The organism is Acidaminococcus sp. (genome assembly GCA_022482815.1).
Lineage (GTDB): Bacteria > Bacillota > Negativicutes > Acidaminococcales > Acidaminococcaceae > Acidaminococcus.
The window spans coordinates 230,687-692,059 of sequence record JAKVOM010000001.1; the positions used below are offsets into that span (position 1 = coordinate 230,687).

Consider the following 461,373-nt stretch of genomic DNA (forward strand, 5'->3'; position numbering starts at 1 on the left):
CCGTAAACTTCTTCGAAAACCGTTCCCCGTTTTTCAAAGGTCCAGCGTTCCAGGGAAAAGTCTTCCCTGCTCCTGACCTTCACGACAAAATTATTATCCTTGATGGATGCCTTGCATTTCGCCACTTTGTTCTTCCGGCTGACATCCAGACAATCTGCCATACGCAGGATAGCCGCCAATTTTGCCACCCGCGGCGTAATGCTGATATGCCGTTCATACAATTCCACGGCCTGAGAATCCAGGGAATCCACGGAATAAAGAAAAGCAATCTCCGCAATCATCTGCCGTTCTTCCCGGCTGAAACCAATGAGGTCCGCGTCACGGATGATTTCATAGTTATACAAATTATGAGAGCGCAGGGACAGGTACTTGCCTACTCCGTGGAGAGCAGCAGCCGCGCGCAGATAAAGCAAATCCGCCTTATCCAGCCCCTGGGAAGATGCCAGGGCGGCAAAAAGTGAGCAGCAGAAACCTTCCACCAGGTCTGCGTGTTTTTTATTATAGAAAAGACGATGACCGATGCCGCGGATCTGACTGAGCTGCAGTTCCTGCATGAGGCGGATGAACTCTTTATCGGTCTGTCCTGCAATATAGAGCGTTTTCATGCCGTCGATAAAGCGGCTTGTGGGAATGGTAATCCGGCTCGTCTTTGCCAGGGCAGCCAGCTGATAATACAGTGCCGCAGCCGGCAGGGCCAGTTCCGTTTCTCCATCCGTCAGATGATAAAGTTTAATCATCTGGTCCTTCGTCAGGGTGTGAACGCGCTTATAAAGCGTTTCGAGTTCGTCCAGCGTAATATGGATAAAACCCTGCGTGTCAGGACGCTTGCGCAGCATCTTGTTGATGAACATACCTTCGGCACCGCTCAAAATCAGGGAATCCATCTTTTTGCCCGCCAGTTCTTCTGCTACCGGAATAATGTGCGCTGCGATATACTCTTTCAGGGCATCCTCAAAATGGATGCTCGCCTGTTCATTGCGCGTGAAATATTCCTTCAGGCGAATCAGCCCGACATGCAGGTTTTGCTGATACTGGATTTCACCACTATCCATATAGGTAAAGCCCATGCCCCCGGAAGAAATATCGACCATCAGCCAGCTGGCCGCGGGCAGTTCCTCTGTAGTACGGATGCCCATAGCATTCATAAAGGAAGCCAGTTTCGTGAAGATTTCTCTTGGCATATTGACGACGTCAATCTTGAACCCGGTCTTCACAAAAATCTGATCGAGGAAGTACTCCTTGTTCTCCGCTTCCCGGACAGCTGTCGTCGCCTGCAGGATATAGGAACGGATTCCATAATCCTTCATGAGCAGCCGGAAGCCCTTCAGGATCGTCACGATTTTCTGGATTGTATCCAGGGAAATGCGTCCTGTCTGGAACGTCTCTTCACCCAGTCTGACAGCATGGGTGGCTGAATCAAGAATTTTGATATCATTCAGCCCGGAGTATTGAATCAGCTGCATCGTCACTTTTTCGGAGCCTAAGTGGATGACTGCCGCCGAGTAGTTTTTTTTCTTCGCCATAGAATCCTCCATCCTCCAATACCGGTGATTTCGCTTTCGCGCATAAAAAAACCGCCGATTCAATATGAATGACTATATTTAAAATCAGGCGTCTTGTCTATGAAAAAAAATCATAATCCGTGTTATACTTAATACAAAATAATCGGATTCGAATTTATTCTATCACTCTTGGCACATAAATGCTCCCATTTTACACAAACTTTACAACCATATGCCATGATATAGGAAGATAGTTCCCAAACAAAGGGGTACGGATATGAAAAGAATCGGAATCATTGACGTCGGGTCAAACTCAGCCCGCCTCGTCATCATGGAAATTGATGAGTCCAAAGGTTCACGTCTGGCCTATAACCAGAAAGACCCGCTGCGGCTGGCACTCAAGACTGACAAAAATGGATATTTGACGGAAGAGGCCTTCTCTGCTACTGTCACCTGTCTGAGAGGTTTCGCCTCCATGTGCCACTTCTTCCACACGGACGAAATCATCGCCGTCGCTACAGCCGCTATCAGAAACGCAAAAAACGGTGCCAAGCTTGTTAAATCTGTAAGAGAAAAAACCGGAATCGATCTGGAAATCATCTCCGGCAAAACCGAAGCTTACTTGAGTTATCTCGGCGTCATCAATACCATCAACGTAAAAGATGCCGTCATCTTCGACCTGGGCGGCGGTTCTACCGAAGTCATCCTGGTCCGCGACAGAAAGCTTGTCGATTCCATCAGTCTGCCCATCGGCTGTGTCAACTTAACAAAAGCCAGCCGTCAAAACGGCTCAAATAGTACCGAAGACATGAAAATCATGAACAAGCTGATTACAGATCAGCTGTCCAAGACACCCTGGCTCGACAACTGCGGTCTGCCTCTTGTCGGCGTCGGCGGTACAGCTCGTTCCATCGGCAAAGTCGAAGAAAAGCGGCAGAAATATTTCACGGCCAAACTGCATAATTTCCAGTTTGACCTGAATGATTTCAAAGACTGGTACAAAAGTATGGCTTCTACGGCTCCGCCTCTGCGCCGCCGCATTCCCGGCCTGTCTTCGGATCGTGCCGACGTCATTCTGGCAGGTTCTTCCATTATCAAGGGCATTGCCGATAAAGCCAAATCGAAAAGATTTATCATCTCGGGCTGCGGTCTGCGTGAAGGACTGTTCTGCCAGTATCTGCACCAGCACACGTCCCGCCCGCTCATCATTCCGGATATCCTGAAGGAAAGCCAGAATGATATGATTCATATGTACTGCCCGGATGAGCAGCACGGCCGCCTTGTGGCAAAATTTGCCATGGAACTTTTCCGCGGCTGGCAGAGACTGCATCAACTGGATCCGAAACGCTGGGGGCCGCTGCTGGAAACCGCTGCCCTGCTCCATGATTCGGGCATTACCATTAACTTCTACAACCACACCCGCCACAGCGGCTACATCATTGAAAACAGCCGTCTTTTCGGGCTGAGCCATATGGACGTGGTCTTTGCCTCCATCATCGCGGCCTGGCATCACGGTATCAACCGCACCTATCTGCGCAATAAACCATACCGCAAGCTCCTTACGGAAAATGACATCCAGGAACTGAGCAAAGCCGCACTGCTCCTGGCCATGGCCGAATGCCTGGATTATACACAGAGCGGTGTCGTTGAAAACATCGAGGCTCGTGTGAACAGCGGCATGGCTACGCTGACCCTCATCGCCCGGGTAGATCCGGCCATGGAGCTGAGTCGCCTGAACGCCATGATGAAATGGATCCGCAAGACCCTGGGCTGTCCGCTGACCCTGCTCGTCAAAGCCGGCGTGCCCAAAGCCGCTCCGGTTTCGCCGGTGAGGAATCATGTGAAAGTAGAAGAAGTTGTAAATCAGCAGCGTCAATAAAAAAGCACTTCTGATTTGCAGTTGTGCGTGGGGGGTAAGGCTACCATCCACCGCAAGCGGTCCTCCTTCCTCCGACTTCACTTCGTGAAGTGGAAGAAGGTCCTCTTTGTATTGCCCAAATGAAAAACCATCTGCAGAAAATTTTTCCTGCAGCTGATTTTTATATTTTAGTGAAAAAAGCGCATTTGGCATATAGCATTAGGCCGGTCTGCGGCATAAAGTGGTTGGTGGTTAGTGAACAGGGGTTAGTACACCCGTGCAGACAGCCACTTTCGCGGATTCTTGATATAGATTGCATCTGGCAGTTAGCTAGCCTTCGGCAGAGTGGTGTTTGGCTCTGCGGCCAGGTAGAAAAAATAAACTGAAAGAAGATATTTTGAGGTTTAATCTGGATATTAGTCTTAATCCTTATAAGTTCAAAAAAATACTCTGCAAGTTTTCTTCCATGGTCGGACTACGGAAGGCTACTCGCAGGCGACGTTATGAAAACAAAAGAGGCTGTGAAATGATGATTTTTCATGATTTCACAGCCTCTTTGTTTATGACTGCCTAATTACAAAATCCCTAAGGACGGTGCAATCGAGACGATGATGACACCGACAATGAGCATAGCAATATCAGCTTTCAGAATAAATCCGAGATAGTGATTGTAAGGCACTTTGTAGAGTTCCAAGGTACCCATGTTGGTTGCGCTCGGATAAATTGCGGAAGTGAAGTTCAGGCCGATGGTGAATGCGGAGATCAACATAATCTGCCCGCCGATGGAACCAATCGGTGCAGACTGGAACAGAGCATAAGCCACTGCGCCCAGAATCGGCATGGTGATACCGGCTACACCGCTCGTCGACTGCATAAAGAACCCGATACCAAGGTAAGAAGCAGCGGCGGCAATGGCAAAGGCCCAGGACGGCACACCGGACAGGGCATTCTGAATCCAGTACACAAACGTTACGGACATGCCCGCAGTCTTGCTGCCCATGATGACTGAAATCGCGTTGGCAATCGTCAGCACCAGGATGACGCCAAGCATTTCACGAGCCCCTTCTACAAATTCGTGAACAAACTCTTCCTCAGGCATCTTGTTGATCACGCCAAGCAGCAGAGCGCCCGTAAAGAAGACAAACGCATATTCATCAAAATACCAATCACCGAAGTGCGTATAATGACCGGCACCGAAGAAATTCCCCAGGAACGGCACTTGCGCAAGTGTAGTGAACGGAAGGTTGATAATGTCCTTCATAGTAGACCCATCCGCGAATTTAATAGAATCCCAAGGAATATAACCGCATACAAGGGCCAGGACCATCAAAACGAGAAGTCCGATGGACATCGCCTGCTGACGCGTAATTTCTTCATGTTTTTCTGCTTTTTCTTCATCCACAAACGTATTGACATCCAGACCGTACACAACGGAACGGGAAGGATCATCTTTAACCATAGCCGCATAACGCAGTACGTAGATGATGGCCACCACCGTCAAAGCGACAAACACTACCATACGCAGCATAATGCCGCTGCCCATCGAAAGCCCTTCCGTACCGATGGCACCGACGGCAGCACCGACAGAGAACGGGTTCACAACACTGGCCATATTCCCTGCCGTGGCACCGACTGTCAGGACGCCGATACCGGTGATCACATCATATCCGGCCCGTATAAACAGGGGCACAACCATCATGGAGAAAGCCGGAATTTCTTCCCACAAGCCATACACAGAGCCAAAGACGGAAGACACAAAGACAAGCACCATAAGGAGCGTCTTACCGGTGAAGTGTCTCAGCAGCCAGCCGATACCGGCGCTCATAGCTCCCGTTGAATTCATGATGTGCAGGAACGAACCTGCCATCAGGATGGCGAAGCCGACAGGAGCGGCCTTTACAAAACCCTTAGCCGGGGCAGCGAGGATATCCCACAGACCCATCGGCTGCAGGCCCTGTCCGGCCACCACTTTACCCTTTACCATAATGGCATTGTAGATAATTTCTTTTGTACCGTTCTTCGTAACGACGACGGACTGCGGTACAAACCATGTGAGTATAGCCACAAGAATCAGGACCAGAAAAACAATGGAATACGAACTGAGCATCTTGGATTTTTTCTTCTTTTGTTCAGGCATCATAGAACCTTCTTTCCGAAACTGGAGTACCTTCAAGCGTTGAAATTATAGAATGTATGAATATAAATTTTTATAGCTGTCTTAAATTCGTCCACAACCATGTGTTCATTCGGCATATGTTCGCTCTTTTCGACGCCGGGGAGAATGCAGCCGAAAGCTACGCAGTTATCCATAGCCCGTGCGTACGTCGCACCGCCGCTGCTGATTGGCTGATTCTGCGTATCGCCGGTGGCTTCCCGGTAGGAAGCCACAAGTTTAGTAATAATAGGAGAATCAAGCGGCATATAAACAGGTTTCAGCCAGTCAAACTCTTCATAGATGAAACCGTATTCGGCAGCTTTTTTCTTCAAGGCTTCCACCGCTTTTTCCTTCGGGTAGGTAACCGGAATACGCATATCGATATAAAGCGTTTCCTCTTCCGGCGTCAGTTCGATCTTTCCAATGTTGAATTTCAGTTCACCGGAAGCTTCATCCTTGACTTCTCCAAAAATCGGTTCCGCAAATTTATGTCCTTCCAGACAATCTTTTACGAAAGCGCCTGCCTTGGTCGGATGTCCCATCGCATCAAGAGCCAGCAGATAATGGTGAATCGCGTTGACACCCAGTTCCGCGTCTTTGGCATGGATGCTCTTGCCTAAAATACCGATGCTGCCATCTGCCTCTATGCGGTATTCATAATGAAGATGCTCTAAGGCCGTCTTCAAGGCTTCCGAATACGGAGCCTTCACATAGGACGGTACCACGTTGTAGGCATCGCCGCCTTTAAAGACAAGGCCGCTTTCATTTTTGGCATGGAGGATAAGATCCAGCACCCCTTTTTCTGCATAAATAAGAGGAAAAACTGAATCAGGCGTAAATCCAAAATTCGGCTTTTCCTCTTTTTCCATATACTTTTTGATTCCGCGCCACAGATTCTCTTCATCCGTACCGAAGATGAAGCGCAGCCGGTAATTCGGTTTGAACCCAGCATCCAGCAGGGCTTTCATGGCATAGACAGCAGACAGCGTCGGGCCCTTGTCGTCCTGCACGCCGCGTCCGTAAGCTTTGCCATCTCTATAGTCTACCTTAAAAGGATCAGAATGCCAGTCAGACGACAGTCCCGGCGGCACTACGTCTAAATGACCCAATACGCCGATTAAAGTGTCCCCTTCCCCGATTTCAGCATAGCCATAATACCCTTCGGGATCAGCATATGTACGGTATCCCATGTCCTTCATCATGGCAAGCGTCGCCTTCAGGACCTCCTGCAAAGCGGGCACATCAGGATAAGTGTCCTCTTCCAAATAGCTCGGAATGGAAACCAGCTTCTCCATCGCTTTTAAAAACTCCGGGAAATTCTGTTCCATTTGGGCGTAATACTGCTTCTCTTGCTCTGGTGTCATTGTCGTTCCTCCTTTTAAAAATATTAATAATTTTGCATAATTATCAGATAATTTCTTTTTCGCCCTTTCCTGCATTTTCTATTTTAAAAATAAAGCGTCCATAATACGACAAAAATACAATGAATCGTAACAAAAGAAACGCTATCCGAACATTATTTCAAGAATAGTTCTTCATTTTCTTTGTACTCTAAATACTATGTCCGCAAGTGCTTTTTAATGTTTCCATCAGTCTGGTGTCTGAAATCCGAAACCCCATGACGGGCTGAAGCCCGAGGCAAGTGCAGAAGTGGTTGGTGGTTAGCGGATGGTGGTTAGTACATTCGTGCGAGCAGTTACTTTGGCGGATTCTTGATATAGATTGCATCTGGCAGTTCATTGGCCTTCGGCAGAATGGGAAGCTCACGCAGTTCCTCCTCGTCGCTGCATTAAGAAAAGTATGCCCAATGTCACGCATGCTTTTTATTTTGTTTCTGATGGACTCTGCTGCAAAACAGCCGTAGATGCAAAAGAAAGCGAAGACGCTTTTGTTTTACAAGTTGTCCAAAACACCAAATTTACTTATTCAGCAAAATGCTTCTCTCAAGCACCGCTATTATTTCCATTTTCACAGAAGATTTGCTGCAAGACAGCCGCAGGGACGCGAAGGACCGGGCTGAGGCCACGACGTCGTACAAAAGACGTACGTCGAGTGGTCGCAGCCCGGTCCGACAAAGTCCATGCGGTTGGATTCTGCAAATCGCTCTGTGAAATTCCTTAGAAAAAGCTCTCAGATAAGATGCGTGCGAGGCCAGCCGAGCACCAGATTATCTGAGGTGCCTTTACCTTTAATGTTCCAGTAGTACCCACACATCCGGCGTCTCAAACCCAAACCTCCAGGCGGCAGTACCGGCCAAACTATACCGGCTCACGAGACGGGTCTTATAGTAAAGGCTCAGCGCATCTTCCTGCCAGAAGACATATTTCGACCCATCTTCTTCGTAAGAGCAGCGGAACATCTTTTCTTCGGGCAGCCATTCACGCCGCCAGCTCAGCAGCTTGCCTTTTTCCTGATTCAGGAGATCGGCATGCAGCATGTCGAGCGTACTTGCCCGATACTTATCGCTCCCCGCTTCAGCCTTCCACAGACGCATATAGAGAGGAATCCCAAGCACTACCTTTTCCGGTGGGATACCTTTAGCAAGGGTCGCCTTCAGCCGGTCCTCGTCCCAGTTAAAGGAAGCTGTCGGGCCTGGTACAGTACTGAGGCGCGAATACTGGTCATACGTCATGAGGACGAGATAATCGAGTTCCTTCGTCAGTGCCTTACGGTCGTAGCAGCGCGACCAGTTCGGATTATCGCTCGGTACGGTCACATCCATAGAAAGCACAAGTCCCTTGTCCTTTGTCCGGCGGCGCAGATACTGCACAAAAGAGGTCAGTGCATCGCGGTCATTTTCATAGATGTTTTCAAAATCCACATTGATCCCGTCAAAACCATGCTTTTCCGCCTGAGCGACAAGCTGCTCAATCACATAGCCCTGAGAATGAGGATCCTGCAGGACTTTATGCGTCAAGTCCGGATCGAAGCTGTTCGTAATAAGCGGCCACACCTGGTACCCCTTCTGGTGAGCCCGCTCCACATAGCCTTCTACAGAATTATCCTGTACGAGGCCGTACTCGCCGATCACCTTGTACCAGACCGGAGATACCACATTGACTCCGGGTACCTTATCCAGCGTTGACAGGTCCACGTTGGGATCATTCTTATGCTGCCAGACGAGACTGATTTTCTGAGGATTTTCCGGTACCTTTTTCTCCGGCACTTCCTTCTTGCCGGCACAACTGGCGCTGCAGGCTATCATAAAAGTAAGAAGCAGTACCCCTGCAAAAGAAAATCGTTTCATTGCTCCTCCCTCTTTTTTACATGAATATAAGCGCCAGTGCCGTCGTGATGATGCCGCAGACACATAAAGAAATCGAACTCATGGCCCCTTGAATCTCACCGATTTCCAGCGCCTTGGTCGTACCCACGGCATGACTGCACGCCCCGATAGCAGCGCCCTCCGCCACAGGATCCGTCACATGAAAGAACCGGGCAAAAAATGGAGCCAGCACAGCGCCTTCGATACCCGTCATTACTACGGACGCTGCCGTAATGCCCGGAATACCTCCGCCGCTTTCCGAAATACCCATGGCAATAGCAGCCGTCACACTTTTCGGCAGCATGGAAGCGGAAAAAACAGCATTCGTCTGAAAGAAATGGCATAAAAACCACGCTGCGGCTATACTAACGAGGCTCCCCATACCACAGCCGATGAGGATGGGCAGGAAATTTTCCCGCAGCACTTCCTTTTGCTGATAAATATTAAGAGCCAGCACGGCCGTCACCGGGCCAAGAAGCAAAGAAATAAGACGGCCGCCCGCCTGGAAATGGCGCAGCGGAATCCCTGTCACGGCCAGGATAATCACAATCATGATGGAGGAAGTGAACACGGGATTGGCAATGAGCCATCCGGTCTTTTTCTGCAGTTTCACAGCAAGAACCCAGCAAGCAAAAATCAGCGTCAATCCGAAAAAAGGAGATTGGGTTAATCCGTCAAGCATGGGTGCCACCTCTGCGCTTCTGCAGGCGCATACACACCTGTACGGTCCACGCCGTCACTGCGTACACGAGCGGCGTCGTCACAAGTGTGATGACAAGAAACGGGACGAGATAGTTTCTGAGCGTTTCCACATACTCCATCGCACCCACTACGGCGGGCACGAAGAAGATTCCCATGTTGCGGATGAAGAATCCGCCCACATTCGAAATTTGCGCGGGCCGGATAATTTTTCGATATAGCAGTGCCGTCAAAATCAACAGACTAATGACACTATACGGCACTTTGACATCCTCCCACGAATAAATTCGTGGGATTCCTGAGTGACTAACGCCCTCTGCTACCTTGCGATAGTCTTACGAGGACTCCTGCAGCTGGACGATGCCCCGCCCAGTATTGTTTACTTCAGGCCGATTCAAGTATTCGCAGGCCTTCCTGATGGATATTACGGGCAGCATTCCTGTCCCTGTCATGATGCGAACCACAGGCAGGGCAAACCCATTCGCGAATACGGAGATCTTTCATCTCAGGATTCTTATAGCTGCATTCCGAGCAGAGTTGGCTAGACGGGAAGTATGGATCTACTTTAACGATTCTTGTACCAACCTGCCTGCCTACATAAGCGAGGATATTCTCGAACTCAGAAAGCCCGTAGTCCATAACCTTTTTCCCGTGGCCTTTCTGCATGAACTTCATATTCAAGTCCTCAAGACAGATGACTGCGTAGCGGGAGCATAATTCTCTTGCCAACTGCCAGTGAAAAGCATTACGCTGATTCGCAATCCTACGATGCAGACGAGCCAATTCCTGGCGAGCCCTGCACCGATTGTTTGACTGCATACGTTTCCTCGACAGCTTGCGATTGGCACGGGCAATTTCGTTCCTGGCTTTGCGGAAAAATCCTGGTTCCCGGATATCTTCCTCCGGATTTTCAGCTATGAGCATTTTGCCATTGAAACCGAAATCGAAGCCGACGCTTTTACCTGTTCGTGCTCCTACTTCGATATCCGGCAATTCGCAGGTGAAATAGAGATAGATATCACCAAGACTGTCTCGTTTGACAGTCAAAGTCTTAATTTTGCCTTCGATGTTGCGGCTTTTCGCATAGCGGTATTTCTGTTTTGCGATATAGACAATACCATGCTCCTGATCCAGTTTCCAGCCAGCCTGTTTGAGCGTATAGGATTTATACTTTCGTACCTTGCGGAATCCTGGTGGTGCCGTCTTCCGCTCCCGCTTCAGGTTTTCCCAGAAAAGCTTATAGCCCCTGTCAATGCGTTGAGTAACATCTTGCAAGGCTTGCGAGCCAATCTCTTTCAGATAAGCAAAACGCGGTATTTTCTTAAGCTTCGTGAGATGCTTCTGGAGCGCATAGAGGTTCAATGACTTATGGTACAGTTTCCAATATCTCTTATGCAGGGCAATGCAATGATTATAGGCCATTCCGGCAGCATTAATCTGTCGATGCAGCTTTTTGTTCCGCTTAGCACGGAACAGCTTGAACCCGAATGTCCTGACCATTGCTTTTCACCCCCTGGTTTTTTGAGTATCCACATAGCGTTTAATCGTTTCGCTGCTAACATTGCCGGCCGTCGAAACAAAATAGCTCCTGGTCCATAATGACGACATACCACTCAGTTGAGGAAATTCATTTCGAAGTCGATGGGAGGAAGCTCCTTTCACCTTCCTCATAATTTCGGCAGGGGATTGCTTCGGCCAGCACCTTAAAAACAAATACACATGGTCGATATGGCATTCCATGGCAAGGATTTCAATTTTAAGTTCCTCGCATATCTGCCGTGTCAGCTCCTTGAATCTCTCCTCGACATGAGGAATCAAGAATATCTTGCGGCGGTATTTGGGACAGAATACAAAATGATAGTTGATGAAAGATACTGTTGTTTTTGTCCTGAAATATTTATTTTCCATGATGTTAGCATAACATATTGATAGATAATTATCAATTAACCATCTACGAGCATGCAAAATATCATTTTGTTTTTAGTGGACGAGTTTCATCCCATGGTTAAAACCAAGGGCTTTCACTCGCTGGGGATTTGTAAACCTGTAAAAGGCAGCATCTCCGCAATGGCTACGCCGGCCAGACAGACGCCGCTGATCAGTGCCAGTTCCGTCACAATATTCATATGTTCCCCCTCATCAAATAGTATTAGACAATTATGAGTATAACGTATATGGCTGTAGAAAAAAGTAGCGAGACGTAAAGTTATAAGTTATGAGTTATGAGCTGTGAGTATCGTAGTGCAGGCAGGTTGGCAGGTACGGTGCAAGGCAGATTGCAGACAGCAGCAGATAGTGGGAATCTATGCGAAGTGGTTAGTGGGCAGTGGTTAGTACGCTAATGCAGAATTTTTCCTTAGCGGAGAGCGGCCCTTTGGGCATCTAGCTTCACCTTCAGCAAAGCGATACAGCCTGATAAGCAGAATCAAAAAATAGCCGCAGCCACATTAGCGTTGTGGTTACGGCTGTTTTATTCACTCAAGGCAAAATTGCTGTGGCAATTTTGTTTCCTTAGGCGGAATGCGGACAGCGGTCAGCGGGCGGCGGCTTCATTAAGCCACTGCGACCACGGTGTTGCGTAATTGTCTTTATAGTTTTCCTGGACGTACTTGTAAAAGAGGGCCATCATGCGCTTCTTTTCCTTAAAGAGCGGTACTTTCCACCCTTTTACACCGGTGCCGCCAAACGCCGCATACACGCCGCCGAGGCGATACTGCCTGACGAGGATATCCTTGTAGGGGACATCGGGATTTTTCATCATATCGTAGAAGACCATAAAGGTCGTTGTGCGTCCCTGACCGGCCGCGCAGTGAAAATGCAGCCAGGCATCCTGCGGCAATGAGCGATAGAACCGGATAAACCGGTCAATTTCACTGGCCTGCGGCCACATGTGATCCGTGCAGGTAAGCCGTACATAATGCATGCCGGCGCGGGTAACAAGCTCCTCTTCATCCAGCACCTCTTTAGCCTCTATCCTGGCCAGGTTCATGGGTTTTTTCCCGGCGCCCAGGCGGTACAGTTTCACGTGTTTTCCCTCCATATTGCCAAGACGCTTCTTTTCCTTCAGGAGAGCCTGCAAGTGGGAATCCCTGCGACTTGCCCAATTATTTTTACCGTAAAAGCTGACCGGTTTGCCGTTCACAAAACCGTGAGATTCCTGCCTCAGGTCCACGTCATAGATCGGTCCGCTCGTATGTTTCTGCAGCTCCTTTACAAGTGCCGGAAGCTGGGTTTCCGAAAACTGTGCCGATCCCGAAATAGGAAGCGTATCGAGACCCTTCCGAGATGGGATAAAATTGGGGTCCACTTCGGTGCTGTAGCGCTTTTCGGCCGGCTTAAAGGAATCAGCCGCCGTGCGGAAATTGCGCGGCAGCACGCCGTCACCCGGCATATCAAAGCGCCAGAACGCCCTGCTCCGCTTCAAGTGCCTTGCGCTTCGCGGCGGTGCAGTCTGTTCTTCTGCCGCCGCGGCAGGCTGGCACGCACCCAGCCACCCCACAAATAAAGCCGCAGCCGCCAGGGTACTTACGATTTTAAGATGGTGCTTGAACATGATGATGTTCTCCTTTCCCTCTTTAACGCCAGCCTTACTCAATGAGCTGCTGCAATTTATCCACGTAGAGTTTCCGTACTGCTTCAAGCAGCAAGCGCCAATATTTCAGACCGATATCCGGATGTGTCTTACGATATTCTTTTACATTGCTTGCTTTTTTCAGTGCATCTTGGTTGACTTGTTTATCCTGCGGATCTTTGCTCACATCATACGTCTCAATGAAGAAAGCCAACGTATCCGGATCTACACACCATTCTTTTGCAAATGCATCGACTATGCCTTTTACTTTTGCCTGTACCCTGTCATTCATGATATCGGCAAAGTTTTTGTTCACGAATAGAGCCGGATTATCCTGGTATTCTTTCCAGATTTCCTCCAAGATTTCTGCACGAGCCGGATTGGTCTTACGGAACCGGGCAATTTCTTCATTGATTTCTTCAATGATTTTTTGAGTTCGTGCATTTTCTTCAATGACGATAGCAGACTCATCTGCACGTGTTGCTTCCATGAGTTTCAAGATATATGCTTCATCAATCTGATCTTTATGGTAGCAGAGAAGTTCGTAATTGATGGCAGTGTTGATATCAGGATCATCAGGGTCTTCATCATCACCCTTTAATTCTTCCTTTACGTTGACAAATTTCCCACCATAAGCCTCAATCAAATCTTCATTCACATGATAATCACTGACCAAGTCTTTACTTCCAAACTCCGAATAAACCTGCAAATCCGAATAGGCATTATCGAATTCCCTATATACCTTCAGGAACTTAATCTTTTGTTTCTTTGTCAGAGAGTCGATTACATCCGGCGTTGGTGCGACTTTCCGCAGTGCCTGAATTGCCTCACGGAACTTTCTTTCCGCTTCTTCCCAAGAAGGAGCCTGGACAAAGCTGCCGCCTCCGGCAGAATAAAGAGTCATTGCGTGATCCACGGCTCGTTTAAAGTGCGCAGGCACTTGGAAAATAACGATTTGTCCAAATCTTTTCTGATTATCATACAAACGGTTCGTACGAGAGAACGCCTGAAGGATACTGTAAGAACGCATCGGCTTGCGGTCAATAAAGAGCGTTGATAAACAAGGTGCATCAAATCCGGTGAGTAGTCGATCTACCACAATGACGATATCCAGTTGATTTTCCCGCACTTGATATTTTTCCTTTTTTCGAGCCAAGCGGTCATTGACATTGGCGTTGTAGGCATCAAGCTGTTCCATCGTATATTGGGTACCGAACATCTCATTGTAGTCCTGCATTGACGCTTTCATCTGGTCCTGATTAAAAGAACTGTCGTCATTATTTTCGCTGACAGAGTATGTAATGGCGACCTTCGGAAAATCGGATAACTTTCTTTTAATCTCATCACGAATGGTCACAGAAGATTCTTTTCCCTCTTTGACCCGCTTAAACAGCTGATAATAGCGTTGTGCCTGTTTAATGGAACTCGTAGTAAGAATAGCCGTAAAAGTATTCCCTTTTCCCCGATCTAAGCCCAGTTTCCCACTGGACTTATTGATGATAAAATCAACCACTTGCAGCATGTGATTTTCATCTTCATAGGCAGCATCGATGATCTTATCCTTCATCAGCTCTGATTCCAAATCATACCCATCTTCGTCCTGTTCCCATGAAGTTATATTATTCTTTTCTGCCAGTTCTTCCCTATCAAAGGTATTGCGGTATTCCACCTGAAAACCAAGGACTGAACCATCGTGCAGGGCTTCTTTGATGGTATACCGATTCAGACAATCACCATACTGTTCTTCCGTAGTTTTGGGGAGATCCCCAGGACTATCTTTTGCATCTTCACTGAAAATCGGCGTTCCCGTGAATCCAAACCACAATGGGTTCGCAAAATATTTATTAAGCAAATCCTGAGCAACCGGCGACACAGCACGATGACATTCATCTACGATAAACACCAACCGGAGATTATGGAGTTTTCCGTATTTCTTTGAACCTTCCGGATGCCGCTTCATGACAATCTGTAACTTTTGGATGGTCGTGACAATCACATCCCCATCCTTTGACTGCAGCTTTTTTACCAGGTCACTGGTATTATCCGTTTCATTCACATCGATTGTGTCGTACTGTGCATATGCCTGAAATGCCCCTGTTGTTTGGTTGTCCAGATCCCGGCGGTCAACCACAAAGATTACTTTGTCAACACTAGGAATTTGGGTGAGATAATGAGCCGCTTTATAAGCTGTGAGTGTCTTTCCTGATCCGGTTGTATGCCATATGTAGCCGGAATGTCTTCCGCCATCGGAATATGGATTGACTGCATCCTTTATGGCTTCAATGGCATGAATCTGATAGGGGCGAAGCATGATAATCGCTTTGCGTTCACTATCAAGTACTGTATATTGAGAAACCATCTTGTGGGCAGCCGGAATCGAAAGTACTTCTTTCGCAAATGACAAATAATCATTAATCGGCTGATTGTTATCATCCAGCCAGACAGAAAGGAATTTTTCGTTAAGCCCTCTTTCAGGCGCGGCTGCAATGTACCGTGTATCCGCCCCATTAGAAACCACAAACATCTGAAGTGTGGAAAAGATATCAGTGAAAACACCTTCCTTCAGATATTTTTTGATTTGATTAAAAGCTTCCTTGTAGGGGTGACTGCGGTTTTTGAGTTCCATATGGATCATGGGAAGGCCGTTGATGAGCAGCGTCACATCGCCGCGGCGATTGCGGTTCATCTTATCTTTTCGTTCAAATTCAATCTGATGTACCACTTCATATACCGAAGATCCGCCGGCAATATCAACTCTTTTGAAAACCACAGGGTGTATGGTTCCCAAACTAGCATCTTCTCGCTGTATATCTACTCGTGCAATACCATTTTCTCCCAACAGCCATTTTGCTGCATCATAAAACGTGGTAAATCGCAGTTGGTTCTGTATCTGGAGAAATTCATTATCCGTCAAGGGGTGCTCATCAAACAATTCTTTGTTATTGCGGATAAGAATATGGCGGAAATTATCCCAAAGATCCTGAACGGTATGGATATCCTCTCTAAATGTCCATTGGGACTCTTTTTCTGTGAGTTGCTCAATCAGATGATTTTCAATACTTAGCTCAGATTCATATGTTGCCATTCAGAGTGCGCCTCCCGCTTAACAAAACATATTCTGGAGCATGAATTTTTTTATAGATTGTAGTTGTTCAATCTTACGCTGATGAATAGTGATGAGCCTGTCAATTTTTAAAAGAAATGTAGAAATTTTAGCATTTTCTTCCCTACTTGTTGGCATTATTAACTCGATATTTCGAATGTCCTCGACAGTAATATTAGCATGTGATGATGCTTTTATTAACGACTTAAAATAATACTGTCCATATTCTGATTCCAATTCTTGAAGAATGAATTCACCATCATTTTCATTTTTTAATTTACATATCCCTACAGCTCCTCCTATAAAGGACTTTTCTTTAAGTTTATAGAATCCTACATTTCCTATCCGTCCAGAAATAGATATAAGAATACTTGGTTTGTCCAATGTAATTTTAGGAAATTTTTCTGCTATTTTGATAGGAATATAAAAATCAGTATTAAGATTAATCTTATTTCCCGTAAAATCTTTATTTTGAATAAAAGGATACGTATCTGTTTCTTTTTTTCTAACCAACATAGGTTTTATCGTTTTAGAATAGTCAAACCCCGTTTGTTTTGTAATAAGTTCACATAGGTTATCTAACTTACAGTGTTTCCATGCGTCAGTAAATCCTTTAAATCGAAGTTTGGGAACATTCTCTCCTTTTGCCGGAAACATATTTTGAAGGAAGTATTCTTTAATCCTTTTTTGTAATTCCAACTTACGCTGATGAAGAATGATAATGTGATTAAGTAAGCCAAAAAAATGTACAATTCTCTTTTGTTCATCAATAGAAGTCATAGGAAACACCAACTTTTGTACCACTGATGAACTTAACCCGTTCATTATGCTTCCAACAGATAATCTATTGATTTGATTCTTAATCAGCTCTGAATCCTGCAGTAAAAGTTTGATAAATTCAGGAATAATTCCATCTTTAAACTGTAGCCTTAATAAATGTGAATTCATAATACCTTTTTCAGCATTAGAAGGAAAAATCGCACAAGCTCCAATTGTGCCCATCATGCTTATTACAAGGTCTCCTGGTCTCAATTCACAACTTTTTAACTCTTCATATTTTGCCGGTGTAATATAGTAATCTCCAATTGTAAAATCTTCTTCAAATATATTTTCCTGAGCATAAACCTTTACACCTGTATTTACGTAATATTCCTTTTTTAGAGCACTACCAAAGGGACCTATTTTCATAGATCCTTTTGTTGTTTTTAATAAATCGGTTACCTTACGCCGTTCCCAATCATCAGTGAATCCCTTAAAACGAATTGCTGGAATCGCTTTCAACTTATTCATTACGAACACCTCATTCCATCAATTTAAGGAATTTCTGAAGAGCCTTGGCCTTTTTTTCATCTTTAGTGGTCAAATTCTGCATCATTTCGAAAAGCGATTTTTCATTTTCTGCAAGTTCAGCGTCTGTCTTTTTTAGTCCTGCATTAACTTCATTCAAATCAATTTCCGGTTCCGGCTCAAAGGTATCTACATAACGGGGAATGTTAAGATTAAATTCATTCTTTTGAATTTCTTCATACGTAGCCACATGGCAGAACCTATCTACGTCTTTCCGTTCCTGATAAGCCATAAAAATCCGTTCAATATTGGCATCAGTCATGATATTCTGCGGTTTGCCCTTTTCAAATTCTTTGCTGCCGTCAATAAAGAGAACATCACGGCCTGGGCGGTCTTTTTTGAGGATCATGATAATCGTAGGAATCCCCGTTGAATAGAAGATACCCGCAGGAAGCCCGATAACGGCATAAATAGCGCCCTTTTCCAAAAGTTTTTCGCGAATCTTACCTTCTGCAGCCCCACGGAACAGCACGCCATGGGGCAGTACAATGCCCATTGTACCCGTGGCTTTTAAATGGTAAAAACCGTGCAGCAGAAAGGCATAATCCGCCTTAGATTTAGGAGCCAGTACGCCATAATCCGAAAAACGTGGATCCTGCAAAAAGCCTTTATCGGCACTCCATTTTTGAGAGTAAGGAGGATTCATCATTACGGCATCAAAGTCCGTAATTTCATCAACAGGCCAATCCTTATCCAAAGTATCACCATTCCGCAGGTGCTGATTGGTAGCCGGAATGTTATGGATAATCATGTTCATGCGAGCCAGGTTGTACGTAGAAGTCTTGATTTCCTGCCCATAGTAGTCGATGGAGTCTTTATCTTCGATATAATTTTTTACGTTCAGCAGCAGAGAACCGGATCCCATTGCCGGATCATAAGCCGTAAATCCTTTTTTATCTATGTAGTTCTGGGTCGTGATGCGCGTCAATAGTTTAGATACTGACTGCGGCGTATAGAATTCTCCTGCCTTCTGACCCATATCAGAAGCAAAATTACCAATCAAATATTCGTAGGCATCACCAAGTGTATCCGTGTTGTGGCTGTCCAGATTGAGAGGTGCCAGTGCCAGCATCACGTCAGATATCATTTCATTGCGCTTTTGCGGAGTAGATCCAAGTTTAGTAGAGTACAAATCTACATCATCGAAAAGATGTCCCAAAAGCTCCGGATTGGATTGTTCTGCATCCCGAAATGCCTGGTTCAGGCGTTCGAGCTGAAATTTCTTCTGCTGAATTTCATTGACCAGAGCGGTAAAGGTAAATTCCGGCTTGATTTCATAATCCATATTCATGGAAAACAGCAAATCGTCATGGTAATCGCTGTCTGCATAATATTTTTTATAGGCAGCTTGCCGCTGGGCTTCCGATGCGACATCACTTTTTTCAAGTTCTCCTGCATCCACGAGTGCACTTGCAGCGTTCTCCAACACTTTATCAGACAAATGTTTATAGAAAATCAGGCCAAGGGCATAATTCATATAATCGGCAGCACCCATCGTCTGACGCATAACATTAGCAGAATCCAGCAATACTTGTTTCAATCCTTTTTCTTCATTACTCATTATCCAGTTCCTCCTCTATTTATTGTTCCTGCATATTTCTTAAAATGGCCATGATTCCTTTTAATTTGGAATCAGCGTGCAAAACTTCCAAATAGTGTTGATACAGAGCTGTAGCATACAGGGTTCCTATTTTTTCCTGCTTATCCCTATATGGCAGCTCTATTTCTACCTGCTTTAATTGCTGAGCAGAAAGCCGGGCAATTACAGATCCCTGCAGCAAGATACTGTACTGCCTTTTTAGCTGTCTCGACTGGTTAAGGAGATAACATAAGTACCAAGGATTTACTTTGGTTGTATCTACCTTAATAATAGAAAAGACCTGACTGATGAACTTGTTTTTATTTTCATCAGACAATATGGTCGCTACCATATGTGGTGCAGTTGATGACTGCTGATATATGATACTGCTTGTCGGACTCGCTAGCTTCATTCGGTAGAAATCTGATTCAAAATCAGCATTTGTGTATTTCTTGCTTTTTTCACTTTCAGGTAATCGCGCCACATTACGTCCGGACACAATGTCTGCGATGCTTCCAAGCTTTATCATGCTGCGTCTCCTTTCTTGTACATTTTCCAATGTACTTTATTTATGCTTTAATCATAGTATCCTTTGTGTACTCTGTCAAGTGTAAATTATAAAATGTACATTTTTAATTTTGGTGCAGGCCTAAGCTCTTATCAAAAAACAGGGTTCAGAACCATAATTTTGTGGTTTCTGAACCCTGTTTTTTAAAATTAGATTGACTTTTAGATTGACTTTTTCATTCCGTCATAAAATGAAAAACACCCATGCAGATAAAGACCCGCATGGATGCTGACTTTTTTACTGGTGGAGCATAGGGGGATCGAACCCCTGACCTCAAGATTGCGAACCTTGCGCTCTCCCAGCTGAGCTAATGCCCCAATAGTTAGTATTATAGCCCATCCTGAAAAGTGACGCAAGAGAAAACAAGGTGAAGGAAGCCCATTTTGAAGCCCATTTGGAAGACCATTTAAAAAAATCGCTTTTAGTATCTGGCATTTATATGCAGCTCGAATGCAATAAACTCCTTTGTATATTAGGTGCAAAATTGGCGCAGCAATTTTGCTTCCACGGGCGGGCGGCGGACAGCAGGCTATGGGCGGCGATAATTAGAATATCAAAAAACGACTGCCACTGCGCAAGTTTACGCGGCGAGCAGTCGTTTTTGTATGCTGTTACACTGAATTATTCCTTGCTGCTGATAAACTTATAAACCAAGGCGCTCAAGGCTCCGCCGACGAGCGGGGCGGCAATGAATACCCAGACTTCTGCCATAGCTTTGCCGCCGACGATGAGAGCCGGTCCGAAGCTGCGGGCCGGATTGACAGACGTACCCGTGTAGGCAATGCCGAGAATATGAACCAGCGTCAGGGAAAGCCCGATGACAAGCCCTGCCACACTGCTGTTTTCCACTTTATCCGTGGCACCGAGCACGGCCATGGTGAAGATAAAGGTCAGTATGACTTCAATCAGGAAGGACAGGCCGACGTCTCCGTGATACAGTGCATTCGTTCCGAGACCGCCGGCAGGAGAAACAAATAAGGACAAGACACCGGCACCCACAATGGCACCCAGGAACTGGGCAACGACATACCCAATGAAATCTTTAGCGGTCATGCGCCCGGAAAGCAGACAGGAAAGAGATACGGCCGGATTCACGTGGCAGCCGGAGACATTCCCGATGGAATAGGCCATCGCGACAATGACCAGGCCAAAAGCGAGTGCCGTCAGGATGTAGCCGGATCCCGCCTTGGGATCACACCCCACTGTGGCCGCTGTGCCGCAGCCCATAAAGACCAACACAAAAGTACCGATGAATTCTGCAATATACTTCTTCATATACATTACCTCCCTTACTCCGGCCTGATGAAAAGCTCCCAAGTCGTATATAATTATTCTACTTTATTTTACTTCAATTTACCTATATTTTTTCTTATTATTGGTAACGATTTTGTGAAATCCATGTTTAGAAGAAAAAGTGGCTAGTGAGTGGTGGTTAGTACAATTGTGCGGGCAGTTACTTTGGCGGATTCTTGAGAAAAAATGCGACAGGTAATTAGATTCGTCTTAGGCAGAGTGGCCCATCACCCAGCGCTTTCCGGAAGTCCCCTCTTCAAGGCCGCGCAACGTCGTCAAAGAGGGTCGCGATGGGGCTAATGCCCCAATTAGAGATTCGATTTAGATTTTACAGGCGCTTTATCGGACCAATTCCTGTTCTCTGGCTGAATACCCACCGCAAGCGGTCCCTCCCTCTTATTTTCCGAAGGAAAACAAGAGGGCTGGTGCAATAATTTTTGCTTCCACAAGCGTACTGCGACCAGTGGTTTTTCACAAAAAGAGGAGTGAAGCGACTCGTCATCGCTTCACTCCTCTTTTTTCTTTTAACCCGTTTTTACACCCTGCAGCGCGGCCAGCGACAAGCGACCCGCGGCCAGCGCTATTTTTAATTTGCCTTTCTTTCGGCGTCATGGAGCTTCTGTTTATCTACCAGATCCTGCAGTGTCGTATGGTCAACGATGTGATCAACGGCATCCTGGATTTCTTTGTAGAGGTCCAGAGTGATGCAGTCCCGTGCCCGCGCACAAACGGCGTGTCCCGGTTCCAGGCAGGCAACCGGTGCCAGTGAACCTTCTACGGCACGAAGGATTTCCCCGGCCGTATATTCCTTCGGCGCTTTCACGAGCTGATAACCACCCTGAGCGCCGCGGGCACTCTTTACCAGTTTGGCCCGGGACAGCTGGGTAATAATCTGTTCCAAATATTTCTCAGAGATCTCCTGGCGCTCTGAAATACTGCGGATTGGTACGAATGTATCCTGCCCATTAAGAGCAAGGTCAAGCATCAGGCGCAGAGCGTACCGGCCCTTGGTAGAAATCTTCATCTCATTCTTCCTCCAACACAACAAGAAATAAGTAGAAATACATTTCCCTAATACATTCGTATTTTACTATATATTTACTAAAAAATCCATAGTAGAGTGCAGGGATTTGTGGGCATAGGGGTTAGTGATTAGTGGGAAGTGGCTAGTACAATCGTGCGAGCAGTATGTTGAGTACACTTAAAGCAGATGGCAGGCAGCAGTTAGCAGTTAGCAGTTGGCAGCAGATAGCGGAAAGGATATAAAAAGCGCTTTTAGCATATAGCATATGGTTTTGGCCCCGCCTGCATTCAAGATGCTTTTTTCTAAGTTAAAAGCGACCAGCTTCATTTTCCTAAATACTGGTCTATGACCTGATATTTTTCAAGAATCATGTCCCTGGCCTGCTCCATGAAAGCGGTCAGATAGAGCGGTACGTAAAGGCCTTTGAGGCAGTAGAGGTCGGTCCGGACACATTCCCCTACTTCCCTTGTGCGGAGCGGAATCAGAAGATCCCGCTCCGGGTGGAGCCGGTTATAGGCGAGCAGTGTCTCAATCATCATTTTGGCACAGAATGTCACTCCCAGTCCGCGGCTGCACAGACCGAACTGGGTCTCGTAATCGCTGATGGAGAAAATCTGATGACAATCAATCCCTTCCCTTTTCAGGCTCCGGTCCACAAGCCGCGACACCGTACTGACGCTCTCATTTCCGATGAGTGAAAGCTGACAAAAATCCTGCAAAGAAACCTTATCTCCGGGTACATAAGGGTGCCAGGAGGATTTTCCCTGCCAGTTTTCCTGTAAGTAACGATTGGACGCTACGAGATAAATTTCTTCACGCCCGACAGGAAGCCGCGTAAAGAGGGCATCATTCTCACCATCGATGCCCAGAAACACATCAAGTTCCCGATTGCGCATCATCCGGGCAAGATTCATCATATCGCCCAGCTTGACGTTCACCGTCACGTTCGGAAACTTCTGATGATAGGACGCAAACAAATCCGGCAGTAAAATCCGGCTGCGGGCGGCATTCGTACCAAACTGCAAATGCCCTTCCCGCCCTCCGGCTATTTCCCGCAGATGCGCCCTGCAGCCTGTCTCGAGTTGTTCCATTTCCCGCAGCGTGCGGTAAAAAGCCTCCCCTGCTTCCGTAAGGGAAAGGTGCGGACGGCGCACAAAAAGCGGCACGCCCAGTTTTTTTTCGAGATTCCGGATATGCTCACTGAGACTTTGCTGCGTCACATGCGCCCTTTTGGCAGCTTTCGTAAAATTCATTTCTTCCACGGCAAGCAGAAACATCTGATAGGAAGTTTGCATAAAAATCAGCTCCCTGAACAAAATCATTAGTTTTCCCCATTATATCACAAGCTACAGCCTGTGGCTTTCTTGATAAATAACTGTTTTACGTTGTGATATATTCCTGTTAGACTAGACTTAAGAGAAAAAGCAAAACTGCGTTAAGGAGGAACATGATGAAACATATCGATCAGAACGCGGAAGCCTATTATGTGGGGCTGATGAATTCCGTCGGCTACCGCAGTAAGGATTTGAAGAAGCCCATTATCGGCATCGTAAATTCCTGGAATGATGTCAATCCGGGACACAAACCACTGCGCGAGCTCGCCCAATACGTCAAGGAAGGCGTCTGGGCTGCAGGCGGTGCGCCTGCCGAATTTACCGTGCCCGCTCCCTGCGACGGCATGGCTCAGCTGCGCGGCATGCAGTATGTGCTGCCTTCCCGCGACCTTATTGCCGGATCTATTGAAACCATGGTCCGCGCCCACAACTTCGACGGGCTTGTCTTCCTCTGCGCCTGTGATAAAATCGTCCCGGCCATGCTGATGGCAGCCGGTTCCCTTGATCTTCCCAGCATCTTCCTGACCCCGGGCTCGATGCTGCCCTACGAAGAAAATGGAGTCACTTACGTCACGCCGGACCTCAAGGAATCTATCGGAAAATGGAAAGCCGGTAAAATCAGTGACGAGACATTCGATCGTTATCGCCGCAATATGTGCGCATCCTGCGGCACCTGCTCCATGTACGGCACGGCTAACACTATGGCCGTATTTGCGGAAGCCGTTGGTCTTGCTCCGTTCGGTTCCGCGACGATGCCTTTCTGCATCTCCGCTAAAGTCAAGCAGGCCCGCGACGTCGGTGAACGCATTGTAGAGCTCACCAAGGAAGGCGTCACTGCCCGGCGCTTCCTGACGAAGGAATCGCTGGAAAATGGCATTATGCACGTATCTGCTACGGGCGGTTCCAGCAACTTTGCCATGCATATCCAGGCCATTGCCAGAACGGCCGGCATCCCGATGGATCTGAAGACTTTTGACGAAATTCAGGAAAGAGTACCCCTTATTGCCAAGTTCAAACCGGCTTCCAAGTACAATATCATTGACTATGGAAAGGCCGGCGGAGCACTGGCAAGCCTCAAGACGATTGAAAAGTTCCTGCACCGCGATGTACCTGTCGTCATGGGCGGCACGCTGGGTGAAGCGCTTGACCGCTTCCAGGAACCCATCGACCGGGAAATCATCCACGCTCTGGACCATCCAATCGCTGAGGGCGGCTGCTTCAGTGTCCTTTACGGCAATCTGGCCCCTAACGGTGCCGTCGTGAAAAAGAGCGGTGTCGACCCGGAAATGTTCGTGCACCGTGGTCCGGCCGTCGTTTTCAATTCGGAAGAAGAAGTCATGGACTGCCTGATGCACTCGGATATCAAGCCAGGTTCCGTCCTTATTATCCGCTACGAAGGGCCAAAAGGCGGCCCCGGCATGCGTGAAATGTCCATTCCTGCCGCTATGCTGGTCGGCATGGGACTCCAGAAGTCCGTTGCCATGGTCACAGACGGACGTTTCTCCGGTGCTTCCCGCGGGCCCTGCGTCGGTCACGTTGCGCCGGAAGCCTGGGACAACGGTCCTATTGCCTGCATCAAAAACGGGGACATGATTCATATCGACCTCAACAAACATCTCCTCGAAGTCGAAATCTCGGATGAAGAAATGGCAAAACGCATGAAAGATATCGTAAAGCCTGACCATCCGGCTTACGGCGTAATGCGTCAATACCGCAAAGTCGTGGAAGGTTCCGATAAGGGAGCCGTCTGGCTGTATCCGGAGGAGTAAGCACCAGACGCTTGCCGCTGGCCGCCGGCCGCTCTGTAGGAAGGTGCTATGAAAAGATAAAAAGCGCTTTTGGCATATAGCCAGTAAAGTGGATAGTGACTAGTGGAGACAGTGGTTAGCGCTGTAGTGCTGGCAGCTGCTTTGGCGGATTCTTGAAATAGAATGCAGGGGCAGCTGGTAAAAAATAAAGGCGCTTTTGGCTTTTGGTATTTAGCCTCGCCTGCAGCAGTGTGTTGAAGGTTTTGATTCAAATCAATATGATGTAAAACCTGAAATTTAGCAGATAACCTAAATTTCAGGTTTTATTTTTTATAAGTTCAAAGAAAAATACCTTGGTCATTTTTCTTCCATGGGCGGACAACGGACTGGGCTGCGGAAAGCGTGAAACAGGAGCTAATACGACTGTACTGACTTCAGCTCTTGATCAGTACCTTTCCCTGTTTTCCTTCTTCCCTTTTATAGTATAATGAAAATATATGTGATTTTTTGTCGAGTAATCAGAATTATATTTGTTTTGCGATTTGTAACGTAAGAACGAAGAGAGGTGCGTTTATGACTCGACTGCTCATAGAAAATACAACGGGCATACAGTCCGTACTCCAGGAGCTGTACCGCAACATGGAACGCCGCATCAGTGCCAGTTCCCCGGGACTGTGTCCTATTGATATGTCCCTCAACTTTTTACGGCTGTGCCATGCCCAGACATGCGGCAAATGCGTACCCTGCCGAATTGGTCTGGGACAGCTCGCTGTCTTGATTGAACGTGTACTGGACCGGAGAGCCACGCTGGAAACAATTGACGAAATCGAACGGACGGCGCGCGTCATTGCCGATTCGGCTGACTGCGCCATCGGCTACGAAGCTGCCAACATGGTGCTGAACAGCGTCCGCGGTTTTCGTGATGATTATGAATCCCATATTTTGAACGGCCGCTGCATTACCGGACTTACCCATCCGGTTCCCTGCGTGACAGTGTGCCCTGCCCACGTCGATATCCCGGGCTACATTGCGCTCATCCGCGAAAAACGGTACGACGATGCCGTCCGCCTGATCCGCAAAGACAATCCGTTTCCTTCCGTCTGCGGCTACGTCTGCGAGCATCCCTGCGAAAAACACTGCCGCCGGAGGATGGTTGATGATGCCATCAATATCTGCGGCTTGAAACGCTTTGCCGTTGACCATGCCAAAATGATGGCCGCTCCGCCCAATGCGCTGCCAACGGGGAAAAAAGTAGCCGTCATCGGCGGCGGGCCCGGCGGTCTCACAGCAGCTTTCTACCTGACCCAGATGGGACATGATGTGACGGTCTACGAGCAGCGTCCTCAGCTTGGCGGAATGCTGCGCTACGGCATCCCGAACTACCGGCTGCCGGAAGAAGTGCTGGACCGCGATCTGGCCTATGTCCTTTCGGCCGGCATCCACTATAAGACCGGTATTTCTGTCGGCAGGGATGTCAATATCAAGGATATTCAGAAACAATATGACGCGGTTTACATCGCTATCGGTGCCCACGAAGATAAAAAGCTGCATCTTCCGGGTGAAGATGCCCAAAATGTTGTCAGTGCCGTCGCATTGCTGCGCGGCATCGGAGAAAACCAGATTCCGGACTTCAGCGGTAAGGACATATGTGTAATCGGAGGCGGCAACGTGTCCATGGATGCCGCCCGCACAGCACTGCGCCTGGGTGCCAAATCCGTCACGGTTGTCTACCGCCGCCGTATCGAAGATATGACTGCCCTGGAAGAAGAAATTATGGCCGCTGTGGCGGAAGGCTGCGAAGTACTGCCGCTGCAGGCACCTGACCATATAGAAAAGGATGAAAACGGCTGCGTATCCGCTTTGTGGACGCGCCCTCAAATCATTGGCAATTACAGCCACGACGGCCGCCCGAAGCCCAAAGACGCGGATTTGCCGCCGAAACGGATTCCCTGCGACTACGTCATTGTCGCCATCGGGCAAGCCATCGTCACCCAGCCCTTCAAAGCTATCGGTGTGGAAACAACCCCGCGAGGTGCCATTCAGGCTGATACGACAAGCAGCGTCCCCGGCCTTTACAATATTTTTGCCGGCGGTGATGCTGTTTCCGGTCCTGCTACGGTCATTCGTGCCGTTGCGGCCGGTAAAGTGGCAGCCGCCAACATCGATGCTTTTCTCGGATTCGACCATAAGATTTCAACGCCGGTTCAGGTTCCGCCAGCCCACTTTACCCATACACCGCCCTGCGGCAGAGTCAATTTGAACCATCACACCCCGCAAAACTGTGTCGGCGATTTCACGCTGGCCATTGACGGGATGACGCCGGAAGAAGCGCATCAGGAAGCCAGCCGCTGCCTCAGATGTGATCATTTCGGCTTTGGCAGTTTCAAGGGAGGGAGGCAGACAGAATGGTAACTTTGACCATCAATCACAAAAAAGTAACCGTTCCGGAAGGAACGACCATTCTCCAGGCAGCCGCGTCTGCCCATATCCATATCCCCCACCTCTGTTATTTAAAGGGAATCAACGAAATCGCCGCCTGCCGCGTATGCTGCGTCGAAGTCGAAGGCGTTCACGCCATGGTTACTTCCTGCAACAGCCCGGTCAGCGAAGGCATGGTCGTCTATACCAATTCCCCGCGGGCGCGGGAGACGCGCCGGGTCAACGTGGAGCTGATTCTTTCGCAGCATGACTGCCACTGTGCGGACTGCGTACGCAGCGGTAACTGCCAGCTGCAGCGTATTGCCAACAACCTGGGCATCATCAAGTCCCCTTACGAAGTGCAGCTGCCCCAGGGCCTGCGCGGTGCTTTTTCAACGACGTTCCCGCTTTTCCGGGATTATCAGAAGTGCATTAAATGTATGCGCTGTATCCAGGTCTGTGACAAGATTCAGTCTATGCATGTCTGGGACCTGGCCGGAACCGGCAGCCGGACGACTGTGGATGTTTCAGGCAACCGGGTCATCAAGGACTCAGACTGCACCCTCTGCGGACAGTGCGTGACGCATTGCCCGACAGCGGGACTGCGTGAACGGGATGATACGCAAAGGGTCTATAAGGCCCTGGCCGACCCGGATAAAATTACCCTGGTCCAGGTCGCTCCGGCTGTACGGGCTGCCTGGGGCGAAGCCTTTGGTCTGAAGCGGGAAGATGCCACCATGGGACGCGTATCCGCAGCACTGCACCAGATGGGATTTGACCACGTATACGACACGGGCTTCGGTGCCGATCTTACCATCATGGAAGAAGCGAATGAATTCATCAAGCGTTTCACTTCCGGTGAACTCAAGAATCATCCTATGTTTACCAGCTGCTGCCCCGGCTGGATTCGCTTCATCAAAGGACAATTTCCGGAGCTGACAGGCTGGCTTTCGACGTCCAAGTCACCGCAGCAGATGTTCGGCGCCATTGCAAAAACCTGGCTTGCCGAAAAGTTAGGTGTCGACCCGAAGAAACTGTTCCTTGTTTCCATCATGCCCTGCCTTGCGAAAAAGGCGGAATGCAATCTTCCGACGATGAAAACAGAAAACGGGCCGGACGTAGACTGCGTCCTGACAACCCGTGAATTTATCCGCATGATGCGCGCCGATGAAATTGAGCCGGAATTTTTGGAAGACATGCCCCTTGATAGTCCGATGGGCGCCCATACCGGCGCGGCCACAATTTTTGGCACCACGGGCGGCGTCATGGAAGCAGCCCTCCGTACGGCTTATTACGAAATGACGGGTACGAATCCCGATCCCGATTTCTTTTCCGCCATCCGTACCGGCGGATACGGCCTGCGCGACGCCGAATACACAATCGGCGGAACAAAGATCCGCTGTGCCGTTGTCAGCGGACTGGCCAATACGCGTCAGCTGATGACAGATCTCAAGGCCGGCAGGGCCCATTATGATTTCGTAGAAGTCATGGCCTGCCCCGGCGGCTGCTCCGGCGGCGGGGGACAGCCGATTTCTATCGATGACGAGGAACTGTTCGGTATCCGCGGTGCCCGTCTGCGTGCGCTCGACAAGGGAGCCAAGCTGCGTTTTTCCCACGAGAATCCGGAAATACAGCGGCTGTACCGGGAATACCTGGGCAAACCACTCAGCGAAAAAGCAGAAAAATTACTGCACACGGATCACTTTGCTTGGAACCTCACTGATTGTTATTGAAAAACGCGAGGCGCAGGCCGCTGGCCGCCGGTCGCTCTATAGGACGCAAACCGCCGAGCGGTTTGCCATAAAAAACCATCTGTTACCTGAGACCAGCCTTAAGGGCTGTGAAAAAATAAAAAGGCGCCTTTGGGCTTTTGGCTTTTAGCCTCGTCTGCAACAGTATGGTAAGGCTTTTGATTCAAATAAAATAATAAAAACCTGAAATTTAGCAGATAACCTAAATTTCAGGTTTTATTTTAAAAAGGCGCTTTTAGCTTTTGGCATCCGGCATATAGCCATGGATGGGTACTATCTTCCGCCACTTCGTGGCCTCCTCCTTCCGACTGCGTGGAAGGAGGTCCCAAAGGAATACCCAACCTGACGGTCTGGTTTAATGAAAGGCAATTTTTCTTCCACGGGCGGCACGCGGCCAGCGACTGGCGACCTGCGTAAAAGGGACTGCGAAATAATATGTATGCATTATTTCACAGTCCCTTGTCTATTTCTGTCACAAAAGGATCATTTTCGCCAAGTTTTATCACAATTGTTCGGCAAATACCGAGTCTTTACAGTTTTTTTATATATTATTTTTATAGCAATGTACCGTGATAAATCAATAATACGAATCTTTATAAATAGTTTACAGTCGATTTTTGCTAGCTTTTTGTTAATATATATACGTAATTCTGTACTGTATACAGTATTCTGTGAACTATTTGTGAACTGGTTTATATTCGAACTATTTTTGATATATTATTATCATCGTTCAGATGATGAACGCAAAGGAGGGGTAAATATGACTACATCGAAGACTACAGAAAAAAAGACGATGTGGCAAAGAATTAAGAACATGGGACCAGGTGCTATCGTAACAGCAGCCGTTGTCGGCCCCGGCACGGTAACGACGTGCGGATTATCCGGCTATGGTTTTGGCTACGGCCTGGCATGGGCACTGATTTTCAGTGTAATCGCCATGTTCATCATGCAGCTGATGACTTCCAAAATCGGTATCATCGGAGAAATGGGACTGGCAGACTCCATTCGCAAAGTCTTTGCAAAGAGTCCTTTCCGCATTCCCCTGTTCATTCTCCTGATTGCCGCTATTTTCTGCGGCAACTGTGCTTACCAGGCAGGTAACGTGGTCGGTGCTTCCGTAGGACTCAGCATTCTGTTTGGGCCGTACCGCACGCTCTTCTGCATCGTGATTTCCGGCGCTGCCCTGGCCATCGTGCTCAGCGGCAATATTAAATACATATCTAACGCCTTAACAGCACTTGTCTTCGTTATGGCTATGGTATTTTTGCTGACTGCTTTCATCGTAGGCGCCGATTTTACTTCCCTGCTCCACGGCATGTTCGTTCCGAGCATTCCTAACGGAGCTATGCTGAACGCTATCGGCCTCATCGGTACGACGCTCGTTCCTTACTGCCTGTATCTGCACGCATCCACAACGGCCAGCGAAAAGATTGTTGACAAGGAAGATGCCTTGATTGATGCCAAGTATGATTCTGTGACCAATGCGATTCTTACGGCAATCATTTCTATCAGCATCATGATTGTTGGTCACAGCCTGGCAGTGCGCGGTGAAACCGTAAAGGGCGTAGCTGACCTGGCTATGGGCCTGGAACCTCTTGCCGGTGCTGGCGCTAAAGCCATTTTCTCCATCGGGATTTTCGCAGCAGGCATCAGCTCCGCAACGACGGCTCCGCTCGCTGCAACCTATGTCATCACGGGTATTTTAGGCTGGTCTACGGATCTGAAAGATAAGAAATTCCGTATGATTACGACGGTTGTGTTTATTTTGGGCTGCATCGTTGCCATCATGGGCGGCACCCCGACGAACATCATCACCATCGCTCAGGCCGTCAACGGTGTGGCACTGCCTTTGAGCGTCTGCCTCGTTGTATATGTAGCTAACGATATGAACCTGCTCGGCAGCTACAAGAATACCGGTATCCTGAACGGCGCCGGTGCTGCGGTATTCGTCATCACGCTCTTCATGGCTTACCGTACATTTATTGTATACGCACCGAAACTTGCCCACATGGCTGCGTAAAAACAGTACAAACAGAAAAACTCTATCGTCTGTCCCACAGCGGACAGCCTAGAGTTTTTCTTTGTTCAACTTATGTTTTCAGGGAGGTAGTAACAATGGAAAACAAATATGCACACTCTACTCCGAAAGAAGTTCGCGAACTAATCCGCAAGGGAACTATCACTTCAAGTACATCAGGAATGGCAGCCGGCTACGTTCAGGCCAACCTGATCTGTCTTCCCGGAGATTATGCGGAAGAATTTTATGAGTTTGCAAAGCTGAATCCGCAGCCTTGTCCGGTGCTGGAAGTTTTTAAGAAAAAACCGGTTTCCACGTTCCTGGCACCCGGCGAAAACGTGCTCAGCAGTATTCCCTGGTACAACATATACCGAAACGGGAAACTGGAAAAAACGGTTCCCGACGCCAATTCATACTGGACAGATGACATGGTCGGATTTTTAATCGGCTGCAGCTATTCCTTCGAAGAAGCGCTGCTGAAAAACGGGATTGAAATCCGGCACATGACTCTTGGCACACCGGTTCCCATGTTCCGTACGACCATAGCCTGCAAACCTTACGGCCGTTTCCACGGCAATTATGTCGTCAGCATGAGACCAATGACGCCGGAGAACGCCCAAAAAGCTAAAGTCATTACGGAACAGTTCCCCCGCGTCCATGGCGGTCCTGTTGAAATAGGCAATCCTGCCGCCATCGGAATCAAAGACGTAATGAAGCCTGATTACGGGGAACCCGTTCCTTTCAACGACGGGGAAATCCCGGTATTCTGGGCCTGCGGGGTAACGCCGCAGTTTGTTGTGGAAAACGTAAAACCGCCGCTTGCTATTTCGCATAAACCAGGATTCATGTTTGTCAGTGATATCCTGAATACAGAGATTGAAGCAAAGCTGGCAGAAAGAGAATAAAGCAAATGAGGGGATAGAAAGGGGCTGTGAAACGATGACTCATCGTTTCACAGCCCCTTTTCGCTGGTCGCCGGTCGCTGACCGCGGGTCGCCCGTGGAAACAAAATGAACAAGGCATTTTGCTTTGAACTTATAAAAATAAAACCTGAAATTTAGATTAACTGCTAAATTTCAGGTTTTATATTATTTTTTATTTAAATCAAAACCTTCAATACACTGCTGCAGGCGAGGCTAAATGCCATAGGCCAAAAGCGCTTTTTTGACGTTCTTCCGCTATCAGCAGCTAACTGCAAACTGCCATCTGCTATCTGCCTCATGTTGAGCCCAACAAGCTGACCGCACCAGCGTGCTAACCACTGGACACTATTCTCTAGCCACTCCGCCTGACCTTTTCCATTCTTCCACTGCAGTTTCAATAACAATCCGCAGCGCTTTAACAATCGTATCCACGGACATGCTTGCTTCGGGTACGGTCATCTTTGCAGTCTGCTCCGGCAGGTACGGCACGTGGATAAAGCCGCCGATTCTTTTTACCGGCTCATGGGCAAGCGTGTCCATCAGCGTATAGAACACATGATTGCAGACGAAGGTACCTGCCGAATTTGAAATAACGGCAGGAATGCCCTCGGCAAGAAGAGCCGTCTTCATCGCTCTGATAGGCAGCGTTGAAAAATACGCGGCCGGCCCGTCTTTTACGATTGTTTCGTCAACCGGCTGGTTACCCCCGTTATCGGGAATGCGGAAATCATCGCAGTTAATAGCTACGCGCTCCAGGGAAATCCCTGTGCTGCCGCCGGCCTGCCCTACGCAGATAACGATTTCCGGATGAAACCTGCCCATATACTCCCGCACTTTGGCAATGCATTGATAACGAATAGTCGGGATTTCGCCTGTATGGACTTCCGCTCCGGCCAGCGTCACTCCATCCAATTTTTTAGCAGCTTCGAAGGCCGGATTGACGGCTTCTCCCCCGAAAGGATCAAACCCTGTCACGAGTACCGTTAAGTTCTTTTCTCCCATGGTCAGACCCGCCCTTTCGCCGGCGCCAGTGGATCCGGTCCGAAACGATTCGCCCCTTCCGTCCCCTTAGAAAGCCAAAGTTTAAAGATAGCGTACAAATTCACGATAGGAATAAAGAGCAGCAGCAGGAACCAGCCGGATTTGTTAAGGTCGTGACTGCGGCGAATTGTCAGGGAAATACCGGACAGGGAAAGCGCCACATCAAGCGCGATAAAAATCAAGTTCCCGCTGCCGGCTGTCAGTCCCCCTGATTCAACAGCCGCACGCAGTGCCGCGTCAGGTCCGAAGGCCTCGGGAAAGAGCAGCATTTCAAGAAGACCCAGTACCGAGCTGACGGCACTCAGTAAAATGCCCCGTAAAAAATACGGTTTCCGGTTCAGACGACCGCGGTAGGAGAAAAATTTATCTTTGAGCGTTTCCTCGTGCCCCGCCTCATACGTCGGATATGTTTCCCAGCTTTCGGCAGAAGTCTCATCCACCGGAAGACCACAGTTCGGACAGAACTTACTTCCCGGACGCAATTCATGTCCGCAGTTTTTACAAAATAAACTCATAATAACTCCTTTATGACAGATGTCTTTCGACTTAACTTTTATAGATTGTCCTTTATTATACCGCATTCTGTGAAAAAGGGGAAAAAAGTTGATAAGAGGCAGTGGGTAGTGGATAGTGTCAAGTGGTTAGCACACCCGTGCAGATAGCTGCCTTTGGCTGATTCTTAAGGCAGATAGCCGATAGCTGCCCATCAGCGGAAGGGATATAAATAGCGCTTAGGACTTTTTCATTGACAGATGGCGCCAGAAGCAGGGTAATGAGGCATGGTTGACAAAAAATGGCAAACCTGTTATATTACATCTAAAATATATCTAATTAGATATATTTTAGGAGGTGTATGAAGCTAAAAATAACGTATTTAAATAATGACTAGTCTGTAGATAGAGAGTGCCTGTCAGGATACTTAAAATCTGTATGCTTAGATTAAAGGAGGTTCTACCATTATGGAACGCAAAATTACGCATCGTGTAAAAGGTTATGCAACTGTGGATGGTGCCGGCGTGCATCTGATCCGCGTCTTAGGAAATGAAACGGTAAAAGATTTTGATCCTTTCCTCATGCTGGATTCTTTTGATTCCAGTAATCCTGATGATTACACTGCCGGATTCCCTATGCATCCGCACAGAGGCATCGAGACGATTACCTTTCTGGCCCATGGCAGCATAAGCCATCGTGATACCATGGGATTTGAAGATACGATTACTGACGGAGAAGTACAGTATATGAATGCCGGGTCCGGTGTGCTCCACGAAGAACAAATTCCTGCCGTTCCGAGAGAATACGGTCTGCAGTTATGGCTCAACCTTCCGGCAAAGGAAAAGATGTCATCTCCTCTCTACCACGCAATCAAGAAAAACGAGATTCAGGAGATTCCCTTTGACGGAGGAACGCTTCGGCTGCTTATGGGGTCCTTCAAGACATGGAAAGGCTATGAAAGCCGTCACCTGCCCCTCGATTACTACCACATCAAAATCGAAGCAGGTAAATCCCTTACCATCCAAACTGAAAGAGACCGTTCCTGCATGGCTTTCACCCTCCAGGGCAGTGCCGTCATTGGCGGAGAAGAAGTCGGAGAAAAAACAGCCGTTAAGTTTTCAGAAGGAGATACAGTGACTATCCAGGGCGGAAAAGAAGGAGCCGAAGTGATGTTTATGAGTTCCAAGGCTCTTGGTGAACCAGTATACTGGGGCGGTCCGGTTGTCATGGACAGCAAGGCAGGTTTGTACGAAGCCTTTTCCGAATTAAGGAGAGGAACATTTTTGAAGGAAAAAATGGCAAAAGAGTGAAGAACTGTTGGCTACCATTCACCGCAAGCGGTTCCCCTTCCTCCGACTTCACTGCGTGAAGTGGAAGAAGGTCTTAGCGGAGTGCCAAATCTGACGAAAGCGAAAAAGAACCGGTGAAAAAATAAAAAGCGCTTTTGGCTTTTTGGCCTATGGCATATAGCCCAGTAAAGTGGATAGTGGCTAGTGGAGAGTGGTTAGCACTGTAGTGCTGGCAGCTACTTTGGCGGATTCTTGAGATAGAATGCAGCGAGCAGCTAGTAGAAAATAAAGGCGCTTTTGGCTTATGGTATTTAGCCTCGCTGCAGCAGTGTAGTGAAGGTTTTGATTCAAATAAATATTATGTAAAACCTGAAATTTAGCAAATAACCTAAATTTCAGGTTTTATTTTTTATAAGTTCAAAGAAAAATGCCTTGTCATTTTTCGTCCACAGGCGGAATGCGGGCTGCGGGCGGCGGAAAGCGTGAAAAAGGACTGTGAAATAATGTGCACGCATTATTTCACAGCCCCTTATCACATCGGTTATTTACTTGCCGCCTTTACCAGGCCTTTAATGATGTTAAGGCAGGTATCAACGTCACACAGCGCTTCGTCAGGCTTTCCTTCGGCAATGGCCAGGGAGCAGTCATTTTCGGGATGGAACTGAACCCCAACGATAAAATCCTTGGAAGGATTTTCAACGCCTTCCACGATGCTCACGCCGTTGTCAACGGTTTTAGCCGTTTGGATCAGGCCGCTGCCGATCAGGCTGTCAATGGCCTGATGGTGCCAGGAAGAAACGTTAGCCAACTTGGTATCGCCCACCAGTTCATACAAGTGAGACTTCTTATTGGTGATGACTATATCATGACGGGCGTACGTTCTGTTCGGTGCCCCCACGGGCATTCTGTGCAGGTCATGATAAGCAGCGCCCTTTTCGGCATAATAGGTCGGGATATCCTGGATGAAAGTCACCCCGGAAACGATACCCAGCATCTGTTCGCCGCGGCAAACACCGAGTGCCGGAATATTCTTATCGATGCAGTATGCCCACAGCGTATAATCGGAAATATCACGGGTTGCATTGATTTCTTCTCCCTTGTTAGCTTCCTTCTGCGGGACTTTAAAAAGGGAAGGACTGATATCTTCGCCGCCGGTAAAGAACACACCATCAATGCCCTTCATGACCTCTGCCACATTGGTCTTATCGTAAGTGCGGGCCTTGATTTTATCGGCGTAACTTTGTTTCAGCATGCCGGAGGGTTCCAGGCAGCTTTCATCGACTGTACCGTCTGCTTTGTACTTGACATCCTTGCTGGTTACCTGTTTGAGTTCCACCGGAATTCCGCCGGCTGCCTCAATGACTTTTTTCAGGTTATCATAGCCATCCCTGCTGCTCTCCCAGGAAATACCGATTACTGGCTTTTTGGCCTCGGCAGCCATTGCGAGCGCCGGCAAAAGAGCACAGAATGCCATGGCAATCATCAGGAAGAATGCGGTGAATTTTCGTTTGAAGCCGATTTTCATAACAATCCCTCCAATTCATATAAGTCTGCCGCCAGAATAGACAGCAGACCTTTTATATGAATAATTTTATCAGGATTATAAATATTTATAAGAAAATTTTCAGTATATGCGTTCAATACCCGTACTTAAATCTATTTTGTGTAAAATTTTATACATAAAATTTTCTTATACTGAGATTTATTCCGAACGAAATAATTTTATAACTTTCACTCGCTGTATTTGTAAAGGTCTGATGCCTGCAGACTGTAAAAAAGAGCCATGAGGCAATGATTGCACATTGCTTCATGGCTCCATTTCTTACAAATTCAACTTGTCAATGTACAAGAGACCCAATGACCCAGGCCGCAGCCAGACCAGACAGGGACATGACGACGTTCTGGCAGAAGCACAGCGTTTTCATAGTCGTCTTGATGTCATAACCCATGAATTCGCTGAATACCCAGGTAAAGCTGTTGTTGACGTGAGATCCGAGAGATGCACCGGCACTGATAGAAAGGAAAGCCTGAAGCGGAGTCAGGAGCCCACTCTCACACAGCGGCACGGCAAGGCCTGCAGCCATGATTTCTGCTACAGAACCGGATCCTTGGGCAAACTTGGAAAAACCGGTAATCAGGAACGGAATCAAAAAGACCGGAATGGGAGATGCAGCAAGCGCATTTGCAATCTGAGTACCTACGCCCGTGACGCTGACGATGTTGGCCAATGCGCCGCCGGCAGCCGTGATAAAGACAATCGGGCCGGCCGTTGTCAATGCGTCCGTCATAGGAGCAAATTTTTTATCTTTTTCCAGGTAATCTCCGAGAAGAAGGACTGCTGCCAGGATACCGATGCACAAGGCAATGTTCTTATCGCCAAGGAAATTAATGACCATAAGCGCCGGAGATCCTTTGGCCAGGATAAATTTGCCAATGGATTTCATTAAAATCAGGACAATAGGGAGAAGAATAGGTGCCATGGAAGCCACGAAGGAAGGCATCCTGGAAGGATCATTTTCTTCTGCTTCGTCATTTGTATGTTCATTTTCAAGGGGTACAAACCAGTTTTCCGGTTTCCGTGCAAGATAAAATTCACCAAAAGCCCAGGAAGCAATGGTGACTACGAGCGCTGCCGGAAGGCCCCACATAATGGAAGTCCCGACATCAAGACCCAGTACAGCGACGACGGCGAGCGGCGCCGGTGTCGGTGCAACGAATGCGTTAGTGGCAAGGAGCGAGCAGGCAGTAACAACACCCAGCGAGCAGGCAGTTTTACCACTCTTGCGGGCCACAGATTTCACGAGCGGAGAAAGTAAGACCAGAGCCACATCGCTGAAAACAGGAATAGCGACGACGTAGCCCGTAGCAGCCAGGGCTCCGCTGGCATTTTTGGTGCCCGTAAAACGCAGCAGCGTTTCAGCAATCTGCTGACATGCCTTGGATTTTTCGAGATAAATCCCGAGGATCGTACCGAAAATGACCATCAGACCAATACTGCGGCAAGTCTTTGCAAAACCATCTACGACTGCTTTAATGGTCGCATCCGTCCCCAAACCACAGAACAGACCGATGCCAAGACTGGCAATCAGCATGCAGATAAAGGGACCCAGCTTCGTTTTCATCATCATCATGAGCATAATAATGAGGCCGATTAAAAAGATCCAGATTTGAAACATTCGATTCCACCCTTTCCGCAAATGTTTTCCGAAAATTCTTTACAATTTCTTTATATCATAGGGATACCCCAAAGTAAATCAGATAATTACCGCTCATATTTAAAGTAAAAACTTGTAATGCGGTAACAAATTTAATATAATTGAGAAAAACATGGCGACAAGGAAGGGAGTTATCGTGAAAACTGCTTTTGAAATGTTTCTTCTCGCCGCGGAAGAATTAAATTTTTCCCGCGCTGCAGAACGAGCCTACGTTACTCCGCAGTGCCTGAGTGATCATATCAAGCGTCTGGAAGCGCACTATCACGTCAAACTGTTCGAACGCCGCCCCCACCTTCGTTTGACAGCCGAGGGGGCAGCCATGCTGCGCTTTCTTTCGAGAACGCAGGCCCTGGAACTCAGTCTGATTAACGAACTGGCCGATATCAGCCATGGCATCCGCGGTGTACTCAGGCTGGGAATTCCGCTTACGCGCGGAGAACTCCTCGTCCCCACCCTGGTGCCGGAATTTCAAAAAAAGTATCCCAACGTAGATGTCAGGATACGGCTTAACGATACCCAGAAACTCGAAGAAATGCTGCTCAGCGGGGAAATCGATCTCTTTCTTGGCGTAGATGCAAGAGAACACCCTCTCTTTGACAAAGAAGTCATTGCCAATGAACCTCTTTATCTTGTCATTCCGGAGAAACTGCTGAAAAAGTATTTCGGGTCCCGTACCGAAGATAAAATTCGTGAATGTTACACAAGCCGCATTGATTTAAAAGGGCTTTCCGACATTCCGCTGATTATGGGATATAAAAATTCCACTTCAACGATTGCAGTGGAAAATTTCCTGATGAAAGACCATATTTCCGCATCCATGCCCATTCAGGTCAGCAATTTCAGTATTACACTCGATCTCTGCCGCAGCGGCAACTACTCCACCTTTTGCTCCCTGGCCATACTTCGTCAGCTGCAAAGAGATGAAGAAAAGGGGCACAAATTCGGCGACAGACTGCACATTTTCCGGGTAAATGATTTGGATAAGGAAATGGAAATCAGCATTGTTACCCATCGTGACAGTCAGTCACTTCGCTATATGACAGATTTTAAAGAACTCTTAAAAAAGTATGCATGCCGGGAAATGCAAAATGCAAAGCTTCTGGTGGAAAAAGAACAAGAAAATTATTTGAAGGAAAATTCTTAAGTTACTATCACGTCCCTCCGTGGTAGTATGTGACCTCAGATACGTAATTAGAATCAAGAAGAGCTGTGAAGGAGCAACCGTCCTTCACAGCTCTTTTATACGTAAATCTTACCAGTATTCTTTTTTCCAATTACGTAAAAGAATATTGCAGGGGATCATCACTTGTTTTGCTCACTCTACAATCGTAACTTTCGTCCCTACTTTCACGACTTTCTTCAGTTTCCGCAGATTTTCGTTTTTCAGACGGATACAGCCTTCCGAAGCATTGGTCTCGATGGAAGCCGGATCATGGGTGCCATGAATACCGATTCCATCCCATTTTCCCTTGCTGACAGAAGTCGTATCAAGACTCAGGAACCATGGCCCGTAAGCGTGCTCAATGACGCCCTTCCCATCATGAAAATCATGGGACCAGGACGACGCATCATCAATTTCATCAATGTAAAAATTTCCCGTCGGAGTCATGTTATCGCCGGGTTTCGTTTTCTGCCCGGCACCACCTTTGCCGATGGCACAGCCCCAGGCAGCGACTTTTTCTCCATGGTCCAGTAAGTACAGGGTATGTTCTCCCTTGACAATCAGGATTGAATAATCATGATCTCCCGCTGTCTCAGGAATCGTTTCCGGCAGTTTCTGCACGTCCTGCTTTGCGTTTTCAGGAGCAAGCTCGGTTTGAGCGGCTTGTGGGGAAGATTCTTCTTTGTGCAATAAGTTCCCGACTGTATCGGCAAGATAAAATGCTCCAAAAGCCGCCGCAGCCACCACAAGGAGAAGAAAAATCAATTTACCGTAGGCCGGTCTGCGCTTCCGCGGCCTTCTTCCATATTCCTGGTTCATCATCATTCTGCCCTGCAGTATTGCCGATAAACCCAGCCGACCTGTCCGCTGCTGCGTCTGACTTCATACCAGTCCCCGGCAATTTTAAGGATCTGCACAGTCTCCCCTTTATCAAAATAATCCAGGGATTCGTAGTTCGTACCCGGCCCTTCCCGGACGTAGACTTCGGTACCGGTAATGACGCCGCGGGTCTTAGGCTTGGGTGCAGGCGCTGCCTGCTCATCGCTGCCGGACTGCTTGGCCGTTTCCTGCTTAGCCAGTTCGGCTTTAGCCTCATTTTTGGCCTGCACTTTGATAGCCTCAGCTTCTGCCTGCCGTTTCGGAATCACGACGGACTGATAATAATAGTATCCGCCGAATCCGGCACATAATCCGATAATCACGGCAATCAAAATCAGCATCATAGGATTCTTATTTTTCTTAGGCGCAGCCGGAGCCGGGACAGGCGGTACCTGCGAACCCGTCTGACGTGCGCGGCGGGAAGTCGAACCGGCAGCATTTTGTGTCAGCGGTGTTCCGCACGCCACACAAAACTGCGACTCTGCCTTATTCACCTTTCCGCACTTCGGGCAGCGCTGGATCCGTGTGCCGCAGTGAGTACAAAAAGAAGCACCCTCATTAATTTTATTACCACAAACTGGACAAATCTCTTCCACCATTCACATTCCTTTCTTTTTGGACTTCAGTACTGTTTATACAAATCAGGCCGTTGGAGCGGATCCGGGCCGAAGCGGTTCGGACCCACCGTGCCTTTGGCAAAAAGCAAATAAAGATAGTACAAATTTCCGAAAATCGGTACAAAAAGAAGTGCCGCAAACCATCCGCTTTTGTTGAGGTCATGGACTCTCCGGATATCTAACGGCAGCGTGAGAAGGTTCACCAGTGCATCAAAGGCCACATTCGTATCCGAGAAGATATCGTCGTCTCCAAAAATAAGGGCCATCACCATGAACGCAATCGTAAATACAATGCTGCGCATCAGATAGCGTTTGCGGTTCAGCCTGCCCCGCGTACGCAGGAACACATCCTGCAAAGAGTCTTCCGGTGTGCCCTCGTACGTCGGCGGCACTGCCGGCCCGCCTGCATTACCGTAACCATAATTCTGATAACCGTTTCCTTGGTAATAGGATTCGCCCGGACCTGCCTGCGTACCGCTCCAGGCAGCTCCCTGTGCGCCGTTTCCCGGTCCGCCGCAGCCATTACCGTCAGGCTGTCCTGCTCCGCCGTAACCGGCCTTCTGCTGCGGTCCCGATGCTGTGTTTTTCCGGCCCTGCCAGGCTTCCCCTGCCGCACCTGCGGATGACTGCGCCTGCGCATCCGCTACCGGAGCCCCACAGTTTGGGCAAAAGCGGGCACCGTCCGGAATTTCACGGCCGCACTGAGTGCAAAATCCTGCCATTTCCTGTCATCACCTTTCTTCAGCCGGGGTTTCCACTTTCCACGTAGGCCCGGTAAACCTGACGGGAGATATCGGCCATGCGGCTGTACGCACAATAGTTCCCGGAAAAAATTACCAGCACATACGCGCCTTTCGGAGAGTAAACGATACCCCCGTCATGACGTACATCGTTGACTTCGCCCGTTTTATGGGCAATTTCAATACCCGCAGGAACTCCTGCTGGAAGAATTTCCCGGTCCTTCTGCTTTTTATAAATAGCGAGCATTTCCTGATCCAGCTCCGGACTGACGCATTTTCCCTGATGCAGTCTGGTAAAAAGGAGGCCTATATCCTGCACATCAGTCAGATTGTCCCGTCCTGCCCGGATAGCTTCATAATCCATCATTTTGCGCCGCAGTTTACTATGAGTATAGCCATGAGTTTCCATGTAGCGGTTGATGGAATCCATACCCAGCCGGTCAATCATGATATTGGTAGCCGTATTGTCGCTGTCGACAATCATCGTTTCAAGAACCCTGGCAAGGGACACCCGCGTGCCGTAATCCAGGCCCTGCAGTACGCCGGAACCGCCGACGACATTGTCACGGCTCAGCACAAAAGACTCATCCCGCTTCAGCTCTCCGTCAGCCATGGCCTCATAGGCTCTGGCGAGGATAAACACTTTAATCATACTGGCAGAAGACATGGTCTGAGGCTTGCGCGTGTAAACCTTGCCCGTCTCCATATCGGCAAAGTAAAGGGAACAGGGGCTCCCCTGCTGTACGGCTTTTTCCACGGCCGACAGGTCACGCACAGGTTTTTGTGGTTCCTGCGGCGTTTTGGCAGTTTTTTCTACAGTCTTACCCGGTTCTTTTTCAGGAAAGACGTCCGCCTTCAAAAAGCCGCATCCACTAACCGTCACTGCACAAAGAACGGCTGCTATGGCTTGTTTTATGTTCACGCTGCAGTCTCCTTACTTTTTCGGCAGACTTCTTAAATCATTCTCAAAGCGCCCATTCAGTTCATGGTAAGCGTCATAAGCGTCGCCGCCATCCTTATAACCGGCCCTATCTCCCTGAATTCCGCGCAGCATCCCGTCAGAACGCTGCCGTTCATATTGGAAAAGCTGACGCAGTTCATCGATGACCTTCTGCGTCTCTTGATTTCCCTTGAGCTTATTTAGATCGGCCAGTGCGGCATCAATGTCCTTATTCAGATCCTTCAGCGGCTGCTCTGCCCCGCCGGGATCCCCTCCGTTGATGGTATTGGCTGCATTGGTCAGGCGGCTGTCGAACTCATTTTTTCGCGAAGACAGTTCGTAAATCCTGGAAACAACCTCTTCCTGCTTTGCAGTCTGTTCCTGCGCTGTCTTTTTCTTTGTCTCATTCGCCAGAATTTCCTGCTCAATCTTTTTCTGAGGTTCGAGTATAGTCTTGTAATAGACGGCTCCGCCCCCTATGCCCACAATAAGAACCGCAGCAAGAAGGATGGCCGTCAGGCTGTGCTTTTTTGCCGGCTGTACATTTGGGGGCGGCACAGGCGGAACCGGGACCTGATTTGCCTGGTACCGGGGATTACGCTTATGCTGCCCGGATACCGCTGCCCCTCCCGGAGAAACATTCGTCTGCCGGACTTTCCCCATCCCCGGAGTGTCCTCAGCCTGTAAAGGAGCCCCGCAGGCAGTGCAGAATTTGCGCCCCGGAAGGTAAGGGGTACCGCACTTTGGGCAGCGGACAATCGGGGTTCCGCAGGAAGTACAGAATTTTTCATTAGCTTTGATTTCTTTACCGCATTTCGGACAAGTATTCATCAGGGAAGCTCCTCTCTTCACTGCATGATGTCAAAAGTAATTCTTATTACGACTTTAATAATAGTATACTGTGGGCTTCCTGTAAACCTGCAAGTTCGGCGAATATGGGTAAATTTTTTACCTGTTTTTGCTGTATTTTGGCTTATGACGCACAAAACCGGATTTGATTTCAAAATTTGGTGTACAATAGAAGAAAAGCACACATAAGAGGAGGAAGTTTGATGAGTGAAACCATGAAGAAATGGGTGCTGGGAGCCGTGGCAATTGTACTGGCCGTGATTGCTGTGGTATTGGGGTACATCAAAATTTACAAACCGCGGACACCTGAGTATTCCCTCGAGAAACTGCAGCTTGCCTGTCAGGCACAGGATGCTGCAGGAATGCAGCGCTACCTCGACTGGGAAAGCATCGTCAGCAATGGGACGGACGAAATTACCCAGGCCGTCCAGGATACTTATATTGCCGCCGAATGTTCCAAATTCTATATTCCAAGCCAACGGGCAGACGACATAAGGGAACATCCGGAAAATGAAGCAGGGCGCATCGAAAAGCGCATCGCTGCCCTGGCGGAAGAAAGAAGTTCTGAAGGCAAGCCGAGCTTTTTCAATATGAAGTTTGCTTTTGTCAAATCATCCGGCGGCAAGGGCAGTGCCGTCATTATTCTGCGCCCGTCGGAAACACTTTCCGCTTCGGATGATTTTGCCCGCAATTTCCATGTCGCCCTCACGCAGCAGTCTGATGGTCACTGGAAAGTCACCGCCATCAAAAACGCCGGGGAATTTTACCATTACATCGCCGAAACCGACCGCTACCGGACGAAAATGGCAATCCGGGATGTCAATAAAATCTACAAAGAGCGCTTTGCCAGACTTGAAAAACGTTACCCTGAGTTTCCGGCTTCAGCATCAGGCAGACGTGAATACCGCACGCTTCTGAAGCAGATGAAAGTGAAAGATCCACCTTATTATGCCAGATACTACGTATTCACCGTAAACGCAGTACTGGATGACATGGATCATATCACGGAAATTACCCTGACCCCTGGCATTGACAGATACGTGGGCGTTATGCTCTCCTGCTTGAGGGAGATGAAATGGGCCAAAGAAAAAATAGAGCATGACGAAGCCGTCGTAAATCGTCTCCTTTCCTCGCTGAACGATATCGAGCTGGCAGGTACTGAAGAAGGCAGCAGCGACGATTCGAATTTCAGTGCCAATGATTTAAGCCGGTATGGGCATACTATCTGATAAGTCAATAAAGCCCGGCACTTATTTTGCCCACTGAACACCTGTAAGCCGGTACCCGGCATAACGGGCTCCGATATCCTCACTGCTTCCGTTAAGAGCCAGATAAAGCAGATAATTTTCATAATCTATGACAACGGGATCAGCTCCCTGCTGCAGCATCTTTTCTCCATTTTGAACAAGCTGCGACAAAGCTGCGTAGTTTTCCTGCGTCATCAGGCAGTGTCCTTCAGGCACTGCCTGTTCTTTTTCACCAGTCACTGCTGAATCCAAAGCCTTTTTTGCTTCCGACAGGGCTTTCTTTAAGATAATGGGCGCACTCTTTCCCGAAGTAAAGCCGGCCGGTGCGCCCTGCTCCCCGGAACGCGTCGGCACAAACCACAGCGTCACAGGAACTTGTTCCTTCCCTCCGACAAAGCCAAAATACTTCAGAGCGTTGATAAATTCCCCGCAGCGATTGGAAATCGGCAGATTGTCCCGGGAAAAACGCATCGCGTCATGATACTTGATTCCATCGATCTGGTAATACTCATGGTCGGAAGCCGCCTCAAGAATACCCGTAACGGCTCTCGCCCGGTTCACATGCCAGCCTTTTGCGGTCTTTGAAAAAAGAGCCATATCTCCTGCTTTCAGTTTCTTGTCCAGCAAAAAATCCGGCACAGTAACAGGATTTTCCGCCGTAAAAAGAGTCCCGTCATAGCGCCGCCCTTCTCCCGGCACAGGCTGAGGGAAATCGCTGTCAGCAAGACGCCGTACCTCATACGCCTTGCCTTTGCGTACAATGGAAGAAGGAATGAATGCTTCGACTACATCGGCCATGACTTCATCTGCGGCGCCGTTGCCGTCATGGTCGTAGAGGCTGATTTCGATTCCCGCCGGAATCCGTGCTGCAAGCGCCGGGAGCGCCTCTTCATAACGAGGATAGACCTTTTTATCTACGAGGAAGCCTTTCTCCTGTTTTTGCAGCCAAACGCTGCCATTAACTGTGTAGATTCCTTTTAATTGATCATCTAACTCCTGCTCTGATGCTGGAACTGCATTGCCATTAATATAGAACTTCCCGCGCTGCATCAGTTCGGGAATCGCCTGCGAAGCTGTTTCCCTGTCAAAATAGCGATTATATTTTGCATCCGTTAAAGGAACCACACGCATGCCCTCGCTTTGGAGCACAATCCTTGCCAAAGGTTTTTCCTGGCGGCCGAAAGCATCTGCCTGACCTGTCACTCCCATGCCTATCACAACTGCCGCAAGAGCAGCGGCGACTCTTATTCCCTTCATTTCAGCGCCTCCAATTCATACTGGATCAGTATTATTGTTTAAAGTTATTGCTTTATTGTACGCCAAAAAAGAAAAATTTTCCTATAGAAAAAGTTGATGAGGAGGAGTTGAAAGTCTTGAGGCTTGAGTTTTAAGTTTTGAGTACTGTAGTGCAGGAAGATTGTTGGGCAGAATCTAAGGCAGATAGCCGGCAGCAGTTAGCAGATAGCTGCAGCCAGCGAAAAATAAAAATGCGCATTTAGCCTCACCCCTGTGGCGGGACAGTGGTTAGTGAGTAGTGTTTAGGTTAGCACACTAGTACATGTAGCTGCTTTGTACAAATTCTTGAAGAAGATTCCGGATAATCGTTAGTTTTCTTCCTTTGCAAATTAAGGATCTATTTGCTTCCACGAGCAAACTGCGAACAAGGGCTTTTTTTGCATCCGATGTAAATTTCAGAAGCTAGTTTTGTAGTCTTAAAGCAAAAATCGAGGACTGCCATTATAACAGTCCTCGATTTTTTAATTCAGCCTTACTCTACATAAGCATCATAGATTTTCTTTGACAGCGCTGCCATATCCTCATAAGGATAATAGTTTGATGTGAAGATGACGAGTACGTAATTTCCTTTCGGGGTATAGACGATACCGCCGTCATGCCGCACGTCGTTCACTTCCCCGGTCTTGTGGGCGACGACAGTCCCTGCCGGCAGCCCGGCCGGAATTTTGTCATTGTCGGTCTGACGTTTGTAGATGGACAGCATCTCATCATCCAGCGCTTTATTTACACACTTTCCTTTATAGAGACGCTTGAACAGAAGTCCGACGTCCCGAACACTCGTCAGATTGTCCCTTCCCGCCGCAATGGCATCATAATCCATCATTTTACGTTTCAAAACGCTGTGCTGATAACCGTGTGCCTGCATGTAAGCATTGATATTGTTCATGCCCAGCCGTTCAATCATGATATTAGTCGCCGTATTATCACTGTCGATAATCATCGTTTCCAGGACTTTTTTCAGCGATACCCTGGTGCCATACGGCAAACTCTGCAGCGTTCCCGAGCCGCCTACTACGTTTTCATCGGAGAGTGTAAAAGTTTCGTCCCGGCTGAGGGTACCATCCGCAATATCCTGATACGCTTTGGCAAGAATAAATACTTTAATCATACTGGCCGAAGACATGGCCTCATTGCCGCGGTGAAAGCTATACTTTGACGAAAGATCCGAAAAATAAACGCGGCACGGAGCTGCCGCAGCGATGATGCTCGCTACTCTTTTAAGCCGCGGACTTAACTGCACCGCAGCCGCCGTATTTTGTGCCGCCGCTGCCACAGGCGGAAACACAGCCTGCGGGAGCAGAAGCAGCCCTGCTGCCAGGAGGCCGGATAAAACTTTTTTCAGTTTCAAAAGAACTTCACTCCTTCCTTGCTGAGACCCTTTTTAAGGCCTTTCATAAAAATGGGGCCCGGATCGATTTTACCATGATAATAACCCTTGATATTTTCTTTCCAGAGTTCTGTATGCATGGCCTTGTCCTGCTGGTAATGCCCCAGGACCCAGGTAATCGTGGGATACTTTTTGTGAAGATAGGAAATCAGTTTGATATTGGCTTCGAGCTGAGCTTCCGTCAAATCTTCCCGGCCGTCCACTCCGCCGACATTTTCTATACCGATGGCACACCAGTTAAGGCCGATAGCGTGGCGGTTCAGCGCTGTCTCCGGCGTCAGCTGCCAAATTGTCCCGTCCTTGCCGACAAGATAGTGAGAAGCGACGTTCAGGGTACCATTCTTCAGGCTCTTTTTCTCCTCATCATAGAAGAAACGGTACACCCCTTCCATGGAATTTGAAGCTGTCCAGTGCACGACAACAGCCTTCGGCTCGATTGTCTCCATTTCCTGCCCGTAATGGATGCGGGAATATTCTCTCATCAGTTGTCGCCGTTTATCGGTAAAGGCAATCGGCTTTTCTACAATAGCCGGTTTTTCGATAGCTTTTTCCTGTACGACCGGCGCCGCGCTCTGCGGTGTTTCTTTGGGTACTGCCTTCTGGGAAGAAGCACAGGCGCTCACACCCAGTGCAAAAATAAGTACCATCAACGCAATTTTTTTCAAGATTATTCTCCTTTTTTATCCTTTGCAAAAGCGATTTCCGTTTCTTTGAGTGACTGCCGCAGCACAGGAATAGAAGCACAGGCTCCGGCAAACCAGGCAATCTGATCCGCCCATGTAACGGCGTCATATCCGAGTGCACCGACAAAGCCGATACAAACGACGATGCGGCCTGCCATGCTGATAAGCCCCGTATCCATCGCCCGGCCGGCATACCCCATGCCCTGCAGTCCGCCGCGGCATACGTTCGTAATGCCCAAAAGCCAGAGACAGTACCCCAGTCTGCGTAAATACAACGATGCAAAGTACAGCTCACCCACATGGGACTCATCCAGGAAAAGCCGGTTCAGCGGTTCATCAAATAAAACCATCATAATCCCCGCGCAAAGACCGTATCCCACAGCAGCTGCCAGTCCCTTGCGAAGTCCCTGACGGATTCGCTGCATTTGCCGGGCGCCATAATTCTGCGCCACAAAAGTAGAAACAGAAGTCGCAATGGCGTCAAAAGGACACAGGGCAAACTGTTTGATTTTGGAAGCAGCCGTAAAGGCCGCTACATAAAGCGTTCCCAGACTGTTATTAGCGCTCTGCATCACCATGGCACCGATGGCAATCACAGACCATTGCATGCCCATAGGAACGCCCATCGTTAAGAGCTCACGGCCATGGGAGAACGAAAGTCTTCGTTCCTCGGAAGCGATATGCAGCACCGGAAACTTACGCATAACAGCGCGCAGGCACAAAAAGGCCGATACAGCCTGAGAAATCGAAGTTGCCAGTGCCGCCCCGAAGACACCCAGATGAAATACAATGATGAAAAGACAATCGAGCACAATATTGAGCAGCGAGGCCGCGGATAAATACAGAAAAGGCGTCCTTGAGTCCCCGACCGCACGCATGATGCCGGCCAGCCAATTATACATAATGGTAAAAGGGATGGTGAGAAAGATGACGAAAAGGTACTGCCAGGAAGCTTCAAAAATTTCCTGCGGCACCTGAAGCATATGCAGGATATTGCGGCAAAAAAAGGCGGTTCCTGCTGTCAAAAGCAAAGCAATGAGTACAGCAAGCAGGGAGCCTGCGGCCTCGTACCGATGCATTTCCGGCAAATCTTTTGCCCCGAAGCGCTGTCCCACCGGAATGGCAAACCCCAGGCAGAGGCCCTGACAAAATCCGGTCACAAGAAACTGTACACTTGATGTGGAGCCGACGGCGGCAAGGGCCATGGATCCCAGTGTCTGACCTACAATGGCGGCATCCGCCAGATGATAAGCCTGCTGAAATAAATTTCCCAGCAAAAGAGGCAGACTGAACGTCAGGATGAGTTTCAGCGGACTGCCGGTAGTCATATCCTGCATCATTCTGCCTCCTTTTCGAAAAAATAGATGTCACGTATAGTATAAAGCATTCGGAAGATTTTTGAAAACGATCAGTCCGTTCATGACTGCTGATACTGTCTGTATCTCGGCATTCCCTGCTGTTTACTGTATGGCAAAAATAAGTATAATGGAAGAAAGACCGCGTGTCGCGGGTTGCATTAATTAAACCAAACCGCCAGGTTTGGCATTCCTCTGTCACCTCCTTCCACGCAGTCAGAAGGAGGAGGCCACGAAGCGGCGAAAGATAGCAAAAAAAAACGCTTTCCGCCGTCCGCAGCCCGTATTCCGCCGGTGGAAGGAAAATTACCACGGCAATTTTCCTTTGAATTTATAAAAACAGCGTCTTGAGTGCAGGCGGGGCTAAATGCCATAGGCCAAACGCTATATGCGCATTTTTATTTTTCGCTATCAGCTAACTGCTATCGGCTATCTGCCCTTGGCATTTTACCTGATAATCTGCCCGCACAAGTGTATTAATCACCAACGACCAACCACTTCCCCGCCATATCCTTTAAGAAAGGACTGAACGTAAGTTGACCTCTTTTTCTAAAAAAATCTGCATTCCTGTACTGCTTGCAATCATTACCTTACTCGAACTGCCATCGGCGAACACTGCTACAACAGCCGAAAAAACACTCTCCTACCCCAGCGTTCAGCAAGTGGAACTGACATCTGCCCCTGTACAGCCGCAGCCGGCTAACATAGACTCGCAGCTTTCTGCCAAACCGATGGAAGCTGTCCGGGACCCTCTGACAAGAATCACGACGCTTACCATTACGGCCGCCGGTGACTGCACACTTGGCACGGATGAACACTTCGGTTATGAAGGTACTTTCCCCGCTGCCTACGATGAAGCAGGCGACGCCTCCGTTTTTCTGCAGGGTGTCAAAGATGTTTTCCAAAATGATGACCTGACCATCGTCAATATGGAAGGTCCTTTGACGAACCGAACTACCCGGGCTGAAAAGACATTTGCTTTTAAAGGCAGTCCCGATTATGTCAACGTTCTTAAGGAAGGCAGCGTAGAAGCTGCCTCGCTGGCTAACAACCACAGTTTTGATTACGGAAATGATGCCTTCTGGGATACCTTTCTGACGCTGGGAAATGCCGGCATCATGCTTTTTGGATATGAAGAGAGCCCGGTCATGACAGTCAAGGATATTCCTGTAGGGCTTGTCGGTATCAACGTACTCGAAGGCAGTGCGGAAAGTGTGCTCCTTCCGCAGCTGCAGAAAGTCAAGGATCAGGGAGCACAGCTTATCATCGTTTATTTTCACTGGGGCTCGGAACTTGATACTTATCCGGACGAAGACCAGCGTTATCTTGCCCATACCGCCATTGATAACGGTGCCCATCTTGTGCTGGGTTCCCATCCGCACGTCATTCAGGGCACTGAAACATATAACGGACGCACCATTTGCTACAGCCTGGGTAATTTCTGTTTTGGCGGAAACAGCAATCCCAGCGACAAAGATACCATGATTTTCCGTCAGACCTTTACCTTCAAAAACGGCCAGCTTGACAGCATCGAAACGGGAGAAACAATTCCGGCCCGCATCTCCTCCACGCCCTGGTACAATGACTATCGGCCTGTCATACTTACCGGGGATGAAGCCGCAAGGGTAAAAGCAAAAATTAAAGAAAGATCGATATAATGAAAACGGGGCTGTGAAATAGTGCATACGCATTATTTCACAGCCCCGTTTTCACGCTTTCCTCACTCCGCCGTCCGCAGCCCGCCCATGGAAGAAAAATGGCCAAGTCATTTTTCTTCGAACTTATAAAAATAAAATCTAAAATTTGGGTTATCTGCTAAATTTCAGCTTTTACATCATATTTTATTTAATCAAAAGCTTTAATACACTGCTGCAACCGAGGATAAACGCCAAAGGCCAGAAGCGCTTTTTATTTTTCTCAGTCCATGTCTTAAATGTTCGTATTTTCTTTAAGAATACGAAAAATTTATTGTTTAAAGGTATATTGCTAAGTCCGCTTTATATCAGCTTTTCCGTATAATTCAGTCCAAAAAAGAGGATAATGCAAAAACTTTTATATAAAATTTGATACAGATTTTGCATAAATTTATGAATATTAATTTCATTTTTACGTTTTTTATTCACTTTTTAAGAAAATACATTATAATAAAGTCAACATGAATTTGGGAGGCAGCGCCATGAAAATTGATTTGAATTCAGATTTAGGTGAAAGTTTCGGTAACTATAAAATCGGCATGGATGACCAAATCATTCCGCTCATTATCTCGGCAAATATTGCTTGTGGTTTTCATGCCGGTGATCCTGCCGTTATGCAAAAGACGGTTGCACTGGCTGTAAAAAACGGTACAGCCATCGGTGCCCACCCTGGTTATCCGGATCTGGTCGGCTTCGGACGCCGCAAGCTGGCTGCTTCGCCTGCCGATGTGTATGCCATGATTATCTATCAGGTCGGGGCTCTCGCTGCTTTCGCTGAAGCCGCTGGTTCAAAGCTCCAGCACGTCAAGCCCCATGGGGCACTCTACAATACAGCAGCCAAGGACGCAGCCCTGACGGAAGCCATTGCCCAGGCTGTTTACGATGTCGATAAAGACCTGATTCTCTACGCGCAGCCAGGTACGGAAAGTATCAAGGCAGCCCGGAAGATTGGCCTCAAAACAGCCTGCGAAGTCTTCGCTGACCGCAGTTACCAGGACGACGGCAGCCTGACCCCGCGTTCACAGCCCGGCGCCATGATTACGGACGAAGCAAAATCCATCGCCCAGGTTCTTTCCATGGTGATCGATCACAAAGTGACAACGCTTTCCGGCAAGGTCATTCCGATTGAGGCCGATTCTATCTGTGTGCATGGAGACGGGCCCAAGGCGCTGGCCTTTGTAACCAAGATCCGTGAAACGTTACAGGCCAAAGGTGTAGAAATTGCTGCTTCCGGCAGTTTCATTAAATAGAAAATAACAGACGCTGTGTTTCTGTGATGAAAGAAGCATGCGTCAGAAAAGTAGGTGCAGAGGGGGTATTAGTTATGGTAAAGAAAGTCGCATATTCTGAGGCGGTATGTTTGTATGTCATTACCGGATTTATGGTTTCCACCGCAGCCTTATTTGCCTATATCGGACATACTAATATTCTCTTATCATTCTGATTGCAAAAAATGGAAACAGCGGGCTTTTCCTATGGAAATTGCTCGCTGTTCTTCGTTTCATTCAATTTCTAAAAATGTACCGGCTGCTCCGGTACTTTCCCGGAGGAGGAAACAACTATGGAAACTGCAGAAGACTATCTGAAGCAGGCATCTTTTCACCCCGTAGGCGAAACGGCACTCATGGTTTCATTTGGTAATGTCATTTCTCCCGAAATCCTGCGCTGCACCTCAGCTCTGATGAAAGAGCTCAAGGCGCAGCCTTTTCCCGGTATAATCGAGTGCACAGCTTCTTATACAGGTTATACAGGCGTTACCATTTTCTACAATCCGGCTGCAGCTGTCAGGGAATCCACCAGCACGGACCTTGCAGAAAGCAAAGGTTATTCCGCAGTAATGGACCATGTGAAGACCTTGCTCAAAAACATCGTACTCACGGACAACGCCGACTCCCCTGTCGTCAAGATCCCGGTCTGCTTCGGAGGGGAATACGGACCTGATCTGGATGACCTGGCGGCCCAGCATCACCTGACACCGGAAGAAGTCATCCGCATCTATACAGAAGCAGATTATCTCGTCTATATGATTGGTTTCGCCCCCGGCTATCCCTACATGGGAGGACTGCCGGAAACATTGGCCACGCCGCGCCGCAAGACGCCGCGCCTCGTCATCCCGAAGGGCAGTGTAGCCATCGGCGGAGCCCAGGCCGGCATCTATCCCATGGAATCGCCTGGCGGATTCAATCTGATAGGCCGCACGCCGCTGGAACTGTTCCGTCCTGAAAACAAAGAAGATCCGACCGTGCTCCATTCAGGTGACCACGTAAAATTTTATGCAGTCAGCAGCGAGGAATACCAGGAAATTTCACAGAAAGAAGGGGCACAGCCATGCAAATAGAATTCATCAAGGGCGGTTCTCTGACAACAATCCAGGATCTGGGGCGGCATGGATATCAGCAGTACGGCGTCATTGTGAGCGGCGCCATGGATCCGGTTTCCCTCAAAATCGGAAATATGCTCGTTCAAAACTCTGTCAATGAAGGGTGCCTTGAAATGACGCTCAGCGGTGCTTTGTTAAAAGTGCCGGCAGGACTCGTTTTTGCGCTGACAGGTGCCGATATGGGCGCACGGCTGAACGGGATTCCCGTTCCTCGTTATAAACCGGTTTGTGCCACGCGGGATGCCCAATTGAGTTTTGGGTTTGCCAAAAAAGGAGCCCGTGCCTATATGGCTGTGGCCGGCGGTTTTGATGTTCCCATTGTCATGAACAGTAAAAGCACCTATCTCCGCGCCAAACTGGGCGGCTATCAAGGCCGCGCCTTAAAGGACGGCGACAAGCTCAGTCTCGGGGCACTCTCTCCCGCCCAGAAAGCACTGGGAGACCGTCTCTCCAGAAGGGCTAAACAGGGAGCTCCTTTCGGTGCAGCACCCTGGTCCATCGACTGCGATTATATCTTTGAAGATGCACCGATACACGTCACCGAGGGACTCCAGTATGACTGGTTCACGGAAAAGGGAATCTCTACCTTCTTCTCTTCCGACTACACCATTACTGCCAATGCAGACCGCATGGGCTACCGCATGGAAGGCCCACAGCTGGAATTCAAGGAAAAGAAGGATCTGATTTCCGAACCCATTAATCTGGGAGCCATCCAGGTTCCGCCGGATGGCAAACCCATCATACTCATGGCAGACAGACGACAGGAGGCTACCCCAAAATCGGGCAAGTCATGATGTCTGATATCCCGCATCTGGCACAGCTGCTGCCCGGCAAAACCATACGCTTTAAGAAAGTGACAATGGAAGAAGCTGAGACGTCCTTTATCCACGAGGAAGAGTATCTTAAGATGCTGGCAGACCATATCCCTCAAATGGAGCGGTTGTTATAGTGTACGTCAGACGAATACAACCATGAATCAAAATAGGACTGCGAAAATATAATCGCAGCCCTATTTTTTATTCCTTTTTCTGCTGAAAAAGGCAAAAATTTTGCAGGATTTTAGAGTTATCTTTATTTCACGTAATTTAAGAATTTTTAGGCAATTTCCGGAAGCGGCTTAAATTCTACTTCTGCATTACTTTTATAATTTTTCCCTTATGTGATTATTCTCAACTTCTTATTTGAGGCACGTTTCAAACTGTGTTACGATTTTTTTAGAAAACATTAGAGGCGTGTAATAACAAGGAGGCAGCACGATGAAAAATGCAGTCGGCCGTGACATTCCAGATGGACTTCTCGCTCAAACGGGAAAAGATATTTTCCGGGGCAGTTTCCATAAGGACGGAATCCTTTATCAAAAGGCTGTCCACAAGGCACGGGCCCAGGTAAGTCCCCGGCGCAGTAAAGTGAAAGCCTCCCTGCGTGAAGCGCTTCTATCCTGTAATCTCCACGATGGCATGACCTTCGGGTTTCACCATCATTTCCGGGAAGGCGACTATGTCGTTTCCCTTGTCATGGATGCCGTTCACGAACTTGGTCTTAAAGATATCACCATATGTGCCAGCTCCCTTGGCAAGGCCCAGGAATCCATCGTTCCCTACATCGAGGACGGAACCATTACGGGCATCGAATCATCCGGTGTCCGCGGTAAAATTGGTGAAGCCATCTCCACGGGCAAGCTGAAGAATCTTGCCATTATGCGGAGCCATGGCGGCCGCGTACGTGCCATCGAATCGGGAGAGACCCACATTGATATTGCCTTCATCGGAGCTCCCACCTGCGACCCGATGGGAAATTGCCGGGCTGTGGGAGGAAAGAGCGACTGCGGTGTACTGAGCTATTCTATGGTGGACGCGCAATACGCTGATTACGTCATAGCGATTACAGATACACTAGTACCCTTTCCCAATATCCCCGCTTCCATTTCCATGGTCGACGTCGATGCTGTCGTTGTAGTTGATGCCATCGGGGATCCCCAAAAGATTGCCACGGGGCCTGCCAAACCGACGACAGACATGCGCAAGCTCCTTATGGCTCGCTATACTACAGAGTTTTTGGTCCACACCCCCTTTTATAAAGATGGATTTACCTACCAGACAGGTGCCGGCGGGGCCTCTCTCGCCTCTACGGGATACCTCGCCGAGCACATGCGTAGGGACGGAATCCATATGGGCCTTGCCCTGGGAGGCATCACGAAGACCATGTGCGACATGATGGACGAGGGACTCATCGACCGCATCGTCGATGCCCAGGTCTTTGACACAGGTGCCATCGAGAGCATCAAGGCCCATCCCGACCGTCACATTGAGATTTCCACCAGCGAATATGCTGACCCCTTCAACAAGGGATCTTATGTCAATAACCTGGACTTTGTCATCCTGGCTTCTCTCGAAGTAGATACCCACTTCAACTGCAATGTGGTCGTCGATTCAAGCGGCATGATTACAGGCGCCCAGGGCGGTCATCCGGATACGGCCGCCGGAGCCCGCTGTACGATCGTCGTTGTCCCCCTCCTGCAAAGCCGCATCCCAGCGGTACGGACAGAATGCACGACCATCACGACCCCGGGAGAAACGGTGGATGTTGTCGTCACGGATTACGGCATCGCCATCAATCCCAGGCGGCAGGACCTGATGGAAGCCATGAAAGACGTTGACCTTCCCTTCTGTACTATCGAGGAGCTGCGCGACCGAGCCTACGCCATCGCGGGCACACCCGATCCCGTCCGCTTCAAGGACCACATTGTTGGGATTATTGAAGCTCGTGACGGCAGTATCATCGATATCGTTCGGCAGATTGATCCTGTCGTTCAGATATAACCATTTTTACGTGGGTGATGGACACCCCACGCAGGATTTATTCATGGAGTTACACTACCACAGACCGCCATCTTTATCCTATTCCATGAACTCTTTCCTGCCGGCATAAGATTTACCTTATGGGTTTTCACACTCACACCTAGCATCAAAGTTATGAAAGGAGTTTAATTATGAGCGACGAAAAAAAGAAAAGTTTTACCCCCTTTGGCTTGAAATGGCAATTGTGCCTCGGGTTCATTGTCATCATCCTGGCAGGGGCATGGACCGGTTCGCTGAGCACGGACCTGGCCGGCGGATTTGCCTTCATGTTGGCTCTTGGTATTATCTTTAATGAAATCGGTGAACGAATTCCGTTCTGGAACTCCTACATCGGCGGCGGTCTGGTACTTACCTTTATTGCATCGGCTTATTTATTTACCAACAAGTTGATTCCGGCCAAGTACGCAAAAACTGTTAGCCTGGTCATGGATGATGCCGACTTCCTGAGCTTCTTCATCGTCTTCCTGATTTGCGGTTCTATCCTGGGTCTGGAAAAGAAGCTCCTTCTGAGATCCTTTGCCGGATACCTGCCGGCTATCTTCGGCGGCCTCATTGGTGCTGCTATTCTCGGTATTGCAGGCGGCTTCATTTTTGGGATTGATCCTCAAAACATCCTCCTGAACTACGTACTTCCTATCATGGGCGGCGGCAACGGCGCCGGTGCAGTTCCTCTGTCTCAGATTTATGAAACCATTACAGGCGATAAGGCGGCAAACTACTACACCTTCGCTATTACCATTCTGACCATTGCAAATATCTTCGCCATCCTGACGGCAGCCCTTCTGGATCAGCTTGGTCATAAACATCCTGAACTCACCGGTGACGGCAACACGCTGATGCGCACCTCCGGTAAAGAAGTTGAAGCTGAAAAGACCGATGCTATTCCGACCATCAAGGATATTGGCGGTGCCTTCTTCATGGGCGTTGGCTTCTATGCAGCAGGCCGTCTGATGGGCAAAGCTATTCTGCCGACGGTCTTCGGTGTTGCTATTCACCCGTTCGCCTGGATGATCATCCTTGTCACCATCGCTGCTATGCTGGGTATTGTTCCTGAAAAGACCAAGGCCGCTGCTAAGCGCCTGCAGTCCTTCATGAGCTCCTGCCTGGTACTCGTCATCATGGTCGGCGTCGGTGCCGACACGAACCTGAACCAGCTGATTGCTGCTATCAACCCGAGCAACGTTGTTATTGCGTTCCTCATCGTTGTAGGTGCCATCATCGGTTCCGCTATCGTTGGTAACCTCGTTGGTTTTTATCCGATCGACTCTGCTATTACGGCCGGCCTCTGCATGGCTAACCGTGGTGGTTCCGGTGACCTCGCCGTTCTGGGTGCTTCTCACCGTATGGGCCTGATTGCTTATGCACAGCTCTCCAGCCGTCTTGGCGGTGGTATCGTACTGATTATCGGTTCCGTACTGTTCGGTGCTTTCCTGAAATAAGTAAAAAACTTGTGTAGACAAAAAAATAGGGGCTGTGAAATAATGTGTGTGCATTATTTCACAGCCCCTTTTACGCTGGTCGCCGGTCGCTGGCCGCGGGTCGCTCGTGGAAGAAAAATTGCCAGGGCATTTTTCTACGAACTTATAAAAATAAAACCTAAAAATTAGGTTAAGTGCTAAATTTCAGGTTTTATATCATATCTTATTTGAATCAAAAGCTTTAACACTCTGCTGCGGGCTAGGCTAAATGCCATATGCTAAAAGCCAAAAGCGCTTTTTATTTTTTCACAGCTCCTATTTTTTATCTGTGATAAAAGGCACCTGCCTCTCCCTGGTGCTTGGTAGGACCTCGCACGCTAGGTAGATTTCTTATGTCGAGTCAGTGTATTTTAAAGGCACCTCAGATAATCTGGTGCTCGGCTGGCCTCGCACGCATCTTATCTGAGAGCTTTTTAAAGGAATCTTTTTATGTCTGGCGCAGAAATATGGACGCATCTATTGTGTCAGACGGACTTAGGAACCACTCGATATACTATTTTTGTATTATCTCGGGTTCCTAAGTCCGCCTTCCTCGTAACTGCGCCTATCTTCAGTGCCAGCCATAAAAAGAAAATGAAAAATTGGAGTGAAATGGAGTAAGGCGTAATGGAGGTTACTTATCTGTGGCTGTCTTGCATCAGAGTCCATCAGAAACAAATTAAAAACATAATGATATTTAGTTGCACTTTTCTAAGTTGAACATGTGCCTTATTTTTTATTTTATTAAAGAATCGACTTCATCCGGACGAGCTGCTATTTTGTGTTCCTTCTTTCGTACCGCCACTTGTTATCGTACTGATTTTCCACCGCAAGCGTTCCCCTTCTTCTTCGCGGCGCTCAAAGAAGGCCAAATGCAGCTGCTATGGAAAAATCATCTACTGCAAACAAAACGACCCCCGCACGTAATCAATTGTCGATTGCGTGCGGGGTTCGTTTTGTTTCATTTAGTTAAGTTAGCGGACATCCAAAGTCAGCACTCAGAACCCAAGGTTTTCGTTCACCAGAATCACCTTAATGCGTCCCTTCTCACGGGAATAGCGCGTGATGAGAAGGTTGCAGCAGAGCGTATCAGGGGATTTACAGTCAGCGCAGGCACCATTTACTTTACACGGGGTCTTGATATGAGGAAAATGCTGTGCATTAATAGGTGCGGCCACGTTCCGCGTCCTGAGGACGGCGTGTTCCAGGTTCTTCGTAACTTTGTTCATACCCACAATCATGAGAACCGTCTTGGGACCGTAGGCAATGCAGGACACACGGTTGGAATTGCCGTCCATATTCACCAGGATGCCATCTTCCGTAATGGCATTGGTACTCGACAGGAATGTATCGCAGCTATGGGCTTTCAGCATCATTTCCCGTTTTTCTTCCGGAGTTTTCTTCGTAAACGGATTAAAGACCGTATAGTGGCCGTGGACAAGAACGTCTTTCAAACCGATTTCCTCAACAGAATGAGTTCCGCCCCAGCTGACACTCGACCCCTGCGGAATGAGATCCAGCGCAAGGCCCAGTGCCTCTTCCTTTGTCTCGACAAAATAGCCTTCCATATTGCGGCTTCTGAGGCCCGCAATGACTTTTTGAGCAACCTTCCGGTTGCGTTCTTTTTCTTCCGGCAGCATGTGCTTCCCTCCTGTCAGACTTCTAATAATGCCCTATTATTATACCATGATAGGAATAGAAAAATGCGCCGCTACTTCACGATGCTGGGAAGCCAGGTTGCCAGTTCCGGGAAGAAGCAAATCACAAGGATTCCCAGAGCCATGACGCAGATATACGGGATAACCCCGCGGATGATATCTTCCATCCGGCTGTCAGGGCTTACGCCTTTGAGGACAAAGAGGTTCATGCCGACAGGAGGCGTGATAAGAGCCATTTCCATGTTAATCTGCATCACAACGTTGAACCAGATGGGATCAAACCCCAGCTGTTTGATGACCGGGTACAGAATAGGAACGGTAATAAAGATAATGGAAACCGTTTCGAGGATGCACCCCAAAAAGAGAAGCAGGATATTGATCAGGAGGAAGAATACCCAGCGGCTTACATCCACTTCTGTCACCATCGTCGTGAGGGCCTGCGGAACCTGAAGGATGGTAAGGACGAAGCCGAACAGAGAGGCTCCGACCATAATGGCAAAGATCATGGCCGAAGTTCCGACGGTATCCATGAGGATTCCCGGAAGGTCGCGGAAGCTCAGGGTCCGGTAAATTACAAAAGTAATGAAAAGGGAATAAACCGTCCCTACAGCAGCCGCTTCAGTCGGCGTAAAGGCGCCTGTATAAATACCGCCCACAACAAGAATCGGAAGGAAAAGGCCCCAAATGGATGACCTGAGGGCCTTCATGCGTTCCTTGAAAGGTGCCTTGGGCTGAAGAGCCAGATGTTTCGATTGGTGCACCACAATGATAATGAAGAAAAGAGTCATCAAAACGCCGGGGATGACGCCGCTCATGAACAACTGCCCAATGGATTCTCCCGTAATGGAGCCGTAGAGAATCATCGGAATCGAAGGCGGAATAAGGATGCCCAGCGTCCCGCCGCCGGCGACTGCACCAAGAACGACAGAGCGGTCATAGCCGCGCTTCAGCATTTCCGGAATTGCCATGGCCCCAATCGTGACCGCACAGGCCACACTGGATCCTGTAATAGCAGCAAAGATGCCGCAGGCAACAATCGTTGCAATACCGAGACCGCCGGGAAGGTGACCGAGCCACTTATTGCCGAGTTCAAAGAGGTCGGAGCCTACATGTCCCTTGAGCAGAATGGCACTCATGAGGATGTAGAGCGGCACGGCACACAGCACGAAATCATCCAGTGCCTTATAAGCAAGGATTGGAATCTGTTCCAGGACGCCGTCGCCGGGCATAAAGAGCAGCATGCCCAGAAGGCCTGATGCTCCGAGGGAAAAGGCCACAGGAACACCGATGGCAAGAAGGATCAGCAAGGCAAGTGTAAAAAGAATAATCATGCGGCCGCTCCTCCTTTCTTTTCACCATGGGATGCAAGAGCCTGCACATTTTCTATCAGCATCCGGACAAACTGCAGGAGCAGGACAATCGTCCCGACCGGCAGGGATAACTGCGGAATCCACAGCGGCATGCGCAGGGTACTGGCAGCGAGCATATCCAGGTCGTAAGACATGTACGCCATTTCAGCCGACTTCCAGCAAAAAATGACAGTAAATATAATGCAAATGATGCAGGATACAATGCGCAGAATGATGTTCGTGCGCTCTGACAAATGGGAAATGACCATATCGACATGGATGTGGCGGCCCTTGGCAAGGGCCGTCCCCATCCCCAGAAATCCTGCCATGAGAACACAATAGGTCGAAATTTCCGTCGCCCACTCTGTGGGTTGATTAAAGACCCCACGAGAAATGACTTCATAGAAAATCGCAAACACGGGAATAAAGAGAAGGATACCCGCCATAATGCCCGTGATGCGCGTTATGACGTCAAGGAAACGATTAAATGCTTTCATGAACCTCGCCTTCCCTCATGCATTAGCAGCCATATCCAGAACCTTCTTACCGATTTCGCCGGTATGTTTCAGGAACGTATCCCATACGGATTTCGTCGCGTCACGCCAAGCCTGAAGCTCAGCTTCCGGGACCACATAGACTTCCATGCCCTTTGCCTTCAGATCATTGAGGCCCTTTTCATCCATGGCCTTTGCATTTTTACGGATTTCGTCCCGGACTTCATTGGCTGCTTCCATGAAGGCCTTCTGCTGGTTGGCGTTCATCTTTTTGAAAGAACGGTCATTCATAGCCAGGATAAATTCAGGCGATGCATGATTCGTAATGGTCAGGTACTTGGCAACCTCATAGATTTTGCGGTCACGCATAGCGCTGGTACCGGAACTTTGTCCGTCAATCGTACCGCGCTGCAGAGCCATATAGACTTCACCGGAGCCCATCGTTACCGGGGAAGCGCCCAGTGCCTTGATGGTTTCCGAGGAAAGTTCGCTATAACCGCGCATCTTCAGGCCTTCAAAATCTTTCGGGGTCTTGATGGGTTTCTTATTGTTGGCAAACTGTACAAAACCGTAGTCTGCCCAATAAACAACCTTCACGTGCTTCTTTGCCAGTTCATCGGCCAGAATCTTGCCCATACCGCCGTCGATGGCACGGTCAATCTTCGCATAGTCCGGGAAAACAAAAGGCACATCAAAAACTTCCATGGCCGGAACAACCGTGGCCCAACGTCCTACCGTGTTGAGACCCATATCGACGCCGCCCGTCATGATGGCATCGTTCATACTCTTATCGTTATAAAGCTGGCCTGCCGGATACGCCGTGATAGACACTTCACCGTTGGTCTTATCCTTTACTTTCTGGATAAAAGAATCCACACTCTTGGCAAGGGGATGATCGGCCGGTAAATGGTAGGCGAGCTTGTACTCAATTTTTCCGCCCTTTCCCGCGGATCCCGTATCCTTCGCTTCCTTCTTACCGCAGCCGGCAGATACCACCATAATGGAGGCCATGCAGGCAGTGAGCACCATCTTCATGAATTTCCCTTTTTTCATTTTTACTTCCTCCTCATTGCAAACTTGAATGACAGGGACCGCTGTATACTGTATCCAAAAATATTCAGGTATTAAAAACGCCCCTGCTGGATTTCTTCCAGCAGGGGCGACGGTTCGCGGTACCACCCTACCATTGTACTCTTGGCCTTGTAACGCATCCACAGCGCCTTGCCCTAGGGACTCATGTCTTTCAGGTAAGGGGTTCGCAGGCGAGAAGCACGAATTATTGGTCGCACCGTCTCACACCCACCGACGGCTCTCTGAGTTCCCTCTTTCGCGCTATTCCTGGTCATTACCTTTAAATTTTGAAATTTGATATTGGGACAATTATAACATGCTTTTCTTCATTGTCAACATTTTATTTGATATATATTCTTGTTTCAGTAAAACATGTAAAGTAAGTGACAACATTTTTGTAATTTGTGCGTTTTGAGAAAACATGAGAGAGTGGTTAGTTTGTAGCGGTTAGTACAATCGTCTGAGCAAGCTGTGGCGCTTCGCGCAAAAAAATGCTGTGACGCTGTGGCCGCCCAGGGCGGCGAAAGAAAAAAGCTATCCTCCCCCACTTCGTGGTTCTTCCTCCTTTCGAAGCCGCGAAGCGGCTTGAAAGGAGGTCCTAGAGGAATTCCAAACCTTACGGTTTGGCTTAATTAAGGCGGCTTGAAAGGAGGTCGCGATAGGGGCTGGTACCCTAATTGGAGATTTGACTTGGCTTGAGTGGACGTCTGCTAACCTGCGGATATGCTATAATAAGCAGGACAATCATACCGGGAGGTTCCTACGTTGAACTTATTCTTACTGATTCTTCAATTTGGTCTGGACTATATTCTTCTGTCCATATATGTTTTCTTTTTCTACAGCCTGGCTGCCATGATTTTGCCGCCTTCCTCCATGGCCGAGCTCAATGCTTCACCCATGCTGCAGTCATCGGGGCTCTGTATGTGCCTCATCATACCGGCTATCCTGAGTCGCTTCCCCTTCTTCCAGCGCTTTCTCATCTACCTCATGGGCGTCAGGAAGGCAAAGGGAACGGAACGGGATATTCTGGAAGCCGCCGCGGCGCCAATTTTCCAGCGTGCACATGCGGAAAGAGAAGATTATCATCTCTTCGTAGATAATAAAAAACAGCTCAATGCTTACGCCATCGGGGATAACAATATCGTCGTCACAAGGCCGGTTCTCTCGGCTCTTCCCATCCCCGAAATCAGCGGCATTCTGGCCCATGAAATGGGACACCTTCAGCACCGCCACACGCGCTGGCTCCTCATAAGCTATGGCATGAGCATGCCCCTCGCCGTTTCAAATTTTCTCTACCGCATCATCGTCATGGTGCTTAGTCTCTTCCTTGCTATCCCCATTTTGGGTTTTCTTATTGCCCTTTTTGTTTTCGTTTTCAATGTCTTGATCCGCATTACAAGCGCCTGCATGGGACTTCCAATTCATTTGCTGGAACTTTACAACTCAAGACAGAATGAATACGAAGCCGACCGCTATGCCTGCAGCATCGGTCTTGGCGCCGAACTTTACGCTGCCCTGTCAGCTATCACACAGAACGGAGCCTATGAACAGACCGGATTTCTTGCCACCCTTTTCTCGGACCATCCTTTGACAAGGGATCGGCTGGAGCGGTTAGCTGAGATGGTGCAAAACGGCGTTGGAGAGTAAAAGGCACCTGCCTCAGTGAGCGGAGGCGCTTCGTCGTGTTGAAAAAATCCTCGTACCCAGGCAATGATTGCCCAGGTGCGAGGACTATTTTTATGCAATTACCAATATATCACTGGCTGACGGTTTATCGACACATGGTTAAGAATGATTGCGCCCATGCATTGTCACTTCGCTGCACTCATTCTCCCATCCTTCTTCATTTTCCAGAACAAGGCCCCGATAAGTACATCGGCTGCGATCCAGCTAATCGGGTAGCAGTACATAATATTCCGAAATGTCGGGTTCGCTGCATAGGCCGTGTAAAGCCACAGAAGGCGGCTCCCGACGATGCTCACCAGCATAGCAACAGCCGGCGGCAGGGAATTGCCAAAGCCCCGCATGGAAGCGGCCATGCTTTCGTAAATCGTGCAAAGGAAATAGAATCCTATAATCAGATGGATTCTCATCATACCGAGTTCTACGCCTTCCTCACTAAGCCCAAAGAATCCCAGGAAAGGACGCGCCAGGAGGAATACAATACCTGTGAGGATGCAAGTGAAAATGAAGTTCAGCTTCATGCCCCTCCGCACGATCTCATCGCACCGTTTCAGGTTCCCGGCCCCATAATTCTGGCTTGTAAAAGTCGTAATTGCCTGGCCAAAAGCAATGATAAACGGATAGGTATTGATTTCCATCACAAAGGCAGCTGCCGATGCCGCCATGGCAAGAGCCCCTTCACTATTGATGGCTGACTGGATGACCAGATTGGAAAGATTAAAGACCATGCCCTGAATGCCGGCTGGCACCCCGATGCGAAGAATCTCCCTGATATCATTCATGCGAACCCGGATAGCACCCGGATAAAAATGCAGGACACCGTGGCCATGCCGCAGCATCCGAACCAGGAGTCCGGAACTGACATAATTGGCAATGGCCGTCATAGCCACCACGCCGGTAAGACCAAGACCGCAGGCAACGGCCGCCAGATTTCCCACGATGTTGACAATACTTGCCGTCAAAAGAGCCAGCAGGGGCGTCCGTACGTTCCCATGACTGCGGTAAATAGCCGAGAAGAAATCATAGAGTGTCATCCCCGGCATGCCAAGCAAATAAATGCGTAGATAATGTTCCGAGGCATCACGCACTTCCATTGGCACGTCCATCCAGACCATAAGCGGATCCGCAAAAATTTCTCCGACAAGAAGAATAAAAAGACCTGTCAGAACAGCCATAAGTACCGTCGTATGAATGGCCTCGGAGGCTTCCTTAAGACGGTTTCCGCCCAAAAAGCGGGCAATGAGAACATTGGCCCCCAGGGAAATTCCCAGAAACAGATTGACCAGAATGCCAATAATGGGGGCATTGTTGCCCACAGCTGCCAGTGCCTCCGTCCCGACAAAACGGCCAAGCACAAGAATATCTGCCGTATTGAACATCTGCTGCAGAATTCCTATGAGAGCCACCGGAACGGCAAACCTGAATAAAGGTCTCGTCAAAGACCCATGAAGCATATCAATTTCGGAACGACTCATAATACCCACTCACCCTTTGCATATCCCTTTTCCCTGGTTTCATTATACGCTATACGTCCAGAGGGAGAAAGTACCGGTAGAACAGAAGTAAGTGGGGAGTACAATCGTGCGGGCAAATTGTCGGCTGAAGCAGGAGGCTGTCAGCAGCTAGCTTGCAGATAGCAATTGGCTGCAGCCAACGGAAGGCAATGAAAGGCGCTTTTGGCCTATGGCATTTAGCCTTGGCGATAGCAGTGTGTTAAAGCTTTTAATTCAAGTAAAATATGATATAAAACCTGAAATTTAGCACTTCTCCTGAATTTCAGGTTTTATTTTTATAAGTTCTTAGAAAAATGCCCTGGCAATTTTTCTTCCACGGGCGGGAAGCGGACGGCGGGCTGCGGAAAGCATGAAGGCCAACGAGAACAGGACGTTCCCGTTGGCCTTCTTGATTCGTTTTTAGGGGGATAGATCGAATCTGTCATCAAAATTACAGGTATTCTCGATTCAGCAACAAACTGTTTTTACTCAATTCTCTCTGAAGGTTCCTTCACTCTTGGAAACCATAACCGCTGTAGCAGCATCACCCATAATGTTAGGAACAACACGGCCCATATTCAGGATACGGTCGATGCCTGCCAAAAGGCCGATAGCTTCCATAGGAAGATTGACCGATGAAAGAACGATAGTCAGCATCACGAGACCGGAGCCAGGAATACCGGCAGTCCCGATAGATGCCAGGGTTCCCGACAGCATAATCATGATCTGCTGCGTAAAAGTAAGATCCACTCCGAAAATCTGTGCCGTAAATACAACGGCTACGGCTTCATAGATAGCGGTCCCGTTCATATTCATGACGGCCCCGAAAGGAATGACGAAGTTAGCAGTTTCTTCATCAACACCCAGTCTCTTGACACCTTCCAGGTTCAGCGGAATTGTCGCTACACTGGAGCACGTCGCGAAAACAAAGGTCATAGCCTCTTTCATGGTCTTTAAGAACTTCACCGGGGACACATGCGACATAACGCCTACCATCAGCCCGGCCTGTACAACAATCAGGTAGAACAAGGAGCAGATATAGAGTGCCGCAATCGTCTTAAGATACGGAATCAAGATTGCCGTTCCGTTCTTCCCTACGACCGTCGCCATAAGGCCAAGGACACCATAGGGCGTGAATTCGAGCACGATGTTAGTAATTTCCTTCATCGCTTCCTGACCGCTGCGGCAGAACTCAAGAACAGCCTTTCCTTTATCGCCTATCTTGAGAAGTGCAAATCCCAGGAAGAGGGAGAAGAAAATGATCTGCAGCAAGTTCATCTTTGCCAGCGATTCAAAGACGTTCTTCGGAATAATATTGAGCAGCGTATTAATGAACGATACATTCTCCACGGTCTTAGGTTTGGCTGCGGTAGAAATATCGACAAGAGAAACGCCGGACCCGATATTCATGACGTTCGAAACAACAAGACCCAGCACGATAGCAACGGCGGTACTTACCAGAAAGATAATGACTGTCTTGACGCCGATTCGTCCCAATCTCTTTCCGTCACCTACATCGGCCGCTGCACAGACGAGCAGCGTAAAGACGAGGGGTGCCACAACCATCGTAAGAAGTTTCGTCAAGATAGTTCCAAGAGGTGCAAGCACTGCTGCTTCAGGGCCCATGACCAGCCCCAGCAAAATACCCACAACAAAGCCTATCATAATGCGGGTAAACAGGCTCAGGCGATTCCAAGGTTTAAAGAAGAATCCCATGATTTTCGCTTCCTTTCCTCACACAAAACGGCAGATATGATCTACTGCAATGTCAGAGAATCCATAAATCTCCGCTTTTGTCATTTTCCCATTGCAGACATCTTTCATTTCTTCAAGCAGCTCTTTCCCACATTCCTTAAAGGTTTTCGTACCTTTGATAATGGGGCTCAAGTCAAAGTCCATATTGTCTTCCATCCGGCGATACGTATTTTCATTGGCAGTCACCTTATAGACAGGAGCAATGGCGTTGCCTGTCGGGGTTCCCCGCCCCGTCGTAAAGATAACAGCGCTGCATCCGGCAGCCACCATGGAAGTGACGGAAGAAATATCATACCCTGCCGTATCCATGACGATAGCCCCCGTCTTGGACGGTTTTACGGCCTGGTCCAGTACCTCCACAATAGGACGTGTTCCGCCCTTCCGGATACAGCCGAGACTTTTCTCATCGATTGTAGAAAGGCCGCCGGCCTTATTGCCGGGTGTCGGCTGGCCTGCGCGGCAGTCCTGTCCGGCCAGTTTCAGATGCTCTTCGTACCGTTCGCAAATGCGGATGATGGCGTTGTGAAGAGCCGGGGAAGCGGCGCGCTTGGCGAGTACGTGTTCGCCCCCGATCCATTCAATGGATTCACTCATAATCGTGGAAGCACCTAAATCGACGAGCAGGTCACTCAGTTCACCTACGGCCGGGTTACTGGCAATGCCGGACGTCGCATCCGATCCGCCGCACTCGATGCCAAGGAGAAGATTGGAGATATCCACCAGTTCACGCTGCTGCAGCGAAGCGTCCATTACCATTTTCCGAGCGGCACGGATGGCTTTTTCAGCAGTTTTAACGGTTCCGCCTTCTTCCTGAATTCCATAGGAAACTACCGGTTTACTGGTCATCTTCTTGATTTTGTCCCGCAGCGCGGCATGACCTACGGTCTCACAGCCCAGCCCGATGATGACCACGCCATAGACATTCGGATTCGTCGCAAATCCCGTCAGGATTCTCTGCGACATCTCCGTATTGGCAGCCACATCAGAGCAGCCCGTATTGAATATGATATTTTTGGTTCCCTTTACCTGGCTCGAAACCACCCGGCACGTCTCACTGGCACAGGCACAAGTCGGCAGAATCAGAACATGATTTCTGATTCCCGCTCTTCCTTCCGGTCTCTTATAGCCCCAAATCTGCATGATTCCTTCCTCCTTATTCCTTGACCAGTTCACTTTCGTAATCACGGGGCACGCTGTAAATATTTTTATCGGAAACCCAGTGCCCCGCCTCAATCGGACATGTCGTCCTTCCAATCATTTCGCCGTACTTCAGGACAACATCGCCTTTTTCCAAATTGCAAAGTGCAATCTTATGGCAAAAAGGAATAGCCTCCTCCGCTGTTATGGATTTCAAGGTATCCCCATCCATATAGCTGACAAGTTCGCCCGCAGCAACAGCAGCTACGCAGGTAACGACGTTATCTTTGGCATCCATCAGCAATGCGTTGATCATTTTGTATCGCGCTCCTATTTGAATTTTCTGTATGTTCATCATATAATAGGGCTACAGTAAAAACAATTTATGTTTATTAAAAGCTTATTAAATATTTTTTAATTAGGAAGGAACAGTTATGCAGGCAGATGACAAATATATCCTTGAAATTTATCGAAAGGGAACATTGTCGGCAGCAGCGGATGCGCTCTACATGACCTCTCCTGCCCTTTGCATTTCTCTTCATAAAATAGAAAAAAGACTGGGCGTTCCCCTGTTCACCCGGACGCCCCATAAAATGATTCCTACAGAAGCCGGCAAAGAATATATCGGCATGTTAGAGGACATTGAGATGAGGGAACGCAATTTTACCCGTTATCTGGAGGACGTCAAACACCTGGAAACAGGAGAACTGATCATTGGCGGGACCCATTATATCAATGCCTATATTCTTCCTGATGTCCTTACCCGGTACAGTCAGCAGTATCCTCACATCCGTATTACCATCTATGAGAAAAGTGCCAAGCATCTGGAAGAAGATCTTTTAAAGCAAAAGATTGACGTGACACTGAGCTGTGATGAAAAAATCGTCCATACTATCAAAAGTTCTCCTGCTTTTACTGACCATATCCTGATAGGAGTCCCGCAGGAACATCCCATCAACAATGAGCTGCATCCGTTTGCCCTGTCCGCCGGTGATATCGCTGCTGGACGCCATATGGAAGACGACTGCCCCAGCCTTCCGATTTCCCGATTTAAGGATCTTGAATTTATCATGCTTTCCGAAGGGAATAACCTCCATGACCGTGCCTACGAATTGTTTCATCAGGCCGAACTGAATCCGAAAGTAAAACTTGAGATTTCCCAGATGATTACAGCTTTACATTTGGCAGAGCATGGATTTGCTGCCACCTTCATCAGCGACCGAAGCATCTCTCCCCATTGTCCCCTCCGCTTTTATAAAATCGACTCTGACATCGCAGTTCGTCAATTTTACCTGATTACAGGAACCAAACCGTATCTTCCCTTTGCTCTGCGGCGCTTTATGGACTTTTTCCCGCTCTCATCGAAAATGAGCTGATACTTGCTAAAAGATAAATAAGGAAATCAAGACGAACTTATCTTGCTGAGTCTCAAGCCACAATTTTCCTTTTCGCTGTTCGGTCGCTGGCCGCGAGCCGCCCGTGGAAGAAAAATTGTCAGGGCATTTTTCTACGAACTTATAAAAATAAAACCTAAGATTTAGGTTAAGTGCTAAATCTTAGGTTTTTATTATTTTATTTGAATCAAAAGTCTTACCACACTGCTGCAAACGAGGCTAAATGCTATAAGCCAAAGGCGCTTTTTTATTTTTTCGCAGTCCCTTTCGCTGTCCGTTGAAGCAGATATCCTTGTGCGCACTTTATTTTGCATACAGCCCGTCCCAAACGATACGGCGGTAATTTTCTCTATCCGTATCCCCTTCCGTATTAAAGAAGAGAATCTTGGAATTCTCGTCGAGCTCCAGTGCTTCCTTAAATTCCTTGAGTTCGGGATTCCTCAAAATTTCGCTCACGGCGCCAAAGGCAGCCGCACCGCTTTCACCGGAAATAATTTTCTGATCGTGTCCCATAGGATTACCCAAAATTCTCATTCCCTGGGCCGCCGCATAGTCCGGACAGGAGATGAAGAAATCTGCATAATCCGAAAGCACCTGCCACCCGATACTGCACGGCTCACCGCAGGCAAGACCAGCCATGATGGTGCGCATATGCCCCTTTACCGAATGGAGCTTTCCATCATTTGCCTTTGCGGTACGATAGAGGCAGTCGGCCTGATCAGGCTCCACAATGCCGATGATCGGTTTTTCGTCACCATAAATGGAGGAAAACAGCCCCGTAATGGCACCTGCCAAAGATCCAACACCAGCCTGGATGAAGATATGGGTCGGTTTTTCAGGCAGCTGCTCATACGCTTCAATTCCCATCGTTCCGTATCCCTGCATAATCCAGCGGGGAATTTCTTCATATCCTTCCCAAGCTGTATCCTGAACCATGACCCAGCCATTTTCTTTCGCCTTGCGGTTTGCCAGACGAACGGCATCGTCGTAATTCATGTCTGTAATCGTGGCATCTGCCCCTTCCGCACGAATATTCATGAGGCGTTCCTGTTTAGATCCTTCCGGCATATAGACTACAGCATGCTGATGCAGCTGCCGGGCCGTCCATGCCACGCCTCGTCCGTGATTGCCGTCTGTTGCGGTCACAAAGGTGATATCACCCAGCAGTTTGCGGGTTTCATCGCTCGTCAGTCTGGCATAAGTCGCGTCCTTTATATCGATGCCGAGCCGGTCGGCCAGGTAATGCCCCATTGCATAGCTGCCGCCCAGAACTTTAAAAGCGTTGAGGCCAAAGCGATAGGACTCATCCTTCACATACATGGACGAAATACCCAGTGCACGGGCCGTATCTTTTAAAGAAACAAGCGGCGTTTCCTTGTAAACGGGGAAGGTTCGATGGTATCTGAGGACCTTCTCTTCCACATCTTTGCTGAGAAAATCCAAACTGCATTTTTGGCCTTCATGATTCCTGTGAACCATGTGGAAATCTCTTTTCATAAGTTCATCTCCTCCCATATTTTTCGATACGTCTGGCATACAAAAGCCATGCCAATTTTTATAAATCCATTATTTTTTATCCGACTTCGGATTCTGGAACTTGCTTAAGACAATAAATCTTCCGAATGCTCCCACGTACTTTGTTATATGCTATTTCATTTTTACAAAAATTGCAAAGAGGGAAAACAGCGCCTGCAAACGCCTCATTTTTCTACTTCATTACAAATCTTTTCCTATTTTCCAAATACTCTTTCCGTTGTCAGCAAATAAGAAGCCCTTGCAAAATCCTAGTTAATTCATATGTTATCTGGATAATTAGCAAAATTTATCTTATTTTTACAATTTTCCTCCATTTTTCTCAAATTTACATACTTTTTCTCTTATGCGTGATATAATTTAATCATCATACTAGGGGAGATGGTTAATGATGTCAATAGCCGCAGCTGATTTCCAAAACTATATACAGATCTTAGAAGAAGAACTGATACCTGCTATGGGATGCACTGAACCAATCGCAATCGCCTACGCTGCCGCAAAAGCAAAATCCTACTTGCCAGAAGACGTACAATCTTATGTAGTACGATGTTCAGGCAACATCATCAAGAATGTGAAGGGGGTCACTGTCCCGAATTCCGGTGGGCAAAAAGGGATTCCCGCTGCCGCTGCACTAGGGATTGTCGGCGGTAATCCGGACAGCGTTCTTGAAGTCATTGCCAGGGTAACTGACGCTGACAAAGAAGCGTGTAAAGAGTTAGTTGCAAAAAATGTCTGTGATGTCGAACTTGTGGAAGGGGTCCCCGGGCTTTACATCGACGTGATGCTTAAAGGAAAGGCCCATTCTTCGGAGGTCATTTTATCCGGAACCCATACGAATATTGCCCTGATCAAACAAGATGGGAAAACTCTCTTTGATCAGAAAAACGACGTGTCTGAATCCGGTCAAAAAGGAGACCGTACCAAGATGTCGCTGCACGGCCTCCTGGAGTTTGCCAATACAGTGCCTATCGAAAAAGTCAAAGCCATTCTCGACAAACAGATTGAAATGAATACCGCTATTTCCAACGAAGGTCTGACCCACCCCTGGGGTGCTGAGGTCGGCCGGACAATCAAAGAAATCTATGGAGATACTGTGGAGGCGAGGGCCGTTGCTGCGGCCGCCGCCGGGTCTGACGCGCGCATGAGCGGATGCCCGAAACCGGTTGTCATCAATTCCGGTTCAGGCAACCAGGGCATTACCGTTTCGATGCCGGTTGTAGTGTATGCGAAAGAATGGAAGGCCAGCGCCGAAAAGAGATACCGTGCGCTTCTTGTCAGCAACCTGGTTTCCATCTATATCAAGCATTACATCGGTCCGCTGTCCGCTTTCTGCGGTGCTGTAAGTGCCTCCTGCGGATCCGGGGCCGCCATTACATACCTGGCTGACGGTGATGAAGCAGCTATCGGCAGGACGATTACCAATATGCTGGCTAACGTCAGCGGCATTGTCTGCGATGGTGCAAAACCGAGCTGTGCCGCAAAGATTGCTTCCAGTCTCCAGGCCGCTATCCTCGCCCATAAAATGGCGATGAAAGGCAATGCTTTTAAGGGCGGCGAAGGCCTCGTGGAAGAAAATGTGGAAGATACAATCAAGAACATCGGTTATCTGGGGAAAATCGGCATGAAGGAAACGGATATTGCCGTACTTAACACGATGATCCACAAGATCGACGTTTCTAAAGCTTTGTAAAAATGGGGAGAGAATTGAATATGGAAAAGAAGAAAAAGACGGGTTCAATCAATGCGTTTGTCATTGTTGCAGGCGTCATTTTTGCCTGCTGGGTACTGTCCTTCTTCATTGCACCGGGCGCCTTTGAAAGACAGGTCATGAACGGACGTACTGTAGTCATTGCAAATTCATTCCATCCGGTACCTAAGGTTTATCTCGGGCCGCAGGCGCTGTTCCAGGCGATTCCTAACGGCCTGGTGTCCAGTGCCAGCATGATGTTTCTCGTCATGCTGGTGGCAGGCTGCATCGAAGTCTATAAAAGAACCGGTACCCTGGATAAGGCCATGGCCGGTGTCCTTGCAAAGTCTGACACGCTGGGCTCCGAAAAGATTCTTGTTGCCATTATGATCATTTTCGGATGCCTTGGTGGTTTTCTGGGATGGAACGAACAGATTGTGCCGTTTATCCCGATTGTCATTTCCCTCTGTATTGCCCTGGGATATGATTTGATGACAGGTCTAGCCTGCTCTGCCATGATCGACATGATCAGCTTCTCCTTCTCACCTACGAGCGTGTATACGGTCGGCATCTCGGACGAAATCGCAGAACTGCCGATGTTCTCCGGATTCCTGTTCCGCTTTATCCTGCTGGTCATTGCAAACATCATTATGTACATCTATGTACTGAGATACGCGAGATCCGTAAAAAACGGGAAGCGCGAATCACTCACGGCTGACCTTGATGACAGCAAATTCCATGTGGACTACAGTGAAGCCCTGAGCAATCCGATGAATGGCCGCCAGAAGCTGTCCCTCATCGTTTTCCTGGTTACGTTCGTCGCTTCCATCGCGGGTGTATCCAGTTTCGGCTGGTCCATGAATGACCTGTCCGCCTGCTTTCTCTTCACTGCAGTTGCAGCCGGCGTCATCAATCGTGTCAAGGCCAATGATCTTGTAAACATCATCATTGCCGGTGCCAAAGATGGTCTCACTCCGGCCCTTGTTATCGGCCTGGCCAGAGGTATCCAGTGGATTCTGACTGCATCTGCCATCATCGACCCGATCATCAACGCCATTTCCAAACCGCTGATGGCGATGCCGAAATACGCTACGCCGATTGCCGTCATGGTTGTCATTGCCCTCTTTAACGGACTTATTACGTCCGGTTCCGCAAAAGCAATGGCCCTGATGCCGATTCTGATTCCGCTCGCCGACCTCGTCGGCATGACGCGTCAGACTATGATTCTGGCCTTCCAGTTTGGTGATGGCTTAACAAACTCCGCCTGGTTTACAAGCGGTACCCTGCTGATTTTCCTGACCATCGCCGGCATTCCGCTGAAGAAATGGTGGAAATTCGTCACGCCGCTGCTTCTGATATTAACGGTCGTCTGCGTCATCGCACTGATCGTGGCTACTAAAATTAATTACGGTCCATTCTGATCGTAAGAGGAGGTAATTCCATTGGATGTGAAACAAGAAATTGAAAGTATACAAGATGAACTGGTGGGAATGCGCCGCTATCTGCATGAGCATCCGGAGCAATCGTGGCACGAATATGAAACCCAGGCATACATTATCAAATACCTGGAAAAATTAGGCATTCCCTATGTGAAATCCACGAAATCCGGTGTCATTGCGACCATCAAGGGGCCGCACTCCTCCGATAAAATTCTCGGTATCCGGGCCGATATCGATGCGCTGCCGATCACAGAGCTCGGTTCCTGCGAATACAAATCCCAAAATGAAGGCACCATGCATGCCTGCGGACACGATACTCACATCACGATTTTGCTCGGTACGGCAAAGATGCTGGCAAAGATGAAAGATGAACTCACCATCACGGTGAGACTTATTTTCCAGCCTGCCGAAGAAAAAATCGACGACAGCGGTGCCTACTACATGAAAAACGATCCTCTGGTCAATGAATGTTCCCGCCTGATTGCGCTTCATATCTGGAGCGAGATTCCCATTGGCTGTGCTTCCCTTCGCTACGGGCCGGTCATGAGTGCCGCTGATACCTTTGATGTCTACATTGAAGGCAAGGGCGGCCACGGCGCGCTGCCGCACCAGACCATTGACCCCATCGTGGCGGGTGCTCAGTTCGTCAACGAAGTGCAGACGGTAGTAAGCCGCGAAGTCAGTCCCCTGGAACCGGCCGTAATCAGCGTAACCGCCTTCAATTCCGGCACGACTTCCAACGTCATTCCGGGAACCGCTCACCTTCAGGGCACGACCAGAACCTTCAACGATGACCTGCGGAACGCCTATCCCGGGATTCTCGAAAGAATCGCAAAAGGCGTCGCCGAAACGTCCAGAACGAACATCAAAGTAGATTACCACTTTGGCCCGCCTCCCATGATCAACGATGATGACTGCGTCAAGACCGGACGCGTCGCCTGCGCCAAAGTCTTTGACAAGGACAAAATCATCGATTGGGAACTACAGATGGGCGGCGAAGACTTCGCAAAGTATAAAGTGCCGAAATGCCTGCTGCTCTTAGGCGGCGGCTTCGAGGACAAAAACAGAAGATATCCGCAGCATAGTCCTTACTTCGACATCGATGAAAGAGCCTTGGGATTAGGTGTGAATTACTTTGTTGAGTATGTGCGTGCCTATGAGGATGAACTTAAATAAATAACTAAAACAGGGCTGTGAAGCAATGATTTCGCATTGTTTCACAGCCCTGCGTTTGTAATAGCAAATAATTTAAGCTTGCCTAAACCTATCCCTCTAATTCTCGGAATATTTACGTGTATGTTCCAATAGTAACTGCAAATGTTTTTTCATAGCTTCTGCAGCTTTATCAGCATCTCGTTCTTTGAGTGCGTCGGTTATGGCTACATGATTAGATAATTTTTCCAGATGCATAACATTTGTAATTTTAGTGAATGTCTGATATACGCTGTTTTCCGTAAGAATCAACTTTAAAATTTTATATATCGTACTATTGTGGGAAAGTTCAGCAAGTTTCAAATGATACTGCAGGTCAGCCTCGCTCCCGGTTCCGCCATTACGGACCTTGTATTGCTGTTCAAATGTTAAATATTCTAATTCTTTGAGATCTTCATCAGTAAGATTTTTACAAGCCTCACGAACGGTATAAGTTTCAAGAAGGATACGTACTACCAGAATTTCTTCCAAGGATTTTTTCTGTGTACTGTTTGTAGCACGAATAATTTCATAAGCAATTTTCTTTTTTTCGTTTTTTAGCTCTTCCTGATGCAAGTAATCCTTGCCTGCTTCGGTCAGACATCTTCCCTTATTACTAACACTTGCAATGAGACCCTCATTTTCAGCTTCCTTCATCATCCTTCCAACCGTAGCAGAAGGTACGTTTAAAATATGACTTAAATAAATTGCCCCAACGGGAGAATTCTCCTTACTCATTGTTTCGAGCAATTGACGAATACTTAATTTTTCTTTTTTTCTCAACGAAGCCATTCTCCTCTCACATATACAAAATAATGCATATTTATTATGATGAGACACAACTCATTTTATATAATTTTAACCAAAATCTCAAGAATAGAAAAAGGACTGTGAAGCAATGAAAATCATTTTTCACAGTCCCAACCTTTTGCTTTTTTCAGTAAAGTTCAAGCAAATCAGGGCAAATAAGCATACTTGCCCGCCTTAATAAAATTCTCTTTTTATTGTGTTATTTAATATTACCCGCATTTTCGTATTTCATAATCAGATTACCAAGAAAAAGTGCAGTTATGCCAGCCCCCAGTTTAGACAAAATAACGGGGATAACTACGTCGGGATGAGTTTGTACCACAAATCCCAAATGATCTCCCAGCATTCATGCCCCTGATACAGCAAAGGCCGTATTCAAAACCACATCACGTTTCGGCATACTTCTCATCTGGGTAAAAGTTGCCATACTATTTACAAGGGTCATCATGATGCCGCTTGTTCCTTCTTCAGAAAGGTGGAAAATAGATAAACAAGCTTTTATGCAAGGCCGAAAAAGCTTATAAAGGATGCAGACAAAAGGATAAGCTCCTCCAAGCAGTAAAGCAATACCTCCGATAATGACGGCCGCCTCATCAAATGGGAGCAATCCTGGAAGAATCGACCAGGAAAAGAGTTTTTGTGCAAGGGCGCACACGAGCCCTCCGTAAGTAATCATAAGACTTAACCGCGCTACATATACAAGGCAGGAAGCCATAATATGCGGAAATTTTACCAGGGCGGCGGCGAGAAGTAATACGCAGGCAATCAAGGGTATCATCTGCCGTGTAAGAACCGGTATGGAAAGTCCCATCAGGATTCCCCCGGCAAAAATGCCCACCGGCGAAGCAATGATGCCAGCCAGAAGCCCCTGAATCAAAGGGAAAGATTCCTCTCGATTTTTCCCCATGAGGGCAACAGGGACTGTAAAAGTTAAGGTAGGTCCTAAAACACTCCCTACAATGTAGCCGCTGAAGATACCTAACTGCTGATCATTGGCAATTTGAGCGGCAAGAGGAGCTCCGCCAGAATCAACGGCCAAAAACAGACCCACAATGAAAGAAGGATCTACACCCAGGATATTGGACAAGGGAAGTAAGTGCGGTTTTAAGAAATCGGCAAGTACGGGAGCCAAACAGATATACCCGCCAGCAAGAAGCAGCAGAGGTCCTGCCATATCAAAACCTTTGCGCAGTTCCTCTCCTATACCCCAAGGACTCCCTCGAAAAAGGTCAACAATAGCAAGCATGAATGATATAAGGATACATCCCATCAGACAATGATAGAAAATCATTTCTTCACCTCTTATCCCCTTCAAATACAATAAAGACCTTAGAATCTGCTCTTAAATCACCGTACGAGGTTATATGCTTTTCATAAATTCTTTTAACAGGTGCATCCAGAAAAACACAAAACAACGCATTGAATACAGGCGACACGAATGTTTCTGTTGTTTTCCCCCTTTGGACAAACCTGTCTTTCTAAACTCATCTAAACATAAAAAAAGAGCCGTGAAGAAATGAATCATCATTGCTTCACGGCTCCCTTTTATCATGATATGGCTGACTAATTAGCGATAGCTTTCTTTTAAGATATCAACAATGTCTTCTTTTGTGATTGTGTAATGCTCCCAATCAATTTTAGTGCTGTCAACCGTGATATCAGCAATCTTTTGGAAATCATCTGGAGTAATACCATATTCGGACATTGCCAGACGGCGTACCCCCGTTTCATCCATAAGACGAGTCAATGCCGTAACAAAACCATTCCCAGGGCAGGTAGGATCTTTTTTAACGCCCATCATTTCACCTAATTCATCAAGCAGCTCTGGTCTCAATTTTTTAACTTTATTGTAATAAGCTTCCGCGATAAAAATCAGAGACAAACCATGAGCAACTTTCGGGAAAAGTCCGCCAATTGTCTGCGCAATAATGTGATGAGATGTCGTATTGATAATAGACTGAGTGTAACCGCCTAAAATATCTGCCGCATAGGCCATCCAAGAACGAGCTTCCAAGTTGTTTCCGTCTTTTGCCACTTCAGGGAGCCACTTGTTGATTGTTTTAACAGCTTCCGTAGAGTAAACATCAAGAAGACGATTGCTATGTTCATTAGAAATATAGCATTCCGAAACGTGGAACAAGGCATCAAATCCCTGATAGAGCGTCAGTTTATGAGGAAGCGTCAGCATAAGTTCAGGATCGATGAAGGAAATGGTCGGGAAAATAGCATCCATAGCGAAATCCAATTTTTCTCCCGTATTCTCGTTAGTAATGACAGCGTACGGATCAGTTTCCGTCCCGGTCCCACAGGTCGTGGAGACTGTAACAATAGGTGCTGCACCTTTAACTTCTTTTCTCCCGCCTGAGCCAGTGTTTGCATAGTCCCAAATATCACCGTCATTCTTCAACATGATGGCAGCTGCCTTTGCAGTATCCACACTGCTTCCTCCGCCCAGGCCCAGCGTAAAGTCGCAATTTTCCTTTTTGGCAAGGGTCGTTGCTTCCATAACACCTTTTCTGGTCGGATTCGGCGTAATCTTGTCATAGACCACGTAATCAACATGATTTTCCTTTAGGTACTCCTCAACTTTATCCTGGATACCCAGTTTTTTCATCAAGCCATCTTCCGTCACACAGATCAGAGCTTTTTTACCAGGAAGTTTTGCGGTTGCTAACTCTTTGAGCCGACCTGCGCCAAATACGATTCGTGTCGGAATATAAGTATCTACTTTTACCATTCTAGTCATCCTTTCAAACTGAACAATTACTCTTCGGGAAGAAAATGTCTTTCCGTCTTTTTAAGAATCTCACGGGCCGTCTTCGTTTTGCCAAGACCGCCGAAAGTGCAGCGTAATTCCAAGGGAAGCGAGAGACCGATTTCCAGGATAGCTTTAATGGTCTCATCCAGAGGAATTACCTTGTCATATCCTGCAAGAATCATATTTGCACTTGCAATGGCATTAGTGCCGGCCATGATATTCTTTCCAAGGCAGGGAACTTCTACACGGTTGCCCACAGGATCGCAGGCAAGACCGGTAATATTCTGCAGCGCTACAGAAGCAGCGTCGAGGCATTCCTGAATACTGCCTCCCATGATAGCTGCGATTGCATCAGCAGTCATTCCCGAAGCGGCTCCACATTCCACCTGACAACCCGCAACTTCTGCTGAGAACGTTGCCTGTTCAGCGAAGAATACCCCAACGAGCCCTGCCACAAAGAGTCCTTCAATCAATTGCTGACGAGACCATCCCAGCATCTTAGCCATGCCAAGAAGTGTGCCGGGAAGGCAGCCGCAGGAACCACAAGTAGGCGCAGCCACGATAACTCCCATGGAGCTCTTGCACTCCATTACAGCTGTAATCTGCGCAATAACTGCATTCACAAGAGGATCGGGAACCAATCTCTTTTTCTCTTCTTCAATCTTGGAACATTGAACCCCTAGGATACGGTCACGATACTGAGTTCCCCTAAGCCCTGTATCGACTGCTTTTTCCATGATGGAAAGAATTTCATCCATCTGCTTGATTACTTCATTCTCGGACTTACCACCGCGACGCATCTCGTACAGAGTAGCATATTTCCAGGCATCCATGGGTTCATGTCGTTTGGAATAATTAATCAACTGTTCCGCACTCGAAAAAGGTACATTGCTCTCTTTACTCGAAAGTGTCGGCAGCACAGGATCCAGAGTAAAACAATCCGTAACACCCGTCATCCCAGAAATTTTCTTTACAAGTTCAGGGGAAAGAGGATGTGCAAACTTCCAATTAACGATGGCTTTCTTCCCATTTTCATCAGGTAAACGAAATTCATAGGGAGGAAGGATACGGTCTGCAGCGCTCTGGAAAGCAGAAAGTGCCTTCTGAGAAAGGTCAAAATAGACAAGGAGTTCATAGAAATCGCCCTGAATTTGAACCTTAAAGCCATCCAGCTTTTGCATCTCTACCATTCCACCGCCAATGGAAATAGCTTCCCAATTGCGTTTCTTACCGTTTTTTCCTTCAGCAGAAACCCTGTAGTTACCAGGATGAACAGCACCATAATCGAGGATACGATATTCTACATCGATATTCTTTTCCTTTAGCAGTTCTTCATAGCGGTCTACTTCAGGGCTTGCCAGTGGAATATCAAGCAAGCCACATGCAAAACCCATATCGCTGCCATGACCGGTGTGAGATGCTGCAAGAGATCCGTTGACATCAAAATCACATACAACTTTTTTAACATCATTTCCCAAAGATTGCCGAATAAGAGCTGCAATTCTCGCAGCTCCGGCAACATGAGAACTGGAAGGGCCGCGCATAACAGGACCAAGTACGTCATTAAAGATGCTGCAAGGCAATTTTTCCATTTTAATCTAACTCCTCTCAGCGGAACTCAATAGAAGAAGCCAGTTTTTCGACATAAGCAATTTCATTATTCGTAAGTTCGAGACGATGTCTTCTCACATATCCTGATTCCAGACCGCAGTAGTGTTTTACGATATATTTATTAACCTGTACGGGTTTTGGGAATGTTTCCAGAAGTTCAAGGAGCGGCAAGATTCTCCGATAGATATCCCTGGCTTTGGCGTAATCTTTTTCCTTACATACAGCATCGAAAATAGCTACGCAGTCTTGCGGTGCAAAGTTGGCTCCCATGCTAATCCATCCGCAGGCGCCGGAAGCAAAGCTTTCAAAAGCAAGAGTATCACATCCGCAGAACACACTTGTCGTCTCCGGAGCTTCGTTGACGACTTCCGTGAGCCTTTGAATTTCACCGGTAGATTCCTTAACAATGGCAGCTCTGGGGATAGATAGGAGTTTTCTATACGTTGCAGGTTCGATGTTAACCCCCGCTGATCCAGGATTGTTATAAACCACAAACGGAATATTCGTGTGATCACTCAGATACTGGTAGAAGGCAACAATTTCATCTTGTGCAGGATGACAATAAAACGGGGACAATGCCATACACGCATCAGCACCATACTTGGCGTCATGATTCATTAGATCTACAACATCGTCCGGACGTTCACGTGAAACACCCACAATCACCGGGACCCGATGATTGACATAAGGAACAATGGTTTCAACATATTCCTTGTGTTCTTCGTCAGTAATGCTCTGATATTCTCCCGTTGCACCTAAAATACAAAGTCCATGCACACCCTTTTCAATCAGCCAATCAATATGTTTTTTTGCCGAATCAAAATCGAATCGTCCATCTTTAAAAAACGGAGTCACAACAACCGCATATACGCCAACAAATTTTGAATTCATCTACAAGCCTCCATTCACTAATCTATTTTGATTCGTGTTTAATCTATTTGTAATTTACCATTTCATTAATGTTTTGTCAAATAAATATTTCGTCATGATTTCGAGGCAGCTTACTTTTCTATTTAAAGATTGATTTGTCACGATAATTGCTAATATTTAAAAGTTACTTGACTTTTGAAAATTTTCGTAATACTATTTTATTAGATAATCATTAATGATTTGTGTTTAATCATTTTTGTTGTTTAATCTCTTCGTTCTAAAAAAGGAAGGTGTCAAATGAGCACTCAGGAGAAGACTCAATCAAGGAATCTTATTGTCCCGGCCATAGACCGCGGTACGTTCGTTTGTTTAGCTGTATTAGTTATATTTTTTGCTATCCTTGGGTCAATCATGGGGATCAGCAATATGTTTTCCACCATGTTCAACACTGCATGGGATTTGATGATTAATACAATTTGGTATCTGACAGGTATTCTGGTTCTTACGGGAGGATTAGTCAGTCTGATGTCGGAATTCGGTGTTATTGCTTTATTGAACCGAATTCTTTCTCCTCTTATGAAACCCTTGTACAATCTCCCTGGCGCAGTTGCTTTGGGAATTGTCACTTGTTACATGGGAGACAGCCCTGCTATCGTTTCTCTTGGCCGTGATAAAGGTTTCATAAAATATTTCACATATGCACAAAGAGCATTGCTTTCCAATTTAGGTGCTACATTTGCAATGGGCTTGACTGTAACGACATTCATGCTCGGGCTTTCTGCTGACATTCACTTCGGCGTGGCCGTACTGATAGGCAATATTGCTGCAATTTGTGCCTCAATCATCAGCGTTCGCTTGATGGCAATATACTCATACAAATACTATGGGGACAAAGCAAATGAAATGGTGGATGAAGGCGAAGAACAGCAAGAGTCCTACGATATTATGACTGAACGAAAAATTCGTGAAGGAGGAATTTTCAGTCGAGTCATGGGTTCTCTGCTGGATGGCGGTAAATCTGGCGTAGATATCGGTCTGTCCATCATTCCTGGCAACGTTATCATTTGCACGCTGGTTATGATGCTCACGAGAGGTCCATCCGCTTCAGGAGCCTACACCGGAAAAGCAATGCAGGGAATTGCACTTCTTCCTGCAATTGCCGAAAAGCTTAGTTTTATTCTTGATCCGCTTTTTGGTTTCTCTTCACCTGAAGCAATTGCATTCCCTTGCACTGCAGTAGGATCCGTTGGAGCATCGTTGGGTCTGGTAACAGACTTTTTGGCGGCCAATCTGATTGGCCCGAATGACATTGCCGTGTTTACCGCTATGGGCATGACCTTTAGTGGATACTTATCTGTTCATGTTGCAATGATGGATTCTCTTGGATGCCGTGACCTTGCTGGCAAAGCAGTTTTAACGCATACAGTCGCCGGCCTTTGTGCTGGAATTATTGCGCACTGGTTGTATATCTTTGCTTCGACTATGTTATAATTACAACCCCCTTCTTGTGTTTAACCCATACATTTAGAATTAAATAACGACAAAAAAGACTCGAGGTGATTTCAATCACTTCGAGTCTTTTTTGCGACAGAGTACTTATTGTCTTGCAACAGAGTACTTATTGTCTAATTCTACGCATGGATTGGGTACACAAAATAGATGTAAATCATAGAGATGATCATGGTAATGATACAAATAGGAATACCTGGCTTCAGAAAATCAATGAACCGATAACCGCCAGGTTCTACGGCCATCGTGGTCGGTGTCATGGAAATCGGCGTAGCCACGGCGATGGTTGCAGCCATACGCAGCGTCATCAGCACTGCTTTGGGGTTCATATTCATCGAAGCAGCAACGGCCAGTGCCACCGGCGTAAACATGATTACGGTCGCAGAGTTAGACATGACGTTCGTCAGCGGTACGATAACTGCATAGATAAGAAGAATGACGATGAGGGAGCTGTCGGTTCCACCCAGCAGAGACTGCATGAAAGCTACGATATACTTAGATGCTCCTGAAGTCACCATGGCCTTGGATACAGGAACCATGCAGGCATACATCAATACGGCTGTCATCGGGATGGCGCGGAAGGCTTCCTTATCCGTCAAAAGTCCGGTAGCAACAATCACGAAAGTCGCAATCAAAGCTGTCATACCTACAGAAATACCGATTTGTTTTTCAAAGCACATGCCTAAAATGGTAGCTATAAAGATGACGAAAGAAAGCTTGCGTTTCCAGGCGGGAATCTTTGAATAATCCGGCGTTTCGGCATAAGAAGGATCCAGCTTATTAAAGGATTCTTCCGGCATCAAGTTAAAACCTACCGTGGCAAGGAAAATAGCTGACACAAATGTCAAGATCAGGCACAAAGGCGCCAGTTCAAAAAAGTCCATCGTATATTGAGGGCCCAGACCTTCCAGAATACCTTTCAGATACAAAGTGGAGTTAGAGCCTACCGTAGTCATACCGCCGCCATAGCAAATCCCGACGGCAATCGGGTACATCAGTTTGCATCTGCGGAATCCCGTGGTAAGACAAATGCCGAGGGTCAGTGCCATGATTAAAGCGGCACAGCCATTGTTGGACAGGAATCCGGAAAGGATACCGGAACCCATAACCAGCCAGAATACGAGGATACGCTCAGATTTGGCTACTTTCTTCAAAAAGATACCGACCTGAGCAGCAGCGCCGGTACGGAACATGGCTTCCCCCACAATGGCCAACCCTGCAATGATCATGACGTTCTGGCTGGAGAAATCTTTCAGCGCCGTTTTCGCATCAATGATTCCGCCCAGATATAAGGCCAGATCTACGAACAAAGCCGTAGCGCCCAAAGGAATACATCCTGAAATAAAGCAAAAGAGAGCAGCACAAAGAACCAATGCCACAAATAAAGCAGGATCCATAATGCTCGCTATTAACATAATATAACCTCCCTCATCTTCTAAATTCGTTTTATGCTATACTTAAAAAAACACGTAAGGTGGTGATATTTTATGGATGAATTTGACTTAAGAATGCTTCATTACCTGAAAGCAACAAAAAATATTACCAAAACAGCCCAGATCATGTACCTGACACAGTCCGCCCTGTCCAGACGTATTGCTTCCCTGGAAAAAGAATTAGATATCCAATTATTGATTCGGACGAAACAAGGCGTACGTTTTACCCCGGAAGGTGAAATCATCTATCAATACAGTAAAAATGCTGAATCCGTGCTGCAATCCATGCGGGATAAAATTATTGCATACAGAGGCAGTGTATCCGGTACGCTTCAGCTGGGTGTCACATCAAACTTCGCCGTTTTTCAGCTCACGCGATTGTTCGTCCCCTTTTCCAAAAAGTATCCGTATATCACTACGAACATCATCACCGACCGGAGCGCCAACATTGTGAGGCGCCTCAGCGACGGGGAACTGGACGTAGGTATCGTCCGGGGAGAACACGACTGGTCCGGCCAGTCCCTTCAATTACAGACAGAAAACGTTTTTCTCATTCAGCCGCCCGGTACCGAACATGAAGAACTCGCAAAGATGCCTTACATCGGCAGACTGACGACGCAGCTCTCCAATCAGAAAATCTCCAGATGGCTCCATGCGCATCACATAGAAGTCCATGAACCGCATATAAACGTAGAAAACATCATGACTTCCGTTTCCATGGTCGAGGCCGGTTTAGGCTGGACGATTGTACCCGAAATCGCTTTAAGTCAGTTCAAAGGAATAAAAAGAGTCTTAACCGATCAGGACAACAAGCCTCTGCTGCATGTTACCAGCCTGATTTATCAGGAAAGAACAGTGAGAGATCTTCCCCAGGCAGAAGCCTTTGTGAATTCTGTGATGGATTATTACCATCTGCCAAAAGAGGCAATTTCCAGATAAGCTCAGTTTCGGAATTCCGGAATAATGCTGACAGCCCTTGGAAGGACGATGACCTGCTCAGGCTGCGACCTTTCAAGGACTTGATTGACAGCATCCTGCAGACTGCCTGCCCAGTCCAATTTAATGCTCCGCACTTCGTCCTTCTTTAACTTATCGGAGACGATGATTACCCTGCCTTTTTTCAGCGCTCTGGCGTACTCGAAAGCCTTTTGGGTTCCCGCACTGAATCCCTCTCTCTTGAAACGTTCAATGACTTCATCGGGAGTGCGGGCTGTTCTGAGCCACTCCTGGAAATTATCGGGGCCGATGCCATCTTCTGCCTGAGCGACTAAGATGAAAGTCACGTCTTTATCTTTATCAGCGAACATTTCCGCCGTCGCCAGGGCCTTCTGGCTCTGGTATAGGTTACAGTCCCGCGGGCTCCCGCCTGGAGAGGTAATGATACAGTCCGCTCTTTTATCGCAAAGCACCGTATTGTGTTCCCGGCAGATTTTGACACCCGCCTGATGGGCAAGATCCATATCACCCGCGACAACTGCTACAATTTGCTTATGAGGATCCTGCACCGCATTGACGATGAAGGCGACATGCGCAAACCGGGCGGCGTGGAGTGCCGCGAGGTGGAAAGGATTCGTTTCGTACCACCCCATGGCAGGTTCAAAAGGACGGATAGGCAGCGAATGGTGGATTTTTAATGTTTCCATTCCTGCGATGCCCGGTACGATACTCTTTCTGCCCCCGGAAAAACCAGCGGCTTTATGAGGAGCAATGAGGCCGGTAGTGATAACGCAGTCCGACTCTACAGCACGCTTATCGATATAAACCGGCATGTTGTCCGAGGAAACGCCGACTTTCACATTGTCCTTATAGCAGTCATGTATATAAACAGGCAGCGTCTCCGCTAGTTCCTTGCCAAGTATCGTTTCCAATTCTTCGTGAGTAGGCGCACGGTGGCTGCCTGTGGCAATGAGGATAGATACCTGCTCATTACTGACACCGGCCTTGTGAAGCCGTTTTAATATACCTTCCAAAATCTGGCGGTTAGGCCCTGGTCTCGTTTGGTCGTTAACGATAATCAGGACTTTTTTTCTGCCCTGCGCAATTTCTTCCAGCTTCCTGCTTCCCACAGGATGTTCCAAAGCTTCTTCAATTATGCTTTCAACTTTCACGTCGACGGTCTTGCAAGGAGGATCGACAACTTCTACTTTTACCGCATCCGGCAAATCAGCTTCCTGGTATGTTTTTCCGTAAGGCACTTTGATTTTAGTCACAATGTTCACCTTCTTATAACGGGGGCAGATGCTTCATCTGGTCAATATGCTGAAGAACTTCAATAAGTTCTTCACTCTTTTCATACCCTGCATTTCTTAATGCACCTTTTGCTTTATCTTTCATCTGTGCAGACGACATCGGATTAGCTACGCTCCCGGAAGCATCCTTCACGACATGCTCCAGCGTTTTGCCCGTTTTTAATGTAATTTTGACCCGGCAGCCCCAGTGGTTCGGATATTCCTGCGTAAACTCATCGGCAGGGTGGACTTTTATTTTCTGAACCAGATTCCTGATTTCAGGATCACGCAGCGCAGAAGGCGTCAGCTCTTCCAGCGTCATCCTGCCGCGCAAAATAGCGCAGGCCACGGTATAGGGAATGGAAAATTTTGCATTCACAGGCGTCTTTGGATTCAAACTCCCTTCTGCACATCCACATTGCTTGTAGCCCACCAGGTAGGTGCCTACATCAACGTGCTCAATTTCATCCGAATTGACCTTGTTGTGCTGACAAATGTAGCTGGCCGCATCTATGGAACCATGCGTACTCCGGCAGGAAGGATAGGGTTTCGTATCCACTTCGGTGATTTCCCAATGATTTCCCAGTCCGGCAGTCACTTTGTCCGGCTCCGGAGAAGAAGTCATGCAGTGGAACAAACCGCCATCCTCTGCGGTCAGTATGTGTTCAGGTCCGCTCATCCCCGCTTTGGCAAGGAAAGCGGCTTCCATACCGGACTGGGCGGCGCGGGCAGGATTCAGTACCTTGCTGCTCGCCCCGTCACCCAGAAAAGCCCACGTACCAAATGACTGACTCCCAGCAAGTCCAAGCGCTGATATCAATTGTTCTCTATTTAACTTCAGAAGCTTTCCGGCAACCGCAGCCGCACCAAAAGTCCCAGCCGTCGCTGTCACGTGCCACCCCAGGTTACGGTGCGAGGAAACACCGAATCCCATACCGATCCGGCTCATCGTCTCGTAACCACTAAGTACCGCTTCCAGAAATTCCCTCCCTGAAGCTCCCACATATTCAGCGACACCCCAGGCCGCCGGTATCACAACGGTACCAATATGTGTTTTGCTTTTCGTATGAACATCATCCATTTCAAGCGTGTGGGCTTTCATGGCATTTAAAAATACAGCCGTGCTCAAATCGCTTTTATAGTCCCTGCCCCAGACAGATACATTGTTTTTAGTTGTCTTCTGCAGATACATATCAGTGACCTGAACGATCTGCTTTTCGCGGGACGCTCCGATGGCAACGCTCAGCGTATCCAAAATACGTGCGATAGCCGCTCGTTTGACCGCTTCCGGCACGTCGTTAAAATTAACAGAGCTGATGAAGTCTGTTAATTCTGATATCTCGCTCACGATGTAACTCCTTTCTCCTCTCTCATTAGAATCCCCGACATATCCGCGCTTTAATTTGCAAATTTAAGCATCTTTATTGTAGCTTGAGATTATTTATGAGTAAAATTCATATAAATCATTATTTTTCATGAGTTTTTATCATGATAATATTTATGTTACTTAAAAATTTGATATATAAATATATGAAAAGCAGATTGTATCAGTAAATGACACGCTAAAAAATAAACATGGCCTTTCTCTCAAAAGTTAGGAAGGCCATGCTTATTTCTAGAATAGCATTATTTTATAATCTTCTCTTCGTGCACAAATTTCCAAAGCCAATGCATTTTACTTTTTAACAAATTTTATTAGTCTAATAATTTTACCTGGAAAAAATAGAAAATATGATACAATAATAGAAAATTATTGTTATTTTTATTAAGTGGATGGAAGGATTCAAATGCAGCTTACTCATGTGTGTGAATGGAATCAGCAATTAAAAAAGTGGCAAAGAATTTCAATTGAAGATGCTGCTTCAAAATATCCTTACGGGGTCTCTGCTAAGAATCATTTGTTTATTTGTGAACTATGTCACCAGAGCGTCACGCTAACCAAAGGTAGTGAATATCGTATTCCATATTTCAGGCACACTCGAAACAAAGATGATCAATCATGTCCAGAAAAGTCCTTTAACAACCAATCAGCGAGTAATGAGCTCTTAAATCCTCCCTCATTGCTCCTTCCTTTAAAAATAAAATTTGAAGGAAGGAAATTTTCTCATTTTGAAATAGGAATTCCCGCCCATTTAACAGATTTTGTTGAAACATCGTTGACTATTAAGTCCGATTCTGATTCATACGTATATAAAAAAGAACGTCTTTTTGAAGAAGGAATCACATACCTGGATGTTGGTCATTTCATTTCAGATAAATATTTGATTGGCATTCCCAAAGAAAATATGGAAGCCAAAAGTAAATTTGATGTAGTGATTACTGGAATCGATGGCAAAGGTACCCTGTTCTCAAAGAAAGATGGAAAAAAAATTCCAGTCGATGGAAATGTATTAATCAATCAGACTTATTACCTATTAGTGCAGGATAAAGGAATCCATAGTAGTTGTGATATCAAGTGGAGTCAAATAGAATCTATCACCCAAGAGCATCATATTTGGAACATCTACACTGTTGAAGCTACTTATTATTCTGAAAAAGCTGCCCGATTTTTTTCAAATTATGGGTTTCAACTTTCTGATTCACTGTCAGAAATGATTCCTTTGTGGCCCTGCGTACCGCTATTTCCATACGGATTTTACTATACACATCCATATCAATACTTTTATTTGTCTGGCGATTATCTATCTTTTTCAGCATATCCGAATGGTAATTCTACTTCCATCGAATCCATGACAATTTCAAAAAGTGAGAGCCTGGTCAAATTGAACAAGCTTACATTATCACAAATTGTAGTGACTGGAAGATATCGAGTCCTTAGGTACCTATATCCGCAATATTTGTACTCACAAAAAACTTTAAAAGATACTATAGCAGAAGAAGAAATAGCTTTCATTGTCAAAGACGAAGCCGGCAAAGAAATCAAGGAAGGTATTTACCAGTCAGTTCCAAGCCATCTAAAATTAAAATTTACATGTCGAGTCGATGGCTTTATGGAAGTATTAGACTTTCACGGCAACATTCTCTTCAAGATGTCACTCAAATCTTCAGATAGTGATGTTTTCATCGATGTAGGAAAGTACCTCCAATTTAATCGGGAAATACAAATTTTTGAAGGACTTGACTGCGTATGGAAAATTAAATTTGCAAGAACTAATGAAAATCATCAAGAGATAGATGATTGGTTGTATGATAAATTGAGGGCAACCAGCAGCTCTTACATAGACGTAAACTACATCGTAATGCGACTTTTACACAAATATAGGAACATGCCAAAGACACATAAGTGGATTTTGAAGCAGATCAGGACAGGTAAGATATCAAAGAAAGCCTTCGATATATTAAAAGTCCAAAAATACTCAGGTTAGGAGTGTCATGATGTCTGATACTGATTTTAAAAGTAATGAAACGATTGTTTCCATAGGGACCACAGGAGAATTTTTGAGAGATGATACCACAAATAAATGCCATTTTTACCGTCTTGCCGATATTGAAAACAATACAATCAAATTACCTCCCGATGACTTGTCTTTAAATGAGATTCAAGAATGGAAATTCAGAAAGAGGATCTTTACAGATCCAAACGATAAACATTCCAATCCCGATGGACATTTGGGAGTATGGAAATGGAGCGTAGATGAGTATGGACGAGTTAGGTCATACTACGATGAAGGAATTCACCTCAATGAAATCATTATTTTAAAAAATGTCAATTCTATTCAGGAACTTACGAAGCAGTTATGTAATGGTATTTCTTATTCGAAATACAACGATATAACAAAAATTGTTTGCTTTAATTCATACGATGGTAAGTATGAGGGTGTCGTTTGTACATCTAATGATTATTCCATTAAAACAGGAAAGTTAATACTGAATGACGATATTTATACACTGCCCTATTATTCCTTTTTATCAGATGCCATCATCCAGGTTGGATCAGAAAAATTCAACAATGATTATTTATTCTACAGATATATAGAAGATATTGTTTCAAGACAGTATATTCCTACAAGAGAATTGCAGGAATTCATCAAGATGCAGCTAATTGAGATGTGTTCCAACAAACGCATTATTGCAGGGGAGCTAACAAGAAAAGAAGGGCAAAAGCTAAGAGAGTACATTAAACGAATTCCTAAAGCAAGCTTATATGAAAAAATTAAATCAATATATCGAATCGAAGAAGATAAAGCTATAGACGCTGTTGATGAAATTCTAGCATCATTAAATTCACAACTAATAATTCCAACTCCGGATACTGAGTTGGTAGACGAAATTATTGAAACCCATGACGTACTGAGAAATAGCATTGAAAAAAGAATCAAAGAAAAATATCAAGCAAAATTCACACAAGAGGAACAAAATCTAAACGAACTCTCAGAAAAGGCTAATGCGATATCATCTCAAATCAAAGATCTTGAAAAAAGGAAACAAGATTTGGAAGCCTCTATTTCTGAGGATGAGAAGAAGCAATCAGAACAAGAAAACAAAATGTCCCAAGATAGTGCAACAAAGTTCTTACCTGCTGAAAGTGCATACCTTTCAACCTTTGAATCTAAATCTAAATTGGCGGGAGAAAATAAAACGTGGGATGATGAAGTCCTTCAATTTGCTTCCATGCTTGAAAAAATAGGATTTTGTGATGCCTATTCAGAACCCTTTGCAGCGCTCATTTACAATGCTGTTTTTAATGTGCAGAAACCGATACTTTTGATAGGTCCTAGAGCTGAGTGTATTGCGGAAGCTTTTTCAAATATTGTCTTTACAAAGCCATCCTATTATTTTCCTATACGGCAAGATTTTTTGAACAAGATGAATTCCATTGTATCTTCCTATGAAGGTGTATTTAATATCAGTGGTCTTTTTGAATCTAACATTGCAGCACATATTGATCAGTTACAATGTGACTTGAAACATGTAATCTTTTTAACTCACCCATTTATTGAAGACCTGACCTTACTTCCAAAAAGCATTAATAATTACGTAATCACCTTATATACAGAACCTTTTATCAAATCATGGGAAACTGACATTACTTATGAACGTTTTACAAGAAATAAAAATTTCGAGCCTTTCGAATTTGAGTCCTCTGAGCAATTCTCAGCAAAGGAATATATTCTTCAAAATAATTCAGGCGTGAATTACTTATTCACTGACGCTTTAAGCAAACTCGTAAAGGGAATCTGTAAAATGCGCTACGATTCTAATTTATTATCGATGCTTATGCTAGGGTTATATCTTCCATACTTTTACATGATTGGAAAATCTCAAGACTTGATTGAAATTATAAATCAGTCAGGAAAAGTATCTAGGGAAACAAAAGAATATATTCAAGGTTTTATAGGTTGACATAATGAATGAACATAATTTAATTTACCCCTTGCTCGAAGATATCGCCCAATTTATGGGCATAAAAAAGGATTCCGAAGAAACGAAAGAAATTTTTATATTTCGCATTCTTTATAGTTATGCAGGATTTTTAATGCTGCAATCGGTTGCAGACATAAGTGAAGATAGCAATAAAACATCAATTGAGCATATAAAAAGTAGAACTTTCAAAAGTGTGAAAGCCCTGTGCTCTATGCTTAATCCAATTTCATCAGACTATAATAGTCCATTTTATGTACTACAACTTATTGATGATTTATACGATACTTACATTAGGAGTGGCTTCATCTACCATTCATCCCGCCATGTAGAATTTGCTAAATCAAAGACTATTTCAGCCTACAATCTTATATTCTATCGTGGACAATCCGTAACCACGTCAGCTAATCAATGGATTGCTTCGGGCAGTGGCTATGTCGGATATAACGAAGCTCCACCCCATAACCTGGAAGATTTAAAATCTGCTTTTTGCCTTCCGAAAGTAACAATAATTGAAAAATGGCAAACCACCCAGTTGAATGCAAAATGGAGACTTGCCGATTTTCACTCTCGAGTCTCATTTCTTAAAACCCAATATCCTTATTACGGAGGATATTGGGTTAAACGGGCGGATAAGACCGGTACTATTTCTCTTATGAAGACGGAGTCTAATCCATCAGATTACTTTCTCTATCGGTATAAAAAAGGTACTTTGGAAGTTTCTGACCTCCCGGAATGGGAAAAGGCTGATTTTGGAATTAGGAATCTCATGGTAGCCTGCCTCGCTTCTTCTAAAACCTTGCCCAGTATAGAATTTCAAGATTTAGCAACATTGGCTGCAATTAAGCTTGGCTATGTGTTGCCCCCTAGAGAAATGACCTTTTATAAGCTTTATAGTTGGCCTCTTCTTTTTAACAATACAAATTCCATTTTTAGGCCACGATTTATGCAAAAAGATGTTTTTACAGTTTTTCAAAGCTTAATGAAAGGTATTGGATATCAATTTAAAGAAGGAGTTCTTTTATGAGTTATAGTGCCAGTTATGTTCAAGAACGATTAAAAAACGAACTAATAAATTACATTAAATCACAATATTTTGGCAAGAATCCTCTTTTGATGCAAGCAATTAAAGATAAGTTGGGAGCCGAAGGTCTCCTTTTCCAGAAGCCTTATATTGAGTCATCACCGGCCTATAAAATTGATAAAAACGGTTTTGAAAAATCAGGACTGGATCCGTGGCTAAAGGATTTTTTTCTAAGACTCTCCAAGGCAAACCTTGGTATTTACCCTTCTCCTTACACCCACCAGATTAAAGCTCTGGAAGAATTCATAAATGGAAAGGATATCTTTGTAGCTACAGGTACCGGGTCTGGTAAAACAGAATGTTTTATGTGGCCGATGCTCGCCAAAATGGCTAACGAAGCCAAGAATCATGCTGATTCCTGGGAAAAAAGAGGCATTCGTACTATTATTCTTTATCCTATGAATGCATTGGTATCAGATCAAGTCAGCCGATTGAGAAAATTATTGGGGGATCATGACGAGAAGTTTGCTGCAATATTCCGTAATGTTTGTGGTGCTCAGAGTCGCCGTCCTCAATTTGGAATGTATACAGGGCGTACTCCCTACCCGGGAGAGAATAATACAAATGAAAATAAAGCCTTAGCAAAAACTTTATCCCATTTCCTCGCAGATTCCGATGATGCTTCTAATCAGTATTTAGAATGGCTGCAAAAAGAAGGAAAAATGCCATCCAAGCATAATTTAACTGATTTTATTGATAAACTTAAGCAGAATCAACACTATACGAATCCAGAAGACGCAGAACTGATTACACGTTTTGAGATGCAGTCATTATCTCCCGATATTTTAATCACAAACTACTCTATGTTGGAATACATGCTGATCCGCCCTATTGAAGGCAAAATCTGGAAAGACACAAAATCTTGGCTCAATTTCTCTCCATCAAATAGGCTCTTGTTCATCATCGATGAGGCACATATGTACCGAGGCTCTGCCGGTGGAGAAGTTGCACTACTGCTCCGGCGCCTTTTCCATAAGCTTGGCATAGGACGCAATCGTGTTCAATTTATTCTCACTACAGCAAGTATGCCTCAAAAAAACAAGGAAGATATAACAAGCATAAAAACGTTTTTTAATAATCTTACTGCATCGGAATCATCAGAATTTGTCTATATAACAGGGGATCGGAAAGATTCCAGCAAATTTGCATCTCAAGAAATACCGAAGGAAAAATTTCTCGCCTTTGATTTAGAAGACTTTGATAGCTCTGAAAAAAATAAGTTCAATGCATTAAAAACATTTTGGGACGGTATCAGCGGAAACCACCAATCTTTCACAACACTTCAGGACATAAGTTCCTGGATGTATGATAATTTAACTACGTTTAAACCTTTTAATAAATTACTGACCTTATGCCGTGGATCAGCAGTTTCCTTGAATGAATTAGCACAAAATATTTTTCCTGATTATAGTCATGAAGAACAATTAAAGGCTGTGAACACCTTGCTGACAATCGCGCCGCTAGCCAAGAATGAGAAAGGATTAATCCTATTTCCTGCAAGGATGCACATGCTTTTCCGTGGATTAAAGGGTGTCTATGCTTGTGTCAATGAAAATTGTCCTCACCATGTATCTAAAGATAGGTTCACTCTAGGAGAAGTTCTACTATCCGATGATAAACTAATTTGTCCTACTTGCCACAGTCCAGTGTATGAACTCTACAACGATAGACGATGTGGTGCCTTATTTTATAAGGGGTATATCTTAGAAAATGACCTAGACAAGAAACGAGCTTATTTATGGCATTATCCAGGACAACTTATCGACCAAAGAATGAAAGCAATATATCTTTTTATTCCTCCGGAAGGATATAACCGGCGAGCAAAAAAGAATCAAGCATATCAGATTAAACCTTGCTATATGGATTGTAAAAGTGGATATCTTTACTTCGATGATTCCAAAGCGGGATGTGAAGGGTATAGAAAATTATATTATTCTGAGTATGTAGAAAATGGAAAACCTAAGGAATTCGTCTTTAAGACGTGCCCTCATTGTGAACACGCACTTATGCATACACAGTTCACCTCATTTCAGACAAAGGGCAATCAAGCATTTAACAACTTAATCGAAACACAGTTTGATTTAGAATCGCCGGTACCTGGAAAATCTCAAGACAGATATCCTAATGAGGGACGTAAAGTATTGCTTTTCTCAGACAGCCGACAGCGTGCTGCAAAATTAGCACGAGACATGTCTGAAACATCTGAAGCTGAAGTCATTCGTCAACTATTTATACTGGCAATTAAAATGATGCAGACGAATAAAGATTTATCCTTGGATGATTTATATGGATTTTTCTGTCTCGTATGTAATTCCAAACACCTTAATTTATTTTCAGGTAAAGAAAATAGCGATTTTAAAAGGCATGTTGAATATGAGCAAATAAATAAAGAACGGTGTAAAAAAAGGAACAAGGATTACGTTCCCAAAAAGAAATCAAATAATGCTATTTTCACATTCCAATGCTATTTATTGCGGCTTTTTAGTGGTGGATATAATACCTTTTATGACACGGCCATGGCCTGGCTGATGCCTCAAGAGTCTATCTGTGATGATACTGTGTTTGATATACATGAAGTTATCCCAGGCATAACAGAAAGTGATTTCATTGAGTTATTTAATGCCTGGCTCCTAAAAATTTTTGATTCATCCACTGCTTTAGGGCATACCATCAGTAACGAATGCCGTTTGGAAATCCGTCCCAGTTATGGAAAAGAATACGGACTTAAGGAAGACTGGGAGTTCAGTAATGTCATTAAGTCCCTTATGGGTTGGAAAAAGAATTCTGAAGAGCAAAAGAAAATCAGGGATATTTTTACTCGTAATTTCTTAGAAGAAGGCCCTGGTGGGAAATTATTTGTCAAGCTTGATGCCGTGACCCCTTATTTTGACCCGAATCATATTTGGTACCGATGCAAACAGTGCGCTGAAATAACCCCATACCGGCTAAAGGGTTGTTGCCCATTTTGTGGTTCTGACCAAATCCATGAACTGGATGCTACTGATAAGGAAGCGCTTAAGTTTTGGAATAAACCAATCGAAAGGGCCCTCAATGGCGAAAAAATTCAACTAATCAATACAGAAGAACATACAGCCCAGCTTTCCCATAAAGATCAACGTGACCGGCTGTGGTCAAAAACTGAAGAATACGAGCTGAGGTTTCAAGATCTAATAAAAGAGGATGAAAAACCCGTAGACATCTTAAGCAGCACAACCACCATGGAAGTAGGAATTGATATTGGTTCACTGGTTGCTGTAGGTCTTCGCAATATTCCGCCCATGAGAGAAAATTATCAACAAAGAGCCGGACGCGCTGGACGAAGAGGGGCAAGCTTGTCTACAATTGTAACTTATTGTGAAGACGGGCCTCATGATACAATGTATTTTGAAAACCCAGAGCCCATGTTTAGAGGCGATCCCAGACGGCCCTGGATTGATATTATGAGTGAAAAATTGATTTATCGTCATTTAAATTTAATTGCGTTAGAAGATTTTTGCTTTACTAAAGGTCAAAGTTTGGATAAGCTCCCTACCTCTGAGTTTATAAACTCTTATCTTGAAGAATTTTTCTCCTTCTTAAATATTTTTTCACTCCCCAAAAATTCCATATTACTTCCAAGAGGGTTCAATTTTAATATCACTAAATTTAGGAATGAGCTAAAAGAAGAAGTGACCGAACTTGAAACTCACCTAAAGAAACACCCTGAACTATACGATCAGAACATTGGACAAAATAGGTCTTCAAAAAAATCATTACTTGACGCACTGTATGAAATGGGTACCATTCCCACCTACATGTTCCCCAAGAATGTAGTTAGTACATATATAAGCGATGCAAACGGTAAAGTTAATTACGAAGTCAGCAGAGGATTAGATGTTGCTATTAATGAATATGCACCAGGCCGCTCCGTTGTAGTTGATAAACAAACCTATCAAATTGGAGGTCTCTACTATCCAGGCAGTGAATACAGACCTAAATCCTATACCAGTCCGGCTAAAGCTTTTCTAGAGGACAACAATTATGTAAAAGGCATCAAAAGATGTCCAGATTGTGGATGGTTTGGATTAGCAAGTGACGATTATAAAAAGTGTCCATTTTGCGGGAATCCTAACTTGGTTGATGATTTACCGATGGTTAGACCTTGGGGATTTGCACCGAAAAATGGTGAACCTATCCATGTTGCCCAATTGGAAGAAGAATATTCCGCTGTAGGACAGCCCATTTATTCGACTGTACCCGATGAAAATGATGTAAAAAAAGTTCCCGGAATAAAATGGATGAACTCTGCTGTTCGTCAGAATCAAAGAATCATTATGATTAATAAAGGAGTAGACAATCAAAGTGGTTTCATGATTTGTGAAGACTGCGGAGCTATTATGCCTGGAAATGACGAAAAAGCCTTAAAAAATGTAAATAGGCCTTACCATATCAATAAAAATCGTCCCTGCCACCATATGTCAACAAAGAACATTGATCTCGGATTTGATTTTATTACGGATATGTTGGTATTAGAAATTCCATTAAATCCATCCCTTATTAATGTTGATAGAAAACGGAACCTGTGGTTAAATCGGGCGGCCCAATCACTTTCTGAAGCAATCAGATTAGTTGCCTGCCAGGAACTAGATGTTGAATTTACAGAATTAGTCACCGGATATAGAGTACGAAATACAAATAATTCAACTTCTATTGATCTCTATTTATATGATGCCCTTTCAAGTGGAGCAGGTTATGCAATTGAGGTAGGAGCTAATATTGCTCATTTAATTGACCTGGTAGAAAAAAAGCTTGAATCCTGCACCTGCGAATCTGCCTGCTCAAAGTGTCTAAAGCATTATAGAAATCAGCAGATACATGGCCTTTTGGATCGTTTTGCTGCTTTGGATTTACTGCGGTGGGCAAAATATGGGAAATTACCAGATGCAATCCCTATTAAAAGGCAGCTAGAATTATTAGACCCCGTTAAAAATATCTTGGAGGATGCTAAGATAACGCTGGAAATTAAAGGCAATAAATTATATCGTGTGGACCATGATACAAAGAAAGAGCTTATTGTATATCCTGCAATGTGGAAAAAGCCAAAAAATCCAGAAATTGTATATGTAAGTGATATTTATTTGAAATACGCAAAGCCGTATGCAGTAGATATGATTTCCAATCAGTGATTTTCATTGGAGACTGTTAGTATACTATTACCTGCACCATCCACATAAAGCGCAATATTCGTAATACCTGTCTGCCGTCAATTTAAACTAATAACAGTGTTATCACCCGACCATCAAATGATAATTTAGTTGATTTCTAACATAAGACAAAGAGCTATGAAGAAATAGACAATCTCCTCTTCATAGCTCTTTCTATATTTTACTTGCCATCATTGCAAGTCTAATAAATCAGGAAGAATTTTATAATATTCACACTTCTGCTTCAGTATCTCCAGCATGTACCAATCATATCAAAAATCTTTGTCACTTATACAACTGTTCCATTGAAAATCTATGAACTCTCAAATAGAATTTTAAGACATCTTCCAATGCATAAATTGGAACTGGTCCAACTAAATCGCAGTCAACAACTCCAACTCCATACTGCGAAGCTTCGCTCTTAATCGTCTCAAAGACTCTATGTATTGGAGTTTTTTCATAATTCGTCAGATTCATTGATACTTGAACTATGCCCCCTCGATCTTCCAAAGCGAGTGCAATTGCCCGTACATTCTGATATCCACCAGTAGCGGCACGCACGGCCTTAACAATTTTCTTACCAATCTCAATATCCTTTGTTTGCAAATTTACATTAAATGCTACTAACGGGAACCGGACCCCCGTAACCGTGGCTCCACTTTTTGCATTGAACACATTGGGCCCTTCATCAGGATACCATTGTGGATCCTTCATTTTTTCTTCAAGGCCTTCATATTGACCCTTTCTGATTTTGGGTAAGCTTTTTCTCTCTTCCCTAGTAGCAGCGTCTTCATAATAATAAACAGGAACACCCAAATTACCCATAAACTTTCCATATTCCCTGCAAATTTTTAATGCTTCTTCGGTTTCAACGTTCCTCACGGGAATAAAGGGAACTACATCTACAGCGCCAATTCGGGGATGAGCCCCACTGTGATGACGCATATCAATAAGTTCTATTGCCTTGGCTGACAAACGTTTGGTAGCTTCCAAAACATCAGTTGGATTGCCCTTGAAAGTAAATACTGTCCGATTATGATTGGGGTCAGACGAAATTTCCATTACATCAATTGGATTACCATCAAGCATAGCATCTTTTATTTTATTAATAACGGCTTCATTGCGCCCCTCACTAAAATTAACTTCCGCCATTAACGTTTTTTCCATTTTACGACCTCCCTATCAACTCTTAGTAACACTAGCCAGCAGTTTTAACATATCTTCTTTAAATTTGGTTCTTCACGGAAATTTGTGGACTAGAAGACATTTGACTATTGAAAAAGGACATTAACTCCTCCAAAATATAAGCGACGAAACCATACCTTGGGAGGAGAAAATGTCCTTTACTAATTACACTATTCAAAATAATGCAGAATGTCAAGATGTCTTTTACAATGTCTTCATGCCGGAAGACCCTTTTGATGACAGCCAGGAGATTGTTATTTGCAGTGAAAAGAAATATACCGACTTCCGTTGTCCTAAATGTGGTCAGAAAATGTATTCTTACGAGCCATTTTCTACCTACTTGAAAAGTTTTCCTGCGTATCCTGAGCATACCAGGATGATCCGCTTTGAAGGGCATCGCTTCCGTTGCTCCTGCTGCCATGCAACCATCACTGAGCCTATTCCCTTTAAATATCCCGGGACTCGCATTACCATGAGGGCTTCCCTTTGGATTGAGACGCTGCTTCGTAATGGAATCCCTGCCAATGCAATTGCCAAGATGTCAGGAATTCACTGGAGCACGATTCGCTATGTCCACAAACAGCTCATGGATGAATCTCTCGATAAATATGAAATGGAATTGGAGCTGACCTCTTACAAGCCCCGTTTTCTGGCCATCGATGAGTTTGCTATCCATAAGGGACACACTTATGCCACTTGCGTCATGGATTTAGCGACAGGTTATATTCTCTGGGTCGGCAGAGGTCGGGCGATAGCTGACTTCGAGCATTTCTTCAAGGAATATGATCAGACAAAGCTGACAGAGGTCAAGGCAGTCGCCATGGATATGAACGCTTCCTACAACAAGCTGGTACAAGAACATCTGCCGCAAGCTAAGGTCGTGTATGATCGTTACCACATGCAGGCTCAATTCGGGAAGGAAGTATTAGGTGTAGTAAGACTTGATGAGGCCAGAATGCATAGGGATAAAGCCAGAAACATGCAAGAAGCATTAAAAGACGCAAGCAATGAAGACAAGCCGGCTTTGAAAGAGCAGATATTCAATGAAAAGAAGAGCTACCACAAATTGAAGAAAGTCCGCTGGCCGTTACTCACCAATGAAGATAGGCTGAATCCTAAGAACAAAGAAGCGTTGCAGGCCATCTTTGCAGAGCACGAGGATCTGGCAATATGTTATTCCATGAAGGAAGAGATGGTAGCCCTCTATGAATTAAGGGACTATGACAAGGCTCTTGCAGGATGGAAGCGCTGGTTTAAAGCTGCACTAGGCAGCGGGATTCCGGCCCTGGTTAGGTTTGCTAAGATTAAGCTGCCAAGGATAGACGGTCTGGTGAACCATGCCCTGTACCCGATAAACACAGGGAAGCTTGAGGGTTTCAACAACAAGATTAAAGTGGCCAAAAGAAGAGCGTACGGATACAGAGATGATGAGTACTTTTTCACGTTAATTCGCTACCTCTCAATTCCGACCGTAAGAGGTATACTCCCGAAAAAAACGTGAAGAACCTTAAATTTAAGAACTATGGTCTCGTCTTTAATCAATGACAAATTTGCTTCGATATTTAAGGCACAATCTTTTATCGCACTTTCAGCCATATAAATAGCAAATAACAAATCAGAAAGACATGCCGGATTTGAATTGCCTAAGAGCATTTTTCCTAATTTCCAAACCCTAACTGACAAATTTCCATTATCTCTCGGCACTTCAGCGGCACCTACTGCAGCAAGCTGTATTGCATTTTTTCTTTGAGTTATTTCCACATCATTGCTTTTAGGAAGCTTAAATGCCTCAACAATTTGGCAATAAGCCTCCCGATCTTTTATACAACCGTTTTGTAGTTCAATGGATAATTTATCTGCATCTTCAGATATAGCTTTATATTTATTTTCGTCAAAATTAACTGGTTTCTTCATTGAAAGTTTAGCCACCATGGAAATCGTACTTGCCGCGATTGCAGATGCTAAAGCAGACCCGGCACCACCTCCAACCGTAGCATCATTCGAGTCAAGTAACTTTTTCAGAATCTCGAGAACATCTTTTTTCATTTTTTCTCCTTTTTGGGTACCCTTATTAAACTTTCAATACCATTTTCAAAATATTAAAGTCACTATTACAAATACTGCTATTGGATATGCCCATCTCTAACAATAATTTCGCCGTTTTTAATAACCAATTCGATCAATTGTTCGCCATATTGGTATATTAGATTTTCGAAATTAGGTGTATTCAACAAAATCAAATCTGCAACCTTACCCTTTGCCAGTACGCCTCTATCTTCTAAGGTAAGAGCTTTAGCTCCGCCATAAGTAGCTGCCCTAAAAGCCTCTGCAGGAGTAAATCCGTGACGCCGGCATGCCAATGTCAACACAAAAGGCATAGATACACACCAATTACCAGGACAACAGTTAGTTGCCAGCGCTAAAGTCATCCCACAATCAAGCATTGGTCTGGGATTAAAAGGTTTTGGATGGTTTACAGCAAAATCAATTGCAGGCAAAACAATCCCTACAACATTTGCTTCCTTTAGCTTCGGAAAAACGCTTTGTGGAGTATAGTTGAGGTGTACAGCAGATGCCATTTTCATTTCGGCAGCAAGGTCGGATCCGCCAATATACGAGTAAGCATCTGTATGTATGGTTGGAATGAGCCCATATTCTAATCCAGTGGATAATATTTTTCGACTATCTTCAGCCGTAAAATGCCCTTCATCACACCAGACATCATTGAATGTCGCCATTTTAAATTTCGCAACCTGAGGAATCATAGTATTGCATAGAAAATCAATGTATTCCTCTTTTTTCATATTTTCATCCCAGCCATGACCACCCAAGAATGTCGACACAATATCGATAGGCAAGACGGTTCCTAATAATTTATTTACCTCTAGCATTTTCATTTCTGATGACAATGTTAAACCATAACCACTTTTACTCTCTAATGTAGTCGTACCATTAATCATCATACGACGCATCCTGCCCTCTGACTGTTCTGCAAGTTTTTCCAAGGGAAGGTCACGTGTCATATGAACGGATGCATATATGCCAGTTTCAATTCCTAATTTTTTTAATGTTTCAGGATTAGAATCCGTTAATTTAACAGTGTATTCTGCAACACGTGAACCCCCAAATACTACATGAGTATGAGCATCTACAAAACCTGGAATTAGTGTTTTTCCTGAAGCATCAATTATTTTAACATCGGGTTCTGATTCCAAATTTGGATTCATATCTTTCTGGTAACCAACATTTTCTATTATTCCGTTACGGACAAATAAATAGCCGTTCTCAATCATTCCAACATTATGATTACTTTCACCCTGCATCGTTAAAATTTGACTAGCATTCTTAATAAGAACACAATTTGTAAACCTCATAGAAATCACCCTTACTTACAACAAAAGGATGGGGAAGGAAACCTGTTACCTCCTCCCCCATCTATGAGAAACTGTAGTTATTATGAACCTGTTTACTTTAATCCACCAAAGTTGAGATTAAAATAACCTCTTAACGCTTTGCTTTATATAACACATTGCGTGTTATTAGCGGACGTATTCACCTTCTGGGCCAAACGTAACTTTATCTGCGGGTTCCCACCACAGAGGAACTTTAATGCTTTCACCGCCAGCAATCTTTCCTTTTCCGTTGCAAACATCTTTCGCGGTTTGGAAGCCTGCCTGAGCATGACGTACAACACCAATTCCAGAGTCAGTAGTCATGCACGCAGCCAAACGGAAGTCTGCTTCATCGGTTCCGTCTGCGATCATTGTTACGCCAGTATGGACAGCTTCGCCCATGGAGTAGTTAGCTTGAATTGCGATAAGGTCACACATAGCGGCACAGTCAAGCAAACCATTCAGCATTGGCCAGTCGGAAATGTAGTCGCCGCCGTCAGGCATGTTTTCGGATTCAAATGTCGGATTGACGATAGAACCGGAATCAAGGTTGTCTCTAGAGAAAGCAACAGGACCCTTAACCTCGCCTTTTTTAATTAATTCATTAACAGCAAGAGCGAATCTCTTTCTTTCACCAAATCCCATGTAGCAGATTCGAGCAGGAAGTGCTTCAATAGGAAGATGCTTTCTAGCCAAGTTAATCCAGCGTTCCACAAGCTTATCGCCCTTACAAATTTCAAGGGCCAAATCATCAAGCCGTGCAAGATCTTGCGGATCCCCAGAAATACAAGTCCACCGGAACGGCCCACGTCCTTCACAGAACAAAGGTCTGATGTAAGCAGCTACAAAGCCTTCGATCTGTTTGGCCTCTTTTTCTGGCATACCAGCATCCATACATTCTTTTCTGATACTTGTCCCGTATTCAAATACCTCGACGCCACGCTTTTTGAAAGCAATCATAGCTCTCAACTGGCGTTTCATCGTCTCTCTTGCATCCTTCAGATATTTATCGCGATGTTCTCCACGATATTTATCGGCTTCCTCACCGGTATACCCTGAAGGGATGTAAGAAATTGGGTCATGGCACGGACACATTTCAGTAACAACATCAGGAATATAGTTCTTTCTGAGAGCTTCTTCATAAATATCAGCAGCATTTCCGATAACTGCAATTGAAATCGGGTCATCAGCAGCGACGTGCTCTTTCGCAATCTTCCAAGCTTCATCAAGGGTTTTGACCTTAATATCCATATAATTCTTAGAAATGCGTCGGTCGATTACTCTCTCATCTGCGTCAGCAAGAATAACGACTGCACCATGCATCTTACCTGCCCATGTCTGGTTTCCGCCCATTCCGCCAGCACCAGCAGTCATAAAGATCTTTCCGTGCATATCATTTTCCCAACCTTTTTTCAAAACGATAGCAGACAATGTCTCAAAAGTACCTTCAATTACGCCCTGAGTTCCAATATATTCCCAAGGAGCCGCCGTATATTGTGCGAAAATCGTAAGATTCTTATCCTGCAAATCATAGAAGCGTTCCCAGGTCGCCTTCATAATGTTGGTAGTAGCCATTACAACTCTAGGAGCTAATGTATGCGTCTTAAATACTGCAACGGGCATACCCGACTGAACAACAAGCGTTTCATCGTTTTCCAGGGTTTTCAACGATTCAATAATTGCATAGTACGATTCCCAGTTTCTGGCGCATTTTCCGTTACCGCCATAGATGATAAGAAGTTCAGGAGATTCCGCATTTTCCATATTATTTTCGAGCATACGCAGAATCGTTTCTTGCTTCCATCCTTTGCAGCGTAAGCTTTCAGGCTTATCAAAACCGCCTCTTTGTGCCTTTACCGAAAACAGAACTTCGGGTTTGCCAGCCTTCGGTGCAAACATGTTGCCACCATTTTGAGTCATTTTCTTTTCCTCCATTTCGTAAATTAAATTTGGTTTGAAAAAATCTTTCTAACCACGAGTACACTTGCATTATATTTTTATCAAGTCGAGGGTTCGTCGAAGAAACTTTTGTTATTTTTCGGATTCTATCGTCGATATGTTTTCAATGAGTTGGTACTCTGTTTCCATTGGAATAGAGCGTCTCCGTTCTTACTGCATGAAAAATTATACCCTCTACACTTTTTATTTAAGTTCTATGACTTTTTCTAAGATAGCGCATGCCTGCTACGGTTCATAGGCCAATAAGTCATTATGACTGCCCCATTCAGGAACTTAATTTGAGTCCCGACCAGTCATTTCAATCGAAGATTAGGTGCTTTATACTGTTTCAGCTGGGCTCTAACAATACTTAGCTTTAACTTCTATGTACACCCAGTATCCATTTAAATGCAAACAAAAGCAGCTGTGAATTAGTTGAGCTCCGATATGGCATCGGTACTCAATTACTTCACAACTGCTTTTGTTCCGATATTATACTATCAGCTATTGCACAGTTGATTTGCACAGTACAGAAACTTTCGTAATATGTGACAATAAAGTTATTGTCCTACACACTAATTTTTGTTCTTCTAAAATATTATTTATAGTACTACACATACATGTCGAGTTTCACTTATAAACATTTAAAACAATTAATTATTCTTTATACTATGTATTATTATTTACTTTTTATACTTTTAAAATAATCTTTTTCATCTTACCTTTTAAATAAATCACAGATTATGATATCATGGTACTATATTTCAAAAACATTTTAAATTTATATCACATTATGTTTATTTTTTCTCCATATTAGATCATTAAAATATCAGATAGTGATAATCTCCAACTAAATAATTTGGGTCTATCTGGCAATTCAGAAGCAGTTAAATTTCGCTATAATGATTAGAATATTCAGTATATTATGTTTTTTGTAAAAACATAATATACCAAATTATCGCAACAATCACGTTCTACGCATTAAAAGTATATATAACATGAGTTTTATTTCCTTTAGTTTTATAAGAAGGAGGTACGAGTATGTCTATTAGTGTTGAAATGTTAGGAAAAGCACAAGTCAAAAAAAATAATCAACTTGTATCTTTTCCATATCGCAGAGCAGAAGGTCTTTTTTACTATTTAGTAGCCAAAGAAACAATAAGTAGAGATGAGGCAATTGGAATATTTTGGACTGATTGTTCTGAAGATATTGGAAGAAAAAATCTTAGAGATGCCCTGTATCACATAAAAAAGCTATTGGGAAAAAATATTATCCTCATTGGCGGTAAAAATACAATAAGCATTAACTCTTCAACTATATCCTACGTCGATTATAAGAATCTTTTCAGTGAAAATATTTTAAAGTGTTCCTATGGTATATTCTTAAATTTTTTCGGTTCTTCACGGAAATTTGTGGACTAAAAGACATTTGACTATTGAAAAAGGACATTAACTCCTCCAAAATATAATCGTCGAAACCATACCTTGGGAGGAGAAAATGTCCTTTACTAATTACACTATTCAAAATAATGCAGAATGTCAAGATGTCTTTTACAATGTCTTCATGCCGGAAGACCCTTTTGATGACAGCCAGGAGATTGTTATTTGCAGTGAAAAGAAATATACCGACTTCCGTTGTCCTAAATGTGGTCAGAAAATGTATTCTTACGAGCCATTTTCCACCTACTTGAAAAGTTTTCCTGCGTATCCTGAGCATACCAGGATGATCCGCTTTGAAGGGCATCGCTTCCGTTGCTCCTGCTGCCATGCAACCATCACTGAGCCTATTCCCTTTAAATATCCAGGAACTCGCATTACCATGAGAGCTTCTCTCTGGATTGAGACGCTGCTTCGTAATGGAATCCCTGCCAATGCAATTGCCAAGATGTCAGGAATTCACTGGAGCACGGTTCGCTATGTCCACAAACAGCTCATGGACGAATCTCTCGATAAATATGAAATGGAATTGGAGCTGACCTCTTACAAGCCCCGTTTCCTGGCCATCGATGAGTTTGCTATCCATAAGGGACACACCTATGCCACTTGCGTCATGGATTTAGCGACAGGTTATATTCTCTGGGTTGGCAGAGGTCGGGCGATAGCTGACTTCGAGCATTTCTTCAAGGAATATGATCAGACAAAGCTGACAGAGGTCAAGGCAGTCGCCATGGATATGAACGCTTCCTACAACAAGCTGGTACAAGAACATCTGCCGCAAGCTAAGGTCGTGTATGATCGTTACCACATGCAGGCTCAATTCGGGAAGGAAGTATTAGGTGTAGTAAGACTTGATGAGGCCAGAATGCATAGGGATAAAGCCAACGACATGCAAGAAGCATTAAAAGACGCAAGTGCTGAAGACAAGCCGGCTTTGAAAGAGCGGATATCCGAGGAAAAGAAGAACTACCGCACATTGAAGAAAGTCCGCTGGCCGTTACTCACCAATGAAGATAGGCTGAATCCTAAGAGCAAAGAAGCGTTGCAGGCCATCTTTGCAGAGCACGAGGATCTGGCAATATGTTATTCCATGAAGGAAGAGATGGTAGCCCTCTATGAATTAAGGGACTATGACAAGGCTCTTGCAGGATGGAAGCGCTGGTTTAAAGCTGCACTAGGCAGCGGGATTCCGGCCCTGGTTAGGTTTGCTAAGATTAAGCTGCCAAGGATAGACGGTCTGGTGAACCATGCCCTGTACCCGATAAACACAGGGAAGCTTGAAGGCTTCAACAACAAGATTAAAGTGGCCAAAAGAAGAGCGTACGGATACAGAGATGATGAGTACTTTTTCACGTTAATTCGCTACCTCTCAATTCCGACCGTAAGGGGTATACTCCCGAAAAAACCGTGAAGAACCATTTTTTCTATATAAAAGATTGCCCTTTATTCGATGAATGGGTAGATCAAGTAAGATTGGACATCCAGAACTATTTCATAGATTGCGTTCACGAAAAATTAAAATCGATAAATACTAAAGATAATGCAGAAGATTTCAATAGAATTGGAAATTTACTAATTGATTACAAGATTTTCGATGATGAAGTAATGAAACAACTCCTAGAGCACATTATGAACGCAGGATACCCTGCCACAGCTAAAAAACTCCTTAATAATTACAAAAAAATGATAGAAGAGGAATACGAAGATGAGCCCGATGGTCGACTATCAGCTATAGTTAATGAAAAAAGCCTATTAAGAATAAACCGAAGAGAACAAAATAGTAAATTTCACCTCCCTGTATCCTTTTTTTGCAGAGATAATGAGATTTCTTTGATTACGGATGACTTTCGCAATTTTATGGATGGAAATAACTATTCATCATTATTAATCACCGGAGAAGCGGGGGTCGGAAAATCAGCACTTCTCTACCAAGTCAGCAGCGCCATTAATCCAAAATCAGCTGTCGTCCTCAGATATCAATGTGTCCAATCTGAAGTTGATTTATATTTACGTCCTTGGAGTGATTTATTAGCTCAAATAGAATTATTTATTCTCAATAAAACAACAGAAATCACGCATAAGTCAACAGATATTAATATTCCATCCTCGCTTTTTGCCACTCAGTTTGAGCAAAATATTAAGATTGCATTTGACAGGCTTCGTGAATTCATAGGAGACAGCAAAAAAATCATTCTGGTTATTGATGATATTCAATGGATGGATTACGCTAGTATACGCTTATTGGCGAATATCATAACATGGGGAAAGAATAATTGCCTTTTGGCAATTTTAGCAGCCCGAAATGAGTTATCCAGTGAAAGTAATAAAATAATAAATTCATTATATAAACGAGATCTTTTAACGGAGATACCTTTGAGTCGATTTACATATGAAGAGAGCAAAAAAATCATCGCTACCTATCATCCAGCTCTCGCCAAAGAGAAAAAAAACGTGGATTCTATTTATGACAATACTGCTGGCAATGCCCTTTTTCTCCTAGAATTCTTAAAAGACTACAATCCAGATAACCCTAATCCAGGTCTTACACGTAAGACCGTAATTATGATACAAAATCGTCTTTTAGAATTGACTACTGAAGAGCAAAATATTCTGAATATTATTTCTTTATTTCCCCGTTTTGCTACGTTGAGAGATCTACAGATTTTTGATCATAGGTCCTTGAATTTAATTTTAATGGATATAGAGCATTTATTGTATTGTCAATTAATTTGTTTCAATAATACTTATTTCAATAACGGCTACGCATTCTCTCACCAACTTATCAGGAACTATATTTATAATCAATTACTTCCAGACAAAAAAATTATAATGCATTCAATTATAGCTGAAGAATATGAAAAAGATTATAGTACAAACCATGCGAGTCGCCTGCTGCCTAGTTTAATACATCACTTTACTGGCGCAAACAACCTCTATAAAGCATATAATTACCAGCTCGAATACTTCTACAACATATTTACAATTCAGAATGAAATATATCCTTCAACGCTAAATACAGAGAGTTGTGCTTCTATTCGTCTACAGCCTCTCTCATCCTCTGATGCTCTTATTTCTTTAGCAAAAAAAATTCGGGCTCTGGATGCGTCAGTACCAGATGCTGATTTGTTAAAAATGAAAGTCGAATTTTTAATAGGTCGCTACGATTTATATTCCGGATCTTTTGACCACGGTCTAAAAAATATTAGTAACAGTATTTCTATAGCGCTTCAGCGAAAAGATAGCGAGTACCTACTTAAGAATTATTTACAAATGATTTTTCACGCTATTCAGGTCAATAATCTAAAAATGTTTAATGATTATCTCACTTTATGCGAAGAACTTATACAAACCAATACATATGATAAAGCTATTATCTTTACAATCAAGAGATTAAGGGGTTTATTTTTGATGAAAAATTATAGGTATAAAGAGGCAGAAGAAATTTTCGTTCAAATAACAACCTCCCTCTCCGAGGAAGATATTGATGAAGATAATACTAATATTGCTCTTGCTGCATGTTCAAATTACATAGGGGAATGCAAGCAGATGACCGATCAACCAAAGGCTGCCCTTTCATATTTTTTTAAAGCTATAGAATATACAAAAAATGAGCCTTCCTTTAGTGGCGTTGCCATATTTTTATTGAACGTCGGCCAACTTTATTACAGAGAAAATGACTTTCCGAGAGCTGAAAAATATATTGACAAGGCTTTGGAATATACTGATAAGACAGATGCTCTTTGGGGTAAAGCAAAAGCAAATGCCTATAAAGCTCTCCTGGAAATTCAGCAAGAACACTGGGATAGTGCAAGGAAATTTTATGATAGGGCTTCTAGTTTTGCCAACATAGGAAAAAATCCTCTAACACTTACATTGCTTGAGGAAGTGAATAAAAAACTACAAACACATCAAGCAAGCTAGATTGGCATTATTCGATATTTTCTCGACGCAACATCGCCGATAGTTTCATATACTCATTGTAAGAGACTCCTAATGTAGGAATTAATTAAGCTTGAAGGTCAGATTAAACACTTGCCACGAGTACAGAGGTAAACCAAAATACGACCTGTTAAACTTTTTTGATTCTAAGTCGAGTGAACAATACGGTTGGAATGAAATGGAGGCGATATTTTATGCTGTCGATTATCACCAATCCAATAACAATATCTGTTATTGTTATGTGTGCCTTATGTTTATTAAAACTTAATGTTATACTCTCCCTTTTGGTCGCTGCAATAGTCGGAGGACTAACTGCTGGACAAGGGATAGACACAATTATGAAAACCTTGCTTGCAGGATTCAATAGTAATGCAGAGAATTCCCTCGCATATTTACTTTTAGGAACTTTTGCAGCAGCGCTTGAATTTACTGGCCTAGCAGCACTATTGGCGAAGAAAGTTACTGTTGCAGTTAAGGGAAGCCGTGCAGCCCTCTTAGCGACACTTTGCATATGCGCATGCATTTCTGGAACGTTAATTACAGTTCATATTGCGTTCATTCCGATTTTGGTGCCGCCACTTTTGCACCTTATGAACGAATTACGAATTGATAGACGAGCTGCTGCCACAGCGTTAGGCTTCGGTTTAAAAGCGATGTATATCACAATACCAATTGGCTACGGCATCATTTTCCACAGCATTATTGCCAGCAATATGACGGAAAATGGTTGGCCAATTGCTATGAGCGATGTTTGGAAACACAATTGGATTCTTGGAATCGGAATGTTAGCAGGACTTTTCATTTCTCAATATGTGTATAGAAAACCTCGTGACTATAAAGATATTGATATTGAACTCGATCACACATATGATAACTTGAAAATGGGCCATGCTCAGTGGGTGTCGTTGGTAGCAGTTGTTGTTACGGTCGTCGCCCAATTATGGACCGGTATGATGCCTTACGGCGCATTAGCAGGCATTTTCGTACTTATCGTCGGAGGAGCAATCAAACTGGATAAGACTGACTTTATAACTTCCGAGGGTATAAAATTGATGGGTATGATTGCCTTTATTATGTTGATTGCCGGCGGATATGCAGGAGTTATTAAATCAACTGGAGCTGTAAAGACTCTGATTGAAGACACCTTGGCCATATTAGGTACAAATAAGGCCGTAATTGCAATTGTGCTCATTCTCATTGGCCTGGTTATTACCATGGGTATTGGCACATCCTTTGGTACAGTTCCGGTAATTGCTCTACTTTATGTGCCGCTGATGCAGAAAACCGGCTTCAGTTTAGGAGCTTGCTGCTGCCTGATTGCGTGTGCAGCCGCATTGGGAGATGCGGGATCCCCTGCATCAGACACAACTTTAGGTCCAACAGCAGGACTTAACGCAGATGGTCAGCATGACCATATTAGAGATACCTGCATTCCGCAATTTCTTTGCTATAACATTCCGCTGGCAATTGCAGGATTTATCGGTGCTTTGGTCCTATAGATTTCCGCTGTAGATATGAGCTATCGCATTAAGTTATCTCACTGCTCTGTTTTACTAACCTCACTTTGTTATAAGCAAGAAAGGAGAGTCACTTCCCTATGGATAAAATTATACGTGTCGACGGAGAACACCTCACAATAGAGGATGTAGTTGATGTTGCAAGAAACTATGCACATGTAGAATTAACACCGGCAGCAAAAGAAAAAATTACTTCTTCCCGCCTAACCGTAGAAAAAGCAATGGCTAAAAATGAACCTATCTACGGACTTAATACGGGTTTTGGCAAGTTTGAAAACGTCGCAATTGATGATTCTCAATTGAATGAATTACAGCTACGCCTTATTCTTGCAGATTGTGTTGGTGTCGGAGATCCATTTCCAACCGAAGTTGTCCGCGCTATCATGCTGTTAAGGGTGAATGCGCTGGCAAAAGGATATTCTGGCATTAGATTATCGACTGTAGAAACACTTGTCAGCATGATAAACAAGAGAGTTCATCCTGTAATCCCGGAAAAGGGTTCTGTAGGATCTAGCGGGGACCTGTGTCCTCTTGCCCATATGGTAATGCCACTTATCGGTGAAGGCGAGGCTGAATTCAAAGGTGAAATCGTTTCGGGTTTAGATGCCATGAATAAGGCAGGTATAACTCCCGTCAAATTAACAGCTAAAGAAGGTCTAGCCTTAATTAACGGAACTTGTGCAATGATGGGCGTAGCAGCTATCGCAGTATATGATGCTTACAATGTCGTAAAAACCGCCGATATCATATCAGCACTTACTTGTGAAGCTCTTACCGGCATATCAGATCCCTACGATGAACGAATCCATAAGGCTAGACCCCACAGCGGACAGATTGACGTTGCATACAATCTTAGAAAGCTATTACATGGTAGCAAATTAACCACTCGGCAAGGAGAAAAAAGAGTACAGGACGCTTATACCTTACGATGCATTCCTCAAATCCATGGAGCAAGTCGTCTAGCTTTAGACTACGTACGAAGCGTAATTACTACCGAAATTAATTCTGCTACTGATAATCCTCTTATTTTTACCGATAATGGTGATATCATCTCTGGCGGAAATTTCCACGGTCAACCAGTAGCAATTGCGATGGATACTTTGGGAATTGCTATGGCTGAGATAGCCGATGTGTCAGAAAGAAGAATCGAGCGCCTGGTTAATCCAGCTTTAAGTAACGGATTACCAGCCTTCTTGGTTGCAAACGGTGGCCTAAATTGTGGATTTATGGTTCCGCAGTACTGTGCTGCAGCTTTGGTCTCAGAAAATAAAATATTGGCGCATCCTGCTAGCGTAGATTCCATTCCAACATCTGCAAACCAAGAAGATCACGTAAGTTTCGGAACAATAGCTGCAAGAAAGGCCCGCCAGATAATAGAGCACGCATTCCATGTACTTTCTATTGAGTTTATCTGCGCTGCACAAGGAATCGATTTACGTGAAAATGGAGTTTCATTATTAAGTGACCCTGGTAAATTTAGCTACAATTACTTAAGAAAAGATGTTTCCTACATGAAAGATGATAGAGCAATCTATCCAGATATGGAAAAATCCTATAAACTCATTTACCACGGAGATTTGGTGAAATTAATAGAAAATTCCATTGGGAAATTACATTAATCCAAACTGTGGGGAAAATATGGGGAAGTAAAAACAATCTCGTATTTTCTTCTTGCAGTATTATAAATTTCCCTCAGACTTTTCGCGATTTTGCAAAAGGGGCTGTCGCAAGTGACCGATTTTTAATCCCTGAAATAACTTGCTAAAGGCCCCAATTTGCCTTACTTTTTAGTTGGATATGTTTTGAGATGAAAAAAGGGCGCACGAAATTAAGCAACCCTAAGTTGCTTTTTTTCGAGCGCTCTTTTTGTATCTTTTAGGCCTCTTTTTTCAGCGGATATAAGTGCAAATCCTCTTTGCCGTCTTGAACTTTGTGATGGACCTTCAGGACATTCCGTGCCATGGCACATATTCCCACTGTTACCAGGGCATTTCCTTTGCCTCGGGTTTCTAATCTTCTGACGTTTAATGAATCCTTGAGATCCGCAAAGGCTCCTTCTGCCTGTATACTGCGGTTCATCCTCAGTTCCTTACCATATTCGGAAGTAATGTTCTTCAGGGATTCTGCCCTCAATGCAGCAAAATTCTTCGAGACCACTAATTTCTTGTTTCTTTTCTCCATAGGTGTCCTGCAATTGTTCCCATGGATGCACTGTTCCTTGTAGGGACAACCGCTGCAGTCCTTACATTCGTAATATGTTTTCTCTGACACATATCCCGACCGGTTCTTTACCTGGGTTACTTTGCTGACTTTCAGCAGTCTCCTACCTTTACAGATATACATGTCTTGATCAGGCAAATATGTCATGTTTTCTGCTTTGCCGATGTCGTTCTTATACTTTTTCCTCTTGCTTCTTTCATAATTGTTAGGCTTGATATATGAAGTATACTGATTCTTCTTCAGCCAGACCAAGTTCTCTTCGCTTTCATAGCCTGCATCGGCTACAATGTTTGCAAATTTCTGACCGAAGTGGGCTTCAAATCCTTCAAGAAAAGGAATGAGTGTCCGCATATCTGTGGGATGTGCACTCACATCTGCAAACAAGGTAAAACCGGAATTGTTTGCATATTGGACATTGTATCCCGGCTTTAAGGCGCCATTAAGCATGGCATCTTCTTTCATCCTCATAAAGGTAGCATCCGGGTCTGTTTTGGCAAAGCTGTTCCGTTCCCCACAGATGTGAAGCTGCTTCGTATACACCTTAAGCCGTTTGAGATAGTTAGCTAAAATCTCATAGTACTTCTGTAGAATGGTCTTTCTTTTCCCACATCCGTGAACAAACTCGATTCCCTCAGCCCGCTTTATGACAAGCAGTTTTTTTAGGAGCTTCTTTAAATGACGGATGTGGAAAGTGTTTCCGTAACAGACCTTGATTCCGAAACGTTCCTCGATTTCGGGAACCAGTTGCTCCAGTTTCTCTATGAGTTTGTTCTGGCTGCCTAAGACTCTGTTTTTCCAAACAAATTTGTACTTGTTTGCCACAGATTCAATTTTTGTCCCATCGATGAACAGGCTATCCAGAGTGATGAAACCGCGAGCCAGCAGCCATTTATCCATCTGAATCATGAGTTTCTTGATACATGGTTTTAGATGGAGGGAACAAAATCTTGCAATGGTTGCATTATCCGGAGCTTTTTTCCCATCTAAGAGAAACATGAAATGAGTGTCTCTTTTACAGGATTGCTCTATCTTACGCGAACCACGAATTCCTTCCATACATGCATAAATGACGATTTCCAGCAGCTGAATTGGTGACGTTAATTTATTCTCGACATGAGAATACGTGTCATACAATGCCTTTACATCCATCCCTTCTACCATGGCACGCACCAAGCGAACAGGATCGTCATTAGGGATTTGTACTTCAAAATTTAGAGGAAGAAAAAGTTGATAAGAACTACCAATTTTTGTATAATCCTTTTGTGTAGGTTTGTTTTTTTGCATATTTAAATTCTACACCAAGGCGCGGTCTCATTCAATGAGGCCGCGCCTTGCTTTTGATACAAAAGAGGCCGTCGCAAAATGCGACAGCCCCTTTTCAACTTTCACAAGTTATACCTGAAAATCAAGAATTTAATTATTTTTTATCTGATTCTGCGACTCTTACATTTATTATTAATTTTATAATGTAACAGCCATTTTAGTTAAGCCAAAGGCAGAGCTATGCTATCTACCATCAGTCATAAGGGCTGTGAAACAATGAATAATCATTGCTTCACAGCCCTTATGACTTTTTCAAAACACCCCCACCGTATCTTTCATCAGGTCTTCCAAAAGCGCATCGATGAGCGGGTTTGTACGGTGCGTCATATAGGTCAGATAGATATCCCGCATGGCCAGCTCGCTGTCTATCTGGTAAAAGCAGACCGAACTTGTCGGGGACACAGACTCCGGAATAGCGGACCGCAGGAAGGCAATGCCTCTGCCTTCGCAGACCAGGTAATATGCAGTCATCATCTGTGTCACATACATTTCGACCTGCGGTTCAAAGCCTGCTTCCCGACACATGGCCTGGCTCCGGTCGTGACTGTCGTTGCCTTCTTTCAGAAATAAAAAAGAAGCCTTGGCAAATTTTTTCAGCGGCACGCGCGGTTTGGCGCAGCCCGGCTGCCGACGTTTCAGGAATGAAGCAAAGTCGTAGCAGTACGGACGCAGTTTTTTATTGATGGGATCAGTCGCCGGCACCGCCATGACGAGTTCCTCGCTTCTCCATGGCTGAGACTCCAGATCGGGCGAATCAGTTTTTTCTGCTTCCAGGATCAAATCGATTTCTCCTGTCATCAATTTATGAGTCAGTCCTTCCGGTTCACCTTCCGTAAAGGTAAAAGTCACGTCCGGATGCTGCCCCTGAAAGTCTTCCATCAGTCTCGGCAGCACATAGGTGCAAAAAAACATGGAACTCCCTATATGGATTTCCTTGTGGCCATGTTGCCTCAGCTCCTTAAAATGGTTTTCCAAATCTTTCTCGAGCTGCATAATTTGTTCAATTTTTTCAATATAGTATTTTCCTTCCGGCGTCAGTGACACCGGTTTGCTGCTCCGGTCAAAAATCGGGACCCCGATACGTTCTTCTTCTTTCTTCACGACGGCACTGAGCCAGGGCTGGGAAATGAATAACTTTTGTGCCGCTTTGGAAAAGCCTTTTTCCTTATATACCGCGTACACATATTCTTTATAATCTGCCATCACGGCCTCCTATAGGTAAAACCATATAATGATTTCATATTTTACGTCTTTTACTTTTTGCCGGTTTCTATTTAAAATTATATCATAAAGGAAAAGGGGACAATCGTTTTAAGGACTGTCCAACTTCGTATGAATCTTCCAATTTATGGAATTGTCAGAAAGGAGATCATATCAATGCAAGTTGCAGAGAGAATGAATCAACTGGTTCCTTCCGGTATCCGGAAAGTCAACGAAAAAGCGCTCGCCATGGAGCGCGCCGGTGAAAAGGTCATCCATTTTGAAATCGGGCGCCCCGATTTTGATACGCCGGCCTATATTAAAGAGTCCGCCATCCAGGCCATCCGTGACGGCAAAGTCCACTACACTTCGAACTATGGTCTGATGGAACTGCGCCAGGCCATTGCCGACAAGCTGAAAAAACAAAACAACATTCCTTATAAAGCAGAAGAAATCCTGGTTACGGCCGGTCTTTCCGAAGGCGTTATGGCTGTATTGGAAGCCGTGCTTAATCCGGGCGACGAAATTCTCGTTCCGAATCCGGTCTGGCTGAACTACATCAACGTACCGAAACTGCTCGGTGCCGTTCCTGTACTGTACGACCTGACCGAAGAGACGGGATTCCAGATTGACCTTGACACGCTGGAAAGCAAGATTACGCCCAAGACAAAGGCTGTCGTTATCGTCACTCCGACGAACCCGACGGGCGGCGTATTGAGCAAAGATACCCTGCAAAAACTGGCTGACATCTGCATCAAGCATGACCTCATGGTCATTTCCGATGAAGTCTATGAACGCATTGTTTACGACGGAGTAAAAGCTGTCAGCATTGCTTCCCTGCCGGGCATGAAGGAACGCACCTTCACAATGAACGGTTTCTCCAAGGCCTACGCTATGGACGGCTGGCGTCTCGGCTACGTAGCGGCACCGGAAGAATGGATCAAGGTGCTGAATAAATTCCATCAGCACTGCGCTACCTGCGCCAACCACATGACCCAGATTGCCGGTATCACGGCTCTCCGCGACGAAAAAGACGAAGTCGAGGAAATGGTCGCTGAATATAAGCGCCGCCGCGACTACGCCGTCAAGGCCATCAACGCTATCCCCGGCCTTTCCTGCACGCTGCCGAAAGGTGCTTTCTATATCTTCATCAACTGCAAGAAGATTCCGATGGACTGCGAAAAACTGGCAGCCTGGCTGCTGGAAAATGCCAAGATTGCCCTGGTTCCGGGCAACGTCTTCGGTCCTGGCGGAGAAGGCTACATCCGTATGTCCTTTGCCACCAACTATGATGATGTCGTAGAAGGCTGCCGCCGTCTGGCTGCCGGAATTGCCAAACTGCAGGCAAAATAACAATCGATAAAGCAACTTTTTGAGGAGGTTTGCATCATGCGTCTTGTTACCCTGAAAATTTTTGGTCTGGAAGTCGCAGGCACCAAAGCCAAAAATGGTGTTGTTACCATCAGCACCTTGAACGAAGCCCTGAACACCAAGTATCCGCTGGATATGATGGCACTGATTCAGGCCCAGGCCATTCCTGAAATCACGAAGTGGTATAACGCAGGCGGCAAAGAAAAACTCGATACCCTGGATGCCGTCCCGTATGAAAAATGCGTCTATGGTCCGCTCTACCGCAATCCGAAACGGATTTTTGGTATCGGCCTGAACTATTCCGATCACGCCGGTGATATCGGCACGCCGCCTCCTGTCGGCTTCCCCGGCAGCTTCTTCAAGATGGCGGATACGCTGATCGGCCCGGGCGACACCATTTATCTGCCCAAGCTGAAAGAAGCCCAGAAGACGACAGCAGAAGCAGAACTCGGCATCATCCTTGGCAAAGACTGCCGCGATGTATCTGAAGAAAATTGGCAGGACGCCATTGTCGGCTACACCACGATTCTTGATATGACGGAAGAATCCATCCTGAAAGGGAATGATTACCTGAAAGGAAATCCCCGTTACCTCACCATCGTGAAAAACTTCCCGACTTTCTTCTCCTTCGGCCCGGAACTGGTAACGCCGGACGAAGTGCCGGATGTACTGAAACTGGAAATTCAAAGTGTCCATAACGGTGAGGTTCATGCCAAAAATACCGTTGATCATATGACCCACAAACCGGCTCGTCTGATTTCGCTGCACAGCAGCATCCAGGGCTGGTATGCCGGGGATGTGCTCTCTACCGGTACACCGCGTGCCTTCCATATCCAGGAAGGCGACATTGCCGAATGCCGCATCTACGGCCCGAACGGCTTTGCCATGGAACCGCTGAAAAACCCCGTTATCGATTTGAAAAAGCATTGATTCAGTAAGGAGGAATTGATCATGGATTTAGGATTAAAAGGTAAAGTTGCTCTCGTTCTTTCTTCTGCTTCCGGTATCGGTAAAGGTATTGCCACTGAATTTGCCCGTGAAGGCGCTACCGTAGCTATTGCCACGGCTCCGGCTTTCATGAAGGATCTGGAACAGGCTCAGGCTGATATTGAGAAAGAAACAGGCAATCGTCCTTATATTTTCACTTATGACGTCAAAGACCCCGAAAGCATCACAAAGATGGTAAACGAAGTCGGTACCAAGTTGGGCGGTATCTACGCACTCGTAAACCACTGCCCGGGTCCGAAAGCCGGTCATTTTGAAGATCTGACCGAAGCAGACTGGGCTGATGGCTACGAAAAGTGCCTGCACAGCTACACCTTCTCCATCCGTGCTGCACTGCCGTTCATGAAGAAGGCCGGCGAAGGCAGAATCCTCAACAGCACTTCTTCCTCCATCAAACAAGCCCTGGATAACTTGATTCTGTCCAACACTTTCCGTATGGGTGTGGTCGGCATGAGCAAGACCCTCGCCCGCGAACTGGGGCAGTATGGTATTCTGGTCAACGTCATGGGGCCGGGCCGCATCTATACGGCACGCATTAAGTACCTGAACGGAATCCGCGGTTCCAAGCTCGGAATTTCCGAAGAAGAATACACCAAACGCGACAGCGCCAGCTTCCCGCAAAAGCGCTATCAGCAAGTTGACGAATATGGCCGCATGGCAGTATTCCTCTGCTCTGCCGCCAATACGGCTGTCACCGGACAGCATCTCCTCTGCGACGGTGCTATGACCCAGGCTTACTAAGCTTTCCATCTTCCCAGCTTAAAAGAATGCCGGACTCCCTCAAGCATCTTAAGCGGTATTCTTTTAAGTTAAATTAAAAAAGGCTGTGAAACAATGACTGCACGTTGTTTCACAGCCCTTTTTGCTCGCCGGTCGCTGGCCGCGGGTCGCCCGTGGAAAAAAAATGACCTTTCATTAAACCAAACCGTCAGATTGGGTATTCCTTTGGGACCTCCTTCCACGCAGTCGGAAGGAGGATGCCACGAAGTGGCGGAAGATAGTACCGATTCAATGCTAAATGCCATAAACAAAAGGCTAAAAGCGCCTTTTTAAAATAAAACCTGAAATTTAGGTTAACTGCTAAATTTCAGGTTTTATATCATATTTCACTTGAATCAAAAGTTTAACACACTGCTGCAGACGAGGCTATATGCCAGAGGCCAAAAGCTAAAAGCGCTTTTTTTACAGCCTTTTTTTCGAAGGTTCATGGTCGTCGAAAGATGATAAATTCTAAAGTTGGATTTACCTTCTTACTATACTTACTTTATATTTCACTCAGACATGTTTCCACAGTGGTCTATCACTGACGATACTTAAGCAGCGGCGCAACGCGTTTGCGCAGTAGAACCCAGCCAACAGCAAAAGCACCAACCGCGTAAATTGCACCCAGGCCAGCCGCTGTCCAGATATTGGCAATAGCCATCATAGGGACAACTGCGGGGAAGTACGTGGAAGTCAGAAGTGCCGTAGTCCCATTATGCACGCCATGGGCCTCCATAGCAACACTCTGGGCATCCGGGTCCATAGCACGAACGAGGGCAAGCCCGGTAGCACTTGTTCCCGTTCCCATCCCATAGGCACACATTGCCTTTTCGTACCAGTCTTGTTCACTCGTATGTTTGGCATAAAAAATGCAGTACCAGGCCGTAAATAGAATCATGATGATACTGTAAATGGCAATCGGCATTGCATGGGTAGCTACGAAAGTCAAGTTCATCGTTGCCACAGCAGCCATGACGACAATATCAAGGGACATACCGGATATCGCTGAAATGGTCTTTCTATCAACTAAATCACCCAGCCCGAGTTTGCGCATAACCGGCCACATAATAATTGCGCCAACCACTCCATTAATAATACGTGGAAATGTCTTAAAGAAAGGATTTACATAAGCTCCCAAAAATTTAAATACACCGCTGCCGAGCAACATAGCAGTCATCAGGAAAGCAAATTGCAGGAGCAGGTTATTCATGGAGTCATTCATAACACGAGCCATACCAATAGGAAACCGTTTTTCCGGCGGCAGAATCGCCTTCCCCACGCCGATTCTCGCTCCATCATTAGCCTTGATATGGGCGGTCCAGCCGCGCCTTGCGCCGTAGTTAATAAGGATGATACCGCCGATGATAGCTGCTAAAAGTCCAATAGTCGATAATACGATACCCATATCCATCATGCCCGGGACACCGAGACGATCATAAATCTTACCAACGGCTGTCGCATTCCCATGCCCACCAAGGAAAGCGAAAACACCCATGGTTCCCCATTCCTTAGGCAAGTCGGTCCAAAAAATGTTCAACACGGCACCTACGGCAACGCCAAGTGCCAGTTGAGCCCCTTTCAAGCTTGTAGCCAGGCAGCAATAATCAAGATAGTTGGCGATCTTGTCCTTGTTGATAGTGACACCAAAAACCAAGCAGGTCAGAATCAAGTTAATCAGATTTCCTGACAAGGAAGAATAGCTTTTGGGGATAGGGACCAAATTCAGTACCTGAGGTCCCATAATCAGAGCCAGGATACCGCCAATCATAGAAGCTGGAATAAAAAACTTCTGAAAAGGTTTAAAAATTTCACGCAGGGCAAGTCCGACTAAAAGAAAAACACTCATGACACCCATATCCGTAAATAACGATGCGATTGACATACAGGCACCTCCTATTCATCCATAGAAGCACTTTTCAATGCGAGCAGTTCCGATTTCAAGCTATTGATAGGTACTGTACATTCCGGTGCCAAGAGAAATGGCCGCTGACGGTTGCCGTCGACAGACTTTCTGGCCATATCACCAATTTTTTCTGCGGCATTTGTACCAAATAGATTCTCATTAACACCGCCCATAGCCGCGATTTTACCCAGCCAGGATTCACTGCCTATAATGGGCGGATTACCAGGAGCGGTTTCAGCCCAATGCAGGGCATTGATGGGATAATCAACAAACCGTTTCGGATTCCCGTAAATCCCGCAGGTGTGTAGGATGCAGGGCCTGCCATTCAGTGCTTCTAGCACGATTTTGTCATAGGGTACGACAAATTCCTTCCATTCTTCATACGTAAGGTATCCCTCGCGGGCCAGCCCCATCTCTGCGAAAAAGATACCATCGGCACCGGCTTCCAAGCATTTAGTAACATAGTCAGCCAGGGTTACGGCAATATTTTTCAGGGCATGGTGAACTACATCCGGGTGCTCTCTGAAATAAGGGAGCAAGACGCATTTTTCCCGCGGTGCTTCCCGATAACGACCCGGGCTCTTATCCCCACACAGGTTCAACAATACGGCTATAGGGGCAAATACAGACTGGAAGACTGGCAAATCTGCCGGAATCTGTTTCCTGATTAACCGGATAGCCTTCACATGATCTCCGAACCGGCTGTAATCACCAGGATATTCCACCACTTTTTCAAAATCAGAAAGATTATGAATGGCATAATCTAATTTTTCCGGCACATTTCCAAGATAATGTTCATAATTGTATTTGTTGCCCCAAACTTCATAGTAATAAACAGCACCGGGATTGACTTTCATCCAGTCCCAATCATATTCATTCTGAAACTCGACCATACATTTAGCTATATCTTCCGCTTTCACTTCCATCCCCGGAAAATGGCGGTATGCCGTGACAGGAGGGCGATCTGGGACTTCACCTTTCATCACACTCATCATTCTCTCCATCTTGTTCCACACAATAACATGCACCTCCATAGTTTTAAAGATTTCTGTGAAGACCGGCAAAATAAATAAAAGCTTACTTAAAAGAAGTATTTTAATTAATAAAACAGATTATTCTGTATTTTTGTGTTATTCCATATCATAATTTTTGGTTCTTCACGGAAATTTGTGGACTAAAAGACATTTGACTATTGAAAAAGGACATTAACTCCTCCAAAATATAATCGTCGAAACCATACCTTGGGAGGAGAAAATGTCCTTTACTAATTACACTATTCAAAATAATGCAGAATGTCAAGATGTCTTTTACAATGTCTTCATGCCGGAAGACCCTTTTGATGACAGCCAGGAGATTGTTATTTGCAGTGAAAAGAAATATACCGACTTCCGTTGTCCTAAATGTGGTCAGAAAATGTATTCTTACGAGCCATTTTCCACCTACTTGAAAAGTTTTCCTGCGTATCCTGAGCATACCAGGATGATCCGCTTTGAAGGGCATCGCTTCCGTTGCTCCTGCTGCCATGCAACCATCACTGAGCCTATTCCCTTTAAATATCCAGGAACTCGCATTACCATGAGAGCTTCTCTCTGGATTGAGACGCTGCTTCGTAATGGAATCCCTGCCAATGCAATTGCCAAGATGTCAGGAATTCACTGGAGCACGGTTCGCTATGTCCACAAACAGCTCATGGACGAATCTCTCGATAAATATGAAATGGAATTGGAGCTGACCTCTTACAAGCCCCGTTTCCTGGCCATCGATGAGTTTGCTATCCATAAGGGACACACCTATGCCACTTGCGTCATGGATTTAGCGACAGGTTATATTCTCTGGGTTGGCAGAGGTCGGGCGATAGCTGACTTCGAGCATTTCTTCAAGGAATATGATCAGACAAAGCTGACAGAGGTCAAGGCAGTCGCCATGGATATGAACGCTTCCTACAACAAGCTGGTACAAGAACATCTGCCGCAAGCTAAGGTCGTGTATGATCGTTACCACATGCAGGCTCAATTCGGGAAGGAAGTATTAGGTGTAGTAAGACTTGATGAGGCCAGAATGCATAGGGATAAAGCCAACGACATGCAAGAAGCATTAAAAGACGCAAGTGCTGAAGACAAGCCGGCTTTGAAAGAGCGGATATCCGAGGAAAAGAAGAACTACCGCACATTGAAGAAAGTCCGCTGGCCGTTACTCACCAATGAAGATAGGCTGAATCCTAAGAGCAAAGAAGCGTTGCAGGCCATCTTTGCAGAGCACGAGGATCTGGCAATATGTTATTCCATGAAGGAAGAGATGGTAGCCCTCTATGAATTAAGGGACTATGACAAGGCTCTTGCAGGATGGAAGCGCTGGTTTAAAGCTGCACTAGGCAGCGGGATTCCGGCCCTGGTTAGGTTTGCTAAGATTAAGCTGCCAAGGATAGACGGTCTGGTGAACCATGCCCTGTACCCGATAAACACAGGGAAGCTTGAAGGCTTCAACAACAAGATTAAAGTGGCCAAAAGAAGAGCGTACGGATACAGAGATGATGAGTACTTTTTCACGTTAATTCGCTACCTCTCAATTCCGACCGTAAGGGGTATACTCCCGAAAAAACCGTGAAGAACCTAATTTTTGTATCCCAATTCATGATATCGGCTTTCTTTTTTCCCGTCCAATACTAGGTTTAAATCAGATTGATAGATATCTTCTATACCCTTTCATTAAAATAGGGACCCAATTGCCGTGCTGTTATAACTTTTCAATCTATTGCAGAAACGTTTCCCCGTCAGCCTCAATTACAAATAGTGCATGAAGCGACGGTTTTCAAACCACAACGCACTCAGATTAAGGATTCAACAAACTCATCATCCTCATTTACTAAAATTTTGCTGCTCCCACCCTGTATTTTCTGGCGGTAATAACGTGCAGTCATAGCAGAAATCATTTAACTACGTATTATAAGCGAAAAAGGCTGCTGCACCCGGTAATAAAAACTACCGTATGCAGCAGCCTTTTTCACTTAGGATTGAGAAAGTTAGGGGTGAAACAATCTTTATTCTTCATCCATGCCAGGCTTGAAGAAATCGCCAAACAGTTCTTCATTGCTGGGCAGATCTTTCGGAATTGGACGAGCTACCCATGTTGTGTTCATATAATGCTTCAGGGTAATATTTTCAGATACGATATTGCCGCCCCAGGTACCGCAGCCCATGGAGGAGGTAGGAGGCATACCATTTGTCGGCGAACCTGCGTTACCCTTGTTATTAGGTTGACGAACCATAATCCGGGATACAGGAGCAGCCAGCCCCAGACGATTGATATGATCGTCGCTGAAGGAATAGATACCGCAGGAGTGGCCTTTACCACCAACATCAAAGATCTTTCTCATCATATCCAGAGCATTTTCAAATTCGCCTTCGTATTTGAAGAGGGCCAGCAGTGTGGTCAGTTTTTCACTGGAGAAGAAGTGATCTTTACCGATGTCGTTGATACCGCCGCCTGTTACTGCAATGAACTTACGATCTTCCGGAATTTCAAACCCAGCAGTCAATGCCAGCTTTTGCGGACTGATTGCAACGGTATTCGGAAGACGATGACCATTTTCGTCCCACATTACTCTCTTCAGCTTTTCCGCTTCTTCTTCATTTGCAAGATAAGCACCTTCTGCTACCAATGCCTTAACAAAATCATCATAAATAGATTCATGAATGACCAGGTTACCATCGCAGGAGCAGCCGGATCCAAAGTCGGAAGTCTTAGAAATTCGAGTGTTCTCCGCAGCTTCCTTCAGACGTTCCGGAGTATTGCACGTATCATCAATAATAACCGTTGCATTGCCTGCGCCGGAGCCATATGCAGGAGTACCGGAAGAATATGCCGACTTAACCATTGGACGACCGCCGGTAGCAATAACCAGATCGCATCTTTCCATCAGCGCTTTAGACAAGTTAATGGAAGGATCTTTAATGCCTTGAATAATATCGGCGGGAGCACCTTCTCTAACCAGCGTTTGACGAATAATATCAATGCACTTGTTGGTTACGTTCTTTGCACGAGGATGCGGAGAGCAAATCATAACGTCTCTTGCCTTGATTGCATATACAATCTGACCAGCAGGTGTCAGGCAAGGGTTCGTCGTCGGTACCAGAGAAGCAATGACGCCGGCCGGTTTTGCATATTTTACAATGCCCTTTTCCGGAATTTCTTCAATAATGCCCACGCTGGGCTGACGCAGACAATCTCTCAGAATTAATTTGATTTTGTTTCTCTTATTTCTCTTAGAAATTCTATCACCCAAGTTCGTTTCTGCAACAGCTTCGTCGCAAATCGGGCCCCATACTTTCATGTCGCAGACAGCTGCCGCTACTGCCTGGCAAAGTCTGTCAACACGAGCCTGATCATAGGTAGCGATGACGTCAAGTGCTTTATGAGCACGTGCTACCATCTCATCAATCATTGCAATCTGTTCAGGGGTTACTTCCTTAGCCATGATATCAATCTCCTTTTTTAAACATTTAAATAAAATTGTCTAAACATTCTTAACTTTCAATAATAACTCTATACCTTTAGTTTTTCATTGTCTAATACCAGAATTCTTGAAAATCGATAGAACTTATCTATTATTTTTTAGCTAATGTCTGATTTTTGATCTGTCTTGTAGGAATCTCACGAATCAGATCCTTCGACTTACCAGCTCGGAGGATATAACTATCCGTACTGTGACCAATAATGCGAACAACTTCCCTGCTTATTTGGATTGCCTTGTCCAGGTCTACCCCTGTGTCAATTCCAGACTCATCACACATATGCAGTACATCTTCCGTTGCGACATTGCCAGCTGCACCAGGCACAAACGGGCACCCGCCAACACCGGCAAAACTTGTATCGAAGTTAGTGAACCCGCATTCCAGACCAGCCATGATATTGGCAATCCCCAATCCTCTGGTATTATGGAAATGCAGCCACCATTTCACCTCCGGATAAGATTTGCGCATTTCCTTACAGATTCTTTTAACTTGAACCGGATATGCCATACCCGAAGCATCAGACAAAGAGATTTCTGATACTCCAACGGCCAGATATGCCTCAACAATTCTTTTTACATCCGAAAGAGGGATTTCTTTATCCCAGGGAGAACCAAATACCATCGAAATAGATCCGGACACGTCCAGCCCTGCTTCTTTTGCTTTTTGAACACATTCACCAAAACGACCAACACTTTCTTCCGGCGTGCAATTCAGGTTTGCAAGATTATGTGCAGTGCTTGCCGATACATTCAATTTAACTTTGTGGCACCCGCAGTCTATAGCTCTGGTCACACCTCTTAAGTTGGCAATCAAAGCACGATACTCCACGCCTTTAACCTTTTTTATTTTTTTAAAGACTTCATCTGTGTTTGCCATTTGAGGGACAGCTTTTGGACTTACAAAAGATCCGACCTCGATTACCTTAAAACCAGCTGCGGCCATATCATCTATTAATTTTACCTTATCCTCGACAGAGACCATCGTTTTTTCATTCTGAAGTCCATCCCTGGTACCTACTTCACAGATAGTAATGGATTTTGGAAGTTCTTCATTCACCATAATCCCTCCTCTCGTTCAAGTGATGTTATTTCTTATTAGCAAACATAACCCATCCGATGATAAGCGGAATGAAGAAGCTAGCGGCACCAATTCCAATGCACGCCATTAAATTACCGCTGAAATAAAGAGCGGGCAAAATAGCCGGCATAGAGCCGTAAACCGGAGCCCATGCGGAGGAAGCAACGCCCTGGGCATCCGGAGCTGAAGACTTCCCATCAGGGTCAACTGCACGAACAAGCGCCAATCCGGTAGGAACTGCACCGGATGCCATACCAAACAGGCAGCAGGCCTTTTCAAACCATTCCAGTTTGCAGTATTTTCTGCAGAAATACAGCGATACCAAGATAGTAAGTACGAGCAAAACAGCAGAGTAGATGATAATAGGAACGATAAACGTGCTGACAAGACTAAGTTTCATCGTAGAAACAGCGCCAAGGATCAAAACATCCAGGGCACATCCTGAAACCTGGCTGATTGTCGGTTTATCCAGATATCCATTCCAGTGCATCTTCGACATAATAATACGAATAATAGCTGCTCCCAGCATACCGTTAACCAGAGATCCCAGTTTCTTGACCCACGGGAAAATCGTATTTCCCAGAGTTCCCAGGATCAGCTGACCTAACCACATACTAAAAAGGATCAAACAAATTTGCAATACCAAGGCGTTAATGCCGTTGGAAGAAACTTTTACGTGACCTATAGGCTTTTGTAAATTTTCAGGAAGAACACCACTCAACGTTGGATCGTATCCACTTTCAGGGATTTTAGTGTATCGAGCATAGCCCTTACGAATCCCCCAGTTTACAATAACCATACCGATAGTAACTGCGGACATAAGTCCTATCGTGGAAAGAATCATACCCATGCTCAGGGCACCTTCTGCGCCAAGTTTATCAAGCTGAGTCCCGGCAGCGCCTGCAGTACCATGGCCGCCCCAGAAGGAAAATACACCAAGGAGCCCCCAACCTTTAGGAAGCGACGGCCAAGCTTGAGAGAGTGCTTCACCCAGTGGAGCCCCAACCATCAGCTGCATTCCCCAAACAGCTATGCAGACACATGCATAATCAACGTAGTTACGAAAACGACTTTTATCAAAAGTGATTCCCAAAACAATACAAGTAAGAACAAGCCCAATCAGAGCACCTGCATAGGAACTGAATGATTTAGGAATAGTAATTACACCCAAAACCTGAGGTCCTAGAATCAATCCTAAAAAACCTGCCAGCATAGACGTTGGAATATATAATTTTTGGATTGGTTTGCAAATTTCTCTAACCACAAAGCCCAGCAGCATTAAAGCAGCTAATACTTGCCAGTCTTTTAATAAGGATGCGAATGTCATTATATGGCCCTCCTCCCTAACTATTTATTTAAGTTCAAATAAATCTGTTTAATTTCGTCGGCCGTTAAAACAACTGGGTTTCCCTTCATTGCAGGATCATTTTGAGCATTCTTAACAATAGTCTCCAAAGAAGCATTGAATTTATCCTGACTGATTCCCAACTCGCTAATGGTCTTTGGAGTTTTGGTAACTTCCATCAGTTTGTTCCATTCTTTGATCAGCCCTTCAACAGCTTCTTCATCGGTTGCTGCTTCCACGCCTAAATATCTGGCAACCTCTGCATACTCCTTAAGACATTTCCTGGAGTTCAGGCGAATCACTTGTTCCATCGGAGGTGCTACAGATGTGCCGTGAGGCATATGAACCAATGTTGCAAGTTGTTTACCAGATCCATGGGAAGCGCCTGAACCTCTTCCGGCCAAGGCGATACCACCCATCGTTGCGGCAATCTGCATCTGAGCTCTGGCCTTAAGATTACCAGGTTCTTTTAAAACGATCGGCAAATTAGCAACTATCCTTTTCATACCTTCCAATGCAAATAAATCTGTGAAGGAGTTTTTAGGATTCTTATTAACGTAAGCTTCTATACAATGTGCAAAAGCGTCCAGTCCGGTTGCTCCGGTAATCTTAAATGGCACGGTTACCGTAAACCGAGGATCCAGCACCACGTAATGAGGAATCAATTGATAATCTGCAATTCCTTTCTTTACTTGCGGAACCTGAGGATTTCCCGTAGGTACATAAATTACAGCAATTGGAGAAACCTCGGATCCTGTCCCGCTCGTCGTCGGAATATAGAGCAGTCTGGCTTTACGCTGTACGGGAGGAAGATTAAACCGATTCATTAAAGCCTCATCCGTAATGTCAGGATGCTCATAGTACACTTCCATGACTTTGACCGAATCCATTACTGCCCCACCGCCAATGGCAATAATTAAATCCGGTTGAGTCTCAATCAGCTTTTTAGAATTTTCCTTAACGAATCCTAGAGTAGGTTCCTTTCCTTCGTCGTAGAAGAGCCAATGTTTGACGTTTCTTTTTTCAAATATAGAGTTCATCAGCTCCAAAACGTCCTTGTTATATTCGCAAAAAACCCGATCCGCAAATACAACCACCCGACTCATTTCAACCTTCTCCAAAAACTCCAAGGAGTTCTCTCCATACACAATCTTGTTCGCAAAGTTGGCCTGCAGCATCTCACTCACCCCTTCCAACAATTTACCGCAGCGCTTTAAATACAGAAAGTTCATTAAGTTCTAACTATTTAATGATTTCTGTCTTTCTTTGTCTTTATTTTATCTTTCACGTTATAGACCGTCTAATACTTGATTCAGATTGTATTGATAGAAGAATTCTATAATCCCTATTTTTTGGTAATCGTATGCTATAATAAACTGGAGTGAGAGGGGATTCAGAAAGCAGGTGATATTATGAAATTACTACAGCTTCAATACTTTCAGACGCTTGCAAAAATGCTTCATTATACCAAAGCAGCTGAAGCACTGCATATTTCTCAGCCTAGCCTGAGTTATGCGATTGCAGAACTTGAAAAAGAGTTAAAAGTTCCTCTTTTTATAAGAGCAAAGAAGAAAATTAGCCTCAGTCCATATGGTGAATGCTTTCTGGAATACGTAAACCAAGCACTGGATATGTTGGATAAGGGCGTGGATTATATTCACTCCATGAAAAATGCCAATGCCGGAACTGTCACAATAGGATACATCTATAGTCTGAGTACAACTCTTATTCCAGAAGTTATTGATGCCTTTAAAAGGGAACAAAGCAATACAGACATAAAATTTAAATATGTCCAAGATTTGCAGACTGGATTGGTGGATGCCTTAAAAGATGAAAAAGTCGATTTAATCATCTCTGCTGACACTGATCCGGATTTAATTTCAGTACCATTATTTACCCAAGAACTGTATCTCATGGTTCATAAAAGTCATCCGTTGGCAAAAAGAGACAGTGTTTCGTTTTCCGAAATTGCTCATGAACCATTCATTATGCTCGACTCAAGCAGTGCGCTCAGGAAATTGCTCGACAAACGTTTCCAAAGAATCCGTGTTAAACCCAATATTGTGGCAGAAGCAAATGAATGTGCAGCTGCCCTGCAATATGTAGCACAAAATGATGGAGTTACCATTGTCCCCGACATCCATTTAACATCCCTGATGCCTGTCAAAAGGATTAAAATTGCTTCATCTGGTTTTGTACGTACAATTTACATATCCTGGAAAAGTGAGATTACCTTAATCCCTCCCGTTCACAGAGTAAGAGATTACATTATATCCTATCTACACGGAACGAATTCTTTTTAATCATATGTTTACCTAATGACAACGAATAAAATCCCAGAAATCAAAAATGATTTCTGGGATTTTATTCGTTACATTATCGAGCCTAAAATTCACAACAATCGAATCATTGCCTTCTCGAGTCCTTCCGCATCATACCCAAAGGCATGGTAGAGATTTTCCGCCGAAGCCAGAGAAGGAAAAGTATCAGGAATCCCCAAATTGATAAAACTGGGGGACATTTTTGATTCAGCTAATATTTCGGCCACATAATAGCCTAATCCTCCAACCACATTGTGATCATGAGCCACAACAATACGCCCTGTTTTTGCTGCCTCTATCACTGCATTTTTATCAATGGGTTTCAACGTATGCATATCTACAACACGAATTTTCTTCCCCAATTTTCGTTCTATTTGCAAAGCCGCCTTTACAGCAAATTGAGTAGTAACTCCCGAACAAATAAACGCACCGTCCTGTCCTTCATGAGCAATAGATGCTCTTCCTATATTAAAAGAATAGATGCTTTCGTCATAGATATGTGCAACTGGGTAAACAGTATTTCTCATATACACAGGGCCATTGTAATTTAACAAAGCATCTAACATTTTTCTTGCTTGCACGGGATCACTAGGCTCCACGACAGTCATATTGGCCATGCTGCCCATGATTGCACAATCTTCCATCCCCCAGTGAGTAGCGCCTGACATTCCGCTCGACAGCCCCGAGTAAATAGCGATAAGGCGTACTTTTAAATTTCCATAAGCTACATCTGTCCTGCACTGTTCGCAAGCCCTCATGGAAATGAAATTAGCCATTGAAAAGACAAAAGGCAGCAAGCCTTCGTGAGCTAGTCCTGCTGCAAAACCTATCAAATCCTGCTCAGCAATGCCCACGTTAAAGGTCCTGTTGGGAAACTTTTCCCTAAATTTGTTTGTGCGGCACGTTTTCCCGAGATCAGCATTGATCACAACCATTTTGTCATTTTTTGTTCCTAAGTAGGGCAGGTATTCCCCTATTTCATCCCGCAGGACCCTTTTATCATCAAAATCATAGGCAAACATGATTTCATCTCCCCTCATTGTTATAATATTCTTTTAACTCCTCCATTGCCTCTGAATATTGTTCAGGAGAAAGTTTTCCTTTGTGCCAAGCTGGGCTGTTTTCCATAAAAGAAACTCCCTTTCCTTTGGTCGTATGACAGATGATAACAGTTGGAATCCTGGAAGAAGGCAGAGGCAGCTGTTCAAATTCCTGCAAGATAGAAGGGATATCATTGCCATCAATTTCTTTCACTTTCCATCCAAATGCCCTGTACTTTTCAGCGATATTCCCCAACGAGGTAATTTCATCTACGAAACCAATCTGACTCCAATCCATTTTGATCAATTATAGCGACTAAATTACCCAGGTTATAGTGGACAGAATTCATGGCAGCTTCCCAAACTGAACCTTCGGATTGTTCACCATCTCCCATGATCACATAAACTCGATTTTTCCAATTATGTTTTAAGCGCAGTGCCATTGCAATTCCGCTAGCAATTGACAGGCCATGTCCTAATGATCCTGTGGATACTTCTATGTAGGGATTTTCAAAACTACATGGATGCATAGAGAATCTTCCTCCGCTGGAATCGTATTCTTTCATTACGTCATCAACGCCGTAACATCCTATGGCTGCCTGACAAAAATTCAAAGCAGCTGATGCATGGCCCTTTGATAGCACAAACCGATCCCTGTTTTCATCATGCGGATCGGCTGGATTATAATGCATCTGATACTGCCATAATACAGTCATTACATCAGTAATCGACAAATCTCCTCCGATGTGAATTGACTTTTTAGAGGCGAGTGTTAATAGATTTTTTCTGACTTCATAGGCAGCTTTCTCAAGTTTCAGAATTTGCTCTTTTTTCATCACTACATCCTCCTATCATAACTTTCTATAAATTTTATTCAAAAATAATCTGAAAATTTCTACTTTTTCTACCGATTATCTCCTTACAGTTTTAGTTTATACTTCAGAAAAAATAAGCGTCTAATACTAGTTTTTAATCAAGTTAATAAAAGTTTTCTATTATTTTTCAAAAATAAAAAAGATGACTGTGGAGAAAAACAACTTTTCTTCACAGCCATCTTTTTTATTCGATAGTTGCCTTTTTATAGCTTTTTAACAGTACTTGAAACCAACACACACTTCTTCCGACCAAAATTCACAAATATTAAATATACTTCTTTCAATCAACGAGCACATGGTGCCTTACTCTTAGAACTAAGTATATCCGAAAATTTACGATTTTTGTGCCAGAACGAACGTCTTGCAACAATGTAAAATGCGAGCCAGATAGCAAAGCTAAATAACCAAAGAATCCAAGCTGGAATTTTTGTGGAAAGAAGCGGCATTAATACCACATAAGGAATGGCCAGCGGATATAGTAACGAAACCGCTGATGCAACAGAATCTTGTCCCGTTGTTTCAAAGTTAGGGTCTACAACACGTAAAAGCATCAGGCCTGTAGCCAAAACACCACTTTCAAGTCCATAGCTGGCCACAGCACGTTCAAACCAATCTACATCAAATATTTTCCAAGAGAAATAGAAATTGGCAATAAGGTTTACTACAATCATGACGACAATAGTCAGGACAAGAGGTACCAGATAAAGAGAAAATACTTTAAGAGAAAGCGTAGCAATTGCTGCACAAACAAGGTAATCAAGGGCGACGCCGGAAATACGAGTGATTGTTGCTCTGTCTATATACGATTCCAGGTGAAGTTTTCTCATAACGTAGTTAAAGGTGGCACCAAAAACCATGGCGCAGGCAAAATGCGGTATTTCCTTAAGCAGCGGATGAATCATGACTAATCCCTTAGATAATAAGGTTGCCCCGCCAAAAACAAAACCCGTAATGGCAAGCTGGAGAGCAAGAGGATCCAAAGCATCAGCGTATGAAACGCCAACGCCAATAGGTTTACGTTCAGAAACAGGAACTATTCCTTCTTGGATACTTTTAGGGATAGATTGAGGCTCCAAAACTTTTTGTGCATAGCCTCTGCGCACCCCTATGTTAATGACAATCATTCCTAAAATGATACCCGACATCAATCCGGCTGTTGCCATCGTGTTTGCTACTGAAATACCTTCCGGCCAACCATATTGGGCAAGAGCCACACCAACGGCATTGGCAGTACCATGCCCGCCATGAAAACCAAAAACGGGGGTAAAGCCGAAGCTCACAGGTAATTCAGGGAAAAAGGGGATAAGAAGCATGGTTAGTCCCAACCCGACCAATACTTGTGTTTGATGCATCAGACCAGAAACAGTAACCCCTTCTGAGGCAATGCGGCCAAAATTGTTGGATGGTTTTGCACCGACGAAAGCCAGTCCAAGGACAATAGAAGTAAGTTGTCCCGGCCACTGAGCAATACTCTTTCCAATGGGGAGAGAAAATCCAGTAAAGTGTCCTAAGATTTGCGGCCCGAGAAATAGCCCTACGAACCCTGCAATTAATGATGCAGGCAAGTACAAATTTTGGAGAAACTTACTATGTTTCCGAAGAATTATACCTATAAGGAGCAGAAGACTTAATATCGCGCCATCCAAAATAACAGTCTTAAGAGGATTCATAATTCGACTTCCTTTCTTCCAGAGACCTACACCCTAAACCAACTCTCATAATTCCTTTGCCAGCCTTGGCAAATCTTCCTCCGTTAGAACTTTACCCTTCTGTGCATCAATTTCCCGGCAAATGAGGTTATACAGTTCTTTCATATCGTCTTTTTTTAGAGACAGCCCTTGTCGTTGCACCAATACCCACAGCGCTTCCTCAGTGATATTTTTCGAAAGAAATGCAAGTCGTTTGCTTCCAAATTCTTCCGGTAAAATACCTTGTACCGCCAATGGATCTTTAACAGACATGAGGATATGAGCTGCCAAGCTATCGGAGAAAGCATACTTTCCAACAAAGGGCATGTTTGTGGGAATAGGAATTCCAGATATCTGGGACACATACTGAGCTATTTTTAACAGCAATGTACAATCAATTCCGGTTTTAATCCCATACATACCTTCCAACGCCATAATTATTTCCACCAAAGATGCATTTCCGCATCGCTCACCCAGGCCGTTAACCGAGCCATCCACAAGTGAAGCACCTGCCCGTATAGCAGCTAATGCGTCTGCCAAGCCCAAGCCAAAATCGTTGTGAGTGTGAATTCCAAGAATCGTTGAAGTCCCTTCGAGTGCAGACAATGCAGTGCGGCACATATTCTCAATTCCGCTCGGATCTGCCACCCCTACGGTGTCAGCCAGTCTGACCCTGGATGCACCGGATTTAGCAGCAGCCTTGACCATACGAGCAAGAATACGAGCATCGGAACGTGTTGCATTAATCAAACTAATATTGCACTCGAGACCTTTAGAAGCAATATATTCTGCAGTTTCCTGAATACGATGTTCTTCATCCACCAGCGCCTCTTCAGTTGCAGCATTCAATGAAAAAGAAGCATGAATAATATCCGGCTTCGTTTCAGCCTGCAAGTCAATCATCTGCTTTAATTGTTTCATATCAGATGTATTGAAGTTAAGTACTTCAGTTTTTAAATACTTACGAGGAACCGCACAAAGATCAGCATTAATTTGCATGGCCCGCTCATCAACTTGTTCTCCATGCCAAGTATTGTATAATTGAACTTGAGGCAGGTGTGCAGCCTCCAATAGCTCTATAAAGTGTTCCCTCTCTGCTTGCGAAAAACTGACGCCGGCAGTTTGTTCACCTTCACGCAAAGTCACGTCACAAATAATCGGCGGATGCGCAATTTGTGGAACTACATTATAGGGGCTAACTCTCCGTTTCATGTTATCTACCTACCTTTCCTTCTTTTATTGAGGTGCATAATTCATGTTATTCAACACAGAATATTTTCGAGTCCTTTGTCAATCTGAAAGCATTTCCTCAGCGGCGAAAAAGCTTCACGTCTCCCATCAGAATTTAAGCAAATATATTAAAAATTTAGAAAAAGAATATCATACGACACTCTTTACCAGGTCTCCTAAACTTACGTTAACTGAATCTGGAAAAGCTATGCTAAGTTCCATGGAAGACATAACTGTCATAGAGGAAAATTTAAAAACGCGTATCGAAGAAATACACAAATCTAATGTTGGGATTCTCCGGATTGGTACACCGGAAGGTCGCTTTCGAATTGTCTTTCCTCCGATTTCAGCTAAAATGCAGCAAGAGTACCCTCAAGTACGTATGGTTCCGACCGCGGCTCCATCTTTTCGTCTAAAAGAGTTACTCCTGCGCAATGAATTAGATATCGCCCTAATTGATCGAGATTTCATAGATCCGATTCATTTTCGTCAACATTCTGTACTAGAAGAAACGTTATACCTTGTAGTATCGAGCAAGTTAATACAAGATTTCGGCCACATGGAGATGTGGAAACAATTTTCCAATGATGGGGCCGATCTCATCCAATTAAGAAATATGCCATTTATTTTAAATCACGAGAACTCAATTTCCAGACGCTGCATCGATGAGTGGTGTGTAGCCCATGGCATTAAAATCTATCCAGTAATGGAATTATCTCAAATGGACCTTCACATCCTTTTAAGCGCTCAAAATTATGCTGCTTCTTTTTGCTGGTCTATGTACCTACCTTTAATCACGGAACAAAATCAACTGCATAAAGATAACCTGTTAAGAGTTTTTCCCATAAAAAATTTTCCAGCACACAACCACATCGTTATTGCCTCTCTTAAAGATAAAGTCATCCCTGCCTTTGGAAAGACCTTCTGCAAGCTTATGAGGGAGCTCTTTTTTGATATCAAGCCCCCAGTATCTGTTTAGAAAATATCATATTTTTCTGCAATTAGAAAGAATATAAAAATTGAATATATGCAACTTTATAATTGCATATATACATTAATTCTCTAGCCACGCTTTTAAACATTTCATTTGATTTAAAACTGGCTATTTAGATTGAATCCTGAATGATGATTTCACCTTATTTCCATCAGCGTTGGAGCAGTGAAAAATATACCGCAGTCGGCTCTCACCGTGGTTCCCTCTTTTCTCGCTGCGCCCAAACAAGACCAAACACCGCCGCCAAAGCTGCGCCCTGGCAAATAAAATGCAAACGAAACTATCGCCAGCTTTTAGCTGCTGCTCATGTTAATACCTTCATAAACGAATGACGCGTCAGAGAAATAATCTTCTCTGACGCGTCATTCGTTAAGAGGGTGAGGTATGGATTTGTATTCGAGCAAAAACGGAAATGCAATAGTTATGATGGAGCAGCGTGTGAACATAACGTACTCCGAAAGGTGAAAACTACATATTTTCAGTCATATCTAAGTACTAGAGGGCAGCTAAAAATTGAACAATGAATACCAATGTGGTTAATGCTATTGGATAGGTCGTAGCATAGGCCGACGCGACATCGTCCGTCCCTGCCGTCTGGATCAAAACGGCAAGAGAGGGAGTACACGTCATGCTGGCGGCAATAGAACCCAGTCCATTGAGTAATGGCAGCTTTAAAATCTTTCTAAAAACCAAGAATCCGACGAGCAGCGGGAGCGCTACCATGGCAAAGCCGTAGACCCATAACATGAAACCGTGCGCTACCAATATTTTCATCAGGCCTTTACCGCCTTCGACGCCGGCGCCTGAAAAGAAAAACATCAGGCCGATTTCCTTTGCCGGGCCATAAATTCGCGGATCGGGTCTCAGGTCAAATTTGCCGATATGGCCAATATGTCCGATGAGCAGTCCCACGATGAGTGAGCCGCCCGTCGCACCCAGAGCGAATTTTCCTCCGCCAGGAAGCGAAATAGAAAAAGCTCCCAGAAGAATTCCTAAAACAACTGCAATTGAAAAGGAAAGAAAGCCCCATGTATCCAGTTTTTCATATACTTTTCCTTTTTTGGCGTCCGGGTTTTCCGGCAGGGCAATGAGGCTTCGTTCCTTTTCCATATCTGCATGAACAAGCTTCGGAACCAGCTGAATGAACAAGACTTTACAGACGACGCCTACGGGGTAAGTCACGCCATATCCGGCAGCCACATTTTGGATTGCCTCAGCACTGGCGGATACCGCTTCTTTAGCGGCGGCAAATCCCGGAGACGTCGTAAATGCTCCGGTCATGATCCCGATAGCCAAAGAGGCGCTCAGACCGCTGCCTTTGATGACCAGTGCGCAGACGGCAGCCCCGGTCAGGACGATGGTCAGACAAAGCACGACATATGCTTTGCCGTTCATCTTCAGGCGCTGTACAAACGTAGGTCCCGCGCTAAGGCCGATAGACGTAATAAATAAGGTCAGGCCCGCCATCTGCAGGACGGCCGGCGTATGGGCACCGAAGTGCCCGAACAATAAACCGGATAGGAAAATCGCAGCGGTGCCCAGCCCGATTCCTTTTATGCGGATCCTGCCGATGAAGTATCCAACTACAATAATGGAAAATACGACGAAAAGATCCACTGCTGTACTTTTTAGCGCAAAACTCATCATAATTTCATCGTGCCCGTATCCAGGAAACGCTGATGCCAGGATAATGCCTGTGTCAAATCATGAGGTGTATGCTGTCCTTTGGACACCTTTTTCGCGTGTTCAAAATACGCTCTCAGCATCGGCTTATAGTCAGGATGAGCACAATTTTCAATAATCAATTCAGCCCGTTCCTGCGGTGTTTTCCATCTCAGATCGGCGATGCCCTGTTCGGTGACAATCACCTGAACATCATGCTCGGTATGATCCACGTGAGAAACCATGGGCACGATACAGGAAATCAGGCCGCCCTTCGCGATGGATTCGGTAGCAAAGATACTCACGCGGGCATTTCTGGTGAAATCTCCACTGCCGCCTATCCCGTTCATAATCTGTGAGCCCATGATGTGAGTCGAATTGACGTTGCCGTAGATATCCACTTCAATGGGCGTATTGATGGCAATCACGCCAAGGCGGCGGATGACTTCGGGAGAATTGGAGATTTCCTGAGGACGCAGGATAATCTTGTCCTTAAAATCATCGATATGGCGGTAAAAATGTTCCCGGGTTTCTGCCTTGAGGGAAACAGCACTGGCAGACACGCAGTCGAAAACGCCCTGTTCGATAAGCGGCAGCGCCGCATCCTGCATCACTTCCGTATACATGGTAAGGCCGCGGAAACCGCTGGTCGTCAGGCAGCTCAGGATGGCATTTCCCACCGACCCGACACCGGACTGGATGGGGCCTAAGTTCTCCGGCAGGCGGCCGGCCTCAATTTCATGTTTCAGGAAACTTACTACATTTTCCCCGATTCGCCTGGAAACAGGTGTCACTGCCTTGAACTTTGCCGGCTGGTCCTGTACGTCCGTTAATACGATGGCTTTTATTTTTTCAGACGGGCAGGCAATGTACGGGACACCGACACGGCTGTCTGTTTTAACAATGGGGATAGGCTTTGCATGAGGCGGAACCCCCACCTCAAAAATATCATGCATGCCGATAAATCCTTCCGGCAGCGTTTGGTTCACTTCCACAATGACTTTATCGGCTGCGCGTACCAGCGCATCCATGGAACCTACGGAGGCCGTAGGAATCAGGCCGTCTTTCGTAATCGCGGTACATTCGACGACGGCGACATCGATTTTGGGTCCGACTCCCTGGTTCACCAGGAGAGGGAAGTGGGATATATGCATATCACTATACCCCACGGTTCCCTGATTGATTGCACTCCTCATATCCTTGTTGGACTGGTAGGAATAACGTCTCCTGACTAAACCTGCCCTTACCAGGACGCCGTCCAGATCATCGCCGACCGATGCGCCGATACAAATGGTCAAATCTTTTGCATGTCCACTTTTGGCTAATGCCTGGGGAATCGCCTTGGGATATCCGACAAGGGTGAATCCGCTCATACCCACTGTCATTCCGGACTGTATGATTTTCGCAGCCTCGTCGGCTGTCATAATTTTATTTTGCAGTACAGATACAACGCGTTCCATAAAGGTTCACCCCTTCTACAGCAAAGCTTTTGCAGCAGCAACCCCCGCTTCAAAGGCCTTAATATTGATTGGGTGTACTTTTTTCGGGAAACGATTCAGGACGGCTGCTTCCACAGAGTCCGGACCGGCAATCTCGGAAAGGACACTGATTGCGCCAAGTGCCACGACGTTCGCCGTAATCACCCTGCCGGTCTCATCCTTGGCAATCCTGGTCAGAGGAATTCTATATACGTGCTTTATGGATTCAGGCACCCGCTCAACAAGTCCGGAATCTACCAAAAGGATTCCATTTTCAGCATCCATATCGTCGGTATATTTGTCGCAAGCCTGCTGGGACATGGCAAGCACAAAATCCGGTCTGACGATAGCAGGATAGTTAATGGGCTTCGGGTCGGAAATCAATTCGCTCCGGCAGGCGCCGCCGCGAGCTTCGGGGCCGTATGATTTCAAAAGGATAATCTCTTTTCCTTCTTTAATGCCTGCAGCCTGCGCCAGTACATCGCCCATCAGCATCATGCCCTGTCCGCCGCTGCCGCCAAAACGCATTTCATAATGTCTGTCGGCCATAATTACACCCCCTGAGCTTTCCTGATGACTTCGTCATAAATCTGGGTATATTCTCTTCTGTTGTCATTATTGACGAACTCACCATAGATAACCTTATTTTTTAATTCTTCTTCCGACATATTCTTTGCTTTTGCCAAAGGAACGGCAATTTCGGGCCAGCGTTTCATCATAGCCACTGCATCCCCCAGTTTATTCAGTCTGCCGTAAAGGCTGGGGCAGTCGCTGATGGCATCAATCACAGAAAAGCCCTTGTGCTGGATACCCTTCAAAATCACATTCTTCAGCTGAACAGGCTGGTAGGTCATGCCGCGCGCCACATAAGTAGCACCGGCCCCGGCTGCCAGGTGACATACATCAAACGGCGGTTCGACACTGCCGTAAACAGAAGTCTTGGTCATAGACTGCAAAGGCGTCGTCGGAGAGTACTGCCCGCCCGTCATGCCATAGTTCAGGTTATTGACGACAACGACCGTCAGATCGATGTTCCGGCGGCAGCCCTGAATAAGGTGATTGCCCCCGATGGACGTGCAGTCTCCGTCACCGGAAATCACGACCACTGTCAATTCGGGATTGGCCATCTTGACGCCTGTTGCAAAAGGAATAGCCCGTCCATGAGTCGTATGCAGCCCGCAGGTGTTCAGGTAGTTAACGGCACGGCTGGAGCAGCCGATACCGGACACAATAACCACTTTATTTTGATCGATACCCGATTCATCAAGTGCACGGATAATCCCCTGCACGACAATACCGTTGCCACAGCCGGGACACCACATCGTGCGCAGCTTATCTGCCCTCAGATATTTGTCAAACACATGCTCCGTCATATCAGCCAACCTCCTTGATTGCCTCAAAAATTTTTTCAGCCCGGATAATCGTGCCGTCATTCTGAGTAATCGGAATGATTCTTTGATCCAGGTTTACATACTGCGCAGCAACTTCCGCCAATTGCCCTTCGTTCATCTCGCAGGTCATGACAGCTTTGGCATGAGCGCACACTTCTTCAAATCTCTTTCCGGGGAACGGCCACAGCGTGATAGGACGGAACAGTCCTGCTTTAATGCCCATGCTGCGTGCCTTGTCAATGGCACTCTTTACAGAGCGGGACACGAGGCCGACGGACAAGATAACGATATCAGCATCTTCCATACGATATTCTTCGTAAGCTTCAATATCAGCAACATGGTCATTGATCTTTCCCACCAGGTGTTTAATCGCTGCATTAATCGCTTTGTGATCACTGGTGATAGGAAAACCGGTATCATCGTGCACAAGGCCGCTGGCAAACCAACGGTATCCGTCACCAAAGCTGGCCATGGGATGAACCTCATTGGTACTGTTATCAAAAGGCTGATATTCCTCAGGCGGGCAGGTAGGTTTCGTGCGATTGATAACCGTCAGCTCGCTCGGATCCGGAATGCGAACTTTTTCACTCATATGCGCCAGTGTTGCGTCTGACAGCATAATGACGGGAGTACGGTACTTTTCTGCCAGATTAAAGGCCCGGACCGTTTGATAGTAAGTTTCAGCTACGGAACAGGGGGCCAGGGTAATAATCGGATGGTCACCATGGGTTCCCCAGCGCGCTTCCATGAAATCGCCCTGCGCCGGGACGGTAGCAACGCCCTGGCAAGGTCCCTGCCGCATCACATCAACGACAACACAAGGAACCTCTGCCATCATGCCGTAGGACAAATTTTCCTGCATCAAGGTGAAACCCGGGCCGCTCGTTGCCGTCATTGCTTTGGCACCGGCCGTCGAAGCACCGATGACGACAGCAATGGAACCAAGTTCATCCTCCATCTGCATAAACTTGCCGCCATGCTGAGGGAGCAGCTCGGAAGATAATTCAGCGATTTCTGTGGCAGGCGTAATCGGGTAGCCGGCAAAAAAACTCATTCCCGCAGCTAAAGCCCCTCTGACGCAAGCTTCGTTACCAGTCATAATTTTGTACTGTTCGCTCATTTTAGATCCCCTCCACTCTGATGGCGAAATCCGGACAACGTAATTCGCATAGTCTGCATAAAATGCAGGCATCCGGGTTAACGACTTTCGGTCTGCCGTACTCGTCTGCTTTCAGCACCTCTCTGGGACATGTTCCGTAGCAAAGGCCACAGGATTTGCAGTAATTTGGATTCAATTCAAAGTGAAGTCTCTTCTTAACCGCCATTTCGATCTCCCCTTTACTGAATGACTGTCTGTAGTATGAAAATAGGTTTCATGTCTGTAGCCTACCACTACACAGGCAATAACAATAGCATCGAAATGCGAACTGTTTTATCATGTAAAGTGATAAATGTGTAAAATATTCTGTCAATTTATTTACGGTTTATCTGATTACTTTACTTTTCCCCTCTTTTTTATTTCTGAATACTGTATACTTTCTTTTTTTGCGATACAACCAATCGGGAAGTTCTATAAACGGCAGCGGCGGTAAAAGCTGTGGCGCTTCGCGCGAAAAGAAAGCTGTGACGCTGTGGCCGCCAAAGGCGGCAAGAAAGAGGATAGGCGCTGTGAAAAAATAAAAAGCGCTTTTAGCTTTTTGGCATATGGCATATAGCCCAGTAAAGTGGATAGTGGCTAGTGGAGAGTGGTTAGCACTGTAGTGCTGACAGCTACTTTGGCGGATTCTTGAGATAGAATGCAGCGAGCAGCTAGTAGAAAATAAAGGCGCTTTTGGATTATGGTATTTAGCCTCGCTGCAGCAGTGTGGTGAAGGTTTTGATTCAAATAAATATGATGTAAAACCTGAAATTTAGCAGATAACCTAAATTTCAGGTTTTATTTTTTATAAGTTCAAAGAAAAATGCCTTGTCATTTTTCGTCCACAGGCGGAATGCGGGCTGCGGGCGGCGGAAAGCGTGAAAAAGGGCTGTGAAGAATGGGTTTTCATTCTCCACAGTCCCCTTTTTACCGATTGGAACCAGTATCTTTTGCCTCTTCATTAAGATGGCATTTGCTGAAACAGATAAATTTTCTGGCTGCAGCCGATAATGTCCGGTCTTTCATAATCACAAACGAACGGGTCGTATTGAGTTTATTTGCCACGGTCGGATCATCAGAGACCAGAGGACGACAGAAAGATTCTGCATCGTCCAGCGTTTCCTTCTCGCCCGCACAAATAATGGCAACGGCTTCCTTTTCCCTGCCCCACATCATTGCATTGCTGCGTGACGTTGAAATGCTCATGATGGTGGGATGGATATCGGCTCGTTCAAAGATAAACTGCAGCGTTCCCGAAAATCCGCGGGATATAGCAATAGGCACCTGCTCCAGCAGAGAAAGAGGCACTTCCTTTTCATAAGGCGAAATCCACGGGTTGTTGTACCCGCAGTAAGCACTCAGCCTTTCCCTGGCAGTGATGGCTTCTTCCAGGTCAACCGGCAGCAGATTCGCCGTGCGTATGACTCCTATTTCGATGACACCGGACCGCAGCAGTCCTACAATCTCATTGGAATTCATTTCATAAATTGCGAATCGGATGCGGGGGTGTTCCCTACGAAACTGCAAAAAAATCCGGGTCATAATCGTATCGGGGTACGCCTGCGTCATGCCCACGCGAACGGTACCCTGGATTCCTTCCTCGTACGCTTGGATCTCTTTGTGAGCCGCGTCCTCCAGAAGAATCATATGCTTTGCTTTTTCATATAGAATCTTCCCGGCTTCCGTTGGCTCCATATGTCTGGCGTTACGGATAAAAAGTTGGGAATGATATTCTTCTTCAAACTGTTTGACCTGACTGCTTAATGCAGACTGGGCTACATGAAGATAACGAGCCGTAGCAGACAAGGTACCACATTCGACGATTTTTACGAAGTTTCGATAAAAATCCAGATTCATCATGATCCCTCCTTTACTTATCCAAGTTTTCGTTTTTGTGAAGGAAGATGGCAGAAGAAGGGGATGTGAAAAACGTTTATTTTTTCACATTCCCTTCTCTGCAAACCGTCACCTTTTCCTGCTATAACGGTTTTACATCAATCCCTTGATTTTTGCAGGCAGAGCTGCTTATTGGTATCTATCCCGACATAGAAGCAAGTGACCTGCTGCACAAGAGGTATGAACAGCTCCGGGCGGATTCGCTTAATTCCAAGCTTTCGCAGTTTATATCCCGCCCTTTGCTGCCTCAGGAATTAAATACTTTTTCATCCAGCATATTCATAGATTTTGCAACGATAATCGTCCCGGCAAGGTCACCGCTGACGTTTGCCGTAGTATGCGGAATATCAATGATCGGCCAGATAGCAGCGAGAATAGGCACGAGTGTCAGCGGGAAGCCCAGCGTCTGAAGCAATACGGAGGACATCACAATACCGGCTCCTTTGACACCGGCAGCACCGATAGAAAGCACCAGGCCCAGGAACACAAACTGAACGCAGGAACCGAGCGTCACCGGCACATTAAACAGATTGGAAGCAAAAATGGAGATACAGCCGATACCCACTGCCATGCCGTTCATATTGCAGGTGTTGCCGAGCGGAAGGCAGAAGCCGTAGATTTTTTCCGGAACGCCAAGTTTATCATTGGCAATCTTAAGTTCCAGCGGAAGCGTAGCCGCAGAAGACGTGGTACTGGCTGCCACGACCATACAAGGCATGATGTTCTTCAGATATTTCATCATGCTCTGTTTTGCCAGGAAACGAACCATCAAAGGCTGCACAATGAAGATAATGACGAGGCAGGCAGCCCAGTCCGTGGCAATGAAGTTCAGGACCTGCGTCATCATTTCACCGCTGAGGCTCTTTACCATATCCGCAACCAGTGCCATGATGCCGATAGGAGAATACTTCATGACGTAGTCCGTCATCTTCAGCATGACACCGGCGGCCTTATCGATCATTTCGACTAAACCTTTGTACGGGTCCCCCAGGGCGAGCAGTACGATACCGGTGAAAATAGCGAAAATAATGATCTGCAGCGTATTGCCCTTTGCCAGAGATTCAAAGATATTCGTAGGAATCCATTGAATGGCATTGTCGACAAAGCTGTAAGAAACAGCCTTGGCCGCTTTACCGCTCGTCAGCAAATCAGTGACGCCCTGACCCGGCTGAGTAATCATGGCAAAGCCCATACCCAGCGCTGCGGCAAAAGCAGACGTCACAATATAAAAAGCTACAATCCGCACACCCACACGGCGGAGCTGTTTAATATCTCCCATTTTGCACACGCCGCTTATCAGCGTAAAGAGAACCAGCGGTGCAATCAGCATCTTTAAGAGCCGAAGGAAAATATCCCCGAAGGGTTTGATATAAGGTACGGCTGCCGGCAGGAATTTTCCGATCAGGCCGCCTACAATAATTGCAATGACAATTTGTTTCCAAAGGGCCATCTTAAAGAATTTACCCATCAAAATCACTCTCCTCAAATATGGTTTGCCGTTAATTTATTTTGCTCAGCCGCGATGCTGCGGCGATTTTCAGGAACCGGTCAATATCTGCAAAACGATGACAATACAGCGGCAAGTTCCGTTACTAACGCGTCCTTTTGCATCAAAAAAATAAGCTGCTCACTTTCATGAAGACTTTTTACTCAGCAGCCTTAAAGCACGTAAATTCTACAGAATTTTCAAAAAATAACTATCATTTTTTCTGAAGGCCTTTATCTGCTTCGCGAATTCAACTTTCTTCGAATACGCTGTCCCATGAGATCCAATATGGCATTTTTATACAATAAACAATAAAATTCTGCCTGAACTTTTAGTAACAGAAAAAATGAACTTTGATTATGATTGCAGGGCCCATCAAGCTATAATCACATTTTTCTGATTTTTATTCGTCTTTTCCTTTACATCATAAATAATATCATTTCAAGAATGGCCGTTCTAATACCATTTCCAGTAACTTAATATACGGAATCACCTATAGTTACCCATCATTTTTCGCGATAGATGCTTTCGCATTCATGATTTCAGAAATACGGTTAAAATAAGTCAGTTTGCTGCCTTTATAATTTTTATCGGTTTCAATTCGAATACTTTTATAGTTCTACTTCCGAGAAAAAAAGAGCTGCCGCACACTAATGCAGCAGCTCTTCGAACCGATTTGCAGTATAGACAATTCTCGTACCACGATGACTCCCCGGAACCGAATTATGGTTCTAAGGGAAATAAATTTTGTATGATTTTTTACCCAGATAAGATAAGACCCGTATGTTCCTTTACATTTTTCCTTCGCAGATTCGATCAATCAGGGAAAAATCAACGTTGCCTCCGGAGAGGAAGAAGACGACTTTGTCCTCTTTCTTGAAACGAAGTTTCCCCTGTAGCACAGCTCCCAGCGTCATGCAGGAGCTCGGTTCGGCTACAATCTTTCCCTTGAGTACCAATGTTTTTACAGCTTCGGCGATATATTTTTCCTCTACCGGAATCACCTGGTCCACTTTTTCCTGAACAATAGGGAATGTCTTATCTCCCGGTTTAGCACTTGTGGTTCCGTCAGCAATCGTATTTCCTGATTTAATTTCCGTAGGTTTCCCGGCAGCAAGACTGACCGTGTACCGGCTGCACTGCGCCGGCTCGCATCCATAAACCTTGATTTCCGGTTTTACGCTCTTCACAGCAAAAGCGACGCCGCTGATCAGCCCGCCTCCGCCAATCGGAACGACGACAGCATCGGCTTCCGGCAGCTGCTTCATGATTTCCAGTCCGGCCGTACCCTGCCCGGCCATGACATCATAATCATCAAAAGGATGGATGAAGCAGGCTTTCTTTTCCTCCGCAATTTGTCTGGCGATGATAAAGCGCTGCGATTTTTCGCACAGCACCATCTTGGCGCCCAATGCTTGTACTGCTTCCTTCTTCACGTCCGGAGCCCCTTCCGGCATGACAACCGTTACGGGAACGCCGAGTAATTTCCCGGCGAAAGCAACGCCGCGGCCATGATTTCCGCTGGAAGCCGTGACAATCCCATTTTTCAGCGTTCCCGGAGACAACTGCAGTGCCTTATTGAGAGCGCCGCGAATTTTAAACGCGTTGATTCGCTGCATATTTTCTGCTTTCACATATACCTGGCACCCAGCTATCTCATCGAGATTCTGCAGTCTGATGAGCGGGGTTTCGTACACATACGGACGAATCCTTTCCTGTGCTTCCTTGATTGCTTCCAGTGACAGCATACAAACACACCTCCATTTTTCAGGAACCTGAATATACAAGAGAGGGAAAGAGCCTTTTGGTACTCTTTCCCTTCCCCATTCAAAGCCAAATCTCCATTTTTCTCAGTATGATATTTTCCCTATTATTTTTTGATTTTTACAATCAGTTCCACTTCGCAGGGAGCATCGTTGGGCAGATTGGCGCAGCCTACAGCGCTCCTTGCATGAGCACCTTTTTCCCCAAACACTTTATAAAGCAGTTCGGAGGCCCCATCAATGACTTTGGACTGCTGATTGAACTCCGGTGCGGAATTTACGAAGCCCGTCATTTTAACGATTTGTTCTACGTTATCCAGGCTGCCCGCATACTTTTTAATCAGAGCGAGACAGCTCAGACAGCACCGTTCGGCACATGCCTTACCTTGTTCAAGAGTAATTTCCTTACCAAGTTTACCCCGCATGATCAGTTTGCCGTCTTTTTTCGGCGTTTGACCTGCCGTAAAAAGCAGGTCACCTGCTACCACACAAGGAGTATAAATAGCTCCGGGCGGATTAGGCGGGGGCAGTTCGATTCCAAGTTCATGCAGTTTATCTTCTATCATTTCTTCTCCTTAAGAATTAAACAGTTCTTCATCCAGCATATCCATAGATTTTGCAACTACAATCGTTCCGGCCAAGTCGCCGCTGACGTTTGCCGTGGTATGAGGAATATCAATAATCGGCCAGATAGCAGCGAGAATAGGCACGAGTGTCAGAGGGTACCCCAGAGTCTGAAGCAGTACGGAAGACATCACGATACCGGCACCTTTCACACCGGCAGCACCGATGGAAAGCACCAGACCCAGGAACACGAACTGGACACAGGAGCCGAGCGTAATCGGCACATTAAACAGGTTGGAAGCAAAAATTGAAATGCAGCCGATAGCTACAGCCATGCCGTTCATATTGCAGGTATTGCCAAGCGGAAGGCAGAAACCATAAATCTTTTCAGGTACACCCAGCTTGTCATGAGCAATTTTGAGTTCCAGCGGAAGCGTAGCCGCGGAAGAGGTCGTGCTGGCTGCCACGACCATACAGGGCATGATGTTCTTCAGATATTTCATCATGCTCTGTTTTGCCAGGAGACGAACCAGCAGAGGCTGCACGATAAAGATAATGACGAGGCAGGCAGCCCAGTCGGTAGCAATAAAGTTCAGCACTTGTGCCATCATCTTGCCGCTGAGGCTGTTCACCATATCTGCAACCAGTGCCAGAATACCGATGGGAGAATACTTCATGACGTAATCCGTCATCTTCAGCATGACGCCTGCTGCCTTATCGATGAGTTCCACAAAGCCCTTGTATGGTTCTCCCAAAGCCAGCAGCACTACGCCGCTGAAAATTGCGAAGACGATGATCTGGAGCGTATTGCCTTTAGCCAGAGATTCAAAGATGTTCGTAGGAATCCATTGAATGGCATTATCAATGAAACTGTAAGAAACAGCTTTAGCTGCTTTGCCGGTCGTCAGCAGATCCGTAACACCCTGACCGGGCTGGGTAATCATAGCAAAGCCCATACCCAGCGCCGCAGCAAAAGTAGAGGTCAGCACATAGAAGGCTACAATCCGCACACCCACACGGCGAAGCTGATGAATATCGCCCATTTTGCAGACGCCGCTCGTCAACGTGAAGAGAACCAGCGGGGCAATCAGCATCTTTAACAGCCGGAGGAAAATGTCCCCAAAAGGTTTGAGGACAGGAACAGCCGCCGGGAAGAATTTCCCGATGAGTCCACCCAGGATAATGGCAATAACAATTTGTTTCCATAGGGCCATCTTAAAAAATTTTCCCATTCAAACCACACTCCTTTACCTTACTGTGCCCTGACGTTAATTTATTTTTTCTCCGCCGCAATATCTGCGGTAATTTTCAGGAACTGATCAATATCCGCAAAACTGTGGCAATGCAGCGGTGATACACGAATGCAGCCCGTGAGGCCCAGGGACTCCACAATCCGTTTGGAGTACAGACTGGTATTGATTCTTTCAAAAACGGTCACACCGCGGCGATAATATTCTTCCCGCAGAGCGGTATAGTCCCACTCTTTGATGCCGATAGCGGCAATCAAATCGCGGTCTACCGTATCCGGTGTATCGGTGTAGACTTCAACGCCCGGAATATGTCTGAGACCCTTGACGCTTTCGCTTCCTTCCAGCATATGGTGCAGCAGCGACAGTTCCTGTTTATGGATAGCCGATATACCTGCATCATACTGAGTCTTTCTGTCTTTGGAATCCGTGTATTGAGTACCAATCCACGCCACATAATCAACGACAGCACTCATAGCAGCATAATTAGGATGCGGGAACGTCCCCAGTTCCCATTCTTTTTCCGGTTTGGCAATCAGCTTATCGTGCGGCATCCTGGCAACCCGGTCAGATACGTAGCCGTACCCGCAGCCGCGAATACCGAATGCTTTGTAAGGAGCAAAATTCATACCGTCAAGCCCATACTCAGACACGTGAAGAACGGCATGCGGCATGTGCTGCACCGCGTCAGAGATAATGTAGACATCCGGGTTGATAGTACGGGCACGCCTTACGATTTCCTTAATATCAATAATGCTGCCGGTGATATTGGAAGCGCTCATAACGCTGATCAGTGCCGTATCTTTATCTACATGGCGGATGACCTCATCCACATCAACATTACCCGTCTTGGGATTGGCTTTCGCTACTCGTACTTCACGCCCGGTGCGTCCGGCATAAACGGCAACAGCGTCGTAAGCAGAAGGGTGTTCAATGGAAGAAACAACGACGTTGCTGCCCTTCGCATTTTCCAAAATGACCCGCACAATACGGAACATGACCTGCGAAGCAGTAAGTTCCGTCACGAGGGCACCCTGTCCTTCCTTCGCGCCAAAGATAATCTGCATAATATCATGAATACCTTTTTCCTTGACAGCCCTTAAATGCATAGAGATATCATGATATCTTTCCGGGCAGTCCGGAATCATTTCGTATTTTGCCTTGGCTTCCACGGCTGCCTTTAAGCGCAGCGACCCTCCAGAATTTTCAAAAAACAGTCTCTTTCTTCCTTTTGGATCTTCATCCACATAGTAGAACTTACTTTTGATTTCCTTAATGAAATCATCGCTGAAATAACTTTGCTCCATGTACCGCACCTCCTGTGATTTGACCTGCCATTGGAATATGATAAGCAATAACTTTCTGCCAATACGTCCGTGGCAGAAAAAAATTAAACTTAATAATTGTTATAATAGTTTACAATTCTATAATTTCTCGCTTTATAATTTTTCGTTCGGTTTTATCCTTTATATAATAAATGATATCATTTAACAATCTCTTCTTCTAATACCTTTTTCAGTATCTTAGTATATAAAATTTCCTATAGTTATTTTTCATTTATTCGGCATAGGTACTTTGATTTTTCAATTTTATAAATTCAGGTAAAAATAACTTAATATATTATTCCAGTAGATTTATTTCGAACATTATTTAATATTTTATTTTTATAATTCGATGTTTTATGTTTTAATTTTATGACCTGTCTCCATTTTCAGTACTATTTTTCAAGGAACAAAAAAGGAGCTGCCGCATGAAAATGCAGCAGCTCTTTAAAACAATGTTTTTACTTTCTATACCGTTCCATGACCTGCAGCACGCGGTCAATGGCATTGATGGCTTTATCATGATCCTGTGAGAAATTCACGCGGAAATTCCGTGTAAATTGAGGTCCGAATTCGGTACCCGGTGTAATGGCCACACCAGTCAGTTTCCGTACGATTTTCGCGAAATCGCTGATGCTGACATCCAGTTCCGGCAGCTGCGGGAAGATGTAGCTGCCGCCTTCGGTCGTTCTGACGCGGCACCCTTCATGGGAGCGGACGAGCGCCACCAAGTCGTCGCGGATGCGCTGATGTTCGGCCACGCGCTTTGCCATAAAGCCTTCCGGTTCATTGAACCAGCATTTCAGCACGTACTGGGAATAGCCCGGAGCCCGCAGCGTAACGATAGCCTGCAGTTTTTCCATACGGTCGATGATCCATTTCGTCCCGAAGGCCGTGCCCAGACGGAAGCCGCTGAGAGATTCGGTCTTGGATGGTCCCATGATGGTCAGCATATTTTCCGGACGGTTCTTCAGGGCACGCAGGTGCGTATACGGATGATTATCGAAAATCTGACGGGAATAAAGCTGATCCACGAGAAGCGTGACATTGTACTTCTTGGCCAGTGCCGCAATGCCTTCAATTTCTTCTGCCGAATAAATAACGCCCGTCGGGTTATTCGGATTGGAAAAGAGGAACAGCTTGACGCCATTCTTAAAGGATTCTTCCAGGGCATCCAGGTTCACACCGGCACAAGTATTCTGGCTCAGATAATCCAGCTTGACCGGGACGAGTTCACCTTCAAAGAATTCCACCAGTTTGCGGTTATCAAAATAGTCCGGTTCGACAATGGCGACTTTATCCCCGCGGCCTACAAGGCAGCCCAGTGCCAGGAACAATGCGCCCTGCGTACCCGGTGTAATAATGATTTCGCGGTCCGGGTCAATGGGTGCGCCCGTAAAAGCAGCGAGCTTGGCAGCCACGTCATCGCGTTCTCCCTTACCGCCGCGATATTCCGTGTAGGCAACGCAGCCGCCCTTTTTAAACCCTTCTATGAAAAGGTCCAGAGATCCCGGCGTAGGGATATGGGCATCCACGTCACCGTGAGAGAAGTTCACAGCCGGCCCCGGCAGCGGATCCCCGCGAAGATCCAGAGGAACTTCTTTCTGCAGGACTTCCTGTCCCGGTGCGTTGTCAATGCCCAGACGTTTGAATTTTTCTGTTAAGATGTCCATATGAATGCCTCCTGAAATTCTGGTATTAAGATATTCTGACTTTTCTGATTTAAGCGTATCATATTTCGGCTTGTTTTCCCAATTTATTTAACTGACTCTTAGCATACGAAAAAACTTATAATTATATTTCTTGTGAATCCGCATAAATACAGTATAATTAAAATATAACAAGCGACATTTTTACATAAGTTCAGAATGGAGAATGACAATGCAGAGAGCCATGGAGTATATTCTTAAAATATATCAGAAGAAAAGCTTTTCAAAGGCAGCAGCGGAACTCTTTATCACTCAGCCCGCCCTGAGTGCTATTGTAAAAAAAGAGGAGCAGGCCTACGGCGTTACTTTCTTTAACCGGAGCGTCAAACCGATTGTGCCGACAGAAGCCGGTATGAAATATATCGAAGCGGCGCTGAAAATCGAAAAGATTGAACGCGCCCTGCGTCACAGTCTGCGGGACTTCAGCAATACACTGACCATCGGCAGTTCTGCTTTCTTTTGTTCCAACGTGCTGCCAGCCCTGGTTCAGCAGTTTCAAAAAGAAGCTCTTAATCAATGCAAAATCCAGGTGCTCGAGGGCAGTGCGGTCGAACTGGTAACACTGCTCCATGAAGGAAACGCGGATTTTCTGCTCAGTGTTGACCACGGCTACGGAAAAGAATTCAAGCACGAATTTATGAAAAAGGAGAATATCGTACTGGCTGTCCCCAAATCAATGGCAGCAGATGACGCAATTGCGGAGAAAGCCTTACCCGTAACCGCGGACGGTGACGACTACGCCAACGCTCAGAGCATCAGCCTTGCCGCCTTCAACCATGAGCCTTTCATCCTGCTTTCCAAGGGCAATGATCTCTACTCCCGGGCTCACAAGATGCTCCGCAAAGCGGGAGCACATCCATCCCGGATTATCTACATGGATCAGATGCAGTCTGCTTTTCTGGCTGCCAATACAGGGACAGGCATTGCCTTTATCCGTCAGGATATGATGCAGATTTTTGAACAGTCTCCTCACCTGCTCTTTTTTAAAATCGATGATGCGCTGGCCCAGCGTGACGTCAATCTCTTTTACCGCCGCACCAAGACGCTGAGCCCGGCGGCACAGGAGTTTTTGGAGTTTTGTAAGAATTACTTTTAAAAGAGCTTTTGGCATATGGCATTTGGCTTTTGGCCGTGTTTTCGAAGGAGTGGTTAGTGGCTAGTGGAAAGTGGATAGTACACCCGTGCGGGCATCTGCCTTGTAAAATGTACCCCGAAGTGTGGACAGGGCAAAACTAGAAAACCCCGGATTTTAGACAACTGTTTTACTGGAAACCCTCCTTTTTGGACAGTTCAATAACTTTTTATGGAATTTTCATTGACTAATTTGATAGTATTGTCATGAAAGGAGACCTGTCCAATGAAACGTAAGTACTTCACCGAAGAGGAAATCGAACTGCTAAGGAAAAATCCTTATACTTTCCAAGTTAACAGCAGACAAATCTTCTTCACTGCTGCATTCAAGAAGGCTTTCATGCAGCTGTACAATTCCGGGAGATCCGCTGTCGAGGCCGTCCGCGAGCTCGGATATGATCCTGCCATCCTTGGGAATGGCCGCATTAACAGCATTAGGAAAAATACAATCTCTCAGCTGACAACTACCGGAAATCTTCATGAAGGGCCTCATAATCTCAATAAAGAGACATCCTCTTTGAAATTGCCCGCTGGATCTTCCTCAGACGAAATTGCTCGTCTGAAACAGGAAGTTGCTTTTCTTCGAGCAGAGATTGAGTTCATAAAAAAAAGTCTGTCACTTGCCAGAAAAAGAAAGTGAGAGCTTTTCTTATGGGATTTCCTTTATTCCAATATGAACTCATTGAAGCTACTCTACAGCAGCATAAGATAGATATGTCTGTCTCAGAATTATGCAGAGTAGCCGGTGTTTCCCGTTCAGGATACTATGCGTGGCTCAAAGCCGCTCCTGTGAGGGCTGAACGGGAAACACGTGATAAAGCCGATTTTGCACAGATTGTTAAAGCTTATTTCCAGGGCGCTCATGAGACCCGAAGAAAAGGTGTGGGCGCCAAGGAAATTCACATGGTGATGATTCACTGGGATCCTCCATTGATTATGAACCTCAAAAAGATTCACAGGCTGATGAACAAGTTCGGTCTTAGATGTTCCATCCGCAAAGCCAATCCTCACCGCAGAGCGATGAAAGCACTCAAAACAGGCAATTACGCGGACAATGAATTGGAACGACGATTCAAGGAATTCGGCCCTCGAATGGTTCTTTTAACCGATATTACTTACCTTTTCTATGGAAGATATGAACAGAACAAGGCCTATCTTTCCACAGTGAAAGATGCTTACACAAATGAAATTCTGGCCCACAGCGTCGGCAGAGGGATGGAAGTAGATACGGTTCTGGAGATGATTGATTACCTGATCCGGGATTATGGAGGTACTCTCCACAAGGAAACCATTCTTCACAGCGACCAGGGATCTCAGTACATTGCCATTAAATACATTGATTTATTGGAAGACATAGGGCTGCGCAGGTCGATGTCCAGAAGAGCTAACTGCTGGGACAATGCACCGCAGGAGAGTTTTTTCGGGCATATGAAAGATGAAGTAGATCTCACTGTCTGCCACACTTTTGAGGAACTCAAAGCTGCCATAGACGATTACATGGATTATTACAACAACAGGAGATACCAATGGAATTTAGCAAAATTAGCTCCATCTGAATACTACCAGTTCGTCACGACCGGTAAATATCCGCTCGCGATTCCAAATCCACCGGCTGTGCCAAAGATACTTAGATCACCAGAAGAATTGGTAGCCACCAAAAAGGAGAAACAAAAAACAGCCACCTTTTAAAAAAGCATGTTTGTGTACAATCTAGTGGAATTAGTACTGCGCTGTCCTTGACACGGGGGACAATTCATTGGCTGATTCTCATGGAGCAAGCTGTGGCGCTTCGCGCAAAAAGAAAGCTGTGACGCTGTGGCCGCCCGAAGGCGGCGAAAGAAAAAGCTATCCCTCCACTGCAAGTAGTTTCCCTCAACTTACTTTCCTCCCCCGCAAAGCGGGCCCCCTCCTTCCGAACGGACGGAGGTTGTAGAGGAATTCCAAGCCTGACGTTTTGGCTTAATTAAGGCGGCGTGAAAGAAGATTTCGCGTAGCCAAACCTCCTGACGTCGGTTTGCCAAAGCAAATAATAAAAACAGCTGCGGTATTTTTTAGGGACCTTCTTCGACGTCGCTGTGCGACATTGAAGAAGGGGGCCCGCTTGCGGGGGATGATGACCATCTTATTATTTTTTCAGTATATTTTTAGTTTTTCTCTGGATGTAAAAGTACTAATGGATATTCCAGCAGCTACATTGCCCTCTTGGTCGCGTGCTTTTCGCGACTAAGAGGGAGGGACCACAGGGGGCTGTCGCATTTTGCGACGGCCCCTTTTGTATCAAAAACAAGGTAAAAGCAAGGCGCGGCCTCATTGAATGAGACCGCGCCTTGGTGTAGAATTTAAATATGCCAAAAAACAAACCTACACAAAAGGATTATACAAAAATTGGCAGTTCTTATCAACTTTTTCTTCCTCTAAATTTTGAAGTACAAATCCCTAATGACGATCCTGTTCGCTTGGTGCGTGCCATGGTAGAAGGGATGGATGTAAAGGCATTGTATGACACGTATTCTCATGTCGAGAATAAATTAACGTCACCAATTCAGCTGCTGGAGATCGTCATTTATGCATGTATGGAAGGAATTCGTGGTTCGCGTAAGATAGAGCAATCCTGTAAAAGAGACACTCATTTCATGTTCCTCTTAGATGGGAAAAAAGCTCCGGATAATGCAACCATTGCAAGATTTTGTTCCCTCCATCTAAAACCATGTATCAAGGAGCTCATGATTCAGATGGATAAATGGCTGCTGGCTCGCGGTTTCATCACGCTGGATAGCCTGTTCATCGATGGGACAAAAATTGAATCTGTGGCAAACAAATACAAATTTGTTTGGAAAAACAGAGTCTTAGGCAGCCAGAACAAACTCATAGAGAAACTGGAGCAACTGGTTCCCGAAATCGAGGAACGTTTCGGAATCAAGGTCTGTTACGGAAACACTTTCCACATCCGTCATTTAAAGAAGCTCCTAAAAAAACTGCTTGTCATAAAGCGGGCTGAAGGGATCGAGTTTGTTCACGGATGTGGGAAAAGAAAGACCATTCTACAGAAGTACTATGAGATTTTAGCTAACTATCTCAAACGGCTTAAGGTGTATACGAAGCAGCTTCACATCTGTGGGGAACGGAACAGCTTTGCCAAAACAGACCCGGATGCTACCTTTATGAGGATGAAAGAAGACGCCATGCTTAATGGCGCCTTAAAGCCGGGATACAATGTCCAATATGCCAACAATTCCGGTTTTACCTTGTTTGCAGATGTGAGTGCACATCCAACAGATATGCGGACACTCATTCCTTTTCTTGAAGGATTTGAAGCCCACTTCGGTCAGAAATTTGCAAACATTGTAGCCGATGCAGGCTATGAAAGCGAAGAGAACTTGGTCTGGCTGAAGAAGAATCAGTATACTTCATATATCAAGCCTAACAATTATGAAAGAAGCAAGAGGAAAAAGTATAAGAACGACATCGGCAAAGCAGAAAACATGACATATTTGCCTGATCAAGACATGTATATCTGTAAAGGTAGGAGACTGCTGAAAGTCAGTAAAGTAACCCAGGTAAAGAACCGGTCAGGATATGTGTCAGAGAAAACATATTACGAATGTAAGGACTGCAGCGGTTGTCCCTACAAGGAACAGTGCATCCATGGGAACAATTGCAGGACACCCATGGAGAAAAGAAACAAGAAATTAGTGGTCTCGAAGAATTTTGCTGCATTGAGGGCAGAATCCCTGAAGAACATTACTTCCGAATATGGTAAGGAACTGAGGATGAACCGCAGTATACAGGCAGAAGGAGCCTTTGCGGATCTCAAGGATTCATTAAACGTCAGAAGACTAGAAACCCGAGGCAAAGGAAATGCCCTGGTAACAGTGGGAATATGTGCCATGGCACGGAATGTCCTGAAGGTCCATCACAAAGTTCAAGACGGCAAAGAGGATTTGCACTTATATCCGCTGAAAAAAGAGGCCTAAAAGATACAAAAAGAGCGCACGAAAAAAAGCAACTTAGAGTTGCTTAATTTCGTGCGCCCTTTTTTCATCTCAAAACATATTCAACTAAAAAGTAAGGCAATTTGGGGTCTTTAGCAAGTTATTTCAGGGATTAAAAATCGGTCACTTGCGACAGCCCCGTCCGTGGTGGGTATTCAGTCGGAACGCAGGAATTGGTAAGATCTCGGATCGTCCTCATTCAATTGAGTCAAATCTTTGATTTGACCACCTTCAGGAGTGCTGCTGTTTTAAGCCTTTTTAATTCACCCTTACCTGTTATCTAACTGAATATCCACCGCGGTCGTGTGCGCGATTACGGAGCAATCGACGCCCGATAATATATAAAACCGCGGCCTTCGGCCGAATAGGAAGCTCACGCAGCTCCTTCTCGTCGCTGCTTCTGAGAAACTTCGCGGCGTGGGGAGCCGCTCGCTCAATGAAATATCTCCAGATTCACGCAGATATGTCCGTTCTCTCTAGGAGACAAGGCGCCGGTTTACCGGGCGTAAGCCCAGTCCTTGTCGACAACGAGAGAACGGCATAGATGAGTGAAGATGGGATGTTGAATGAGTCAGTGGCTCCCCTCACTCCCACTTCGCTACGCTTGTGGATCGTTGGCGCTCAGTTCCGTTCCCCCTTTCTTCCTCGCTGCGCTCGAAGAAGGCACGGATATAGTCGCCAATGCTCCGCATTGCCTGAATGAAATAAAAAAGGCTGTCGCAAAAAAGCGGCAGTCTTTTTTCATGCTTTAAAAGCATAATTGCTGATTGAAAACAAGTATTTGCGGGAATGCCCGGACAATTTTATGATGATTACAAAGAAAAGATTTACAGAAATAATTTTACGAAAACACTCATAATTCGTGCAAAAGGAGGAATTATTATGTCCGTTGGTTTTACTGAAATGATGCTCATTGTGCTGTTTGTGACGATTGTCTTCGGTGCAAAACGGATTCCCGAACTGGCACGCTCCCTGGGACGTGCCCAATATGAATTCAACAAGGCAAAGGCGGAAGCGTCTGAAACCAAGCAGGAAATCATGGACGCTGTGACGGATACAACGCAGGAAACGGCAAAAAAATGAACGGGTCTGAAGGATCATTCCTTGATCATCTGGAAGCCCTCCGCCGCACGCTCTTATCCTGCTTTGCGGCGCTTCTGGTGCTTTATCCTGCCGCCTACTTGCTGACGCCGCATCTCATATCGGCCCTGATTCACCATGCCTTCGGTTCCGGTACGCAGATGCTGCACTATTTCGGTCCCATGGATATGTTCCGGATCAAGCTGGAAACAGCGCTGATTCTTGATCTGATGCTGAGTTTTCCCTGGATGCTGTGGCAGGGCTGGAAATTTCTGATGCCTGCACTGTATGCCAATGAGCGCCGCATCCTGGCAGGAGGAGTACTCACTTCCTCACTGCTCTTTGCCGGTGGTGCTGCTTTCAGCGCTATCTGCATCCTGCCGCTCGTCATGCAGTTTTCCTTTACCTTTGCTTCCGCCCAAGTTCAGCCCATGCTGGGGATTACCAATTTTCTGACCCTCGCGGGCTGGCTGATGCTGGCTTTCGGTGTCATGTTCCAGACGCCGCTGTGCGTACTGTTTGCAGTGTCTATTGGTTTTATCACTACGGAGCAGCTGCGTCATCTGAGACCATATGTCATGACGGTCATTCTGATTCTCGCCGCCATCCTGACACCGCCCGATGTCTTCAGCCAGCTCATGCTTGCCATTCCGACCTGGCTGCTCTATGAAGGCGCCCTCTGCGTAGCGGAACGCATTGAACGTGCGCAGGCAGTTCCTGCAGCCCTAAAGAAATCATGAGGAGGTTTATCATGGATCGCCGTGAATTTATCAAGCTTGCCGGCACCGGTATGATGGCGCTTTTCTTCAGCGGCTGTCATCCTTTCTCTGCCGCAGGCAGTCAGACTTCATCCAAACCGGGTACGCCCGCTTCGTCTTCAGGAGGTAAGAAAATGAAAATCGTCGTCATTACGAGCAGTCCTCACCCAAAAAATGAATCGACTTCGTGCTATCTGGCCGACCGCTTCACGGCCGGCGCCCAAAAGGCTGGTCATGAGGTCTTTACCTTCGATGCAGCCAATTCCGAGACCCACCCCTGCCGCGGCTGTGACCGCTGCGGAATGGATGGTCCCTGCATTTTTAACGATGATATCGAAAAAACACTGATGCCCAAAATGCTGGAAGCGGATATGCTGGTGCTCGTGACACCGCTCTATTACTACACCGTGTCCGCTCAGCTCAAGACCATCATCGACCGCTTCTATTCCCGCACAGAAAGACTGCATCATAAAAAGTCCATGCTGATTGCTACGGCCTATAACAGCGCCGATTGGACCTTCAACGCCCTTTCCACCTACTATGATACGCTGGTCGGCTATATGGAATGGCAGGATATGGGAACGGTACTGGGCTACGGCTGCGGTTCACGTTCCCTCGTAGAAAAATCGAAATTCGGGGATGAAGCCTACAAGATTGGTGCTTCGCTGTAAAAGGCTGCTGCCGTTACATTATCTGCCTTTTCCCATTCATTATCATTTCATTTAATTTTGTTAAGGTAACCATGATAAAATAGTATTGTGTAGGAAACAAAACCATACAAGGGAGGGACCGGCTATGATTAAACGACGGATTGCTCAGGTTGTTTCTACAATTTTATATAATGCGGGGCTCATCAGTGATCTGCCGCGGCGCTACATGCCGAGCCGTTTCTGCGTGCCCGGGCTCAACTGCCAGTTCTGCCCGGCTTCCGTAGCCGGCTGCCCGCTGAACTATCTTCAGGGCATATTCGCCGGACGCTGGCGCAGGCTGCCCATCAGCTCGATTGCCTGGTTCCTGCTCTTTACGATTGCGCTGGGACGCGTCATCTGCGGCTGGCTCTGCCCGTTTGGCCTGTTCCAGGACCTGCTCGACAAAGTACCTCTGCCCAAAATTCACAAAAACAAGGTCACAAGAGGTCTCAGTTATGTGAAGTATTTCTTCCTTTTTGGCGTCGTCTGTGCCATTCCGGCTTATATGGCCATTGCCGAAAACCGGACAGTGCTGGCCTTCTGCCGCTACGTCTGCCCGAACCTTTATTTCGATCAGACCCTTTATGCGCTGATCAAAGGGCAGGAACCCGGAATGAACCTCTTTGCGGAACCAGCTTTTCTCTTCTTAATTGCTATTATCATCGCTTCCCTCTTTATCTTCCGCCCCTTCTGCCGCTTTATCTGTCCGCTCGGTGCGTTTTATGGATTCTTTAACAAGACGTCTCTCTTTTCCATCAAAGTAGACAAGACGAAGTGCATCAACTGCCACGCTTGCGAAAAAGTCTGCCCTATGGATATCAAAAAAGTCGGCGACCGTGAGTGCATCAGCTGCGGCAAGTGCAAGAGCATATGCCACTTCGGAGCGATTCATTACGGAAGAAAATAAAAAATGGGATGTGAAACAATGATTCTACATTGTTCCGCATCCCATTTTTCGCGGGTCGCAGGTCGCTGGCCGCAGGTCGCCCGTGGAAACAAAATTGCCATTCATTAAACCAAACCGTCAGGTTTGGTATTCCTTTGGGACCTCCTTCCACGCAGTCGGAAGGAGGAGGCCACGAAGTGGCGGAAGATAGTACCAATCCATGGCTAAATGCTATATGCCAAATGCGCCTTTTTATTTTTTCGCTATCGGCAATCTACTAACGGCTATCTGCCTACAAGGCTTTATGAGGAAATGCTGATATATCCAGATCAGCTATGTCGACGACCTTGAAACCGTGCGAAATCAGCAGCTCCGCCGTCACGCCTGACTTTGGCACTTTGGTCCGCGTGAACGTGCCATCATAACGCATCCCGACGCCGCAGCTCGGACTGCGGGACTGCAGGATAATCAGGTCAGGCTGCTCCTTCTGAGCAAGTGCCAGTGCGATTGCTGCTCCTTTTTCGTATTCCTGCGTCACGTCCTTTCCCGCCTTTGTCCGTACCTTGCCGTCCGAACCGACTTCCGCCGGCGGACGGGGCGTGGCAAGACCACCCATCACTTCCGGACAGATGGGAATAATCTCGTTTTCCATTGTGTCAGACAGAGCTCTTACTTTTGCGTTCCGATTATTGCCGCCGTCATATTTGCAGTTCTCCCCCAAGAGGCACGCAATGATCATAAATTTCATGGCATTTTCCTCCAAAATGTGTGACAATCATGTGTATTAAAATTTTACCACGAAACAAGCCCTTCCGGTTCAAAAGAATCGGAAGGGCTTAATCACAGTCTTCTGTCGCTTTCCGCCGTCCGCAGCCCGCACTCCGCCTGTGTAAGAAAAATCGCCAAGGCATTTTTCTTTGAAATTATAAAAATAAAACCTAAAATCCGGACTAGATGCTGAATTTTAGGTTTTATTTTTTATTTAGTTCGAATACCTTATCATGCCGTCGCATAGGAAACTAAAGGCTACCATCCACCGCAAGCGGTCCCCCTTCCTCCGACTTCACAAAGTGAAGTGGAAGAAGGTCTCTGCAAAATCTCAAAAGTACTTATACTCTGGGTCGAGCAGCTGGAGCAGTTTGGCGTCATGGTCCTTGACGAGGCGAATCTTATTGTCAAAGATCATCGTAGCCCCACCGTCTTTTCCGTACGATGTCCATTTCGGAGCACCTTGTACTGCCGGCACACCGGTTCTGGCAAAGCTGATCCAGGCGTCACTCATACGGTCAGACAGGGTCTCTGCTTCCTTGCTGCCGCCGATACGGCTTTCCATCTTGTCAATATTATGGAAAACAAAAGGAATTTCCGCCGTATGGTAGGACTTATAGACGCCATTCATGACCGGTGAAGCCCATGAAAAGAGATAGGCATACACCGGAGCTCCGCCCTGTGCTGCTTTGTGGCGCATAATTTTGAGAATCGGCTGGCGAATCATGGTATCGATGTACAAGGCATCTTTCTTTTGCTTATCAGGGTATGCCTTGAGGAATTCACTGACAACAGCGTCCGCTTTGTCCCCATATTTTTCCTTCAGTTTGGCGTCAATTTCGGCATCAGTCCAGGTATTTTCATTATCATACTGAGCCTTTTCCAAATTAACGATATCCTGGAAGCCCGTCCATTCCGTGAGGTTGGTTCCGATAAGAAGCGGCACATCGCGTCCCGCTGCAGCAAAGGAATCTTCCGTCACAGGATGCGTCGGCAGGAAGGAACCATCGACCACCGGTTCCCAACTCATGCCGTAGCCGGTACCCAGTGCCTGCGGCACCTTGAATTCGGCACCGGCCTGTTTCAGCGCTTTATTGCCTGCTGCCATCAGGGTTTCATAAGGCAGTGTCTGGAGTTTATCGAGGTTGGACTTCGTAATGCCAAGGTTCTGCAACATCAGTTCCGTGACGCGCTCGCTCTGCGCCTTCGTCATCACATACGGACCCATCGTCTCCACGGCACCACTTTCCACGATACCGCGGTTAAAGAGTCCCTTTGCTTCCGGTGCGGACATGAGCGTCAGCACTTTGGCACCGCCGCCGGACTCCCCAAAAATCGTCACGTTATCGGGATCGCCGCCAAAAGAAGCGATATTGTCTTTGACCCATTTGAGCGCATCCACAAGGTCCGTAATGCCCACGTTAGCAGAATCCTTGTATTCGTCTCCATAGGCTTCCAGATTGAGGTGTCCCAGGAGGTTCAGCCGGTGATTGACAGAAACTACGACCACATCACCGCGGCGACTCAGGTTCTCTCCGTCATAGGCCGGAGATTCCAGGGAGGAGCCGGCTTCAAACCCGCCGCCGTGCAGCCAGACCATAACGGGGCGTTTTGCCCCGCTTCCAAGACCCGGTGTCCAGATGTTGAGGTTCTGGCAATTATTGTCCATTGTAAAAGAACGGCCCGGTTCACCCCAGTCTCCGTTCGGGAAATTACCCGATGCCTGCGGTGAAATGGTGCCATACTTGACGGCCATCCGGATGCCCTGCCATGATTTTACCGGTTTGGCACGCTGGAACCGTTTATCAGCTTCGGCGTACGGAATTCCGTAGTAATGGTAAATCCCGTCACGGATAAATCCCTGAACCTGACCGGACTGGGTCTTTGCGACCGCGATGCCGGGGCCTGCCAGGAACCGCTGCCCCTGCTGGAGCATCTGCTTCTGGGCCGCGGCGGCTTTCTGCATATCGGCACCGCTTTGCTTCGGTGCGGCAAGCGCAAAGGAAGGAACGGCAAGCAGGGCGGCCAGCACCCATGCGGCCAGTTTTTTCTGTTTCATATCGCCGTCATCCTTTCACAATTAGTAAGCTTCCTCAAAAATCTGCAGCATTTCTTCCTTGCTGAGCTTTCTGTAGCTGCCGGGAGAAGCTACACAGCTTTCCGCAATCGGCTTCAGGAGAGCCTTATCCGTACCCAGCTCACGCAGGCTCGTCGGCATACCGATTTCCTTGATGAAAGCAGCCAGCGCTTCCACGCCTTCTTTGGCCAGGGTTTCTGTATCCTTGCCTTCTGCAGGAATATCAAATACCTTGACAGCGAAGCGAGCGAACTTTTCAGCGCCGTCCTTGTAGATGTAACGGTAATATACAGGATGCAGCACCGCAAGTCCGGCGCCATGGTTGCAGCTCGTATAAGCGCCCAGGGCATGTTCAAAAATGTGGCACTGGAAGTCCGTATCCTTACCGAGCTTCAGGATGCGGTTTTCAGCCATCGTGGACAGCCATACCAGATTGCTGCGGGTGTTGTAGTCCTTCGGATCGGCAATAATCTTGCGGATGTTGGCCACGACACTCTTCATCAGGGCTTCGTTCATGACGTCGGAGACGTTGTCATCATCGGGTTTGCTGAAATAGATTTCCATCATATGGGACAGGGAATCAAAAGCGCCGGAAATTTCCTGCTTCATCGGCACGGATTCGGTATAACGCGGATTCAAAATGGCGAAACGTGCGTTAAGCTGCGGATAATCACGGCCGGTCTTGATTTTCAGGGCTTCGTTCGTAATAACGCTGCCGCCGTTCGTTTCGCTGCCCGTACCGGATACGGTTTGAATGATACCGAGCGGGAGGGTTGGAAAATCAATCTTGCCGGCCTTTGCCCAGAAATCAGCCCATACGTCCCCATCATACACAGCAGCCAAGGAGATTGCTTTGCAGCAGTCCATAACGCTGCCGCCGCCCACGGCAAGGATCAAGTCTACCTTTTCTTCGCGGGCAAGCTTAGCGCCTTCCAGCACCTTGGCATAGGTCGGGTTGGACATAATACCGGAAAATTCGACAACGTCCTTGCCGGCGGCTTTCAAATAGCCCATCAGTTCGTCATAGACACCATTGCGTTTTACACTGCCGCCGCCATAGGCCAGCATAACTTTTTTACCATACTGCTGCAGCAGACCGGGCAGATAATTCTTTACACTGTTTTCACCAAAGTATACTTTCGTTGCATTTTCAAATACAAAATCTCTCATGATTGTTATCCTCCTTTAACTTTTCAAGGCATAAAAATCCCGGACTCTCACGGGCTCGCGAAAGTCCGGGGAGAATCGACTACAGCCGGTTTTCTCTGCCGACAATCTATCCCTTACATTTGTATATTTCCGGCCGATTATAATAATCAGCTTTCAAGCCTTATTTCACGTTCTTTACCCAGTTCAGGACTTCCTGTTCCAGGACGCCGCTTTCAAAGCGGGCACCTTCCAGCCAGTTGCCGGTCTTGGCAGCTTTGGCCAGGTTCTTGCCGCTGTCACCCAGCGGAGTCTGCAGGGAAGTGCAGAACGGAATCACTTTCTTGCCGCTGAAGTCGTGGTTTTCTACAAAGGTATAGACGACATGCGGTGCCTGGCGCCACCAGTGCGGGAAACCAACATAAACGGTATCGTACTTAGCCCAGTCTTTGACGTCGCCCTTAATCGCAGGACGCAGTTTCGGATTGGCGTGCTCTTTGACAACCCGGCTTTCCTTGTTGTTATAGTTCAGATCTTCCTTGGTATACGGCTGCTGCGGTTCAATCTTGAACACATCGGCATTCGTCGCCTTGGCGATAATATTCGCAACTCGTTCAGTGTTCCCGGTAGCAGAGAAGTAAACTACCAGTGTCTTGCCGCCTTTGCTGTCACTATTCTGAGTACTCTGGGCAGCAGGCTGTGCTTTTGGTGCTTCCTTCTGGGCACTGGAATTGCCGCAGCCCACCACGGTCAGGATCAGCGTGACCATCATGACGGCACTCAGCATCTTCTTTATCACTTGTTTCATCATAGGCCTCCTTTGCAGTCACCTGTTATCTGTCCAGGTGCTTTTCCTGCATCCATTTTTCAATCATATCGGCAATCTGTTCATTATTGGCGTCACTCATCAGGAAATGCGTGTTGCCATAGACGCCCGCTTCCGGGAGATGGAGCAGTGTCGCGTCCCCGCCGTGGCGATTGACAGCCTCTACCCATAACTTTGCCATGGCAAGGCGCACGCGCCAGTTATCGAGATTCCATTCCGCCGTCTTTTCCGTCGGGATATTGTCTCCATAAACCACAAGAATCGGCATCTTGGTCAGTTTTTCAAAATCTGAAAGCTTGACTGCTGTACCCTTGAGGGCTCCGAAGGGACTCGTCGTATCCATCGGTGCCGGCACTTCCCCTTCCGGGAAAATGAACCCGCTGCCCGGTTCAAGAGCAATTACACCCTTGACATGAGGACTCTTGATGGCCGTCCACCAACCCGGGCCGCCGCCCTGGGAATGGGTCATGAGCACGACGTCACCGCTCTTTTCAAATACAGCTGCCATGGCATCACTGATGACGCCTTCATCAAACGCGCCCGTATTCGGGGTCATGGAATGGAAGAATTCATCTCTCGCCTTTTCATCCCATTTGACCTGCACACCGGGGTAGTAGTCCGGATACAGACCAATGCGGAAGTTGTCGTACCAGAGCTGTTCCATCGGTTTGTTCGAAATGGTTCCGCCCGTCGTGGACTGACCGGCACGGCCTCTCCGCGGCTGATCAACTACGTAGGTCGCATACCCTTTTTCGAGGAAAATGTTTTGGAAACCATCCCGGCCGTCCGGCGTCGTTTCCCATGTCTTGCCGGACTGACCGGCACCATGCAGAAAAACAATGCCCAGCTTTTTAGCTTTTGCCGGTTTTTGGTAGAACACGTAAGCGTGATCGCCGTGAAGTGTCTGCCCGGCCGAATCAAGGGGCTTGGAATTATCCAGCTTACCCGGGGCTGTGACCACCGTGCCGCCGGCTGTGAAGCTCCCCTGGTCAGCCAGCGTTACCGGTTTGTGAAAAGCCTCCGCTGAAGCCGTCAGCATGGATAAGCAGAGCGCCGCCAAAATCATTTTCTTCATAGGTCAATCCTCCATTTCTCATCTTTCATACACCAAAGAACACCCTAACTCTCATTTCTTACTTGCATCTTAATATCCGGTAGTAACTACCTGTCAAGGATTTTTTTAGAAAAAAATCCCGCTGGTCGCTGGTCGCGTGTCGCCCCCGGGAGAAAAATTGAAGCACCAGCCCTCAGCCCTCTTATTCGCGTGGTTTTCGCGAATAGGAGGGAAGGCCCACAGGAATGATTGATGCAATCATTCCGTCCGTGGTGGGTATTCAGTCGTAACGCAGGAATTGATAAGATCACGTGTCGTCCTCATTGAATTGAGTCAAATCTTTGATTTGACCACCTTCAGGAGTGCTGCTGTTTTAAATCTTTTTAATTAACCCTTACTTGTTATCTAACTGAATATCCCCCGCGGTCGTGTGCGCGATTGCAAGGCAATCGACGCCCACTGCGGTCCCTCCTTCTTCCTCGCTGCGCTCGAAGAAGGCACGGATATAGTCGCCAAGGCTCCGCCTTGGCAAATAAATAAAAAAGCTACGCAACATTCTTACAGGGACCCTCTTCGACGTCGCTCCGCGACATTGAAGAGGGAGGACCGCAGGAAGGGCCGATGTCATCGGGCCTTCCGGAAAGCGGTGGGTGATGACCCTCTCTGCCGAAGGCTCCGCTATCTGCAAACTGCTATCGGCTATCTGCCTGGAGCTTTGCCAATAATCTGCCCGCACGAGTGTACTAACCACCACGCACTAGCCACTCCAGCTAAATGCTATATGCCAAAAGCTAAATGCGCTTTTTGTCTTTTCACTGCCTTATCCTTTACCCCAGTCCAGTTACCAGTGCTACAACCGGCATCGTCACCACCGCCGCCCCCGTCGTCACGGCTACGCCCTGTACCGAAACAGGATACCCTTCTTTGTTATAGAGCGCTGCCAGAAGCGGAATGACGTTGCCGGACGGCGTTGCAAGAGCTGCCATGCAGACTGCCAGGAGATAGGTATTGTCAACGAACTGTTTTAAGAGCAGTGTCACGGCAATCGGCAGGATCAGCATTTTAATAATCGTAAAAACCACAATCCGCCGGTTAATGATTTGCTTCCAGTCCGAATCCAGCAGGAAGGAACCAAGCAGCATCATGGCAAGCGGTCCTGTCATGCTGCCGATCATACGGACAGCTGCCGCGATGATATAAGGTACTTTCAGATTGGACAGATACAGAATGATGGCCAGAAAGCACGAAATCATGCCAGGATTCACAAGACTTTTCCACTGAAACGGCGTGCGTTCCCCGCCGCCCTTAATCGTCTGAATCACATAAGAGAAAAAGAGCAGATTAAACGGGATCAGCAGCACCGTCATATAAATCAGTGCATCCTTGCCGTAGATGCCGTCAATCATAGGTACACCCATGAATCCTACGTTGGTAAAGACAAACATTACATTGACAATCCCCTGTTCTGCCTTCTTGAATCCCATGACTTTCGGCAGGATGCGTGCACAGATAAGCAAAATAGCCAGCATGGCTACAATGACACCAAAGGCACGGGCCAGTTCCATACCCTCCATATGAGGCCCATCCCCGGTCACGCCGGAAAGGATGATGGCAGGGTAGGCAATATTAAGTACCAGCTTTGTAATCTGCGGCTGGTTCTCAGGCGTCAGGATCTGATGCTTTCTCGCCACGGCCCCGACGACCATGATAATGACAAAAATGATCATTTGTTGAAGTACAAGCATATTTCCTCCAAAGCGATTATGCGAGGCCCTGCTTCTTCAGCCATTCCTGGGCAATGTCTGCGATCTGAACATTGTTCTTGTCTCCCATAATGAAATGGGTATTGCCGTAAATTCCGATATCAGGCAAATGCACAATTTCTGCTTTGCCGCCATGCCAATTGACGCACGCCACAAACGCCTTTGCCATAGCAAATTCACTGCGCCACTTGTCCGGCCCGATTTCTTTAGAAGGGCCTTCGGCAATATTGTCACCGTAATACAGAATCATAGGAATCCGGGTCAATTTCAGGAATTCTTTCATCGGTACGGCTTGTGCCTGCGCCTTCACAGGAGCATAGGTCGTCGGCACCGGTTCCGGCACTTCTCCTTCCGGAAAAACGAAGGGAGACCCACCCGGTTCATAAGCAATGATAGCCTTGATGTTATCGGTGCGGAAAGGTGTTCTCCAGCCTACGCTGCCGCCCATCGAATGGGTCACGAGGATGGAAGGACCGATTTTTTCCGCAAGCGCTGCCAGCGCATTAGCACTCACTTCATCATTCAGTTCTCCTTCATAAGGTGTCCAGGAACGCTGGAACTGATTGTACGTTTCTGCGTCGCCGGCCATGGCCGAATTAGGAAAAGGCACGGGCTTGTCCCCATCAAAAGTACCGCAGCGGCACAGCATATACATAGTCTTATCGGCATAAAGCGGATTTTTAGCATAAGGATTAGACGGGCCTGCCGCTTCGAGAGAAAGACCAGCTTCCCCGATGCGGGGCTGATCCACCAGATATACACTGAAACCGCGGCGCAGGAAAAGATTCTGGAAACCTTCCCGGCCGTCCGGCGTCGTTTCCCATGTCCGCTTGCACTGTGCACCGCCGTGCTGGAATATGACAGGATATTTCCGGGCATCTACCGGTTTTTGGTAAAACACATAGGCATGATCCCCATAGGCAATTTGCCCTTCCGGATCCAGAAAATGCGTATCGGAAAAAGTACCGGGGTGTTTCAGTGTGGCACCGCCTACTGCAAAACTGCCCTGTTCTTCTATCAGCAACGGTTTCTTTTTTGAAGTCATCATGATTACTCCTTTCTCCATAACTAAAAACCATAAAATTAATTTGTATCTCCTTTTGGAAGTATCGTATTATCCGGTAGTAACTACCTGTCAAGGAATTTTTGAGAAAAATTCCGCAGGTCGCTGAACGCGTGTCGCCGGTCGCTCTGTAGGAAGCCAAGATGCCGAAGGCACTTGGCGAAAATAAAAAACGCCGACCGCATTCCGTTGCCCGCCGTCGGCCTTCTGAAGCAAAATTACAATAGCGATTTTGCTCTGAATATGCAAAACCGATTTTCTGAATTCGAGTAAAACTGCCTTACCAAGTGGCCGCCAAAGGCGGTCTTATTTGTTTCTGATGGACTCTGATGCAAGACAGCCGCAGGGACGCGAAGAACCGGGCTGAGGCCAGGAAGTCGTACAAAAAACGTACGTCAAGTGGTCGCAGACCGGTTCGACAAAGTCCATGCGGTTGGATTCTTCAGAGGACAACAGAAACGTCCTTATAAAAAGCTCTGGCCAAATAGACGTCCGAGACAAGTCGAAGACTCTATTTGGCCAGGTGCCTTTAAACATAACCGATTCTTGATTCCGTGACGTAAAACTAAAGTTTCACTTCTTCCAGCCACTCCGTCGACACGCCCGGCTTATTTTCCATTACAGCCACATGCTGGAACGTGTGTCCCTGGGCCGCTCCATGCCAGTGCTTGACCCCTTCGGGAATCGTTACATGCTCGCCGGGGCGCAGTTTATGAGCCGGCTGTCCCCAGATCTGGTACCAGCCTTCACCGGCCGTGGCAAGAAGAATCTGGCAGCTGCCATGATGTTTGTGCCAGTACGTATGGGCCCCATCATAAAAAGTTACGGCCGCCGTTCTCGGGCCTTCACTCGTAAGATTGGCCACGTAGCTGTCACCGGTAAAGTGATTTACATTCTTTGCATTATACGTACCGACATCAAAAGCGGCGCCGGGTTCTTTGGCAATTGCGGCGGCCACTGTTTCCGGAGCCGGCGGCGTCTTGGCAAAAGCCAGGCCGCTCTGCAAAAGAGCGAGGCCAAGCATAAACGGAACTGCTTTTTTAAATATCTGCATCATATGCTTATCTCCTTACTTCCCATTGAAAATTTCGTTGACCATGCGCAGGCAGTTCAGCGTACGCGGGAAACCCATATAGGGATTCATGACAGTAATCGTACCGATGACTTCTTCCCGGGACGCGCCGGCGGCCATATAGCCGCGTACATGGGACTTAAACTGCGGTTCCGCCGTGCCAAGTGCCCCCAGGGCTGCTACAGTAATCATTTCGCGGGTCTTCATATCAAGGGTGCCGCGAGTATAAATATCCCCGAAGCAGAACGCAGACAAATCATCCTGCAGGTGTTTTTGCTCACTCGGGGTTGCTGCCCGCATCTTGTTGATACGGTCGCCATAGGCATTCACCTGAAAGGCAAGTCCCTTAGCAAAGCGGTCGCTGTCAGTCGTTGTGCCCTGTTTTTGCAGCGGAAGAGAAATACCTTCATCTTCAAACACGTCATTTGCTTTATCAATAGCCTCCAGCACACGGGCAAAACCCACGTAAGGAGCTACATGATAAATAGTTTCCCGGATTTCAAGCGGCGTTACATGATCCTGGAGTGCCCCTTTCACGTTCTTTTCCAGAAGATCCTCGTTTTGGAACGTCGTCAGCACAGCAATCGTGGCGAGGTGCTGATTCTTGCGGGACAGCACAGACTGATGGGCAATATCTCCGTAAATATATTTTTTCATCATATCCGCCAATTCCGGATCCGTCTTTTCGATACCGAGGGATTGATTGCCCATCATTTCCCGGTAAGTCGTTTCAGCCCTTTCAGCCCGGCCAGTGCCGTCCATACTGGGAGCCGCCGCAAAACCGGTACCCATTACAGCAAGACTCATCACAATCACTCCCGTCACAAGTTTCTTAGAAATTCTCATCATTCCGCCTCCTCAACACATGACTTAAGTGCCTTTGACTTTATCTCGATAAAGTCACTCTAACATCCGGTAGCGACTACCTGTCAAGGAAAATTTTCGCTGGTCGCCGTTCGCGGGTCGCAGGTTGCTCTGTAGGAGGCCAAGATGCCGCAAGCACTTGGCGGAAATAAAAAAACGCCAACCGCATTCCGACCGCCGTCCGCCATGGGTGATGACCCATTCTGCCGAAGGTCCCAAAATTGCCATAGAAATTAAAATAAAACAGGAGCTTTGAAGAACTATTATCTTCTTCAAAGCTCCTGTTTTTTATTATTTTATTCCATGCTGCCGCAGACCAGGCTATCTGCTATCGGCTAGCTGCCAGCTGCCTCAAGTTTCTGCCAAATGAACTGCCCGCACAGCAGTACTAACCACTACATCACTAAACACTAGCCACTTGACCCTTTAGGGTAACAAATTACTTACGTATTCCACCTTCCCCTCTTCCACGTCCCGATAAAACTGCTGTTTCCAGTCGATATAATCGATGGCGCCCTGGACATCAGCCAGCTTCTTGACGAGAAGTTCCCGCTTTTTATCCAGCATGACTCTGCGCTGAGGAATGCTGGAAGGGCCCTGCAGACAAAGATCGAGGTATTCCTTCATCTCGGTCAGCGTCATATCACAGTTCTTGAGGCAGACCAGGCTCTTGATCCAGCCGATATCTTTATCGTCAAAAACACGGCGGTTAATGGCGTCCCGTTTCACATTGGGAACAAGGCCCTTATTGCAGTAAAACTTCAGTGTCTCGTAAGGCAGGCCCGTCTCCTCACAGGCTTCTTTCATCGTATGAAGCTTGCCATGTATCTGTTCCTTTTCCGTCATTGTTCTCACTCCCCTCATAACGGATTCTTAAATTACGGCCATTATAACAAAAAAATTTTAAATCGCAAATTTCCCATAGCATTAAAAAAGGGGCAACTAATTGAGAGAAATCGATAAGTGAAATCCTTGAAAAATTCTTTTCAAAGCAAGTCAGCATGCGGAATTTCAGACTTTCAAAAATTTTTTCAAAAAAATTTTAAAAAAGCTATTGACAGGGAGCTGCTACCGGAAAGTAAAGTAAAGTCATCCGAAGGGGGTTCGGAAGATAAAGCGCGCAGCTTCCCTCCCTTCCCTAAAGACAAACGCAGCGAATCAAAATCATAAAGTTCTGTGAATAATGATGAGGAGGTTATTCAAATGAAAATGAGCAAAAAAGTAATGGCAGCTCTTCTGGCTGGTTCCCTGATGACGTTTGGTGCCGGTGCCGTTGGTACCGCTTTTGCAGCAGAAGGCCCCGCAGATGCTGCTTCCGGAATCGCCTTTTACGGAGCTAAGGATCTGAGAGAAGTCGCCCCTGGCAAGAGCCCGAATGCCAATCCTTTCGGTCTGGTTTACCGCGGTGCTATCACCAAGAACGAACCAGGCAAAGTCAACATTCATCCGGTTCGCTATAATCTGAATGGCAACACGATTGCCGCTAACGTCTATACCCCTGCTGGTTACGATAAGAACGGCACGAAGAAATATCCTGCTATTATTGTGGCCCATCCGAACGGCGGCATTAAGGAACAGGTAGCCGGTCTCTATGCCCAGCGTCTTGCCGAAGCAGGCTACATCACCCTGGCAGCTGACGCTTCCTTCCAGGGTGCCAGCGGCGGTCTGCCGAGACATTTGGATAATCCCGCCTTCCGTGTCGAAGATGTTCATGGTATGGCCGATATCATTACTTCCGTCCCCGGTGTAGACCCTGATCGTATCGGTGCCCTCGGTATCTGCGGCGGCGGTGGCTATACCCTCAAGGCTTCCCAGACCGATAAGAGAATCAAGGCCGTGGCTACCCTGTCCATGTTTAACTCTGGTATCGTTCGCCGCGACGGTTTCCTGAGCAGTGCAAAAGATACGACTATCCAGCGTCTGCAGGAATCCTCTGCCCAGAGAGCAGCCGAAGTCAAAGGAGCCCCGATCAAACTGAGCCCCGCAACGGAAAAAGCTCACCTGACCGATGAGCAGCTGAAGAAGATGACTTCTCTGTACAGCGAAGGGTATATCTACTATGGCAAGACCCATGCTCATCCGAATTCCACGTTCCAATACACGGTTCGCAGCAACCTCGATCTCTTTACCTTCGATGCTGCTAACAATATGCAGCTCATCAACCAGCCGCTTCTGATGATGGCCGGCGAAAAGGCTGATACCCTGTATATGACGCAGGATGCCTTCAATAAGGCAACGGGCACGCAGAATAAGGAATTGTTCCTGATTCCTGGTGCTACCCATATCCAGACCTATTATGTGCCTGAATATGTCAACAAGGCCGTGGATAAACTGACGAGCTTCTACGGTGCAAATCTGTAATTTAGCGTATACATTATTACATTTCCCTTTCTATACACCAAGCCAAAAGGACTGCCGCATTGTGCGGCAGTCCTTTTGGTGTTTAAGGGAGAAAGTTGTGAGTTTTGAGTACGGTAGTGCGGGCAGAAAGTTAGTAGGTAAAATATAAAGCCTTGGCGCTTCGCGCGAAAAAAGCTGTAGCCGCCTCGGCGGCAGGCCTGCGGCAGCGTAGACCCGGCCTCATAGCGGCCGGGAATTAAATAATTTGCCAAAGCGAAGCTTTGGCGACTACATCCGGCCTTCTTCGAGCGCAGCGAGGAAGAAGCTATCTGGTAATAAGTCAAGTACCTAAAGTGGGTAGTTTTCTTATTCTTTTTCTAAAAAAGGGTATACTTAATAAGACTTTCCTTAATCGTTGAAAAAAAATAAGGAAAATCTGGATAATATTACTTCTTATCTATTTTTTTGTACTACTCCTCTTTGCGGGGAGTAGAGCTGATCATTTGCCAGTAATCTATAGATCAGCCTGGTCAATTTACGACCGGTCAAAGCGAGTGCACGTTTATGCTGATGTGTCTTCACTTCAGCTAATTTTTTGTGGAAGTATTCGGAATAAACTTCATCCTTGTCCTTCACATGGCTGGCGCCTTCGAGTATGTAATATCTCAAGAATGGATTCCCTGCCTTGCTTAATGGAGTTTCTTCCGATTTAAAAGAACCTGACTGGTTCTCGCGCCAAACAAGCCCTGCTTGTTTGGCCAGCGCTTCTTCCGAGTAAAATGCAGTAATGTCCCCAATTTCTGCAATGAGTCCACCGGCGGTGACTGGCCCAATCCCTGGGATTGACATCAAAGCCTCAAAGGCATTGGGATTCAGCCCCCGGATAGTCTTCTTGATAGCATTTTCTATGACCCTGATCTGCTGCTGATAGGTATTGACCAATACGTATGAGGAAGCAATTGCTAACGTAATTGGTTCATCAAACTGCCTGTCCAGGTGATAGGAATTCTCGGCAGCTTTCTTCAAAAGTTCAGCTGCAGCCTTGGGGTCCGGACAAGTATGCTTACTTTCTTTGCAGATGAAATGAATGAGCTCTTCCGTGGGAGTCTCAATAATTTCCTGCGTACTTAGAAAATTAGTGAGTACGGCCGAACTCGTCACTCCGTACATATCGGAGAAGGGACGTTCTCCCTTGGCGAGTAAAGGCAGCTCACTGAATTTGAGAAAAATATTGCTGAGCATATAGTTTTTCTCACGTGCCAGCTCTCTGGTGAAATGGAGACGCTGCCGGGTCAATCTTTGTAAAGCAAGGTATTGACTTCCCCTCCAGGGAGAGGTCGTGATCCGGTTGGCCCTGGCAAAGTCGGCAATGACGAAAGCGTCAATTTTGTCGTTTTTACCCAGGTCGATGAAAGATTTCTTGTAGTTACGGATTGTTTTGGGATTGAGACAAAATACAAGCGTTCCAAAAGGAAGCAACTCCTTACACGTAGAGAGATAGTTGGCAAGATGAATGCCGTACAAGGCTGTGGATTCGAAAGCAATTCGAATCCTGGTAAGATTTCTATGTCCTTTCATGAAGATTAACAACTTCTGGACTAATTCCTTAGTACCGGGTGTGTTGTTTGCTACTGTGAATTTTTCAAGCGGCTTATTGGACTCAAAGTCTAAAAGGGCAACGACGTTATTTCGAGAACCAACGTCGATGCCGACAAAGAGAGTAGTGAGAAAGTCTTTAGTCTTCACTTGAATCACCACCTTTCCGGCTAAGGATGAGAGAAGATAGTCAGGGGTATCCTGATCTCGGCTGCTGACCGCACCCTCGCTAACGAGCGTACACCTGTGAGAATAAAAACGGTACTGGCACCACTCTCGCCCAAGGACGCAATATCTGTGTTCGCGGAATATGGCAACCGAGGCAGGCGTCAAGCTTCTTGAGCGATCACCGATAGAATCGGGTCGCAGGGGGGACCAAAGACGTTGCCTGGCCATAATCTCCATACAGAGATTGTAGCATCAGGATAGTTGACTATGAAGGGAAATGTTTATTTTATGCAAATAAAAAATTCCCCCTCATACGCTATTGTACGAGGAGGGACCGGAACTGAGCGCCAACGATCCGCAAGCGCAGCGCCGCGGGAGTGAGGGGAGCCACTGACTCATTCAACATCCCATCTTCGCACATCTATGCCGTTCTCTCGTTGTCGACAAGGACTGGGCTTACGCCCGGTAAACCGGCGCCTTGTCTCCTAGAGAGAACGGACATATCTGCGTGAATCTGGAGATATTCCATTGAGCCAGCGGCTCCCCACGCCGCGAAGTTTCTCAGAAGCAGCGACGAGAAGGAGCTGCGTGAGCTTCCTATTCGGCCGAAGGCCGCGTTTTTTTATTATTGGTGTCGATTGCCTTGGCAATCGCGCACACGACCGCGGGGGATATTCAGTTAGATAACAAGGAAGGGTTAATTAAAAAGATTTAAACAGCAGCACTCCTTAATGAGGCCAAATCAGAGATTTGGCTCAATGAAATTAGGACGTTGCTTCATCTTTCCCATTCCTGCGCTCAAACTGAATACCCGCCGCAGGAATGTCTATTAGTACTTTTATAACCAGAGAAAGACTAAAAATTTAGTAAAAAATAATAAGATGGTCATCATCCCCCGCAAGCGGGCCCCCTTCCTCAATGTCGCGCAGCGACGTCGAGGAAGGTCCCTAAAGAATATACTGCAGCGATCTTTTTATATTTTTAAGGCAAACCGACGCAGGAGGTTTGCTTCTTTGTGACCTTCTTTCAAGCCGCTCCGCGGCTTCGAAAGAAGGAAGGACCGCAGTCAGCGCTGACGAGAGGAAGCGGTGACGGGTGCGGGGGAAGATAGCTTCTTTTTCTTAACCCAATATCGCTTCCCTTTTCGCAAAGTGCCTTCAATTCTTGCTTTTTCGCTTCTCTGTAGATTAGAATAAAGGCAAGATTTAACCTGCGAAAAGAAGGGATTAACGATGAAAAAGATGGATCCCCACGTCTATCTGTTTAGTCTGGGTCACTTTGCAACAGACTGGGCACAAGGCGGCATCCCGGCGCTGCTGCCTTATTTCATTGCAGCCTGCCATCTATCATATCAGGAAGCGGCCGGCATCATTTTTGCCAACATCCTGCTGGCTTCCGTCACGCAGCCCATCACGGGCTACTACTCCGACCGGATGTCTTTTCCCTGGATTGCACCGTTTGGCGTACTGCTCAGCGGGCTCTGCATTTCTGCCATGGCCTTTACGGATTCCTACTGGGTAATTTTCATTCTTTCCATGCTGTGCGGCCTGGGCAGCAGCTTGTACCACCCGGAAGCAGCCCGCATGATCAATGGCATTGCCGGAGATTTCAAGGGCAAGGCCATGGGAGCGTTTTCCGTCGGCGGCAATGCCGGTTTTGCACTTGGCCCGATTGTCTGCGGACTCAGTGCTTATACCTACGGCATCAAAGGTCTGCTGGTTTTTGGTGTTGTAAACGTACTGACCGCCATCTTCTTACATAAACAAATGCCGGCAATCCAGGCGCTCATTGTGAGTGCCAAAAAGGAAGAAGCTGCCAAGCACACGCAGGCACCGGCCGAAAACGACTGGAAAGCTTTCGGAAAACTGACTTTCGTCATTTTTGCCCGTTCCATCGGTTTTACGCTGTGCAACACCTTCATCCCGCTCTATTGGATCAATGTGCTGCACCAGACGGCAGCTTCCGGAAGCATGGCCTTATCTGTCCTTTTCTCGATGGGTGTCGTAATTACTTTCATAGGAGGAATCCTGGCTGACCGGTTCGGGTTCATCCGCATCCTGCGTGTTTCCTTCTTCGTGATGGTACCTGCCACGTTCTTTCTCGTAAACAGCGCCAACGTCTGGCTTTCTTACGCCCTCCTTGTCCCGACAGCGCTGTCTTTATTTGCGCCGTACAGTGCTATCGTCATCCTGGGGCAGACCTACCTCGGTAAAAATATCGGCTTTGCCTCCGGCGTCACTCTGGGACTCAGCGGTACGGTGGGCGGTCTGGTTTCTCCTCTCGTCGGCTGGGGTGCTGATAAATGGGGCATCCAGCCGGCACTGCAGGTTCTTTGGGTTGTCGCCTTGATTGGCTGCATTTTTGCATTCTTTGTGCCTGCTCCTAAAGCTTGGAAGGAGTAATTAAAAGCACCTCAGACAATCTGGTACTCGGCTGGCCTCGCACGCATCTTGTCTGAGAGCTTTTTCTAAGGAAACTTTTTCTGTCCAGCGCAGAAATATGGACGCATCTACTGTGTCAGGCGGACTTAGGAACCACTCGATATACTATTTTTGTATTATCTCGGGTTCCTAAGCCCGCCTTCCTTGTATCTGCGCCCATCTTCTGTGCCGTCCATAAAAAGAAAAGGAAATATTTAGTGTGAAATGGAGTAAGGTGTGACGAAAGCTGCTTATTACGCATCTGCGACTGTCTTGCAGCAGAGTCCATCAGAAACAAATAAGGCCGCCTTTGGCGGCCAGCAGAAAAGTAGTTTTGGTCTGAATTTAAAAGACTGCTTTTATATTTTCAGAGCAAAATTGCCGCAGCAATTTTGCTTCCGCGGGCGGAATACGGACGGCGGATTGCGGGCGGCGAAAAAAAGGACTGCGAAACAATGGGTAACCAGTGTTTCACAGTCCCTTTTTATTTTTAAATTACCACAAGCCTTCCCTCAGCAGCGGATCCGGCCCATACTGATTCGGTCCCCGCTCTCCTTCAAAGAAGAGAATCTTGATACCCACATAAATGTTGTAAAAAGGCACAAACAGGAACAGGATGTAAGTGCCTGGTTTACCGAGGTCATGGCAGCGGCGGATGTCTATCATCACACCATAAACGCCGGCCGCAACGGTAACAATCAGACCAATCAATATCAAAAGCGTACTATCGGATGCACAGAGAGTCGAAAATACAGAAGAAACGAATCCGGCAATCAGACTTCTCACCCAGAAGCGTTTTCTGTTCAGCCGGCCCACGGTCGTAAAATCGGCCTTGACTTTATCGATAAAGGATCCTTCCACCGGTTGGTAAGGAGGTACTCCAAACCCGCCGTTCTGTCCCTGCTGATACGGCGGAACCTGTCCGGGCCCCGCCTGTCCGTAAGGCGGAGGCGTTTGCTGATATCCGGCTTGCTGATACGGAGGCTGCTGCGGATTCGGAGCCTGCTGACGCGGTGCCGTTTGTCCCGCTGCGCCGGCTTGATGCAGTGCTTCAGGCCGATATAAAGGTACCTGCTTTTGCGGTGTCACTTTCGCCTGCTGCGGCTGCGGATTGTCTGTCTTCTGTGCTGCAGCGGGTGACGCCTTCTGTTCTGCAGTAGATGCCGGCTGCGGATTGTCCGCTTCCTGCCCTGCAGCTGGTGCCGGCTGTGGTTTTGCCGTTTGCTGCTCGGCGGCTGGTGCCGGCTGCGGATTTACTGCAGGCGCCGGCTGTGGGTTCACCGGCTGCGAATTTGCGATGGGCGCACCACAGAAACCACAAAATTTATCGGTCGGTTTGACGGGATGTCCGCAATGGGAACAAAAATTGGCCATGAATGCAACTTCCTCTCTGCTGTTATCAATTCAGAATACGTAAACTACGGCACTATCATTATACTCGTTTTCTGCTCTTACTTCATCATGGTCTTACAGAACTTGTCATCAGAACAACCACGGCAGTCCCCAGCCAGGCCGGCTGTACGGCGTACTGACGAAAAGACTTTTCAATCTTGGCAGCAAATGTCTCATCCGGGGTTCTTTCGTAACCGGCAAAGCTCCCCTGCTGCTTTCCCGTGACAATGCCGTCAAGAGGCATCGCCGACACCGGCTGCAAAGTCCCAAAAAACACCATCATAGCAGCGGCAAGTACAATACCGCAGCGCTTCACTTTGTTTGTTCTCATACTGCTCTCCTCCACTCCTACAAACAAGCAACCTACTTTTCTGCAATAATGATGAACCGTGTTTTACAATATATTAAATTTTTATTGATTATTTGTAGCTTTATGTTAGCAAATTATAGGAATGGAGTCAAGAAAAATCAGGTACATGTCTTTGACTTCAGCATATGTACCCGACAAAAGATTTCTTTAATGACTCCGAGGAAATAACGCGCAGCACCCCGCCGCAGCCTTTATTTACTTACCTTGGATTTTCCTTATCACATCCACAAGCTCTGTCACATTGCGGATAGCAAAATCAGCCCCGACTTCCGCATAAACTTCCAACGCGCGCTGGCGGTATTTGCTGAGTTCACTCTTCGACAGGGCGTTATAGTGCGCCTCATCCAGCCCCATGACGGCGCTGCCGTCGAGTATGCCGACGGTCCAGGCTCCGGCAGCCTGTCCTTCCTTGATGTCCTCCACCGTGTCGCCCACTTTAATAATCTGGTGCACATTCATGAGTCCCAGTTTTATCATATTCAGGAAAATCATATACGGATACGGACGCCCCTTCCCCATGGCCGCATCCGATGTAAGTGAGCAGTCCGCTGTAAATCCCTGCTGCTCGGCAATCGGCAAAAGGATATGCAGCATTTGATTATTGTATTCCGTCGTTGTTCCGACTTTAATACCGGCTTCCCGCAATTGTCTGGTGATATACAGGATGCCAGGTTTAATCTGGGCCGTTTCCTTCAGGCTCGCTTCAAAATTTTTATCGAGAGACATATAAATCTTTTCGACATCGTCCTGATTCCAGGCTTTTCCCCAGGTACGTTCCCATTCCCGGCTGATCCGCCTCGTTCCCAGCATATTACGGATATGGTCATATCGGGTAAGTTCCAGCGAATTACGGGCTTCATCTTCCGTAACGGGAACGCCGCACTCTTCAAAACTTTTCATATAGGCACGAATCGGTGCCATCGCTCCAAAGTCCAGAATCGTCCCCGACCAGTCAAAAATAACGCCTGTAATCTTTGTGGTTTCATCCCAATTGTGCATACCCGGATCCTCCTTAACTTGGCTTTAAGCATACCGCCTCTCTGTAAGAAGGAGATATATGGAATGTAATGTTTTGGTAAAAGGAAGGGAGGAAGAAAAAAGCTGTGGCGCTTCGCGCGGAAAGAAAGCTGAGGAGCTGTGGCTGCCGAAGGCAGCGGGCCTGCGGCAGCGTGGAATAAAATAATTTGAGCGCAGCGAGGAAAAAGGACGAAAGAACAGCGGGCATTCCCCGAAGCAATTCATATATTGGGACAAAACGAGGAAAATAGTTTAAAGAATTTTAAGGGCCATCACCCACCGCTTTCCGGAAGGCCCGATGGCATCGGTCCTTCCTGCGGTCCTCCCTCTTCAATGCCGCGCAGCGGCGTCGAAGAGGGTCCCTAAAGAATTTACAGTGAATGATAGCTTCTTTTATCCCCTTCGCCTCATCTGGATAAAATAAAACCACCTACAGTCAATCTACCATAGGTGGTTTTATTTTTTATTTGGCAAACTGCCTCGCAGTTTGCTTCCTACACAGCGACACGCGACCGGCGACCAGCGACCCGCATTTTTTTAGAATCCCAAATCCTCATTCACCAGAATAATCTTCATTCTTCCCGGATGATTGGAAAAACGGGTAATCAGGAAGTTGCAGCAGAGGCTTTCCGGTGATTTGCAGTTGGCGCAGGATCCGTTCATATTGCAGGGCGTCTTTGCCGTCGTGAAGCGCTGGGCGTTAATCGGTGCCGCCACATTGCGCACGCGGTAGAGCGCATGATCCACGTCTTTGGTGACCTTATTCATCCCCACAATCATAATGACATGTTCCGGTCCATAAGCCAGGCTGGATACCCGGTTGGAATTCCGGTCCACATTGACCAGTACGCCGTCTTCGGTAATGGCATTCGTACTCGCCAGATAGTACTGGCACGTGTACGACTTCAGCATGACGGCACGCTTTGCCTCCGGCGTCTTTTCCACGTCACGGTTATAGACCGTATAATTGCCGTCGATTACAGCCTGTTTCAATCCGATTTCCGAAATGGACATCGAACCGCCCCAGGTGACACTGGATCCTTCCGGAATCAATTCCAGCGCCTTTTTCAGTGCTTCTGCTTTCGTCTCGACAAAATAGCCTTCCATCTGACGGGAAGCAAGGCCGGCAATGACCTTTTTGGCAAGCTTGCGGTTTCTCTCACGTTCGAACTCGACCATAATGCTCTCTCCTTTCAAGGCAGAAAACAGTTCCCTCTTATCATTTTCTATTATATCAACTCGGACAGATTCCCGATAGCCAGAAAAATAGAGAAAATAGTCTACAGTGCCCGCCAATTTTTCTCTTCATTCTCTGTCTGGCAGGATTTTCTTTGTATGCCTTTAAAGCATAATTCTATATAAAAGGTAAGTATTAGACATCATTCCTGCTTCCTACTATACTCAAAGCAGTGAGAATTATAGAGGAGGATTTGCAATAATGAACAGACCCCATATCATTTGCCATATGATGATGTCGCTCGATGGCCGCATCGACTGCGGCATGACCGTAAAGATTCCCGGCAACAAAGAATATTATAAAACGCTGAGTGCCCTTAATGCGCCTTCGCTCCTGAATGGCCGCGTTACGGCTGAAATGGAGATTTCCGAAAAGGGTCATTTCACGCCGAGTCACCCGGAAGCAAAAGCACAGCCCGGCTTTTCCAAAAAGCGTGACGCTGAGGGCTATCAAATTATTTTGGACAGCAAAGGCACACTTTTGTGGAAAGACAACACTGCTTCCGAATCGCCGCTTATCGTCGTTGTCACTGAACGGGCCTCTCAGGAATACCTGACATATCTGGACGGCCGCCACATCTCCTGGATTGTCAGCGGTAAAAATCACGTCGACCTGAAGAACACCGTTGAAATTCTCTACAAAGAATTTGGCGTCAAGCGCCTCATGATTGGAGGCGGCGGTACTATTAACGGAGCCTTCCTGGATGCCGGCCTTCTTGATGAAATCAGCATCCTGCTGAGTCCGGCCATCGACGGCCGCAAAGGCATGGTTTCCGTCTTTGACGGCATCGCCATGGACCGCGAACCTGTGACTTTAAAATTAAAAGATGTCACCCGTTACCAAAATGGTGCTCTGTGGCTGCGGTACGATGTGGAGTAAACACGCTGGCCGCGGGTCGCTTGTCACCGGTCGCTCTGTAGGAAGCCAAGATGCCGGAGGCACTTGGCGGAAGTAAATCCCACCTTCTGCCGCCTGCAGTTCTGTTGACAGCAAACTGCCGAAGGCAAAAAAAGACTGGCTGCAGGATTCCTATGAGGCTGCTTAACTTTGGTTATCCGGGCAGCGCCAGAGTAACTTTTACGATGGCAGTACTGCCCTGGTAATAAAATCATCTTTTTTCCCTAAAAAGAGGCTGTGAAATAATGCACACCATTATTTCACAGCCTCTTTTACGCAGGTCGCCGGTCGCTAGCCGCGGGTCGCTCTGTAGGAAGCAAAACAACAAGTGGTTTGCAGATAACAAAAATGAAAAAAGGGCGCTTTTGGCTTTCAGCTCATGGCATTTAGCCTCGTCTGCAGCAGTGTGGTAAGGCTTTTGATTCAAAGAAAAATAAAACCTAAAATTTAGGTTTTCTGCTAAATTTTAGGTTCTTATTTTTATAAGTTTGTAGAAAAATGCCTTGGCAATTTTTCTTCCACGGGCGACCCGCGACCAGCGGCCAGCGACCAGCGTGTCTTTATTTTCCAAACACGTCGTCGCCGCTCTTAAATTCGAGTCCGGGATGAAAATCAAAGCGAACGGCACCCACAGCAACGCCGGGGCCTACGGCTTTCTTGATTCTTGCCAGACCTTCGACGCCAAAGCCCGCGCACAGTTCAATAGCCGTGCAGCCTTTGGCTACGAGGTCTTTGGCTGCCTTTTCAGCCGCGGCATAATTAGGTACGCCGACAACGTTCATATTCATATTTGTCGAAGGGATTTCGGCATGCTGCCGCATGGGATCAAGTCCAGGAAATAGATAAATAAAACCTGCTTCAAACATAGGTCATTCCTCCCTTACCTATAACAATCTTTCCGTCTCTATTATAACGCAAATTGTCCATTTCTACCGACCGATTCTTGCTCCGACGATAGCCGCCAGCGCCATGGGAACAATAATGCGGACCGGAAAGCACAGCAGCAGGACAGCCACCACGAGAACCGGCTTTTTAAAGATAGTCCCGCACGTGGCGGCACTCACAGTGGTAATCGCAAAAAGCGGTATCACTCCGGTAAGCGCGGTAAGTCCATACCCCAGGGAAATGGCACTGTACACGATGGGAAAAATGCTGCCGCCCTTCCAGCCAAAAGCAAGACAAAGCGTCGTGCCCAGTATTTTGGTAACAGCCGTCGCAAAAAGCAGCGTCACCGGCAGCGCCGTCCACATATGAGAAAGCGGCAGAAGCTGAGGGCCGCCGCTGAAAAGATTATGCGGATTCATAAGCCCCAGCGCAGCCATGATAGCTCCGGCAATCAGGCAGGAAAGAATCCGGCGGTCTTTCACAGGTGCCGCAATTCGCTCGGCAGCCCGTCCGAAAAACTGAAACAGATGACCCAAGCAAATTCCGCCCACTACAAAGAGCGGAAAATACTTCCATTCGTTAAGCCCGTTCCAGCGTTCCCAGCGGAGCTGCGGCAGTCCCGCCCCGCCGCCGGTCAGCCGCGTCAGCAGAACGGCCGCGATGACGCCCGCTAAAATACCGAACCCATAGAGAAACCTTTTGATGAGTTTTCGTTCCTTCACGGAAAAAAGATACGGTTCTTCCATGAGGGCTGCCGTTTCTTCTGTAACATGCCGGTAAGGCAGAGAAGCCAGTACGCCAAAAGTCGGCATGCGGCCTATGAGTACGCTGTGACGCAGTGCTGACACTGTATACCGCAGTCTGTCCCCAATGCGGCAGCAGGCCGTCGTGATAATGCCCGTGAGACCCGCTTCGGGTCCAAGGGAACCGCCGCTGTAGAGCGGCAGCAGGACGGCCGTAATAAGAAGAGGCACTCCATGTGATTCGTAGATACCCTCTTTTTTAAGATGCGCCATGACCTCTTTCATAGTATCGGGCAGGATGCCAAAGTGACGCTGAAAAATTCCGATAAGCAGCCCGCCTCCGAGACAAACCGTAACAAGATGGAGTGCGCGGTGGTCGAAAAAAGTGGGAAGTACTTTCCAGAAAAAGAGCATGCCAATGTGCAGCAGTTTCAAAAAGGCCCAGACAATCGCCCCGGCCGCACTGCCTAAGAGAAAAATATAAACGGCCAGGATCGCAGTCAGCCGAATTTTTTCTTTAGTCGATAAAGTAGGTGCAGACATGGTAGCGTCTCCTTTGGTGGATATTGAATGATACTATATATTATATAGGAGAAGCATAGAATTAGACAATGTGTCGCGGCTGAAACGCTGAAAAAAGCGGGAGTAAAAGAAGCTATCCCTCCATCGAAACCAAACCTCCTGCGTCGGTTTGCCCAAAAGAAAAATAAAAGAAAAATAGAGGGTCATCACCCACCGCTAATCGGAAGGTCCGATACCATCGGGCCTTCCTGCGGTTCCCCCTCTTCAATGTCGCGGAGCGACGTCGAAGAGGGTCTCTGCGGAAAATTTTTGGTAGCTCTTTTAAATTAATTTGGCAACGCGAAGCATTGCACCCACAAGCGACACGCGACCAGCGACCGGCGTAAAAGGGGCTGTGAAAAAATGCGTATGCATATTTCACAGCCCCTTTTTATCATTTATCCACTATTTCCGCGCTGCCGCGCACGCGCGTTTCCGTGATTTTTCCGTTCTCTACAAGAATATCCGACCCGATATGACTGGGGCGGCCCATGGCAAATCCCTGATAGATTTCGAAGGTATGCCAGCCATCTGCCGGATTCTTCTGATTGAGCACCAGATAGGCACCCAGGGCGGAAGCCGCCACGCCCGTTGCCGGATCTTCATCGTAGCCGGCATGCTTCGGGAACTGCCGGTCATAATAAACATTTTCTCCTTCTTCCGGTGCCGGTGCAAAAGGACAAAAGCCCGTAGTTTCGTACTTCTCGCAGAGCTCCCTGAGATAAGGGAAGTCCGGCTGCAGTGCATTCAGGATTTCCTTGCTGCGCAGCGGCACCATCAGTTTGAAGCGCGAGGTAGAAACTGACTCAACAGGCCCTTCGCCCAGGTCACTTTCCTTGATGCCAAGAGCGCGGCAGAGTTCTTCCTTCGTAGGAGCGAGTTTTTTGACTTCCGGCAGAAACTGTTTCACAGCGACAGCAATGTCATCGCCGTTTTTCGTCCAGTCGATGCGAATCGGCCCCAGCATGGTTTCCGCATAAAAGGGCGACCGTTTCACCCGGCCTTCTTGAATCAGCACCGTCGAGGTTCCAATTGTATCGTGCAGGCACATCTCCGTTTCCTGAAGCGGCATGAAGTACCGATACCGTACATCACAATCCGGCCGTGTCGGTTTCAATACGAAGGAAGATTCATAGCCAAACTTTTTGGCCATAGCAAGCATTTCTTCCGTTGTCAGTTCATCCGCATCGAGCGTCACGGGATCCGGGTTGCCGCCGCCCTCTGCGGCCTTAAATACCACCGTATAAATCGTCTTCATAGGCCCACTCCTCTCATCACATCTTAGTGAATCTTCCCCTATTATACCGCGCCGCCGTGAAGAACTGTCAATGACAATATCTGCCGCTTAACAGTGTGCATGCCGCGCATTTCCCTGCTATAATCTAGCTAAAGAAATACCGCGCCGGGCCTCAGTGCTGCGCGCGGTTCCATCCTGTTTTGCCAATAAGTACAAGTCAGAAATGAGGCAAGCCTATGAAAATCACCATACTCAACGGTTCCCCGCGCAAAGGAAAAAGTATCACAAGAATGCTGTCCGGCCTTTTACTAGACGGCCTGCAGGAATCATCTGCCAAAGAGGCAGAGATTCAGGAGATTGCCCTCTATGAGAAAAATGTCGAACCCTGCAAGGCAGACTTTTCCTGCTGGTTCCGCAAACCAGGCGTCTGTATCATCAAAGACGACGCCAAAGAAATTTATGAAACGATGCAGCAGTCCGACCTCTGTATCTGGTCTTTTCCGCTCTACTGTTTCGGAATCCCGGCAAAGGTCGTGACCCTCTTCGAGCGCATCCTGCCCTGGATCAGCCCCGAAATCACGAGAGATGCTGACGGCCGGATTTCCCATCCCGGTCTGGGCGGCGGCTGCCGCCACATTCTCGTCATGAGCGGTGCCCTCCCCAATGTGGATGACAATTTCACGGCAGCCGTATTGCGTTTTCGCCGGATGTTCGGAAACAGCGTACCCTGCATCTGCTGCGGCGAATCTTCCCTGTTCCTCTATCACAAATCAGAAGCCATCACAAAGCTCACCGATGACTACCGCCAGCTGATGCAAAAGGCAGGACACCTATTAGGAGAGACAGGACAGATTCCCGAAGAAATACAAAAAGAACTTAATAAGCCCATCATGCCGGTCGAAGAGTATATTAAATTTACGAATGACCGGTGCCGGCCGTTTGTGGAAAGAAGAAAAAAGCGCGAGTAAAGTAAAAAAGCGCATTTGGCATTTTGCCGCGTTCGCGGCAAGAAGTGGTTAGTGGCTAGTGTCTAGTGGCTAGTACAATCGTGCGGGCATCTTCCTTGGCGGATTCTTGAGATAAAATGCAATCGACAGCTAGTTAGAGACAGGCAGCAATTTAGATATATGTCTGTTTTATAAAAATAGGACTGTAAAGGAATAATTACCATTTCTTCACAGTCCTAGTCCTATTTTTGATTGATACGTAAAGAGTCTTGCGACACTATCACGCTTATTAAATAATCGTAATTCAGGATTTTCAGTTAACAAATAAACAATCTCCCCTTAGAATCATTGGGTACCCCAAATATTCCAAGAGGAGAAAAGGCAAACAAAATAGACACAACAGTTTCAAAAGATTACCGAGTCTCTCTATACAATCTTGCGAACGATAACGGGCTGCGCATTGACTACTTCGTAATCTTTGACCAGGTGATAAAACGTACCTTTTTTCAATTTCGTTTTCTTCATAAATTCCACAGCCGAAATTTTCTTATCTTTCCACTGCCAGTACAATTCATCCCAGCCTTCCGGATAAGGAATCTTTTTACGCCCGCGGCCCGGTACTTTCAGCCGGATATCACTAAGGTTTGAAGCTCGTTCCTTGGCATAGCACTCAAGCAACACCCGAACCACAGCATGATTCACTTCAGTGAAAGAAAATACGAAAGTAGATGGGTAGTCAAGTACGCCCACCATGATGCCTCTTTCCAGAAAGCCATTGATTTCCTTCGTGACCGTACGACAATCGTCGCTGATATCCGTCAGCGAGAGGAAAACCAAGATTCCCTTATTGGCTTCTGTATCTTTTTTTAGTTTCTGATAGTTGATTAAATCGCGCTCCGAATCCATATAGATATAGCATTTTCCTTCTTTTTCATGCGGCAGCAAAGAAATTGCCTGCGTTACGAGGTCATCGGACTCTGCTATTTTCTTGTAAATCCAAATTTTATTCATTCGTAATAGCCTTTCTTATACGAGAAAGCAATCCAGGTCGTTCAAACCGGATTTCCGTATAAAGTTCTGTTTTCTCCAAATTCAAGCGAATCTTGTTACCGATAACCGCGCGTTCCATTCCAGCGGGCAATTCACGAAACCGTTTAATCAATTTCTCTCTGTCTTGGGGCGTAGTTAAATCAATAATCAATTCATTTTTATTTTCATTGACAGTAAAGATTTCAGGCGAAATATAATAAAGGTCTTTTAATAACTTAATGGCTTGTTCTGAAACAATACTATCTCCCATATAGTCATTCCAGGTAAAAATACGGAATTCTTCGGGTATTTCGATACCACATTCTGTCATTAAATCGCTAATGATCGTAGATGAAATCTTGTAGATATCCGGCTTAAACACTTCATCAGGATCCGGGTTCTTAAATTTGCGGATGATTTCCTGCACGGCTGGAAGCATTTTGGCCCAATATGCTCGGCAAAAAGCATTGGTCATCTTTTTACGGAGGGCAACGATTTCTCCCTCCAGCGCCGAAGCCATAGTCTTGGACAGTTGGTTATTGACGTGAATGACGATAAGCCGTTTGGAAACCTCCGGCCTGATACTTTCAATATTGTTGGCACTAAATAGGAAAGTAGGATGATTCAAATATCCCTGGGTAATCAGCCATCTGTCACCTTTCGTAATATCAGAAGCGTACCGCCAGCGGGAATTATTGATATCATCAATAAGAATCGGGCAGCCTTTCACCTGAGTGCACAGCGCAGGCATGGCCGTATCTTTAGTCGAGAAGAATTTAGCATCCAGCGCTGTCGGAAGGATACCGAGAACCAGTTTCTGAACCGTCTTTAACAGCTGCGTCTTTCCGTTGTCACTGGGGCCGTATAGCAACAGATAAATAGGGAAGAACCGCGTAGAAACTTCAGCCAGGCTGCCATAGTACCGGAGTGCGGCAAAAAACGGAGAGACAAAAGCATGCACAAGGATGCGCCAGGCTTTTTCTTTTACGCTTTTGGGATCCCCCGTGAACTTGTCAAATCCATCAATGTACTGCAGCCAGCAATGAATATCCGACCTCACTTCATCAAGTGAAGGTGCCAAATCCTGTACGGTATCATTGATAATGATTTTATCATGTTCATAATCGATTTCAAGTTGCGGACAGGTTCTTTGCTTCGCTTTTCTTTCGATACATTGCTTTCGAGAAAACTGAATCATATTCGTTACCTTTTCAAGAGTAAATAAAGTACCATCCGCTTTTATTGAAGGCCGTAGGCTGGCTGCTTTTAAAAGCTCACTCATTGTCTTACTTATTGTACCCACCGTAAAAGCATATTTTGTTTCTTCTGTCGGTACGTCGTGAATGACAATCGCTTCTTTGACTTGCTGCAACTTTTTAATCATGGGAATATCTTCTATATTGGAGCCATCTTCTTTGATTTTTTTCGCTTTATAGGAAATTTCGTCAGTAGAAAGATCCTTCACACTTTCAAAAGCATCACACTGCAGCCTGTAGTATTCCGGATCATCACAGACGCTGTAATTTTCAATCTGTGAACCGTCCCAGGCTCGCGTGGAAGCATTGGCCGAAGCAAAAATGACCCGGGTTTTGCCGTCATTTGCTTTAAGAAGATAGAGCTTCGCATGGGCAATGATGTCTCTGGCTACATACATATGAAACGTATGTTCCGCCATTCGCGCCTGTAGATAAGATTCCTGGCATACGAAATTGGTCACAACCGTCTGCGTTGCCAATAATTCAGCAGAATCGGCACGAATAGATACTGGATTTACGATGACTTCCCCTGTATCAAAAAGCCGCATTAACTGTGAAATATAAGGCAAGCCAAACGAATAGGTAATGATCTTGATATCATTAAATCCACTGAAGGCCTCCTGCCAGGTCATCTTTTCAGAACTCAGAAAGTGCATAAACTCAAATCCGAGCAGGCCATTTGCCCGTGGATTGTCGTCATCCTTTTCCCAATTCTTCACGTCATTAGTAAACAAGCTCAATTCCGGATTTTTCTTTTCTTCCATCATAAACACCTCCATGTATGTCCAAAAAATATGATTTATAAATGGATACTTTTAGTATAATAAGTGTTTAAAAATTAATCAATAAAAATGGACACATAGAGCAAAAAAAATCTAGAATCATGTTTGGAAACTGAAACTACTTTAAACAGCAGCTTTGACCTATATAACCCCATTGTCTCCTTCACCACCGCAAAAGGTCCATTCACCACAGGGACCCCTTACGTTTTGTCTCGTTTCTGGTAAGATAACCCTATATGTAATAGCAATCTTATACAGAAACGAGGTTTTTCAATGAAACTAATCAAACCTTTTGACGAACTCACAATCCAGGATAATTTCATGTTCAAACGTGTCATGCAGAACAAAGAGCTCTGCAAAACCTTGATTGAGAAGCTCCTGCATATCAAGGTGAAGGACATCACCTACCCCACAGAGAATAAAGCAATCAATATGCTCCTGCCATCAAGAGGTGTCCGGGTGAAAGTCCACGTGGGAGATGATACCGACAAAATCTATGATGTTGAAATGCAGTGTACTTACGACAGCACAAATCTTCTGGTAAAATATATGCGCCACGAGGAAGACCTCATGACCGACGAGCAAATCAGAAATGGCACGCCCTGCGAAGAGCTGAACGACACTTATATTATTTTTATCTGTACCTATGATCCTTTCAGCAACGGGCTGGCAAAATACGAATTTGGTTTCCGTTGCAAAGAAAATCCCAAATTAGATTTAGATGATGGGCAAACAGAAATCTTCCTGAATGCAAAGGGTGCCGATGCAGCCCAGGACCCGTTTCTTGCTGCCTTTCTCAGGTACGTAGACGGAAAAGATATGGCCATCACAGATCCTTTCATCGAAAAACTTGATGAAGAGGTTGCCTTTGTTAAAAAGCTTGGCCAGGTGAGAAGAGAGTATAGGCTCCTTGCTGATGAATTCGACCGATGGGCATTAGAATGGCAGGAGCGTGAAAGACTGAGAATCACTAAAAATATGTTCAAAGCTGGGTTCTCGGACGAACAAGTCATGCAGGCGACATTCGATAAGATTGACCTCGATGCCAAGCATCCCGAAGACTAAATAAAAAACGGAGTATACGCTTCCACTACGAAACGTATACTCCGTTTTATTTTTTTAGTCCCTATCAGCCCAAAATTCTCCCTGCCATTTCTTTCGCTCTTTCTTCAATCCCTTCGCACTGCAGGATGCTGCCGGGGTCGTTGGCAGTTTCCATGAGGGCAAAGTGAGGCGGCAGGATGAAGTGTTTGTTGCAGTTCATGGCGTCGATGACTTGCTCTGCCACGATGTCGCCGCCGCTGTAGCCGGAGACGACGAGGGCAAAGACGCGCTTTTTAGCGAATTCCTTGAAGTCCGACCGGAAGAGCGCGGTCATGCGGTTAAAGAAAGCCATGATGTTGGCGCTGACGGAATCGTTATAGTTAGGGCAGCAGAAGATCAGGGTGTCGCTTTCGCGGATAGCGGGATAGCCTTCTTCCACCATGACGCCGCCGTAAAAGCAGTCACCTTTTTCACCGAAGTGGAGGCAGGCTTCATAGCTGCAGCCCCGGCAGTCCACGACGGAACCGTTGCGCAGGCTGACTTCCCGGATGTCGGCCCTACCTTCCATATGCTTGCGAATCATGCTCCAGAGGAGCAGCGTATTGGACGTCTTGCGGCTGCTGGCATGGAAGAAAGCAAGCTTGTGCTTTCCGCCTTCCGGCGCCGGCGCGCCTTCAAAGCTGAGGAGCTGCTCCACCAGTTTCTTTACGGCGTTTTCGTAGGCGCGCAGGTTGACGATGCCCTGCAGCTTGGCCCGGATATTGAAGTTATACAGGGACCCGGTCGCTTCCACAAGCGGTGACCCGGGGAACCCGCAGCCCGACCGGTTGGCGATGAAGATCATCTCCCGGCCGGCTTTTTTGGTAAAGAGTTCTTCCGCGCCGTCGACAACGACACTGCCGATGCAGTTTTCCAGGCAGTGATGGTGCTGGGAAATATACGCGATGATACGGGCGAAATCGACGCTGATGCCGCCGCGTGCCAGATTCACAACAAAAAGTACGCGGCGCGGCTCACCCGCCTTCCTTTCCTCCTCATCCGGAAAGTGAAGTTCAAAATCTGCAAGGCTGGACACGGTGGCACAGTCAATACCAGCGAGTGCCTTGGCAAGGACGCCGTCGACGCGCCGGGTATCCCTGCCCTCTTCCCAGCCCATTTTAACGACATAAAGCATGGTAAAGCCTTCTTTCACGCGTTGCACAAGTTCAGATAGGCGTTCTTAATCCGCGCGTAGAGTTCAGGACACAAGTCGGCGTCTTCATATTCAAAGCCTTCTTCGGTCAGGCGGTTCTTGACGCCCAGGAAAGCACCGCGCTTCCCGTCGCCCAGATAGAGGGAGCCGTAGTGCCATTCGCCCCGCAGGGTCAGAAGAATGGAAATGGCTGCACTCGAAAGGGCCGGTGCAATGTAGGGTTTATATCCAAGGTCACGCACGGCAAGGTTGCAGGTTACGACTTTTTGGGTCAGTTCCCGCGACAGTTCATCGTTGTAATGGGTCAGGCTGTCGGCGATGACAAGGTCCTGGCCATGCGGTCCGAAAGCCCGTCCTTCTGTCAGGTAGTGCGTCATGCGCGGATCTTTTTCGGCATAGTAGCACGCCCGGGCATTCATGACGCCGAGGCCGAAGCCCGATACCTGATAGGGTTTAAGACCGGAGCTTTCCAGAAAGGCACGGCACAGGTTGTCCACGGGGTCGGAAACAATGCAGGCAAGGCCTTTGAAGTCCGCTGCTTTGGCAAGGGCTCCGAAGTGCCGCACGAGCTCACTGTTGGCCGCCAGCTGGGCCATCCGCACGTCTCCTTTGACGCCGATGGGAGGGATGCCTTTCGACGCGCAGAAGATAAAGACGTCGCAGTCAAAAAGGTTTTTCTCCTCCACAATATCGACTTTCGGCAGTACCCGCTCGCCCGTAGCAAAAGGATAACGAATCTGGTTCATTTCGATTTCAAGACGCTGCAGGTTCTTCGTATTGAGGTCGCAGATGCCGATAGAAGCAATCTTGTCAGACCCCAAGAGGCGCAGCCCGATGAGCATCGTCCTGCCCACGTCCCCCAGGGCCAGGATATGGACGCGGTTCTTCTCCTTGAGCGCCGGCCGTCCCGTAAGCGGCAGGGTTTCCTTTACGCCTGCTTCCGCCGGCAGGTCACTGATATGATAAAGTCTCTTTTCCATGAGTCTATGCTCCTTTCAGCAGGTTATTCGCCGCCCCGGTTCCGCTCGCTTTCGCTTTGCAGATTGAGGCCAAGTTCTCCCCAGCGCAGGCGCACCAGCCGTTCGATATCATTTTCGATAAAGCGCGTGGGATCCATGTTGGTATCAAATTTTACCCCGATGTCGATATCGGGAATGCGCGGTACGGTAATCACTTCGCCCAACCGTTTCAGCGTCAGACGTTTTTCATAAAGCGCCTGGTATTCGGCCTGGAGCGTTTCCATGATGAGTTTCGCGTTCTGCAGGCAGGTCAGGGAATAGATAAAGGCCGCGTCCTCGTCGCCGTGCCGGATAAATTCCGGTTTTACGTAGGGCAGGATCAGGTTGACGGACGGGTTCCGGTCGTAGCCGCTGTAGTTATTGGCATTGTCGATACTGTCGCCGCCGATGAACGGGTAGCAGTCTCTTTCATTCAGCCACATTTCGAGCGATGGCAGGAAATACGCGCATTCGCAGTGATATCCCTGCTGCGCCATGAGGTCCATGGCAAAACCGCTCATGACGCCGGCCAGTACCGCCTTGACCTCGACGTCGTTCTTTTTGAGGTACGGCGTCAGCATGCGCATGCGGTGTCCTTTTTCCAAAAGGTCGTCAATAAGGATGACGGGCCGATGGAAGGATTTGATGGTCTTTACCTGGTTATCTACCTTGGCATAGTGGTGAGCTTCCGCCAAGATAAATCCTTTCACGGCGCGGTTGAAGTACTTCTCGATATGAAGGGCTTTCGTCACCGTGTTCGGTACCAGGACGTCGCTCAGGGCCTTGCCGAACGGCACGGACATATACGGTCCCCGCCGCTTCTGCGGGTCTTCCGCCGTGGATACGCCGTTCAGGCGCGCCACCTTCTGGATGATCCGATAGTGCATGGCACTGGTATTAAAGGACAGGATCAGCTTGCCCGGATAGATTCGGCGCATGACGCCAAGCAGATTGTTGTGAGCTTTATCGAGGGCCCGCAGCACCCGTGGATTTTTGTTAAAAGGATTTTTGATGGTTGTTTCCACATCCCGGAAAAGTACGACCGGTGACTTGATGTGCACCGCGTAGAGAGGATGAGGCGAGCCTTCCGGAGCAATATCCACAAAGCCCTGACGCGTCAGCGCTTCCACCGTCCGTTCATTGTAGCCGGACGGATCAATCGGGTGATACACGACGTACGTAAAGTCGCGGTTAATCAGCTCGGTCATCATCTCCGCGAGAAGAATCTGTCCCGGATAGGAAATGCTGCTGTCGTCGCTGACGTAAAAATAACCGATGGCGGCAATGCGTCCGGAAGCTTCTTCCCTCACGTGTTCCGCCACCCGGGCGTCGCGGAATTCCACAAGAAGATTCTGCATAGGCACCTGGTGCACCGCGCCGAAAGCAATCACATGCTCGCCGCGGCCGCCCGTATTCACATACTGTGTGTAAACCCGCCGCGCGCCGTGACCGTCCCATTCCAGATAACGCTGGAGAAGCAAAGGATTCGCGCCGACACTGCTTATCATGGACTGCAAATGTGGCAGTTCTTCCCACGTGCGGGGTCGGAATTCTCCGATACCGATTTCCTGCGCTTCCAGCACATGCTTATAGGCCGGTTCACGCAGATACAGGTTATTGGCATAGATAAAGTTCTGGGCCACCGTGTCGATCAGGGCGGAAATGTCCCGGTTCTGGTCGATATTTTCACGGATACGTGTCGAACTGATATCTTCGTAGAATTTATCCAGTTTCAGATGAATGACGTCGCCCTTGATCAGTTTTTCCGTTGCTTTTTCCCTTGCCTTGGCCGGCGTAGTATCAGAATACCAGTTGGCCTGCTCACGGGTTTCCCGTTCAAAGATGATGTGATTGACGGAATGAATCGTATGGGGGCCGGGATCCTGACGGTAGGCGGAAGCATTTTCCACAACGTCGGACCCGACGGCAATATAGAGGTCCTTATCCGCAAAAATCTCTTTCAGCTTTTTGATATCGTCCGGGTTCGCAATGTTCACCGACAGGTTTTCGGAAAACGGGTAAATATTTTCCGTATCTGCCACGGACATATTCATGATTTTCCGCCGCATCAGGCGGGGCTGTGTATGCTTGGACCAGGAAAATTCATCAAGTGCCAGGTAAACGACAAAGCCCATATCCCTGATTCGCTTGGCCACGGCCTTGTGACCGCTGCTGAACGGGTCGAAGGTGCCGGGATAGAAGCAGACTTTCTGCTCCGGCGGGAAAACAAAATGACCATGGGCAAATTCAGACCAGCTGATAAAGCGGTAAATATGGTTCAGCACGGCCGCGTTGCTGTAAAAGTCCAGCATGTTTTCCGTATTTTCGTTGAGCAGTACCCAGATTTTCTTATAACTGTGCAGGAAGAAGAAATCCTTCCGGATTTCCGGCATCACAGGACTATGGAAAATATACGTACCGATATCGCGGAACGCGTCGCGGCTCAGCTCCTTGTCATAGTGGGCATAGGCCCGCAGCATGGCGTAAAGGAGCCGCAGCTGCCGCTTTTCGTTCTGTCCGTCGTCCTGGGGCATCTGTGCGGAAAAATCCTGGAAGTTTTCCAGCATCACGCCCATTGTGTTGACGGCTGACGTGGCGAGCTGGAAGTTTGTGGATTCGATTTCGTCCTGAAGGGTACTGATAAATTCATCAAGTTCTCCCGGACGCAGCTTCAGCGCCATCTTGCCGAGGTATTCCGGAACGTATTTGGCAATTTGCAGGTCCCCGATTTCGAGACCGTTAAAAAGTTCGACTGCCATTTCGTTGCGCTGGGAATAGGTCATGGAGTCGGCAATCGCCAGCAGCGCCTCACCCGCGGCCTGGCGCACGGCAAGATGTTCACTGACTTTCACGAGGTTGCAGAGGTGCATTCCGAGATGCATCCCGCTCTGCTGCTCTTTCTGCTGCAGCAGGGCATGGCACATGAGGTGGATATTGGCAATCTTGACCAGCCAGTGGGTACCGGTTTTGAGGTCTTCGAGAAAGAGGCTGCTTTCCCTTCCCTGGAACTGCTCCAGACCTTCCGGAAGGTTCATCGTCCTGAGCAGCTGCCGGATAAATTCCGTTTCGTCCAGCTCTTTTTTGAAGAGATGATGCATGCCGTAAAGGGCCGCAAGGCGCACAATCGTATTCTCCTCCTGTTGTGCTGCCTTGGCAAGGTATGCGCGCACGACCTGACAGAAACCCTCTGTCAGATCTTCCGGCCGCAGGGCAAGCAGTGCCTGCAGCAGCGTCATGCGTTCTTCCGGATCCGGCGACACAGCTTCATAGTACTTTTGCAGCACCTCAAGATAAGGCGCCGTCGGATTTTTGTCCTCGGCAATATTCGCGGCTGCTGTACCAATCCGTTCGTAACGCGTTGCCAGGACGGACCGGACAAAAGGCCCCAGGCAGGAACCGATCCAGTTCTTATGCTGCTGCGTATAGCGCCGGCCCGGGTTGATGATCTGCGCGACGAACTGGCTGAAGAGCGTCTGATTCGTCACTTTTTTGCGCGGCAGATTGACGCCTTTCGGCAGTTCCTTGGTGTAACGCTCGTTGAACCTCGCCACAATGCGTCCCATCAGCTCGGCTGCCTGCACCCGGATGTCTTCTTCGCGATGGCTCAAAAGTTCAAAGAGGAACTGCAGCGTCATCAGTTTCTGCTGTTCCGTCATGTACGTGGAATATTCCTCAAAGATGGTGATATACGTACGCAGGTTTTTCCAGTTCTGTTCACTGCGGGCCGCTTCGATGAGGTTGCCGAAGTCGCTCTCACTGCGGAAGATAGCCATGAGCTCGATGTTGTGGGCAATGGCGGTAAATTTCAGCTGCCGCACGACTTCTTCGCCTTCCATGAGGACTTTTTCCTTCCGCTTCACGATGCGTTCTCTCGCGGGAGCCTGGGCAAAATTATCGGGAAGCTCAGTCGTGACACCGAGTTCCAGCATGTAGTCCTCAAAGTCCGCGAGTTTGGCATAAACCCTCTGGTAACGCTGCCGTTTGGCATCGTCCACATTGTCGAGTTTGCTCAGGATGACATCAAAAGCTTCCTTCAGTGTGTAAAAATGGATGACTTCCTGATGCTTTTCATTGCGGGAACTCTTCACGCGGAAATCTGCATAAATGAGCAGCAGGGATTCTACGGACAGGTTCTCAAGCTCCAGATCCCACACGGAGTGGTTGGCGGCAATATGGCCCATCTGGGGCAGTCCCTCGCGTTCACAAAAGATATCCGTATAGTAATAGTGAAGGTAAGGAACGCGCCGTTCCTCCCCTTTTTTAACGCCATATTTACCCATGTCATGGACAGCCGCCGCACCGGCAATGAGTGCCACATCGACAGGAACACCCCGTTTGTGCAGCTGGCGCGCCATAAATGTCGCTACGTAGGTCACGCCGCCGATATGCCCCAGGGCGTTAAAGGGCGTCACCTCTGCAGCAAGGCGCATGTATTCGTAGATATAGTCATCCCGGACAAGCGTCCGTAAACGCAGATATTCCCGGGTGAAATGCTCTTTTTTGATTTCCTTGGCAGGGAGCATCTCAAAGTTGTACCGCGGATCGAAGGGAAGGTGCATCTTTTCGTAATGGTACAGCCCCCGCAGGATCTGCAGAAAAACGCGGCGTCCCGCTTCGTACCGGACAGCCGTATCCGCATTCTCCGGTTCCGTCGTTTCCGGGAAAATCTTCCGGAGTACATAGTTATAGCAGTCGACGAGCCACCCTTCCCGTGGCTCATCCGCGAGCACCGGCAGGTAATCCTGCAGAATCGGCAGCACGGCGCCCGCGGCAAACCGTCCGTTTGCGTCCGCAGCGGCTTTAAGACGGCGGCAAGCCGCCTTCAGGTGGTATTCCTGAAACTGTTCCTTTACCCCTTCCGGCGTCAGATTCATGGCTTTGCAAAACGCGGGAGCACTCAATGCGCCCAGCAGTGTCTCCCATAATGTACTTCTTTTTTTCGTATCTCTCATAAAAATTCTCCTCAAAACATTGAGAAAGGATTGATTTCATGGCTTTATTATAGCACCCGGAAGGAAGGCAGTGGATGGGAAATCGTGAGCAGATGGCAGTGGAAAGTGGATAGTGTGCAGGGGTTAGCGCACACGTGCGGGCAGCTGCCTTGGGGGATTCTTGAGAAAGATTACTGCGACAGTGAGTACAGCCTTCGGCAGAAAGGGACATCATCCGCCACAGAGACCTTCTTTCAAGCCGCTTGACGCGGCTTCGAAAGAAGGAGGGACCGCAGTCAGCGCTGACAATAGGAAGCGCTGACGAGTGCGGGGGATGATAGCTTTTTTTCTCACCTTAAAGATTCTATCCTCCATCGCAAGCGATTCTCCTCCTTTCGACGCCGCATTGCGGCGTGAAAGGTACTGCCGAAGCCAAACCTCCTGACGTCGGTTTGCCAAAAGAAAAAAGAAAAATAGAGGGTCATCAACCACCGCTGTTTCGGAAGGCCTGATGCCATCAGGCCTTCCTGCGGTCCTCCCCTCTTCAATGTCGCGGAGCGACGTCGAAGAGGGTCTCCATGAAGGTGCTTCTTTGGGACCTCCTTCCATGTAGTCGGAAGGAGGGGCCGCGAAGCGGCGGAAGATAGCATTTTTCCCCCACCTTGCGTATTTTACACACACAAAAGAGGCTGAGCCAGAATGCTCACGCATTCTTTCTCAGCCTCTTTCGCACCGCATCTGCGGCATTGGCACAGAAAAGTCATTGGAAGACTATAAAAAGGGAGTATGTAAATGATAGGTGAATTAGCAGTGTTAGCGGTTCACGCACATATGGTGGAAACGCTTGAATCCGAAGTAACCCATGATGAGGCTGCTGATGATAAGACCGGCGATGCTGCAGACAATCGGCATGCTGTCGATCTGCGGAGTCAAGGCGTACCGCAGTGCTTCGTTTGCATAAACGAGCGGGTTAATCAGAATAATCTTTTGGAAGATAGGAACGGCACCCAGGCTGTTCCAGGTGAAGAAGATGGCTCCGGAGAATACCATAGGCATCAGGAAGCCAGGGAACATAGCGGCAATCTGCATCGGTTTTACGATTGTACCTACGAGGAGGCCCATCGTAGCAGAAGCGATAGCGATCAAAATCAAGACCGGAACAAGCCACTCGATGCGGCCGCTTTGGATGACCAGGTTGACCTTATCGCCCATGAAGAAAGCAGAAAATGGCAGTACCAGGAGGCCGCCGATGAAGGCTTCAATGATGCCGACCAGCATCTTGGCATAAGCGACCAGGTTGGACGGAACAGGTGCCTGCAGACGATCCTCAATTTCATGCATATTGTTGAAATCCATCGTGAACGGAATAGCCGTACCGTGGATACCCGTAATCAGGATACTCATGCCGATCATACCGGCAAACATGTGCGTCGGGAAGGTCTCAGGAACCAGACCAATTTCAGGAAGTACATAACCATACGTAATAATCAGGATCAGCGGCAGCATAACCACGCGGAAAATGAATTCGCCTTTGTCGCGCCACTGTGCAAGCAAATCTCTATGAACCATGGCCCAGAAGGCACCGGAATAATGATTGTTCATAATAGTTTATCCTCTCTTTCCTTATTTCTCAGGGGCGTTCATTGCACTGCCCGTCAGGTATAAGAATACGTCATCGAGCGTACTGGTACTCAGGCTGATGTTCTGCAGCACCTTGTTACGGCCTTCCGTCCAGCGGATAATAGCATCGAAATCAGGCTGCTTGGTATCCATATAGAGCTGCAGCGTTCCGTTCTGGATTTTGGCCTGCTGTACGCCGTGAAGCGCGGCAGCAGCTTTGGCGTCATCGTCCGTAATCGAATCCAGTTTCAACGTGATGATGTTCTTGGAAGGAATCAGTGCCTTGAGCTGCTCGGAAGTGCCCAATGCTTTGAGTTCGCCGTGGTTCACAATGGCGATGTTCTCACAGAAACGTTCCGGTTCTTCCATGTAGTGGGTCGTCAGGAAAATCGTCGTACCTTGCTTATTGAGTTCCAGCATCTGTTCCCACAGGATTTCACGGTAGTTAGGATCAAGGCCGGTCGTCGGTTCATCCAGGAACAGAATGGAAGGCGTGTGCATCATAGCGCGGGCGATTTTGAGGCGCTGCGCCATACCGCCGGAGAATGAGGAAACGTAATCGTTCTGCCATTCGGCCAGTCCGAATTTTTCGAGGTATTCATCGGCCTTCTTTTCTGCCACCTTGTCATCCATGCCAAAGTATTTAGCATGGAACAACAGGTTTTCACGAGCCGTCAGGCTGCGGTCCATATTGTTGTGCTGAGCAACAACACCGATCTTGGCGCGGGCTGCGACTGGATTGCGGCGGGCATCGATCCCGTCGATCATGATTTCGCCGCCGTTAGCAGCAAGCTGCGTCGTCAGCATGGAAATCGTCGTGCTCTTGCCGGCACCGTTAGGTCCGAGGAAGCCGAAGATTTCGCCTCTTCTTACATTGAAGGAAATCCCTTTGACGGCTTCTACCGTATGGCCGCTCTTCATTTTGAACGTCTTTTTTAAATTCCTGACTTCCAGGATGTTATCGCTTTGCGCTGTCATTTTTTACTCCGCCTTTCTTATACATATCATAGGTATTTAAGTCTTGTTTTGTGTGTCTTTGCTTTACGGTCATTATAATATACCCTGTATAGGTATATGTCAAGAGATTTTTGAAAAATTTTCCTAGAATTTTTATAGGGATTTAAAATGGTGATATTTCCTTGCCATTGGCTTTCTTTATATCGCATATTTTCCGACCTTTATGAGAATTCGTAATGTACCCCTATAAGGTACGGGGTATGAAAATTTGATTAGAGGTTAGCGGCGAGTGGTTAGTACAATCGTGCGGGCAGATTGTTGGGAAAAACTTGAGGCAGCCAGCAGATAGCAGATGCAGGCAGCTGCAGTTAGCCGAAAAGCGCTTTTGGCAATAGATTGGTACTATCTTCCGTGGGCGACCCACGCAGCGAAAAAAGAGGCTGTTAAGAAATGCGTCCGCATTCTTAACAGCCTCTTTTAATTTTTTAATTGGTGGAGACAAGGAGGATCGAACTCCTGACCTCTTGCATGCCATGCATAGAGCGTATTATACGGCTTGTCCATCTACAACAAATAGTCTAATTTACCGTCTCAAACCACAAAATATTGAAGCAAGTAAGTCAAACAGGGTAATCAGGACAAGTAAAATATTTTGATAAGCTATCTAATTAGCTATCTGCCTATCAAAAAAATCGTCATTTATTACTATACTTTTAAATGTATATTTACTATTTCATGCTTTTAACACTCATCTAGCTTCTTTCTATGGTTTTCACTTTTAATACTTTTACTTTGTCATTATTTTATTAATCTTCTCTTTTTCTCTCCAATGCCCTATACGGAACAACCTATATTAGAAAAAAGCCTCTCAGATCGCATTCTAGAAAGCGTTCTAAGAGGCTTTTTTCAGCCGTTTAGGATTTAGGATTTCTCAAAGGAAGCAGATTCTCCTTTTCAGTGCCATCTCTGTGCATTAGAAGATATGTTTCCACTATCCAATCAACTGTTGTAATTTCTCCGTATAGAGTTTTCGTACTGCTTCAAGCAACAAGCGCCAATATTTCAAACCTATATCCGGATGTGTCTTACGATATTCTTTTACATTGCTTGCTTTTTTCAGTGCATCTTGGTTGACCTGTTTATCTTGCGGATCTTTGTTTACATCATACGTCCCAATAAAGAAAGCTAACGTATCCGGATCTACACACCATTCTTTTGCGAATGCATCAACTATGCCTTTTACTTTTGCCTGTACCCTGTCATTCATGATATCGGCAAAGTTTTGGTTCACGAATAGAGCTGGGTTATCTTGGTATTCTTTCCAAATTTCTTCCAAGATTTCTGCTCGAGCTGGATTGGTCTTGCGGAACCGTGCAATTTCTTCGTTAATCTCCTTAATAATCTTTTGAATTCTCGCACTTTGTCCAACGACAAGGGCAGACGCGTCCGCACGTGCAGCTTCCATGAGCTTTAAAATATAGTCTTCATCGATCTGATCTTTGTGATAGCAAAGAAGGTCGTAGTTAATTGCGGTATTAATGTCGGGATCATTAGAATCATTACCTTTAAATTTTTCTTTTATGTTAACGAATTTCCCGCCATAAGCCTCAATCAGATCATTATTGATATGATAATCCCTGACTAAATTCTTACTTTCAAATTCCGAGTAAACCTGCAAATCCGAATAGGCATTATCGAAATCTCTATATACCTTCAAAAATTCAATCTGTTGTTTCTTTGTCAGCGAATCGACTGCATCCGGTGTCGGTGCAACTTTCCGTAGTGCCTGAATTGCCTCACGAAACTTCTTTTCTGCTTCCCCCCAAGAAGGAGCCTGAACAAAGTTACCGCCTCCGGCAGAATAAAGAGTCATTGCGTGATCCACGGCTCGTTTGAAGTGTGCCGGTACTTGGAAAATAACAATCTGCCCAAATCTTTTCTGATTATCATACAGACGGTTTGTACGAGAGAACGCCTGAAGGATACTGTAAGAACGCATCGGCTTGCGGTCAACAAATAGCGTTGACAAAGACGGTGCATCAAATCCGGTTAGTAGTCGATCTACAACAATGACAATATCAAGCTGATTTTCCCGCACTTGATAATCGTCTTGCTTTCGAGCCAAACGGTCATTAACATTTACATTATAGGTATCAAGCTGTTCCATCGTATATGGTTTGCCAAACATCTCACTGTAATCCTGCAGTGCCTCTTTCATCTGATCCTGATTAAAAGAGCTATCATCATTATTTTCACTGACGGAGTACGTGATGGCAACCTTTGGAAAGTCGGATAACTTTCTTTTAATCTCATCACGAATGGTTACAGAGGGCTCTTTTCCCGCCTTTACCCGCTTAAACAGCTGATAATAGCGTTGTGCCTGTTTAATGGAACTCGTAGTAAGAATAGCCGTAAAAGTGTTCCCTTTGCCCCGATCCAAGCCCAGTTTCCCACTGGACTTATTGATGATAAAATCAACCACTTTCAGCATATGGTTTTCATCTTCATAGGCAGCATCGATGATTTTATTCTTCATCAGCACCGATTCCAAATCATACCCGTCTTCATCCTGCTCCCACGAAGTAATACCATTCTTTTTTGCCAGTTCTTCCATATCAAAGGTATTACGATATTCCACCTGAAAACCAAGAACGGAGCCATCGTGCAGGGCTTCTTTGATGGTATACCGATTCAGGCATTTACCATACTGTTCTTCCGTAGTTTTGGGGAGATCCCCGGGACTATCTTTTGCATCTTCACTGAAAATCGGTGTTCCCGTGAATCCAAACCACAAAGGGTTTGCAAAATATTTATTAAGCAAATCCTGAGCAACCGGCGACACAGCACGATGGCATTCATCTACGATAAACACCAGACGAAGATTATGGAGCTTCTCATATTTCTTTGAACCCTCCGGATACCGTTTCATGACAATCTGTAACTTTTGGATGGTTGTGACAATCACATCCCCATTCTTTGACTGCAGCTTTTTCACTAGATCACTGGTATTATCCGTTTTATTCACAGCGATTCTATCGCACTCGGCATATGCCTTAAATGCACCCGTTGTCTGGTTATCCAGATCCCTGCGGTCAACCACAAAGATCACTTTGTCAACACTGGGAATTTGAGTCAGGTAATGAGCAGCTTTATAAGCTGTGAGTGTCTTTCCTGATCCGGTTGTATGCCATATGTAGCCGGAATGTCTACCACCATCGGAATACGGATTGACTGCATCCTTTATGGCTTCAATGGCATGAATCTGATAGGGGCGAAGCATGATAAGCGCTTTACGCTCGTCATCTAGCACCGTATATTGAGAAACCATCTTGTGGGCAGCAGGAATCGAAAGTACCTCTTTTGCAAATGACAAATAATCATTAATCGGCTGATTGTTATCATCCAGCCAGACAGAAAGGAATTTTTCGTTAAGCCTTTTTTCAGAAGCGGCTGCAATGTACCGTGTATCTGCCCCATTGGAAACCACGAACATCTGAAGTGTGGAAAAGATATCAGTGAAAACCCCTTCCTTCAGATATTTTTTAATTTGATTGAAAGCTTCCTTATAGGGGTGACTGCGGTTTTTAAGTTCCACATGAATCATGGGAAGACCGTTGATAAACAGTGTCACATCGCCGCGGCGATTACAGCTCATCTTATCTTTTCGTTCAAATTCGATTTGATGCACCACTTCATATACCGAAGATCCGCCGGCAATATCAACTCTTTTGAAAACAATGGGACGTATGGTTCCCAAGCTTGCATCTTCCCGCTGTATACGTACTCGTGCAATACCATTTTCTCCCATCAGCCATTTCGCTGCATCATAAAACGTAGTAAATCGCAGTTGGTTCTGTACCTGGAGAAATTCTTTATCCGTCAAGGGGTGCTCATCAAACTTTTCTTTGTTATTGCGGACAAGAATATGACGGAAATTATCCCAAAGATCTTGAACGGTATGGATATCATCCCTAAATGTCCATTGGGACTCTTTTTCTGTGAGTTGCTCAATCAGATGTTTTCCAATACTTAGCTCAGATTCATATGTTGCCATTCAGAGTGCGCCTCCCACTTAACAAAACATGTTCTGGAGCAAGAATTTTTTCAGAGATTGCAGTTGTTCAATTTTTTGTTGCTGAAGGGTAATGATATTATCAAGTCTAATAAAAAACATCCCAATTTTGCTTTGTTCTTGTTCAGTTTGTGGAAATTTTACTAGCGTATCTCGTAAAGCACTTTTGGAAATTGAGGTAACTTTGATTCCCTGCATCAATGGTCTCAACTGATTATGATATTTTTCTGAATTAAGGTAAAATCCAAAATATCCTTGTGCAAAACGCTGCTTAGGTCTTAACGGAATTGTATGTAAGCCTGCAACTAACTTATTATCTACTGCTCCTACAATTTCAGTACATTTTCCTACAGTTTCGTCTTCGGCAGTATCAGCCATCACAATATCTCCGTTCCGCAAGATAGCATCTGATGGAACAGTTAGCGCTTTGTTAATATATGGAATTTTTTCTTTGGAAACATCAATAGTCTCTCCATATTTTATTAAAACATCACCATAGTGAATATTTTTATAAAGGCCACTTTCATAATTTAAATCAGCCCTAGAAAAGGTGTTGTTTTTTAAGAAACTAAACACCGCATCCAGCTTACGCTGATCCCAATCGTCAGTAAATCCCTTAAAACGAATTTTGGGGACACTTTCTCCCTCGTCAGGAAACATATTTTGGAGGAAATATGCTTTGACCTTTTTCTGTAGATCTAACCTACGCTGATGGAGGGAAACGACCTCATCAAGTTTTCGTAAGTATTTAGAAATTTCTTTTTGTTCGTTAATAGAAGGCAAACTTAATTTTATTCCCATAAATTCATCATAGCTAATATTTAACAGTCCGTCCATTCTTGCTCCCGATGAAATCAGCTTAGCCAATTCTCTATCAAGATTACCTGTTGCAAAATAGTATTCTATAAAATCAGCATCCCCATTTGTTATTTTAAAGCTATGATAAACTCTTGGTACTAGTGCTTCTTCATATGACTGTAATGAAAATACAGCTCCATATTTTTTAATCTTTGAGTTTCCATGATTATAAGATAATTCACCTTTATGCAGTAACGTATAATTTTTTTGTTCTTTTCCTGCGATATTTCCAGAAAATCTGTCCTCTTGATCCATCCAACCATTTGCTGCTGAAATTGTAAGTGTTGGCAAATCCATTCGTCCATCATTTCCATGAACTCTGATCGAAACGTCTCCCAATCTCTGTTGTTCCCAATTTCCAGTAAATTTCTTGAACCGTATTAATGGCACTTTCTTAGTTTCTTGTTTCACTGGATTCACCTCACTTCAACATCTGGAGAAATTTTTGCAATTCTTTAGCTTTCTTTTCATCTGTTGTTGTGAGTTCATTCATCATATTCAACAGTTCCTTTTCATTGACTTTGATCTGCTCATTGGTTTCCGTCATTTCCTTATTGAGCTCTCCCAAATCTATTTCCGGTTCCGGTTCAAAAGTATCGATATAACGGGGAATGTTAAGGTTAAACTCATTTTTTTGAATTTCTTCATACGTAGCCACATGACAGAACTTATCTACGTCTTTCCGCTCCTGATAAGCTGTAAAAATCCGTTCAATATTGGCATCCGTCATGATATTTTGTGGTTTGCCTCTTTCAAATTCTTTGCTGCCATCAACAAAGAGTACATCACGGCCCGGGCGGTCTTTTTTGAGAATCATGATAATCGTAGGAATTGCCGTTGAATAAAAGATTCCCGCAGGAAGCCCGATAACAGCATAAATAGCGCCTTTTTCTAAGAGCTTTTCGCGAATCTTACCTTCTGCAGCGCCACGGAAAAGCACACCGTGAGGCAGCACAATGCCCATTGTACCCGTGGATTTTAAATGATAAAAACCGTGCAGCAAGAAGGCATAATCCGCTTTGGATTTAGGAGCCAGTACACCATAGTCCGAAAAACGCGGATCCTGCAAGAAGCCTTTGTCAGCACTCCATTTTTGAGAATAAGGAGGATTCATCATTACGGCATCAAAATCCGTAATTTCATCAACAGGCCAGTCCTTATCCAGGGTATCACCATTCCGCAGATGCTGATTAGTAGCAGGAATGTTATGGATAATCATGTTCATACGAGCCAGGTTATATGTAGAAGTCTTGATTTCCTGGCCGTAGTAGGCAATAGAATCTTTGTCCTTGATATAGTTGTTTACGTTCAAAAGCAAGGAACCGGAACCCATTGCCGGATCATAGGCCGTAAACCCTTTTTTATCTATGTATTCTCGTGTTGCAATGCGCGTCAGTAATCTAGATACAGACTGCGGTGTATAGAATTCTCCGGCCTTCTGACCCATATCAGAGGCAAAATGACCAATCATATATTCGTAGGCATCGCCGAGGGTATCCGTGTTGCGACTGTCCAGATTGAGAGGTGCCAGTGCCAGCATCACGTTAGATATCATTTCATTGCGCTTTTGCGGAGTAGATCCGAGCTTAGTAGAGTACAAATCTACATCATCGAAAAGATGTCCCAAAAGCTCCGGATTTGATTGTTCTGCATCCCGAAATGCCTGATTCAATCGTTCCAGTTGAAATTTCCTTTGCTGAATTTCATCTACCAAGGCTGTAAATGTGAATTCTGGTTTGATTTCATAATCCATGTTCATTGAAAACAGCAAATCTTCATGGTAATCGCTGTCTGCATAGTATTTTTGATAGGCAGCTTGCCGTTGTGTTTCCGATGCCACATCACTTTTTTCAAGCTCTCCCGCATCCACTAGTGCATTAGCAGCATTTTCCAACACTTTATCAGACAAATGTTTATAGAAAATAAGACCAAGCGCATAATTCATATAATCAGCGGCGCCCATCGTCTGACGCATGACATTAGCAGAATCCCACAATACTTGCTCCAAACTCTTTTCTTCGTTTTCCATCTGCCGTTTTCTCCTTTGCAACGATTTATCATTTCACATTCATATCGTTATTACACCATTTCATTTTATCATATATTCTTCTTTGAACGAGTATTAAATAATGAGGGCTAGTGCGCGATTAGAAGAGCTTTTTTCGTTTTCGAGTATAAACTCTTGTATATACCAATTAAATTGCTCAAAATTGAAATTTCAGCTTGCTGATAGAAAATCCCTGCCAAGGCTCTTTTTGTCCTGGCAGGGATTTTTATTCGCAGTTTGGTAATTTGGGTTTTTGAGTTTTTCTTTCTGACTTTGCATACTACTTCTGTTGCTCAATTCTTTCTTTAGTCTCTAAATAAAGCTGTCGATTTTCTTCGTCATACCAAAAGACTCTTTCATTTTTCAAAATGGAATTGATGATATTCAATTCTTGCATTACGTCTTTTGACCTGCTATTCAGTACAAACAGGCAGAAAAAGCTAATAATAGAAGTGGCAAAGCAGAACAAAATAATGTATTTCAGCAGATTGATCAAAGCATCAGCTGTCGTTTTGATTGTTCTTGATATGTCGTTGGCGTTGACAGTAGCAGCGTTATCTTGTTTTTGAATCAAATTCTCCATTCTTTCGATTTTCTGATTCATCACTTGAATCTGTTGATTTAAGTGATTCAGTTCTTCTAACTGTGATTTTTGTTTCTGTACTTCCTTTTCTTTCACAATATCCTTTACTGTTTTTCCATCTGCATCTTTTAAAGCCATTAGAAATTACCTCTCATAATCATTTCCACGGTTCCGTCTTTCCTGTTTCTCAAATTCGTTTGCCAATGCGTTGGCAGCTGCGGGATCTTCTTCATTCGTGAACTTCTTGATAATTTTTCTTGGAAGTGGTGTTTTAACTTTAACCTTATAGAATGGTCTAGGTTTATGAAGCATAAAGGGTCTTGGCTTTTTATGAAGCCTTTTCGTTTGGGTCTGACTAATATCTTTTCCGTAATATTTTAAAATACCTGGCTTATCATATTCTGTCCCTAGTTTCTTTCCCCTGACCTTCATTCCGGAGGGGTGAACATATGTCATACCCCGACCGTTGTATCTTGTTACCTTAATTTTCCATCTATCATTTAATACTTGTTTGAATTCCTCATAAGATTTTGTTTCGGCTTTTGTCAGGTCTATTACGTCTCTCAATTCCTGTTTCCAAGAATCTTTTCCGTGCTTCATTACCCAATATTCGCCATTGGCAAAATGCCGTCCATTTGTTTTTATTTCACTGATGCCACGTTCTTTTGCTAACTCGTTCATCATTGTTTTCATCGCTGCAAGGTCATTCTTGTTGACCTGAAGCTTTTTCCCATTATTGAAATTTACGGAATTAATGATGATGTGATTGTGAAGGTGATTGGTATCAGTGTGAGTCACAACTACAAATTGAAAACCCTTTTCTCCGAATTCTTTTTCAGCAAATTTATATCCAAGTTCATTAATCTGTTTCGGGGTAACGTTTGGGGTTTCTTCCGGTGATATGGAATAAATGTAATGATAATATCGGCAGCCATTTTCCTTACCGTGAACGAATTGAACCGTATTGAAATCATGAGCAAACTTTTCCGGAATAACCTCATAACCGCTGATCAAATCATCTCTGGTCTTACTTTCCTGAAGCAGATACTTCTGTATATCCGTTGGATCCCTTTTGCTCGATAATGCTTTTAGAATTGCCATTTTTTCTCCTTCTCAATTTCGTTTCTTTACTAAGAAATCTCACGAGCTTTGAATTTTTCTTCAGATATCCTAATTCGATACCTTCATTGAGTAATGTTTCCAGTTCTTTTTGTTGTTGAATCAATTCTTTATAAGCTGCATGAAGCTCTTTGTCATTTTCTTTTATTGTTTCCATCAATTTACTTTGCCAACACTCTATTTCAGATATGTATTTCAAAACTTTTTCAACATCTTCCTGTTGGCATCCCGCTTGATTCATCTTTTTAACGGCTTGATTGAGATTGACTCCTATTCGTCTCAATTCATCAATTGTCGTTGTATATAGATTTTCAATTTCATTAAAGGGTACTAATGCTCTTGTACGAATGAAATCTGCAATTCTTTTGTTTGTAATTGCAGCAAACGTTTTAATTCGTTCATATTCTTTTTCGCTGACTCTGGTATAGATTCGAATATCTTTCATAAAATAATTCCCTTCTTTCGTTTGGGGATTCTAAAGGGGCGAAGCCCTTTTAGCAGGATGTCCTTTGGAGCGAAATGTTAATTGTCGCTCTAAAGGACTAATCCTGCAATAACTACATCTCTCCTTATAAAATGGACTTCCTTTTAAATAATTGGAAAATCAAATTATAAATTCTTTTGTCCTTAGCATCTGCATAAAATGTTGTGTCAAGATCGGAGCTGCATGGCAGCGACATGGTCTTGACACAACATTGTTGCAGATAAAATAAGGCAAGGGAATTTATAATTTAACCTATAATTGATTCAATCGTTGTTCCGGTGCTTATGCTTTGATGTTAATTTCATGACTTTACGCGCATGTGCCTACATTGCTTTTCAACGAGGCCCATGCTTGGTCCAATATTTTGATATTGCTTTTTTCTCGACCGGTGAAGAAAGATTTATCTTCAAGTATTTTTCTTACACTGGCTTCATCAAATTTAAATAGCAGGTACTTTAACCCACGTTTAATTGGTGGAGAAAAATATCCGTGGCAATACTCTTCCCATTCTTGGATACGTTCATTGATTTTGCGAAGCTTCTCGTTAGGAATACACGGAGGTTCTGTGTTCAGATATTGCATCAGCGTCGATTCTGTTTGAAAATTCTTCGTCTCTTCCTTGTGCGTTTGTAATATTTGAGGCTCATTCTTTTGCAATTCGGCTATACATTTCTTGATTCTATCTTCGTGGAGCTTTTTCAGCATGCTTTCCTCTTCTCTCTTTTTCAGCACACTGATAACATAGTTCAAACTTTTTTTATTGTTACGAACACTAATGATCATGCTCTCCATGACTTCTTCAGCACCGTACTGTACTTCAAGTTCATGTATAGTTTTCCGTTCAAATGAGCGGATTTTTTTGGCTGCAATATTTTCCTGATAAAAAGATAGTAACGAGGATAAGTCTATTATTTCTTTATTTTTATTTTCTTTTATTTTTTTAGATATATCTTTTTCTAATATATTCTTCTTATTTATTGGGGTAATGTTTTTTACATCGTGGGTTGAATTTTTTAACGGCTCGTTTAAAGTTTCTTTACTGCCATGCGTTAATTTTTTTACTATCTCCAGTAAAGTTTCTATACTATTGGGAGTTAAAATTTTTAATACCTCCAGTAAAGTTTCTATACTACTAGGGTTTAAATTTCTTAATCCCTCTAGTATATTTTTCTTACATGGGAACTCGTTATCTAATGGGGCTGCCAGGATTTTTCCATTATCCCAATTTTCTTTATATATAGGATTCACATAGATCCGATTTGCATATCCCCTTCCGTATGTTATTACTAGAATTAATCCAACTTTTATGAGTTTTCTTATCGACTTCACACATGTTGGATGTGAAATATGAAGTAGCTTTTCTAAATCAGCTTCAGCATAATACACAAAAGGCCTGCCATCCTCATCTTGAAATTTATTATTCTGCTCCGAAAGACGTGCTCGACATGCTAAAATTCCATATATAGCTATATCGATCAGCGTTAATTCCTTATATTTAGGATTTTCTAATAAGAAACTAAACAAGGGGTAAAATCGCACACCACTAGAATTACCATTTTGAGATTTCAACATGTTTCCTCCTTATCATTAAAATGCAGAATGTAGTTGATAAACTTGGAGCATAATGATAAGATGAAAAGAACGATAGAGGTTGACTCTTTTAATCGTTCTTCTTTGCCCCAACAGATGGTGCCACATTTGTTGGGGTATTTTTATGCCATTTTTCGATTACATCAACTGCCATTTGCTGCATTGTAGGCAAAACAGATACGTAGATGCGCATAGTCATAGCAACATCTTTATGTCCTAATCGTTCACTTACAACCTTTACAGGAACACCTGACGCTATTAACTGCGTGGCATGTGTATGCCTTAATGAATGAAACCCGAGTCCCGGCAATCCGGCTGCATCGGTCAGCATCTTCCATTGTCTGCTCCGGAAATTATTGACACTGAAAGGGGTTCCAACTTGCGAAGTGAAGACCAAATTATTCATATGCTGAACAATGCCGGAATTCTCGTTCATATATCTTGCTTGATAACTTCTCCACGTTTTCAAGATAGCTACGGTATCCGTATCCAACAAAATATTTCTCACACTATTGCGTGTCTTGGGGGTGGATAATCTTCCGTTAGGCATTAAATTATGTCTGACATGAATCAATGAATTGTTCAATTCCATGTCCGGCCAACAAAGTCCAAACACTTCCCCTCTGCGCATGCCGGTTCTGGCAGCAAGAACAACGGCTACATATATTTCTTTTTGAAGATATTCTCCAAAAGGATCATCAGTAAAACTGTAATAAGTTCCTAATTTGGCTTCGTTCAACAATTTGTTTAGTTCTTCTCTGTTCAGGGAACGAATTTCACGAGGTTCTTCCTTCAGAAGTCGTACTCCATTCAAGGGGTTTTTCAAGGCAAAGCCATTTTTTACAGCCCAGGCTGCCATTGTCCGCCATGTATTTCTTATTACATTGCAGGTTCGTGCGCTTAACTGTTTTGTGTTTTTAGACGGTCTCAAATAGATGCGATTGATCCATCTTTTGATTTCCATTGGATGTAATGATTCAAGCGTTCGGTTTCCAAATTGAGGCACTACAAAGTTTTTCATCATGGACTTGTATAAATTAAACGTGCTTGGCTGCAGACTGTTTTTGATAGCGGATAGCCATATATCAGTTAATTCAGCAACATTTTTCTCGGGTTCGGTTAATAAAACGCCTTTTTCAATTTCGCTTTTCCACGTTTCTATCCGCTTTTTCAGTTCTTTCCGGTCAATCGAGACAAAAGTTTTACGTTTCTTCTCCCCTTGCCCGTTTGTATACCATTCCTGAAACACATATTTTTTCCGTCGTTTATCAAAGAAAATCGTTCCCTCGCCTTTTATAGACCTCATTTTTAAACGATTCCTTCTTTAATATTCATTTGACCATCAGCAAATTCGATTTTCTGTTTTACCCAATACGCAGGAATATAAATACGGCGACCAACCCGCATTGCCGGAATTGCTCCGTCATGAATTAAATTTAACAAAGTGCTTTTGCTGATTTCCTTGTTGAAGATTTCAATTCTTACTTGTTCCGGCGTCCAAAATTTTCTTTCTTGTTTTTCCATATTTTTTCTACTCCTCTCATGGTATAATTTTAAATAGAACAGTTTAATATTTGACCGAGTTTTTCGGTTATTTATATTATATGACCGAGTTTTTCGGTCGTCAAGGGGTTCTGTTATGGATATTAAAGATATTTTTTCCAGGCGTTTTATTTTATTAAAAGAATGCTATCGGCTTTCTTATAGTCAAATAGCGGATATTATCGGTGCTAAAAGTAAAAATACTGTCAATGATTGGGTAAAATCTCAAAAGGGATTTCCAAATGAAACGATGCTTGTAAACATCAGTCAGGTTTTTGCCGTTAGCTTAGACTGGCTTTTGGGAAATGTAGAATATCCATATAGAGAAGATTTCTTAAGGAAATTGGAAAAACAATATGTTTTACCGTATTATGAAGAATCTCTACGTATCAACTCGGGCATGGCAATTCTAGCTCCAAATTTAGAAATTGAGTCTTCCTCTTGGGAAACTCATTTTTCAATTGGGCAGCGTGCTAATTTGATTTTCTGTGCAATGTCAGATATTTATCTAACGGAAAATGAAATAAAGAAACTACCGGAAGTTCCGCCGACAAGTCCTTATTACGCAGGGGCTGACGATACACGAAAAGCTGCTTTAAAACATTTTGGGAGTGCTTTGATCAATGAGGGAGATTCCTTCTGGTTCAAAGGAATGAAAAGTATATCTGATTTACTCAGGGGAAACATTACCAAAGAGGATTATCCACCATTTGATTTGGAAACTGCTATCAAAAATGAATAAAAATACAAAAAAAAAGAGGAAGAGAATCAAAATTTAGGTTGATTCTCTTCCTTTTTTAAATGATAAGCTATCTGATAAGCTATCCGGTTGACTTTTTCGAGTAAGCAAAAAAAATCCATGCAGCCCGAAAGCCGCATGGATACTACGTTTTTAATTGGTGGAGACAAGGAGGATCGAACTCCTGACCTCTTGCATGCCATGCAAGCGCTCTCCCAGCTGAGCTATGCCCCCAGGTGCCTTGTTTTCACAAAGTACTTAATAAGTATATCGAAAAGGACATATGTTGTCAATGAGAAAATTGGGGAAGATCAGCGCAAAAACGAGCAAAGTTTTTTAATTTATTGCATTTTATAGATGTGCATGAAATAGCCCCAGATGCGCGAAAGGCGGGCTTGGGGCACAGAAGATGTACACAAATAGTACCTCGATGGGTCACAAGCCCGCCTGACAAAGCAGATGGAGTTATTTCATGCGCAGAGATAAAATGCCTCCTCTGGTCTTTCCGCGTGCCGGTGAACGAAGGCCAGCCGAAGTGGTGCCGGCACGCGGGCGAAGCTAAAATGCATTACCTTAGTTAGAAGCTATATCTATAGCCGATACCCCACTGCCACGGCGTTGTAACGTCTCCGCCATAGGTTTTTTCGACATCGATGTACAGATGGCTTGCCTTGCTGAGGTTCAGGTTGGCACCGATGCCAACTTCCCACCAGCCGCCGCCAATATCATCGCTGTACTTTGCTCTGGTGCCATTGTAGTTCATGGTCACATCAGATTCACCGTCAAAGTCATAGAGGTAAGAAGCTCTTGCATAGAGATGACCGGCTTTGACGTCTTTGCCAAGAGCAAAGCCCAGGCGTCCCACAAAGCTGTCCATGCTGTCGTGGTGAACTTTGACGCCACGTTTCGTCGTGTAGTCAGCACTATCCACGGTGCCATAGGTCAATTCAACCTGCGGTTCGATCCAGAAACCGTTATTGCCATGGAAACGCTTGCCATATTCAGCGCTGAAGCTGAAGGCATCGTTGTCGTAATCACCGCTGCCGGCGCCGCTGTTTACATGGTATTCCGTATCCATGTGAGCATACTTACCGATTAAATCGACGAAGCTGCCGTCATCGCCCAGCCAGGATCCGTAGATCGCAAATCCGTCATGATCATTATCGGCATTGCCGCGGCTGAAGCTCGTCGTGCCGTCGGTCTTGCTGTAAGCAGCGCCGAGGGTCCAGTTCTTACCGATCTTGTGGTCATAACCTACTTGATAGTAATTGTACTGGTTCTTCATGTTTCTGAGGCCGTATTTAGCTTCACCGCGAACCATTCTGGCCCATACGCCCTGCTGTCCTTCGCTGTCGCGGAGTTCGCCGAGACGTTTATTCATGTCGTTATTTTCCTGACGCCAGGTCATGAGGTTCATTGCGGAGAGAGCTGCAATGCCGACGTTCGTCTGGTTCGGCGTGTAGGAATTGTTGTTCCATACGACCTGACCGTTAACCACATCAAAGTTATACGCACCGGAAATAACGCCTTCATCCGTCGTAATCTTATCCGCTGCGGAAGAATTGCCAACGGAAACTACATTAGCGAGTTTCTGGGCATTGCTGTGATCCGTAGTGATGGCATCGGCAATGTCGCTGGTACCATGAACCGTCAGGTTGCTGCTGTTATCCGTACCGATTGTGACTTTGTTGTCCAGGCTGTTGGTATTGACCGTCGTGTCAGAACCGGACAGGGTGCCGATCGTAACCTTCTGGTTGTCGCCGTTGAGGTTCAGGTTCGTATTGTTCAGTACAGCCGTAGTGGAAGTTACAGACGTACCATCGTTATTTACGTTGATGGTGCTGTCATCGGAAGTCAGGTTATCAAGTGTCGTAGTGCTGTTGCTGACGTTTAACGTGCTGTCAGCAAGGGTAAGCGTAGTGACTTCGTCATTGCTGCCTGTGATATCGACCGTACTGGAAGCAGCATCCACACCCGTAATTGCCGCACTGTCACCATTCACATTGACAGTACTGCCGTTCGTGGCATCAATCGTCGCATCGACAGTATCGCTGTCGCCGTTCAGGTTAATCGTGCTGGCATCAAGAGAAAGCGTACTGACTGTCAATTTCTGGTTGTCAGCAGCCATATTCAAGGTACTGCCGTTTGTCATATCCAAGGTACCGGCAACCAAGTCGGAATCGTCATTTTGAATATTGATCGTGCTGGCGTCCGCAGTCAGCGTATTAACGAAGGAGTCACCCGTATCATTCCAGATAGCTCCGTCTGCCATGGTCAAGGCTAGGTATCCGCCACCCTTATGAGTGTCATCGACCTCAGTCAATTGAGGTGCAATCTCGCCGGAACTGGTTTTCATGTAAGAACGCCCAGTCCAGGAAGAATCAGAGCCGGTCAAATTAAGGTTCACATAAGCATTAATGATTTTACCACTTACAGCGTCATCAGGTGTTTCGAATAAGATGTCCCCGTTAATGACCGTAGAATGAGCTCCATCTGTGTTGATATTTGTCGTGGCATAGCCGCGCGTATCAATCGCAAGGGGAGCTGTCAAGTTTAAATCACCATTAATATTGACCTGCCCATTAGATAAAGCGACAATACCTTGATTAGCAGAAGTAATATTAATTTTGTCCGCCGTCAACTTCACAGACGCAGTATCTTCGGAAGCCTTTTCATCACTAGTATTGTTCTGAGCCCAGACTGCTCCCGAACTATCATCCTTTGAATCGTTTGAAATATTAATGGTATTTGCACTGATAGTGACATTTGCACCGGTAATGGCCCGCACGCTGGGGAGAACATCATCATTAGTACTGATAGAAACGGTACCGGTACTACTGATATTAATTTTACCTCCACTTTCCGCATCAAGTAATTTTGAAGTAACGGAACCAGCTGTAATCGATGCAGAACCTCCTTGTCCTACGGAAAGTACAGAGTACTGATCACTACCGGCTCCTTCGAAAGTTCCAATGGAAATCGTGCTTCCTGAAGCGTCAACTGTGTGAGCTTCAGTATACTTGACTGTCTCGGAAACTGTTTCGCCATCCTGTGTAATCGGGCCTACTTTGCTCCACCCAGCGCTGGCAATCCCAGGAATTGCCATTAAACTTGCCAACACAGCCGCTTTCAATACCATATTCTTTTTTACCACAGTGTGTCATCCTCACTTTTTATAATTTTTCCCCGCTGCTCCCTTCACTGCTTTTGCCGGCCGTGCAAAAGCAGCAAAAGAAACAACTTATTTATATGAAGAAACCCCGGTACACGCTCGTAAAAGGTACGAAACCATCACGAACGCTCCTTGGCTTCACCATATTTAATATATTGTGGTTTTGTTTGCGATATTATTATAATTCAGAAAATTATATAAATCAATGAAATAGTGTGAATTTTTTTAGACACTTTTTATCTTATTTACGCGTAATTTTATCATATAGAACATCTTTTTCTCGAATAATTTTTATTGTTTTCAATTACAAATTGAATAAAAGGTTTTCTATAATTAAGGGTAATTTATTTCCCTTAATTAAGTATAAGTGTGTTGTAATTGATTTGAGGCTATTAAAACCAAGATTTTTTGTATCATCAGCTATCATTCACTGCTGTTTTCTTTTACTGAATTGAACAAATAAAAAAGACCCGAAATGATCAAATCATTTCAGGTCTTTCTTATTGTCTTTTCAATTAGAAGCTGCATCTATAACCGATACCCCACTGCCACGGCGTTGTAACGTCTCCGCCATAGGTCTTTTCGACGTCGATGTACAGATGGCTTGCTTTACTGAGGTTCAGGTTGGCACCGATGCCAACTTCCCACCAGCCGCCGCCAATATCATCGCTGTACTTGACTCTGCTGCCGTTATAGCTCATAGTTACATCAGATTCACCGTCAAAGTCATAGAGGTAAGAAGCTCTTGCGTAGATGTGACCGAGTTTAATATCTTTGCCGAGGGAGAATCCCAGACGGCCTACAAAGCTGTCCATGCTGTCGTGGTGAACTTTGACGCCGCGTTTCGTCGTATAGTCAGCGCTGTCCACAGTGCCATAGGTCAATTCAACCTGCGGTTCGATCCAGAAACCGTTATTGCCATGGAAACGCTTGCCATATTCAGCGCTGAAGCTGAAGGCATCGTTGTCGTAATCACCGCTGCCTGCACCACTGCTGACATGGTAGTCCGTATCAAGGTGAGAGTACTTGCCGATTAAATCGACGAAGCTGCCGTCATCGCCCAGCCAGGATCCGTAGATAGCAAATCCATCATGATCGTTATCGGCATTGCCGCGGCTGAAGCTCGTCGTCCCGTCGGTCTTGCTGTAGGCGGCACCGAGGGTCCAGTTTTTACCAATCTTGTGATCATAACCTACTTGATAGTAGTTGTACTGGTTCTTCATATTTCTGAGGCCGTATTTGGCTTCGCCGCGAACCATTCTGGCCCATACGCCCTGCTGTCCTTCGCTGTCGCGGAGTTCACCGAGACGTTTATTCATATCGTTATTTTCCTGACGCCAGGTCATGAGGTTCATTGCGGAGAGAGCTGCAATACCGACGTTCGTCTGGTTCGGGGTATAGGAATTGTTGTTCCAGACTACCTGACCGCCAACCACATCAAAGTTATAAGCACCGGAGATGACACCTTCATCCGTCGTAATCCGATCCGCAACAGAATTATTATTGGTATCGGAAACTACGGCAGCGAGTTTCTGAGCGTTGCTGCGGTCCGAAGCAATAGCATCAGAAATATTGCTGGTACCATGAATCGTCAGATCACCAATCGTACTTTCGCCGACTGTAATGTGGTTATCAAGGCTGCTTGTGTTGACAACGCCGGACGTACCGGAAAGTTTATTAACTGTGATATTTTGGGTAGTCGTGTTGAAGTTTAAGGTACTATCATTCAAGGTTAATTCATCGGCTGTAAGCGCATTATCGGCACCATTAAAGTTAATCGTGCTGTTGTTCAGAGCAACAGAACCGGTAGTAAAGGCGGCGCCGCTTTCATTGAAGTTCATCGTGCTGTCCGTCATGTCGAGTTCATCGGCTTCAATAACCGCATTTTTCCCATCAAAAGTAAGCGTGCTGTTATCGGTCTCCACATCGGTTGCTTCAATTCTGGCATTAGTACCTTCCAAGTTGACGCTGCCATTTTTCAGCGTAATCGTGTCTGCTTTGAGTACAGCACTATCGCCGACACCGTTAATCTGCGTGCCGTCAAGGGTCAGGTTCTTAGATTCAGCCGCAGCTCCTTCGCCGTTAAGGTTTACACTGCCGCCTGTCAAAGACACATCGTTTTCAGAATAAAGTTTTGCCTTATCGCCATTAATATTGATTACAGAATCTGTGCCTTCCAGTTTGTCAATGCTGAGGCTGGCACCGTCGGCATTGATATTTGCCGTGGAATTAGTAAGTGTTGCCGTACCGACATACACGTACTCCGTACCATCCTTCACGTTGATAGTACTGTCTTCCGCATCCAGGTTATTCATGATGTTATTGCCAGTCGCGTTCCACGTAGCGCCATCGCGCATCGTCAGGGAAAGGCCGCTCACATGACCGTAGTAGTCATCTCCGAATAAGTGCTCTGTTTCCTCGGTAGCGCCTTCCTCTTTATACATTTCATAAGACCGGCCGTTCCACACGGAATTCTCGCCCGTAAGGTTCAGATTGACATAGGCATTAATGATTTCGCCACTGCCTGCACTGCTGCCGCCTTCCTGGTTCGGGGTTTCGAATACAACGTCGCCATTAATAACCGAGGAATGTTCTCCGTCCGTATTAATATTTACCGTAGCATAACCACGAGCTTCAATCGCAATATCAGCATCCAAGGTTAAGTCGCCGCTAATATTAACCTGACTGTTGGAGTAAGCTGTTATTGCCTTCTTATTAGATGTAATATTTACAGTATCTCCTGTTACCATAACGGACCCAGCTCCCTCCGGAGCAGTTGGCAGTTCAGTATTGTTTTGAGCCCAGATAGCGGAGCAACTGGTATCATCAACGTCCGTACTGATGTTGACAGTCTTAGCCGTAACCACAATATGACCCTTAATGGCTCTCAAGCCATCATCGCCGACACCAGCAACAGTAATTTCTTCCGTGTCTGAATCTCCTAAGACAATCGTCGTTCCTGCACCAGCAACTTGAGTACCATAACTAGCTGATTCTCCAGCCCATGCCATCTCAGGGATTGCCATTAAACTAGCCAATACAGCCGCTTTCAATATCATATTCTTTTTTACCACAATGTGTCATCTCCGTTTTAAAATTCTTCCCCGCCGCTTCTTTTACTGCCTTTGCTGGCTAACAAAAGCACTGAGAGAAGCAGTTGATTTTATTTCTATGAAGAAGCTCCGAGATATGTTTGTGAAACTATCACAACTGTCCTTAGGCTTCATCACATTTAACATAATGTGGTTTTTATTATGATTTTATTATAATTCTACAATTCTTAAAAATCAACAAAATTGTAAGAAAATTTTTGTACTTGTTTGCCATTTTCTTATGCATTATTTTCTTTATTAGAATGGATTTGTAGGCAATAATCCTTATTGTTTTCAATTAGAAATTAAATAACAAAATTTAAAATACGTCTGTAATTAAGGGTATTTTATTGCCCTTAATTAATAAAACTAAGCAGTAAAAGCAGTTAATTATGCAGTTCGTGCCGATTTTATGTAAAATCTAGAGAAAGAAAGATAAAAAAAGTGGTTAGTACATTCCTACGGGCATCTGCCTTGGCGGATTCTTGAAGAAGATTAGAGCAAACAATCACTTATCTAATTCCGGTAAACCGTTTCCGATTTGCTTCCTATCGCGCGCCAAGCGGGCCCCCTCCTTCCGACTACGTGGAAGGAGGTTATAGAGGAATACCAAACCTGACGGTTTGGTTTAATTAATATAAAATCGCCCCCTGTTCTCACTTATAAAACCAGACACGTTAAATGTGCCTGCTTTCATAAATGGGAACAAGGGACGATGGATCTTCCGGCGGGGCATCGCAAGATGCCCCTCTTTTTTCCCTATTTTTCCTACTTACCCTGCACTACTTTGCTTCTCTTTTGTCATTGAACCGGTTTCTCCCACAAACCAGATCCCGTCATCATAACGGGAATGACAAAAGCGATAAAATCTTCGTACAGACTGGCGTACTGAATCATCCGGTCTCCAGTCTTCAGATTCTTTTCGGCCGCTGTACACCCCTAGTATGGCACAATTTTTTACTTATGGTATCGTCTAGCTATGCCTTATAAGTCGCTGTTCCTGCCTATTTTTAGACCTGTCGTTCGCCGAAATAGCAAAGGAAGATGTGAAAAATGAAATTTCATTTTTCACATCTTCCTTTGCCGCGGGTCGCAGGGCGCTCGTGGAGGAAAAATTGCCAGGGCATTTTTCTACAAACTTATAAAAATATAGCTTGAAATTTAGGTTATCTGCTAAATTTCAGGCTTTTATTATTTTATTTGAATCGAAAGCCTTACCACACTGCTGCAGACGGGCTAAATGCCAAACGCCAAAAGCTAAAAGTGCATTTATAGCCTTCCGCTATCGGCAGCTATCTGCTAACGGCTGTCTGCTACCTACCTCAAACACATAAAATCGGTTACTTTACCTATACTGTTATTCGCAGCAATAAGCAAAATAACCGATCCAAAGTGCTTTATTCACTTTTCACTTTACCTTTTTCCGTCAGGCTCGTCCAGCCGTCTTTCTGTTCGATTTTTCCTTCCTTCATAAGGCGTCCCAGGGCCCGTTTGAACGCGGCCTTGGAAATATCAAAAACGTCTTTGATAATTTCAGGAGGCGTATCGTCGGAATAGGGCATGGTGCCATGACGTTTCTGCAGCAGCGTCAGGATGCGCTCCGCGTCGATATCCATAGCTTTTTCCTTCACGGGACGAAGGGACATATCGACGTGTCCGTCATCACGGACGTAGGTCACACGGCCCGTAACTTTTTGCCCGAAGTCCAGGCGCCCGCCTTCGACCTGATTACGATGAATAAAGCCGATATAGCGTTCCTTCGTGAGGATAAAGAAGCCATCTTTCAGGATATTATAAACGGTACCGGTCAGCATGTCGCCGATTTTGACGTTCTTTGCCGGTACGGCAGCCCGTTCCATTTCTTCTTCAACGCGCATGGTCACCGCCTGACGGCCTGATTTGTCCCGATAGAGTTTGACCCAGACGAGCTGTCCCGGAGACACATGGCCCCGCATTTCGCTGTAGGGCAGGAAGACGCCGCGCTCAGCGCCGATATCCACGAATCCGCCTTGCCGGTTGACAGAGAGCACTTTCACATAGCCGATCTGACCTTCCCGCATCTTCGGCAGCTTCATACTCGCGGTGATGCGGTCCTTGGAGTCGAGGTACAGCTGCACCTTGACTTCGTCACCGATAGCTACCGGGCTTGTCTGCTGATGCTTGTGGAGCAGGATATCATCGGACGTATTGCCCGTCCCCGCATCCAGAAAAGCGCCCTGGTCGTTCATGCGGACCACCTTTAGCGTGCAGACATCCCCGACCCGGTGTCCTCCCACGGTCTTGACACTTGCCGGTTCCTTAAAATTTCTCATTCCTTTTCACTTTCTGCAAAACTTTCAGACGGTGCATCCGCCCACAGCTGCTCCAGGTTGTAAAAATCACGTTCACTTTCCCGGAAAACATGAGCCACGCAGTCGCCGTAATCCATAAGGATCCAGTTACCTTCGGTATAGCCTTCTTTATGAGCAGGCAGTTTGCCGGCTTCCGCCAGCTTATCTTCAATGCCATCGGCAATAGCCCGCACCTGTGTGGAGCTCTGTGCCGAGCAAATCACAAAATAATCCGTAACGGGAGACAATCCCTGCATGTTAAGGAGCAGGATATCCCGTGCTTTTTTGTCCGCGGCTGCGGCCGCAATCTTGTTCGCCAATTCTTTTGAAGTCATTCGACCACTCCTTACTTGTTCCTGAAAATTGTTGTTTCCGTTTTATGAAAATGCTGCACGACCAGAGGTTGCTGTGCAGCATTTTGAATCAGATTTGTTTAATCGGTTTGTGGGGAATCCCCAGTTCGTTCAGTGTCTTTTCCACCTGTGACGGTGTCGTATACCAGTAGCTGATGTCATCGATGGTCTTGAAATCACCATAGAGCATTTTGGACTGGATGGCGTTATCCCCAAAGACGCGGAAGCAGTTGCCGGCACGGATCATCGTCATGATGTCCATATCTGTATCCACGTAATCGAGGGCAGTCTTGATGATCATAGGCAGCTTCACCATGTTCTTTACCGTAAAGAACTGGCTCGCCAAGGCTTTCATAAACTTCTGCTGCCGTTCAACACGGCCGATATCGCCCATCTCATCATGACGGAAGCGGACATATTCGCCGGATTTTTCGCCGTCCAGATGCTGATATCCTTTTTTCAGGTGAATCTTGAGATCCGCATAGGGATCTTCATAGTCCATGTTGCGGTCGATGTACAAATCTACACCGCCGAGCATATCAATAACCTTGATGAAGCCCTGCCAGTCCACCACCATGTAGTGGTGAATCGGAATCTGAAGCAGGTTGGAAACGGTCTGCATAGCCTTTTTGGTCCCGCCGTAGGCGTAGGCCGCATTGATTTTATCGTGTCCTCGCCGTCCGGGAATCGTGACCCGCGTATCACGCGGCAGTCCGACGATGGAAACGTGTTTCTTCTCCGGGTCGAAGCTGACAACCATCATGGAGTCCGTCCGCTTCGGCACGGTGGGGTCGTTCATGACTTCGCTTTCGCCGTCGTCCTTACCAAGGAGCAGGACGTTGATACGCTTATCCAAAGTCTCATCCGTGACTTTTTCTTCCTGAGCCGCCGTAGTAGTCGTCTTTTGCCGGCTCGCGGTGAATTGATCATAGAGTGCCATCCCGGCAATTGCGCCGGCGCAGAAAATAGCTACAATAGCCACAATCAGAAGGAATACGCGGCCCTTGCGGAGACGTCGTTCCTTTTTGGGTTTTTCTTCGTTATCGCTCATGAAACTTGTTACTCCTTTTTCTTATCCAGCCGCTGCATGACAAGTTCGTTGTAGCCTGCCAGGCAGTCCGGATGGATCAGCAGGTCCTGACCAAGCAGATAGTTCATCGTGTTCTCGTAGGCGGAAAGCAGCGTTCCGTCCAGGCTCTTTTCCGCCTGTTTCCGCATATCGTCCACGGTCGCAAAATCGCGGTGCGGTTCCAGAAGATCCGCCAGATAGATAACCTTGTCCAGAAGGCTCATGTGAGCCTTTCCCGTTGTATGGTAGCGGATGGCATCCAGGATTTCGGGATCGGTGACGCCAAAATCTTCTTTGGCAAAATGCACACCGAGCTTGGCGTGCAGCAGGATGGGCTGATGGCGTTCCACATCATCCATAGGAATACCAAGTTTCGTGCAGACCTCAATGAAGTCCTTTGTCGGAATCTTGCGGGCACAATCGTGAATCAGACCGGCAATGGCAGCCTTCTCTACATCGGCGCCATAGCGTTTGGCCAGAATGATGGCCGTATCCCGCACAGCCGTGCAGTGATGAAAACGCTTCGGCTGCAGCGATTTTTCCAGTTTTTTCTCCATGGTATCAAGATCCATGTTCTTCTTTCACTCCCTAAAAATAAAAAAACAGAGAACCCTACCGACGGTAGAGGTCTCTCTGTCTGATATAGTCCACTACTGCCTTGGGCATCATCCCGTCGACAGATTCTCCTGCCGCCAGGCGTCTGCGGATTTCCGTCGAAGAAATATCCATCTCTCCGGCATCTACCCAAATAAATTTCTTGAGTCCCCTGCGGGCCAGATACTTCGTGACCGCGTCACGGTGTTCAGCATATCCCGGCCGGCCCACTGCCGCGAACGTACAAAACTTCATCGTATCGCGGATACGGTACCAGGTGGCTAACTGTTCAGCGGAATCCCCGCCGATGATAAAAAACAAATCGTAAAAACGATGCCAGCGCCGATACAGGATGCGCATCGTGTCATACGTATAAGAAGGTCCCTTCCGGCGCAGTTCCATATCGGAAGGCAGGAACAGCGGATTGTCCGCCACTGCCAGGATGGTCATGGCCAGTCTGTCACCGCCCGGCGTGGAGCCGGCTGCCTTATGCGGCGGAATGTAATCGGGAATAAAGAGCACGCGGTCAAGGTGCAGTGCCTTTGCGGCCGCTTCAGCAATCATCAAATGACCATTATGAATGGGATCAAAAGTACCTCCCATAATGCCCAGACGCTGACGACGCATTGCGACTCCTCCCTAATTAACGGCGTTACGCTTCATTATATCAGTTTGGCCGGTGTTTCACAAGAAAAAGCACCTCAGAAAAAGTGATATTTATGTGGCATATTGTACAAATTTTTCAAGGCCTGCTGAAGGCCGGTACAGCGGCAGTAATTTTTTCTTTTATGCTGCATAAAAATAACGCTTTCCGTCGTCCGCAGCCCGCCGTCCGCCCGTGGAAGCCAAATTGCCAAAGCAATTTGGCCTTGAACAACCAAAAACACCAGCCCTCTTGTTTTTTTTGATAAAAACCAAGAGGGCAATGTAGCTGCTGAAATTTCCATTAGTACTTTTATAACCAGAGAAAGGCTAAAAATTTAGTAAAAAAATAATAAGATGGTCATCATCCCCCGCAAGCGGGCCCCCTTCCTCAATGTCGCGCAGCGACGTCGAGGAAGGTCCCTAAAGAATATACGCAGCAATCTTTTTATATTTTTTAAGGCAAACCGACGTCAGGAGGTTTGGCTACGGGGTACCTTCTTCCAAGCCGCCCCAATCGTGGCGGCTTCGGAAGGAGGAGAATCGCAGTCAGCGCTGACGTAAGGAAGCGGTGACGCTTGCGATGGAGGGATAGCTTCTTTTTCTTCGACTCCGCTTTGCGAAGGAAGATGCCCCTTTTGTCGAAGACTGGATTAACTAGTTTTTATAAAATTTGCTTCATGATTTCACTTATTTTGTGTTTTTAGCGAAATTATTTCTCTAATTTTCCGTCTCATTTCACTTATTTTTGATTTTAGTGAAATCATTTCACTAATTTCCCGCATCATTTTACTTATTTTGGTTTTTAGTGAAATGATTTCACTAATTTCCCGCATCATTTCACTTATTTTGCGTTTTTAGTGAAAACATTTCACTAATTTCACACATCATTTCACTTATTTTGGTTTTTTAGTGAAATCATTTCATTAATTTCCCGTATTATTTCACTTATTTTGAGTTTTAGTAAAATCATTTCACTTATTTTGGTGAAGAATTGAGTAAACTTGCGGAAGTTTTCGCAAGCCAATAAAAAGGATCCAATGATATGCGCATTGTTATTCAAAAAAATGATTTACGTAAACCGCAAATGCAACGCAAATTTTTTCGTTGCATTTGCGTTGCACTTTTGCAGCGATTTTTTTCTTTTCGCTGCATTGAAGTGGAGAAATACGCCTTCCACATTCCGCAGCCCGTCATCCACCCAACGCATCTCCCCGCACAATGGTACTGACCCTGCAACTTTATTGTGCGGCACACAATATAATCCGTCCTATCTGTGCCGTTTAATGATACAATTCATTCAACGAAAATTACCGAAAGGAGCCGTACACGATGGAAATTCTGACTGCCGATTTAAGCCACAAGGCCGGCATCCGCGCCCTGCTGCGTGCCAATCACATCTCGACGATTGCAGAAGAAGATAAAAAAGACGGTTTTGTTACGACCCAGCTGACAGAAGAGCAGCTTGAAGCACTGATTACCCGCGAAAAAGGCATTACCATAGCCGTTGACCAAGGACAGGTTGTCGCCTTCGCCATGGCAGCGCCCTGGTCCTTCTGGAAGGCCTGGCCCATGTTCCTGGTGATGCTCGATAAGCTGGAGCAGTCTAGTTTTGACGGCAGGAAGCTGACGGAAGAAAACACCTATCAATACGGCCCCATCTGCGTAGCCAAGGCGTACCGCGGCAAGGGTGTTTTTGAAAAAGTGTTCTATGCCTCCCTCGCCTCCATGGCAGACAGGTTCCCCGTCATGACGACGTTTATCAACAAGATCAACCACCGCTCCTATGCCGCCCATGTCAGAAAAGGGCATATGACAGAAGTCGGTACTTTTGATTTCAACGGCAATCATTACGCGTTAATGGCCTGCCCCACAAGCTTAGGAAAGGAGATACCTCATGGATCAGAAAACTGAAAGACTGCTGAACCGGACGGCTGAGCTCTGCCGCGATTATGTGAAAAACGCCGATGCGCGCCCGCCGTTTCCCACAGAAGATTCCCTGGCGCTGCTCAAAAAATTTGAAGAAACGCTGCCTGAAAACGGCACCGACGCCGAGAGAGTCATCGAAGAACTGAATGCCTACGGAGCGCCCAATACTGCGAATCTGCTCGGAAGACGTTTCTTCGGCTTTGTGAACGGAGGTCTTCTCCCCGTGGCGCTGGCCGCTCAGTGGGTGGTCGACACGTGGAACCAGAACGGGGCCACTTATGTGATGTCGCCTGTTGTATCCAAGCTGGAAGACCAGTGCGAAAAATGGATGACAGCACTCCTGGGACTGCCAAAAGGTACCGCCATGGGCCTTGTGACCGGTTCTTCCAACGCCATCATCTGCGCACTTGCCGCGGCCCGGTGCGAGCTGCTGCGCCGTCAGGACTATGATGTGTACCAAAAGGGGCTGCGCCAGGCACCGCCAATTCGTATCATCATGGGCGCCGGCGCTCATTCGGCCGTAAAAGCCGCACTTTCCGTTCTGGGCATCGGTCAGGATGAAGTTGAAGTGGTACCCTGCGATGATACCGGCGCCATTATTCCAAACGAAGTACCGGCACTTGATTCTCACACCTTGCTGATCCTCCAGGCAGCCAACGTGACGGGCGGCCATTTTGATAATTTCAGGACACTCTGTGCCAAAGCCCGCAAGGCCAATGCCTGGGTCCATATTGACGGAGCCTTCGGACTGTGGGCAGCCGCTTCTCCAAGGCAAAAGCATTTGACTGAAGGTATAGAGCTGGCTGATTCATGGTCTCTTGACGCCCATAAAACCCTGAATGCCGGCTATGACTGCGGCATTGTCCTCTGCCGCAGCAGGGAGGCCCTGGTCCGCGCCCTGCAGGCAAATGGTTCTTACTTTACCTACAGCAAACAGCGGGACGGCATGCAGTATACCACCGAAATGTCCCGCCGCGCCCGTGCCGTCGTGCTGTGGGCTGTCCTAAAGCAGCTTGGTCACGAAGGCGTGGCCGCGCTCGTGGACAGGCTGTGTGACAATGCAGCCTATTTTGCCCATAGCCTTGAAAAGGCCGGTTTTATTCTGGGAGCTCCGCCCTGCTTCAACCAAGGCGTTATCCGCTGCAGCACGCCGAGGGAGACCAAGGCGGTTCTTGCAGGCATCCAGAAGAGCGGCGTCTGCTGGTGCAGCGGTGCCGATTGGAACGGCGTTCCCGCCATTCGTCTCAGTGTCTGCTCCTACCGGACCACAAAAGAAGATATCGATGCGGCGGTCGCTGAATTTGTCCGCGTCCGCGATGCTATTTGTAAGTAAACCAAGATAAATCAGAGAAAAGGAGAAATTACCATGAAACCATTTTTTGCCAATGACTACAACTGCGGCTGTGCCCCTGAAGTCCTGGACCGCCTCGCCAAAGAAAACATGCACCCCCATCTGGGCTATGGCAACGATGAAATCACGAAAGAAGCTGCCCGGAAGATTCTTGAGGCAGCCGGTGCACCCGGAGGAAACGTATATTTCTCCGAAGGCGGCACGCAGGCCAACGCCATTGTCATCTCGGCTTACCTGAAGACTTACCAGGGTGTCATCGGTGCCCAAAGTGCCCACGTCAACTGCCATGAAGCCGGCTCCATCGAAGCTTCCGGCCACAAGGTGCTGACGATGCCGAGCCGCAGCGATAAAGTCGATGCGGCTGAACTGGAAGCGTATCTTGAAGAATTCTATGCCGGCGACAGCTACTGGCAGATGGTTCAGCCCGGTATGGTCTATGTCTCCCATCCTACCGAATACGGCAGCCTTTATACCAAAAAAGAACTGGAAGCACTGCGCAAGGTCTGCGACAAATATCATCTGCCGCTCTTTTTGGACGGCGCCCGCCTCGGCTACGCCCTTGCTGCCAAAGAAAATGACATCACGCTAAAAGATCTGGGCCGCCTCTGCGACGTATTCTATGTCGGCGGTACCAAGGTCGGAGCCCTCTTCGGTGAAGCCATTGTCTTCCCGAAAGGCATGCCCGATTTCTTCCCGACTCACGCCAGACAGCGCGGTGCTATGCCGGCAAAAGGCTTTGTCACGGCCGAACAGTTTGATACGCTTTTTACGGATAATCTCTATGTCCGCCTGGGGCAGCGCGGCATCAATCTTGCCATGAAGCTGAAAAAAGGTCTGGCAGACAAAGGATATTCCTTCCATATCGACTCCCCGACGAACCAGCAGTTTGTCATTCTGGGGAATGAACAAGCCAAGGCACTGCACGAAAAGGTCGACTTTGAAAACTGGGAACGCAAAGACGCCGAACATATGGTTGTCCGCTTCGTAACCAGCTGGTCCACGCGGGAAGAAGATGTGGATACGCTGCTGAACTTATTGTAAAGAGTGGGTAGTGGCCAGTGGACAAGTGGTTAGTACACCCGTGCGGGCAGCCAGTTTGGCGGATTCTTAATAGGCAGAAAGCCTCCCTTTAAAGTCTCTCTTATTTACCCTTCCTTGTTATCTGACTGAATATCCACCGCAAGCGGTTCCCCTTCTTCCTCGCTGACGCTCGAAGAAGGCACGGATATAGTCGCCAAAGCTCCGCTTTGGCAAAATATATCAAAAGAAGCTATCCCTCCTCGCAAAAATATACAAAACCGCGGCCTTCGGCCGAATAGGAAGCTCACGCAGCTCCTTCTCGTCGCTGCTTCTGAGAAACTTCGCGACGTGGGGAGCCGCTGACTCAATGAAATATCTCCAGATTCACGCAGATATGTTCGTTCTCTCTAGGAGACAAGGCGCCGGTTTACCGGGCGTAAGCCCAGTCCTTGTCGACAACGAGAGAACGGCATAAATGTGCGAAGATGGAATGTTGAATGAGTCAGTGGCTCCCCTGACTTCCACTTCACTGCGTTCGTGGATCGTTGGCGCTCAGTTCCGCTTCTCCTCCTTTCGACGACGCTTCGCGTCGTGAAAGAAGGTACCCCCGTAGCCAAACCTCCTGACGTCGGTTTGCCTTAAAAATATAAAAAGATTGCTGCAGTATATTCTTTAGGGACCTTCCTCGACGTCGCTGCGCGACATTGAGGAAGGGGGCCCGCTTGCGGGGGATGATAACCATCTTATTATTTTTTTACTAAATTTTAGTCTTTCTTTGGTTATAAAAGTACAAATGGACATTTCAGCAGTTACATGACCCTCTTGTTCGCGTGGTTTCTTCCCTTGCCCCCTTTTCCTGCACAATGCTACAATGAAGATAACAATGCAGGGAAAGGAGTGACTGTCTTGCCTATTAACTCTTTCGATGATTATCCGATGGCATGGAAGCCGAAAAAGGAAGACCTCTATGCCCCGATTTATATTTGTCTCGCCGATATGATGGAGCGGGATATCCGCAGCGGAGCACTGGCTCCAAATACCAAAATGCCGCCGCTGCGCGAGCTGGCCGACTTCCTCGACCTCAATCTCAGCACGGTCAGGAAGGCCTATAAGCTCTGCGAAATGCGGGGCCTGCTGCGGGCTGAAATCGGGCGGGGCACTTTTGTAGTGCCAAGCGCCAATGTACCGACTTCCATCGTGGAGAAAGATTCCCATCCGGACATCGAAATGGGTACCATCCTTCCTTTCGACGAAGAAAACAAGCTGATCCGCAATCTGACGCTGATGCTGCTGCAAAAACCCGGTTCGGACCGTCTCTTTTCCTACGATTACCCGCTGGGCACAAAGGAACAGATCCGCTCAGGTGCGCTGTGGCTGCAGCAGCGCGGTATTGAAGATGCCGACGCTGATACGACGTTCATTACCAACGGAGTGCAGAACGCGCTTGCTATTCTGCTTTCTTCGTTTTTTGAAGGCGGCAACCGTATTGCGGTCGACCCATACACGTACTCCAACTTTATCGGTGCAGCAAGCCTGCTCCACCTGCAGCTTGTCGCCGTGGAAAACGATGCGGAGGGCATGCGCGCGGACCTTTTGGAAAAGTTCTGTGCCACGCAGAATATCAAGGGGATTTATCTGATGCCGACGGGCAATAATCCGACGAACCAGGCGCTTTCGGAAAACCGGCGCAAAGAACTGGCGCGTGTCATTAAAAAGTATGGTCTCATTCTCCTCGAAGACGACAATTACGCAGCGCTCCTTACGAAAAAGCTTCCGCCTCTATGCCTGGAGGTACCGGAGCAGGGCCTCTATATCAGCGGACTGTCAAAGCCAATCTGCCCGGGACTGCGCATTGCTTATATCCACGCGCCCGCTAAATGGAGTGCTTTCCTGGAAAGAGGCATTTTCAGTTTTACCCTTAAACTCTCATCACTTACGAGTGAAATTGCATCCCAGGTGATACAAACCGGACTGGCCGATCAGATTCTGCAGGATAAACGAAAACTTTCCATGAGACGCAACAAAATCTACCATGCCGTATTCCCAAAGGCGCTGTGCCATCCTGTCAGCTACTGCCAATGGCTCACCCTGCCGGCGGGCTGCACGGGACAGGACTGTGAAAAGGCGCTGCTGCAGCAGGGTGTCGGCGTATTCGGAGCGGAGCGGTTTGCCGTCGGAAACAATGTCAGCATCAACGCCATCCGTATCGCCACCTGCTCTCCCGACAGCGAAGCAAAGCTGAAACGGGGACTGCAAATTGTCAAAACGTATATTGAGGAACATTCCTGAAGGAGAACACCATGAAAAAACTGGGTTTGATCGGTGGCACCGGTCCCGAGTCAACACTAATCTACTATAAAGAAATCACGAGCCGCGTCTCGCAAAAAATGGGCGGCCACACTTTCCCGCCCCTTACGATCGAAAGCCTGAGCGTATTCAAAGTTCTGCCGCTTGCCATAGCGCACGATTACGACGGGCTGACGCAGTATCTGCTCGGAGGCATCCGCAGTCTTGCTGCGGCGGGAGCGGATTTTGCAGCGCTCACGGGCATCACGCCCCACGTGGTTTTCGACCGGCTGGAAAAAGCCTCTCATATCCCTCTCGTGAGCATGATTGACACCACTGCCGACTATCTGACTGCGCACCATATGGACAAGGTGCTCCTGCTCGGCACCCTGCCGACGATGGAAGGAACGTTTGTCAAAAAGCCGCTGGAAGTAAAGGGAATCCGTGTCACGGTTCCTTCTCACGAAGAACAAACGCTGATCAATCACAAGATTGAGACAGAACTGGAATACGGGAACGTGACAGAATCCTTCTGTCAGGAGCTGAAGGCCATCTGTGAGCACTACATCAAAGTAAACGGCACAAAAGCCGTCATTCTGGGCTGCACGGAGCTGCCGCTCGCATTCGCCCGCATTTCCCTACCCGTTCCCACGGTCGATGTCATGGAAATCCACATCGACGCCCTGGTAGAGAAAATTGTAAATTCCGCTTGTACCGAAGCAGACAAAAAATAATGGCAGCAGGGAAAGAAGGATTTTTCCATGCTGCTTTCCCTCTTGTACCACCTTCCATAAAAGGAGTGAATCACTTTGTTATATAAGAATCTCGGAAAATCGTCCCTCAAAGCTTCCGTCATCGCATTCGGAACCTGGGGTCTCGGCGGCGGCAGTGTCTGGGAAGATACGGACGCCAAAACCAATACAGGTTATCTGCTTGACGCAGCTTCCGACTGCGGCATCAATTATATCGATACGGCCCCGGTCTACGGCATGGGAATGAGCGAAAAACTGCTCGGCGAAGCCCTTAAGACACGGCGCAGCAAGTTCCTGCTGCAGACCAAATGTTCCCTCAACTGGCGGGAAAACGGCGGCCGTTTCCATTACGCCCGCGACGGCTACACCGTGTACAACAATACCGGCAAAGCTGCCATCAAACAAGACGTAGAAGATTCTCTCAAGAGACTGCAGACGGATTATATCGACGTGCTTGTCGTGCACTACGTCAGCTCTCACTGGCCTGTAGAGGAAACGATGGAAGCTATGGCAGAACTCATCAAGGAAGGCAAGATCCGTGCCATGGGGATTTCCAATAGTCAGCCCGCAGATCTTGACGCTTATGCCAATGCAGGAAATGTCGCCCTGGTTCAGGAACAATACAGCCTGCTGGCTTCCGCCCACGCTAAAAGTTATTTCCCGACCTGCCGGAAATACGGCACCACTTTCCAGGGTTTCGGCGTCCTGGAAGAAGGCTTTCTGACCGGTCCGGGCGCCTTCACGAAGACGTTTGGAAAGAATGATATCCGTTCCCGTCTGCCGTGGATGGAAGAACCTCGCAAGAGCGGAATCCTGAATCTCTACAAGACAGTCTGGGAGCCGATGTGCCGCAAATATAACTGCTCCTACGCCAACCTCTTTGAGGCCTGGGCCCTCGCCCAATACGAAAACATCAATCTGATTACCGGTTTCAGAAGAAAGGCTTCCATCGAAGACACGGTGAAATGCCTGGATCTGCACCTGGAAGCTGAGGATCTGAAAAAACTGACAGAAACAGTTCGTCCGGTCGAAATGGAAAAAGTTGATAAATAAAAAAAGGGGCTGTAAAATATGCCCCTTTAAAAAACACGAAAAATCAGCAGCGTGAAAAAATTTCCCACACAAAAACACCGCACCTCCGGATGAACCAGAGGGTACGGTGTTTTATTATTTTTACTCCATCAGCCGGTACCGCGTGCTGCGCCCATTGCCATCAATCTGGATAAGGTTCCGAACCGCCATTGCTTTCAAAAGCCGCAGTGCCTTGCTTTTATTCATGGACAAGGCTTCACTGATTTCCCGGCTGGTAAGTACTTTGCCGCCTGTCAGCAGAGTATAGACCTGTTTTTCATCAGTTGACATCGGAGCTGAATCCGTCACTGCCGGCAGCACCACCTGAATAGAATTCTGGTAAACCGTGAATTTCGGTTTCAGCACGCTTTGTTCATACATATAACGAATGCGGCGGATGCCTGTGCCAAACATTTCAATCAAATGGAGGCGATAAAACAAACTTCCCAGTATCGGATTACGCAGCAAAGATAAAGTTCCTTCCAAGTATTCTTTCTCCGTCAGCCCACTGGGAAGCCCTCCGGGAGAAACAATCTCAATCTGATTGGGAAAAAGGCTTATTTTTATGGGAGCCGCAATATCCCACTGCCGATGCACGATTGCATTGGCAAGCGTTTCACGAAACGCCTCCTTCGGTATTGTTTCGCGCGTCACGCGCCGGTCTCCCTGAATGATTTCATAACGGTAATACTGGTCAAAAAGGTTCATGCCTGCTTCGTACAAAGAAAGCACTGACTTTCCTTTTATCGTATGCCGTTCCCGGATTTCATTAATAGAATGACCAAAACGAACCACGTCCAGGCCGGGGAAATGATTTTGATCCGCCGCCAGTCCGCCGGCGTTGTTATATTTCTTCTGGCTGGTAAAAAATCCCAATGTCCGCAGGATATCTTTATCGAAGGTTTTAATGTCCAGCGTTTGCTGCAGCTTTTCTTTCAATTTTTGGAAAGTGAGCTGCTCCGGGCCGGTATATGCCAGTTCTTCAAAACTGCGGTTCTGTCCTTCTAAAATCAATCGTTTCAATTCGAGCTGGTCAATTTCCACCGTAGCGGTATCGCTGCGTCTATAGGCTTTCCCCTTATACAAATAAGGCTTATAGATGCCTTCTGAAACCGTAAGTTCAACAATCTGTGTATGAGAGTCAATTTTCAAAGAAAAATCTGGTTTTGGCTGAATTGAATCATTGATTTTGTTTTCTATATCCAGGCATGCCTGTTCAGGATTCTGCATTCCCACCGTCCGGCCGTTGTCATCAATGCCAAAAAGAATACGGCCTGTCCCATAATTGGCATAAGCACTGACGGTTTTCAAAAATGTATTTGTAATTTCCTTCTTGTATTCCAGGGTTTTAGTTTCCTTCACAGAAAATCCCCCTTTCCTCAATTGACTGATTTTCATTTCTATCCATCACAAAATCAGCATAACAAAAATGCAGCGCAAATGCAACGCAAATTTTTTCGTTTCATTTGCGTTGCATTTTAAATCGTAAAATCTGGAATCGCAGCAAACGTAAATGAATCAAAAAGCTTTTAGTTCTTCACGGGATTGTAGGGAACTGCGGACAGCTTACGGTCAAAGTTCTTGGAAAATGAGCAGAAATTACTGATTCCTCGTGCCGCAGGCGTCGGCTGGAAAAAAATGGGAAAACCGTTTCCCCATGCAAAAAACACCGCACCCCATTTTCATGGGATACGGTGTTTTATTTTTTTGCTTTTCTTAATCCTGATATTCCCGGCATAGTTTCCGCTGGCGTCTTGCGTAATAAACGATTTCCAAACCGCATTCCTGTGCCATTTTTTTGGCAGTTTCAAAATTAGCGCCGATGGCCTTCGTCACATGGGCGTCACTGCCGAGGGTGACGTACTTGCCGCCCATTTCCTTATATCTCATATAGAGTTCGGTCAGGGTTTCCACGGCACCCGGCACCTGCAGACGGCGGGTATTGATTTCAATGCTCTTATCCTGCTCGATAAGGCGCTTAAAGACTTCATCCCACAAATCGGCATGCTCGCTGTAGTGGAGGTTCTTATCTTCGTACGGCCAGTACCGGCAGATATAATCGATATGACCATAGGTATCAAAATTCGGCTTCATATCGAGGCATTTGATAGAATCTTCGAGATAATATCCTACGGCCTGATCCTTGGTCACGCCTTCATAGGTCGTCGGTTCGTACATGTCGAGACCGCGGTAGCAGTGCATGGAGCCCACCACTTCATCAAAAGGATGGCTCTTGGCAACTACCTTATCTTCTTCAATGGCCTGCGGCTGAAAGCCTATTTCAATGCCCAGGAGCACACGGTCGCTGCGGTACTTTGCGTTTTTCTTGATATAGTCATTGATATCAAAGAGAAACGCCTCGGGATTCGTCGGATAGTAGCGGTCCCAGTGTTCCGTCAAGATCATACCGATTCCCAGTTTTTTGGCCGTTTCCGCGGCTTCTCCGATTGTCATTTCTGCATCGCAGGAATAATCGGCATGCATATGCGTATCAAATAACATCATAGTCATCTCTTTTTCATAATCTGGCAGGCTTCTGCCGCTTCACAATTTCAAAGCTGCAGCTTCTTTTACACATTGAAGCGGAATTCGACAACGTCGCCGTCCTGCATGATGTAATCCTTGCCTTCCAGGCGAACCAGGCCCTTTTCACGGGCAGCCTGCTTGGAACCACACTTCACAAGGTCATCATAGGAAACGATTTCCGCGCGAATGAAGCCTTTTTCAAAGTCCGTATGAATCTTGCCGGCAGCCTGCGGAGCTGTAGAGCCTTTGACAATCGTCCAGGCACGGGATTCCATTTCTCCGGCCGTAAGGAACGTCTGCAGACCCAGGAGGGAGAAACCGGCTTTGATGAGACGATCCAGACCTGCTTCAGAAAGGCCTTCCATTTCCAGATATTCCTTGGCTTCATCAGGCGGCAGGGCTGCAATGTCTTCTTCGACTTTGGCCGAAATCGTGATAACCTGAGAGCCTTCCTTGGCAGCGTATTCTTCCAGTGCCTTGACGTGCGGATTGCCGGAAGCATCGGCCGCTTCTTCTTCAGCGACGTTTGCTACATACAGAATCGGTTTCAGCGTCAAAAGATCCAGTTCCTTGATCAGCTCCAGTTCATCGCCCGTCAGATCCAGGGCACGGGCCGGTGTGGCTTCGCTCAGTGCGTCGGACAGCTTCGTCAGCACGGCCTGACGGGCAGCAGCCGTCTTTTCGCCGGCTTTTAAGAGTTTCTGCACCTTGGCCAGCTGCTTATCAATGGACTCCAGGTCAGCCAGGCACAGTTCCGTATTGATGATTTCCACATCACGGACAGGGTCGATGGAACCTTCCACGTGGGTAATGTTGCCGTCTTCAAAGCAGCGAACCACTTCGGCAATGGCATCGGTCTGACGAATATGGCTCAGGAACTTGTTGCCCAGACCTTCGCCCTTGGAAGCGCCCTTCACCAGACCGGCAATATCAACAAACTTCATGCCGGCCGGCACAATGCGCTTGGAATGGAACATATCACTCAGCACCTGCAGACGAGGATCAGGTACATCCACGACGCCGACGTTCGGCTCTATCGTACAGAAAGGATAATTGGCAGCTTCCGCGCCTGCTTTGGTGATCGCGTTGAACAGGGTGCTCTTCCCGACGTTCGGAAGACCGACAATACCCATTTCCAAATTGGTGGAACCCATGAAACATCTCTCCTTACATAAGTTAACTCTGAACCCTAATTATATCACAGTGACAGGGAAAAAACAGCGTGCACAGTGCGGGAAAAAGGGTGCCAGCAAGTTGTGCAGTCAGGAGCCGAAATACTCTGCGTCAGCGATGCTAAATGCCATAGGCCAAAAGCGCCTTTTTATTTTTTCACAGCCCCTTTGTTAAAGTACATTCTTACAAAGATTTTACACAGCAATATGCCATTATCATTGACAATTTTTCTTTATGATTACTATAATAATTATTGAATGATATTTTTGACAATTTGTATTTTTAAAAAAAGGGGAAAGAGTTGATTTTATGTTGATGGAGCAACCAAAAAGGACAGGTATTGTTTTGTCTGTACTTCTTGCGGTCTATGGGATAAGTGCCGTACAAATGCCAAGAGCAGAAGCTGTTGACGTGGCGGACACTAGCAGCGTAACGTGGCGAACGCAGGATGCAGCAGACGGAACGTATAATTTCAGCGACGGACTGAGCTTTTCTTTTGAAGGGGACAATACAAAAGGCGGGGTTTATGTAGTAAGCCCTAAGAATAATGCCTCCAGTAACCGAGTACTGAATGCGCTTGATGACTTAACGATTTCGCAGAAAAATCAACGTACGTATAACCTGAGTGCCGGAGCTTTCGTAAACGGCTATCTGCCGGGTTTTGATGAATTCACGCCGGCGCACCTGACTTTTAAAGGAAAAACCGTTCATTTAAATGGTTCTTATGAGGGAACCCCAACACTATTTGCTTCCCAAGAAGTTTACGGAGCCAGTGTTGAGGGTGAATTTTTTTCCTCGACTGATACTGAAAATACCCGCAGAGCTACCCTGGATTTCAATAACAGTGATACCTACCTCAGTGCTTCTTATAATCCAACCGAAAAAATTGCAAACGGATCATCAGTTGCCGGTTTATATGTGCGGGGCACTGCCGCTGCTACTTTTAATGGGAATGCCTATATTTCAGCTGCTATGAATGAAAATGCCGATATAGACAGCGGAGCGGCTGTTAAAGTCTGGGCCGGCAGTGCTACTTTCAATGGCTATACAACAGAGCTTACTGCTGCGAATGACTATAACGGGGACCGCGATGAAAGTGCTGTTTACGGCGTATACCTGCAAGGTCATTACAATGGTTCTCCCGTCTCCTTCACTCCTTATGATGAAGTAATTTTCAACAGTCCCAACACCTCTATCACAGTCAATGGTACGGAAAGCGCTGCAGCCCGAGGCATCTATGCGCATATTGGCAATGTAAAAATATCGAATCAGGTAAAACAGTTTACGCTAACAGCAGATTCCGGCAGCAACGCTTCTGACGTGTATGGTTTATATGCCTGGAATCATGGCACGATTACATCGGACGCCAAAACAGCAAATATTTCTGTATCCACGAAAAATGACAGTACATCGTATGTTGACAACAGTGCAGCCTATGTTTATGCCAACGGTCATATTGCTATTAATGGATCGGAACTCAACTTGTCTGCCCAGGGCGGGAAAAGCAGCGCAGCCGTTTACGCCTGGGGTTCTCCGTCTAACCTGGAAGCCGAAGACGATTCCATAACCCTGACAAAAGGCAATACCATTGATCTTAACGCCGATAGCATGACCCTTACCGCGACAGATAAAAACGGCGCGCCTTCCTTTGCTGCCATAGCACAGGCTGACAAGGACTGGGCAGTCATCAACATTAACAGCGACAATGACGGCAATGCCCAGGGAAAAACACTTAAGGCAACAGGCAATGTCTACGTCTCGGGCGGCAGTGAAGAAGATGCGTATGCCACAATCAATATGAATCTGTCCGATACCGATTCCTTCCTCCGCGGCTGGATGGACTATAAAAACAACACAGGAACAGGGACGTTAAACCTCGGTGTGGAAAATGGCAGCACCTGGTATATGACGGATAGTTCCAAAGTCACCAACCTAAAAGTCAGTGACGGCGGTGTTGTTGATATGCGTGCCGATAATGGTGCCTACAGCACCGTCCAAGCCAATACTCTTTCCGGCAGCGGCGGTATCTTCAAGGAAGATGTCGATGTCCGCAGCATGGAAGCAGACCGCATCTACGTGCCCGGTAATTTCAGCGGCACACAGGCCCTCGATATCTACCAAAAAGACAACTACGTACCGGAAACGAACTCGTCGGAAGGCAATGGTCTTGTTCTTGCTACGGTAAACGGCGACGGCACCTTTACCGCCAGGGACCGTGAAGGGACGCTGTTCTACACGCATTATGACCTGGCTCATAAAGACAGCGATACGGAAGGATACGAAACAGACTGGTACCTCAACCGCATTTATCAGGTCAATCCGGAAGTAAAGCCCACCCCGACCGTCGACGAATCAACGGCATCCTACGGTCTCGCTTACTATACCTGGCGTACTGAAATCGATAAGCTCCTGCAGCGCATGGGCGAACTCCGCCACAACGGCGAAGACGAAAAAGGTCTTTGGGTCCGCGTCAAGGGCAGCAAAATCGGTCATAATGGCAAATTCGGTTTTGAAAACAAGTATCAGCATTACGAAATCGGTTATGACGATGTCGTAAAAAAAGAAAAAGACCTGACCCGTTACCAGGGCGTCTCCTTCAGCTACGTGGACGGCGACGGCACCTACCATAACGGTTCGGGCAGCAGCCACGGCGGCGCTCTCTCCTGCTACAGCACGGATATCCGCAGTAAGGGACACTATCTCGACCTCGTCTTTAAGATTGGCCACTACAATACGGATTACACAACCTATACGGGAAGCGGCGAAAAAGTCCGCGGTGACTTTGACAATACCGGTGTTTCCTTAAGCGCCGAATACGGACGCAAAAAGATGCTTTCTGACGACGGCTGGTACATCGAACCGCAGACCCAGTTCTCCCTGGGCTACTTCGGCGGGGACAGCTATACAACCTCGAATGGTGTCCAGGTCCGGCAGGACGGCATCAAGAGTGCCATCGGCCGCGTCGGCTTTAACCTCGGCAAGGATCTCGGCCCGAAGAGTAAAGTCTACTTCAAGGCTAACTGGTACCACGACTTTGCCGGAAACGGCGGCATCACGCTGACTGACCCCGAAGGCCGCGCTCACATCGACAGAGACTATGGGGATACCTGGTTCACGTATGGCATCGGCACTGCCTTCCGGATGAGCAAGAACAGCCACTTCTACTGCGACGTGGAGCGCAGCACCGGCAGCAGCTTCCACACGAACTGGCAGTGGAACGTCGGCATGAGAATGAACTTCTAATCATCACAGCCCCTTCACATGCCAAACAACAGCACATCCACTTACAAAAAAGACCCCGTGCAATGCTGCAAATAGCTGCACAGGGTCTTTTTATTTACTTTCCCACATCCCTCAGTTTTATCGCTGAAAGAGAAAAGTTTCTAGAAAAAGCTTATAGTAAGGTCAAATAAAAAATGCTATAGAAAATGAATTCTTTGTTCGCAGCATTTTTTCGCCTTCCATCATCCGCTTATAGAAACAAAATTGCTTTTCGTGAAACCTTCGGATCACCGGCTGCTCCTGTACGTATAGCGCCGCCTTGACATTCCGTTCTATCCCTTCCTATAATGAATCAAATAGTTAACAAGGAGGAAGAGCGCGATGATTCAGCATATTGGAGCCGCTATTTTGGCAGGAGGGCAGTCTTCCCGGATGCATACCAGTAAAGCTGATTTGTACTATGAAGGGAACTCTTTTTTGAGACGCACCTTAAGAACGATTCCTCCTTACCCGGAAACTCTGCTTTCAGTGCGTGACTCCGATGATTTTGCCGACCTTGGGATACCCACAGTTCCGGACTTGATTCCAGACTGCGGACCTGCGGGCGGGATCTACTCCATTCTATCAGCTTGTCAGTCGGACTGGATGGTTATTCTCAGTTGTGACATGCCCCTCCTCAAAAGAGAGTTAATCGAATATCTGACAGCTTTCGTTTCCTCTGATTATGATGCCTGCGTCATGAAAGACCGCAGCGGCCGAGTTCATCCGCTGTGTGCCGTTTACGCCAAATCATGTCTTCCTGTTTTTCAAAAAGCATTGGAAAGCAAGACTTATAAGCTTCAGACGATTCTGGACCATCTGCGCGTTAAATACGTGCCGCTTGAATTCAGCGCTTTTGCAGATTCGATGTTAAGCAACGTCAACACACCTGAAGAATACCGTGCTCTCCCCCGCCGGCCAGTGATTGTCGCCGTTTGCGGGAAAAAGAATTCCGGAAAAACAACACTGCTCGAGAGTATCCTTCCTTATCTCTGCAGGGAAGGGCTGCAGATAGCCGCAATCAAGCACGATGGACATGATTTTGTTCCTGATGTTCCCGGTACGGACAGCTACCGACTGCGGCAAGCAGGGGCTCATGCAGTGGGAATCTTTTCATCCAGACAATGCCTGAGTTACTCTTATGCAGAAGGGACAACATTCGAAACCCTGATCGAGCAGTTCCAGAAGCACGATTTAATCCTGCTTGAAGGCGGCAAAACTACGGACTATCCCAAGATTGAAATTGTCCGGAAAGAAATTTCTCTTTCTCCTCTCCCCAATATTACGAACCGGATTGCCATTTGCACTGATCTTCCACTTAAAGGCCAAAATGTACCGCTGCTGCCCGTCAACAATCCGAAGAGTGTAGCTGCCTTTCTACTTTCGTACGTAGAAAAATGCCGAGCGGAAGATTTTCACACTTTTTGACGGTAAATAAAGAAATGCGGTGCTGTGAAACAATGATAATTCATTATTTCGCAGCACCGCATTTTTTGCTATAAAACTCAACGTGCACAATTGTGAACTTTTCCCTGCAGCACCTCAATGCCATGCTGCAATGAAGGCAGAATAAATTCCAGACACTCCCTGACTGCTTTCGGACTGCCCGGCAGATTGACGATCAATGTATTCCGGCGAATGCCTGCTTCAGCGCGGCTGAGCATCGCCCGCGGAGTAATTTTGAGAGACAGCATCCTCATTGCTTCCGGAATTCCCGGAGTGCGGCGCTCCACAACCGATGCTGTGGCTTCGGGTGTTAAGTCCCGCGGAGAAAAACCGGTTCCCCCCGTTGTCAGAATCAAATCAGCCTTATCTTCATCGCACAAAGTACGAAGCGTAGAAGCAAGCGGTTCAATACCATCGGGAAGCAGCAGGGCAGATACGACTTCATACCCGGCTTCTTCTATGATTCTTTGAATTTCCTTACCGCTTTCGTCTTTTCTTTTGCCGGCATAGCCGGAATCACTCAGCGTGATGATTGCTGCCCGCATCAGGATTCACCTCCACAAGTTTCAGTTCGTCGCCGACTGCGATATGCCCGCCGTGGAGCACACGGGTAAACACGCCTTCCCGCGGCATAATACAATCGCCAACCTGTTTATAGATAGCGCAGTGACTGTGGCATTTTTTCCCAATCTGGGTCAGTTCCAGGAGCACGTCGCCGCATTGAAACCGACTGCCAATAGGCAAAGTCTTCAAATCAAACCCTTCCACAACAAGATTTTCGCCAAAAGCCCCATACTCCACATTAGCTCCGCGCTGCCTGAATTGCCGGATAGCTTCGGCGGGCAAGAGCGAAACCTGTCTGTGCCAATGCCCGGCGTGCGCATCATCCTTAATGCCCCAGTCCTCAATAAAATCTGCCTCTCCGATATTTCTCTTAAGGGTTCCTTTTTGTTTGCTGATGCAAACCGCCAGTATTTTTCCCATAAATTCAGCCTCCAATTTCATTCATGGTATGTTTTTCGTCTCCGTCCCGAACCGCTTCCTGAAAATGATGATGTTCCGGTTTGGTATAAATTGCCTGACGAATAGCTTCCCGCAGCGCCGCATCATCAGCTCCGGAAAGCAGCATTGCGTGCAGATCCACACCTTTACTGTATTGGAGACAACCTTTCAGAAATCCTGTAGAAGTAAGCCGCACCCGATTGCAGGACGCACAAAACGCATGGCTCATCGGGCTGATAAACCCGACATATCCCTTAAAACCTGCAAATTTCACATAGCGACCCGGTCCTTTTTCAAGGCTGCAGGGACAGCTTTCTGCCTTGCCAAAAACAGGTTCCAGCTCTTTTAAAATGGCTTCCTGCTGTTCTCCCACAAATTGTCTGCCAAGACCAATCGGCATCATTTCAATGAAGCGAACGGCCAGGCGATGATTCTTAGCCAGGCGGGCAAGGGATACCCATTGATTTTTATTTTCTTTCAATGCCACGCAGTTGATTTTCACAGTAAGTTTCGGCTCTGCGAGTGCTGCTGCGATACCCTCTATCACTTTGAGAAGTTCATCACGGCGCGTCACTTTTTCGTACTGACGGCGATCCAGGGTATCCAGACTGATATTCACACCATCAAGTCCTGCTGCCATAAGTTTCGGCAGCATTTCCTTCAGCAGCACGCCATTTGTTGTCAGGGAAACCGTGCGAATTCCCTCAATTTGCTTAAGTCCTGCCACCAGTGCGCTTACATTCTTGCGTACCAATGGTTCACCGCCCGTAAGCCGAATCCGGTCAATCCCAAGCGAAGCAAAAATACGTACCAGACGAATCGTATCTTCGTAACTCAAAATCTTGCTATGATCGATCCAGGGAATTCCTTCGGCAGGCATACAGTAAAAGCAGCGCAGATTACAGCGGTCAGTCACCGAAATTCTTAAATAATGGATGTTACGTCCATACTGGTCCAGCATTCTTTCAGCACTCCTTATCCTATCTGATTGATTCAGGACGGTCATAATTTCCGGATTTGCCGCCTTCTTTGTGCACCAAATGAATATGCTGCAGTTCCATTCCCTTGTCGATAGCCTTGCACATATCATAAACGGTCAGAAGTGCTGTCGTGACACCGGTCAGTGCTTCCATTTCCACGCCGGTCTTTCCGTCGATTTTCGCAGTACAGCGCGCTATAATCAGGCAATTTTTCTCATCCAATTCAAAATCAACCGAAACATGACCCAATGCCAGCGGGTGGCAGAGCGGAATCAGGAAAGCCGTCCTTTTAGCACCCATGATGCCCCCGATACGAGCCACGCCAAGCACGTCACCCTTGGCAGCATGATGATTCAGCACTGCGTCCATGACGGCCGGTGATACTTTGATAGCTCCCTCGGCAATGGCCTTGCGGGAAGTCACTTTTTTGTCCGTGACATCCACCATAATGGCATTTCCTTGTTCGTCAAAATGATTAAATACGTTTTCCATTTTTACCTCTCATTATAGAATCAAGATATTGACTTCAGTCCCTGCAGGCAGTGCCGGGGAGCCGCCCGGAATAGCCACAAGACAATTACAATTCAGCATGGAATAAATGGCACCGGAAGAATGACCTTCTTTAGAGGTAGGCAGTGTCACATGTCCGTTTCGGCAGCAGCCGCGAATAAAGCGGTCTCCTCTGCTGGCCTTTAAGAAAGGCGTATCCAGGACAGCTTTCCCGGAGGGCAGAAAAATATCCGCGTCCTGTTCCATCGTGTTAAAGAGCGGCCGGGCCAACAGTTCAAACGTAGCAGCCGAAGCAAATGGATTCCCTGAAAGGGAAAGCAGCGGCTTTCCTTTAACCATACTGAAAATCGCCGGAGATCCCGGTTTCATCATGATGCCTTGGAAAATGATTTCTGCCTGCAGCTTTTCCAGTACTTCCGGCAGTACATCTTTTTGTCCGACCGAAACTCCGCCCGTTGTGATTACCACATCACTGTTGGCCAGCAGTTCCTCTATCTTTTTCTGAATCAGGTCAGCATCATCGTCTTCCTGGCAGACATCTGCAACAGGAATTCCCAGCTCTTTCATCCGGGCATTCAGAAAGACCGCATTGAAACCATAGATTTTTCCGGGAGGAAGTTCTTTGCAAAATGGAGAAACAACTTCACTTCCTGTTACGAGCAGAGAGACTTTCGGCTTCTTCCACACGACAGCTTCCGTGATGCCGGCGCTGGCAAGGATTCCGACGGCCGCCGCATCCAGTCTCGTGCCAGGATTCATGAGCACGTCCCCGCGATGATAGTCGGAGCCCTGAAGTACATAGTTCTGGTAAGGCAGCACTTTGGCATAAATGGAGACTGTTTTCTCACCATAATCGGTATCTTCCTGTCGGATGACACAATCGGCCCCTTTCGGCAGCATCGCCCCGGTCATGACCCGTACTGCCGTTCCGGGGGTAACCTGCTGCACCGGTACTGAACCTGCAAACACCTTATCTATCACTTTCAATAGAACCGGATGCTCAGATGACGCATTCGCAATGTCTGCGGCACGCAGTGCGTAGCCGTCCAGCGGAGACCGCGGGAAGGGAGGTAAATCACCGGGCGCTGTAATTTTCTCGGCAAGGACGTATCCCTGCAGCTCTGTCAGATTTCGGTGCACCTTCTCCAAGGGCCGCACAGTCTCCTGAATCAGCGCAATTGCACGCTGTAGTGTGATATCAGTTTCCATCAGATTTCCTCCGCTCTATGTAAAAGTTCAAGAAAGGGCTGCCGCGTGCTGCAGCAGCCCCATGTTTTATTCATTGATTGTCTTTACAACGTGATAATATTCATCCGGGCCTTCAGGTTTGAAGTGAGCCGGCGGATCAGCCGGGTATACTTTTGCTAAAAAGCCGCCGCGCAGACCTACGACGCCCTGCTCCCGGTCAAGGTTCCAGTCGTCATCCGGAATAATCAGGCCATCGTTGCACTCCATTGCCCCGGAAAAAGCGGTTTCGGGGCCGCCCGGCAGTTCCGGGAACCACCATCCGTGCGGTACTCTGATGGTACCAACCGGTTCGCCCGGATCCGATTTAACCATAGCCTTCAGCCTTCCGGCCACACTTTCAACCCAAATCCACTGATGGTTCTTCAATCCATATTTAGCTACGTCATCCGGATGCAGGAATACTTCCGGCCAGGGCTGCTTCTTTCTCAGCGACGGAATCTGGCGCAGGTTGGTCAGATAATTAAAGCCATCACGAATACCGACAAAAACTTCCAGCGGATATTCTTTTTTGATAGGCCCGGTTGCTCTCTGGGACTGTTCCGGTTCACGGTAATAAGGGAGCGGGTCGTACCCCAGCCATTTGAGAGCAGTACTGTACAGTTCAATCTTGCCGGTCGGTGTGGCAAAGCCATTTTCCGTTGCCAATGGATCGATTGTCCTGGATGGAGGAATAACGTGCTGTTTTGAAATTTCCTTGAATGTCTTTCCTGTCTTCCGGATTCTCCAATCGATAACTTCTTCAAAGTCCTTCCACGGGAAGTATTTACCTAAGCCCATCCGATCAGCAAGGCCCTTGATAACAAAGTACTGGTGCTTAACTTCTCCCACCGGCTTCAGCACCTGCTGCTGCGTAATCGCACTGGGTGTATGATCCAGTTGTCGGAAACCAATTCTTTCAAGGTAATAATCAGAAGGCAGCACATAATCCGCCAATTGTGCCGTCGGTGTCATCCAGTGGTCAAAAACAACAATGAGGTCCAAATTCATAAGACCCTCATAGATACCATTCTGGTTGCAGTAACTCATCAGTGTATTGGTACCAGAATTGAACAAGGCCTTAATGGGATAAGGCTTTCCCGTCCGCATAGCCCGGAACGTAGCCGGAGGATTAGCCATGAAGCTGGCCAGCAAGTTATAATACTCCAGACCATAGACACGCTTATTCGGCTCCTTAAAAGGTTCATACCCTTTGTAGGAAAACAGCGGATATTCCTCCGTACCCAGCAGTTTACTCTGCTGCTCGGGAGAAAGCAAATCATACCGTTCGATATTGGAAACAGGTTCGATATCCGGGTCATAGTGACTCAGGATTTCACTCTTATTGAGATAACCACAAACACTCATCAAAATATCCTGCAGGCGAATCAGTGACGTGGAGTTAACCTGCATATCAGGAATCGGACCCCATGGAATGATGCTGGGGCCTTCCGTAGCATACATCCGGGCCGCCTTGGCAATATCTTCAGCCTTACATTCGGTAATCTCGGCCACCCGTTCCAGCGGATATTCGTCGGCACGTTTTTTGAGTTCGTCAAAACCATAGCAATATTTCTCCACAAAGGCTTTGTCGTACAGTCCTTCATTCAGAATAACGTTCAAAAAGCCCAGCAGCATGGCTGCATCTGTGCCAAAGCGCAGGCGCAGGTGGATGTCGGCATCCCTTGCGTTAATGGAAGGACGAGGATCAAGCACAATCAATTTAGCCCCTCGTGCCCTTGCCTTTTTTAATTTTGCATATTCACCGGCCCAGTTATTCGGATGAGGATTATGACCGACCAAAAGAATGCAATTTGCTTTTGCATAATTTTCCATAATATGGGTGCCATAAGTCAGCCGATGGACCTGCAGGGTATTTCCAAGGCACAAATGCTGTCCGGTAATCCAGTTCGGCGTCCCGATGACGTTGGCAAAGCGGCGCCACATACCCTGCTGCCGTCCCTGGTTCGTTTCCGTCCCCGAAAAGACAATGGATTCTGCCCCATATTTCTTCTTAATATCCATCATTTTCTGAGCGATTTCATCCAAGGCCTGGTCCCAGGAAATCCGCTCCCACTTTTGTTCGCCGCGATTGGAACCGACATTTTTCAAAGGATGAATGATGCGCGATGGATTATGAATATACTCATTCCAATAACGAACTTTGGAGCAAATGGCGGACGGATCGGGAACACCGCGCAGCCGAATCAGCTTACCGTCCTCGAGATCTGCTTCCAGCGTGCAGTCATTGTCACAGACTTTGCAGACAAGATGCTTGGTTTCATACTTTTTCTCTCCCATAAGGTACCCTCCCTTATTGTTAACTTATCCGTACTTGTAGAGCTACGTATTTTGTACTACGTACTACATTATCTTTACTGTCAATTATAGGAGAAATCCATGTAAAAATCAACTGCAATTCAGGATATTCTGAATTTTTCTCTACAATTTACAGTTTTTATTTTAAGATATATTGACATTTTTTATTTTCGATAGTAGAATTTGAGAAAAAGTAAATGTAGAACATTCTATGTTTTACTTACTTTTTCGACTCATATTTACAATCTATAAACTGCCAACATTGTGTGTCAGCACGGTGCTATACCGCAGATTTGCTTGTGAATTTTTCTTCCCATTGATATAATGAACAAGTATGAATGATGGACATACTTTGTTCAACATAAAGCAGTTATTGATGAGAAGAAAGGTTTACAGGCTATGGAAAAAGATAACGAAAGTAAAAGCTTGGATACGATGTTCGCTCCCCTGCCAAAAGGGAATATTTCCGATATCATCAAAGAGCGCATCACCGATGCCATCTTAAATGGTGAACTCAAACCCGGTGACAAGCTGCCAACAGAAGTAGAGTTCAGTGAAAAACTCCACGTCGGCCGCAATGCCGTTCGGGAAGCCATCAAAGTACTGGTTGCTTTCGGTGTTCTTGAAATCCGCCGTTCAGAGGGAACGTTTGTTGTAAAAGAATTCAAGCCAAAATTGATTGATCCATTGTTATATGGACTGGCACTCTCGAAAAAATCGCAGGAAGAGTTTCTTGAATTCAAGATTGCCTTGTTCTGCTCCATCCTTTACATCCTGAGCTTGAATGCTACAGAGGATGACCTTAAGCAGCTGGAGCAATACTGCGAAACCTTCAGAAAAGCCATGAATAATCCTCAAGTCTCCCTTGAGGAAAAATACAAGGCTTGTCTTGACTACCAAACTTTTTTAGGCCAGGCTACGCACAATCCCATGGTAATGGAACTTAATTCCATTAATATCAAGATTTGTGATTTCCATCGCCGTCTTATGATCAGGAGATCTCTTGAGCAAGGCAAACCCAACGCTTTGCCTGACTCCTACATCAAGGATATTAAGATGGTGCGGGCTCACGACCGCGCAGCAATTCCCAAACTGCTTGACGAAAAGCTGGCTATGTGGAGAACGCTGGAATAACAATTTTACAGATTAAGTTCCACAATCACTGACGAATATTCATTTTTTCCTTATAGATTGCTCCGAGCAAAAGTATCTAAGGGACGCTGTTGGTCCTATGACACTGCGCCGAGCTGCCGTTAAAACAGCTCCGGAGTCGTTTTGGAAACGAAGCGGCTTTCCTTTTCACGAGAAGGAGTCATACAAAGGACGATGGGAAAAGTATATTCCTGTAATTGTGCACCTTTATGAATGACTGCCCTCTCGGGCAGTCTATTTTTTTACAATCAATCCAGTTGCAATAAGGTAAGGAGGTACAATTTTATGAAATTGATTCCTACAGAGGAAGCTGTGGGGCACATTCTCTGCCATGATTTAACGCAGATTATCCGGGGAGAATTCAAGGGACCACGTTTTCGTAAGGGCCATGTTGTCACAAAGGAGGATATTCCTGTCCTCCTTTCCATGGGTAAGGAACGCCTTTACGTATGGGAAGTGACGCCTGATATGATTCACGAAGACGACGCGGCAAAGCGGCTTGCTGCCCTTTGTGGACACAAGAATATGAAGTGGAGTGAGCCCAAAGAGGGAAAGATAGAAATAAAGGCTGCCTGCGACGGCTTCTTCCGTGTCGCTTCGCAGCGCCTGATCCAGGTCAACTCTTCTCCGGAAGCCATGATTGCCACCCGCAAGGGAAACACGGCAGTCCGTGCCGGTCAAAAGCTGGCAGGAACCCGTATTATTCCCCTTGCCATCAAGGAAGAGCTCTTAAAAAACATTGAAGCAGCAGCCGGGACATCTCCGTTGCTTGAAGTTTTGCCTTTTGTGAAGAAAACGGCCGTCATCATCGCTACAGGCAATGAGGTACTGAAGGGACGTATCAAGGATACTTTCTCCCCCGTTGTGAAAGAAAAGCTCGAGGCCTACGGTATCCGTACCTTATCCGTTCTCTACTCCGGCGATGGAGCGGATAACGTAGCGGCCTATATTAAAAAAGCAAAAGAACTGAATCCTGATATCGTGATTTGCACCGGCGGTATGAGCGTCGACCCCGATGATACGACTCCGGCCGGAATCAGAAAATCCGGGGCTGAAATTATCACTTACGGCGCTCCGGTGCTTCCGGGTGCTATGTTCCTCCTCGCATACGCTAAAGACGGTACTCCCATTCTGGGGCTGCCGGGCTGCGTCATGTTCGCCAATGCCACTATTTTTGATTTAGTGCTTCCGTATATCGCCGCAGATGTCCCGATGACGAAAACTGATTTTGCAGCGATGGGTGAAGGAGGACTTTGTCTGGGCTGCCCGGTATGCCACTATCCAATCTGCCCATTTGGAAAATAAAATACCAAAACTAAGGAGAAAGGGGTTTTATTATGAAAAAGCAATTAGGAATTTCATTACTGTTAGGAGCACTCGCACTCTGCACAGCCTGCGGCAGTAATCAGACAGCACAAAAACCGGCAGCCAAAAAGCCGGTTGAGCTCAACATTTTTGCCGCGGCTTCCATGACGGAAAGCCTGCAGGATATCCAGAAAAAGTATGAAGCTGCCACTCCCGGCGTAAAGCTGGTACTGACGCTCGATTCATCCGGAGAACTGAAACGTCAGATTGAATCCGGAGCCGCCTGTGATGTCTTTATCTCGGCCTCTCCGAAACAGATGAATCAGTTGGATAAAGAAGCAGATCCTAAGCTCAACCCGAAACATCTTGATTTTATCGATCATGCAACTCGTAAAAACTTCCTTGAAAACAAAGTTGTTCTTTCTGTTCCCAAGGGAAATCCGAAACAAATCAAGAATTTCGATGACCTCATCAAGCGCCTGCCTTCCGGCAGTCTGAAGCTGGCTATCGGGAACCAGGATGTTCCTGTCGGTCAATATACCCAAAAGATTTTTGCCTATTACAAACTGAATCCGTCTGATATCGAATCTTCCTTATCCTATGGTTCCAATGTAAAAGAAGTAACTACACAGGTTAAAGAAGCACTGGTCGATGCGGGTATCATTTACGGAACAGATGCTGCCGCCGCCAAGCTCCAGGTTATCGACCAGGCAACGCCGGAAATGTGCGGTCAGGTCATCTATCCTGTCGCCGTATTGAAAAACAGTGCTCATGCTAAAGAAGCCAAAGCATTTGTTGATTTTCTCAGCTCCGAGGACGCTCAAAAAATCTTCAAGGAAAAGGGGTTCGCTCCCATTAAATAGGAGGCTTTGACCTATGGATTGGTACCCTCTTCTCAATTCTCTCAGAATTGCCCTCATATCCACGGTCATTGTCTTCTTTGCCGGCATTGCCTCCGCGCATTATGTTTCCCGATTTCCCCGTTTGATCAAAGGAATCATAGACATCATATTTACCCTCCCTCTGGTGCTTCCGCCTACCGTAGTGGGCTGGCTCATTCTTCTGGTACTCGGTCCCAGACACGTCGTAGGCGCTTGGTTCCTTGAACATACGGGACTTCGTCTGGTCATGCAGTGGTGGTCAGCCATCTTTGCTACCGTAGTCGTTTCTTTTCCCTTGATGTACCGGACAGCCCGCGGTGCTTTTGAAAGTTTCGACGAGACATTATCCGATGCAGGAAAAACATTGGGACGTTCCGGTACATGGATATTCTGGCACGTCAAAATGCCTTTTTGCCGGCAGGGACTTCTGGCCGGAACCGTACTTGCTTTTGCCCGTGCTTTAGGCGAGTACGGAGCCACATCCATGGTTGCCGGATACACGCCGGGCCGAACGGCCACAATTTCAACCACGGTCTATCAGCTTTGGCTCATCGACAATGACCAGGGCGCATTACAATGGGTTCTGATCAACATTTTTCTTTCATCGATATTTTTGCTCTCCATCAATCTGCTGGAACGGCGTCAGCGTGAAGTCAGAAAGCGGGGGCTGTCAAAATGAGCCTATCTGTAGATATCAAACTCCGGCTCGGTGCTTTTCATCTTGCCGTACAATTTGAAACTACGCAGGGTCCCCTTGCCCTTTTAGGCGCTTCCGGGTGCGGCAAGTCAATTACACTGCGCTGTATTGCCGGCATTATGACCCCCGACGAAGGGCGAATTCTCCTGGATGGGACTCCCCTTTTTGACTCAAAGGCAGGAATCAATATTCCTCCCCAAAAACGTCACATCGGGTATCTTTTTCAGCAGTATGCCCTGTTCCCCACGATGACGGTGGAAGAAAATATCGCTGCAGCCATTTTCAGCAAGAAAGAACAAAAAGAACGGATTCCGCAGCTTTTGGAACAATTTCAACTGACGAAAGAAGCAAAGAAAAAGCCGTGGCAATTATCCGGAGGTCAGCAGCAGCGTACGGCCCTGGCCCGCATTTTTGCTTCCCGCCCGCAGGCTTTGCTGCTTGATGAACCCTTTTCAGCACTTGATTCTTACCTTCGCGGACAAGTCGAAAGCCAACTTTTTGAGACGCTGCAGAACTATTCCGGAAGTGTCATCTGGGTTTCTCATGACTTACGTGAAGTCTACAGAAACTGCCCGGAAGTATGCGTTATCGACCAGGGGCAGTCACAGCCGCAGTGTACCTTACCGGATCTGTTAAAAAATCCGCAAACCACGGCAGCGGCAAAACTCTCGGGCTGCCAAAATATTGCGAAAGCTGAATATGAAAACGGGAAAATTAAATTGCCTGAGTGGGGTATCACTCTGCAAGGGAATAAGCGCTGGGCTCCATCGGTTCATTTTATCGGCTTCAGGGCTGAGCATCTGTATCCTGCCGAAAGTCCAGATGATAACAATACATTTTCCTGTCAAATCCTGCGCATTATCCGCGATATTGGAAAAGTTACCTATCAATTAAAACCGCTGACAGCCGGGCCGGAAGCGCGTCCTCTGCAAATGGATCTTTCCGATACACAAAAACAAGATTACCAAACAGGGGATATCCTGAAAGTTGCGGTAAACACCGAAAATTTGCTGCTTCTCCAGTGAGCAAGAGAGCTCGTATTACAAACGGGGCTGTCGCAAGTGACCGATTTTTAATCCCTGAAATAACTTGCTAAAGGCCCCAAATTGCCTTACTTTTTAGTTGAATATGTTTTGAGATGAAAAAAGGGCGCACGAAATTAAGCAACCCTAAGTTGCTTTTTTCGAGCGCTCTTTTTGTATCTTTTAGGCCTCTTTTTTCAGCGGATACAAGTGCAAATCCTCTTTGCCGTCTTGAACTTTGTGATGGACCTTCAGGACATTCCGTGCCATGGCACATATTCCCACTGTTACCAGGGCATTTCCTTTGCCTCGGGTTTCTAATCTTCTGACGTTTAATGAATCCTTGAGATCCGCAAAGGCTCCTTCTGCCTGTATACTGCGGTTCATCCTCAGTTCCTTACCATATTCGGAAGTAATGTTCTTCAGGGATTCTGCCCTCAGTGCAGCAAAATTCTTCGAGACCACTAATTTCTTGTTTCTTTTCTCCATGGGTGTCCTGCAATTGTTCCCATGGATGCACTGTTCCTTGTAGGGACAACCGCTGCAGTCCTTACATTCGTAATATGTTTTCTCTGACACATATCCTGACCGGTTCTTTACCTGGGTTACTTTGCTGACTTTCAGCAGTCTCCTGCCTTTACAGATATACATGTCTTGATCAGGCAAATATGTCATGTTTTCTGCTTTGCCGATGTCGTTCTTATACTTTTTCCTCTTGCTTCTTTCATAATTGTTAGGCTTGATATATGAAGTATACTGATTCTTCTTCAGCCAGACCAAGTTCTCTTCGCTTTCATAGCCTGCATCGGCTACAATGTTTGCAAATTTCTGACCGAAGTGGGCTTCAAATCCTTCAAGAAAAGGAATGAGTGTCCGCATGTCTGTTGGATGTGCACTTACATCTGCAAACAAGGTAAAACCGGAATTGTTTGCATATTGGACATTGTATCCCGGCTTTAAGGCGCCATTAAGCATGGCGTCTTCTTTCATCCTCATAAAGGTAGCATCCGGGTCTGTTTTGGCAAAGCTGTTCCGTTCCCCACAGATATGAAGCTGCTTCGTATACACCTTAAGCCGTTTGAGATAGTTAGCTAAAATCTCATAGTACTTCTGTAGGATGGTCTTTCTTTTCCCACATCCGTGAACAAACTCGATTCCCTCAGCCCGCTTTATGACAAGCAGTTTTTTTAGGAGCTTCTTTAAATGACGGATGTGGAAAGTGTTTCCGTAACAGACCTTGATTCCGAAACGTTCCTCGATTTCGGGAACCAGTTGCTCCAGTTTCTCTATGAGTTTGTTCTGGCTGCCTAAGACTCTGTTTTTCCAAACAAATTTGTATTTGTTTGCCACAGATTCAATTTTTGTCCCATCGATGAACAGGCTATCCAGCGTGATGAACCCGCGAGCCAGCAGCCATTTATCCATCTGAATCATGAGCTCCTTGATACATGGTTTTAGATGGAGGGAACAAAATCTTGCAATGGTTGCATTATCCGGAGCTTTTTTCCCATCTAAGAGGAACATGAAATGAGTGTCTCTTTTACAGGATTGCTCTATCTTACGCGAACCACGAATTCCTTCCATACATGCATAAATGACGATTTCCAGCAGCTGAATTGGTGACGTTAATTTATTCTCGACATGAGAATACGTGTCATACAATGCCTTTACATCCATCCCTTCTACCATGGCACGCACCAAGCGAACAGGATCGTCATTAGGGATTTGTACTTCAAAATTTAGAGGAAGAAAAAGTTGATAAGAACTGCCAATTTTTGTATAATCCTTTTGTGTAGGTTTCTTTTTTGGCATATTTAAATTCTACACCAAGGCGCGGTCTCATTCAATGAGGCCGCGCCTTGCTTTTACCTTGTTTTTGATACAAAAGGGGCCGTCGCAAAATGCGACAGCCCCGTTTCACACTTTCCGCAGCTCGCCGTCCGCATCCCGCTCGTGGAAGAAAAATGACCTTTTATTAAACCAAACCGTCAGGTTTGGTATTCCCTTGGGACCTCCTTCCACGCAGTCGGAAGGAGGAGGCCATAAAATGGCGGAAGATAGTACCAATCCAATGCTAAATGCCATAAGCAAAAGACTAAAAGCGCTTTTTATTTTTCACAGCCTCTTTTTACATGTACCTGCATGTGCCGTAAGCAGCAAATCTCAAATGTTTTACTGGAAACGAAAAAACAATTGCCAGCCGGCATCTTCCTCCAAGAATCCGCCAAGAAAGATACACGCACGATTGTACTATCCACTACACACTAACCACTATGTTTCTACTTTCCTACAACTTTCGGTACAAAGCGGAATTTCACGCCGCCGTGAAAGAGCGGCAGAAGGAACATTTCCTTAAAGGGAATGACACCCATGCGGTTTACGGACTCCACAGCGGGCAGATCGGTCAGGCAGATTTCCACTTCCCCGGCGTACCTTCCTGCCAGTTTATTATCCAGCGTCACGGAACCCGCTGTCAGCTGATGTTTGGAAAAAGGCTGAATGTCCGTATCCTTCCACTGCGCCCTGCTGTCAGCCGCGCGGATGACTTCTTCCGAAAGATCGGGCCGGCAGGTATAGACATGCGAAGCGAGTTTCTTATGAAGCGGCGTAATGCGGTCCGTCAGCATCGTCAGGTTCACGACGCCATCCGTCGCGGCAAGCAGCTGCAGTTCACTTTCGCTCGGTCCATCGTCGCCTATATAAATGACATCCGTCCCCAAAAGCAAAAGATGATTCAGTGCCAATTTAAGAGACATGCGGCGGTTTAGTTCAAGTGTAGGCAGCCCGGCATGGAGCGGTCCGCGGCGCCCTGTAGCAGAAGGCACAAACGCCCCGACCGTAAGACCATAGGCATGGAGCATTGCATTTTGGCTGGCAAAATAAGCCTCACTCACTCCCGTATGCGGACGAGGGTAAAAGTTATGCAGGGCTTCCATGCGGGAGAAATCCGCGCCGGCTTTCACAAGCTCTTCCAGCGTTTCTTCATCGATGGCAGACGCATTAAGCACCAGTGTACGATCTGCGTATTTCTGCTGCAAGGCAGCAATGTCCTGCAGCGTAAATCCGTCATCCAGGCGCAGGTGCGTGATACCCTCCGGAATTTCAGAACCCGGCACCATATCGCCGATGGTCTTCATTCCCAATTTTTCTGCTTCTGCAAGGAGCGGCTGCACTTCCCGTGCGAATGCTTCCTTATCGGCTTCAGGCAAATGAAGTGATAGAAAAAGCCGCTTCACGCCCCGTGCTGCGGCGTCCCGCAGGCGCTGCAGACAAGTTTTCTGACTCATTCCCATTCCGGGATAAAGTGAAATCCCCTTTTCCATGCTATCTATTCCTCCTTCGGGTCTTCAAACCCGAGTACCCACGTCGCAGCAAAACCGGCGACGTAGGATACGACAAGGCCTGCCAGATAGGCAAGCGGCTGCGTCGTACTGGCTGCAAGAGGCAGCCCGGAAATGCCAAGGGTCATCGCCCCGACAGCGCAGGCAGCCTGGACGGCTCCGCCAAACGCTCCGCCGATACAGGCCCCGATAAAGGGCCGCCCGAGCGGCAGCGTCACGCCATAAATCAAAGGTTCACCGACTCCCAAAAGGCCCACGGGCAGTGCCGAAGCGACGACCTTACGAACCTCGGGATTTTTTGTTTTCATATAGACAGCCGCCGCGGCTCCCACCTGGCCTCCGCCGGCCATAGCAAGAATCGGCAGCAGGATTGTAAATCCATACTGTGCAATGAGCTGAGCGTGAATCGGTGTCAGTCCCTGGTGTACGCCCATCATGACAAGCGGCAGGAAGGTACCGCCAAGAATGAACCCGGTGACGGCTCCGCCCCGGCTGACTGCTTCTGTCGCAGCAAAGCCGATACTTTCGGCAATGAAACCGCCCAAGGGCTGCAGTACATAGAGGGCGGCCAGTGCCATAACCCCCATCACGACAAAAGGCGTGATAAATAAATCGAGAGATTCCGGCACCCAGCGGTGCAGCTTCTTTTCGAACTGAGCCCCCAAAAATGCTACGAGGAGGACTGCTACAATACCGCCGCGTCCCGGCTGCAAAGCCGCTCCATAGAGCGTAATCTGCGAGAGGGTCGGCAGACTGATGAGTGCCCCCAGCGCCCCGCCGAGGACGGGGGTACCGCCAAACACTTTGGCCGTATTCCAGCCCACAAAGAGGTTCAGGCCCCAGAAGACCGTGGAACCGGCGAGGGCAAGGAGCTTTACCGGTGCCAGTTCTCCCAGTGCCGGATTATATCGAACGAGGATATTTACAATACCCGACAGGAGACCACACCCGATGAATCCCGGAATGAGCGGCATAAAAATAGAAGCAATCTTACGCAGGAGGAGCTTGCCCGGCGTGGCATTTTTCTGGCGGATGGCGTTATGAAGCGCTGTGCCGTCTCCCACTTTTGCCTTTTTAGCTGCCTGGGCAGTGGTCTCCGCCGTATCAACTTCCTGCCTGTCATTCTGCGTTTCCATAAGCCTGGTAAAGCAGTCCGTCACCTGGGCTGCTTTGCCGGGACCCAGCACAATCTGGAGCTCGTCCCCGGCTTTATTGACACCGAGCACACCCTGCAGGGCTTTAAGCTTTGCAGCGTCATATGTTTCTTCCTTGAGGTGCAGGCGCAGGCGCGTCATGCAGTGGGTCACTTCTTCAATATTCTCTTTGGGACCCACTTCTTTCAAAATCTGCGCGGCCAGTTCTTCATTTGTCATGTTCTTTCTCCCACGTTTCCACAGCGGCACGGGCGCTGCCGTGACTCTCACGGAGGGCAGCTTCCGCTTCCTGCCGCGCCATTCCTGTGACGGTCATGACAATCTGTACGGCCCGTTCCTGCAGTTTTTCGTTCGTAGCTTTGACGTCAATCATCAGATTGCCGCGCACCTTGCCAAGACGGATCATAGCACCCGTTGTGAGCATGTTGAGAATCATCTTCGTCGCGGTGCCGGCTTTCATCCGCGTCGACCCGGTCACGATTTCCGGTCCGGGAAGCACGATGAGCATCAAGTCGGCATTTTCCGCAATGGCCGGCTGCTGCGTACAGGCAAGTCCGATGACAGTCGAGCCAAGTTTTTTGGCTTCCTCCATCCCGCCTCTGACGTAAGGCGTACGGCCCGAAGCCGTAATTCCTACCAGCACATCTCTGGGTCCCAGATGGTGCGCTCTCACATCCTCGGCACCGCCTTCCGGACTGTCTTCCGCGCCTTCTTTGGCACGGAAAATGGCTTCGTAGCCGCCGGCAATGAGTCCCACAATGCGTTCGGGTTCCGTGCTGTAAGTGGGAGGGCATTCCACGGCGTCGAGAATGCCCAGGCGCCCCGACGTACCGCTTCCCATATAAAACAAACGGCCGCCCTGGCGCAGATGATCCGCAATCAAATCCACGGCACGGGCAATGTCGGGAAGAATCTTTTCCACGGCGAGGGCCACTTTCTTATCTTCATCGTTAATGATTCGCACAATCTCGAGCGCCGACTTCTTGTCGATGCCGCTGGAAGCGGGATTGCGTTGCTCCGTTGCAATCTTTTTCAAGTCGATCATAGGCTGATACACCCTTCAAGCGTTATAATGATAGTGCCGTAACAAACAGTGCACTTTTTATAGTGCATTGTTTTTATTGCACTCATTTCAAGAATTTCATTCCCCCATTAAGGAGGCACATAATGAAAGCCATTTTTAACGGCAAACTCATTTTACCACAGGAAATCATTACGGGACAATCACTGCTCTTTGACAATCGTATCCGCGCTATAGTGCCGGACAGTCAGCTGCCGGAAGGCACGGAATGCATCAATGCCAAAGGCGCCTACGTGTCCCCGGGATTCATCAATATCCATATTCACGGCTGCGGCGGTGCCGATACAATGGACGCCACACGGGAGAGTCTCGCGACAATGTGCCGCTGTCTTCCTGCGAGCGGGGTGACGTCTTTCCTGCCGACGACGATGACACGTCCCTGGCCCCTCATTCAAAAGGCCCTGGACAATGTCCGTGCCGCCAGGGAAAACCCGCTTGCCGGTGCCCGCGTCCTCGGAGCTTACCTGGAAGGGCCTTTCATTTCAAAAGACTTCCGGGGTTCCCAGAAGATCACTGATATCCAGGAAGCGGATACGACCAAACTTCAGCCCTATGCTGATATCGTAAAAATTATCGTCATTGCGCCGGAATGCCTCAAGGATATGGACTTCATCAAAGCGTGCCGCAAAGCAGGTATCATCGTGTCGCTGGGTCACTCGGGGGCGACGTATGAAGAGGCCGCCGCTGCCGTCAAAGCCGGCGCCTCCCACATTACCCATACCTTTAATGCCATGAGTCCCCTGCACCATCGCCGGCCCGGCATGGTCGGCGCCGCCCTGACGCTTCCCGTCATGACGGAAATCATCTCGGACGGGTTCCATGTCCACGCAGCCGCCCTGGCGCTCCTTGCCAGAGCCAAAGGGCCGGACAAAATCATCGTTATCACCGACTCCATGCGCGCTGCTATGCAGGGTGACGGCGTCAGTGAACTCGGCGGACAGACAGTTTACGTAAAAGATGGCCGCGCTCTCTTAAAGGATGGTACCATTGCTGCCAGCGTCGATGTCATGAATCACAGCCTGAAGCATTTTCTGGACGTTTCCGGATTCAGTCTGCCGGAAGTCATCCGCACGGCGACCGTCAATCCGGCGAAGGAACTGGGAATCTATGACCATTTGGGATCCCTCGAAAAAGGAAAACTGGCAGATATGACGATTTTTGATGACAACTTTGATGTGAAAATGACATTTACAGGCGGAGAAATCGTCTATCAAAAAAACAGAAACGTCTAAAGAGTGAAATCTAACAGGTCGGGCAAAAACACGAGCCATCATCCTCACATTTCAATAAAATTGTCTTTTAAATTCAAGATGGTAAAATAGAAGTATATGAGGGAATCAGCGGCGCGCAGAAATGCTGTAAGCCGGCTAACCTTTAGCACAGTTTGAAAGGAGTTGGCATCTATGTCTGACCTGACCAGGGAAACGGGAAAACGCATCCACGATTTCCGGAAGAGTCGTGGTCTCAATCAAGAAGAATTAGCATCTCTCATCTTCAAAAGCAAGGCCACCCTATCAAAATATGAAAAAGGCGAAATTTCCATCGACCTTGATACCTTAAAGCAGCTGGCCCTGGCACTCCATGTCCGGATGGAACAGCTCCTTCCTCCCACGATTGAGGGATATGAAGAAATATCCCCTGCCAGAGTCCCGACTTTCTTTAAAGGATTAACACAGTTTTTCTCCTATATGTTTGACGGCAGGGACAATCACGTCCTCCGCTGCGTGTTCGACCTTCATGCCCTTTTAGCGCCCAATCGACAACAAGTTGCTCTCTATATGAATTTTAAGGATAAGGATCATTACCAGAACGCAGAAAACATTTACTTCGGATATATAGAGCATTTTGATGTGCTTTCCATCATAGAGCTTGTCAATCAGAATACACCGACCGAAAAAGCCAGTATCCAGATTCCTTCTCCCTTTATGGAAGCTGACACGCGCTGGGGCCTGTGGAACGGCGTTTCATCCCGGCCTTTCATGCCCGTTGCCGGCAAGATGCTTTTTTCCAAAAAATTACTGAAAGAAGATGCCGCCTTTTTAAAAAGTCTGCGCCTCACGAAAGAAGATATTCGCAGACTCAAGTATTACAATTTTTTCACTGTAGTGTAAAAAATTGGCTGTGAAATAATACACAAGCATTATTTCACAGCCCCTTTTCCACTCTTCCCGCAGCCCGCCGTCCGCATCCCGCCCGTGGAAGAAAAATGACCAAGGCATTTTTCTTTGAACTTATAAAAATAAAACCTGAAACTTAGATCAACTGCTAAATTTCAGGTTTTATATCATATTTCACTTGAATCAAAAGCTTTAACACACTGTCGCTGACGAGGCTATATGCCATAGGCCAAAAGCGCCTTTTTATTTTTTGGTTTTTCACAGCTTCTTTTCATAGATTATTGAGCGCAAACATAGCCGCCATTTCTAATTCACAGAAATGGCGGCTATTCGCATTAAACTTTCTTATTTGATCTCGGCGGTAGCTTCGATTTCGCACCGAACATTTTTAGGGAGAGTTTTCACAGCTACACAGCTGCGTGCTGGGTTCGATACAAAATATTTCGCATACACTTCGTTAAAAGCGGTGAAATCTGCCATATCGGCCAGGAAACACGTGGTTTTTATAACACGATCAAAGCCGCTTCCGCCGGCTTCAAGAACAGCCCCTACATTTTTGCAGCTCTGTTCTGCCTGCGCTTTAATGCCTTCCGGCACAAGGCCTGATTGGGGATCTGCCGGGAGCTGTCCGGAAGTCACAACAAGATTTCCACTGATCATACCCTGGCAATACGGACCGATAGCGCCAGGTGCTTTTTCCGTAACAATTTTTTTCATAAATGTGCACTCCTCTTTATGCTGTAGTTCCAGATTATTTTCTTATTTCTTATCGCGGGCATAGATAGCGTCGCGGATACGTTCAAGACCAGTCTTGATAATGCTTCTCGGCATAGCCAGATTCAGACGAATAAAGCCTTTAGCATTATCGACAAAGAGCGCATCTCCGCCTTCCAGAAGGACACCGGCCTTATTGGCCATGAAATCAGGAATATCTTCCACATCACCCAGATACGGGTTCATGTCGACCCATGCCAGGTAGGTGGCTTCCGGAATCTTGTAGGTAATCTTAGGAAGATACTTATCAAAGAAGTCTTTCACGAAGGCAAAGTTGCCATCGAGATAGGTTTTAAGTTCATCCAGCCATTGATAGCCATGACGATAGGCGGCTTCATGGGCAGCGATGGACAGCGGATTGATGTTCATGGCATAGGTATCGGTATAAGCAACATAGAGATCCCGCAGATGCTTGTCGCGAATAATGACTTCGGCAAACATCATTCCAGCCATATTAAAGCACTTGGAAGCGGACGTGCAGACAATCAGCTTTTTATAATCCGGCATGATTTTAGCCATAGGAATATGCTTTACGCCCTGGCGGATCAGGTCGCAGTGAATTTCATCACTGATGATCCAGAGATTATACTTCTCTACGATAGCAGCGACTTTGCGCAGTTCTTCTTCCGTCCATACACGGCCGGTCGGGTTGTGAGGGTTGCACCAGATGAGGAGTCTGGCAAAAGGATTGGCTGCATCGCGTTCCAGTGCGTCAAAATCGATGGTCCAGTTGCCATCCTTATCCCGAACGAGTTTATTATGGATGGCATGTTTGTGGTCATAGTCAATAGGATGCTGGAAGTAGCCGTAAGCCGGAGTGTTGACGATGGCCGCATCTTCCGGCCCGAGCAGCATGTTAATGAGTTGGTAGAGAGCAGGAATGATACCTAAAGAGAAGCAAATCTCTTCACGGGGATATGTCCAGCCATACATCTTTTTGTTCCAGGCATTATAAGCTTCATAGAAGGAAGGTTCAAAGACCTGGCTGTAGCCGATAATCCTCTTGTCGGCACGATCTTTAATAGCCTGGATAATGTCAGGGCACATGGCAAATTCCATATCAGCGACCCACATGCGGACAAATTCATCATCGGCGTAAGGGAACTTCTTCTTTCCTTCGAAATCATGGAAAATGTACCCGCGGAATCCATCCGTATTCAGGGCATTGGTGTGACGACGGTCAACGATTTCATCAAAGTTGTACATGTCAAATCCTCCTTAAATAATCACTTAAAAATCAATATTTCTCACGCGTCAGCCCGCGTTTCTTCATCGATAATTTCCTGTCTCCGCTGAAGCAGAACCTTGCGGTCTACAGAGCCTGTTTTCAGGGAGAACCAGCTCATGCACAAAGGAACAATCAGGACAATTACAGCTACAACAGCATCCTGGGGATTCATATCTTTCAGCAAGGTCACGGCTACCATAAAGGCGCTGATGCCGCCGAGAATACAGCAAACTTTGTAAGCGCCAAGCGGAATGGGAATCGATCTCTTAGTAAATTGTTCCGGATAAAGTGTAGGAATCTTGATGCAGGCCACATTCAGATAAGCATTAATCAGCATGCAGGGAATCATAAGCATACTGATGACATTATTAAACTCCATCTTCGTGATGATAGGAATGGCAGCCAAAATGTAGACCAGCAGATAAGCTCCGTATGGATAATGCTCTTTGTTCTGACGTTTCAGGAACCCAGGCAGCCATCCATCATTCCCCATTTGAACGAGAGGCTCACGAATCATAACAAGCACGCTCAGGAAGGACGAAATAATGGCACATACACCGCCGCCGATGACAAAGAAAGCAAAAGGAGCAGGACTCAGGAAAGAATTTGCCACCACACTCAGGTTTTTCCCGGCGATCTGGTCATAAGGCAGGATGCCGGAAGCAACGAGACTCATTAGCCCATAAATAATGGAAACAACGAAGCAAGTATAGACAATCCCATAAGGAATGGTCCGTTTCGGATTCTTTGTAATAGGGACAACACCAACGGGACCCATGGTCGTTCCCTGGCAGGCAAACCCCATAATGGCGATTGCACTGATCACTCCTGCGAGCCCATTATGGAAAAATCCGCCATCTACATTGGGATCAAAGAAAAGTGAAAATTTGACTTCGGGAAGACCGAAAATAATAAAGATGGACATCGCGATGACAAGAAGCAGCGTAGCAACATTTTGAAACAGTGTCACAATCCGGTTGCCTCTTATCGTCAGAAGAAAATGAATGGTCAGTACCACCAAACTGGCTGCCGTTTCATGTTCCAGTAAAGCCGGCCACAAACTTGCCAAATAGTGGGTCAGAGCTACGGAGTAACCCGTAAAACCAAAAGCCCAGATGACATTGGTCCATCCGCCGTATCCAGTAAGAACCGGTGGAAGAAGCATGCCACGCATACTGTAGTCGCCGCCTTTGATTACAAAAACACTGGACAACGCCAAATTGTACCAATAAGCGAGCAGCATATAAAAAACGCATAAAATGGTAATAGGTACAACAGAACGTCCCGTCAGTTCGATAGCAGAACCCAGTGTAACAAAGATACCCGCTCCGACTGCCCCACCGACACCGAGACCGATGACGTTGCCTATACCAAGTTTCTTTTGAACATTTCCACTCATGTGAAACCTCCTCATAGGGAACGAATAACGACGATTTCAGGTTCCCAAAGAGTTTATGCGCATTTCTCTTTGTTGGATTCATCATACCCGCTTCCCTGAGGATAATCAAAGGCATGCAATTTTCGCCTCAGGAAATGCAAAATGGGGCTGTCGCAAGTGACCGATTTTTAATCCCTGAAATAACTTGCTAAAGGCCCCAATTTGCCTTACTTTTTAGTTGGATATGTTTTGAGATGAAAAAAGGGCGCACGAAATTAAGCAACCCTAAGTTGCTTTTTTTCGAGCGCTCTTTTTGTATCTTTTAGGCCTCTTTTTTCAGCGGATATAAGTGCAAATCCTCTTTGCCGTCTTGAACTTTGTGATGGACCTTCAGGACATTCCGTGCCATGGCACATATTCCCACTGTTACCAGGGCATTTCCTTTGCCTCGGGTTTCTAATCTTCTGACGTTTAATGAATCCTTGAGATCCGCAAAGGCTCCTTCTGCCTGTATACTGCGGTTCATCCTCAGTTCCTTACCATATTCGGAAGTAATGTTCTTCAGGGATTCTGCCCTCAATGCAGCAAAATTCTTCGAGACCACTAATTTCTTGTTTCTTTTCTCCATAGGTGTCCTGCAATTGTTCCCATGGATGCACTGTTCCTTGTAGGGACAACCGCTGCAGTCCTTACATTCGTAATATGTTTTCTCTGACACATATCCCGACCGGTTCTTTACCTGGGTTACTTTGCTGACTTTCAGCAGTCTCCTACCTTTACAGATATACATGTCTTGATCAGGCAAATATGTCATGTTTTCTGCTTTGCCGATGTCGTTCTTATACTTTTTCCTCTTGCTTCTTTCATAATTGTTAGGCTTGATATATGAAGTATACTGATTCTTCTTCAGCCAGACCAAGTTCTCTTCGCTTTCATAGCCTGCATCGGCTACAATGTTTGCAAATTTCTGACCGAAGTGGGCTTCAAATCCTTCAAGAAAAGGAATGAGTGTCCGCATATCTGTGGGATGTGCACTCACATCTGCAAACAAGGTAAAACCGGAATTGTTTGCATATTGGACATTGTATCCCGGCTTTAAGGCGCCATTAAGCATGGCATCTTCTTTCATCCTCATAAAGGTAGCATCCGGGTCTGTTTTGGCAAAGCTGTTCCGTTCCCCACAGATGTGAAGCTGCTTCGTATACACCTTAAGCCGTTTGAGATAGTTAGCTAAAATCTCATAGTACTTCTGTAGAATGGTCTTTCTTTTCCCACATCCGTGAACAAACTCGATTCCCTCAGCCCGCTTTATGACAAGCAGTTTTTTTAGGAGCTTCTTTAAATGACGGATGTGGAAAGTGTTTCCGTAACAGACCTTGATTCCGAAACGTTCCTCGATTTCGGGAACCAGTTGCTCCAGTTTCTCTATGAGTTTGTTCTGGCTGCCTAAGACTCTGTTTTTCCAAACAAATTTGTACTTGTTTGCCACAGATTCAATTTTTGTCCCATCGATGAACAGGCTATCCAGAGTGATGAAACCGCGAGCCAGCAGCCATTTATCCATCTGAATCATGAGTTTCTTGATACATGGTTTTAGATGGAGGGAACAAAATCTTGCAATGGTTGCATTATCCGGAGCTTTTTTCCCATCTAAGAGAAACATGAAATGAGTGTCTCTTTTACAGGATTGCTCTATCTTACGCGAACCACGAATTCCTTCCATACATGCATAAATGACGATTTCCAGCAGCTGAATTGGTGACGTTAATTTATTCTCGACATGAGAATACGTGTCATACAATGCCTTTACATCCATCCCTTCTACCATGGCACGCACCAAGCGAACAGGATCGTCATTAGGGATTTGTACTTCAAAATTTAGAGGAAGAAAAAGTTGATAAGAACTACCAATTTTTGTATAATCCTTTTGTGTAGGTTTGTTTTTTTGCATATTTAAATTCTACACCAAGGCGCGGTCTCATTCAATGAGGCCGCGCCTTGCTTTTGATACAAAAGAGGCCGTCGCAAAATGCGACAGCCCCACTGTTTTAAGGTCTTTTTTTATTTTTTTAATTTTGGGGACGAAAATCATAAAAAAATCAATTTTTTCTAAAAGGTCATAAAAGTGATAGTTTTCTTATCTTTTTATACCACAAAATTTTCAATGTTCGTCGATGTACTTCGACACTCTGGAATGATATTCATCGAGTGTATCTGTCCGAACCTCCGTCTTTCTGCCAAAAATAAGGTCCGGCATATATCTGGCGCGCTTGCCGGCAGAAAACATGGCACGCTCACAGCCGATACAATAGACAACCACATCGTCACAGGGAAACTCATTCGCCCTCCTTTTGATGCGGCGCTCTACTTCTTCATTGGGGACATACCCATAAAAGTTATCGCCGCAGCACTCGGACGTCATACCGTGATGCTTAGCCTCGACGACTTCGATGTTCATTTTCTTAAGAAGACTGCGAATAGCCGCATGAACCTGCGGCTTATGACGATACCCGCAGGAGTCGTGAACCGACATCTTTATGCCATGGTAGTCAGGCAATTTCAGGTCATCAAAGCTGTCAATAACCTCCCAGAACGAAATCGTACGAATTCCGGCATAAAGGGAACGGAAACGACGGTCACAGCCGGCACAGTTATTGATAATGACAGACCCTTCCGGCAGTTTAGGATCATGGTGGCAGCACAAATTGTGAAATTTGACATCACCCAGATGCTCGCTCAGCATCTGAAGCATCAGAGGCGGCAGTTCCGGCTTATACACACTGAGGGCACAGCCCGGATTAAAATAACACTTATCCCGGTCAATGTCAGAGATGGCAATACTGCTTCTCACCTTCTCAGGACTATGAGCAGCACCGGTCGGACATACGCTGGAGCAAGTACCGCAGTCGATACACTTTGCGGCATCCACCTGGTAGTGACTGGCACCCATCGAAATAGCATGTACCGGACACAACCTTACGCAGGCGCCGCATTTGATGCAGGCATCTGAAATTTCAAAATGGAACTTATCCTCTACCCCGGTTATCACCGGAGCTGCCGGACAAATATGGGATTTTTCCATAGTTTTCCTCCATTCACTTCCGTTTAATTCGTTTTTATTTTATGATACCCATCCGACTTATTGTTTTCAAGGGTCCGGTTTCCTGTATAATAGGAGTATCATACAAGCATGATATTTCCTACATTTTGATGAAACTCATCGCAAGTCTTTCCATACTGAAGGAGGAATCCCTATGATTATTACTATCAAACCAAATTCCAAAGGTACGGCTGAAATGCGCTGCACCAAAGAGAATACGGCTGACCGCTATGCCAAAGGCACCGTTCCCGTATTTGCCACACCGGCCCTCGTCGGTCTGATGGAGGACGCCGCCGTACGCGCCATCAAGGATCAGCTGCTCGAAGGGTATACCACCGTCGGCGGCGGCATGAATTTAAAGCACTTGGCAGCTACGCCAATCGGCCTTACGGTACGCGCCGAAGCGACGCTCATTAGTCAGGACCGCAAAAAGCTGACTTTTTCCATCAAGGCCTGGGACGACAAGGATCTCGTTGGGGAAGCCGAACATGACCGCTTTATCGTGGAAAAAGATAAGTTTCTGGAAAAAGCCTACAGTAAAGTCAAATAAAAAAGCGCTTTTGGCATATAGCTTTTGGCCTTGTCCGGGACAGCATGGTACAGCCTATAGGCGAAGCAAAATGAAAACAAAATTACCACGGCAATTTTCATTCTCCATTGGCTGACTGCCACATCTATAGACTATGAGAAAGAGGCTGTGAAACAATGAGCAATCATTATTTCACAGCCTCTTTTACTATGTGAATCGTATCCTCTTATTTCATTAATTTACTACCGGTGCTCCAGGCAGTACCTGCCTTTTTTCCGACTGTGTAGTAGTCGCCGCGGAATTTGTCAAAAATCAGAGCGTTCACTTTAAGCGGATCAATGTTTCCTTCAGCGTCTAATACATCTGCATCTGCCAATACGCCTTTAATCTGTCCAAGTACACGGAAACCATATATAGTATGCTGCAAATCTACCGCATGGCATTCCAGCGTCACAGGAAATTCTTCGATTACCGGCGCATCCACAAGATTACTCTTCTTTGCAGTAAGTCCGGATTTCGCAAATTTATCTTTATCCCGATTTCCGGAAACCATACCAAAGAAATCAGCTTCTACGATATGTTTTGCATCGGCGAGAGCCACCGTAAAATCACCGCGCTCCTTGATGTTCTTTGAAGTCTTATGGCCTTCAGAAATGTTCAGGGCAATCATGTCAGAAGCACAGGCTCCGCCCCATGCAACATTCATGACGTCCACAGTCCCATCCGGTCCGTAGGTTGCGACCATGAGAACCGGCATCGGGAAAATGTAAGGTTTAATGTCCATTCTGCGTTTCATTATTCTTCTCTCCTTTAAAAATAAAATCATATTGTTCCTCATTCAAGCTGTGCTCAATACGTAAACAAGCAGATAACCGTGCGGGATTGCGCCTTGATTCCGCCAGTTATCTGCTTGCACAGAGAAATAAACTTTTCCGATACATTTCTCTGCAAAATTTTGGAAGAGGAGACTATTACACAAAAGTTGATTTGAGATGGCGATTCAGCAATCACCGTTTTTAATCAAAATAAAGTGATTTCAAATTGAAGGGTTCTTTGAAATGGCTTCTTGTAAAACAGCGAGCAGTTCGGCATCCGAAATTTCAGCAGGAATAGCATTGAACGGACGCTGTGCTCTGATTTTTGGCAGCAAAGACAGCAGAGATACATCTTCCGGAAGCAGGTCACCAAGACCAGGCATCCCAATTTTTTGATTTAAGGAAGTCACTGCTTCCGCCAAAGTATCTCCCACATCTGCCTTTGATGACACAGAAATACCCATGGCTGACAGAATCTTGCCTGCACCAACCGGGTTTACTTTTCCTACCCATCTTAATACGGCCGGCATGACAACTGCGCATGCCCTTCCGTGTGCGATATGAAATTCACCGCCCAATGCCTGGGCAATAGCATGGGATAACTGGGTAGATGCGTTTGAAAAAGCAAGTCCGCCGAGGACAGCCGCGAAAGCCATGTTTTCCCTGGCAGAAATATTTCCGCCATCCTGAACGGCGTTCACCAAATTGTCGTGGATAAGGCGAATCGCCCTTTCAGCCAGAACATCGCTGATTGGATTTGTACAATTGCATGTCAACGCGTCGCATGCATGAGCAAATGCATCCATTCCCGTCGCAGCAGTTAAGGAAGCCGGCATAGAAAGGGTAAGTTCCGGATCCACAACTGCAAACGTCGGAGCGAGTTCCTTAAAGGAAATAGAGGCCTTGCGTCTGCCTTTCCGCGTATCCGTGATCACTGAAAAACTGGTAACCTCACTGCCTGTACCCGCTGTAGTCGGCACCAGATACATCGGCTTAAGAGGCTGCAGCTTCAAGGAACACGGCGCAAAATATTGATGGATTGGCATGGGATTGGTCAACAAAAGATTCACTACCTTAGCAGAATCCAGAACACTTCCGCCGCCAATTCCGACAACACAGTCGACCTGCTCCTCACGGGCAATTTCGGCTGCTTTCTCGACCGCCGCATCAGTAGGATCAGAGGGAATCCCACTTTGACACAAGAAGCGAATTTTCAAGTCGGTTAGGGCTTGCGTCAGTCGAGAGAGTACACCGGATTTTTCCACGCTTCTTCCGTGGAGAATCAGCACATGGCGGCAGGACTGCTCTGAAAGGAGCCTGCCAAGTTCATCGAAAGCACCTCTTCCAAACAGAAGAGGTGCTCCGATGTGTTTATAAAGACAGAGGTTTCGAGCTAAAGACATTACAGAAAAAGATCTCCTTTTATTACGATTTACTACACAGCTTTCTTGTCTGCATCCACAGGATTATTCATCATGCGAACGATAATACCCGCAGCAACGAGTTCATCCCGCTGATTCAGGACATCATACTGCCAGGTAAAGATTCCCTTTCTGGGGTTACTGGTTAAGTGTTTCTCCTTAAGGGTCATCTTGAGACGAATCGTATCATTGATCATGACCGGTTTCAGGAACTTCCAGTCCTTCACTTCCAGGAACACGGAATGGAAGCAGCCCAACCGCATGTAGAGTCCGTTTGCGATAGCAAGCGTGAGCATCCCATGAGCAATTCTGTGGCCAAAACGAGTCTTGCTGGCATACACATCACTGGTATGCAGTTCGTTGAAATCTCCTGTAAGTCCGGCAAATTGAAAGATATCTGAATCTGTAATCGTGCGGCTGGCAGTCTCAAAGATGTCGCCAACTTCTACATCACCGTAAAAGAGTTCAGATTTATAGTTTTTCACTCTTCTCAGCCCCAAACTTCATCAGGAGTAGGAATATGAGCATTGTCATTCGTGTAAGCGATACGGCTTACGTTGATGAGGTGCTTATAGTCAAGGTTTTCACTGATGCTGTTATTGCCCCAGCTGCCGCAGCCCAGCGTGCCCGTAGGAGCAAGACCGTTGGTGTAAGCACCGCCCAGACCGGAAGAACCAATGCCATTAACCAGGAAACGGGAAACCGGCAGTCTCATAGCAGCTTCCTTGATATGAGCATCCGTGAAGGAATGCAGGCTCACACTGTGACCACGTCCGTCCATAGCGAGGTTTGCATCAGCAATATCAATGGCCTCATCCCAGGTATCATAGGTATACAGTGCCATAACAGGGAACATCTTTTCTCTGCCGAGCACGTCCATCTTGCCGGGTCCCTTAGCTCTGACAACAATGGTACGAGTCCCTTCCGGAAGCTTGATGCCGGCAATATTAGCGATGAATTCAACAGACTGACCTACAACATCTTTTCTGAACTTACCATCGATAAACGTAGCATTGCGGACTTTTTCTGCTTCTTCTTCGTTATCGATGTAATAAGCGCCGTTCTTTCTCAGTTCGGCAGCCATTTCGTCTACCTTTTCCTTCGGGCAGATAATAGCCTGTTCGCAAGTGCAGGAAATGCCGTTATCGAAGATTCTGCCTTGAATAATTTTGGGAGCTACAACAGCCAAGTCTACATCGCGGTCAACCAGGCACTGGTTGTTGCCGGCGCCGACACCGTAAGCAGGCTTTCCGCTTGCATAAGCAACCTTTACCATGCTGGCACCACCGGTAGAAATGCAAACATCGGTCGATCTCATTACAGCTTGGGAAATTTCCAGAGACGGCTTTTCAACGCAGATCAGCAAATCTTCAGGAGCGCCAACTGCCTTCAGAGCCTGACGCATATATTCGACACACTTAAAGGTACTCTTCTTAGCTCTGGGATGCGGGCAAACAATCATGGAGTTTCTGCCTTTCAGCGTAATCATTCCGTTATGGGCAGGAGTCATGGTCGGGTTCGTCGTCGGAGTAATGCAGCCGACAACGCCGATTGGTTTTGCAACCAATACGAGGCCTTCATCCTTCAGTTCCTTGATAACGCCTACGCTCTTTTTGTTTCTCAAATGCCACCAGGTTGCCATCGGTTTATTGCGGTTCTTGGCAATCTTATATTCTACCGTACCCATGCCGGTTTCTTCAGCGGCCATAGTTCCTAATTCAACAGCATTGTCATAAACAGCTTTACCAATTGCTTTTACAACCCGATCTACCTGAGCTTGATCATACGTTTCAAAAATCTTTTGAGCAGCTCTGGAACGAGCGATCAGCCCATCTACATATGCCTGCACATCATTCATTTCTTCACTCATGATAAGTTCTCCTTTCGTGCTTTCACGTTACGTAGTATGTAGAACGTTCTATGTAAAGTATAGCAAGAATAAAATATTTTGCAACCCCCAATTTTAAAAAAATTCAGATTATATTTTTCCTACTATAAATCAATGAGCCAAATTTCCCATCGGAGATATCTATATCTTTATTTCCTAATCTAAGGAAAAGATTCCCTGCAAGAATAATGTGCTGCCTTTCAGGTACCCACAATTCCCAAGTCCTTCTCCCCACGGATCAGACAGCCTGGAACGGCCGCTGGCCTGTAAAATACAACATCTAAAGGGTTTTACTCATTTATTACTCCAGGTAGTAGTTTTCCAAATTCAGCACGATTTATTCGAAACAGTTTGTAAAGGATCTACTTTATACATTGGAAAAAATAGAAGTTTCACTTTAGTTGGAATAAATGAAACAGATATACCGTCTTTTCATTTTATAAAATTTCTGTAAAAAATTATTTACTGAAAATATTGACTTTTATTTCGTTCGAGAGTAACATCTATGTAGAACGTTCTATGTAGTGTATCTGAAAATTCATTCAAGGAGGTCTTTTCCATGTCAATCTCTGTAATTGGGCTTGTCCTTAGTCTTCTGCTCCTTATCTATCTCGCGTTTAAAGGGCACAGTACTATTTGGATTGCCCCCGTCTGCTCCCTTGTCATTGCAATCTTCGGCAGTATGAATCTGGTGGATACAATTCTCAAGACTTACATGGCAGGAGCCGCTAAATATTTTCAGACCTGGTTCCCCGTCTTCTTCCTCGGTGCTGTTTACGGCGCCGTGATGGATAAAACAGGTGCTGCTAAATCTTTGGCTAACAAAGTTATTCAAATTATCGGTGAGAAACATGCCATTGCAGTTGTTGTAGCAATTGGTCTGTTACTGACGTACGGCGGCGTAAGCTTATTCGTTGTTGTATTCGTTACTTATCCAATTGCTTACGAACTTTATAAGGCTGCCAATCTTTCCAGAACCTTGATTCCAGGCGCCATCGCCCTGGGTACTTACGGCGTCACCATGACGTGCTTCCCTGGGACCCCTTCTATTCAGAACCTGATCCCGACTGAATACCTTGGAACAACTCCAACTGCAGCACCGCTGCTCGGTATTATTGCCGGCATCATGATTTTTATTCCTGGTTATATCTATCTGCAGCACCGCGCTAAACAAACGCGTGCAGCCGGAATGGGATTTGAGGAAGATGAAGAATATGAAGCTAAAAAGGTAAAAGATGACAGAACCTATCCTTCCTGGCACTGGCTTTCCGGTTTGATTCCTATTTTCTTTGTAATCCTGCTTTTAACAGCCTTCAAAACACCTGTAGTGCTTGCTCTTCTTGCCGGTATCCTGCTGTGCTGCCTTCTGAACATCAACCAGGGTGAAACATTGCTGGACTCTTTTACTGAAGGAGCTAAATCTTCCATGCTCCCAATCCTGGCTACCTGCAGCGTCATTGGTTACGGCGCCGTAGTAAAAGCTTCTCCCGGTTTTACAGTTCTGACCGAACTTGCCATGAATGTCCCCGGCGGCGTTCTGATTTCCGAAGTCATCGCTATTAACATCCTTTCCGGTGCTACGGGATCCTCTTCCGCAGGTCTTGCCATTTCGCTGAGTACCCTCGGTCCTACATGGCTGGCACAAGCGGCTGCACAAGGAATCAGCCCGGAAATCGTCCACAGAATTGCAACGGTTGCTTCCGGTGGTCTGGATACCCTGCCGCATAACGCTCCGACTCAGACGGTGCTGGCACTTTCTCACTGCACCTACAAGCAGAGCTACAAGGATATCTGCTACACCTCCCTTGTATTCCCGCTGATTACCGCAACCATCCTCGCAGTTGTACTCACCATTATTTACTAATCACGGGATGTATTCCTTTTCGTTTCACAATTAACTGATTTACAGATTTACTCATCCATCTCACCTTAAAGAACCAAGACAGCAGTGGTTTATGAGCTTTATGCCCGCAAATCACTGCTGTCTTGGTTTTTCCATCAGTGCCGGAGATTTCTCACCGGATTGACAAACGGATTTTTATGTTACACCTCACTGAGTCGCAGCTATCGCTTTTAATTAGCTCATATTCTGACTTCAGTAATCTGCTTCTCATTCAATACAAGATTACACAGACTATTTTGCCTGCACGGACAGCCCGCCCAACTAAAAAAGACTGCTGCAAAATCATAATGCAGCAGTCTTTTTTAGTTGACAAGCGACCCCTCACATTGCCCAACGAATCATAAAGCTTCCCATTAATCCGGAAACGACCGAAACGGACACAATACCGGAGATAATAAGTTTCGGCATGATGTAGTCCCACATGACTTTGACCTCATCCCCATTGCGGCCGCAGGCATTGGAAACTTCCTGAGCAATCAGGAAAGTGCCCGGAAATCCGAAAAAAGCGGCTGAAGCAAGGCCGATGGAAAGCCGCCAGCCGAAGTGAAGCAGCCGCCCGACAAGGACGGAAGCCACTACGCACAGGAGGGCGCCCAGGACGAGCACCACAGAAAGCGGCGCAATCATGGAAATCAGCATATCCGGCGTGGTCTGGGTCAAGCCGGCAAAGATCATGGTAAAGATGGAAGCCATGACAAAGGTAAAGCCGTTGGCTTTCACAAGGCAATTTTCTTCGACCAGGCCTATTGCGTGGAAGATAACGCCGGCAATGAGCCCCAGGATCATCCAGTTGATGCCCGTCACCTTGCTCAGCACGGAGCAAAGATAAGAAATCAAGGCAAGCTTACAGATAATGACATTGGGCTCGCTCATTTTTTCCGGCAGCCTGATCAGCGGCTTTTTCACGGCATCAGCGGTTTGCTTGACTGCCTGGATCTTGCCGCTGCGGAAGGCGTCCATGTAGCGGTCCCCTGATTTTTTGCAGAAGAAGCTCGCCATCGGAATGCCGATAAAGCTCTGCGTCACGAGGACGAGGACGCCAAAAATCTTAAGTTCCGGACGACCCGTGATTTCGGCAAGCGGTTCCATGATGAGGTAGGAAATCGTGGCACCTGCCATAATAGGCGCACTCATCAGGGCATAATAAGTATCGATAAAGAGTTTGCCGATGAAGAAAACACCCAGGCAAATAGCGACAGTGCTTACGAAAGCAAGAACGACAGTCTTCCATTCTTTCAGAAATTGATCGAAGTTAATGGAAGAACCGATATGGATCATGGCCATGCAGATGGTAATCTTAGCAAATGGCAGCAGCCCGGAATCGACAAAAAGCGTGCGCGGCACACCATTCCAGAAGGAAATGGTGAAAATAGTGGCACTGACGAGGAACATCGAGATAAAGGCCTTCGTCTTATCTGCAATAAAGTCGCCGATGGAGTAGACGAGGAACACATAAAACATGGCTAATACTGGATTCATGATACGTGCTTCCTCCTGTTACTGACGGCAGAGCAGACAATCTTGTTTGTCATACAAATGGCTCGTATGGACAGCCCCGGTTTCACTGCACATCGTATTGGCAGCGGCAATCAGTTTTTTCACGTCGTAACCGGTATCGTATCCTGCCGCTTCCAACATATTCACGATATCTTCCGTAGGCAGATTATAGTTGCCGGGAATAAAAGCAAACGGGCCGGTACCGACACCGCCCAGGGAGCCTTCCACAGAGGTAATACCGGATTCCACCGCTGCAAACACGTTAGCAAGTCCCATACCGTAAGCATTGTGGACGTGGATGGACAAGCGTGACAGATCTACACTGCCCTTCAGCCCTTCAATGATTTCCCGGACATGAGCCGGTGAGGAAAGACCTGCCGTATCGGCCAGGCTGATTGTGGAAACGCCGGCAGTCAGTGCCGCGTCGCAGATGTATTTCAGCCGGTCCAGCGTCACTTCATCGCCAAAAGGAGAACCGAAAGAACAAAGCAGACCGATTTTCAGTTTCGCTCCCCCGGCGCGGCTCAGGATTTCCCGCATATTAGAAAGGGACTGTTCCAGCGTCGTATGAATCAGTTTTTCATTCGTGGCGTCACTGGCTGAAAAGGCATATTGAAGGGAAGTGGCACCTGCCTCAAGTGCCCTTTTGAGCCCCTCTACATCAAAAGCAAGCCCCATGCACTCCACATCCAGATGATGGGCCGCTACATACGCCCGGGTTTGTTTCATCACTTCGGCTGCATCTTTCATCTGGGGAACCTTTTCCGGATCGGCAAAATTCACAAGATCCAGGATGCGGGCCCCGCTGTCGATCATCATTTTAATATACTGCAGCTTCTTTTCCGTCGGAATCACAAAAGGCTGATGTTCCCAACCGTCGCGAGGACAAGCTTCGACTACACAAATCTTCTTACGCATTGTTATACAACCCTCCATACCTTTTATAACTTTCCCCTCAAGAGTCCATGTCACTCGTACAAATAGTGATAAAGTCCATTAAAAATTAAGGAAAATTTCCCAGGCTCAGCCTGTTTTTTATCCATATTGTAATGATGTCCCCATTCTGCCGTCCAATAGTTATTTTAAATAACTTTATAAGGGTGGTTTATAATTTGTAAAAAAAAGGCTGTGAATAATGCACACGCATTATTTCACAGCCCCTTTCACGCAGGTCGCCGGTCGCTGGGCGCGGGGCGCCCGTAGAAGAAACATGACCTTTTATTAAGCCAAACCGTCAGGTTTGGCATTCCTTTGGAACCTCTTTCCACGTAGTCGGAAGGAGGAGACCACGAAGTGGCGGAAGATAGTACCAATCCATGTCTAAATACCATAAGCTAATAGCCGGAAGTGCTTTATCTCTCAGGCTGTCGGCAGCTCACATCTTCAAAATACGGATCAGCATGAACCAGGCCAGGCTGTAATACGTCACGACGCCAACAAGGTCCGTCACAGTCGTAATCAAAGGACCCGACGCTACGGCCGGATCGACATGGATGCGTTTAAAAAACATGGGTACGACGGTTCCGACAAGGCTCGAAATCAGCATGGAAAGCATGAGACTGAGTCCGATGCACAAGGAAATGCTGAAAGCGGTAAAGGCGGGATAATGCTTTGCCGCCGTAATGTAGATGCCAATTGCGCCCACGGCAATCACACCGAGAATCAGCCCGTTGCAGAAACCGGCTGAGGCTTCCTTGCGGATGAGTTTCCATTTTTCGCTGCCGGACAGATTCTCGTCCATGAGAACCCTGATTGTCACCGCCAGGGACTGCGTACCGACGTTGCCTGACATATCGAGAATCATGGACTGAAACGCCATAATCAGTGTCAGCTTGGCGACCACCTGCTCATACATGCCGACAACTGTGGAGACAAGAACCCCCAAAAAAAGCAGCAAAATGAGCCATGGCAGTCTTTTTTTGATGGACTGGGACAACGGCTCGTCCAAGTCTTCTTCGGCGCTCAAACCGCCTAATTTTGCGTAATCGTCGCCTAATTCGTCGCCGATGACCTCAGCAATGTCACTGGCCGTCACGACGCCCAGGATCTTCTTGTCCTGAGACAACACCGGAATAGATGCTTCTTCGTAGTCCTCGATAATCTGCACGCAGTCTGAAATCTTTTCGTTGGCGTACACAAAAGGGAAGCCCTTGACAATGATTGTATCAAGCGGCGTATCCCTGCGGGCCACAATGAGATCCTTCAGCGAAAAGGCACCGGCGTACATGTCGTTCTGGTCCACGACGTAAATGACTGTAATATTATCATTGTCCGCAGCTTCCTTGACGACTTCTTTCATCGCTTCGGGCACGGTCATACATTTTTCAACCGTCACAAAGTTCGTCGTCATCCGGGAAGCGATAGTATCTTCGTCAAAGGAAGCCAGGGCTGTCAGTGATTTCCGGATTTCCGGATTCATCTTGGCCAGCCAGGATGTCTTCTTTTCGCTGTCTGTATTCTTCAGGAAGTCGACAGCTTCATCAGACTCCATGGATGATAAAATGGCAGCAGCCCGCTCATCAGGCATTTCTCCCAAATACTTTTCTGCATCATCTGTATCTTCGACGTATTCCAGGATTTCGGCCATCCGGTCTACCGGCAAAATCTGGGAGAGGTGCAGCCGCTCTGCCGGAGTCAATAGCCCGAACACATCGGCAATATCGTTTTCATGGTAATCGGTCAAGGCATTTCGTATCCAGCCTGCATCCTTTCCTGAACGAATGAGCTGCAAAATCTTTTGGACACGTGCTTCCTGAATTTTCTTTTCCATGATTGTCCCCTCCTTTTCTTTATAGATTCCGTGACCATTATATCCCGTAAATTGAAATAATACAAATTAATTCGTTATAAAATCAAAAAAATAGAGTGCTAATTTCTCCTAATCGTAAAATTTAGGTAAAAATCGCCGATAAATTGTGAAAATTAACTTTTTTGGCAATAAACACTAAGAAAAAATATTGAATAACAAGAATGGATTTGAGCTTAGTTTCCTCTCCTCCCAATGCCATCCTCAGATTCGGCATTGGGCCATTATCGCTTAACTTATATAAAAGGGGTTGCACTGCGTCCAATAAGGGGTTATCATGATTTTATAATTATGACTTATAATTTTTATTTTCAAAATAAAAATTATAAAAGTTATTTATTTTATATAAGGAGTCGCTCCCATGAATTTACCTCAGCTTCACTATTTCAAATGCCTGGCCGAGACCCTTCATTACACGCGGACGGCAGAAAAGCTGCATATCTCCCAGCCCGGACTGAGTTACGCCATCCATGAGCTGGAAAAAGAACTCGGAGTCCCCCTTTTTGAACGCAGGGACCGTCACCTCGCGCTGACGAAATATGGAGAAGTCTTTTACCGCCACATTGATAAGGCACTAAAGGAAATTCAGCTGGCCACAGAAGATGTTCGTACACTGCAGTCTTACGCCGCCTCCACGATTTCCCTCGGCTACATGTACAGTCTTTCGACTTCCCTCATTCCCAAGGTCACGCAGCGGCTTTCGGAGAAGGCAGCCAATCGTCCGCTGCATTTTTCCTTCGTGCAGCAGCTGCATAACGAACTCATTGATTCTCTTAAAAGCGATGCCATTGACTTTGCCTTTGTGGGCGAATCGGACGATCCGGCCATTGAGACAGTACCCATCGAAAAACAAGACTTTTACCTCGTCGTAGCCAAAGGCCACCAACTTGCGAAATACGACAGTCTCAGCTTCCAGGAGTTCAAGGACTATCCTCTTGTCACGCTGCATCAGACCAGTTCCCTCCGCAGAATCATCGATAAGCAGTACAAAGCACTGGGAGCTGTTCCTATCGTTCTTGCCGAGACAAAGGACCCGACGACGACGCTCCAGTATATCACGCAGAATTATGGCATCACCATTATTCCTGATCTGCCCAATATGGATCAGTTCCCGGTAAAACGTATCCAGATTACAACGCCCGGATTCTGCCGGACGATTTATCTGGCCTGGAAAAAGCAGAATCTCTTCACGGAACCGGTCCGCCGCATTCTGGATTTCATGGTAAAGGAGTTTGGGAAGAAAACTCTTGATAGCAATAACTAAGCCTGAATATATCTGACGGCTAAGGCGCTTTGCTTGGCTGAGGCGCGCTATCGCTTGGCTAAAAATCGCCAGAGCACCCCAAAAAACTAATCAACCTTATCTTCAGCGACATAGTACGGTTCTTCGCATAGAAGCAAAAACAGCTGCAGAACCACCATAACTTGGTGTGTTCTGCAGCTGTTTTTCATTATTTTAGAACAAAATTTACCTCAGTAATTTTGCTTCCACCGTGTGACCCGCGACCAGCGACCAGCAGCTTTTAGCAAACCGCCACAAGATAGTTTGCTAAATCAATAGCTATCATCCACCACTTCGTGGTCCGCCCTTCTTTCGACTTCGTGAAAGAAGGTGACAGAAGATAGCAAATCTCCTACGTTGATTTGCTATAAAGAAAAAGCCCTGCAACGCATTCGTTACAGGGTTGATTCTTTCTGAAATCAGATGAGTTCCAGGATTGCCATGTCGGCAGCATCGCCGCGGCGCGGGCTCGTCTTGTAGATACGAGTATAACCGCCGTTGCGGTCCTTATACTTCGGAGCAATTTCTTCGAAGAGCTTCTTGGTTGCTTCTTCATCTACGAGGAAGGCCAGAACCTGACGACGGGAAGCCAGGGTGTCCGTCTTTGCCGTCGTGATCAGTTTTTCAGCCAGACCACTGATTTCCTTAGCTTTGGTTTCAGTGGTTTCAATTCTCTCGTTTTTGAAGAAGGCGGTCAGGACGCTGCGGAACAACGCTTTCCGGTTGCTGGAATTGCGGCCCAATTTTCTGTATGCCATGTTTCGTCTTCCTCCTATTATTATTCTTCGGAATTGCGCAGATGCAGGCCCAATTCCTCGATCTTACTCTTGACCTCTTCCAAGGATTTGCTGCCCAGGTTGCGGACGCAAATGAGCTCGTCTTCGGTCTTGCTGATAATGTCTTCCACGGTGTTGATGCCGGCACGTCTCAGGCAGTTGTTGGAACGAACCGTCAAATCCAGATCATCAATGGACATCTGGAGCACAGAAGACTTCGTACCTTCCTCATCTTCCTTGGTGCCGTCTTCGCTTCCCTGAATCAGAGGAACGTTGGTCGTCTTGAAGAGAGCCAGATACTTAATCAGAATCTCTGCTGCAGAAGTCACAGCTTCGTCAGGTCCCAGGCTGCCGTCCGTCCAGACTTCGAGGGTCAGACGGTCGTAGTTGGTGACATTGCCTACGCGCGTATCGGTTACACCGAACTTTACACGCGTAATCGGAGAATAGATAGAATCAACAGGGATGAAGCCGATGGGCTGATCCTTGCTCTTGTTCTTATCGGCCTGAACATATCCGCGTCCGAGATCAACGTAGATTTCCATGTTCAGGGTGGCGTTCTTGTCCATCGTTGCGATATGCAGTTCCGGGTTCAGGACTTCCGTGTCCTGATCGGTAATGATATCAGCGCCGGTGACTTCGCCTTCTCCGGACTTCTTGATATAGAACGTCTTCGGCTCAAAGGTAGTCTGGTCATCCAGATTTACCTTAAAGCACAGAGACTTGATGTTTAAAACAATATCAGCAACGTCTTCCTGTACGCCTTCAATGGTGGAAAACTCATGGAGCACACCATCAATCTTGATTCCCGTTACGGCCATGCCGGTCAGGGAAGAAAGCAGTACACGACGCAGACTGTTTCCTAAAGTAATACCGTACCCACGTTCCAAAGGTTCCCAGACGAACTTACCGTAACGCCCGTCGGGGGAAATTTCGTCGACAACAAGGCTTGGTTTTTCAATTTCCTTCATGCGGAAGCCTCCTTTTGCGCATTACCACAATACGCGGTCTCTATAGTGGAGAACAGTATCAAATTACTTGGAGTACAGTTCGATGATGAGCTGTTCTTCGATAGGAACATCAATTTCATCACGAACAGGCAGACGGTCAACCTTTCCGCTGAGGTTTTGTCCGTCTACAGAAATCCAGGCAGGAACAGCATTCTTGCCGAGGGTTTCAGCCATACCCTTGAAGTAAGCAGAACTGCGGCTGCTTTCCATTACGGAAACAACATCGCCTGCTTTTACGAGAGCAGAGGGGATATCCAGACGCTTGCCGTTTACGGCAATATGACCGTGGGTTACGAGCTGACGAGCCTGACGGCGCGTATGAGCAAGGCCCATGCGGTATACGACGTTATCCAGTCTGCGTTCCAACAGGATTAACAGGTTGGTACCGGCAATACCTTCCATCTTCTTAGCTTTTTCATAGTAGCCGCGGAACTGTCTTTCCAGAATGCCATAAATGAACTTAGCTTTCTGCTTTTCAGCCAGCTGCATACCATATTCACTCTTCTTCTTGAACTGACGCTTCGGCTGACGATGGGATTCTTTCATAACGCCCACAAAAGCCGGAGACATGCCCAAGGATCTGCATCTCTTCAGAACCGGAGTCTTATCAATAGCCATCTAACACTTCACCTCCAATTAAACTCTTCTGCGTTTCGGCGGACGGCAGCCATTATGAGGAATCGGAGTCACGTCTTTGATGGACTCTACTTCCAGGCCAGCAGCCTGCAGAGCACGGATAGCGGCTTCACGGCCAGCGCCCGGGCCCTTGACGTAAACTTCAATTCTCTTCAGGCCATGTTCCATAGCGGCCTTAGCAGCCGTTTCGGCAGCCATCTGAGCTGCGAAGGGAGTGCTCTTGCGGGAACCGCGGAAGCCTTGGCCACCAGCGGATGCCCAGCTAAGGGTTGCACCGGTCATATCAGAGATCGTTACAATCGTGTTATTGAAGGTGGAGCGAATATGTGCTACACCGGATTCAACGTTTTTGCTAACTTTCCGTTTGTTACGGACAACTTTCTTAACAGCCACTCGTGTGATCCCTCCTTATTACTTCTTCTTAGCCGCGTTCTTCGGGCCTTTACGCGTACGAGCGTTGTTCTTGGTGTTCTGACCACGGACAGGAAGACCTGCCTTGTGTCTGCGGCCGCGATAGCAGCCGATTTCCACCAGACGTTTAATATTAAGGGATTCCTCACGGCGGAGGTCACCTTCGATTTTATATTCATGATCCAGGATCTCACGGAGCTTTGCAATTTCAGCTTCGGTCAGGTCGCGGACACGAGTATCAGGGTTAATTCCGGTTTTGTCCAAAATTTCACGGGACAGGGTCAAACCAATACCGTAAATGTACGGCAGAGCGTATTCGATACGCTTGTCTCTCGGCAAATCTACACCGGCAATACGAGCCATTCTTTAAAGCACCTCCTTATATCAGCCTTGTCTTTGTTTATGTTTCGGGTTTTCGCAAATGACCATAACGCGGCCTTTGCGTTTAATAATCTTGCATTTTTCGCAAATGCGTTTTACAGACGGTCTAACTTTCATGTTGCTGAACCTCCTCTTGCCAATCCTCTTTATTTAAAACGATAAGTGATCCGTCCGCGGTTGAGGTCGTAGGGCGTCAGCTCTACGGTCACTCTGTCACCGGGGAGAATCTTAATAAAGTTCATACGTATTTTGCCGGAAATGTGAGCAAGGATTTCGTGATCGTTTTCCAACTTCACACGAAACATAGCGTTAGGTAAAGATTCCAAGACAGTACCTTCTACTTCAATAGCATCCGATTTAGACACTTTCCTGCCTCCTTACTTTCCTTTCACCGCGGCAACGACATCAGCATAAACTTTGTCGATAGCTTGGGTGCCGTCAATTTCCTTGTACACGCCTTCCGCCTTGTAATACGCAATCAGAGGAGCTGTTTGGCTATGGTACGCTTCCAAACGTTTTTTAACAGTGGTTTCTTTGTCGTCATCACGCTGGAACAATTCTCCACCGCATTTGTCGCATACATTTTCCTTCTTCGGAGGGTTATAAACGACATGGAAGGTTGCGCCGCACTTCTTGCAGATACGGCGGCCGGTTACGCGGCTGACCAGATCTGCATCCGGAACAGCAATGTTCACGGCAGCGGTCAGTTTGATGCCCAGGTTCTTAAGAATCTCATCCAGGGCAACAGCCTGTTCCTTCGTACGGGGGAATCCATCCAGAATGAATCCCTTGGCACAATCCGGCTGGCTTAGCCGTTCCTTGACGATGCCAATGGTGACTTCGTCCGGAACCAGTCCGCCGGCGTCCATATATTTTTTGGCTTCTTTACCCAATTCCGTACCATTTTTCACAGCCGCACGGAACATATCTCCCGTAGAAATATGGGGAATCGGGAAATCGGCAACTAATTTTTCTGCTTGGGTTCCCTTGCCTGCGCCGGGAGGTCCCATTAAAAGAATATGCATGTTTTCCTCTCCTATTTCATGAAGCCTTGGTAGTGCCGCATCAATACCATGGACTCTACCTGTTTCATAGTATCAAGCGCTACGCCTACAACAATAAGTAAGGCCGTGCCTCCGAAGTAAACTCCGGAAATGCCCGTAAGCCAAACAATCAGGTTAGGCATAATGGCAATGAAAGCCAAGAAAACGGCTCCGGCCAGCGTAATCCGGTTCATGACCTTATCCAGATACGCAACGGTCGGCTTGCCAGGACGCAGCCCCGGAATAAATCCGCCGTACTTCTTAATATTATCGCACATATCCGGAATGTTCAAGCTTACTGCCGTATAGAAGTAAGTAAAGAACAAAATCAGCAGGATATAAAGCGTCGTCTGTAATGGTGTGCCCCACTGCAGATACCCGGCAATCTTCTGGACCCAGGGGACCTTGATGAACTGGGCAATCGTAACAGGGAACATCAATACGGAAGAAGCGAAGATGATCGGCATTACACCGGCTTGGTTCACCTTCAGAGGAATGTAGGTGGTGTGACCGCCATACATTTTCCGTCCTACAATTCGCTTTGCGTACTGAACAGGGACTTTGCGGTAAGCCACGGTAATGGCTACGACAAACATGACCATCAGAACAGCAAGGAGAGCAAAGATCAATATATTGAAGATATTGACCGTACCAGCCGACAGGTACCGGCCAATGACGGCCAGACCACTAGGCAGGCGGGAAACAATACCGGCGAAGATGATCAGCGAAATACCATTGCCGATTCCTCGTGCCGTAATCTGCTCACCGATCCACATCAGCAGAATCGTACCTGCCGTCAAAGTGACGACGATGGTCAGGAAGGAGAAGAAGGTCGGGTTGTTCACAGCAACGCGGAGGCCGTAGGCCATGCCCATTGCCTGAATGACACCGAGGAAAACAGCCGCATAGCGGTTGATCTTGTTAATCTTCTTGGCTCCTTCAGCTCCTTCTTTGGACCATTCTTCCAAGGAAGGAATGACTACGGTCAAGAGCTGAGTGATAATCGACGCGTTGATATAAGGAGTAATGCTCATAGCAAATATGGAGAATTTGCTGAGCGCGCCGCCGGAGAATAAGTCGAGCAGGCCGAACAGGTTTCCATTGTTGAAAAGCTGTTCGATCATCGCTGCATTAACACCCGGAACCGGGATTTGCGTTCCAGCCCTGAATACTATGAACATCGCAAGGGTAAAACTTAACTTCTTTCGGAGTTCTGTAGCCTGCATCAGGTTATCAAGGGCTGAAGCCAATTAGATCACCTCTACTTTACCGCCGGCAGCAACAATCTTTTCTTCTGCGGTCTTACTGAAGCCCATGGCCTTCACCGTCAGTTTCTTGGTGAGTTCGCCATTGCCCAGAACACGGATACCGTCGCGAATATTCTTTACCAAGCCCTCTTCAATCAGAGAGACAGGATCGACTACTGCGCCGTCGTCAAAGCGATTCAGTACATCTACGTTGATTTCAGTATAATGCTTGCCGAACTTGTTATAGAAACCGCGCTTCGGCAGACGCAGGTATAACGGCTTTTGGCCACCTTCAAAACCAGGACGCTTTACTCCGCCGCTGCGGGATTTCTGTCCTTTTTGGCCTTTGCCGGAAGTCTTACCCAGACCGGAACCAAGGCCGCGGCCTACACGGACGCGTGCTTTTTTGGAACCAGGAGCGGGAGCTAATTCATGTAAATACATCTGCAGCCCTCCTTGTTAAGCCTTAACTTCTTCTACTTTAACCAGGTGTCCAACTTTGTGGAGCATGCCACGCAGGGTAGCACTGTCTTCCTTGACCACACTGGTACGGATTTTACCCAAGCCCAAAGCTCTAACGGTTGCGCGTTGGTCTTTCGGATAACCGATTAAGCTACGGGTGAGCGTGATTTTCAGCTGTGCCATATCTCGCTACCTCCTTAGCCTAACAATTCTTCGACAGTCTTGCCGCGAAGAGCAGCAACGTCTTTAGCGTTCTTCAGTGCCTTCAGGCCTTCCATCGTAGCTCTTACTACGTTGTTAGGATTGGAAGTGCCCTGGGACTTGGTCAGGATATCCTTGACACCAGCCAGTTCCAGTACCGCACGGACAGGGCCGCCGGCGATAACACCGGTACCTTCGAAAGCCGGCTTCAGCAGAACGCGGCCAGCACCATAAACACCGATTACTTCGTGAGGAATGGAAGTGCCCTTCAGAGGAACCGTAATGAGGTTCTTCTTCGCATCATCCACGCCTTTGCGGATGGCTTCAGGAACTTCGGCAGCTTTGCCCATGCCCATGCCAACCTTACCATTTTCGTCACCGACAACTACCAAAGCAGAGAAGGAGAAACGACGTCCGCCTTTTACGACTTTAGCGACACGGTTGATGAAGACGACTCTTTCCTTGAAGCCGTCATCTTGTTTTTCGTAATTAGCCACTCTAATGTCCTCCCTCTGTTAAAATTCCAAACCAGCTTCGCGGGCTGCTTCAGCCAGAGCTGCTACACGGCCGTGATACAGGTAACCACCGCGGTCAAATACAACCGTCTTGATACCTTTTTCCAGAGCTTTCTTAGCGATCTCAGTGCCCACTGCCTTGGCAGCTTCAATATTGCCGCCATAGTTTGCCTTGTTGGCTTTTTCTACGGAAGAGGCGGAAACCAAAGTTTCGCCGGTTTCATCATTGATGATCTGAGCATAAATGTTGCTCAGGCTGCGGTACACGTTGAAACGAGGTCTTTCAGCCGTGCCCACAATATTTCTGCGCATGCGCACGTGACGTTTTTGACGTGCTGCATTCTTATCTTTCTTGTTCAGCAAGAGATTCACTCCTTCCTTCTAGAAATTACTTCTTGCCTTTAGCGCCCGCTTTACCTTCCTTGCGGATGATGTGTTCGCCTACATAACGGATACCTTTGCCTTTGTAAGGTTCAGGAGCACGCAGGCTGCGGATTTCAGCGGCAACAGCACCGACCTTTTCCTTGTCGATACCGGATACAATAATCTGAGTCGGAGCCGGAACGTCGAAGGTAATGCCTTCAGGCGGTTCCATTACGCAAGGATGAGAGAAGCCCAACGTGAAGTTGATAGCTTTGCCTTGCTTAGCAGCACGGTAACCAACGCCCTGGATTTCCAGAGACTTGGAATAGCCTTGCGTAACACCAATGATCATGTTGTTGATCAGGGTACGGGACAGGCCATGCAGGCTGCGATATTCTTTGTCGTCGCTCGGACGGGTTACAGTGATAACACCATCTTTGAGTTCGACTTTAACTTTTTTGTTGATCTGGCGAGTCAGTTCGCCTTTAGGTCCCTTTACGGAAACCAGGTTATCATTCACGGTTACCGTGACTTTGTCCGGCACGGTAATCGGTTTAATACCAATTCTAGACACTTATAAGCACCTCCGGTCCTAGGTTGATCTTACCAAACGTAAGCGACAACTTCGCCGCCTAATCCAGCCTTGCGGGCTTCCTTATCAGTCATCATGCCCTTAGAGGTGGAGATAACGGCAATCCCCAGGCCGCCCAGCACGCGAGGCAGCTGGTCTTTTTGGGTATATACTCTCAAACCGGGTTTGGAGATACGTTTAATGCCGGAAATAACATGTTCCTTGTTAGGACCATATTTCAGAGTTGCGCGGATCACATCTTGATGCTTTCCGGGAACGACTTCGAAGTCTTTGATGAAACCTTCGCTCTTCAAGATTTCTGCAATGGCAGCCTTGATTTTGGAGCAGGGGATTTCAACTTTATCGTGATGAACCGAGTTTGCATTACGAATTCTCGTAAGCATATCGGCGATCGGATCAGTCATAGTCATTTACGAATGCCCTCCTTCCTGAATATCCGCTCTTACCAGCTTGCTTTTTTAACACCGGGGATAGCGCCTTCATAAGCGTATTTCCGGAAGCAGATACGGCAAATGCCGAATTTGCGCATGTAAGCGTGCGGTCTGCCACAAATCTTGCAGCGATTATATTTACGAACCTTATACTTAGGTTCCGCCTTCCATTTCTCAATTAATGCGGTCTTTGCCACGGTTTAATCCTCCTTATGCGCTGAACGGCATGCCAAGAAGTCTCAGCAGTTCTCTGGCTTCTTCGTCGGTCTTGGCAGTCGTGACGATGATGACGTCCATACCGCGGACTTTCTCAACTTTATCATAGTCGATTTCAGGGAAAATCAACTGTTCCTTCAGACCAATGGCATAGTTGCCGCGGCCATCGAAGGACTGAGGGTTGACACCTCTGAAGTCACGTACGCGGGGCAGGGCAAGGTTCATGAACTTGTCCAGGAATTCATACATCCGGGTGCCGCGGAGCGTAACCTTTACGCCGATCGGCATACCTTCACGGAGTTTGAATGCTGCGATGGACTTCTTAGCCTTGGTGATGAGGGGCTTCTGACCGGAAATAACGGTCAGGTCTTCTACAGCGGAGTCAATTGCCTTGCTGTTGGTTACGGCATCACCGCAGCCGATATTGATAACGACTTTTTCCAGTTTAGGAATTTCGTTGACGTTTTTATAATTGAACTTTTCCATCAAGCCTTTAACGGCTTCGGAAGTATATTTTTCTTGCAGTCTAGTTGCCATGTGTTAATCCTCCTTCCCGTATTATTTGTCGATAACTTCGCCGCACTTCTTGCAGGCTCTGGCAAAACCGTCACCTACTGCAACTTTCTTAATACGGGTCGGTTTCTTGCAGGCCGGGCAAATGATCATTACGTTGGAGGAAGCAATCGGAGCTTCTTTCTCAACGATACCGCCCTGCGGATTCTTCTGAGAAGGTTTCGTGTGGCGCTTTACCACGTTGACACCTTCTACGGTAACTCTGCTCTTCTTCGGGAAAGCAGCGACTACTTTGCCCTGCTTGCCTTTATCTTTACCAGCCAATACCACAACGGTATCGCCTTTTCTAACGTGCAATTTAATTGCTTCTGCCATCTCTGCGATACCTCCTTATCAGAGCACTTCCGGAGCCAGGGAAATAATCTTCATGTAATCTCTGTCACGAAGTTCCCGGGCAACCGGCCCAAAAATACGAGTGCCCCGAGGGCTCTTGTCGTCTTTAATCAGAACAGCTGCGTTTTCATCGAAACGGATGTAGGAGCCATCCGGACGGCGGGTACCCTTCGTGGAGCGTACCACAACGGCCTTTACGACTTCACCCTTTTGGACAACGCCACCGGGTGTTGCATCCTTAACACTAGCTACAATTACATCACCGATATTAGCGTATCTGCGATAGGAACCGCCTAACACACGGATACACATAATCTTCTTGGCACCGGTATTGTCGCCAACATTCAGCACCGTCTGTTGTTGAATCATGGTTTACCTCCCTTGCTAAGCAGCGCTTAGCAGTCTATCTTATTTTGCACGCTCAACGATCTCAACAACGCGCCAGCATTTATCCTTGGACAAAGGACGGGTTTGTTCAATCTTAACGACATCACCGATATGTGCGTCATTGTTTTCGTCATGAGCCTTTAATTTAATCGTATGCATTACGCCTTTTTTGTAAAGAGGATGCTGAACCAGACGTTCAATGGCGACCACAACGGTCTTCTGCATCTTATCGCTAACGACTTTACCAGTACGCGTAACACGTAAGTTTCTTTCTACAGCCACGGAATGTTGCCTCCTTGCTTGAATTTAACTCCGATCAGGAGTTAATCTCGCGTTCCCGTTGAACGGTTTTGATCTGGGCAATGGACTTCTTTACTTCCCTAATCTTCATCGGGTTTTCCAGTTGTCCCGTTGCCATTTGAAAACGCAGGTTAAAAAGTTCGTCTTTCAGGCCGGCTAACTTAGCATCCAAGTCAGTGCCAGACATTTCTCTGATATCTTTAGTTTTCATTAAGCTTCACCACCTACTCCATTTTCACGCGCGGTGACTTCGGCATCCAGCTGTTCCTTCGTCACGAAACGGCTCTTGATCGGCAGCTTATTGCCGGCAAGACGCATAGCTTCGCGAGCGATTTCTTCCGTTACACCGGCCATTTCGAACATAACGCGGCCCGGCTTTACAACGGATACCCAGTACTCAGGAGAACCTTTACCACTACCCATACGGCTGCCAGCAGCTTTAGCGGTTACCGGCTTGTCAGGGAAAATTTGAATCCAAACTTGACCGCCACGTTTGATGTAACGGGTCATTGCAATACGAGCAGCTTCGATCTGACGGTTGGTAATCCAGGCGGGTTCCAGGGCTACCAGACCATACTCGCCATGAGCAACTCTGTTGCCACGCATTGCACGGCCTTTCATGCGGCCTCTATGTTGTTTACGATGAAGTACTCTCTTCGGTAATAACATTATTTCGCCCCTCCTTCTTTTGCTTCAGGAGCTTCTTTTTTTGCAGCGACTTTCGTCGGCAGGATTTCTCCCTTGTAGATCCATACCTTTACGCCGATGCGGCCGTAAGTGGTATGAGCTTCTGCCGTACCATAATCGATATCGGCACGCAGCGTATGCAGAGGAATGGAACCATCACGATAGCTTTCGCTGCGGGCAATTTCAGCACCGCCCAGACGGCCGGAGCAGGTAATCTTGATACCCTTGGCACCCAGACGCATCGTGCGACCTACGCACTGCTTCATAGCACGGCGGAAAGCGATACGGCGTTCCAGCTGGGAAGCAACGTTTTCAGCAACGAGCGTAGCATCCAGATCCGGGGACTTCACTTCAATGATGTTGATATCCAGCTTGCTGTCGGTCAGCTTAGCCAGGTCTTTTTTCAGCAGTTCAATGTTGCTGCCCTGACGGCCGATGACAATACCGGGTTTAGCGGTATAGATGGAAATGCGCATCTTGGATTCAGTTCTTTCAATGGCTACACGGGAAATGCCAGCCTGGAACTGTTTATCTTTAATAAAATCACGGATTTTAATATCTTCTAAAAGATACTTTTGATAGTCTTTGTCAGCGTACCATTTGGAATCCCAATCATCGATAACGCCAACTCTGAAACCATGTGGATTAACTTTCTGACCCACTATTCATTCCCTCCTTCTGACAGGGTGTTATTTTTCGGCGACAGCTACAGTCACATGGCTGGAGCGTTTCAGGATCTTGAATGCCTGTCCACGGGAACGTGGATGAATTCTCTTCAAGGTAGGACCCTGGTCCACAAATGCATTGGACACCACCAGATTGTCAACATTCATATTAAAGTTATGTTCCGCGTTTGCTACAGCAGAGCGAAGAACCTTCTCAATCACTTCAGAACCAACTTTCGGGGTATACTTGAGGATTGCGAATGCTTCATTCACGGATTTGCCGCGGATCAGGTTGATGACGATACGCAGCTTCCGAGGAGCGATGCGGATATATTTAGCAACTGCTTTTGCTTCTTCCATCGTATGTATCCTCCTTCCCCAAATTATTTACCGGCAGCCGGTGCAGCAGGAGCAGCACCTGCAGCTGCTGCCACAGCAGCGGCCTTGTCACCATGACCCTTGAAAAGACGGGTCGGGGCAAATTCACCGAGCTTGTGGCCGACCATATCTTCCGTAACATACACAGGCACGTGTTTGCGGCCGTCATGTACGGCAATGGTATGACCCAGGAATTCAGGGAGAATTGTAGAACTGCGGCTCCAGGTCTTAACGACTTTCTTTTCGCCGGCAGCATTAAGAGCATCAATTTTCTTTTTAAGACTTTCTTGGACGTACGGTCCTTTTTTAACAGATCTCGACACTGTTCTGTCCTCCTTTCTCGTAGGCTAATTATTTCGTTCTGCGCTTCATGATCAACTTGGTAGAAGCTTTCTTGTTCTTGCGGGTACGAGTACCGAAAGCACTCTTGCCCCACGGAGTAACAGGACGCTTACGACCAACAGGGGAGTGACCTTCACCACCGCCATGTGGATGGTCGTTCGGGTTCATTGCAACACCGCGGTTAGCAGGACGAATACCCAGCCAACGAGTACGGCCAGCCTTACCAATGGTCAGGTTTTCGTGTTCAATATTGCCGATTTCACCGATGGTAGCACGGCAGTTGATGTGAACCTGACGCAGTTCGCCGGACGGCATACGGAGCAGTGCATAGCTGCCTTCCTTAGCCATCAGCTGAATGGAAGTACCAGCGCTGCGGCCCAGCTGACCACCCTTGCCGATCTTCATTTCCACGTTGTGTACCATGGTACCAAGAGGAATGTTAGCCAGGGGCAGGCAGTTACCAACTTTGATATCAGCCTGTGCACCGCTGACTACGGTGTCGCCGACTTTCAGGCCTTCAGGAGCCAGAATGTAGCGCTTTTCACCATCGGCATAGTTCAGCAGAGCAATGTTTGCGGTACGGTTCGGATCGTATTCGATCGTAGCAACCTTAGCCGGTACATTGTCTTTGTTACGCTTGAAATCAATGATACGATATTGTCTCTTATGACCGCCGCCCTGATGACGAACCGTCATTTTACCGGTGTTGTTGCGGCCGGCATGCTGGTTCAGTTTAACAACCAAAGGGCGATGCGGCTTATCCGTTGTAATCTCTTCAAAGGTGGACACAGTCATGCTGCGTCTGGAAGGAGAATACGGATTAAAGCTTTTAATAGCCATGATTTGACCTCCTTAGACGAATTACATTCCTTCGAAGAGCGGAATTGTATTACCTTCAGCCAGTTTTACAATTGCTTTCTTGTAATCGGAACGCTTACCTTCATATCTGCCCATGCGTTTTACTTTGCCTTCGACACGGACCGTGTTAACCGTCTCAACCTTTACATTGAAGATTTCTTCAATGGCTTGACGGATTTCAGTTTTGTTAGCACCCATAGCTACCACAAAAGTATATTTATTATCCTTCATCATATCAGAAGTCTTTTCGGTAACGATAGGTCTGATGATAATGTCGCGAGGATTAGCAGCCATTATGCGAGCACCTCCTCAATCTTTTTTACGGCATCTTTAGCCAGCAGTACTTTTTCGGCATTCAGGATGTCGAAAACGTTCAGGCAGTCATTGGAGAGAGCCTTGACCTTGTCAATGTTGCGGGAAGATCTTTCAACGTTTTCGTTTTCACCATCAGTGATGATGAGAGCCTTCTTATCAGCAGCTTCAAAGCCCTTCAGCATAGCAACTGCATCCTTGGTCTTCGGAGCATCAAATTTCAGGCCATCTACGACAACCAGTTCACCAGCAGCAACCTTTGCGGACAGAGCGCAGCGGATTGCCAGACGGCGAGCCTTGCGGGTCATCGTAATTGCATGGGAACGAGGGGACGGTCCAAAGATCGTGCCGCCGCCGACCCACAGAGGAGAACGGACGGAACCGGCTCTTGCACGGCCAGTACCCTTTTGTTTCCAAGGTTTCTTACCACCGCCACGGACCATGCCGCGAGTCTTCGTCGCATGCGTGCCCTGACGTTCATTTGCTTGCTGCATCACAACAGCCTGATGAACAACGGGTCCGTTGAATTCTACACCAAAGACGTAGTCCATCAATTCTATTTCTTCACCGGTTTGTTTACCGGTCATATCATAAACTGCTACTTTCGGCATTGTAACGCCCTCCTTTCAATAAATTATTTCTTGTTAACTGCTTTTTTGACATCGGGACGAACCGTGTCTCTCAGCAGCAGGAAGGTACCAGCGGCACCAGGAACAGAACCCTTAACCATGATGAGGTTGCGTTCTGCATCAACTTTGGCAATCGTCAGACGTTGAACGGTAGCACTCGTACCACCCAGACGGCCAGGTAACTTCTTACCCTTGATAACACGGCCGCCAGGACCGGAATGCATAGGACCATTGGAGCCCGGTTCACGATGAGACTTGGAACCGTGTTTCATAGGACCACGTGCAAAGTTGTGGCGTTCAATCGTACCAGCGAAGCCCTTACCGCGGGAAACGCCGATAGCATCAACCAGATCGCCGGCTGCGAAAATGTCAGCAGCAATCTTGTCACCAACCTTGTATTCGGAAGGTTCAGCCAGACGCAGTTCTCTGACAAACTTAACAGGAGCTACACCTGCTTTATCAAAGAAACCCTTCATGGGTTTGTTTACTTGCTTTTCTTTAATATCACCAAATCCGAGCTGAATGGCATTGTAACCATCTGCTTCTTCCGTCTTGTTTTGCAGAACGACGCAGGGGCCGGCTTCTACAACAGTTACGGGAACGAGCGTACCATCAGCTTCAAAAATCTGGGTCATACCTAATTTCTTACCTAAGATTCCTCTAGCCATAGTCGCACCTCCTTACGCTTTGATCTCAATATCAACACCAGCAGGAAGATCCAAGCGAGTCAGTGCATCGATCGTCTTAGGTGTAGGTTCCAGGATGTCAACGAGTCTCTTGTGGGTTCTCATTTCGAACTGTTCACGGGAGTCCTTGTTAACATGAGGGGAACGCAGAATCGTGTAAATGTTCTTTTCCGTCGGAAGTGGAATCGGGCCGGATACCTGTGCACCCGTGCGCTTTGCGGTTTCCACAATCTTGGAAGCACTCAGGTCAAGTGCTTTGTAGTCATACGCTTTGAGGCGTATACGGATTTTTTGAGTCTTTGCCATTCGATAATTCCTCCATTCGCCACGTTTCAATGAACGGACATACTCAGCAGAAGTTCCCTTCGCGATACCGGACCGGAAGCCATCTTCTGCCTCATCGCGGGCCCTTTATGCATAATGAATGAGGGGCTTTGGCCAGCCCCTCATTTTGGGCTTTCAAAAAGTTGTTAAAGAAGATTATTCGTCGATTTCGGTAACAACACCGGCACCAACGGTATGGCCGCCTTCGCGGATAGCGAAACGCAGACCCTTTTCAATAGCAATCGGGGTGATCAGTTCTACGCTCATCAGAACGTTATCGCCAGGCATTACCATTTCGGTTCCTTCCGGCAGGTGAGCTACACCCGTTACGTCCGTCGTTCTGAAATAGAACTGGGGACGATAGCCGTTGAAGAACGGAGTATGACGGCCGCCTTCTTCTTTCGTCAGTACGTAAACCTGACCCTTGAATTTCGTATGAGGATGAATGCTGCCTGGTTTGCTCAGAACCTGACCACGTTCAACTTCGTTTCTTTCAATACCACGCAGCAGGCAGCCGATGTTGTCGCCGGCTTCTGCTACATCCAGGGTCTTGCGGAACATTTCCAGACCGGTTGCTACGGACTGTCTCTTTTCAGTCGTCAGACCTACGATTTCGACAGGGTCACCAATCTTGATGGAACCACGTTCAACACGGCCCGTTGCTACGGTACCACGACCGGTAATCGTGAATACGTCTTCGACAGGCATCAGGAACGGTTTCGTCAGATCGTGCTGCGGAGTCGGAATGTACTTGTCGACTTCTTCCATCAGCTTCAGGATGTTCTTCTTTTGTTCTTCGTCGCCTTCCAGAGCCTTCAGTGCGGAACCTACAACGATAGGAACTTCATCGCCGGGGTAATCGTACTGGGTCAGCAGGTCACGAACTTCCATTTCAACCAGTTCGATCAGTTCAGGATCGTCGACTTGGTCGGACTTGTTCAGGAATACTACGATTGCAGGTACGCCAACCTGACGGGCCAGCAGGATGTGTTCACGGGTCTGAGGCATAGGACCATCAGCAGCGGAAACAACCAGGATGGCACCATCCATCTGAGCAGCGCCGGTGATCATGTTCTTAACATAGTCGGCGTGGCCCGGGCAGTCTACGTGAGCGTAGTGTCTGTTCGGAGTTTCATATTCAACGTGGGCGGTGTTAATGGTGATACCACGTTCTCTTTCTTCCGGAGCCTTATCAATATCAGCATAAGCTTCGAAAGTAGCTTTGCAGCCCGGAGTCTCGGACAGTACCTTGGTGATAGCTGCCGTCAGGGTCGTCTTGCCATGGTCAACGTGACCGATGGTACCAATGTTAACATGGGGTTTCGTTCTTTCAAATTTCTCTTTAGCCATTGTAATATCCTCCTAAATAAGGGGCTTATTCAGCCAGTTCTTTATTCTCCCTTGTTCTTTGCGATGATTGCATCAGCAATGTTCTTGGGGACTTCTTCGTAGTGGTCAACTTCCATTGAGTAGTTGCCGCGGCCCTGGGTCTTGGAACGCAGGTCCGTTGCATAACCGAACATTTCAGCCAGCGGAACGAAAGCTCTGATTACCTGAGCACCGCTTCTGGCTTCCATGCCTTCGATGCGTCCGCGGCGAGAGTTCAGGTCGCCGATGACATCGCCCATGTATTCTTCAGGAACTGTAACTTCAACTTTCATATACGGTTCGAGCAGTACAGGGTCAGCCTTGGCAGCACCGTTCTTGAAGCCCATGGAACCAGCAATCTTAAATGCCATTTCAGAGGAGTCGACTTCGTGGTAGGAACCATCATAAACCGTAACACCGATATCAACCATCGGATAGCCGGCTACGACACCATTTTCCATGGCTTCCTTAACACCGGCTTCAACCGGAGCAATGTATTCCTTAGGAATAGCACCGCCGACAATCTTGTTCTCGAACTTGAAGCCAGTACCTGGTTCGAGCGGAGTGAGTTCCAGCCAGCAGTGACCATACTGACCTTTACCACCGGACTGACGAACGAATTTGCCTTCGCTCTTAACAGTCTTGCGGATGGTTTCACGATAAGCAACCTGAGGAGCGCCCACAGAGCAGTCAACGTGGAATTCTCTTCTCAGACGGTCAACAATGATATCCAGGTGAAGTTCGCCCATACCGGAAATGATGGTCTGGGAAGATTCAGCATCCGTGCGGACACGGAAGGTCGGGTCTTCTTCAGCGAGCTTGCCAAGGGCAATGCCCATCTTTTCCTGGTCGGCCTTGGTCTTCGGTTCGATAGCAACGGAAATAACCGGTTCAGGGAAGACCATGGATTCAAGGATGATCGGATTCTTTTCATCGCAGAGGGTATCACCGGTGGTGGTATCCTTCAGGCCAACGGCAGCAGCGATATCGCCGGCGAATACTTCTTCGATTTCTTTTCTATGGTTGGAATGCATACGCAGGATACGGCCGATACGTTCTCTCTTGCCTTTTACGGAGTTGTAAACGTAGGAACCGGCGGTCAGCGTACCGGAATATACTCTGAAGAATGCCAGACGGCCAACATACGGGTCGGTAGCAATCTTGAAAGCCAGGGCAGCGAACGGAGCATCGTCGCTGGAAGGTCTTTCTTCTTCCTCACCGGTCTCAGGGTTGGTACCTTTGATCGGGGGAACATCGGTAGGAGCCGGCATATAAGCGATAATGGCATCCAGCAGAGGCTGAACACCTTTGTTCTTGTAAGAAGAACCGCAGGTTACAGGGAAGAGTTTGCATTCGCATGTCATCTTACGGATGGTGGCGTTGATTTCATCTTCCGTCAGATCTTCGCCTTCGAGGTACTTTTCCATCAGGTTATCGTCGCCTTCAGCAACGGCTTCGAGCAGGTTCTGACGCCATTTCTGAGCAGCTTCCACATATTCATCCGGAATCGGTTCAAATTCTTCGTCTTTACCAAGTTCATCGCCGTATATAATAGCCTGCATCTTCACGAGGTCAATCAGTCCGACGAAAGTGTCTTCAGCGCCCATCGGGATTTGAATAGGTACTGCGTTAGCACCCAGACGATCCTTCATCATCTGTACTGCGTTAAAGAAGTCAGCGCCCGTCGTATCCATCTTGTTGATGTAGGCGATACGAGGAACGTTGTATTCTTCTGCCTGACGCCATACCGTTTCAGACTGAGGTTCAACACCGCCTTTGGCGCTGAATACAGCCACGGAGCCATCCAATACACGCAGGGAACGTTCTACTTCAACGGTGAAGTCAACGTGGCCCGGGGTGTCGATAATGTTAATGGAATGGCCTTTCCAATGGCAGGTCGTAGCGGCAGAAGTAATCGTAATACCACGTTCTTGTTCCTGAACCATCCAGTCCATCGTAGCGGCGCCGTCATGAACTTCGCCGATCTTATGGGTTTTACCGGTGTAGAACAGGATACGTTCCGTGGTCGTAGTCTTACCGGCATCGATATGAGCCATGATACCGATATTTCTAATTTTATCTAAGGGAAACTCTCTGCCCACAGATTACTCCTCCTTGTAATAGGGATCTTTGTAAGTAAGATCTTACCAACGATAATGAGCAAATGCTCTGTTTGCTTCAGCCATCTTATGCGTATCTTCACGCTTCTTGACGGCAGCGCCCGTGTTGTTGGCGGCGTCCATCAGTTCACCGGCAACACGTTCGCACATGGTCTTTTCACCACGCAGGCGGGAATAGTTGACCAGCCAGCGGATACCCAGAGTGGTTTTGCGGTCAGCTCTGACTTCCACAGGAACCTGGTAGTTAGCACCACCGACGCGGCGGGCTTTAACTTCGAGAACCGGCATAACGTTCTTCATGGCAGCATCGAAAACTTCCATCGGATCCTTGCCGGTCTTGGAATGGATCAGATCGAATGCATCGTAGACAATGCGTTCTGCAACGCCCTTCTTGCCGTCGAGCATGATCTTGTTGATGAATCTGGTTAACAGTTTGGAACCATATACTGGATCCGGTAATACGTCTCTTTTAGTTACAGGACCTTTTCTTGGCATCTGTAATTCCTCCTTCGTTATAAATCATTCAGTGCGTTCAGCCCTTATTTCTTAGCTGCTTTCGGACGCTTAGCGCCATACTTGGAACGGCCTTGGTTGCGGTCTGCAACACCAGCGGTATCCAGTGCGCCGCGAATGATGTGATAACGAACACCAGGAAGGTCCTTGACTCTTCCGCCTCTGATCAGAACAACGCTGTGCTCCTGCAGGTTATGGCCAATACCAGGAATGTAAGCGGTTACTTCAATACCGTTGGTCAAACGAACACGAGCAACCTTCCGCAGAGCGGAGTTAGGTTTCTTCGGAGTGGTGGTGTACACTCTCGTGCAGACACCGCGCTTTTGCGGTGAATTTTTTAATGCTGGCGCCGTTGATTTTTGAGTAATAACTTGTCTACCTTTACGAACCAATTGGTTAATTGTAGGCATTTCGGCACCTCCTTTCTCGAGAATAAGATTTAATGATATGCAAACCCTTCTTGCGAAGGATTTTACCGGGATGAAAGTACTGCGGCAACAGCAGCACCGACGTGTATTCCGCAGGTCTTGCCAAGCTCCTGCATCGTCACTACCGTTTCAACCGGAATCCCGCGGCTCTCACATAACGACCTGATGGGCGCCGTCACATGCTCATCGGCATCCTCCGCGAGGAGAACGCCAACCGCCTGATTCCTTACGATTGCCTTCTGCGTTTGTTTGATGCCTGCAACTGCAGGTGCACCCTTTTTTACTTGCTCCAGCAGCATTCTGCACCTCCGAGAAGACATAGTTGCCCCTTGTGACACTCGTGTATTGTAGCATTACATCCCACCGGTGTCAAGAAATTTATACGCCTTTTGCGCCTTATTTTATGCGCTTCTTTGTTTACACGGTTCCTAGTGTATCATGTATACCGGTCAAGGACACGGAATCGCTCGCCGAAAGGGATTTTTCTGTGCATTTTCGCAAAAATTACGAGATAAATCAATTCAGATTGTTACGCTGTCTTATTGTAATTTTTAATATATTTTATTTTATCTATTCAAAACTTTCATAGACTTTTTTGAAAAATGGACTGCGAAAAAATAAAAAGCGCTTTTGGCATATGGCATTTAGCCATAGATTATTGGTACTATCCTCCATCACTTCGTGATTCTCCCCCTTCCGACTTCGTGGAAGGAGGTTATAGAGGAATTCCAAACCTTACGGTTTGGCTTAAAAAATGGACTGCAAAAATGAAATTTCATTTTTTGCAGTCCATTTTCACGTGCCGCTGGTCGCCGGTCGCCTTAGAAACAAAATTGCTTCAGCAATTTTGCTTGAGCGAATTAAAACAGCTTTGTAAATTGGATTCACAAAATAACAGCCGCTTTAATTGACCAATTCCTGTTATCCTACTGAATACCCACCGCAAGCGGTTCCCCCTCTTATTCGCAAAAACCATGCGAACAAGAGGGCTGGTGCATCTATTTTTGTTTATTTAAAGTAAGGCCGGCATAAAAAAGCAGTGAAGAAATTTCATTAAAAATTTCTCCACTGCCTCTTTTAGTTTATTCCTTAATACCTGCCGCTTTTTGGTACGGAACAAGGCTGGGGCTCTTTACGTGTCCCGGAGTTCCCAAAGGATCGTAAGCTTCGCGGTAAAGAACGCCGATTCTTGTCATCTCCGGACGCCCCTCCCCGAGAAAGACAGGGCCTCTCGTTTCGCTTGCCTCAACGGCAGCGCGCCGGGCCTTGCTGTCTTCTTCCGGTGCCAGGGCAGCCTTTTCCCTGGGGGTCACCGTAATGGACAGCTCCTTGCCTTCCTTCGTCTTAAAAAGGAATGTCAGAGGCTTGTTTATCGGTGCGTAATCCATCATGTACGATGCGAAATAAGCCTTTTTCGAGACGTCCGCTCCATTGATGGAAAGCAGTTTATCGCCCTCCTTGACAGGCAATAGAGCAGGAAAATCCGCCGTGTTGACGCTTTTTACCTTGGGATTACGACTTTGGTCGTTTCCTGCCAGGGTGATGCCGTAGTCGTTATGAGGAAGAAGTGCCTGATAGGTAAGGCGTGCAGTCCGGAATACGTGATTTGTAAAATCATCGTCCGCACCTGCCGAGAGGATTGACTGACCGGGCATGTAGCCATATTTGGTGTGATAGCCCGGCGTAATAATCAGCCAGCTGAAGTCAAGGTCAAGGTAAGTCCCGTCGTCCTGAGGGCGGAATACAGCCAGTGCTTCTCCATCGTTATGGTAGTTCCGGCCGATATAAGCACTCACAGGATTTGCTCCAAAAGAGTAGACGAAAGGATCCAGCAGGGTATGGGGTTTCCCCTCTGCATCGTTCCATGCGTTCAGGTTTGCGAGAAACGCATCGCGCAGTCTTTCAGGACTGACGCCGGGGTAATAGACACTATACATAGGGCCGTACGGAGCAAGGTCTTTCCGCTCCTTGAGAGCACGAACGCGCTTCGGAAAGTCTTTGAGTGTTTCTTCAAAGAGCCTGCCGTTTTCCTTCGGCGCTTCGAGCTTCCATTTTTCATGGCTTTCCATCGCTCCGTCCATGATCATACCGGGGACGGAATACCACTGATCCAGACCGGTGTCCACTTTGCCCACACGGCTGGTCAGAGATTCGTCGACGGGAAGGTCATAGCGCGTTTTCCCGTCCGTAAGGGTAAGCGAGCCAAACTTTCCTTCGTCCTTGCGCGAAAGGTCCTGCGCACGCAGGTACCAGGTATTTGAAGCAGGTACAAACTGGAATTCAAAGGTAACAGAACTCAGCGGAAACGTCATCCGCCTGATCTCGGTATTCCCTTTTTGGACCAGCACCCCATCACGGTCATGAAAAATTGCAGCAAAAGCCCTGGGGAAGCAGGTAACAATCCCCAGGGCCGCAAAAACGCAGGTAACTCCGAATTTTTTCCAGGACAGCTGCATAACAAACCTCCTCGGAGAAAATCATTCAGGCGAGAGTATTCGCAATCAAGGCAATGAATACCAAGTCTTCTTTACCGGTATTCTTCAAGCCATGGGTGCCTCCGTCAGCACAGAAGGTGACCGTGCCGGCCTTCACAGGAATCTTTTTATCTTCGTCGGTGTACTCACCTTCGCCCTGAAGCAGGTAATACGTTTCATTGTTTCCGACATGCTGATGGATAGGCACCGCATCGCCCGGCTTCAGGGTAATGCGCGCAAACAGTTTATTGGCGCCGCCAAAAGCTGCCGGATCCATGATGATATCTTTGACGATATCGCCGGTTTTCGGATTTTTCGTGACTTCTCTTTTCAGCGTGGTAAATACTGCCATAATAAGACCTCCCAAACTCTTTCATGATGCTTGTGATAAGCCAAGACAGGCCGCAGTTTACGGCCACGAAGAAAGGAATTTTTACCCCTTCATGGTTCTATTCTACTCTTTTTCCTAAAAGTTACAATCTTCCGATATGAATGCCGTGGGATGCAGCCTTGCTGACCAGCGCCTTACTGGTTTTATAGACCTTGGCCAGGCCCGAAACCAGAAGGATGCCCATGGCGATTGCCGTCGCGTCAAGGGCGGCCGAGACAAAAGTATGCATTCCCATGCTGTAGCCATTCAGCATGGTGTAGTTCATCGCACGGTACAGCGGCAGTCCCGGTACCAGCGGGATGACGCCGGGGATGGAAAAAACGGGAACCGGCTGCCGATACTTGCGGGCAAAGACTTCACTGCAGATGGAGAGTGCCACCGTACCGGCAAAGTTGCTCAGCATGGAACTGACACCGAAACCGCTGAGCAGCACGATATAGACTCCGAAGCCCACGGCTCCAACGAAGCCGGCCTGCCAGAGACATTTTTTAGGACAGTTAAAAATCTTGCCGAAAGCCACCGTCCCGAAAAAGGAGCAAATGGTTTTCACAATGATAGAAAACAGAACCGACATGGATGCCTCCTACCCATAATCCATACGTGGAAACTACATATACAAAATCCCAAGGAATGCCGCAATCCCGATGGCGATACCGCCGACCAGGAAGATGGCCTCCCCTGCCCGGCTGGTTCCGCTGATGAGATCACCGGCCATAAAGTCCCGGATGCCGTTGGTAAAGGCCATACCGGGCAGATACGGCATGATAGCACCGCCGATGGCTAATTCCATAACCGTCTGCGGTACGAGCAGCCTGAATAAATACGTAACAATACAAATAATGACACCGGCCATGGTCGTCTCCCAGAAGCTGCTGGGATGAAACGGCCGGACAAGACAGATAAAGGCCATCGAAAGAAACGATCCCAGAAAACCCGCCAGGAATTCATACGGCCCGCCGCCGATAACTCCGGCAAAAAAACCACCGGCAAAGCCCGACCACACCATGCTGTACAGTGCGCTCTGGGGCGGCCGGTTACTCAGTTCGTCGAGCATGGCCATTGTTTCGGAGAAACTATATTCCCACTCAGGCATATGGTACGACATATTATTGACTTCACTGATGAGTGTCAGGTCCGTGCCGCGGCGTGTTACACGGGATACCATGCTGGCCGCGTCCGTCGACTCGTCCCCGATCATGATCCATGAAGGCGTACTGATAGCGGCGATATCGGTGATGCCGCCCTGAGCACAGATCCGCGCCATCGTGTCCTCGACGCGGTATGTTTCGGCACCGCTCGTAAGGAGCAGTTTGCCGCAGGTCAGGGCAATCTTCAGCACTTCTTCCTTACTCATGCTTTTAATCGTACTTTCCATGGCTCAAATCCTCACTTATTTCTCTGCAAAAATCCGGTTCACGGCTTCCCGGAACCGGGCTGCCCCGCCCATCGAAGGATGCGGCACAGCCGTGCAGGGGACGCCGTACTTCTGGAGCGTCCCTTCGCTTTTGCGTCCGATGGCAATCACCTGCATGCCCGGAACAAGTTCGAGCAGCATGCGGGCAAAAACGATACCTTCATCCAGTTCGGCCGGAACCGGCGTCCGATTGGTCAGCAGGGAATCCCCTTTATAAGGATGAAAGGGGAAGATATTCCACAGAATCGTCTGAAAAGGAGCCAGACCCTGTGCGGCCAGTTCTCCCCACATAACCGTTGCGGTCGGTTCGTTAAAACCCCTTTCCCGCTGCATCCGGTTTAAAAGCGGAGACTCCGGATTGCTGGTCCGCCGGTAATCCCAATCCTCCCCGAGCACCACTTCAGGCCGCACGGTAGGATGGTACCCCAGCAAAATCCGTTCACTTGTCATGGCCATACCGGAAAAATGACCGCCCTGGTACCCAAGGCCTTCGGCGATGAACAGATACTTTGCTTTTGTACGCAGCGACAGATACCGTTTCAGATTAGCAGCCCGGATGACCGGTGCCTCCGGCCCGATATCGCAGGAAGGATCGTAATCTGCCCACGGATTAAAAGCCTTGTCGCTGTGGTACTGCTGCAAGGCTGTAAGCAATGTTTCGATATCCATTATTCCAATGCCTCCATGAGGGCTTCCCATTTATCCATAAGGTCGTCGAGAATTTTCTGCTGGTCTTCGTACTCTTTGGCAAGCTCCCTGCTTTTAGAAAGGTCGGCCTGGTTTTCCGGATCTGCAATCTGCGTGCTCAGCACCTTCTGCAGTGCCTCATACTCACGGATTTTCAGTTCCACATCAGGCAGCATTTTTTCTGCCTCGGCAGGGCTGTAACGTTTTTTAGGGGCTTCCTGCTGCTTTTCCTCTTTGGGAACCTGCTTTTTAACGGGTTCCGGCGCCTTTTCCGGAATCTTCTCCGAAGCCTTTTCCTTTTTCTTCGGTGCCGGCTGAGATGTCATACTTTCCCTCTCCCGGCGCTTATCGCGCTCTTCCAGGTAAAAGGCATAATTGCCGGCGTAATTGACCAGCGTGCCGCCTTCCACGGCCCAGATCCGCTCTGCTACTTCATTGACCAGATAGCGGTCGTGCGTGACGAGCAGCACCGTGCCGTCAAAGGTTTCAAGTGCTGCTTCCACAGCTTCCTTGGCTGCGATATCCAAATGGTTCGTCGGTTCATCAAGAAGCAGACAATTGGCCCCGTCCATAACGAGCTTTAAAAGCACGAGCCGTGCTTTCTGGCCGCCCGAGAGAGAACCAATCGTCTTAAATACATCTTCGCCGTGGAACATCATACTGCCGAGCAGCCGGCGCGTTTCTTCGTCCGTCAGCCCGTACTCGGTCAGGAAGTTTTCCATGATGGTCTGCTCCGGCTTCAGGCGTTCGTAGCTCTGTGAGAAATAGCCGATCTTCACCCGGTTGCCGACTTTGGCTTCGCCGTGAAGGGGCGGAATTTCCTGCAGGATGGTCTTGAGCAGCGTTGATTTCCCGCTGCCGTTCGGCCCGATAACAGCGCATTTTTCGCCCCGACGCAGCACCAGATTCACATCTTGTAAGAGCAAACGTTCCGGAAATCCTACATCCAGGTGCTCCAGCATAATGACCTTTTCAGCCGATTCAGCCGCATGAGGCAGGCGCAGTTCGAAGGTTTCTTCCTTAACAGGGGCGTCGATGCGCTCCAGGCGGTCCAATTGGGACTGCCGTCCCCGGGCCATTTTGCTCTTGATGCCCGCCTTGAAACGACGGATATAGGCTTCGGTCCGGCGGATATAATCCTGCTGGGCCTCGTAGGCCCGCTCCTGGGAAAGGATCTGAATATCCTTCTGCTCCAGATAACGGGAATAATTACCCTTGAAACGGTGCAGCGTGCCGCCTTCCATTTCAAGGATACTATCCACGACCGCATCCAAAAAGGCGCGGTCATGTGAAATGACGAGCACACCGCCGCGGAACTGGCGCAGATATTTTTCCAGCCATTCCGACATAACAATATCGAGGTGGTTCGTCGGTTCGTCAAGGACCAGAAGGTCCGGGGAATTTACCAGCGCGGAAGCAAGCATCAGGCGCGTCTTCTGACCGCCCGACAAGTTGTCCGCCCGCCAGTCCCACGTATTTTCCGGGTACCCCAGACCAATCAGGACCTTTTTAATATTCGCTTCATAGTGGTATCCGTCCAGGTGAGCATACCGGGCTTCTACCCGGCTGTACTTAGCCAGTACGTCCTTCAGCTCATCACCCTTTGCTGTACCGCCGGCTGCCTCGAGTTCCTGCATCTGCTGCCTCAGGCGCAGAATATCCGGACAGGAACGCTGCATGAATTCACGGATAGTTTCTTCATGAAAATCCTCAAATCCCTGCTGCACATATCCGACGCGAAGCTCTCCGGCAAATTGAATGGTGCCCTTATCGGCAAAGGACGGATTCATCAGGCAGCGCATGAGCGTCGTCTTGCCGCTGCCGTTCACACCGACAAGGCCCACTTTCTCGCCCTGCCGGATGGTAAAACTCACATTATGGAAAATATCATGACTGCCAAAGCTTTTCGCCAGACCGTCTACTGTAACCAGAATATCCATTACTCGTCATATCCATGGGGATGACCGCTGTGCCAGCGCCATGCCGTGGAAACAATTTCCTCGATTGTGCTGTGCTTGGGCTCCCAATGGAGTTCCTTCATAATTTTATCGGAAGAAGCGATGAGCTTAGCCGGATCGCCGGCACGCCGTTTTTCTTCCTTGACCATGAAATCACGGCCTGTTACTTTCTTGACCGTATCGATGATTTCCCGTACGGAAAAACCATTCTTCGTACCCAGGTTATAGACGCGGCTGTCCCCGCCGTTTGCCAGATGATCCAGTGCCAGCAGATGGGCAGAAGCCAGATCCTTGACATGGATGTAATCCCTGAGGCAGGTACCGTCCGGCGTATCATAGTCGGTTCCGAAGATGGAGATAGCTTCCCGCTGTCCCAGTGCAGCCTGGATGGTCAGCGGAATGAGGTGCGTTTCGGGGCGATGATCCTCCCCGATATTTCCCATAAGGGAAGCACCGGCTGCGTTAAAATACCGCAGCGCCACATAGCGCATATGGTAGGCCATGCTGTAATCGGAAAGCATTTTTTCAATCATCAGCTTGGTCCGGCCGTAGACATTCGTCGGATGCAGGGGCATATCCTCCGTAATCGGCACGGAAGAAGGTTCACCATAGACGGCGGCCGTAGACGAAAAGACAATATTTTCGACACCGCTGACACGCATAGCTTCAATGAGGCCCAGAGTACCTCCGACGTTGTTGTAATAATATTTGGCCGGATTCACCATGGATTCACCCACCTGGGAGCTCGCGGCAAAATGCAGCACCGCATCGATTTCGTATTCCCCCATAATGTGCTTCAGGAAGGGGACATCATGGATATCCCCTTCAATCAGCTGCACCGTTTCCGGCACAGCATCAGCGTGACCCGTACTAAAATTATCAAAGACGATGGGCTTGTAACCGCTCCTGGCCAGGTCTTCCACCACATGGGAGCCGATATAACCGGCGCCGCCCGTCACCAATACGTTCATTCAGTAATTCCTCCTCAGGCTTCTTCTCCCTGAATCAAATCCAGGAGTTCCTTTGTTTTTTGTTCAAGCAGTTCGCGGTCACCGCGGGTTTCAACATTCAGACGAACCACCGGTTCCGTATTGGACTTCCGGATATTGAAGCGCCATTCGTCATAAACCACACTGAGTCCGTCCAGACGATCCTGGATGCCCGTGGAAAAATGTTTTGCCAATTTTTCAATAACGGCATCGGCGTCTGCCACCTTGCGGTTGATTTCGCCGCTGCACGGATATTCCCGGATGCGGGCATCCACCATTTCGGAAAGAGTCATACCGGAAGTGGACAGCAGGGAAATCATCAGCAGCCAGGGAATCATACCGCTGTCGCAGTAGGAGAAGTCGGCAAAATAGTGATGGGCACTCATTTCACCGCCGTACACTACGCCATCCTTACGCATGCGTTCCTTGATGAAGGCATGGCCGCTCTTGCAGCGAACCGGCTGTCCGCCGTTCTTTGCAATGATTTCTTCCGTATTCCAGGTAAGGCGCGGATCATAAAGGATCTTGCAGCCCGGATTCCGTTTCAGGAAATATTGGGCAAAAAGACCTACCAGATAATAGCCTTCGATGAACCGGCCATTCTCGTCAAAGAAGAAGCAGCGGTCAAAGTCACCGTCCCACGCGATGCCGAGATCGGCGTGGTACTTCTTGACGGCTTCGGACGTTGCCGCACGGTTATTCGGCAGCAGCGGATTCGGTACCCCGTTCGGGAAGTGTCCGTCCGGTTCTGCATTGATAAAGGTAAAATGGCACGGCAGATGAGAAGCCAGTTCCTTGACAATAGGGCCGGCTCCGCCGTTACCCGGGTTTGCCACGATGTTCAGCGGTTTAATGGCAGAGATATCAATATAGCCAAGCAGGTGCTTGATATAATCCGGCACGATGTTGACGGACTTGCACGTTCCCTTCTTAGCCGCTTTCGGATACTTGCTCTCGAAATCAGGATCGGAAACCATTGCGGCCAGTTCCTTCAGGCCCGTGTCTGCAGAAATCGGGCGCGCACCGGTACGCACCAGCTTCATACCATTGTAATCGGCCGGGTTATGGCTTGCCGTAATCATCATGCCGCCGTCAGCCTTAAGATGTGCCGTAGCAAAGTACATCATTTCCGTACCGCACTGTCCCAGATCGGATACATCGGCACCGGCATCGCAGAAACCGCGTACAGCTGCTTCCGTCAGTTCCGGTCCGCTGAGACGGATATCATGACCGACTACGATATGTTTTGCTTTCAGGAATACGACAAGAGCACGGCCCAGGGCGTAGGCCAGCTCGGCGTTGACCTCTGTCGGGACAACTCCACGGATATCATACGCTTTGAAACCTTTTGTGCTGATCATAAAAACTCCTCCTTATCCTTGATATGGCAATGCTTCCTGCGGCATCAAATCGCTGGCCTTGGCAAATACTTCCCTCAGACCGGATGAGTTGATGACTGCCAGACTGCCATTTTTAATAACAATATCTTTGCGCGTCAGTTCGCGCAGTACAAAGCCAATGGCAACCATATAATTGAGGCGGTCTTTCTCCTCAAGGGTAAACTGCTCATAATCTTGTTTCGTCTTTACCACATTTTCCAGGAACTCACGCTGCTCTCTGTGAGCCTTTTTAAGCGCCTTGATATACGTCAGCACGTGCGTCACAACATTCTGCAGGCGTTCGGCGCGGCCTTCAGCCTCGGCCAGGAGCAGGGACTGCCTGTCTGTTTTGGATTTAAACCGTTTAGCTTCCGTCCGAGTGATTTTCTTCTTACCGTGTTTCCCTTTGAAATACCCTTCCGGCAGCACCTTCGGAAAATTCATAACAGCGCTCAGTACCTGTTCTTCATCGATGGGACCGACTTCCGTCGTATAAAGCGGCTGATCCATGATTTGTTCCATGATGAGGCGCGACTCGCCCTCTTCCATGGCAGCCTGACTGTAGTCGCTCGCGGCACCGCCCTGCAGGGCCAGGATGGTCAGCATCCCCGTCCCTTCTTTATCCAGATGCTTGGCGTAAATCTCCTTCACTACAGCCACGACTTTCTTCAGTTTGCGAAGCGTCTGCGGCAGCATATGAAGATTCTTATGGCTCTTATACGTAAAATGACCAGGCAGGTTTTCAATCGAACCAAACAGATTAAAAGCCTTCTCATAGCAGAGCCAGGTGGTCAGCTTGGCCGCGCCCAGTTCTTCCACAAGCGGGAGCAGTTTTTCCATCCTCTTGTAGAACTTAAAGCGCTCTTCATTATATCGATCCGTAGCTGCCTTGACGACAGCTTCAGGACTATTCGCATTCATATACATCTTCAGTCCGGCAGCACCGACACCGGCCGCTGCCCACACAACCAGCGGAATTGGCATACAAATACCTCCCTCAGCAGCTTAGCCCCGTTCTAAGTCTGTATTTCTTTAGATTATAATGCATAGAGCAAGGAGTAGTCAAAACTCCCGTCCGCCAAGTTTTAAGGGGAGGAAGAGCAGTAACTGCCCTGATAATGCCCCCTTTTGGCAGCATCCGGAAGTGATGAACAATAGTGTGAAAAAAAGTACCTTCGCAGGATGTGCTTCCCACGAAGGTATTTCGGCTTTCCTTATTTTACATCCTTCAGTTTCATGTTTTTAGTCGTCAGCTCATCTGCTACCTGATCGGTCATTTCTTCAATCAAGTCGCCGACGCTCTTATCCTTGCTGCTGCGCGTATCTACCATGCGGTAAAGCGGCTCATCATTTTTCGTGACAAAGAAAGTCAGGGACACCAGAGATTCAACCGGATCTCTCTTATCTTCCACAGCCTTGGCAGCTTCTTCTCCGGAAAGCGGCACTGTGCCGGCGTAATTGACGATGGTCTGCATCGTAACGGTACGGCGCAGGTATTTATCCGGCAGCATGACGGGGTTGTTGTAAAGATCCACGCCCTCATCTTTCAGAGACTTTTTAAGATTAATGTAAGTCAGACGAACCGCATCATCGTCCCGCGTAAAGGACGGATTCTGTTTCACAAAATCACTGTCCTGCTTTACAAGCGTCTTCAGATAAACGACTTTCAGTTTGTTGTAGGCAAATCCTTGTGCTTTTGCCCCATTTCTTTCCGCGCTTACCGTAAACGGCACGGCAAAAAGGCAAACAAACAGAGTCAGCACAGCCAATATCTTTTTCATGAGAATCCTCCTTGAAAAATCTTCTATATTCGTCTTATTCTACAACGAATACAAGTTTCTTTCAACGTGAAAGTGGGAAAAGCCGCTGGTCGCATGTCGCTGGCCGCTGGTCGCTCTGGAAGAAGCAAAATTGCGGTTCTTCACGGAAATTTGTGGACTAAAAGACATTTGACTATTGAAAAAGGACATTAACTCCTCCAAAATATAAGCGACGAAACCATACCTTGGGAGGAGAAAATGTCCTTTACTAATTACACTATTCAAAATAATGCAGAATGTCAAGATGTCTTTTACAATGTCTTCATGCCAGAAGACCCTTTTGATGACAGCCAGGAAATAGTTGTTTGCAGTGAAAAGAAATATACCGACTTCCGTTGTCCCAAATGCGGTCAGAAAATGTATTCCTACGAACCATTTTCCACCTACTTGAAAAGCTTCCCTGCGTATCCTGAGCATACCAGGATGATCCGCTTTGAAGGGCATCGTTTCCGTTGCTCCTGCTGCCATGCAACGATCACTGAACCTATTCCTTTTAAATATCCCGGAACTCGCATTACCATGAGGGCTTCCCTTTGGATTGAGACGCTGCTTCGTAATGGAATCCCTGCCAATGCAATTGCTAAGATGTCAGGAATTCACTGGAGCACGATTCGCTATGTCCACAAACAGCTCATGGATGAATCTCTCGATAAATATGAAATGGAATTGGAGCTGACCTCTTACAAGCCCCGTTTCCTGGCCATCGATGAGTTTGCTATCCATAAGGGACACACCTATGCCACTTGCGTCATGGATTTAGCGACAGGTTATATTCTCTGGGTCGGCAGAGGTCGGGCGATAGCTGACTTCGAGCATTTCTTCAAGGAATATGATCAGACAAAGCTGACAGAGGTCAAGGCAGTCGCCATGGACATGAACGCTTCCTACAACAAGCTGGTACAAGAACATCTGCCGCAAGCTAAGGTCGTGTATGATCGTTACCACATGCAGGCTCAATTTGGGAAGGAAGTATTAGGTGTAGTAAGACTTGATGAGGCCAGAATGCATAGGGATAAAGCCAACGACATGCAAGAAGCATTAAAAGACGCAAGTGCTGAAGACAAGCCGGCTTTGAAAGAGCGGATATCCGAGGAAAAGAAGAACTACCGCACATTGAAGAAAGTCCGCTGGCCGTTACTCACCAATGAAGATAGGCTGAATCCTAAGAGCAAAGAAGCGTTGCAGGCCATCTTTGCAGAGCACGAGGATCTGGCAATATGTTATTCCATGAAGGAAGAGATGGTAGCCCTCTATGAATTAAGGGACTATGACAAGGCTCTTGCAGGATGGAAGCGCTAGTTTAAAGCTGCACTAGGCAGCGGGATTCCGGCCCTGGTTAGGTTTGCTAAGATTAAGCTGCCAAGGATAGACGGTCTGGTGAACCATGCCCTGTACCCGATAAACACAGGGAAGCTTGAGGGTTTCAACAACAAGATTAAAGTGGCCAAAAGAAGAGCGTACGGATACAGAGATGATGAGTACTTTTTCACGTTAATTCGCTACCTCTCAATTCCGACCGTAAGAGGTATACTCCCGAAAAAAACGTGAAGAACCAAAATTGCTGCGGCAATTTTGCAGGGAAGGAATAAAACAGGAGCAGAAATTCAGGCTACCGTGAAAAGCTACGGATTGCAGCAGGCTATCCTCCGCCACTTCGTGGCCCCACCTCCTTCCGACTCCGTGGAAGGAGGTGACAGAAGAAAAGGTACATGACCACAATGAATAATCATTGTGTTTATGTACCTTTCAAAAAAAGCCGCCTGCATCCCGGAATGCAGGCGGTAAATATGCGGTTTTTTAAATGAATTCCACAAAGGAATTACTTTGCCACGACATCAATCTTGCCGTTTTTCAGTACAATCTCAAGCGTATCGCCGCTCTTGATTTCGCCCTGTACAATCTTCTGGCTGACCACCGTTTCCACGGTATGGACAATCAGTCTCTTCAGAGGACGGGCACCGAAGGCCGGATCGAAACCGGTGCGTGCCAGATAATCCACGGCTTCATCGGAAGCAGTCAGCGTAAGTTCCATCTGGTTATGGAGTCTGTCGCTCAGCTGTTTCAGAATGAGTTTCACAATGCTCTTGATCTGTACTTCGCCCAGCGGTTTGAAGACAACAATATCATCGACACGGTTCAGGAATTCCGGACGGAAGGACGAATTAATCAGCAGACGGCGTACTTCTTCGTGACTGATTTCTCCGTTATGTTCCATAATTTCCTTGGACCCGAGGTTACTCGTCATGATAATGAGCGTATTCTTAAAGTCCACAACCCGGCCCTGACCATCCGTCAGACGGCCATCATCCAGAACCTGCAGCAGCACGTTGAAGATATCCGGATGAGCCTTTTCGATTTCATCGAAGAGGATGACGGAATACGGATGACGGCGCACGGCTTCAGTCAGCTGGCCGCCTTCTTCATAACCGACATATCCAGGAGGCGCACCAATCAGACGGGCCACCGTATGTTTTTCCATGTATTCACTCATATCAATACGGATAATGCTCTTTTCGCTGTTAAAGAGTACTTCCGCAAGAGCCTTAGCCAATTCCGTCTTGCCGACGCCCGTAGGTCCGAGGAAAATGAAGGAGCCAATGGGTTTGTTCGGATCCTTGATACCGGCACGAGCACGTACCACAGCCTCGGATACAGCCTTAACGGCTTCATCCTGACCGATGACACGCTGATGAAGGATTTCATCCAAATGAGCCAGTTTCTTCTTTTCGCCTTCCATCAGACGATTTACAGGAATACCGGTCCAGGTGCTGACCACCTTGGCGATATCGTCTTCATCGACCTCTTCCTTGAGCAGCCGGTTCTCGGAATGTTCTTCATCTTCGAGCTTCTGCAGTTCTTTCTGCAGGTTCGGCAGACGGCCATATTTTAGTTCGGCCAGTTTGTTCAGGTCATAATCATGCTCGGCCTGTTCCATTTCCTTCTTGACCTGGTCAATTTCCTTCTTGACCTGACGCACCTTGGCAATACCGGCTTTTTCTTCCTGCCAGCGTTTCATCAGGGCATCGTTTTCGGTCTTCATCTTGGCCAGTTCTTCCTTGATCTTTGCCAGACGATCGGCAGACTGTTTATCGTCTTCCTTGGACAGAGCCTGCTCTTCAATCTGGAGCTGCAGCATCCGGCGGCGGCTTTCATCCAGTTCGGTCGGCATGGAGTCGATTTCTGTTCTCAGGCGAGCCGCAGCTTCATCGACAAGGTCGATGGCTTTATCCGGCAGGAACCGTTCACTGATATAACGGTTCGAGAGCGTAGCAGCTGCCACAAGAGCCGAATCCTTGATACGGACGCCATGATGGACTTCATAACGTTCCTTCAGGCCACGCAGGATGGAAATGGTATCTTCCACGCTCGGTTCCTTAACCAGTACAGGCTGGAAACGGCGTTCCAGAGCACTGTCTTTTTCAATATACTTACGATATTCATTGATGGTCGTTGCACCAATGCAGCGCAGTTCCCCGCGGGCCAGCATCGGCTTCAGAATATTGCCGGCATCCATGGAACCTTCGGAAGCACCGGCTCCGACAACCGTATGCAGTTCATCGATGAACATGATGATCTGACCGGCCGAATCGGAAACAATCTTCAGCACTTTCTTCAAGCGCTCTTCAAATTCGCCTCTGTACTTGGCACCGGCTACGAGGGAAGCAAGGTCAAGGGCATAGAGGGTCTTGTTCTTCAAGGATTCCGGTACATCGCCGGCCACAATACGGCGTGCCAGTCCTTCGACAATAGCCGTCTTGCCGACGCCCGGTTCACCAATGAGGACAGGGTTGTTCTTCTTACGGCGGGACAGGATTTCAATGGTCCGGCGGATTTCGTCATCACGGCCGATGACCGGATCCAGGGCACCTTTTTTAGCCTTTAAAGTCAAATCCTGACCGTATTTTTCAAGGGTCTTTTTGTTCTGTTCGGCATCCTGGCCGCCCTGGTATTTATCAACCAAACTGCGGATTGCCGAACGGGTGATACCGTACTTCCTGCAAAGGGAAACAGCTTCACTGTCGCCGTCTTCACACAAGGCGGCGAGCAAATGAGCCCCTGTGATTTCGTTCTGGCCGGCGGCCTTTTCCGCAAGGGCAATGGCACGTGCCAGACCCGTCGTAATACTTAATTGATCCGTTCCTTTGACGGACGGAATCTCTTTCAGCTGATGATCCAAATCGGAACTGAACTGGTTTTCATCGGCATGGACATTCTTTAATACAAAATGAAGAAAGTTGTCCGGCTGGCTGTTCATGGCCGACAGCAGGTGCAGACAGCCTACCTGCTGGTTATAGTTCATGATAGCCTGCTGCTGAGCAGCCTCCATCAAACTTTTTACCTCATCACTAAAACGTTCTGCTTGCATCATAAACACCTCCAAAAAGGTCTTTCTGTAATTTTATTGCAACAGTAGGAAGGAAATCCCCGCTCCTTGTCGAATTGTAGTCATCAGATGTTGTATGCCTTTTGACTGTACAAGGAGGACTTTATGCATTCTTCCATCATTCTTTACCACCTTTTTGACGTGGCTGATGAAATCAATCTGAAGATGGTTGAAGCGCTCTGGGCGGCCCGCAATAAGATTGCGTCGCGCCTGCGCTTCGATAATAGTGCGCCCGAATCCATTTCCATCCAAAATCCCCCGGTACTCGTGGAACTGGGAACTCACGATATGACCTTTGCCGGAAAAGAATATACCGCGACGATCAATGCGCGGATTTTCGACATCGGCGTCGTAAGTCTGATTTTCCATATTGAGCTGCCTGAAGAAATCACGGAGGCAGATTTCACGGATCTTGCCATCGCCGTCGACACCCTTCCCGAAGATGTTATCCGGGAATATATCGAGGCAGTGACCGATACGATTCGTCCGGCCTGCTCCAAGATGAGGATTTCGGATTTTGACGAGGATTTTGTCGTGTATTACTTCCGTGACCCGCTGCCTGATTGGGATTTCCCGCCCATCATGATGAAGGACAAGACCCCGCTCAGCGAGGAAACACGGCGCGATGTCATGGCCAATTATTTTTCCTACAGCACCGGCGACATCGTTTACCTGACCTGGGACACGGCGCTGCTCTACGACAAGAGCGGCAGCACAGATCTGCCGGATCTGCTCGAGTTTGCCAATGCCCAGTTCCTGGAACTGAGGTATTACGACGACGCTTTGCGTAAGGCGATTGACCGGACGTACGACGAAATCGATAACGCCAACGCCCCCGGCGGTCCAAGCCGCCTCAAGGCATTCCGCCAAATCAGAGCCAACCTGATGGAAGTCATGGCGGATATGAGTATTCTCACCAGCAACGTCGACAACGCCCTGCAGGTCACCGAAGACGTATTCAACGCCCGGGTCTATGCCCGTTACATGGGCCTGTTGCATGCCGATGTCTGGAGGGAAAACATCAACACCAAGCTTCGCGTACTGGAGCGGTGCTACGGCCTGCTCAATACGGAAGTCATCATCCATCGGTTCAGCCGGAAGCTGCACATCATCATCGCCATCCTTGGTATGATCCTGGTTCTTCTCTTTTTATACACCATACCACACGTCCTCATGCTGCTGACCATGATTTTTGGCAGGTACTGAATACGAACCAGAACCTACTGGAATTTCCTTACTGGATAATAAACACCCGGGAAGTCTATTTCACTTCCCGGGTTTTATTGTACCCTTCAAAAGTCAAAATGTCAAATACTATTTTTGATTTTTTGACTTTTATTTTTTTATTTTTCTTTTGCGGTGTTTTTAGCCGCTTTTTTGCACAATGACTCCAGCTTTTCGCTCTGCTTATTGGCCTTATTACGGGCGTCTTCCGCGTAAGGAATCACATAGCCGAAAAAGACGAGGGCCTGCACCCCCGCGTTCCGGCCTTTTTCGCGGCGGCTGATGACAAGGGCCGTATCCCGAAGCTGCTGGATGCGTTCCCACCGTGATATTTCCTTAAGATATTTCCTGCCCCGTCTGCAAAAACGTTCATCCAGATTCTTGGAAAGCTGCTCCATAAAGAGAATCTGACCCAGAAGCCGCAGTGATGAAATGCGGGGGACGGAAGCAGCGACACCGGGAGCCACGCCTGCCGCGAGAGGCATCGTCTCCGCGCAGAGCCATTCAGCCGTCAGCGTGCTGTCAAGGCGCGCTTTCCGTGACTCCGACAGCTGCCAGAGTTTCCATACCACAGCGGCAAGGGTGCCTTTCGAAATAGCACGCTGCCAATCCTTTTCCGCGGCCAGCGCCTTACGTTTCCAAGCCTCTTCCAGGGCCCGGACAGTATAGGTACGGCTGAGTTTCTTCATATACCGTGCCCCATCCTGGGGATGACTAAGTGCCGCCAGTCCCTGAAGCGCGTCCGTCAGCAGTGCCTTGCCTTCCGCATAAGCTCTCTGAGAAAGCACCGACGTCCCCCATTCCCAAAGAGCAGCCACTTCACGAAACGCCTCATAAACATCGGTAACAGCTGCCGAAGAATGCTGCCAGCATGCAGTCAGGGCAGCAAGCGTACGGTCGAGGCGGCTTTCTGTAATAAGGCGCCAGGCTGTGAAGGCATCTTCATCCCCCGGAACCAGAGGAAGTGCGGTTTGCTCCTGCAAAGGAACGCGGCTCATGAGGTCGAGAGCGCGCTTCAGTTTGCTTCGCTTTTCCGGATAAAGCGGAATCTCCTGTGCAAGCTGCGCCGTAAAACGCATCAAGTCGCGTTCCGATCCCTTTTTAAGCTCCAGTTCGAGTTCCCCGATGGTTTCCTCCCGATTTCCGGCCGAAATTGTTCCATCATCAATAGCCGCTTCTACAACGGTTTGACGGGAAATTTGCAGCAGGGCAATTTTGCGCGTAAACGCTACCTTGCAGAAAGGCGTGGGAGCGCCGGACGCCGTAAGGGACTTTAAAGCCGCATCAATTTCTGCCCCGAACCCTTCGAAAACCGGTTCCGCAGAAGGAAGTGCCTGCGTATACTCACCCCGGTCGGTAAACCCGCCGACCGCCTTACCCCGGGTCTTGACGGTACATTCAAAAACTTTTGCGTTCGTGCAGCGGACCCGATAAGCAAGTCCTGCCCTGGCAAAGGCCTGATCCGGTGTATCATAGTACGCATTTTCCAGATGCAGCGTCTTCCGGCTGCCTGCAAGGATTTTATCTTTAATGAGAGGGAGGCTGAAAAAACGTGCCCGTGCCCTCGGTGCGGATAATAGTTTCAGTTCCTTTTCCCGTGTATCTTTCACAACGACTTCTCCCCATTTCTACACAGTATATGTGGTTTTATTATATCATGAGGATAATAAAGTATGTAGACATCCAGCCTTACGTGTGGGGACGTAAAAGAATTGGTCAGCGATGAGTGAATCGTATACCCGTGCGGGCGATTGTCCGGGCAAGGCCCAAGAGCAGCAGATTATATCGGATGGAGAGGCTATGGCCTGCGAGCGGAGAATTCTTTCTCCCTTAGCTTTTATCTTCAATTTTGATATAATAGCAGTATCCTGTGATTTATTTCTAAAGGAGGAAAAGAGTATGACAAAAGAAAAAATGGAACCTTATTCCTGTGCAGAAGCTCTGGTAAAAGCGCTGCCGAAAGGAATTTTATTAACGACGAAAAAGGGCGAGAAAGTAAACTCCATGGTGATTGGCTGGGGTGCTATCGGCGTAGACTGGGGTAAACCCGTATTTACCGCTTACATCCGGGAAAGCCGCTTTACCAAAGAACTGCTCGATGCCACCGGTGAATTCACGGTCAACATTCCTGTCAGCGCTGTTGACCCGCAAATCATCAAAGTCTGTGGCAGCCAGTCCGGCCGTGACATTGATAAGATCGAGGCACTGCACCTGACCACGGTACCCGGTGAAAAGGTAAATGCTCCCGCCATTAAGGAACTGCCGCTGACGCTGGAATGCAAGGTTTTGTTCCGGCAGCTTCAGGATCTCAAGAATCTCGATGCGGCTGATCAAAAATGGTATCCTCCTTTTAAAGAAGGAAAGCCTGACCGTCACATCATGTATGAAGCAGAAATCGTTGCTTCTTACCTTGTAAGATAAAGGAGAGTCCCCATGCTGAAAAAGTTAGCCGCCATTCTTTTTGCCTGTGCACTGCTCATCATGCCGGGCACGCTCCACGCCCAGGAATCGGATACGTTGGATACACCGGATCCCGACTGGCAGCTCGTCAACACGGCTGAGGCCGGACACACGTGGGAACTTGATCGTTCTGTCATTATGCAGCGCGGAACGGGCCGTGTGGCCGGGTACCGGGAAATGATGCCTGATAAATCCTACAAACTGACTCTGGCCCTTTTCTCCCAGGATCACCGCATGGCGCCCATCATGAAACTTTCCGTGACGGCGGACAACACCATCACGGATCGTTGGCGTGCTAAAGAGGAAGAATGGACGACGATCGAAGCCGGTACGCCCCTTGACAAAGTATACCAGGCCGTGTGGGCTGCCAAAGTCACACAAACGCTGGAGCCTAAAAAATAATCAGCTTTAAACGTTATTTTGTCACCATGTAAATTATCTGTTATAATATATGCGTTGTGCGGTTGTAGCTCAGTTGGATAGAGCATCTGCCTCCTAAGCAGAGGGTCGCGCGTTCGACTCGCGCCAATCGCACCAGTCAAAATTCAAAAGGGGCTGTGAAATAATGCACACGCATATTTCACAGCCCTTTTTTACGCTTTCCGCAGTCCGCCTGTGGAAGCAAAATGACCAAGGCATTTTGCTGCGAACTCATAAAATAAAACCTGAAATTTAGGTTATCTGCTAAATTTCAGGTTTTATTTTTTATTCGAATCAAAAGCCTTACCATACTGCTGCAAACGAGGCTAAATGCCATAGACCAAAAGTCAAAAGCGCCTTTTTTATTTTTTCACAACACCTTACCTTATGCCCCACCGGAAGTTCTACTCACCAGTAGAGTTTCATGGCAATAATGCTGTGGTGTATCAAGTCGGGGATGTAAAGGATTCCGTCCCCTTGGGCAATATCCGCCGGCCCCATGGGAGTATCCCGATATAGCACATGGCGGCTTCCCGTCTTGAGGTCGATGGCTGTGACAGATGAGCTCTTCCAGTCGGAAACGTAGAGAACCTTTCCATCCGGAGAGAGGGCGGCCCCATCATAAAGACCTGAAACGCTGCTAATCTTCTCAAGCTTCGGCGAGGAAGAATGCATATCCCGGATGCGGTAAACTACGTTTTCCTCCATCGGTGTAGCAAAGTCGTGAGGAATCGAGACCACGTATAAGGTCCTACCGTCCGTCGCCATTCCATTTGGTCCGGGAACACGAATCCACTTTTCCGGCAAGCGTTTTTCTTTTGTGAGATCGATGCGGTATATAAGGTCATTGTTGGTAACGGAAACGTAGAGATAGCGGCCATCATAGGTCATGGCGTTGACACTATCCCCCTGTTCAAAGGAAATGACCTTAGGCTTTTTCTCAGGATAACGGAGATCAAATTGCTTGATGGTGTCGGTATCGCAGACGAAAAGCTCTACGCCGTCACGCGTGAACAGTCCCAGAGGTTTATGAAGTTCACCGGCAGCGGGTATCACCGTCTTTGTTACGCCATCCTTTTCATAAAGGACATTGCCCTTGTTTTCATCAGGACGCGGAGTAAGGTTATCAGATTCGTAGTTGCTGATGAATATACCCCCATCCCAGGGAAATACACTTTCTGCAAAATGAATCCCGTCCCGAATGACCTCCACATCGGCGCAATCGCGTTTCGCTGCCACAGTGGATGTGAGGGAAAAAGAAAGACAAAGTGCCATGAGGATGGCAGCAATTGTTTTATGCATTTCATTCACCTCTCACAAAATTGCACGAGCTTATGCCCCTGCTCATGAAACTAGTCTGCCAGGAGATTGACAATCTGCCTGCTGTTGCAATCAGCCATGAAGAAGGGGGCGTTGTCGTAGATTTCGATATCCGGGCGCCACGCCATTTTTCCCTCATAGGATTCGATCAATCTTTCCCTCGTATCGCTTGAGGTCGAGAAGCGACTCAACTGTTTTCCCGTCGGTGTGAGAAAAAAACAGGCTCTTTCCCCTATCAAGCCCGCGAATGGCTTCCATTTCCTCGTGAGAAAGGCTGAAATCAAAAATCTGCATATTTTGTTCCATCCGGTCTTTATGAGTGGATTTGACTACAAGAACAATTCCCTGCTGAACCAGAAAACGCAGGGCGACCTGTGCTGCCGTTTTTCCGTATCGATTGCCAATGGATGTGAGCAATGGCTGCGTGAATAGATGATTTTTCCCCTCTGCAAAGGGCGCCCAAGCCTCATGGGTGACGTTGTACCGGTTCATAAAGGCATGGGCTTCCTGCTGTTGGAAAAACACGTGGGTCTCCACCTGATTGACCATAGGTTTAATCTCCACGTAGTGACAGAAGTCCACAAGCCGGTCCGGATAGAAATTCGACACACCGATGGCGCGGAGCTTCCCCTCCCGGTAGGCTTCCTCCATAGCCCGCCAGCTTCCGTAATAATCGCCGAAAGGCTGGTGGATGAGCATGAGGTCGAGATAGTCGGTCTGAAGTTTTTCCAGGGAGCGGTCGATGGACTTCTTCGTCTTCTCATACCCTGCATTGTGTACCCAGATTTTCGAAGTGAGGAAGAGCTCGTGCCGGTCTACCGGCGAAGCGGCCAACGCCTCTCCGATTTCCTTTTCGTTGGCATAGGACTGGGCTGTATCAATGGCCCGATAGCCCACTGTAATAGCATCCTGTATCACCTGTCTGCAATGTTCCGGCGAAATTTGATAAGTGCCAAATCCAATCAAAGGCATCGCGATCCCATTCGATAACGTTTTGTATTCCAATGCAATCACCTCAAAAATTCTTACTTGATTTCTACATCAATCCAAGCGTATTGAACCTCGCTGCATCTCGCCGCCTACTGCCTTGCTCCTTCCTGCACTGACGGTGATGCGGGCAGCTTTCCTTCTTTCAATCCTACGGCAATCGTAACGATTGTCATGGTCACGACGGCAATGGGAAGTACGAGCATTTTCAGAACGGTGATGCCGCCATGCACACATTGAGCATCCCCTCCAGCTCATGCCGAGAAGAAACGAGCCTGAAAGCATCATGGCCAGAGACATCGTCCCCACCATGTAGATAAATTCTGAGAGAACATAGGGCAGAAGAATATCGGCAAGATAAATGCCGATGGCGGAAATGTATATCCCCATGCCAATATTGATGGGGCTTCTCCAGGTAAAGGACTCGGTTTCTTCTCCGGTTCCCTGAATTAATAAAAACAGGTCCTGAAATTCAAATCTGATTCCAAAAGCGACTTTTGTTTTATTCCGGCCAAAAGCCGAACCAAACTACCGGAGGCAAGGCAATCTGACAACTAACGGTCATTCCTTAAATGCGTTTTTAGCTTCCCCGCTTACCGCAGCCATCTGCTTACAGACTCTTCTTCAAAATTTCAACTACTTCCTTCCGCGTCAGGACTTTATAGCCGCCTTTCAGGATGAACGTAGCATCGGCGATGCCGGGAATCATTTCTTTCGTTACACCCAATTCGCCGAGATTCATGGCTACTCCTAAATTCCGCATCCAGACTTCCATATGTTCCAGGCCTTCTTTGGCAACTGTTTCATCGTTTTTACCGTCAGGTTCCACACCCCAGACATTCACGGCAAAGCGCTTGAATTTAAAAAGCCCGAATGGCATCAGAAATCGATAGTAAGCCAGAGATACAGCGGAAAGTGTCATTCCGTGCGTTGCATTCGTATAGGCTCCGACTGCCTGTCCGAGCATATGAACCATCCAGTCTGTCGTTTTGCCTTTCGCAATCAGCGTATTGAGAGCCCACGTTGCAATCCACATCAGATTGCTGCGAGCTTCATAATTATCGGGATGCTCCACAGCAATCTTGGAAGAAGCAATCACAGACCGCATAAGTCCTTCCGCAATATAATCGGACGTGTTGTCGTCGTACCCGGAAAAATATTGCTCGCAGATATGATTGAACATATCATAGATACCGGCCGCCATCTGCCGTTTCGGCAGTGAGAAAGTAAACTTCGGATTCAGCACGGAAAACTTGGGGAATATACGTTCATCGGCAAAAACCTTGCCAATCTTGAGTTTCGTTTCCGGATTCGTAATCACAGAACCGGCATTCATTTCAGAGCCCGTTCCAACCATGGTAAGCACGCAGCCTACCGGAATGACGCGCTGCTGCGGAGAAGGTTCTTCCTGTTTCACAAAGAATTTCTCCCAAGGGTCTTCCGGGCAGTCCGCCGCAGCGGCCACTGCCTTCGCAAAGTCACAACAGGATCCGCCGCCGCAGGCAAGAATCAAGTCTGCATTAGATTCCCGAGCCGCGGCAATGCCTTCCAACAGTTTAGGATAAGTCGGATTTGGCATAACTCCTGCTACTTCCCTGACAGTCTTTCCGCATGATTTCAGCACATCCATCACCTGGTCATAGATGCCATTCTGTTTGATGGAACCGCCGCCGTACACGAGCAGTACGTGATTTCCATAATGGGACAATTCACGGCGCAGGCCCTCCAGGGCATCATCGCCAAAATATAATTTAGTAGGGTTATAATAGGAAAAATTTCCTAACATACTTCTCTATACCTCCTGATGCACAATATCTTTCCTATGCTAATTGTATGAAGCTATGGGAGGTTAATCCAATACTTGTTGTTCATGCTGCTTTATGCTTTAGAGGCATAGAAAAATAACTTATGGCATTTAGCCATGGCCTTCGGCAGATTGGTACTATCTTTCACCACTTCGTGGCCCTCCTTCCGGCTGCGTGGAAGGATACCCCAAAGGAATTCCCAACCTGACGGTTTGGTTTAACGAAAGGCAATTTTTCTTCCCCGGGCGACCCGCGGCCAGCGACCTGCGTAAAAGGGACTGTGAAATGATGCACATGCATTATTTCACAGTCCCTTTGATTAAAAGAGCCCTTCCGTGTGCCGCCAGTAAGACACACAGAAGAGCTCTATAGCGAGGCTTATTTAATTAGAACTTATAGGAAACACCTACGTTGACGCCGTGTGTCTTCACATCGGTATCACCGCTGAAGTCTTTATACTTGCTATCGTTGTAGGATACGTTTGCTTCCCAATTATCCGTAATGGCATAGCCCATACCTACTTCATACTGCGTGATGGTATTGCCGTAGCCAACCTTGCCCCAACCCGTCAATCTGTCCGTCAAAGGCAGACGGCCGATGGCACCAACCTGGAAGCCATTGGTATTATCCGTATAATCACGGTGGTCAGCACGGTTGCGAACGTAGCCGCCAAAGCCATACAGATACGGATTAAACTGATAAACCAAGTTGACCTGATGGGACTGCACGGAAGCGTCATCATCGCCTTCATGAGCAGAATAGACATAATCAAGAGCCAGATTATCCCCAATACCGACAGCAGCGCCCGCACGATAACGAGTATCTCCGTCGAAGTCTACCGTATGACCATCACGTTTTCCTTTGATAGAAGAACCGAGGGTTATGTTTGCGTCAATCTGAACTTTACCCGGCGTAATATCTGTCATTGGAGAAGCGCCGGCAACACAGACAGGAAGAAGCCCTGCCGCGACGACAGCTGCAAGTATTTTTTTCATGGGATCTATGCCTCCTCTGATTAGATTCATATTCACAAGTAGATATATTATATCCTATTTTTACATTTTTTTAAAGAGACAGACCCATAAGACTAAAAAATATCACATTTCCGTCATAAATTAGAAGAAAAAACGGTGCTTCTGCCACAGGTTCCATTTGTCAAAAGAATTAGTATGTATACCCCGTATATGTATATTGACGTTTTTTCTCCGGTCAATCGTAAGGCCCTGCTATTTTCTTGTTTTATTTCTTCAATAGTTATTGAATCTCTTAAATAGTTAAATTATGCAGCACTATGAAATGTGGGAGAGATATTTCAAATTTTTATTTATTTTTTCATATACCCCCCTTCCCTATTTGAAATAAATCTGATATAATACAGCCAAGCAAAAATATCAAAAGAAATTTTACCTCTGGGAATATACTGATACTGCCCCAGAAAAGGAGGAAACTTAAATGAAAAAATTACTGGCACTGGCTGCTGTCGTTCTTACCGTTACCCTGGGCCGCCTCGGTATTGCAGCAGCGGAAGACAACAACACCGTTCCCCCTCAGAATGGTCCTGCTTACTGTGACGGTGCTTACGGCAACGGATATCATCATCACTATAACGGCAATAATGGCAATGGTGGGAATTACGGAAGAGGCTATCACCACGGATGGAATAATGGCGGATGCCACTGGTAAATGTTAAAAATAGGCTGTGAAGAATGCTGCCGCATTTCTTCACAGCCTATTTTTTGGTTCTTCACGGAAATTTGTGGACTAAAAGACATTTGACTATTGAAAAAGGACATTAACTCCTCCAAAATATAATCGTCGAAACCATACCTTGGGAGGAGAAAATGTCCTTTACTAATTACACTATTCAAAATAATGCAGAATGTCAAGATGTCTTTTACAATGTCTTCATGCCGGAAGACCCTTTTGATGACAGCCAGGAGATTGTTATTTGCAGTGAAAAGAAATATACCGACTTCTGTTGTCCTAAATGTGGTCAGAAAATGTATTCTTACGAGCCATTTTCCACCTACTTGAAAAGCTTCCCTGCGTATCCTGAGCATACCAGGATAATCCGCTTTGAAGGGCATCGCTTCCGTTGCTCCTGCTGCCATGCAACCATCACTGAGCCTACTCCCTTTAAATATCCCGGAACTCGCATTACCATGAGGGCTTCCCTTTGGATTGAGACGCTGCTTCGTAATGGAATCCCTGCCAATGCAATTGCTAAGATGTCAGGAATTCACTGGAGCACGATTCGCTATGTCCACAAACAGCTCATGGATGAATCTCTCGATAAATATGAAATGGAATTGGAGCTGACCTCTTACAGGCCCCGTTTCCTGGCCATCGATGAGTTTGCTATCCATAAGGGACACACTTATGCCACTTGCGTCATGGATTTAGCGACAGGTTATATTCTCTGGGTTGGCAGAGGTCGGGCGATAGCTGACTTCGAGCATTTCTTCAAGGAATATGATCAGACGAAGCTGACAGAGGTCAAGGCAGTCGCCATGGATATGAACGCTTCCTACAACAAGCTGGTACAAGAACATCTGCCGCAAGCTAAGGTCGTGTATGATCGTTACCACATGCAGGCTCAATTCGGGAAGGAAGTATTAGGTGTAGTAAGACTTGATGAGGCCAGAATGCATAGGGATAAAGCCAGAGACATGCAAGAAGCATTAAAAGACGCAAGCAATGAAGACAAGCCGGTTTTAAAAGAGCGGATATCCGAGGAAAAGAAGAACTACCGCACATTGAAGAAAGTCCGCTGGCCGTTACTCACCAATGAAGATAAGCTGAATCCTAAGAGCAAAGAAGCGTTACAGGCCATCTTTGCAGAGCACGAGGATCTGGCAATATGTTATTCCATGAAGGAAGAGATGATAGCCCTCTATGAATTAAGGGACTATGACAAGGCTCTTGCAGGATGGAAGCGCTGGTTTAAAGCTGCACTAGGCAGCGGGATTCCGGCCCTGGTTAGGTTTGCTAAGATTAAGCTGCCAAGGATAGACGGACTGGTGAACCATGCCCTGTACCCGATAAACACAGGGAAGCTTGAGGGTTTCAACAACAAGATTAAAGTGGCCAAAAGAAGAGCGTACGGATACAGAGATGATGAGTACTTTTTCACGTTAATTCGCTACCTCTCAATTCCGACCGTAAGAGGTATACTCCCGAAAAAAACGTGAAGAACCTATTTTTTTACGCTGGTCGCTGGTCGCAGGTCGCTGACCGCGTGTCGCCCGTGGAAAAAAAATGACTAAGGCATTTTTCTTTGAATTTATAAAAATAAAACCTGAAATTTAGAGTAACTGCTAAATTTAGGTTTTATTTCTTCTATACTGGTTAAATGCTGCTTCATTCTGTTGCAGGTGGAGCTATGTACTGCATGCCAAATGCCGTTATGAAGCACTTTTCCGCTGCGGCTAGCTGCTACAGGCTATCTGCCTTGGGCTTTACCAAACAATCTGCCCGCACGGATGTACTAGCCACTAGACACTAGCCACTACCCACTCTGCCGAAGGCCATGCCAAAAGCGCTTTTTATTTTTTGATGGCGCCTTTTACAGCCGCTTTCCCGGCTGCACGACTTTCATCATTTCTCATAAGCAGCTTTTGAAGCAATATATAGTGGTATAGCTGCCAATTGGGTAATGACGGATACCGCAGCCATGAGAGGCAGACTGATATCATAGAGCGCGCCGAGAACCCAGCTTCCGAGGAACCAGAAAATTCCGAAGGAAAATTCAAAAATGCCATACCCCGTCGCCCGGCTGGCTTTTGGGACAATCCTGCTGACCGCTGCTTTCAGGATGGATTCCTGAGCTCCCATACCGACACCCCAGAGGGCAATTCCCACGTAGAGGGCTGGAAGCGAATGGCAAAGGAAAATCAGGATGCCAAAAGGAGCAGAAAGAAGCGTGGACCAGACGAGCGCCTGCGTTCCTTTACGGTCAAAGAGAAATCCGAAAAATAAGGCGGCAACCGCATCAACCAGCATGGCACCCGCATACAGCAGCGGAAGGTCATTATCCGGGAGCAGCGCTCCGGCCCCGGCACCAAAACCGGTGTAAGTCCGAGTTACATGCATTAAGATCAGGGAGTAGTCAATGAATCCGAAAGCAAAGAGACTGATGCCGGCAATGTAAAAGATGAACTGCTTTTTCATGGTAAAAGGAACGTATTCCTTGGGCGCAGGCTCAAAGTTTTCGGGATTCGGGAATTTTTGTCTGGTCAGGAACAAAGAAAGCAGTGTCAGTGCACCGGGAATGGCCAGGACAGCGAAGCAGAATCTATACTTGTCATAAGGGGCGGCGCCTGCTTTATAGCTCATAGAAAAATAGAGCAGCACCGGACCAAGAAATGCTCCGATCTGGTCAAGCAGTTCCTGGATGCCAAAGCTTTTACCTTCTCCAAGCTGGGTAGCCGCAAAAGACATAATCGTGTCCTTGGATGGTTTCTTGATAGCCTTGCCCGTGCGCTGAATGATTAACAGCGCGCAGGCCGCAACCCAGCCGTGCTCCCCTACAAGGGCCAGTGCGGGAACGGCAAGTACATCGATGATATATCCGGCAAGGCAGAGCGGCCAGTATTGCCTGGTGCGGTCAGCAAGTCTGCCGAAAACGAAGCGCAGGGAATACCCCGCCAGTTCCCCCAACCCTGAAATAAATCCAATGGTTGAGGCAGAAGCCCCCAGAAGTGTCAGATAAGCACCCCGGATACTGGAAGCGCCTTCATGGGTCATATCTGAAAGCAGACTGACAATCCCAAACAGCAGAATAAAGGTGGCCGCCGGAGATAATTTCTTCTTGTTCACCGTAAATCACTTCCTTAACATGCTGATTCAAATTAAGTATATCATGAGGCAAAGAAGGAAGGATGAAAGGGAGAATAAAGTTTATAAGAAATTTATGAACGAGCTTCACGCTTTCCGCGGCTTGGTGTGCTCGCCGTCCGCAGCCTGCCTGTGGAAGAAAAATGACCTTTCATTAAACCAAACCGTCAGGTTGGGTATTCCTTTGAGACCTCCTTCCACGCAGTCGGAAGGAGGAGGCCACGAAGTGGCGGAAGATAGTACCAGTCCAATGCTAAATGCCATAAGCAAAAGGCTAAAAGCACCTTTTTAAAATAAAACCTGAAATTTAGGTTATCTGCTAAATTTCAGGTTTTATTTTCTATTTTACTTGCATCAAAAGTCCTGCCACACTGCTGCAGACAAGGCTAAACGCCATATGCCAAAAGCCAAATGCGCTTTTTATTTTTTCAGCGGTCTTACTCCCGTTGCTTTAACAATCGCAAGGGCAATGACAATACCAAGAAGGCTCGGCAATATCCAGGCCATACCAGAACTGGAAAGAGGCAGCATAGCATGAAATTTCAGGATGGCAGAGCCAATGCTGCTGGTTTTTACGCTTTCAGGCAGGACGCTTACGGCGTCACCAATAGCAGCCAGCGTCGTAAGTGCGGCCGGCCACTGATAAATCCTGCGGTCATTTTTGAAGAAAAAGGCCACGTAGGTAGAAATAATCAAAGCAATGGCCAAAGGATACGTAAACATCAAGACCGGAATGGCAAGTGCAATAATCTGTGTCAGTCCCACATTGGCCACAAAGAAAGAAAAACCGGCCATCAAATAGCAGTACTTTTTAAAACTCAGACTATGCGGAAACGCCGTGGCAAAAGCTTCAGAACAGGATGTTACGAGCCCGATAGCCGTCTTAAGGCAGGCCAGCGTAACGATGACAGCCTGCAGCAGCATGCCCAGAGGGCCAAAGAAAAACTGCGCGATTTCAGCAAGGGCAATCCCACCGTTGGATGAAATGCTGAGCCGGCCGAGACTTGTAGCCCCCAGCCAGGTAATAGCCGTATAAATCACTGTCATACAGGCCATGACAATGAGTCCGATTTTAAAGATATCCCGTGCCATGATGACGGGATCTGTCACGCCCAGACGCTGGACGGTCTGAATCACCACAATGGCAAAGGCGAGGATGGCCAGCACGTCCATCGTATTATAGCCCTCTTTGAATCCTGTAATATACGGATGGGCCGCATAAGCATCCTGTGGTACAAAATCAGCGAAATTCCCCATGGGATGAATAAGCGCTACCGCAACCAAGATGGCCAGGAAAATCAAAAAAGCAGGATTTAAAAATTTCCCGATATAGACAACTAGTTTAGAAGGTTTCAGCCCCATCACAAGGGCAATCAGCATAAAGATACCCGTGAAAATGGCCATGACAACAGGTTGACTTTCCGGAGAAACAAACGGTGCCACCCCGATTTGGAACGATACGGAAGCGGTTCTGGGGAGCGCAAAACAGGGTCCGATGGTCAGATAGAGCATAATGATAAAAATCTTGGAATAAAGCGGATGCACCCGATTGGCCAGATCCTGCACACTGACAGCACCGGAAATCCCGAGAGCAATTAGGCCGATAATCGGCATAAAGACCCCCGTGGAAATAAATCCCCAGTTAGCCAGCCAGAAGTTGGATCCTGCAAGCTGACCCATATGCACCGGAAAAATCAGGTTTCCGGCGCCGAACATCATCCCAAAGAGCATGGACCCGATAAAGATGGCCTGTGAACGTGTTAGTCTGTTCATTACTACAACTCCTTAATGCATAAATATAATTATAAAAAAATCCCCTCATGGAACTTGTGCTATTTTGATGTTGTCTTTTTATGTATTTTATTATTTTGCGGTAAGCCCACCGTCTGCCGAAAGGATACTTCCCGTCATAAAGCCATTTTGCGGCGATAAAACCGAACAAATGATATGTGCAATTTCCTCCGGTTTTCCGATACGTCCTAAAGGATATACAGAAGCCATCTCCTCCCGCGTATATCCGCCGGCCTTGAGCTGCGCCTCCACAAGAGGTGTATCCACATCACCAGGGCAAATGCAGTTGACGCGAATCCGCGGTGCCAGATCCAGTGCCGCAGCCCGCGTAAAGGCAGCCACAGCGCCTTTAGCAGCCGCGTACACGGCACAGCCGTAATTTCCCTCCAGCGCCGCGTCAGAAGCAATATTGACAATGGCCGGCTGGCGGTCACTGAAAAGAGGCAGACAGTACTTTGTCAGAAATATCGTGCTTTTCACGTTAGCACTCATTTCTTCATCATAATCCTTTTCAGTAAGATTGTCGATACTCTGTTCCCGGTACAAGCCTGCACTGTTCACCAGGAAATCAATCTTCCCCACACGATTGGCCACGGCTTCAGCGAGCCGGTGACAGCCTTCCACCGTGCTCACATCAGCCTGGATATATTCAGCCTGCCCGCGCCGGTTCTGCAGCTTCTGAAGGGCCGCTTCCCCTTTCTTTGCACTGCGCCCTGCCAAAAATACATGGGCTCCGTCTGCCGTAAGAAGCGCCGCGCACGCGAGTCCGATACCGGACGTCCCGCCCGTAATGATGCCGACCCGTCCTTCCATTCCATATGCGTTCATCCTGCATTCCTTTCAAAAATACGAAAAAAAGGCGTTCCCCAGGGAAACGCCTTTTCTTGTTGTTCCTTCAGATACTTATATATCTTACAGCTTAACAACGTTTGCAGCTTGTTCACCACGGTTGCCTTCGACTACGTCGAATTCTACAGCCTGGCCTTCTTCCAAGGTCTTGAAGCCTTCGCCCTGGATTGCGGAGAAGTGAACAAATACGTCGCCGCCGTCCTCGCGTTCAATAAAACCATAACCCTTTTCAGCATTAAACCATTTAACCTTGCCAGTCATTTCACTTGGCCTCCTAAAAAATATTGCGAAAAACCACACAAAACGTATGTCATACTTTACGTTGAACATTCATTAAGTCCGCTTTTTCTGTCGCCTATTTTAGCATATCCCTGAACCTTTTACAAGCAAATTGTCCGAGATTTCCCAATTTATCGGAATAAAATTATGTACAGATTTATACCCTATATTGTGCCGATTGGATACCGTGTATTCAAAAAAGAAGCCTTGCTGCAAAAAAAGATCCTTTCTGCCGCATTTAGGAGAAAGGATCGCTGAAAAGTGTAAGCTTTACTTTATTTCTGACCCGGCACCATTCTTTTTAGGGGAAACCGGCGCAGGCAGCGTACCTGTAAAATGAGCCACCATGTCTTCTTTTTGTGTCTTCGTCAACTGTTTGATGGCATATTCCCGTTTCAGTGCCGCGCTCTTATCGGGAAGGCTCTCATAATAAACCATACTGACAGCCTTGAATCCCCGCGTGTAACGCGCGCCTTTCCCCGACTGATGAGCTTTCAGGCGAGCTGCCAGGTCAGTGGTCCACCCTGTATATAAATGGCCGTTGGCGCACCTCACCATGTAAACGTACGCAGTCATTTACTTGACGATTTCCACCTTGGTCATGACAACGTCCTTCAGCGGGCGGTCCGAAAAATCTGTCGGCGTAGAACCGATTTTATGAACAACGTCCATTCCTTCGACGATTTTACCGAAAATGGCATGATGGCCATCCAGCCACGGCGTCGGTACCAGTGTAATAAAGAACTGGCTGCCGCCCGTATTCGGGCCTGCATTGGCCATGGAAAGAATGCCCTCGCTGTCGTGCTTCAGGCCAGGACCGAATTCATCATCAATTTCATAGCCGGGGCCGCCCATACCCGTGCCGGTCGGATCTCCGCCCTGAATCATGAAATCATCAATGACGCGGTGGAAAATAATGCCGTCGTAGAAACCCTTTTCCACAAGGTCAATGAAATTGCCGGCTGTTTTCGGAGCTTTGTCCTCGAACAGTTCAGCTGTGAAATCGCCCAGCGTTGTCGTAAACTTTACCTTTCTGTTCATGCTGCACCTCACTATTAAGAATTAAAAGACGTGGCGTACAAACCGCCGGCTGCAGGTCGGACTGAAGTCAGCAGCATCCGCCGCGTGAAACAATAAAAGGACAATCAAAACCGCTGCAAAAAAGCTGTTTTTCTCAATATTCCCTGATTACAAGGGAAGAAAGTTCCAGGGGGACGCGGCCCGGTTCCGGCTCCTGGCGGGAAGCCAGAAGGAAAAGTTGTCCCTTTTCATCTACATAAAAGTTCTCTTCATCCATCTGGGCTTCTTCCCCCAGGGAAGAAAGCATCTGACGGACGGTTTCATTCTGACCCGAACCGATGAAATCCTGCAGCGTCATCCGGCGTCCGGTATGCAGATCAAAGACCATGCCGTAACGGATATCGGTCATGGCAGCGGTCATGATTTTGGGATCGGCACCTCCCCATAATGGAGAGATGAACACGTATTTTTTGACGTTTTTCCAGTATTCCGTGTTGTTGATATCAGACACAGGATACGCGCGGAAACGAATCGGAGGACCCGAAAAGACGAGACTCAGGATGCCCTGCCGATTATACGTGACCCGGCATCCCAGATCGCTGCCCACCGGTCCCGTTACAAAACGGTACACTTCCAAATAGTTATCCAGCGCTTTGTTGATTTTTTCCTGTACTTCCGGAGCTACGCCGCCCGTAATGCGCGGGTAGGTACTGCGGTATACTTTATCCGTCTCCTCAAGACCGGGATTAAGCGGCTTTCCGTCTTCATCAGTCGCTTTTTTTCCTCTATCCGGCATTGTGTACCATCCGGTGAGTCCGTCGCGCGTCGTCACCTTGGCCCACTGCCGGCCGTTGATTTCCCGTTTTCCGTAAATCATACCCTGGCTCCCTGCCGGTACATCCCGTACCAGCGTTTCCGGGGAAATTTCCGGAAGGCGATATAAATAACCGCCGGAAAAAATTACGCGTTCCATTTTATGCTCCCGCGTCACAAACTCTATGCGGGCGCCCTGCTGCTGTTCTCCCGAAGCCTGCGTAGTAGTTTCCCGCTGCGTACTGATAGAAGGAACAAGCTTCGTATTTTCCTCAGCCTGCTTCTGTTTTGTTCCGCAGCCGGCGAGGGAAACGACCGCACACAGCAGCAGTCCTATGACAATTCGTTTATTCATTTTTTGCTTTCCTTAAATAATCTACGACACCGAAGACCGCCTTTTGGCCTTCTCCGGCCGCCTTATTGATCTGCCAGGGCTGACCTGCACAGTCTCCGGCCGCGAAAACGCCGGGCACGGAAGTCTGCTGGGCAGCGTCAATATGAATGTAATTGCCGTCCATGGCCAAATCCGGCAGCAAGCGGGAGACAGGATCCGTTTCCCGCAGCACAAAGAGACCATCCACAGCCGTTTCCTTATCACCGGCAGTGACAATCACCTGATTGCCTTCTTTGCGAACGGCAGTCGGAAGAGATTTTTCTACTGTCATATTTTGTGGTGCATCACCTGGCACGTCAAAGGAGATCCAGGCCGTACCCTGAGCAGCCAGCTTGGCCAGGAATACTACTTCCGGCCACATACTGGGAACCGTGCAAATGGCCCCTACTGTCTTTCCCTTGTAAAAGTTACCATCACAGGTGGCACAGTAACTGATTCCCTTCCCTAACAAGTCCTTTTCACCATCAAGGCCACGGGAATGAGGAACGCCGATAGCGAGGATAACGGTTTTTGCTTCATACATGCTGCCCGGTGTACCCAGATAGAAATGGTCATTCAGTGCCATTACATTCAGTACCTTTTCAGTAACCACCTTCGTGCCGGCTTCTTTCATCTGCTTGACGAAGATATTCATCAGGTCATTGCCGGACATGTCCGGAAGGCCCAGATAGTTTTTGATTTTTTGTGTTTTTCGCAGCGCCAGGGCAAAATCCCCGGGATCAAAGAGAATCGTCTTCAAATTCCGGTTGGCAGCCGTCACAGCGGCACTGCAGCCGGCGGGGCCGCCGCCGACGATAGCAATATCATAAATCATAAAGCATGACTCCTTTTCGGTGAACAAGCAGGAAGAACTTTCCTGCATTCTTTGTATTATAGCATATTGGCAGATAGCCGATGGCAGATTGCAGATAGCTGCCAGAGCGAAAGAACTAAAAGCGCCTTTAGCCTTTAGTAAGTAGGGGCAAGGGCGGCCTGACGATTTGCCGGCTGTTCCTTTTATTCTACTTTATATGTCAAGGCGGAACTCTCGTTTTTCCTCGATTCAACAACTCCCAAGCAAACAAATACCGCGGGAACCCCTTTCTCTTAAGGGAATTCCCACGGTATTACAACATATTAATGACTTGTTCTTGTCGGGGCTGTAAATTGGAGCGGATTTACGGTAGACCCACCTTCGCGCATCTCAAAATGCAGATGCGGACCCGTGCTGTAACCGCTGCTTCCTACGTAACCGATAACCTGACCGCGCGTTACACGCTGTCCGGGAGCCACGGCGATGGCACTCATATGACCGTAACAAGTCGTCATCCCGTCACCATGGTCGATACTGACAAAACGCCCATAGCCGCCGTTCCATGCTGCCTGCTGCACCACACCGGTTGCCGAAGCTTTGACAGGCGTACCGAATTCGGCCGCAATATCCACCCCCGCATGATTTTCAGCTCCGCCGCCGAAAGGATCTGCACGCAGTCCGTAAAAAGAGCTGATTTCACCGCCGTCAAGCGGCCATGCATAGGTTCCATCTCCACTGGAGGACAATGCCAGCAGCATATTGCTCAGATTCTCCTTCTTGTAGGCCAGTTTCTTCCAATTAATCTCATCCTGGACTTCCAGCACCGTAAGTGCATCGGCCGTAGAAGGACCGCCTTTGCCGTCCTGGTCAAGGCGCTGTGATTCCGCGTCCACATTCTGTTCCGAAACAGCAACGCCCTCTTTTTTCAGCTTGTCGCGAACCAATGCCTCGAGTTTGGAGACCTGAGACAATTCGCGCTGCAGCTTCTCGTTATTATCCATCAGCTTGGCCAGCCGCTCGGTGTAAACACCATAATCGGCACGATAATTCTGAAGTTCCTGCTGCTCCTCGTAGGCCCGTACCAAAAGACCGGAGCAGACGGCAAGTGCCATGACGCATACTGCGAATACACCCAGGAAGGCGCCGACAGCGCGCGGCCCAAGGCTCAGTTCCTTGTCCTTGCCATCGCCGTCCTTCCAGGAAATCTTTGCATGCAGGGGACGCATTTCCGGCAGAGATTCCTTTACGGCGCTGAGCCGGTCTTTGATTTTTTCCTTATCCATACCAAAACTCCCGTTCTTACCAACACAACACTCAATCTATCTCGCATAAATCATAAATTTCTAAGCATTTTTTATATCACAGGAAAGGCTGAAATTCAAGAAATGTTCCAAAAATATCACATTCTAATAAACAGGGGCTGTGAAATAATGCATACGCGTTATTTCACAGTCCCTGTTACGCCGGTCGCAGGCCGGACTGAAGGAAGCAAACCCTATAGGGTTTGCAGAAGTGAAAAGAACGTCTTCCGCAGCCCACCTATGGTCGAACTTATAAAAATAGAATCTGAAATCCATGCTAACTACCCCTGAATTTCAGATTCTATCTGTTATTTTGTTCGGTTCAAAAGTTTCACCACATTGCTGCAAATAAAATTAAAGACATTTTTGATGCTTACGGCAACTGGCTGCAAAGCTTCGGCCAACTTCGTTGTCCGGCTTAAAGGCTACGGAAAACAACGCTATAGACTGCTCAAGCCGTCAGCTGCCTGCTTTAAGAATCCGCCAAAGAAAATGCACGCACTACAGTACTAACCACTACACACTAACCACTGTTATGCCAACAGCGCTTTTTTATCTTTGCATCAGTCTTTTATAAATCCCAATTTCCGTCCGAGTGTAATCATGCGGCGCCCGACGAAAGGAATCTGCTGAAGTTCTTCCACGGAAAGTGTCTTTAGCGCCAAAAGCATGAGGATATAGACCGGGATGGCAATCACAATAGAAAGAAGCAGTGCCATGCCGCCGCTGTGGACAAATTTCAATACAGCCACTACTGCCCCGCCCATGACAACCGCACAGGCAAGCGTTTTCACAAGTTGTTTGATTTCAATCGTAAAGGCCGTATATTTCTTGATGAAGAACAGGTTCAAAATTGCGGCAACGCCGATATCGGCAACCGTTGCCATGGAAGAACCACGGATGCCCAGGGAAGGCATAGCTGTCAGGTTCCAGTTCAGAAACACTTTGATAACTGCCGCAATAATCATATTGATGACAGGAATCCGGGTCTTGCCGAGTCCCTGCAGGATGCCCGTACTCACCTGATGGAGGCCCAGCAGGAAAATGGCCCAGCTCATTGTTTCAATAGCCGGTCCCGCATTCGGTGCATTGTAAATCAGGGCAGCTACCCGGCCGCCGAGAAGATGCAGCCCCACGCTGCAGGGAATCGTAATTACGGACGCTACGGTAAATGCCGTACTGACTTTGGAGCGGATTCCCGCATGATCACCCAGTGTCCGTGATTCACTGATAGCAGGCACCAGGCTGATGGAAAGAGCAGCCGTCAGGATAGTAGACATATTAATGAGCGGTACTGCCATGCCGGATAGATATCCGAAAAGCGTTGTGGCTTCCGGTACGGTATATCCTGCCACAAGCAGACGCTTCGGCACAATCATCATGTCGAGGTTCGAAACCACCGGAAGCATGAGGCTCGACATGGAAACCGGCAGTGCCAGCAGAATCAGGCGTTTCATGATGCTGACGGCGGATTCTTTTACCTTAGGCTCCGTATTGGCTCCGTCAGGGAAGAATTTCTTCTTAAGGCGCCAGTAAAAACCCAGCAGCACCAGAAGTCCGCAGAAAGCACCGGCTCCGGCACCCATACTGGCACCGGCTGCCGCATAAGTCAGGCCGTATGGCATCAGCAGGTAAGAGAAGGCGATCATCGTAATGACGCGGACGAGCTGCTCTGTTACTTCAGAGCAGGCGGTCGGCGTCATAATCTGCCAGCCCTGGAAGTATCCCCGGAAACTGGAGAGAAAAGTGACAAAGAAAACAGCCGGTGCGAGTGCAATAATAGAGTAATAGGCACGCGGGTCCGGAAGCAGTTTGACCAGCCATCCGGCTCCAAAAAACAGCACCATGGAGAAGAGAATGCCCGTAACAAGCAGCATTCGCAGTGAAACGTGAAAAACACGGCGGGCACCGCCGTAATCATCCTGAGCAACCTTTTCCGCAGTCACGATGGAAATAGCTACAGGAATACCGGCGGAAGAAACTGTAATCGCCATCAGATAAATCGGGAATCCCATCTGATAAAGGCCAATGCCTTCACCGCCCATAATGCGGGAAAGAATCACCCAGTTCAGCGCGCCGATTACCTTGACGACAATACTGGAAATCGTCAGGATCAATGTACCTTTGAGGAAATTTTTAGATCCGCTCGGCTTTGCCGTCGTTTCGTCCATTTAAGAAACCATCCTTTTATATATACTCGTATCAATCATATAATTAGATAATATCTCATTTTACCATGTTTAGCCGTGAAGGGAAAGTAGTTAGAACGGGTACCGGTCAGTTATCGGCACAAGTACCACAAATTTGCAGCAGGCCCGCGCTACCAATTGGCCGGACCAAATTGCAATGAATGCCCGCATCCGGTTTCTAAACTTTACTTTTATAAACTTAACCATGGATTTAACATAAAATTGCCGGAACAATTTTGCAGCCTCATTATGACTTGTGGCCTGCGGCCCGCATCCGGTGCCGTTTTTTATCAACTGTCTCCATTTTAATAACAGCTACCCTATTTGCAGATAGTATGATATAATGATATGTCAAGTTTATAAGTTTTACAGAGGTGTATCATGAGCACATTTAACATTGGGCTGGACATTGGTTCAACCACAGCTAAGATAGTGGTGCTTGACAACAAGAAGAATATGATTTTCTCCCGCTACAAGCGCCATCAGGCAAATGTCATGGCTGTACTGAAGGAAGAGCTCACGCACCTGCGTTCCCAGATTGGCGCTGCCAGCGTCAAACTGAAGGTCACGGGTTCCGTCGGCATGGGGATTGCCGAAAAATTTAAGCTCGCCTTCGAACAGGAAGTCATTGCTGCCACCAAATTTGTAAAGGAGAAATATCCGGAAGTCGCAACGCTGATCGATATCGGCGGTGAAGACGCTAAGATCGTCTACATCAGCCCGGACGGCAGCTGCGACCTCAGAATGAACGGCAACTGTGCCGGCGGTACCGGCGCTTTTCTTGACCAGATGGCCGTTCTTCTGGGCATCCCCGTGGAAGAGCTCAACGGACTGGCTGAAAAAGCGAAGACCGTTCATTACATTGCTTCCCGCTGCGGCGTATTTGCCAAGACGGATATCCAGAATCTCCTCAGCAAAAACGTAAGCCGCGAAGATATTGCGGCTTCCATTTTCCACGCCGTTGCCGTCCAGGTCATTACGACCTTATCCCACGGCTGCACCATCAAGCCGAAGATTCTGCTCTGCGGCGGTCCTCTGACCTTTATGCCGCGTCTGCGCAAGGCTCTGATGGATGCCCTGCAAATTCCTTATGCGGAATTCATCGTACCGGAAAACGCCAACCTGATTCCTGCCTATGGCACGGCACTCAGCGCGGCGGATGCTCCGACGACCAACCTGGATAAGATCCTGGACAAACTGAATTCCAATCAAGTCGACGTTTCGAATCTGAAGGACGTCATGCCTCCGATTTTCAAATCCCCTGAGGAGTATGAAGCCTGGAAGAAAGAAAAAGAAGCTGATTATATCGCCCTGACTCCGCTCACAGCAAATACCAAAGAGGTTTATATCGGAATCGACTCCGGTTCCACGACGACCAAGCTCGTTGCTACGGATAAGGAAGACCGCATCCTCTTTACTTATTATACGCATAACGACGGCAATCCTATCGGTGCCGTCCAGGAAGCCTTTGAGGCTTTCTACAAAAAGTGCCTGGAAGTCGATGCCAACCCGATTATCCTCGGCAGCTGTTCCACCGGTTACGGCGAGGACCTGATTAAAGCTGCCTTTAATCTCAATACCGGCATCATCGAGACCATTGCTCATTACCTGGCTGCCAAGAAAATCAACAACAAGGTTTCCTTTATCCTGGATATCGGCGGGCAGGACATGAAGGCCATCTTCGTGGATCACGGCGTTGTCAACCGCATGGAACTCAACGAATCCTGTTCCTCCGGCTGCGGCACGTTCCTCGAAACATTCGCCAAGGGCCTCAACTACAATATCAGCGACTTCGCCAAGCTGGCCTGCACGGCCAAACACCCGAGCGACCTCGGCACGCGCTGCACTGTATTTATGAATTCCAAGGTGAAGCAGAGCCTGCGTGAAGGCGTGACCAACGCCGATATTTCTGCCGGTCTCGCTTATTCTGTGGTCCGCAACTGCCTCTACAAAGTCCTGAAGATGAGAAACACGAAGGAACTGGGGACGGAAATCGTCCTGCAGGGCGGTACCATGAAAAATGATGCCGTCGTCCGTGCTTTCGAGATTCTTACGGGCGTCAAAGTGCACCGCAGCAACATCCCTGAAATCATGGGTGCTTACGGCTGCGCGCTCTTTGCCAAGACGAAGGCAGCCGGCCAGGCTACGCTGGATGACATGATCCACGTTGCTTCTCATACGGATTCCCAGCTGCAGTGCCATGGCTGCGAAAACAACTGCCTCATTCAGAAATACCAATTCAGCAACGGCAGTGTGTACTTCTCCGGCAACAAGTGCGAAAAGTTCTTTACGAACAACGGGGACGATGTCGTTCCCGGTAAAAATATCTATGGCTACAAGTATGACCTGCTCTTCAACCGTCCGATTAACGAGGAAGCAGAACGGGCCATCGGGATTCCCCGCTGCCTCAATATGTACGAGGATTATCCTTTCTGGCATGCCCTCTTTACGGCCTGCGGTCTCAAAGTCGTGCTGTCCGATCCGTCCACGCTGAAAATGTACGAATCGGGACTGCATGATGTCATGAGCGATAATATCTGCTTCCCGGCCAAGCTGGTTCACGGACATATCCTGAACCTCATCAAGAAGCGCGTCAACCGGATTTTCATGCCTTACGTCATTTATGAACGTCAGGATGATAAACGTCAGCTCAACAGCTACAACTGCCCTGTCGTTTCCGGCTATTCCGATGTGATTAAGAGCGTTACCAATACGGATATTCCGATTGATTCTCCTCCCATCAACTTCCAGGACACGGGCATGCTGAAAAAGCAGCTCCGCAAATACCTGAGCTATATCGGGTTTGACCGCTTTACGGCCGATAAAGCCATCAAAGCCGGCATGAAAGCGATGGAAGAATACCGCAAAAAGATTCGGGAAAAGAATGAGGAAATTCTCGAAGACAGCCGCAAGAACGGCAAGCTGACCATTCTGCTCGCCGGCCGTCCTTACCATACGGATCCTCTGATTCAGCACAAGCTCAGCGATACGGTAGCAGCCATGGGCATCAACGTCGTCAATGAAGACCTTGTCCGCGATAACACTCAGATCGAAATCAACGATACCTATCTGACAAAACAGTGGGCTTATATCAACCGTATCCTGAAAGCGGCTGACTGGGTAGCGCGTCAGGACAATACGGTTCACTTCATGGAAATGACATCTTTTGGCTGCGGCCCTGATGCCTTCCTGCAGGATGAAATCCGCACGCTGCTGCAGCGCCACGGCAAAGCACTGACGCTCCTTAAGATTGACGATGTCTCCAATATCGGCTCGCTGAAACTCCGCGTCCGTTCCGTCGTAGAAAGCATTCGTTACAACAACCGCACGAACGTCAAGGTAGTTCCTTTTGTCGATACGCCGAGATTCGAAAAATCTATGAAGGACTACACCATTCTGGTGCCTTACTTCACGTCAACTTTGTCTCCGCTCATTCCTTCCGTAATGAAGATTCTGGGCTATCACGTAGAAACGCTGCCGCAGAGCACCGGTATTTCCGCGGATCTTGGCCTGAAGTTTGCCAATAACGAAGTCTGCTACCCGGCCACCCTGGTCGTCGGTGACTTCCTCGAAGCACTGCGTTCTGGCAAGTATGACGTGAACAAGACTGCAGTGGCCATTACCCAGACGGGCGGCCAGTGCCGTGCTTCCAACTACTTTGGCCTGATTAAGCACGCTCTCGTCGCAGCTGGTTTCAAGAATGTTCCGGTCATTTCCGTTGCTACGAGCGAAAGCATCAAGAACAACCAGCCCGGCTTCAAGATCAACTGGCTGAAGATCGGCAAGATTACGGTCAATACCATTCTCTTCTCCGACTGCCTGGCAAAACTCTACAATGCTACGCGCGTCCGCGAAACGAAGGCAGGCATTGCAGATAAATTGCGTGATAAATACCTCGAACTGGCCCAGAAACAAATTGAAGCCAATAGTTCCAAAGGTCTTCTCAAGGTGCTGAAACAGGCTGTTGCTGAATTTACGGATGCAGCTAAGCCAAACGTCCATCTGCCGCGGGTCGGTATTGTCGGTGAAATCTACCTGAAATTCAATGCGTTTGCTCACAAGAACATTACGAGCTGGCTCATGGATCACCGCATCGAAGTAATGCCGCCGCTGATGACGCCATTCTTCATGCAGGCGTTCGTCAACCGTCTGACCAACTATAAGTTCCACCTGAAGCGGGATAAACTGCCGAGCCTCCTGGTTGACTTTGTCTACCTCAAGATTGTGAAGCAGATTGACAGAGTGAATAAGATCTGCTCTGCCTTCCCGTACTTCACGCCGTTTGAAGATATCTACGAAATGGCAAACGACGGCAAACAAATCATCAACATGGCTGCTCAGTTTGGCGAAGGCTGGCTCCTGCCGGCTGAGGTCGTCGGTTTTGCCAAGTCCGGCATCTACAACGTGATCAGTCTGCAGCCCTTCGGCTGCATTGCCAACCACATCATCGCCAAGGGCATTGAAAAGAAAGTGAAGACGATGTATCCGCAGATGAACCTGCTGAGCCTTGACTTCGACAGCGGTGTCAGCGACGTCAACGTGGCAAACCGTCTGATTCTGTTCGTTGAAAATATCCGTGCTGACGGCAAGACTCCGGATGTTCCGAAACGGAAGACACACCATGAAAGCCGGGATAACGAAATGCGCCGTGAAATTATGGTGTGATAAAAAAGAGGCTGTGGAGAAATGGAAAACCATTTCTTCACAGCCTCTTTTTCGCAGGTCGCAGGTCGCGTGTCGCTAGTCGCAATTGGAAACAAAATTGCCGAGGCAATTTTGCAATGAATTTATAAAAGCAGCGTACTTAAATTCTAGTTAAATGCCGAAAATCGATTTTTTGCTTTTTCATAGCTCTTTTTTTAACTCAAAGCTTAGGATCTGTATTATATTTAATGTGTAGAAGAAATCTCATGAGATTTGTAAAGTCTGTCATCCACGACGTGAAAACATTTCTTGTCAGGAAAGGAGGGAGCATGACATGAAAGTTGCCATCATTACCGGAGCTTCCGGCGGCCTTGGAAAGGCGCTAGCCAAGTCCTTGTCCGAAACCGGAGAAGCACTTGAATTCTGGCTGCTTGGCCGGGACAAAGAAAAGCTTGAAAACACTGCTCAAAAGCTCGGCACGAAGGTCCGCTTCCTGACACTCGATCTGGCTGATGCTTCATGGGAACAAACCATGCAGCATATACTTCAAAGTGAAAAACCACAGATTGCCTGGCTCATCAATAACGCCGGGTTCGGTTATTTTGGAAATTTCAGTGAAGAACCGCGCGGGCACGCCGGCCGCATGGCCGATGTGGACTTTGCTGCTCCAATCCGGCTGTGTGCCCTCTGTCTCCCTTATATGGCCGCCGGATCCCATATTGTAAACGTCTGCTCTGTAGCCGGGTTCCTGCCGCTGCCGCAAATGGCCGTTTACAGCGGTGCCAAGGCGGGACTGCTGCACTTTACGCAGGCCCTTGCCGCCGAACTGAAGCCAAACGGAATCAGCGTCACAGCACTCTGTCCCTACTGGATCGGCGATACCGGTTTTATCCCGTCTCTCGGCACGAAACCGCACCTCAATCTGTGGGGAACGCTGCCGGCGGAAGAAGTGGCCCGCCGCGGCATTCTGGGGGCCCGCAAAGGCGAAACCATTGTCACGCCGGGATGGTTAGCAACAATATGCCGCATAGGCACATCACTGCTGCCTCTGCCGGTGCTGCTGAAAATACGGGATATATGGAAGGCGTAGAGTTCCCAGAGAAGTATGGTGCGACGGCTTGAGTTATGAGTTTTGAGTTGTAAGAATAACAACAGCAAAAAAAGGCTGTGGAACAATGATCACTCATCGTTCCACAGCCCTTTTCTATATCCTGCCCCTCAGCGGAGGCAGGCCCTGATTCTCAGCCTTCGATGGCAATATACTTCTTGTCTTCTACCTGCGGAGCATCCTTCTTAGGAATGGACAGCTGCAGGATACCGTCAGCGTATTTAGCCTTGACGTCCTGTTCGGTGATATTCTCACCTACATAGAAGGCACGAGCGCACTGACCACTGCTGCGTTCACGGCGGATGTAATGGCCCTCCTTATCCTTCTCGTCCTTGCTCAGATTCTTCTGGGCGGAAATGGTCAGATAACCGTTCTGCAGTTCAGCATGGATATCTTCCTTCTTGAAGCCCGGCAGGTCAATATCAAGTTCATAATGGTCATTGCAGTCACGAACATCAGTCTTCATCATGTTTCTTGCATGTTTGCCATAAAGAGGAGAATGTTCAAACATGTCATCAAAATCATCCATAAAATCATCAAACAGAGAATCATGTAACACAGTAGGCAGTAACATAAGTCATTCCTCCAATTCATACATTACAGGCCTTTGCGGTCGATTACTTAATATTTGGAACCCCGGAGCATTCCCGGCGTCCCCTCCCGGGGGCTCCATCCTTCTCCTTCGTTCTGGTTATAATATAGCACTATTTATTAGCACTGTCAATAGTTGAGTGCTAATATTTTTAAACTTTTTGACTTTTTTTATTTAAACCCATTTTCACCGCTGAAAAAGTAAGCATTTATCAGTGATCTCCACAATATCATTGTTGGGCTGAAGCCCAGGATCAAGCAGAAAAATGCCCACCCTGATGGTTTGCTTACTAAAAAATCCCGGAGCGGCATCCGCCCCGGGATTAAGTTTTTATAGTAAGCAGAGGTGCAGGCGCGAATCGGAGGCTCATGAGGGTTCAAGTCAATAACCCCGTGATTCGCTCCCGGAACAACCTGAGCTTATTGAAATGGCTATTACAGTATGTCACTTTTTAGCCATCATGTCAATAGATTTTGTACATTTTTATAAACTTTAGTCAAAATTTCCAGCTTCATCGTATTGCGGTTTGATGACATTTTGACCATTTCCGTCTAAATATCCCCATTTTCCGCTCTTTTTATCCTTCACTGGTAGACGGTTTGCATGAAGAGAACCCATGTCGGTGTACTTTTCCGAAGGATTCATGACAAACTGGCCGTTTGCATCAATGATGCCCACCTTATCGCCGCTCTTTACGGCTGCGCGGCCGTCAGAGAACGCGGTAACGGCGCTGAAATGATTCGGGATCACAATCACATTGGACTCGTTGATAAAGCCCCAATGATCATCGAAGGAGAAAGCGGCCCGTCCTTCATTAAAAAAGCCTAATTTATCGTACATAGCCGGCACCACGGTCTGTCCTTTGGTGTCGATCATGCCCCAGCGGCCCTCGGCATCCACCATAAGCGCGCGGCCGTCATCAAATTCGGATAACGCCTGATAATCGGTTGGAATGACTTCCTGGCCCTGCTTATTAATGGCTCCCATAAAGAGGGAAGACGGCCGTACAGCTCCGCCCGGGTAGACGGTGATACCGCCGCCCCAGCCGTGGTGATGATGGTGGTGACCTCCGCCCCACCAGCCGATACCGATACCGCCCCATCCCCAGCCCCAGCCGGGATAGCCGATACCCCAATCGCCGCCCCATCCCCAGCCGATGGAGATGTAATCGAGGAATGTGCGGTGCGAGCGCCTCACACCGACCTGGGCCAGACCATTTTCATCGAAATTACCGACGTAGGCATATTTCTTCAGTTTTGCATAGCGCTGTCCCTGGGTATTAAACAGCCAGGAATTGTCGATAGTCGCTGTTCCCTGATGGAACTCGCCGACCTCATCGGCCTTGCCGACACTGAGTGCCGAGCCGTCTTTTCTAAGATAAACCCAGTTTTTATCCAGCTTGGCAGCGGCCAGGCCTTCACTGAAAGCATTTGCTTTCTTATAAAGTGCCGGGATCACGAGTTTTCCCGTAGTATCGATATAACCCCATTTTCCGTCTTTTTTGACAGCCGCCATACCCTCAGAAAAGTAACTTACTTCGTCATAGTCGCCGGGCAGCCGCCTGCCGCCGGCGTCATAAAACGACCAGCCCTGATCATCTTTGGCTCCCAGGAAACCTTCATTATAAGCCGTGACTTTTTTGAGTTTCGGTGCAATGATCTCCCGTCCGTCCCGGTCATACATACCGAACTTACCCTTTTTTTCGACAAGAATAACCGGATGGGATTCATCATTCTGGATTTCCACCTTGCTGAATTCAAGGGGCATAATTACCTTGCCGGAAGGATCAATGGTCCCCGCTTTATCATCTTTGCTTACGATGGCAAGATGCTCGGCCGCAAAAGCTGTCTGCCCGGCCAGAAGGCAGGTCAGCACCGCCAGAAGCAATGATTTACCTTTTTTCATGATTCCACCTCCGAATCAGGAGAAACACAATTTCTTTGAAAAGAAAATCACTTTCCATTTTGCGTCTATTATACAATATTTGAATGAAATCAGCACCGCCGGTAAAAATGGTAGTAATCAGCCGATAGCGGCTTCTATTTCTGCCTGTCACAAACCTGAAAAATCACTTTCTTGACAACATCCAGACCATGATCATGATACAGGCGGCACCTGCCATTTCAGCAGTACCTACATGATTGCCCATAAAAAGAATGGAAATTGCGTAGGCTGAAAGCGGCTCAAACGCGGCCAGTGCGCCTGTTTCAGACGCGGGTATGTACTTTGTACTTTCCAGGTAAACCGAATAAGCAATAAGAGTTCCGAAGACAATAACGACAGCAAAGGCAGCCAGTGTATGGATATCCCAGACCGCCCCCGCAAATGTCGGGGGATTCAGCAGCAAAAGAAGAATCGCATTGCCCAGGCTGCCCCAGCCGATTACGGCAAAACAGGAGTACGTTTTAAGCAGCGCAGCGGCAAATGCCGTATAAAAAGCCATCCCGAAAGCACTGACAATGCCCCAGAAAAGGGCTTCTTTGGAAACTGCCAGCACGGCTCCCCGGCCCTGGGTTGCAATCAGCGTCGTTCCAAGTACGGCCAGCACAGCTGCCAAAAGCTCTCTCCTGCGCGGTGCGCGGCGTTCCTTCCATAAATAATACCCCAGCAATATAGCCGGCATCAGATACTGCAGCACGGTACCCGTTGCCGCGTTGCTGTAATGGATGGCAAGCGTAAAGGGGACCTGCATGCAGTACATGCCCAGCACCGTAAACTTCAGCATCAGTTCAGGCTGCTCGCGAACAGGCGCCAGCAAGTTCTCCTTGCGGAACAATGTGATACCGAAAAAACAAATGGCCGTAATAATCATTCGGATAAGCAGCACGGTCTGCCAGGCCAGATGCTGCCGATTCATTAGATATTCAAGGCTGTTGCTGCTGCTTCCCCAGAGCGTTGCCCCGATAAGCACAAGCAGCACGCCGAACTGATGTCCCTTCTGCAAGATATCCGCTCCTTTGCTGTGAGTTCTTGATTACATTTCTTCATCCGGCGGTAATTTTCGTATCTTTCCCAAGCGGCAGAGCTCCGCAAACCGGGGACATGTCTTATCGTGGTCATTAATGATTCCGCAGGCCTGAAGGTGAGAATAGATTGTCACTGGCCCAAGGAAGGAAAAGCCGCGTTTTTTAAGATCCTTACTGATGCGGGCCGAAAGTCCGTTTGCCGCCGGAATCTGTCCTTCCGAGTGATGGTCATAAAGGTAAGTGAAGCCGTCAGTATAGTTCCATAAATACCGGCTGAAGCTGCCAAATTCCCTCTGAACAGCCAGAAAGGCACGGGCGTTCTTAACAACTGCATGCACTTTACGAGGAGAGCGAATCATGCCTTCCACCGCAAGAATCTTTTTTTCATCAGCTTCTGTAAAAGCAGCTACGGCTGCAGGGTCAAAATCGGCAAAGCAGCGGCGCAGAATTTCCCGCTTCTGCAGGATCAGATTCCAGCTCAGTCCGCACTGAAGGGCTTCCAGCATGAGAAACTCAAACTGTTTCCGGTCGTCATGCGTGGGAACACCCCACTCCGTATCGTGATACGCTTCCATTTTAGCGTTCATATGGCACCAATCGAGGCATCTCATGATATAAAAATTCCTTTCATTCTTAATTCTACGCCCATTTTATCATACTTTGACGAATGGTAAACCAGCCGCCGGAAGGCAGCCGCACGCAGCAAAAAAACATATCACGAAATCCCGCTGCCTGTGCCTTCCTTTCCGTTCCGATTTCTGCTACAATCGAACTGCTGAAACTTTTAGTAAGGAGAACATCATGAACCAGCTGCAGGGTACCTTGATTGTCATTTTGTCGACAGCCATGTAGGGCATTGCCGGCGTGTGCGGTCAATACCTTTTTGAACATACGCAAATTGATTCCACCTGGATGATTACCATCCGGCAGCTCATTGCCGGTGTCATCTATATGGGAATCACTGCCGCAAAAGGCAAGGAATCCCTGTGGGGAGTCTGGAAAAGCGGAGCCGTCAATCTTCGGGAAATGATCCTGTTTTCCCTGGGACTTTTGGGCGCACAGTACGGCTTCTACTCTGCTATCCGTCTTTCTAACGCGCCGACAGCAACGGTACTTATCTATACGGAACCGGTTTTTGTCGTCCTGTACCAGCTCATTGTCCACCACCGCCGGCCTGAAAGCAGGGAAATCTTTGGTATCTTTCTGGCACTAACAGGCGTTTTTCTCATCTGTACGCACGGCGATCCGCACAGCCTGATTATTTCGCCGTCCGCACTCTTCTGGGCCATCTTGTCGGCTCTTGCCATGACTGTCTATACGGTCTGCCCGGTTCACCTGCTGAAAGAATACACGAGCCCTTATATCATGGGATGGGGGCAGCTCATTGCCGGCGTCCTCCTTATTCCGTTCTGCCATCTGGGACATTCCGGAGTAGATGCCTGGACCTGGCAGACGGCCGGCGCCCTGGCATACATCATTGTACTCGGCACCGTCGTTCCCTTCCTGATGTATTTTGTCGGACTTAAAGTGATTGGTCCCGTCAAAGCAGCGCTCATCAGCTGCTGCGAACCTCTTTGCTCAATTCTTCTGTCTGTACTCCTTCTCGGGACTGTGCTCACACTTCCCGACTATACCGGTATGGCCTGCATTATCGTCACGATTCTGCTCATGTCGGTGGGCAAAAAGTAACACGATAGTCTATTCTATCGTGCAGGCATACTGTTGTGCCGGAGTCCAAAGCAGTCAGCCGCATGAAAAGGCGCTTTTAGCATGTGGCATTTAGCTTCGTCTCCGGCAGGAATGAAGCAGCAATATACAAAAACAGGAACTATGAAGAAGATTCTTGACTCATCTTCTCTATAGTTCCTGTTTTTTATTGATTCACTGCAAACCGCTCGCCGGTTTGCTTCCACGGGCGGACGGCCTTTTCTCAATCACGATGCGCTGTCGAGCTGCTGCATTTTCTTGTACCGTTTCTGCAGCTCCACGATAAAGTCCTGCTCCATCTGGGAAGGTTCCGTTCCCTTACGTTTGATGACGCCAAAGGCAAACCGCTCTTCACACCCCAGAAGCGGCACGGAAATCACTCCGTAGAGCGAATCCTGGTCCTTGAACTCCATAATTCCAATCGTAAAGAAATTTGTCCGCGAGAGCAGGCGCATCTGTTCCTGACGGTCATTCACACGAACGACCTTGCGGGCCATATTAAGATCGATGGACCCCGATTCTGTCGTCAGATGGTAAATGAAATCTTCATACTGTCCGATATACCGCACGAACCCATAATCCATCAGCTCCCTGATATCGATGCCCCGCCGGCCGATTGTTCTCACCAGTTCGTGTTCCGATGAAATGCAGACATACGGGCGGATCACTGCAAGAGGAATATATTCCAGCCCCTGCTCACTGAAATCCGGGACTGCGTCACCTTTTTTCACTGCCGTATGAATCACGCCGAGGTTGGACTTGCCTTCCTTCACGTCATTGATTACCTCAAGAGGCGAAGCCTCATGCAGACGCCCTGTGAAGCTGTCGATATCCTGATAACGGCGGCAAACCTCATTAAAACATTCCGCCGTATGGGAAAACCGTGTCATGCTGACGTTGAGGCAGCTGCGCTCGACCTTGCGGGCACTGACCATGAGCTGCAGCCGGTCCATTTCCTTCAAAATGACCTGACAATGCACGAGAATGCGCTGTCCATCCGCTGTCAGGCGGGTACCGTGACTGGTTCGCCGAAAGAGCGTGACACCCATTTCATTTTCTAATTTTCGGATGATATGGCTCAGTTGGGGCTGAGAAATAAAAATTGCTTTTGCGGCCTGGGAAATGGAACCGTACTTGGCAACAGCCGCAAAATAACGTAACTCATTTGTATCCATAAATAGCTCCTTGATCCGTAACACTGTACTTAGTTCTATCATTATAACATAATCAATGGGTTTATATTTATTTTGCCGATATCCCTTATGAAAAAGCCGTCTTTCAAGAAAAGCGAATAAAATTCTATAATGATATTAGGAAAATTGTCGCAAAATTCATATTTTATTTGGTAAACATGATGACAGAAAGGGTAATGAACATGGATCAAAAGGTACAAGATGTGTTGGAAATGGCATTGGAACAGGGCCGTGACGTGCTGTATGAAGGAAAAGTAGCAAGCTACATCCCGGAACTGGCCAAAGCCGATTCGTCCAATTTAGGGGTCTGCCTGATGAAAAAAGACGGCACTGTCTATAAAGCCGGTGACTACAATATTCCTTTCACTATTCAAAGTATTTCTAAAACGTTTTCTCTCATCCTGGCTCTGCAGACAGCCGGCTATGATAAAGTCTTCAGTAAAATCGGCATGGAGCCCACGGGCGACCGTTTTGACAGTATTCTTCAGCTCGAACTTAAGGACTGGCGCCCCTTCAACCCCATGATCAACGCCGGTGCCATTGTGACAGCCAGCTGCATCGAAGCCGATGATCCCTTCCAGAGTTTTCTGGATCTCGTCCGCAAAGTATGCAAAAATCCGCGCATTAAGTTAAATGAAGCTGTGTACAAGTCTGAAAAACGGACGGGTACAAGAAACCGCTCCATCGCCTATCTGTTAAAGAGTGACCACGTCCTGGACGGCGAACCGGAAGATATTCTGGATATTTATTTCCGCATGTGCTCCGTCATGGTCACGGCAAAGGATCTGGCCCGGTACGGCATGATTCTGTCCAACCATGGTGTTGATCCGGAAACGGGAGAACAACTCATCGACGTATCCATCGTCCGCATCGTCACTACGCTGATGATGCTCTGCGGAATGTATGACGAATCCGGAGAATACGCCGTAAAGGTCGGTCTGCCGAGCAAGAGCGGCGTCGGCGGCGGTATTGTTGCCATTTCCCGCAAAGGCGTCGGCATCGGTACCTTCGGACCTATGCTGAACAAAAAAGGAAACTCCGTCGGCGGCGAAAAGATTCTGCAGGTATTGTCCCGTGAACTGCATCTGCATGTATTTGACGTTGCTACTTTCTAAATCAAAAATAATTTTCCTCACTTCTTTCACCCCTGGCCCGCTGCTTCAGCAAATGAAGCAGCGGGCCGCTTCGCTGATGACCTTATTTTGCCTTCACCCTATACTCAGACAAAACAAACAGGAGCCATGAAAAATTCTACTCCGAATTTCTTCACAGCTCCTGTTTGTTATTTCATTTTGGTTAAAAACCGTATTACCCTGCTAAATCCTTGGATTTTATTCCTTAAAGCAAAATTGCTTCAGCGATTTTGCTTCCACGGGCGACCTGCGGCCTGCGGCCGGCGACCAGCGTATTTTTATTTACAGCAGCACCATCTTCGCACCGACAATGCCGTCGAGGTTACGGACAATATCCATTGTATTCTTATCTACCGCACTGTCGACGGTAAGTACCATCATAGCCGCGCCTTCTTCTTTCTTGCGGGCTACCTGCATGGTTGCAATATTGACGTGACCGGCGCCGAGAAGCGTACCAATCTGACCGATCATGCCGGGTTTATCATCGTTGCGTGCGACAATCATATACGGAGCCGGCACCACGTCGAAGCGATATCCCTGGATTTCCGTAATATGCGGCTGATTGTCCGGTGTCACGACACCAGCTGCCATAAAGACCTTTTTACCGGCAGTAAAGGTGACCTGAATTTTATTCATGCGGCCTACGCCCCTGACTTTACCTTCTGTCACAGTAATGCCGCGCGTTTCAGCAGCCAGTTCCGCGTTGACCATATTGACACGCTCGCGGAGGACAGGTTTCAAAAGGCCCTGCAGCACGGCACGGGTAATCAGGTTTGTTTCCTGCTGAGCCGCTTCCCCTTCATAGGTCACTTCCACTTTTTCGACCGGTTCCTTACGCAGCTGGTAATAAAGCTTGCCCAGCGTCACACCCAGTCTTAAATAACCGCGCAGGTCTTCCAGCTCGGTAGCGGCAATGGCCGGCAGGTTCACGGCATTCGGCACCATCTTGCCGTCGAGGACGTTAATCACTTCTTCGGCGATGGCCAGACCAACCTTATCCTGGGCTTCAAAAGTGCTGGCGCCAAGGTGCGGCGTAACCACGCACTGAGGCATACCAATAAGCGGGGAAATCGGTTTCGGTTCATCCACGACGACATCGAGGCCGACGCTTGCGACGATACCCGCCTTCACGGCTTCTGCCAGATCCTTTTCATTGTACAGACCGCCGCGGGCGCAGTTGACGACGCGGACACCGCGTTTGCACTTCGCCCATTCCTTGGCCGTCAGCATATCAATCGTTTCTTCTGTTTTTGGCGTATGAATGGTAATGACGTCGGACTGCTTGAGCAAATCATCCAGCGTTTCGCACTTTTCAACGCCCAGACGCTGGAAACGGCTGTCCGGAATGTACGGATCATAGGCTATGACGCGCATATCAAACGCATGCATACGTTTTGCAACGAGGGCACCGATACGGCCGAGTCCGATGATTCCCAGCGTCTTATGATACAATTCGATACCCTTCAGATTCTTGCGGTCCCAGATACCCTTTTCCAGCATTTCGTTGGCCCGGACCGTATTGCGGCAGGAAGCCAGCATCAGACCGATGGTATGTTCCGCCGCGGAGATTACATTGGCTTCCGGCGTATTGACGACGATAATGCCGCGTTTAGTTGCTCCGTCAATATCGATGTTATCGACACCGTTGCCGGCGCGGCCGACAACTTTTAATTTTTTAGCCGCGTTGTAAAGTTCCTCATTGACTTTCGTCACACTGCGGACAATCAGGGCATCGTAGTCCCCGATGATTTTCAAAAGTTCCTCACGGGGGATTTCAAAGTTGACGGTTACTTCCAGATTCGGATTTGCCTTCAGCTTTTCCACACCTTTATCGGAAATACGTTCTGCCACAATGACTTTTTTCTTGTCCATTTCTAATAAACTCCCTTCATTTGCCCGTTAAAAAAATCCCATCCCTGATAACCCGCATCGGGTTCGTCAAGGACGGGAGATTTCTCACGTGGTGCCACCTTGTTTCGCTTATTCAGCCTCATATTCAGGATAACGGCTTCGCCGGATGGGTTGCGGCCCCCATCGTCTCGGGAATGGATTCCAAAAGAATTCCGCACTGCCTCGCACCGCCCGGCAGCTCTCTGAATCGGATATTCTATCGTACTTGGTTCCGTCATTAATTTTATTAATAATATGGATGAATATTTTTTAACGATTGATTGCTATTTTACTCATTGTTTTCCGATTTGTCAAGCCTGCTGGTAAATTTTTCTGCTCTTTCCAGATGCTGATTCAAAATCTTGGAGCGCTGAGACACAATTTCCAGTGCTTTCTGGGCTTCGTCAAGCTTCTTCCGTGCCTTGTCGACGGCCGCGTCAAAGGTTTCCATATCATTGCGAATGCGCGTCACAAACTGCCAGACCTGGCTTGTCGCGCGCTGAATAGTCAGCGTCCTGAACCCCATCTGCAGACTATTCAAAAGCGCCGCAAGCGTAGATGGTCCGGCAACAGTCACTCTATATTTACGCTGGAGCTCCGAGATAAGACCCGGAATGGAAACCACTTCCGCAAAAAGACCTTCCAGCGGCAGATACATGACTCCGAAATCCGTCGAATACGGCGGGGCAATATACTTATCCCGGATATCCCTGGCTTCAGCCGTAACGCGAGTGGTCAGTTTCTTGACCGCATCCGTTTCCCCGTCGGCATCTCCCTTTTCCCGAGCTTCCAGGAGCCGGGCATAATCTTCCTGCGGCAATTTGGAATCAATGGGGAGCCAGATAGGATGAGCCGCGTCCTGCCCGGGAAGGCGAATCGCAAACTCCACCCGTTCCTGACTGCGGGGACGAATCGCTACGTTCGTACCGTACTGATCCGGAGCCAGCATGTCGGAGAGCAGCTGTCCAAGCTGCATTTCACCCCAGATACCGCGATTTTTTACATTGCTCATAACTTTCTTCAGGTCTCCCACATTCTGAGAGAGACTCTGCAGTGTCCCCAGACTGCGGCTTACCTGCTGCAGCCGGTCACTCACGACGCTCATGGACAGCGTCACTTTCTGGTCCAGGCTTGTCCGCAGTTTTTCGGCCTCCTCGCGGGAAGCCTGCTGCTGCCAGTTTTCTCGTTCCCTCAGCGTGCGCTGGAACTGCCAGAGAAAAATGATAGTAATGATAAGGGCCCCCAGCAGGGCGGCCAGTAACAATGTCTGCATAACTGCTGCCTCCTTATATGCAATAACTATTTTCGATACATTATAAAAGAATTCTCTCAATTTTCGCTTTACTGAATCATTATAGCAAAATTTTTTTCAAAAACAGTAGGCAAAATGGGACAAAAATGCTATTATAATAAATAGAGTCTAATTGATTGCTCAATCAATTAATTATTTTACAAAAAGGAAGCGATGAAACATGCAGCAAAGAGACGCAGCACTGACAACCAAAAAATTGCTTTCCGCCGCGGAAGCACTTTTTGACGAAAAGGGGTACTACCCGGTCACACTGAAAGAAATCGGGAAGAAAACGGGATGCAGCAGCGCGCTCGTTGCCTACTATTTCGGAGGAAAGCAGGGGCTTTATCAAGCCGTTATCAACCAGCAGCTCGGGAGAATCCACTTTTTGCAGAATGAAACGGAAACGACTGAGCTTTCCCCGCTGAAACGGCTGACCTTTTTCCTGACCCATTTATTAAGACTCCAGCTGACTCCCCCGGGCCATCTGAATCTTGTCTACAAAGAGGTGCTGTCTCCCTCGGGGCTGCTCGATGACAGTGCCTGGCAGCAGATTCTGGCTATGGAAAAATATATGGATCAGCTTCTGCGTGACGCAGCCAAAGAAGGCGAAATTCGCCCCTTCAAGAGCGAGAAGGAATTATCCTATTTTTCTTTTACCCTGACTTCCATTACAGAAACACTGTTCCTCGTCAAAGGCTGGCAAATGCCATTAAATCCAGAGGGCAAGCCGCTGGATGAAGTGTTGGATGACTTGGTTCAATTTACTTTAGCCCCAATCAAACTTGAGAAGGGAGCCTGAATCTTATGAGAGAAAAAATCACAGGCTTTCTGCAGAGCCACAAAAAGCCGATTGCTATTTTCTTTGCAGTCGTGTTTGCCGCGCTCATCGGACGTGCGCTCTATAAAGCCCTGTATAAGCCCAAGGTCGAAAAGACGGCGCCTTATGTCCGCACTGTTACCGTCGGCAAAGGAGATTACACGACAGATTATACCTATCCGGGTACAATCCGCGGCAAATACGAATCGACCCTGGCTTTCCAGGTCAGCGGGCGCATCACGCAGCGTAATGTCAATCTGGGCGATCAGGTCCGGGCAGGAGACATCCTGATGGTCATCGACCCGAAAGACGTCCAGCAGGCAGTGGACAACGCGCAGGCAGCCGTCAATTCCGCAGCAAGCAACGCCAAGCTTGCCCGCGATAACGCCCGCCGTTACCATGCTCTGTATAACCAAGGCGCGGTCAGTGAATCCGTCTGGGATACGTACCGCACGCAGCACGAAGCGGCTGAGGCAGCACTGGCACAGGCCCAGGCACAGCTTGCCACAGCGATGAACCAGCTCGGATACACACAGCTTACGGCAGATCATGACGGTGTCGTTTCTTCCGTCACCGGTGAAGTCGGTCAGGTAGCTGCCGCAGGATCTCCTATGGTCACGGTTGTGCAGGACGGCAATCGGGAAATTGAAATCTATGTACCGGAAGGCCGTCTGGGTACCATTGCTCCGAATATGCCCTGCACCGTCACCTTCTGGGCACTGAACGACGTAACGGCGGAAGGAACCATCCGCTACATCTCCCCGATGGCCGACGCTGCCACCAAGACATATAAAGTACGGATTGCCCTTCCGGCAATGCCCGAAGGCGCTAAATTGGGAATGACGGCCAAAGTGTCGCTGGGAACCGGCAGTCATACGGCCGTTGTGATTCCTCGTTCCGCCCTCTACGAAACAAGCGGCACGACCGAAGTCTGGGTGGTGAAAGACGGCAAAGTATCCCTCGTTCCCGTAGTATTGGGACCTTATCAGGACGACAACGTCATCATTAAGAGCGGTCTTTCTGACGGCGATGTCGTGGTTACGGCCGGTATCAGCAAGCTGCGGGAAGGAATGGAGGTTAAACTGGAAGGAAGTGCGTCCTGATGAACTTTAACTTAGCCAGATGGTGCGTCAAGCATCGGCAGGTTGTCTACTTCTTCACGGCACTGATTTTCATAGCCGGTATTTACTGTTTTAACGCCATGGGCCGCAGCGAAGACCCTTCCTACGTCGTACGCCAGATGGTCATTTCCGCAGCCTGGCCCGGTGCCACGGCAGACCAGATGCAGGACCTTGTTACGAGTAAAATCGACAAAATGGTCCAGGCCACGCCTGACATCGACTACATCACTTCTTACTCCCGTCCCGGAGTCACCGTGGTCAACGTTATCCTGAAAGAACAGGTGCCGAACACGGAAGTCCGCAAGCACTGGCTGGAAGTCCGCAACTACGTCAATGACCATGCATCGGAACTGCCGAGCGGTGTCTACGGACCCTACTTTGATGACCGTTTCGACGACGTCTACGGCAACATCTACGCACTGACGTCGGATGATTTCTCTATGGAAGAACTCCGTGTCGAAGCAGAAGAACTGAAACGCCAGTTCTTTACGGTTCCGGACGTCAAGAAAGTCGAACTGGTCGGCGAACAGCCCATGAATATTTATATTCGTATGTCCAATACCAAATTGGCAGAACTGGGGCTCACGCTGAGTCAGGTGACCACGGCCATCAACGGTGAAACCTCTGTCGCACCGACCGGACGTCTGGACAATAACGGCGATGATGTCTATATGCGGGTAACAGGCATCACCAAAAAATTAGATGACATCCGTGCCATTTTGATCAACGCCAACGGAAAGACATTTCGTCTCGGTGATATTGCGACCGTGACGCAGGATTATCCGGACCCGCCCGAGCCCAAGATGTTCGTCAATGGAAAGCAGGCCATCGGTATCGCCATTTCCATGGAAGACGGCGGCAACAACATCACGCTGGGTCACAACCTGGATAAGCTGACGGCGCAGATGGAAAAGCAGCTGCCGCTCGGTATGGAACTGCATCAGGTAGCTAACCAGCCGAAAGTCGTCGAAGAATCCATCAGTGAATTTACGGAAGGGCTGTATGAAGCCATCATCATCGTTCTTGTCGTCAGCCTCCTTTCCATGGGCCGGCAGTGCGGATACGTCATTTCCGTCTGCATCCCGCTCATGCTGATGGGTGCTATCGTCGGTATGTATCTTTTGGGAATCGACCTGCACAAGATTTCCCTCGGTTCCCTGATTATTTCTTTAGGGATGCTCGTCGATGACGCCATCGTTGTTGTAGAACTCATGGAAGTCAAGATGAGCGAGGGCATGGACCGGCTGGAAGCTGCCTCTTATGCCTACGCAACCAACGGCCGGACGCTGTGCATCGGTACCATGATTACCTGCGTCAGCTTCCTGCCGATTGCCTTCTCTAACTGCAACGTTTCGGAATATGCCGGCTCTCTGTTCCCGGTTATTACTATCACGCTGATGTTCTCCTGGCTCGTTTCACAAACCCTAGCCCCCACACTGGGCTACGAATGGATCCATCCAAAAGTCATCCAGGCCGAAAGCTATGATACGCCTTTCTATAACCGTTTCCGCAAATTACTGGACTGGTGCATGCACCACGGCAAGACGGTCTGCGCGGCAGCCGTTGCCTGCCTTATCGGATCGCTCGGCCTGATGAGCCTGGTAAAACAGGAATTCTTCCCGGAATCCGTGCGGCCTGAAGTTATTACGGAACTGAACTTACCGGAAGGCTCCGGTATCAAGCAAAGTGAAAAAGCCATGAAAACGCTCATGGAAGCCATTGACGGCGATCCGGATATCGACCATTATTCTGCTTACATCGGTAAGAGTGCCCCGCGTTTTATCCTCGTACTGAACCCGGTACAGCCGCGCAATAACTATGCACAGCTTGTCACCGTTGCAAAAGACGTCAATGCCCGCAAAAGAGTAGCGAAGAAGATTGACGCCATTGTCAGGGAAAAACTGCCGGAAGTCGTGACTTATTCCAAGTCAGTCCCGCTCGGACCTCCTAAGGATTATCCGGTGATGTTCCGTGTATCCGCTCCTACGACGGAGTATGCACGCGAGTATGCGAACAAAGTACGTGCCATCATGGCCGCCAACCCGGATGTCACGATGACAATCTGCGACTGGATGGAGAAAGCTCCGGCCGTCAAGATTGAAATCGACAATGACCGGCTGAAGCAAATCGGTCTGACGCGAAGCGAAGTATCCCAAGTGCTCTATGCCAATGTGTCCGGATATACCTTCTCCCATTACTATGACGGAGACCAGAACCGGTCTATGATTTTCCAGCTTGATAAGAAGGATCGGAATTCCCTGGACGATGTCCAGTCTATGACCATCCCCACATCCTCAGGTTCTATTCCCCTTTCACAGGTCGCCCGCATTACGCCCATCATGGAAAACAATATGATCTGGCGCCGCAACCTGCAGCCGACTATCACAGTCAGTGCCAACGTCGGAGAAGGCGTGACGGGAAACGACGTAGCTGCCCAGCTCTGGAAGGATATGAAGGATCTGCGTAACAGCCTCCCACCGGGAGTCTCCATCGAAATCGACGGTCCTCTCGAAAGCAGCCAGAAGGCAACCCGCTATCTGATGGGGCCTGTTCCCGGCATGCTCATTGCCATGCTGGTCCTCCTGATGCTCGAAATGAAAGACGTCCGCAAATTGTTCGTCATTCTCTGCACGGCTCCGCTGTGCATCACGGGTATTGCCATCGGCCTCCTGCTCTTTGATGCTCCTATGGGCGTCATGGCGGAAGTAGGGTCACTTGCCCTCATTGGTACGGTCATCCGCAACTCCATGGTTATCATTCAGCAGATTGACCTGCACCGGGAGCAGGGCATGGACGATTATACAGCCGTCGTAGAAGCCTCTATCGTGCGTTTCCGCCCGATTATGCTGGCTGCACTCACGACCATTTTCGGGCTTGTGCCAATGTTCACGAATCCATTCTGGAACGCTATGGCCATTGCGATGGCCTGCGGCCTGACCGGTGCCACGGCTTTGACGCTGGTATTTTTGCCGACTCTGTACTGCATGGTTTTCCATGTAAATAAAGAAAAAATCGCTAAAAAAACTATCTAACTAATTCCTCTATAAAGGGGCTGTGAAATATGCGTGTGCATTATTTCACAGCCCCTTTTACGCTGGTCGCAGGTCGCTGGCCGCGGGTCGCCCATGGAAGAAAAATGACTTTTCATTAAACCAAACCGTCAGGTTGGGTATTCCTTTGGGACCTCCTTCCACGCATTCGTAAGGAGGGCCACCAAGTGGCGGAAGATAGTACCAATCCATTGCTAAATGTCATAGTTCAAAAGCCAAAAGCGCTTTTTTATTTTTTCAACGGCCGCGAAAATGCCCCCCTGTGGTATAATTGAGCCATCTCAAACGAGGGAGGGTGCTTTATTTATGGATGCTTCAGAAAAAACGAACCGGCAGCTTTTTGAAGACATGCCAGTTCCTAAAGCGCTCGCCACGATGGCCATTCCGACCATCATCAGCCAGCTTATTACGCTTGCCTACAACCTTGCCGATGCATTTTTTGTAGGCCGGACGGGCAATCCATTCATGATTGCCGCAGTTTCCCTTATTTTTCCTGTCTTTTCCATTACCATCGCCCTGTCAAATCTTTACGGTATAGGCGGCGGAAGTCTTATAGCAAGACTCCTTGGCAAAGGAGAAGAAGAAAATGCCCGGAAAATCAGTGCTTTTTCCATTTGTGCCTCTTTGGTCACGTCTCTGCTGTTTTCCCTGTGTCTCTATGCATGGCGGGATCCTGTTCTGCGTCTTTTAGGGACTTCTCCGGACACGTATGCCTACACAGAGAACTATCTTTTCTGGGTCGTCATCGTCGGGGCGATTCCCGCGGTTTTTTCAGGAACCCTGGCTCACCTGCTGCGGAGCGTCGGCTTTGCCAAAAAGGCTAGTCTGGGACTCAGTCTCGGCGCTATTCTCAATATTCTTCTCGACCCCTTGTTCATGTTTGTTCTCCTGCCGCCCGGTATGGAAGTCACCGGAGCAGCCCTTGCAACGCTCCTATCCAACTGTATTTCCATGCTTTATTTTGTGGAAGCGCTTTACCGGCTCGCTTCGAAAAGTGTGCTATCCTACAATCTCTCTCAAGGACTTCCCAGCCGTGAAGACATCGTTTCCGTTTTTTACGTCGGGCTGCCGTCAGCCATGTCAAACTTCCTGGTGGATGCAGCAAACCTCTCTTTGAATCACCTCATGGCGGGATTCGGTGACACGCAACTCGCCGCCCTGGGCATCGTTTTGAAAGCCGAACGGATTCCTATCAACACAGGACTTGGCATTTGTCAGGGCATGCTTCCTCTGGTGGCGTACCAATACGGTTCTCAAAAATGGGCCCGCATGCATTCTTTCATCCGGACCGCACGCCGCGTCGGCCTGCTTTTTGCAATTTGCTGCGTTATCCTCTATGAACTGGCAGCACCTTTCATCATCCGGTTCTTCATCGCCGCGCGCCCGGACGATACCCTGGCCATGGCGACACTTGCCACGGGGATATTCTTTCTCCGCTTTCGCTGTCTCGCTTCTCCCTTCGCCATTCTTAACATGCACATCACCTTTTCCCTCCAGGCATTGGGAGACGGCAAGGCCACTTTTCTGGTTGCATCCCTGCGCCAAGCCATTATCTATATCCCCCTTATGCATCTCCTGGCCTCTTACTTTGGCTCGCAGGGGCTGATTGTAAGCCAGACCGTAGCCGAAATCATCACCTTTATTCTTGCTTTCCCGCTCTTCCGGAAACGCCTCGCTCCCCTTAAATAGTTAAAAATTAAAAAATCAGCCTCAATAAAAGAGTCGTTTTCCATTCTCTTTCACTGAGGCTGTTCTTTATTTACATAAACGTGAAATTTTGTTACTTTCGGTAAAAAAATGCTCTTTTCTCATCGGAAAGGCTCCTCTTCAGTCAAAAAATTCCAGCATAATGTGCAGATATGGTACAATGACTAAGATAAAGTATAAGGAGGCTGATAACCATGAGCCAAAATAAAAAGGTGACTCCGAAACAAGCCCTGCGGAAAGAACATGATTCCATGGGCGAAGTCATGGTTCCCGCCGATCGGTACTGGGGAGCCCAGACACAGCGCAGCTATCAGAATTTCCGTATCGGGACGGAAAAAATGCCTCATGAAATCATTGAAGCATTTGCTTATTTAAAAAAATCGGCCGCACAAGCAAATAATAAGTTAAAGAAACTAGATGCAGACCGCTGTAAGATCATCTGCAAAGTCTGTGACGAGATTCTTGCCGGTAAATTAGACGGCAATTTCCCACTTGCCGTCTGGCAGACAGGGAGCGGCACACAGAGCAACATGAACGTCAATGAAGTCATTGCCCATCGGGGCAACGAGATTGCCGGCAAAGCGCTGCTGCACCCGAACGACCACGTCAATATGTCCCAAAGTTCCAATGATACGTTCCCGACGGCCATGCACATTGCAGGCATCCGCGCCCTGGAAGAGCATCTGATGCCATCTTTAAAAGAGCTGATTGATGCCTTCCATAAACTGGAAAAAGCCAACAAGGGCATCGTCACGACCGGCCGCACACACCTGCAGGACGCCGTTCCTATCGCTTTCTCCCAGGAAATTTCCGGCTGGCGCACGATGTTGGAACGCAGCCGTGAAGAAATCCGGGCTGCCGAAAAAGGCCTTCTGGAACTGGCACTCGGCGGCACTGCTGTCGGCACCGGCCTCAACGCGCCGAAAGGATTCGACAAACTTGTCGCTTCCTATGTGGCAAAGAATACAGGGTATAAATTTAAAACAGCGTCCAACAAATTCCATGCGCTGACCAGTCTGGATGACATCGTCTTTGCCCACGGGGCTCTCAAGGCGCTCGCCGCCAATTTAATGAAAATTGCCAATGATGTGCGCTGGCTGGCCAGCGGTCCCCGCGACGGTCTCGGTGAAATCACAATTCCCGCCAATGAACCGGGATCTTCCATCATGCCGGGCAAAGTGAACCCCACCCAATGTGAGGCCGTCACCATGGTTGCCGTACAGGTCATGGGGAACGATGCAGCGATAGGCTTTGCCGGTTCCCAGGGCAATTTCCAGCTGAACGTATTCCTGCCCGTCACGATTTATAACTTCCTGCAGTCCGTCCGCCTGCTGGGCGATGTCATGCATTCCTTCACGATTCACTGCGTTGTCGGCATCAAGGCGAACAAGGAAAAAATGAGCAGCAATCTCCACCGCTCCCTGATGCTCGTGACAGCACTCAGCCCTTCTATCGGATATGAAAACGCAGCCAAAGTTGCAAAACTGGCTTTCGATGAAAATATCTCCCTGAAGGAAGCTACGTTAAAGCTGAAATTCATGACGGAAGAAGAATTTGATAAAGTCTTTCATCCTGAAGAAATGGTGTGACGCCTATGAAAAGACCAAGAATCCTGATTCGCGTCGTCGATAAAAAAGGCGAGATGCCCTGCCATCACGGCCATGTTATCGGCACGGAATTCGATTTTGACCATGACCGCGGCAGACTCTGCCCCATGGCACAGCACGTTCTGTTTCCCTACATCGACATTCTCCGCTATGGCGGGACGCTCCCCGGCATGAAAAATAACCGCGTCCGGGTCGCCTGCCCTGATGCGGATGTCATCAACATTTTTGAAATTGAAGTCGTACCGGAAGAAGAAATAAAGACGCATTGATAAAAAAGGGACTGTGAAATAGTACGCAAGCATTATTTCACAGCCCCTTTTTCACGCTTTCTACAGCCCGCCCGTGGAAGGAAATGACCAAGGAGACCCTCTTCGACGCCGCCCAAGTTAAGCCAAACCGTAAGGTTTGGAATTCCTCTAGGGCCTCCTTTCAAGCCGCTTTACGGCTTCGAAAGGAGGGGGGACCGCAATCAGCGCTGACAGCAGGAAGCGCTGACAATAGCGGTGGAGGATAGCTTCTTTTTCGTCCGTTCGGAAGGAGGGGCCCGCTTTGCGGGGGAGGAAAGCAGGATAAGAGGGGCCCCGCTTGTGGTGGGTGATGGACCACTCGCCGAAGACTCCTTTGCTTAGTGCCATCTCTATTCTTCTTTAAGAATCCGCCAAGGTAGCTGCCCGCACCGCAGTACTAGCCACTACTCACTATCCACTTTACTAGGCTAAATGCCATACGCTAAATGCCAAATGCGCCTTCTTATTTTTCACTGCCTGTCTTATAGTCTTCTAAAATGCGACACGTTTCATGAACCAATGATAGTACAGCCCCAGAATCACGGCACAAACAACCCAGCTGATAGGATATGCCAGAAGGACGATATGGAAATACGGCATGGCGACAAAAGCAGTCTTACACCACAGGACGCGCACACCACAGATAGCGAACACAGAAATAAGTGCCGGCGGCAGAGAGTTGCCGTATCCTCTCAAGGCTCCGCAGATGACCTCGATAATGGCATCGATCACTTCTACGGAAATGACGTAATAGTAACGCTGCACACCGTAATGGATAACCTCAGCATCTGACGTAAAGAAAGTCATCAGCCAGGGTGCCTGCCAACAGAGCAAAGCAGATACGGAAATGGGGAAAACGCAGTCCAGCAGCATGCACCAGCGAAAAACGTCACGACAGCGCTGCAGGTTGCCGGCACCGCGATTCTGCCCGATAAAGGTCGTAGCCGCTTGTCCGAAAGCGTTCATGATGGTATAGAGCAGGATTTCCGGAATAAAGGCGGCCGACGACGCGGCCATTACGGCCGGTCCCAGGCTGTTGATTCCGGACTGGATGACGACGTTGGCCAGGCAGAAAACCGATCCCTGCAGGCCCGCAGGCGCACCGATACGCAGGATTTCCGCCAGTTCCTTCTTGTCAAAGCGCAGCCGGCGGAATCGAAGTGCCATTTCATCCGAGCCCTTCATCATGGCACACAGGAGCAAAACCGCATTCAGGAAATAAGCAAAAACAGTAGCTGCCGCAACAGCGGAAATACCGAGATGAAACAGATTGACTGCCAGTAAATCGAGCAGAATATTCAGGACGCTGCAAATAGCAAGGCTCACAAAAGGTGTCCTGGTATCCCCGCGGCTGCGGAAAATAGCTGCTTCAAAGTTGTACAAACTGATAAAGGGTAAAGACAGCAGATAAATGCCAAAATAATCCCCTGCTTCCGCCATGACAGCTTCCGGCACAGACAGCATATTCAGCAGCGGCACAATGGTAAGGCGGGCAGCGACAGTCATAAAAAGGCCGAAAAGCAGCGAAAAAAGAATACCTGTATGGGCAGCACGGGAGGCTGCCTCTTTATCTCCGGCCCCCAGGTGGTTGGCAACGGTTACATTGACACCGATGGACAAGTTAATGAACCACGTAACCAAAAGACTGATGCCGGATACCGTGCTGCCGGCAGCCGCCATAGCCGTATCATTCACGTAGTGCCCTAAGATAGCAACATCAGCGGAATTAAACAGGTTTTCACACATACTGGTTAGTCCCAGCGGGATGGCAAACAAAATGATTTTATCCCACAGGGAGCCATGGAGCATATCTGTATACCGTGCCATGCCTTCACCCGATTTCTTGCATTCTCTATACAGAACGAGCCGAAAAAACAATTTTTGTCTTTTCGGCTTTGTTTTTATCATTTTACCATAGTCCCGCCGGGATAAAAAGCGCTTTAGATTACGGCTGAGACTTATAAGTTTTCAATTATACATGCAAAGTCCTGCACTTCAGGACCGTCCTTTTTATACTTTTTCCCACCAATGGGAAAATACCTGCGTCGTATCATCGAGATTAAGGACTTCCCCGATTTCAGGTGTCAGGAAGCGGTAAGGTTTACCCACGACTGCCTTTGAGAGTTCCTTTAGCGGCGTATCCCAGGCATGGCGTGAGAGCGTAAATTTGCTGTTATGAACGGGCATAATAGCCTTTGCTTTTACATCCACGCCGGCCTGTGCTGTTTCTTTCGGCATCATGTGAATTTTTGCCCAGCGCTCGTTGAATTGTCCATTTTCCAAAATGGCGAGGTCAAAACCTCCAAAACGGCGTCCGATTTCCTTAAAATGCTTTCCGTAGCCGCCATCTCCGCTGTAATAGACCTTATGCTTGTCCGTTACAAAAGCAAAACCGCCCCACTCCGTCTGGTTGCGGTCCATAAAACGCCCGGAAAAATGCTGGCTCGGCAGTACATGGACAGTAAGATTCGGTGCAATCGCTACAGATTCGTACCAATCGGCTTCATGAATCCGCTGAGGATCAAATCCCCACCGTTCGAAATCTTCGCCGATTCCCAACGGTGTTACCACATGCCGTACCCTTTTCCTGAGTGCCATTTGGGTATCATAGTCCAGGTGGTCCCAGTGATTATGGGAAATGACCATGACATCGATACGATCCGGCATATCCTCTGCGTGGTAGATATCGGTTCCCGGATAGGCCCTGAAGTTTCTCAGTGGCAGCGGGGAACAGTATCCGCTGAAGACAGGGTCTACAAGGATATGCTGCCCGTCAAGCTGCAAATAGAAAGAGGAGTGCCCCATCCAAACCACGACATTGGCCTCCGGGTCAAGGTGCTTCAGGTCAGTTTTAACGGACGGCAGCGGCCGGTCCGGAAAAAGAGCTCTGTTATCTCCCAGGATAAACTGATACATTGAAGAAAGCGTTGCCAACAAAAATCCCTGCTTCGGCTTATCCTTATCCTTCTCCTCCACCATCACTGTGACAGGTTCAAGATCGACAAAAGCTCCATCCTGATAATGGGGTGAAGCTTTAATCCGCTCCAGTCGTTTTCCCGACGGTGCATATCCAAACCGGGGTGTATGCACGAACCAATAAGAAAAAGCTGCCGCAGCAGCCAGCAAAATCATTACCAGAAGTAAAATTTTAATCAAAATATGTTTCATATTCTCTCGCTCTCACTACTATTTAGAAATGTAAAGCATAGCATACCTCTATTATAATAGTTTTTCCCTTATTTTTTTCATTCTTATGAAGCATAATTATGATATTTTCTGATGCTAAAAGCTTCCTTTTGACATCACCAGGCAGATGAATGCAATATGATATTCCTGTTTTCAAAATGCCTTTTAAGCATTATAAATCAGAATCATAAAGTATTTCATATTTTCCCTCTGATTTCTTATAATGGATTCAGCAAGAGAAAAATAACTGAAGTATCCTGTCAAGAAAGAAGGTTATCTTATGAAACATATCGGATTTAAAGCTGCGTCCCTCTTAGTTTCTCTCCTTATCGGAAGTATGCTGTTTGCCGGCTGCACCAGCAAACAAGCATCATCCGGAAGTGCAGCAGCTGAAGAAAAGACAGCTTCGGCTGCCAAAATCCGCACGACGAGTACGAACATCGTCAAAAGCAAAGACGGCAATCCCAAAAAGATTCTGGTCGCCTATTTTTCCTACGCTGATAATACGGATGCCGCACATGTAACTTCTACGCGCTATGATGCGGTCACAAGTGCCAGCCTTACCAAAACGGGTGACACTCTCGTCGGCAACAATGCCCTGATTGCTGACGCCATCGTCAAAAAGACGGGTGCTGACCTGCTTGCACTCAAGACAAAAACGGCCTATTCCCCCGATTATGACAAAGTCGTCGAAGAAGCCCGGGACGATATTCCAAAAGGCGTGGTGCCGGAGCTTCAAAACGGAAAAGTAGCTGCCGGTGACTATGATACCATTATCATCGTCTACCCCATCTGGTGGTATAAGATGGCACCTGCCGTCACCGCTTTCCTCAAGGAAAATAATTTTTCCGGCAAAGATATCTACGCCTTTGCTTCCTCCGGCGGCAGCGGTTTTGGTGATACGATCAGTGACATCAAAGCCCTGCAGCCTGACGCACGCATCCATCAGGGAGTCGTCATCCATCAAGAAGATGCAGCCAAAGCAGAAGGCCCGGTAGAAGAGGTTCTCTCCAAAGCACAGCTGACGAAATAATGAGAAGGGGCTGTCGCAAGTGACCGATTTTTAATCCCTGAAATAACTTGCTAAAGACCCCAAATTGCCTTACTTTTTAGTTGAATATGTTTTGAGATGAAAAAAGGGCGCACGAAATTAAGCAACTCTAAGTTGCTTTTTTTCGTGCGCTCTTTTTGTATCTTTTAGGCCTCTTTTTTCAGCGGATATAAGTGCAAATCCTCTTTGCCGTCTTGAACTTTGTGATGGACCTTCAGGACATTCCGTGCCATGGCACATATTCCCACTGTTACCAGGGCATTTCCTTTGCCTCGGGTTTCTAGTCTTCTGACGTTTAATGAATCCTTGAGATCCGCAAAGGCTCCTTCTGCCTGTATACTGCGGTTCATCCTCAGTTCCTTACCATATTCGGAAGTAATGTTCTTCAGGGATTCTGCCCTCAATGCAGCAAAATTCTTCGAGACCACTAATTTCTTGTTTCTTTTCTCCATGGGTGTCCTGCAATTGTTCCCATGGATGCACTGTTCCTTGTAGGGACAACCGCTGCAGTCCTTACATTCGTAATATGTTTTCTCTGACACATATCCTGACCGGTTCTTTACCTGGGTTACTTTACTGACTTTCAGCAGTCTCCTACCTTTACAGATATACATGTCTTGATCAGGCAAATATGTCATGTTTTCTGCTTTGCCGATGTCGTTCTTATACTTTTTCCTCTTGCTTCTTTCATAATTGTTAGGCTTGATATATGAAGTATACTGATTCTTCTTCAGCCAGACCAAGTTCTCTTCGCTTTCATAGCCTGCATCGGCTACAATGTTTGCAAATTTCTGACCGAAGTGGGCTTCAAATCCTTCAAGAAAAGGAATGAGTGTCCGCATATCTGTTGGATGTGCACTCACATCTGCAAACAAGGTAAAACCGGAATTGTTGGCATATTGGACATTGTATCCCGGCTTTAAGGCGCCATTAAGCATGGCGTCTTCTTTCATCCTCATAAAGGTAGCATCCGGGTCTGTTTTGGCAAAGCTGTTCCGTTCCCCACAGATGTGAAGCTGCTTCGTATACACCTTAAGCCGTTTGAGATAGTTAGCTAAAATCTCATAGTACTTCTGTAGAATGGTCTTTCTTTTCCCACATCCGTGAACAAACTCGATCCCTTCAGCCCGCTTTATGACAAGCAGTTTTTTTAGGAGCTTCTTTAAATGACGGATGTGGAAAGTGTTTCCGTAACAGACCTTGATTCCGAAACGTTCCTCGATTTCGGGAACCAGTTGCTCCAGTTTCTCTATGAGTTTGTTCTGGCTGCCTAAGACTCTGTTTTTCCAAACAAATTTGTATTTGTTTGCCACAGATTCAATTTTTGTCCCATCGATGAACAGGCTATCCAGCGTGATGAAACCGCGAGCCAGCAGCCATTTATCCATCTGAATCATGAGCTCCTTGATACATGGTTTTAGATGGAGGGAACAAAATCTTGCAATGGTTGCATTATCCGGAGCTTTTTTCCCATCTAAGAGGAACATGAAATGAGTGTCTCTTTTACAGGATTGCTCTATCTTACGCGAACCACGAATTCCTTCCATACATGCATAAATGACGATCTCCAGCAGCTGAATTGGTGACGTTAATTTATTCTCGACATGAGAATACGTGTCATACAATGCCTTTACATCCATCCCTTCTACCATGGCACGCACCAAGCGAACAGGATCGTCATTAGGGATTTGTACTTCAAAATTTAGAGGAAGAAAAAGTTGATAAGAACTGCCAATTTTTGTATAATCCTTTTGTGTAGGTTTGTTTTTTGGCATATTTAAATTCTACACCAAGGCGCGGTCTCATTCAATGAGGCCGCGCCTTGCTTTTACCTTGTTTTTGATACAAAAGGGGCCGTCGCAAAATGCGACAGCCCCTTTTTCACGCTTCCCGCAGCCCGCCGTCCGCATCCCGCCCGTGGAAGAAAAATGACCTTTCATTAAACCAAACCGTCAGGTTGGATATTCCTTTGGGACCTCCTTCCACGCAGTCGGAAGGAGGAGGCCACAAAGTGGCGGAAGATAATACCAATCAATGCTAAATGCCATAAGTAAAAGGCTAAAAGCGCCTTTTAAAAATAAAACCTGAAATTTAGATTAACTGCTAAATTTCAGGTTTTATATCATATTTCACTTGAATCAAAAGCTTTAACACGCTGTCGCAGACGAGACTATATGCCATAGGCCAAAAGCTAAAAGCGCCTTTTTATTTTTTTCACAGCCTCCTCTTTTCAACTCAGCAGTACTGCCTCCTCGCGCTAAAAATAAAACATCTCGTGACGATTCAAAGGCCCTCGCCCTGCTTTATTATTTTGCGCCGGACAATTCAGTCAGTACATCAAGCAGTACATTAGCGCCGTTTTGCACATCTTCATCGCGGCTGAATTCCTTCGGATTATGACTGATACCATTCACGCTCGGTACGAAAATCATGGCGGTCGGGCAGATACGCGCCAGCATCTGGGCATCCTGACCGGCGCCGCTGACCATCCGTCTTACCGACAGACCGCGGGCCCTGGCGGATTTTTCAATCAGTCTGCAGATGCCGTCATCAAACGGTACCGGATCAAAACAGGTCATATGCTCGGAAGTAATCTTGACGCCATCCGTTTTTTCAAGTGTTTTCAAATATTCACCTACATCTGCATCATCACCGTCGAGTTTAACTTTATCCGGATTCCGCAAATCAAGAGTAAAGACAGCCTTAGAAGGAATAACGTTGACAGCATTCGGTTCAAAAACAATGGTTCCGACCGTAGCAACCCCACCGGATTTTTCAACGAGCTGACGAGCAAATACGTTCACTTTAGCGGCCGCAAGGCCCGCATCTCTGCGCATCCGGGTCGGCGTCGTCCCGGCGTGGTTGGCAGCACCTTCAATGGTAATCCGCTGCCAATGGATGCCCTGCAAATTTTCTACGGCACCGATGCTGATACCTTCGGCATCCATAATCGGTCCCTGTTCAATGTGCAGTTCCACAAACGCTTTTGGCGTCACAAAGCCCGGTTCCACCGTACCGGCATAACCGATGCGCTTTAATTCGTCGCCGAGAATCGTACCGTCCGTACCGATACTGACCAGTGCCTGCTTCAGATCAAGACCGCCGGCGTAGACGAGGGAGCCCATCATATCGGGAGAATACCGTACGCCTTCTTCATTGGTAAAGACACCGACAATGAGCGGCCGTTTCGGCGTAAGACCGGCATCCTTCAGCGTTTTGACAACTTCAATTCCGGAAATGACGCCGAGGCAGCCGTCATACTGACCGGCATTGATGACTGTATCTATATGAGAACCTGTCATAATCGGAGCTTCATTCTTATTGGCTTCCGTTTCCCAGATGCCAAAGATGTTGCCGATGTAATCGACGACCACTCGCAGCCCGGCATCTTTCATCCAGCTGACCACGAGGTCACGGCCTTCCTTATTAGTGTCCGAAGCAGCCAGTCTTGTCCGGCGGCCATCAGCGCCGATGCCTACGCTGCCCAGTTTATGAATCCGGTCCAGAATATGCTTTCCATTGATATCCATGTGAAAACTCCTTTCCATTTGCCATAGCCGAACTGTGAATCAAATCTGTTTTTTATAGCTGCCTGCTATTTTTCTTTATAACTTTATTATACGCTGGAAAGCGGCTTGTGAAAAAAAAGACTGCGAAACAACGAGCATTCGCTGTTTCACAGTCCCTTTTCAATACTACTTAATCAAAGAATTTCTTCAGTGCAAAGGTCTGGTCACGGTTCGGGCCTACGGACACGATGCCGATTTCAACGCCGACTACTTCGCTCAGACGGTTCAGATAAACCTGAGCTTCCTTTGGCAGAGCGTCAAAGGAACGGATGCCGGAAATATCGCATTTCCAGCCCTTGAAGGTTTCATAAACCGGTTTTGCCTTAGCCAGGATAGTCAGATCGGCCGGAATATAATCGATAGGTTTGCCATCAATTTCCCAGCCCGTGCACATCTTGATTTCATCAAGGCCATCCAGGATATCCAGACGGGTAATGGCAAGAGAATCCATGCTGTTGATACGAGCTGCATACTTTACCATGAAAGCATCCAGCCAGCCGCAGCGGCGGGGTCTGCCTGTAACCGTACCATATTCATGACCGGTTTCACGCAGGTACGTGCCGGGGCCGTCCGTATCAAAGAGTTCGCAGACGAAGGGGCCTTCGCCGACACGGGTCGTATAAGCCTTGACGACACCGACAACATGATCGATGAAGCGAGGGCCAACGCCGCTGCCCGTAGCCGCGTTGCCGGCCGTCGGGTTGGAGCTCGTTACGTACGGGAAGGTACCATAGTCAATATCAAGGAATGTAGCCTGGGCGCCTTCAAAGAGCACGTTCTTGCCGGCGTCAAAGGCCTTGCCGAGAGCCACACTCGTATCGGTCACATACGGACGAAGTTCTTCAGCATATTCCAGATACTGTTTCAGCATCGGTTCATATTCCAGTGGCTCAGCACCGTAATACTTGGTAAAGAGTTTATTTTTGGCATCAAGATTGTGCTTCAGCTTATCGGCCAGTACATCTTTATTCATCAGGTCGCAGACGCGGATACCCGTGCGTGCGTATTTATCCATGTAGCAGGGACCGATACCACCCTTGGTCGTCCCGATCTTCTTGTCACCCAGAGCCCGTTCCTGCAGTTCATCCTGCAGTTCATGATACGGGAATACCACATGGGCACGGTCACTGATGAGCAGATGGTTAGTGTCTACGCCCTTTGCCTTCATACCGGCAATTTCTTCCAGCACGACGCGGGGATTAATGACGACACCATTGCCCAGGATACAAAGTTTATCTTTATAGAGAATACCGCTCGGCAGCAGTCTCAGCTTGTAGGTTACATCGTTTACTACAACGGTATGGCCTGCATTGGAGCCACCGGAATAACGGGCGACTACATCTGCTTTTTGAGCCAGATAATCTACAATCTTGCCCTTGCCTTCGTCCCCCCATTGGGAACCGATTACAACGATAGATGACATAGCAATCTCCTTCCAGCGTATAAATTACATTCCAAAGCGTGCATAAATTTCGTCTACATGTTTCAGCATATGTTTCGGTTCGAAGCAGGCTTCGATTTCTTCCTTGGTCAGATGCTTATCAATATCCGGATCGGCTTCTACGTTCGTCTTGAAGTCGGCACCCTTCATCCAGCGGGCCATAGCATTGCGCTGTACCCACTTGTAGGCATCTTCACGCAGCACTCCCTTGCTGACGAGAGCAATCAGGAGGTTCTGGCTGTAAATCAGGCCGCCCGTGAGATTCAGGTCTCTCATCATTGCATCTGGATAAACAAGGAGCTTACCCAGGATATCCTTCATCTTGCGCAGCATATGATCAAGCAGGATAGTGGAATCCGGCAGAATGATACGTTCTACGGAAGAATGGGAAATATCACGTTCATGCCACAGAGCAACGTTTTCGATGGCAGCTTCGGCATTGCCGCGGAGTACGCGGGCCAGTCCGCAGATCTTTTCGCAGGTAATCGGGTTACGCTTATGCGGCATTGCGGAAGAGCCTTTCTGGCCGGGAGCAAAGTATTCTTCGGCTTCGCGGACTTCGGTACGCTGCAGATGACGGATTTCCATAGCCATCTTTTCCAAAGAAGCACCGCACACGGCAATGGTAGCCAGATAGAAAGCATGGCGGTCTCTCTGGACAACCTGGTTAGCAATGCGCACAGGCTCCAGACCCAGTTTCTTGCAGACATATTGTTCCACGAACGGGTCGACGTTGGAATACGTGCCGATGGCACCGCTCAATTTACCAACAGAAACATACTTCTTGGCCAGTTCCAGACGTTCAATGTTGCGTTCGGTTTCAGACATCCACAGCAGGAACTTCAGGCCGAAGGTCATCGGTTCAGCATGAATACCGTGAGTACGGCCGACGCACAGCGTATGGCGGTACTTTTGAGCCTGGGTTTTCAGGATTTCATGCAATTCCTTTTCTTCACGAATCAGGATTTCTGCAGAATGTTTCATCATGAGACCCATGGCCGTATCCTTGACGTCGTTGGAAGTCAGGCCTTTATGGATATACTTGGAAGCATCGCCGACATGTTCAGCCACAGCGGTAAGCAGAGAAATGATATCATGGTTGGTTGTTTTTTCGATTTCATGGACACGATCAAGATCAAAATCGGCCTTGGTTTGGATGTCATGCAGAGCATCATCCGGAACAATACCCAGTTTGTTCATGGCTTCGCAGGCCGTAATTTCAACTTTGACAATATTGCGGTCTTCGTTTTCTTCCGTCCAGATAGAACCCATTTCTTTACTTGTATAACGTGGAATCACAATACTTCCTCCTTACAATGACTCGAAAAACTTAAAAAATGGCATGACACGAGAACGCGCCGTTCCCGCCGCATTGTCATTGTACCATTTTTCCGAACGAGTATCAATCGAATATAGATTTTGTTCCATAAATTTCTTAAAAATATGGTTTCATTAAATTTTTCTAACGAAAAATAAAAAATAAAGGGAATAAAAAGTGAACAATCACATGGTGAAAAGGTCGTATTCTTCGTGATTAGAAATGACAAACCGAGATTAGTGAGAGTAATGCAACAGGGGCAGCATAGCCGGCAGAAATAAAATCGCTCAAAATTTTGTTTTGAAATTACAAAAGTATATTCTTAAATTCGGTCCAAAAATATTTTTTATTTTGCCTCATTCTCCAGTCAAAGGACTTACCAAAATTCAGAAGGTGAGGCTAAATACCAATGCTAAAAACGGCCTTCATTACACTTCACCCCATTATAGACCTGTTTTTATTTTCTTTTTATGAGCGGCACAGAAGATGGGCGCAGATACAAGGAAGGCTGACTTAGGAACCCGAGATAATACAAAAATAGTATATCGAGTGGTTCCTAAGTCAGCCTGACACAGTAGATGCGCCCATATTTCTGCGCCGAGCAGAAAAAGTTTCCCTGAAAAGAGCTCTGCCTCGAAATGCGTGCGAGGCCAGCCGAGCACCAGGGAGAGGCAGGTGCATTTTTTTCACGTCTCCTCTTTAAAGCTCTCATCCTTCTCCTACGCCGACCATGTGGTCCGGCGTAAGATCGTAGAACCGCGTAATGTCCTTCTGGAAGAACAACTGAACCGTGCCGACCGGTCCGTTACGGTGCTTGGCAATAATTAATTCGGCAATATTCTTGTTTTCCGTATCCGGATTGTAGTAATCCTCGCGATAAATAAAGGCAACGATATCGGCATCCTGCTCGAGGGCCCCGGATTCACGCAGGTCACTCAGCATCGGCCGCTTGCTCGTACGGGATTCGACGCTGCGGCTCAGCTGGGACAGTGCAATCACCGGAACATTTAATTCACGGGCAAGTCCCTTGAGGGAACGGGAAATTTCACTCATTTCCTGCTGCCGGTTATCACTGGGCCGGCGGGAGGATCCCTGCATCAGCTGCAGATAGTCGACAATGATCAAGTCGAGACCGTTTTCATTTTTCCAGCGGCGGGCCCGGGAGCGCATTTCAAGGGCCGTCATGCCGGGTGTATCATCCAGCATGATTTTGGCATCACTCAGCCGGTCGGCAGCCTCTACCAGTTTCGGCCACTCTTCGTCCTTGAGCTGACCGATACGCAGCCGGGAGGCGTCAATCCCTGCCTGACTGCACAAAAGGCGCTGTACGAGCTGCTCCTTACTCATTTCCAGTGAGAAGAACGCCACTGATTTATGTCCTTTCAGTGCCACGTGCTCGGCGATGTTCAGCACCAGGGAAGATTTACCCATACTCGGACGAGCCGCCACGATGATAAGGTCCGACGGCTGCAGACCGCTCGTCATTTTATCAAAATCGGCAAAGCCCGTGGGCAGGCCCGTAAACGCATCCTTGGAATCATACAGCTCCTCGATGCGGTTCATGGCCTCTTTGACGATGTCTTTGATTTTCGTCGCATTGCCGGTATGTTTTTTATTGGCTACAGAAAGGATTTTCTGTTCGGCCAGGTCAATGGTCTGGCCTATATCCTCTTCCTCTTCATAGCCGCTGGCGACGACCTCTGTACCGGCCTTGATGAGCTGCCGGCGCAAAGATTTTTCCTCGACAATCTTGGCATGATAAACCACATTGGCCGCGGTCGGGACAGCATTGCTGAGCGCAGTAATGGTACTTGTGCCACCTACCTCGTCAAGCTTTCCCTGCTGCCGCAGAGCCTCTGTGACCGTAATGATATCGACAGCCTTATTATGCTCATGCAAATCCATGATCACCGAAAAAAGAATGCGGTCATCATTCCGGTAAAAATCATCTGCCGTCAGAATTTCACTGACTTTATCGATGGCATCACGGCTGATGAGCATGGCGCCCAGTACGCTCTGTTCTGCCTCTATATTTTGAGGAGGAATTCTGTCTTCCATTTTCTTTTACTCTTTTGCTTCGACTACAACCTTAAACTTAGCCGTCACTTCCGGCAGCAGTTTGGCCGTAGCGGTATATTCACCCGGGCTCTTGATAACGGCCGGGATTTCGATTTTGCGGCGGTCTACGCCTTCCATTCCCGTCTGGGCAACAAGCGCATCGGCAACGTCTTTGGAAGCAATGGAACCAAAGAGTTTGCCGTTACTGCCGACTTTAACTTCCATGTGCAGCACAACTTTTTCCAATTGGGAAGCCAGGACCACGGCCTCATCATGAGCGCGGGCCTTTCTGTGCGCAGCCACCTTCTGGTCTGCCTTGGCCTGGTTCAGATTGCGGAGCGTAGCTTCTTCCGCCATTCCCCGCGGAATCAGGTAATTGCGGCCATACCCTTCAGCCGTCTCAATAATATCACCTTTCTTACCCAACTTCTTCACGTCCTGCAGCAGAATTACTTTCATCTTTATTATCCTCCTTCTCCATTTGGTCTTTAGCCATTTCTATAATTTTAGGAACCAGATCCTGCGCGTGGGCGCCTTTGATCTGGACCCCGGCGACAGTCTGATGGCCTCCGCCGCCCAGTTCTTCCATCATTACCTGTACGTTGACAGTGCCATCGGAACGGGCAGAAATACTGACGCCCTCTTCATTTTCGCTGATGACGGCACTCACATGGACATCATTCATAGTGAGGAGCTCATCAGCGGCCTGCGCCACAATAACCGATTCATCACGATCTTTGACAGAGCAATGATGGATGGACAGGGCAAGTCCGGGCAGCGGTTTCTGCATTTCTGTAATAATCTTCGCTCTCCGTACGACAGAGACTTCATCTTCTTTGAAGAGCTGGGAGACCACATGCGGATCAGCCCCGTTTCTTCTCAGGAAAGCAGCCGCCTCAAAGGTTCTTTCGCCTGTCTGCACGGCAAAGTTCTTGGTATCAACCAGAATTCCCGCATACAGCACAGAGGCTTCAAAAGAAGTAACTTCCATACGGTTCTGAAAATACTGCAGAATTTCGGTCACCATTTCACTCGTAGAAGAAGTGGAAGGCTCCATGTACTGCAGCATGACATCCTCAATGGCGTCCTCGGCACGGCGGTGATGGTCGATAATGATGCGCCGTTTGATGGCATGCAGCACCTTGGGAGCAGCCGTCAGCATAGGACGGTGATGATCGACCAGAACGAGCAGACTGCCCGGTGTCTTTTGTTCGAGCGCTGTATCTTCATCGACCACCATATTGAGGTATTCACTGCCGTCATCTTCCCCTTTGGACATAGCCTTAAGGTTAGCCATTGCCGTACCCTGCCCGCTTGAAATGATGTAGCATTCCTTGCCGAGCGTACGGGCCATTTTAGCTACCCCGATGGCAGCGCCGATGGCGTCGTAGTCTTCGTTGACATGGCCCATGATAAAGACCTTGTCCGCGTTAGTCATCAGCTCATGGATAGCCTGAGCCACAATGCGGGCACGCACGCGTGTATTCTTTGCCTGGACACTGCCGCGGGCTCCATAGAAGCTCACTTCTTCGCCCATGGCAACAACCGCCTGGTCACCGCCGCGGCCGAGAGCCAGGTCCAGACAGGACTGTGCCTTCTGACTCATCTGTGCCAGCGTCTTGCCGCCGCAGGAAATCCCGATACTGATGGTCGGCGTTGTCCGGGAATTGATCTTGATTTTACGAACTTCATCAAGCACAGGGAATTTGCGGTTAATGGTATCCATCAGTCCCTTTTTATTGATTCCGACAAGATAAAGATCTTCGGAATATTTAATGGAATAACCGTGAATTTCTTCTGCCCAGGCGCTGATTGCTTTGGTAACCGCTACGACCATATTGGCACGTTCACTCTCGTTCAGGCCTTTCTGAGCATCGGAATAGTTATCGAACTGAACAAAGGCGACCACCGGGCGTTCATCTTCATAGCGGCGCTGCTGCCGTTCCTTATCCGTAATATCATAAAGATAAATAACGACACCCGTATCTTCCTGCTGTTCTTCCAGTGTCTTGACGCGGCGCACCAGCATCGTGTAAATCCGGTCGCCTACCTTGAGCTGTTTATCCGCGTCACGAACACCCAGCGCGGCAAAATTGTTTTCCGGAGCCGGCATGATTTTCTCAAAGGAGGCCCCCAGCGGTGCATCCACGCTCAGGATTTCATTAAACAGCCGGTTCCGCCACTGCAGATGTCCGTCACGGTCAAACACCCCGATCCCGATAGGCAGGCGCTGTACCGCGTAGTTATTAGCTCTCTCGATATTGCGTACCACCGTTGTCATGGCATGGTTGAACCAGGCTTCCCGCAGCTGGCTGCTGCGCGAGCTGAAATAGTACACCAAAAGCACAATGACAAAACCGGCCGCTGTGCAGAGAGCAAGATTGGCGTAAAGGCCATAGACAGCAGAAATACTGCCCAATACAGCCATTACGACACGAAAGGTGCCCCACAAGTGAGATCGATCTTTTTCTTTCATTTCAAGAATCGCTGCAGCGGAAACTTCCGATTTCCGGCTGGAACCGGACTGCAGCTCCCTCCTTTACTTCAGCCGTTTCTTCAGACTGCCCTGAAACAATCTGCCGGACACTCCGAAGTCCGGACGAAACGGCATTCCAAGCTTTTATGGCTTGTCCGCCTTCCGGAGATGGCGCAGTTTGCGCGTATCTCCCACCATATCAAACGCGCCGAGCACGACAATAAACTGTGCTGCAATCGGAACGAAGAAACTCAAGAGTACGGCCGCCATCAGCCAGAAACGCGGTTTATGCCGGTAAATCACATACCATTTCACGACGGACAAGCCCTGCACCAGCAGCATCATATTGCCGACCATGAAAAAGGTATACCCGGCCCTGAACCAGACACTGGCATCATTGCCGCGGAAATAGACGACCATGACCATACCGATGCCGTAGATGGCAAGCACCCAGCGCGGCAAAACCCAGAGCGAGAACTCCGGGAACCAGGGATAATAGTCCCCCAGCCGTGATAAAATGCGGCGCGCTGCCCAGTAGTTGACAAAAGCTGTAATCGGAGCACTCAGCAAAATCCCGGCCGGCAGGATCAGCCCAATCATTTTCTGGAACTGTTCTATCTGTTCCTGTGCGGCCCCGCCTTTGATGCCCAGCATCTCATACACCTGCTGGGAAATAGCAGCGGATTCGTTCATCGTTTCATAGAACGTATCGATGACGTTGATATCCATGATAAAATAGGCCGCCAGGCAGCTGAGCACAAAGGAAACGAACGCACCGACGCTGCCCCACCAGAGAATGCTGACGGGCGACATCTGCCGCCGCATGCAGTACCCCATGACCAGACCAATGATGCCAAGAATGACACACTGAGTCAGCGCCTGAAGAGGGCTGATAAGGACAGCGACTACGCAGCCGGTCACAAAAAGGCACAGGATACTCCACATGAGTCCATTTCTGCGCCCGCATAAAATGATGGGCAGGGGCCATAAGACGCTGACAATCACGTCAAGCACCGGCACATAGTTGCCCACGAACGTAAAGATCACCGCAATGGCAGCCAGGATTCCTGACTCAACGAGTGCGGAAGTTCTGCGTCTGTACAATCCTTTGTTCCTCCTTCAGTCGATATAGATACTGATACATCTTTATATTTTACACTATTTGGATACAAGTAGCCAGTAAAATTGTTCGGGCCGGTTGCCAGGCCTGCCGCAGCCCGGCATATGCCAACACGGTGAGAAGTCAAATTATCCCTTTTTTAGGCAAAAATGGAGGCTGTGAAAAAAAGAAATCATTTTTTCACAGCCTCTTTTCGTTGTTTTTAAAGGAACATTATTTCACAGCCCCCATTCCTTTGGACCTCCTTCCACGCAGTCGGAAGGAGGAGGCCACGAAGTAGCGGAAGATAGTACCAATCCAATGCTAAATGCCATAAGCAAAAGACTAAAAGCGCCTTTTTAAAATAAAACCTGAAATTTAGATTCACTGCTAAATTTCAGGTTTTATTTTATATTTCACTTGAATCAAAAGCTTTAACACACTGTCGCAGACGAGGTTATTTGCCATAGGGCAAAAGCTAAAAGTGCTTTTTATTATTTCACAGCCCAACATTTATTATGGAACCTTTATCTATACAAAAAAGGCTGCCGCAAAAATGCGGCAGCCTCCTTGAGCTGTCTTATTCAGCCGTAAACGGCAGCAGAGCTACGTTTCTGGCACGTTTAATAGCAATGGTCAGCTGACGCTGATGCTTTGCACAGGTACCGGAAATACGACGCGGTAAAATCTTGCCGCGTTCGGTAATGAACTTGCGAAGCTTAGCTACATCCTTATAGTCGATTTCATCGACTTTATCCACACAGAAAGAGCAGACCTTTCTTCTCGGTCTTCTGTTTCCTCTCTCACGCTTGTTGATCATCGATATCCCTCCTTGTTAAAATGGGATTTCCTCGTCAAAACCTACGGGAGAGCCAAAGCTTTCCATGCCGCCCTGATTGGAGTCGGCAGGAGTGCCTTGAGAAGGAGTGCGCGTCGGTGCAGGAGTTCCGGAAGCGGCAGAACTGCCTTTCCGTTCAATAAATTCCATCCGATCGGCAATGACTTCCGTCACATAATGGCGCTTGCCATCCTTGCCGTCGTAATTACGAATCTGCAGACGACCTTCTACTAATGCTCTTTGTCCCTTGGTCAGGCTGTTCCCACATAATTCAGCGGTTTTACCCCATGTAACGATGTTGATAAAATCCGCTTCACGCTGACCCGTCGTCTTCGAAACGAAGGGACGGTCAACAGCCAGAGTAAAGGTGCAGACAGTACGTTCCGTTGGGGTGACCCGCACTTCAGGATCCCGCACGAGGCGGCCTAACAAAAATATCCTATTCATACACCAAAACCTCCTTAATCTCCTTATTCGCCTTTGCGAATGATCATATGACGCAGAATTTCATCAGTAATTCTCATCACACGGTCAAGTTCCTTAACGGCGGCAGGAGCAGCAGAGAACGTGGTCAACACATACAGGCCATCATTGATGTCCTGGATGGGATATGCCAGATGTTTTTTGCCCCACTTATCAGTCTTTTCGATAGTAGCGCCGTTAGCAGCCAGCAGGTCATCGAACTTCTTTACGACAGCGTCGTAAGCGTCCTCCTCTACCGGTTTAACGATGTACATGACTTCGTAGTTATTCACGAAATCACCTCCTCCTTTGGATTTGTCTCTCTACGATGAGAGCAGAAGAAGTATATATCTTCATATATACAGCCTTAAGATTGTACCATGACAGGAAAAGGAATGCAAGAGGAGAATTAAGACAGTGAAATCAGCTGCTCTGATAGTTCTTCATATAACACTTCGCAGAAACATTTTACTTTGCCTGTTCCAGCCTGGTGAGCCGCAGCCAATAATGAACATCCATCCGGGACAGAGCACTGTAGTTTTATTTCCTACTATTTTAATGTATAATGAGGTGATATTTTGTTCAAAGGAGTCTTATCCATGTTGATTTATGCCGATAATGCAGCAACGACAAAATTAAGTGCCAGGGCACTGGATGCCATGCTGCCTTATTTAACGGAACAATACGGCAATCCTTCCAGCATACACCCTCTGGGCCAGAAAGCCTCCCGGGCGCTTGTACTGGCACGGGAAACAGCGGCTCGGGCATTAGGCGCCCAGCCCTCTGAAATCACTTTTACAAGCGGAGGCAGCGAAAGCGACAATCAGGCTCTTTTGACAGCAGCCTCTGTCGGAAAAAAGAAAGGAAAAAAGCATTTCATTGCTTCTGCCATAGAGCACCCTGCTATACTGCGGACTCTGGAAGCCCTTCAGGAAAATGGCTTTGAAATTACACTGCTGCCCGTCACAAAGGAGGGATTTGTCCTTCCCGAAACGGTTGCTGACGCCATTCGTGATGATACAATCTGTGTCAGTGTCATGATGGCTAATAACGAAACCGGAACCATTCAGGGCATAACCTCAATCGGACGCATCTGTCATGAAAAAGGAGTTTTATTTCACACAGATGCCGTCCAGGCTGTCGGCCATATCCCGGTGAACTTAAAAGAATTACCGGTCGATATGCTTTCGCTGTCAGGCCACAAATTCCACGGTCCTAAAGGCAGCGGTATCCTCTTTGCCCGCCGCGGGCTGGAACTTGCAAATCTCATTCACGGCGGCGAGCAGGAACGGGGAAAACGCGCCGGTACAGAAAATTTACCCGCCATTGTCGGACTTGCGGCTGCTCTGGAAGAGGCATGCGCCACGATGTCACAGAAGGCAGACCACGTCCGTCCTCTTCGCAATGCACTGCGCGATGCCCTGCTCAAGCTGCCGGACACGCACCTGAACGGTGACCCGGACCGCTGCCTGCCGGGACATCTCAATATCACTTTTGAAGGAATCCCTTCAGAGGTTCTGCTGCCGATTCTCGGTGCAAACGGAATCTGTGCCTCTGCCGGCTCGGCCTGCGCTGCCGGGGCAGCCACCCCGAGCCACGTTCTGCTGGCCCTGGGTCTTTCTCCCAAAGACGCCCGTTCTTCCATTCGTTTCAGTCTGGGTGACGATATTACGGAAGAAGAAGTACAATGCATGATAGAAACGATTACAAAGCATGTCACACGCCTGCGGAAAGGGTAACTTTTCTCTGTTCTGTATCCCGAAGGTACAATTTGCCAAATCCCGTTTCAAATCTCTGCACCTCACGGTATAATAGTGAAACCAAGGAAATTTCAGGAGGATATGAATGATGAAAGCTCTCATAGCCATGAGCGGCGGCGTGGATTCCTCCGTAGCCGCTAAATTGATGCTCGATGCCGGGTACGAATGCATCGGCTGCACCATGAAACTCTACCAAAACTCCGATACTGCCTGTGACAGCCGTACCTGCTGCTCCGTAAGAGATGTGGAAGATGCTCGTTCCGTAGCCGCACGGCTGGATATTCCCTATTATGTATTTAATTATACGGACGAATTTCGCTCCCATGTGATGGAAAAATTTGCCCGTTCCTACACGCAGGGCCTTACGCCAAATCCCTGCATTGACTGCAATAAATTCTTAAAATTCGGGGCTCTCTATGAACGGGCCCGGGAGCTTGGCTGCGACTGCATCGTAACGGGGCATTATGCCCGGATCCGCAAACGACGCGGAAAATACGAACTGCTGCGCGCCACTGATCCCAAAAAAGACCAGAGCTACGTACTCTACAACCTGACCCAGGAGCAGCTGGCCCACACCCGTTTTCCGCTGGGCGAGTACGAAAAAACCCACACCCGGGAAATCGCGCAGGAAAGCGGCTTTTTGAATTCCCACAAGCCGGACAGCCAGGACATCTGTTTCGTACCGACCGGAAGCTATACGGAAGCGGTCGAACGGATTCTCCACTATACGCCAAAACCGGGTCCTTTTCTGGATCTTCAGGGAAATAAACTGGGACAGCACAAGGGGATTATTTTTTATACCATCGGGCAGCATAAACATCTGGGGCTCAATCAGCCGGATTTCCCGCTCTATGTTGTCGCTATCGACCCTGGCCGCAATGCGGTCATCGTAGGTCCCAGCGAAGCCCTTTTCAGCCGTAAAGCCGAAGTCACCGATGCCAACTGGATCAGTGGTACGGTTCCCGAGGAGCCTGTGCGCTGCCTGGTCAAAGTAAGATATCGTCAGGAAGCGCAGCCCGCCGTGGTGACCCCCACGGGCGACACGACTTTTTCCATTCTTTTTGACGAGCCGCAGCGGGCAATCACGGGCGGTCAATCCGCCGTTTTGTACGGCATCGGTGAGGACGCGGACGTCGTCCTGGGCGGAGGGATACTCCTGCCGCCTCATCCGGCAAAATAAACAGGAGGTCCGTCATGAAACGCTGGATTATGCATGTGGACATGGATGCCTTTTTTGCTTCCGTGGAGCAGCATGACCATCCTGAATATCGGGGGAAACCCGTCATTGTAGGCGGTCTCTCCGGCCGCGGCGTCGTTGCTACAGCTTCCTACGAAGCGCGGCGTTTCGGCGTTCATTCGGCCATGTCCATGGCACGTGCCCATCAGCTTTGTCCGGACGCTGTCTATCTGCCGACTCGCTTTGAACGGTACCGCGCCGTATCGGAAGAAATCCGGGCGATTTTCCGGCAATTTTCTCCCTGTGTGGAACCTATTTCCATCGATGAGGCTTTTCTCGACGTATCCGGTATGGAAAAACTGATGGGACGCATCACTGACCTTGGTCCCAAAATCAAAAAAGCAATCTTGGAAAAAACCGGACTCACGGCTTCTGTTGGCCTCGCCCCCAATAAGTTTCTGGCAAAACTTGCCAGCGACATGGAAAAGCCTGACGGCTATACGATTATTTACCCGGAAACAGCGGCAGCACAGATTGCCCCGCTTCCCATCGGCCGGATTTTTGGGGTCGGTGCCAAAACAGCATCTGCCCTGCACCGCCTGGGGATTGATACGATAGGACAGCTGGCTGCCTGCCCACCGGCCTATATACGGCCCATCGCCGGGAAAAATACAGATACCCTGCTCCGTTTTGCCCGCGGTCTGGATGACCGGCCTGTCGTCCCGGATGAAAAAAGACAATCCCTCGGAAGAGAAGAAACTTTTGAAGAAGATCTGCTCACCAAAAAAGATTGCCTGGAAGCTCTTTGGGAGCTGACCCAGGAAGTAGGCTGGCGCCTCCGCAGCAGCAAGCTCAGCGGCACAACGGTGACGCTCAAAATCAAGACAGCCGACTTTAAACTGCATACAAGGAGCCAGACCAGCGAGTTTCCGGTCAGTCTCGACGAAGAAATCATGAACATTATTGTCAAGCTGGCAGACGGGTACACCTGGAAAGATCCGGTACGCCTCCTGGGAGTGACAGTAAGCCATTTGACCCTGGCAGAAGATACAGGATTTGATTTTTCAGGTGAAACTGCAAAAGCCCGCAAACGAAGCACCGTACTGGATGCACTGAAACAGCGGTTCGGAGAAGACATCATTCATAAGGGAAGCAGGAAACAGTAGATGAAGTGGTTAGTGGCGTAGTGATTAGTACAATCGTGCGAGCAGGTGCCTTAGCAGATTTTGAGGAAGACTTTGGCTGGCAATAAGCTTTTTAACAGAATCGACGCGCACCCGCATAGCGGGTGGTTCTTTGTCTCGCTCGCGCCTTATTCAGTCGCGGAGCTCGACCGGCTAAAGCCAATAATGTAAAAAGAGGCTGTGAAACGATGGGCGCCCATCGTTTCACAGCCTCTTCTTTATATCACTGTTAGATTTCAACGTCTTCAAGTTTCTGAAGCGTCGAAAAATCAAGATTACCGCCCGAAATAAGGATACAAACCTTCTCTTTCGGGCTGACCTTTACCTGCCCGGAGAGCAGCGCACCGATTCCGATGCAGCCGCCGGGCTCTGCCAGCAGCTTACCCTCCATCAACAGCAATTTCATGCCTCTTAAAATATCCGTTTCAGAGACAGGATATACTGCTTCCACGTTCTTTGGGATCAGGGGGAAGTTCTTTTCCCCAGGAGTCTGGGTCAGCAGCGCGTCGGCAATACTGGGATGGAACGGGACGACAACGCGTTTTCCCGCTTTCAAGCTTTCGGAATACCGCGGCATCACGGCCGGTTCTGCACCATAGACTCTGACATTAGGACAAAACCCCTTGAGGGCCGTTGACGCACCCCCAAGCAGGCCTCCGCCGCTGATACCCGTAATAAAAACATCTACATCAGGCAAGTCTTCGGCAATTTCCATTCCGGCCGTTCCCTGGCCGGCAATGACCATCTCATCATCATAGGGATGCGCCATGACAGCACCCGTTTCGGCGGCAATCCTGCGTGCCACGTCAAAACGTTCTGTTGCCTCGGCCCGCACGACCTTTGCCCCGAGCGACTTGATAGCTTCGACTTTTACCTGCGGAGCCCCATTAGGAATAACAATTGTAGCCGGAACACCCAGGCGGGCGGCCGCGTAAGCAAGCCCTCTTCCATGGTTCCCGGAAGAAGCTCCGACGACACCTCTTTTTCGGGTTTCTTCATCCAGCGACAGCAGTTTATTTGCAGCACCGCGCAATTTGAACGAATGCGTAATCTGCATGCATTCCGGTTTGATGTAGACCTCACAGCCCAAGTAAGGATCAAGGCCGGGCATACGCAGCAGCGGCGTATGCAGCACATAGCATGCAATTCGTTTCTGTGCTTCACAGATAGCAGCAACGTCGACGGACATAATAAGCCCTCCTATTAATTTTCTGACATATACAAAATCAGTATAACATGCTTTGCTAAAAATGTGCAGGGGAGAACTTTCAATGGTTTACGTTTATTATCGGCGGACAGCAAATAGTCTGGCCTTCGGCAGAACGGAGTACTCTGCCGTTTAAAATAAAAAGGCAATTTTATTTCCATGGGCGGCGAAAAAGGGACTGTGAAATAATGCACTCGCATTTTTCACAGCCCCTTCTTACTATATTGTTAAAAAATGAGAAATGACACCCTTCAGTCCGATCCCGATAAGGACAAGTCCGCCGGCAATTTCCGCCTTGGTCTTTCCTACCATGCCGATATAGGTACCGAATACACAGCCCAGAAACGAGATGCAGAACGTCACAACGCCGATTTCCAGCACTGCAGATCCGATGACAATCGTTTCGTCAAAAGCAAAGCTGACACCGACACCTAACGCATCAATACTGGTCGCTACGGCGAGTCCCAGCATAGTTTTCCAGCCTGTATCCGCCTTTTCTTCCGGACTCTCCGAAGCCTCCCGGATCATGCCGATTCCAATCCAGCTTAAAATTGCAAGGATAATCCAGTGACTGTAAGCATCGGCCCACGAAGCAAAATAGGTTCCCAAATGGTACCCGATAAAGGGCATCAGGGCCTGAAATACACCGAACCAGGTCCCATACCGGACTCCGCCGCGGAACTTACGCTCCTCCGGCAGACGAATCCCGCCGCAGACGGAAACCGCGAAAGCATCCATCGCCAGAGATACGGACAATAAGAATAATGTCAGAGCTCCCATCAGCGCTTATGTAATCCTTCATATACAAGCATCGTCAGTACATGCAGCACTTTCAGTTCCTTCTCATTGTGCCGCTTATCTTCCCCCATCTTGCCAAAAACCGGCAGAGCCGTCTTCAGCATCTGTTTGGTAATGCCATGCTGCCGCACGCCGCCTGCTTTCACCGAATTGGCAAAGGCATCCAGCACGGTCAGCGTCATCCGCTTCTGGGGCCCCGTCAGTTTGCTGTTATCTAAGATTTGCTTTTTGATGATATCTCTCTGTGCGAAAAAGTCTTCCGCATCCAGGACATATTCTTCTTCAGCTCCCATAAGGCTCTCTCCTTTGAAATAGTTTTATCCGCTTATTCTACCATACAGGCCGTACTTCAGCAAGCACTGCTCACAGCCCAGGCTGAATCTGCAGCAGCAGATCATTTATCACCGCAGGGAACCACTTTGAGAGGCTGAGGTTCTCCCGTCAGTGAAACGGCGCCGGTTGAAGTAATGCGGTACGTATTTTCCGTTCCCACTGTACCGATTCCGGGAAGCGCGATTTTAGGTTCCACAGCTATCGTCATATTTTCTTTCACTGTATCCCGGACTCCGTGGGCAATAACCGGCGTTTCATCCATGACAAGACCGATACTGTGCCCCAGGAACTGCTCTCCGTTCATGAAAGCGCCGTCATAAGTATGGTCAAAATTCTCCATAATGGTGTCGTATACATCACCGAAAACAGCGCCCGGCTTTGAGAGTGCCACGGTTTTCTTTTCCAGTTCAAGACAGTAATGATAAGCTCTTACAATTTCTTCTTTGTCGGGATCAGCGTCAAGATTGCCAAAATAATAGACAATGGTCTTATCCGTATTGTAGCCCTCGGCGCCGCCAGGAATATCCAGATAAACCAGCTGTCCCTCCCGCAGTTTGCGGAAAGCCGAGCCGATACTTTGTACAGCCACGCAGGTCCCCGCAGTGCCGCCGGGACCGTCAAAGGCGGTCTGAACCAGAGCACTCTTACCGAAAGAAGCAAGTCCGACAGCATCTTCCCCTGTCTGGCGGTTCGTCCTAGCTACGCCCTGCCCGCCGGCGAGGACTATTTTTAAATAAAGCTTTACGGCAAGTTCTGCTTCACTGATACCGGGTTTCAGAAGAGGAGCCACTTCCTCGGTCATGACTTTCCCGTGGATACGGCCGGCACGGATCATCAGATTCATTTCATATTCGCTTTTGATGCTCCGCAGCCGGGCAATGATGGGCTCCAGATTTCTTCTTTCTTTCAGGGGAAAATACTTGGTAAAAAATCCCAGCCATTCCAATGTCGTATGTTTGTTGTCAAGATAAACAACGTCCGGGCGCTGCGTTCCATAATACTCGGCCGGCTGCCGGTAACTTTTCATACGGCGGATCCATTCCCGCGGCAGCAGCGACTCATTGAGAGCCCGCGAATAGCTGCGGCGCACCCATAAAATCATGTCCTGCGGACGAATCATCAAGGCTCCGTCCTGCATTGTTCCCGTAAAATAATACATATCCAGTTTATCAGAAATGACTGCCATCTGCCATTCCGGGTCGGCTGCATCCATGGCTGCGCGAAACCGCTGCAGCCGCCCTGCCAGTTCTTCATAAGGCACACGGCGCAGCTCGTCAGCCTGAAGATTTGCTTGTTCAAGTTCTGCCATCCAGAATCCCCCCTCATGATTGATTTTCTGGTCTTTTCATTCACACCTATAACTTGTTTATTATAGCAAATAAGAAAAGGGGCTGTGAAATAAAATGCGTGTACACTATTCCACAGCCCTTTTTCCGCTTTCCGCCGTCCGCATAAGGTTGCAGCCGACCAAGGCTTTTCTATTATTTCATTCCGGCCAATTAGCAATGCCGCTCTGCCGAAGGCAAAGCCAAAGGCCATACGCCAAATGCCAAAAGCGCCTTTCAATCCTATCGCTATTGGCAGTTATCTGCCGTCTGTCTAAATGATAAAAGAGTTACCATTCTTAAAGCACCTCTTCCATAGCCTCTTCAGTAATCCGAATCGCCGTATCCAGCTCCTCTTTTGTAATATTGAGCGGTGGGTTAAAATACAGGACATCTCCCAGCGGGCGAAGCACCAATCCTTTTTCCAATGCCTTTTTATAAATGGCATAACCAATACGCAGTTTTTCATCAAAAGGCGTTTTTGTCTTTTTATCCGCTACAAGTTCCATGGCATGGATCAGGCCGATATGCCGGATTTCCCCGACATGCGGATGGCTGCCAAAAGTTTCTTTCATACGGCCCGTCAGCCACTGTGCGGTCTGAGCAGCCTTTTCAAGGATGTGTTCGTGTTCCATGACATCAAGGACACCGTGCGCCGCCGCACAGCCAAGAGGATTTCCGGCATAGGTATGACTATGAACAAAGGCTTTATGTTCCCCGTAATCAGCATAAAAAGCATCATAAATTTCCTGCGTCGTAATCGTAATGGACATAGGCATATATCCGCCCGTCAGGCCCTTGGAAACGCACATGACGTCAGGCGTGATACCGGCATGATGGCAGGCAAAGAATTTACCCGTGCGTCCGAATCCTGTCGCAATCTCATCACAAATCAGTTTTACATCATAGGCATCACACAGGGCTCGGAGCTTCTTCAGATACAAAGCCGGATAAATCCGCATACCGGCACTGCCCTGGAGCAGCGGTTCAACGATAATGGCACAGGTTTCTCCGGCGTGTTTGGAAAAAGCTTCTTCCGCATAACAGAAGCATTCACAGCTGCATGTCTCCCGCGTCTTGCGGAAAGGACAGCGATAGCAATCCGGTGCCTGCACATGGATATTGTCCATCATCATCGGTTGATAAAGTTTGGCAAAAAGATCCATGCTCCCTACGGACAACGCGCCGATTGTTTCCCCGTGGTAGCCTTCCGATAAACACATGAAACGCTTCTTTTCCGGGTGTCCTGTCTGCAGTGCGTACTGGAATACCATCTTAAGCGCAGCTTCAACCGAAGAGGAACCATTATCGTTAAAATGAAATTTGCACAAACCCTTGGGAACAATTTTCAGCAGCCGTTCTGCCAGCGTAATCGCCGGTTTATGGGAAAAATTGGCAAAAATGACATGCTCCAGCGTGTCAAGCTGCTTTTTGATATGTTCTGAAACGACCGGATTCCGATGCCCCAGCAAATTGGCCCACCAGGAACTGATGATGTCCAGATATGCTTTCCCATCTTCATCGTAGAGCCAGGCCCCTTGTGCGTGATCGACCACAATAGGCGGCAGTGTTTCATAATCCTTCATCTGGGAGCAGGGATGCCAGATGAGTTTTAAATCCCGTTCTTGCCAAGTGTTCATCTTTTTCTCCTTTTGAGTTATACATAATAGGCGGCCAACGCATCCGCATCCATATCAAGGTCCCGTTCGTCATCACGAATGCAGGCAGCTATCGGCAGCCCGGTCAGCGTCTTGATCATCTGTCGGTTATCTTCCTGCATCTTATCTCCCGGAAGCCAATGATTCAGAAAAACAGCCTTGACGTTTAATCCGTGACGCTGCATATAATCTACGGTGAGTACGGTACTGTTAATGGTCCCGAGCCCGGCATCTGCCACAACAAAGCAGGAAAGTCCCAATGCCTTGATCATATCTTCCAACATCAGATGCTGCTCATTATCCCAGCGCAGCGGGCAGAGAATGCCGCCGCTGCCCTCCATGGTAAGAAAATCGTAATGAGCTGCCGCCCGTGCGAAATCCTGTTTGACGACATCCAGATCCACCGGCCGCTTATTCCAACGGGCGGCCAGATGCGGTGATACGGCTTCCCGATAGACATAAGACACGAGTTGACTAACCGGTTCGGTAATGCCTGCCGTTTTTTTGACATAGAGAGCATCCCCCGGCTGCAAAGCGCCTTCCGCATCCGGCTCAGCCCCGCTTAAAGCAGCTTTGTAATAGCCGGCATTTCGCCCGCTGTCACGCAGTTTTTTCACAATCAGACCGGTGACAAACGTCTTTCCCACATCTGTTCCGGTTCCTGTAACAAAAATTGCTTTTCCCATGTGATCATCCTCCTTATGAAATCCAGATTCCGGCCTTATAACAGCGCTGTCCAATGACTGCAGCCACCGCGCAAATCACAAGATCAGGTACAATCTGAAGAACCGCGCAGTACCAGAGCATCACCCAGAAGCTCATAGCGGCGTGAAGTACGAATCGGCTTATGACATAAAAGTAAGCAATGCCAATGATGTACACGATGACAAGTCCCACCAAATTTGCCGCCAATTGCCTGCGTGCCGTAATCGGCTGATTCCGCATGCGAATCAGCGTGCCTCCTGCATAAGCCTGCAGCGCGAATGCCGGCAAATAACCGAAAGTCGGCTGAAGCAGATAACCCGGACCTCCGCCGGAAGCAAATACCGGTATCCCGATAAGTCCCATTACCGTATAAGTGATGACAGCCAATGCTCCAAGCCGTCCGCCGAGCAGCTGCCCCGCCAGCAGCGTCGCTAAAAACTGCAGCGTGTAAATAGTAGACCCTACGGGGATCCGAATAAAAGCACCAACAGCGATCAATGCAACAAACAGGGCACATAATACCATTTCCCGCATTTTTATTTTTCTCACGAAAAACTCACCTCCTTTGCCGGACGTACTGTATCAATGTACAGAGTTAATTTGCATTAGTCAACCTAGTATTTTAATATAGTTAACGTATTTTGTATGAATCTCTAAAATTTCACAATCCCCCACAGGGAGATTTCCTATTTCAATGCTATAATAAAGTCACTGTAAAGGAGGAGTGTACTGTGACACTTGAAGAATTCTTTAAGAAATATCCGACCGTCGCCATTGCTCTTTCCGGCGGAGTCGATTCAACTTACTTGACGGCACAAGCTGCACGCTATGCCCAAAAAGTTCATGCTTATACCGTACGTTCTGCTTTCCAGCCCGAATTCGAAATCGAGGAAGCCGCCGCTATGGCTAAGCGCTGCGGTGTTTCCCACACCATTTTAAAAGCCGACATCCTGGCGGTTCCCGAAGTGGCGGCCAATCCGAAAAATCGCTGTTACTACTGCAAAAAGATGGTTTTTTCTACACTTTCTGCCGAAGCTGCCAGAGATGGTTTTTCCATTATCCTCGATGGTACGAACGCTTCGGATGACGTGGCAGACCGCCCGGGAATGAAAGCCTTAAAAGAAATGGGAGTCCTTTCTCCGCTCCGGCTCTGCGGTCTCACCAAGGCAGAAATACGCAAGCAAAGCAAGGCACTCGGTCTTCCCACCTGGAACAAACCCTCCTATGCCTGCCTCGCCACCCGGATTCCAACGGGCGAACAGATCACCCAGGAAAAATTAAGCCGGACCGAGTGGGCCGAAACCTATTTGCGGAACCTGGGTTTCCGCGATTTCCGGGTCCGCCTGTTTAATAATTGTGCTAAACTACAAATTACGGCTGCCCAGTGGCCTCTTGCGGAAGCCCATCGTGAAGCCATCCTGAACACGCTGCGTACCCGTTACGACGGTGTGCTCCTTGACCTGGAGGTGCGCCCATGAAGAGTGAACATACATTAGAAGCACTGCTTACAAAGGTAAAAAACGGCAGCCTTTCTGTAGAAGAGGCAGCGCTGAGGCTGCGTAAAGCGCCTTTTGTCGATTTAGGATACGCCCAGGTCGATACGCATCGGGAACTGCGGCAGGGTATTCCGGAAGTCATTTACGGAGCCGGCAAAACAGCCGAGCAGATTCTCGGAATCGCCCAAACCCTGCGGAAGGATTCTTCCCGACCTGTGCTGATCACACGTCTTGACGCGGAAAAAGCAAAAAAAATTCAAATGCAGCTGCCGCTGGATTATCATACTGATGGCCGTATCGGCCTTGTTGGTTCCCTGCCTGAACCGGACGGTATCGGTACCATACTTATTCTCGCCGCGGGTACCAGTGACCGCCCCGTAGCGGAAGAAGCAATTTGGACAGCCCGGGCTCTGGGCAATGAAGTCAAGGCCTTTCACGATGTCGGCGTAGCCGGTCTGCATCGCCTTCTGGCCCACTTGGATGACATGATGCAGGCTACGGTCATCATTGCCATCGCCGGCATGGAAGGCGCTCTGGCAAGCGTTGTCGGCGGCCTGGTCAGCTGCCCGGTCATTGCCGTACCCACAAGCGTCGGCTATGGTGCCGCTTTCGGCGGTATGACGGCCCTCTGCTCCATGCTGAATTCTTGTGCCAGCGGCGTTTCCGTTGTCAATATTGATAACGGTTTCGGCGCTGCCTACCAGGCAAGTTTAATCAATCATATCAAAGGAGATCAATGATGCGTACCTTATTTCTCGATTGTTCCATGGGTGCTGCCGGTGATATGCTGACTGCATCCCTGCTTTCCCTGTTCCCGGATCCGGAGGCTATGATTCAAAAGCTCAACACCTTTGGAATTCCCGGCGTAACCTACGCACTGGAACAAACAGACCGCTGCGGTATTGCCGGCCTCATGGTGCATGTAACGGTTCATGGAGAAGAAGAAGCTCCATCCGAAGCCGTTTTGTCCCATCATAAAGATCATATGGAAAGTCATGAGCATCACCATGAACATGAGCATACACACATACATGAACATGAACATGAACACGATCACGAGCATGAACATCATCACCATCACAGCCATCACGCACTGCACGATGTCCAGACAGTCATCAATCAGCTTCATGCCGATCCTTCTGTAAAAACAAAAGCCCTCGCCGTCTATGACCTGCTCGCTGCAGCAGAGAGCAAAGCGCATCATAAACCGGTTACGGAAATACATTTCCACGAAGTGGGGCAGCTTGACGCCATCGCTGATATCATGGCGGTTTGTGAACTGATGACGCAGCTGGCTCCCGACGAAGTCATTGCGTCTCCTGTCTGTGTCGGCAGCGGACGCGTCCAGTGCGCCCACGGCATTTTGCCGGTTCCGACCCCGGCTACAGCTTACCTGCTGGAAGGCATTCCCATGTATGAAAGTACTTTTCCGGGCGAATTATGCACACCGACAGGGGCTGCCCTGCTGAAATATTTTGTCACCAAATTTGACTCCATGCCTGTTATGAAAGCAGAACACATCGGCTATGGTCTCGGCCAAAAGGAATTTCCCGCGGCCAATTGCCTGCGTGCCATTTTGGGAACGCGGGAAGCAGAACCAGCGTCCCTTTATGAACTCACCTGCCAGGTCGACGATATGACAGGAGAAGCCATTGCCTTTGCCGCGGAACAACTCCGTGAAAACGGTGCACTCGATGTTTATACGACGGCCATCACAATGAAAAAGTCACGTCCCGGCACAGCCATTACTGTCCTTTGTAAGGACGGAGACCGGAAAAAATTAATCCACGCCCTCTTTGTTCACACTTCGACTTTAGGCGTACGGGAATATCCTTTCCGCCGTTACGAAATGGACCGCTTTGAGGATACGGTGACGGTTGACGGCTACACACTCCGGGTCAAAAAGGCATCCGGATTCGGTACCCGAAAAGCAAAACCCGAATATGAGGATGCGGCCTCTCTCGCCCGGGAAGAAGGCATCAGTTTCAGGGAAGCTTCCGAAAAGATTGAGGAGGCACTGCATAAATCCTGAGCAAGCTTCATGCGGCTGGATACAGGCACCTGTAAACATCTGTAAAATGAACGGTTTGATAAAAAATCGGGCAGTAATTTTATATTTACGGCAAACCTCCTGCGTCAGTTTGCTAAATTAATAGCTATCTTCCACCACTCCGTGGTCCGCCCTTCTTCCGACTTTGTGGAAGAAGGTGACAGAAGATGGCAAACCTCCTGCGTCAGTTTGCTAAATTAATAGCTATCTTCCACCACTCCGTGGTCCGTCCTTCTTTCGACTTCGTGAAAGAAGGTGACAGAAGATAGCAAACCTCCTGCGTCGGCTTGCTAAATTAATAGCTATCTTCCACCACTCCGTGGTCCGTCCTTCTTTCGACTTCGTGAAAGAAGGTGACAGAAGATAGCAAACCTCCTGCGTCGGCTTGCTATAACGAAAGAGCTGTGAAGAAATGATTTTTTCATTTCCTCACAGCTCTTTTTGCGCGGAGTTTGAAACATACCGTTTCCCGTACTCCGATACCAATCATCTGGTCCCATATCCCATCGTTTTCAATTGCGCCGAGAAAATTGCAGGATTGCACTGCCATTTCCACTCGGCTCAAAGAAAGATCTCACGGCTGCATAACTTGGAAGGGGGAACTACTGCTTTTGTAAGATGGAATGCTTGTCCGGGCAGACAGAGGAACTATATGGACTGTATAACAAGACTGCTTCAAGAGTACAAACGCACTGCCGAAAGGGACAAGATTCAAAGTGGATATAAGTAGGGAAAAAGGATTCGTACAGAGGTACATAGGGAGTTCATCACAGACAGCGAATATGCTTCCTTTCCGACCTCAAACGAGGCCGGATACGGTCCACCAGATGATTGTCTATGGAAAGTCCGGCATATCAGATATCCGGAGATTCATTCGGGACGCCGTTTCTATTGTCCGGCGTCCCTCTTATGAACCCGGTTTTACTTAGCCAGACGATACATAGCTTCCGTATAGATTCTGGCATTCTTCATCAGGATATCAATTTCCCAGAATTCGTTAGGAAGATGTTCACGTACAGTGTCACCCGGGAAGATTGGTCCGAAAGCTACAATATTCGGAATGGATTTTGCATAGGTACCGCCGCCAATGCACAGCGGAGTCGGATCCAGGTTGGTCAGCTCATGATACACGTTGAGAAGCGTTTGGACATAAGGGGTCTTCGGATCAACGAAGAGCGCTTTTTTATGTTCTTCTTTGATAAGTTCAAAGCCGTACTTTTTGAAGTTTGCCGTCAGAATCGGGGCACAGTCTTCATAGTGCTTGGTAACAGGATAGCGGTAATTCAGCTTGACTGTCATGGAAGAAGCATCGCCTTCAATCATGCCCATATTGAAAGACAGTTCTCCGGAAGGTTCGTCCTTAAGGGCAATACCCATACCGGCACCATTCGTTTCCATGCCGATATGATCGGCGATGACTGTAACTGCATTCTTGACTCCGGCAGAAAGCGGCCAGTTCTTGATGCCCAGGGTCAGTTTGCCAATAGCGTTGATACCCTTTTCAGGATGAGCGCCATGTGCTTCTTTTCCGTGGGCAGCTGCCTTGACGCCGCCGTTTGTACGAGTGACTTCAAGACCGTCTTTCCCATTATAGTCTGCCACAAGTTTTTCAGCCAGGGCATCAGAGCAGGTAAAGTCTGCTTCTGCAAGGGAAGGAACAATATTATAAGCCGTACCGCCGGTGATCTTCGTCAGCTTTAAATCACCATCCTGCTGATAAGAAGCGCGGTAATCAGAGTCCAGGATGCCTTTCTCACCATTGATGACAGGATATTCACCGTCCGGAGTAAAACCGCAGACCGGAATTTCCCCGCCTTTTTCAAGGTAGTGTGCCATGTCCAGGGAACCAGTTTCTTCATTTGTCCCAAAAAGGATACGGATACGGCGTTTCAGGGGTACACCTGCATCCACCAGTGCTTTCATGCCATAGAGAGCGGCAATCGTCGGGCCCTTATCATCCAGGGCTCCGCGGCCGTAAATGTTCTTATCGTCATATTCGCCGCCGTAGGGATCTTTCTCCCAGCCTTTACCTTCCGGAACTACGTCCAGGTGACCCAGGATAGCAACCATTTCGTCGCCTTCACCGATTTCGGCCCAGCCCATGTAGTTGTCGACATTCTGCGTCTTAAAGCCCAGCTTCTTGCTTACATCAAGCATGTACTCCAGCGCTTTTGCCGGACCCTCGCCAAAAGGCTTGCCCGGTTCGGCAGGTCCCTGTACACTTCTGATTTTAAGTGCACCTGAGAGTGTCTTAATCATCGGTTCTTTCTGCATTTCAATGGCTTTAGCCAGATCCATAATTCATCCTCCTCTAAATGTCCATTCCAAAATTACATTTTTGACCGAACATTCGGTTTTTTAATTTTCTTCAGCTGCCTGATTTTCATTAAATAAACCAAATACCAAGTCTGGATGCTTTGGTTGTTACCTTAACTGACTGATTCCATTGTACGAAGTTCTAACTATTCTGTCAATTATTTTGTAAAAATTGTAATATAATTGAATGACTAGTGCGTCAGCGCCTTTAGATATGTAAAGTTGTCTCTTTCCATGTGTCTTTATCAAATGACCGTAAGTTTAATTTACTATCTATTGCCAAAGACACGAACTTTTTTGGTACAGTGTCCTCTGAAGAAGGACTAGAAAAAATTTAATGGTACCTATGAAAAGGGCTGTGAAGAAATAGAAAGGCGCCTTTGGCTTTTGGCGTATGGCATTGGGCCTCATTTACAGCAGTGTGACAGTGCTTTTGATTCAAATAAAAAATAAAAACCTGAAATTCAGTAGTTAACCTAAATTTCAGGTTTTATTTCTATAAGTTCGTAGAAAAATACCTTGGTCATTTTTCTTCCATGGGCGGGATGCGGCCAGCGGCCGGCGACCTGCATAAAGGGGGACCGTGAAAAAATGAAATCATTTTTTCACGGTCCCCCTTGTTTCTATTTTCACTTAATAACCGATGAAATAGCCAATTGCTATCATAATGCCTTGTACAACCACAAGCATGATAAACAGCGGAGTGAAGAATTTCCACCATTTGCTCATGGAGACGCCGGCAATACCGCAGGCAATCGGCAGCGTGGTCGTCGGCCACATAATGTTGGAAAGACCATCACCAAACTGGAAGCACAGTACAGCCAGCTGACGGGACAGGCCCAGAAGGTCGGCAAGCGGTGCCATAATCGGCATGGAGACCACGGCCTGACCGGATCCGGAAGGAATCAGGAAGTTCAGCAGCGTCTGCACAATCAGCATAGCTTCGGCCGCAAAAAGACGCGGCATACCGGACAGCGGCATGAACATGCCATAGACGAACGTATCCATGACACGGCCCGTCTGCATGACGATCAAAATACCTCTGGCAAACCCAATCATCATGCATGCGCCGGCAATATCCTTAAAGCTCTTTTCAAGGGCCCGGGCAATCTGGTTAGGATTCCAGCCTACAAGAAGGGCCGAAATCAGTCCCATGATCATGAAAAGGGCCGACAGTTCTGTGAAATACCATCCGAAATTCTTGCAGCCATATACCAGGATAATGACGCCGGCAAAGAAAACTGCCAGCACAAGGATGTGGCGGAACGTAAATGGATGCTTATCCAGTTCCTCTTCCGAAACAGCAAACTCATTTTCAATTCCATACATGTAGCTCTTTTCAGGATTGGCCTGAATTTTCAGCGCATAGCGCACTACGTAAACGGAAGCCACAGCCACCATGGCAAGGTGGGACAAGATTCTAAAGCCGCTGCCCGACATGATAGGCAGTTCAGCAATAGCCTGGGCCGTTCCGACCGTAAAGGGGTTCATGAAGGCACCGGCATAACCGATTGCCGTCGCACAGGAAACAATGGACATACCGACGATAGCATCATAACCCATGGCAATACAGATTCCGACAAAAATCGGAATAAACGGCAGGGCCTCTTCAGAGATACCAACAGTCGAAGAAGCAAAGCTGATGATCAGCATGAAAATCGGCACAATAGCAACACGCGCTTTCCCTTTGATCACGCGCAGCATCTTTGCAACGAGACCATCAAAGGCGCCGGAGCCGATAATGAGGCCGATAAAGGCATAAGCGATAAATACAAACAAAATAACCGGAGCTGCATCCTTCATCCCGAGATAAATACACTTAAACATCTCGAAGAATCCGATCGGATGGGCGTCCACCAGGTGATATGTCCCGGCCTGTACAATCTTCTGTCCGGCTTTATTGGCCACACGGTTAAATTCACCGGCCGGCAGCACCCACGTCATAATCGTGGCAAAAACAATAATACCAAACAACAGGACGAATACATGGGGCAGCGCCCACTTGGATTTCTTGGTTTCTTCAGGTTTTTCTTCTGCCATCAAGATCACTCCCCTTCTTTTTTCGCCAGAGCTCGTTTAAAATCTTCCCTCACTGCTTTTCTGAATGCCTCATCGTTATAGATATCGAGCAGCAGCTCGCACATGACGACAGCGCCTTTTTTCATCTGCTCCATGGCGTGCTCTGTAATCGTTGCATCCCGAAGCTCTGCAGAATGTCCAGGGCAAACCTTGTCGGTAATACAGATGTAAGGATGGATTGTCGGGCAGCGGTAGCTGACATTACCGGCGTCCGTTGAACCGGACGGAGGCAGCGGCGGTTCCACCGGTTCACCGCTGTCTCGGAAAAGTTCCTCCACTCTCTTTTCAAGAAGCGGTACCCGCACCATATCATCAAAATCCGGAAAACCTGACTTAAACGATACTTCGCAGTCGAGGGCAATGGCCGCACCCCGTGCGCAGTTCCGGATAATCCGATCCAGCCGCTGCAGTTCGTGACGTGTCGGATAACGAAATTCTATCCGCAGCTTTGAAGTATCCGGAACAATATTCGGAGCTTTGCCGCCGTCGGTGATTACAGCTGAAGCAATCGTATAAGGACGGAAGGAATCCCGGCGGGCATCAAGCAGATCCAGAAACTTACGGGCCGCTGTCAGCGCATTGGCACCATTCCAGGGATCTCCGGCCGCATGCGCCGTTCGGCCTGTAAATTGGATGTCATAGCAGCGCAGAGCCGTTGCGTCCGTATTGGTCCGGCTGGCACCGCCGCTCGTGCTGTGCATCATGATTGCAAGATCATTGTCATCAAAGACACCTGCCGGAGCAAAGTGCAGTTTAGCCCCATCCACTTCTTCCCCGGGCGTACCAATGACCTCCAAAGTGCCATGATATGCCTCTTCCGGAAGACGGCTCATAATCATTCCGGCCAGTACGGACAATGAGCCGTGCAGGTTATGCCCGCAGCCATGACCGATCCCAGGGAGTGCATCATATTCCACCATAATGGAAGTCTTCGGGCCTTCACCCCTTTTCAGCGTAGCCCTGAACGCGGTTCCATAGCCCAGTTCCTTTTCCATGAACGGATACTCAATCGTAAATCCAAACGGCTTTAACGCCTCAACGATGGCCTGACTGGAATGTATTTCTTCCCCGGAAACCTCCGGATGATCATACATATAACGTGCCAGTTCCTCTGCCAGAGGCAGATATTTATCGGCGAGAGATTTAACTTGTTGGTTCATCTGGCTTCCCCTCTTTACTTTAGTTCTTTAATTAACTAATACTCCATATTATCATGATAACACAGAGCGGCCTTTTTGACTTTGAATTAATTCGCTTTTTTAGATAGGAGGCAAAATCTTTTTTAAAATATACCATTTGATACATTTTCATTTTTCCATTTTCGGTATTTTCCTTTTTCCGCGTTATAATAAGAGCATCAAGCATCGTGAATTCAGGAGGTTTAACCATGAGAGAAGCACTGCTCCGCCGCTTCCTGCGGTACGTACAAATTCCGTCCCAGAGTAAATCCGGTGTCCCTTCGGTACCCAGCACAAAAAGTCAATGGGACATGGCACACACACTGCAAAAAGAGCTGACAGAGCTGGGTCTTACCAATATTTATCTGAGCCCGCAGTGCGTGCTTACAGCCAAACTGCCCTCCAACCTGCCCCTGGGACAAAAAGCACCTGCCATCGGTTTCTGCACCCATATGGATACGGCCGATGCCGGGCTGTCCCCCATTGTACATCCGCGCGTCATTTCAAGCTACGACGGCAAAGATATCGTACTGAACCGAGAAAAAAATATCGTTATGACCGTAAAAGATCACCCGGAACTCCTGGATTATATAGGGCAAGAACTGGTCGTGACAGACGGCACCAGTGTACTTGGTTCCGATAATAAAGCAGCCGTTGCCAACGTGATGACGGCCCTTGATATCCTGGTCCACGATACTTCCCGTCGCCATGGAGATATCTATGTGGCTTTCGTCCCCGATGAAGAAGTCGGTCTCCGCGGCTCCAAAGCTCTGGAACTGGAACGGTTTCCCGTTGAATTTGCCTATACTATTGACTGCTGTGCCCTGGGAGAAGTGGTCTATGAGACATTTAACGCCGGCAGTACGTTCGTGACGATTCACGGCGTCAATGCCCATCCCATGAGTGCCAAGGGAAAACTCGTCAATCCGACCTTGCTTGCCGTTGATTTTGTGAATCTCTTCGACCGTCGGGAGACTCCGGAATGCACAGAAGGAAAAGAAGGATACCTGTGGGTCAAAAGCATCCGTTCCAACGCGTCAACAGCCGAAGTTCGCATAGACATCCGTGACCATGATAAAGCCGGCTATGAAGAAAAAAAGAACCTCATACTGAAAAATGCGGACGTCATTCGGAAACGGGAGCCGCGTGCCCGTATCGAAGTCGAGGAAACAGATGTCTATGCCAATATTGCCGACGCTATGACAGCCGGCAACAAAAAAGCCCTTGATGTTCTGTACAGTGCCCTGGACGAACTCAGCATCAAACCAAACACCATCGCTATGCGCGGCGGAACGGACGGTTCCTACCTCTCCTCCAAAGGAATCTTTACGCCAAATTATTTTACAGGCGGATTAAATTTCCATTCTCCTTATGAATTTCTGCCAACCGCATCGATGGAAAAATCTTGTCAGGTTACCCTGGCCCTGATTGACCGTGTGACAAAGTGCTAAACATATCCCAGATTACATTCATAGAGGCTGTAACACAATAAAAGGTGCTTTTGGCCTATGGCATTCAGCCTGGTCTGCAACATCGTTTTAAAGCTTTTGATCAAATAAAATTTGATATAAAACCTAAAATTTAGCAGTTAACCTAAATTTTAGGTTTTATTTTTATAAGTTCGTAGAAAAATGCCCTGGCAATTTTTCTTCCACGGGCAACCCGCGGCCAGCGGCCAGCGACCGGCGTAAAAGGGGCTGTGAAATAATGCGGATGCATTATTTCACAGCCCCTTTGTTTGGCCTTCCGCCGCCCGAATTTCCCAGAGCAATCTGCGGCTAGCATTTTTGATATTATTTTCTCAATACAAACCGAATAAACAAATTGCTTCCTTCATACAGCGCAATCATCGGTACTGCCAGCAGGCACTGGGACACCATATCCGTCGTCGGCGTAATCACCGCTGCCAGAATGAAGGATGCCATGATAACAAATTTTCGTTTCTTTCTGAGCATCTGCGAAGAAATCAACCCCATTTTAGCAAACACGCACAGAACCATGGGAATGTTAAAGATAACTCCGAAGGGCAATACCAGCATCAGGACAAAGTCCAGATAACTTTCCATGGAAATCATGGGCTGTACCGTTTCACTGGTAAAAGCCAGAAAAAAGCGCAGTCCCTGCGGTAAAACCAGAAAGAAAGCGAAGGCGATGCCGCTCAGGAACAAGAGCAGCGATAGAGGTACTACTGCCATGAGTGTTCTTTTTTCTTCAGTCGTAAAGGCCGGCACCACAAAAGCCCAGAACTGATAGAAAAGAACAGGGGAAGACAGGATGGCACCTGCCGTCAGCCCGGTTTTGAAGTAAATCAGGAAAGCTTCAGCCGGCTTGATGAAATAGAGCGTTCCTGCAGGTGCTGTGAGAAAGTGCATAATATCATCAATACGCAGCTCACTGATGATGGTGCACAGCACGAGGGCAATAATCGCCTTGATGAGACGGCTTCGTAATTCTGTCAGATGGCCCGTCAGTGACATGACCGTCCCACTGCTGCCTTCTCGATGTTGTACGGCTTCCATAAATTACTTTCCGGATTCAGCCGGTTTGGAAACGGCAGCCTTTTCCGCTTCCGGCTTATCTTCTGCTGCCGGACTATTGAGGGCCGTCTTAAATTCATTCATGCTTTTTCCCATCGCTTTGCCAATCTCGGGAAGCTTACCAGGACCAAAAACAACCAGACCGATGATCAGGATCAATACCAGTTCAGGAACACCCAGACCAAACATACACGTCACTCCTTTTTATATTATGAGCTTACTTTAGCGATGATTTGTAAGAATTTAGTAATTATTCGGGAATATTTAGGTAAAAATCTCCTGATTTACGATATTTTTACTATTTTCATACTTTTTCTTTATATTTTGTCCCTAGACTGAAAGAAAAATTAAATCGAAACAGGAGGATCTAAGTATGAAAAATCCATTGGAGTCCACCGTAAATCAAAAAATGTCACGCCGCGGCTTTTTGAAACTAGCTGCAGGTACCGTTCTGGGCGCTTCTCTATTGTCTATGCCTGATTTGAAAAGAGCTAGTGCAGCGAAAAGCGCCGCTCGTTCCCTGAGACCTGTTGCTTATTCCGCCATTCCGCAGGATGCCATTGCTTCCGCCAAATCATCAAACCTGATTGACTCCTGCTGGCAGCAAATTCTTGAATTTGCCGGTTCCATTCAGGACGCATCCCTGCGTTCTTCCGTCATCAGCCTCCTGAATAATCCGCTTCCCACTTTCATGAAGAATTATTCCTCTGCAAGTGCCCGTGAAGCTTTATACAACAAGTTAGCCGCTAACGGTCTGGTTGATCCTGCCAAGATTGATGCAGCCCACATTCTGCCGCCGTTTGATGGTACGGTACAGGCTTTCAGGACAGCTCCAGGGTCCGGCTACGGCAGCCATCACCCCTATCCCGGAGGACTGGCTACCCACGTTAACGCCAACCTGCATATTACGAATTATATCTGCAAAACTTATCAGGAAGTCTTCCTGTATGATGTCAATCGTGATATTGCCATTGCCGCTCAGGCACTGCACGATATTGCCAAGCCTTTTGTCTTCCAGTGGCAAAAAAATGGTGCTTCCCTGAAGGAATACACTATTGCCGGGCAGGGCGCTCATCACGTCATCTCCCTGGCAGAAGTCATCTTCCGCGGTTTTCCGGCAGAAGAAGTTGTTGCCCAGGCTTGCGCACATGCCGCTCCAACTTCAAAGAAAGATGAAGCCAACGTAGTCAGCTGGCTGACGGCAGCTGCCATCATGGCCGGAAAGGATCCTGTCGCTTACGGCCTTCTGAATGCCTCCGGTGACGGACTGCCTGCCCCGCATCATCAGGAGGGGTACATCGTTCACCTTGGAGATCATGACTGGGTACTGTCCTCTCCGGCAGCACAGAAGACGGTCAGCATGCTGAAGGAAATTGCCCGCCGCAATTACGGTATGAGCGATGCGGATTTGAATGGTGCCAAATTCAACCACTTCCGCAACTATGTGGGTTCACAGCTCTCTTATATGTATCTGAACTGTCTGCAGGCCGAGCCAGATGGTTTCAATCTGGCTGTCCGTGAAGTCGCTAAAGTCATTCGATAAATCATAAAAAGGGACTGTGGAATAATGCGTATAGCAATATTTCACAGTCCCTTTTTCACGCTTTCCGCAGCCCGCCCGTGGAAGAAAAATGACTAAGGCATTTTTCTATGAATTTATAAAAATAAAAACCTAAGATTTAGGTTAACTGCTAAATCTTAGGTTTTTTATTTGAATCAAAAGCCAATGTTATTCGTTCAGGACAAAATTATAATTTTGTCTCCACGAGCAGCCTGCGTTTTTTAATGCCCCGTGACCAGCTTTGTAGCTTCTTTCTTCGTCAAAGCCTGGGCTGAAGCGTAGGAGTGTGCAAAGCCGTTATCATCCCATGTCAGCAGCTTATAAGCATCTTTTTCTCCACGTCCGCGGATTTTCTGTTCCCCGGCAAGCCAGCTCTTATCCACGGCATACTTCGTATAGTCGCCGCTGATATCAGTTGCTTGTTTACTGGTCTTGGCCACCCTGTACATCGAACCATCCTTATAGTTAATCTGCGCGGTCTCATCGGAAATGAGATAGTATGCGTCGGCAGTCTTATTCTTCAGTGCCGCAGGAACCGGAATGGAATAGCCCAGTTTCTTTTCCATGTCGCTGACGGACTTATACGCAACCATCGGGTTAGCCGTGCTTGTTTCCGTTCCCGCAGCCGCCGTACTTGTTGTTGAGTCTATTGGCTTTGCTTCCGCGGCACTTTGGAAAGCGTCCGATGCCTTTTGCAGCTCTGCTTTTTGAACCGTAATTTTTACGGTCTTGTCAGCAACGGATACATCATTAAAGAAAGCACCGAAAACATCGGCCGGAACATACGTCACTCCGTTGATGATTTCCGGAGCAGCATCGTATTTGAAAGTCTGATCAAGGTTAATAGCCTTCAGTTTGCCCTGCCGCTTATATTCGTTGACGCCATTTTTAAAGTCCATGGAAGCAATACTCATGTCCATCCTTGCGGTCGTTTTTTCAGGGATCCAGGTCAGAGTATAGCCCAACGCATCGGAAACCTTGCGCAGCGGAATCAAAACGGTCTTGTTCTGCTTTAATGCAGCAGCAGGAAGGCCGGTTGTATCGAGCTTTTTCCCCTCGACATAAAGACTACAATCTTTCAGAACCTGACTTTTCGTGGCTGCTTCCACCGTTACGGCGGGAGGAACGCTGGCAGTCGTTTTGGCAGCAGGTTCTGCCGCAAAAGAAACTGCAGAAACAGATAAAAGTGCAGTGAGCACAGCGGCTGTAATGTGACGATTCATAGTAAATTCCCTCCTCATGTCTATTCTTCCCTTCATTGTAGCATAGACCGGGGAAAGAGAAAAATTTTTTATCTAAAATTTTCGCCGCTGTCACCGATTTATCAAAACTGATTCATTTAGCCGCAATAAAGCCCTTATGCTCGTGCTGCTGCACAAAAATTTTGTCGTAAAAAACGCCCTTAAATCAGGACTGCCGGCAAAACAGATGATTGAAGAATGCCATCGGCACCAGATTAGGCTTGTTTTTGCCGGGCAGGCCGAAAACAGTCATGATACAAAAAACCCATCCGATTCCTCGGATGGGTTTTTTGTAGGAAAAGTATGTGTTGAAAGGGTTGAATTCATGGATTGCCTCTACACGGCCGAATTTGGAGGCAGGCCATGCGCTTGGCAAACTACATGATAGTTAAAGGATGTCGCGATCTCCTTTATGAGGCTACAATATCACACCCCCTTAATAATCACAACAGTATTAAATAAAATACACAGGTTATCACAATATTTTATTTGTGATATACTTAGACTGACTATATAAGGAGGTTTTCGGAATGAATACGGACGAATCGCTGTTCCTGCTGGCAGCGGAAGAATTAAGCTTTACTAAAGCAGCAAAAAAAGCTTACGTCACACAACAGTGCCTGAGTGCCCACATCAAAAAGTTAGAAAGAAAATACCAGGCACATCTGTTTAACCGTACCACGCCCCTTTCCCTGACGCCATCCGGAAAAATTCTTTATCAATCCCTGCGAAAAATCCAGATCATCGAAAATTCCACCCAGGAAACTCTCTCGGGAATCCGGGAAGGAACACGGGGAACCGTCACCATCGGAATGAGTTCCAGCCGGGTCCAGCTGCTGCTGCCTATCCTCTATAACAGCTATCATAAAGAATTCCCTAATGTGACCATTGCCGTAGTCATCGACGATGTCCGCTATCAGGCACAGAACCTTCTGAACGGGAAAATTGATTTTCTAATCGGCGTAAACTGCCCTACCGACCGTAATCTTACCTATATGCCCATTGAAGAAGAGCAAGTTTATTTCTTGGCAACCGATCAGCTTCTTGAAAAATATGCCGCTACCCAGGGAGCTTATCCTCATACGCTGCGAACAAGAGTCATTGACTTATCAGAATTCCATCCACTGCCGCTTGTAGCCAACAGTAAGGGAAGCATGATTGCCGAATTGGTCATACGTTATTTTAACCGCTATGCCATTATCTATAATCCTGAAGTCCGCGTCAGTGATGCCGATGCGCAGATTCGCCTTGTTGCCACGGGACTTGTAGGCGTATTTATCGGAGCGTACCACCTGCCTATCGTACAGGAATACAACGCACTTCATCCCGACTGGCCTCCGATTCGGGTGTATAAGCCAAAGAACATGACTGAAACGCTCCATTACGAGATTGTTACGCACCGCCACGCCGAACATCCGCTGTACATCAAACGGCTGATTGAACTTTGCCGGGAAATTTCCATGCAGCAGGCGACGCAGCGCATGGCGCCATAAAAATCAGCAGATAGCCGGCAGCAGGCTGCAGACAGCTCGCTTGAAGCAGAAAATAACAGTGATTAGTACACCCGTGCGAGCAGCCACTATGGCGGATAAAACAGGCAGTTGGCAGATAGCAGTTAGCTGCAGATAGCAAAAAGCGCTTTTGGCTTTTGGCATTTAGCCGCTGCTGCAAAAGCTTGGCACGACGTGAGAGGGAGATGAAAAAACTGCAAATAAAAGCTAGTTTTTTATTCCCTGAAATCCGCCTATGTCTTGTTTTCTGTAGTGCGGCCTTTGTCAGCAGCTAATGATCCATAAAAAAATCGGACCCCGTAAGGGATCCGATTTTTTTCTATTATTGATTCGCAGCAAACTTCACTGCGGTTTGTATCCACGAGCGACACGCGACATGCACCCCGCGGATTTTACCCCCGGAAACGGTAGCCGGCGCCCCAGACGGTTTCAATATAACGCGGTTTAGACGTATCGGCTTCGATTTTTTCACGAATGCGGTTGACATGGACAGATACCGTCGCTGTTTCCCCGATAGCATCGCTGCCCCAAACCCTTTCAAACAGCGTATCCTTACTGAAAACAATGCCGGGGTTCTTAGCCAAAAAGAGCAGCAGCTCAAATTCCTTATTGGCCAGGGTAACTTCTTTTTTACCCAGAAATACCTGGTGGGAAGCCTCATCAATTACAAGGTCCCCGAAGCGCAGTACGTCGTGTCTGGCACTTTCCCGCTGCGTTAACTGATCATAACGGGTCAGATGTCCCTTGACACGTGCCACAAGTTCATTGGGGCTGAAAGGCTTCACGATATAGTCATCTGCCCCGAGACCAAGACCGCGAATTTTATCTACTTCCTCCTGACGGGCCGAAACAAGAAGGATTGGAATATTCTTAGCGGCCCGAATTTCTCGGCAGAGCTGGAATCCATCCACGCCGGGCAGCATGATGTCGAGAAGAACCAGATCCACGTTTTCGTGGAGTGCCTTTTTGCGTCCTTCCGTTCCGTTAAAAGCCATCTCTACGGCAAAGCCGTTAGCTTCCAGATAATCTCTTTCTAATTCGGCAATTCCCTTGTCATCTTCAATAATCAAAATAGTTTTCATGTTATCTTTCCTCTTCACAGGGTACTTCAATCGTAATCTTGAGTCCATGGGGCTGAACATTGTCTGCCCAAATGGAACCATCCATCCCATCCACCAGCTGCTTGACTACAGCAAGACCGAGGCCGCTGCCCTTGGCAGGATTGGTCCGTGCCTTATCTGTCCGATAAAAACTCTCAAAAATTTTGGTTCTATCCCCTTCGGGGACACCGGGACCATCATCCGTAAAGCTCATCTGTATAAAACCGGGTCTCTCCTGCTGCACAATAATGGATGCATGACCCATGGCTTCCGTTTTGTATTTCAGACTGTTGCCCAGGATGTTGCCCACAATTCTCGACATCTGGAGGCGGTCCATCTTAATCACAGCACGTTCTATCGCCGAAGAAAAATCAATCTGAAGACCCTGCTGCTCAAAATGATCTTTCTGGTCTTCCGTAAAATCACGCAGATAGGCAATCAAATCGACTTTCTCCCAGTTGTATTCCACCTGGCCCAGATCCAGTTTGGAAAACAGGAACAGCTCCTGTACGAGGCGGCCCATATTTTCCGCCGTATCAATGATCATCTTCACATAGTGCTGCTTTTTATCCGGCGTATTGGCAATGCCGTCCTTCAGCCCATACGCATATCCTTCAATCTTCGTAAGCGGGGTCCTGAGATCATGGGAAATACCGGCAATGAGTTCTTTCCGGCTCTGGTCATACCGCTCTCGTGTTTCCCGCGCTATCTTGAGCTGCTGGCGTGTCGTTTCAAAAGCTTGCATCGTCTTGCCAATTTCGTCCTCACTATATATTGGAACCGGCTTATCCAAATTTCCCTGTGCGATATTATTTGCTGTATCCTGCAGGTCTTCGAGCGGCCCGATTATCTGCCGGGAAATCCAACGGGCCAGGTAGATGCCCACGACAATCGTGAGGATCACTACAATAATGCAAATCACAGTAAAGGCTTTCTTCAAAAATTCCTTGGAACTGACATCAATATATTCCCCGTCGTGCACCATGGGAACTTTTCCGATGACGCCGACACGCAGTCCGGATTCATCGGAATAATAATGGAAGGCCAGTCCGTGATCACTCCAGGCAATAGAGCCCCTTCCTTCCGGAGCACCTTCCATGGCAGCCTTCATTGTTTTTCGCCCATCAGTCAGGTGCGTCTGATAATAAACAGATCCATCCGGTTTCAATATAACTACTTGATAACCAAGGTCGCCCAGGTGATCCGCCGCTTCCAGCACCGACCGTTCCCTCTTTTTATTCTTCGGCTCCCAGGAATCGGACCGTACGCGCAGCCGCGTCAATTCAAACTGAGTCGCCAGTGTCGGCCCGCTTTCCGGCCAGACAAAGGAGACCATAGAAGCGCGGTTTACGTTGCCAAAGCGCAGTGACAGAAAAAGAGCTACGCTCAGGACAAACATAAATGCAACAGGAATAAATATCATAATATAGTTGGACAGCAGCAGTCTCTTCCTGATAGAAAGATCTCGAAAATGCATTTCAATGCCTCCGTCACAGTAGTCTATTATTGTGTCTCATTATACTACATACCTTAAAAAAAAGCAGAAAAGTAACGGTCGTTCCAATGAGATATACCCGTCTTCCTGTATCTCGCGTGGGACACAGGAAGATGGAACGTTTATTTAGTCATCTGCTAATCTGATTTTATTTTTCTGACGGGCATTGGCAAGTTCGCGAAGGTCTTCTTCATAATCAGGATCTTCCGGTGTCAGCTTTTCAAAAATGATCCACTTTCCATTATCGCTCACAAATTCCCAGGGACCCTCCACGTCTTTCAGGAAGCTTTGCTGATCACTATGATTAACCACAGCCAGTACCCGGCCGGAAAGTTCAGGAACATCCTCTATTGCGCGAAAAGGCATCATATTCTTGGCATTCCAGCTCAGCGTACCGGGAAGGATACCGGGAATATCCGCTGCACGTTTCAGCCGGTCTGCCGGTACCCCGGAATAGTAGGTCAGCGATACAGGATACCGTCCGCCATACGTGACGACTTTGAGCCCGTCGGAATGATACTTACGAATGGTCTGTGCCGCGTCATAGGCAGATGCCTTCCGGCATGCAGGAATCGCCACAAACCAGGTAAGGGCCAAAATCATCACTGTAGTCACACCGGCCGTCCACCGAACCACACGAGTGTGGTTCTGAAGATAGGAAGAAAATCCTACAGCGAGCGGAACCATGTATGGGAACGTATATGTCATATATTTTGTCTGGACGATTTGGAAGAAGAGAACTACGATAAACGCCCAGGAGACAAAAAATTGTGTGCGGACATCACAGTCAGGGAGCCAGCGATTCCGTTTTACCGTTTCCCACAGCGTCTTCAAATTATTTTTAAGACTGCGGGTATGCCCGGCAAGAGGCAGCGTAAAGGACCATGGTGCACAGCCGGCAAGGAACATCAAAATGTAGTAATACCAAACATTCTGTTTAGGATGTTCAGAAACCGTAGCTCTTAATACATTATGAACACCGAAGAAATTGAGCAGAAAATCTCCGTCATGAAGCATTACCATCGGGCCATACCAGACTGCACATATGACGATATACAGCAAAAGTCCCGAAAAAAACTTCATCCGTTTCATGGCCTTGAGATCATGTCTCCAGGCGAGGAAAAAGAGAAAAATCAAGCCGGGAAGCACAAGCCCGATTGGTCCTTTTGTCAGTGTTCCCAGTGCAGCTCCTACATAGGCTGCGTAACACCAGCTTTTCTTGTTTTCCGTATAGGCAATCCAGAGCGCCATCAACGTGAAATTAAAGAACAAAAACAGGGTCATGTCGGTAATAATAGCTCTGGAAATGTAGAAAAATTCTATACTAGTAGCTAAAATCACACCGGCAACAAAGCCGCGCCGTTCATCGTATAAACGCCGGACAAACCAATAGGTCAGCATCACACTGAGAACTCCGCAGATTCCCTGGGGAAAACGGGCGGCAAACGAATTGATGCCAAAAATTTTATAGGAAGCAATAAGCTGCCAATAGTAGAAAATCGGTTTATCGTACCAATAGTGCCCAAAGATCCGAGGTGAAAATAAATCGCCGGAGCGAATCATCTCTACAGCGGTTTCCGCGTAATTTGATTCGACAGGATCCGTTACAAGCAGCGCATGGTTGCCCACAAAGCAAAGTGCCACTGCCAGAAGAAAAAGCAGCAGGCCATAGCGACGACTTTTATCCATGGACTTGTTCCCTCCCCTCGGCAAGTTCTGCCTGTACCACAGCGTGAGCGATTGTTCTTGCGAGCCCTTCCTGAAGCGGTATCATCGGTTTCCATCCCAGTCCGTCCCGTGCTGCCGAAGCATCCAGTACGGAACGGAAAATATCTCCTCTGCGGGCCTCCGCAAAATGATGACGAACGCGGCACCCGGCCTGACGTTCCATCTCATGCAGCACGTCCAGGAGCGAGACCTCTTCACCGGAGCTGAGGTTATAGATGCGGTTTGCGTGAGGCGTAAACAGTGCAGCTTCGATGCCTTCGGCAATGTCTCCGGCATAAATCCAGTCCCGCGTCTGACTGCCGTCTCCAAAAAGGGTAATTGGCTGTTTCATAGCGAGGCGCTTGGCAAAAATTTGGATGACGCCGCCCTCATCGTCTACTTCCCTGCGTTCTCCGTATACATTGGCGAAGCGCAGGATGACGTAGGACATTCCCCAGAGCGGTGCATACAGGGAAATATAATTTTCTGCCGTCTTTTTGCTCAGGCCATAAAATGAAGTAGGGTGCAGCGATTCATCTTCTTTCAGCGGCATATCTGATTCCGGTGGATTTCCATAAACCGCCGCCGAGGAAGCAAAAATAAAACGCTTTATACCATTTTTTGCCGCTGCCTCCAGGACACGGATCGTACCCATAATATTTTCTTCCGCGTCGTAACCGGGTTTTTCTGTCGAAACGTCAACTCTTATCTGTGCGGCCAAATGGACGACCGCATCAAAATGCGATTCTTTCATAACCTCGTCCAGCTGCGGCCCCAAAATATCAACCTGCCGAAACAGAGCGGCTTCAGGCACATTCGTCCTCAGGCCGTGCCGCAGGTCATCTGCCACTGTGACGTCATGGTGATTTGCCAACAGACGCCATACCAAATGAGACCCGATAAAGCCTGCCCCTCCTGTAACCAGCACGTTCATACTCATTCCTCCCGCGACCCTGCAGCCCGCAGTTTCCGTAAATTCCTACCCGGATACTTTCGGACCACGTCATACTAGAGTCAAGTATAAAGAGGAATTTTAAACAAATTATTAAGAAAATAAAAATGAATCTCCAACAATGTGTAAAAGCTTCCTTTACAGAGATTGAGAGACGTTAAATTATTGATATATCTAGAATTATGAATATAATAAAAGTATGGACATATTGGAAATTTATAAAACACTGGCTAATGAAACACGATTAAACATTCTTGCCTGGCTCAAGGAGCCGGCCAAACATTTTCCTCGTCAGGAATATGAGAATGATGGGAATGAGCCCTGGTCGTTGGGAGTGAGTGTAGGAAATATCCAGGAAAAAGCGGGCATCTCGCAATCTACGATTTCCCATTATCTGGACATGATGCAGCGATGCGGACTGCTGAAAATATGTCGGCGAGGCAAAAGAACGTATTACCGCCGTAACGAAGAATTGATTCAGGAACTGGCAGAATACATAAAAAAGGAGCTGTGAAATAATGCGCGTGCATTATCTCACAGCCCCTTTTTCACGCTTTCCGCAGCCCGCCGTCCGCCCGTGGAAAAAAAGTTGCCTTTCATTAAACCAGACCGTCAGGTTGGGTATTCCTTTGGAACCTCCTTCCACGCAGTCGGAAGGAAGAGGCCACGAAGTGGCGAAAGATAGTACCAATCCAATGGGCATAAGCAAAAGGCTATAAGCGCCTTTTTAAAATAAAACCTGAAATTTAGGTTTTCTGCTAAATTTCAGGTTTTATATCATATTTTATTTAAATCAAAACCTTCAATACACTGCGGCAGGCGAGGCTAAATGCCATAGGCCAAAAATGCCTTTTATTTTTTCACAGCTCCTGCTGCATTCTGCATTCAATTTTCACTTATGGTGATGCGGTTTGGGCGGGCGATGATGATGATGTCCGTAGTAATAGGGATGATAGAAAGGAGATCCCCACCAGCTTCTCCAATATAGCTCATCCGCCAGCAACATCTGATTCATATATAATCGGCGCATATAAGCCCGATTAGCCATCTGCTGCAATTCTTCCTTTGTTACTACATAGATGCCCGCCGTGCCCGTATCCTTGGCGTCGCCGACCTGGGCTTCTACCAGGATATCCGTTTTCCCGAGTTTTTGCGGAATCAGCTGATTGTCTTTATCCACCGTCAGTATATTTTCGTTCAAACTTTTGACCTGCACCGTATAAGGTACGTCCCCAGGGGTACGCAGCCGCACTACGCCCTTCTCCCCTACCTGCAGGTAACGGGGATAGACAAGAAGTTTCGTCTTTTTCATGACTTTTTCGGCAGAGCCGGCAATCATGCCGGGATTATCCCCATCAAGACGCCAGACAGAAGATTGGTCCTTAGCCACATAGTATTCTCCGATTTGTGCCTTTGTCTTTTCATCATAGGCGCGAACACGACGGAAAAATTTATCCGTCAGTTCCTTATCCACGCGCAGATAATAGGGCCGGCTTTTGGCATCAAGGCCCGTTACTTTACTGTCCAGGCCGTTTAAACAAGCAGTCATTTTATTATAGGTCCGGCCCTTGACGAGGCAGAACTTCTTAAGAAGTTTTTCGTCGGCTCCTGCCAGCGGATCATAGATGACTTTCTCTTCTGCCGAAACAGCCGGTGCGGCTGCCGTCTGATTACTGGCACTTTGCGGCGGCAATGCTTCCGCAGCACTGCCGACACCGCACTGCAGCATTGCTGTCAGCACAGCAACACATAGCAGATAATACATTTTCTTCATTCTATTTTCCTCTTTTCTTCCAGCACACGCTCCTTACTCATGGATTTTAGCAGTCATCGCATCAATATGAATACGAAAAACAGTTGTTTTGTCCCAGGCCTGATCAACATAATTCGTACCTTTTTCAAGGAATTCGGGAGAAAACCGCTCAATCAGCCCGATCAGGGCCTCCTTCTTCTCATTTCCCTGCAGTTCTTCTGCCGTTCCAAAACAAATCACACTTTGGAATCGAGTTGTAAATTTTTCCGGCTTGACCTGAACCCCGATGCAGACCGTGAAAGATACGCGGGGATTCCTGCGAAGTGCTTCAACTTTCTTACCTGCATCACGGGCGCCGTGAATATAGAGGCAACCATTTCTGTAGTAATAGTTCACCGGAACGCCATAAGGATAACCTTCCATTTCCGTAGTAGAAAGTACACCATACTCCCCGGCTTCAAGAATACGGACTGCGTCTTCCTGCGTTCCTTCTCTGTCCTTTCTGCGCATTTCCCGCAAAACTATCACCTCCAGCAGCTATTTCTACACAGGTTCTTTTTCCCTTATTATACACATTTTTAACAGTCCGGCAGCGCCTTTAGATAATATTTTTCAAATGTTTCACGTGAAACATTGATATAACTGTTTGGCTTCCACGGGCGACCCGCGGCCAGCGACCAACCTGCGACCTGCGCAAAAGGGGCTGTGAAATAATGCACGTGCATATTTCACAGCCCCTTTTGTCGGTTATCTTTCAGAAAGAGAGCATTTACGTACCAAACAATCAGAAAGTTACGACGAGCTGGCTCCAGAGGGTGCGTGCATGCTGATCCTCGTGTTCCCCGCCCTTGCCTTTTAAATCATAGTAATCCAATTCGGCAATCATATTTTTTGCCAGTGTTACATTAGCGCCGACCTTGTAGCCTTTGAATCCATAACCTTCAAAAGCATCCCAGGCGCCGTCCATCGTGTGGGATATAGCCGTCGGGGCAGCCTGATCATAATAGTTGGCATAAATGCCCCAGCTGCCCGGTTTATCACTTTCCGCGCCTCCGTAACTGAGGCCGATAACGTATCCATCATCATCACCGTCTCTGTACTCATCTGCCAGGGCATCATCGTCACCCTTCAGATACATGGCAGCGACGTTGAATTTACCTGCCGTATAATCGGCACCGACAGTCCAGATATGATCATCATCATCCATACCGTTCGTCTGCACATTATCGGCGCTCAAGTAAGAAGCTGCCATATTCAAATTACCCCAGTTACCGCCGAGTTCTGCCTGCCAAAAGGTATCTGCAGCGCCCGTATTTGTTTCTGTCATCCAGCCGTAATGGGTTTCATTAGCCATTTTTCCATAGGCAGCAGTCAGGTAGGCATCGCCGAACGGAACCGTAGCCCGTATGGCATCCACCTGATCATCATAGATGTAACCGTTTGCCAGAAATTCATCGTAACGGCCGGCTTTCACGCCGACAACGCCGATATTTCCCTGAAGGAATGCCCGCTGAAAGTCAGTATCATTGTCACCTGATTCATTCTCACCCTGAAAATACTGATGGTTCTCCAACATGGCAGTATAATGCCAATTATCATTCACCTCGCCAGTAAACCAGATACGTGTACGCAGGTCGGATTCAGATTTATCTTCTTCTCCATCAAAGACACCGCCGCTGTTATTGGCATAGCTTAGCTGTACTTCCCCAGTAATAGCAACCTTGTCGGCATTTTTTCGAGTTTTGCCATCCTAACTCCTAAGTTATCTAACTCATCGGCAAATTCACTCACAAGTTTGTCATCGGCGCCAATAGCTCCCTTTGCCAGGGCTTTAGCCACAATTTGTGCCATTTCGTACCGCGTCATCGTGCGGCCGCCCCTAAATGCCCCGTCAGGGTAGCCATCAACAATACCCGCGGCAGCCAGTTTAGCAACGGCAGCGTAAGCCCAATGACCGGCAGGTACATCAGAAAAAGGATTGGCAGCCGCGGCAGTACCGCTGATGCTGGCGGCCAAAGATAAGACAACAAGGATTTTTTTGTTCATAAAACAACCTCCTGAAAAAAAATAGGGAAATTAGTTTACTTTTCATATCTTTTTTATATTTTAGTTAGTTTAAACTAACAACGATAGTATACTTCTTTTCTGTTACATTTACAATAGTATTTGAAGAATTTTTTGTTAGATTCTCGAACAAATATAATTTATTTGCAATTTTTGTTCGTATAGCCTATGATTATCTACACATATTTTCGCAAGGAGGAGTAATAATGTCGTCCATGATTACTATCCGCAGTGCGGCTGTCTCGGACGCAGCTGCGCTGCTTGAAATTTATGCGCCTTACGTCAAGGAAACTGCCATCACTTTTGAATATACGGTACCAACATTGGAAGATTTTGAAGGCAGGATTCGCAGTACACTGCAGCGTTTCCCCTATTTAGTCGCAGAAAAGGACGGTCATATCGTCGGTTATGCCTATCTCGGCTACTTTAATATCAGAGCAGCCTATGACCATTCGGCTGAAACCAGTATTTACGTGAAGAAGGACGAAAGACACGGCGGTATTGGCGGCAAACTTTATCACGCCATTGAAGAAGCCGCCAAGGCAATGCACATTTATAATCTTAATGCGTGCATCGGCTACCCTGCAGATGATAAGACCGAAGATCCTTATCTTTCTCTCAATAGCCCGGAGTTCCATGCACATCTGGGATATACGCTGGTTGGACGTTTCCACAAATGTGGATATAAGTTCGGCCGCTGGTATGACATGATTTGGATGGAGAAAATGCTGGAAGAACATACTGATAAACCAGCAGCATTCATCCCCTACCCGAAATTAAAGCGCTAAATCCTGTAACAGCAAGATAAATTGACCAGCATTTTTATCATTATGACACCTGTTAGCAGGAAAGTTCAAAATGAAGAATCCGGGAACTAAAAAAGGGAGAAATCAGGAATGTCTGATATGCCGTTTTTATAAAAAACGCGAAATTTTCGTTTTGAGCGATTTTAGATGTTTTTATAACCACTTATATAAAAGAGCCTCAAAAATCTCATTAGAAAGGATTTTTGAGGCTCTTTTTTTCAGAAGCAAAAAGAAAACACCGGAATGCCTTCCGGTGTTTTTGATAAAATTGGTGGGGTTATGCGGATTCGAACCGTAGACCTCATCGATGTGAGCGATGCGCTCTAACCAACTGAGCTATAACCCCGATAAAATCTATTATACTCTTTTCATCAGAAAAAACAACCCTGAATCTGCTATCCTGCCATCCAGCCGGGTTTTCTCCATTAAACAGACTCAATACATAAAATAGGCCATCAGCCCGGCTACAAATAACCCAGGAACCATGTTGCCCACCCTAATGGAAGTAAGTTCCAGCATGTTGATGCCAATAGCAAATATCATGAGCCCGCCCGATACAGAGATTTCCTGTACCACAGCTTCGGTAACAAAGGGAGCCAGGAGACCAGCAAGAATTGTCAGTATTCCCTGGTACACGGCCACCGATATTGCGGAAAACAGCACCCCTATCCCCATGTTGGCCGCATAAATGATGCCGCTCAGTCCGTCGATCATAGCCTTTGTATAAAGGATTCTGGTATCCCCGCTGATACCATCCTGGATAGATCCTACAATAGCCATGGCTCCTACACAATACAGCAGGCTGGTGTTCAAAAAGCCTTGGGCAAACCGACTGGTTCCCTCTTCTGTTCCCTTGGAAAAGTGACTTCCCAGCCACAAGCCAAAATCATTCAAGCGCTTTTCTATATTGAGCGCTTCTCCAATTAAAGACCCAATGACAATACTGGCAATTGTGAGCAGGATGTGTTCTCCCTTTAATGACATTTGAAGTCCGAGCATCATAACACAAACGGCCAGGCCTTTTATGACCGTTTCCCGATACTTCTCTTTGATGCCTCTGCCCAGAACGAGTCCTATGGTACTGCCTGCAGCAATCGCACAGGCGTTGACAATCGTACCTAATCCAATCATACTGCCATCCTGTACTGCTTACACGGAAAACGTTTTCTCCGCGTCAGCGCCTTTCTTTTCCTCTTTTTTGTTTTTGATCAGCATGTATACTCTCTCAAAGTCTTCGTCACTATAATATTCAATGACGATTTTCCCGCCATGCTGTTTTCTTCCCGGCTGAATATTGACTTTTGTGCCCAGATACTCAGTCAGTGCTTCTTCATATGTACGAGTGTAGATGTTCTGGCTCTTACGCACCGCTTTACGAGCTTTTTCCCTGGCTTTCTTTCCGCCGTTTTTAGCATTCTCGACGGCTTCCATAATTGCTTTTTCCTTCAGGCCATTTTTCTCACCCGTTACGTATTCTTCTACCATGCGGGCGGACCATCCCTCCTCCTGCGCACGGTGTGCCAAAGTAACCATCTGGTCTTTATCCTTGAGGCCCAGGAGCGGGCGAACCTGTCCCATCGTCAAGGCTTTAGCAGCTACCATCTCTGAAATCTCATCCGGCAGATTAAGGAGCCTGAGTGAATTGGCAACTGCTGTACGGCTCTTTCCAAGCCGTTTTGCCACTTCTTCCTGAGTCAGGGACAAGGTTTCCATCATGGTCTTGATACCACGAGCCTCTTCCATCGGATTCAGGTTGCTCCGCTGCATATTTTCAATCAGAGCTACTTCCATCATGGTTTTATCATCGTAAGAACGAATGACGACCGGCACTTTAGTAAGACCTGCATTCTTAGCAGCACGCCAGCGGCGTTCGCCTGCAACGATTTCGTACTGCCGCCCCTTTTTACGGACAATCAGAGGCTGAATGATTCCGCTTTCCTTTACTGATGCAGTTAGTTCCTTCAGAGCCTCTTCGTCAAATACATGACGAGGCTGATAAGGGTTCGGGACCAGATTCTTTACAGAAATCTCCCCTACTGTTTCTCCGGACTGTTTATCCGGCACGGCCTGTTTCATTGGCCCGAACATACTATCCAGACCGTTTCTGCCCAATCCGCCTTTTTTACTTGGCACGACGCAGCACCTCCCGGGTTAAAGCTTTATAGGCTTCCGCAGCTTTCGAGTGCGGATCATATGCCGTAATCGGCATTCCATAGCTGGGGGCTTCTCCCAGCCGTACACTTCTGGGTATCAATGTCCGGTAAAGGAGATTCGGGAAATGTTCCTGTACTGCCTTTACCACATCGTTGGACAAATGTGTCCGGCTGTCTGCCATTGTCATAACAATACCTTCCACATACAGATCCGGATTGCTGGATGCTTTGATACGTTCCACGGACTGCAGCAGCTGTGCTACGCCTTCCAAAGCGTAGAATTCGCATTGAATCGGTATGATGACAGAATCCGCTGCAGTCAGTGCATTGATGGTCAGAAGGCTGAGTGACGGCGGGCAGTCAATTAAAATATAATCATACATGTCACGAACCTTATCGAGTGGCTTTTTCAAGCATTTGGCCCGGTTCTTTTTGTCGATCATATCAATTTCGGCGCCGGCTAAATTCACCGTGGCAGGCGCGACAGACAGGTTTTTCCACTGTGTCGGCGTGATGATTTCTTCCATCCGGACACCATTAATCAGCACATCATACATATCATGTTTTAATTCATTTTTGTTGATTCCAAGGCCGCTCGTCGCATTTCCCTGGGAATCAAGGTCGACCAGAAGGACTTTTCTGCGCGGGCTTGCCAGGCAGGCAGATAAATTAATGCTTGTCGTGGTCTTACCTACGCCGCCTTTCTGGTTGGCAATGGCGATTACGTGAGACATGGACTTCCTTCTTTCTCTCAAGTAAGTAATAAATATCAGTAACTGCTTTCTATTCTAACACAAAAGAAGAAAGCGCGGGGTAAAAAGTAGAGATATTTTTCTGTTTTTCAATGTTTCACGTGAAACATTGAAAAACAATTATCGACCGCAAGAAGCAAAATCTCATTAAACTATTATCACGTAACTAGCTATGGTCCTTTTTCCATGCAGCCAATAAGAAAAAGCTATTTTTCATCTGATGCACTCACAAAATATAATGTTTCACGTGAAACATTATATTTTGTGAATTGATTATCAAGAAAATATTTCATCAATACAAAAACGTGCTTAATCTTTTTATAAAATAAGGGTCCGATGTTTCACGTGAAACATTGAGTCCTTATTTTCCATAATACCAAAGACTGTGCGGAGCCTTCTTATTTCCCCAGACTACATGGCACTGTATTCACAGCCACTCCTCCCATGAACTCCATAGTAATAATACAGCCCTGCACAGTCCTCTGATTCCGGAGATCTTCTTTCCGAAATCATACTTATTATACTCTCTTATTTTTTTGTCTTTGAGGGTAATAAACAGGACATAAAATAAAATACAGTTCTATATAATAATAAAAATTAAAGCAGCAGTGCCCTTAAAAGAGAGTCTGTAAAATCAGAGATCTGTGTAGCCTCTATTTCGATCTGTTCATAGCCAGATTTCTTTTTCATTTAAGTGTTTTCATCTTATGATTATAACATCTGTGTGGAATATATCTTAATGAGATAATCCGATTCTAGCCATTTATCACAAGTATGAAAAAAGCATTGCATTCTCACACAAAAACCTCCATACTTGAATCAAAGAAAGAGGGGAGGGGGATATTGTGTCGGAACCTGTCACAAGAACGAGTTTTCTTCCTGTAAAAGTACTCATTCACCAAATGAAACAAGAAGGAATTACTTTCCATCACATTTCCGAAAAGAAAGCAAAAAAAGTTTTGACAGAGGAGAGTTACTGCTTCAAGGTCATGGCCCAGGCCGCTAATTACGATACAGTCATTAATCATAAGGGACAGCGTCAATACATTCATCTAGATTTTGCCTATCTTGCCGAACTGACTGCACTTGACCTGCGTCTAAGAAGTCTTGTTATTCAGATGTGCCTTGATATCGAAAATTCTCTCCGCAGTCTGCTCTTTCAGGAAATTACGGCAAATCCAGATGCAGAGGAATCTGAAATTATCGCAGCCTGGGATCCACACAATGAGCACCGTCATCAGCTGAATGATAATCTCAGCTCCTCGTACTGCAAAAGCCTCGTCGCAAAGTACAGCCCCGGTTTTCCCCTCGCTGTAATGCTGGAACTCACTCATTTTGGAGCCTTATCCCGCTTTACTGTATTCTATGACAAACGGTATCCTCATCGTATCCCTTTCGATGTCAGTCTCCTTGGTCCGGTTCGTGATCTGCGGAATGCATCAGCGCATCATAACTGTCTTCTCTTTGATGTCCGACACGACTCCGGTGGTCCCATCAATCCAATCATTGCTGCCTTTGCAGAGCGTCATTGTATAAAAGGGTGGAAGATATGGCTCCGAAATAAACCCCTTCATGACCTTGCCTGCCTGATTTATCTCTATCCCCGTATTGTTAGAGACAAGAACCGCTGTCATAAGACCTGCAAAATCTTAGAGAAGTTTTTCAATAAGCGCATGCTTCGTCATAAATCCTGGTTTCGGCGAAACGCGGCACTCCGAAATGCCTATAGAATGATGAAGCTACTTTTTGAAGCGGTAGCGAAAGAACAGGCCTGGAACCGCTAATAAATAAGGTCAGGCATCAATTGGCCGAGAAGGTAACATTTCTAATCGGTCTCTGTCGGAACCCTGTATCATTTTCTCTCTGATTTAAAAAGAGCGGGGGAGAGCAAAAGAATTTTTGCATGACAGTATGAATGTTTCACGTGAAACATTCACATCCCTGAAAAAATTTTGCTTCATATCGTGTGCAGCTTATAAGCATAATCGAAAACGGCATTGAGAATATTTATTCCAAAGACATAAAAGAGCCCTGGTGTTCGGCATTTTTGCCGGATTCCAGAGCTCTTTTTTATTTGACATCATTCCCAGTGGATAAGTCTCTTTTCCAGATCTGTCATAGAAACAAGATCTAAAACATCGACTCCAAGCGCCTCTGCAACATCTACCAGAGTGGAGAGAGGTACACTGTCATTATAGGTTCCCCGTTCAATCCGGGAAATGGTATCCGGATGAAGGTGAGCCCGCTCTCCAAGTTCGGCCTGACTCAAACCTTCTGAATCAATGCCGCACAACATACGGTAGTACCGCACTTTTGCACCGATAAATTGACACAGTATTTTCTTTTTGTCCCCCATAGCCTTTTCTGCCGTTTCCGCCGTGCCGCTTTCTCTGCCCGTACTGGCCGCATCCTTTCCCGGCTCCACATCATCCATGGGCATGGTTCGAGGAAGTTAAACTTCACATACCAAAAACCAATTCGTATGTGAAATGATAGCTAAGATGCGCATTGCCGCACGGCAGTTCCATATCCTAAAACCGCCATGCAGACAGGCAAGGCTTCACCTATGTGATTTAATTTTTTACAGCGGTGCTGCCCAAAACCTTTCACGGAAAGAATAGTGCGACAGCAGCCAGATTTTTACAAAAGCCATTACGCTTTGTAAAAAGAATAAATGGAACTACGACTCAAAAGCGGTACCAAGGTTCAAAAAGAAAAAACTAAACCTCCCTCATCATGACTGCAAGCCGATAGAACAAGCTATCGGACCTCGACTCAGCATGCGTCTCAGGGCTTAAAATGCACTCACAACGCCCTCTTTCTATCCCAGGTGCTGTGTAACAACTGCCGGGGACCGCATGTGTTCGGATTATTCGGTTCTGAAGCCCCCTTATATGGCAAAAGATCAGAACCATGGAACCACATCCTCATTGTAGCACAAAATAGAGGAGACTACAGGGTAAAATTGTGGACAGTGTTCATAAGTACATCTGTACAGTCAGTTTTCTTGCGGTTTTGCTTACATAGATGCCTACGAAAAAAGGGGTTCTTCACGGAAATTTGTGGACTAAAAGACATTTGACTATTGAAAAAGGACATTAACTCCTCCAAAATATAATCGTCGAAACCATACCTTGGGAGGAGAAAATGTCCTTTACTAATTACACTATTCAAAATAATGCAGAATGTCAAGATGTCTTTTACAATGTCTTCATGCCGGAAGACCCTTTTGATGATAGCCAGGAGATTGTTATTTGCAGTGAAAAGAAATATACCGACTTCCGTTGTCCTAAATGTGGTCAGAAAATGTATTCTTACGAGCCATTTTCCACCTACTTGAAAAGTTTTCCTGCGTATCCTGAGCATACCAGGATGATCCGCTTTGAAGGGCATCGCTTCCGTTGCTCCTGCTGCCATGCAACCATCACTGAGCCTATTCCCTTTAAATATCCCGGAACTCGCATTACCATGAGGGCTTCCCTTTGGATTGAGACGCTGCTTCGTAATGGAATCCCTGCCAATGCAATTGCTAAGATGTCAGGAATTCACTGGAGCACGATTCGCTATGTCCACAAACAGCTCATGGATGAATCTCTCGATAAATATGAAATGGAATTGGAGCTGACCTCTTACAAGCCCCGTTTCCTGGCCATCGATGAGTTTGCTATCCATAAGGGACACACTTATGCCACTTGCGTCATGGATTTAGCGACAGGTTATATTCTCTGGGTTGGCAGAGGTCGGGCGATAGCTGACTTCGAGCATTTCTTCAAGGAATATGATCAGACGAAGCTGACAGAGGTCAAGGCAGTCGCCATGGATATGAACGCTTCCTACAACAAGCTGGTACAAGAACATCTGCCGCAAGCTAAGGTCGTGTATGATCGTTACCACATGCAGGCTCAATTCGGGAAGGAAGTATTAGGTGTAGTAAGACTTGATGAGGCCAGAATGCATAGGGATAAAGCCAACGACATGCAAGAAGCATTAAAAGACGCAAGTGCTGAAGACAAGCCGGCTTTGAAAGAGCGGATATCCGAGGAAAAGAAGAACTACCGCACATTGAAGAAAGTCCGCTGGCCGTTACTCACCAATGAAGATAGGCTGAATCCTAAGAGCAAAGAAGCGTTGCAGGCCATCTTTGCAGAGCACGAGGATCTGGCAATATGTTATTCCATGAAGGAAGAGATGGTAGCCCTCTATGAATTAAGGGACTATGACAAGGCTCTTGCAGGATGGAAGCGCTGGTTTAAAGCTGCACTAGGCAGCGGGATTCCGGCCCTGGTTAGGTTTGCTAAGATTAAGCTGCCAAGGATAGACGGACTGGTGAACCATGCCCTGTACCCGATAAACACAGGGAAGCTTGAGGGTTTCAACAACAAGATTAAAGTGGCCAAAAGAAGAGCGTACGGATACAGAGATGATGAGTACTTTTTCACGTTAATTCGCTACCTCTCAATTCCGACCGTAAGAGGTATACTCCCGAAAAAAACGTGAAGAACCAAAAAAGGGCCGTGAAAATGGAATTTCATTTCCACAGTCCTTTTTTATTTATAAATTATTTTTTAGCGCCAACCTTCACAGCCAGCGGTTTTTTCGAGGCGACACCGGGCCGGCGGGGATATTGACTGCTTGTCGGTTTAATTTTTTCAACAGTAATAATATAGCGTTTATCCGTGAGTCCGGGCAGTGTGAGGTGCCGGATATCAACAATTTTACCGCCGAGGATAGAAATGGCCTGGCGGCCTTCTTCGGTTTCTTCCATTCCTTTGCTGCCTTTCATCGCGTAGAATACACCCCCAACGCGTACGAGCGGCAGACAGTATTCTGCGAGCACCGGCATTGGAGCCACAGCACGGGCAACAACGACATCAAACTTTTCACGAAGCTTTGGATCGCGGCCGGCTTCTTCGGCCCGGGCGTGGCAGCACCGAACCTGTCCAAGTCCCAGCTCCTGCACCACGTTCTCCAAAAAATGCAGGCGTTTAGCCAGGGAATCAATCAAGGTAAGGCGCATGGTCGTGTCATAAATTTTAAGCGGCAGGCCCGGAAATCCTGCACCCGTTCCCACATCAGCAATGGTCCGGTTATGAAATCGTTTGGCATCGTACACGGTCAGCGAATCTACCATGTGTTTCAAGGCCACTTCATCAGGATCCGTAATTGCTGTTAAATTGAGGCTTTTATTGGTTTCAAGGAGCATCTCTTCATACCGGATAAAGCGTGCTTCCTGTTCTTCTGAAAGCGGACATCCGATAGCATCCATGCCCTGACGCAGCGTCTCCAGATAACTCATGCTTCTTCTCCTTTACGGCGTCTTGCTTCCAAATAAACCATGAGCACACTGATATCGGCAGGGGAGACACCGGAAATTCGGCTGGCCTGACCGATTGAGACGGGACGGCGTTTCGTCAGCTTTTCCATGGCTTCGGAAGACAGTTCATGCATCTTGGAATAATCAATATCATCCGGAAGCAGGCGATTTTCAAGTTTCAAAGCCCGTTCGACTTCCTGTTTTTGTTTATCGATATAACCCTTATATTTTACCTGAACGTTGATTTCATCAGCAGTTACTGCCGGCAGTTCAGGGAGATCAAAAGCCTTTTGCAATTTTTCATAGGTAATTTCAGGGCGGCGGAGCAGTTCCAGCATATTGATGGAAGACTTCAGAGGAACGGAGCCCATAGCTACAATCTTCGCCTGATTTTCTTCAGAAGGCGCCAGGTTACGTTTGGAAAGATCAAACAAGGTCCGCTCGATAGCATCCCGTTTTTCCGTAAAAGCAGCATACCGTTCGTCCGAAACAAGCCCAATATCGCGTCCTTTCTGCGTGAGACGCAAATCCGCATTATCCTGGCGGAGAAGCAGCCGGTACTCGGCCCGGCTTGTCATCATGCGGTAAGGTTCCTGTGTCCCTTTCGTGACAAGATCATCAATCAGCACGCCGATATAAGCGTCGCTGCGTCCCAGAATGAGAGGCGGTTTGCCCTGCAGTTTGCGGGCTGCATTGATACCGGCAATCAGACCCTGGGCAGCTGCTTCTTCATAGCCGCTCGTGCCGTTGGACTGACCGGCACTAAAGAGTCCGCTGATCTGCTTATGTTCCAAACTGGCTTTTAGCTGCAGCGGATCCAGGCAGTCATATTCGATAGCATAACCGGCACGCATCATTTTGCAGTGCTCCAGGCCGGGAATCGTCTGCATAAATTCCACCTGGATTTCAGCCGGCAGAGAAGAACTCATACCCTGCACATAGACTTCGTTGGTGTGCAGGCCTTCCGGTTCCAGAAAGAGCTGATGGCGGTCCTTATCAGCAAAACGAACAATCTTGGATTCGATGCTCGGGCAATAGCGGGGGCCGACACCTTCGATCGTTCCGTTGAACATGCAGCTTCGATTTAAGTTATCCCGGATAATTTTATGCGTCCGGGGATTCGTGTAAGTCAGGTAACAAGGCACCTGGTCACGATGGGTAATCGGACTGATGAAAGAGAAGTTACGCAGCTGTTCATCTCCATACTGTGGTATCGTCTTGGAAAAATCGATACTGCGGCGGTCTACACGGGCCGGGGTACCGGTTTTAAAGCGCATCAAGTCAAGTCCTGCTTTCCACAGGGAATCGGTCAGTTTCATGGCGGAACGCTGTCCGTTAGGACCCGCCATATAGGCCACTTCACCGTAAAGAATACGGCCCCGCAGGTAGGTACCTGTCGCCAGGATTACGCAGTCTGCTTCAAAAACTTCGCCGGTTTCGGCTTCCACACCCTGGACTGCACCATTTTTGATGAGCAGCTTATCAATCATGAGCTGCTTCACATCCAGCCGTTCCTGGTTTTCCACAACTTGTTTCATGATGGTATGGTAGAGCGGTTTATCAGCCTGGGCACGAAGAGCCTGTACAGCGTAGCCTTTACCGGTATTGAGCATCCGCATCTGGATGCACGCTTCATCGGCGCTGATACCCATCTGCCCGCCCAGAGCATCGATTTCACGCACCAAATGACCTTTAGCCGGCCCTCCTACAGAAGGATTGCACGGCATCAGGGCAATATTATCCATGGACAGTGTGGCCAGCAAGGTCTTTTGTCCCATACGGGCAGCCGCCAGAGCAGCCTCACAACCGGCATGCCCTGCACCAACTACCACGACATCATAATGATCTACAACGATCATACTTTTTTCTTCCTCCCGGCTTTCGCCTTATTTCCCAACGCAGAACTGCGCAAAAATTTCATTGATAATTTCGTCCGGCACATCTTCCCCTGTGATTTCGCCAAGTTCATGCAGAATCTCGGTCAAATCAATCGTCAGGCAGTCATAGGGGAGATGGTTCTCCGCATCACTGAGGCTAGCCTTCAGATGGTCAAAAGCCGAATGCAGCAGTGTCTGCTGGCGGGCATTCTGGGTCATCGTTCCCAAGTTTTCGTCGGAGCCTTCACCGCAGACAAAACGTTTCAAGAAAGCATTTGCCTGTTCCATACCATCTCCGTTTTTTACGGAGACCGGGAAACAGCAGTCTTCACCATAGGTCTGCTGCAGTAATTTGGTATCAACTTTCGTCGGCAAATCTGTCTTGTTGATCAGGATCAGATGCGGCCGATCTTTGACACTATCCATCAGTGCCCGGTCTTCATCTGTCAATTCCCTCGATCCGTCTACGAGAACGAGGGCCAACTGTGCATCTTCCAAGATTGATTTTGACCGCTTGACCCCAATCTGCTCGACGTAATCATCAGTATCCCGCAGGCCTGCCGTGTCTGTCAGTACAAGAGGAATCCCGTCAAGTGTCATCTGCTCCTCGATGACGTCGCGCGTCGTTCCGGGAATCGAGGAAACAATAGCCCGGTCTGCCTGAAGCAAACGATTGAGAAGACTTGATTTACCGACATTCGGACGGCCCACAATGGCAATCCGCAGTCCTTCGCGCAGGATACGGCCCGTCGCTCCTTCTTTCACAAGAGCTTCCAGGTCATCGCATCCCTGCCGCAGCACTTTAACAGCATGATCGTAAGTTACTTCTTCGATATCGTCTTCCGGATAATCGATAACTGCTTCCAGATGCACCACGAGCTGACGCAGATCCGCACGAATGCGGCTGATTTTACGGGAAAGTGCTCCCCTGTGACCGCGGTTAGCCGCCATCAGAGCCCGTTTGCTTTTAGCCGTAATAATATCCATGACAGCTTCTGCTTCCGTTAAATCAACACGGCCGTTCAGGAAAGCCCGTTTGGTAAATTCGCCCGGCTCAGCCGAACGTGCCCCGTGCGCGAAAGTCATCCGCAGAATCTCCTGCAGGGCTTCACGTCCGCCATGGCACTGGATTTCCACGACATCTTCCCCTGTATAAGAATGGGGCCCCGGCATATAGACCGCCAGTACTTCATCAATGATTTCTCCGTTATCATCCACAATATGACCGTACGTCATGTATCGTGCCCGGTCAGGCGAGAGGGGATGGGTACCGCGAAAAATCTCATTGGCAATTTTCAGGGCGTCCGAGCCGCTTATCCGGATTACACCGATAGCACCTACGCCAAGGGCCGTAGCAATCGCACTGATAGTATCGTCCATAATTCCTCCAAAAAAAGCTCCGAACTAGGGAAACGATGAATAATCCCCGTTTCCCACGGGTCCGGAGCAGTTCTGCTTTCAAGAATCTTATTTCAAATCGATGACAACCTTGCGGTACGGTTCTTCGCCCTCACTGTACGTGGTGACTTCGGGATCGTCCTGCAGACTCATATGAACAATTTTCCGTTCATACGGATTCATCGGTTCCAGCATAGCTTTTCTACCGGACCGTTTCACCCGTTGAGCCAGATGCCGTGCCAGTTTTTCCAAGGTTTCCCGGCGGCGCTGACGATAATTTTCAGCGTCGAGAATAACGCGGTTCCATTCCTTGTGGCCCTTGTTGGCCGCCAGATTGGTCAGGTACTGCAGCGCGTCAAGGGTCTGACCATGTTTGCCAATCAGGACACCCAGTCCGTCGCCGTGCAGTTTCAGTAAAATATCGCCATCCTTGTGATTGACGAATTTTTCAATAATCAGGTTCATTCCCATTGCCTTGGAAATTTCTTCAAGAAAAGCCTTAGCCTTGGCAGCCGTCTCCTGGCGGTCAGCTTCTTCTGCAGCCTTATCGGCTTCTTTATCAGCCTCTGCACCAGACGGTACTTCGGCAGCTTCAGCCTTAGTTTCGCTCGTCTCTGCCTGAGGAGCTTCCGGTTCGGAAACTGCTGCAGGCGCTTCTTCAGCAGGCGCTGCTTCTTCTTTTACCGTAACGCGTACTTTGGCATTGCGGCTGAAGAAACCGAGGATAGAGCTCTTTCCTTCTTCAAGGACTTCTACATTTACTTGTTCTTTGGTAACGCCTAATTCATCCAAAGCGGCCTGAACGGCTTCATCTACTGTTTTGGCTGTTTTTTCTACGCTGTTCATGATTACAGCCTCCTTGCTTATGGCATTTGTGCCGTATTATTTCTTTTTGTCAGCACGGTCCATCAAGAACTGCTGGCCAATCTGCATAATGTTCATAACTACCCAGTACAACACCAGCCCGGCAGGGAACTTCAAACTGATGTAACCAATAAAAATCGGCATGAAATACATCATGATCTTACCGGACGGATTGTCGGAAGGGGGCATGGACTGTTTGGATTGAATAAGAGTCGTCAAGGCAGACAGAATCGGCAGAATATAGTATGGATCCGGTTCACCGATACTGTTCATCCACAGGAAATTTGCCGGGCCTTCATAATTGAAGTCACGAATTCCGTAGAAAATTCCGATCATAATCGGCATCTGGATGAGCAGCGGCAGGCAGCCTGCCAGCGGATTGACGCCTTCTTTTTTATAGAGCTTGCCGAGTTCCTCATTAAGCTTCATCTTATCGTCACGATACCGCATCTGCAGCTCTTTCATACGCGGTTGGATGCGGGTCATGGCCTTTGTGGAAGCAATCTGACGTCTCGTCAGCGGGTAGAGGACAATCTTGATAATAATAGTCAGGATGATAATAGCCAGGCCGTAGTTCGGCTCACCAATAGCACGAGTCAATTCGTAAATGGCAGAAATAGCCTGAGCGACAAGCGAACTTAGAAATTCCAACGTTACTCTCCTTTTCTCCGCCCCCATCAGGGCACAGGATCATACCCACCTTTATGGAAGGGATGACATTTTAGTATTCGCTTCAAAGCCAAATAAGAGCCCTTTAGAAAACCATACTTTGTCACCGCTTCCAACGCATACTGAGAGCAAGTCGGAATGAACCTGCAGCAAGCGGGATGCAGAGGTGAAATGCATACCTGATAAAAACGAATCAAGGCAATGGCGATTGTTTTCATAGGCCTCTCCAGATTTTATCTTAATAATCCGGCCTTTGCGGCCAGACGCATAAATACTTTCTCGTACATCGCAAAAGGGGCTCGCGCCAAGCGGCCGCGCGCCACCCACACAATCGAAACGGGACGGCTGAGCCGCCCCTGATGCAGGCGAAAAGTCTCCCGCATACGGCGTTTGATTTTATTGCGCAGCACGGCATGTCCCAGTTTTTTTCCTACAGCCGTCCCCAGCTGACAAACCCCATTGGGTGAGGGCATAATGTAGAAAACACCGTAAGCATCAACGACACAGTCTCCCTCATCGTGGATTTTCTGGAATTGTTCATGCTTCTTTACCCGCATAGCCTGCGTATAGGTGTATCTCCCGGGACTGTTTTGTTGTTTCAAACCGTTTGGCACCTGCCTCATCAGGGATCCGGCAGTGAAATGCTGTGCCGCCTTCATGCATCCATTCAATGAATGCCGCATAAAGGCAGCCACATACCCTGCCGTTTCCTTAGAGTAAAATAGGCCGCGAGTGGCGGCCCATCTCATGCATTAAGCAGATAATCTCTTTCTGCCCTTTGCGCGTCTTCTTTTTAAGACTTGCTTACCACCCAGGGTCTTCATTCTTTCTCTGAAGCCATGAGTTCTTTTTCTCCTAGTATTATTAGGTTGAAAGGTCATCTTCATGTCATTACCCCTCCTGTCTATCGTAAGGTTATGCCAAGATCTATGTGGAAAATCATTTGACAGCTCATAACATTATATGCTAACCGCCCATACGTGTCAACCAATTTTCACACGTTTCCCCGCGGTTCCAGCCCGTTTTTATCGGTTTTCGCCGCTAAGCGGACAAACGTTTCCGGTTTTTAGTCTTTCATCTGCTTTCAATAATCTGTTTTATTCCCCTGCATGCCGGCGGACGCGGTCTACAAAGTCTTCGAAAAGACGCCGCATTTCCGGGTGTTCCTGCCACATATTTTCAGGATGCCACTGCACAGCCGCCACCTGGTCACTATCAATGGACTCCACACCTTCAATTACGCCGTCAGGTGCTTTGGCAGTCACGGTAAGCCCCGGAGCCACCTTTTTAATGGACTGATGATGGCGGGAATTGACATAGGCAGAAGCTCCAAGGGCATGATAGAGCAGACTGCCTTCCTTCACACTGACATGATGGGTCGGATACGATCCGAAAGCACCCTGGGAATGACGGATATAAGCGGCAGGATTATCCGTCTGCAAATCCTGGTAGACCGTACCGCCAAGGGCAATGTTGAGCACCTGAATGCCACGGCAGATGCCAAAAATCGGTTTGCCGGCTTTATAAAAAGCCCGGATTACTCCGATTTCAAATCGGTCCATCTTGTAATCGGCACCGCCGACCTTCCATTCCGGCTCTTCTCCGAAAAAGGTCGGATCGACGTCGGCACCGCCGGGCAGCAGCAGTCCGTCAAAAAGCTCCACGTAATCTTCACCGCAGGCTTCCGCAAAATCAGGCAGCACCATCGGAATTACACCAAGCTGACCCAGGATGGTCACAATATCGCGAGGTACATAAGGGGCATGAGCATACGTCGGAACATCATTTTTTAATCCCAGCGTCCGGCTGGGCATAGCAATCCGTAATTTTCTCATAGGAATACTCCTTTCCTCTCATGGTCTCATTATATCAGAAAACAGGGTATGCTGGAAAAACAAGAAGGCCCATGCTATAGTATATTCGTTTTTCTGATTGAAAATTTAATATTTCTATCAGATTTTTTTATTTCTATCCCTGGCTCCATCGCTGCCCGGCAACTAAACTGTATTGATGAAGCCCTTTTTTTCAGGAGAATTATTTTTAGATAATTTATAAATAAATTTATGTATATTTAATTCATATCAGTATATTTCCAATTACATTTTTATTTAAAGAGAATATTTTTACCCAATATTATTTTTGCACAGATGTATAATAAGTAACGGAATATAATTCTGATTTTTAATTTCTTTTATACTCTATCGCCATTCATATATTTCAACTATTCGGAGGCTTCAATGAATCAGCATATTTCCTCTATTACCGAATCTTATCATTCTCGTATTGCGCCACTTCTTACGGTTCTTGTCACGTTCTGCTGTGAATTAGCTTTTCTCTACATCCTCTGTTTTTACCTAATGGGAGCCGTCGCTTTCACTCATAAAAGAATCCTTGAAATTGCCGTGTTATGGTGTGGTTTTAGTTTTCTCCTGGGTAATCCAAAGAAATTTTCCCTAATCGGCGGAATCCTGCTCCTCATTTACACACTGCCGCTCCTTGTACTGAAACAAAATCCGGCTTCCTACATTCCCTCAAACAGAATCCTGGGCACAGCTGCTTCAGCCTTCTACTTGTGGGGATGTACGCTGCTTCTGCAGACTGCTGCCCTTACCTTCAATCGTCTTTCAAAAGTACTCAGCAAAGCTCTTTCCCTGCTCGCCGGTGCTGTCTTTGCATTTGCGTTAGTGCTGCCGCTTCCGGAACTTTTTTATCTCATCGTCAGCCGCGGTAAAAGACTTTCGGCGGATATCATACTGACCTTGTTTCAAACTAATGCAGAAGAGGCTGCAGCCTATCTTGCCAGTCAGCCGCTTTGGCTGTGGGGAACTGCTTTACTCATTACTATTGTACTGACAGTCTTTGCCTTCAAGTTATTTATCTGGCAGGAGCGTCACCTGCATCCGCTGGAAACGACGCGGCAAAAAGCAGCCTTCCTGCTTCTGTGTGGTCTCACACTTCCCCTGAATTCTCAATTGAGACATGATTCATTTATTGTTCAATGTAAGGAAACCCGCCAAGTTCTGGCAGATTACAAACACTATGGTAAGGCAAAAGCAAAAAGGATGAAACGCCTTGAAGAGATGAGCGAGCTGTCTATACGTTCCAATGCCCGCGGCCTCTATGTACTCGTCATCGGCGAATCGGCCACCCGCGACCATATGCATGCTTATGGATATGAAAGAGAAACTACACCTTTTCTGGACACGCTGAAAAAACAACAGAAAGCTATCTTGTATGACAATGTTTATTCTAACCATACCCACACGGTTCCTTCATTAACGTATGCCTTGAGCGAAAAAAACCAGTATAACGATGTGCCGCTTGCCAAAGCCTGTTCCATCTTAGAAACAGCAAAGGCAGCCGGTTACGAGACATACTGGATCAGTAATCAGAGAAAATACAGTGCCTGGGATACACCTACTGCCGAAATAGCATCCACGGCAGACCACCAGATTTGGATCAATGGTCATGCGGGAGAAGGCATGGAGTCTTCCTTTTATGACAAAGAACTGTTGAAATATTTGCCAAAAACAAGCGAAACCAAGCCCGTCCTCGTTATTTTTCACATTATGGGAAGCCATGCTACCTATCAAAATCGTTATCCTGAAGCGTTTGCTCACTTCAAAGGCAAGGACAAGCTTGTCGATGAGTACGATAATTCCATCCGCTATACCGACAGTTTTTTATGCGACCTTTACAAAGCCATCAGCTCCCGTAAAGAGTTTCAGGCTTTCATCTATATGCCGGATCATGGAGAAGATCCGGATGAAAAAAAGAGTCACGAAGCTTCCAAATTCACCCCGGAAATGAGCCATATTCCCCTCGTAGTCAGTTTATCTCCGAATTTTCTTTCCCACCGAAGTACAGAAGCAGAGATACTCAAGGAACATCGTCATGCCTGCTGGACAAATGATTTACTCTATAACCTCATGCTCTCTCTGCTGGGTATAGAAAACGCGCCTTGTGTAGAAGACCACCTTGATTTGGCACAGCCAGCCTATAGTTTGGACAAGGACCAGGTTCTGCTGCTGCATGGAAAAAGACAGCTTAGCAGATAAAAAGAAAATGAAACATCAATACTGATAGCCGCAGTCACATACGATTGCGCAGGCTGAAAAAACAGGACTGTAAAAAATCAAAAGGCGCTTTTGGCTTTTGGCATATGGCATTTAGCCTCGTCTGCAGCAGTGTGGCAGGACTTTTGATTCAAATAAAATGTGATATAAAACCTAAAATTTAGCAGATACCCTAAATTTTAGGTTTTATTTTTCTTCTACGGGCGAACTGCGGAAAGGCGTGAAAAAAAGGGCTGTGAAGTAATGCACACGCATTATTCCACAGCCTTTTTTTACCTTGCTTACTTTTCCAGGAAAGTCACTTTCATGCCTTCTTGAATGTCCGTATCAGTCAGGGTACTAAGCGCATCCATAAGAGCAGTATGGAACGTACCCATAGCCCAGGACTGCTGCGGCGGCAGGCCGGGCCGATAAGCAATTTTAGCGGCTTTTTCCCCGGCAAGTCCCATGATAACAGCAGCAAGAGCAGCCGCTTCCCAAGGTTTTGCCGCCGCCAGATACACACCCGTGAGCGCACCCAGCATGCAGCCGGTTCCCGTGAGGCGGGAAAGCACCGGCGTGCCGTTATGGACAAATACAATTTTTTCGGAACCGACGATGCAGTCGACTTTTCCGGTCATCAGAATCGTGGTCTGCCACTTTTCTGCAAAAGGAAGCAGTGTTTTTGCGGCACGTGCCAGATCTTCTTCCCCGATGCGGTCCTCCGCGCCCACGTCCACGCCGACACCGTGGGATGTTTTGCCGCAGAGCGCGCGAATCTCCGAAGCGTTGCCCTTGACGATACAGGGACAAAAATCCTGAATGAAATGCTGGGAAAAATGCAGCCGCAGCGTGCTGAAAGCAGCCCCCGTTGCATCAAGGAGCAGGGGAATACCTGCTTCAGAAGCCGCCCGTCCGCCGCGCTCCATTGCGGTAAGCCGTTCGGCAGTCAGATTGCCCAGATTGACGGTGAGCACGCGGGCCTTTTTAACGGCTTCCTCCACTTCATCCGGATGGGGAGCCATATTGGGGCTGGCTCCTACGGCAAGTACCAGATTCGCACTGTCGTTGATTGTAATAGGGTGCGTCAGACAGTGGATGAGCGGGTGCGTCTTGTAGATGACAGCACGGATTTCGGCAAACCTTGCTGCCAGGTTTGTATCTGTAGTCATGAATAATTCCCTTCTTCAGGCAACAGGTACAGCCGGATGAGAAGTGTGATTTTTCTTATCCGGATCAGCAAAGAGCTGAATCCCCAGTTTTTTCTGGAACTGCCAGAGCACGCCGTTCTTACGAAGTGCCGTCAGCAGAACGAAGGCAATGGAGCCGCCGATCAACGTGCCGGCGATAAAGGACGGTACATAGAACATCCAGGTCAGTCCGGTACGGCCATAGAGGAACGTCATGACAGGGTAGGAGACAATAGCGCCGATGATGCCGGTGCCAATGATTTCTCCGAGCACGGCAGCCCAGATTTTACCGCCGGAAGCCCGGTAGAAAATTCCCGAAAGAGCCGCCCCGAAAACGGCTCCTGTCAGAGCCAGCGGAGGGATTCCCATAATGGTCATCCGGATAATTCCGATCAGAGTTGCACACACGAAGGAATACCAGGGTCCCATCAACACAGAACACGTGATGTTAATCAAGTGTGCCATGGGACACATACCCTCGACACGCAGAATCGGCGAAATGACGACACCAAGGCCGATCATCATGGCCATGACGACGAGGCGGTACAGTTTTGCATTTTCGTTTGTTGTTTGACTCATCAAAAAACCACTCCTTGTCAAATGTCAGATTCGGCAAGAAGTGGAATGCGGCGGAAAATAAATGCATGGCGACCCCTTCCGAACCCGGAAATTGGCGGTCGGTACTTACTGGTACCCTCTCAACCCGGAACACGGGCTCCCTCGCTATGCATTACGATTCAGGGCGCTCCCCCTCAATCTATTCAATTGATTTGCACTATTATTAAGTATACGCCATTCAAAAAGGATGTCAAATAGTGAAAAGCATTTTGGATGTTTCGTCTGAATTCAAGACACTGCTTTTATGCATTCAATGACTTTCTCTCTTTCCCATGCAAAATTTATAAATTTTTTTCAATAAATATTTTCTCTTGTACCGTAAACAGCTATAATTTTATAAAAGAATTCCTGTCTACAGGGGAAGGAGTATTGAATCATGATTTCATCAAAACGAGGCGTTTTGCCGGTACTTCTGGCAGTGCTCGCTTTGTCACCGCTGGGACCCCGGTTTGCCGAAGCGGAAAAAGCATCGGGCGATGAGACGCTGACCCATGCCCAAAAAGCCGTCGTCCATCAGGAAACCGCACCGGCGCTTATCGGAAAAACGGCCGGCAAAGAAAATCCAAAGATTGATGCCCATAGTGCCGTTGCCAATACAGATCTCATGCCGGTAGCTGCCGGAGTAACCATCATTACAAAAGAAGAAATTGCGGATAATCATTACGAGAGCGTTGGGGAAGCCCTGAAATACGCACCCGGTGTCACGGTGACAGGCGGTACGGTCAATACGTCACAGCGCATCGTACGTATCGATGGTGACGAACGAGTAGCTGTCTTCATCGACGGACGCCGCATGAACCTGGAAAGCGGCCTCACAAATGGCCGCAGCACTTTTGATCTCGATATGACAATTCCTGTCATGGCCATCGAAAGGATTGAAATTGTTCACGGTGCGGCAGATGGTTCTTTCCTTAACTACGACACCCCGGGCGGGGCTATCAATATCGTAACGAAAAAAGGCAGCGGCCACAACTTTGAATTTGAAGGAGCCCGCGGTCCGTACAAAGCCTGGCGCTGGGAGGCTCTGCTGGAAGGCAGCGCCGAAGGCTGGAGCTGGCTGGGCGCCGGCGGCCGCTATAACCTGGACGCCCTGCATTATAAAGATGCTTCCGGAGACAAGGACACAATGCCGGATTCCGCTCACAATCGCCGCGAAATGTTCTATCGCTTCGACCGCCAGTTCACAGACAGTACTTCCATGACCTTCACTTACGCCCATTTCAGTAATACCCGCGGTCTTTGGCTGGGCCGCTCCTATTGGGATAACAACGATGAAGATTATGAATCCGAGAAGATGTCAAATAATCTTGCCCTGACCTATAACTATAAAGAAAACAAGTCACAGCCCGGTTATGTGTCCCTTTATCATTACTATAACCAGGGAGATACCTATTATCCTGCCGGTACGGATGAACAGGATGAACTTCCAAGCTACAGCCGCTGGAAAGCCCGCACAGATGGTATCGACTGGCGCGACGGCTGGCAGATCAACAAACACTTTACCCTCACGGCAGGGGCCACGTGGCGCCACACTTCACTTGATACGGAACAAAATGTACTTAATGAGTATAATTTTGCCAAGAATTATAATGAAGGCGTCAGCAACGTATCGGCCTTTGTGACGATGAAGGACCAATATGGGAAATTGACCCTGCAGAGCACATCCATGCTGAACCACAATACAAAATTTGACAACGAGTATGTATTTGCCGATTCTGCCGAGTACCGCCCTGATGATAAACTGACGTTATACGGATCTGTTCAGCGCATCTATTCCGTACCAACGCTGGATGAACTTTATTACAATAATTACAATCGGGATTCCGACAGAGCCTGGAAAATCAAGGGCAATCCGGATCTTGATCCGGAAGAAGGGTACAAATGGAACGGCGGCATCCGTTACAAGGCCAGTGAGAAGACCACCCTTGGGGCCAATGCTTTCGTTTCCCATATCAACAATCCTATTGTCTGGTACCGCGACAATGGTGTATGGACACCGAAAAACCTGGAAAGTCAGAATAAAGATGGTCTGCAGCTGACCATAGACCATCAATTCAGTCCGAAATATGGTCTTTCTGCTTCCTATGCCTGGACGAGAACAGATACAACGTATGGCAGCGGAATCGATCCGGCATACACCGATGAGGTAGCTCCTCATACCTTCAAGACAGCACTGACTTACAAGGACAGCCGCTGGGCCAACAGCATCCTCTTTACGGCAGAGTGGGGCCGCGACAAAGGCTGGTACACCGGCAATGTCTATACGCTGGATGCCAACGCCAATTACAAGTTCAATGACCACTGGAGTGCTTATCTGAAACTGCGCAACCTGCTCAATGAATCGTATGAAGATGTAGGATCAACAACATTGGGAGACTGCCCGGCTTACGGACGTACTGCACTGATGGGATTCATTTACAAGTTCTAAAAAATAAAAAGGCGCCTTTGGCTTTTGGCCTATGGCATATAGCCTCGTCTGCAGCAGTATGGTAAGGCTTTTAATTCAAATAAAATAATAAAACCTGAAATTTAGCAGTTAACATAAATCTCAGGTTTTATTTTTACGAGTTCAAAGAAAAATACCTTGGTCATTTTTCTTCCACGGGCAGGCTGCGGACGGCGAAAAAAGGACTATGAAACAATAGATAATCCTTGTTTCATAGTCCTTTTAATTGGTACTTTTATAAAATGGCGATCCAAAGCGGAATTGCCAGCATAGATAAAAGTGTACTCAGTACCACGCATTGGGTTCCAAGTACAACGTCACCTCCATAAATAGCGGGAAAAATCGAAGTGGTAGCCCCGACCGGCATACCGATCATCAGTACACTGACGCCAAGAGCAGTACCATTCAGTCCCAGAAAACGTCCTAAAAGGAGAGTCAATCCGGGCAGCAGAACTAAACGAACAAAGCAAAGGTAGAGAGAATGCCGATTCACAATGGTGAGAATATTGACGTCAGCCAGAATCGTTCCCACGACAAACATGGCCAGCGCCGAATTACAGGAAGCCATTACCATTACACCGCGGCGCAGCATCATGGGAATCGGAATATGAAAAATCATGGCGACCAGACTGAGAAACACAGCAATAAGGGCAGGATGCGTGATGACTTTGATGATCAGTTTTTTCCGGCTGGTTCCGGCAGCCGCAAGGAAATAACTATTGCCGAAAGACCACATAAAAATACGAACCGGAATCAAAAAAATAGCAGAATATAATACACCCTGACTGTGGTAAATACCCTCTGCAATGGGAGTTCCCAAAAAACCGCTGTTAGGAACTAAAGTTCCATATTTCATAACCTTAGCTTGTTCTTCTCCGTAAGAACGATAAAGGAACTGGTTTAGTACCAGAGACAAAACTTCTATCAGGGAACCGGATAAAAGGAGTAAAGATCCGATACGCAGAAAATTTTCCGGCATGGATACAAAGCAGGATTTAAAAATGGTGCAGGGAAGAATCACATAGATAATCAGATTGGACAAGCATCTTTTTCCTTCCTCTGAAATAAGTCCGATCCGTTTCAGCAGAGCTCCGATGAGCATCAGTAGAAAAAGGGTTCCCTGCAGACTGAAAATATCGGCCAGATCCATATACTCACATCCTTTCTTTGTATCAGATAATTAATAAAAATGAAAATGGTAACTTTAGAGCTGCTTTTACCCGAAAATGACGAATAAAGATAAAGAACAAGGGCTGCCGCACGATTGCGATAGCCCTTACTTATAATCAGAGACGTTTCATTTCCAGTTCGTTCGGGAAAATCAAATTCAGCAAAAAAGCAGCCACAAATACGACAGCCACACAGTTTTCTGCAAAAACGGAACGAATGATTTCCGGAAACATCTTAAAAATAGCCGGTGTCTGGGTAAACCCGATGCCGATGGAAAGGGACAATGCCGCAATACTCATATTTCTCTGCGTAAATCCGCAGTTGCTCAGCATCCGGACCCCACTAATCACAATGGAACCAAACATCATCAATGTACAGCCGCCAAGGACCGCATCCGGCAAGGAAGCCAGGATAACACCAAAGGCAGGGAACAGTCCGGCCAGGATCATCAGGCAGGCCCCGCTGGCAATCGCTTTGCGGTTGACAACATGGGTCATCGCCACAAGACCTACATTCTGGCTGAAAGACGTAATCGGCAGACAGCCAAATAAGCTCGAAAGGGAACTGATAAAACCATCTACACCGATGGAACCCCGGATTTCCTGATCCTTGGCGCCACGGTTAAGGCCCATCACAGCCAGAGCCGACGTGTCTCCCAGAGTTTCCGTAGCTGAAACAAGGAAAATCAGGAATACAGAAAAAATAGCATCTGGTCGGAACTCCATAGCATAAGGCATGGGATGCGGCAGGGAAAAAAGACCTGCTGTAAGGAGTTTACTAAGATCGACCATTCCAAAAAAGAAAGCCGCGATATAACCGACAACGAGACCGAAAAGCACCGAAAGCTGCTTATAAAAGCTTTTAGCTTTGATATTAAAAATCAGGCAGGCCACCAGGGTAATACTGCCGACTGTCAGATACTTCCAGTCACCGAAATTCGGATTGCCGTAGCCGCCGCCAAAGGAATTAGCTCCAATCCCCAGAAGTGAAAACCCGATAGCTGTCACGACGCTGGCTGAAACAATGGGAGGCACAAACCGGCGCCAATACTTGGCACCCAGACCAATCAATCCTTCCAGAATACCGCCGACAAGAGCAGCTCCCAAAATCGCTCCGTATCCATACTTAGCTCCTATGACACAGAATGTAGATACGAAGGTAAAACTGATGCCCATGATGATAGGCAGTCCGGAACCTAAAGGTCCGATGGGAAATAACTGAAACAGAGAGCCTATTCCGGCAATGATCATAGCTGTCTGGACGAGTGCCCCTGTTTCTTCCGTCGAAAGATGAACGGCTCCCGTCACAATCAGAATGGGAGCAATATTGGCGACGAACATAGCAAGTACGTGCTGCAGTCCGAAAGGAATCGCTTTTTTAAGGGAAATTTTCCCATCAAGCTCATAAATCGGATCTTTTTCTGTTTCCATTGCAGCACCTCAGCGGAATACAATCGTACCGGTTGCGGCATCCATCTTATCAATGATAGCAAGGCTCTTTAAATTAACGCCCTGGGCACGCAGTTCATCACCGCCGCCCTGGAATCCTTTTTCGATACAGATTCCGACGCCTTCCACTGTGCCGCCGGCCTGATTGACAAGATCAATCAATCCTTTGACTGCACAGCCATTGGCCAGAAAATCATCAATAATGAGGATATGATCTCCGCCATTCAGGTACTTTTTGGAAACAATGACATGATTGACTTTATTATGCGTAAAAGACTTAATTTCCGTTGAGTATACTTCTGCATCCATGTTGCTGCCGGCAGATTTTTTGGCAAATACTACAGGCACTCTCATATGCACAGCTGTCAGACAGGCCACGCCAATACCGGATGCTTCGATGGTCAGGATTTTATTGATAGGACGATCGGCAAAAAGCTGCTTAAAAATCTTACCGAGTTCACTGATAAACGGAACATCAATCTGATGGTTCAAGAAACTGTCCACTTTGAGGACATCCCCGCTTTTGATGATACCATCCGCTAAAATTTTCTTTTGCAGCAAATTCAATTCAGCCATTGTATACCCCTTTCTTTGGCAGAAATCACGATGTTCAATTCTAATGAATAGATGGTATTATATCATAAAAAGAGCCTGATGACTGTGTTTTAAAGAAGAAAAGAGAAAAAGGCCATTCTTCGTTCAATAAATCAATGTATAAGTACAGATTACTCATGATTTTTCTCTGTTTCTTTCCTATTTCAAATCCTTGTAATATGATATAAAAAACAATAAGAAAAGGAGAAATTCATATGAAAAAGAAATGGATAACAGCTGTTCTGCTTCTTTCAATGATGACAGGAGGAATCGTTATGGCAGCACCCCAGAAAAATACGGCTCATGTACCGAGCAAAGTGTTAAATGTAATTGTAACCAAATCTAAAATCAATCAACTTCCCAATGTAGTCTACGAACAGGTCCCGGCTCGCGGATATCCGAGTAAAGCGATGACGATGGATCTTTTGATTCCCCAGAAAAAAGAAAAAATGCCGCTCATCGTCTATGTCCCGGGCGGTGGTTTTATTTCAGCCAATAAAAATAATATGTTCCAAATGTGCAGTCATCTTGCAGAAGCCGGCTATGTAGTTGCGGCCGTAGAATACAGGGTAGCACCGTCTGTGCGTTTTCCCGCTCCTCTTGAAGATGTCAAAGCGGCAGTGCGGTATCTGAAGGCACATGCCGATACCTATTCCATTGATGCCAACCGCGTTGGTGTTATCGGCGGCAGTGCGGGCGGATATCTGACGGCCCTCATGGCCACCACAAGCGGTACAAAAACTTTCGATAAAGGTGAAAACCTTGATCAAAACAGCAATATTACCTGCGCGGTTGATCTCTACGGAATTTCCGATCTGACTAAAATCGGAGCTGATTATTCCGACAGCGTTCAGGCACTGCATAGGTCTCCAGGCGCTACGGAAGCATTGTGGATTAACGGCAGCGGTGTTTTCGGAGGCAAGGACGGCGGCATCAATGCTGACCCCGAAGCCGCAGAAAAAGCAAATCCTATTCACTACATTTCCAAGGGTTCCGCTCCTATGCTTTTGATGCATGGAACCGCAGACACAGTTGTTTCGCCCAGTCAGACGGACCTTCTTTTCCAGGCACTGCAGCAAAAAGGCATTGCCTCCGAGCGTTACGAAGTACCCGGTGCTCCGCACGGCGGCGAATACTGGATTCAGGAACCGGTATTGAATCTGATTACGTCCTACTTTGACAAATACCTGAAAGACTGATTACTGCTTCTCTTTACAAAATCTTTTTTTCTTGTTAGAATAGATTCACTGCTGCGGGCATAGTTCATTGGTAGAACGAAAGCTTCCCAAGCTTTAAAGGAGGGTTCGATTCCCTTTGCCCGCTCCACTGAAAAATACGACTGTCGCTAAAGCGGCAGTCTTTTTTTATCGACAAAAAAGTTTACTAGAATGTTTCATCAACATACAGCCATTCACAATGTCTGACGAAAAAAGAGAATTTGCAGTTCTGTCTTTCTGCCAATTGATACATTATATAAAAGAAAATAAATTTTTTACCATTTCTGATTTTCTATAAAAAATCTTCATAATTCATCCGTCTTTTTACAAAAACCAACGCTAACATTCATTTTTAATATAGTCAGTTTCTTTTTTCCTTTCTGTTACAGCTGTCTATTTATAAAAAACAAGCTGCTAACATATCTTTTTACCCTCTATCCTTGTTATGCACAAAACGATTGTTCGAACAAAAGTCTCTGATGGTTGATAAACTGCAAGTTTTCCCCAAAGTTATGCACAGTTGTGGATAACTTTGTGTGTATAATCTTTTTTCCTGTGTAAAATCCGCAGAAATACACAAATACAGATGCATTTGTGCACAATAAGAAAAAGTTATCCACATGTCCACAAGTTTATCCACAAGTTTTCCCTCAAGAGACACACAATATGATATAATGATATCCGCAGACTTTTTTCAAAGGTGGTTTAACCATGGATAAAGAAACACTCCAAAAAGTGTGGAAAGACCTTTTGGATGTGGTGAAACAACACAAGGACCGTCCCAGTTACGGACGCTGGGTAGCACCGTCCGTCCCTCTATCTCTCTCGGACGACACCCTGATACTCGGCGTTGACACCAAATACTCCAAAGAACACATCGAAAGTCATTTTCTCATCCCTTTAGAAGAAGATCTTTCCCGACTCTGTGACAGACCGATGAAAGTAAAAATAGAATTGCTTCCCCAGAAACATAAGGAGGAAAGTCTTTTTGAGGAAGAAACTTCCCCAGCTATTCCCAATCTGACTCCACCCTCCGTTTCTCGAAAGGAAGATGAAACACAGGATTTTCCATCCAATCTGTCTCCAAAATATGTCTTTGAGAATTTTGTCATTGGAAATTCCAATCGTTTTGCCTATGCAGCCGCTTCTAATGTAGCAGAAGCTCCGGCAAAAAGTTACAACCCGCTTTTCCTTTACAGTAATTCCGGACTGGGAAAGACCCATTTGATGAATGCCATTGGTAACCGCATTCACAAAAATCATCCGGAAATGAAAATTCTCTATATTTCCAGTGAAACTTTTACCAACGAATTGATTAATTCCATTCAGAACAACACAATGGAAAAGTTTCGTACTAAATATAGAAACATCGATGTCCTGCTCATTGACGATATCCAGTTTCTGAGAAAAAAGGAAAGTACGCAGGAAGAATTCTTCCATACATTTGAGACTTTGTTTAAGGCAGACAAACAGATTATTATTTCCAGTGACCGCAAACCATCTGAATTGGATACATTGGAAGAACGTCTGACCAGTCGTTTCGGTTCCGGTCTGATTGTGGATATCCAGCCGCCTGACTTGGAAACAAGGATGGCTATCTTAAACAATATGGCTCAAAAAGATCATGCCGATATGCCGGAAAGCGTCATCAGCCTGATAGCAAGCAATATTTCTACCAATATTCGAGAACTCGAAGGCGCCTATACAAAGGTCCGCGCTTTTGCCAGCTTCTCTCATCAGCCTATTACGGAAGACCTGGCTATTCAGGCGCTCAAAGACCTCAATCTGAATCCCGTTAACCATAACGTTACGGCAGAAGACGTGCAGCGCCTTATTGTCACTGAATATCACATCACAACGGAAGAACTCCTTGGAAAAAAACGGACCCGTAATATCGCTTATCCGAGACAAATCGCCATGTATCTCTGCCGTGAACTCACTAGTTTGTCCCTGCCAAGAATCGGCGAGATTTTTGCCCGTGATCATTCTACGGTTCTTCACGCCTGTGAAAAAATCACAAAAGACCAGGAAAATGATCCGGTCTTTGCGAAAAAGATTCAGGAACTCACGGCCAAACTCAAGAAATAAAGCGATTTTTTCCATGGTTTCTTTACCTTAAAAAGTTATCCACAATCTGGGGATAACCTTGTGAATAAGTTGTGAGTAATTTTGTGAATAACTCAGAAATACCGTAAAGCTGTGCATATGTGGATAACGTATCACAGGTTATGCACAACTTTTTCAACTATCCACAAACTCGTCATAGCGGCCTTAAAGACAGTTTTCCACAAATCCACAGCCCCTATTACTATGACGACGATTTTTAATAAATTATGACGTAATGACTAAAGGAGGTTCCTCTCATGCAGTTTTCTTGTGAAAGCGCACAATTAGCCAAAGCTGTCAATACCGTAAGAAAAGCCATTTCTTCAAGCCCAAACGCACCCATTTTTTCAGGTATTCATCTGCTGCTTTCCGGCAACGAACTGAAATTGGTTGCCATGGACATCAATTTCAGTATGGAAAAAACGTTGGAAGTCAATGGTAATGAAGATGGTACGGTTTTAGTACCTGCACAATATATCGGAGATTTGCTCTCTCGTTTCAATGATCAGGTACTTACGGTCAGCAAGTCAAATAACGATTCGGAACTTAATATTTCTACTGAGACTGGTAATTTTAATATTCCTATCATGGATGATAAGGAATTTCCTGCTATGCCTGCCATCCAGGAAGAAAGAGTCCTGACCCTGCCGGACGAAACGATTCATCAATTGATTCGTCAGACTGTATACGCCTGCTCCAATGATGATCAGCGTCCGCTTTTCAATGGTGTTTACCTGGAAAAGAAAGGGCAGAACATTACTTGTGTCGGAACTAACACACATCGCCTTGCCATTAAATCCGTAACGGTAGATACGCTGGATGATTCCGAATATTCCATGCTGATTCCATCCCGCATGCTGAAAGAGATCGCTGCCAATCTGAATGGTGATCTGCCTGAGGATGTCAGCTTGTTCCAGCAGAAAAACCAGCTTCTTGTTCGTTTAGGAACTTTAAAGATTCTCTGCACACTGATTGAAGGTAAATTCCCGGATTTCCGTAAACCGATTCCGGAATCTTTCAATAATCGTTCAATGGTGAACCGCGTGGAAATGGAACGCATCATTCAGCGTGTTTCTCTTTTCTCTCAGGACAGTTACAATATTGTGCGTCTTGCTATTGAAGGAGATAAGATTACGTTTTCCAGTGCTGCCGGTGACCGCGGACAGGGCCGCGAAGTGCTTTCCTGCGTTACGGAAGGTTCGGAACTGCCGCTGAATATTGCCTTTAACTCCAAATATCTTATGGAATTTTTCAAAAATATTGATACGGATGAAGTCATTTTGGAAACGAATTCATCCTTAAGTCCGGCACGTATGGTTCCTAAGGATGATTCTTCTTACATGTATATTGTGACGCCGGTTCGCGTTATCTTCTGAATGCCATGAGGATAAAACGCTTACGGCTGCATCATTTTCGCAACTATGAGTCTCTGGATCTGCCTCTGACTCATGACCTTACCGTCATTTACGGCAAAAATGCCCAGGGCAAGACGAATTTGCTGGAAGGGCTGTATTTTGCCGCTATGGGATTTTCCTTCCGAACCCGTCATGACGATGAAGTAGCTTTATTCGGATCGGAAGCCTGGGCTGCAGAAGTGACGTTTGAGGATCGCTACGGGGAAAATAAGCTGCTCGTAAAAAAGGTTCCCAAAAACGGAAGAAGAAAAAAGGAAATCCTGCTGAATGGCGTCCAGGTTTCTCCAAAGGAACAATATGGAAGACTGAACCTTGTGCTTTTTACGCCGGATGATCTGCAGCTTGTCAAGGGGGACCCGGCACTGCGCCGGCGCTTCCTGGATATGGAAATTGCCCAGACTAACCGTCTTTACTACGAATTCCTGCAAAATTATAACCGGGTGCTGCAGCAGCGCAATAAATTCCTGAAGCAGTGCCGGGAAATGGAAAATCTTGACGAGTCTCAGCTGGGTGTATGGGACCGGGAGCTGGCGGCTGTTTCTGCCAATATTCTGCAGGAACGGCTGAAAGCGATGGACGATATCAGTACAGCTGCCAGTTCCGTCCATGGAGCCATTACGGAAGGTAAGGAGCAGCTGACACTGCAGTACTTGGAAAAACAGGTTGAAGGCGAACAGGTCTTGAAAGAAAATCGCAGCCAGGAAGAATGGGCTGCCTTTTACAGGGAGGAGCTGAAAGCCCGGCATCAGCTTGATTACCTGCGGGGTTACACCAGTATCGGTCCGCATCGGGACGACCTGGTTATTCTTGAGAACGGACGACCCCTCAAGGCGTTCGGATCCCAGGGACAGCAGCGCACAGCGGCACTGGCACTGAAGCTTTCGGAACTTGAATTTATCTATAAAAGCAAAGAAGAATATCCGGTACTGCTTTTGGATGATGTGTTAAGTGAACTGGATGCTTCCCGGCGCCGTATGCTTCTGGAAGGGATGGGCGGCAAAGTGCAGACGCTTCTTACGGTCAATGACCGTTCCCTTGCTGCTTCCGGCGGGGACTGTATTTTTTATGAAGTTCGGGAAGGAAAGCTCCGGGAGGGCGGTTATGAAGGAGTTTGAAGGCCTTGTCCTGAGTGTGCTGAAAACGCCGCAGGCTCGTGAAAAATATCTGCTGTACTTTTTGCGCTCGCGGTGGCAGGACATTGTCGGGGCAGCTGCGGCTGCACATTCGCAGCCATACCGTCTGGAAAGGGGAACGCTCTTCATTCATACCGATAATCCAATGTGGAGTCATACCCTTTTGGTAATGAAAGGGAAATTCCTGCTGGCGCTTCGGGAAATCATGCCTAAAAAGGGAAAACGCAGCGTCTATTTGATCCGGGATCTTAAAATTTTCCATGGTCCTGTTGTGCAGGACGAGGTGGATCCTGAGGGGGCTGATAAAGCGCCTTTTATGCGCAAAATCAATCCTGAACATCGCTGCCCTGTTTGTGGTGTACCCTTGATTGAAGGAGAAAAAATCTGTTCTTCCTGCGCCAGGAAACAAAAGGAAGAGATTCGGCAAAAAATTCATCAGATTTTGCTTGAAATGCCGTGGATTTCCTTTACAGATTGTCGGAAATACGTGGATTGTGATAAAATGACTTTTGCTGACGTCAAAGCTGTTTTAGGGGAATGGTCTATTACAAGGGCACTTGATCCTGAAGCAGACATTAAGGATAAAGCATTTGCCGTTATGCTTCTGCGGGGGATTCCTCCGGAAAAGCTTACTGACGATAAAATAGAGGAAGTCCTTGCTAGCGAAAAAAGGAGTCGGTATTATGTACCTTCATCTGGGAAACAATTACATCGTCCGGACCGACGAAATCGTCGGCATCTTTGACATTCGAAATAAGAGGACGAATTTATATCGCTTCTTTTTGCGACCTTATCTGGAGTCTGGACAGGTTGTCAATCTGAGCGGCGATTATCCGCCGGCCAGTTGTATTGTGACAACAGATAAAGTCATTCTTTCAGGGATTTCCAGCAGAACATTAAGAAACCGTTAAGAGCTTTTTGCAATGTCCTGTTCCGCTGACTGTTTTATTGGCGGAACCTGGGAACATTGCCTTCTTGACGAAAGTTTGGGAGGTTTGTATGGCAAAGAAACAACAGTCTATTGAAGAAGAAATCGCGGTTCATGGCGAGTACGGCGCTGAGCAGATTCAAGTGCTGGAAGGCCTTGAAGCCGTCCGCAAACGCCCGAGTATGTATATTGGGAGTATCAGTGCCCGCGGTCTGCACCATCTGGTGTATGAAGTCATTGATAACAGTATCGATGAAGCACTGGCTGGATACTGCGATCATATTCTCGTAGAAATTGACGAAGACAACAGTATCATTGTTACAGATAATGGCCGCGGTATTCCGGTGGAAATGCATAAAATCGGTAAACCGGCCGTCGAAGTAGTCATGACCATTCTTCATGCCGGCGGTAAGTTTGGCAACGGCGGCTATAAAGTATCCGGCGGCCTGCACGGCGTCGGCGTTTCCTGCGTAAATGCCTTAAGCAAGAAGATGATCGTCGAGGTCAAGAAAAACGGCAAGATTTATCGTATCGAGTTCAGTAAGGGCAAGACGACGAAACCGCTCTATGTGGAAGGCACGTGCCCTGAGAACGAAACCGGGACAAGCGTTCATTTCTGGCCTGATGATACGATCTTTACGGAAACCGTCTACAGCTATGATACGCTGAAGCACCGTATCCGTGAGCTGGCTTTCCTCAATAAAGGCGTCAAGATTGAATTAAAGGATAAGCGTACCGGTGCCGATGAGATTTTCCATTATGAAGGCGGTATCGTTTCTTTTGTTGAATTTATCAACAAAGGTAAGGAACCCATCCATGAAAAGCCGATTTATGTAGAGGGGGAACGAGACGATACCATCGTTGAAGTCGCCATGCAGTATACCGATGCGTATACGGAAAATGTCTATACCTTCGTTAATAACATCAATACGGAGGAAGGCGGCACGCATCTGGCCGGACTGAAACAGGCACTGACCCGCTGCATCAACGATTATGCCCGGAAGAACAATATGCTGAAAGAAAACGAAGAAAATCTTTCCGGTGATGATGTGCGTGAAGGGCTGACTTGCGTCCTGAGCCTTAAAGTGCGGGAACCGCAGTTTGAAGGTCAGACTAAGACAAAGCTTGGCAACAGCGAAGTTCGTGGTATTGTTGATAATATGGTAACGGAAGCGCTGAATGAATACTTTGAAGAAAACGCTCCCGTGGCTAAAAAGATTGTTGAAAAGGCAATTCTCTCTAGCCGTGCCCGTGCCGCTGCCCGCAAGGCGCGTGATTTGACGCGTCGTAAGAGCGCCCTCGAAGTCAGCAGTCTGCCAGGCAAATTGGCCGACTGTTCCAGCAAGAATGCGGAAGAGACCGAAATCTATATCGTCGAAGGGGATTCTGCAGGCGGCAGTGCCAAGCAGGGCCGTGACCGTACTTTCCAGGCCATTCTGCCTCTGCGCGGTAAGATTTTAAATGTGGAAAAGGCGCGTCTTGATAAGATGCTGAACAATAACGAAATTCGCTCCATGATTACTGCATTTGGCTGCGGTATTGGTGAGGAATTTGATATTTCTAAGATTCGTTACGGCAAGATTATCATCATGACCGATGCCGATGTCGACGGTGCTCATATCCGTACGCTGCTCCTTACTTTCTTCTACCGTTATATGCAGCCGCTGATTAAAAACGGCAATGTATTTATTGCCCAGCCTCCGCTGTATTTGATCCGGACGAAGAATAAACATACTTATGCGTACAGTGATGCCGAACTGCAGACAAAACTGGATGAAGTGGGAAGAGAAAATAATCCCTACGTGCAGCGCTACAAAGGTCTGGGCGAAATGAATCCGGAACAGCTGTGGGAAACGACCATGGATCCGACAAAGCGCACAGTGCTGCAGGTCCATCTGGAAGATGCTGCTACGGCTGATTCTGTTTTTTCTGTTTTGATGGGCGATAAGGTAGAACCGCGCCGTCAGTTCATTGAAGAAAACGCCGGTAAGGTTACCAATCTGGACTTCTAAGGAGGCGGCATCCTTTCATGGAAGTTGTACTGCCTCAGGGCAGACTTGTTCTTTCCCGCACGGCAGATACTACTCTGGTTCTCATGGCGGGAGGAAGAGGTCCCGACCCACAGTGGCTGAAAAAAGCGGCCGGTACCTTTCCTCTTTATGCGGCTGACAGGGGCAGTGATTACTGCATCCGTGCCGGTTTGTGGCCCATTTTCGCCTGCGGAGACAGGGACAGTGGTCATGCCGGCAGCTGGGAACAGATGAAAGCACATGGCTGTAAGGTCAAGACATTTCTTGTTAACAAAAATGATACGGATCTTTCTTTGCTGCTTCAGGAGCTGCCAGAACGGGCCTGTATCCTGGCAAGCGGTATATGGGGCGGCCGGGCCGACCATCTGTACGCCAATATGCTGACTCTTTTAACTTATCAGCGTGAAAGAGGCGGTACGGTGATTATGGCCGATGACCGTGAAATTATGGTTTTTCTGGAAAAAGGTGACCAGGTTTCCTGGGAAGCTTATAAAATGCCCAAAGCTGTCAGCCTTTTGCCATTTTCAGATGTAACAACTGTTTCTATCAGCGGCGTCCGCTGGCCTTTGGATCATGCCGAGCTAACACGGCGGAATCCTTATGCCGTCAGCAACCAGCTTGCCGGCAAATTGATGGAAGCAGGCTGTGACAGCGGTGTGGCCGGATTATATCTGACCTATAAGGAGTAATATGGAGATTGTATTTTCCTGGACAAATCTTGCTTTCCTGCTGGCGGCGGGTTTTCTGGGATCCTTTGTAGATGCTGTTGTGGGCGGCGGTGGGATGATTACACTGCCTGCCTGGATGGCAACAGGTGTTCCCATGGCCTATGCGCTGGGATCTAATAAATTGGCCGCAATGGTAGGTACTATTGCAAGTTTTTTTACTTTTTTACGAAGCGGCAAAGTGGATCTCCATCTCCTGAGATATATGCCGCTTTCGATTCTGGGTTCGGCAGTTGGTGCCTTTTTGGCTGCTTATTTACCGGACACACTCATGCGTTATATTGTCGTTGCGGCTCTCGTTGGCATAGCCGTCTATACCTATATGAAAAAAAACTGGAGCGGTTCTGACGAAATTGTGCATTTTTCCCGCGGCAGTTTTGCCGGCATGTTATTGATGCTGTTTGGATTAGGAGCCTATGACGGTTTTTTCGGACCTGGTACCGGCACATTTTTGATTTTTGGCTTTTTGTATTTTGGATATAATTTCATTAGTGCTGCCGGCAATGCCAAGGCCAGTAATTTGGCAAGCAACATCGGCGGTGTTGTGACTTTTTTGCTTTTAGGAAAATTGTATTTTGCCTATGCCATTCCGATGGCTTTGATGGAAATCGTCGGAGCCAGATTAGGAGCAAAAATTGCTATTCACAAGGGAATTGGTTTTATAAGGCCGCTTTACCTGACAGTTACAGTGCTGCTGATTGGCAAACAGGTTTATGATATTTTTATTCACTAATTACGAAGGCAGGATTTCTGCCTGTTATTGATAGATTTCCTTATTAAGGATAAGAAAAAAAGTCCCGTTCCTGAGGGACGGGAGAAAGGAAGCGTGACAACGTGGATGATCAGCAAAATGAATCGAAGACAATAGTCGCCAGCAAAGTCATTCCGGTCTATGTAGAAAATGAAATGCAGAAGTCCTACATTGACTATGCTATGAGCGTTATTGTCCAGCGCGCCCTGCCGGATGTGCGGGACGGGCTTAAACCGGTGCATCGGCGTATTTTATATGCCATGAATGAGGCAGGTATGCTTCCCAACAAGGCTTATAAAAAATCCGCCCGTATCGTCGGCGATGTTTTAGGTAAATATCATCCTCACGGGGATTCCTCCGTATATGATGCAATTGTGCGTCTGGCACAGGACTTTTCTACGCGGTATCTGATGGTAGACGGGCACGGCAACTTTGGTTCCGTCGACGGCGACCCACCTGCCGCTATGCGTTATACCGAAGTTCGTATGGGCAAGATTGCCGTAGAAATGCTGCGCGACATTGAAAAAGATACAGTAGATTTCATTCCGAACTACGATGAATCCTTGAAGGAACCGACCGTGCTGCCGGCAAAGGTACCGGCCCTTCTGATCAATGGTTCTTCCGGTATTGCTGTTGGTATGGCTACTAACATTCCTCCTCATAATCTGGGAGAAGTGGTGGATGGCCTTGTGATGCTTATCGATAATCCTGATGCAACTATTGATGAATTGATGACTTGCATCAAGGGACCTGACTTCCCGACCGGTGCTAAAATTCTTGGACTCAGCGGTATCCGTCAGGCCTATACTACGGGCCGCGGTGTCATTAAGGTTCGTGCTAAGGCCCATGTGGAGCCGATGCCGAAAAATAAGAACCGGATAGTCATCACGGAAATTCCGTACCAGGTCAACAAGGCTCGTTTGATTGAAAGTATTGCCCATCTGGTACAGGATAAGACTCTGGAAGGCATTACGGATCTGCGCGATGAATCCGACCGTAAGGGCATGCGCATCGTCATTGAACTGCGCAGCGATATTGTGCCGGAAATCATGCTGAACCAGCTGTATAAGCACACGCAGATGCAGGAATCCTTCGGCGTTATCATGCTGGCCCTTGTCAAGGGACATCCGCGTATCCTGAATCTGAAGGATATTCTGGTGTACTATCTGGAACACCAGAAGGAAGTCATTACCCGTAAAACGCGGTATGAGCTGAATAAAGCCAAGGAACGTGCCCATATCCTGGCAGGACTCAAAATTGCCCTGGATCATCTGGATGAAGTCATTTCGACCATTCGCAGCAGTGCTACGGCAGATATTGCCCGTAATGCTTTAATGACCAAGTTTGGTCTCAGCGAAAAACAAGCCCAGGCTATTCTGGATATGCGTCTGCAGCGCCTGACCGGACTGGAACGTAAGAAGATTGAGGACGAATATACCGAAGTAATGGCTAATATTGCCTATTTGGAAAGCGTCCTTGCCGATGAACATAAAATCATGGGTATCTGTAAGGAAGACCTGCTTGATGTAAAGAAACGTTTTGGCGATCCTCGCCGTACCGCAATTGTACCGGATGCCGGTGACATTGATACGGAAGACCTGATTGCTGAAGAAGATGTCGTGATTACGATCAGCCATCAGAGCTATATCAAGCGTCAGGCTTTGACGAACTTCCGTAACCAGAACCGCGGCGGCCGTGGTATCAAGGCCGGCAGCGGCAAGATTGGCAAGGGAGATAAGGCTGTGAAGGGAGATTTCTCCGAACATCTGCTGATGGCCAGCACACATGATAACATCCTGTTCTTTACGAATCAGGGCCGTGTATACCGTCAGAAAGGCTACGAAATTCCGGAAGCTTCCCGTCAGGCGAAGGGTACCTTTATCCGTAATCTCCTGCCGCTTGTGGAAAACGAGAAGATTACTGCCGTCATCGGTGTCCACAATGGAATCAGTGCCGATGAGGCCAAATTCCTCTTCATGGCTACCAATAAAGGTTACGTCAAGCGTACGAGCGTAAGTGAATTCAAGAGCGCCCGCCGGGCCGGACTGATTGCTATCAACCTGGAAGAAGGGGAAGAACTGATCGATGTCAAACTGACTTCCGGTCATAACGATATTCTTATCGCTACGAAGAATGGATATGCTATCCGCTTTAACGAAGAGGACGTCCGTCCGATGGGACGTACGGCTCATGGTGTTCGTGGTATCAGCCTGCGTCCGCATGACGTGGTTGTTTCCATGGATTCCTGCGAAAGCGGACAGGGAGAAGTACTGACCGTTACCGAAGGCGGCCTGGGCAAACGTACGGATATTTCTGAATATCGTACCCAGACCCGCGGCGGTAAGGGTGTCATCAACCTGAAAGTATCTGATAAGACCGGTGATATTGTAGGATCCAAGTTTATCAACGAGAACCACGATATCATGCTGATTTCGGCTGCCGGGATCATTATCCGTATGAAAGCGGCTGATATTTCCAGTTACGGCCGGAATGCCCAGGGTGTCAAGATGATGGATTTGGACACCGGAGATAAAGTGGCGGCCCTGGCTGTGGTAGATACAGTGGAAGAAGAAAAAAAGTAAAAAAAGTTACCCACAAAAACTGTGGATAACCTGTGTGTAACTTTATAATTCTAGGGTTAAAAAAGAAAATGTACCACTAAATATGGTATATAATCGTGGAGTTATCCACAGAAATTGTGAATAACTCCATGATTTTTGTGGATAACCTTGTAGAAAACTTGTGGATAATTTGGTGATAAAAACAAAGGAGGCAATCTCAATGAATCAAAAGGCAGAAGCATTTAAAGCTTACACGGATAAGAATGATCCCCAGGCTTTTAATGCACAGGAACTGGAAAATGACGAATTTCATACAGTGCTGTTCCGGTCCCACATGAAAATAGATGATCAGAGTCTTCCTTTCGTAGTAACCGTCGATGACAGTCCTTATGTGACGATTCGCATTCTTCTTGTGCAGAACGGCATCAATGATGAAAATCGTGCGGCTGTGATGGAACTGCTTAATGAGTACAACCGGACCTATAAGGCTTTTAAGCACTATATTGATGTAGTCAATGAGGTCGTATTGGACTGCTGCCTCGTCGTGAAAAATAATCAGATGGATGGTGACCTTATTTATTCGATGCTGCAGAGCATGGCTAACCATCTGCAAAAGGATTTGAAGGAAATTACTTCCAAGACAGCTAAAATGCAATAAAATAGGAGATAAAAAGGGGACTGTAGGGAAATGAGCACTCATTTCTCAACAGTCCTTTTTTTACGACTTGCAGGCTGTTGTTGTTCATTTCGATAGAAAAATGGCACTGTTTACGTTTTGCTTTCTTACTGCAGAAATTGAAAGAAAATTGGAGTATAAGCAGATTTTTGTGGGACGAGAGTTCACTATATTTACGAGACAGCCCATTTTAAAAAATTATTCCGGTTTTGTAGAAAAATACGCAAAAAAAATGAGATAAAACTTTCATTTTCATCAAAATTTCATTTTTCTTTGCTACAATAAACCACAGAGAGGCGTATTCCGAAGTTACTCCAGACTTCGGAAAGGAAAGATATGGGTGACTCCTCTCCTATATTTTTAGTTCTGCGTTTCTCTATTTTTCCCCAGGCGATCCTGGCTGCAGTTGCGGCAGGATCGCCATCCCTGTTTTTAGAGAAAAATTTTAAAATGTCTTGTCATTTTCATCAAATATTCATAGAAGTTACTTATAATAAGTTCACAAATCAGCAATGAAGAGAAGTACTGAGACAAGGTATTCAATCAGTACTGATTAGGGAGGAAGAAGAAAAATGATCAATCGGAAAATGATTGCTAAAGGAATGACGGCAGTTTCTTTATTTACTGCTTTTATGACTGTGGTACCAGGTGTTGTCAGTGCACAGAGCACGATGGAAAAGCGTCCTAAGCAGATTTCTGCAGACCAGATGAAACAACAGCCCGGGATGAATCGTCAGCAGGGAAAGATTGAAAAAAATCGTGATTCCCAGTCGAAACCGGAAATGCAGCAGGGAAAACAGAATCCGCAAGTAAAGAAAAATGACCAAAAGCAGGAAATGAGACAAAATGGTCAAAAGCCGGAAATGAAGCCAAATGATAAAAAGGATGGACGCAACACCATGCCTGACCGCAAGCCTTCTTCCGATAATAAGAATGGCAATGTGAAAATGAACCAAAATAACCGTCCGATGCCGCAAGGTCAGAAGGACCAGGGGCAGGGACAAATGCCGGCTCCTGAATCCATGCCGCGTCGCTAAGGATTTTATGCCTATATACGTAGTAAGCCCTCTGTTTTCCCTTTAAGTGGGGAACAGGGGCTTTTTTCTCATTCAATTCCCTTGTACAATAAAGTTGCGGAGGTGATTACAATGAAATTGCTTGTTGCAGAAGATGAACCTTCTTTGAATCAAATTATTGTGAAGAGATTGAAAATTGAAGGATATTCGGTGGACAGCGCTCAAAATGGAGCCGAGGCACTTGAATATACGGAAGCCGCTGAGTACGATTTACTGATTGTGGATATTATGATGCCGGAAATGGATGGTCTGACTCTTGTCAAGACAATCCGGGAACGGGGCAGCAAAGTTCCTGTGCTCTTTTTGACAGCACGCGACAGTACCGAAGATAAGGTTAAAGGCCTCGACAGCGGGGGAGATGATTACCTCGTCAAGCCTTTTGAATTTTCCGAACTGCTGGCCCGTATCCGTGCCTTACTTCGCCGCACTGCTTCATCAGGTGTCGTTTCTGATGAGATTACGTTTGCGGATCTGACCCTTTCCAGCAGTGCCCATACGGTGTTCCGTTCCGGAAAAGAGATTTCGCTGACACCAAAGGAATTTGCCATTCTCGAATATTTGCTGCGTAATCAGGGGATTGTTCTTTCGCGGGATAAAATTCTGGAGCATGCCTGGGATTTTTCCTATGAGGGAGCTTCCAATATGGTGGACGTCTATATGAAGACGCTGCGCCGCAAGATTGATAAAGACTTTGAACCCAAACTGCTTCACACCGTAAGAGGAGCTGGGTATGTACTTAAAGAATAAATTGCGCAAATATGCAAAATGGCTGCTTGGGCGCTTTACAGGCATGCCGGTGACCATTAAGGTCACGTTGTATTACACAATCTTTCTGACACTTTTATTGGTCATCCTTATGGCAGGAGCCTTTCGTGCCATCCACCTTTATGAACACCGTACAGCTGTTGCCACACTGACAAAAGTCGTTCATGAAGCTGCCCAGGAGCCCTGGGATTTTGATGTGTACAAAAAAAACGTGTATCTTTCTGTTCATAGCGATGATGAATCTATTGTAATGGGTGCTGAACCGGCCGCATTTCCGAAAGTGCCTAAAACTTTTGATAAGGGGCCCCAGGCACTCGATGCAGGAACCACTCAGTTTCACTATCTGGATATGCCGATTCGGCCTGAACTTCTGGAGCAGTGGAAAGACAGAGAGCGTAGAAGAGCTGCTAAAGGCAAAAAGACAGATTTGCCGGAGAGTATTTTAGCAGAGAAATTCAGGCCCGGAGACAGGCCGGAAAAAAGAAGAAAAAGTATGCTCTGGATCCGGGGCGTTATGGAAAATGGTGCCTATAGCGATCGATATAAAGTGATGATTATCGGATTCATCATTTTGCTGCCTCTTTTCGTGCTGCTCGTTGCTGCAGGCGGATACCGAATTATTCGCCATGCATTTGCTCCCGTTGCTAGTATGAGTCAGACTGCCCGAGATATCGGAGAAACGGGGGATTTGTCCAAACGGATTTCTATCGGACCGGGACGAGATGAAATTCACCAGATGGTACATACTTTGAATAATATGCTTGACCAGATCAGTGAACTCGTCGACAAAGAACGCCGCTTTACCTCCGACGTTTCCCATGAGCTTCGCACGCCTATAGCTATTGTCATGGCTGAAAGCGAATATGGAAAAGACTATACGGAAAGTGTAGATGAGGCAAAAAAGGAACTTGGACGTATCTTTGACCAGTCCCGTCACATGAGCCGCATGATCAACCAGTTACTGGAACTTTCCCGGCTTGGCAATAAACGGACTGTATCGCTAGAGGATATGGATATCAGCAGTGTTGTCCAAAGTATCATGGACGATTACCAAATGCTTCCGGAAAGTAAGAATTTGACCTGGCAAGTGGATATACAGAAGGGACTTTCGGTAAAAGCCGACAGGCATCTGTTCAGCCGCGTCTTTGTGAATTATCTTGACAATGCCATGAAATTCACACATTCCCGGATCCAGATTTCCCTGCAGCGGGTAAAAGACAAAGTAGTTTTGTCAGTGACCGATGATGGGGAAGGGATGGATGAAGAAACATTAAAAAAGATATGGGATCGTCTGTATCAGGCCGATTCTTCCCGCAGCCGCAAAAATAACAGCGGCATGGGATTGGGGCTTTCTTTTGTCGCTATCGCCGCAAAACTGATGAAAGCCAAGGCTTATGCAAAAAGTGAGGTACATAAGGGAAGTACCTTCTATCTGGAATTTAATGTGTAAAAAAAGCTGTCGCGTGAGCGGCAGCTTTTTTTATGAAAAGAGAAAAGTATTTATTATATGGGTATTTATGGAATATTTCTCTCCTTTCCAATTTCTGATTCTCATATGTTACAATAAAGTCAGTTATGAAAGGAGAAATCACGATGGCTTTTACCTTTGTTACACTCGTGCTGGGGATTCTTCTTGGTGCCTTTGTGTCTTTGTCACTGACTGCGAGAAAATGGTTTTCCCGCGTTTCCAATATTTGTCTTTTTATCATGATATTCTGTCTTGCCGCTAAAATTGGCTGTCAGGAAGAAGTCATTGCACAGCTTCCTGTCCTTGGTCTGCGGTCTGTCGCTATCTGTCTGGGTGCCATGGCGGGCAGTTTTATTTTTATGAAAGTACTTGTGGTTCCTGTTTTTTCCTCTACGCTTCGGGAATTAGAAAAAGATGAGGAACAAAAATCATGATCAAACTTATTTTTACTGCTTTATTTTTAGGATTTTTGTCGGGACGCCTGTTTTTTTCTCCGCAGAGTGTACCGATGCTGGATTCCGTCCTCACAGTCATGCTGGCTATCATGGTCTTTTGTTCCGGTGCTGATATCGGAAGCAGCCGCAGCCTGGTCAAACAATTCCTGAAACCGAAAATGCTGGGACTTGTGACGTCTGTACTTGTTGTAACGAACCTTGGAAGCCTCCTTGGCGGAGTACTCTGCGGTATGGCGGCAGGACTGGCTGCTTACGACAGTCTGCTCGTAAGTTCCGGACTTGGCTGGTACAGTCTTTCTTCCATCTTACTCAGCACGACTGCAGGTACGGAAATGGGTACAATGGCTTTTATCAGTAATTCCCTGCGGGAATTGCTGACACTTCTTTTAGTACCGCTCTTAGCGCACTGGGCCCGCTGGTCCTGTGTCGTGCTGGGAGGAGCAACGACCATGGATTCCACTATGCCTGTAATCTTGAAGTGCCTGGGCCGTCCGGCAGCTATTTTAGGCTTTTTGAACGGTTTTCTCCTCACTTGCGAAGTGCCCGTCCTGATTCCATTTTTGCTTTCTTTATGATGTCGGATCTGTTTTGTTATTGAAGGTTTTGCTATGAAAATCTTTTTTATTCCTCTCTTTTTTATGGCAGCGGAAATTTTTTTCCTGCTCCATCACCGCTTTTTTTATTATTATCTGCAGGTGCTGCCAAAATTATTCAATCGTCTTGGCAGAAGGACGCGGATCATTATCCTTTCCAAGGATATTTTTATTTTTTTAGGGTTTTATCTGATTCGTCTGTTCTTTTTTGCATACTGTTTCTATATTGTGTTTTTTACCGAGACATGGGAACCGGGCTGCATGCTTCTCTTGATTTCAGCGCTGACACAGATGGCTGTTCTGTTTCGTATAGACGGTGTGTCCTGGGTAGAAAAAACAACGGGTTTGGTATTTCCCAGACGATTTTTTCAGACCGTCATGAGCAGTACGAGTATTTTTATTTTGGCACAGTTTGCAATTCAATTTTAGAGTCCTTGTACAATAGACAAAAATCTATTAAATAAAAACAAAATATTAAAAGTGTAAATATTGAGAAATTGTTTTTTAAAAACGTATCTATTTTTGTATTAAAATGGTTGACATTTCTGTGACATTGTATATAATCAGATTATAACTTGTTTGAGACAGATACATTTGTCATTGGAAGAACCAAACAAGATGCACAACTATTCGGAGGTGTTACAGATGAAATCGTGGAAAAAAATGGTGGGAGTTCTTTGCGCTGCCACAGTCATGACAGCAGCTCTTACCGGATGCGGCAAGTCAGGCAGCAGCGGTAAATCTTCAGGTGGGGATACAATCAAGGTTGGTGCCCTGTTCGAACTCACCGGGAACGTCGCGAACTATGGTACATCCACTCTGAACGGCTTTAAGATGGCCGTGGATGAAATTAATGCCAAGGGCGGCGTCAATGGGAAAAAGATTGAAGTCATTCAGGCAGATAATAAGTCGGAGCCTTCTGAATCCGGCAACGCGGCCACAAAGTTGGTTACGCGCGACAAGGTTGTCGCTGTTGTCGGGCCGGCAACTTCCGGTTCCGTGGCAGCTGCTGAACCGATTCTGACGGCCAATAAGACGCCGCTCATCGCTCCGTGCGCAACGGCTCCCGAAATCACGGTCGGCAAGGATGGCAAAGTTAAACAATATGTTTTCCGTGCCTGCTTCATTGACCCGTATCAGGGCAAGATCATGGCAGAGTACGCAGCTAAGGATTTGGGACTGAAGAAGGTTGCCATTTTCAATGATTCTTCCAGTGATTATTCAAAGGGACTGGCTTCTGTATTCAAAGAAACCTTTACTGCGGACGGCGGAGAAATCGTTGCTCAGGAAGCTTTCCTTTCCAAGGATGTTGATTTTAAGGCAGCTCTGACTAAACTGAAGGCTGCAAACCCTGATGCAATTTATATTCCTGGCTATTATGAAGAAGTTTCCAAGATCATTAAACAAGCTCGTGAAGTAGGTATCACGGTACCGCTTCTGGGTTCTGACGGCTGGGATTCCCCGAAGCTGGTTGAAATCGCCGGCAAGGAATCTACGAACAAGTGCTACTTCACCAGTGCTTATACCGCACAGGATAAGGATCCTGGTGTCCAGAAGTTCATTGAATCTTATAAGAAGGCTTACAACAAGGTTCCTGATGTATTCGCACTGCAGGGCTATAACGCCGGTATAGTACTGTTTAACGCTATGACCCAGGCTAAGAGCACAGAAGGTCCTAAAGTAGCCGAAGCATTGGCTAAGACCAAGGATATTCAGGTTGCTAACGGCAAGTTCTCCTATGATGACAAGCATAACCCGATTACGACAGCTCTGATTCTGGAACTGAAAGATGGTGCCCAGACGCTGGTGAAGAAGATCGGTGGCTGATGCTTCTTAAAAAGGCGCTTCACGACAGATATAGATAAAAGATAGAAAATGTGAAGACGTCGTGATTTTGGTTTGGAATGCGGCTTTCCCGAAATAGTTATTTCGGGATGCCGCATTTACAAATAATAGATATCTTTAATGAGGTAATGCTTAAAAGTGAGGGGGAGTGATTTTCTATGCGTAATGGAAAAGCTTTATCTGTGATGGCTTTGCTTTTTGCTTTCATGACAGCGGCCAGCGGCTGTGGCGGTAAGTCAGGAAGCAGCGATACCATTAAACTCGGCGGCAACCTGGAAATGACAGGCGGCAGCGCCAGCTATGGGATTTCGTCGAAGAATGCCATTGAACTTGCCATGAAACAAATCAATGACAAGGGCGGCGTAAATGGAAAGAAACTTTCTCTGGTCGTCGCGGATAACAAGTCTGAAGCAACAGAAGCTACCAACGCGATGCAGAAGCTGATTTCTCAGGACCGGGTTGTCGGTGTCATCGGACCGAACCTTTCCAGTGCGGTTATCGCTTCTACCGCGGTCAGCGGAGCTGCCAAGACTGCCGATATCACTCCCATGGGGACCAACCCGAAAGTAACTGTTGATGATCAGGGCAAAGTGAAGCCGTATAACTTCCGTGCCTGCTTCATTGACCCGTTCCAGGGAACAGTTATGGCCCGGTTCGCTTTTGATACTTTGAAAGTCAGAAAGGCAGCTATCATGATTGATAACTCTTCTGACTATGCAAAGGGGCTGGCCCAATTCTTTAAGCAGGAATTTGAAAAGGCTGGCGGTCAGGTGGTCGGTGAAGAAATGTATCTGCAGAAAGATACAGATTTTAAAGCTGCATTGACCAAATTGAAGGCCGAAAATCCCGATTTCCTTTATATCCCCGGTTATTACCAGGAAGTCGGCATGATTGTTAAGCAGGCGAAGGAACTTGGTTTTAATGTTCCGATGGCTGGCGGCGACGGCTGGGATTCGGCAAAGCTTGCGGAAATTGCACTGCCGGATAACCTCAATAACTGCTATTTCTCCAGTCTCTATTCACCTGATGATGATTCCAAACTGAATAAAGAATTTGTAGCAGCATACCAGAAAGAATACAATGCAAAACCGGATGTGTTTGCAGCACTCGCTTACGATTCCACTCTTCTTTTTGCCAAGGCAATGGAAGACGCAAAATCTACGGATCCTGTCAAGATTGCGGAAGCATTGGCTAAGGTTGACGGGTTTACCGGTGTTTCCGGTCCTGTGAAGTTCGATGCCTCTCATAACCCGATTAAGTCGGCAGTTATCATCGAATTGAAGGATGGTAAGCAGACCTTCCGTACGAAGGTAGAACCTTGAAATAGCAGGAAATGACTAAGGCAAGATAAAGTGTCAGGCGGTGGGCCGGAGTCTTTCTGGTATTCACCGCCTGTTTAATTGGAGGGCATGATTATGGATTCAGGTTTTATGCATCAATTTGCCCAGCAACTCATCAATGGCCTTTCCCTCGGCAGTATTTATGCACTGATTGCCTTGGGCTACACGATGATTTACGGCATTTTGAAACTGATTAACTTCGCTCACGGCGATATTTACATGGTGGGCGCTTACATTGGGTATTTTTGCACGACTGCGCTGAAGCTGCCGTTTCTGCCA

At 47.3% G+C, this 461,373-nt stretch carries 383 protein-coding genes, 5 tRNA genes, 5 pseudogenes and 1 riboswitch (2 of these 394 only partly in view); of the genes and pseudogenes, 127 read left to right on the top strand and 266 right to left on the bottom strand.

Annotated features, from left to right (window positions below):
* On the bottom strand, positions 1–1,523 hold the 5' portion of the coding sequence (locus LKE33_01065; GenBank protein MCH3949517.1) for a hypothetical protein. It extends 34 nt beyond the left edge of the window; only the first 1,523 of its 1,557 coding nucleotides appear in the window; it begins with the start codon at positions 1,521–1,523; its stop codon lies off the left edge, out of view.
* Between the two features lie 256 nt (positions 1,524–1,779).
* On the opposite strand from LKE33_01065, the gene LKE33_01070 reads away from it, so the two are divergent.
* Positions 1,780–3,381: a Ppx/GppA family phosphatase gene (locus LKE33_01070; protein ID MCH3949518.1), complete on the top strand. Its 1,602-nt coding sequence runs from the start codon at positions 1,780–1,782 to the stop codon at positions 3,379–3,381.
* 553 nt (positions 3,382–3,934) lie between these two features.
* On the opposite strand, the gene LKE33_01075 is transcribed toward LKE33_01070, so the two are convergent.
* The 13 genes from LKE33_01075 to LKE33_01135 form a co-directional block, all read right to left on the bottom strand.
* Positions 3,935–5,500, bottom strand: a complete 1,566-nt coding sequence (locus LKE33_01075; GenBank protein MCH3949519.1) for a YfcC family protein — start codon at positions 5,498–5,500, stop codon at positions 3,935–3,937.
* Between the two features lie 29 nt (positions 5,501–5,529).
* On the bottom strand, positions 5,530–6,879 hold the full coding sequence (locus LKE33_01080) for a Sapep family Mn(2+)-dependent dipeptidase (GenBank protein ID MCH3949520.1): 1,350 nt from the start codon (positions 6,877–6,879) through the stop codon (positions 5,530–5,532).
* A gap of 824 nt (positions 6,880–7,703) precedes the next feature.
* A complete protein-coding gene (locus LKE33_01085; GenBank protein MCH3949521.1) occupies positions 7,704–8,762 on the bottom strand; it encodes a glycosyl hydrolase family 18 protein in 1,059 nt (352 codons plus the stop codon).
* 16 nt (positions 8,763–8,778) lie between these two features.
* Positions 8,779–9,462, bottom strand: coding sequence for an LrgB family protein (locus tag LKE33_01090; GenBank protein MCH3949522.1), 684 nt, complete (start codon positions 9,460–9,462; stop codon positions 8,779–8,781).
* A complete protein-coding gene (locus LKE33_01095; GenBank protein MCH3949523.1) occupies positions 9,455–9,742 on the bottom strand; it encodes a CidA/LrgA family protein in 288 nt (95 codons plus the stop codon). Before LKE33_01095 ends, LKE33_01090 begins: the two co-directional genes overlap by 8 nt.
* A 121-nt stretch (positions 9,743–9,863) precedes the next feature.
* Positions 9,864–10,979 (bottom strand): transposase, encoded by a 1,116-nt coding sequence (locus LKE33_01100; protein ID MCH3949524.1) that lies wholly within the window; start codon positions 10,977–10,979, stop codon positions 9,864–9,866.
* A 6-nt stretch (positions 10,980–10,985) separates the two neighbouring features.
* Positions 10,986–11,387, bottom strand: a complete 402-nt coding sequence (gene tnpA / locus LKE33_01105; GenBank protein MCH3949525.1) for an IS200/IS605 family transposase — start codon at positions 11,385–11,387, stop codon at positions 10,986–10,988.
* Positions 11,388–12,012: 625 nt separating this feature from the next.
* On the bottom strand, positions 12,013–13,032 hold the full coding sequence (locus tag LKE33_01110; protein ID MCH3949526.1) for a protein tyrosine phosphatase: 1,020 nt from the start codon (positions 13,030–13,032) through the stop codon (positions 12,013–12,015).
* Positions 13,033–13,066: 34 nt separating this feature from the next.
* Positions 13,067–16,135, bottom strand: coding sequence for a type I restriction endonuclease subunit R (locus LKE33_01115; GenBank protein ID MCH3949527.1), 3,069 nt, complete (start codon positions 16,133–16,135; stop codon positions 13,067–13,069).
* Positions 16,136–16,153: 18 nt separating this feature from the next.
* The gene (locus tag LKE33_01120; GenBank protein MCH3949528.1) at positions 16,154–17,443 is read right to left on the bottom strand and encodes a restriction endonuclease subunit S; all 1,290 of its coding nucleotides are present in this window, start codon (positions 17,441–17,443) and stop codon (positions 16,154–16,156) included.
* Between the two features lie 10 nt (positions 17,444–17,453).
* Positions 17,454–19,061 carry a type I restriction-modification system subunit M gene (locus LKE33_01125; protein ID MCH3949529.1) on the bottom strand — a complete coding sequence of 536 codons (1,608 nt, stop codon included), beginning with the start codon at positions 19,059–19,061 and terminating at the stop codon, positions 17,454–17,456.
* 19 nt (positions 19,062–19,080) lie between these two features.
* Positions 19,081–19,608: a restriction endonuclease subunit S gene (locus LKE33_01130; GenBank protein MCH3949530.1), complete on the bottom strand. Its 528-nt coding sequence runs from the start codon at positions 19,606–19,608 to the stop codon at positions 19,081–19,083.
* Positions 19,609–19,888: 280 nt separating this feature from the next.
* Positions 19,889–19,964, bottom strand: a tRNA-Ala gene (locus LKE33_01135).
* A gap of 50 nt (positions 19,965–20,014) precedes the next feature.
* On the opposite strand from LKE33_01135, the gene LKE33_01140 reads away from it, so the two are divergent.
* Complete coding sequence (locus LKE33_01140; GenBank protein MCH3949531.1) at positions 20,015–20,296, top strand: hypothetical protein; 282 nt, start codon at positions 20,015–20,017, stop codon at positions 20,294–20,296.
* On the opposite strand, the gene LKE33_01145 is transcribed toward LKE33_01140, so the two are convergent.
* From LKE33_01145 to LKE33_01155, 3 genes are all read right to left on the bottom strand, one after another.
* On the bottom strand, positions 20,269–20,922 hold the full coding sequence (locus LKE33_01145) for an aquaporin (GenBank protein MCH3949532.1): 654 nt from the start codon (positions 20,920–20,922) through the stop codon (positions 20,269–20,271). The genes LKE33_01140 and LKE33_01145 overlap by 28 nt on opposite strands.
* Positions 20,923–21,526: 604 nt before the next feature.
* The gene (locus tag LKE33_01150) at positions 21,527–21,964 is read right to left on the bottom strand and encodes an RrF2 family transcriptional regulator (GenBank protein MCH3949533.1); all 438 of its coding nucleotides are present in this window, start codon (positions 21,962–21,964) and stop codon (positions 21,527–21,529) included.
* Positions 21,965–22,287: 323 nt separating this feature from the next.
* Complete coding sequence (locus LKE33_01155; protein MCH3949534.1) at positions 22,288–23,259, bottom strand: LysR family transcriptional regulator; 972 nt, start codon at positions 23,257–23,259, stop codon at positions 22,288–22,290.
* A gap of 152 nt (positions 23,260–23,411) precedes the next feature.
* On the opposite strand from LKE33_01155, the gene LKE33_01160 reads away from it, so the two are divergent.
* The 5 genes from LKE33_01160 (at position 23,412) to LKE33_01180 (ending at position 32,137) form a co-directional block, all read left to right on the top strand.
* Positions 23,412–25,067 (top strand): dihydroxy-acid dehydratase, encoded by a 1,656-nt coding sequence (locus LKE33_01160; protein MCH3949535.1) that lies wholly within the window; start codon positions 23,412–23,414, stop codon positions 25,065–25,067.
* Between the two features lie 552 nt (positions 25,068–25,619).
* On the top strand, positions 25,620–27,458 hold the full coding sequence (locus LKE33_01165) for an NAD(P)-binding protein (GenBank protein ID MCH3949536.1): 1,839 nt from the start codon (positions 25,620–25,622) through the stop codon (positions 27,456–27,458).
* Positions 27,452–29,197, top strand: coding sequence for a [FeFe] hydrogenase, group A (locus LKE33_01170; GenBank protein MCH3949537.1), 1,746 nt, complete (start codon positions 27,452–27,454; stop codon positions 29,195–29,197). Before LKE33_01165 ends, LKE33_01170 begins: the two co-directional genes overlap by 7 nt.
* Positions 29,198–29,975: 778 nt before the next feature.
* Complete coding sequence (locus LKE33_01175) at positions 29,976–31,235, top strand: divalent metal cation transporter (GenBank protein ID MCH3949538.1); 1,260 nt, start codon at positions 29,976–29,978, stop codon at positions 31,233–31,235.
* Positions 31,236–31,330: 95 nt separating this feature from the next.
* Positions 31,331–32,137 (top strand): putative hydro-lyase, encoded by an 807-nt coding sequence (locus LKE33_01180; GenBank protein ID MCH3949539.1) that lies wholly within the window; start codon positions 31,331–31,333, stop codon positions 32,135–32,137.
* 363 nt (positions 32,138–32,500) lie between these two features.
* On the opposite strand, the gene pcp is transcribed toward LKE33_01180, so the two are convergent.
* Together pcp and LKE33_01190 are read right to left on the bottom strand one after the other, a co-directional pair.
* Complete coding sequence (gene pcp, locus LKE33_01185) at positions 32,501–33,157, bottom strand: pyroglutamyl-peptidase I (GenBank protein MCH3949540.1); 657 nt, start codon at positions 33,155–33,157, stop codon at positions 32,501–32,503.
* 2 nt (positions 33,158–33,159) lie between these two features.
* Positions 33,160–33,711: a DUF805 domain-containing protein gene (locus tag LKE33_01190; protein ID MCH3949541.1), complete on the bottom strand. Its 552-nt coding sequence runs from the start codon at positions 33,709–33,711 to the stop codon at positions 33,160–33,162.
* Positions 33,712–34,155: 444 nt separating this feature from the next.
* Here LKE33_01190 and LKE33_01195 point away from each other — a divergent pair, with 444 nt between their 5' ends.
* On the top strand, positions 34,156–34,998 hold the full coding sequence (locus tag LKE33_01195; GenBank protein MCH3949542.1) for a pirin family protein: 843 nt from the start codon (positions 34,156–34,158) through the stop codon (positions 34,996–34,998).
* A gap of 520 nt (positions 34,999–35,518) precedes the next feature.
* On the opposite strand, the gene LKE33_01200 is transcribed toward LKE33_01195, so the two are convergent.
* Together LKE33_01200 and LKE33_01205 are read right to left on the bottom strand one after the other, a co-directional pair.
* Positions 35,519–36,502 (bottom strand): gamma-glutamyl-gamma-aminobutyrate hydrolase family protein, encoded by a 984-nt coding sequence (locus tag LKE33_01200; protein ID MCH3949543.1) that lies wholly within the window; start codon positions 36,500–36,502, stop codon positions 35,519–35,521.
* Positions 36,503–36,815: 313 nt separating this feature from the next.
* Positions 36,816–38,153: a GntP family permease gene (locus tag LKE33_01205; GenBank protein ID MCH3949544.1), complete on the bottom strand. Its 1,338-nt coding sequence runs from the start codon at positions 38,151–38,153 to the stop codon at positions 36,816–36,818.
* 175 nt (positions 38,154–38,328) lie between these two features.
* On the opposite strand from LKE33_01205, the gene LKE33_01210 reads away from it, so the two are divergent.
* Positions 38,329–39,336, top strand: coding sequence for a LysR family transcriptional regulator (locus tag LKE33_01210; protein ID MCH3949545.1), 1,008 nt, complete (start codon positions 38,329–38,331; stop codon positions 39,334–39,336).
* A gap of 171 nt (positions 39,337–39,507) precedes the next feature.
* On the opposite strand, the gene LKE33_01215 is transcribed toward LKE33_01210, so the two are convergent.
* The 5 genes from LKE33_01215 to LKE33_01235 all read right to left on the bottom strand — a co-directional run bounded on the left by LKE33_01215 (position 39,508) and on the right by LKE33_01235 (position 43,361).
* Positions 39,508–40,179: a L,D-transpeptidase gene (locus LKE33_01215; protein MCH3949546.1), complete on the bottom strand. Its 672-nt coding sequence runs from the start codon at positions 40,177–40,179 to the stop codon at positions 39,508–39,510.
* The gene (locus LKE33_01220; GenBank protein ID MCH3949547.1) at positions 40,176–40,727 is read right to left on the bottom strand and encodes an SH3 domain-containing protein; all 552 of its coding nucleotides are present in this window, start codon (positions 40,725–40,727) and stop codon (positions 40,176–40,178) included. Before LKE33_01220 ends, LKE33_01215 begins: the two co-directional genes overlap by 4 nt.
* Before the next feature lie 128 nt (positions 40,728–40,855).
* Entirely contained in the window at positions 40,856–41,572 is a 717-nt protein-coding gene (locus tag LKE33_01225) for a DUF805 domain-containing protein (protein ID MCH3949548.1), read from the bottom strand.
* Positions 41,573–41,591: 19 nt separating this feature from the next.
* Positions 41,592–42,512, bottom strand: coding sequence for a class A beta-lactamase-related serine hydrolase (locus tag LKE33_01230; protein MCH3949549.1), 921 nt, complete (start codon positions 42,510–42,512; stop codon positions 41,592–41,594).
* Positions 42,513–42,524: 12 nt separating this feature from the next.
* Entirely contained in the window at positions 42,525–43,361 is an 837-nt protein-coding gene (locus tag LKE33_01235; protein ID MCH3949550.1) for a zinc-ribbon domain-containing protein, read from the bottom strand.
* Between the two features lie 221 nt (positions 43,362–43,582).
* Between LKE33_01235 and LKE33_01240 the strand changes: the two genes are divergently transcribed.
* On the top strand, positions 43,583–44,608 hold the full coding sequence (locus LKE33_01240) for a hypothetical protein (protein MCH3949551.1): 1,026 nt from the start codon (positions 43,583–43,585) through the stop codon (positions 44,606–44,608).
* A gap of 21 nt (positions 44,609–44,629) precedes the next feature.
* Here the strand turns inward: LKE33_01240 and LKE33_01245 are convergent, their stop codons facing one another.
* The 4 genes from LKE33_01245 to LKE33_01260 all read right to left on the bottom strand — a co-directional run bounded on the left by LKE33_01245 (position 44,630) and on the right by LKE33_01260 (position 49,332).
* Positions 44,630–45,883 carry a hypothetical protein gene (locus tag LKE33_01245; protein ID MCH3949552.1) on the bottom strand — a complete coding sequence of 418 codons (1,254 nt, stop codon included), beginning with the start codon at positions 45,881–45,883 and terminating at the stop codon, positions 44,630–44,632.
* Positions 45,884–46,394: 511 nt separating this feature from the next.
* Positions 46,395–47,270, bottom strand: a complete 876-nt coding sequence (locus LKE33_01250) for a class A beta-lactamase-related serine hydrolase (protein MCH3949553.1) — start codon at positions 47,268–47,270, stop codon at positions 46,395–46,397.
* Complete coding sequence (locus LKE33_01255) at positions 47,267–47,974, bottom strand: N-acetylmuramoyl-L-alanine amidase (protein ID MCH3949554.1); 708 nt, start codon at positions 47,972–47,974, stop codon at positions 47,267–47,269. The genes LKE33_01250 and LKE33_01255 overlap by 4 nt, the downstream gene beginning before the upstream one ends.
* Positions 47,975–47,976: 2 nt before the next feature.
* Positions 47,977–49,332 carry an MATE family efflux transporter gene (locus LKE33_01260; protein MCH3949555.1) on the bottom strand — a complete coding sequence of 452 codons (1,356 nt, stop codon included), beginning with the start codon at positions 49,330–49,332 and terminating at the stop codon, positions 47,977–47,979.
* 551 nt (positions 49,333–49,883) lie between these two features.
* Here LKE33_01260 and LKE33_01265 point away from each other — a divergent pair.
* From LKE33_01265 to LKE33_01295, 7 genes and pseudogenes are all read left to right on the top strand, one after another.
* On the top strand, positions 49,884–51,005 hold the full coding sequence (locus LKE33_01265) for a CapA family protein (protein ID MCH3949556.1): 1,122 nt from the start codon (positions 49,884–49,886) through the stop codon (positions 51,003–51,005).
* A gap of 518 nt (positions 51,006–51,523) precedes the next feature.
* Positions 51,524–52,291 carry a LamB/YcsF family protein gene (locus LKE33_01270; GenBank protein ID MCH3949557.1) on the top strand — a complete coding sequence of 256 codons (768 nt, stop codon included), beginning with the start codon at positions 51,524–51,526 and terminating at the stop codon, positions 52,289–52,291.
* Between the two features lie 311 nt (positions 52,292–52,602).
* Positions 52,603–53,379, top strand: a complete 777-nt coding sequence (pxpB, locus tag LKE33_01275) for a 5-oxoprolinase subunit PxpB (protein MCH3949558.1) — start codon at positions 52,603–52,605, stop codon at positions 53,377–53,379.
* A pseudogene (locus tag LKE33_01280) lies at positions 53,370–54,211 on the top strand (biotin-dependent carboxyltransferase family protein). Before pxpB ends, LKE33_01280 begins: the two are co-directional and overlap by 10 nt.
* Positions 54,212–54,370 (top strand): hypothetical protein, encoded by a 159-nt coding sequence (locus LKE33_01285; protein ID MCH3949559.1) that lies wholly within the window; start codon positions 54,212–54,214, stop codon positions 54,368–54,370.
* A gap of 307 nt (positions 54,371–54,677) precedes the next feature.
* Positions 54,678–56,240, top strand: coding sequence for a citrate lyase subunit alpha (gene citF, locus LKE33_01290; protein MCH3949560.1), 1,563 nt, complete (start codon positions 54,678–54,680; stop codon positions 56,238–56,240).
* Positions 56,241–56,410: 170 nt separating this feature from the next.
* Positions 56,411–57,718 (top strand): 2-hydroxycarboxylate transporter family protein, encoded by a 1,308-nt coding sequence (locus LKE33_01295; GenBank protein MCH3949561.1) that lies wholly within the window; start codon positions 56,411–56,413, stop codon positions 57,716–57,718.
* 1,016 nt (positions 57,719–58,734) lie between these two features.
* Here the strand turns inward: LKE33_01295 and LKE33_01300 are convergent.
* From LKE33_01300 to dctP, 4 genes are all read right to left on the bottom strand, one after another.
* Positions 58,735–59,376, bottom strand: coding sequence for a lactate utilization protein (locus LKE33_01300; GenBank protein ID MCH3949562.1), 642 nt, complete (start codon positions 59,374–59,376; stop codon positions 58,735–58,737).
* Positions 59,377–59,447: 71 nt separating this feature from the next.
* Entirely contained in the window at positions 59,448–60,725 is a 1,278-nt protein-coding gene (locus LKE33_01305) for a TRAP transporter large permease (GenBank protein ID MCH3949563.1), read from the bottom strand.
* Positions 60,722–61,240, bottom strand: a complete 519-nt coding sequence (locus LKE33_01310) for a TRAP transporter small permease (GenBank protein MCH3949564.1) — start codon at positions 61,238–61,240, stop codon at positions 60,722–60,724. The genes LKE33_01305 and LKE33_01310 overlap by 4 nt, the downstream gene beginning before the upstream one ends.
* 15 nt (positions 61,241–61,255) lie before the next feature.
* The gene (dctP, locus tag LKE33_01315) at positions 61,256–62,290 is read right to left on the bottom strand and encodes a TRAP transporter substrate-binding protein DctP (protein MCH3949565.1); all 1,035 of its coding nucleotides are present in this window, start codon (positions 62,288–62,290) and stop codon (positions 61,256–61,258) included.
* A 783-nt stretch (positions 62,291–63,073) separates the two neighbouring features.
* Between dctP and LKE33_01320 the strand changes: the two genes are divergently transcribed.
* Positions 63,074–63,955 carry a M48 family metalloprotease gene (locus LKE33_01320; GenBank protein MCH3949566.1) on the top strand — a complete coding sequence of 294 codons (882 nt, stop codon included), beginning with the start codon at positions 63,074–63,076 and terminating at the stop codon, positions 63,953–63,955.
* Positions 63,956–64,119: 164 nt separating this feature from the next.
* On the opposite strand, the gene LKE33_01325 is transcribed toward LKE33_01320, so the two are convergent.
* The 4 genes from LKE33_01325 to LKE33_01340 all read right to left on the bottom strand — a co-directional run bounded on the left by LKE33_01325 (position 64,120) and on the right by LKE33_01340 (position 68,692).
* Positions 64,120–65,466, bottom strand: a complete 1,347-nt coding sequence (locus LKE33_01325; protein MCH3949567.1) for an MATE family efflux transporter — start codon at positions 65,464–65,466, stop codon at positions 64,120–64,122.
* A 507-nt stretch (positions 65,467–65,973) separates the two neighbouring features.
* On the bottom strand, positions 65,974–67,200 hold the full coding sequence (locus LKE33_01330) for a dicarboxylate/amino acid:cation symporter (protein ID MCH3949568.1): 1,227 nt from the start codon (positions 67,198–67,200) through the stop codon (positions 65,974–65,976).
* A gap of 18 nt (positions 67,201–67,218) precedes the next feature.
* On the bottom strand, positions 67,219–68,379 hold the full coding sequence (locus tag LKE33_01335) for a UxaA family hydrolase (GenBank protein MCH3949569.1): 1,161 nt from the start codon (positions 68,377–68,379) through the stop codon (positions 67,219–67,221).
* 13 nt (positions 68,380–68,392) lie between these two features.
* The gene (locus LKE33_01340) at positions 68,393–68,692 is read right to left on the bottom strand and encodes a UxaA family hydrolase (GenBank protein MCH3949570.1); all 300 of its coding nucleotides are present in this window, start codon (positions 68,690–68,692) and stop codon (positions 68,393–68,395) included.
* A gap of 118 nt (positions 68,693–68,810) precedes the next feature.
* Here LKE33_01340 and LKE33_01345 point away from each other — a divergent pair, with 118 nt between their 5' ends.
* Entirely contained in the window at positions 68,811–69,752 is a 942-nt protein-coding gene (locus LKE33_01345; GenBank protein MCH3949571.1) for a LysR family transcriptional regulator, read from the top strand.
* 321 nt (positions 69,753–70,073) lie between these two features.
* Here LKE33_01345 and dpaL read toward each other — a convergent pair whose 3' ends face one another.
* Entirely contained in the window at positions 70,074–71,267 is a 1,194-nt protein-coding gene (dpaL, locus tag LKE33_01350) for a diaminopropionate ammonia-lyase (GenBank protein ID MCH3949572.1), read from the bottom strand.
* A gap of 424 nt (positions 71,268–71,691) precedes the next feature.
* Here dpaL and LKE33_01355 point away from each other — a divergent pair, with 424 nt between their 5' ends.
* The 3 genes from LKE33_01355 to LKE33_01365 are packed head-to-tail and all read left to right on the top strand — an operon-like array spanning position 71,692 to position 75,605.
* The gene (locus LKE33_01355) at positions 71,692–72,993 is read left to right on the top strand and encodes an L-serine ammonia-lyase, iron-sulfur-dependent, subunit alpha (protein MCH3949573.1); all 1,302 of its coding nucleotides are present in this window, start codon (positions 71,692–71,694) and stop codon (positions 72,991–72,993) included.
* A gap of 20 nt (positions 72,994–73,013) precedes the next feature.
* Positions 73,014–74,411 (top strand): hypothetical protein, encoded by a 1,398-nt coding sequence (locus tag LKE33_01360; protein ID MCH3949574.1) that lies wholly within the window; start codon positions 73,014–73,016, stop codon positions 74,409–74,411.
* 27 nt (positions 74,412–74,438) lie between these two features.
* The gene (locus LKE33_01365; protein ID MCH3949575.1) at positions 74,439–75,605 is read left to right on the top strand and encodes an amidohydrolase; all 1,167 of its coding nucleotides are present in this window, start codon (positions 74,439–74,441) and stop codon (positions 75,603–75,605) included.
* 96 nt (positions 75,606–75,701) lie between these two features.
* Here LKE33_01365 and LKE33_01370 read toward each other — a convergent pair whose 3' ends face one another.
* From LKE33_01370 to LKE33_01390, 5 genes and pseudogenes are all read right to left on the bottom strand, one after another.
* Positions 75,702–76,403 (bottom strand): FCD domain-containing protein, encoded by a 702-nt coding sequence (locus tag LKE33_01370; GenBank protein MCH3949576.1) that lies wholly within the window; start codon positions 76,401–76,403, stop codon positions 75,702–75,704.
* Between the two features lie 226 nt (positions 76,404–76,629).
* A pseudogene (locus tag LKE33_01375) lies at positions 76,630–77,676 on the bottom strand (ethanolamine utilization protein EutH).
* 321 nt (positions 77,677–77,997) lie between these two features.
* Positions 77,998–79,167, bottom strand: a complete 1,170-nt coding sequence (locus tag LKE33_01380; protein ID MCH3949577.1) for an iron-containing alcohol dehydrogenase — start codon at positions 79,165–79,167, stop codon at positions 77,998–78,000.
* Between the two features lie 26 nt (positions 79,168–79,193).
* Complete coding sequence (locus LKE33_01385) at positions 79,194–80,780, bottom strand: L-serine ammonia-lyase, iron-sulfur-dependent, subunit alpha (GenBank protein MCH3949578.1); 1,587 nt, start codon at positions 80,778–80,780, stop codon at positions 79,194–79,196.
* Positions 80,781–80,796: 16 nt separating this feature from the next.
* Complete coding sequence (locus tag LKE33_01390; protein MCH3949579.1) at positions 80,797–81,690, bottom strand: dihydrodipicolinate synthase family protein; 894 nt, start codon at positions 81,688–81,690, stop codon at positions 80,797–80,799.
* A gap of 276 nt (positions 81,691–81,966) precedes the next feature.
* On the opposite strand from LKE33_01390, the gene LKE33_01395 reads away from it, so the two are divergent.
* Positions 81,967–83,160, top strand: coding sequence for a hypothetical protein (locus LKE33_01395; GenBank protein ID MCH3949580.1), 1,194 nt, complete (start codon positions 81,967–81,969; stop codon positions 83,158–83,160).
* Between the two features lie 140 nt (positions 83,161–83,300).
* On the opposite strand, the gene LKE33_01400 is transcribed toward LKE33_01395, so the two are convergent.
* On the bottom strand, positions 83,301–84,593 hold the full coding sequence (locus LKE33_01400) for an anion permease (GenBank protein ID MCH3949581.1): 1,293 nt from the start codon (positions 84,591–84,593) through the stop codon (positions 83,301–83,303).
* A 72-nt stretch (positions 84,594–84,665) separates the two neighbouring features.
* On the opposite strand from LKE33_01400, the gene LKE33_01405 reads away from it, so the two are divergent.
* On the top strand, positions 84,666–85,550 hold the full coding sequence (locus LKE33_01405; protein ID MCH3949582.1) for a LysR family transcriptional regulator: 885 nt from the start codon (positions 84,666–84,668) through the stop codon (positions 85,548–85,550).
* Positions 85,551–85,552: 2 nt separating this feature from the next.
* On the opposite strand, the gene larA is transcribed toward LKE33_01405, so the two are convergent.
* The gene (gene larA / locus LKE33_01410; GenBank protein MCH3949583.1) at positions 85,553–86,821 is read right to left on the bottom strand and encodes a nickel-dependent lactate racemase; all 1,269 of its coding nucleotides are present in this window, start codon (positions 86,819–86,821) and stop codon (positions 85,553–85,555) included.
* Positions 86,822–86,834: 13 nt separating this feature from the next.
* On the bottom strand, positions 86,835–88,187 hold the full coding sequence (locus tag LKE33_01415) for an MmgE/PrpD family protein (protein ID MCH3949584.1): 1,353 nt from the start codon (positions 88,185–88,187) through the stop codon (positions 86,835–86,837).
* A 439-nt stretch (positions 88,188–88,626) separates the two neighbouring features.
* Between LKE33_01415 and LKE33_01420 the strand changes: the two genes are divergently transcribed.
* The 4 genes from LKE33_01420 to LKE33_01435 are packed head-to-tail and all read left to right on the top strand — an operon-like array spanning position 88,627 to position 98,449.
* On the top strand, positions 88,627–90,204 hold the full coding sequence (locus tag LKE33_01420; protein MCH3949585.1) for a hypothetical protein: 1,578 nt from the start codon (positions 88,627–88,629) through the stop codon (positions 90,202–90,204).
* A 10-nt stretch (positions 90,205–90,214) separates the two neighbouring features.
* Entirely contained in the window at positions 90,215–92,182 is a 1,968-nt protein-coding gene (locus LKE33_01425) for a hypothetical protein (protein ID MCH3949586.1), read from the top strand.
* A gap of 4 nt (positions 92,183–92,186) precedes the next feature.
* Positions 92,187–93,227 (top strand): hypothetical protein, encoded by a 1,041-nt coding sequence (locus tag LKE33_01430; GenBank protein MCH3949587.1) that lies wholly within the window; start codon positions 92,187–92,189, stop codon positions 93,225–93,227.
* Positions 93,224–98,449, top strand: coding sequence for a DEAD/DEAH box helicase (locus tag LKE33_01435; protein MCH3949588.1), 5,226 nt, complete (start codon positions 93,224–93,226; stop codon positions 98,447–98,449). The genes LKE33_01430 and LKE33_01435 overlap by 4 nt, the downstream gene beginning before the upstream one ends.
* Before the next feature lie 303 nt (positions 98,450–98,752).
* Here LKE33_01435 and ftcD read toward each other — a convergent pair whose 3' ends face one another.
* On the bottom strand, positions 98,753–99,634 hold the full coding sequence (ftcD, locus tag LKE33_01440; protein ID MCH3949589.1) for a glutamate formimidoyltransferase: 882 nt from the start codon (positions 99,632–99,634) through the stop codon (positions 98,753–98,755).
* Between the two features lie 169 nt (positions 99,635–99,803).
* On the opposite strand from ftcD, the gene LKE33_01445 reads away from it, so the two are divergent.
* Positions 99,804–101,153 (top strand): ISL3 family transposase, encoded by a 1,350-nt coding sequence (locus tag LKE33_01445; GenBank protein MCH3949590.1) that lies wholly within the window; start codon positions 99,804–99,806, stop codon positions 101,151–101,153.
* Here LKE33_01445 and LKE33_01450 read toward each other — a convergent pair.
* The 3 genes from LKE33_01450 to LKE33_01460 form a co-directional block, all read right to left on the bottom strand.
* Positions 101,105–101,698, bottom strand: coding sequence for a cyclodeaminase/cyclohydrolase family protein (locus LKE33_01450; GenBank protein MCH3949591.1), 594 nt, complete (start codon positions 101,696–101,698; stop codon positions 101,105–101,107). The two genes, LKE33_01445 and LKE33_01450, sit on opposite strands and share 49 nt — an antisense overlap.
* Positions 101,699–101,775: 77 nt before the next feature.
* The gene (gene hutI / locus LKE33_01455; GenBank protein ID MCH3949592.1) at positions 101,776–103,026 is read right to left on the bottom strand and encodes an imidazolonepropionase; all 1,251 of its coding nucleotides are present in this window, start codon (positions 103,024–103,026) and stop codon (positions 101,776–101,778) included.
* A gap of 165 nt (positions 103,027–103,191) precedes the next feature.
* Positions 103,192–104,964: a urocanate hydratase gene (locus tag LKE33_01460; protein MCH3949593.1), complete on the bottom strand. Its 1,773-nt coding sequence runs from the start codon at positions 104,962–104,964 to the stop codon at positions 103,192–103,194.
* A 1,059-nt stretch (positions 104,965–106,023) separates the two neighbouring features.
* On the opposite strand from LKE33_01460, the gene LKE33_01465 reads away from it, so the two are divergent.
* The 5 genes from LKE33_01465 (at position 106,024) to hutH (ending at position 113,494) form a co-directional block, all read left to right on the top strand.
* Positions 106,024–106,404: a hypothetical protein gene (locus tag LKE33_01465; GenBank protein MCH3949594.1), complete on the top strand. Its 381-nt coding sequence runs from the start codon at positions 106,024–106,026 to the stop codon at positions 106,402–106,404.
* Positions 106,405–106,480: 76 nt separating this feature from the next.
* On the top strand, positions 106,481–107,830 hold the full coding sequence (locus tag LKE33_01470) for an ISL3 family transposase (GenBank protein MCH3949595.1): 1,350 nt from the start codon (positions 106,481–106,483) through the stop codon (positions 107,828–107,830).
* Positions 107,831–107,892: 62 nt separating this feature from the next.
* On the top strand, positions 107,893–110,340 hold the full coding sequence (locus LKE33_01475) for an AAA family ATPase (GenBank protein MCH3949596.1): 2,448 nt from the start codon (positions 107,893–107,895) through the stop codon (positions 110,338–110,340).
* Between the two features lie 212 nt (positions 110,341–110,552).
* On the top strand, positions 110,553–111,857 hold the full coding sequence (locus tag LKE33_01480; protein MCH3949597.1) for a sodium:proton antiporter: 1,305 nt from the start codon (positions 110,553–110,555) through the stop codon (positions 111,855–111,857).
* A 98-nt stretch (positions 111,858–111,955) separates the two neighbouring features.
* Positions 111,956–113,494, top strand: a complete 1,539-nt coding sequence (gene hutH, locus LKE33_01485; GenBank protein MCH3949598.1) for a histidine ammonia-lyase — start codon at positions 111,956–111,958, stop codon at positions 113,492–113,494.
* A gap of 256 nt (positions 113,495–113,750) precedes the next feature.
* Here the strand turns inward: hutH and LKE33_01490 are convergent, their stop codons facing one another.
* Entirely contained in the window at positions 113,751–115,379 is a 1,629-nt protein-coding gene (locus LKE33_01490) for an IS1182 family transposase (protein ID MCH3949599.1), read from the bottom strand.
* Between the two features lie 291 nt (positions 115,380–115,670).
* Positions 115,671–116,621, bottom strand: a complete 951-nt coding sequence (locus LKE33_01495) for a LysR family transcriptional regulator (GenBank protein ID MCH3949600.1) — start codon at positions 116,619–116,621, stop codon at positions 115,671–115,673.
* A 174-nt stretch (positions 116,622–116,795) separates the two neighbouring features.
* On the opposite strand from LKE33_01495, the gene LKE33_01500 reads away from it, so the two are divergent.
* Genes LKE33_01500 through LKE33_01510 form a run of 3 tightly spaced genes read left to right on the top strand, consistent with a single transcriptional unit; the run spans position 116,796 to position 119,735 of the window.
* A complete protein-coding gene (locus tag LKE33_01500) occupies positions 116,796–117,971 on the top strand; it encodes a pyridoxal phosphate-dependent aminotransferase (protein ID MCH3949601.1) in 1,176 nt (391 codons plus the stop codon).
* A gap of 36 nt (positions 117,972–118,007) precedes the next feature.
* Positions 118,008–118,919 carry a fumarylacetoacetate hydrolase family protein gene (locus LKE33_01505; GenBank protein MCH3949602.1) on the top strand — a complete coding sequence of 304 codons (912 nt, stop codon included), beginning with the start codon at positions 118,008–118,010 and terminating at the stop codon, positions 118,917–118,919.
* A gap of 21 nt (positions 118,920–118,940) precedes the next feature.
* The gene (locus tag LKE33_01510) at positions 118,941–119,735 is read left to right on the top strand and encodes an SDR family oxidoreductase (GenBank protein ID MCH3949603.1); all 795 of its coding nucleotides are present in this window, start codon (positions 118,941–118,943) and stop codon (positions 119,733–119,735) included.
* Positions 119,736–120,294: 559 nt separating this feature from the next.
* Here LKE33_01510 and LKE33_01515 read toward each other — a convergent pair.
* Both LKE33_01515 and LKE33_01520 read right to left on the bottom strand, forming a co-directional pair.
* Positions 120,295–121,638 (bottom strand): hypothetical protein, encoded by a 1,344-nt coding sequence (locus LKE33_01515; protein ID MCH3949604.1) that lies wholly within the window; start codon positions 121,636–121,638, stop codon positions 120,295–120,297.
* 11 nt (positions 121,639–121,649) lie between these two features.
* Complete coding sequence (locus LKE33_01520) at positions 121,650–122,675, bottom strand: hypothetical protein (protein ID MCH3949605.1); 1,026 nt, start codon at positions 122,673–122,675, stop codon at positions 121,650–121,652.
* 238 nt (positions 122,676–122,913) lie between these two features.
* On the opposite strand from LKE33_01520, the gene LKE33_01525 reads away from it, so the two are divergent.
* Entirely contained in the window at positions 122,914–124,263 is a 1,350-nt protein-coding gene (locus LKE33_01525; GenBank protein ID MCH3949606.1) for an ISL3 family transposase, read from the top strand.
* A 433-nt stretch (positions 124,264–124,696) separates the two neighbouring features.
* Here LKE33_01525 and LKE33_01530 read toward each other — a convergent pair whose 3' ends face one another.
* From LKE33_01530 to LKE33_01545, 4 genes are all read right to left on the bottom strand, one after another.
* Complete coding sequence (locus LKE33_01530) at positions 124,697–126,133, bottom strand: aldehyde dehydrogenase family protein (protein ID MCH3949607.1); 1,437 nt, start codon at positions 126,131–126,133, stop codon at positions 124,697–124,699.
* Positions 126,134–126,263: 130 nt separating this feature from the next.
* Positions 126,264–127,229: a hydroxymethylglutaryl-CoA lyase gene (locus LKE33_01535; protein ID MCH3949608.1), complete on the bottom strand. Its 966-nt coding sequence runs from the start codon at positions 127,227–127,229 to the stop codon at positions 126,264–126,266.
* A 25-nt stretch (positions 127,230–127,254) separates the two neighbouring features.
* Positions 127,255–128,574: a hypothetical protein gene (locus tag LKE33_01540; protein MCH3949609.1), complete on the bottom strand. Its 1,320-nt coding sequence runs from the start codon at positions 128,572–128,574 to the stop codon at positions 127,255–127,257.
* 20 nt (positions 128,575–128,594) lie between these two features.
* A complete protein-coding gene (locus tag LKE33_01545) occupies positions 128,595–129,770 on the bottom strand; it encodes an iron-containing alcohol dehydrogenase family protein (GenBank protein ID MCH3949610.1) in 1,176 nt (391 codons plus the stop codon).
* 234 nt (positions 129,771–130,004) lie between these two features.
* On the opposite strand from LKE33_01545, the gene LKE33_01550 reads away from it, so the two are divergent.
* The gene (locus LKE33_01550) at positions 130,005–130,895 is read left to right on the top strand and encodes a LysR family transcriptional regulator (protein MCH3949611.1); all 891 of its coding nucleotides are present in this window, start codon (positions 130,005–130,007) and stop codon (positions 130,893–130,895) included.
* An 89-nt stretch (positions 130,896–130,984) separates the two neighbouring features.
* Here LKE33_01550 and LKE33_01555 read toward each other — a convergent pair whose 3' ends face one another.
* The 4 genes and pseudogenes from LKE33_01555 to LKE33_01570 form a co-directional block, all read right to left on the bottom strand.
* Positions 130,985–131,935, bottom strand: coding sequence for a hypothetical protein (locus LKE33_01555; GenBank protein MCH3949612.1), 951 nt, complete (start codon positions 131,933–131,935; stop codon positions 130,985–130,987).
* A gap of 4 nt (positions 131,936–131,939) precedes the next feature.
* Positions 131,940–132,789 (bottom strand): annotated as a pseudogene (locus LKE33_01560) (transketolase).
* 323 nt (positions 132,790–133,112) lie between these two features.
* On the bottom strand, positions 133,113–134,498 hold the full coding sequence (locus LKE33_01565) for a hypothetical protein (GenBank protein MCH3949613.1): 1,386 nt from the start codon (positions 134,496–134,498) through the stop codon (positions 133,113–133,115).
* Positions 134,499–134,543: 45 nt separating this feature from the next.
* Positions 134,544–135,728 carry a LeuA family protein gene (locus LKE33_01570; protein MCH3949614.1) on the bottom strand — a complete coding sequence of 395 codons (1,185 nt, stop codon included), beginning with the start codon at positions 135,726–135,728 and terminating at the stop codon, positions 134,544–134,546.
* Positions 135,729–135,771: 43 nt separating this feature from the next.
* Here LKE33_01570 and LKE33_01575 point away from each other — a divergent pair, with 43 nt between their 5' ends.
* Complete coding sequence (locus tag LKE33_01575) at positions 135,772–136,725, top strand: LysR family transcriptional regulator (GenBank protein ID MCH3949615.1); 954 nt, start codon at positions 135,772–135,774, stop codon at positions 136,723–136,725.
* A gap of 510 nt (positions 136,726–137,235) precedes the next feature.
* On the opposite strand, the gene LKE33_01580 is transcribed toward LKE33_01575, so the two are convergent.
* The 13 genes from LKE33_01580 to LKE33_01640 all read right to left on the bottom strand — a co-directional run bounded on the left by LKE33_01580 (position 137,236) and on the right by LKE33_01640 (position 152,360).
* Positions 137,236–138,387 carry a hypothetical protein gene (locus LKE33_01580; protein ID MCH3949616.1) on the bottom strand — a complete coding sequence of 384 codons (1,152 nt, stop codon included), beginning with the start codon at positions 138,385–138,387 and terminating at the stop codon, positions 137,236–137,238.
* A complete protein-coding gene (locus LKE33_01585; protein MCH3949617.1) occupies positions 138,384–139,862 on the bottom strand; it encodes a succinate CoA transferase in 1,479 nt (492 codons plus the stop codon). Before LKE33_01585 ends, LKE33_01580 begins: the two co-directional genes overlap by 4 nt.
* Positions 139,863–139,877: 15 nt before the next feature.
* Positions 139,878–140,429, bottom strand: a complete 552-nt coding sequence (locus tag LKE33_01590) for a 2-oxoacid:acceptor oxidoreductase family protein (protein MCH3949618.1) — start codon at positions 140,427–140,429, stop codon at positions 139,878–139,880.
* Between the two features lie 2 nt (positions 140,430–140,431).
* Positions 140,432–141,253 (bottom strand): thiamine pyrophosphate-dependent enzyme, encoded by an 822-nt coding sequence (locus LKE33_01595; GenBank protein MCH3949619.1) that lies wholly within the window; start codon positions 141,251–141,253, stop codon positions 140,432–140,434.
* A 1-nt stretch (position 141,254) separates the two neighbouring features.
* Positions 141,255–142,391 carry a 2-oxoacid:acceptor oxidoreductase subunit alpha gene (locus tag LKE33_01600; GenBank protein MCH3949620.1) on the bottom strand — a complete coding sequence of 379 codons (1,137 nt, stop codon included), beginning with the start codon at positions 142,389–142,391 and terminating at the stop codon, positions 141,255–141,257.
* 1 nt (position 142,392) lies between these two features.
* On the bottom strand, positions 142,393–142,596 hold the full coding sequence (locus LKE33_01605; GenBank protein MCH3949621.1) for a ferredoxin family protein: 204 nt from the start codon (positions 142,594–142,596) through the stop codon (positions 142,393–142,395).
* Between the two features lie 740 nt (positions 142,597–143,336).
* A complete protein-coding gene (locus LKE33_01610) occupies positions 143,337–144,269 on the bottom strand; it encodes a LysR family transcriptional regulator (protein MCH3949622.1) in 933 nt (310 codons plus the stop codon).
* Positions 144,270–144,552: 283 nt separating this feature from the next.
* Entirely contained in the window at positions 144,553–145,773 is a 1,221-nt protein-coding gene (locus LKE33_01615) for a dicarboxylate/amino acid:cation symporter (protein ID MCH3949623.1), read from the bottom strand.
* An 809-nt stretch (positions 145,774–146,582) separates the two neighbouring features.
* Positions 146,583–147,539 carry a threonine/serine dehydratase gene (locus tag LKE33_01620; protein MCH3949624.1) on the bottom strand — a complete coding sequence of 319 codons (957 nt, stop codon included), beginning with the start codon at positions 147,537–147,539 and terminating at the stop codon, positions 146,583–146,585.
* 122 nt (positions 147,540–147,661) lie between these two features.
* Complete coding sequence (locus LKE33_01625; protein MCH3949625.1) at positions 147,662–148,120, bottom strand: RidA family protein; 459 nt, start codon at positions 148,118–148,120, stop codon at positions 147,662–147,664.
* A gap of 9 nt (positions 148,121–148,129) precedes the next feature.
* Complete coding sequence (locus LKE33_01630) at positions 148,130–149,350, bottom strand: dicarboxylate/amino acid:cation symporter (GenBank protein ID MCH3949626.1); 1,221 nt, start codon at positions 149,348–149,350, stop codon at positions 148,130–148,132.
* 41 nt (positions 149,351–149,391) lie between these two features.
* Positions 149,392–150,672, bottom strand: coding sequence for an aminotransferase class V-fold PLP-dependent enzyme (locus LKE33_01635; protein MCH3949627.1), 1,281 nt, complete (start codon positions 150,670–150,672; stop codon positions 149,392–149,394).
* A 476-nt stretch (positions 150,673–151,148) separates the two neighbouring features.
* On the bottom strand, positions 151,149–152,360 hold the full coding sequence (locus LKE33_01640) for a pyridoxal phosphate-dependent aminotransferase (GenBank protein ID MCH3949628.1): 1,212 nt from the start codon (positions 152,358–152,360) through the stop codon (positions 151,149–151,151).
* A gap of 208 nt (positions 152,361–152,568) precedes the next feature.
* Here LKE33_01640 and LKE33_01645 point away from each other — a divergent pair, with 208 nt between their 5' ends.
* The 8 genes from LKE33_01645 to LKE33_01680 all read left to right on the top strand — a co-directional run bounded on the left by LKE33_01645 (position 152,569) and on the right by LKE33_01680 (position 160,953).
* Positions 152,569–153,492: a LysR family transcriptional regulator gene (locus LKE33_01645; GenBank protein ID MCH3949629.1), complete on the top strand. Its 924-nt coding sequence runs from the start codon at positions 152,569–152,571 to the stop codon at positions 153,490–153,492.
* A gap of 261 nt (positions 153,493–153,753) precedes the next feature.
* The gene (locus LKE33_01650; GenBank protein ID MCH3949630.1) at positions 153,754–154,167 is read left to right on the top strand and encodes a transposase; all 414 of its coding nucleotides are present in this window, start codon (positions 153,754–153,756) and stop codon (positions 154,165–154,167) included.
* A gap of 11 nt (positions 154,168–154,178) precedes the next feature.
* A complete protein-coding gene (locus LKE33_01655) occupies positions 154,179–155,216 on the top strand; it encodes an IS3 family transposase (GenBank protein ID MCH3949631.1) in 1,038 nt (345 codons plus the stop codon).
* A gap of 656 nt (positions 155,217–155,872) precedes the next feature.
* Positions 155,873–157,501: an IS1182 family transposase gene (locus LKE33_01660; GenBank protein MCH3949632.1), complete on the top strand. Its 1,629-nt coding sequence runs from the start codon at positions 155,873–155,875 to the stop codon at positions 157,499–157,501.
* Between the two features lie 900 nt (positions 157,502–158,401).
* Positions 158,402–158,602 (top strand): twin-arginine translocase TatA/TatE family subunit, encoded by a 201-nt coding sequence (locus LKE33_01665; protein ID MCH3949633.1) that lies wholly within the window; start codon positions 158,402–158,404, stop codon positions 158,600–158,602.
* The gene (gene tatC, locus LKE33_01670; GenBank protein ID MCH3949634.1) at positions 158,599–159,339 is read left to right on the top strand and encodes a twin-arginine translocase subunit TatC; all 741 of its coding nucleotides are present in this window, start codon (positions 158,599–158,601) and stop codon (positions 159,337–159,339) included. Before LKE33_01665 ends, tatC (LKE33_01670) begins: the two co-directional genes overlap by 4 nt.
* Before the next feature lie 11 nt (positions 159,340–159,350).
* Entirely contained in the window at positions 159,351–160,028 is a 678-nt protein-coding gene (locus LKE33_01675) for a flavodoxin family protein (GenBank protein ID MCH3949635.1), read from the top strand.
* Between the two features lie 124 nt (positions 160,029–160,152).
* Complete coding sequence (locus tag LKE33_01680) at positions 160,153–160,953, top strand: 4Fe-4S binding protein (protein ID MCH3949636.1); 801 nt, start codon at positions 160,153–160,155, stop codon at positions 160,951–160,953.
* Between the two features lie 271 nt (positions 160,954–161,224).
* Here the strand turns inward: LKE33_01680 and LKE33_01685 are convergent, their stop codons facing one another.
* From LKE33_01685 to LKE33_01735, 11 genes are all read right to left on the bottom strand, one after another.
* Positions 161,225–161,680, bottom strand: a complete 456-nt coding sequence (locus LKE33_01685) for a DUF523 domain-containing protein (GenBank protein ID MCH3949637.1) — start codon at positions 161,678–161,680, stop codon at positions 161,225–161,227.
* A 351-nt stretch (positions 161,681–162,031) separates the two neighbouring features.
* Complete coding sequence (locus LKE33_01690; GenBank protein MCH3949638.1) at positions 162,032–163,759, bottom strand: carboxylesterase family protein; 1,728 nt, start codon at positions 163,757–163,759, stop codon at positions 162,032–162,034.
* A gap of 21 nt (positions 163,760–163,780) precedes the next feature.
* Positions 163,781–164,947 (bottom strand): iron-containing alcohol dehydrogenase, encoded by a 1,167-nt coding sequence (locus LKE33_01695; GenBank protein MCH3949639.1) that lies wholly within the window; start codon positions 164,945–164,947, stop codon positions 163,781–163,783.
* 160 nt (positions 164,948–165,107) lie between these two features.
* Positions 165,108–165,731, bottom strand: coding sequence for a flavodoxin (locus tag LKE33_01700; GenBank protein MCH3949640.1), 624 nt, complete (start codon positions 165,729–165,731; stop codon positions 165,108–165,110).
* A 25-nt stretch (positions 165,732–165,756) separates the two neighbouring features.
* Positions 165,757–166,824, bottom strand: a complete 1,068-nt coding sequence (locus tag LKE33_01705) for an alpha/beta fold hydrolase (GenBank protein ID MCH3949641.1) — start codon at positions 166,822–166,824, stop codon at positions 165,757–165,759.
* 806 nt (positions 166,825–167,630) lie between these two features.
* Positions 167,631–168,548 (bottom strand): AEC family transporter, encoded by a 918-nt coding sequence (locus tag LKE33_01710; protein MCH3949642.1) that lies wholly within the window; start codon positions 168,546–168,548, stop codon positions 167,631–167,633.
* A 16-nt stretch (positions 168,549–168,564) separates the two neighbouring features.
* On the bottom strand, positions 168,565–169,614 hold the full coding sequence (locus LKE33_01715) for an alpha/beta fold hydrolase (GenBank protein ID MCH3949643.1): 1,050 nt from the start codon (positions 169,612–169,614) through the stop codon (positions 168,565–168,567).
* A 321-nt stretch (positions 169,615–169,935) separates the two neighbouring features.
* Positions 169,936–170,082: a hypothetical protein gene (locus LKE33_01720; protein ID MCH3949644.1), complete on the bottom strand. Its 147-nt coding sequence runs from the start codon at positions 170,080–170,082 to the stop codon at positions 169,936–169,938.
* Positions 170,083–170,194: 112 nt separating this feature from the next.
* Positions 170,195–170,686 carry a cupin domain-containing protein gene (locus LKE33_01725; GenBank protein ID MCH3949645.1) on the bottom strand — a complete coding sequence of 164 codons (492 nt, stop codon included), beginning with the start codon at positions 170,684–170,686 and terminating at the stop codon, positions 170,195–170,197.
* 12 nt (positions 170,687–170,698) lie between these two features.
* On the bottom strand, positions 170,699–171,550 hold the full coding sequence (locus LKE33_01730; protein ID MCH3949646.1) for a carboxymuconolactone decarboxylase family protein: 852 nt from the start codon (positions 171,548–171,550) through the stop codon (positions 170,699–170,701).
* A 441-nt stretch (positions 171,551–171,991) separates the two neighbouring features.
* Positions 171,992–172,411: a MerR family transcriptional regulator gene (locus tag LKE33_01735; protein MCH3949647.1), complete on the bottom strand. Its 420-nt coding sequence runs from the start codon at positions 172,409–172,411 to the stop codon at positions 171,992–171,994.
* A 117-nt stretch (positions 172,412–172,528) separates the two neighbouring features.
* Between LKE33_01735 and LKE33_01740 the strand changes: the two genes are divergently transcribed.
* Together LKE33_01740 and LKE33_01745 are read left to right on the top strand one after the other, a co-directional pair.
* Positions 172,529–172,735, top strand: a complete 207-nt coding sequence (locus LKE33_01740; GenBank protein ID MCH3949648.1) for a hypothetical protein — start codon at positions 172,529–172,531, stop codon at positions 172,733–172,735.
* 33 nt (positions 172,736–172,768) lie between these two features.
* Positions 172,769–173,926 (top strand): alpha/beta hydrolase, encoded by a 1,158-nt coding sequence (locus tag LKE33_01745; GenBank protein ID MCH3949649.1) that lies wholly within the window; start codon positions 172,769–172,771, stop codon positions 173,924–173,926.
* A 432-nt stretch (positions 173,927–174,358) separates the two neighbouring features.
* Here the strand turns inward: LKE33_01745 and LKE33_01750 are convergent, their stop codons facing one another.
* Entirely contained in the window at positions 174,359–175,651 is a 1,293-nt protein-coding gene (locus tag LKE33_01750; protein ID MCH3949650.1) for an IS110 family transposase, read from the bottom strand.
* Between the two features lie 1,250 nt (positions 175,652–176,901).
* On the opposite strand from LKE33_01750, the gene LKE33_01755 reads away from it, so the two are divergent.
* A complete protein-coding gene (locus tag LKE33_01755) occupies positions 176,902–178,071 on the top strand; it encodes an MFS transporter (GenBank protein MCH3949651.1) in 1,170 nt (389 codons plus the stop codon).
* Positions 178,072–178,584: 513 nt separating this feature from the next.
* Here the strand turns inward: LKE33_01755 and LKE33_01760 are convergent.
* The 4 genes from LKE33_01760 to LKE33_01775 all read right to left on the bottom strand — a co-directional run bounded on the left by LKE33_01760 (position 178,585) and on the right by LKE33_01775 (position 182,047).
* A complete protein-coding gene (locus LKE33_01760; GenBank protein MCH3949652.1) occupies positions 178,585–179,463 on the bottom strand; it encodes a DUF805 domain-containing protein in 879 nt (292 codons plus the stop codon).
* Positions 179,464–179,548: 85 nt separating this feature from the next.
* Positions 179,549–179,812 (bottom strand): hypothetical protein, encoded by a 264-nt coding sequence (locus tag LKE33_01765; protein ID MCH3949653.1) that lies wholly within the window; start codon positions 179,810–179,812, stop codon positions 179,549–179,551.
* A 234-nt stretch (positions 179,813–180,046) separates the two neighbouring features.
* A complete protein-coding gene (locus tag LKE33_01770) occupies positions 180,047–180,850 on the bottom strand; it encodes a phosphonoacetaldehyde hydrolase (protein MCH3949654.1) in 804 nt (267 codons plus the stop codon).
* Positions 180,851–181,405: 555 nt separating this feature from the next.
* On the bottom strand, positions 181,406–182,047 hold the full coding sequence (locus LKE33_01775; protein MCH3949655.1) for a lactate utilization protein: 642 nt from the start codon (positions 182,045–182,047) through the stop codon (positions 181,406–181,408).
* A gap of 259 nt (positions 182,048–182,306) precedes the next feature.
* On the opposite strand from LKE33_01775, the gene LKE33_01780 reads away from it, so the two are divergent.
* Positions 182,307–182,984 carry a RibD family protein gene (locus LKE33_01780; protein MCH3949656.1) on the top strand — a complete coding sequence of 226 codons (678 nt, stop codon included), beginning with the start codon at positions 182,307–182,309 and terminating at the stop codon, positions 182,982–182,984.
* Positions 182,985–183,562: 578 nt separating this feature from the next.
* Here the strand turns inward: LKE33_01780 and LKE33_01785 are convergent.
* The 3 genes from LKE33_01785 to LKE33_01795 all read right to left on the bottom strand — a co-directional run bounded on the left by LKE33_01785 (position 183,563) and on the right by LKE33_01795 (position 186,449).
* The gene (locus LKE33_01785; GenBank protein ID MCH3949657.1) at positions 183,563–183,868 is read right to left on the bottom strand and encodes a DUF6506 family protein; all 306 of its coding nucleotides are present in this window, start codon (positions 183,866–183,868) and stop codon (positions 183,563–183,565) included.
* 63 nt (positions 183,869–183,931) lie between these two features.
* On the bottom strand, positions 183,932–185,173 hold the full coding sequence (locus LKE33_01790) for a chloride channel protein (protein MCH3949658.1): 1,242 nt from the start codon (positions 185,171–185,173) through the stop codon (positions 183,932–183,934).
* 412 nt (positions 185,174–185,585) lie between these two features.
* Positions 185,586–186,449, bottom strand: a complete 864-nt coding sequence (locus LKE33_01795; protein MCH3949659.1) for a PhzF family phenazine biosynthesis isomerase — start codon at positions 186,447–186,449, stop codon at positions 185,586–185,588.
* 215 nt (positions 186,450–186,664) lie between these two features.
* On the opposite strand from LKE33_01795, the gene LKE33_01800 reads away from it, so the two are divergent.
* Complete coding sequence (locus tag LKE33_01800; GenBank protein ID MCH3949660.1) at positions 186,665–187,396, top strand: flavodoxin family protein; 732 nt, start codon at positions 186,665–186,667, stop codon at positions 187,394–187,396.
* 405 nt (positions 187,397–187,801) lie between these two features.
* On the opposite strand, the gene LKE33_01805 is transcribed toward LKE33_01800, so the two are convergent.
* Positions 187,802–188,386, bottom strand: coding sequence for a hypothetical protein (locus LKE33_01805; protein MCH3949661.1), 585 nt, complete (start codon positions 188,384–188,386; stop codon positions 187,802–187,804).
* Complete coding sequence (locus LKE33_01810; protein ID MCH3949662.1) at positions 188,379–190,427, bottom strand: hypothetical protein; 2,049 nt, start codon at positions 190,425–190,427, stop codon at positions 188,379–188,381. The genes LKE33_01805 and LKE33_01810 overlap by 8 nt, the downstream gene beginning before the upstream one ends.
* 288 nt (positions 190,428–190,715) lie before the next feature.
* Here LKE33_01810 and LKE33_01815 point away from each other — a divergent pair, with 288 nt between their 5' ends.
* Positions 190,716–191,507 carry an Rpn family recombination-promoting nuclease/putative transposase gene (locus tag LKE33_01815; GenBank protein ID MCH3949663.1) on the top strand — a complete coding sequence of 264 codons (792 nt, stop codon included), beginning with the start codon at positions 190,716–190,718 and terminating at the stop codon, positions 191,505–191,507.
* 64 nt (positions 191,508–191,571) lie between these two features.
* Here the strand turns inward: LKE33_01815 and LKE33_01820 are convergent, their stop codons facing one another.
* The 14 genes from LKE33_01820 to LKE33_01885 form a co-directional block, all read right to left on the bottom strand.
* On the bottom strand, positions 191,572–192,660 hold the full coding sequence (locus LKE33_01820) for an NAD(P)H-dependent oxidoreductase (GenBank protein ID MCH3949664.1): 1,089 nt from the start codon (positions 192,658–192,660) through the stop codon (positions 191,572–191,574).
* A 14-nt stretch (positions 192,661–192,674) separates the two neighbouring features.
* A complete protein-coding gene (locus tag LKE33_01825; protein ID MCH3949665.1) occupies positions 192,675–193,658 on the bottom strand; it encodes a lactate dehydrogenase in 984 nt (327 codons plus the stop codon).
* A 23-nt stretch (positions 193,659–193,681) separates the two neighbouring features.
* Positions 193,682–198,628, bottom strand: coding sequence for a phosphohydrolase (locus LKE33_01830; protein MCH3949666.1), 4,947 nt, complete (start codon positions 198,626–198,628; stop codon positions 193,682–193,684).
* A gap of 792 nt (positions 198,629–199,420) precedes the next feature.
* Positions 199,421–200,209, bottom strand: a complete 789-nt coding sequence (locus LKE33_01835; protein ID MCH3949667.1) for an ABC transporter permease — start codon at positions 200,207–200,209, stop codon at positions 199,421–199,423.
* Between the two features lie 21 nt (positions 200,210–200,230).
* Positions 200,231–201,205, bottom strand: coding sequence for an ABC transporter ATP-binding protein (locus tag LKE33_01840; protein MCH3949668.1), 975 nt, complete (start codon positions 201,203–201,205; stop codon positions 200,231–200,233).
* Between the two features lie 970 nt (positions 201,206–202,175).
* Positions 202,176–205,238: a type I restriction endonuclease subunit R gene (locus LKE33_01845; protein ID MCH3949669.1), complete on the bottom strand. Its 3,063-nt coding sequence runs from the start codon at positions 205,236–205,238 to the stop codon at positions 202,176–202,178.
* A gap of 18 nt (positions 205,239–205,256) precedes the next feature.
* Positions 205,257–206,525: a restriction endonuclease subunit S gene (locus tag LKE33_01850; protein ID MCH3949670.1), complete on the bottom strand. Its 1,269-nt coding sequence runs from the start codon at positions 206,523–206,525 to the stop codon at positions 205,257–205,259.
* A 10-nt stretch (positions 206,526–206,535) separates the two neighbouring features.
* Positions 206,536–208,143 carry a type I restriction-modification system subunit M gene (locus LKE33_01855; protein ID MCH3949671.1) on the bottom strand — a complete coding sequence of 536 codons (1,608 nt, stop codon included), beginning with the start codon at positions 208,141–208,143 and terminating at the stop codon, positions 206,536–206,538.
* Positions 208,144–208,441: 298 nt separating this feature from the next.
* Positions 208,442–208,882 (bottom strand): hypothetical protein, encoded by a 441-nt coding sequence (locus tag LKE33_01860; protein MCH3949672.1) that lies wholly within the window; start codon positions 208,880–208,882, stop codon positions 208,442–208,444.
* Positions 208,883–208,888: 6 nt separating this feature from the next.
* The gene (locus LKE33_01865) at positions 208,889–209,845 is read right to left on the bottom strand and encodes a relaxase/mobilization nuclease domain-containing protein (protein MCH3949673.1); all 957 of its coding nucleotides are present in this window, start codon (positions 209,843–209,845) and stop codon (positions 208,889–208,891) included.
* Positions 209,772–210,308 (bottom strand): MobC family plasmid mobilization relaxosome protein, encoded by a 537-nt coding sequence (locus LKE33_01870; GenBank protein MCH3949674.1) that lies wholly within the window; start codon positions 210,306–210,308, stop codon positions 209,772–209,774. The genes LKE33_01865 and LKE33_01870 overlap by 74 nt, the downstream gene beginning before the upstream one ends.
* 348 nt (positions 210,309–210,656) lie before the next feature.
* Positions 210,657–211,919: a replication initiator protein A gene (locus LKE33_01875; GenBank protein MCH3949675.1), complete on the bottom strand. Its 1,263-nt coding sequence runs from the start codon at positions 211,917–211,919 to the stop codon at positions 210,657–210,659.
* An 88-nt stretch (positions 211,920–212,007) separates the two neighbouring features.
* Positions 212,008–213,243 carry a site-specific integrase gene (locus LKE33_01880; protein MCH3949676.1) on the bottom strand — a complete coding sequence of 412 codons (1,236 nt, stop codon included), beginning with the start codon at positions 213,241–213,243 and terminating at the stop codon, positions 212,008–212,010.
* Between the two features lie 2 nt (positions 213,244–213,245).
* A complete protein-coding gene (locus tag LKE33_01885) occupies positions 213,246–213,461 on the bottom strand; it encodes a helix-turn-helix domain-containing protein (GenBank protein MCH3949677.1) in 216 nt (71 codons plus the stop codon).
* A 115-nt stretch (positions 213,462–213,576) separates the two neighbouring features.
* Here LKE33_01885 and LKE33_01890 point away from each other — a divergent pair, with 115 nt between their 5' ends.
* Complete coding sequence (locus LKE33_01890) at positions 213,577–214,221, top strand: hypothetical protein (GenBank protein MCH3949678.1); 645 nt, start codon at positions 213,577–213,579, stop codon at positions 214,219–214,221.
* 155 nt (positions 214,222–214,376) lie between these two features.
* Here the strand turns inward: LKE33_01890 and LKE33_01895 are convergent.
* From LKE33_01895 to LKE33_01935, 9 genes are all read right to left on the bottom strand, one after another.
* Positions 214,377–214,452: transfer RNA gene (locus LKE33_01895), tRNA-Ala, on the bottom strand.
* A 343-nt stretch (positions 214,453–214,795) separates the two neighbouring features.
* Positions 214,796–217,372, bottom strand: coding sequence for an autotransporter outer membrane beta-barrel domain-containing protein (locus tag LKE33_01900; GenBank protein MCH3949679.1), 2,577 nt, complete (start codon positions 217,370–217,372; stop codon positions 214,796–214,798).
* A gap of 533 nt (positions 217,373–217,905) precedes the next feature.
* Complete coding sequence (locus tag LKE33_01905; protein ID MCH3949680.1) at positions 217,906–220,464, bottom strand: autotransporter outer membrane beta-barrel domain-containing protein; 2,559 nt, start codon at positions 220,462–220,464, stop codon at positions 217,906–217,908.
* A gap of 1,415 nt (positions 220,465–221,879) precedes the next feature.
* Complete coding sequence (locus LKE33_01910) at positions 221,880–222,794, bottom strand: S1-like domain-containing RNA-binding protein (GenBank protein ID MCH3949681.1); 915 nt, start codon at positions 222,792–222,794, stop codon at positions 221,880–221,882.
* Positions 222,791–223,147, bottom strand: coding sequence for a ribosome silencing factor (gene rsfS / locus LKE33_01915; protein ID MCH3949682.1), 357 nt, complete (start codon positions 223,145–223,147; stop codon positions 222,791–222,793). The genes LKE33_01910 and rsfS overlap by 4 nt, the downstream gene beginning before the upstream one ends.
* An 88-nt stretch (positions 223,148–223,235) precedes the next feature.
* Positions 223,236–224,216, bottom strand: a complete 981-nt coding sequence (locus tag LKE33_01920) for an LCP family protein (GenBank protein MCH3949683.1) — start codon at positions 224,214–224,216, stop codon at positions 223,236–223,238.
* A gap of 8 nt (positions 224,217–224,224) precedes the next feature.
* Positions 224,225–224,806, bottom strand: a complete 582-nt coding sequence (yqeK, locus tag LKE33_01925) for a bis(5'-nucleosyl)-tetraphosphatase (symmetrical) YqeK (GenBank protein MCH3949684.1) — start codon at positions 224,804–224,806, stop codon at positions 224,225–224,227.
* 40 nt (positions 224,807–224,846) lie between these two features.
* Positions 224,847–225,455, bottom strand: coding sequence for a nicotinate-nucleotide adenylyltransferase (gene nadD, locus LKE33_01930; protein ID MCH3949685.1), 609 nt, complete (start codon positions 225,453–225,455; stop codon positions 224,847–224,849).
* A 74-nt stretch (positions 225,456–225,529) separates the two neighbouring features.
* Complete coding sequence (locus LKE33_01935; GenBank protein MCH3949686.1) at positions 225,530–225,775, bottom strand: hypothetical protein; 246 nt, start codon at positions 225,773–225,775, stop codon at positions 225,530–225,532.
* 1,027 nt (positions 225,776–226,802) lie between these two features.
* Here LKE33_01935 and LKE33_01940 point away from each other — a divergent pair.
* The 6 genes from LKE33_01940 (at position 226,803) to LKE33_01965 (ending at position 233,861) form a co-directional block, all read left to right on the top strand.
* On the top strand, positions 226,803–227,384 hold the full coding sequence (locus LKE33_01940; GenBank protein ID MCH3949687.1) for a hypothetical protein: 582 nt from the start codon (positions 226,803–226,805) through the stop codon (positions 227,382–227,384).
* Positions 227,368–228,732: a pyridoxal-dependent decarboxylase gene (locus tag LKE33_01945; protein MCH3949688.1), complete on the top strand. Its 1,365-nt coding sequence runs from the start codon at positions 227,368–227,370 to the stop codon at positions 228,730–228,732. Before LKE33_01940 ends, LKE33_01945 begins: the two co-directional genes overlap by 17 nt.
* A 33-nt stretch (positions 228,733–228,765) precedes the next feature.
* Positions 228,766–229,791 carry an aminotransferase class I/II-fold pyridoxal phosphate-dependent enzyme gene (locus LKE33_01950; protein ID MCH3949689.1) on the top strand — a complete coding sequence of 342 codons (1,026 nt, stop codon included), beginning with the start codon at positions 228,766–228,768 and terminating at the stop codon, positions 229,789–229,791.
* A gap of 885 nt (positions 229,792–230,676) precedes the next feature.
* Positions 230,677–232,059, top strand: a complete 1,383-nt coding sequence (locus LKE33_01955) for a PLP-dependent aminotransferase family protein (GenBank protein ID MCH3949690.1) — start codon at positions 230,677–230,679, stop codon at positions 232,057–232,059.
* A gap of 11 nt (positions 232,060–232,070) precedes the next feature.
* Positions 232,071–232,790: an amino acid racemase gene (locus tag LKE33_01960; GenBank protein MCH3949691.1), complete on the top strand. Its 720-nt coding sequence runs from the start codon at positions 232,071–232,073 to the stop codon at positions 232,788–232,790.
* A 75-nt stretch (positions 232,791–232,865) separates the two neighbouring features.
* Entirely contained in the window at positions 232,866–233,861 is a 996-nt protein-coding gene (locus LKE33_01965; GenBank protein ID MCH3949692.1) for an aldo/keto reductase, read from the top strand.
* A 120-nt stretch (positions 233,862–233,981) separates the two neighbouring features.
* Here LKE33_01965 and LKE33_01970 read toward each other — a convergent pair whose 3' ends face one another.
* The 3 genes from LKE33_01970 to ychF form a co-directional block, all read right to left on the bottom strand.
* On the bottom strand, positions 233,982–235,241 hold the full coding sequence (locus LKE33_01970) for a putative DNA binding domain-containing protein (protein MCH3949693.1): 1,260 nt from the start codon (positions 235,239–235,241) through the stop codon (positions 233,982–233,984).
* Between the two features lie 354 nt (positions 235,242–235,595).
* The gene (locus LKE33_01975; GenBank protein MCH3949694.1) at positions 235,596–236,384 is read right to left on the bottom strand and encodes a histidinol-phosphatase HisJ family protein; all 789 of its coding nucleotides are present in this window, start codon (positions 236,382–236,384) and stop codon (positions 235,596–235,598) included.
* 65 nt (positions 236,385–236,449) lie between these two features.
* A complete protein-coding gene (ychF, locus tag LKE33_01980; protein ID MCH3949695.1) occupies positions 236,450–237,559 on the bottom strand; it encodes a redox-regulated ATPase YchF in 1,110 nt (369 codons plus the stop codon).
* Between the two features lie 328 nt (positions 237,560–237,887).
* Here ychF and LKE33_01985 point away from each other — a divergent pair, with 328 nt between their 5' ends.
* Together LKE33_01985 and mobB are read left to right on the top strand one after the other, a co-directional pair.
* Entirely contained in the window at positions 237,888–240,821 is a 2,934-nt protein-coding gene (locus LKE33_01985) for an autotransporter outer membrane beta-barrel domain-containing protein (protein ID MCH3949696.1), read from the top strand.
* A 360-nt stretch (positions 240,822–241,181) separates the two neighbouring features.
* The gene (gene mobB / locus LKE33_01990; GenBank protein ID MCH3949697.1) at positions 241,182–242,267 is read left to right on the top strand and encodes a molybdopterin-guanine dinucleotide biosynthesis protein B; all 1,086 of its coding nucleotides are present in this window, start codon (positions 241,182–241,184) and stop codon (positions 242,265–242,267) included.
* 77 nt (positions 242,268–242,344) lie between these two features.
* On the opposite strand, the gene LKE33_01995 is transcribed toward mobB, so the two are convergent.
* The 6 genes from LKE33_01995 to LKE33_02020 all read right to left on the bottom strand — a co-directional run bounded on the left by LKE33_01995 (position 242,345) and on the right by LKE33_02020 (position 248,302).
* The gene (locus LKE33_01995; protein ID MCH3949698.1) at positions 242,345–242,830 is read right to left on the bottom strand and encodes a MogA/MoaB family molybdenum cofactor biosynthesis protein; all 486 of its coding nucleotides are present in this window, start codon (positions 242,828–242,830) and stop codon (positions 242,345–242,347) included.
* On the bottom strand, positions 242,802–243,269 hold the full coding sequence (locus LKE33_02000) for an MOSC domain-containing protein (protein ID MCH3949699.1): 468 nt from the start codon (positions 243,267–243,269) through the stop codon (positions 242,802–242,804). The genes LKE33_01995 and LKE33_02000 overlap by 29 nt, the downstream gene beginning before the upstream one ends.
* A 4-nt stretch (positions 243,270–243,273) precedes the next feature.
* On the bottom strand, positions 243,274–244,248 hold the full coding sequence (moaA, locus tag LKE33_02005; protein ID MCH3949700.1) for a GTP 3',8-cyclase MoaA: 975 nt from the start codon (positions 244,246–244,248) through the stop codon (positions 243,274–243,276).
* Positions 244,249–244,267: 19 nt separating this feature from the next.
* The gene (moaC, locus tag LKE33_02010) at positions 244,268–244,759 is read right to left on the bottom strand and encodes a cyclic pyranopterin monophosphate synthase MoaC (GenBank protein ID MCH3949701.1); all 492 of its coding nucleotides are present in this window, start codon (positions 244,757–244,759) and stop codon (positions 244,268–244,270) included.
* Between the two features lie 12 nt (positions 244,760–244,771).
* A complete protein-coding gene (locus tag LKE33_02015) occupies positions 244,772–245,986 on the bottom strand; it encodes a molybdopterin molybdotransferase MoeA (GenBank protein ID MCH3949702.1) in 1,215 nt (404 codons plus the stop codon).
* Between the two features lie 66 nt (positions 245,987–246,052).
* Positions 246,053–248,302 carry a molybdopterin-dependent oxidoreductase gene (locus LKE33_02020; GenBank protein ID MCH3949703.1) on the bottom strand — a complete coding sequence of 750 codons (2,250 nt, stop codon included), beginning with the start codon at positions 248,300–248,302 and terminating at the stop codon, positions 246,053–246,055.
* A gap of 417 nt (positions 248,303–248,719) precedes the next feature.
* Between LKE33_02020 and LKE33_02025 the strand changes: the two genes are divergently transcribed.
* From LKE33_02025 to LKE33_02045, 5 genes are all read left to right on the top strand, one after another.
* Complete coding sequence (locus tag LKE33_02025; GenBank protein ID MCH3949704.1) at positions 248,720–249,454, top strand: GntR family transcriptional regulator; 735 nt, start codon at positions 248,720–248,722, stop codon at positions 249,452–249,454.
* Between the two features lie 48 nt (positions 249,455–249,502).
* Positions 249,503–249,648: riboswitch (molybdenum cofactor riboswitch) on the top strand.
* 109 nt (positions 249,649–249,757) lie between these two features.
* Entirely contained in the window at positions 249,758–250,777 is a 1,020-nt protein-coding gene (locus LKE33_02030; GenBank protein ID MCH3949705.1) for a molybdopterin-binding protein, read from the top strand.
* A gap of 32 nt (positions 250,778–250,809) precedes the next feature.
* Positions 250,810–251,640 (top strand): molybdate ABC transporter substrate-binding protein, encoded by an 831-nt coding sequence (gene modA / locus LKE33_02035; GenBank protein MCH3949706.1) that lies wholly within the window; start codon positions 250,810–250,812, stop codon positions 251,638–251,640.
* A gap of 13 nt (positions 251,641–251,653) precedes the next feature.
* The gene (modB, locus tag LKE33_02040; protein ID MCH3949707.1) at positions 251,654–252,337 is read left to right on the top strand and encodes a molybdate ABC transporter permease subunit; all 684 of its coding nucleotides are present in this window, start codon (positions 251,654–251,656) and stop codon (positions 252,335–252,337) included.
* A complete protein-coding gene (locus LKE33_02045) occupies positions 252,334–253,380 on the top strand; it encodes an ATP-binding cassette domain-containing protein (protein MCH3949708.1) in 1,047 nt (348 codons plus the stop codon). The genes modB and LKE33_02045 overlap by 4 nt, the downstream gene beginning before the upstream one ends.
* Before the next feature lie 180 nt (positions 253,381–253,560).
* Here the strand turns inward: LKE33_02045 and LKE33_02050 are convergent, their stop codons facing one another.
* From LKE33_02050 to murQ, 4 genes are all read right to left on the bottom strand, one after another.
* Positions 253,561–255,189, bottom strand: coding sequence for an IS1182 family transposase (locus LKE33_02050; protein ID MCH3949709.1), 1,629 nt, complete (start codon positions 255,187–255,189; stop codon positions 253,561–253,563).
* A gap of 467 nt (positions 255,190–255,656) precedes the next feature.
* Entirely contained in the window at positions 255,657–256,700 is a 1,044-nt protein-coding gene (locus LKE33_02055; GenBank protein MCH3949710.1) for a MupG family TIM beta-alpha barrel fold protein, read from the bottom strand.
* Positions 256,701–256,705: 5 nt separating this feature from the next.
* Positions 256,706–258,091 (bottom strand): PTS transporter subunit EIIC, encoded by a 1,386-nt coding sequence (locus LKE33_02060; protein MCH3949711.1) that lies wholly within the window; start codon positions 258,089–258,091, stop codon positions 256,706–256,708.
* Complete coding sequence (gene murQ / locus LKE33_02065; GenBank protein MCH3949712.1) at positions 258,081–258,917, bottom strand: N-acetylmuramic acid 6-phosphate etherase; 837 nt, start codon at positions 258,915–258,917, stop codon at positions 258,081–258,083. The genes LKE33_02060 and murQ overlap by 11 nt, the downstream gene beginning before the upstream one ends.
* A gap of 122 nt (positions 258,918–259,039) precedes the next feature.
* On the opposite strand from murQ, the gene nagA reads away from it, so the two are divergent.
* Both nagA and LKE33_02075 read left to right on the top strand, forming a co-directional pair.
* Positions 259,040–260,185 carry an N-acetylglucosamine-6-phosphate deacetylase gene (gene nagA / locus LKE33_02070; protein ID MCH3949713.1) on the top strand — a complete coding sequence of 382 codons (1,146 nt, stop codon included), beginning with the start codon at positions 259,040–259,042 and terminating at the stop codon, positions 260,183–260,185.
* Positions 260,186–260,356: 171 nt separating this feature from the next.
* The gene (locus LKE33_02075) at positions 260,357–261,064 is read left to right on the top strand and encodes a helix-turn-helix domain-containing protein (GenBank protein ID MCH3949714.1); all 708 of its coding nucleotides are present in this window, start codon (positions 260,357–260,359) and stop codon (positions 261,062–261,064) included.
* 351 nt (positions 261,065–261,415) lie between these two features.
* Here the strand turns inward: LKE33_02075 and LKE33_02080 are convergent, their stop codons facing one another.
* The 5 genes from LKE33_02080 to LKE33_02100 all read right to left on the bottom strand — a co-directional run bounded on the left by LKE33_02080 (position 261,416) and on the right by LKE33_02100 (position 267,532).
* The gene (locus LKE33_02080; protein ID MCH3949715.1) at positions 261,416–261,787 is read right to left on the bottom strand and encodes a RidA family protein; all 372 of its coding nucleotides are present in this window, start codon (positions 261,785–261,787) and stop codon (positions 261,416–261,418) included.
* 42 nt (positions 261,788–261,829) lie between these two features.
* Entirely contained in the window at positions 261,830–263,050 is a 1,221-nt protein-coding gene (locus tag LKE33_02085) for an aminotransferase class I/II-fold pyridoxal phosphate-dependent enzyme (protein ID MCH3949716.1), read from the bottom strand.
* Positions 263,051–263,091: 41 nt separating this feature from the next.
* Entirely contained in the window at positions 263,092–264,471 is a 1,380-nt protein-coding gene (locus LKE33_02090) for an APC family permease (GenBank protein ID MCH3949717.1), read from the bottom strand.
* A 301-nt stretch (positions 264,472–264,772) separates the two neighbouring features.
* Positions 264,773–266,401, bottom strand: coding sequence for an IS1182 family transposase (locus LKE33_02095; GenBank protein MCH3949718.1), 1,629 nt, complete (start codon positions 266,399–266,401; stop codon positions 264,773–264,775).
* Positions 266,402–266,611: 210 nt separating this feature from the next.
* Positions 266,612–267,532 carry a 4Fe-4S binding protein gene (locus LKE33_02100; GenBank protein MCH3949719.1) on the bottom strand — a complete coding sequence of 307 codons (921 nt, stop codon included), beginning with the start codon at positions 267,530–267,532 and terminating at the stop codon, positions 266,612–266,614.
* 172 nt (positions 267,533–267,704) lie between these two features.
* On the opposite strand from LKE33_02100, the gene LKE33_02105 reads away from it, so the two are divergent.
* A complete protein-coding gene (locus tag LKE33_02105) occupies positions 267,705–268,100 on the top strand; it encodes a thioesterase family protein (protein ID MCH3949720.1) in 396 nt (131 codons plus the stop codon).
* A gap of 205 nt (positions 268,101–268,305) precedes the next feature.
* Here LKE33_02105 and LKE33_02110 read toward each other — a convergent pair whose 3' ends face one another.
* The 4 genes from LKE33_02110 to LKE33_02125 form a co-directional block, all read right to left on the bottom strand.
* Positions 268,306–268,875 carry a flavin reductase family protein gene (locus LKE33_02110; protein MCH3949721.1) on the bottom strand — a complete coding sequence of 190 codons (570 nt, stop codon included), beginning with the start codon at positions 268,873–268,875 and terminating at the stop codon, positions 268,306–268,308.
* 240 nt (positions 268,876–269,115) lie between these two features.
* On the bottom strand, positions 269,116–270,297 hold the full coding sequence (locus LKE33_02115; protein ID MCH3949722.1) for an iron-containing alcohol dehydrogenase: 1,182 nt from the start codon (positions 270,295–270,297) through the stop codon (positions 269,116–269,118).
* A gap of 32 nt (positions 270,298–270,329) precedes the next feature.
* Positions 270,330–270,800 carry a hypothetical protein gene (locus LKE33_02120; protein MCH3949723.1) on the bottom strand — a complete coding sequence of 157 codons (471 nt, stop codon included), beginning with the start codon at positions 270,798–270,800 and terminating at the stop codon, positions 270,330–270,332.
* A gap of 5 nt (positions 270,801–270,805) precedes the next feature.
* Entirely contained in the window at positions 270,806–272,185 is a 1,380-nt protein-coding gene (locus LKE33_02125) for an aldehyde dehydrogenase family protein (protein ID MCH3949724.1), read from the bottom strand.
* A 577-nt stretch (positions 272,186–272,762) separates the two neighbouring features.
* Between LKE33_02125 and LKE33_02130 the strand changes: the two genes are divergently transcribed.
* Positions 272,763–274,067: a hypothetical protein gene (locus LKE33_02130; protein ID MCH3949725.1), complete on the top strand. Its 1,305-nt coding sequence runs from the start codon at positions 272,763–272,765 to the stop codon at positions 274,065–274,067.
* 360 nt (positions 274,068–274,427) lie between these two features.
* Here LKE33_02130 and LKE33_02135 read toward each other — a convergent pair whose 3' ends face one another.
* From LKE33_02135 to mgtE, 3 genes are all read right to left on the bottom strand, one after another.
* A complete protein-coding gene (locus LKE33_02135; GenBank protein MCH3949726.1) occupies positions 274,428–275,585 on the bottom strand; it encodes a hypothetical protein in 1,158 nt (385 codons plus the stop codon).
* An 18-nt stretch (positions 275,586–275,603) separates the two neighbouring features.
* Positions 275,604–276,521 carry a hypothetical protein gene (locus tag LKE33_02140; protein MCH3949727.1) on the bottom strand — a complete coding sequence of 306 codons (918 nt, stop codon included), beginning with the start codon at positions 276,519–276,521 and terminating at the stop codon, positions 275,604–275,606.
* 457 nt (positions 276,522–276,978) lie between these two features.
* Positions 276,979–278,373 carry a magnesium transporter gene (gene mgtE, locus LKE33_02145; GenBank protein ID MCH3949728.1) on the bottom strand — a complete coding sequence of 465 codons (1,395 nt, stop codon included), beginning with the start codon at positions 278,371–278,373 and terminating at the stop codon, positions 276,979–276,981.
* Positions 278,374–278,770: 397 nt separating this feature from the next.
* Between mgtE and LKE33_02150 the strand changes: the two genes are divergently transcribed.
* The gene (locus LKE33_02150) at positions 278,771–279,673 is read left to right on the top strand and encodes a LysR family transcriptional regulator (GenBank protein MCH3949729.1); all 903 of its coding nucleotides are present in this window, start codon (positions 278,771–278,773) and stop codon (positions 279,671–279,673) included.
* Positions 279,674–280,110: 437 nt separating this feature from the next.
* Here LKE33_02150 and rplQ read toward each other — a convergent pair whose 3' ends face one another.
* The 45 genes from rplQ to LKE33_02375 form a co-directional block, all read right to left on the bottom strand.
* A complete protein-coding gene (gene rplQ / locus LKE33_02155) occupies positions 280,111–280,449 on the bottom strand; it encodes a 50S ribosomal protein L17 (GenBank protein ID MCH3949730.1) in 339 nt (112 codons plus the stop codon).
* 20 nt (positions 280,450–280,469) lie between these two features.
* The gene (locus LKE33_02160; GenBank protein MCH3949731.1) at positions 280,470–281,438 is read right to left on the bottom strand and encodes a DNA-directed RNA polymerase subunit alpha; all 969 of its coding nucleotides are present in this window, start codon (positions 281,436–281,438) and stop codon (positions 280,470–280,472) included.
* Positions 281,439–281,501: 63 nt separating this feature from the next.
* The gene (gene rpsD, locus LKE33_02165) at positions 281,502–282,047 is read right to left on the bottom strand and encodes a 30S ribosomal protein S4 (protein MCH3949732.1); all 546 of its coding nucleotides are present in this window, start codon (positions 282,045–282,047) and stop codon (positions 281,502–281,504) included.
* A 66-nt stretch (positions 282,048–282,113) separates the two neighbouring features.
* Entirely contained in the window at positions 282,114–282,506 is a 393-nt protein-coding gene (gene rpsK, locus LKE33_02170) for a 30S ribosomal protein S11 (GenBank protein ID MCH3949733.1), read from the bottom strand.
* Positions 282,507–282,524: 18 nt separating this feature from the next.
* A complete protein-coding gene (gene rpsM / locus LKE33_02175; protein MCH3949734.1) occupies positions 282,525–282,887 on the bottom strand; it encodes a 30S ribosomal protein S13 in 363 nt (120 codons plus the stop codon).
* 21 nt (positions 282,888–282,908) lie between these two features.
* Complete coding sequence (gene rpmJ / locus LKE33_02180) at positions 282,909–283,022, bottom strand: 50S ribosomal protein L36 (GenBank protein ID MCH3949735.1); 114 nt, start codon at positions 283,020–283,022, stop codon at positions 282,909–282,911.
* A gap of 29 nt (positions 283,023–283,051) precedes the next feature.
* The gene (gene infA / locus LKE33_02185; protein ID MCH3949736.1) at positions 283,052–283,270 is read right to left on the bottom strand and encodes a translation initiation factor IF-1; all 219 of its coding nucleotides are present in this window, start codon (positions 283,268–283,270) and stop codon (positions 283,052–283,054) included.
* 12 nt (positions 283,271–283,282) lie between these two features.
* Positions 283,283–283,930 (bottom strand): adenylate kinase, encoded by a 648-nt coding sequence (locus LKE33_02190; GenBank protein ID MCH3949737.1) that lies wholly within the window; start codon positions 283,928–283,930, stop codon positions 283,283–283,285.
* Between the two features lie 11 nt (positions 283,931–283,941).
* Complete coding sequence (gene secY / locus LKE33_02195; GenBank protein MCH3949738.1) at positions 283,942–285,174, bottom strand: preprotein translocase subunit SecY; 1,233 nt, start codon at positions 285,172–285,174, stop codon at positions 283,942–283,944.
* 24 nt (positions 285,175–285,198) lie between these two features.
* Complete coding sequence (gene rplO, locus LKE33_02200) at positions 285,199–285,639, bottom strand: 50S ribosomal protein L15 (GenBank protein ID MCH3949739.1); 441 nt, start codon at positions 285,637–285,639, stop codon at positions 285,199–285,201.
* A 15-nt stretch (positions 285,640–285,654) separates the two neighbouring features.
* On the bottom strand, positions 285,655–285,840 hold the full coding sequence (gene rpmD / locus LKE33_02205; GenBank protein MCH3949740.1) for a 50S ribosomal protein L30: 186 nt from the start codon (positions 285,838–285,840) through the stop codon (positions 285,655–285,657).
* A 14-nt stretch (positions 285,841–285,854) separates the two neighbouring features.
* The gene (gene rpsE, locus LKE33_02210) at positions 285,855–286,355 is read right to left on the bottom strand and encodes a 30S ribosomal protein S5 (protein ID MCH3949741.1); all 501 of its coding nucleotides are present in this window, start codon (positions 286,353–286,355) and stop codon (positions 285,855–285,857) included.
* Positions 286,356–286,373: 18 nt separating this feature from the next.
* Positions 286,374–286,736, bottom strand: coding sequence for a 50S ribosomal protein L18 (gene rplR, locus LKE33_02215; GenBank protein ID MCH3949742.1), 363 nt, complete (start codon positions 286,734–286,736; stop codon positions 286,374–286,376).
* 25 nt (positions 286,737–286,761) lie between these two features.
* Positions 286,762–287,310 carry a 50S ribosomal protein L6 gene (gene rplF, locus LKE33_02220; protein ID MCH3949743.1) on the bottom strand — a complete coding sequence of 183 codons (549 nt, stop codon included), beginning with the start codon at positions 287,308–287,310 and terminating at the stop codon, positions 286,762–286,764.
* A 29-nt stretch (positions 287,311–287,339) separates the two neighbouring features.
* Positions 287,340–287,738 (bottom strand): 30S ribosomal protein S8, encoded by a 399-nt coding sequence (gene rpsH / locus LKE33_02225; protein ID MCH3949744.1) that lies wholly within the window; start codon positions 287,736–287,738, stop codon positions 287,340–287,342.
* Between the two features lie 32 nt (positions 287,739–287,770).
* Positions 287,771–287,956, bottom strand: coding sequence for a type Z 30S ribosomal protein S14 (locus LKE33_02230; GenBank protein MCH3949745.1), 186 nt, complete (start codon positions 287,954–287,956; stop codon positions 287,771–287,773).
* A 13-nt stretch (positions 287,957–287,969) separates the two neighbouring features.
* Positions 287,970–288,512: a 50S ribosomal protein L5 gene (rplE, locus tag LKE33_02235; protein MCH3949746.1), complete on the bottom strand. Its 543-nt coding sequence runs from the start codon at positions 288,510–288,512 to the stop codon at positions 287,970–287,972.
* Positions 288,513–288,533: 21 nt separating this feature from the next.
* Positions 288,534–288,863 (bottom strand): 50S ribosomal protein L24, encoded by a 330-nt coding sequence (rplX, locus tag LKE33_02240; GenBank protein ID MCH3949747.1) that lies wholly within the window; start codon positions 288,861–288,863, stop codon positions 288,534–288,536.
* Between the two features lie 18 nt (positions 288,864–288,881).
* The gene (gene rplN / locus LKE33_02245) at positions 288,882–289,250 is read right to left on the bottom strand and encodes a 50S ribosomal protein L14 (GenBank protein MCH3949748.1); all 369 of its coding nucleotides are present in this window, start codon (positions 289,248–289,250) and stop codon (positions 288,882–288,884) included.
* 39 nt (positions 289,251–289,289) lie between these two features.
* Positions 289,290–289,493 carry a 30S ribosomal protein S17 gene (gene rpsQ / locus LKE33_02250; GenBank protein MCH3949749.1) on the bottom strand — a complete coding sequence of 68 codons (204 nt, stop codon included), beginning with the start codon at positions 289,491–289,493 and terminating at the stop codon, positions 289,290–289,292.
* A 91-nt stretch (positions 289,494–289,584) separates the two neighbouring features.
* A complete protein-coding gene (gene rpmC, locus LKE33_02255) occupies positions 289,585–289,779 on the bottom strand; it encodes a 50S ribosomal protein L29 (GenBank protein ID MCH3949750.1) in 195 nt (64 codons plus the stop codon).
* Positions 289,779–290,237, bottom strand: a complete 459-nt coding sequence (gene rplP / locus LKE33_02260) for a 50S ribosomal protein L16 (GenBank protein ID MCH3949751.1) — start codon at positions 290,235–290,237, stop codon at positions 289,779–289,781. Before rplP ends, rpmC begins: the two co-directional genes overlap by 1 nt.
* Positions 290,237–290,917: a 30S ribosomal protein S3 gene (gene rpsC, locus LKE33_02265; GenBank protein ID MCH3949752.1), complete on the bottom strand. Its 681-nt coding sequence runs from the start codon at positions 290,915–290,917 to the stop codon at positions 290,237–290,239. The genes rplP and rpsC overlap by 1 nt, the downstream gene beginning before the upstream one ends.
* A 27-nt stretch (positions 290,918–290,944) precedes the next feature.
* Positions 290,945–291,280 carry a 50S ribosomal protein L22 gene (gene rplV / locus LKE33_02270; GenBank protein ID MCH3949753.1) on the bottom strand — a complete coding sequence of 112 codons (336 nt, stop codon included), beginning with the start codon at positions 291,278–291,280 and terminating at the stop codon, positions 290,945–290,947.
* 23 nt (positions 291,281–291,303) lie between these two features.
* The gene (rpsS, locus tag LKE33_02275) at positions 291,304–291,621 is read right to left on the bottom strand and encodes a 30S ribosomal protein S19 (GenBank protein MCH3949754.1); all 318 of its coding nucleotides are present in this window, start codon (positions 291,619–291,621) and stop codon (positions 291,304–291,306) included.
* Between the two features lie 28 nt (positions 291,622–291,649).
* Entirely contained in the window at positions 291,650–292,480 is an 831-nt protein-coding gene (rplB, locus tag LKE33_02280) for a 50S ribosomal protein L2 (protein MCH3949755.1), read from the bottom strand.
* A 21-nt stretch (positions 292,481–292,501) separates the two neighbouring features.
* On the bottom strand, positions 292,502–292,792 hold the full coding sequence (gene rplW / locus LKE33_02285; protein ID MCH3949756.1) for a 50S ribosomal protein L23: 291 nt from the start codon (positions 292,790–292,792) through the stop codon (positions 292,502–292,504).
* Positions 292,792–293,421 (bottom strand): 50S ribosomal protein L4, encoded by a 630-nt coding sequence (rplD, locus tag LKE33_02290; GenBank protein ID MCH3949757.1) that lies wholly within the window; start codon positions 293,419–293,421, stop codon positions 292,792–292,794. The genes rplW and rplD overlap by 1 nt, the downstream gene beginning before the upstream one ends.
* Positions 293,422–293,444: 23 nt before the next feature.
* Positions 293,445–294,107, bottom strand: coding sequence for a 50S ribosomal protein L3 (rplC, locus tag LKE33_02295; GenBank protein ID MCH3949758.1), 663 nt, complete (start codon positions 294,105–294,107; stop codon positions 293,445–293,447).
* A gap of 12 nt (positions 294,108–294,119) precedes the next feature.
* Complete coding sequence (gene rpsJ / locus LKE33_02300; GenBank protein MCH3949759.1) at positions 294,120–294,431, bottom strand: 30S ribosomal protein S10; 312 nt, start codon at positions 294,429–294,431, stop codon at positions 294,120–294,122.
* A gap of 174 nt (positions 294,432–294,605) precedes the next feature.
* A complete protein-coding gene (tuf, locus tag LKE33_02305; GenBank protein ID MCH3949760.1) occupies positions 294,606–295,799 on the bottom strand; it encodes an elongation factor Tu in 1,194 nt (397 codons plus the stop codon).
* A gap of 41 nt (positions 295,800–295,840) precedes the next feature.
* Entirely contained in the window at positions 295,841–297,919 is a 2,079-nt protein-coding gene (gene fusA, locus LKE33_02310; GenBank protein ID MCH3949761.1) for an elongation factor G, read from the bottom strand.
* 42 nt (positions 297,920–297,961) lie between these two features.
* Complete coding sequence (rpsG, locus tag LKE33_02315; GenBank protein MCH3949762.1) at positions 297,962–298,432, bottom strand: 30S ribosomal protein S7; 471 nt, start codon at positions 298,430–298,432, stop codon at positions 297,962–297,964.
* A gap of 44 nt (positions 298,433–298,476) precedes the next feature.
* A complete protein-coding gene (gene rpsL, locus LKE33_02320) occupies positions 298,477–298,860 on the bottom strand; it encodes a 30S ribosomal protein S12 (protein MCH3949763.1) in 384 nt (127 codons plus the stop codon).
* 62 nt (positions 298,861–298,922) lie between these two features.
* Positions 298,923–299,177, bottom strand: a complete 255-nt coding sequence (locus LKE33_02325) for a ribosomal L7Ae/L30e/S12e/Gadd45 family protein (protein MCH3949764.1) — start codon at positions 299,175–299,177, stop codon at positions 298,923–298,925.
* A 783-nt stretch (positions 299,178–299,960) separates the two neighbouring features.
* Entirely contained in the window at positions 299,961–301,334 is a 1,374-nt protein-coding gene (locus tag LKE33_02330; GenBank protein MCH3949765.1) for a hypothetical protein, read from the bottom strand.
* Between the two features lie 25 nt (positions 301,335–301,359).
* On the bottom strand, positions 301,360–301,704 hold the full coding sequence (locus LKE33_02335; protein ID MCH3949766.1) for a cupin domain-containing protein: 345 nt from the start codon (positions 301,702–301,704) through the stop codon (positions 301,360–301,362).
* Positions 301,705–301,825: 121 nt separating this feature from the next.
* On the bottom strand, positions 301,826–302,317 hold the full coding sequence (locus LKE33_02340; GenBank protein ID MCH3949767.1) for a threonine/serine exporter family protein: 492 nt from the start codon (positions 302,315–302,317) through the stop codon (positions 301,826–301,828).
* A gap of 33 nt (positions 302,318–302,350) precedes the next feature.
* Complete coding sequence (locus tag LKE33_02345; GenBank protein ID MCH3949768.1) at positions 302,351–303,118, bottom strand: threonine/serine exporter family protein; 768 nt, start codon at positions 303,116–303,118, stop codon at positions 302,351–302,353.
* A 15-nt stretch (positions 303,119–303,133) separates the two neighbouring features.
* Positions 303,134–303,826 carry a uracil-DNA glycosylase gene (locus LKE33_02350; GenBank protein ID MCH3949769.1) on the bottom strand — a complete coding sequence of 231 codons (693 nt, stop codon included), beginning with the start codon at positions 303,824–303,826 and terminating at the stop codon, positions 303,134–303,136.
* A complete protein-coding gene (locus tag LKE33_02355) occupies positions 303,826–305,784 on the bottom strand; it encodes an ATP-binding cassette domain-containing protein (protein MCH3949770.1) in 1,959 nt (652 codons plus the stop codon). The genes LKE33_02350 and LKE33_02355 overlap by 1 nt, the downstream gene beginning before the upstream one ends.
* Positions 305,784–306,773, bottom strand: a complete 990-nt coding sequence (gene galE, locus LKE33_02360) for a UDP-glucose 4-epimerase GalE (protein ID MCH3949771.1) — start codon at positions 306,771–306,773, stop codon at positions 305,784–305,786. Before galE ends, LKE33_02355 begins: the two co-directional genes overlap by 1 nt.
* 14 nt (positions 306,774–306,787) lie before the next feature.
* Entirely contained in the window at positions 306,788–308,152 is a 1,365-nt protein-coding gene (locus LKE33_02365; protein MCH3949772.1) for a phosphomannomutase, read from the bottom strand.
* Positions 308,153–308,164: 12 nt separating this feature from the next.
* On the bottom strand, positions 308,165–309,154 hold the full coding sequence (locus LKE33_02370) for a hypothetical protein (protein ID MCH3949773.1): 990 nt from the start codon (positions 309,152–309,154) through the stop codon (positions 308,165–308,167).
* 230 nt (positions 309,155–309,384) lie between these two features.
* Positions 309,385–309,951, bottom strand: a complete 567-nt coding sequence (locus tag LKE33_02375) for a hypothetical protein (protein MCH3949774.1) — start codon at positions 309,949–309,951, stop codon at positions 309,385–309,387.
* A 396-nt stretch (positions 309,952–310,347) separates the two neighbouring features.
* On the opposite strand from LKE33_02375, the pseudogene LKE33_02380 reads away from it, so the two are divergent.
* Positions 310,348–311,538 (top strand): annotated as a pseudogene (locus tag LKE33_02380) (ISL3 family transposase).
* A 271-nt stretch (positions 311,539–311,809) separates the two neighbouring features.
* Here LKE33_02380 and clpB read toward each other — a convergent pair.
* Entirely contained in the window at positions 311,810–314,356 is a 2,547-nt protein-coding gene (gene clpB, locus LKE33_02385; protein ID MCH3949775.1) for an ATP-dependent chaperone ClpB, read from the bottom strand.
* Between the two features lie 123 nt (positions 314,357–314,479).
* On the opposite strand from clpB, the gene LKE33_02390 reads away from it, so the two are divergent.
* Complete coding sequence (locus LKE33_02390) at positions 314,480–315,580, top strand: hypothetical protein (GenBank protein MCH3949776.1); 1,101 nt, start codon at positions 314,480–314,482, stop codon at positions 315,578–315,580.
* 137 nt (positions 315,581–315,717) lie between these two features.
* On the opposite strand, the gene LKE33_02395 is transcribed toward LKE33_02390, so the two are convergent.
* On the bottom strand, positions 315,718–317,208 hold the full coding sequence (locus LKE33_02395; GenBank protein MCH3949777.1) for a CYTH domain-containing protein: 1,491 nt from the start codon (positions 317,206–317,208) through the stop codon (positions 315,718–315,720).
* Between the two features lie 289 nt (positions 317,209–317,497).
* Here LKE33_02395 and LKE33_02400 point away from each other — a divergent pair, with 289 nt between their 5' ends.
* The 3 genes from LKE33_02400 (at position 317,498) to LKE33_02410 (ending at position 318,595) form a co-directional block, all read left to right on the top strand.
* Positions 317,498–318,019 carry a flavin reductase family protein gene (locus LKE33_02400; protein MCH3949778.1) on the top strand — a complete coding sequence of 174 codons (522 nt, stop codon included), beginning with the start codon at positions 317,498–317,500 and terminating at the stop codon, positions 318,017–318,019.
* Positions 318,020–318,031: 12 nt separating this feature from the next.
* Positions 318,032–318,460, top strand: a complete 429-nt coding sequence (locus LKE33_02405) for a hypothetical protein (GenBank protein MCH3949779.1) — start codon at positions 318,032–318,034, stop codon at positions 318,458–318,460.
* Between the two features lie 58 nt (positions 318,461–318,518).
* A tRNA-Arg gene (locus LKE33_02410) sits at positions 318,519–318,595 on the top strand.
* Positions 318,596–318,886: 291 nt separating this feature from the next.
* Here the strand turns inward: LKE33_02410 and LKE33_02415 are convergent.
* From LKE33_02415 to LKE33_02435, 5 genes are all read right to left on the bottom strand, one after another.
* Positions 318,887–319,780 (bottom strand): hypothetical protein, encoded by an 894-nt coding sequence (locus LKE33_02415; GenBank protein ID MCH3949780.1) that lies wholly within the window; start codon positions 319,778–319,780, stop codon positions 318,887–318,889.
* Between the two features lie 153 nt (positions 319,781–319,933).
* Entirely contained in the window at positions 319,934–320,770 is an 837-nt protein-coding gene (locus LKE33_02420; GenBank protein MCH3949781.1) for an aldo/keto reductase, read from the bottom strand.
* 107 nt (positions 320,771–320,877) lie between these two features.
* A complete protein-coding gene (locus LKE33_02425) occupies positions 320,878–321,018 on the bottom strand; it encodes a hypothetical protein (protein ID MCH3949782.1) in 141 nt (46 codons plus the stop codon).
* 377 nt (positions 321,019–321,395) lie between these two features.
* Positions 321,396–322,571 carry an iron-containing alcohol dehydrogenase gene (locus tag LKE33_02430; GenBank protein MCH3949783.1) on the bottom strand — a complete coding sequence of 392 codons (1,176 nt, stop codon included), beginning with the start codon at positions 322,569–322,571 and terminating at the stop codon, positions 321,396–321,398.
* Positions 322,572–322,976: 405 nt separating this feature from the next.
* Entirely contained in the window at positions 322,977–323,585 is a 609-nt protein-coding gene (locus LKE33_02435) for a porin family protein (protein ID MCH3949784.1), read from the bottom strand.
* A 457-nt stretch (positions 323,586–324,042) separates the two neighbouring features.
* Between LKE33_02435 and LKE33_02440 the strand changes: the two genes are divergently transcribed.
* Together LKE33_02440 and LKE33_02445 are read left to right on the top strand one after the other, a co-directional pair.
* Complete coding sequence (locus tag LKE33_02440; protein MCH3949785.1) at positions 324,043–324,273, top strand: hypothetical protein; 231 nt, start codon at positions 324,043–324,045, stop codon at positions 324,271–324,273.
* Between the two features lie 158 nt (positions 324,274–324,431).
* Complete coding sequence (locus tag LKE33_02445) at positions 324,432–325,781, top strand: ISL3 family transposase (GenBank protein MCH3949786.1); 1,350 nt, start codon at positions 324,432–324,434, stop codon at positions 325,779–325,781.
* 406 nt (positions 325,782–326,187) lie between these two features.
* On the opposite strand, the gene LKE33_02450 is transcribed toward LKE33_02445, so the two are convergent.
* From LKE33_02450 to LKE33_02495, 10 genes are all read right to left on the bottom strand, one after another.
* Complete coding sequence (locus tag LKE33_02450) at positions 326,188–327,408, bottom strand: MFS transporter (GenBank protein MCH3949787.1); 1,221 nt, start codon at positions 327,406–327,408, stop codon at positions 326,188–326,190.
* Positions 327,409–327,846: 438 nt separating this feature from the next.
* Positions 327,847–329,199 (bottom strand): branched-chain amino acid transport system II carrier protein, encoded by a 1,353-nt coding sequence (brnQ, locus tag LKE33_02455; protein MCH3949788.1) that lies wholly within the window; start codon positions 329,197–329,199, stop codon positions 327,847–327,849.
* 90 nt (positions 329,200–329,289) lie between these two features.
* A complete protein-coding gene (locus LKE33_02460) occupies positions 329,290–330,045 on the bottom strand; it encodes an SDR family oxidoreductase (protein MCH3949789.1) in 756 nt (251 codons plus the stop codon).
* Positions 330,046–330,129: 84 nt separating this feature from the next.
* A complete protein-coding gene (locus tag LKE33_02465; protein ID MCH3949790.1) occupies positions 330,130–330,327 on the bottom strand; it encodes a cold shock domain-containing protein in 198 nt (65 codons plus the stop codon).
* A gap of 288 nt (positions 330,328–330,615) precedes the next feature.
* A complete protein-coding gene (locus LKE33_02470; protein ID MCH3949791.1) occupies positions 330,616–330,921 on the bottom strand; it encodes a GIY-YIG nuclease family protein in 306 nt (101 codons plus the stop codon).
* Positions 330,922–331,386 (bottom strand): peptidylprolyl isomerase, encoded by a 465-nt coding sequence (locus tag LKE33_02475; GenBank protein ID MCH3949792.1) that lies wholly within the window; start codon positions 331,384–331,386, stop codon positions 330,922–330,924.
* A gap of 133 nt (positions 331,387–331,519) precedes the next feature.
* Positions 331,520–332,533: a DUF4163 domain-containing protein gene (locus tag LKE33_02480; protein MCH3949793.1), complete on the bottom strand. Its 1,014-nt coding sequence runs from the start codon at positions 332,531–332,533 to the stop codon at positions 331,520–331,522.
* Positions 332,526–333,386, bottom strand: a complete 861-nt coding sequence (locus tag LKE33_02485; protein ID MCH3949794.1) for an FAD-dependent oxidoreductase — start codon at positions 333,384–333,386, stop codon at positions 332,526–332,528. The genes LKE33_02480 and LKE33_02485 overlap by 8 nt, the downstream gene beginning before the upstream one ends.
* A gap of 302 nt (positions 333,387–333,688) precedes the next feature.
* Positions 333,689–334,648, bottom strand: coding sequence for a M23 family metallopeptidase (locus tag LKE33_02490; protein MCH3949795.1), 960 nt, complete (start codon positions 334,646–334,648; stop codon positions 333,689–333,691).
* Positions 334,649–335,229: 581 nt separating this feature from the next.
* Positions 335,230–336,837, bottom strand: coding sequence for a polysaccharide biosynthesis protein (locus LKE33_02495; GenBank protein MCH3949796.1), 1,608 nt, complete (start codon positions 336,835–336,837; stop codon positions 335,230–335,232).
* A gap of 399 nt (positions 336,838–337,236) precedes the next feature.
* Here LKE33_02495 and LKE33_02500 point away from each other — a divergent pair, with 399 nt between their 5' ends.
* Positions 337,237–341,520, top strand: a complete 4,284-nt coding sequence (locus LKE33_02500) for an acyl-CoA dehydratase activase-related protein (protein MCH3949797.1) — start codon at positions 337,237–337,239, stop codon at positions 341,518–341,520.
* 313 nt (positions 341,521–341,833) lie between these two features.
* Positions 341,834–342,589 carry an SDR family NAD(P)-dependent oxidoreductase gene (locus LKE33_02505; GenBank protein ID MCH3949798.1) on the top strand — a complete coding sequence of 252 codons (756 nt, stop codon included), beginning with the start codon at positions 341,834–341,836 and terminating at the stop codon, positions 342,587–342,589.
* A 151-nt stretch (positions 342,590–342,740) separates the two neighbouring features.
* Here the strand turns inward: LKE33_02505 and LKE33_02510 are convergent, their stop codons facing one another.
* The 4 genes from LKE33_02510 to LKE33_02525 form a co-directional block, all read right to left on the bottom strand.
* Positions 342,741–343,181 carry an Hsp20/alpha crystallin family protein gene (locus LKE33_02510; GenBank protein MCH3949799.1) on the bottom strand — a complete coding sequence of 147 codons (441 nt, stop codon included), beginning with the start codon at positions 343,179–343,181 and terminating at the stop codon, positions 342,741–342,743.
* Positions 343,182–343,691: 510 nt separating this feature from the next.
* The gene (locus LKE33_02515) at positions 343,692–345,104 is read right to left on the bottom strand and encodes a WG repeat-containing protein (protein MCH3949800.1); all 1,413 of its coding nucleotides are present in this window, start codon (positions 345,102–345,104) and stop codon (positions 343,692–343,694) included.
* A gap of 163 nt (positions 345,105–345,267) precedes the next feature.
* Positions 345,268–346,143, bottom strand: a complete 876-nt coding sequence (locus LKE33_02520) for a DMT family transporter (GenBank protein ID MCH3949801.1) — start codon at positions 346,141–346,143, stop codon at positions 345,268–345,270.
* 30 nt (positions 346,144–346,173) lie between these two features.
* The gene (locus LKE33_02525; protein ID MCH3949802.1) at positions 346,174–346,776 is read right to left on the bottom strand and encodes a DNA-3-methyladenine glycosylase I; all 603 of its coding nucleotides are present in this window, start codon (positions 346,774–346,776) and stop codon (positions 346,174–346,176) included.
* 253 nt (positions 346,777–347,029) lie between these two features.
* On the opposite strand from LKE33_02525, the gene LKE33_02530 reads away from it, so the two are divergent.
* A complete protein-coding gene (locus LKE33_02530) occupies positions 347,030–347,854 on the top strand; it encodes a DMT family transporter (GenBank protein ID MCH3949803.1) in 825 nt (274 codons plus the stop codon).
* A 245-nt stretch (positions 347,855–348,099) separates the two neighbouring features.
* Here LKE33_02530 and LKE33_02535 read toward each other — a convergent pair whose 3' ends face one another.
* Complete coding sequence (locus LKE33_02535) at positions 348,100–349,047, bottom strand: LysR family transcriptional regulator (protein ID MCH3949804.1); 948 nt, start codon at positions 349,045–349,047, stop codon at positions 348,100–348,102.
* Between the two features lie 200 nt (positions 349,048–349,247).
* On the opposite strand from LKE33_02535, the gene glsA reads away from it, so the two are divergent.
* Entirely contained in the window at positions 349,248–350,180 is a 933-nt protein-coding gene (glsA, locus tag LKE33_02540) for a glutaminase A (GenBank protein ID MCH3949805.1), read from the top strand.
* A gap of 300 nt (positions 350,181–350,480) precedes the next feature.
* On the opposite strand, the gene serA is transcribed toward glsA, so the two are convergent.
* Both serA and LKE33_02550 read right to left on the bottom strand, forming a co-directional pair.
* On the bottom strand, positions 350,481–352,070 hold the full coding sequence (gene serA, locus LKE33_02545; GenBank protein MCH3949806.1) for a phosphoglycerate dehydrogenase: 1,590 nt from the start codon (positions 352,068–352,070) through the stop codon (positions 350,481–350,483).
* Positions 352,071–352,377: 307 nt separating this feature from the next.
* Complete coding sequence (locus LKE33_02550; GenBank protein ID MCH3949807.1) at positions 352,378–353,361, bottom strand: DNA recombination protein RmuC; 984 nt, start codon at positions 353,359–353,361, stop codon at positions 352,378–352,380.
* A 199-nt stretch (positions 353,362–353,560) separates the two neighbouring features.
* Between LKE33_02550 and LKE33_02555 the strand changes: the two genes are divergently transcribed.
* The 6 genes from LKE33_02555 to LKE33_02580 all read left to right on the top strand — a co-directional run bounded on the left by LKE33_02555 (position 353,561) and on the right by LKE33_02580 (position 361,953).
* A complete protein-coding gene (locus LKE33_02555; GenBank protein MCH3949808.1) occupies positions 353,561–354,181 on the top strand; it encodes a TetR/AcrR family transcriptional regulator in 621 nt (206 codons plus the stop codon).
* A 5-nt stretch (positions 354,182–354,186) separates the two neighbouring features.
* Complete coding sequence (locus LKE33_02560; protein MCH3949809.1) at positions 354,187–355,302, top strand: efflux RND transporter periplasmic adaptor subunit; 1,116 nt, start codon at positions 354,187–354,189, stop codon at positions 355,300–355,302.
* A complete protein-coding gene (locus tag LKE33_02565) occupies positions 355,302–358,352 on the top strand; it encodes an efflux RND transporter permease subunit (protein MCH3949810.1) in 3,051 nt (1,016 codons plus the stop codon). The genes LKE33_02560 and LKE33_02565 overlap by 1 nt, the downstream gene beginning before the upstream one ends.
* Before the next feature lie 324 nt (positions 358,353–358,676).
* A complete protein-coding gene (locus LKE33_02570; GenBank protein MCH3949811.1) occupies positions 358,677–360,059 on the top strand; it encodes an MATE family efflux transporter in 1,383 nt (460 codons plus the stop codon).
* A gap of 212 nt (positions 360,060–360,271) precedes the next feature.
* Complete coding sequence (gene fumC, locus LKE33_02575) at positions 360,272–361,666, top strand: class II fumarate hydratase (protein ID MCH3949812.1); 1,395 nt, start codon at positions 360,272–360,274, stop codon at positions 361,664–361,666.
* Positions 361,667–361,671: 5 nt separating this feature from the next.
* Positions 361,672–361,953 (top strand): TIGR04076 family protein, encoded by a 282-nt coding sequence (locus LKE33_02580; protein MCH3949813.1) that lies wholly within the window; start codon positions 361,672–361,674, stop codon positions 361,951–361,953.
* Between the two features lie 510 nt (positions 361,954–362,463).
* On the opposite strand, the gene LKE33_02585 is transcribed toward LKE33_02580, so the two are convergent.
* Positions 362,464–363,798 carry an MATE family efflux transporter gene (locus LKE33_02585; protein MCH3949814.1) on the bottom strand — a complete coding sequence of 445 codons (1,335 nt, stop codon included), beginning with the start codon at positions 363,796–363,798 and terminating at the stop codon, positions 362,464–362,466.
* Between the two features lie 183 nt (positions 363,799–363,981).
* Entirely contained in the window at positions 363,982–365,139 is a 1,158-nt protein-coding gene (locus LKE33_02590; GenBank protein MCH3949815.1) for an MBL fold metallo-hydrolase, read from the bottom strand.
* 298 nt (positions 365,140–365,437) lie between these two features.
* On the opposite strand from LKE33_02590, the gene LKE33_02595 reads away from it, so the two are divergent.
* Complete coding sequence (locus LKE33_02595) at positions 365,438–366,190, top strand: hypothetical protein (protein MCH3949816.1); 753 nt, start codon at positions 365,438–365,440, stop codon at positions 366,188–366,190.
* Positions 366,191–366,354: 164 nt separating this feature from the next.
* Here the strand turns inward: LKE33_02595 and LKE33_02600 are convergent, their stop codons facing one another.
* The 11 genes from LKE33_02600 to rpsF all read right to left on the bottom strand — a co-directional run bounded on the left by LKE33_02600 (position 366,355) and on the right by rpsF (position 379,762).
* A complete protein-coding gene (locus LKE33_02600; protein MCH3949817.1) occupies positions 366,355–367,983 on the bottom strand; it encodes an IS1182 family transposase in 1,629 nt (542 codons plus the stop codon).
* Between the two features lie 531 nt (positions 367,984–368,514).
* A complete protein-coding gene (locus LKE33_02605; protein ID MCH3949818.1) occupies positions 368,515–369,738 on the bottom strand; it encodes a Zn-dependent hydrolase in 1,224 nt (407 codons plus the stop codon).
* A 169-nt stretch (positions 369,739–369,907) separates the two neighbouring features.
* Positions 369,908–371,200 (bottom strand): adenylosuccinate synthase, encoded by a 1,293-nt coding sequence (locus LKE33_02610; GenBank protein ID MCH3949819.1) that lies wholly within the window; start codon positions 371,198–371,200, stop codon positions 369,908–369,910.
* Positions 371,201–371,224: 24 nt separating this feature from the next.
* Positions 371,225–372,517, bottom strand: a complete 1,293-nt coding sequence (gene purB / locus LKE33_02615; protein MCH3949820.1) for an adenylosuccinate lyase — start codon at positions 372,515–372,517, stop codon at positions 371,225–371,227.
* 727 nt (positions 372,518–373,244) lie between these two features.
* Positions 373,245–374,594: a replicative DNA helicase gene (gene dnaB / locus LKE33_02620; protein MCH3949821.1), complete on the bottom strand. Its 1,350-nt coding sequence runs from the start codon at positions 374,592–374,594 to the stop codon at positions 373,245–373,247.
* A gap of 6 nt (positions 374,595–374,600) precedes the next feature.
* A complete protein-coding gene (rplI, locus tag LKE33_02625) occupies positions 374,601–375,053 on the bottom strand; it encodes a 50S ribosomal protein L9 (GenBank protein ID MCH3949822.1) in 453 nt (150 codons plus the stop codon).
* Positions 375,013–377,070 carry a DHH family phosphoesterase gene (locus LKE33_02630; GenBank protein MCH3949823.1) on the bottom strand — a complete coding sequence of 686 codons (2,058 nt, stop codon included), beginning with the start codon at positions 377,068–377,070 and terminating at the stop codon, positions 375,013–375,015. Before LKE33_02630 ends, rplI begins: the two co-directional genes overlap by 41 nt.
* 144 nt (positions 377,071–377,214) lie before the next feature.
* Positions 377,215–378,174, bottom strand: coding sequence for a YybS family protein (locus tag LKE33_02635; protein MCH3949824.1), 960 nt, complete (start codon positions 378,172–378,174; stop codon positions 377,215–377,217).
* Positions 378,175–378,749: 575 nt separating this feature from the next.
* Positions 378,750–378,989, bottom strand: coding sequence for a 30S ribosomal protein S18 (gene rpsR / locus LKE33_02640; protein MCH3949825.1), 240 nt, complete (start codon positions 378,987–378,989; stop codon positions 378,750–378,752).
* Positions 378,990–379,004: 15 nt separating this feature from the next.
* Positions 379,005–379,454: a single-stranded DNA-binding protein gene (locus tag LKE33_02645; GenBank protein ID MCH3949826.1), complete on the bottom strand. Its 450-nt coding sequence runs from the start codon at positions 379,452–379,454 to the stop codon at positions 379,005–379,007.
* Between the two features lie 23 nt (positions 379,455–379,477).
* Complete coding sequence (gene rpsF, locus LKE33_02650) at positions 379,478–379,762, bottom strand: 30S ribosomal protein S6 (protein MCH3949827.1); 285 nt, start codon at positions 379,760–379,762, stop codon at positions 379,478–379,480.
* 306 nt (positions 379,763–380,068) lie between these two features.
* On the opposite strand from rpsF, the gene LKE33_02655 reads away from it, so the two are divergent.
* The 3 genes from LKE33_02655 (at position 380,069) to dinB (ending at position 383,572) form a co-directional block, all read left to right on the top strand.
* A complete protein-coding gene (locus LKE33_02655; protein ID MCH3949828.1) occupies positions 380,069–381,208 on the top strand; it encodes a cysteine desulfurase in 1,140 nt (379 codons plus the stop codon).
* A gap of 106 nt (positions 381,209–381,314) precedes the next feature.
* Positions 381,315–382,409, top strand: a complete 1,095-nt coding sequence (gene mnmA / locus LKE33_02660) for a tRNA 2-thiouridine(34) synthase MnmA (GenBank protein MCH3949829.1) — start codon at positions 381,315–381,317, stop codon at positions 382,407–382,409.
* A 14-nt stretch (positions 382,410–382,423) separates the two neighbouring features.
* The gene (gene dinB / locus LKE33_02665) at positions 382,424–383,572 is read left to right on the top strand and encodes a DNA polymerase IV (GenBank protein ID MCH3949830.1); all 1,149 of its coding nucleotides are present in this window, start codon (positions 382,424–382,426) and stop codon (positions 383,570–383,572) included.
* Between the two features lie 247 nt (positions 383,573–383,819).
* Here the strand turns inward: dinB and LKE33_02670 are convergent, their stop codons facing one another.
* The 7 genes from LKE33_02670 to LKE33_02700 form a co-directional block, all read right to left on the bottom strand.
* Entirely contained in the window at positions 383,820–384,779 is a 960-nt protein-coding gene (locus LKE33_02670) for a threonine/serine dehydratase (GenBank protein ID MCH3949831.1), read from the bottom strand.
* A gap of 237 nt (positions 384,780–385,016) precedes the next feature.
* Positions 385,017–385,577, bottom strand: a complete 561-nt coding sequence (locus LKE33_02675) for a manganese efflux pump MntP family protein (GenBank protein ID MCH3949832.1) — start codon at positions 385,575–385,577, stop codon at positions 385,017–385,019.
* Positions 385,577–385,888, bottom strand: coding sequence for a hypothetical protein (locus LKE33_02680; protein MCH3949833.1), 312 nt, complete (start codon positions 385,886–385,888; stop codon positions 385,577–385,579). Before LKE33_02680 ends, LKE33_02675 begins: the two co-directional genes overlap by 1 nt.
* Positions 385,889–385,989: 101 nt before the next feature.
* Complete coding sequence (locus LKE33_02685; protein MCH3949834.1) at positions 385,990–387,237, bottom strand: Xaa-Pro peptidase family protein; 1,248 nt, start codon at positions 387,235–387,237, stop codon at positions 385,990–385,992.
* Between the two features lie 315 nt (positions 387,238–387,552).
* A complete protein-coding gene (gene bioA, locus LKE33_02690; GenBank protein ID MCH3949835.1) occupies positions 387,553–388,893 on the bottom strand; it encodes an adenosylmethionine--8-amino-7-oxononanoate transaminase in 1,341 nt (446 codons plus the stop codon).
* A 17-nt stretch (positions 388,894–388,910) separates the two neighbouring features.
* Positions 388,911–389,597, bottom strand: a complete 687-nt coding sequence (gene bioD / locus LKE33_02695; protein MCH3949836.1) for a dethiobiotin synthase — start codon at positions 389,595–389,597, stop codon at positions 388,911–388,913.
* A gap of 13 nt (positions 389,598–389,610) precedes the next feature.
* Positions 389,611–390,165: a biotin transporter BioY gene (locus LKE33_02700; GenBank protein ID MCH3949837.1), complete on the bottom strand. Its 555-nt coding sequence runs from the start codon at positions 390,163–390,165 to the stop codon at positions 389,611–389,613.
* 182 nt (positions 390,166–390,347) lie between these two features.
* Here LKE33_02700 and larE point away from each other — a divergent pair, with 182 nt between their 5' ends.
* Genes larE through larC form a run of 3 tightly spaced genes read left to right on the top strand, consistent with a single transcriptional unit; the run spans position 390,348 to position 393,144 of the window.
* Positions 390,348–391,094 carry an ATP-dependent sacrificial sulfur transferase LarE gene (gene larE, locus LKE33_02705; protein MCH3949838.1) on the top strand — a complete coding sequence of 249 codons (747 nt, stop codon included), beginning with the start codon at positions 390,348–390,350 and terminating at the stop codon, positions 391,092–391,094.
* A complete protein-coding gene (larB, locus tag LKE33_02710) occupies positions 391,091–391,852 on the top strand; it encodes a nickel pincer cofactor biosynthesis protein LarB (protein MCH3949839.1) in 762 nt (253 codons plus the stop codon). Before larE ends, larB begins: the two co-directional genes overlap by 4 nt.
* Complete coding sequence (gene larC, locus LKE33_02715; protein MCH3949840.1) at positions 391,852–393,144, top strand: nickel pincer cofactor biosynthesis protein LarC; 1,293 nt, start codon at positions 391,852–391,854, stop codon at positions 393,142–393,144. Before larB ends, larC begins: the two co-directional genes overlap by 1 nt.
* Before the next feature lie 939 nt (positions 393,145–394,083).
* On the opposite strand, the gene pepV is transcribed toward larC, so the two are convergent.
* From pepV to LKE33_02730, 3 genes are all read right to left on the bottom strand, one after another.
* On the bottom strand, positions 394,084–395,460 hold the full coding sequence (gene pepV / locus LKE33_02720) for a dipeptidase PepV (GenBank protein MCH3949841.1): 1,377 nt from the start codon (positions 395,458–395,460) through the stop codon (positions 394,084–394,086).
* Positions 395,461–396,111: 651 nt separating this feature from the next.
* The gene (locus tag LKE33_02725; GenBank protein MCH3949842.1) at positions 396,112–397,518 is read right to left on the bottom strand and encodes a TIGR00366 family protein; all 1,407 of its coding nucleotides are present in this window, start codon (positions 397,516–397,518) and stop codon (positions 396,112–396,114) included.
* 5 nt (positions 397,519–397,523) lie between these two features.
* A complete protein-coding gene (locus tag LKE33_02730) occupies positions 397,524–398,717 on the bottom strand; it encodes an amidohydrolase (protein ID MCH3949843.1) in 1,194 nt (397 codons plus the stop codon).
* 227 nt (positions 398,718–398,944) lie between these two features.
* On the opposite strand from LKE33_02730, the gene pepT reads away from it, so the two are divergent.
* Complete coding sequence (pepT, locus tag LKE33_02735) at positions 398,945–400,186, top strand: peptidase T (protein ID MCH3949844.1); 1,242 nt, start codon at positions 398,945–398,947, stop codon at positions 400,184–400,186.
* A 342-nt stretch (positions 400,187–400,528) separates the two neighbouring features.
* Here pepT and tatC (LKE33_02740) read toward each other — a convergent pair whose 3' ends face one another.
* Both tatC (LKE33_02740) and tatA read right to left on the bottom strand, forming a co-directional pair.
* On the bottom strand, positions 400,529–401,254 hold the full coding sequence (tatC, locus tag LKE33_02740) for a twin-arginine translocase subunit TatC (protein MCH3949845.1): 726 nt from the start codon (positions 401,252–401,254) through the stop codon (positions 400,529–400,531).
* A gap of 3 nt (positions 401,255–401,257) precedes the next feature.
* On the bottom strand, positions 401,258–401,461 hold the full coding sequence (tatA, locus tag LKE33_02745; protein MCH3949846.1) for a twin-arginine translocase TatA/TatE family subunit: 204 nt from the start codon (positions 401,459–401,461) through the stop codon (positions 401,258–401,260).
* A 184-nt stretch (positions 401,462–401,645) separates the two neighbouring features.
* On the opposite strand from tatA, the gene LKE33_02750 reads away from it, so the two are divergent.
* The gene (locus tag LKE33_02750; protein ID MCH3949847.1) at positions 401,646–402,815 is read left to right on the top strand and encodes a hypothetical protein; all 1,170 of its coding nucleotides are present in this window, start codon (positions 401,646–401,648) and stop codon (positions 402,813–402,815) included.
* 239 nt (positions 402,816–403,054) lie between these two features.
* On the opposite strand, the gene LKE33_02755 is transcribed toward LKE33_02750, so the two are convergent.
* Positions 403,055–404,056 (bottom strand): copper amine oxidase N-terminal domain-containing protein, encoded by a 1,002-nt coding sequence (locus tag LKE33_02755; GenBank protein MCH3949848.1) that lies wholly within the window; start codon positions 404,054–404,056, stop codon positions 403,055–403,057.
* A gap of 548 nt (positions 404,057–404,604) precedes the next feature.
* Here LKE33_02755 and LKE33_02760 point away from each other — a divergent pair.
* Positions 404,605–405,567: a LysR family transcriptional regulator gene (locus LKE33_02760; protein MCH3949849.1), complete on the top strand. Its 963-nt coding sequence runs from the start codon at positions 404,605–404,607 to the stop codon at positions 405,565–405,567.
* 410 nt (positions 405,568–405,977) lie between these two features.
* Here the strand turns inward: LKE33_02760 and LKE33_02765 are convergent, their stop codons facing one another.
* The 4 genes from LKE33_02765 to LKE33_02780 all read right to left on the bottom strand — a co-directional run bounded on the left by LKE33_02765 (position 405,978) and on the right by LKE33_02780 (position 410,821).
* Complete coding sequence (locus LKE33_02765; GenBank protein MCH3949850.1) at positions 405,978–406,667, bottom strand: response regulator transcription factor; 690 nt, start codon at positions 406,665–406,667, stop codon at positions 405,978–405,980.
* Position 406,668: 1 nt separating this feature from the next.
* The gene (locus LKE33_02770; protein MCH3949851.1) at positions 406,669–408,162 is read right to left on the bottom strand and encodes a HAMP domain-containing histidine kinase; all 1,494 of its coding nucleotides are present in this window, start codon (positions 408,160–408,162) and stop codon (positions 406,669–406,671) included.
* Positions 408,163–408,306: 144 nt separating this feature from the next.
* Positions 408,307–409,869: a glycosyltransferase family 39 protein gene (locus tag LKE33_02775; protein MCH3949852.1), complete on the bottom strand. Its 1,563-nt coding sequence runs from the start codon at positions 409,867–409,869 to the stop codon at positions 408,307–408,309.
* On the bottom strand, positions 409,862–410,821 hold the full coding sequence (locus LKE33_02780; protein ID MCH3949853.1) for an NAD-dependent epimerase/dehydratase family protein: 960 nt from the start codon (positions 410,819–410,821) through the stop codon (positions 409,862–409,864). Before LKE33_02780 ends, LKE33_02775 begins: the two co-directional genes overlap by 8 nt.
* Before the next feature lie 217 nt (positions 410,822–411,038).
* Between LKE33_02780 and LKE33_02785 the strand changes: the two genes are divergently transcribed.
* Positions 411,039–411,353 carry a helix-turn-helix domain-containing protein gene (locus LKE33_02785; GenBank protein ID MCH3949854.1) on the top strand — a complete coding sequence of 105 codons (315 nt, stop codon included), beginning with the start codon at positions 411,039–411,041 and terminating at the stop codon, positions 411,351–411,353.
* A gap of 378 nt (positions 411,354–411,731) precedes the next feature.
* On the opposite strand, the gene LKE33_02790 is transcribed toward LKE33_02785, so the two are convergent.
* The 3 genes and pseudogenes from LKE33_02790 to LKE33_02800 all read right to left on the bottom strand — a co-directional run bounded on the left by LKE33_02790 (position 411,732) and on the right by LKE33_02800 (position 414,638).
* Positions 411,732–412,613 carry a hypothetical protein gene (locus tag LKE33_02790; GenBank protein MCH3949855.1) on the bottom strand — a complete coding sequence of 294 codons (882 nt, stop codon included), beginning with the start codon at positions 412,611–412,613 and terminating at the stop codon, positions 411,732–411,734.
* A gap of 33 nt (positions 412,614–412,646) precedes the next feature.
* Positions 412,647–413,102, bottom strand: coding sequence for a pyridoxamine 5'-phosphate oxidase family protein (locus tag LKE33_02795; protein MCH3949856.1), 456 nt, complete (start codon positions 413,100–413,102; stop codon positions 412,647–412,649).
* A 274-nt stretch (positions 413,103–413,376) separates the two neighbouring features.
* Positions 413,377–414,638 (bottom strand): annotated as a pseudogene (locus tag LKE33_02800) (S-layer homology domain-containing protein).
* A gap of 224 nt (positions 414,639–414,862) precedes the next feature.
* Here LKE33_02800 and LKE33_02805 point away from each other — a divergent pair.
* The gene (locus tag LKE33_02805) at positions 414,863–415,444 is read left to right on the top strand and encodes a GNAT family N-acetyltransferase (GenBank protein ID MCH3949857.1); all 582 of its coding nucleotides are present in this window, start codon (positions 414,863–414,865) and stop codon (positions 415,442–415,444) included.
* A gap of 287 nt (positions 415,445–415,731) precedes the next feature.
* On the opposite strand, the gene LKE33_02810 is transcribed toward LKE33_02805, so the two are convergent.
* The 4 genes from LKE33_02810 to LKE33_02825 all read right to left on the bottom strand — a co-directional run bounded on the left by LKE33_02810 (position 415,732) and on the right by LKE33_02825 (position 418,349).
* Positions 415,732–415,808, bottom strand: a tRNA-Val gene (locus tag LKE33_02810).
* 89 nt (positions 415,809–415,897) lie between these two features.
* Positions 415,898–416,593, bottom strand: coding sequence for a DUF554 domain-containing protein (locus LKE33_02815; protein ID MCH3949858.1), 696 nt, complete (start codon positions 416,591–416,593; stop codon positions 415,898–415,900).
* Positions 416,594–416,611: 18 nt separating this feature from the next.
* A complete protein-coding gene (locus LKE33_02820; protein ID MCH3949859.1) occupies positions 416,612–417,595 on the bottom strand; it encodes a ParB/RepB/Spo0J family partition protein in 984 nt (327 codons plus the stop codon).
* Entirely contained in the window at positions 417,585–418,349 is a 765-nt protein-coding gene (locus tag LKE33_02825) for an AAA family ATPase (GenBank protein ID MCH3949860.1), read from the bottom strand. Before LKE33_02825 ends, LKE33_02820 begins: the two co-directional genes overlap by 11 nt.
* Positions 418,350–419,212: 863 nt before the next feature.
* Between LKE33_02825 and LKE33_02830 the strand changes: the two genes are divergently transcribed.
* Entirely contained in the window at positions 419,213–420,151 is a 939-nt protein-coding gene (locus LKE33_02830) for an Abi family protein (protein MCH3949861.1), read from the top strand.
* Between the two features lie 296 nt (positions 420,152–420,447).
* Here the strand turns inward: LKE33_02830 and LKE33_02835 are convergent, their stop codons facing one another.
* Positions 420,448–420,801: a helix-turn-helix transcriptional regulator gene (locus LKE33_02835; protein MCH3949862.1), complete on the bottom strand. Its 354-nt coding sequence runs from the start codon at positions 420,799–420,801 to the stop codon at positions 420,448–420,450.
* A 713-nt stretch (positions 420,802–421,514) separates the two neighbouring features.
* On the opposite strand from LKE33_02835, the gene LKE33_02840 reads away from it, so the two are divergent.
* A complete protein-coding gene (locus tag LKE33_02840) occupies positions 421,515–422,864 on the top strand; it encodes an ISL3 family transposase (GenBank protein ID MCH3949863.1) in 1,350 nt (449 codons plus the stop codon).
* A gap of 61 nt (positions 422,865–422,925) precedes the next feature.
* On the opposite strand, the gene rsmG is transcribed toward LKE33_02840, so the two are convergent.
* The 9 genes from rsmG to LKE33_02885 form a co-directional block, all read right to left on the bottom strand.
* Entirely contained in the window at positions 422,926–423,663 is a 738-nt protein-coding gene (gene rsmG, locus LKE33_02845) for a 16S rRNA (guanine(527)-N(7))-methyltransferase RsmG (protein MCH3949864.1), read from the bottom strand.
* Positions 423,660–425,540 carry a tRNA uridine-5-carboxymethylaminomethyl(34) synthesis enzyme MnmG gene (gene mnmG / locus LKE33_02850; GenBank protein MCH3949865.1) on the bottom strand — a complete coding sequence of 627 codons (1,881 nt, stop codon included), beginning with the start codon at positions 425,538–425,540 and terminating at the stop codon, positions 423,660–423,662. The genes rsmG and mnmG overlap by 4 nt, the downstream gene beginning before the upstream one ends.
* A 27-nt stretch (positions 425,541–425,567) precedes the next feature.
* The gene (gene mnmE / locus LKE33_02855) at positions 425,568–426,938 is read right to left on the bottom strand and encodes a tRNA uridine-5-carboxymethylaminomethyl(34) synthesis GTPase MnmE (protein MCH3949866.1); all 1,371 of its coding nucleotides are present in this window, start codon (positions 426,936–426,938) and stop codon (positions 425,568–425,570) included.
* A gap of 87 nt (positions 426,939–427,025) precedes the next feature.
* A complete protein-coding gene (locus LKE33_02860; GenBank protein ID MCH3949867.1) occupies positions 427,026–427,802 on the bottom strand; it encodes a protein jag in 777 nt (258 codons plus the stop codon).
* A gap of 36 nt (positions 427,803–427,838) precedes the next feature.
* The gene (locus LKE33_02865) at positions 427,839–428,471 is read right to left on the bottom strand and encodes a YidC/Oxa1 family membrane protein insertase (GenBank protein MCH3949868.1); all 633 of its coding nucleotides are present in this window, start codon (positions 428,469–428,471) and stop codon (positions 427,839–427,841) included.
* Between the two features lie 26 nt (positions 428,472–428,497).
* Complete coding sequence (gene yidD / locus LKE33_02870) at positions 428,498–428,707, bottom strand: membrane protein insertion efficiency factor YidD (protein ID MCH3949869.1); 210 nt, start codon at positions 428,705–428,707, stop codon at positions 428,498–428,500.
* A 15-nt stretch (positions 428,708–428,722) separates the two neighbouring features.
* Positions 428,723–429,172, bottom strand: a complete 450-nt coding sequence (gene rnpA, locus LKE33_02875; GenBank protein MCH3949870.1) for a ribonuclease P protein component — start codon at positions 429,170–429,172, stop codon at positions 428,723–428,725.
* Positions 429,173–429,241: 69 nt separating this feature from the next.
* Complete coding sequence (gene rpmH, locus LKE33_02880) at positions 429,242–429,376, bottom strand: 50S ribosomal protein L34 (GenBank protein MCH3949871.1); 135 nt, start codon at positions 429,374–429,376, stop codon at positions 429,242–429,244.
* Positions 429,377–429,586: 210 nt separating this feature from the next.
* Positions 429,587–430,324, bottom strand: a complete 738-nt coding sequence (locus tag LKE33_02885) for a gamma-glutamyl-gamma-aminobutyrate hydrolase family protein (protein ID MCH3949872.1) — start codon at positions 430,322–430,324, stop codon at positions 429,587–429,589.
* 402 nt (positions 430,325–430,726) lie between these two features.
* Between LKE33_02885 and LKE33_02890 the strand changes: the two genes are divergently transcribed.
* The gene (locus tag LKE33_02890; GenBank protein MCH3949873.1) at positions 430,727–432,547 is read left to right on the top strand and encodes a phosphoethanolamine transferase; all 1,821 of its coding nucleotides are present in this window, start codon (positions 430,727–430,729) and stop codon (positions 432,545–432,547) included.
* A gap of 299 nt (positions 432,548–432,846) precedes the next feature.
* Here LKE33_02890 and thiM read toward each other — a convergent pair whose 3' ends face one another.
* A complete protein-coding gene (gene thiM / locus LKE33_02895) occupies positions 432,847–433,716 on the bottom strand; it encodes a hydroxyethylthiazole kinase (protein MCH3949874.1) in 870 nt (289 codons plus the stop codon).
* A gap of 15 nt (positions 433,717–433,731) precedes the next feature.
* On the bottom strand, positions 433,732–434,313 hold the full coding sequence (thiW, locus tag LKE33_02900) for an energy coupling factor transporter S component ThiW (GenBank protein MCH3949875.1): 582 nt from the start codon (positions 434,311–434,313) through the stop codon (positions 433,732–433,734).
* Positions 434,314–434,728: 415 nt separating this feature from the next.
* Between thiW and LKE33_02905 the strand changes: the two genes are divergently transcribed.
* Positions 434,729–436,780: a TonB-dependent receptor gene (locus LKE33_02905; GenBank protein MCH3949876.1), complete on the top strand. Its 2,052-nt coding sequence runs from the start codon at positions 434,729–434,731 to the stop codon at positions 436,778–436,780.
* Positions 436,781–437,033: 253 nt separating this feature from the next.
* Here the strand turns inward: LKE33_02905 and LKE33_02910 are convergent, their stop codons facing one another.
* From LKE33_02910 to LKE33_02920, 3 genes are all read right to left on the bottom strand, one after another.
* Positions 437,034–437,948 carry an AEC family transporter gene (locus tag LKE33_02910; GenBank protein ID MCH3949877.1) on the bottom strand — a complete coding sequence of 305 codons (915 nt, stop codon included), beginning with the start codon at positions 437,946–437,948 and terminating at the stop codon, positions 437,034–437,036.
* A gap of 136 nt (positions 437,949–438,084) precedes the next feature.
* Positions 438,085–439,398 carry a purine permease gene (locus LKE33_02915; protein ID MCH3949878.1) on the bottom strand — a complete coding sequence of 438 codons (1,314 nt, stop codon included), beginning with the start codon at positions 439,396–439,398 and terminating at the stop codon, positions 438,085–438,087.
* A gap of 9 nt (positions 439,399–439,407) precedes the next feature.
* Positions 439,408–439,992, bottom strand: coding sequence for a xanthine phosphoribosyltransferase (locus LKE33_02920; protein MCH3949879.1), 585 nt, complete (start codon positions 439,990–439,992; stop codon positions 439,408–439,410).
* Positions 439,993–440,225: 233 nt separating this feature from the next.
* On the opposite strand from LKE33_02920, the gene LKE33_02925 reads away from it, so the two are divergent.
* From LKE33_02925 to LKE33_03025, 21 genes are all read left to right on the top strand, one after another.
* Positions 440,226–441,209 (top strand): alpha/beta hydrolase, encoded by a 984-nt coding sequence (locus LKE33_02925; protein MCH3949880.1) that lies wholly within the window; start codon positions 440,226–440,228, stop codon positions 441,207–441,209.
* A gap of 53 nt (positions 441,210–441,262) precedes the next feature.
* A tRNA-Gly gene (locus LKE33_02930) sits at positions 441,263–441,336 on the top strand.
* 602 nt (positions 441,337–441,938) lie between these two features.
* Entirely contained in the window at positions 441,939–443,315 is a 1,377-nt protein-coding gene (dnaA, locus tag LKE33_02935; protein MCH3949881.1) for a chromosomal replication initiator protein DnaA, read from the top strand.
* A gap of 275 nt (positions 443,316–443,590) precedes the next feature.
* Positions 443,591–444,709 carry a DNA polymerase III subunit beta gene (gene dnaN / locus LKE33_02940; GenBank protein MCH3949882.1) on the top strand — a complete coding sequence of 373 codons (1,119 nt, stop codon included), beginning with the start codon at positions 443,591–443,593 and terminating at the stop codon, positions 444,707–444,709.
* 5 nt (positions 444,710–444,714) lie between these two features.
* Positions 444,715–445,863, top strand: coding sequence for a DNA replication/repair protein RecF (gene recF, locus LKE33_02945; protein ID MCH3949883.1), 1,149 nt, complete (start codon positions 444,715–444,717; stop codon positions 445,861–445,863).
* A complete protein-coding gene (locus tag LKE33_02950) occupies positions 445,850–446,626 on the top strand; it encodes a DciA family protein (GenBank protein MCH3949884.1) in 777 nt (258 codons plus the stop codon). The genes recF and LKE33_02950 overlap by 14 nt, the downstream gene beginning before the upstream one ends.
* Positions 446,565–446,792, top strand: coding sequence for a DUF370 domain-containing protein (locus LKE33_02955; GenBank protein ID MCH3949885.1), 228 nt, complete (start codon positions 446,565–446,567; stop codon positions 446,790–446,792). Before LKE33_02950 ends, LKE33_02955 begins: the two co-directional genes overlap by 62 nt.
* Before the next feature lie 88 nt (positions 446,793–446,880).
* Complete coding sequence (gene gyrB, locus LKE33_02960) at positions 446,881–448,821, top strand: DNA topoisomerase (ATP-hydrolyzing) subunit B (GenBank protein ID MCH3949886.1); 1,941 nt, start codon at positions 446,881–446,883, stop codon at positions 448,819–448,821.
* Between the two features lie 17 nt (positions 448,822–448,838).
* Positions 448,839–449,528: a thiamine diphosphokinase gene (locus LKE33_02965; protein MCH3949887.1), complete on the top strand. Its 690-nt coding sequence runs from the start codon at positions 448,839–448,841 to the stop codon at positions 449,526–449,528.
* Between the two features lies 1 nt (position 449,529).
* Positions 449,530–450,297: a TSUP family transporter gene (locus LKE33_02970; GenBank protein ID MCH3949888.1), complete on the top strand. Its 768-nt coding sequence runs from the start codon at positions 449,530–449,532 to the stop codon at positions 450,295–450,297.
* A gap of 173 nt (positions 450,298–450,470) precedes the next feature.
* Complete coding sequence (gyrA, locus tag LKE33_02975) at positions 450,471–452,897, top strand: DNA gyrase subunit A (protein ID MCH3949889.1); 2,427 nt, start codon at positions 450,471–450,473, stop codon at positions 452,895–452,897.
* A gap of 199 nt (positions 452,898–453,096) precedes the next feature.
* Positions 453,097–453,534 (top strand): YbjN domain-containing protein, encoded by a 438-nt coding sequence (locus LKE33_02980; protein ID MCH3949890.1) that lies wholly within the window; start codon positions 453,097–453,099, stop codon positions 453,532–453,534.
* A gap of 590 nt (positions 453,535–454,124) precedes the next feature.
* A complete protein-coding gene (locus tag LKE33_02985) occupies positions 454,125–454,589 on the top strand; it encodes a hypothetical protein (GenBank protein MCH3949891.1) in 465 nt (154 codons plus the stop codon).
* 111 nt (positions 454,590–454,700) lie between these two features.
* Positions 454,701–455,375: a response regulator transcription factor gene (locus tag LKE33_02990; protein MCH3949892.1), complete on the top strand. Its 675-nt coding sequence runs from the start codon at positions 454,701–454,703 to the stop codon at positions 455,373–455,375.
* A complete protein-coding gene (locus tag LKE33_02995; protein ID MCH3949893.1) occupies positions 455,359–456,843 on the top strand; it encodes a HAMP domain-containing histidine kinase in 1,485 nt (494 codons plus the stop codon). The genes LKE33_02990 and LKE33_02995 overlap by 17 nt, the downstream gene beginning before the upstream one ends.
* A 143-nt stretch (positions 456,844–456,986) precedes the next feature.
* Positions 456,987–457,295, top strand: coding sequence for a lysine exporter LysO family protein (locus tag LKE33_03000; protein ID MCH3949894.1), 309 nt, complete (start codon positions 456,987–456,989; stop codon positions 457,293–457,295).
* Positions 457,292–457,891 (top strand): lysine exporter LysO family protein, encoded by a 600-nt coding sequence (locus LKE33_03005; protein ID MCH3949895.1) that lies wholly within the window; start codon positions 457,292–457,294, stop codon positions 457,889–457,891. The genes LKE33_03000 and LKE33_03005 overlap by 4 nt, the downstream gene beginning before the upstream one ends.
* A gap of 33 nt (positions 457,892–457,924) precedes the next feature.
* A complete protein-coding gene (locus tag LKE33_03010; GenBank protein ID MCH3949896.1) occupies positions 457,925–458,338 on the top strand; it encodes a hypothetical protein in 414 nt (137 codons plus the stop codon).
* 216 nt (positions 458,339–458,554) lie between these two features.
* Entirely contained in the window at positions 458,555–459,736 is a 1,182-nt protein-coding gene (locus LKE33_03015; protein ID MCH3949897.1) for an ABC transporter substrate-binding protein, read from the top strand.
* Between the two features lie 176 nt (positions 459,737–459,912).
* Positions 459,913–461,076, top strand: a complete 1,164-nt coding sequence (locus tag LKE33_03020; GenBank protein ID MCH3949898.1) for an ABC transporter substrate-binding protein — start codon at positions 459,913–459,915, stop codon at positions 461,074–461,076.
* A 93-nt stretch (positions 461,077–461,169) separates the two neighbouring features.
* Positions 461,170–461,373, top strand: partial view of a branched-chain amino acid ABC transporter permease gene (locus LKE33_03025; GenBank protein MCH3949899.1) — the start only. Its footprint extends 690 nt past the window's final position; only the first 204 of its 894 coding nucleotides appear in the window; its start codon is at positions 461,170–461,172; its stop codon lies off the right edge, out of view.

Excerpts from the sequence above, each read along its gene's own strand:
- LKE33_01070 (MCH3949518.1), top strand. The coding sequence starts at position 1,780 with ATGAAAAGAATCGGAATCATTGACGTCGGGTCAAACTCAGCCCGCCTC.
- LKE33_01075 (MCH3949519.1), bottom strand. The coding sequence starts at position 5,500 with ATGATGCCTGAACAAAAGAAGAAAAAATCCAAGATGCTCAGTTCGTAT.
- LKE33_01080 (MCH3949520.1), bottom strand. The coding sequence starts at position 6,879 with ATGACACCAGAGCAAGAGAAGCAGTATTACGCCCAAATGGAACAGAAT.
- LKE33_01085 (MCH3949521.1), bottom strand. The coding sequence starts at position 8,762 with ATGAAACGATTTTCTTTTGCAGGGGTACTGCTTCTTACTTTTATGATA.
- LKE33_01090 (MCH3949522.1), bottom strand. The coding sequence starts at position 9,462 with ATGCTTGACGGATTAACCCAATCTCCTTTTTTCGGATTGACGCTGATT.
- LKE33_01100 (MCH3949524.1), bottom strand. The coding sequence starts at position 10,979 with ATGGTCAGGACATTCGGGTTCAAGCTGTTCCGTGCTAAGCGGAACAAA.
- tnpA (MCH3949525.1), bottom strand. The coding sequence starts at position 11,387 with ATGGAAAATAAATATTTCAGGACAAAAACAACAGTATCTTTCATCAAC.
- LKE33_01110 (MCH3949526.1), bottom strand. The coding sequence starts at position 13,032 with ATGTTCAAGCACCATCTTAAAATCGTAAGTACCCTGGCGGCTGCGGCT.
- LKE33_01115 (MCH3949527.1), bottom strand. The coding sequence starts at position 16,135 with ATGGCAACATATGAATCTGAGCTAAGTATTGAAAATCATCTGATTGAG.
- LKE33_01120 (MCH3949528.1), bottom strand. The coding sequence starts at position 17,443 with ATGAATAAGTTGAAAGCGATTCCAGCAATTCGTTTTAAGGGATTCACT.
- LKE33_01125 (MCH3949529.1), bottom strand. The coding sequence starts at position 19,061 with ATGAGTAATGAAGAAAAAGGATTGAAACAAGTATTGCTGGATTCTGCT.
- LKE33_01130 (MCH3949530.1), bottom strand. The coding sequence starts at position 19,608 with ATGATAAAGCTTGGAAGCATCGCAGACATTGTGTCCGGACGTAATGTG.
- LKE33_01145 (MCH3949532.1), bottom strand. The coding sequence starts at position 20,922 with ATGAAGAAGTATATTGCAGAATTCATCGGTACTTTTGTGTTGGTCTTT.
- LKE33_01150 (MCH3949533.1), bottom strand. The coding sequence starts at position 21,964 with ATGAAGATTTCTACCAAGGGCCGGTACGCTCTGCGCCTGATGCTTGAC.
- LKE33_01155 (MCH3949534.1), bottom strand. The coding sequence starts at position 23,259 with ATGCAAACTTCCTATCAGATGTTTCTGCTTGCCGTGGAAGAAATGAAT.
- LKE33_01160 (MCH3949535.1), top strand. The coding sequence starts at position 23,412 with ATGATGAAACATATCGATCAGAACGCGGAAGCCTATTATGTGGGGCTG.
- LKE33_01165 (MCH3949536.1), top strand. The coding sequence starts at position 25,620 with ATGACTCGACTGCTCATAGAAAATACAACGGGCATACAGTCCGTACTC.
- LKE33_01170 (MCH3949537.1), top strand. The coding sequence starts at position 27,452 with ATGGTAACTTTGACCATCAATCACAAAAAAGTAACCGTTCCGGAAGGA.
- LKE33_01175 (MCH3949538.1), top strand. The coding sequence starts at position 29,976 with ATGACTACATCGAAGACTACAGAAAAAAAGACGATGTGGCAAAGAATT.
- LKE33_01180 (MCH3949539.1), top strand. The coding sequence starts at position 31,331 with ATGGAAAACAAATATGCACACTCTACTCCGAAAGAAGTTCGCGAACTA.
- pcp (MCH3949540.1), bottom strand. The coding sequence starts at position 33,157 with ATGGGAGAAAAGAACTTAACGGTACTCGTGACAGGGTTTGATCCTTTC.
- LKE33_01190 (MCH3949541.1), bottom strand. The coding sequence starts at position 33,711 with ATGAGTTTATTTTGTAAAAACTGCGGACATGAATTGCGTCCGGGAAGT.
- LKE33_01195 (MCH3949542.1), top strand. The coding sequence starts at position 34,156 with ATGGAACGCAAAATTACGCATCGTGTAAAAGGTTATGCAACTGTGGAT.
- LKE33_01200 (MCH3949543.1), bottom strand. The coding sequence starts at position 36,502 with ATGAAAATCGGCTTCAAACGAAAATTCACCGCATTCTTCCTGATGATT.
- LKE33_01205 (MCH3949544.1), bottom strand. The coding sequence starts at position 38,153 with ATGTTTCAAATCTGGATCTTTTTAATCGGCCTCATTATTATGCTCATG.
- LKE33_01215 (MCH3949546.1), bottom strand. The coding sequence starts at position 40,179 with ATGATGATGAACCAGGAATATGGAAGAAGGCCGCGGAAGCGCAGACCG.
- LKE33_01225 (MCH3949548.1), bottom strand. The coding sequence starts at position 41,572 with ATGGCAGGATTTTGCACTCAGTGCGGCCGTGAAATTCCGGACGGTGCC.
- LKE33_01235 (MCH3949550.1), bottom strand. The coding sequence starts at position 43,361 with ATGAATACTTGTCCGAAATGCGGTAAAGAAATCAAAGCTAATGAAAAA.
- LKE33_01240 (MCH3949551.1), top strand. The coding sequence starts at position 43,583 with ATGAGTGAAACCATGAAGAAATGGGTGCTGGGAGCCGTGGCAATTGTA.
- LKE33_01245 (MCH3949552.1), bottom strand. The coding sequence starts at position 45,883 with ATGAAGGGAATAAGAGTCGCCGCTGCTCTTGCGGCAGTTGTGATAGGC.
- LKE33_01260 (MCH3949555.1), bottom strand. The coding sequence starts at position 49,332 with ATGATGCAGGATATGACTACCGGCAGTCCGCTGAAACTCATCCTGACG.
- LKE33_01270 (MCH3949557.1), top strand. The coding sequence starts at position 51,524 with ATGAAAATTGATTTGAATTCAGATTTAGGTGAAAGTTTCGGTAACTAT.
- pxpB (MCH3949558.1), top strand. The coding sequence starts at position 52,603 with ATGGAAACTGCAGAAGACTATCTGAAGCAGGCATCTTTTCACCCCGTA.
- LKE33_01285 (MCH3949559.1), top strand. The coding sequence starts at position 54,212 with ATGATGTCTGATATCCCGCATCTGGCACAGCTGCTGCCCGGCAAAACC.
- citF (MCH3949560.1), top strand. The coding sequence starts at position 54,678 with ATGAAAAATGCAGTCGGCCGTGACATTCCAGATGGACTTCTCGCTCAA.
- LKE33_01295 (MCH3949561.1), top strand. The coding sequence starts at position 56,411 with ATGAGCGACGAAAAAAAGAAAAGTTTTACCCCCTTTGGCTTGAAATGG.
- LKE33_01300 (MCH3949562.1), bottom strand. The coding sequence starts at position 59,376 with ATGCTGCCGGAAGAAAAAGAACGCAACCGGAAGGTTGCTCAAAAAGTC.
- LKE33_01305 (MCH3949563.1), bottom strand. The coding sequence starts at position 60,725 with ATGATTATTCTTTTTACACTTGCCTTGCTGATCCTTCTTGCCATCGGT.
- LKE33_01310 (MCH3949564.1), bottom strand. The coding sequence starts at position 61,240 with ATGAAAGCATTTAATCGTTTCCTTGACGTCATAACGCGCATCACGGGC.
- dctP (MCH3949565.1), bottom strand. The coding sequence starts at position 62,290 with ATGAAAAAAGGGAAATTCATGAAGATGGTGCTCACTGCCTGCATGGCC.
- LKE33_01325 (MCH3949567.1), bottom strand. The coding sequence starts at position 65,466 with ATGAGTCGTTCCGAAATTGATATGCTTCATGGGTCTTTGACGAGACCT.
- LKE33_01330 (MCH3949568.1), bottom strand. The coding sequence starts at position 67,200 with ATGGGATTCTTCTTTAAACCTTGGAATCGCCTGAGCCTGTTTACCCGC.
- LKE33_01335 (MCH3949569.1), bottom strand. The coding sequence starts at position 68,379 with ATGCAGATTTGGGGCTATAAGAGACCGGAAGGAAGAGCGGGAATCAGA.
- LKE33_01340 (MCH3949570.1), bottom strand. The coding sequence starts at position 68,692 with ATGATCAACGCATTGCTGATGGATGCCAAAGATAACGTCGTTACCTGC.
- LKE33_01345 (MCH3949571.1), top strand. The coding sequence starts at position 68,811 with ATGCAGGCAGATGACAAATATATCCTTGAAATTTATCGAAAGGGAACA.
- dpaL (MCH3949572.1), bottom strand. The coding sequence starts at position 71,267 with ATGAAAAGAGATTTCCACATGGTTCACAGGAATCATGAAGGCCAAAAA.
- LKE33_01355 (MCH3949573.1), top strand. The coding sequence starts at position 71,692 with ATGATGTCAATAGCCGCAGCTGATTTCCAAAACTATATACAGATCTTA.
- LKE33_01360 (MCH3949574.1), top strand. The coding sequence starts at position 73,014 with ATGGAAAAGAAGAAAAAGACGGGTTCAATCAATGCGTTTGTCATTGTT.
- LKE33_01380 (MCH3949577.1), bottom strand. The coding sequence starts at position 79,167 with ATGGTAAAAGTAGATACTTATATTCCGACACGAATCGTATTTGGCGCA.
- LKE33_01385 (MCH3949578.1), bottom strand. The coding sequence starts at position 80,780 with ATGGAAAAATTGCCTTGCAGCATCTTTAATGACGTACTTGGTCCTGTT.
- LKE33_01390 (MCH3949579.1), bottom strand. The coding sequence starts at position 81,690 with ATGAATTCAAAATTTGTTGGCGTATATGCGGTTGTTGTGACTCCGTTT.
- LKE33_01395 (MCH3949580.1), top strand. The coding sequence starts at position 81,967 with ATGAGCACTCAGGAGAAGACTCAATCAAGGAATCTTATTGTCCCGGCC.
- LKE33_01400 (MCH3949581.1), bottom strand. The coding sequence starts at position 84,593 with ATGTTAATAGCGAGCATTATGGATCCTGCTTTATTTGTGGCATTGGTT.
- LKE33_01405 (MCH3949582.1), top strand. The coding sequence starts at position 84,666 with ATGGATGAATTTGACTTAAGAATGCTTCATTACCTGAAAGCAACAAAA.
- LKE33_01420 (MCH3949585.1), top strand. The coding sequence starts at position 88,627 with ATGCAGCTTACTCATGTGTGTGAATGGAATCAGCAATTAAAAAAGTGG.
- LKE33_01425 (MCH3949586.1), top strand. The coding sequence starts at position 90,215 with ATGTCTGATACTGATTTTAAAAGTAATGAAACGATTGTTTCCATAGGG.
- LKE33_01430 (MCH3949587.1), top strand. The coding sequence starts at position 92,187 with ATGAATGAACATAATTTAATTTACCCCTTGCTCGAAGATATCGCCCAA.
- LKE33_01435 (MCH3949588.1), top strand. The coding sequence starts at position 93,224 with ATGAGTTATAGTGCCAGTTATGTTCAAGAACGATTAAAAAACGAACTA.
- ftcD (MCH3949589.1), bottom strand. The coding sequence starts at position 99,634 with ATGGAAAAAACGTTAATGGCGGAAGTTAATTTTAGTGAGGGGCGCAAT.
- LKE33_01445 (MCH3949590.1), top strand. The coding sequence starts at position 99,804 with ATGTCCTTTACTAATTACACTATTCAAAATAATGCAGAATGTCAAGAT.
- LKE33_01450 (MCH3949591.1), bottom strand. The coding sequence starts at position 101,698 with ATGAAAAAAGATGTTCTCGAGATTCTGAAAAAGTTACTTGACTCGAAT.
- hutI (MCH3949592.1), bottom strand. The coding sequence starts at position 103,026 with ATGAGGTTTACAAATTGTGTTCTTATTAAGAATGCTAGTCAAATTTTA.
- LKE33_01460 (MCH3949593.1), bottom strand. The coding sequence starts at position 104,964 with ATGACTCAAAATGGTGGCAACATGTTTGCACCGAAGGCTGGCAAACCC.
- LKE33_01465 (MCH3949594.1), top strand. The coding sequence starts at position 106,024 with ATGTCTATTAGTGTTGAAATGTTAGGAAAAGCACAAGTCAAAAAAAAT.
- LKE33_01470 (MCH3949595.1), top strand. The coding sequence starts at position 106,481 with ATGTCCTTTACTAATTACACTATTCAAAATAATGCAGAATGTCAAGAT.
- LKE33_01480 (MCH3949597.1), top strand. The coding sequence starts at position 110,553 with ATGCTGTCGATTATCACCAATCCAATAACAATATCTGTTATTGTTATG.
- hutH (MCH3949598.1), top strand. The coding sequence starts at position 111,956 with ATGGATAAAATTATACGTGTCGACGGAGAACACCTCACAATAGAGGAT.
- LKE33_01490 (MCH3949599.1), bottom strand. The coding sequence starts at position 115,379 with ATGCAAAAAAACAAACCTACACAAAAGGATTATACAAAAATTGGTAGT.
- LKE33_01495 (MCH3949600.1), bottom strand. The coding sequence starts at position 116,621 with ATGGCAGATTATAAAGAATATGTGTACGCGGTATATAAGGAAAAAGGC.
- LKE33_01500 (MCH3949601.1), top strand. The coding sequence starts at position 116,796 with ATGCAAGTTGCAGAGAGAATGAATCAACTGGTTCCTTCCGGTATCCGG.
- LKE33_01505 (MCH3949602.1), top strand. The coding sequence starts at position 118,008 with ATGCGTCTTGTTACCCTGAAAATTTTTGGTCTGGAAGTCGCAGGCACC.
- LKE33_01510 (MCH3949603.1), top strand. The coding sequence starts at position 118,941 with ATGGATTTAGGATTAAAAGGTAAAGTTGCTCTCGTTCTTTCTTCTGCT.
- LKE33_01515 (MCH3949604.1), bottom strand. The coding sequence starts at position 121,638 with ATGTCAATCGCATCGTTATTTACGGATATGGGTGTCATGAGTGTTTTT.
- LKE33_01525 (MCH3949606.1), top strand. The coding sequence starts at position 122,914 with ATGTCCTTTACTAATTACACTATTCAAAATAATGCAGAATGTCAAGAT.
- LKE33_01530 (MCH3949607.1), bottom strand. The coding sequence starts at position 126,133 with ATGGCTAAGGAAGTAACCCCTGAACAGATTGCAATGATTGATGAGATG.
- LKE33_01535 (MCH3949608.1), bottom strand. The coding sequence starts at position 127,229 with ATGGTGAATGAAGAACTTCCAAAATCCATTACTATCTGTGAAGTAGGT.
- LKE33_01540 (MCH3949609.1), bottom strand. The coding sequence starts at position 128,574 with ATGACATTCGCATCCTTATTAAAAGACTGGCAAGTATTAGCTGCTTTA.
- LKE33_01545 (MCH3949610.1), bottom strand. The coding sequence starts at position 129,770 with ATGCTGCAGGCCAACTTTGCGAACAAGATTGTGTATGGAGAGAACTCC.
- LKE33_01550 (MCH3949611.1), top strand. The coding sequence starts at position 130,005 with ATGAAATTACTACAGCTTCAATACTTTCAGACGCTTGCAAAAATGCTT.
- LKE33_01555 (MCH3949612.1), bottom strand. The coding sequence starts at position 131,935 with ATGTTTGCCTATGATTTTGATGATAAAAGGGTCCTGCGGGATGAAATA.
- LKE33_01565 (MCH3949613.1), bottom strand. The coding sequence starts at position 134,498 with ATGAATCCTCTTAAGACTGTTATTTTGGATGGCGCGATATTAAGTCTT.
- LKE33_01570 (MCH3949614.1), bottom strand. The coding sequence starts at position 135,728 with ATGAAACGGAGAGTTAGCCCCTATAATGTAGTTCCACAAATTGCGCAT.
- LKE33_01575 (MCH3949615.1), top strand. The coding sequence starts at position 135,772 with ATGTTATTCAACACAGAATATTTTCGAGTCCTTTGTCAATCTGAAAGC.
- LKE33_01580 (MCH3949616.1), bottom strand. The coding sequence starts at position 138,387 with ATGATGAGTTTTGCGCTAAAAAGTACAGCAGTGGATCTTTTCGTCGTA.
- LKE33_01585 (MCH3949617.1), bottom strand. The coding sequence starts at position 139,862 with ATGGAACGCGTTGTATCTGTACTGCAAAATAAAATTATGACAGCCGAC.
- LKE33_01590 (MCH3949618.1), bottom strand. The coding sequence starts at position 140,429 with ATGGCCGACAGACATTATGAAATGCGTTTTGGCGGCAGCGGCGGACAG.
- LKE33_01595 (MCH3949619.1), bottom strand. The coding sequence starts at position 141,253 with ATGACGGAGCATGTGTTTGACAAATATCTGAGGGCAGATAAGCTGCGC.
- LKE33_01600 (MCH3949620.1), bottom strand. The coding sequence starts at position 142,391 with ATGAGCGAACAGTACAAAATTATGACTGGTAACGAAGCTTGCGTCAGA.
- LKE33_01605 (MCH3949621.1), bottom strand. The coding sequence starts at position 142,596 with ATGGCGGTTAAGAAGAGACTTCACTTTGAATTGAATCCAAATTACTGC.
- LKE33_01610 (MCH3949622.1), bottom strand. The coding sequence starts at position 144,269 with ATGATGAATCTGGATTTTTATCGAAACTTCGTAAAAATCGTCGAATGT.
- LKE33_01615 (MCH3949623.1), bottom strand. The coding sequence starts at position 145,773 with ATGGGTAAATTCTTTAAGATGGCCCTTTGGAAACAAATTGTCATTGCA.
- LKE33_01620 (MCH3949624.1), bottom strand. The coding sequence starts at position 147,539 with ATGCTGTCACTGGAAGCAATCAAGGAAGCACAGGAAAGGATTCGTCCG.
- LKE33_01625 (MCH3949625.1), bottom strand. The coding sequence starts at position 148,120 with ATGATAGAAGATAAACTGCATGAACTTGGAATCGAACTGCCCCCGCCT.
- LKE33_01630 (MCH3949626.1), bottom strand. The coding sequence starts at position 149,350 with ATGGGAAAATTTTTTAAGATGGCCCTATGGAAACAAATTGTTATTGCC.
- LKE33_01635 (MCH3949627.1), bottom strand. The coding sequence starts at position 150,672 with ATGGAGCAAAGTTATTTCAGCGATGATTTCATTAAGGAAATCAAAAGT.
- LKE33_01640 (MCH3949628.1), bottom strand. The coding sequence starts at position 152,360 with ATGGACATCTTAACAGAAAAATTCAAACGTCTGGGCATTGACAACGCA.
- LKE33_01645 (MCH3949629.1), top strand. The coding sequence starts at position 152,569 with ATGCAGAGAGCCATGGAGTATATTCTTAAAATATATCAGAAGAAAAGC.
- LKE33_01650 (MCH3949630.1), top strand. The coding sequence starts at position 153,754 with ATGAAACGTAAGTACTTCACCGAAGAGGAAATCGAACTGCTAAGGAAA.
- LKE33_01655 (MCH3949631.1), top strand. The coding sequence starts at position 154,179 with ATGGGATTTCCTTTATTCCAATATGAACTCATTGAAGCTACTCTACAG.
- LKE33_01660 (MCH3949632.1), top strand. The coding sequence starts at position 155,873 with ATGCCAAAAAACAAACCTACACAAAAGGATTATACAAAAATTGGCAGT.
- LKE33_01665 (MCH3949633.1), top strand. The coding sequence starts at position 158,402 with ATGTCCGTTGGTTTTACTGAAATGATGCTCATTGTGCTGTTTGTGACG.
- tatC (MCH3949634.1), top strand. The coding sequence starts at position 158,599 with ATGAACGGGTCTGAAGGATCATTCCTTGATCATCTGGAAGCCCTCCGC.
- LKE33_01675 (MCH3949635.1), top strand. The coding sequence starts at position 159,351 with ATGGATCGCCGTGAATTTATCAAGCTTGCCGGCACCGGTATGATGGCG.
- LKE33_01680 (MCH3949636.1), top strand. The coding sequence starts at position 160,153 with ATGATTAAACGACGGATTGCTCAGGTTGTTTCTACAATTTTATATAAT.
- LKE33_01685 (MCH3949637.1), bottom strand. The coding sequence starts at position 161,680 with ATGAAATTTATGATCATTGCGTGCCTCTTGGGGGAGAACTGCAAATAT.
- LKE33_01690 (MCH3949638.1), bottom strand. The coding sequence starts at position 163,759 with ATGAAACAGAAAAAACTGGCCGCATGGGTGCTGGCCGCCCTGCTTGCC.
- LKE33_01695 (MCH3949639.1), bottom strand. The coding sequence starts at position 164,947 with ATGAGAGATTTTGTATTTGAAAATGCAACGAAAGTATACTTTGGTGAA.
- LKE33_01700 (MCH3949640.1), bottom strand. The coding sequence starts at position 165,731 with ATGAAACAAGTGATAAAGAAGATGCTGAGTGCCGTCATGATGGTCACG.
- LKE33_01705 (MCH3949641.1), bottom strand. The coding sequence starts at position 166,824 with ATGAAGAAAATGATTTTGGCGGCGCTCTGCTTATCCATGCTGACGGCT.
- LKE33_01710 (MCH3949642.1), bottom strand. The coding sequence starts at position 168,548 with ATGCTTGTACTTCAACAAATGATCATTTTTGTCATTATCATGGTCGTC.
- LKE33_01715 (MCH3949643.1), bottom strand. The coding sequence starts at position 169,614 with ATGATGACTTCAAAAAAGAAACCGTTGCTGATAGAAGAACAGGGCAGT.
- LKE33_01725 (MCH3949645.1), bottom strand. The coding sequence starts at position 170,686 with ATGATGCAGATATTTAAAAAAGCAGTTCCGTTTATGCTTGGCCTCGCT.
- LKE33_01730 (MCH3949646.1), bottom strand. The coding sequence starts at position 171,550 with ATGATGAGAATTTCTAAGAAACTTGTGACGGGAGTGATTGTGATGAGT.
- LKE33_01735 (MCH3949647.1), bottom strand. The coding sequence starts at position 172,411 with ATGACGGAAAAGGAACAGATACATGGCAAGCTTCATACGATGAAAGAA.
- LKE33_01745 (MCH3949649.1), top strand. The coding sequence starts at position 172,769 with ATGAAAATGAGCAAAAAAGTAATGGCAGCTCTTCTGGCTGGTTCCCTG.
- LKE33_01755 (MCH3949651.1), top strand. The coding sequence starts at position 176,902 with ATGAAAAAGATGGATCCCCACGTCTATCTGTTTAGTCTGGGTCACTTT.
- LKE33_01760 (MCH3949652.1), bottom strand. The coding sequence starts at position 179,463 with ATGGCCAATTTTTGTTCCCATTGCGGACATCCCGTCAAACCGACCGAT.
- LKE33_01765 (MCH3949653.1), bottom strand. The coding sequence starts at position 179,812 with ATGAGAACAAACAAAGTGAAGCGCTGCGGTATTGTACTTGCCGCTGCT.
- LKE33_01770 (MCH3949654.1), bottom strand. The coding sequence starts at position 180,850 with ATGCACAATTGGGATGAAACCACAAAGATTACAGGCGTTATTTTTGAC.
- LKE33_01775 (MCH3949655.1), bottom strand. The coding sequence starts at position 182,047 with ATGGTCGAGTTCGAACGTGAGAGAAACCGCAAGCTTGCCAAAAAGGTC.
- LKE33_01780 (MCH3949656.1), top strand. The coding sequence starts at position 182,307 with ATGAACAGACCCCATATCATTTGCCATATGATGATGTCGCTCGATGGC.
- LKE33_01785 (MCH3949657.1), bottom strand. The coding sequence starts at position 183,868 with ATGTTTGAAGCAGGTTTTATTTATCTATTTCCTGGACTTGATCCCATG.
- LKE33_01790 (MCH3949658.1), bottom strand. The coding sequence starts at position 185,173 with ATGTCTGCACCTACTTTATCGACTAAAGAAAAAATTCGGCTGACTGCG.
- LKE33_01795 (MCH3949659.1), bottom strand. The coding sequence starts at position 186,449 with ATGAAGACGATTTATACGGTGGTATTTAAGGCCGCAGAGGGCGGCGGC.
- LKE33_01800 (MCH3949660.1), top strand. The coding sequence starts at position 186,665 with ATGAAAATCACCATACTCAACGGTTCCCCGCGCAAAGGAAAAAGTATC.
- LKE33_01805 (MCH3949661.1), bottom strand. The coding sequence starts at position 188,386 with ATGAATAAAATTTGGATTTACAAGAAAATAGCAGAGTCCGATGACCTC.
- LKE33_01810 (MCH3949662.1), bottom strand. The coding sequence starts at position 190,427 with ATGATGGAAGAAAAGAAAAATCCGGAATTGAGCTTGTTTACTAATGAC.
- LKE33_01815 (MCH3949663.1), top strand. The coding sequence starts at position 190,716 with ATGAAACTAATCAAACCTTTTGACGAACTCACAATCCAGGATAATTTC.
- LKE33_01820 (MCH3949664.1), bottom strand. The coding sequence starts at position 192,660 with ATGCTTTATGTCGTTAAAATGGGCTGGGAAGAGGGCAGGGATACCCGG.
- LKE33_01825 (MCH3949665.1), bottom strand. The coding sequence starts at position 193,658 with ATGGAAAAGAGACTTTATCATATCAGTGACCTGCCGGCGGAAGCAGGC.
- LKE33_01830 (MCH3949666.1), bottom strand. The coding sequence starts at position 198,628 with ATGAGAGATACGAAAAAAAGAAGTACATTATGGGAGACACTGCTGGGC.
- LKE33_01835 (MCH3949667.1), bottom strand. The coding sequence starts at position 200,209 with ATGAACAATCATTATTCCGGTGCCTTCTGGGCCATGGTTCATAGAGAT.
- LKE33_01840 (MCH3949668.1), bottom strand. The coding sequence starts at position 201,205 with ATGACAGCGCAAAGCGATAACATCCTGGAAGTCAGGAATTTAAAAAAG.
- LKE33_01845 (MCH3949669.1), bottom strand. The coding sequence starts at position 205,238 with ATGGCAACATATGAATCTGAGCTAAGTATTGGAAAACATCTGATTGAG.
- LKE33_01855 (MCH3949671.1), bottom strand. The coding sequence starts at position 208,143 with ATGGAAAACGAAGAAAAGAGTTTGGAGCAAGTATTGTGGGATTCTGCT.
- LKE33_01860 (MCH3949672.1), bottom strand. The coding sequence starts at position 208,882 with ATGGCTTTAAAAGATGCAGATGGAAAAACAGTAAAGGATATTGTGAAA.
- LKE33_01865 (MCH3949673.1), bottom strand. The coding sequence starts at position 209,845 with ATGGCAATTCTAAAAGCATTATCGAGCAAAAGGGATCCAACGGATATA.
- LKE33_01870 (MCH3949674.1), bottom strand. The coding sequence starts at position 210,308 with ATGAAAGATATTCGAATCTATACCAGAGTCAGCGAAAAAGAATATGAA.
- LKE33_01875 (MCH3949675.1), bottom strand. The coding sequence starts at position 211,919 with ATGTTGAAATCTCAAAATGGTAATTCTAGTGGTGTGCGATTTTACCCC.
- LKE33_01880 (MCH3949676.1), bottom strand. The coding sequence starts at position 213,243 with ATGAGGTCTATAAAAGGCGAGGGAACGATTTTCTTTGATAAACGACGG.
- LKE33_01885 (MCH3949677.1), bottom strand. The coding sequence starts at position 213,461 with ATGGAAAAACAAGAAAGAAAATTTTGGACGCCGGAACAAGTAAGAATT.
- LKE33_01890 (MCH3949678.1), top strand. The coding sequence starts at position 213,577 with ATGGATATTAAAGATATTTTTTCCAGGCGTTTTATTTTATTAAAAGAA.
- LKE33_01910 (MCH3949681.1), bottom strand. The coding sequence starts at position 222,794 with ATGAGAAATTTTAAGGAACCGGCAAGTGTCAAGACCGTGGGAGGACAC.
- rsfS (MCH3949682.1), bottom strand. The coding sequence starts at position 223,147 with ATGACTTCAAAAGAATTGGCGAACAAGATTGCGGCCGCAGCCGCGGAC.
- LKE33_01920 (MCH3949683.1), bottom strand. The coding sequence starts at position 224,216 with ATGAGCGATAACGAAGAAAAACCCAAAAAGGAACGACGTCTCCGCAAG.
- yqeK (MCH3949684.1), bottom strand. The coding sequence starts at position 224,806 with ATGGATCTTGATACCATGGAGAAAAAACTGGAAAAATCGCTGCAGCCG.
- nadD (MCH3949685.1), bottom strand. The coding sequence starts at position 225,455 with ATGCGTCGTCAGCGTCTGGGCATTATGGGAGGTACTTTTGATCCCATT.
- LKE33_01935 (MCH3949686.1), bottom strand. The coding sequence starts at position 225,775 with ATGGAAATTTCAGCAGCTACATTGCCCTCTTGGTTTTTATCAAAAAAA.
- LKE33_01940 (MCH3949687.1), top strand. The coding sequence starts at position 226,803 with ATGGAAATTCTGACTGCCGATTTAAGCCACAAGGCCGGCATCCGCGCC.
- LKE33_01945 (MCH3949688.1), top strand. The coding sequence starts at position 227,368 with ATGGATCAGAAAACTGAAAGACTGCTGAACCGGACGGCTGAGCTCTGC.
- LKE33_01950 (MCH3949689.1), top strand. The coding sequence starts at position 228,766 with ATGAAACCATTTTTTGCCAATGACTACAACTGCGGCTGTGCCCCTGAA.
- LKE33_01960 (MCH3949691.1), top strand. The coding sequence starts at position 232,071 with ATGAAAAAACTGGGTTTGATCGGTGGCACCGGTCCCGAGTCAACACTA.
- LKE33_01975 (MCH3949694.1), bottom strand. The coding sequence starts at position 236,384 with ATGATGTTATTTGATACGCATATGCATGCCGATTATTCCTGCGATGCA.
- ychF (MCH3949695.1), bottom strand. The coding sequence starts at position 237,559 with ATGGGTTCCACCAATTTGGAAATGGGTATTGTCGGTCTTCCGAACGTC.
- LKE33_01985 (MCH3949696.1), top strand. The coding sequence starts at position 237,888 with ATGTTGATGGAGCAACCAAAAAGGACAGGTATTGTTTTGTCTGTACTT.
- mobB (MCH3949697.1), top strand. The coding sequence starts at position 241,182 with ATGATTCAGCATATTGGAGCCGCTATTTTGGCAGGAGGGCAGTCTTCC.
- LKE33_01995 (MCH3949698.1), bottom strand. The coding sequence starts at position 242,830 with ATGCGGGCAGCAATCATCACGCTGAGTGATTCCGGCTATGCCGGCAAA.
- LKE33_02000 (MCH3949699.1), bottom strand. The coding sequence starts at position 243,269 with ATGGGAAAAATACTGGCGGTTTGCATCAGCAAACAAAAAGGAACCCTT.
- moaA (MCH3949700.1), bottom strand. The coding sequence starts at position 244,248 with ATGCTGGACCAGTATGGACGTAACATCCATTATTTAAGAATTTCGGTG.
- moaC (MCH3949701.1), bottom strand. The coding sequence starts at position 244,759 with ATGGAAAACGTATTTAATCATTTTGACGAACAAGGAAATGCCATTATG.
- LKE33_02015 (MCH3949702.1), bottom strand. The coding sequence starts at position 245,986 with ATGGAAACTGATATCACACTACAGCGTGCAATTGCGCTGATTCAGGAG.
- LKE33_02020 (MCH3949703.1), bottom strand. The coding sequence starts at position 248,302 with ATGGGAGAGAAAAAGTATGAAACCAAGCATCTTGTCTGCAAAGTCTGT.
- LKE33_02025 (MCH3949704.1), top strand. The coding sequence starts at position 248,720 with ATGGAAAAAGATAACGAAAGTAAAAGCTTGGATACGATGTTCGCTCCC.
- LKE33_02030 (MCH3949705.1), top strand. The coding sequence starts at position 249,758 with ATGAAATTGATTCCTACAGAGGAAGCTGTGGGGCACATTCTCTGCCAT.
- modA (MCH3949706.1), top strand. The coding sequence starts at position 250,810 with ATGAAAAAGCAATTAGGAATTTCATTACTGTTAGGAGCACTCGCACTC.
- modB (MCH3949707.1), top strand. The coding sequence starts at position 251,654 with ATGGATTGGTACCCTCTTCTCAATTCTCTCAGAATTGCCCTCATATCC.
- LKE33_02045 (MCH3949708.1), top strand. The coding sequence starts at position 252,334 with ATGAGCCTATCTGTAGATATCAAACTCCGGCTCGGTGCTTTTCATCTT.
- LKE33_02050 (MCH3949709.1), bottom strand. The coding sequence starts at position 255,189 with ATGCCAAAAAAGAAACCTACACAAAAGGATTATACAAAAATTGGCAGT.
- LKE33_02055 (MCH3949710.1), bottom strand. The coding sequence starts at position 256,700 with ATGGAAAAGGGGATTTCACTTTATCCCGGAATGGGAATGAGTCAGAAA.
- LKE33_02060 (MCH3949711.1), bottom strand. The coding sequence starts at position 258,091 with ATGACAAATGAAGAACTGGCCGCGCAGATTTTGAAAGAAGTGGGTCCC.
- murQ (MCH3949712.1), bottom strand. The coding sequence starts at position 258,917 with ATGATCGACTTGAAAAAGATTGCAACGGAGCAACGCAATCCCGCTTCC.
- nagA (MCH3949713.1), top strand. The coding sequence starts at position 259,040 with ATGAAAGCCATTTTTAACGGCAAACTCATTTTACCACAGGAAATCATT.
- LKE33_02075 (MCH3949714.1), top strand. The coding sequence starts at position 260,357 with ATGTCTGACCTGACCAGGGAAACGGGAAAACGCATCCACGATTTCCGG.
- LKE33_02080 (MCH3949715.1), bottom strand. The coding sequence starts at position 261,787 with ATGAAAAAAATTGTTACGGAAAAAGCACCTGGCGCTATCGGTCCGTAT.
- LKE33_02085 (MCH3949716.1), bottom strand. The coding sequence starts at position 263,050 with ATGTACAACTTTGATGAAATCGTTGACCGTCGTCACACCAATGCCCTG.
- LKE33_02090 (MCH3949717.1), bottom strand. The coding sequence starts at position 264,471 with ATGAGTGGAAATGTTCAAAAGAAACTTGGTATAGGCAACGTCATCGGT.
- LKE33_02095 (MCH3949718.1), bottom strand. The coding sequence starts at position 266,401 with ATGCAAAAAAACAAACCTACACAAAAGGATTATACAAAAATTGGTAGT.
- LKE33_02100 (MCH3949719.1), bottom strand. The coding sequence starts at position 267,532 with ATGGAAAAATCCCATATTTGTCCGGCAGCTCCGGTGATAACCGGGGTA.
- LKE33_02105 (MCH3949720.1), top strand. The coding sequence starts at position 267,705 with ATGATTATTACTATCAAACCAAATTCCAAAGGTACGGCTGAAATGCGC.
- LKE33_02110 (MCH3949721.1), bottom strand. The coding sequence starts at position 268,875 with ATGAAACGCAGAATGGACATTAAACCTTACATTTTCCCGATGCCGGTT.
- LKE33_02115 (MCH3949722.1), bottom strand. The coding sequence starts at position 270,297 with ATGTCTTTAGCTCGAAACCTCTGTCTTTATAAACACATCGGAGCACCT.
- LKE33_02125 (MCH3949724.1), bottom strand. The coding sequence starts at position 272,185 with ATGAGTGAAGAAATGAATGATGTGCAGGCATATGTAGATGGGCTGATC.
- LKE33_02130 (MCH3949725.1), top strand. The coding sequence starts at position 272,763 with ATGTCAATCTCTGTAATTGGGCTTGTCCTTAGTCTTCTGCTCCTTATC.
- LKE33_02135 (MCH3949726.1), bottom strand. The coding sequence starts at position 275,585 with ATGAATCCAGTATTAGCCATGTTTTATGTGTTCCTCGTCTACTCCATC.
- LKE33_02140 (MCH3949727.1), bottom strand. The coding sequence starts at position 276,521 with ATGCGTAAGAAGATTTGTGTAGTCGAAGCTTGTCCTCGCGACGGTTGG.
- mgtE (MCH3949728.1), bottom strand. The coding sequence starts at position 278,373 with ATGGAAAAGAAAATTCAGGAAGCACGTGTCCAAAAGATTTTGCAGCTC.
- LKE33_02150 (MCH3949729.1), top strand. The coding sequence starts at position 278,771 with ATGAATTTACCTCAGCTTCACTATTTCAAATGCCTGGCCGAGACCCTT.
- rplQ (MCH3949730.1), bottom strand. The coding sequence starts at position 280,449 with ATGGCATACAGAAAATTGGGCCGCAATTCCAGCAACCGGAAAGCGTTG.
- LKE33_02160 (MCH3949731.1), bottom strand. The coding sequence starts at position 281,438 with ATGAAGGAAATTGAAAAACCAAGCCTTGTTGTCGACGAAATTTCCCCC.
- rpsD (MCH3949732.1), bottom strand. The coding sequence starts at position 282,047 with ATGTCTCCGGCTTTTGTGGGCGTTATGAAAGAATCCCATCGTCAGCCG.
- rpsM (MCH3949734.1), bottom strand. The coding sequence starts at position 282,887 with ATGGCTCGTATTGCCGGTGTAGATTTGCCGAGAGACAAGCGTATCGAA.
- rpmJ (MCH3949735.1), bottom strand. The coding sequence starts at position 283,022 with ATGAAAGTTAGACCGTCTGTAAAACGCATTTGCGAAAAATGCAAGATT.
- LKE33_02190 (MCH3949737.1), bottom strand. The coding sequence starts at position 283,930 with ATGCATATTCTTTTAATGGGACCTCCCGGCGCAGGCAAGGGAACCCAA.
- secY (MCH3949738.1), bottom strand. The coding sequence starts at position 285,174 with ATGCAGGCTACAGAACTCCGAAAGAAGTTAAGTTTTACCCTTGCGATG.
- rplO (MCH3949739.1), bottom strand. The coding sequence starts at position 285,639 with ATGTATTTACATGAATTAGCTCCCGCTCCTGGTTCCAAAAAAGCACGC.
- rpmD (MCH3949740.1), bottom strand. The coding sequence starts at position 285,840 with ATGGCACAGCTGAAAATCACGCTCACCCGTAGCTTAATCGGTTATCCG.
- rpsH (MCH3949744.1), bottom strand. The coding sequence starts at position 287,738 with ATGACTATGACTGATCCGATCGCCGATATGCTTACGAGAATTCGTAAT.
- rplE (MCH3949746.1), bottom strand. The coding sequence starts at position 288,512 with ATGGCAACTAGACTGCAAGAAAAATATACTTCCGAAGCCGTTAAAGGC.
- rplX (MCH3949747.1), bottom strand. The coding sequence starts at position 288,863 with ATGGCAGAAGCAATTAAATTGCACGTTAGAAAAGGCGATACCGTTGTG.
- rplN (MCH3949748.1), bottom strand. The coding sequence starts at position 289,250 with ATGATTCAACAACAGACGGTGCTGAATGTTGGCGACAATACCGGTGCC.
- rpsQ (MCH3949749.1), bottom strand. The coding sequence starts at position 289,493 with ATGCAGAAGACCGTTGTGGTCGCCATTGAACGTCTGGTTCAGCATCCT.
- rpmC (MCH3949750.1), bottom strand. The coding sequence starts at position 289,779 with ATGAAAACTAAAGATATCAGAGAAATGTCTGGCACTGACTTGGATGCT.
- rplP (MCH3949751.1), bottom strand. The coding sequence starts at position 290,237 with ATGTTATTACCGAAGAGAGTACTTCATCGTAAACAACATAGAGGCCGC.
- rplV (MCH3949753.1), bottom strand. The coding sequence starts at position 291,280 with ATGGAAGAAGCAAAAGCAGTTGCTAAATATATCCGCATCGCTCCTCGG.
- rplB (MCH3949755.1), bottom strand. The coding sequence starts at position 292,480 with ATGGCTATTAAAAGCTTTAATCCGTATTCTCCTTCCAGACGCAGCATG.
- rplW (MCH3949756.1), bottom strand. The coding sequence starts at position 292,792 with ATGGCTGCTAATCCTCGCGACATTATCATCAGACCTATCGTTACCGAA.
- rplD (MCH3949757.1), bottom strand. The coding sequence starts at position 293,421 with ATGCCGAAAGTAGCAGTTTATGATATGACCGGTAAACAAACCGGTGAA.
- rplC (MCH3949758.1), bottom strand. The coding sequence starts at position 294,107 with ATGGCTAGAGGAATCTTAGGTAAGAAATTAGGTATGACCCAGATTTTT.
- rpsJ (MCH3949759.1), bottom strand. The coding sequence starts at position 294,431 with ATGGCAAAGACTCAAAAAATCCGTATACGCCTCAAAGCGTATGACTAC.
- tuf (MCH3949760.1), bottom strand. The coding sequence starts at position 295,799 with ATGGCTAAAGAGAAATTTGAAAGAACGAAACCCCATGTTAACATTGGT.
- rpsG (MCH3949762.1), bottom strand. The coding sequence starts at position 298,432 with ATGCCAAGAAAAGGTCCTGTAACTAAAAGAGACGTATTACCGGATCCA.
- rpsL (MCH3949763.1), bottom strand. The coding sequence starts at position 298,860 with ATGCCTACAATTAACCAATTGGTTCGTAAAGGTAGACAAGTTATTACT.
- LKE33_02325 (MCH3949764.1), bottom strand. The coding sequence starts at position 299,177 with ATGCTGCTGGAGCAAGTAAAAAAGGGTGCACCTGCAGTTGCAGGCATC.
- LKE33_02330 (MCH3949765.1), bottom strand. The coding sequence starts at position 301,334 with ATGCAGCTGTCCTGGAAAAAATTCGGAGTTACCTGCGTTTTTGCGGCC.
- LKE33_02335 (MCH3949766.1), bottom strand. The coding sequence starts at position 301,704 with ATGGCAGTATTTACCACGCTGAAAAGAGAAGTCACGAAAAATCCGAAA.
- LKE33_02340 (MCH3949767.1), bottom strand. The coding sequence starts at position 302,317 with ATGTCGGTTCTGTTTTCTATCATTGTGAAAACCATTTGCTCCTTTTTC.
- LKE33_02345 (MCH3949768.1), bottom strand. The coding sequence starts at position 303,118 with ATGGAAAGTACGATTAAAAGCATGAGTAAGGAAGAAGTGCTGAAGATT.
- LKE33_02350 (MCH3949769.1), bottom strand. The coding sequence starts at position 303,826 with ATGGATATCGAAACATTGCTTACAGCCTTGCAGCAGTACCACAGCGAC.
- LKE33_02355 (MCH3949770.1), bottom strand. The coding sequence starts at position 305,784 with ATGGATATTCTGGTTACAGTAGACGGTCTGGCGAAAAGCTTTGGCAGT.
- galE (MCH3949771.1), bottom strand. The coding sequence starts at position 306,773 with ATGAACGTATTGGTGACGGGCGGCGCCGGTTATATCGGCTCCCATGTG.
- LKE33_02365 (MCH3949772.1), bottom strand. The coding sequence starts at position 308,152 with ATGATCAGCACAAAAGGTTTCAAAGCGTATGATATCCGTGGAGTTGTC.
- LKE33_02370 (MCH3949773.1), bottom strand. The coding sequence starts at position 309,154 with ATGCCAATTCCGCTGGTTGTGTGGGCAGCGGCCGGTGTCGGTGCTGCC.
- LKE33_02375 (MCH3949774.1), bottom strand. The coding sequence starts at position 309,951 with ATGAAAAAGATATTGGCTGTGCTGACTCTGTTTGTTTGCCTTTTTGCC.
- clpB (MCH3949775.1), bottom strand. The coding sequence starts at position 314,356 with ATGCAAGCAGAACGTTTTAGTGATGAGGTAAAAAGTTTGATGGAGGCT.
- LKE33_02390 (MCH3949776.1), top strand. The coding sequence starts at position 314,480 with ATGCATTCTTCCATCATTCTTTACCACCTTTTTGACGTGGCTGATGAA.
- LKE33_02400 (MCH3949778.1), top strand. The coding sequence starts at position 317,498 with ATGACAAAAGAAAAAATGGAACCTTATTCCTGTGCAGAAGCTCTGGTA.
- LKE33_02405 (MCH3949779.1), top strand. The coding sequence starts at position 318,032 with ATGCTGAAAAAGTTAGCCGCCATTCTTTTTGCCTGTGCACTGCTCATC.
- LKE33_02415 (MCH3949780.1), bottom strand. The coding sequence starts at position 319,780 with ATGCATAAAACAATTGCTGCCATCCTCATGGCACTTTGTCTTTCTTTT.
- LKE33_02420 (MCH3949781.1), bottom strand. The coding sequence starts at position 320,770 with ATGCCTTTGATTGGATTTGGCACTTATCAAATTTCGCCGGAACATTGC.
- LKE33_02430 (MCH3949783.1), bottom strand. The coding sequence starts at position 322,571 with ATGTTAGGAAATTTTTCCTATTATAACCCTACTAAATTATATTTTGGC.
- LKE33_02435 (MCH3949784.1), bottom strand. The coding sequence starts at position 323,585 with ATGAAAAAAATACTTGCAGCTGTCGTCGCGGCAGGGCTTCTTCCTGTC.
- LKE33_02440 (MCH3949785.1), top strand. The coding sequence starts at position 324,043 with ATGAAAAAATTACTGGCACTGGCTGCTGTCGTTCTTACCGTTACCCTG.
- LKE33_02445 (MCH3949786.1), top strand. The coding sequence starts at position 324,432 with ATGTCCTTTACTAATTACACTATTCAAAATAATGCAGAATGTCAAGAT.
- brnQ (MCH3949788.1), bottom strand. The coding sequence starts at position 329,199 with ATGAACAGACTAACACGTTCACAGGCCATCTTTATCGGGTCCATGCTC.
- LKE33_02460 (MCH3949789.1), bottom strand. The coding sequence starts at position 330,045 with ATGAACGCATATGGAATGGAAGGACGGGTCGGCATCATTACGGGCGGG.
- LKE33_02465 (MCH3949790.1), bottom strand. The coding sequence starts at position 330,327 with ATGACTGGCAAGGTTAAATGGTTTAATGCTGAAAAGGGTTATGGTTTT.
- LKE33_02470 (MCH3949791.1), bottom strand. The coding sequence starts at position 330,921 with ATGACTGCGTACGTTTACATGGTGAGGTGCGCCAACGGCCATTTATAT.
- LKE33_02475 (MCH3949792.1), bottom strand. The coding sequence starts at position 331,386 with ATGAACAGAAAGGTAAAGTTTACGACAACGCTGGGCGATTTCACAGCT.
- LKE33_02480 (MCH3949793.1), bottom strand. The coding sequence starts at position 332,533 with ATGAATAAACGAATTGTCATAGGACTGCTGCTGTGTGCGGTCGTTTCC.
- LKE33_02485 (MCH3949794.1), bottom strand. The coding sequence starts at position 333,386 with ATGATTTATGATATTGCTATCGTCGGCGGCGGCCCCGCCGGCTGCAGT.
- LKE33_02490 (MCH3949795.1), bottom strand. The coding sequence starts at position 334,648 with ATGGATAAGGAAAAAATCAAAGACCGGCTCAGCGCCGTAAAGGAATCT.
- LKE33_02495 (MCH3949796.1), bottom strand. The coding sequence starts at position 336,837 with ATGGACGAAACGACGGCAAAGCCGAGCGGATCTAAAAATTTCCTCAAA.
- LKE33_02500 (MCH3949797.1), top strand. The coding sequence starts at position 337,237 with ATGAGCACATTTAACATTGGGCTGGACATTGGTTCAACCACAGCTAAG.
- LKE33_02505 (MCH3949798.1), top strand. The coding sequence starts at position 341,834 with ATGAAAGTTGCCATCATTACCGGAGCTTCCGGCGGCCTTGGAAAGGCG.
- LKE33_02510 (MCH3949799.1), bottom strand. The coding sequence starts at position 343,181 with ATGTTACTGCCTACTGTGTTACATGATTCTCTGTTTGATGATTTTATG.
- LKE33_02515 (MCH3949800.1), bottom strand. The coding sequence starts at position 345,104 with ATGAAAAAAGGTAAATCATTGCTTCTGGCGGTGCTGACCTGCCTTCTG.
- LKE33_02525 (MCH3949802.1), bottom strand. The coding sequence starts at position 346,776 with ATGAGATGCCTCGATTGGTGCCATATGAACGCTAAAATGGAAGCGTAT.
- LKE33_02535 (MCH3949804.1), bottom strand. The coding sequence starts at position 349,047 with ATGGATACAAATGAGTTACGTTATTTTGCGGCTGTTGCCAAGTACGGT.
- glsA (MCH3949805.1), top strand. The coding sequence starts at position 349,248 with ATGGATCAAAAGGTACAAGATGTGTTGGAAATGGCATTGGAACAGGGC.
- serA (MCH3949806.1), bottom strand. The coding sequence starts at position 352,070 with ATGGACAAGAAAAAAGTCATTGTGGCAGAACGTATTTCCGATAAAGGT.
- LKE33_02550 (MCH3949807.1), bottom strand. The coding sequence starts at position 353,361 with ATGCAGACATTGTTACTGGCCGCCCTGCTGGGGGCCCTTATCATTACT.
- LKE33_02555 (MCH3949808.1), top strand. The coding sequence starts at position 353,561 with ATGCAGCAAAGAGACGCAGCACTGACAACCAAAAAATTGCTTTCCGCC.
- LKE33_02560 (MCH3949809.1), top strand. The coding sequence starts at position 354,187 with ATGAGAGAAAAAATCACAGGCTTTCTGCAGAGCCACAAAAAGCCGATT.
- LKE33_02565 (MCH3949810.1), top strand. The coding sequence starts at position 355,302 with ATGAACTTTAACTTAGCCAGATGGTGCGTCAAGCATCGGCAGGTTGTC.
- LKE33_02570 (MCH3949811.1), top strand. The coding sequence starts at position 358,677 with ATGGATGCTTCAGAAAAAACGAACCGGCAGCTTTTTGAAGACATGCCA.
- fumC (MCH3949812.1), top strand. The coding sequence starts at position 360,272 with ATGAGCCAAAATAAAAAGGTGACTCCGAAACAAGCCCTGCGGAAAGAA.
- LKE33_02580 (MCH3949813.1), top strand. The coding sequence starts at position 361,672 with ATGAAAAGACCAAGAATCCTGATTCGCGTCGTCGATAAAAAAGGCGAG.
- LKE33_02585 (MCH3949814.1), bottom strand. The coding sequence starts at position 363,798 with ATGGCACGGTATACAGATATGCTCCATGGCTCCCTGTGGGATAAAATC.
- LKE33_02590 (MCH3949815.1), bottom strand. The coding sequence starts at position 365,139 with ATGAAACATATTTTGATTAAAATTTTACTTCTGGTAATGATTTTGCTG.
- LKE33_02595 (MCH3949816.1), top strand. The coding sequence starts at position 365,438 with ATGAAACATATCGGATTTAAAGCTGCGTCCCTCTTAGTTTCTCTCCTT.
- LKE33_02600 (MCH3949817.1), bottom strand. The coding sequence starts at position 367,983 with ATGCCAAAAAACAAACCTACACAAAAGGATTATACAAAAATTGGCAGT.
- LKE33_02605 (MCH3949818.1), bottom strand. The coding sequence starts at position 369,738 with ATGGATATCAATGGAAAGCATATTCTGGACCGGATTCATAAACTGGGC.
- LKE33_02610 (MCH3949819.1), bottom strand. The coding sequence starts at position 371,200 with ATGTCATCTATCGTTGTAATCGGTTCCCAATGGGGGGACGAAGGCAAG.
- dnaB (MCH3949821.1), bottom strand. The coding sequence starts at position 374,594 with ATGGAAGACAGAATTCCTCCTCAAAATATAGAGGCAGAACAGAGCGTA.
- rplI (MCH3949822.1), bottom strand. The coding sequence starts at position 375,053 with ATGAAAGTAATTCTGCTGCAGGACGTGAAGAAGTTGGGTAAGAAAGGT.
- LKE33_02630 (MCH3949823.1), bottom strand. The coding sequence starts at position 377,070 with ATGAAAGAAAAAGATCGATCTCACTTGTGGGGCACCTTTCGTGTCGTA.
- rpsR (MCH3949825.1), bottom strand. The coding sequence starts at position 378,989 with ATGATCAACAAGCGTGAGAGAGGAAACAGAAGACCGAGAAGAAAGGTC.
- LKE33_02645 (MCH3949826.1), bottom strand. The coding sequence starts at position 379,454 with ATGAATAGGATATTTTTGTTAGGCCGCCTCGTGCGGGATCCTGAAGTG.
- LKE33_02655 (MCH3949828.1), top strand. The coding sequence starts at position 380,069 with ATGTTGATTTATGCCGATAATGCAGCAACGACAAAATTAAGTGCCAGG.
- mnmA (MCH3949829.1), top strand. The coding sequence starts at position 381,315 with ATGATGAAAGCTCTCATAGCCATGAGCGGCGGCGTGGATTCCTCCGTA.
- dinB (MCH3949830.1), top strand. The coding sequence starts at position 382,424 with ATGAAACGCTGGATTATGCATGTGGACATGGATGCCTTTTTTGCTTCC.
- LKE33_02670 (MCH3949831.1), bottom strand. The coding sequence starts at position 384,779 with ATGTCCGTCGACGTTGCTGCTATCTGTGAAGCACAGAAACGAATTGCA.
- LKE33_02675 (MCH3949832.1), bottom strand. The coding sequence starts at position 385,577 with ATGGGAGCTCTGACATTATTCTTATTGTCCGTATCTCTGGCGATGGAT.
- LKE33_02680 (MCH3949833.1), bottom strand. The coding sequence starts at position 385,888 with ATGGGAGCTGAAGAAGAATATGTCCTGGATGCGGAAGACTTTTTCGCA.
- LKE33_02685 (MCH3949834.1), bottom strand. The coding sequence starts at position 387,237 with ATGGCAGAACTTGAACAAGCAAATCTTCAGGCTGACGAGCTGCGCCGT.
- bioA (MCH3949835.1), bottom strand. The coding sequence starts at position 388,893 with ATGAACACTTGGCAAGAACGGGATTTAAAACTCATCTGGCATCCCTGC.
- bioD (MCH3949836.1), bottom strand. The coding sequence starts at position 389,597 with ATGGGAAAAGCAATTTTTGTTACAGGAACCGGAACAGATGTGGGAAAG.
- larB (MCH3949839.1), top strand. The coding sequence starts at position 391,091 with ATGAAGAGTGAACATACATTAGAAGCACTGCTTACAAAGGTAAAAAAC.
- larC (MCH3949840.1), top strand. The coding sequence starts at position 391,852 with ATGCGTACCTTATTTCTCGATTGTTCCATGGGTGCTGCCGGTGATATG.
- pepV (MCH3949841.1), bottom strand. The coding sequence starts at position 395,460 with ATGGATCTGGCTAAAGCCATTGAAATGCAGAAAGAACCGATGATTAAG.
- LKE33_02725 (MCH3949842.1), bottom strand. The coding sequence starts at position 397,518 with ATGGCAGAAGAAAAACCTGAAGAAACCAAGAAATCCAAGTGGGCGCTG.
- LKE33_02730 (MCH3949843.1), bottom strand. The coding sequence starts at position 398,717 with ATGAACCAACAAGTTAAATCTCTCGCCGATAAATATCTGCCTCTGGCA.
- pepT (MCH3949844.1), top strand. The coding sequence starts at position 398,945 with ATGAGAGAAGCACTGCTCCGCCGCTTCCTGCGGTACGTACAAATTCCG.
- tatC (MCH3949845.1), bottom strand. The coding sequence starts at position 401,254 with ATGGAAGCCGTACAACATCGAGAAGGCAGCAGTGGGACGGTCATGTCA.
- tatA (MCH3949846.1), bottom strand. The coding sequence starts at position 401,461 with ATGTTTGGTCTGGGTGTTCCTGAACTGGTATTGATCCTGATCATCGGT.
- LKE33_02750 (MCH3949847.1), top strand. The coding sequence starts at position 401,646 with ATGAAAAATCCATTGGAGTCCACCGTAAATCAAAAAATGTCACGCCGC.
- LKE33_02755 (MCH3949848.1), bottom strand. The coding sequence starts at position 404,056 with ATGAATCGTCACATTACAGCCGCTGTGCTCACTGCACTTTTATCTGTT.
- LKE33_02760 (MCH3949849.1), top strand. The coding sequence starts at position 404,605 with ATGAATACGGACGAATCGCTGTTCCTGCTGGCAGCGGAAGAATTAAGC.
- LKE33_02765 (MCH3949850.1), bottom strand. The coding sequence starts at position 406,667 with ATGAAAACTATTTTGATTATTGAAGATGACAAGGGAATTGCCGAATTA.
- LKE33_02770 (MCH3949851.1), bottom strand. The coding sequence starts at position 408,162 with ATGCATTTTCGAGATCTTTCTATCAGGAAGAGACTGCTGCTGTCCAAC.
- LKE33_02775 (MCH3949852.1), bottom strand. The coding sequence starts at position 409,869 with ATGGATAAAAGTCGTCGCTATGGCCTGCTGCTTTTTCTTCTGGCAGTG.
- LKE33_02780 (MCH3949853.1), bottom strand. The coding sequence starts at position 410,821 with ATGAACGTGCTGGTTACAGGAGGGGCAGGCTTTATCGGGTCTCATTTG.
- LKE33_02785 (MCH3949854.1), top strand. The coding sequence starts at position 411,039 with ATGGACATATTGGAAATTTATAAAACACTGGCTAATGAAACACGATTA.
- LKE33_02790 (MCH3949855.1), bottom strand. The coding sequence starts at position 412,613 with ATGAAGAAAATGTATTATCTGCTATGTGTTGCTGTGCTGACAGCAATG.
- LKE33_02795 (MCH3949856.1), bottom strand. The coding sequence starts at position 413,102 with ATGCGCAGAAAGGACAGAGAAGGAACGCAGGAAGACGCAGTCCGTATT.
- LKE33_02805 (MCH3949857.1), top strand. The coding sequence starts at position 414,863 with ATGTCGTCCATGATTACTATCCGCAGTGCGGCTGTCTCGGACGCAGCT.
- LKE33_02815 (MCH3949858.1), bottom strand. The coding sequence starts at position 416,593 with ATGATTGGATTAGGTACGATTGTCAACGCCTGTGCGATTGCTGCAGGC.
- LKE33_02825 (MCH3949860.1), bottom strand. The coding sequence starts at position 418,349 with ATGTCTCACGTAATCGCCATTGCCAACCAGAAAGGCGGCGTAGGTAAG.
- LKE33_02835 (MCH3949862.1), bottom strand. The coding sequence starts at position 420,801 with ATGGATGATGTGGAGCCGGGAAAGGATGCGGCCAGTACGGGCAGAGAA.
- LKE33_02840 (MCH3949863.1), top strand. The coding sequence starts at position 421,515 with ATGTCCTTTACTAATTACACTATTCAAAATAATGCAGAATGTCAAGAT.
- rsmG (MCH3949864.1), bottom strand. The coding sequence starts at position 423,663 with ATGAGTTATCTGGAGACGCTGCGTCAGGGCATGGATGCTATCGGATGT.
- mnmG (MCH3949865.1), bottom strand. The coding sequence starts at position 425,540 with ATGATCGTTGTAGATCATTATGATGTCGTGGTAGTTGGTGCAGGGCAT.
- mnmE (MCH3949866.1), bottom strand. The coding sequence starts at position 426,938 with ATGGACGATACTATCAGTGCGATTGCTACGGCCCTTGGCGTAGGTGCT.
- LKE33_02860 (MCH3949867.1), bottom strand. The coding sequence starts at position 427,802 with ATGAACAGCGTAGAAAAAACAGCCAAAACAGTAGATGAAGCCGTTCAG.
- yidD (MCH3949869.1), bottom strand. The coding sequence starts at position 428,707 with ATGAAAACAATCGCCATTGCCTTGATTCGTTTTTATCAGGTATGCATT.
- rnpA (MCH3949870.1), bottom strand. The coding sequence starts at position 429,172 with ATGCGGCATTCATTGAATGGATGCATGAAGGCGGCACAGCATTTCACT.
- rpmH (MCH3949871.1), bottom strand. The coding sequence starts at position 429,376 with ATGAAGATGACCTTTCAACCTAATAATACTAGGAGAAAAAGAACTCAT.
- LKE33_02885 (MCH3949872.1), bottom strand. The coding sequence starts at position 430,324 with ATGAGAAAATTACGGATTGCTATGCCCAGCCGGACGCTGGGATTAAAA.
- LKE33_02890 (MCH3949873.1), top strand. The coding sequence starts at position 430,727 with ATGAATCAGCATATTTCCTCTATTACCGAATCTTATCATTCTCGTATT.
- thiM (MCH3949874.1), bottom strand. The coding sequence starts at position 433,716 with ATGACTACAGATACAAACCTGGCAGCAAGGTTTGCCGAAATCCGTGCT.
- thiW (MCH3949875.1), bottom strand. The coding sequence starts at position 434,313 with ATGAGTCAAACAACAAACGAAAATGCAAAACTGTACCGCCTCGTCGTC.
- LKE33_02905 (MCH3949876.1), top strand. The coding sequence starts at position 434,729 with ATGATTTCATCAAAACGAGGCGTTTTGCCGGTACTTCTGGCAGTGCTC.
- LKE33_02910 (MCH3949877.1), bottom strand. The coding sequence starts at position 437,948 with ATGGATCTGGCCGATATTTTCAGTCTGCAGGGAACCCTTTTTCTACTG.
- LKE33_02915 (MCH3949878.1), bottom strand. The coding sequence starts at position 439,398 with ATGGAAACAGAAAAAGATCCGATTTATGAGCTTGATGGGAAAATTTCC.
- LKE33_02920 (MCH3949879.1), bottom strand. The coding sequence starts at position 439,992 with ATGGCTGAATTGAATTTGCTGCAAAAGAAAATTTTAGCGGATGGTATC.
- LKE33_02925 (MCH3949880.1), top strand. The coding sequence starts at position 440,226 with ATGAAAAAGAAATGGATAACAGCTGTTCTGCTTCTTTCAATGATGACA.
- dnaA (MCH3949881.1), top strand. The coding sequence starts at position 441,939 with ATGGATAAAGAAACACTCCAAAAAGTGTGGAAAGACCTTTTGGATGTG.
- dnaN (MCH3949882.1), top strand. The coding sequence starts at position 443,591 with ATGCAGTTTTCTTGTGAAAGCGCACAATTAGCCAAAGCTGTCAATACC.
- recF (MCH3949883.1), top strand. The coding sequence starts at position 444,715 with ATGAGGATAAAACGCTTACGGCTGCATCATTTTCGCAACTATGAGTCT.
- LKE33_02950 (MCH3949884.1), top strand. The coding sequence starts at position 445,850 with ATGAAGGAGTTTGAAGGCCTTGTCCTGAGTGTGCTGAAAACGCCGCAG.
- LKE33_02955 (MCH3949885.1), top strand. The coding sequence starts at position 446,565 with ATGTACCTTCATCTGGGAAACAATTACATCGTCCGGACCGACGAAATC.
- gyrB (MCH3949886.1), top strand. The coding sequence starts at position 446,881 with ATGGCAAAGAAACAACAGTCTATTGAAGAAGAAATCGCGGTTCATGGC.
- LKE33_02965 (MCH3949887.1), top strand. The coding sequence starts at position 448,839 with ATGGAAGTTGTACTGCCTCAGGGCAGACTTGTTCTTTCCCGCACGGCA.
- LKE33_02970 (MCH3949888.1), top strand. The coding sequence starts at position 449,530 with ATGGAGATTGTATTTTCCTGGACAAATCTTGCTTTCCTGCTGGCGGCG.
- gyrA (MCH3949889.1), top strand. The coding sequence starts at position 450,471 with ATGCAGAAGTCCTACATTGACTATGCTATGAGCGTTATTGTCCAGCGC.
- LKE33_02980 (MCH3949890.1), top strand. The coding sequence starts at position 453,097 with ATGAATCAAAAGGCAGAAGCATTTAAAGCTTACACGGATAAGAATGAT.
- LKE33_02985 (MCH3949891.1), top strand. The coding sequence starts at position 454,125 with ATGATCAATCGGAAAATGATTGCTAAAGGAATGACGGCAGTTTCTTTA.
- LKE33_02990 (MCH3949892.1), top strand. The coding sequence starts at position 454,701 with ATGAAATTGCTTGTTGCAGAAGATGAACCTTCTTTGAATCAAATTATT.
- LKE33_02995 (MCH3949893.1), top strand. The coding sequence starts at position 455,359 with ATGTACTTAAAGAATAAATTGCGCAAATATGCAAAATGGCTGCTTGGG.
- LKE33_03000 (MCH3949894.1), top strand. The coding sequence starts at position 456,987 with ATGGCTTTTACCTTTGTTACACTCGTGCTGGGGATTCTTCTTGGTGCC.
- LKE33_03005 (MCH3949895.1), top strand. The coding sequence starts at position 457,292 with ATGATCAAACTTATTTTTACTGCTTTATTTTTAGGATTTTTGTCGGGA.
- LKE33_03010 (MCH3949896.1), top strand. The coding sequence starts at position 457,925 with ATGAAAATCTTTTTTATTCCTCTCTTTTTTATGGCAGCGGAAATTTTT.
- LKE33_03015 (MCH3949897.1), top strand. The coding sequence starts at position 458,555 with ATGAAATCGTGGAAAAAAATGGTGGGAGTTCTTTGCGCTGCCACAGTC.
- LKE33_03020 (MCH3949898.1), top strand. The coding sequence starts at position 459,913 with ATGCGTAATGGAAAAGCTTTATCTGTGATGGCTTTGCTTTTTGCTTTC.